Consider the following 461,373-nt stretch of genomic DNA (forward strand, 5'->3'; position numbering starts at 1 on the left):
TCCATTTTACCAATTGGTAATTTGAATTGACGGCGAATATAAGAGTAAGCCCCTGTCGCGATAGCAATACTCTTCAAACTACCAGTTGAGTTCGATGGTAATGTAATACCACGACCGACAGAAAGACACTCAACCAACATTCTCCAGCCTTGGCCTGCCATTTTTGGCCCACCGATAATGTAATCGATTGGAACAAAAATATCTTTTCCGCGTGTAGGACCATTCATAAATGGAATATTTAGTGGGAAGTGGCGATGACCAATTTCAACGCCAGGGGTATTGGTTGGAATTAGTGCACAGGTGATACCAAGGTTTTTCTCGCCACCTAATAGTTTATCAGGGTCTGAAAGTTTGAATGCGAGGCCTAATACAGTGGCAATTGGTGCCAAAGTAATATAGCGTTTGTTCCATGTTAAGCGCATTCCTAATACTTGCTCGCCTTGCCATTCACCCATACAAACGACACCTGAATCTGGGATAGCACCAGCATCGGAACCTGCCTCAGGGCTGGTTAATGCAAAGCACGGAATTTCTTCACCCGTAGCTAAGCCTGGTAAATAGCGTTGTTTTTGTTCATCAGTGCCGTAATGCTGCAGTAATTCACCCGGACCTAATGAATTGGGTACCCCTACAGTGATAGCAAGAATACCGGAGACACCAGCGAGCTTTTGTAGAACCTGAGATTGCGCATAAGCAGAAAACTCTAAGCCACCGTATTCTTTTTTGATGATCATCGCGAAGAAGCGGTGATCACGCAGGTATTGCCACACTTCAGGTGTTAGATCTGCCAGTTCATGGCTCACTTCGAAGTCGTTGACCATGCCACAAACGGTTTCAACAGGCCCATCAATAAAAGCTTGTTCTTCTGCGGTTAGCTGTGGTTTTGGATAGTTATGCAATTTATTCCAATCTGGCGCTCCGCGGAAAAGGTCGCCTTCCCACCACGTTGTTCCTGCGTCAATGGCTTCCTTTTCTGTGCTCGACATAGGAGGCATGACTTTTTGGAACATTTTCATCGCGCGGATAGAGAAAAGCGATTGGCGTACAGGAGTGAAGACAAAAGGAAATAATACCAAGGCAACTGGCAGTAACATCCAGTAGCTCCAAATATCGATGACTCCCATAACCGCGGTATAAGCCAATAATAATACTGAGCTAAAAACCAAAGATGTTTTGTGATAACAAAGTACGCCTATTAAGGCGAGAAATAACACGATGCTGAGAAGGATCATAGCGAAGCTCCTGTCTACTTGTAAGAGGTCTGACCTGTTTGTTGCTTTAATCTATACCCATTAATAAAGAATTAGCAATATATTTACATCCTAATTACAACTTAGCTCACAAAAACGTCATATAAAGGAAAATATCGTAGTAATTTGTATTATTGGCTCTATGAAAAGTCAGGTTATTAGCTATGAGTCACGATGAATTTTGTCGGTAGGATCAAGACAGCGCAATCAAAAGTAGAAACAAAATTATCCCTGTGCAACAATCTGACTATTAAAGATTAATTACTGATATCTATCTGAGTTTTGCCATGGAGCGCCATTTTTCTTTTAGGATAATTTGAATCTGAATTAATCGTGTTTTTTATAACGTATTCTTAATTAAGAGGAAATCTCATGTATCAAGACCTAATCCGCGGTGAGCTGACAGAAGCGGCCGAGACGTTATCGAATTTCCTTAGCGATGACGCCAATATTGCTGCTATCCAACAGGCTGCCGTTTTACTGGCTGACTCTTTTAAAGCGGGTGGCAAAGTATTATCTTGTGGTAATGGGGGCTCTCACTGTGATGCAATGCATTTCGCTGAAGAATTAACAGGGCGTTACCGCGAAAACCGTCCGGGCTATCCTGCGATTGCAATCTCAGATGTGAGTCATTTATCTTGTGTGAGTAATGACTTCGGTTATGAGTATGTTTTTTCACGTTTTATTGAAGCTGTTGGTATGAAAGGCGATGTTTTACTTGGAATTTCTACCTCCGGTAATTCTGGGAATATTATTAAAGCGATTGCAGCTGCGCGTGAAAAAGGTATGAAAGTCATCACATTAACAGGTAAAGATGGCGGGAAAATGGCGGGAACTGCGGATATTGAAATTCGTGTCCCACACTTTGGTTATGCCGACCGTATTCAAGAAATTCATATTAAAGTTATTCATATCTTAATTCAGTTAATTGAAAAAGAGATGGTGAAATAACGTTATTACTGTTTCAGGAGTTTTTTAAATGTGCGAGTTACTTGGCATGAGTGCCAATGTTCCAACTGATATTTCGTTTAGCCTCAGTGGGTTGATTTCCCGAGGAGGTCAAACGGGCCCACATAAAGATGGCTGGGGAATCACCTTTTATGAGGGGCTCGGGTGTCGCACATTTAAAGATCCTCAACCTAGTTTTTTATCACCTGTCGCTCGCTTTGTGCAGGAATATCCGATTAAATCAGAAAGTATTGTTGCTCATATTCGCCAAGCAAACCGAGGGGATGTGTCGTTAGTGAACACTCACCCCTTTACACGGGAGTTATGGGGACGTAATTGGACTTATGCGCACAATGGGCAGTTAAAAGGCTATCGTACACTAAAAACTGGGCGCTATTGCCCGATAGGTGAAACCGATAGCGAATGGGCATTTTGCTGGATACTTCATCAACTCAGTGAAAAGTATCCACGTAGGCCATCGAATTGGAAAAGTGTGTTCCGTTTTATTGCGACACTAGCTGACCAATTGCGTCATAAAGGCGTATTTAATATGTTGCTGTCCGATGGGCAATATATGATGGCCTTTAGCTCGACGAATTTACATTGGCTAACGCGTAAGGCACCGTTTGGTAAAGCAAAATTACTTGACCAAGATATTGAAATCGATTTCGAACACTGTACGACACCTACTGATGTGGTCTCTGTGATCGCAACGCAACCACTCACGGGCAACGAAAACTGGCAGCGAATTGACCCAGGCAATTTTGTCTTATTCTATCTTGGTGAGCGCATATTGTGATTTAGACCCTAACAATTTTGTTGGGGTCTCAGCTTGGTCAATAACCGCATATTTACCTAAAGAGACTGACACCTCAGCAGGCCTTCCTGTGCGGTTGAAATACTCATAGGCCGGTTGTAATTGTTTCCAAAAAGCATAGTGGCTGGAATTGCGATAGCGCAGCATATTTTCATTTGTCATTTTAAATGGATAAATGCTGACATTAATGACGGACTGTCCACTGAGTAAGGCTGTTTCTACTGTTTGGTAAATCTCACCCATATATTTGTCCGTCATGGCATAACATCCCACAGAAACGCAACTGCCATGGATCATAAGATAGCTGCCACTATAACCTTGTGCTTTATCAAACTCATTAGGAAAACCAATATTGATAGATCGGTAATACCGACTATTAGGATTGAGCTGTTCGGCAGTAATTTGATAAAATCCTTCTGGACTTTTCAGGTCACCTTCAATTTTTTTGGGGCCTAGCCCGCCAGAAAACTTACAAATTGGGTAAGTTTTCGACAGTTTATATTTTCCTGATGGCGTTTTTTGGTAGAGTTCTAATAAACCTTCTTGCTTAAATATTTGAATAAAAATAGATGAGTTTGGGCTATCCGATACGTTATTATTAAGTAGAAATGAATAGTTACTTGCCTGAATAACAGGAGAATATATGAGTACAAATAAGAAAATTGCACTAAAAAATTTACTTAATTTCATATCTAAGCCATATCAAGAAAATGTTATTGAATAAAAAGAGTACATATTTTATGCATTCTAGACGAGTAAATCGAAAATTAATATAGTTTGTTAATAGTTTTTAAATGAACCTTTATTGTTTAAATAATGAACAATGATCGATAAATGTGAGCTTAAATATCGATAATATCGAATTGTTAACAAAAAAATTTAAATATTAATGCAATTTGCTTGAACTATGTCACTTCTATAGCCGGACATAGAGAGTGGGAACTGATAAAATTATGGTTGGCAGAAGATAAAATTTAGTAACAATTATGTGAGAATACCTGCTTAAGTGATGCCTATTGCTTGAGCTATTTTTTATTTAATGAGTCGCTATCATTCATTGCTGAATCGTTAGCTTAGGGTTTAACTGATAAACTTGTGCAGATCTTATGATTAAAATTAAAAAAGGCCTCAACCTTCCTATTGCAGGTGAGCCAGCCCAAGTGATAGAAGACGGCCCGAAAATTCAACACGTAGCTGTGCTAGGTGAGGAATATGTCGGAATGCGTCCTTCGATGCTGGTTAAAGAAGGTGAGCGTGTAGTTAAAGGACAGGTTCTTTTTGAAGATAAAAAGAACCCAGGGGTTTTATTTACAAGCCCAGCCTGCGGTAAAATTGTTGCTATTCATCGTGGTGAGCGTCGTGTGCTTCAATCTGTTGTCATCGAAATAGATGGTGATGAACAAGAAACTTTTGCAGCTTATACTCGTGATGAGCTATCTACATTAACGCAACAGCAAGTCGAAGAAAACTTGATAAAATCGGGTTTGTGGACTTCTTTAAGAACGCGTCCATTTAGCCGTTCTCCACAACCAGGTTCTTCACCTATCGCTATTTTTGTCACTGCAATGGATACCAATCCACTTGCAGCGGATCCTATTTTAGTTATTCAAGAGCAAGAACAAGCATTTAACGATGGGCTTTTGGTTCTAAGCCGTTTAACAGAAGGTAAAATCCATGTTTGTCATGGAGAGGGAGACTTACCGAAGAATACGGCTCATAACCAAATTTCTTATACCCAATTTATAGGGCCGCATCCTGCAGGTTTAGTGGGAACTCATATTCATTTCTTGGAACCCGTTAGCATCAAGAAAAAAGTTTGGAGCCTTAATTACCAAGACGTTATTGCTATTGGTAAGCTATTTGTTACGGGTCACCTATATACAGACCGCGTGATTTCATTAGCAGGGCCACAAGTTGAAAAGCCTCGTCTTCTGCGTACTCGTCTAGGTGCTGATTTATATGAATTAACACAAGGTCAGCTTAAAGCGGGTGAAAATCGTATTATTTCTGGTTCAGTCCTTTGGGGCGTGACATGTGATGATACTCATCACTATCTTGGTCGTTTTCACAATCAAGTTTCAGTGTTAGCCGAAGGTCGCAATAAAGAGTTATTTGGCTGGATTATGCCTGGTGTTAATAAGTTTACGATTACGCGTACCACAATCGGGCACTTCCTGAAAAATAAACGTTTTAATTTCACAACGACAATGAACGGCGGTGAGCGTTCGATGGTACCAATTGGTAATTACGAGCGAGTCATGCCTCTCGATATCATGGTCACTCATTTGTTGCGCGATCTCCTCGCTGGAGACACTGATACATCACAAGAATTGGGCTGTTTAGAGTTGGACGAAGAAGATCTAGGTTTATGTACCTATGTTTGCCCAGCGAAATATGAATATGGTCCAGTGCTACGTGATGTTCTGACCAAGATTGAGCTAGAAGGGTGATTCCATGGGTCTGAAAAATTTATTTGAAAAGTATGAGCACCATTTTGAGCCCGGTGGAAAGTTAGAAAAATACTATGCGTTATTTGAAGCAGTTTCGACTGTTTTTTATACGCCGGGTACGGTAACAAAAGGGCGTTCTCATGTCAGGGATACCATCGACCTGAAACGTATGATGATATTGGTGTGGCTAGCGGTTTTCCCAGCGATGTTCTGGGGAATGTATAACGTTGGTAACCAAGCCATCCCAGCTTTGCACCAATTATATAGCGGGGCGGAGTTACAGCAAGTTCTCGCGAGTGATTGGCATTATAGCTTAGCACAGTTTCTAGGTGCATCACTTTCGATGGATGCAGGGTGGGGAAGTAAAATGCTGCTAGGTGCAGTGTATTTCCTTCCTATTTATGCTGTCGTTTTCTTAGTCGGTGGTTTCTGGGAAGTTTTATTCGCCATGATCCGCGGCCATGAAATTAACGAAGGCTTCTTTATTACCTCGATTTTATTTGCCTTGATTGTGCCACCAACCATTCCTTTATGGCAGGCTGCATTAGGTATCACTTTCGGGGTTGTTGTTGCGAAAGAAATTTTTGGCGGTACTGGGCGTAACTTCTTAAACCCAGCATTAGCTGGCCGTGCTTTCTTATTCTTTGCTTATCCTGCTCAAATATCAGGTGACTTAGTTTGGACTGCAGCAGATGGCTTCTCTGGTGCGACACCATTATCACAATGGGCAACCGGTGGTGAGCATGCCCTAATGAACACGGTGACTCATGAACCTATTACTTGGATGCAAGCCTTTTTAGGTAATATGCCAGGTTCAATTGGTGAAGTGTCAACACTGATGTTGTTTATTGGTGGTGCTCTTATCATGTTCTTCCGTATCGCATCATGGCGTATTGTTGCTGGCGTGATGGTTGGCATGATTGCAATGTCCTACCTATTCAATGCTATTGGCTCTGATACTAACCCGTTATTTGCCATGCCATGGTGGTGGCACATGGTACTTGGTGGCTTCGCATTCGGTATGATTTTTATGGCGACAGACCCGGTATCAGCGTCTTTCACAGACAAAGGTAAATGGGCGTACGGCATTCTGATCGGTGTAATGTGTGTTCTTATCAGGGTTGTTAACCCAGCTTATCCAGAAGGGATGATGCTGGCGATCCTATTCGCCAACCTGTTTGCTCCTCTGTTTGACTATCTGGTCGTTCAAGCAAATATTAAGCGGAGAAAAGCTCGTGGCTAATGAAAAACCAATGAATAACGATAGCGTCGGCAGAACATTTCTAGTTGTTTTTATTCTTTGTCTAGTTTGCTCTATTGTCGTCGCAGGGGCTGCAGTTGGTCTAAAACCACAGCAGCAAGAACAGATTCAGTTAGATACTCAACGTAATATTTTAAGTGTTGCTGGCTTGCTGCAACCTAAAATGACCGCTGAGGAAGTTCAAGATGTATATAAGGATCGTATCGAACCTAAACTTTTGAATTTTAAAACTAATGAATTATCTGATAGCACTAGCCGTTATGACTTAAATAGCGAGCTACGCAGCGAAGAAACGAGTATTGCACTCTCTCCTGCAGAAGATATTGCAAAAATTCGCCGTCGTGCCAATAGCGCTGAAATCTATTTAGTTAAAGATGAAGCTGGAAAAGTATCACAAATTATTTTACCTGTTTACGGCTCTGGTTTGTGGTCTGTCATGTATGCCTTTATTGCGGTAGATGTAGATGGTGTCACCTCTCGTGGTATTACTTACTATGCACATGGCGAAACACCAGGGCTGGGCGGTGAGGTTGATAACCCTCAGTGGAAAGCCCAATGGCCAGGTAAAAAACTGTTCAATGAGCAGGGGGTTCCGGCAATTAAAATAGTGCGCGGTGGTGCGACAGATAACCCATTCGGTATCGACGGCCTTTCAGGTGCGACTCTAACATCAAACGGAATCCAGCATATGTTTGATTTCTGGTTAGGGGATAACGGTTTTGGTCCGTTCCTGAAAAAAGTACGTGAAGGAGCGCTGAATAATGGCTGATTCAAAAGAAGTAAAACGCGTCCTACTTGGACCGTTATTGGATAACAACCCAATTGCTTTACAGGTATTAGGGGTTTGTTCTGCACTGGCAGTGACAACGAAGTTAGAAACAGCACTCGTTATGACGATTGCTGTAACCTTAGTGACGGCATTTTCTAACTTCTTTATTTCACTCATCAGGAATTATATTCCGAGCAGCGTACGTATTATCGTTCAAATGGCAATCATTGCTTCTTTAGTTATTGTGGTTGACCAAATTTTACGTGCATATGCCTATGAAATATCAAAACAACTTTCTGTATTTGTTGGCTTGATTATTACTAACTGTATCGTAATGGGGCGTGCTGAAGCTTATGCAATGAAAGCACCACCAATTGAAAGCTTCATGGACGGTATTGGTAATGGTCTAGGTTACGGTGTGATCCTTGTTTTAGTCGGCTTTTTACGTGAGTTATTTGGTTCCGGCAAATTGTTTGGTATCACAGTTTTTGAATCACTACAAACCGGTGGTTGGTACATGCCAAATGGCCTGTTCCTCCTCGCGCCAAGTGCATTCTTTATCATCGGTATGCTGATTTGGGGGTTACGTACCCTGAAACCAGCTCAGGTAGAGAAGGACTAATCACATGGAACACTATATTAGCCTGTTTGTTAAAGCCATTTTTATTGAAAATATGGCATTAGCATTTTTCTTGGGAATGTGTACCTTCCTTGCGGTATCGAAGAATGTAAAAACTGCTTTTGGACTGGGTATCGCTGTAACGGTAGTTCTTGGGATTTCTGTCCCAGCTAATAACTTGGTATACAACTTAGTATTGCGTGATGGTGCGATTGCTGAAGGTATCGACTTATCCTTCTTGAACTTCATCACGTTTATCGGTGTTATTGCCGCGTTAGTTCAGATCCTTGAAATGATTTTAGATCGCTACTTCCCATCACTGTATAACGCGTTAGGTATCTTTTTGCCATTGATTACCGTTAACTGTGCCATTTTTGGTGGTGTTTCTTTCATGGCGCAACGTGACTATAACTTTAGCGAATCGGTCGTATATGGGTTCGGTTCGGGGATCGGTTGGATGCTCGCAATCGTATTGATGGCAGCTATTCGAGAGAAGATGAAGTACTCAGATATTCCATCGGGTCTAAAAGGGTTAGGTATCACCTTTGTGACAACCGGTTTAATGGCATTGGGCTTTATGTCCTTCTCCGGTGTGCAGCTATAAAGGCGAGAAGAATTCATGGAAATTATTATTTTAGGTGTCGTGATGTTTACCCTGATTGTCTTGGTGCTGACAGGCTTAATCCTGTTTGCAAAATCCAAGCTAGTCAACACAGGGAACATCAAAGTTGAAGTTAATGGCGATCCAGACAAAAGTTTTGAAGCTCCTGCGGGTGACAAGCTATTAGGCATGTTATCAAACCAAGGTATTTTTGTTTCATCAGCGTGCGGTGGTGGTGGCTCTTGTGGTCAGTGCCGTGTGAAAATCAAAGAAGGCGGTGGTGATATTCTGCCTACTGAGCTTTCTCACATTAACAAACGTGAAGCAAAAGAAGGCTGCCGGTTAGCGTGTCAGGTCAACGTTAAGCAAGATTTAAAAATTGAGCTTCCAGAAGAAATATTTGGCGTGAAAAAATGGGAGTGTGAAGTTATTTCTAATGATAACAAAGCCACTTTCATTAAAGAGCTGAAATTGAAAATTCCAGAAGGAGAGGTCGTTCCTTTCCGTGCGGGTGGCTTTATTCAGATTGAATGCCCTGCACATGTTGTCAAATATGAAGATTTTGATGTACCAGAAGAGTACCGTGAAGATTGGGATAAATTTAACCTATTCCGTTATGTGTCTGAGGTTAAAGAGCCAACTGTTCGCGCCTATTCCATGGCAAACTACCCGGAAGAGCATGGTATTATCATGCTAAACGTGCGTATTGCTACACCACCACCTCGTAATCCGGATGTTCCACCAGGAATTATGTCCTCTTATATTTGGTCATTAAAGCCAGGGGATAAAGTGACTATTTCTGGGCCGTTTGGTGAGTTTTTCGCTAAAGAAACGGAAGCTGAAATGGTGTTTATCGGTGGTGGTGCGGGTATGGCACCAATGCGTTCTCATATATTCGACCAACTGCGCCGCTTAGATTCTAAACGTAAGATTAGTTTCTGGTATGGTGCACGTTCTGTCCGTGAGATGTTCTACACCGAAGATTTTGACCAACTCGCTGCAGAACATGAAAACTTTACATGGAATGTAGCACTTTCTGACCCTATGCCTGAAGATAATTGGAATGGTTATACTGGCTTCATCCATAATGTCTTATATGAAAACTACTTGAAAGACCATCCAGCACCGGAAGATTGTGAGTTCTACATGTGTGGTCCTCCAATGATGAATGCTGCCGTGATCAAAATGTTGAAAGACCTCGGAGTTGAAGATGAAAATATCTTATTGGATGACTTCGGTGGTTAAGCAACTTAGCTGATTTTATTAGACTAATCAAAGTCAGTAGACAGTAACACTTTAAAGAGGGAAAATATTTTCCCTCTTTGTGATTTTAGTAAATCTATTAAGCGCTAATTAGTTAACGGTTAATAGGTAGGTTTATGATTATTTTGACTGGAACATTCTCTGCATGGGTGACGATGTAAAGTGTGTTAATAGTCTGGGCGGCCTTAACAAAATGCGCTCATGATTGACGCGGAGAAAATTATGCTAAGTAAAAGAATTTATACCTCGGTACTGCTATTTGTTGCAGCACTGTTTCTTACTGCCTGTGGTGGACCTGAACAACAGAATCTTCAGGGGCAAACAATGGGTACGTATTATTCGGTTAAATATGTCACAGATTCTTTGGAGCCAAAGCCTGAAGCAATTCAAGCCGAAATAGATAAACGTTTGGAAGAAGTTAACGACCAAATGTCAACATATCGCCCAGACTCAGAATTAAGTCGTTTTAATCAGTTTAAAGAAGTCAATACACCGTTCCCTGTTTCTGCAGCAACGGCAACTGTAGTTAAAAAAGCCATTGAAATTAATAAGCTGACAGATGGTTCATTAGATGTAACGGTTGGGCCTTTAGTTAATTTATGGGGGTTTGGCCCTGAAGGAAGAGTCACTAAAGCACCTTCGGATGAAGAATTGGCTAAGCGCAGAGCATGGGTTGGTATCGAAAAACTCGCTGTTCAAGATAATAACTTAATTAAAACAATCCCTGAGCTATATGTCGATCTTTCCTCCATTGCGAAAGGTTATGGTGTCGACGTTGTTGCTGAATATTTAGAATCATTAGGTATCAATAATTATATGGTTGATATTGGTGGTGAAGTGCGTACGAAAGGAACAAATGGTAAAGAAGTGCCATGGCGTATCGCAATAGAAAAACCCGCATCGGATGGTGTCAGCCAAACAGCACAAGAGATTATTGAACCAGGTGACCGCTCTATCGCTACATCAGGGGACTACCGTAATTACTTCGAGCAAGATGGCGTTCGTTTTTCTCATACGATAGACCCAAAAACAGGAAAACCAATCACACATAATTTAGTCTCTATTACAGTAATTGCAGAAAATTGCATGAGTGCTGATGGCTTATCTACAGGACTAAATGTTTTAGGGCCTGAAGTTGGCTTTGCTTTAGCTGAAAAAATGAATATTCCTGTTTTTATGATTGTTAAGACAGATAAAGGTTTTGAAGAGCGCTATACTAAGGCATTCGAACCATTTTTAACCAAAAAACAGTAGTTGTAGGAGGATAAAAAATGCTGAATATTTTTATTGCAGCCTTTGCACTGTTTTTGCTGGCCTTTTTAGGTATGTCACTTGGGTATATTATTAAACGTAAGAGTATCCAAGGTAGCTGCGGCGGGTTAAGCAGTATTGGTGTTGAAAAGGTGTGTGATTGCCCTGAGCCTTGTGATGCACGTAAAAAACGTATGGCGCGTGAAGAAGCCCGTCAAAAATTACTGGATAAAAACCGTATTATTTGAATAGTAATATTTAACGGTTCTATAACTAGTAATGAGCCGGAGATGTCTAAATATAGTTATTAGACATCTCCAAATATTACTTTCCCGTTATACAGTCTAAATTAATTGCATTTTCTTAGCACATGAAACAGAGACAGGGTAATTAACATGCATGCTTTTTGTCTCACCATCAAATCTAATCGTGACCTTTCCATTATCATTGTTGTTAATTTGGCAAGGTAAAAAATCACCACTACTCCACAGTTCATTACTTTTCGTAGTAATTTTAGCTTTCCAAGCACTTTTACCTGTTGTTGAGTAAGGGAATGAATTTACGTTAGAGCTAGATGTGGCATGTGCTAGATTATAAAATATAAACACATTATCATAGGGGTTATCACTATTATGATAATGTATTTCAACTTTCCTTAATGTTTCATTCCAATAATTCTCGACAATCATTGTTCCAATATTTGACATATAAAACCTTTTTTAAATTATTTTAAATAGAATTTTTGTGATGGATTAAATATATCAAGTTTTCTATAGCAGTAAATTAAGAACAATTATTATTAATTGATGAAAAGAATGTTTTTAAGATGTGATTTAATTCCTAAGCTATTATTAAAGTAATAATAGCTTAGGTGATGTTATTAGATTATTTTTTAAATGCTTTTGGGGAATCAACCATTACAGCATCAACACCAATTTCTTTTGCGAGTTGGTAGTCACTGTCATTATTAACACCAAAGACAATGATATAGGCATTGCCATTTTTTCTAAAACAGTCAATGGCTTCTTTATCCCATGAAAGGGTTGCTGGCGAGCGTGCTTCGCCTAAAGTATATTTTTCGACCACTTCAACTTTACGATGTAGTTCAAAGCCATACCAGCGAGTTGTTGTTTTGTCATTTTCTATTGAACATTGATGGTTCATCACAACATTTGCCAACAGGGTGCGAGTCTCATCACGACTTTCAAATAATGGGATCTTTGGAGAAAGGGATTTGAGTGCTTTTAAAAATTCATCATTAGTGGAATAAAAACGTACTTGGTTAAATGCATTAGTTTTATCTAAGAGAGCTAAAATCGCCTTTGCTTGAATATCAGGGTTGGCGTCAGGGGATTTTAAATCTACGTAGAAAGTTGTGTCTGGGTATTTTTGCAGAATATTTTCTAGTGTAGTGATAGTTGTTTTTTGTAAGGGGAATTGCTGATTATGTTTTTGACTAAACTTATAAGCAGCATTGACATGATTGAGTTGTTCTACTGTATAAGCAGATACGTTACCTTTTTTGTCCGTCAATGAATCTAGATCACTCGGACGATATAGGACTAATTGATTATCTTTACTAAGTTGAACGGTAAGCCAAATAGCATCGGCATTATTTTGCTTGGCTAAATCAATGGCATAAATTGTGTTTTCTGGTGCATCTGCTGTTCCTGCACGGTGAGCTACAATTTTAGGGGATAGTGCTAAATTAGGGGAAAGTGCGAAAACTGTTTGGCTAGCAAGCAGCATAATGAGAGGAGCCATAAATTTAACATATTTTGATGTTGATATAATTGCCATAGAGATGATCCATAAATAGTTTTTCAAGATATTGTTGTTGGTAAAACAACTCTTTTTATTACTTTTTTGTTTAAAAGTAAGTAGTAATACTTATTTTTAAGACAAACTTTAAGCCGAATCTAGAGTTGGATAGCTTGGCAGATGATTATTGCAATAATATGAATTACCTAATTATCATGGAGTTAGCTTTTTCATTCGTCAATTTTATGGTGATGTGACAATAATTGCATGGCTAATAAAAATACTGTATATTTAATCAGGTGTTTAATTGGCAGAGTTAACCCGTGCGTAAAATTATTCATATTGATATGGACTGCTTTTATGCAGCGATCGAAATGCGTGACGACCCAAGCCTTCGTAATGTCCCCATTGCAGTGGGGGGAAGCGCAGATCGCCGAGGCGTTATTAGTACTGCAAATTATAAAGCCCGTCGCTACGGTGTTCACAGTGCGATGTCTACTGCGATTGCACTTAGGCTTTGCCCTCACTTGAAAGTGGTTCCTGGGCATATGGCACTTTACAAAGAAACCTCCCTGTATATTCGAAAAATATTTGCTCGCTATACTGACCTCATAGAACCACTTTCTCTTGATGAAGCTTATTTGGATGTCACTGATTGTACGCAATTACATGGCTCTGCAACGCTAATTGCTGAGGCCATTCGCCAGCAAATCTTTGATGAACTGCAATTAACCGCTTCAGCGGGGATAGCGCCAATAAAATTTTTGGCGAAAATAGCTTCAGATATGAATAAACCCAATGGCCAATTCGTGATCACGCCGCAAAATATGGATCAATTTATTCTTAGCTTGCCCCTTAAAAAAATTCCTGGCGTGGGTAAGGTAACCGCTCAGAAATTAGCGGATATGGGGTTACTCACTTGTGCTGACGTCCAAAAATATGATGTTGTTACATTGGTTAAAAGCATGGGTAAATTCGGGCAGGTACTTTGGGATCGATGCCATGGTATCGATGAGCGTGCTATTAACCCTGATAGACTCAGAAAGTCGGTAGGGGTTGAACGCACCCTTGCAGAAGATATATATCAATGGAGCGATTGTCTGCCTCTGCTTGATAAACTCTATGACGAACTACAATTACGTCTAGCGAAGGTAAAACCCGATCTGCGTATTGCTCGTCAAGGTGTAAAATTTAAATTTGCAGACTTTCAGCAAACAACACAAGAACACGTATACCCAATTCTCAATAAACAAGATTTAGTCCAGATAGCGAAACAAGTTTGGGATAATCGCCGCTTAGGGCGTGGTGTTCGGTTAGTTGGTTTGCATGTGATGCTGCAAAGCCCACAGCTTGAAAGGCAATTATTACTTGAATTATAAAAAACACCCATCGCATGATGGGTGTTTCATAACAATTAATTGCTTATTCTTTGACTGGAATTGCTTTTAAAACCGCAGTTAGTAATTTCCAATACTCTCCAACGCTTGCAATGTGTACACGTTCATCAGGGGAGTGTGCACCGCGAATAGTTGGCCCAATTGAAACCATATCCATGTCTGGGTAAGGTTTTTTGAATAGACCACACTCAAGGCCTGCGTGGATCACCATGACATTAGGGATTTTACCGAACAGCTTGTTGTAGGTATCGCTGACTAAATGCATTACTGGTGAGTCTGCATCTGGTTGCCAACCTGGGTAGCTACCTTCTGCACGGTATTGGGCTTGTGCTAATTTACTGATAGATGTCAACATGTTAACAACGTAGTTTTTGCCGCTATCGATAAGTGAACGAACAAGGAAGATAATTTCTGCTTTATCTTCAGTTAGTCGTACAACACCTTCGTTAAGTGAGGTTTCAACCACGCCAATGGCAACATCACTCATGCGGATCACACCGTTTGGCGCCGCATTTAAGAAGAAAACAAAACGTTTTTGGCAGTCATCAGAAAGTGCTTTTAATTCGCTTTGCGTTTCATCTAGTAGCAGAACAAGGTTAGGCTCAACGACGGCTAATTCATTTTTCAGAATATCTTCATAACGAGCTCTTAGGGCAGTTAACTCAGCGACTTTGTTCGCAGGAACGGCAATAATGGCGTAAGCTTCCCGAGGAATGGCGTTACGAACAGTACCACCTCTGAAATCTAATAGTTTTAGGTTTAAATCTTCTGCGTGGCCAGCTAGAAAACGTGCTAACAGCTTATTGGCATTACCTAAGCCTAAATGTACATCACCACCAGAGTGCCCACCTTTTAGGCCTTTTAGGGTCATTGTGAAGGTTTTATAGCCTTGTGGTAATGCTTCACGCGTCAGGTCAAACGTAGAGGTAAAGTCAACCCCACCAGCACAACCCATGTAAATTTCACCTTCTTCTTCTGAGTCGGTGTTAATCAGAATATCGGCTTGTAACCAGCCTGCTTTCAAGCCAAACGCACCTTCCATGCCGGCTTCTTCAGTCATGGTCAGAAGAACTTCCATTGGCCCATGCTCAACACTATCATCAGCAAGAACAGCCAACGCAGAAGCTAAGCCAATGCCGTTATCAGCACCTAAAGTGGTTCCTTCAGCGGTGACCCATTCACCATTAACATATGGACGAATTGGATCTGTTTTAAAGTCATGTACCGTGTCGTTATTTTTCTGTGGCACCATGTCTAAGTGAGCTTGTAAAACAACGCCTTTGCGGTTTTCATAACCAGGGGTTGCAGGTTTACGGATCAGAATATTACCCACTTCATCACGTTCAACGTGAAAGCCTTTTTGTTTTGACCAATCAACAATATGTGCGGCTAAGGCTTCTTCGTGGTATGAAGGGTGCGGGATAGAACAGATTTTCGCGAAGATGTCCCATAGTGGTTGGGGGGATAATGTAGCTAGCTCAGACACGTCTCTCTCCTTTTATTTTCCCTTTATATTTCAATCTGTAGCGTTGTTGGCTTCATTCATAAATCCCAGTCACATACTTATGTATGCTCCTAGGATTTACTCATTTGCCGCCTAGCTACAAATTGAACTATTTAGGGATAATATCCTGAATAACCCAGTAGGAGCTGATCGGCAACCAACGTTAATTTCAGCTTCAATTTTAAAAGGAATATTGCTGTAATTATGACCTAACAGCCTGAAGTTTCGAATTAAAGGCTGCCTCTTTTATAAACTCAGGATAACACTTTCTTTTGAGCAATGGACAGTGTAAATGATAATAATTAATGTCGAATGGTGCTTTTTACTGGTTTTTAACCGGCCAAATCACTATAATCTCGCGCAACCTTTTTTCCGCAAGACACATTTCAGATTTACTCAGCAGTCGGGACCCGAATTTTATGAGCGAAAAATATGTCGTAACGTGGGATATGTTGCAAATACATGCCCGTAAACTCGCACAACGTTTATTACCAGTAGAGCAATGGACCGGTATTATCGCGGTTAGCCGTGGTGGCCTTGTTCCTGGAGCACTTCTAGCACGCGAACTTGGTATTCGTAACGTTGACACCGTTTGTATTTCTAGCTATGACCATGACAACCAGCGCGAATTAACCGTGATTAAACGTGCTGAAGGTGATGGTGAAGGCTATATTGTCATTGATGATTTGGTGGATACAGGCGGCACAGCTCAAGCTATCCGTAACATGTACCCTAAAGCCCACTTTGTTACTATTTTTGCAAAACCTGCAGGGCGTCCATTAGTGGATGACTACATAGTTGATATTCCACAAGACACATGGATCGAACAGCCATGGGATATGGGCGTCGTTTTTGTTAAACCATTGTGTGAACAAGATAAATAAATCTGTGTTTTACGCGAGCTTTAGGTAAAAACATTGTAATTATAAAGTGTTATAGAATTTATTGATTGCAAAAACACATTAATACCTAAAATTTTTAAGCTAAACACGATATAATTTGGGGAGTGCATTTTTGCATTCCCTTTATTTTTGGCCAAATTCAACTCTGATAGACAAGGAAATAGGGATGACTCAGCAAAACCTTTCAGAAAAACTTTTCAAACCTAAAGTCAGACAAGTTGAAACGTCAACATTAGTCTCTTATTCATCTCAAACAATTTCTCAAATTAAAGAACATAGTGTGTTAAGTGGGTCTCACCATGCGGGGTGGTACCGTATGATTAACCGCTTAATGTGGATTTGGCGGGGAATAGACGCCTTAGAAATTGAAGAGGTGCTAAGCCGTATTGCTATCTCAGATGCTGAGCGTAGTGATGATAATTTATTGGATACAGTCATTGGTAATCGTCGTGGAAACTGGTGTTTTGAATGGTCCCAGCAAGCCATGCATTGGCAGCAAAAAGCGTTAGAGTTTGAAAAAGGTGCAGAAGCAGGGGATGCTTGGTTGCGTTCTGCTAATTTGTACAGCATTGCAGCTTATCCTTTTATTAAAGGTGACGAGCTGGCTGACCAAGCTATTTTGTTGGCTTGTAAAGCGTATGATAGCGCAGCAAAATTTTCTCAATATCGCTTAAAGAAAATTCCATTTAAAGTTGATGGTGGAAAAGAAGTCTGTGGCTTTTTACATATTCCTTCACACGGTCAAGGGCCTTACCCGACCGTGATGATTTGCGGCATGTTAGATAGTTTACAAATTGATTTTTGCCGCTATTTCCGTGACTACCTCGAACCTCTCGGTATTGCGATGCTAACACTGGATATGCCATCTATTGGTTATTCGGTAAAACAAAAGCTTACACAGGAAACAAGCACCCTACATGAGCAAATTGTTCGCCAGATTGGGGATATCGCTTGGATTGACCACACGCGTTTTGGTATCGTGGGTATGCGTTTTGGCGCAAATATAGCATTAAGATTAGCTTATATGTGTCCAGATAAGATTAAAGCAGTCGCTGTCATAGGGCCAATTGTGCACAGTTTATTGCATGAAGAGAAATATCAGCAGGATATTCCTCGAATGGTTCTGGATGTGTTCGCCAGTCGTTTGGGTATTTATCAAGTTGATGGTTCTGCTTTACGCCATGAGTTAAGTTGTTATTCACTTAAAAATCAAGGGCTTTTAGGGCGACGCAGTAAAGTCCCAATGTTATCGGTTAGCCTCAAAGATGATATTTATAGCCCTAAAGCCGAATCTGATTTAATTCGACGCTCTTCGATGGATGCTGATACGATAATGCTACCAAGCCAGCCTGTTTTTGCTAATTTTGAAAAGGCGTTAAGTGAAACTACTAATTGGTTAAAAGCAAAAATACTTTAATTTTATTTAATAACTTGCTTATTTTTACCCATTTGTTAAAAAGGGATCTTCCCAAGAAGGAGATCCTTAACATGGCTTTACCGACTGATTACTCAAATGGAAAGTATTTAAAGAAGTTTGCTTCGATAGGACCTTATTTACGTGAAAAACAATGTTTAAATGGCTGTTATATATTTGATAGCCTCGTTGTTTGCGTGAATGCAAATATTGCCCCAGAAAAACGCGAGTTTTGGGGGTGGTGGCTAAAATTGGTAGCAACTGATAAGGGCTTTGAATTTATTTATCATTTTGGCCTATACAACAGTCATGGTAGTTGGCAAGTCAAAGCACTAAAAGATGCGGCAACCATTGAAGCGACCGAGCAAAATTTAGTGTCATTTCACCAAGCCCTTGCAAAACAATTATCTGAACTTGAGTTAAGCCTCTTTCCCTCCCCGCTAATGGCAGAATTAAAACTGGAATTAAGCGCATAAATTTGTTTTAAACCAACTTTTGTTGAATTTTGCGTTATGCTTGTTGGCATAACGCGCTTCTCCTGATAAAAATGATACCTACTTTTTGGTTTATTAATCCTAATGGCAGAAAAATGATGAAAAATAGCCAGACGCTGGTAGTTAAATTAGGGACCAGTGTATTAACAGGGGGCTCGCGCCGTTTAAATCAAGCTCATATTGTTGAGCTTGTCAGGCAATGCGCGCAGCAATATGAAAAAGGGCATCGCATTATTATTGTGACTTCTGGGGCAATTGCCGCGGGTCGCGAACATTTAAATTACCCCGAACTGCCGGCTACCATAGCATCTAAACAGTTGCTTGCGGCGGTCGGTCAAAGTCGTTTAATTCAGTTATGGGAACGGTTATTCTCCATTTATGGTATTCATATCGGGCAAATGTTACTGACACGAGCCGATTTAGAAGACAGAGAACGTTTCTTAAATGCACGAGATACCTTGCAAGCTCTGTTAGATAACGGAATCATTCCAGTTATTAATGAAAATGATGCCGTTGCTACCGCAGAAATTAAAGTCGGTGATAATGACAATCTATCCGCTTTGGCCGCGATTCTTGGCGATGCCGACAAACTGCTATTACTCACGGATATCGAAGGCTTATATGATGCTGACCCACGCAGTAATCCAAATGCAAAATTGATACCCGAAGTGTATGGTATCAATGATGAACTTCGTGAAATGGCGGGGGGAAGCGTTAGCGGGTTAGGAACCGGTGGAATGGCAACTAAATTACAAGCAGCAGATGTCGCGGGCCGCGCAGGAATTGATGTTATCATTGCAGCAGGCAATAAACCCGATGTTATTAATGCGGTTATTGAAAATCTTCCAGTTGGTACCCGTTTTTATGGGCAAAAAAATCCAATGGAAAATCGTAAACGTTGGATTTTCGGTGCTCCAGCCGCTGGGGATGTCTACATTGATGATGGTGCACAACTGGCAATTATGGAAAAAGGGAGTTCATTGTTGCCAAAAGGAATTAAAAAGATTGAAGGCGATTTCTCTCGAGGCGCAGTGATCCGTATTCGTAATATGGCAGGAAAAGACCTAGCTCATGGGGTCAGCCATTATAACAGTGATGCACTGAGAATGATTGCTGGGCACCATTCACAAGAAATCAGTAAAATACTTGGTTATGAACACGGTTCTGTGGCTGTTCATCGTGATGATATGATAGTGAGTTAATTATGTTAGAGACAATGGGTAAGGCAGCAAGAGTTGCTTCATGGCAATTAGCTCAGTTAAGTACCAAACAAAAAAATGCAGCACTATTACAAATTGCAGATCTACTAGAACAAGATAATGCAGTTATACTGGCAGCGAATCAAAAAGACATGGCGCAGGCAAAAGCAAGCGGTATGAGTGAGGCGTTACAAGACCGATTATTATTGACGCCAGAGCGTTTAAAAAGTATTGCTGATGATGTCAGAAAAGTATGTCAATTAGCTGATCCTGTTGGGCAAATCATTGATGGAAGCCAATTGGATAGCGGTTTAAATTTACAACGTCGCCGTGTTCCATTGGGAGTTGTTGGCGTTATTTATGAAGCTCGCCCTAATGTTACCGTTGATGTGGCTTCGTTATGTTTAAAAACAGGTAATGCGGTCATTTTGCGTGGCGGGAAAGAGACGCATCATACTAACCTTGCGGTAGTGGAAGTTATTCAAAAAGCATTGGAAAATAGCGGCTTGCCAGCAGATGCAGTACAAGCTATTAATAATCCGGACCGTGAATTAGTTGCACAATTACTCAAATTAGATCGTTACATTGATATGCTAATCCCTCGTGGCGGTGCGGGGTTACATAAATTATGTCGTGAGCAATCCACGATCCCGGTAATTACCGGGGGCATTGGCGTTTGCCATACATTTGTTGATAAATCGGTGGATTTTAATAAAGCCATTGATGTGATTATTAATGCGAAAGTTCAGCGCCCAAGTGCCTGTAATTCACTTGAAACATTATTAGTTCATAAAGAGATTGCGACTGAGTTCCTACCGTTTTTAAGTGAAAAAATGGCGCAGCAACAAGTCACTCTGCATGCGAGTGAAAAAGCACTTCCATTACTAAAACAAGGCCCAGCGAAAGTTGTTGATGTAAAACCTGAAAACCTTGTCGATGAGTGGTTATCACTGGATCTTAACGTAGAAATTGTGGATGACATTGACGCAGCTATTGACCATATTCGCCAGTATGGTACTGCGCATTCTGATGCTATCTTGACAGAATCTATTCATCAAGCTGACTATTTTGTTCAATGTGTAGATTCAGCAGCGGTATATGTTAATGCAAGCACTCGCTTTACTGATGGTGGTCAGTTTGGTTTAGGTGCAGAGGTCGCAGTAAGTACGCAGAAATTACACTCACGTGGCCCTATGGGGTTAGATGCACTAACAACGTATAAATGGATCGGATATGGCGACTTTTTGAGTCGTCCATAATGAGTAAAAATGATGAGATAGCCACACTTGTGTGGCTTGAGGTTGTTGACAAAGCGAGATAAAAGCGTGGTTTTTCCCGCTTTGTGTTATCAGCCAAAAATCAATAAATTGATTTTCCTAGTTTATTTTCAAAACCTATTAGATTGCTGCCAAACATAATATGTTTGGCAGCAGTCTATCGCCACACTTGTGTGGCTTTCTTTTTTTATTTGTCAAATTAAGCAATTTATCATAAGTAAATTTGTAATCAGTATTGCTTAGTATTCATGATGATGGGATGAAATTTAATGTTTTACATTATCGGTCCAAGAGGTTCGGGTAAAACCACAATTGGTAAAAAATTTGCAGAATCTAAAGGCTATCAATTTGTTGATACAGATAAATTGGTTTTAGAAAAAGCGGGAAAAAGTATCGCTGAAATTGTTGAACAGCACGGTTGGGATTACTTTCGTCAGCTAGAAACTGACGTCCTTAAGTCGATTAAGCAAAATAATATGATTGTTTCTACTGGCGGAGGCCTGGTTCTCGCAGAAGAAAATCAGCAAATTATGCGTAATAACGGCACTGTTATTTATTTAAATACCCATCCTGAAGTTTTAGCAAAACGCCTTGCAGCAGAGCCACAAGCGGATCAACGACCAAGTTTGACCGGGAAATCTTTAATTGAAGAAATTGAAGAAGTGATGCAACAAAGGGAACCTATCTACCGTGCGACTGCTCACCATATTATTGATGCTGCGCAGCCTGTCGACGATATCATCGCACAACTTAATGATTTAACTTAAACTAATGACTAATAAGCCTGCGGTGTTTTCGGAATATACTAATTAGAGCAAAGGGAGTAGCTCAGTAAGATAGATGTCACTAAAGGTATAGTTGTATCACACTAATATATAAAAATATAATCATAGTATAGGGACTCATTATGTTGGCAAAGATAGTCAAAACAGTACTTAAATTTTTGTTTCGCGTGCAAGTTATTGGCGATGCGAAAGAGTTTAATCAAGATAAATGTTTGATTACACCTAATCATGTTTCTTTCCTTGATGGTGTATTAATCGCACTTTTCTTACCTGTTAAACCTGTATTTGCTGTTTATTCAACATTTGCCACACCAAAAATGGTGAAGCGCCTTAAGCCCTATGCAGATATTGTCCCTCTTGATCCTGCCAACCCTCTAGGTATTCGTCATCTAGTTAAAGAGGTAGAAAAAGGGCGCCCGATAGTTATTTTTCCAGAAGGCCGAATTTCAGTTCATGGCTCTTTAATGAAAATATACGAAGGAGCGGCTTTTGTGGCCGCAAAGTCTGGAGCAAAAGTTGTTCCTATTCGTATAGAAGGGGCTCAATATAGCCATTTTGGGCGTCTGAAAGGCATTTTTCCATTAAAATGGTTTCCGAAGATCACATTGCATATCTTGCCGGCACAAGCTATCCCAATGCCTGAAGCACCTAAGGCTGTAGAGCGTCGAGCTCTGGCTGGTGAACACCTGTACCAAATCATGAAATCTGCTCGTATGTCTTGTTTACCACAAGTCACATTAGTTGAAGAATTTATTCAAAGTGTTCAGTTTTTTGGGCGCCGTACGCCTTGTATCGAGGACATCGCATTTAAAGAAGACTCATATCAATCCCTATTGAAAAAAACCTTAGGGGTTGGTCGTATTATTGAACGCTATACACATGAAAATGAAAGAGTTGGCCTATTATTGCCAAATGCGACAGTCACCGCGGCTGCAATTTTCGGTGCTTTAATGAGAGGCCGAGTACCTGCTATGCTCAATTACACAGCGGGCAGTCACGGTATTAGTAACGCGTTAAAAGCCTCTGCGGCGAAAGTAGTCTTTACTTCGCGCCAATTTTTGGAAAAAGGCAACTTAACGCATATTCCAGAACAAGTGCCAGAAGCAAGTTGGATTTATCTTGAAGATTTAAAAGATACGGTAACATGGCAAGATAAATTATGGATTATTAAACACTTATTCAACCCTAAAAAAGCCATTCTTCCTCGTAAACCGTCTGATGAAGCCGTTGTTTTATTCACATCTGGTTCTGAAGGTACACCAAAAGGTGTTGTCCACAGCCATGCTAGCTTGATGGCAAACGTAGAACAAATAAAAACGATCGCTGATTTCACCCCACGTGACCGTTTTATGTCGTCACTGCCGTTATTTCACGCATTTGGTTTGACGGTTGGTTTATTTATCCCTCTATTTTCAGGAAGCCGAGTTTTCCTTTATCCAAGCCCATTGCATTACCGAGTCATTCCTGAATTAGTCTATGACAAAAACTGCACCGTATTATTCGGAACATCAACCTTTTTAGGTAACTACGCACGGTTTGCTCATCAGTATGATTTCGCACGTTTACGTTATGTGGTTGCCGGTGCAGAAAAATTATCGGATAAAACGAAAAAAATCTGGTTTGATAAATTTGGCATCCGAATTCTTGAAGGTTATGGGGTCACTGAATGTGCACCAATTGTATCAATCAATGTCCCTATGGCCGCGAAAGAAGGCTCTGTTGGGCAAATTTTACCTGAAATGGAAGCGCGAATTATTCCAATTTCTGGAATTGAACAGGGTGGTAAATTACAGCTTAAAGGCCCAAATATTATGAAAGGGTATTTGCGCGTTGAAGCCCCTGGCGTCCTTGAAACACCGCAAGCTGAAAATGCACAAGGTGAAATAGAGGAAGGTTGGTACGACACTGGTGATATCGTTGAATTAGACCATAAAAATTTCTGTACTATAAAAGGCCGTGTTAAACGTTTTGCTAAACTTGCAGGAGAAATGGTTTCCCTCGAAAGTATCGAGCAAATGGTGGCATCTATTTCTCCCAATGCAAATCACGGTGTGGTTACAAAGCCAGATAGCAGTAAAGGTGAAGCACTTGTTTTGTTCACAACAGATAAAGAATTAGACCGTAGCGCATTATCCAGTGCAGCCAAAAGTAAAGGATTAACCGAGTTAGCGGTTCCACGCGATATTCGTTTTGTTAAAGAGTTGCCAGTGCTAGGTAGTGGTAAAACGGATTTTGTTACATTAAAGCAAATGGCATTAAAGGATGAATAATATGCAAGAAAGCACTTCCAATTCACCGCTAATGAGCCGAGGTATGAAAGCAGTACTGGCTTCACAGTTCCTCTCTGCATTTGCGGATAATGCATTATTATTTGCCATATTAGCCCAGCTCAAAGCCGAATTTTACCCCGAGTGGAGTCACCCTATCTTGCAAATGGTGTTTGTTTTTACTTACATCATTTTAGCGCCATTTGTTGGGCAAATCGCGGATAGGTTTTCAAAAGGCCGAGTGATGTTGTTTTCTAACATCTTTAAATTTATTGGAGCACTAGGGATTTGTTTTGGCCTAAACCCATTCCTTTGCTATGGGTTAGTGGGGATCGGTGCAGCATCCTATTCACCGGCTAAATACGGTATTCTCGGTGAACTCACTGGCGGCGATAACCTTGTTAAGGCCAATGGTGTGATGGAGGCTTCAACAATTGCAGCCATTTTAGTGGGGTCAGTTGTCGGAGGAATGCTGTCCGATATTAACTTAATCTTAGCGTTAGGTACATGTGCTGCACTGTATGCGTTAGCCGTTATTGCGAATTTTTTCATCCCACACTTAGCTGCGGCGAGGCCTGGAAAAGGTTGGGATCTTAAGCTGTTGATGGCGTCTTTTTTCAGTGCTTGCCGTGTGCTATGGGCGAATCAAGAGAGTCGTTTTTCACTAGTCGGAACTAGCTTGTTCTGGGGGGCCGGGGTAACGTTGCGTTTTCTGCTCGTTGCATGGGTGCCTGTAGCGTTGGGGTTACAAGACAACACCACACCAACCATTCTAAATGCGATGGTTGCGGTGGGGATAGTCGCAGGTGCGGGGCTTGCTGCCAAATTTATTACCTTAAAAACGGTTTATCGATGCATCCCTGCGGGAGTTATTATAGGTGTGATGGTAGTGTTACTTTCCTTGCAAACTAACATTATTCCATCCTATTTTATTTTAATTATTCTTGGGATTTTTGGCGGTTTATTTGTCGTTCCATTGAATGCATTATTACAAGAAAAAGGGAAAGAAACCGTTGGCGCAGGGAATGCGATCGCCGTACAAAATTTAGGTGAAAATAGTGCAATGCTGATTATGTTAGGCTTGTACTCACTGGCAATTAAAGCAGGTTTATCCGTTGTGAATGCGGGTATTGGTTTTGGTGCTGTATTTGCAATTGCGATTGCGGGTTTATGGGTTTGGGATCGTGCTCGTAAAAAAATGGCATAAAGGTAGATAGCATCATGATAGATGAGAAACGGCTTGAAACACTGAGTATTCAGATTGGACTGAAACTGAAAGAACAGGGTAAAACAGTCACAACCGCTGAGTCTTGTACCGGGGGCTGGGTTGCGAAGGTTTTAACCGATATCTCGGGTAGCTCAGATTACTTTCAGCGCGGTTTTGTGACATACAGTAATGAAGCAAAGCATCAAATGATTGGTGTTAAGAGCGAGTCTTTACAACGGTATGGTGCTGTAAGCCAACAAGTTGTTACAGAAATGGCGGAAGGCGCTTTGCAAGAAGCCAGTGCAGATTTCGCTGTTTCAGTTAGTGGAATAGCAGGCCCTGGGGGCGGTAGTATAGAAAAACCTGTTGGTACGGTATGGTTTGGTTTTGCGCAAAAACAGGCAGACCAAACGGTATTTGTCACAACACAACATAGAGTGTTTCAAGGAAACCGAAACGAAGTTCGTTTTCAATCAACAGTTTATATACTTGAAACACTTTTAAAGCAGTTAAATTAAAAATTTCCTTGATACTGTATGATTATACAGTATAATCAGTTTCAACAAACCGAATTCAATCGTTTTATTTGCAGTGGTCAAATCATTGCACTTAGGGAGTAAACATGGCTATTGATGAAAACAAACAAAAAGCACTTGCAGCAGCATTAGGCCAAATTGAAAAACAATTTGGTAAAGGTTCCATTATGCGTCTTGGTGAAGACCGCTCTATGGATGTTGAAACTATCTCAACAGGCTCCTTATCCCTTGATGTTGCATTGGGTGCTGGTGGCTTGCCACTAGGTCGTATTGTTGAAATCTACGGCCCTGAATCCTCAGGTAAAACAACACTAACCCTGCAAGTTATTGCAGCAGCACAACGTAGCGGTAAAACGTGTGCTTTCATCGATGCTGAACACGCTTTAGACCCTATCTATGCTAAAAAATTAGGCGTCGATATTGATAACTTACTGTGCTCTCAACCTGATACCGGTGAACAAGCGCTAGAAATTTGTGATGCATTAACTCGCTCAGGTGCGGTTGATGTAATCATCGTTGACTCCGTTGCTGCGTTAACACCAAAAGCAGAAATTGAAGGTGAAATTGGTGATTCACATATGGGCTTAGCTGCTCGTATGATGAGCCAAGCAATGCGTAAGTTAGCGGGTAACTTAAAAACATCTAATACCCTACTGATCTTTATCAACCAAATTCGTATGAAGATTGGTGTTATGTTTGGTAACCCAGAAACAACAACGGGTGGTAATGCATTAAAATTTTATGCATCTGTTCGTTTAGATATCCGTCGTATTGGTGCAGTGAAAAATGGCGAGGAAATCGTCGGTAGTGAAACTCGCGTTAAAGTGGTAAAAAACAAAGTTGCAGCGCCATTTAAACAAGCTGAATTCCAAATTTTGTATGGTGAAGGTATTAATACCTTCGGCGAGTTAATTGATTTGGGTGTAAAACACAAATTAATTGAAAAAGCAGGGGCTTGGTATAGCTATAACGGCGATAAAATTGGCCAAGGTAAAGCTAATTCAACAAATTATTTAAAAGAGCACCCTGAAGTCGCTCAAGAAATTGATACCAAACTGCGTGAAATGTTATTAAACCACACTGGTGAATTTAGCAGTGCGGCAACAGACTTTATCAATGATTCTGATGAAGAAGAAACACCAGAAGAATTTTAATATCAATCTAGTTTATTGATTAGCAAGTAAACTATAGGCGCTCCGCTGATGTGGTTGCGCCTGTTTTGTTTTAAATCTATTACATTAATTGTTTATTGAACAGTTTTTCTGTGGAAAAATACACCAGTGCAAGGTATAAACATACTTTCAGAAAATATCTAGACGCTTTACAATGAAAGCTGCGAATGGATGTATCTATATTTTACTTCTGCACAAAGAGACTTTATCTTATCAGTCACTTTTTAATCGGAGAGTTGATTAGAGGTGATGTTACATTCCATCTCAACAATTCGTAATTCTGTTTCCAGCTTGATATCGGGATAAATATGAGTAAAAGCACCGCTGAGATCCGTCAAGCGTTTCTCGACTTTTTTCATACAAAAGGTCATCAAGTGGTCTCTAGTAGTTCACTAGTGCCAAATAATGACCCTACACTATTGTTCACAAACGCAGGGATGAACCAGTTCAAAGATGTATTTCTTGGTCTGGATAAAAGAGCATATTCCCGAGCGACAACCGCGCAGCGCTGTGTGCGCGCGGGTGGTAAACATAACGACTTAGAAAATGTGGGCTATACCGCTCGCCACCATACATTTTTTGAAATGTTAGGCAATTTTAGCTTTGGCGATTACTTTAAGCATGACGCAATCCGTTTTGCTTGGGAATTATTGACTAGCGAAGAATGGTTTAACTTACCAAAAGAAAGGCTGTGGGTGACCGTTTACGCAACTGATGATGAAGCCTATGACATTTGGAACAAAGAAATTGGTGTTCCAGTTGAGCGTATTATTCGTATCGGTGATAACAAGGGCGCGCCATATGCGTCAGATAACTTCTGGCAGATGGGTGATACAGGTCCTTGTGGCCCATGTACCGAGATTTTCTATGATCACGGTGACCACATATGGGGGGGGCCTCCAGGAAGCCCAGAAGAAGACGGTGATCGCTATATTGAAATTTGGAACTTGGTCTTCATGCAATTTAACCGTCAGTCTGACGGGACAATGGAGCCTCTGCCAAAACCTTCAGTCGATACAGGAATGGGCTTAGAGCGTATTTCTGCAGTATTGCAGCACGTTAATTCAAACTATGAAATTGATATTTTCCGCGATCTCATCGCTGCTGCTGCTAAAGCAACAGGTGCGACAGATTTAGAAAATAAATCATTACGTGTTATTGCTGACCATATTCGTTCTTGTGCATTCCTTGTAAGTGATGGTGTTATTCCATCAAATGAAGGCCGTGGTTATGTTCTGCGTCGCATTATCCGTCGTGCTGTTCGTCACGGTTATATGCTTGGTGCCAAAGATACCTTCTTCTATAAATTAGTGGCGCCACTGATTAACGTCATGGGGTCCGCGGCTGATGAACTTGGACGCCAGCAAGCAATGGTCGAAAAAGTTCTCAAGACCGAAGAAGAACAATTTGCTCGTACTTTAGAACGTGGTCTTCAATTATTAGATGAAGAGCTTGCCTCACTGAAAGGGGATACTCTGGACGGTGAAGCCGCATTCCGCTTATATGACACCTATGGCTTCCCAATCGATTTAACGGCAGATGTTTGCCGTGAACGCAATATTAAAGTCGACGAAGAAGGTTTTGAGCGAGCGATGGAGGACCAACGTCGTCGTGCGCGCGAATCCAGTGGTTTTGGGGCAGATTATAACTCTTTAATTAAAGTTGATAAGCGCAGTGAATTCTCCGGTTATCAATATGATGAGCAACAAGCTACTATTACTGCATTATATAAAGATGGCCAGCCTGTAGATAGCTTGAATGCTGGTGAAGAAGGCTTAGTTATACTAGACAAAACAGCATTTTACGCAGAGTCTGGTGGGCAAGTCGGTGATACTGGTTATTTAAATAATGATAGTGCGAGCTTTAAAGTTACTGACACGCAAAAATATGGTCAAGCGATTGGGCATATTGGTAAGGTTGAAGCGGGATCACTCGTTGTTAATCATAGAATTACCGCTTTCGTGGATAGTGCTAGACGTGATGCGATCCGTTTAAATCACTCAGCAACGCACTTACTGCATGCGGCACTACGCCAAGTATTAGGTGACCATGTTTCTCAAAAGGGGTCATTGGTTAATGATAAATACTTGCGTTTTGACTTCTCTCATTTTGAGGCGATGACACAAGACCAACTACGCCAAGTAGAAGATATTGTGAATGCGCAAATCCGTAAAAACTCAGAAATTGAAACCGAACTAATGGATTTAGAAGGTGCAAAAGCAAAAGGCGCTATGGCATTATTTGGTGAAAAATATGAAGAGCGTGTACGTGTTCTGAGTATGGGTGATTTTTCTATCGAATTATGTGGTGGTACCCATGCGCGTCGTACCGGAGATATTGGTTTATTCCGTATTCTGAGTGAATCGGGTACGGCTGCAGGTGTTCGTCGTATTGAAGCGACGACAGGCACTACAGCAATTGAAAGTATTCACAATCAATCAGAGCAACTTTCGGCAATTGCGCACTTGGTTAAAGGTGATATGAATAGCCTTGTCGAGAAAGTGAAAGCGGCATTAGAAAAATCTCGCCAGCTCGAAAAAGAAATTGTGCAACTAAAAGATCAACAAGCATCTCAAGAAAGTGCTTCACTAAGCAGCAAAGCGAAAGACGTGAAAGGCGTCAAATTATTAGTGACTCAATTAGGAGATACTGATCCTAAGTTGTTGAGAACTATGGTTGATGACCTTAAAAATCAGTTGAAATCAGCGATTATCGTGCTTTCAACAACAAGTGGTGATAAAGTCAGTATGATTGTTGGGGTGACTAATGATTTAACTGCTAAAATTAAAGCAGGTGACTTGATTTCCCACATTGCAGGTCAAGTTGGTGGTAAAGGTGGTGGCCGCCCAGACATGGCTCAAGCAGGAGGTACTGACGTTAACGCATTACCTACTGCTATGGCGAGTGTCGAAGAATGGGTTGAAGCACGCCTGTAAGCACTTACAAAGTTGCCTCATTAAAAGATGAGGCAACTTTAATCTGTTGCGGCATTGTTAATGTATCGTTTGTAGTGCTATATTTTGCTTGTAAATAATTAGAATGCTTGTATTGATGGCATCAATGCTTTAGGTGAATGTCATTGCTTTACGTTTTCACGGTGTGTGATGGACAATAGCGGGGGATACCTAGAGACCCGACTCTTTTAATATTTCAAGGAGCAAAGAATGCTTATTCTGACTCGTCGAGTTGGTGAAACACTCATGATAGGCGATGAGGTAACAGTTACTGTATTGGGTGTCAAAGGCAACCAAGTTCGTATTGGTGTTAATGCGCCAAAAGAAGTTTCTGTTCACCGTGAAGAAATTTATCAACGGATCCAGGCTGAAAAGACTCAACCAGATAATCAATAATAATGAATAAGCGTCCAATGATTGACCACACAGCAAGAATGGGCGCTTGTCTTACTCGTATTATATTCTAAAAATATCCTTTCATTTTTATACTTCTCTAGCATCAAACTCACATTATTGTTTAGTTTTCGGTTCTCATGTACTGAAATTTTGTTTCCTTTTGTTTGAAATATAGGCTAATCAATCCTGTGAACATATTTTTATTCATTTGTAGAATAATTTTTTTCCAGTATTTTTGTTTATAAAGTTAGTGTCATAGGGGCTGAAATATATCTTTTCCGGTGTTAAACTAATCATCTTGCTTGTGAAATGTGCAAACAGACACCGGAATGCAAAAAGTTTGGAAAAATTGTTTGACTTCTAAGTCTAGGAAAGTAATATGTGCGCCACACAGCAACGAGATGTTTGAAAAAACAAATCGTGTGTAACTAAAATATGGTGAGGTGGCCGAGAGGCTGAAGGCGCTCCCCTGCTAAGGGAGTATGCGGTCAAAAGCTGCATCGAGGGTTCGAATCCCTCCCTCACCGCCATTTTAGATTATGCATCCGTAGCTCAGCTGGATAGAGTACTCGGCTACGAACCGAGCGGTCGGAGGTTCGAATCCTCCCGGATGCACCATCTTTAACCCTATGAGAAGATCTGATGGGGTTTTGTTTTGGTTTTAGCAGCCAAACAAAGCAGTAACTAAGAAGTTGATTTATAGAAGTAGAAGTTGATAAAGAAGTTTGAGAGAGCAGCACTCCTTTGCATTAAGTATGCATCCGTAGCTCAGCTGGATAGAGTACTCGGCTACGAACCGAGCGGTCGGAGGTTCGAATCCTCCCGGATGCACCATCTCTTAGCTAATAACTTAGCATATCAATAATACCTTTTAATTTAACTCAGATAAGTTATTGAGAATATATCGATTCAAAATCGAATGAATTTGCATCCGTAGCTCAGCTGGATAGAGTACTCGGCTACGAACCGAGCGGTCGGAGGTTCGAATCCTCCCGGATGCACCATCATTAAGAAACTCCTCATTTGAGGAGTTTTTTTTGCCTAAAATTACCATTCATAAAATTAACTAAATCGCATTTTCCATGCATCTTTGATTTATTCCCTCATAAACCACACATCTAGACAGCGACAATTTATGTGATTTAAGCTAAAGTAATTGCCTTAATAAAATAAATTAACATCACAGGCGGGAGGTCGACTTGATCCCGGACGTATCGAAAGCGCTCTCATGGTTAGAGGCGCACCCAGAAACACTAAATGGTATTCAACGTGGTATAGAGCGTGAAACATTGCGTGTAACCCCAACAGGCGCAATTGCAGAGACCTTGCATCCAGAAGGGCTGGGAAAAGCTTTAACACATAAATGGATCACGACAGATTTTGCGGAGTCCCTACTCGAATTTATTACTCCTGTAGATAAAAGCATTAGCCATAATTTGGCTTTCTTGCGAGATTTACACCGCTATACAGCTCGTCACCTTCAAGATGAAAGAATGTGGCCGTTGAGTATGCCGTGCTTTATTGAAAGTGAAGATAAAATCACTCTTGCGCAATATGGCTCTTCTAATGTGGGGCAGTTTAAAACGCTGTACCGTGAAGGCCTTAAAAATCGTTATGGTGCTTTGATGCAAACGATAGCAGGCGTGCATTATAACTTCTCTTTGCCGATTGAATTTTGGCGAGCATGGGCAGGTATTGAAGATGAAGAAAGCGGTAAAGAAAAAATTTCTGAAGGCTATTTACGTCTGATTAGAAATTACTACCGCTTTGGTTGGGTTATTCCTTATCTATTTGGCGCCTCTCCGGCGATTTGCGGCTCTTTTTTGAAAGATAGGGAGACGTCGCTGTCATTTGATAAAACGGACAGTGGTACGTATTACTTGCCTTATGCGACATCTCTACGTATGAGTGACTTAGGTTATACAAATAAATCACAAAGTGATTTAAATATCACATTCAATAAATTGGATGAATATGTAGAAAACCTGAAAAAAGCTATCCATAAGCCTTCAGCTGAATTTGAAAAACTGGGTGTCAAAAAAGACGGCAAATATATTCAACTAAATACCAATGTGCTACAAATTGAAAATGAGCTCTACGCCCCAATACGCCCGAAACGCGTTCCTAAAGGCAATGAATCACCTTCCGATGCATTATTGCGCGGTGGTATTGAGTACATTGAAGTCCGTTCACTTGATATCAATCCATTTAGTGCAATAGGCGTTAATGAAACTCAAGCTCGTTTTGTTGATCTATTCTTAATATGGTGTGTACTCGCTGATGCGCCTGAAATGAATGCACAAGAATTAGACTGTTGCCGTCAAAACTGGAATCGTGTCATCCTTGAAGGTCGTAAGCCAGGTCAAGTTATTGGTTTCGGTTGTGGTAGTGAAGTTAAGCCGTTAGTTGAAGTTGGACAGCAATTATTTAATGACTTGATCCGCGTGGCTGAAGTGTTAGACACTTGTTGCGATGCAAAATATCAAGAAGTTTGTCACCAATTTGTCGCTATGTTTAAAGACCCAACTCTCACATATTCAGCGCTCGTTATGGATGAAATGTTAGAGAAAGGCATTGGTGGCTACGGGTTAGAATTAGCTGAAAAATATTTTGAACAGTTAGTGAATGAACCGTATGAAGTGATAACTGAAGAGCAATTTGAGCAAGCACGATTGGCTTCAATAGAGAAGCAAGCGAAGATGGAACAAAGTGAGAGCGAAAGCTTTGAGGACTATCTACGCATTCATGCAGGACGCTAAAAGAAATGGCCACTCTAGGTGGCCAAATAAAAAATCTCTTAGAGAATTAGGGATGATAACAAATTGCGCGTCTTTCAATAATTCAGACTCTGCATTTTCAAAATAGTTTCATTTATTTTAGAAAATATTTTTTATTTTTGAGGAGGTCACAAAATGCCATTATTAGATAGCTTTACTGTCGATCATACTCGCATGTCAGCGCCTGCTGTACGTGTGGCAAAGACCATGAAAACACCAAGTGGTGATACCATCACGGTTTTTGATTTGCGTTTTACTGTACCAAATGAAGAAGCCATGACAGAAAAAGGGACGCATACTTTAGAGCACCTCTTTGCAGGCTTTATGCGTGATCACCTCAATGGTAATGGTGTTGAAATTATTGATATTTCACCAATGGGGTGCCGTACTGGTTTTTATATGAGCCTTATTGGTCAGCCCGATGAACTGCGTGTTGCTAATGCATGGAAGGCAGCAATGGAAGATGTTTTGCAGGTGAAAGACCAAAACAAAATTCCTGAATTGAATGTCTATCAGTGCGGCACATATAAAATGCACTCACTGGAAGAAGCTCAGCAAATTGCACGTAATGTTCTTGCATCTGAAATTGGTATCAATAAGAACGATGAGTTAGCATTACCTGCTGAGAAACTTGAACAGCTACACGTTTAGTTTTTATCAAATATTCTTTATGCAAAGAGCCAATTAAGGCTCTTTTTATTTTTATAGCAGAATTTAATGGCAAGTTTATGAAGAAATCAAAGGTCGGGGACTTGAGAACTAAAAGTAAGAGGTGTGATCCTGACCTGCTTAACGATATTTTCATTCATCGCTAATACTTCGATAAGGTAATGTCCTACCACGATTTGCTCTTCAAGTTGTGGAATATCACCGATGACTTCCAAAACCATGCCATTAACCGTCCTAGGACCATCTACAGGGAGATTCCAATCAAAAGCCTTATTCAGCTCACGAATATTAGCAGAACCGTCCACAAGAACGCTCCCATCGCTCTGTGGCAAAACTTCTTCAGCTAAGGATGGTGACATAGAGGTGGTGAAATCACCAACTATCTCTTCTAAGATATCTTCTACAGTGATAAGACCTTGAATCTCGCCATATTCATCAACGATAATCCCGAGTTTTTCTTTATTGTGCTGGAAGTTAACTAACTGAACATTTAACGGTGTACTGTTAGGAATAAAATAAATGTTATCTGCAGCTTTAATGAGATTTTGCTTATTAAATTCACGTTTTTCCATCATGAGACGGTACGCTTCGCGGACGCGTAAAATGCCAATAGAGTCATCAAGTGAATCGCGATAAAGCACAATACGGCCATGAGGGGAGTGCGTAAGCTGCCGAATAATTGATTTCCAGTCATCATTGACATCAATACCAACAATCTCATTCCTGGGTAGCATAATATCGCCAACTGTGACTTTGTCTAAGTCTAAAATGGAAATCAGCATGTCTTGATTTCGGCGGCTAATTTTATGCTTTGATTCGTTAACAATGGTGCGTAGCTCTTCCTTATTAACCGCATCAGTTCGTGCGGTTAGTGATTTCACCCCAATGCAACGTAACAGTAGTGCTGAAATAGTATTAAATGCCCAAACAATAGGCATCATAACTACTTGTAATGGTTTTAAGAGATAGCTACTTGGAAATGCAATTTTTTCAGGGTACAGCGCTGCCAGTGTTTTTGGCATAACTTCGGCAAAAATGAGTATCACAAAAGTTAGGATCCCGGTTGCCATCGCTACACCCGCGTTACCATATAGTCGCATACCGATAATAGTGGCTAATGCGGAAGCAACTATGTTGATTAAGTTGTTACCGATAAGGACTAGGCTTAACAGCTTGTCAGGATGTTTAAGCAGTTTCTCAACACGTATCGCTGAGCGATTACCTTGTTTTGCTAAATGTTTTAACCGATAACGGTTTAGCGTCATCATCCCAGTTTCTGATGCAGAAAAATAGGCTGACATAAAAATTAAAACAATCAATATGATGATTAGCGTACTCGTGGACACATCATCCAAAACAAGTTTCCTTATGTGGTGAAAGTAGTGACTTTATTTGCGTCAAAATACCATGAACTCCTGTATTAGACGATTACCAAAAAAAGCCATAGTTAAGATGATTGAACCGCCAACATGGAAAAATAGAACGCGCTTACCTCGCCATCCTCCATGGAAATGCCCCCAAAGTAGAGTGATATAAACAAACCAGGCGATAACGGATAACACTGATTTATGAATATTTTCTTTATCAAAAATATTATCCATATAAATAAAGCCAGTGCATAAGGTCAGAGTTAGCAAAATGACACCAACTTGAGTGATATGGAACATTTTACGTTCAATCACCATCATCGGTGGCATATCGGGACTAAATTTTAAGGTTTTGTTTTTTAGTTGATGGTCGATTAAAGCCACTTGTAATGCATATAAAGCCGCAATAAGAAGTGTTGCATAGCTCAACAAAGCGAGGCCAATGTGAACAAACAGGGGGACGCGAGCTTCGAGATGCGTAATAAACTCACCAGGCATTAGCGTTGACAGCATCAAGTTAATGATGGCAAAACTATAGACTATGGGCGTTAAGTACCAAGCCTTTCCCCAGTAAGCGACAACAGTCATAATCACACACATGAGTAAGCTCACTGTTGAGCCTAAATTCAACAGAGTGAGGTTTTGTCCTTCGGCTTCACTGAAAATCAAGAATTTCAATGTAATAGCGTGAGTTACTAACGCAACAACGGCAAGAAAAAGCGCGAGATGGCGGTAAAACGGCTGTTTACGCACTTGGCCGGGGACGATCAGTAACAGACTGACCATGTATGTACAAACTGCTATGACTGCATATACGGGCATAGTATAGTGTCGTTAATCATTTTTAGTGGAAAGTTATTTCATAGTATAACTTGTACGAGTGCAGGCTCCAACTATTGGACGGGCCAATCGCAATATATTCATTGCGGATAGCACTTCATGTGCCTACGGGGTTGGTTCGTATTATTAAATTCAAACCATAATAACCTGTATCATCCGTTTCAAACAGGGGGCAGCGAAAAAACTGCGGGCATGTTACAATGGGGCATTATTTTGCCGCGATTATTTTTAGTGTTGGTTTTCCTTCCTCATTGTGAAGGCATTGATGCTTATAATTCAAGTTGTTAGATAACACGCACTTGAAATTATCTGTATTAGCAACCAGATCAGGCTGACATCGGCCCATCAACAGAATTGAGCTAAGACATATGTTTGATAATTTAACTGACAGACTATCGCGCACGTTGCGCAATATCAGTGGGCGTGGGCGTCTAACTGATGAAAATATTAAAGAAACACTACGCGAAGTTCGCATGGCCTTGCTGGAAGCTGACGTTGCTTTGCCAGTAGTCCGTGAATTCATTCAAAAAGTTAAAGAAAATGCGGTTGGGCAAGATGTCAATAAAAGTCTAACACCAGGCCAAGAGTTCATCAAAATAGTTCAAAATGAACTGACTCGCGCGATGGGGGACGAAAACCACCAACTTAATTTATCCGCACAACCTCCTGCGGTCGTTTTAATGGCGGGTTTGCAAGGTGCGGGTAAAACAACCAGCGTTGCAAAATTAGGTAAGCTTTTAAAAGAAAAACAAAAGAAAAAAGTATTAGTTGTCTCTGCTGACGTTTATCGCCCCGCGGCGATTAAACAATTAGAGACGTTAGCTGAAAGTGTTGGAATTGATTTTTTCCCTTCGGAAGTACAAGAAAAACCCGCTGCTATTGTTCAAAAAGCATTAAAACACGCACAATTGCAATTCTACGATGTGCTGTTAGTAGATACCGCGGGTCGCTTGCACGTCGACGAAGCGATGATGGAAGAAATCCAAGAAGTTCACCGCATTATTAAGCCAGTTGAAACCTTATTCGTCGTCGATGCGATGACAGGACAGGATGCGGCAAACACAGCGAAAGCGTTTAATGAAGCCTTGCCACTGACTGGGGTTGTGTTGACCAAGGTCGATGGTGATGCGCGAGGCGGTGCGGCGCTTTCTATTCGCGCAATTACAGGCAAACCCATTAAATTTCTAGGGGTTGGTGAAAAAACTGACGCCTTAGAACCATTCCATCCAGAGCGCGTCGCGTCGCGTATTCTCGGTATGGGTGATGTAATTTCTCTGATTGAAGAGATTGAGCATAAAGTTGACCGCGATGAAGCTGAAAAGCTGGCTAAAAAACTTAAAACAGGGGATGGCTTTGATTTAAATGACTTTTTAAGTCAATTAAAGCAAATGCGTAATATGGGCGGTATGGCGAGCATGATGAGCAAAATGCCCGGGATGTCTCAGTTACCGGATGCCGTTAAGTCCCAAATGGATGATAAAATCACCGTTCGTATGGAAGCGATGATTAATTCCATGACACGTAAAGAACGTGAAAAACCTGAAATTATTAAAGGTTCGCGAAAACGTCGTATTGCGGCAGGTTCGGGAACTACCGTGCAAGAAGTTAACCGCCTCTTAAAACAATTTGATGACATGCAACGCATGATGAAGAAAATGAAAAAAGGTGGTCTAGCCAAGATGATGCGCGGTATGAAGGGTATGATGCCTCCGGGTTTTCCGGGGCGTTAAGCAATAAAGCCTCAAAGAAAACGCACTTTTGATTGATTTTTGCGTCAAAGTGAGTAAACTTTTCGGGCTTTTTATATGACAGCCGGACTCTATCCCTCGATGGAGTCTGGTTGTTTTGTTAACTAATGAGGATGTTATGGTAACAATTCGTTTATCTCGTGGCGGCGCTAAAAAACGTCCGTTCTACCAAATCGTTGTAACCGATAGCCGCAATGCGCGTGACGGTCGTTTCATTGAGCGTATCGGTTTCTTCAACCCGATCGCTGCTGGTCAAGCAGAAGAACTGCGTTTAGACCTGGACCGTATTGAGCATTGGGTTGGCTTAGGCGCAACTATTTCTGACCGTGTTGCACAACTGGTCAAACAAGCTAAGAAAGCAGCTTAATCTGTCGCGGTGGTAACAATGAGCAAGCAAACTAAACTACAGCCACCTGAAAACCCAATCGTATTGGGGAAATTAGGTGCAGCGTACGGTATTCGTGGTTGGCTCAAAGTTTTTTCGTCCACCGAACATGCTGAAAGTATTTTTGAGTATCAGCCTTGGTTTATCCAACGCTCAGGTCAATGGCAACACATTGAAATTGAAGATTGGAAACATCATAACAAGGATATCATCGTCAAGCTGAACGGGGTCGATGACCGCGATGCAGCTGCGCTTTTGACTAACTTTGAGATTGCGGTTGATTCAACCCAACTTCCTGAGTTAGAAAACGAATACTACTGGAAAGACCTGATGGGTTGCCATGTAGTGACGTTACAAGGCTATGACCTTGGTACCATCACTGACATGATGGAGACCGGTTCAAATGATGTACTGGTCATTAAGGCGAATTTAAAAGATGCATTTGGCATCAAGGAGCGGTTAGTTCCGTTTCTTGATGGGCAGGTTATCAAGAAAGTCGATCTCGATGCCAAACTTATTGAAGTGGATTGGGATCCTGGTTTTTAAATCTCCGGTTGAACGGTTTTGATAAGTGGGACGAAATGATGTGGATTGGTGTAATTAGCCTGTTTCCCGAAATGTTCCGCGCAATAACCGAGTACGGGGTAACTGGTCGGGCAGTGAAAAATGGCCTGCTAACATTTGAGTGCTGGAATCCGCGTGACTTTACTCACGATAGGCACAAAACTGTTGATGATCGCCCCTATGGTGGTGGTCCAGGCATGCTGATGATGGTGCAACCGCTTAAGGATGCAATCAACGCAGCAAGAACTGAGGCTGGTGTTGGTGCAAAGGTTATTTATCTTTCACCGCAAGGGCGCAAACTCAGTCAAGACGGTGTTTGCGAGCTGGCAACCAATGAGAAATTGATTCTTGTTTGTGGCCGCTATGAAGGCATTGATGAGCGTATCATTCAAACCGAAGTTGACGAAGAATGGTCAATCGGTGATTACGTTCTCAGTGGTGGGGAGCTCCCCGCGATGGTGTTGATTGACTCAGTTTCACGGTTTATACCGGGGGTACTTGGTCATCAAGCCTCTGCCCAAGAAGACTCTTTTGCAGATGGTTTGTTAGATTGTCCACACTATACCCGCCCTGAAGTGTTAGACGGCATGCAAGTTCCTGATGTTTTACTTTCAGGAAACCACGCTAAAATAGATAGCTGGCGCATGAAACAATCACTCGGCCGTACCTGGCTTAGAAGACCTGAGCTTCTGGAAAGCCTAGCTCTGACTGACGAGCAGAGGATGTTGTTGGCTGAATTCCAACGGGAATATCAGTCTGAGCAACAAATGAATCCAGACAATTAATTGTCTAAACATATCAGTTTACCTAGGGTAAGAGAGTTATTATGAGCAACATTATTAAACAACTTGAACAAGAGCAAATGAAGCAGGACGTACCTTCATTCCGTCAGGGTGACACCGTGGAAGTTAAGGTATGGGTCGTAGAAGGCTCTAAAAAACGTCTGCAGGCATTCGAGGGCGTGGTTATCGCTATTCGTAACCGCGGTCTGCACTCTGCATTCACTGTTCGTAAAATTTCTAACGGCGAAGGTGTTGAGCGTGTATTCCAAACTCACTCACCAGTCGTAGATAGCATTGCAGTTAAACGTCGTGGTGCTGTTCGCAGATCTAAACTGTACTACCTGCGTGAGCGTTCTGGTAAGGCAGCTCGTATCAAAGAGCGTCTGAACGCCAAGTAATACGCTTTCGCTACATCCGAAAGTTATGTTATGAGAGAGGCCCGCATTTGCGGGCCTTTTTACATTCACCACTATATTCGTCATACTTCAAGCTGTGGCGTTGTTGTCTTCTCTCGGTTACTCGGGTCACATACTTATGTATGCTCCCCGAGATAACCTCGTTTGACGCCTAGCCACAACTCGAATTATTTTGAATATAGCTGAGAGAGTTTATTTCAAGTTGTAGCTATGTTGGCAGCACTCATTCGCACTAGTCACATGCTCCTAGCGTCTCATTCCTTTGCCGCCTTGCTACACCCCGAACTATTTAGAATATAGCTGAGAGAGTTTATTTCAAGTCCTAGCTGTGTTGGCTGCGCTCAGCCACACAGGTCACATACCTATATTCGTCATATTTCAAGTTGTAGCTGTGTTGGCAGCACTCATTCGCACTAGTCACATACTTGTGTATGCTCCTAGCGTCTCATTCCTTTGCCGCCTTGCTACAACTCGAACTATTTAGAATATAGCTGAGAGATTAACATCTTAATCTGTAAATAAATATTTACTAAAAATTGGTGTTGAACTCTAATTTAAATATTATAAATGTTAATTTTATGTAAATTTATATATTTATCAATTCACTATTGTTGTGTAAATAATATTTTACATGTGTGGAAATATTTTACATAAATGGATTGAATTGTTTACGATGCATGGTATGTTATTAGTCATACACCCAAACACAATACGTAAATAATAAACTAAGCAAATATAAGCTAATAAGTAGGTAAAAAATGATCATGCAAAAAGATGTACTCAACAATGTGAATATTCAAGACGAGCAGGTATTAATCACTCCTGAGAGTCTGAAAGAGAAATATCCGCTGAGTCGCAGCAACCTGCATGCCATTGCGACATCGCGCCAAGTGATTGCTGACATTATTCATCAACGCGACCCTCGCTTACTCGTGGTATGTGGCCCTTGCTCAATCCATGATGTGGATGCTGCTATTGAATATGGTGAGCGTCTGAAAGTATTAGCCGAAGAATTAAGTGATAGCTTATATATTGTGATGCGTGTGTATTTTGAAAAACCTCGTACAACCGTGGGTTGGAAAGGGTTGATTAGTGATCCATTTATGGATGGCTCTTTTGAAATGGAAAAAGGCCTGCATATTGCTCGTGACTTGCTGACTAATTTAGTGAACATGGGGTTACCATTAGCGACAGAAGCACTGGACCCTAACAATCCTCAATACTTAGGGGATCTATTTAGTTGGTCTGCCATTGGTGCAAGAACCACTGAGTCACAAACACACCGCGAAATGGCATCGGGTTTATCTATGCCAGTTGGTTTTAAAAATGGAACGGATGGAAGTTTATCTACCGCAATTAATGCATTAAAAGCAGCTGCCATGCCACACCGTTTTATGGGGATTAACCAATCTGGCCAAGTTTGTTTATTACATACTAAAGGCAATAGTAACGGCCATGTTATTTTACGTGGCGGTAAAATGCCAAACTACAGCGCAGAGGACATTGCGGCTTGTGAAGCTGAAATGAAAAAAGCTGGTTTAGAGCCATCACTTATGGTGGATTGTAGCCATGGAAACTCAAATAAAGATTACCGTCGTCAGCCATTAGTTGTTGATTCTATTATTGAACAAATTATTAATGGTAATGAATCAATTACAGGTATTATGCTAGAAAGCCATATTAATGAAGGGAATCAAACATCAGAACAAGCCCGTGACTCAATGAAATACGGTGTTTCAGTAACTGATGCCTGCATTAACTGGCAAACGACGGAAACGGTATTGCGTAAATTGCATCAGGCATTACTACCTGTGCTTGAACAACGTGCGCAAAAATTGAGTAAAGTGAGCTGATCAAGGTATTGGTATGTCTGTTGAGTTATCCCATTTACGGGAACAAATTGATGAAGTTGATAAATCGTTACTCGATTTATTAGCAAAAAGGTTGCAATTGGTTGCTGAAGTCGGTGAAGTGAAAAGCTTACATGGCTTACCGATTTATGTGCCTGAGCGCGAAACCAGTATGTTGGCCGCACGTCGCGCTGAAGCTGAGCGTATGGGGATCCCACCTGATCTGATTGAGGATATTCTAAGGCGGATCATGCGTGAATCTTACGCACGTGAAAATGATAAAGGGTTCAAAACATTGAACCCATCAGCTGGACCCATTGTGATTGTGGGCGGTGATGGGAAAATGGGGCGGTTGTTCCACCGCCTTCTGACTTTATCAGGTTACCAAGTCAAAATATTGAATGAAGGTGATTGGCCGCAAGCAGAGTCTATAGTTGCTGGTGCGAGCGTTGTGATCATCAGTGTACCTATTCACTTAACAGTACAAGTGATCAACCAACTGCCTAAATTGGATAAAAGCACGATCTTGATGGATATCGCGTCAATTAAGCAACAGCCCATAGAAGCGATGTTAGCTGCGCATGATGGGCCCGTACTTGGACTTCACCCGATGTTTGGCCCTGATATTGGTAGCGTTGCAAAGCAAGTATTTGCTTATTGTAATGGCCGTAGCTCGGAGTCTTATCAGTGGTTCCTTGAACAGCTATTAGTTTGGGGAGCTCGCTTGAAAGAAATATCAGCTGAAGAGCATGATAAAAATATGAGCTTTATTCAGGCATTACGGCACTTTACAACATTTACTTATGGACGAAATCTTGCTGAGGAAAATATCGATTTACAGCAACTGCTTGATTTATCATCGCCTATTTATCGTTTAGAGCTCGCGATGGTTGGGCGGCTGTTTGCACAAGACCCTCAACTGTATGCAGATATTATTATGTCTTCTGATGAAAACGTTGAATTGATACGGAGGTATCACCAATTGTTAGGGGACTCAATAATGCTACTTGAGAAAAAAGATAAAGAGGAATTTATCCACCAATTTAATCAAGTTAGCCAGTGGTTCGGCGAAGATGCCCATCATTTTATGAAAGAAAGCCAATCATTACTGCAACGAGCAAACGATAATCGAAAATAATCATCCCCGCCCTCTATCGTGTTTTATTGCGGTAGGGGGCTTTATCTGTGCTGTTAATGTATCGCTGTCTTCCATATTCTTCCATTTTAGTTAATCTCACTTGAAATCTTTATTTAAAATAAGTAATTGTACTTATATGTATAATTTCTATCGAATAATGTGCTAATTAGCCTAAAATTGAATTTATTCACTATTTAATTCCAAATTAATCAATTTTTAAAATTAATATTTATAAATAGATCGATTTATATGATAAAGATCTTATCTGTTTTACCGATAACACTACTCATTAAATGATGACTAGCGTGGTAAATATATGTTTTTTAAAAATCTCAAAATCAGTATGAAGTTAACGATAGCATTTGGTGGTTTTGTTGCGCTTATTATCTTAAGTTCAATATTTTCTTTAGCGAATATGAACCGGGCTAATGAAGGAATGAAGCAGGTACTTTATGAAAGCTATCCTATTGCTTCGACAGCCGGGCAGATGATGGATAACTTTTATTCTTTTATTGGGATCCAAGAGCTGATTTTACTTGATGACAGAGGTAGTGATAAGCGCCGTGAAGAGCTTGCTAAAATTACACTGAAAATAACAGAGTTGTTAGAAAAACTAGAAAGCAGTGTCACTGATGATCGTTCTAAAGAAATTTTGGCAGATTTACGCGTGATCCGCCAACAGTTCCATGCATCGCTGGCACGTATGAATGTATTCTTACAACAAAATAATCGGCAAGCGGCGATTGATGAGATGATGACGAAAACTTCGAGTATTCAGCGGGATTATCGAGATCACATTCAAACATTGATGGCAATTCAAGACTTGCAGATGCAAGAGATCGGCCGGAAAGTCAATGCAGACTATGAAAGTAATAAATTATTACTGGCTGTGCTCTCAATCTTGAGTATCGCTGCGGGCTGCGTAATGGGTTGGTATATTACGACTATTATTACTAGACCATTGGAAAATGCGGTTAATTTCGCTCAGTCAATTGCAAATGGGGATTTGACTAAAGATATTCAGGTCACCTCAAAAGATGAAACGGGTGTGTTGCTAAATGCACTTAATGATATGAAAGAACACTTGCTGGAAATCGTCCAAGAGGTTCAGCAAGGTTCTGAAAGTATTTCGGCGGCAGCAGGGCAAATTGTTGCAGGGAACCAAAACCTTGCCGCACGTACAGAAGAACAAGCCGCATCAGTTGAAGAAACGGCTAGTTCAATGGAGCAAATAACTTCAACTGTTCAAAATACGACTGAGCACACCCATGAAGCAAGTATGCTTGCAGATCAAGCAGCGATTGTTGTGCAAAATAATGGCGATATGATGAGCCAAGTTACGAACAAAATGCGAGCAATCAACGGTTCGTCATCACAGATGACAGAAATTATTAACCTAATAGACTCGATTGCATTCCAAACTAATATCTTAGCATTGAATGCATCCGTTGAAGCGGCAAGAGCCGGTGAACATGGGCGAGGCTTTGCCGTTGTTGCTGGGGAAGTGAGATTATTAGCACAAAAAAGTGCAGCTTCAGCGAGTGATATTCGCGGGTTGATTGAAAACTCATCGTCACAAACGCAAGAAGGCATGGAACTTGTTGAAAAAGCAACTCAGCAAATACATGGCATGGTGGATAGTGTAAAAGAGATGAATGCGCTACTACGTGAAATTGGGCAAGCTAGCCGTGAGCAAAGCGATGGGATCTCTCAAATTAATAGTGCAGTAGGGCAACTTGATTTAACCACACAACAAAATGCGAGTTTAGTTGAAGAATCTGTTGTTGCTGCGGACTCCTTAAATGAACAAGCATATCATTTGAAGGAGTTAGTGAATTATTTCAGAGTTAAATCGTCGAGTCATCAGCCTAAAGCAGCAATATAGTTTCCGCTAAATAGGCTGCACTGATAAAAGTGCAGCCAGATTATATTTTATTAAGGCGTGATCTTTTCAGGTTCAACAGGAACCACATTTTCGGATGGGTAGCAGCCTAATATTTTAATTGATCTAGTAATTGTTGAAAGTTCTCTCAAAGCTTGCTGCATATTATCTGAACGTAAGTTTGAATGAACATCTACATAAAACATCTCTTCCCAGGGCTTACCATTAATTGGCCTAGATTCTAATTTACTCATAATTATCTTATTATTTTTCAAAATAACTAATGCATCAACTAAGGCTCCAGCTTGTTGGCCAGTGGTAAGAAGTAGTGTTGTTTTAGCGGGGACTTGTTCAGTGACTTCAATTGGTTGCGGTGCAACAACAATAAACCGAGTCATATTAATTTGCTGATTAGCGAGGTTGTGTTCTATTACGCTTAAATTGTATAACGCGCCGCCGGCTTCACTTCCAAGCGCCGCTACACTCGGTGAGTTTTGGTCTGCGACCATTTGCATTGCAGTTGATGTACTATCACAATATTTTATTTCCCAGTGAGGGAATTGCGCTAAGTATTGGCTACATTGCTGGAAAGGCTGAGGGTGGCTATACACGGTTTTGATCTGGCTGAGATCAGTATTTCCTGTTGTTAAGAGACAATGGTTTATTGGGAGTCGAATTTCTCCAACGATTGATAATGATGTATTTTGCAGTAAATCGTAAACATCATTAATTGCACCCGAGCTGGTGTTTTCTATTGGCAAAATGCCATACTCCGCTTGCCCACTCTCAACTAATGAAAAAATATCTTGGAATTTATGGCAACTGCATTCAACCAGTTGGTCAAAGTGGCGAGCAGAATATTGGCGTGCAGCAATGTGTGAGTAAGAACCTTTCGGCCCTAAGAATGCGAAACGGGCAGTATCACTCGGGGTTAAATTTAAATGTTTTTGTAAAATCGCCTGTTGTGTAAGAACGGAGTCCTCAATAATCATTTGGAATAGGCGGGTGATATAAAAACCATCAAGCCCTAGCGGTTTGCCTTTGTTGATTAAAACATCAAGAAGCTGACGCTCACGGTCTTTATCACGAATAGGGCGGCTATCATCAATTTTTGTTTCAGCGACTTCAACAGCATAACCACGGCGCTTTGCTAAAAGATTTAGTAATTCACTATCCAGTTGACTTATTTTTTCTCTTACTTTCAATAAATTAGTGCTGTTTTCCATGCTGCCTACCCTGTTAATATTATGATATAAAAAAAGCCCCCTAGAGGGGGCTTTCTAATTTTGTCTTCTTTTCTTTCTCGAACGACAAAAGCCCCTAATTAGGAGTTGCTAAAAAAGAAGAAAAAGAAAACAAAATTAAGATTCATATGAATACCTTTAGTCGATTCAATTTAAATAAACCCGATACTCACTAAGAAGTCAATAGGTAAGGATCAGAAACATAAAAAACGCGCCCATAGCGAGCGCGTTTACAAGGTTCAAGATTAGTTGATAGATAATATAAAATTATAACGTAACAGTATTATTCGCTTCTTTTACACTATTATATGCTCTTCTTGATTCTCCTTTATGTTGCACTTTATTAAGTTGTCTTTCGAGTTTGTTAATTAGTTCATTAATTGCAACGTACATATCTTCATGCTTGGCACTTGCGACCAATTTTCCTGTCGCTGTTTTTATGTTGGCATCAACCATAAAACCTTGTGGCTCTTTTGATAAAACAACATGCGTATTTATCAAGGATGCTTGCCACTTATCGAGTTTTGTTAGACGGCTCTCAATGTGCTCACGAATCGCTGGGGTAATGTCCATTTGTTTGCTAGTAATGTTCACTATCATATAGTTACCTCTCATTGTTTCCGTCTTTGTTGAGTTCAGAATACCCGTTCTTGCTAAGAAAAAATTGATATAGATCACATCTCATTCAGAGGAAGAGTAGCGCTCATCCGAAGTGTGATTTCACGTAAAAAAGGGGCGAAAAAGCATTGCCAAAATGAATTGATTAAGGGAAACTGGCTGGGTTGGTTAACGGAACGGTAATTAGCCGGAGTTTTTTTTGGGTTAAAATTAGCACACTAAATGGGCAAGCAACTAAATCGCCGTTAGCAAAGAAAACAGCAGCCTTGGCTGCTGTTCAGACTGCGGACAAACATATTATGTTTGGCAGCAAGTTTAATCGGTTATTGAAAATAAATTAGGAAAATCAATGAATTGATTTTCGGCTGATAACACAAAGCGGGAAAAACCACGCTTTTATCCCGCTTTGTCAACAACCTAAACAGCAGCCTTGGCCGCTGTTTTCGATCTCACGATGATATTATTGTGGGTTTGCAGCAATAATACTCGCAACTTTATTCGCTTCTTGGTTTAGCCCCATCTCATTATAAGCAATTTCCATGTATGCTAAGGCATTACGTGTTGCTTCTGTGTCTGGGTAGTCTTTTAGCATTTGTTGAACACGATTAACAACCGCGACATAAGCACCGCGTTTGTTGTAGTATTCGACAACAGAAAGATCGAATTTTGCTAAACGGTCTTTTAAGTAAACTAATCGCTTACTCGCATCATTGGAATATAAGCTGTTAGGATAGTAGCGAACTAGCTGACTGAAATCTTTGAATGCAACTCGTGCATGCTGTGGATCTCTGTCTGAGCGGTCAATACCAAAGAGGCCTTGCAATAAGCTATCATCCAGGGCCATCGCGGTTAAGCCTCGCATATAGAGGACATAATCAATATTTGGATGAGTTGGGTTCAAACGCATGAAACGGTCAATCGCGGCTATCGCCATTGGCAGCTCTGCTGATTTATAATATGCATAAATCAGGTCTAATTGAACCTGCTGAGCATATGGACCAAATGGATAACGGTTATCAAGAGCTTCAAATTGTTTAATCGCTGCTTTAAAATTGCCGTCCTGTAGTTTTTGCTGACCCGTTGCATATATTTCAGCAGGGGAGCTATCAGGGCTGACTTCAGGAGTGCTGGAACAGCCGACTAAAATCAGGCTCAACGTGGCTGCAGCCACCAGATTTTTCATACGTATCATCACGTGTAGGTTATCCTCTGAGTGTTTCGAGGGAGTCTATCCATAAGGCTCCCGGCAAAATTCGAGTTACAATAGCATATATTTTAAATGAAACGGCACTGCCGTCAAAACACAAACACCAAAAAGTAGATTAATTTATGGCTCAACAAGTACAACTTAGTGCAACTATCGCTGAATCACAGCTTGGTCAACGTTTAGATCAGGCTTTGGCCGAATTGTTCCCTGATTATTCACGTTCTCGCATAAAAGAATGGATTTTAGCTGATAGAGTGCAGGTTAATGGCAAAGTTATCAATAAGCCAAAAGAAAAAGTTTTCGGCAGTGAACAAATTTTAATCGATGCCCTCATTGAAGAAGATAATCGCTGGGAACCACAAGATATCCCACTTAATGTGATTTATGAAGATGAAGATATCCTAATTATTAATAAACCGCGTGATTTAGTTGTCCACCCCGGGGCAGGAAACCCAGATGGCACAATTCTGAATGCGTTATTATATCGTTATCCTGAAATTGCAGATGTGCCAAGGGCGGGTATTGTTCATCGTTTAGATAAAGACACAACAGGCTTAATGGTTGTCGCAAAAACCGTTCCAGCTCAAACACACCTTGTCGAAGCATTGCAACGTAGAGAAATTACGCGTGAATATGAAGCAGTTGCGGTCGGTCGTATGACCGCGGGCGGTATGGTAGAAGAACCTATCTCTCGCCATCCAACTAAACGAACTCATATGGCTGTACACCCAATGGGCAAACCAGCCATAACGCATTATCGTGTAATGGAACACTTTAGAGCTCATACTCGTTTACGTTTACGTCTGGAAACGGGTAGAACACACCAAATTCGAGTTCATATGGCGCATATCAATCATCCCTTAATTGGTGATCCTTTATACGGTGGGCGGCCGCGTCCATTAAAAGGGGCGACAGAGGAGTTTTTAGAGGTCATGCGTAATTTTGATAGGCAAGCACTGCACGCCACCATGTTGCGTTTATATCACCCAATCTCAGGTATTCAAATGGAGTGGCATGCACCGTTACCTGATGATATGGTTAAGCTTATTGAAGCTCTAAAAGCAGATACTGAACTGCATAAAGACGATATGGACTGGTAATGAATACATTGATTTTCCCTGATTGGCCACAACCTAAAAATATAGCTAGCTGTAGTACAACTCGTACAGGTGGTGTGAGCCAACCACCTTTTGATAGCTTGAATTTAGGTGATCATGTTGGGGATGTTCCCAATGCTGTCAGTGAAAATCGTCAACGCCTTGAAAAACTTGCTCAGCTACCACAACAGCCTGTATGGCTTGAGCAAGTGCATGGTACTGATGTGCTACATCTTGTTGGGAATAAAATTCACAATAGGCAAGCGGATGCAGTGTATAGCAACCAGGTTGGCCAAGTTTGTGCCATTATGACGGCGGATTGCTTGCCTGTGTTATTTACTAATCAAGCCGGAACGGAAGTAGCCGCCGCCCATGCAGGGTGGCGTGGGTTATGTCATGGAGTCCTTGAAAATACAGTTGCTCAATTTATTTGTCCTGCAAATGAAATTATCGCTTGGCTTGGCCCAGCTATTGGTGCTAAGAAATTTGAAGTCGGCAAGGAAGTCAAAGAGGCTTTTGTTAATCAATCGTCTGATTTAGCCTCTGCTTTTATTCCTTATAACAATAAATATCTAGCTGATATTTATTTGTTAGCGCGTAAAAGACTACAAGCTGCTGGCGTAACGAAAGTGTATGGCGGTGATTTTTGTACCGTAACAGATGAAAACAGATTTTTTTCCTATCGAAGGGAAGGAAAGACTGGCAGAATGGCTTCATTAATATGGATAAACACCTAGTCTTGGTGTTTTATTCTAAATTAATGGATATTATGAAAATAATTCCTTGCAAAACTTGAATATTTAAAAACTGACCTCATCTAGTATCCAGTAGCAAATTTAATCTCATTTATTGGAGGTGTTATGCGTCTGGACCGTTTAACTAATAAATTCCAGCAAGCTCTCGCTGACGCCCAATCACTAGCCCTTGGGCGCGAAAACCAGTTTATAGAACCTATTCATCTATTAAGTGCCCTGTTTAATCAAGAAGGGGGTACCGTTCGTCCATTGCTGACGACGTTAGGCGTGAATGCCGTACAATTCCAGCAAAAAGTCGAAGATGCGCTAGGTCGTTTACCTCAAGTGCAAGGTGTAGCGGGAGATGTTCAACCATCAAGTGACTTAATGCGTCATTTGAATTTATGTGATCAGCTGGCACAAAAGCACGGAGATGAATTTATCTCCTCAGAATTATTTCTTGTCGCCGCTTTAGAAGCCAATACGACATTAGCAGACATGCTCAAAGCAGCAGGTGTTAATAAAGATAATTTAAAAAAGGCAATAGAACAGATGCGTGGTGGAGAAAAAGTGAATGACCAAAGCGCTGAAGACCAGCGCCAAGCCTTGAAAAAATATACGGTTGATTTAACTGAACGTGCAGAGCAAGGCAAATTAGACCCTGTGATTGGCCGAGATGAAGAAATTCGTCGTACCATTCAAGTATTGCAACGTCGTACTAAAAATAATCCCGTGCTGATTGGTGAGCCAGGTGTTGGTAAAACAGCGATTGTTGAAGGGTTAGCACAACGTATCGTAAATGGTGAAATTCCAGAAGGGTTAAAAAATAAACGGGTATTATCCCTAGATATGGGGGCACTGATTGCGGGTGCGAAATATCGCGGTGAGTTTGAGGAGCGTCTGAAAGCCGTTCTAAATGACCTCGCCAAACAGGAAGGTAACGTCATTCTATTTATTGACGAGCTACATACTATGGTTGGTGCAGGTAAAGCCGATGGTGCGATGGATGCGGGCAACATGTTAAAACCTGCGTTGGCTCGTGGTGAATTACACTGCGTTGGTGCAACCACATTGGATGAGTATCGACAATACATTGAGAAAGACCCTGCTTTAGAACGTCGTTTCCAAAAAGTGTATGTCGCAGAGCCATCCGTTGAAGACACAATTGCTATTTTACGTGGCTTAAAAGAACGTTATGAATTGCATCACCATGTGCAAATAACTGACCCAGCGATTGTGGCAGCGGCAACGTTATCGCATCGGTATATTACTGACCGCATGTTACCCGATAAAGCGATTGATTTAATTGATGAAGCGGGTGCAAGTTTACGTATGCAAATGGATTCAAAACCTGAATCCTTAGATAGGCTGGAACGTCGTATTATTCAGCTCAAACTCGAACAGCAAGCGCTGAAAAAAGAATCAGATGACGCAAGTAAAAAACGCCTTGAGATGTTAGAAGAAGAGCTCGCAGAGAAAGAGCGTGAATATTCTGCGTTAGAAGAAGAATGGAAAGCTGAAAAAGCATCATTAACGGGTACTCAGCATATTAAAGCTGAACTTGAAAATACACGTATCGAGATGGAAAAAGCACGCCGTATGGGTGATTTGGCAAAAATGTCCGAATTGCAATACGGTAAAATTCCAGAGTTGGAAAAACAGCTTGAAGCGGCAACGAAAGCTGAAGGTAAAAGCATGAAACTGTTACGTAATAAAGTAACAGATGTTGAAATTGCAGAAATCTTAGCGCGTTGGACTGGCATTCCTGTATCTCGAATGCTAGAAAGCGAAAGAGAGAAACTGTTACGTATGGAACAGCAACTCCATCAGCGTGTTATTGGACAAGATGAAGCTGTAGTTGCAGTATCGAATGCAATTCGTCGTAGTCGTGCAGGGTTATCAGATCCGAACCGCCCAATTGGCTCGTTTATGTTCTTAGGGCCAACAGGGGTAGGTAAAACTGAGTTATGTAAAGCGTTAGCAAACTTTATGTTTGATAGCGATGATGCAATGGTTCGTATCGACATGTCTGAATTTATGGAAAAACATGCGGTATCACGTTTAGTGGGCGCACCTCCTGGATATGTTGGTTACGAAGAAGGTGGGTATTTAACTGAAGCAGTTCGACGTCGTCCTTACTCAGTCATTTTATTGGATGAAGTTGAGAAAGCACACCCTGATGTTTTCAACATTTTATTACAAGTGCTTGATGATGGACGTTTAACGGATGGGCAAGGTAGAACGGTAGACTTCCGTAATACAGTAATCATCATGACATCCAACTTGGGTTCTGACTTAATCCAAGAAAGGTTTGGCATGATTGGTTACTCAGAAATGAAAGATATGGTGATGGAAGTGGTATCCCATAGTTTCAGACCTGAATTTATTAACCGTATAGATGAAGTCGTTGTATTCCATCCATTAGGTAAAGAGCAAATTACGAATATTGCCAATATTCAATTGGCTCGTTTATATAAACGTCTTGAAGAGCACGGTTATGAAGTCAGTGCAACACCAGCGGCACTTGAGAAAATTGGGGAGGCTGGTTTTGACCCAATCTTCGGAGCAAGGCCGTTGAAACGTGCAATTCAGCAGGAAATTGAAAACCCTCTGGCACAAGAAATCTTGTCAGGTAAGTTATTGCCAGGTAAACCTGTCATTTTAGATGTAGAAAATGACGAAATCGTTGCTAAACAGTAATTGATGTTATTGTGAAATCAAAAGGTGGCTAATAATAGCCACCTTTTTTATATCAAATTACGTATAAAACCGCTTTTTTTGTTTGAGAAATGTACGTAAAGTATAAAATACCATCACTTAAAAATTATTTTCAAAAAAACACTTGCCAGATTTTTCTGACTCCCTATAATGCGCCACCACTGACCGGGAACAAGACAACGCAAAGCGCGATGAACACTGAAACGGCAGCGAGAGATTCTGAAAAGAAAAAGCAAAAAATTGCTTGACTCTCACAGAGGAAAACGTATTATACGCCTCCTCGCGACAACGACCTCGAAGTCGAAAATCAACAGATTTAGTCGCAACGCTCTTTAACAATTTATCAGACAATCTGTGTGGGCACTCACAGGACACTATCAAAAAATATTTGATTTTAAGTCTTGAAGAGTGACTAATACGTTAATTCATATATATGAACTAATAGGTAATTTGATTTCTTCGGAAATCAAACGACAGTAAACATTCTTTGAGCATCAAGCTTTTTAATTGAAGAGTTTGATCATGGCTCAGATTGAACGCTGGCGGCAGGCCTAACACATGCAAGTCGAGCGGTAACAGGGGAAGCTTGCTTCTCGCTGACGAGCGGCGGACGGGTGAGTAATGTATGGGGATCTGCCCGATAGAGGGGGATAACTACTGGAAACGGTAGCTAATACCGCATAATCTCTCAGGAGCAAAGCAGGGGAACTTCGGTCCTTGCGCTATCGGATGAACCCATATGGGATTAGCTAGTAGGTGAGGTAATGGCTCACCTAGGCGACGATCCCTAGCTGGTCTGAGAGGATGATCAGCCACACTGGGACTGAGACACGGCCCAGACTCCTACGGGAGGCAGCAGTGGGGAATATTGCACAATGGGCGCAAGCCTGATGCAGCCATGCCGCGTGTATGAAGAAGGCCCTAGGGTTGTAAAGTACTTTCAGTCGGGAGGAAGGCGTTGATGCTAATATCATCAACGATTGACGTTACCGACAGAAGAAGCACCGGCTAACTCCGTGCCAGCAGCCGCGGTAATACGGAGGGTGCAAGCGTTAATCGGAATTACTGGGCGTAAAGCGCACGCAGGCGGTTGATTAAGTTAGATGTGAAATCCCCGGGCTTAACCTGGGAATGGCATCTAAGACTGGTCAGCTAGAGTCTTGTAGAGGGGGGTAGAATTCCATGTGTAGCGGTGAAATGCGTAGAGATGTGGAGGAATACCGGTGGCGAAGGCGGCCCCCTGGACAAAGACTGACGCTCAGGTGCGAAAGCGTGGGGAGCAAACAGGATTAGATACCCTGGTAGTCCACGCTGTAAACGATGTCGATTTGAAGGTTGTTCCCTTGAGGAGTGGCTTTCGGAGCTAACGCGTTAAATCGACCGCCTGGGGAGTACGGCCGCAAGGTTAAAACTCAAATGAATTGACGGGGGCCCGCACAAGCGGTGGAGCATGTGGTTTAATTCGATGCAACGCGAAGAACCTTACCTACTCTTGACATCCAGAGAATTTAGCAGAGATGCTTTAGTGCCTTCGGGAACTCTGAGACAGGTGCTGCATGGCTGTCGTCAGCTCGTGTTGTGAAATGTTGGGTTAAGTCCCGCAACGAGCGCAACCCTTATCCTTTGTTGCCAGCGATTCGGTCGGGAACTCAAAGGAGACTGCCGGTGATAAACCGGAGGAAGGTGGGGATGACGTCAAGTCATCATGGCCCTTACGAGTAGGGCTACACACGTGCTACAATGGCGTATACAAAGAGAAGCGACCTCGCGAGAGCAAGCGGAACTCATAAAGTACGTCGTAGTCCGGATTGGAGTCTGCAACTCGACTCCATGAAGTCGGAATCGCTAGTAATCGTAGATCAGAATGCTACGGTGAATACGTTCCCGGGCCTTGTACACACCGCCCGTCACACCATGGGAGTGGGTTGCAAAAGAAGTAGGTAGCTTAACCTTCGGGAGGGCGCTTACCACTTTGTGATTCATGACTGGGGTGAAGTCGTAACAAGGTAACCGTAGGGGAACCTGCGGTTGGATCACCTCCTTACCATTGAAGTGTTTTTGTGAAGTGCTCACACAGATTGTCTGATGAAATAGAGTAGCGGTATCGATAGGCTTGTAGCTCAGGTGGTTAGAGCGCACCCCTGATAAGGGTGAGGTCGGTGGTTCAAGTCCACTCAGGCCTACCAAAATCGAATTGATGCTTCGTTATAACCTAGCTCGTTTACCTAGCGTAAACGTCGCCATGTTATGCCTTGTCTAAATTCGATTTATAACTAATTTCTTTCATAAAAAGAAACGATACCGAAAAATACCTTTATGGGGCTATAGCTCAGCTGGGAGAGCGCCTGCCTTGCACGCAGGAGGTCAGCGGTTCGATCCCGCTTAGCTCCACCATAAATTTTTCTGATTATTCAGAATAGATTAGTGAAATAGTCTATTGCGAATAATTATGCTCTTTAACAATCTGGAACAAGCTGAAAATTGAAAACAACGCACATTGTTTATCGCTTAAACAATGTGAGAGTCTCTCAAAAATCTCAACTTGAATAGTGTACTTTGAACTATCGAGTCGACGAGCGACATGAGTTCAAGGCAGCCCGCGCACAGCAAGCGCAGCGTACTTAACGTACGTGAGCATTGCGCGCACGGACTAACGCCGAAATCATGAAGCACAGTCACTCGTTGTAAGAAGACACCTTCGGGTTGTGAGGTTAAGCGACTAAGCGTACACGGTGGATGCCTAGGCAATCAGAGGCGATGAAGGACGTGCTAATCTGCGATAAGCGTCGGTAAGGTGATATGAACCGTGATAACCGACGATTTCCGAATGGGGAAACCCAGTGCAATTCGTTGCACTATCGTTTGATGAATACATAGTCAAACGAAGCGAACCGGGGGAACTGAAACATCTCAGTACCCCGAGGAAAAGAAATCAACCGAGATTCCCCTAGTAGCGGCGAGCGAACGGGGAGCAGCCCAGAGTCTTAATCAGCATTAGCATCAGGAGAACGGCCTGGAAAGGCCGGCAGTAAAGGGTGATAGCCCCGTATCCGAAGGTGTTAGTGTTGTGAACTCGACGAGTAGGGCGGGACACGTGTTATCCTGTCTGAATATGGGGGGACCATCCTCCAAGGCTAAATACTCCTGATTGACCGATAGTGAACCAGTACCGTGAGGGAAAGGCGAAAAGAACCCCGGCGAGGGGAGTGAAATAGAACCTGAAACCGTGTACGTACAAGCAGTGGGAGCCCCACCACCAAAGCATTTTCTGGTGTTGAGGACAACTTTGAAGTGACATTCAACACGCGTTGGCGGAGCGTTTTTTGCGACGCCCAACACACAAAACAAGCAGTGAATGTGCTTTGGGGTGGGGTGACTGCGTACCTTTTGTATAATGGGTCAGCGACTTATATTCTGTAGCAAGGTTAACCGTATAGGGGAGCCGTAGGGAAACCGAGTCTTAACTGGGCGAATAAGTTGCAGGGTATAGACCCGAAACCCGGTGATCTAGCCATGGGCAGGTTGAAGGTTGGGTAACACTAACTGGAGGACCGAACCGACTAATGTTGAAAAATTAGCGGATGACTTGTGGCTGGGGGTGAAAGGCCAATCAAACCGGGAGATAGCTGGTTCTCCCCGAAAGCTATTTAGGTAGCGCCTCGTGAACTCATCTTCGGGGGTAGAGCACTGTTTCGACTAGGGGGTCATCCCGACTTACCAACTCGATGCAAACTACGAATACCGAAGAATGTTATCACGGGAGACACACGGCGGGTGCTAACGTTCGTCGTGAAGAGGGAAACAACCCAGACCGCCAGCTAAGGTCCCAAAGTCATAGTTAAGTGGGAAACGAAGTGGGAAGGCTCAGACAGCCAGGATGTTGGCTTAGAAGCAGCCATCATTTAAAGAAAGCGTAATAGCTCACTGGTCGAGTCGGCCTGCGCGGAAGATGTAACGGGGCTAAACTATGCACCGAAGCTGCGGCAGCGAACGTATCACTTAAACTGATTAAGTGATATTCAATAGTATCAAAACGATTGACGGAGCAACGCGACGTCAATGCGTTCAACAAAGTCGAGGCGGAAACGTCAGACAGTCAGTTTAAGGATACGTTCGTTGGGTAGGGGAGCGTTCTGTAAGCCTGTGAAGGTGTACTGCGAGGTATGCTGGAGGTATCAGAAGTGCGAATGCTGACATAAGTAACGATAATGCGGGTGAAAAACCCGCACGCCGGAAGACCAAGGGTTCCTGTCCAACGTTAATCGGGGCAGGGTGAGTCGACCCCTAAGGCGAGGCAGAAATGCGTAGTCGATGGGAAACGGGTTAATATTCCCGTACTGGTGATAATTGCGATGGGGGGACGGAGAAGGCTAGGCTATCCGGGCGACGGTTGTCCCGGTTTAAGGATGTAGGCAGGTGAATTAGGCAAATCCGGTTCACTATATGCTGAGGTCCGACGACGAGTCACTACGGTGATGAAGTAGCTCATGCCCCGCTTCCAGGAAAAGCCTCTAAGCTCTAGATTATCATTAATCGTACCCCAAACCGACACAGGTGGTCAGGTAGAGAATACTCAGGCGCTTGAGAGAACTCGGGTGAAGGAACTAGGCAAAATGGTGCCGTAACTTCGGGAGAAGGCACGCTGGCGCTAGGTGAAGTCCCTCGCGGATGGAGCTGAAGCCAGTCGCAGATACCAGCTGGCTGCAACTGTTTATTAAAAACACAGCACTGTGCAAACACGAAAGTGGACGTATACGGTGTGACGCCTGCCCGGTGCTGGAAGGTTAATTGATGGGGTTATCCGTAAGGAGAAGCTCTTGATCGAAGCCCCAGTAAACGGCGGCCGTAACTATAACGGTCCTAAGGTAGCGAAATTCCTTGTCGGGTAAGTTCCGACCTGCACGAATGGCGTAATGATGGCCAGGCTGTCTCCACCCGAGACTCAGTGAAATTGAACTCGCTGTGAAGATGCAGTGTACCCGCGGCAAGACGGAAAGACCCCGTGAACCTTTACTATAGCTTGACACTGAACATTGAGCCTTGATGTGTAGGATAGGTGGGAGGCTTTGAAGTGTGGACGCCAGTCTGCATGGAGCCAACCTTGAAATACCACCCTTTAATGTTTGATGTTCTAACGTAGCCCCGTTATCCGGGGTGCGGACAGTGTCTGGTGGGTAGTTTGACTGGGGCGGTCTCCTCCCAAAGAGTAACGGAGGAGCACGAAGGTTGGCTAAGCATGGTCGGACATCATGCGGTTAGTGCAAAGGCATAAGCCAGCTTGACTGCGAGAGTGACGGCTCGAGCAGGTACGAAAGTAGGTCTTAGTGATCCGGTGGTTCTGAATGGAAGGGCCATCGCTCAACGGATAAAAGGTACTCCGGGGATAACAGGCTGATACCGCCCAAGAGTTCATATCGACGGCGGTGTTTGGCACCTCGATGTCGGCTCATCACATCCTGGGGCTGAAGTAGGTCCCAAGGGTACGGCTGTTCGCCGTTTAAAGTGGTACGCGAGCTGGGTTTAGAACGTCGTGAGACAGTTCGGTCCCTATCTGCCGTGGGCGTTGGAAGATTGAAAGGGGCTGCTCCTAGTACGAGAGGACCGGAGTGGACGCACCACTGGTGTTCGGGTTGTCATGCCAATGGCATTGCCCGGTAGCTAAGTGCGGAAGAGATAACCGCTGAAAGCATCTAAGCGGGAAACTTGCCTTGAGATGAGTCTTCCCTGACTCTTTAAGGGTCCTAAAGGAACGTTTAAGACTAAGACGTTGATAGGTTGGGTGTGTAAGCGTAGCGATACGTTGAGCTAACCAATACTAATGAACCGTGAGGCTTAACCTGACAACACCGAAGGTGTTTTAGAGAGATTATGTTGATTCAATAAGCGTGAGAAGCCGAGAGGTGAAGGACACAGCAGCTTGTTCGAGATTAATGTTCTGGTTTAGTGCACGAAAGTGAGATTAAACGGGAATACACAGAATTTGTCTGGCGGCAATAGCGCGGTGGTCCCACCTGACCCCATGCCGAACTCAGCAGTGAAACGCCGTAGCGCCGATGGTAGTGTGGGGTCTCCCCATGTGAGAGTAGGGAACTGCCAGACATTCAATTAGTGAGAAAGCCACCCATTGGGTGGCTTTTTTGCGTTTGGGGGAAACTAATTTATTGTTGATGTTATTCCTCTTCGTAGGGTCATTAGTCATGAATATAACTACCGTCAATGGCAGCTCACGATATAAAGTAGTGAGTAACAACTCACGTATTATTTAGAGGGTGAGGATAAAAGAAGGTAAGTGGTATGAATAGCCACTAATTCAATATTATCCATTTTATAGTTTTAGTGTAAAACTTAAAGGCCTTATGGGTAAGTTAGTGGTTGTGTTAAATTTGATAAGCTATAACATCTCAAATTTGATATACTACCTATAGTAACTAATCAAAAAGTATAAAATTTTCATTATTTTTCTGTGATATAGGGACTTCAAATTTGGCGAAAAGAACCTATTCTGTTCGGTATATTGCAGGTGAGCCCGCTAAACGTATTCAGCCGATGCCTGTTCATATGTTAGGTGAATCACTTCCAATCGGTTTACCACTGTTTGCAGCGGGTGAAACTCTTGATGTGGTTACATGGAATATTTACAAACAGCAACGTCCAAATTGGAAACACACCCTTAACGAATTAGTGAAAGATAGAAAACTAATCTTGCTGCAAGAGGCTCAAATGTCACCTGAGCTAATATCTTTTGCGGCATCACATAAATTAATCGCTGATCAAGTACCTGCATTACCTTTCTCGCCTCACCCTGCTGGAGTGATGACTCTTGCAGCTTCACATCCGATATACTGCTGTCCTTTACGAGAAAAAGAGCCACTTTTACGGCTAGCTAAATCTGCACTGATTACGGTTTATCCGTTACCAAATGGAAAACACTTGATGGTAGCAAATGTGCATGCAATTAACTTCAGCTTTGGTGTGGATGTTTATACTCGGCAATTAAGTAAGCTGGGAATTCATATTGCTAAACATGTTGGCCCAGTGATCCTTGCGGGTGATTTTAATGCATGGAGCAGGCAACGAGTAAATGCATTAAAACGGTTTATTCGTAGTGTTGGTTTAAAAGAAATTGCATTTAATGATGATTACCGTACTAAGGCCTTTGGGCGCCCTTTAGATTACGTATTTTATCGTGGATTGAAGGTTAAAAACAGCATTGTACTACCAACAGATGCTTCTGATCATAACCCTATTATGACCAAATTTACGCTTTCTAAGTAATTAAGATTATCTCCCTTATTTTCCCTCGTATTTAATTGTAGATTCGATGAACTACTTTTATAGGGAATATCAGATTGAAATCATCGTTTTTATACATTCTTTTCTTTTTTGCACAAATAGCTAATGGGTCTAGCTTATTGTTGGCAAAACATGCTGAACAGTTGCCTCGTTTAGTTATTTATGACTCATCTTATCGACAAATTTCTTATCCAAATGGTGATGTGCCCGAACAATATGGTGTTTGTTCTGATGTAGTTATACGAAGCTACCGAAAAATTGGTATTGATTTACAAAAATTAGTACATGAAGACATGAAAGCAAACTTTAGCCAATATCCCAGCCAACGTATATGGGGATTACGTAAGCCAGATACAAATATTGATCATCGTCGCGTGCCTAATTTAGAGGCTTTTTTTTCACGTAAAGGGAAAAATAAGCCTATTTCAAAGAGTGCCAGTGATTATGTGCCTGGCGATATTGTCTCATGGCGTTTAGATAATGGTCGGCCACATATCGGTGTTGTAACTTCGATAAAGTCACCAAGTACACAAAGTTATTTAGTTATGCACAATATAGGATATGGCCAAGTTGCTGAAGATGTTTTATTTCGTTGGGATATTGTTGGACATTATTCTTATTAAATGAAATTGTTTTTATGTAATATAATTCTCATAATTATAATTTCCATAATTAACTTATTCGTCAGGTTATATATATATAAGTGATTAGTTTTATTTGTTGTTTTTTAAACTATACCCTAATTATTGTATTGGAATTAATTTTCCATGGGCTATATTTATAACTGGTAGGCATAGCGTATAAAACTTAATTAATTATATATACGGTGGTTAATGTAATGAAAAATATAATTATTGTAGGCGGTGGGACTGGTGGAACGATGCTAGCGAATACACTTGCCAGAAAATTGAGTAAAGAAATTTTTTCGAAGAAAATAAAAATAACATTAATTACTGATAATCCAATCCATTATTATAAACCTGCATTTATGTATGTTGCTTTTAATTTATTTTTTAAGGATGAACTGAGTCGCCCTGAAAGAGAATTGCTAAGACCTGAAATAGAGTTAGCCATTGATAAAATTGAGTCCTTTGATTTTAAAAATAAAGCGCTAAACTCAAAGGATGGAAAAAAATATAATTATGATTTTCTTGTTATTGCGACAGGTTGCGTGCCGAAACCTGAGCGCATTGAAGGTTTAAAGGATATTGGTAACCATTTTTATGCTTATGATGCATCGAGAAAGCTAGCTGACCAATTGGCTAAGATTGAAAAAGGTCGAATTTTTATTACGGTATCATTCCCTGAAACGCCAAATGTACCCCATCAGTGTGGTATCGCACCGATGGAAACAACTTTAATGATTGATGAATTTTTACGTAAACGTCGAGTTAGGGATAGTATTGAAATCGTTTATACCTATCCAACAGTTTCACAATTATTGCGTAACTGTTTATTCATGCAACAACCTGTTTGTGAAGTTATTCCTGAAGTATTTACTGCTAAAAATATTAAAGCTCAGAGAGGGTTTACTTTAGATAAAGTTGATCCAGATAAAAAAATAGCTTATTCGAAAGAAGGTGATGAGCAAAATTTCGACTTATTGATCAGTACTCCGCCAATTACCGCGGTTGAGGCAGTTATTAATACCGGATTAAGTGAGCATAATAATGGTGAAGGATGGCTGCCAACTGATCACGAAACTATGCAAGTTTATGGTGTAGATGGTGTTTATGTTATAGGTGATACTGTTGATTTACCGATCAGTAAAGCAGGTGGAAGTTGCCATAATCAGGCTGCAATTATAGCTGATAATATCTGCGGAGAATTAATTTATGGTTATCCCGCAGCTATCTATGATGGGCGAGTTCAAGCTGTTGCTCAAATGGGATTAACGGCAGGGATGCCTTTACAATACGATTATAAACACGATGTTATTCCTACGCCTCCGACTAAATTAGGGGGATTACTAAGAAATGGCTTTAATAGAGGTATTTATTGGGCTGCTATTCGTGGCTTAGTTTAAGGAGGAAATCAAAATGTCTAATAATGAAAATCAAAGTAAACTAGTTGAACTTCTTAATTCTGAGTCGGGTGATCATTTCGCAGACAAATTAGCACCGCTATTACAATTGAATCGTTTAGATAATATTGTTGATTTACTTTCTCTAATTTCTGACCTTATTGACATTACTGATAATAGCACGGTAGAAAAACTGGCAAACTCATTTGAGGATACTCTAGCGCCAGTCTGGGAATTCGGCACTGCATATAATATGGCTAAAATGGAGGAAATATATAATAGTAAAAATCCAAATTTTCGTTCGGTGTATGCTTTATTAAAAGATCCAAATACATTACGTGGAATTAGTACCGTTTTACGAACCTTGCAAATAATGGGTTCTCGATTGTCTTCCCCCCAAGAGGGATAATATTTCGGAGGTGGTATGATATTAGATAAATTGTATTCTTTTGATACGCGTGTGATACATAATTACTATGATGCAGCCGAAAATTTAGGATCACTCGCTTCTCCTATTTATCAAACGTCAACTTACGTATTTGATAGTGTTGAAGAAGGTGCCGCTTGTTTTAGCGGTGAATCGGATGGGTATATTTATACACGAATAAATAACCCAACATTAAGTTTGTTGGAAAAGCGGCTTGCTGATTTAGAAGAGGGAAATGCAGCAATTGTATTTTCTTCAGGGATGGGGGCAATAACATCGACTCTTTGGACCTTACTAAGCCCAGGAGATGAGCTGTTAGTTGATATGACGGTTTATGGCTGTACATATGCATTCTTTCATCATGGGTTAGCTAAATTTGGTGTCAAAGTTCGTCACATTGATATGAGTGACCCAAATAATGTGGCACAGGAACTCACTGAAAAAACAAAGATGATATTTTTCGAGTCACCTGCAAACCCAAATATGCGCTTAGTTGATATTAATGCTGTGAGTAATATCGTTCATCAATATAACCTTGCAAATAACCAAGAAATATTGGTGACAGTAGATAATACCTATAGTACTCCTTACATTCAAAAACCACTTGAGCTTGGGGCGGATATCGTTGTTCATTCATTAACGAAATATATGAATGGACATGGTGATGTGATGGCTGGCGCTGTTATAACAACTGAGGAATTAGCGAAGCAAATCAGATTGGTTGGCCTGAAAGATATGACTGGAGCATGTTTATCCCCTCATGATGCAAACCTGATATTGCGAGGAATGAAAACACTGCCAATCAGAATGGAAAGGGTGGTTGAGAATGCACAGAAAGTTGCAGAATATTTGGCTTCGTTATCTGAAGTTTCTCAGGTTATGTATCCAGGTTTACCGAGTTTTCCGCAATACTCATTAGCTAAAAAGCAGATGAAGCTACCCGGGGGAATGATTGCTTTTGAACTTAAAGGGGGCCTTGAGGCGGGTAAGCAGTTTCTGAACCGTCTACAGCTATTTTCTTGTGCGGTTAGCTTAGGTGATTGTGAGTCATTGGCTCAGCACCCTGCAAGTATGACCCATTCTACTTACACTGCTGAGGAACGAAAACAGTATGGGATTAGTGATGGGCTTATTCGTTTATCAGTTGGGTTAGAAAGCGCTAATGATTTGATTGCCGATATTAAGCAAGCGCTCATTTGATACCACTATAGGTAACAAAAGGCCCTATATCATATAAATATAGGGCCTAAATTCACTTTACGAATACTTTAGTCGATTAAGATTTTTGAAATTTACGCATGACAAAGAAGGTGACGCTCAATATAGCGACCCATGCAAACCCGACGAGAAGGGCAACTTGTGTATCTTTAAAGAAGCCAAGTAGCGCAATAACAAAGACCATAAATGCAATAGTAATTGCAGGACCAATCGGCCAAAATGGAACTGGGAATTTGAGTTTTTTAACTTCTTCAGCGCTCATTTGGCGACGCATTGCGACATGAGAAAGTAGGATCATTAACCAGACCCAAACAGTTGCAAAGGTTGCGATTGATGCAATAATCACAAAGATTTTTTCTGGAAGTAGGTAGTTCAAATACACGCCGAGTAACATTACCACGGACATCACCATCACAGTGACCCAAGGCACCCCACTTTTCGTTAACTTGGTAAAGACTTTTGGTGCCTGCTTGTCTTGAGCCATACCATACATCATACGACCAGCACCAAAAATATCACTATTGATAGCTGAGACGGCTGCTGTGATCACCACGATATTTAAGATATTTGCCGCTGATTGAATACCTAAGCTATCAAAAATTTGGACGAATGGGCTGCCATTCTGACCAATTTGATTCCACGGATAGATGCACATCAGAATAAAAAGTGTTAACCCATAGAATAATAAAATACGAATGGGTACTGCATTGATTGCTTTAGGAATAGTTTTTTCTGGATTTTGTGCTTCACTGGCGGTAATACCGATCACTTCGATACCCCCAAAGGCGAACATTACGATAGCTAAGGATGCAATAACACCTTCAATACCGTTAGGCATAAAGCCACCGTGTTCCCAGAGATTTTGGATACCTACCGCATGGTCAGTTTCTTGGCCGAAACCGTAGAACATTAAGAAGGTACCACCAACAATCATTGCGATGATTGCGGAGACTTTCACGATAGACAGCCAAAATTCCATTTCACCGAAAATTTTAACATGGCATAAATTGAGCGCACCAATAAATAGCACGATACTTAATACCCATACCCATTGGTCAACATGTGGAAACCAGAACCCCATGTACATCCCGAAAGCGGTAATATCAGCCAAGCACACGACTAACATTTCAAATACGTAGTTCCAGCCAGTCAAAAAACCAGCGAGGGGGCCCATGTAATGGCTAGCGTAGTGAGAGAATGAACCGGGTACTGGGTGATGCACTGCCATCTCGCCTAAGGCTCGCATGACCATAAATACAGCGGCACCACCGACCATATAAGCGAGTAAAACTGCTGGACCTGCCGCTTGAATGGCAGAAGCAGAACCATAAAATAAGCCGGTACCAATCGCTGACCCTAGAGCCATAAAGCGAATGTGCCGAACACTCAGCCCCTTTCTGAGTTGATTTTGTTCACTACTTTGCATGTCTTTTCCTGTCTTTTTCTTCGTTCGATATGTTGTTCCGAATATGCTTTCGGTATTGTTTATTCAGTCGGACGTACTTTATTGAACCCTAAGGTGGCTACATTATCACAAACTTCCTTGTTCGTGAGATAGATATCTGCAATATAATGCGTGCTTAGCTAACTATTTTAGGAGTGATATGAAATACCCAATTAATGAAATTTTCCAAACCATTCAGGGAGAGGGGGTTTTTACTGGTGTTCCTGCTGTGTTTATTCGTTTACAGGGCTGCCCAGTTGGATGTAGCTGGTGTGATACCAAACAAACATGGGAAAAAGAACAAGATAAAGAATCGACCCTAGGGGATATCGCACTTAAAACGATTGATTCAGATTTATGGGCCATGGCAAGCGGTGAGGCATTGATTCAATTAATGAAAGAAAAACACTTCAGCGCACAGCATATTGTTATTACCGGCGGTGAGCCTTGTATTTATGATTTACAGCCACTGACTGGGATATTAGAACAACACGGATATCAATGCCAAATTGAAACTAGCGGCACATACCCTATTCAATGCACAGATAACACATGGGTTACCGTATCACCAAAAGTCGGTATGAAAGGAGGGTTACAGGTGATCAGCCAAGCAGTAAATCGTGCTAATGAAATTAAGCATCCTGTTGCTCGCGAAAAAGATATTGAGGCTCTTGAGAAAATTTTAGCATTACGTACTGTCGAGCCCTCTCCATCAGTGGCATTGCAGCCAATTAGCCAAAAGGCGGCAGCAACAAAATTGTGTATTGCAACCTGCATTCAACGTAACTGGCGGTTATCGATTCAGACACATAAGTATTTGGATATTCAATAATAAAAATAGCGATAACCTAGCAGTAACCCCCAATAGTTTGAAAACGCTTATTGGGGGTCTTTAAATTATCTAAATGGTTGGTTTAATGGTACTTCAGGATCTGGCTCGTGAGTAATACGGTTACGTAAGTCACGGCGGATAATTTCAATAGACCAAAACCAAATTAAATGACCAAATATTTCTGACACATTCTCATACCATGGCAGGTCGAAAAGTGGAGGGGTGAGCCCCATTAGAGGGAATGAAATCATGTGGACAAATAATTGCGCCAGTGCACCTGCTAACAACCCTTGCCATAGCTTAATTTTAGGGAATATTTCAGCAACAATGCAATACCCGACCGCAAACACGATAGAAAATATGATGTGAGTAACACCCACAGAGTTAAAAACGTGCCCAGCAAAGGTATAAACTGCAGAGTTAGGATCTGCAATTCCTAACCAATCTCTTAAGAAAATATAAGGTGGATTGAGGAAATTGCGTGAGCAGTCAATTTGTTCTGCTGCACGAATCAGTGTTTCAGGTGAACAAGCGGCATTAAACATATCCGTTGGACTTCTTGGGGGTAATGGAACTTCAGCGCCCCACTTGACAAACGAAGAGACAATACCTGCAATTAAACCGATAAATGCTGCCAGCCCATAGCGCCTTCTGGACTTAGGTGTTTGTTGAAATAGATTCATTTTCCCTGCCTTATTAAAAGTAAATAATGATAAATAATAGATCAGGTTATAATTTGATGCACTATGTCAAATAAATGTTTTTATATCCTTAATGTTAAGGGGGGAATATCAGCCACTGATTTATTGCCTTAATCTCGACCTTAATAACGTATGGATCTTTAGGATTTAGCCTGTAAAAGGCAGTCAGGAAGCTTTCTATACAGCGTTGGGCATTGATATTGGTGATGAGTGATGGGTGATGAGTCGAAAGTGAGGATATAGGGATTTAGCCCCTCATTTATGTTCAAAACCTATTAGGCTTGCCGCTAAGTCAGCGGTCTGAGGAGCGTGTATCCCTATGTTATGTGACTTTTTTAACGCATTAACTTTTAAGCTTCCCCGCGATAGACGCAGCCTGCATTGCAGGTTTCTTTTACAGTAACCGCACTTAATAATGGTAGTAAAGGCTTAGTTTGTTGCCAAATCCACTGGGCTAACACCTCACTAGTTGGGTTTTCTAACCCTTCTATATCATTTAAATAGTGATGGTCTAAGCGTTCCCAAATAGGCTTAAAAGCGGCTTTTACATCGGAGAAATCAATAATCCAACCACTATGTGAGTCGACTTCACCGGTGATTTCTAAACGCACCATGAAAGAATGGCCATGGAGTCGGCCACACTTATGACCCTCTGGTACATGAGGAAGTTTGTGGGCGGCTTCGAAAGTGAAATCTTTATAGATTGTTGTGCTCATATGTGGCTCCTTGTTGTGAATAAACAGCGTATTGTACTGCATTTTTAGGTGAAAATATCTTTAATTACTAAAATAGCGTTAACCGCTTTTATCAATATGATCCATCAGTTAATTGCTTTAGGCTTTTTAGTTATTAATTATGGCTATCGTTTCTTATCCCATTATCTAGGGTTGTTATAACCTAACGGCATACCCTATATGTTTCAGGTACTGCGGTATTTTTTGCTTTATTACCCTAATTATTTGGGGGAATGGGCAGGTATTAGGTTGTCGGTCTTTTCTGGGGTAATGACATGGCATCGTTTTTTTAAATCAAAGATGAATAACGCTGGGGTTACAAGATAATGACAAAAAAACAGCCGCCATTAGCGGCGCTGCCAATATCTGTTGAGCAATTAACACGTTTACAGACGGCCGTTGATGATTTTTCATCTCATCAACTCGCATGGCTTTCTGGGTATTTGTGGGGAGTGGTAAATCAAAATACGCAAGTTGATGCATCGGTCAGTACGCCTGCAGTTACGCAAGACACTATCACAATTATCTCAGCTTCACAGACAGGAAATGCACGTCGCCTATCAGAGCAGCTCAGAGAGCGCTTGGTTGCTGAAAAAATTAGTGTGAACTTAGTGAATGCAGGGGATTATAAATTCAAGCAAATCAACCAAGAGAAAGTGTTGGTTATTGTAGCGTCAACACAAGGTGAAGGGGAACCAGCCGAAGAAGCGGTTGCACTGTATAAATACCTTCATTCTAAAAAAGCCCCTAATTTATCACAAACCAGCTATGCGGTTTTCGCGCTGGGAGATTCTTCTTACGAAAAATTTTGCCAAGCGGGTAAAGATTTCGATTCGCAACTTGCATCATTAGGGGCAGTATCATTAACCGAGCGAATTGATGCAGATGTTGAGTATCAAGCGATTGCGAGTGAGTGGGTTGAAAACCTCACACAAATTTTAAAAGCTCGCGTTCCTGCTCAAAGTGATAGCCAATTATTGGCGACTCAAACAGGAAGTGTGAATGAAATTCATTCATCACCTTATAGTAAAACTGCGCCATTAACAGCGTCTCTTCTGAGTAATCAAAAGATCACCAGTCGAGACTCGCATAAAGATGTTCGCCATATTGAAATTGATCTCGGTGACTCTGGTTTACGTTATCAACCTGGTGACGCGCTAGGTGTTTGGTTCGATAATGACCCTGCTTTAGTTGATGAGCTGGTGGCTTTGTTGTGGTTGCAAGGTGACGAAGAAGTCTTTATTGGTTCACAGCGCCATTCACTACGCGATGCGCTAATTTATCAATTAGAACTGACACAAAATACCCCAGTAATTGTTGAAAAATATGCTCAGTTGTCAAAAGATGATGCGTTGTTGTCATTGATTAGCGATAAAGCCGCTATTTTGCACTACGCACAAAATACGCCAATCGTCGATATGGTACGCCAAGCGGCATCTCAGCCTACTGCCCAAGAATTTGTTGACCTACTGCGTCCGCTAACCCCTCGTTTGTACTCGATTTCTTCTTCCCAATCTGAGGTAGAAAATGAAGTTCATGCAACGGTTGGGGTTGTCCGCTATGAGATTGATGGTAAGGCACGTACTGGTGGTGCATCAGGTTTCTTAGCTGACCGCTTAAATGAGGATGATGAACTTCGCATATTCATTGAACACAATGATAACTTCCGTCTTCCACAAGACCCAAATACGCCTGTGATCATGATTGGCCCTGGCACCGGGATTGCGCCATTTCGCGCTTTCTTACAGCAGCGTGACAATGACGGTGCGACAGGGAAAAACTGGTTATTTTTTGGTAACCCACATTTTGTTGACGACTTTCTCTACCAGGTGGAATGGCAGCGCTATGTCAAAGACGGTTTATTAACCCATATTTCATTAGCATGGTCCCGCGACCAGCAAGAAAAAATCTATGTACAAGATAAACTTCGCGAACAAGGTGAAGAAGTATGGCAATGGTTACAAGAAGGTGCGCACATCTATGTATGTGGTGATGCAAACCGGATGGCCAAAGATGTCGAACAGGTATTATTAGATATCGTCAGTCAATACGGGAACATGGATAGTGAAGAAGCTGATGAATTTTTAAGTGAGCTGCGCGTAATGCGCCGTTATCAGAGGGATGTTTATTAATGAGCAATGAACAACAACAAAAGCCCTTAATTGTCGAAGGTAAACTTGCTGACAGTGAACGCATGAAGCAAGACAGTAATTACTTACGTGGAACCATTAAGGATGACTTAAAAAATGGGTTAACGGGAGGTTTTGAGGGTGATAATTTCCTGTTGATTCGTTTTCACGGGATGTATCAACAAGATGACCGTGATATTCGTGCCGAGCGGGCGGAACAAAAACTCGAACCTCGCCATGCAATGATGCTGCGTTGTCGTTTGCCGGGCGGCATAATTACGCCCAAGCAATGGCTTGATATTGATAAGTTTGCCACGGAGCACACGCTGTATGGCAGTGTGCGTATTACGAATCGGCAAACATTTCAGTTTCATGGCATCCTCAAAGGGGATGTAAAGCCTGCCCATCAAATGCTAAGTCATGTTGGTTTAGATGCCCTTGCAACGGCGAATGATGTTAACCGTAACGTGTTATGCACTTCTAACCCTGTGCAATCCGAATTGCACCAACAAGCCTATGAATGGGCAAAGAAAATATCTGAACATTTATTACCGCGCACTAGTGCTTACGCGGAAATTTGGTTAGATAAAGAAAAGATAGTGACAACGGATGAAGAGCCAATTTTAGGGCAAACTTATTTGCCACGAAAATTTAAAACCTCAGTCGTGATCCCACCACTAAATGATGTGGACTTGCATGCAAATGATATGAACTTTGTTGCAATTGCCCAAAACGGTGAGTTGATCGGTTTTAACGTGTTGGTGGGCGGTGGCCTTGCTATGACTCATGGGGATACCGCAACATTTCCTCGCTTAGCCAGTGAGTTTGGGTTTATTCCATTAGACAAAACATTAGCCATTGCAGAAGCGATAGTCACCACTCAACGGGATTGGGGCAATCGAACTGAACGTAAAAATGCAAAAACCAAATATACCCTTGAACGTGTAGGAGTCGATACTTTCAAAGCAGAGGTCGAAAGGCGCTCTGGTGTAACTTTTGAGCCCATTCGGCCTTATCAATTCACTGAACGTGGTGACAAAATTGGCTGGCTCAAAGGGATTGATAATCGCTGGCACTTAACATTGTTTATTGAAAATGGTCGATTAATTGATTTAGAAAATAAGCCATTAAAAACCGGTGTGGCCGAAATTGCGCGTATTCATCAAGGTGATTTTCGTTTAACGGCAAACCAAAACTTAATTGTCGCGGGGGTGCCTGAAAGTGAAAAAGCGGCAATTGAAGCGATTGCCAGATCTCATGGGTTAATGAGTGATGACATAACGGCGCAACGTGAAAACTCCATGGCTTGTGTATCATTTCCAACTTGCCCGCTCGCGATGGCGGAAGCCGAACGCTTTTTACCTGAATTTATTAGTCAGGTGGAAAGTATTATGGCCTCTCATCAAGTGGCCAATGAACATATCGTTTTGCGGATAACGGGTTGCCCTAATGGCTGTGGGCGAGCGATGTTGGCAGAGGTTGGGCTGGTCGGTAAAGCTATTGATAGATATAACTTACATTTAGGTGGAAATCGCATTGGTACTCGTATTCCACGCATGTATCGTGAAAATATTAGCAGTGCGGAAATTCTAACCATTTTAGATGAATTAATCGGTGACTGGGCAAAGGCACGCTTGCCTGACGAAGGGTTTGGCGATTTTCTTATTCGCACCAATGTCGTAAAACCGGTATTGAATTCAGCCATCGATTTTTATGAGGTAAAGGAGGCGGTATGAGTCGACTTGAGCTAGCAACACTCACCGCACTCGATAAGCCCCAACAAGTCGCTTATCTCGCGGAGTTTAATTCCCAGTTAGAAGCTATGAATGCATTGCAACGGGTTGAGTGGGCGATTGAATATTTACCCGCAGAGTTTGTGTTGTCTTCCAGCTTTGGTATCCAAGCGGCACTAACATTGCATATGGTGACGCAAATTGTGCCAAATATCCCAGTTATTTTAACGGATACCGGTTATTTGTTCCCAGAGACCTATCAATTTATTGAGGCGTTAACAGATAAGTTGAATTTAAATTTACAGGTGTATCGAGCAAAGCAGTCACCTGCTTGGCAAGAAGCGCTATATGGTCAACTTTGGACGCAAGGGCTTGATGGTATTGAGCGTTATAACCAATTGAATAAAGTTGAGCCAATGGAGCGCGCGTTACATGAATTACAGGCACAAACTTGGTTTTCAGGTTTACGGCGAGAGCAATCAGCAAGCCGCGCAAATTTGTCTGTGCTAGGTATCGGAAAAGGCATTTTTAAAGTTTTACCAGTGATTGATTGGAATAATAAGCAAGTTTATGAATATCTAACAAAATATGATTTACCCTATCATCCTCTGTGGGAGCAAGGGTATTTATCGGTTGGTGATACCCATACAACTCGCAAATGGGAAGAGGGAATGAATGAAGAAGATACTCGTTTTTTTGGATTAAAGCGTGAATGCGGGCTGCATGAAAACTAAATACTCGTCATAATTCAAGCCGCAGCGTTGTTGGCTACGTGCATTCGCACTAGTCACATACTGGTGTATGCTCCTAGTGACTCATTTACTTGCCGCCTAGCTGCAACGTGAATTATTTAGAGTATTAATTTAGTCATAATTCAAGCCGCAGCGTTGTTGTCTACATGCAACTCGAATTATTTAGGGTATTGAATATAAGCAAATAATAACTAAATAAATAAAATATTTGTTTAATTACAAAGGAATACTTTTGTATTTAAAAAAGTATTTCAAGCTAATTATTAAATTAAATCAGTAATTAGTTAACTTGTTAAATTTAATCTAAGTTTTATTTTTTATTTGTATTTATCGATTTTCTATCAGGGTTGTGATGATTATTTGGCTTATTCCTTTCAGTTACAAGAAAGAGCTTTTTGTCATTTCAAACCTATTGTTTGAAGCCATATAGTCAATTTTATATTTCTTATAATCAGTTTATATAACGATGGGTGAGCAAGATGGATTATTTACCATTATTTGTCGATGTCCGCACGCGAAAGGTCGTGTTAATTGGCGGCGGTGTTGTCGCAGCTCGAAAAGCAGAATTGCTAATAAAAGCACAAGCTGACTTAGTGATCATCTCACCGACGTTATGTATGCAATTACAAGCTGAACACCAACAAAATAAATTTGTTTGGTTAGCTGAAGATTACCAATCCATTCATTTAGATGATGCTTTTTTAGTTATCGCAGCAACAGATGATGCATTACTGAATGAAACCGTTTTCTATGACGCTAATGAACGGAAAATATTCGTTAACGTGGTTGATGACCAGCCGTTATGTTCATTTATTGTACCTTCTATTATTGATCGTTCCCCGGTGATTGTGGCGATCTCTTCAGGAGGGACGGCACCTGTTTTGGCTCGTTTACTTAGAGAAAAACTGGAAACGATGCTACCAACTTCCTTGGGAAAGATGGCAGAAATAGCCGGCCGCTGGCGTCATAAAGTCAAAGAAACACTAACGAGTATGCGTGAAAGGAAGCGCTTCTGGGAAAAAAGTTTCAGTGGACGTTTTGCTTCGCTAGTTGAAAAAGGGCAATTCAGTGAAGCGGAACAACAATTGGAACGTCAATTGTATGAACCTGATAACCATGGCGAATTAACCTTAGTCGGTGCCGGTCCGGGAGATGCGGGGCTACTGACGTTAAAAGGGTTGCGAGTTTTACAAAGTGCAGAGGTGGTTTTGTATGACCATCTGGTGAGTGAAGAAATACTCGAACTAGTTCGTCGCGATGCTGACAAAATTTGTGTTGGGAAACGCGCAGGAAATCACAGTGTTTCCCAAGAAGAAACCAATGCTTTGATCGTGAAATTTGCTCAACAAGGTAAAAAAGTGGTGCGCCTGAAAGGTGGTGATCCTTTTGTGTTTGGGCGAGGGGGAGAAGAGCTACAAGTTGCGGCACAAGCGGGGATCCCATTTCAAGTGGTTCCTGGTGTAACAGCGGCGATTGGTGCAGCCGCTTACGCGGGGGTTCCGCTGACTCACCGAGAGCATTCACAGAGTATTACGTTTATTACAGGTCATTGTCGTGAAAATGGAATGGAACTTGATTGGCAGGCGCTTGCTCGAGGGAACCAAACGCTAGCTATCTATATGGGCACCGTAAAGGCCGCGAAAATCAGCGAACAGTTGATTCAATTCGGCCGTGCTGAAAATACCCCTGTTGCTGTTATCGGCTGTGGCACTCGGCGTGAACAAAAAGTAGTGACTGGCAAATTAAACGAGCTTGAAGTATTAGCACAGCAGGCACCCGCTCCTGCTTTGATAGTGGTTGGTGAAGTAGCTGCATTGCACCAACAACTCGCGTGGTTTGGTTCTCAAACCGAAGACATCAGATGGCGCAGTGCCGTATTGGAACTGGCTTAAGTAAGGGGCTATCGTGAACGACAAAAAATTGACTCATTTACAGCAGTTAGAGGCAGAAAGTATTCATATTATTCGTGAAGTTGCCGCCGAATTTGCTAACCCAGTCATGCTGTACTCTATTGGTAAAGATTCCTCTGTGATGCTCCATTTAGCACGCAAGGCATTTTATCCGGGAAAACTGCCATTTCCTCTCTTACATGTTGATACGGGGTGGAAATTTCGTGAAATGTACGAGTTTCGTGATGCAACAGCAGAAAAATACGGTTTTGAGCTACTTGTTCATCGTAACCCTGAAGGAGAAAAGCTGGGGATCAACCCGTTTGTACATGGCAGTGCTAAGCACACCGATATTATGAAAACTGAAGGCTTAAAGCAGGCTTTGGATAAATATGGTTTTGATGCTGCATTTGGCGGTGCTCGTCGTGATGAAGAGAAATCACGCGCAAAAGAGCGGATCTACTCTTTTCGTGACCGATCTCATCGTTGGGACCCTAAAAACCAGCGGCCTGAGCTGTGGCATAACTATAATGGGCAGGTCAATAAAGGGGAAAGTATTCGTGTTTTCCCACTATCAAATTGGACAGAACTCGATATTTGGCAATATATCTATTTGGAAAACATCGATATTGTTCCCCTGTATTTTGCAAAAGAACGGCCAGTTATTCAGCGGGACGGTACTTTGTTAATGGTGGATGATAACCGTATTGACCTACAAGCGGGTGAAGTCATTAGTCAGCAAAAAGTGCGTTTTAGAACATTAGGTTGTTGGCCACTGACGGGAGCTGTGCCATCAGAAGCACAAACGCTGCCTGAGATTATAGAAGAAATGTTGATTTCTACGACGAGTGAGCGACAGGGGCGGCTGATTGATAGCGACCAATCCGCTTCGATGGAGTTGAAAAAGCGCCAAGGTTATTTTTAGTGGGCAAGGTTAATACGCAAAGTCAGGAGAAAAATCATGGCACAAGCCGTTTATAATGAATCAATCGCTCATCAAATTGAACAGCAAGGTGGTGTAGAACCTTATTTATTGGCGCAGCAACATAAAGGATTATTACGCTTTTTAACCTGCGGTAATGTGGATGATGGTAAAAGTACCTTAATTGGCCGTTTACTGCATGATACTCGCCAAATTTACCAAGACCAACTGTCAACTTTGCAAAGTGATAGTAAGCGGATAGGGACTCAAGGGGAAAAACTTGACCTTGCTCTGCTGGTGGATGGCCTTGCTGCTGAACGTGAGCAGGGGATCACCATCGATGTGGCTTATCGTTATTTTTCAACAGAAAAGCGCAAATTTATTATTGCGGACACCCCCGGCCATGAGCAATATACGCGCAATATGGCGACAGGGGCATCAACTTGCTCACTTTCTATTTTGTTGATCGATGCTCGAAAAGGGGTACAGGAACAAACGCGTCGCCATAGTTTTATTAGTACATTGCTTGGGATCCGCCATCTTATTGTTGCCGTCAATAAAATGGATCTGGTGGATTACAGTGAAGCCATTTTTGAAAAAATAAAGCAGGATTACCAAAAGTTTGCAATGGAGTTGCCTGTGGATTTAACGGTCTGGTTTGTACCGATCTCAGCCCTAGATGGCGATAATATTGTAAATGCTAGCGATAATTTTAAGTGGTATCAAGGTGATACGCTATTATCGATATTAGAAAATGTTCAAGTGGAACAAAAAGCTTCGGAGCAAGCTTTGCGTTTCCCTGTGCAATATGTGAACCGCCCAAATTTAGACTTTCGCGGATACAGCGGGACATTATCAGCAGGGATCGTGGAAGTGGGTCAAAAGGTCAAAGTGTTGCCATCAGGCGCCACTTCAGCAATTAAAGAAATTGTGACTTTTTCAGGGGAACAAGATTTTGCTATACCGGGGGAAGCGATTACATTAGTACTTGAGGATGAAATTGATATTAGTCGTGGCGACTTAATTGTTGCACAAGATGAAACCTTACAAACGACGCAGCATGCTTCTGTCGATGTCGTGTGGATGTCTGAACAGCCATTAGTTCAAGGCCAACAACTTGATATTAAAATTGCGGGAAAACGCAGTCGAGCAAAAGTAGAAAATATTCAATACCAAGTTGATATCAATAATTTAACCCAGAAAGTAGCGACAGAGCTGCCGTTGAATGGGATTGGTTTAGTCGAGTTTTCCTTTGATGAGCCATTGTTACTGGAAAACTACCAACGCAATGCAGACACTGGTGGAATGATTTTTATTGATAGGCTCACAAATGTGACGGTTGGCGCGGGTTTAGTCCGCGAAACACAAGCCCCTGTTTTTGATCAACCCAGTGATTTTAGTGAGTTTGAAATTGAGCTAAACAAATTAGTACGCCGCCATTTCCCACATTGGGGTGCGCGTGATGTATTAGGTGGGAAATAATACGGATGACAAAAGAAAACCATATTGTTTGGCACCAACATCAAGTAACTCGCCAATTACGTGAAAGTAATAATGGCCATAAAGGTGCTGTGTTGTGGTTCACCGGGTTATCAGGTTCTGGGAAATCGACATTAGCAGGGGCAATAGAGCACCAATTGACGTCCATGGGAATGAAAACCTATTTATTGGATGGCGATAATATTCGCCATGGTTTATGCCGTGATTTAGGGTTTAATGAGGCCGATAGGCAAGAGAATATTCGTCGAGTGGGGGAGGTGGCGAAGTTAATGGTTGATGCAGGGTTAATTGTTGCGACCGCATTTATTTCGCCTTTCCAAGCGGATAGACAAAAAGTTCGTGATTTATTTGAACCTGAGCAATTTTTTGAGTTGTACGTGGATACCCCCGTAAGTATTTGTGAACAGCGAGACCCCAAGGGGTTATATCAACAAGCACGGGAAGGAAAAATAAAACAATTCACGGGGATTGATTCCCCTTATGAAATACCTCAAAACCCTGAGCTGCATCTGGATGGACAACAACCCATTTCGGATTCCCTTTCCCAAATCATTGCGCTTTTATTGCGCAATCATGTCATTCAGCTAGATTATTAATACAGCTTAAATACCTCCTTTATTTTATCTGATGGTAAAATAAGGCGGTATTTTGCGTATTCAAACCCGACTTAATCTGACTTTTTAGCACAATTTTAGTATCACAGTAGCGTCAATCGTTGAGTTATGGGATGATTAGCAAATCATTTCAGGGGGCAAGATGGGTAAATTAACGCTACTATTAATTGCGATATTAGCTTGGTTACAGTATTCCTTATGGTTAGGCAAAAATGGCATACATGACTACGTACAAGTCAAAGATGATGTCGCCGCTCAGGAAATTGTAAATTCGCGCTTAAAAATGCGTAATGAACAGCTATTCGCTGAAATCAACGACTTAAATGATGGCCAAGATGCGATTGAAGAACGAGCCCGAACAGAGCTTGGGATGATCAAACCTGGAGAGTCATTTTATCGAATGGTTAAAGAAAGTAATAACCAGAAATAGACACAATAATATGATGTCAAAATAGTATACCCATTAGCCTGATAATTTCTGATGTAAGAATTCAACAATGACAAATCCAAACCATGCCCCACAAAATAATCTTCCGCGAATTGTTGCACTGATTCCTGCTGCTGGGGTAGGTAGCCGTATGAATGCAGAGTGCCCAAAACAATACTTGCAGGTTGCAGGTAAAACAATCATTGAGCACACCATCAGCGCATTGCTAGAAAATGATAAAGTGCAAGAAATTGTGGTTGCGTTGAGTGCGGAAGATGATTATTTTCAACAACTTGAAATTTCTAATGACCCTCGAGTGACGACGGTTATTGGTGGCAAAGAACGCGCCGATTCAGTATTAGCGGGACTGGATTTTTTAATTGCTAATCCCCAATTTTCAGATTGCTGGGTATTAGTGCACGATGCAGCGCGTCCCTGCCTTCATCAATCAGATTTAAATGAAATTATTCAATTAGCAGCGGAACAAAATTGTTGTGGTGGGATCCTCGCTGCCCCAGTGCGTGATACCATGAAACGTAGTTCAACAGCCAACCAATTAATTGACCATACCGTTGAACGTGAAGCGTTATGGCATGCCCTTACACCACAATTTTTTCCGTTAATATTATTACGGGATTGTCTAAGTAAAGCCTTGAAAGAAAACGCAGTGATCACCGATGAAGCTTCTGCGCTAGAATATTGCGGCCACCAACCTGTGTTAGTTGCTGGCCGCGCTGATAATTTAAAAGTGACGCGCCCAGAAGACCTCACTTTAGCGGAATTTTATCTTTCAAGAATGAACAACTAAGGAAAAAAAATGAGAATCGGACACGGTTTTGACGTACACAAATTTGGTGGCGAAGGCCCTATCATCATTGGTGGCGTGCGTATCCCTTATGAACAAGGTTTGCTCGCGCATTCTGACGGTGATGTGGTCTTACACGCGTTAACCGATGCAATTCTCGGCGCTGCTGCACTGGGGGATATTGGTAAATTATTCCCTGATACGGACCCTGCATATAAAGGGGCGGATAGCCGAGTCTTATTGAGAGACGCATTTTGCCATGTGCGTGCCAAAGGGTATCGCATTGGTAACATTGATATTACTATCATGGCTCAGGCGCCAAAAATGTTGCCTCATATCGCTCAGATGCGTGTGAATATTGCCGAAGATCTTGAGTGCCACATGGATGATGTGAATGCGAAAGCGACCACAACAGAGCAACTCGGTTTTGTGGGGCGTAAAGAAGGCATTGCCTGTGCTGCGGTTGTTCTTTTAATAAAAGATAATAGTAATGAAAGTAATGAATGTTCAGTACCTGCATGGTAAGCCATTATCTTCTGGCACGTTAAAAAGTGTCCCTAAAGATTTTATCGTCAAAGAAGATTTAGGCTTTGAGCTAGATGGCGAAGGCGAACATGTTATGGTTCGTGTGGAAAAAACAGGCTGTAATACCGTGTTTGTTGCTGAACAACTAGCAAAATTTGCTAAAATTTCAGCGAGAGCTGTCAGTTACGCAGGTTTAAAAGATAGGCATGCAGTGACAGAGCAGTGGTTTTGCCTGCAAATGCCGGGTAAAGAAACACCTGTTTTTTCGACTTGGCAACTCGAAGGCTGCCGAATACTGGCTGTTACTCGGCAAAAACGCAAATTACGTATTGGTTCCTTGAAAGGAAACCAGTTTGAAATAACGTTGCGTGATATTTCGGATGCAAAAGATGTTGAACAGCGTTTACAGAAAGTTGCATTAACAGGGGTGCCTAATTACTTTGGTGAACAACGTTTTGGGCGTGATGGACAAAATTTAACGCAAGCGTTACGTTGGGCAAACCAAGAAACCAACGTACGTGAACGCAACAAGCGTAGCTTCTATCTTTCAGCTGCTCGTAGTGCAATGTTTAACCATGTGGCAAGCGAACGTATTGCAAATAATACCGCTCAACACGTGATGTTGGGAGACGCATTGCAATTAACCGGTAGAGGAAGTTGGTTTGTCGCGACACAAGATGAGTTTGCTACATTGCAACCTCGCCTAGAGTCCAACGAATTAAGCATTACCGCGCCATTACCGGGTGATGGGGAGTTGGGAACTCAGGATGAAGCACTGGCATTTGAAACTCAGTGTTTAGCGGATTATCAACCCTTTATCTCTTTAATGCAGCGTGAACGAGTTTCTCCAGCTAGACGAGCGGTGATAACTAAACCTAAAAACTTACAGTGGGAATGGTTGGACGACTCGACGGTAAAACTGAATTTTTTCTTAAACTCAGGTTGTTTTGCAACCAGTGTTGTGAGAGAAATTATTAATCAAAATGGGCAGGATAATGTCGATGCTAAAGATTTTATTGAGTAATGACGATGGGGTAAATGCGTCCGGGATTCAAACCCTCGCGGCAGCGCTACGCCAATATTATCATGTTCAGGTGATTGCGCCTGATCGCAATCGTAGTGGGGCTTCTAATGCATTAACATTAGATAAACCACTTAAAATTCAAACGCTAAGTAATGGTGATCTTGCTGTACAAGAGGGAACGCCAACAGATTGTGTCTATATTGGAGTTAATAAAGTAGTACGTCCACGTCCTGATATTGTTGTCTCTGGTATTAACTGTGGCCCTAATTTAGGGGATGATGTTATTTATTCAGGTACTGTTGCAGCAGCAACTGAAGGCCGTCATTTAGGTTTACCTTCAATTGCGGTATCGTTAGATGGCGAAACGCATTATGAAAGTGCGGCGAAAGTGACATGCGATATTCTTGCGCTCTTACAGAAGAACCCATTGCGTGCAGGGAATATCTTAAATATAAATGTACCGGATATCCCGTACGAAGAAATTAAAGGTATCAAAGTCACTCGCTGTGGCAGTCGTCATGCCGCTTCTGAGGTGTATAGCCTAGAGGACCCAAAAGGGAATACATTGTATTGGCTAGGGCCAGTTGGGGAGATCCGTGATGCCAGTCCGGGAACGGATTTTGAGGCTGTACAAAATGGGTACGTTTCAATTACGCCATTACAAGTTGACCTAACCGCTTATAAAGCACACTCACTAGTGGAAGAGTGGCTCGAAAAATCAGGAGTGTCAGTAAAATGAAAACAGGGCTCATGAAAGAACTTTTGGCTCAATTACGCCAACAGGGAATTCACGATGAGCGCCTATTAGATGCCATTTCACTTGTTCCTCGGGAACGGTTTGTGGATGAAGCGCTCTCCCATAAAGCCTATGACAATATCCCATTACCTATTGGTCATGGGCAAACTATTTCACAGCCCTATATTGTTGCTAAAATGACAGCGCTATTGGCTTTAGCACCGGATGATCACGTTCTTGAGATAGGAACTGGTTCAGGGTATCAAACCGCAGTATTGGCTCACTTGGTTAAGCACGTTTTTTCTGTTGAGCGGGTGAAGAGCTTGCAATGGGCGGCTAAACGGCGCTTGAAGCAACTTGATTTACACAATGTTTCAACTCGTCATGGTGATGGTTGGGAAGGTTGGCAATCAAAAGGCCCCTTTGATGCCATCATTGTTACTGCAGCACCAACAGAAATACCAACTCTACTATTAGGGCAATTAAAAGATGGTGGGCGAATGGTTCTACCTGTCGGTGATAAAGAACAAGCACTAAAGCTAATTACCCGACGAGGTAATGATTACCATACTAATGTTATCGAAAAAGTTCGTTTTGTCCCATTGATCGCGGGTGATCTTCTTTAATCTACTTGCAATGATATTTAATAAAAGCCTGACTATTTTTATAATGGATTTAAATAAAATATCATTGCAAAGGTTTCATTAACTCAAATAGCAGTAAAACCATTCCAAATATGATACTTTACCCAACTGAATTTGAGAGAATAGCTTAAAGCGTTAGGTCATACTCTCAATTTATTATATTTTTAATATATTTAACTTGTTCACTATTTTGTATTTCTGCTTTAATAAGTGAAATATTTTATGATAACTCTATTGCTGACATTGTTTTGAATTGTCACGTCAGATTTTTCTTCACGGGAGAAGAAGCATGAAAATTGTTAGCCCTATAAGCAGAATTCGATGGGCCGTCATCTTTTCATTTAGCGGAGCGCTATTGGCTGGTTGTTCTACACCGTATCATACAGCAGCACCTATTTCGAGTGTGAATGATAGTCAGTCTCGCCAGCAAACGGTGCAAAGGACGACACCGGCCTCGTCACCAAATACGGGTATGAGCACGGCAATGCCGTCGTCTCGTCCTAATATATCGAATAATTCAAATACACAACCTGTAAGTCGTAGTTCAGCACCAGTAACAACCAATGGTGAAGGGCGCATTGTCTATAACCGTGACTATGGCAGTATTCCAAAAGGTAGTTATAGCGGTAATAGTTATACGGTGCAGCGTGGTGACACACTATTCTATATTGCATACTTAACAGGTAATGATTTCCGTGAGTTAGCATCGCGAAACAATATTCCAGAACCATACAGCCTCAATGTAGGACAGGTTATTAATATTGGTAACACAAATGTGAACTCGAGCACTCAATTAGCCGCAAATTCATCAAATAGTCATCAGCAAGCGGTTGATCTTCGAACAACTAATGAGTATCCTGCAAATAGTGGTGGTCAAACTTCAGGTAAGATGTTGCCTAATAATAAGAAACCTGCAACGCAAGTTTCAACGACAACAACAACCTCGACAACAACCGCTTCTACCGCAGTCAGTAGCACGAATAATTCGTCAATAAAATGGCGTTGGCCAGCTGATGGGAAAATGATTGAAGGTTTCTCTGACGCTCAAGGCGGGAACAAAGGGGTAGACATAGCCGGTTCTCGTGGTCAAGCTGTGCTGGCTGCTGCGCCAGGAAAAGTCGTTTACGCAGGTAATGCTTTGCGTGGATACGGAAATCTAATAATTATAAAACATAACGATGACTACCTAAGTGCTTATGCCCACAATGACACATTGCTTGTGCGTGATCAGCAGGACGTCACTGCAGGTCAAAAAATAGCTACTATGGGTAGTACTGGAACCAGTTCGGTTAGATTACACTTTGAAATTCGTTACAAGGGAAAATCAGTAAACCCGTTGCGCTATTTGCCGCAACGATAAACTGGGCAGAGTGCTTTGACATTCTGTCCGCATTATCTAGGGTAGGAGTCACTGATGAGCCAAAGTTCGCTGAAAGTTAACGAGTTATATAATGACCTCGATGAAAGTAATTTAAATGACACTTTTGACGAGAGTCAGTTTAAAGAAGAGGATCTGGTTACTGAGCTAGATGACGAAATGGATTTACTCCAGAACACAAATCAGCGTGTTCTGGATGCCACTCAAATTTATCTTAGTGAAATTGGGTTCTCACCACTCCTTACAGCAGAAGAAGAAGTTTTCTATGCAAGACGTGCATTGCGTGGTGATATTGCATCACGACAGCGTATGATAGAAAGCAACCTCCGTCTCGTTGTAAAAATATCACGTCGTTATAATAATCGAGGTCTTGCATTACTCGATTTGATTGAAGAAGGGAACCTTGGGTTGATTCGCGCAGTTGAAAAGTTTGATCCTGAAAAAGGGTTTCGCTTCTCAACGTATGCAACGTGGTGGATCCGTCAAACGATCGAACGCGCTATCATGAACCAAACTCGAACTATTCGCCTTCCTATTCATATCGTTAAAGAACTCAATATTTACCTTCGTACTGCACGTGAATTAGCCCAAAAGTTGGACCATGAGCCAAGCCCTGAAGAGATCGCTGAGCAGCTAGATAAACCTGTTGAAGATGTCAGTAGGATGTTACGTTTAAATGAACGTATCACATCTGTTGATACACCAATTGCAGGGGACTCAGAGAAATCTTTGCTTGAGGTATTGTCTGATGATAATGATTCAGGTCCAGAAAATACAATTCAAGATAATGACTTAAAAGATAATATTGTTAAGTGGTTATATGAATTGAACCCAAAACAGAGGGAGGTTTTAGCACGACGTTTTGGGCTTTTAGGCTATGAAGCTGAAACTCTGGAAGAAGTTGGCCGTGAAATTGGGTTAACAAGAGAACGTGTTCGCCAGATCCAAGTTGAAGGTTTAAAGCGATTAAAGGATATTTTACATGGTGAAGAGTTGACCCTAGAGTCGCTATTTAATATGTAAGGTGTTAATTAGATAGCTAAAGGCTCCTATAAGCTAAGGTTTATAGGGGCCTTTTATTTATAAGTAATAAAGAATGAACTTAGTTAATGGGGAGTCCACTATGAAATTTAAAATCATCATCAGGTGTCGAAATTAATTCTGCTTCAATAGTACCAAAATAATTAACTCGCTCAGTAATATCTTGTTTGCTAATTAATTGCGCTAAGTGTAAATAATCTTGATAGTGGCGAGCTTCTGAGCGTAATAACGAAATATAAAAATTTGCCAGCTGTTCATCAAGAAATGGGGCTAGTTTAGCAAAGCGCTCACAAGAACGCGCTTCGATATAAGCACCAATAATTAGTTTATCAACTAAGGTTTTTGGATCGTGAGGGTCGATATGGCTCAACAACCCTTTAGCATAACGGCCTGCAGTGATACCATCATATGGAATATTACGTTCATGCATAATCTCTAAAACTTGGTAAAAATGATGAAGCTCTTCTTTGATCAGCAAGACCATTTTATCAATTAAATCTTGGCTATAAGGTGATTGTTTTTTTGCCAATATTTGTTTAGAAACCTGATTTTTGTTTCTTAATGTATGGATGTCACCAACCCTGTCATAAGCAAATGATTCATAAGGTTTAAACCATTCAAGTAGCACTGCAGCACTTTCTTTATCGACAGCATACTTGCGAATTAAAAACATGGCACTTTGCGCGGCTTTTAATTCACATAACAGATGATCTTTTAAAATAATGGGCAAGTTCTCAGGCAAACTGGCTTTTTCTACCCACAAATCAGGCGTTTCACATTGCAAAAACTGCCTGATTGGTGCGAGTAATTGTGTATACTCATCCATCTTAGTTATCCATATCTTTTAACTGATAAATCCAATCTAGAGCTTGGCGGGGTGTGAGCTTATCTGGGTCAATCCCTTCCAATGCGCTGAGTACGGGTGAGGGTTCAGCATCTTCTGTGGTTAAAAAACTAAGCTGGGCGCTATCTACATGACTTGCATTGGCATTGTTTGAGATAACTTCGAGTTCTTTAAGCTTTTGTTTTGCCCGTTTAATCACATCTTTTGGTACACCCGCAAGAGAAGCGACAGCAAGGCCATAGCTTTTGCTGGCGGCGCCATCTTGAACATTATGCATAAAGGCAATGGTATCACCGTGCTCAATAGCATCTAGGTGAATATTGACCGCACCTTCGAGTTTTTCAGGTAGTGTTGTTAATTCAAAATAATGCGTTGCAAATAACGTCATTGCCTTGATTTTATTAACTAAGTTTTCGGCGCAAGCCCAAGCAAGGGAAAGACCATCATAGGTTGAAGTACCGCGACCAATTTCATCCATCAGTACTAAGCTATGTTCTGTTGCATTATGAAGAATATTCGCGGTTTCTGTCATTTCGACCATGAAGGTTGAACGGCCAGATGCAAGGTCGTCAGAGGCACCGACGCGGGTAAAAATACGGTCGATTGGGCCTATCACCGCTTTGCTTGCAGGGACAAAACTACCGATGTACGCTAACAGGGTAATCAATGCTGTTTGGCGCATATAGGTACTTTTACCGCCCATATTTGGACCTGTGATGATCAATAAACGACGTTGTGGCGATAGTGATAACGGATTGGAGATAAACGGCTCACTGAGTACTTGTTCAACCACAGGGTGGCGACCTTCAGTAATTTGGATACCTGGTTTTTCAGTGAGTTGTGGACAAGCATAACCTAGAGTTTGTGCTCTTTCAGCTAGGTTGGCTAGGACATCTAACTCAGCGAGAGCTTCGGCACTGGTTTGCAGCGCAGCAAGATGAGGTAATAGTATGTCAAATAACTCATCATACAGTGCTTTTTCAATGGCTAACGCTTTTCCTTTTGATGTCAATACCTTATCTTCATACTCTTTGAGTTCAGGAATGATATAGCGTTCCGCATTTTTTAACGTTTGGCGACGGACGTAATGGATAGGTGTTAAATGGCTTTGGCCTCGGCTAACTTGAATATAGTAGCCATGAACAGCGTTATAACCAACTTTTAGGGTATCGATCCCCAATTTTTCTCTTTCGCGTATTTCGAGCCTATCGAGGTAGTCAGTTGCTCCATCAGCAAGGGCGCGCCATTCATCAAGCTCACTATTATAACCTGGGGCGATAACACCGCCATCACGTACCAACACGGGTGGTGCATCAATAATGGCTTTTTCAAGTAAGTCTTGTAGCTCATCAAACTGGCCAATACGATTTTGAAGGGCTTGTAAATACGAACTACTCGATTGGCTCAGTATTTGATGAATATCTTGGTATTGCTGGAATGCGTAACGCATACGGGTTAAGTCACGTGGGCGAGCTGAACGCAGCGCTAAGCGCGCTAATACCCGTTCTAAATCGCCGATTTGACGTAAAAATGGTTGTAATTCAAAGCCGCATTCTTGCAGTGCACTGATAGCTTGTTGGCGGTTATTTAATATTTGAATGTTACGTAATGGGGTATGTAACCAACGTTTTAGCATACGGCTACCCATCGGAGTCACACACCTATCTAAAATGGCGGCGAGTGTGTTTTCTGTGCCACCTGCAAGGTTTTGGGTGATCTCTAAATTGCGACGAGTTGCTGCATCTAAAATGACATTATCATTTTGTTTTTCCATCACAATGCTGCGAATATGGGGCAGTGACGTGCGTTGTGTGTCTTTCACATATTGTAATAAGCAACCCGCAGCTCTGAGCGCTTTATGGGCATCTTCAACCCCAAAGCCGATTAAATCTTTCGTACCAAACTGTAAACCGAGCTGTTGTTTTGCCGTATCAAGCTCATATTCCCACAATGGGCGGCGGCGCAAGCCTTTATTGTGTTCAATTAATGCCATACTGGCGAAGTCTTCTGGATACAGAAGTTCAGCCGGGCGGGTGCGTTGCAGCTCAGCTTGCAGTGCTTCTTCATCGGCGATTTCACTAATAATAAAACGCCCTGAGGTGATATCTAACGTTGCGAAACCAAAACCTTGTTGGTCTTGCCATACTGCGGCTAACAGGTTGTCTTGCCTTTCATTTAATAGCGCTTCATCGGTGATAGTTCCCGGGGTGACAATACGTACTACTTGGCGCTCAACCGGCCCTTTGCTGGTGGCTGGGTCGCCAATTTGCTCACAAATGGCGACGGATTCCCCCATTTGTACTAATTTGGCTAAGTAACCCTCGGCAGCATGGTGGGGAACACCGGCCATAGGGATCGGTTGCCCTGCAGATTGCCCCCGCTTAGTGAGGGAAATATCCAATAATTGAGAGGCTTTTTTAGCGTCATCAAAAAACAGTTCGTAGAAGTCACCCATGCGATAAAACAGCAGTATGTCTGAATGTTGTGCTTTTAGTTTTAGATACTGCTGCATCATTGGTGTATGGGATTCGAAACTTTGCTTATCAGTCATAGTATTGTCTGTTTTAACGTATTGAGTTAACTAAATTCTGTGAGTGTATTTGACGATTATTTTCAGAGACTAAAATACCACAAATCGCAACAAATGAGAGTAGGCAAACGTGTTAGCCATGCAATTCTCTATAGTATGACGTGATTATCACAGGGACAATGCGTGTTTGGTCATTAATAGTCTGAAATATTGTTAAGTAGAGTGTATGTTTTTTCCTCATCTAGAAAATAGGTTCACGATAACCACTAAATAATAATTGGTAGATATCTGCTTAGTTTGAGAGTTATTTAGGCATTACAGAAAATAATAAGTCGTGCTTTTAGTTATTTCTTTTTTGAGATGGAATATCTCATTTTCTTGAGTAGATATAAATAGCGTAAATAACAGTCATAGATATGACCGCTATTTACGCTAAAGATGAACGGATTATTTAGCTGCTGTTTCCGCGCGTAGCTGGCTAACTTGTTGTTCCAAATCAGGCCATGGTGACTTGTCAGTAAACGTTGTTCTTAGATAATTTAAGAGTACTGCTATTTGCTGATCACTTAAATTATGACGAAAAGCAGGCATGCTGCCGAGCCCTTCTGTTGCCTCATACTCAATTCCATTTAATACAACGCGAATGGCATTATCTGGGGTATCTGCATAAAGATTCGTATTTAAGGCTAAAGCGGGTCGTACACCTGACATTTGCGCACCTTTCGTTTGGGCATGGCATGCCATACAGGCCCCTGAATACAACCTTACCCCTTCAGAAGAGAGAGGTTCAATTTTATCTTCTGTTTGCTGTACGATTGTTACGGCTTGCGATGTGACCTGCGGATGCTCAACTTCAGAAGTCAAATAAGTTGCAATAGCTTGTCTATCTTCTTCGGTTAGTTGAGAGGTTCCTTCTCTGATGACTGGTGCCATTGGGCCTGCTGCGACGCCGTGGTTAGCCGAGAATCCCGTACGCAAAAACTCCGCCATATCCTGATGGCTCCAAGCAACAGGTGAGGCTTGGTCACCTCGCAGCGCTGGTGCACTCCATCCTTCAGCATCTCCAGCCATCAAGTGGCTATCTCCGCCTTTTTCACCAAATAATATATCACGTGGGGAGTGGCAAGCGCTGCAATGGCCGAGCCCTTCGGTAAGGTATGCACCTCGGTTCCATTCATCAGTTTGTGAACTGTTTGGTTTTATTGGCCCTGCGGTTAAATACAGCTGATTCCATGCCCAAATTCCTTGGCGAATATTAAAGGGAAAGTTTAACGATGTCTTTGGTGGTTGATAACGAACGGGTTTTTGGCTCATTAACCATGCATAGAGGTCATATAAATCATCATCGGAAGTATGAGTAAAAGCCGTGTAAGGGAACGCAGGGTATAAATAATTCCCCTCACGATCAACACCATAACGCATAGCCCGTTCAAACGCTTCATATGACCAGCTGCCAATGCCTGTTTCTATATCAGGTGTTATATTTGTGGTGTAAATCGTGCCGAAGGGGATCTCCATCGCAAAGCCCCCGGTATTTGTTTCACCGCCAGGCCGCGTATGGCAAACGGCACAATCGCCTAGTGCCGCTAATTTTTCACCACGGGCAATTTGAGCGTCAGTAAAACTTTGTGTCGAATTAGTGTGTAATGGCTCAATGGCAGATTGCCAACTCAGCGCGAGTCCCCCCACCGCAACAATAACGATAGCAAGCGCACTGTAGCCAAATATTTTTTTTGCCTTACTCATGAGCCACTCCTTGGTTCTTGGCTGCCATACCTACTGCTCGCAGAATATGTTCAGGGGTAAATGGAACTTCTCGCATACGCACACCTAATGCATCAAATAGCGCATTTGCTACCGCGGCAGCGCTTGGTACTGATGCAGATTCGCCCGCTCCCATAGGGGGTTCATTGGGATATTCCATTAATTGAATATCAATTTCGGGTAACTCATCGAAACGTAGAATAGGGTATCCGCCCCATTCAAGGGAGGTTGTGCCTGATTTATCAAAGGTGGCAAACTCTTTTAATACCCGGCTACAGGATTGAATAATGTTTCCATGGACTTGGTGTTTAACGCCATCTGGGTTAACCATTTGGCCACAATCATGGGCGACATAGACTTTTTTGATAAGCACTTGTCCTGTTCGGCGATTAACAGTTAAGTCGCAGACCCAAGCTGCCCATGCAGCACCAAAACCCGGAAATTTACTGTGGAAATAACGCGCCCAGGCAAACCCTCGACCACTCACAATTTCTTCGGTGACAGGGGATGGTTTTTGATGCATCGGCCCATCAACCCAATTCGCCTGTTTTTTCACGGCACTAATTAAAGCGATAGCTCGAGGATCATCTAAATATTTTAAGCGGTATGCTATAGGATCTTGCTGTGCTAAATAAGCAACTTCATCAATCCAAGATTCATGAGCAAATACATTTGGAAGTGCTGAAACTCCGCGCATCCATGATGCCCTAACAACAGGCGCGGTATCTTTAGCGATAACGCGCATATGTGGGTATCGATATTGAGGGATAGCCGTGCGGTCTCCCATCTGTTGAATATCCGGTTTATTTTCTTTTTTCCCAGTTAAAATCAACGATAAAGTAGCGGCGTTATTTGATGGATAACGAGTACTGAGTTCGTAAGCGCTGACATCATTATTTTGATCAATTCCCCCTCGAATTTTAATCAATTGGCCGGTGCCTTTTGGCTCCCAACCCGCTTCTTGTTCTCGCATTAATTGCACTCGCACAGGTCGTCCTGTCGCTTGAGACAGTAAAACGGCATCGGCTGCCACGTCATCAGCACAGTTACGACCATAGCACCCTGATGCTTCCATGCGATGAATGTGTATTTGATATAGTTCTCTATCGAGTTGTAGTGCTAAATCTTTTCGCAGGTCATGAGGGTTTTGTGTGCCTGACCAGACATCGACTTTATCGTCGCGGACATCTGCGATAGCGCAAGATGGCCCAATTGATGCGTGTAAATGGTATGGCCAAACATAGTCTGCATTTACAGTTTTATGTAAATTGGCTAAGGCGCTGTCAACACCGTCATCATCTCGTAATACTCTATCTTGGCTGGGTAATGCATCAAGGGTGTCATGAAGCTTATCGAGGGTTAAATCGGGTAATCCTTGCCATTCTTTCCATTGAATTTTTAACTGACGCATAGCGTCTATCGCTTGTTCTTCACGTTCGGCAACGACACCAACAAAGTCATTAATGCGTACAATTTTTACAATGCCTTTTAGGTGAGCAATAGAACTTTCATCAATCGAAAGCAAACTATTTCCAAGCGGTGCGCTACTGTCTGCACCTGAATAAGGAGGACGAATAACTCTTCCATGTAACATATCAGGTACTCGCATATCATGTACCCAAGTCAACTCACCCGTTACTTTTGCACGAATATCTACGCGTTGAATCGGCTTTCCGACATAAATAGCTTCAGAAGCGGGTCTTAAAGTTACGTTTTCATCTAATTCAAAATGGAGATCTTGTCCTTTTGCCAATTGCGCATAACTCAAACGACGTTCAGGTTGGGCGGTGACAAAAACATATCCATGCTGTGCTCGAACGGCTTCCATTGGCACATTTAACGCTTTGGCAGCAAGAGATGTTAGCTGCATGCGAACTTGAGCAGCAGCATGGCGTAAGGGGATAGACGTGACCTGAATGGTCGCACTGGCGATAGTCGGCCCTTGATCCGGTGTACTTTGTGGATCCCCAAGTATCATTGTTACTGATTCAAAAGAGACACCAATTTCATCAGCGACAATTTGTGCAAGTGAGGTACGAATTCCTGTACCTAAATCCACGTGACCATTAAATGCAGTCACCGAACCATCAGCGGCAAGAGCAATAAAACTATCGACATAATTAAGAGGAATAGCCGCATTTTTGTTTGGTATCTTTTCTGCTGCAAATGAAATGGAAGGCAACATGTTACTGACAACGATGAGCCCACCAGCTTGCAGCAAACGGCGTCGAGTGATATCTAAAATGCTCATGCTTTACCACCTTGTGCGATGATCATTTTAGCTTTTTTAGCTGCTTTTAATATTTCTACATGGGTTCCACAACGGCATAAATTAAAAGCGAGTTCTTTTTTTATCTCTTCTTCACTTGCATTAGGGGTACGTTTAAACAGAGCAACCAATGTCATTATCATGCCATTCGTACAATAACCACATTGTGCTGCTTGCTCATCAATAAATCCTTGTTGCACAGGATGGAGTGTCTCGCTATCACTAATGCCTTCAAGCGTGGTAATTTTTCTATTTTCTACTGTTGATACCGGTGTTGAACACGAGCGAACGACTTTGCCATCGATAAGTACACTACAAGCGCCACATTCGCCTAAACCGCAGCCATATTTAGGGCTATTGAGTTTTAAATCATTACGTAATACGTAAAGAAGTGGTGTTGATGGAGAAATATTGCTTAGTTCAATCCATCTTCCATTGATATTTAGTTGCATATATTTTCCTTTCACATTGCTAATCACAGTAAATGATAATCTAATGTTATTATTTGTATATTAACTATAACATAGGTTATTAATTTGAATTGTGACTGTATGTGCTAAGGGAAATTTTTGTTAGGTATTTAGTAAGTACTTATTAATGAAGGTTAATATTGGAAAATACTAATGGATTGCGTGAATGTTTGAGTCAGGCGAAGTGAGAGGAAACCCAGTTTATATATTGGTTTTCTTTTAATAGAAATAAGCGGATATCTTTAATTTGAAATTCTTATTTAATGTGGGGTGCGTTGATATATTTCACTTGAATGTATCAATGAAAATAATAATGTCGCTTCCCTTCAATAAATAAGTTATTTGAAGAGAAGCGACGAATGATTACTGCGCCGCTTTTTTCAGTTTCTCAATTTGTTCGGCGGTGACGGGTTTACCTTGTCCCCCCCATTCGGCGCGCGCCCATGATATTAAATCTGCCATTTCTTGTGGCGTTAAATCATCAGCAAAACTTGGCATCGCATACATACGTTGCCCATTTGGGAAAGTGGTGGTTGGAATACCCGTTAACACTACACTGATAAAGGTTTCAGGGCTGTCCATTGCTAAGATGGCGTTACCTTTTAACGCTGGAATGCCATTAGGTACACCTTCTCCGGTGATCCCGTGGCAGCCTGCGCAGGTAGACATATACATTAAGCGGCCAGTTTCCATGATTTGACTGACATCACCCACTTCTGATGAGTTTGCCTCTGGCAATGGAGCAGGGGAAGCTTTGGCGCCAAGTATTTTTCCTTGTTTATCCGTCATTAAATAAATCGCCATGTCATCAACATCGCTTTTTTTCATCTGACTAGTCGAAAAATGAGTCACTGTGCTCATATCTGCAAATGCAGAGCCTTGCGGGGCATTACCTGTAAGTAAAAACTGGCTCAAGGAGGCGGTATCGTATCCATGTTTGGAAAGCGCTTCGGCCGTGATATCAGGGATCGCTAAGCCGGCTTCTTCCCCCCCTTGAAGTGACCGTGAAAACTCGACACCCATCATTAAGTTACGTGGTGAGTGACAAGCGCCGCAGTGCGCTAGACCTTCAACAATATAAGCACCTCGGTTCCACTCGGCAGAACGTTGTGGGTCATGAGGCGCATTTTGTTTAGGGAAATTGAGCAAAGTCCAGAAGTTCATAAATGGGCGAACGGGTAGGACAAATACACCTGTATTTTCTTTGTTTGGCACATTGATTGGCGGAAGTGACATCACATAAGCATACAGGGCATCAATATCATCCGATGTCGTCATATGGGTAAATACAAACGGCATGGCAGGGTAGAGATTACCTCTTTCTTTGCCAATTCCGTCTTTCAAAGCACGATGGAAATCAGCACGGGTATAGTTACCGATACCAAATTGCTTATCAGGCGTTATATTTGTGGAGTAAATGGTGCCGAAAGGGGTTCCGATAGCGCGCCCGCCCGCAGCCAATGGCCCTTCAGGTAATGAGTGGCAACCAAAGCAATCTCCAGCGGTGGCCAATTCTTGCCCTCTTGGCAGTAATTTGGCGACTTCTTCTGAAGTCAGTGGTTTATCTAAATTAGGGCCGATACTGGAAGTACGAAAAGCACCAAATAGGATCGCAAGCATTAATACGATAAATAATAAGATAATAATATAAATGCTTTTACGTAGAGAGCTGGATTTAGCCATGATGTTTCTCCCTAGTCGATCACGCAGCCGGGAGTGTCGAGAGCGACTTTCCTCACAGCTTCATAATAGCGTACATAACCTGTACAACGGCAAATATGCTCATTGAGGGCTTCTTCAATCGCATGTTCGAGTTGGTCTCGCTTCACTGGGTTTTTCTTCAGTTTATCAAGAAATACTGTCGCACCTGTGACGAAACCGGGAGCACAATAGCCACACTGGAATGAAAAGTTTTCGATGAAAGCTTGTTGAATTGGCGTTAACTCAACGACTTTGCCTTGTTCATCCAGTTTGGCTTGCCCTTCGATGGTAACAATATTTTTATTATTGAAATAATGGGCACCAAAGATACAAGTGCGGCTTTCAACCGTTGTGCCATCGGGCTGAATTTCCATAATGGTGCAAGCATGGCAGATCCCTTGGCCGCAACCAAAGTGAGTGCCGGTGAGGTCAAGGTATTCATGTAGAAACTCAATCATTGGCATCCCAACAGGGACATCAATAGGACCAATTTTTTGGCCGTTAATAGTCAGTGTGAGTGGCTTGCGCTCAATAATCGGAACGGCATTGTTGATTTTCATGAGAGTGCCTTTTTAATTTTATCTACCGTAATAGGGAATTCATAGAAACGCTTGCCTGTCGCATGGGTTAATGCGTTACTCGTCGCAGGTAAGATTGGGATCATACCCAGTTCAGCCATGCCTTTTGGTGGTGAAGTTTCTGATAGCGGAGGTAAGTAATCAATGGTTTGCTGCCAAACCGCAACATCTTTTGCTCGCGGCAGGACATAGCGATTAAAGTTCCATGTTCCGTTACCTGGCCCATCTTCATACAGTGGTAATTCTTCCATCAATGCGTGGCCAATACCCATCGCGGTCCCCCCTTGAATTTGGCCTGAAACCAATTCAGGGACAATCATCGTACCGGGGTCCATAATCATATGATGGCGCATGACATCGACCTCACCCGTCATGGTGTTGACATTGAGCTCGACTAGGCAAGAAGCGGGTGTGACCGTTGTTGGGTCCGCTTTTGCGCGTTGTGTTGGTGGGTAATAGGCAATTTTACGTTTAATAAAATGGTAACCGCCAGTGGTCATCTGTTTTTTCAGTTCCTGCGGCGCACCGTCACCATAACGAACGGATATTGCATCAAGAGGGAGGTTTTTCAAACCGACAGTTGGGATATCGAACTCTGCGCGAGCCCACTGCCAGCTTGAATAGCCATGAACAGCAACCCCGGTGATGAGTCCCATCTCATGGGCTCTTTTGGCTAAAATGTCAAAAGGAATGGGTTTCATTCCGCCGCCACCAATACCATCTGGCCCGACACGAATGTCTGCAAATTCAACATTTAAGCCGTTGAAAGCACCGCCACCAGGGCCTTCGCTCCAAATGCTTTTGGCTGCAGGCCATAGGGTATTTTCCAATAAGAAATGGCCCGCTTGGCGTGTACCAAACCCAATATAATAAACACCACTCGATGAACTCATGTCAGGGATCAGAGCAGGTGTCCAATAGGGATCCGTTTTTGACAGTTCGTCTTGTTTTTTCTGATCTGCCCAACTGGTTTTGAGTGGCAGTTCTGCAAATTCAGTTACCCCAAACTCAACCACATCAGGGGCTTTGCTGAGTGCTTGCCATACCATCACTTGCTGTGCGGTTGTACCACCGGTACCAATCTCTTGCATGCAATGGCGCATAGTGAGTTTACCATTGGTATCAAATTCAAGAGAAAGAATCGTAGGAACACCGCTAGAGCCATAAACTTGCTGCACTTGCGCAAAGCCAACACCATATAGCTTACCGGGGTTTTTCGCTTCATAATCAACTTTATTTTTCTCACGATCGACCCAAATCGGGTGCTTTTCCGCAAGATTTAACATTTCGACATTGCGTGGGTCACCGGCTATTACACCTCCTTGTGTATTTGGATAACCTTCTAAAATGGCATTACGGCGGCGCAGTTCAATCGGGTCAATATTGAGGTTATGAGCGATTTCATCGACCATCAATTCAGTGACTGCCATCGATTGTAAGGAACCAAAGCCACGCATTGAGCCCGCTTCGACAGCCGGAGTGGCCATGGCGAGAGCGGTAAGGTCAGATTTAGGGAAATAATAAATAGATTGGGCGCCACGTACCGCAACGTGTGATACGGCAACGGAGAGGTTTTCACGGCCGCCACCATTACAGTTATAAGTGCCTTTTAATACATCAAATTTGCCCGTTTTTTTATCACCAATGATGGTGACATCCATTTCAATGGAGTGGCGTTTCATTCCCATCTGGAATTGTTCATAACGGTCATTTGCCATGCGAACAGGCAAGCCATCAGCGTAGAAACTGGCGACCATGGAATAGAAAGGAAAAACCGAATAATCTTTTGAGCCATAACCGACGGTCGAACCAGTTAATAGCACAATGTTCTCGACGGAAAAATGTTTGTTGTGCTTCGATAACTCAGCAGCGGCGTTGACGACGCCTGCAGGAGACTGTGTCGCGGTTAAGATATGCAGTGTTTTGGTTTGAGCGTCATACCAAGTATTACAGTTATCAGGCTCCATTGCACAAGGGTCAATGGATTGTGAAAAACCATGGCGCTCAATCACAAACTTATCGGGATCCTGACGAGCGGCTGCGATTTCTTGCTCAATTTGCCGTGCGTAATCCATCGCTTTTTCTTGTTTATCAGGACTTTTTTCTGCCTGATGAAGGGCTTGAATAAAACCACCACCACGATCTTTACGGATCACTGGCGGAATAGAAATGGCGTGTTTTGGGTCATAAGGTGGCCAAATAGGCGTATTGCCATCGAATCCGCCTTTAATACCTGAATCTTGATAAGGAGAAAAGATAGAAGGTGAAAGCGGGGTGTCACCACCAATACGCACATATCGCGCTGCACCGTAGTTAGCGGGCGGTTTTGGCCCTGTCACCGTTCCATATTTTACGGTATTTGTCGCAAAGCGTAACATCCGCTGCGCTGCACTGTATTTATCGAAATCATGATAAATCAAGATAGCAACTGGGTGGCCAATAATTGGCGGGGTATCCCCTAGAGGCACTAGAATATTAGTGCCATAGAAGCCTTTTCCCATACTGGTGTCTTGAGGGATATTTAAGCCATCACGGATAAGGTCTTCTTGTAAAACAACTTTATCAGGCTGTAAATTTGGACCTAACATTGAAATATCAATGCCTTCAAAGGTTTTATCTGCCTCTGTTGCTTTTAACATAAAGGCATAGCTTTGTTTTTTAGGCCAGCCAGGAATGTCTTTAGCGCGGTAATCACGAGCAAAATTTTTACGGCCAGTGACCTTTTCAACGCCATCCCAGCGAAAACGTGCTTTACCATTTTGACCAATCCAATCAGTTGATGGAGAGTCAGAATCGAGCTCCATTGCTATCGCAAAAGGGAGTTTGCCGACCATCACTGCAATGCCCGCAATAGTGCCTAATTTGATAAAATTGCGTCTAGAAATATGTCCCGACATAGTGTGCTCCCTGATTATATTTTTAGGGTTTTTTATTATGAACAATGGAGATAAATAATACTTTTTAGCCATGCACTGTAAGATTGTTTTATTTCGATTAAATTGGCTCACAATTCGATGACTAATATCAGATAGCTCAGTAAGTTACATAAATAGTATGGGTATCTGTATTGATATATCAAGAACGAGTAAAGGGATTTAGACAAGAAAGTGAATAATACTGTTGGAGTCATCTTAATATGACAGTATTGAATAAAATAACTGAGTTTTATTCAAATGTAATTTATTTAAATGATAGTAGTTCTTATTAATGAATAATTAAATCAATATGTATTTTATTATATAAAGCATATTATTATATGGACATTAATTAGAGAATTAGCTGGCTCGTTAAATATTAACAAGCCAGATAGTTCATTTTTCGTCATTATTGACGCAAAGATTTAATCTGCTCCGGGGTGACATCCGCAGGTTGTCCTCCCCATTGAACGCGAAGGAAGTTCACTAAGTCGCTAATTTGTTGGTCATTTAGCTTATTGGCAAACCCGGGCATACTTTGCATGTTTTGGTTATTAGGGAATGGTTGTTCAGGCAAACCATCTAAAATCGCATTAATTAGGTTAGTGCTATCCGCATCACGCAATGTCGAATTTCCTTTCATTGCCACCGCCACATTCGGTTTACCGCTGCCATCATAGGAGTGGCAACCTGAGCAGGTTTCTAAATAAATTTGGCGTCCTTGAGCGTTACCTTCCCCCATTCTTAATGGCGAAGTTGCTGGTGGGTTATCGCCCATTAAATAGGTGGCTATAGCGCTATTATCCTCTGGGGTTAAATGTTGTGAACTCAGATAAATTACAGGGTGCATATCACTGTAGGCGGAACCTTGCGGAGCGAGCCCAGTCATGAAAAACTGCTGTAAATCTTCTTTTGTCCATCCTCGCTCTGCAAGCGCTTTTGGGGTAATATCCGGCGCCACAAAACGACCTAAAGCGCCGCCTTGCATAAAGTTATCTAAATCCATTTCACCCAGTTTTCCTCTTGGCGTATGGCATTCAGCACAATGCTCTAATACGTTAACTAAATACCGACCACGTAACCATTCAGGGGAGCTACCTTGTGAGCTATTCGGGAGTGGTTTATCATTAAAAAACAATAAATTCCAGCCAATCATGGCCATACGTTGGTTTAGTGGGAATGGCAATGAATTTTCAGGTGGCGCGACATCAACCGCTGGTTGGCTCATCAAATAACTGTAAATAGCGTCAGAATCTTCACGAGTGATCCCTTTGTAAGACGTATAAGGCATTGCCGGGTAAAGATTTTTACTCGGTGGAGAGATACCTTGGGTCAGTGCTTTATAAAAATCATCTTTTGTCCAGCGACCGATACCAAAATCGGCTGAAGGGGTTAAGTTACTGCTGTAGATAGTACCAAATGGGGTATCAAGTGGAAAACCACCGGCTAATGGCGCACCATCAGCACTGGTGTGGCACGCAGCGCAGTCACCGGCAAGGGTGAGATAACGGCCTCGCTCAATTTCCTGAGGTGTCGCTGTCACTTTTTGTACCGGGCCATCTAAGGTACGGCTTTCATACCAATACAGCACCGCCCAAACGATGATAGCGATGGCTATCAACCATAAAATAATTCGTTTGATCATTTTATTGCCTCCTTGATAAGACCAGGAGTCGCCAGAACAACGTCACGTACCGCTTCATAATAGCGTACATAGCCTGTGCAGCGGCAAATATGGTTATTTAGGGCTTGCTTGATAGCATCTTCTAAGTCCGCTTCTGCAATGGGGTTTCGCTGAAGTTCTTCAATAAACACGGTAGCCGCATTCACAAACCCTGGGGTACAGTAGCCACACTGAAAACTAAAATGTTCAACAAAAGCTTGCTGAACTGGGGATAATTTTACTTCCCCGTTTTCTTCTTTGGTGGCAGCCCCTTCGATAGTTCGAATGCTTTTATTATTGAAAAAATGCGCGCCAGTAATACAGGTGCGGATCTCTTCGCTGGTGCCGGATGGGTTATCTAAGATAACGACGCAAGCATGGCAGATCCCTTGGCCACAGCCTAGACGAGAACCCGTTAGGTCAACATATTCATGAAGGAAGTCGATCATCATGAGGCCTTCAGGCACGTCCATTGGTCCATACTGTTGGCCATTAATGGTTAAAGTGAGGGGAAGGAAATTTAGGCTCATGATATTACCTCTAAAATGTCTTTTGCGCGTACAGGCAAATGCAAGAAATGATGACCAGTTGCATCTGCAATGGCATTGACGATGGATGAAACCACCGGGATCATAACAACCTCAGCAACGCCTTTTGGTGGGTCTGTATCCGAAAGTCCTGGTAGGACTTCATTGGTTTGCTGCCAAACGGCAACGTCGCTGGCTAGAGGGAGATGATAACGGTTGAAGTTCCACGTCCCATTACCGGGACCATCTTCGTAGAGAGGTAAATATTCATGGAGGGCATGGCCGATCCCCATTGCTAAACCACCTTGAATTTGCCCTGAAACCAGTTGCGGCACGATAAGGTTACCGCACTCCACTACGCTATGGTGATTCAGCAATTCGACTTGTCCAGTTGCCTTATCAATGGATAGCTCACTCACGGTAGCGACTGCACTGTAGTAAGTGACTCCTGCATTATTTCTTTGTGTATCAGGGTAATAGGCTTTTTCACGGTGGCAAACTTGGTATTCTTTATCGGCAAATCGTAGTGATAGCCCATCAATCGGTAAACGGCGAGTTTCACCCTGAATAGGGAAATCGGCTTCAGCCCATTGCCAGCGGTTAAATACGTGGCACACTGCGCCAGTTACCCCGCCCATTGCAAAAGTGCGTTCAATTAAGCGCGGTAAGCTAAGCACCTCAAGCCCATCAGCCGTTAAGCCTTCAGCAACCCAACGTGCATCTTCACGGCGAACAACTAGAGGGGCAGCTTGTCCGCCACCAATGCCTTCTTGCCAAATTGACATGGCAGCGGGCCATAACCCATGCTCAAATATAATGCGTGCGGCTGCGTCTGTACTATGAGTAAAATAATAGGCTGAATTACTGGCGCTTGCCGGTGAGCAGTAATTCGGTGTCCATAATGGGTTTTGCGCGAGGTGATTTTGTTCATCTTGTGACATGGCAAACGGGTTACCTGTCGACACCATAGGTAAAATTGACCAATCTACAACCGAAAAATGAGCTTGTTCCGCAGGTTTTCCTAACCATTTAGCGCAAACCACCGATTGGGACGTGGACATGCCCGTACCAATTTCTGCACCACTATGGTAAATAGCAATTTTACCCTCAGGGGTAAGTTCTACACGAGCAAAGGAGGATTCCGCACCTGTCCCGAAGTCTTTTTGCACACAAGAAATCCCAGTACCAAATAGTTTACCGCTATTTTTTGCTTCAAAATCAGCTTTACGCTTGGTTCTGTCAGTCCACATTGGATGGGCAGCGCAGCGGGTTAACACTTCATCGGCACGAATTGCACCGCCAGGGATTGCCCCTTGGGTATTTTTCATCCCAGACTTGATGATATTTTTAAGACGGAACTCAATGGGGTCGGCTTTGAGTAGTTTTGCAGCTTCTTCCATCAACATATCGGTTGCTGCCATGGCTTGTAAGGTACCATAACCGCGGGCTGAACCCGCATCCACGGCTCGTGATGCAATACCGACCGCAGATAAATCACTACGCGGAATGTAATAGATAGCTTGGGCGCCTGTTGCGCCAACCATGACAACGGAAGGTGTAAAATTACAGCGGCCACCGCCATCACCAATAAAAGACGCTGAAAGGGCTTCGATTTTCTGTGTTTTCTTATTCACCGCTAAGGTGTAATCCATATCAAAAGCATGGCGTTTGATGGTGGATTGAAATTGTTCATAGCGGTCATTAGCCAGACGAATAGGAACTCCGTCACCATATAACGTTGCCATCGCACCATAATACGGGAATGGGGTATGGTCTTTAGAACCATAACCAACTGTAAAACAAGGGTGTAGGAAAATTTGTTTAATTGGGAAATGCGATTTTGCCAGCATCTCGGGTAATGATTCCGCCACTTCCTGAGGGGACTGCGTAGGAATAACCAGATGGAATGACTGTGTTTTGGCGTCGTACCAACCGTTAGCGTTATCAGGCTCTAAGGCAGCAGTATCAATCGATTGAGAAAAGTATTTTCGTTTGATTACGAGCCAGTCTTCTGGCGGATTTTCCAACTGTTTGGCGAGTTCATCAGCATATAGCATGCCTTGTTGATCTAATTTCCCACCTTCACGGCCTTCTGGCCAAACGGGCAAGTGTTTTTTCATGCCAATAGGGGAGATTGGCATATCTTTTAGGCTTGAGTAAATATCAGGATCATAAGGATTTTCATTGCCAATTCGCACGCCACGGTAGCTTCCCCATGGGTCCCGTTCCAGTGGGCCGGTAAATGCACCGTATTGGATAACATCGTCACGGAATTTTAGGGTTTCTTTGGCAAAGCGGAATTTAGCAAAATCATGGTAAATCAATAATGCAACGGCTTGGCCAAGGTAAGCGGGGGTTTTCCCTTCCGGAAGCAATAAATCATCGCCATAAAATTCAGGGAAAGCGACACCATCTTTTTCTAAGTCGCTCGCGGTTACGATGCGGTCAGGCATGAGGCCATCTTTCAGCAGATCAAGATTAAAGCCTTGGTAAATTTTATCGGCTTGAGTTACGCGTAGTAAAAATGTATGACCTTGCTGTTTTGGCCAGTGAGGAATATCGCGTGCGCGAATGTCTCTGGCAAAGACTTTCTCCCCTTGGACTTTGGCAAACCCATCAATACGAAATTTGATTTGTTTATCGACTGGATTCCAGTCAGGAGATTGAAGGATTTTTTCTTCGAATAGCACATCAAAAGCACGGCTATACAAAGGGGCTAAATAAACAGATATTCCCGCTATAACGGCACATTTTAGAAAGTGTCTGCGGGAGAGTTCGACATTGCTTTTGCTCATAATACACCCTTACACTTATTTTTATTACATCGGTATTTTTATTTTTATAGTCATATCGAAAAAATTATTTGTATCACGTTAATATTATACTTCTCTTAATAATTTTCAAATTAATGATAGGTAGTTCTTGTGATCTTACTGAATATACTTTATTTATGAGATACGCAATCAGTATATCGATTTAGAATAAAAACCATGAATATTTGTATTTTGATATTGGCAGCAGGAAAAAGTGAGCGTTTTCAAAACGCTGGAGGTAAAGGCAGTAAATTAAATTTTGGGCTAGGGAAAAGCACGGTATTTGAAAAAACACTTTTTAATTCAATAGATAGCGGAATTCCTATTCATGTAGTAACTCGGCCTGAGAATGAAGGCGTCATTAATAATTGTTTACAATTTAATATTCCATACTCATTGATAAATAGTACTGGGTTAGGTGATTCAATCGCATTTGGTGTTAAAAATACTTCAAATTTAGATGGGTGGATAATTCATTTAGCAGATATGCCATACATCAATAGTAGATTATTTATACGTATAGCAAATGAATTAAAACAACATACGTTAGTACGGCCAGTATATAATAGTTTACCGGGGCATCCAGTGGGAATATCTGCAAAATATTATTCAGATTTAATTAAATTGTCCGGCGATGAAGGGGCAAAATCAATATTACAGGATAATTTTGTCTATAAACTGGACATAAATGATGAAAATGTTGTGAAAGATATTGATTATCCAAGTGTTGATAACGAATAAGGGATGAATATGTTGCGTGAAGATGTTTTTGTTATCTCTCAAGCCGTTGCTTGGATAAAAGAGCAACCAATTTGGTTATGTACCGTATTAAATACCTATGGTTCTTCGCCGAGAAGCCCGGGTTCTTTGTTGGTTGCAAAACAGGACGGTCAATATATAGGTTCACTTTCTGGTGGATGTATTGAAGAGGATTTTATTCAGCGCATAAAAAATAATAATTATGTGAGTAGTAGCCAAGTTGTTCGCTATGGAAGAGGCGGGATTGAGACTAAAGTTAATTTACCGTGTGATGGTAGTTTAGATGTTTTGATTGAATATCTACCAAATAATGAAAAATCACTTAATTATCTCGTTGAGATCCAAAATGCGTTATTAGGTTATTCTGCCATTATCAAAAAAGTTCTATTGCCGCAGAGTGGTGAAATTCATATAGCTAATAAGTCAGAACAACCAACACAGATAGAACGTGATGGCGATAAAATTCAGTTATACATTGCGGCTCCTCCTCGCCTAATCATTGCAGGTATTTCCACTGTGGGGGCTTATTGCGCTAATTTTGCGTTAACATTGGGTTTTGAGGTCATTATTTGCGATCACCGAGAAGAAGAAATAGCGCGGTTTGCACCACAAATTCCATCTCAAGTTGAGGTTATTTCTTTATTTCCCGCCCGCTATTTAGAAGAACAGGGTTGCTCTCCAAATACTGCCATTGTTTCCTTAACCCATGATCCCCGTATTGATGATTTAACACTGATGGAGTCGGTTAATACAGATGCTTTTTACATTGGTGCAATGGGGTCAGTAAGAACTAGTGCTCGCCGTCGTGAACGGCTTATAGCATCCGGTGGGATGACGGAAGAGGAAATAGAACGCATTCATGCTCCGATTGGTATTCCAATTGGTAGTAAAACACCGCCAGAAATTGCTTTAGCGATAATGGCCGACATTGTTGCTTATAAAAATGGCGTGATCTCATCAGAGATCACATGTAAAACGAAAAAGTTAGTGAGTATAAATTAAATACAATGTAATTTTATTTCTAATAGCTCACGCCATTTTAGATGGCGGAGCTAGCTACAAACAATATAGTTAGTATGTAGAAGTAATAGCTTCTCCCATTTTTACTAAATACTTTGATGCGTCATACCTGTCTGTCATTATTTCAATGTAAGCTGCGCTATCGAGAGTTTCAATATGTTGTAAGGCATCATTGAGTTCATCGCAGGTTGCTACTTTTTGGCAATACCAATCATCGCACCCAAATGCCGAAGGCAGTTGTGCATAATTCCATTGAGTAACATCGTTATAATAATATTCAGGTTCTTTACAAAATAGTCGTTCGATAAGGTAGCCGTCGTTATTTAGAACAAAAATAATAGGCTTAAGCCCAAATCGTGAAAATTGACTAATTTCTTGTATTGTTAATTGGTGAGCACCTTCACCAGTTATTAAAATAAGACGGCTGGAGGGAGATGCTAAAGCTGCTCCTAATGCAGCAGGAGTGGCCCAGCCAATTGATCCCCATAAAGATTGAGAATGAAATGATGCCCCCTTAGGTAAAAGTGCAAATGATAAGCCCATGGTAAATGTTCCTGTATCACCAAATATAATATCGTTAGGCTTGAGCATTTTTTCTAAACGAGGGTATAAGAATGTTTCCGTTATTTCTTGTGTTTTTGAACTTATTGGTGTACCAAGTGATTGTGCTTTAGGGTAATTATTATGATAAAAATAATAATTAGAAGTTGATATCAATTTATCTTTTAACGATGAGATGACATCCTTCATATAAATCTCATCGTAGCGTTGGCCACTAATCACAACGTAATTATCCATAATGTGTATTATGTTTCCCTCTTCAATATTAGAGGTGTAACAAGCAGTATTAAAATCTGACATTATAGTGCCGATATTTAAAACACAATCACAGTTTTCTACAAATGAAGTCACTTGTGGATTGATGAACTCCCCCGCATACATTCCAATATATTGTGTATTAGTTTCATCTAAAACACTCTTATCCATATAAAAGGTTGTATAGGGAATATTGGTTTTTTCGATAATAGTTTGTAAGCTTTTTTGTAATCCTAAACGTAGAGATATTGACCCTGCTAATAAACAGGGTTGCTGGCTATTTATTAATTTATTTAAGATGAGATGGATAATGTTTTTTAGTGTTTCTGGATTGGTTTTTGGTATTAATGGAACCGTATTATGAGGTGACTTAACCACAGTTTTTACAGCATAATCAGCAGGTAATCCAAAATAAACTGGGCGACGCTCGTGTAAGGCACAAGTGATTAATCGCTCTGTTTCTTCAATACAATTTTCTGGGGTTATAATGGCATGGGCGCAGACAATATGCTGGCTCATTTTATAGAAAACATCATAATCACCATCACCTAAAGAATGATGGTTAATTAGACGTTTTTTCTTTGATTGGCTTGGTGGCATTCCGACAAGATGAAATATCGGTAACCTTTCTGCATAGGAACCCGCTATTGCGTTGAGTGCGCTTAATTCGCCAACGCCAAATGTGGTTGATAATGCAGCGGCACCTTTTATTCGAGCATAGCCATCAGCGGCATAGGCTGCATTTAGTTCGTTACAATTACCAATCCAACGCTGTCGAGAACTAGCACAAACAGCGTCATTAATAGGAAATGAATAATCACCAGGAACACCAAAAATATCTTCAATGCCTAAGTCATATAACTTCGATAAAATATATTCAATCACGGTTTCTTTCATTTAGTCTCTCCAGTTAATAATTATTTTTTCTTCATTTATAATTTTTTATTAGCTATTTATTTTTATTGAAATTGATTTGATAATAGTTAAGGAGGGTGAAAATGAAAGTCTTTATTTTATAATAAGTCTAACGAAATTGATTAAATTCATTATTTAATCGGATATTATAAAATCAAATAGAAGATTAAATTGGTAGAGTAATAAAAAGCAGTCAGCCTCACTGCTTTTTTATATTTAAAATATCACTAAACAGAGATCAACGCTGAGCCGCAATCACCATAATTTCAACAAGGACTTGCTCTCGAGCCATATTTGCTTCAACTGCTGCGCGGGCTGGGCTATTTTCCACAGGCATCCAATTTTCCCATACTGCATTAAAGGCCGAGAAATCTCTCGCCATATTTTTAATCCAAACTTGAGCAGATAAAATTTGTGTTTTATTACTGTTGCTGGCTGCTAATAACGTATCAATTTTAGCTAAAACATCTTCAGTTTGCTGGGTAATATCACCTGTTAGGTCATTAGGTACTTGCCCTGATAAATAAACTATCCCTGCATATTCAACACTGTCAGCTAAGCGTGGTTTCGGGTTGTTACGTTTGATGGACATGATTACCTCGTTAATCCAGTTAAAGAAATTGGCGTTTTTTGATCTGTAATTAATTGAGTCAATATTTCCGCGCTGCCTGCGGCAAGAGTAAACCCTAAACTGCCATGTCCAACATTAAGCCATAAATTTTTATAGGTTGTTTTTCCTAATATCGGTGGGCCTTTTGGTGTTGAAGGGCGTAACCCACACCAGCTTTCAGCATCGTCAATTTTAGGTAGTTCAGGAAAGGTATGTTTAATAATCTTCTTAAGAGCTTGTATTCTATTTTCACGTAAACCATGCTTGTCATAACCAATATCAACCATCGCAGCAATGCGTAATTGCTCATTAAGTTTGGCATAGACAATTTTATTGCCGTAATCAGTCACGTTAATTTTCGGAACAATATGCTCAGCTTGCGGGTATTCGACACTTAAACTATATCCCTTTAACCCTAAAATAGGGACATTAATATTCAGTGGTTTTAATAACTCGCGGCTACCATTACCTGCGCAAACAATAAAATCATCAGCTTGGATAGTTCCCTGGTGAGTGGCTATTCCTGTAATGCCGTTATCTTGTGTAATGAAAGATTCAACACTGTGCTGCAAACAAAGCTTAAATTGCGGTTGCATGAGTAAATATTGCAATAGATTTTTGCAGAATAAATAGCAATCTGCACTCTCATCATCAGGAGCATATATTGCCCCGACGAGTTGAGGCTGTATATTTTTTAATGAAGGCTCTAGCTCAATAATTTCAGCGGGTGTTAATACTTTTTGAAATTGTTTATCAACCGTTTCACTGGCTTTATGAAAACTTTTTTTGTCACGATGGATAATTAATTTCCCTGATTTTTCCCAAGCAAAATCGGCAATATCACCATTGTTACGCCATTTATTCATTATTTCTTGGCTCAGGAGTGATAAACGTAAAAGATGGGTACCATTAATTTTATTGGTATTACGGTTACAAGCTAATGTAAATTGCGCTAGCCAAGACCACTGTTGTAATGAAGGCGTTATTTTTAAATTTAAGGGAGAGTCATTTTTCCCCATCCAACGTAGGCCTTGTAAAGGAACACCTGCATCAGCAAGGGGAGAAACATAGCGATAGCTGAGTTGCCCACCGTTAGCAAAACTGGTGTGCATACCGACATCTGTATCTGATTCAACTAATGTTACGGTTTGGCCTGCTTTAATTAATGCATAGGCGGTGCTTAAACCAATCACACCAGCTCCAATAACCACTACATGTTTAGTCATAATAATCCGTAACCCATAATAACCAAGATGTTATTATTTAACGGTGAATAAGCTAACTAAACAATTGAGTTTTCATCACTAGAGTATAACTTTTGGTTAACTACTTTATTTCTTTTCTCAAGTGTGGATGCCAAGGTATTAACATAATTCTGTGCAGCTTTGGTTAATGGTTTATCTGCGCGATGAAAAACGGATACGGCAAGGTGTAAACCTTCCTGTAAAGGGTAAATCATTGATTCAGGCAATGTATGTTCGGCTGAAAAAATATCGGTAATACTGCAACCTAAACCTGCCTGAACAAATTCTGCAGCCATATGATAGGTATGCACACTAATATTCGATTCTGCAAACTCATGACGTTTTTGTAATAGCTGAGATAAAGAATCAGAACCAGGGTGGATCCAACGCTCTTGGTCGATATCAGTGAGCGAAACAGGTGAGTGCAATGGTAATTTGCTATCCACATAAACTAATGGGATATCTGCAATAGGTAAAACCGTAATACCACCTTCAATTTCAAGGTTAAAGCCAATACCAATATCGAGATCTTGTTGGGTTAATAACTGCAGAATATCGGTTGTATGATGTGTACCGATCGTAAGTTTGATATTGGGGTGCTTTTTAATAAATTGAGCGGTCACTTCAGGTACTAAGTTTAGCCCTAAGCTAGGTAAGCAACCAATGGCTAATTTGCCTTGCGGATCACGTGATAAGTTTTGCGCTAAAATTCTGAGCTTATCTAAATTATGATAAACTTCCTTCGCTTCTTCAAATAGCAGGTTTGCCTCAGCTGTAGGAATTAACTTCCCTCTTATCCGTTGGAATAATACTAAGCCAAGTTGTTGTTCTGCATGTTTTAAGGCCTTGCTGGCAGCAGGTTGTGAGATATGTAAAACCTCAGCTGCGCGAGTTAGAGAACCACAGGTCATGACCGCATAAAAAATATCGAGATGCCTTAACTTCATTTTCAGAAACCTATTATTTGCTTTTACTCACAGAAACCGACTATTGGTATTAATTCGCATATTCTACCGAATTAATACCAATTAATCTGAACAACTATTCATTTTGTGCTGAAAATGGTGAAAGGAAATTAGGCGGTTTAAATTAAATAGAGATAAAAAGTGAAGGCCAGACTATATACTTGGGTTATAGCCCAGCCTTTATGGTTGTGTACTAGGTAAAATACGTGCCGATTTCGATAAAGATTTTAATTAAGATACTATTTGAAATATCGACAATAAATGCACCCACCATAGGCACCACTAAAAAGGCTTTATGGGAAGGGCTGAATGCTTTAGTGACGGTCTGCATGTTAGCGATAGCGGTTGGTGTTGCACCCATTCCAAATCCACAGTGCCCGGCACTAATAACAACGGCGTCATAATCTTTGCCCATCATTTTAAAGGTAACAAATGTTGCAAATAAAACCATAACCACCGTTTGTACTGCAATAATAATCAGAACAGGGCCTGCCATACTAGCGAGTTGACCGAATTTTAAGGACATTAGCGCCATTGCTAAGAATAATGACAAGGCTACGCTACCTAATACATCAACGGTTGGTTCAAAAACTTCATGTTTAAATATATGTGTTAAGACATTGCGAATAATAATACCGACAAATAAGCACCAAACAAAGGTTGGCAATTGCATGACGGTATCTTTAAAATATTCGCTAATATAGCCACCAACAACAATACAGATAATTAGCATTGAGATGGTTTCAATAACATTATTGGCATTAATTTTACGTTTAACACTCGGTTGTTCGAAAGCTTCAACGATGGTTTCTTTTTCGAGTTCAGTACTTTTAGGGATCGCAACTTTTTTCAATAAATGGCGAGCAACAGGGCCACCAATTAACCCACCGAGGACTAAGCCTAAAGTTGCACACGCCATAGCTAATTCAACAGCACCTGTCACACCATATTTATCAGCTAATATTGGTCCCCAAGCCCCTGCATTACCGTGGCCACCCGTAAGTGTGATTGAACCCGCAATTAAACCAATAAATGGACTTTCATTAAGCATGACAGCCATTCCCATACCAACGGTATTTTGAATAGCAATTAATATAGTCACTGCTATCGTTAATAAGACAAGTGGCTTACCACCTTTTATTAAACGCGAAAAATCTGAGCTTAATCCAATTGATGAAAAGAACGTAATCATCAAAATGCTTTGTAGTGAAGCATCAAAAGTAAATGAATACCCTGCAGTTTTATCAACAATTAATAGAATGATAGCAACAATAAAGCCGCCAACAACGGCTTCAGGGATATGGTTTTTTTGTAGAAAAGGTGTGTATTTGACAACAAACATACCAATCAACAGCGCCAAACAAGCGACTAATAAAGTGTAGCTGGCATCTAGGATCATTATTTTACCTCAAGTTAGTTTACCAGAACTTTCACTGTTGTTATTTAACATTAGCGATAAATTAAGTTACTTTGTGCAACTTTTATTTAACAATGAGTTTTGTTTGGGTATCTATAACTTTTAGTTAACCCTAGCCTGAGTATTAAATGGGTGACAACGAGGTCTTATATGCAAATTTTCTTAGCTAAAAATAGCGAGAGACAGCATGAACAGCAGGTTTCTGTTGAAAGGGATCATTTTGAAGATGGCATGTAAGGATAAAATTGTTTTTTTTGGGAACTCATGTAACTGAAGGCTTATGCTACCAAGTAATTATAAGAAGTGTGATGTACAACATAAAAGAAAATGGACAGATTAGAGTGAAAAATGAGGTAAATAATCCATTATTGGATAATGAGTGAAAATATTGTCTAGCCTATAGATAGGACAATCTTCAGAGATCAGGGGACGGCGTTGCCGTTAGCGTTAAATATACGACCTTTTATCAATAGCAAATCGTTGATGGTTACTTTTGAATATAATAAGTACAAATATAATCATTAAACGCTATTTGATAATTTTGTTTTAGGTTTATATTTGGTTTTTTTACCATCTTATTGAGACTGTCTAATTTGGATGTTATTTAATAGCTTGTTTTCATAAGTATATTGTCATTACCTTTCTTTTTGAGAGATATAAAAGAAAAATTCACCTGAATATATCGTTAATTAATTTTTTGCTATAGTACCTAATTACAATGGGTTAGATTATATTTTGATTATTTAATAATGAGATGGCATGTAAGTTTAACAGGGTGTTTCAAATCTAAATTTTTTATTTATTAGATAATTTGAAGATTATTTATGGAGTGTTTTAAATGCAAAAAACGATCCGTCAAGTCACCTATGATTTATTACGTAAATTGGGTATTACAACCATTTTTGGCAATCCAGGTTCGACAGAAGAAACATTTTTAAAAGATTTTCCGAGTGATTTTCGTTATATCCAAACATTACAGGAAGCCTCTGCTGTTGCCGCCGCAGATGGTTACGCGCAGGGAATGCGTAAAGTTGCGATGGTGAATGTGCATACTTCCGCAGGGTTAAGTAATGCCATGAGTAATATTTTGACTGCCTATATGAACCGAACACCATTAATTATTACGGCGGGAAATCAAACACGAGAAATGTTATTGATTGAGCCTTGGCTAACCAACATTGAGCCTGAAACGTTGCCAAAACCCTGGGTAAAATGGAGCTATCAACCAGTGCGTGCGGAAGACGTCCCCGCTGCTTTTATGCGAGCGTATGCAATGGCTCTGCAACCACCTGCTGGGCCAGTATTTTTATCTATCCCACTGGATGATTGGGATAAGCCCGCACTAGCACAAGAAGCTGTTGTTCGTTCTGTACCGCAGCGCATTGGTTATGATCCAGCTCGACTACAAGAGTTTGCTTCAGCACTATCGAATGCGAAGAATCCTGTACTTATTTATGGTTCCGCCATTGCAAGAGGGGAAGGTTGGGATATCGGCATTAAACTTGCTGAAAAATTAAATGCTCCAGTGTGGGCTGCGCCTGCATCTGAACGGCCGCCATTCCCAGAAACTCATCCTCTGTATGCAGGTGGGTTACCTTTTGCGACAAAACCGTTATCTGAAAAACTAGAAGGACATGATTTAGCCATTGTTATTGGAGCTCCTGTATTTAGGTATTACCCTTATGTTGCAGGCAGTTATATCCCTGAAGGACTGAAATTACTACACATTACAGATGACCCAATCGAAGTGGCTAGAGCTCCTATTGGAGATAGCTTGTTAAGTGATGCTGTACTCGCACTAGAAGGGTTAATTAACTTGGTTGCGCCTCGTACTGGGACAAAAACGGTGGAAAAACAACCTCATGGAATGGCACCGTACCCAGCTGCAGCTGAACAAAGCAGTAATAGCCCAACACTGAGTGCAACGCAATTATTTCGCACCTTGAGGGAAGTTTCACCAAAAGAAACCGTCTTGGTGGAAGAGTCCCCTTCAAACCTCGGTGAACTTCATCGTGAATGGCCAATTGAATTTCCTGATTCATTCTATACTTTTGCAAGTGGTTCATTAGGCTGGAATTTACCAGCAAGTGTGGGAATTGCATTAGCCGAAAGGGACAGCGGGCGCCATCGCCCAGTGATGGCAATTATTGGTGATGGCTCTATGCAGTATTCAATTCAAGGCTTATGGAGTGCTGCGCAGCAGAACTTACCTATTGTGTTTATCATTCCGAAAAACAATGAATATGGCATTTTAAAATCATTTGCAGTATTGGAGGAAACACCAGGGGTTCCGGGGCTTGATATTCCAAATTTAGATATCGTGGCTTTAGGAAAAGGATATGGTTGTGCTGCGGTGAGAGCCAAAACGATAGAAGACATTAAGCAAGCCTGTGAAGAGGCATTTAGGCGTAATGGACCAACAGTGATTGAAGTGCCTATTTTACCGTCAATTCCTCCACTGATTTAACTATGTATCGTTGATTAAATGGCTCCTAATTAGGGGCTATTTACTTCAAAGTGTGAGGCCGCTATTTGGGTAGCTGAATTAATGCCAGTGGAACTGACTTCGATCCTAGTGGTAGCAAAAAACGCCTATTTAACAGGGGATTCTGTTGATTGGGAAAATCAGTTGATGAGTGTCACGCAATGCGCGAATTATTTAGCTGAGCGTATTCGTATTTATTCTTAGGTAGCTTAAATCAATGTGTCTTTTGATGCTTTCTTAATACCAATCAAATGACGTTTGCTTGATGTTTAATGAATCAAAAAGCAAATGGCTTATACTGCATTATTGTTTTATTAATAATGAAATAAAAATGACTAAAAAATCGATAAACCCGGCTTCTATCTTTAATTCTTTGCAGTATGGCTTTAGCCAAGCTATAGAAATAACGGGAACCCGACAATTATTTTTATCGGGTCAGGTTGGAGTAAATGCCGCGGAAGAAACTGTTGCTGGGGGTATTTACGAACAAACCGTACAATCATTAATCAATATTGAATATGTATTGCATGAGGCAGGTGGTGATTTATCTCAGGTGGCTATGCTACGTATTTATATCAAAGAGGGCTTTAATAGCCATGAGGAACAAGCGGATATTGCGAAAGCATTAAAAGAAAAGTTTCCAAACAATCCTCCTGCTTCATCTTGGGTTATTGTTTCTGGGCTTTCCTTGCCGGAATGGTTAATAGAAATAGAAGCTCATGCAGTTTTAAACTAAATTAATTAGAATAGAAAAGCCGACAGTGGAAAAATCGGCTTTTCTGGCACTAATGGTTTAGTGTTTCACTAGTGTTGAGAAATAATAAACAAGAGGTACCGCAAGTATCCACAAGCTAATTGGAATTTCTCTCCACTTGCCAGCAACGGCTTTAATTAAGATATAGAATAACAACCCACCGGCGATACCCGTACCAAAGCTATTAGCGATTAGCGTAATCATCACCATCATTAATACGGGTAAGCCATCGGTAAAATTGCCTAAGTCTACTTTTCGTAAACCACTGAACATATTTAGTCCAATTAAAATCAGAGCAGGAGCCGTGGCTTGTGCTGGGATCATTAATGCGATTGGTGTAAATAGCAGCATTAATAAAAACATAAAGGCTGCAGCAAGAGCTGTCATACCTGTTTTACCTCCAGCCTCTGCCGCCGCTGAGGACTCAATAAGTGCGGTTGCGGCTGGAATACCGACCCATGGGCCTAGTGCTGCAGCAATTGAGTCAACGAGAAAGGGACGGTTAATATTGGGCATATTACCTTCTTTATCTAATAAACCAGCTTCTCCGCCAACCGCTAATGTTGTCCCCATGGTTGAGAAAAATTCAGCAGCAAAAAAGACAAATAAGAAAGGAAGAAACGCGATATTTAATGCGCCAATTAAGTCTACATGCCCTAATACAGGAGCCACAGAATGTGGAATACCAATAAAGCTTTCAGGTAATTTTGTGACACCAAAAGGAATACCTAAGAGGGTTGCAAATAAAATAGCCCATAAAATTCCGCCCGGTATTTTGCGAGCTTGTAGTGCAATTGCAACGAAAAAGCCAGCAAGTGCAACTAATGCTCCGGGGGAAAGAAAATCACCAAGCATTAATGCATTTGTTTTTGGGTTAGCGAGTACTAATCCTGCATTTCGAAAGCCTAATACGGCAACGAAAAGACCAATTGATGCAGTTAATCCGAGTTTAATTGATTGTGGGACAGAGCGCGTAACAACTTCACGCAAACCAAATTTAGTTAATAGGAAAAATAAGATCCCTGACCAACAAGCAATGCCGAGCCCTATTTGCCAGTCAATACCTTCACTGCCTGCAAGTGTAATACCGACAAGGACTGAGCCTCCAATACCAGGGCCAACAATAAAAGGTAAGTTTGCATAGAATGCCATTAATAAACTGGCAATGGCGAAGACAATAATTGTTCCGGTGGTTGCGGCTCCTTTATCCATCCCTCCAACGGCAAGTAAACCGGGGATCACCACGAGCAAGTAAGCTGCGGCTAAAAAACCGGTCACCCCAGCTAAACACTCTGTTTTTACTGAACTGCCGCGCTCACGTAAAGCAAAGCGCCTTTCTAGCCAACTCCCTGATGTTGGCGTATTTATTGAATTGTCAGCCATTAATTGGCTCTCCTATCATTATTATTAATTTTCTATGCGTGCTTAGCAGTATGGATGACAGCGTCAACGATTTGACGTGTTGTTCCATCCGTTAATCCTAAATCGGTTAAATGTGGGCCTGCATTGCAAGCAAGACAGGTTCCTTCAATAGCCTTAAAGACTCTATAAGGTGGCTCCCAATCAGCGATTTCACTGCTTAATTCACGCAATTGGCGAAATTGAGCAGCCAGCTCAGTTGCGGGTAAATCAGATAGCATACCGGCAATTGGCATAGCGACATGAGCTAAAACCTGACCATTTTGTACTAACGCCATACCTCCGCCACTCTCGATTAATAAATTAGCGGCGATGGCCATATCATCAGGGTCACGACCAAGGACAACGAGGTTATGTGAATCGTGTGAATAGCTAGTCGCAATGGCTCCGCGTAATTCCCCCCAACCCTCAAGTAAGGCTATCTGAGGTAAAGCATCGTGGCGGCCGTGACGGTGTTGAACTCGAATAAGGCTGAAATTATTCGGCACTTGTACCACGCTATTTTTGATTTGTACGTCAATTTCGCCCCATTGGGTAAAACGTGCCCCACGAATATGACGTAAACGCGCACTACCATTATTGATTCCATCAATTTTTAACGTGCAATCATTTGGGGTGATTGGCGAGAGTTGCATGGTGTCTCGCGGTGGTAAAATATCATTATGTGCACTTAATGCATTGATAAGTTGGTTATTTTCTGCAATTTTTTGGCCTGATACATACACGGCTTGTGCTTTCAACGTTTCCAATGAATCGAAGATGACTAAATTTGCTTTTCTCCCTGCAGCAATTAGGCCAAGGTCATGGCGTTGCAAGCGTATTGCAGCATTAAATGTAGCAAAGCGTAGTACGTCCGTTGCTGGCATTCCATGCTCAATTAACAGGTTTAATAACGCAATAATGCCACCTTTTTCAATTAATATGTCGGGAGGCACGTCATCCGTGCATACTGTGATTTGTGATGACAAATGCGGTAAGGATTTTAATGTGGCAACAATATCAGGAAGGAGGTAAGGATGTGAGCCACGAATTTGTAATGTAAGGCCCGCACGTAGCTTTTCAAGGGCATCTTCAGCCGAGGTTAACTCGTGATCAGAGGTGACGCCGGCAGCCAGATATGCTTGGAGATCAGCTCCTTTTAAACCTCTTGCATGGCCTTCTATAAGCTTGCCTGATGTAATTCCTGCATTTAGAATTTCTTCCATTCTGTCACTGCCATGGAGCACACCAAACATATCCATGACCTCGGCCACGCCACGAACTTCCGGCCAACTCAGCATGGTTGACATTTCATTCCCAGCAAAGTCTGCTCCAGACATTTCTAAGCCAGGTGTTGATGGCACTGACGAAGGGGCTGCAACCATGACATCTAGCGGTAAATTTCGGCTAGAATCAATAGCATAACGTACACCTTCTAGGCCTAATACATTGGCAAGCTCATGGGGATCCCAAAATACAGCCGTTGTTCCTTGAGCTAGAACTATTTCGGCATAACGTACAGGGGGTAAGTGTGAGCTTTCTAAATGGACATGAGTGTCTATTAAGCCAGGTGAAATGAAATAGCCTGATAAATCATGGGTTTCATTTGCGTCCGTACGGGTTCCAGTAGGATGAACGCTAGCAATTAGGTTGCCGGTGATCCCGATATCTGCAAGGCGAACTTCACCGGTTACCATATCAACAATATTGGCATTAGCGAGTAAAAGGTCAAAAGGCTTTTCGCCTTTAGCAGATTGAATGACGTGACGCCTATTTTGTTCTGTTATGCACATAAAGATACCATTCCTACAATTTATGATTGTTACTTTATGAGCAACGCAAACGTTTGCCAAGATGATAAAATTTATCATGTGATAAGAAATGGTTATAATGAATCGAGATATTGGCTAATCCAATAAAAGTAAAAGAACATTATTATGATAGAACCTTGGCAGAGGCTGCCTGCACTCACGCTCAAACAGCTACAGTATTTTGTGACGTTAGCGAAACTTCGTCATTTTACCGAGACCGCTAATCGTTTAGCGGTAAGTCAACCTGCTTTGAGTAGTGCTTTGCGGCAAATAGAGACGGTTATCGGAGGAAAGCTAATTAATCGCACAGCTTCATCCGTAACATTAACGGAGCTAGGTGCTGCAATTTTGCCACATGCACAGCAAATACTGAGTGTTTCTCATCGCGCATTTAGTGAAATTCAAAAAATAATCGCGGAAGGAGGGGATGGAACATTACGTATTGGCTTAGTTCCTTCCGTAAGTTCTCTGTTATTTCCTGCTGTGCCTGAACTATTAAATCAATATTTTCCGAGGCTTAATATTGAGTTTTATGACCAAACGAATGACGCTTTGATTAATAAACTTATCAATCATGAAATTGATTTCGGTATTGGGGTGTTAGATAGTTCAGTACCTCAGAATTTAGCTATTTTTCCACTACAAGATGACCCTTTTGTGGCTGTTATCCATAATGATGACGCAGTAGCGGATAATAGATTTCATATGCCATGGAAGCTACTCAATAACCGTGATGTGGCTGTATTTTCGAAGGGTAATATTCAACGCTTGGTCGCTGCGACAGTGGAAAGTCACCGTTTAAAATTAAAGATTCGCTATCAAGTGGATTACATTGAAACGCTATATGGCTTAGTTCGCTCAAAACTCGCGATTGCGATTTTACCACAGCTTTATACTGTACATTTACGTGATCCAGAATTGAAAGTTTTACAATTACAACAACCCGAGTTAACTCGTACAGTAGCCTTAATTCGCAATAGCCAACAAACGACGCCGTTAATGGATGAGGTTTTTCAGGTATTGTTAAAAGTATTGCGTGATAATAACGCATAAGTTATATCCATTAAATTGGTAACTACCGCATTTATCGTAAAGTTATTTTATTCGAATAACTGAATAATGGTTTCTAATATCGAAAATAATATTTTAAAGAGCGTCATACAATAGCTCTAATTTTTAGTTAATAAGTCAGGGTTAATGATTTTTGGAATAACATTATGAATACTATACTAAAATATAGCTGTTTTATAACTGTAACTATATTACTTTCCGCTTGTGACGATATGGAACTTTTAAGTGGTAAGGGTAAGTTTTATTATAGTAATCCAAGTACAAACACGATTACGTTTAAGCTAGATGGCAAAGGTTATGATGTTTTACCGGATGATAAAGGCGTTGTTTTACTTTCTAGTGGACCACACCAATTAGTTAGTGGTGAAGGTGACGTGACGGATTTCTTTGTTTTTGAAAATAACTCTGGCGGGATTATTAACCCAAATCATTTTGTTTACTACACCTTGTCTGAAGTTTATGCTGTTGATGGTAAAGAAGATAGGTTTAAACCTGCTAGCTATCCCATTACAATTAATGGGCACGAGCTTGAGCTACCGGCCCGCAGTTCTAACGCAACGCTTATTGATGCAAATATATTTAGGTGTAGCTACCCAGTAGGAGAAAGCTTTCCTGATTCAATCACACTCTATGATGATAAGTTAGATGGAAATATTAAATCTAAATGCTTTGATAAACATGAATTAATTGCCTATTTAGATAATGAATATGGGCAAAAATTATTACCGGATCCTGCTAATCATGAAGCTGCAGATTCTATCAATATGGCATTTATATATGAAGTTCCAACTGTTACTTTTGATAATACGGATGTACAGATAAAAGCCGAAAAATTAATTCAGTTAGCTACACGATTAAAAAATACTGATGATGTTGATATTCATAAAGAATTAAACCAAGAATTTCACCATGCTATTACTGAGTTAGTACATGAGCAGGCTCGAAGCGCTTCATCAAACTCTGTTACAGAAAATATAAAGTATAATAATTTTATTCAAGAAATTAATGTAGTAAGAGAACATGGTATTTGGTTAAAACAGTAATGGTTTAAGGGGATATACTATTTATATACTTACTTAGGAAGATTATTTTCAAGTAATAATTTTTGGAATTAATTAAGAAAATGCTTATTAAGTATACAGAGTAATCTTATTTTAAATAACTAATGAAAAAGCCAGATTGGTATGGTTATATTAACCACACCAAGGAACTCGGCGATGAATTTATCCATACAATCCGTTTTCACCGTCATATCAGCTGCATTTTTGTTTTTATTTTCCTCTATTGCTAGTAGTACTACTATTATTAATACTAAAAAAGATCCCGATATTTTAGATTTAGTGTTTATTCTAGATAAAAGTGGTTCAATGTCAGGATTCGAAACCGATACAATCGGTGGATATAATAGTGTATTAACTGAAAATAAGGGAAAAAAAGCAAAAACCTACATTACAACTATTTTATTTAATGACAAAACAAGTTTACTTCATAATAGAGAACCCATTGAAAAGGTTTCTAATCTAACACTTGATGATTATCCCGTTGGTGGCTATACCGCATTATTAGATGCGATAGGAGACGGCATTGAAAAAATGCAAGAAAATAGAAAGGTTACAAAAAATAATAATGTTCTTTTTGTGATAATTACAGATGGACAAGAAAATAGTAGCCGTAAATATTCTCAAGCAAAAATTAAAGCCATGATTAAGTCCGCAGAAACAGAAGATAAATGGGATTTTATTTTCTTGGGAGCGAATATTGATGCCATTTCTGAAGCAGAAAATATTGGAATTAAAAGTTCAAATGCCACTGGTTATGTCCAAGATGGGACTGGATACGACAAGGCTTACCGTGCGGTAAATAAAGCGGTGGAAGCTAAACAAAAGTCTGCGCCAATATCAGAGGATTGGAAACAAGAAGTTGAAGCGGATGTGAAGGAACGAAAAAAATAATAATATGTTCAAATCTACGCAGTATTTTATTATTTAAAATGCCTAATAGTTGATGATAGAGTTGCCAGTAAAGCCCCTATAGCAAGGGTAATAGGGGCTTTTATTTTATTATTATCATTATTTAGTTTGTTTTAAGGCTGTAAACATTTTTTCAGCAAGTATGTTTTGTGCCGACTCGATTCCTGGTAATACAAAGTAGTACCCACCACCAAAGGGCTTGATATAGCGTTCAAGCGGTTCACCATTAAGGCGCTTTTGAGTGTCGATAAAGCCTGTTTTTAAATTTTTCTGAAAAGAGACGAAAATTAAACCCATATCGAGAGCCCCTGTTTCGGTTAACCCGAGTGAATAGCTGTAGCTTCTTCGCCTTAGTTTTGCGGTATAACGTTCAGGATTACGGGGTTCTGCACGGCGCATATGGGAATCAAATAAAATACGGTCACCATGAGGGTCTTGGCCAAACTCAGGATCATCGTGCTCCTTTTTCATGCCGATAGGGGCTCCTGAATCTTTATGCCGACCAAAATCATTTTCTTGATCTTCTAATGGCGTTCTATCCCAAAATTCTAAATTAAAGCGAATGAGACGTACTGCTTGGTATGTCCCTCCGTCACACCAAGATGGTTCTTGACTGCCTTTTGTTATCCAAATTAATTCGTTCATCAATAAATTGTCATCAGCGGGTGCATTTCCCGTTCCATCCTTAAAACCAAAAAGATTGATAGGAGTGGAATGGTTATCAATATCTCGTGCAGGTAAGAAGCCGTCGATTTTCCAGAGAGGAAAGCTGTATGGAGAAATATGACGCAAAATATCACGTAATGCATAGATAACGCTTTCTTGGCTATTCGCGCATATTTGTAGAAGAAGATCGCCACCACACCATTTCTGCTCTAACCTATCGTTGGGGAAACTGGTCATTTCACTAAGATATTTAGGCTTGATTTTATTTAATCCGAACCGGTTATCAAACAGAGAGTTACCTAAAGCAACGGTGATGGTTAGTGAGTCGGGTTGCTGTTGCGTTCCCAGAATACCGGATTCAGCGGGAGGCATTTTATCATTATTGATTGAAGGTGCTTTTTGGGATTGGGTTAAATCAGCAATGCGCTGGGTCAGTAGAGTAAAAACAGTCTGTAATTCTTCGATGGAATTTGCCGTCATATTAAATGCGATAAAGGAGGCATTTTTGGGTTCAGGCGTCAAAACACCGGCTTGGTGTGGCCCAAGATAATTGATTGCTTTGTCATAAGTGAGTTGGCAATCGGCGATTTTATCTTGTGCTTTTAATGCTGGGGCGGCTAAAACTGCACTACTAATTGCGAGCATTTTTAGGGCATTACGCCGGGACATTCCGTTGGTTTGCAATATATTTCTCAGTTTAGCTTGCATAAATGTATGCCTTAATATTTATAGTAAACATCGACATCGAGCTCAGCACGTAATTTTGCTAAAGTTTCGGCTTGCTGAGTGAGTAATGAATAAAGCGCCATTTTGTCTTTGAGTTGTAATTGGCTATAAGGTTGATATGTCGTATTTGATAGTTGATATGACTGCATTATTTGGTTAATCAGTTGGTCATTTTTTTGTATTTTTTCAAGGGTCTCTGGCTTGATAAAAGGCTTAATAATTTCAATTATCTTTTGTGACCCTTTTAAATTAGCAGCAATATCAGTTAAATCAGACAAACTGTAGATATTTTCTTTACCGCCCAATTTTGTTTCTAAGATCATTTCAATAAAATCAGCTGAGGCTTGCACGAGCTTAGGAATTTCAATGGTTTCAGTTGCTACCCGTTTATACAAATCACGCCCTTTAAGTAATAATTCTTGGTTTGCCGTTGAGGCAAGTTCAGTATTTTTTTGCATAAATAATTGGTATTCAACAAGATGAAACCCCGTAAAGCGGTAATCAGTTTCTTTATCAAGGAAGTAATCGGCTCTTGGATTAATTGTTCTATCCGTATTACCAAATAAAATAATAATCGGGCGTACTGTTTCATAATGTTGGTGAGCCTGAATATACGCGGCTTGGGCTTGTTCTAGCTTTCCTTGTTGTAAACTCTGTTGTAACAATTCCAATTGCGTCACCATTTCTGCCAATTCAGCAGTGGCAAAGGCTAAATAGGTTTGGATAGCATGTTGATATTTTTCAGGAGTAGGAATATCCCCTTTAGCGATAATGATGTTATCCCCTGTTTGTACAGGGGATCTCAGTGCTTTACCTTGAACCAAGTTAGGTAGTGCCATACTGAGTATTAAGCTAATCGAGACCCATTTGATGTTATGCCTCAGTGAGCTAGACATTTTTTTTGCTCCGAGTAAACAATGGGATCACAATAGCCCAATAAAGGATAAAGGTAATGACACTGAGCCAAATAGGCTGTGAACGATAGGCAAAGAAAGATGAGATAAAATTACCAGCAATACCCGAATCGTCAAGAAATGCAGTTGTATCCCAAGCGGGATAAATTAAAAAATCAGGGATGGAAAAATCATATTCAATCAGTAAGTTAGCGCTTTCTTCTACCCCTTTAAGTAGGAGAGATAACGCGAGGAATAATAGAATAACGCCGGTAACCTTAAAGAAGATAGACCATGAAACTAAACGATTTGTTAATAAGAATGCATAGAGTGTAAGGCCTGCAATTGCAATTCCACCACCGACTTCAATAAAGAAAGCCGATGCATTAGACGCGGTTAACGACATAATAAAGCTAGATAAAAAGACGACGATTTCGCTTCCTTCACGGGCAATGGCAATGGCAATAATCAATGCGGCGCCCCACCAGTTATGGTGAGCCGCATTACGGCTTATTCCTGATTCAATTTCTGATTTCATTGAGCTGCCATGCTTGTTCATCCAATACACCATTTGGACAATCAGGATACAAGCGAGTAGCTCCATAAAAATCATAAACAGTGATTGCCCTGTATCATCAAGGACATTAAATACGCCATAGATGAGAAGTGCGAGTAAGATGGAGGTAATAACCCCAATAGCGACTCCGGCCCAAAGGTATTTCATACCATTATGTGCGTCAGGGTGGCGTTTAATCCACGCATAAATAATACCAATGACAAGCAACGCTTCAAAACTTTCACGCCACACAACAAACAGAACTTGTCCCATGCTAAATCCTTTTATTTCGCAATGATCTCGCCTTTGGGGTGAGAAAGGTGGAAGTCATCAAAAAAAGTATATGTGCCAGGTTTCAATGGTGCGATAACAACAACAGAGCTTGCTCCGGGGGCTAAAACTTTTTCTTTTCTTAATTGAATACTTTCAAATTCTGCGGGCTCAGTGCCTGTATTGGTAATTTTTAATGCGGATAATTGTTTTTGCAGGGACTTCAAGAACTCGCGGGATAAGATCACCATTTTTCATTTCTAATTCGACAGTATATTTTTCTGCAGCAAATGAAGATAGGGGAATTATTGTACAAGTGATAACCAGTAAAAAGCTCAGTAATGTTTTCATTTTGGCTTGGTTTATCCTTTTATAACGACAAACAAAAAAGGGCTTACGCAAGAAAATTCCCTTGGTTAAGCCCTTAACTAATTTAGGTTAAAAAATTAGTAACTACCTTTACGGCCAACACCTGCGTAGTCAAAATCCCAAGAGACTTCGAAAGGCTGGAACCAAGGGGCCACACCCGTTTCTTTATCAATATGACGGCCAAAGGCAACATCTTTATTGTGTGATGGCGGATAGATTTTATAGGTGACACGGTATTTACCATTGCCATCTAATTTGATGTTTTCCCCATAATGAGGGCCATCACTTGCCACCATAGGCATAAATGTGCCTGTTTGAGTTTGTGGTTTATCACCAAGTTTAGTGACTGAATATTCAATGGTTAGGTAAGGGATCCAATCGCCTTCTGCAAAGCCATTTGGGTTATCTTCAACAGCGTGGATATCTGCTTCTAAGTGGACATCTGCTTTATCTGCAGCTAAGTGAGACATTGCATGATGGCCTTCTTCGGTATCCATTGTAATTGGTTGTAGGTAAACACCTTGGATTTCCATTCCGTTTTTGATCACAGGGTGACCGAGAGGGTACTCTTGAGCTAATGCTGAGATTGAAAACAACGCGAGACCTGAAACAGCAGCTTTATAGGCGAGTTTCATTATTTTCGTCCTTACCATAAGTGATATAGAGCTGTAATGATAATCATTACTATTACTAAAAAACAAGTGGTAATTTACGATAAGTAAATTACTCGTCGCTAAAAATGTTTGTTTTTATATAAAAATCTAAGTGTTAGAAAAAGTTATTATTCTTTGAAAAATAACTTGCTAATAGTGTGTTCTATTAGGCAGTTTATTATTGTCTACATGATATATTTTGAAGGTGTGAATTTTACTGCGAAAGAACACTTCATTCATTTTGTTGAAAATAAAGGTATAGCCATGCAACGACGTTATCTTGACTGCTCTGCTTCAGAAATTGTAAAACTCAATAAAAAGAATCTATTAGAATCAATTAAAGCAAGTGAAGGGCGAATTTTGGTTTCTGAAACCATAGGCACAATTCAACCCGTATTAATGACAGTGACGAATGCTGAATTAGCCGCAAGCCAAGGTGCAGACATTTTATTATTGAATGTTTTTGATGTTAATCAACCGATTATGCAAGGCCTACCCGAAGGGGTTGAACCTGAGGAAATCATTCGCACACTTAAGCATTTAACGGGACGAGCAATCGGTGTTAATTTAGAGCCTGTACCTGAGGGCTTTAATAATCCGACACAAGATGCGCAATGGAAAATGTCAGAAGGGCGATTAGCAACAGTAAAAAATGCTCTTAAATTAAAAGAAATGGGTGCGGATATTATTGTTCTAACGGGGAACCCTGGCAATGGAGTAACTAATCAGGAAATTAACCAGAGCCTTAAAGAGCTTAAAGCTGTTGTGGGTGAAGATATTGTGCTTATTACGGGAAAAATGCACGCTGCTGGTGTTTTAAATGCTTCCGCAGAGCAACTCATCACAGATGATGATATTCGTACCTTTATTAACAATGGTGCGGATATTATTTTGCTCCCAGCTCCGGGAACGGTACCTGGGATTTCATTAGAATTTGTGCAAAACATGGTAGGTTATTGCCATTCCCAAGGCGTGATGACAATGACGGCGATTGGCACTTCTCAAGAAGGTGCAGATTTACAAACTATTCGGCAAATTGCATTAATGTGCAAAATGGCCGGGACAGATTTACACCATATTGGTGATTCGGGTTATAACGGAATCGCATTACCTGAGAATATTTTAAATTATAGTATTGTGATCCGTGGTGTTCGTCACACCTATTCACGTATTGCTCGTTCGGTTAATCGCTAGTTGACATTTTTAGGTGATTTTTACAAAAATGGTTTGTAGAAATCACCTATTTAACATAAGTTTTTTCTATTATCCTCGCGTTAATTACAGATTATTTTCGATAAAAATTTATACAATTCCCTCAATTCTTCAGGTAAAATTTCGCCCATTTTTTAAAACAATAAAAGAAGTGAGTTATGTCGCAAAATACTAATCCGGTGCCAAAAATTGGCTTCGTTTCACTCGGCTGCCCGAAAAATCTAGTTGATTCAGAACGCATTTTAACTGAGTTGCGCACTGATGGTTACCAAGTCGTTCCAAGCTATGATAATGCTGACTTAGTCATTGTGAATACGTGTGGGTTTATCGATAGCGCGGTGCAGGAATCACTAGAAGCGATTGGGGAAGCTCTGAATGAAAATGGCAAAGTGATTGTCACAGGATGCCTTGGCGCGAAAGAGAACCAAATTCGTGAAGTACATCCAAAAGTTTTAGAAATCACTGGTCCACATAGCTATGAGCAAGTACTTAACCACGTGCACCACTACGTTCCAAAACCTGAACATGACCCTTTCTTGAGTTTAGTTCCAGAACAAGGGGTAAAACTGACTCCAAAGCATTATGCCTATTTAAAAATTTCCGAAGGGTGCAATCATCGTTGTACTTTTTGCATTATTCCTTCTATGCGAGGGGATTTAGATAGCCGTCCAATTGGAGATGTGTTAAATGAAGCTAAGCGTTTAGTCGCTTCAGGGGTAAAAGAGTTACTGGTTATTTCACAAGATACCTCTGCGTATGGTGTTGATGTTAAAAATAAAACGGGTTTTTGGGATGGGCAGCCGGTAAAAACTAGCATGGTGGGGTTATGTGAACAACTTGCTTCACTGGGTGTATGGGTACGTTTACATTATGTGTATCCTTATCCACATGTTGATGATGTCATCCCTTTGATGGCAGAAGGTAAAGTTTTACCTTACCTAGATATTCCGCTGCAGCATGCAAGTCCTAAAATTTTAAAGTTAATGAAACGCCCTGGCGCTGTAGAAAGAACACTTGAGCGAATTAAGCGTTGGCGTGAAATTTGCCCTGAACTCACCTTACGTTCAACATTTATTGTGGGGTTTCCTGGTGAGACAGAAGACGATTTTCAAATGCTACTCGATTTCTTATCGGAAGCGAAGTTAGACCGAGTAGGCTGCTTTAAGTATAGCCCTGTCGAGGGAGCGAAAGCGAATGAGCTGGCGGATCAAGTCCCTGAGGAAATTAAAGAAGATCGTTATCATCGTTTTATGCAATTACAACAACAAATTTCTACACAGCGTTTACAAGATAAAATTGGTAAAGAAATTTTAGTCATTATTGATGAAGTTGATGATGAAGGTGCTATTGGGCGTAGTATGGCAGACGCGCCAGAAATTGATGGTATGGTTTATCTTAATGGTGAATTTGGTGTTAACGCGGGGGATATAGTGAAAGTATTCGTTGAGCATGCAGATGAATATGACCTGTGGGGAAATATTGTCACTTCCTAAGTGAATCAGAGCGTTTTAAAAGTGTAAATGGCTAACTTAGGTAAATTAAGTTAGCCATTTTGTTTTTTACCACATTGATTTACTGCTTTTAATTGTGAAAAATTGATGTGGATCAAGCGGTTTAAATCTATCAATTAATAACTTGATCTAGAATATAATAATTAAATGGGAAATTGACATAATCAGATAACTCTTATCGAAGAATAAGGATAACTATGTCGGTTCATTTAATATTTCCAACTACAACACCTGTAAAAGAAAGTATTTATAATTCAGATGATTATAAATATATTGTAGAGCTTGCTTATACAACTATTGAAGGTGGATTAGCCTCATTACATGATAATAATATTCGAAGTTCTCTGATTAGCTCTGATGGAAAAACGCTTTGGCTTAGTCATGAGTTTGGGGGCAATTTTGAGATAGCAGCTTTATTATCTGATAATTTGACTTATGGTGCGCGGGCTAAGTTGTATACTGCGCCAATCGAATTACATGGGATTTTTTATTATCTAGCTCCAGTGTATTCACATGCTGGAGAGCCAGTTCTAGTTGTCGCTTTATCTTCAACTCAGAATAGCTGCAATATTTTGTTTGCACTCACGCAGGCTTTAGCAAGGGAAGCGAGTGGGAAATTGAAATTTCACTATTATGAACAAGAAATTTTTAAGGAAAATAAGGTAGAGCAACGATTCGCTAGCTTGGATATTCATTCAGTTGAGAAAGCTTTGATTATTGAAGTGGCGCAGGCTTGTGAAGGTAAAATTCAAAAAATGCATAAAGTCCTTGATATGGGGCGGACAACGTTATGGCGCAAACTAAAGCAGTATGAAATTAACATTAAAGACTACAAATAGCTTCTTACATATGCTTTGGACCGTAAAAAAAAAGCGCTTTCGCATGTTTTGTGGACAACAACAAAAAAGCATAAAAACAGCGAAGCGCGAAGAATTTACCAACATTTTGAACGACAGTCGATAGATAAATAAAGCATAATCTATCTGCTTGTGTCGTTACTTGATGTATCGAGAAAAGAAAATGAAAACGATACTTATTATGCTTGAGTTAGGTAAGTTGGTATGTCGTTTACAGCCCTATTTTTTTAGATTTGTGATGGATAAATATTGATGAGAAAGCGCATTGTCTTACTAAAAAATGGTGTGATAGGTGCACTATTATTTTAAATGATATTTCAGTAACACAAAAAAGTATTATTTTATTTTACAAGTATTAGTAGTTATTATTACTAGTGGAATTATCAATTCACTTAGGTTTCTTTAATCTGTGATAGAGTAGAACTATTGTTTATCACTTATAAAAACAAGTTATTATTTTAAAATTGACAGGATTTTTATCTATATTTATCTAAATTATAGTGCTCTTGGCATTTTTTAGGTAATTAGTTTCTGATGGCTTAGAGTCAAACCACCAGAAACTAATTACGCTATAACAAGATGAACATATCATATAAATTAAATATATTTAGGATAGGTATTAATGTATTCGTATTCTTGAATAAGTTGTGGCAGTGATTTAATACCTAGTTTCGTATAAATGTTAGAGCGATGAACTTCTACAGTTCTTGGTGATAGTGACAGTTTTTCAGCGGTTTCTTTACTGGTATTACCTTCTAATATCATATCCATGATTTCTCGTTCTCTAACCGAAAGACGGTTAAATTTATCAGAGAGGTAGGTATATTTTTTATACTTTTCATGCATATTTAAAAATAATTCTGTTGCGTTACTGATGGAGTTTAAAATTTCAATGTCCTTGAAAGGCAAAGGGAAAAAATCAAAAGCTCCGGCTTTAAAACTCTCACGGCACAAACTGATAGAAGGCTCTTCAGCAAGCACAATGAATGGAACAATACCAAATGAATTATTTATATTGTTTAATCTACTAATACGATTTTCATCATTGTTTAAGAATAATAAAATACATTCTTTTACATTACCCTCATTAGGGTAAGTATAATTACTCATAAACACTTCTTCGTTATTATAAAATCTAAAGATAAAACCAAAAGATTCCATCATTAGTTTCAGTTTATTCTTAAAGACATTATCACTTTCTACGATTACGTGAATGGTGTTATTCATCACCATACTCCTGTTGAACTGATTTGATATTCATACCAATCTGATTAAATACGTAGATAAATAAAGTGAAATTAAAATTTCACAATAATATTTTCTACTGATCGTTGTTCTTTTTATTAGTGTATTACTGACCTTAATTTATATTAAAAACATCATCTAGTTAAATTTAATATAAAAATAGAAACAATAGTTAAAGTTTGTGTCATTGGGTAATATTCGATTAATGACGTGTAACATATTATGTGAATTTACTTATTAAATGTGTTTTTTAACATAAAGTAATAGACAGAAATATTGTTAAAGCTAATCAATAATATCTTAAATCATTAGTCATAAAAAGTCTTAGATGTACACTTTATGCTGTTTTCTTAGGTGATAGTACTTAATCTGTGAATTGACGAAGATTAAGTGCTTTTTATATCTGACATGTTAAAATTTACTCTAATCTAGTTTTGATGAGTGAATATACTTAATGGCTTCTTTAAAAGACGTAGCTCGACTTGCAAATGTTTCATTGATGACAGTATCACGGGCAATTAATAACCCTGAATTACTCAAGCCTGAAACCTTAAAACAGGTCCAACAAGCTATTGAGTCACTCAATTATGTCCCTGATTTTTCTGCTCGTAAGATTAGAGGAAAAGGTTCTAGGGTTTCGACAGTTGGCGTTTTGGCCCTTGATACAGCGACAACTCCGTTTTCTGTGGAAATCATTCTTTCAATAGAGCAAACCGCGAGGCAATTCGGCTGGAGTAGCTTTGTTGTTAATATTACCTCCAGTGAAGATAGTGAAAGAGCTGTCCGGCAATTATTATCCCAGCGACCAGATGGTATTATTTATACTACGATGGGCCTTCGAGAAGTGACTATTCCTGAAGGATTACATAATAATCGTTTGGTTCTTGCCAATTGCATAGATAAAAAAGGGCAGTTTCCAGCCTATGTACCAGATGATTTTAATGGTCAATTGAATGCAGTTAATCGCTTAATAGAGAAAGGGTATCGGAATCCTCTTTGTCTTTATATCCCGCAAGAAACACTTGCTGGAAAAACGCGCCGTGAAGCGGTGGAATCTGCGTGGGCAACGGCTAATTTACCTCTAGAATCGCTTCAGCAATACCATTTAGAGTTAGGTGATGAACACTATTTAGATGTTATAGCTTTAATTAATAGTCACTTTAAGAATAAAAAACCGGATTTTGATGTCATTATTTGTGGAAATGACCGTATTGCATTTTTAGCTTACCAAGTACTACTTAGCCGTGGTTTACGTATCCCACAAGATATCGCAGTACTTGGCTACGATAATATGATAGGTGTTGGAGAACTATTTTATCCACCATTAAGTACGGTTGTGTTACCGCACTATCAGTTAGGTCAACAAGCCGCTTTGCACATCATAGAAGAACGGCAGCAAAATAGTGTTGAATATGTTGCTTGCGACTTGTTAGAACGTAATTCTTTTTAGTTTCGCCGAGAAGGCAAATCGAATAGACAGTTATTCAATCGCTTTCTTGAGTTCCCAATAAATCGCTTTTTCTAGCTTAGCCTGGTGATTTATTGCAAATAATCTTAAATCTCGTTCACTTTGGTGTGGGTAGATACGGCAACTAAAATTGAGTTCACCATCATTAATAAATACTTCCAAGCTAGAGTGGTCGATAAAAGCATTTATTTTAAGTTGATGACCTTGCGGTATCGGAGCACAACGATTATCACTAATGGTATATTCAGGGTAATGACGCATTAAGGTTAATTGCTGACTTTGGTTATCAACATAGAACTGCACGCCGTATCCAATCCAAAAGCCAAATTTTTCAGCTGGGCTTTGCTGTAAATCCCAAATAAGTTCTATTTCACAACTTGTCGCATTTTCATTTAATACTATGGTGCTGTTTTTGGCTAACATTGTTGCGGGAAAATGGCTTGCAGACTGGCGTAATGATTTCAATTCCTCTATAGGTTTAGAGATAATTTTACCTTGCTCATTCAGTGTTAGCTCTCTAGGTAAAGTAAAGCACCCTGACCACCCATGTTTTTGTGTGGGCATATGATTTTCCCACATATCCATCCAAGCGATAGCAATACGACGGCCATCTTTAGCTAAAAAGGTTTGAGGTGCGTAAAAGTCTTGGCCAAAATCAAGCTCAGTAAATGAATGTGAAATTTGATAAGGTAAATTAGGTGACCAATTACCAACCAAATAGCCATTTTGAAATAAATTTCGATATTGATAATTTTTTGCTTTTTTTCCTTGAGGAGAAAAAAGGGCAATAAATTTTTCGCCTAATGGAAAGAAATCAGGACACTCCCACATATAAACATTATTGTCGTCAGTTTTTGCTAGGATTTGATAGTTTTGATCCCAATTTAATAAGTCAGTAGAGTTAAATAAGAGGATTTGCCCTTGATCTTGAGAGTCTCTTGCACCAACCACCATCCACCATTTACCATCTTGTTGCCAAACTTTAGGATCTCTAAAGTGCATATAGCCATCAGGGGAAGGGAGTACAACACCTTTCTTTTCGAAATGAATACCATCTTCACTGATTGCAACACACTGTGATTGGATGATTTGGCTGTCATCACCTGGATTTGCTAACCAGATATGGCCTGTGTAAAACAAATACAATTTGTTATCGTAACTAATTGCGGAGCCTGAGAAACAACCATCTCGGTCATAATCTTCACTTGGTGCTAACGCAATGGGTTGGTGTTGCCAATGGACCATATCAGTGCTTGTTGCATGACCCCAATGCATGGGACCCCAAATCGCACTAAATGGATGATGTTGATAAAAAGCGTGGTATTGTCCTTGGTGATAGATCAAACCATTAGGGTCATTCATCCAGCCTACATAAGGGGCAAGGTGGTATTGTGGGTAGAACTGCAAGTTCATGTTTTCTCTTGCTGTTTTGATGGTTTCGTTGGCTAATTCAAGTTGTTTTTTCATTATGGCTTCCTGAACATTTTTCGATCGCGATAACAAAATGGGCACATGAAATTCAATAATAGGTGCGTTTATTTGCTGGCTTCTTTATACTTAATGTTAACGTTAACAGTTTGCGTTTACTAGTTTTATTTTCATGAGTTGGTAATGTGTTATTTATGAATAAGAATAAAGGTTAAAAATATAAAACTCGCAAAGGAGATATAATGAAAGTTTGGGCATTAGGGGATGCAGTTATTGATTTAATTCCTCTTCAAAACATGCAATATGAAGCTTGTGCTGGTGGTGCGCCTGTAAATGTCGCCGCTGGGGTTGCACGCTTAGGGCAAAATAGTGGTTTTATTGGACGAGTCGGTGAAGAAGCTTTCGGGCATTTCATGCAAAAAACCTTATTTGATATAGGGGTTGATACGAGTGCGATGGAATTTGATGAAAAGTATAAAACAAGTACTGTTCTCGTCTCGTTGCATGAAAACGGAGAACGTGAATTTTCTTTTTTAGTTTCTCCTTCGGCTGACCAATTTTTAACGACAAATAACTTACCGCAATTTGGTCATGATATTTTGCATTTTTGCTCATTAGCTCTAGTGCATCACCAATGTAGAGCGTCTCTATCAACAGCTATCGAACAACTAAAACTCGCTGGTGGGTTACTGAGTTTTGATATTAATATTCGTCCACAAATGTGGTCTGATCCCGATGAAATGCACCAAGTTGTTGATAATTTTGCAAAACGAGCGGATATTTTAAAACTTTCTGATGATGAGCTGCTGTGGTTAACGCAAGAAAGTCGTTTTGAAAATGCAATCGCCAAATTGCAAGGCTATCCTGCCCAATTAAAAATTGTTACTCAAGGGGCTAAAGGTTGTCAGGTGTTCACTTCTTTGGTTCAAATGGCCGTAAGTGCTTATTTAGTAGAAAGTATTGATACCACAGGGGCTGGCGATGCATTTATGGCGGGGTTGTTGGCGGCCATTTCACAATATGGGCTAGTCAATGAAAAAGAGGGGCTGATGAAGGTCATTTCGCAAGCTACTGCTTGTGGTGCATTGGCGACAACCAAAAAAGGTGCTATTGCCGCAGCGCCGACACAAGAGGAATTATATGCATTTATGCAGCAGCAACCACCATTACATCAGCGTGATGTTTTTTGATGAATATATATGCAGCGAGTAAATAAAAGGTAGCGATATAGTTACCTTTTATTTTAAGAATACTTGATATAATTCAACCTATATTATGATGTTGATAAGTTTTATTTTTTGCATTTTGGCGTATGATAAGTAGCTAATATTATTTAATCAGATTTATTGTGGATAAATTATGTTGCTTCGCTCGGGAGTAGCTCTTGCTATTTTTTCCTATATCTTATGGGGAATCACACCATTATTTTATCGTTTACTTCCCGGAGCGGAACCTTTAGAGCTACTTGCAGAACGTCTTATTTGGTCTGTGCCTATACTTTTTTTTGTTCGCTTAATTATTAAAAATAAATCTTTATGGCGCGAGGTATGGTCTGATAAACGGTCGATAATTTTGTGTTTATTTAGTTCGTCGGTTATGGCGATATCTTGGACAACATTTACCTACGCATTAACTCACGGACAGGTGTTAGCCGCGAGTCTTGGATATTTTATTAACCCATTATTCTCTATTCTACTTGGTGTTTTGTTTCTTCGCGAACGGCTTGTTTTTGCAGAAAAAATGGCTGTTATTTTTATTTGTGCGGGGGTTGGTTACCAAATTTGGCAGTATGGTGAATTACCTATTTTAGCGTTAGTTATGGGGAGTGCTTTTGCGGTATATGGATTAATCCGTAAATTTATTCGATTTGATGTGATTACGTCTTTATTTCTAGAAGCGCTTTGGTTGCTGCCCATTGCAATAGCGATCTCTTGGTGGTTAGCTTCTAATGGTTTAAGCGCTGTGGCGCAAGGGGATTGGCAAATTAAAGTTCTTTATATGTTAGCGGCTCCAGTCACGATCATTCCTTTGCTCTTTTTTACTGCGGCAATTAAACGAACGTCATTAACGGTAATAGGTTTAGCACAATATATAGAACCAACAATTCAATTCTTATTAGCCGTATTTTTATTTAATGAGCTATTTGATTGGGTCAAAGGCATTAGTTTCTCACTTATTTGGATTGGTTTAATATTTTGTGTGTTAGCAATCTTACGCAAACAGTATATTAAATTTTCTCATAAAGAACCTTTTATTACTGGGCGTGACAAAACACCATTAGATTAAATAGTTAACCATCATTATCAATAGTTTATAAGATTATTGTCTTATGGAATTTTTTCCTCGATAGCAAAAGCAAACGGTTGCGTATATAATTGGCAGTAACTTTTTTGTCGGTAAGGTTATCAATCATGAATCAATTAGGTACTGCGCTGTGTAAATCTGCAACAAAAGTCATGTTGTTAGGTGCTGGAGAGTTAGGCAAGGAAGTTGCGATTGAATGTCAACGGTTGGGCATCGAAGTCATTGCGGTTGATCGCTATGATAATGCGCCAGCGATGCATATTGCACACCGTAGCTATACAATAAACATGCTTGATGGCGAAGCGCTGAAGCAAATAGTTTCAATTGAAAAACCCGATATTATTGTGCCTGAAATTGAAGCGATTGCGACACAGGTATTAATGGAACTGGAACAACAAGGACAAAAAGTGGTTCCGTCTGCGAAAGCGATTGTTCTTACTATGGATAGAGAAGGGATCCGCCGCTTAGCCGCAGAAGAGTTGAAATTACCAACATCAGAGTATCAATTTGTAGACAGTAAACTCGATTTTATCGCAGCAGCAGAAAAAATCGGCTTTCCTTGTATTGTTAAGCCAGTGATGAGTTCGTCAGGGAAGGGGCAAAGTGTGATCCATTCTCGAGACGAATTAAATCAAGCTTGGGATTACTCACAGGAAGGTGGTCGAGCAGGTCAAGGCCGTGTAATTGTTGAAAAAATGGTTAATTTTGATTTTGAAATTACATTATTAACGGTCAGTGCCGTGGATGGGATTCACTTTTGTGCGCCAGTAGGGCATCGACAAGAAAAAGGGGATTATCGTGAGTCTTGGCAGCCACAGTACATGAGTGAGGTGGCGTTGAAAAAAGCGCAGGATGTTGCTGAGAAAATTGTTACCTCTCTGGGGGGCTACGGAATATTTGGTGTTGAATTATTTGTGTGCGGTGACGATATTATTTTTAATGAAGTTTCGCCTCGTCCCCATGATACAGGCATGGTGACGCTGATTTCACAAAATTTATCTGAGTTTGCTTTACATGTTCGTGCATTTCTTGGCTTCCCAATCGGTGTGATCCGCCAATATGGACCAAGTGCATCCGCGGTTATTTTACCTAGTTTACAAAGCCAAAATGTGATTTTTTCAAATATTGGTGCAGCATTGGGATCGGATACTCAATTACGGTTATTTGGTAAACCTGAAATTGCAGGAACTCGCCGGTTAGGTGTTGCTTTGGCAATTGCAGATTCGATTGAAAGTGCATTAGAGCTGGCGCAAAAAACCGCTAATACAGTGTGTGTTTCTGGTTGATTTTAATGAAGTTAGTGCTGAACATTTTTGTTTCGTTACTGCTTTTTATATTATCCCAAATAATTGAGGTTGCATCTGGCTTGGCTAATGGGGTTTGATTGGCACTAATAACGGGGATTCCACCTAATAATTGAATGCCAATAGCCCCGTTAAAGTGCTCGTCATTAAAGAAATTATTATTAATCGCTAATCCAGCCAGATTGATAGAGTAAGGTAGCTTATTGACTAACTTAACCCCATTAGCATTTTGAGTTACGTAAATATTTTTAAATGCATCTTCTTGGGGCTGAATTCTTACTAATTTGAATCTTAAGGTTATTCTTGTACAAGATTTTATTTACCCTTATTCCTAGTTTCATTGAAAGAGATATCCGCTATCTTTAATAAGCGAGTATTTATTGGAGTAAGATTGATGCGCTCCACTTCTTACTATAATCCGGCGTAAAAGTAGAATAAGGAAAGTGATGATGGTTCGTTATGTCGCTGGCTTAATGTCATTAGGATTAATGTCTTTTTTATCAACAGCACAAAATCTTGAACAACAATTTAGCTTATGGGTGGCGAATGAAAAAGATAAAATCGAGTGTTTTGAACCGCAATCATCATTTAAGTATTGCTTAGGTGAACGACCAAATAGCGGTTTGGCTGTTTTTGACCAGAAAGGGCAAGAAGTTTACCAGCTTTATTATTTTGACAACTGGCCAGATGAAGCACAGGACGGGGTATACCGAATTCGTAAAGAAAATAAAATTGGTTTTGCAGATGCGATATCAGGGGAAGTCGTGATTGATGCAATTTATGATTGCGCATATCCCTTTAAAGCAGGGAAAGCGAAAGTCGGTATCGGATGTGAAACACAAACTGATGGTGAGCACAGTTGGTGGGTTGGTGGTAATTGGACTACGATTACACGCTAAACGTATATAGATATCATAAGGTTTCAGGTAACTCAGCTTTAGGTTTTTACGTTATTAGTGAAATTTATTCACAATAAACATCATTTTAACCATGCATACTTCATTTTTTTAACTTATTGAAAACAAATTGAAATTGTAATGCAGATCACGTTTTTAAGCTCATTTGACCTCCCTAAAAACCATTCAAAGTAAAAAACAAACCGCTTAATTCCATATGGCACCACTTAGCATAACTTTAGTCATTTGCTGAGTGTAATTTCATACCATATACACCATGGCAGAGCTCAATTTTTTGATTCAATACAGTTCAACCACTGCCAATTAAAAACCCATCAACGATAAATGATAAGCAACGAAAACACAGTGATATCGTTTTTTATGATGGCTAATACAAAATCAATGGCATGTTCGTTTTACCTCAGAAGGGTGTTCTATGAACAAAAATGGTATTTTAAAGCACATTCCGTGGATGATCCTTGGGATAATCGGTGCGGTCTGTCTGGGGGTAGTTGCACTCAGGCGTGGTGAGCACATCAGTGCTCTTTGGATTGTCGTCGCTTCTGTGGCGGTGTATCTCATAGCATATCGTTATTACAGCTTATATATCGCTAAAAAAGTGATGAAGCTGGACGAAACACGTGCGACTCCAGCCGTCATTAATAATGACGGGTTAAACTATGTTCCGACAAATAAAAACGTTCTATTTGGTCACCACTTTGCCGCGATTGCAGGGGCGGGGCCATTAGTCGGACCCGTTCTTGCGGCGCAAGTCGGCTATTTACCCGGCACCTTATGGCTGCTTGCGGGGGTTGTGTTAGCCGGTGCAGTGCAAGATTTCATGGTGTTATTTATTTCATCACGTCGTAATGGTGCATCATTAGGGGAAATTGTTAAAGAGGAGCTTGGCCCGATTCCGGGAACGCTGGCGCTCTTTGGGTGCTTCCTAATCATGATCATTATCCTTGCTGTATTAGCATTGATTGTGGTGAAAGCCTTGGCAGAAAGCCCATGGGGTGTCTTTACTGTTGTCTCAACGGTACCAATCGCCTTATTTATGGGGATATATATGCGATATATCCGACCAGGGCGTGTTGGTGAGGTTTCAGTCATTGGTATCGTCTTGTTAGTTGCCTCTATCTGGTTTGGTGGCGTGATTGCTCACGACCCATACTGGGGCCCAGCACTGACATTCAAAGACACGACGATTACTTACGCGTTAGTGGGTTATGCATTTGTCTCTGCATTATTACCTGTATGGCTAATTTTAGCGCCTCGTGACTATTTAGCGACATTCTTGAAAATTGGGGTTATTGTTGGTTTAGCGATTGGTATCGTTATTCTAAACCCTGAATTAAAAATGCCAGCAGTGACGCAATTTGTTGATGGTTCAGGTCCTGTTTGGAAAGGTACTCTATTCCCATTCTTGTTTATTACCATCGCTTGTGGTGCGGTATCCGGTTTCCATGCGCTTATTTCCTCAGGGACAACACCTAAGTTATTAGCAAACGAAAAAGATGCGCGTTACATCGGTTATGGTGCAATGTTAATGGAGTCATTTGTTGCGATTATGGCACTGGTAGCGGCTTCTATTATCGAACCAGGCTTGTATTTTGCAATGAATACACCACCAGCAGCGTTAGGTATTACTATGCCTAACTTACATGAACTGGGTGGTCCAGATGGCGCAGCTATCATGGCTCAGCTCAAAGATGTGTCTGTTCATGCAGCCGCTACAGTGAGTTCATGGGGCTTTGTGATTTCACCTGAGCAAATCATGCAAACAGCGAAAGATATTGGTGAGCCGTCAGTGTTAAACCGTGCTGGTGGTGCGCCGACATTAGCGGTAGGTATTGCGTATGTTTTCCATGAAATCATGCCTGCGGCAAATATGGGCTTCTGGTATCACTTTGGTATTCTGTTTGAAGCTCTGTTTATCTTAACCGCATTGGATGCAGGGACTCGTTCAGGCCGCTTTATGCTGCAAGATTTATTGGGTAACTTTGTTCCATTCTTGAAGAAAACAGATTCACTGGTTGCTGGTATCATAGGTACAGCTGGTTGTGTTGGGCTGTGGGGTTATTTATTGTATCAAGGTGTTGTTGACCCACTGGGCGGTGTTAAGAGCTTATGGCCTCTGTTCGGTATCTCGAACCAAATGTTAGCAGCAGTTGCTTTAGTCTTGAGTACAGTAGTGCTGATTAAGATGAAACGCAGTAAATACATTATGGTGACTGTATTACCTGCAGTATGGCTATTAATCTGTACAACTTGGGCATTGGGACTGAAATTATTCAGTGATAACCCACAACTGGAAGGATTCCTATACTTAGCGAAATCTTATAAAGATAAGATTGTGGCAGGTGGTGCAGAGTTAACTGCACAAGAAATTACTAATATGAATCACATTATTATTAATAACTACACCAACGCAGGGCTGAGTATTCTATTCTTGGTGGTTGTCTACGGTATCATTTTCTATGGTATTCGCGTTGGGATGAAAGCGCACAAAAACCCAGAGCGTACAGACAAAGAAACACCTTATGTTCCTGTACCTAAAGAGGGCGTGAAAGTTTCATCTTCACATTAAGTCACCCTTCAACGAAATTGAACATCGGAAGATGTTCGGTAAATGAAAGGTCGCCCTACATTGTGTGTTCATGATGTAGGGCATTTGTATTGGAGAGGCTGATGTTTGGAAATCTCGGCAAAACAGGAAAATACCTCGGGCAAGCAGCACGCATGCTAATTGGTATTCCTGATTATGATACCTATGTGCAGCATATGAGTGATAATCACCCAGATAAACCTGTGATGACCTACAAAGAATTTTTTCGCGAAAGACAAGATGCACGGTATGGTGGTAGCGGTAAAGGCGGATTTCGCTGCTGTTAATCAATGAAGTGTGAGGGCAATAATGAAACCTATTAGCGTAACAATTTTAACCGGTTTTCTCGGGGCTGGTAAGACGACTCTCCTTAGCCATATTCTTCATGCTGAGCACGGTCATAAAATTGCAGTGATTGAAAATGAGTTTGGTGAAGTCCCCATTGATAACGCAATAATTGGTGATCGTGCGACACAAATTACCACATTAAGTAATGGCTGTATTTGTTGTAGTCGTTCGAATGAATTAGAAAATGCCTTATTAGACCTATTAGATGGCCTTGATAATGGAAAATTAGACTTTGAGCGTCTCGTCATTGAGTGCACTGGCATGGCAGACCCAGGCCCGATCACTCAAACTTTTTTTTCCCATGAAGTCCTATGCGAACGTTATGTGTTAGATGGCATTATTACACTAGTGGATGCTGTTCACGCTGATAAACAATTGAATGATTTTGCCATTGCTCAAGCGCAAATTGGCTATGCAGATCGCATTTTATTGACCAAAACAGATATTGAGCCGAATAACGAAGCTTTAATTGAACGTTTACAACGTATTAATGCGAGAGCACCGATTTACCCAGTTATTCAAGGTGATATCGACCTGAGTTTATTATTGGATATCGAAGGGTTTTTATTGGATTCACAGTTGAATGTCAAACAACCGACATTCCGTTTCGCGCCTAAACAACAAAATGAAGTCGGCTCGATTGTCCTTGAATTTAATTATCCTGTTGAACTGATGGCCGTTTCTCAAGTAATGGAAGACCTATTACTCGGTTTTGCAGATAACTTACTGCGTTATAAAGGAATTCTTTCCATTATGGGTGAACCAAAACGCTTATTATTCCAAGGTGTTCAACGCCTCTATAGTGCGGATTGGGATAGAGACTGGGAAGTTGATGAACAACGCCGCAGTGTATTAGTGTTTATTGGTATTGACCTACCAGAAGATATAATTCGTGAAAAATTCGCAGCCCTAGAAGTTAATTCAAAATAGAACAATTCAAAAAAATAATTTCAAAAAAGAAATTCAAAAAGAAATTCAAAACGAAATTCAAAGTCATTAGCGGCGTAGCAAGGCGGCAAAAGAGCCAATCCCTAGGAGCATACATAAGTATGTGACTAGGGTTGGCGAATGTAGCCAACAATGCTACGGCGTTAAGGGCGAAGAATTAGCGACGTAGCAAGACGGCAAAAGAAATAATCCCTAGGAGCATACACAAGTATGTGACTAGGGTTGGCGAATGTAGCCAACAACGCGACGGCGTTAAGGGCGTGCTTTAGCGGCCATAATTTCAATAATCTGCACGTCAGTATGTTTCATTGAACCCGCGGCTAAAGAACATAAATTGGCAATAGATTGGTCGACATCATCAGACACAATACCATCCGACCCTCTAACACAGCTATTATCTAATGCCATTAGCACGGCTTTATAAGCGGCACTCGCACTGGTTGACACCTTCATTGCACAACTGTTTGATGCGCCATCACAAATCATACCACTAACATCACCAATCATACTGGAAATTGCCATTGCAACGACTTCATAGCGGGATTCTAGTAACCAAGCAATGCCCGCGGCAGCTCCCATCGCCGCTGTTGTCGCAGCGCACAATGCCGATAATGCAGGAAGCTGGTTATGAATGTAGATTGCCATCAGATGGGAGAGCATCAATGCACGAGCCAGTTGTTCTTCTGAAGATTGTAGGTAATCAGCAGTCACAACAACAGGCATGGTGGCTGCAATACCTTGGTTGCCTGAGCCGGAGTTGCTCATTGCGGGTAATACGGCACCGCCCATGCGCGCATCTGAGGCGGCAGAGGTGCGGATCATAATTTCTGACATTAAGTCTTTTGAAAGCAGGCCACGGTCTCGCTGGGTTTGTAATGTTTTACCGATATGTAAGCCATAAACGTTGCGTAAGCCTTCTTGAGATAAAGCTTCGTTTAAATGTGCGGCTTCAAGAATAAAACGAATATCCTCTAAAGGTGCTTCGGTAGCAAATTGATAAACAGACTTGGCGGTGACGGGGGGCAGAGGGACATCAGCCGCACAGTCAACGGGCGATTCATGGTGAGGTTGAGCTGTTGTGGCATCAAATACGGTATGATTGTTATGAACGATTTTAACAATATTGGTATGCGACCCTGCAATGATGACGGTTGCGGATTCAGTTTGTGTGTATACCGTGGCTTCAGAGTAGATAACATCATCACAAGGGTGTTTGATATCTACAGTAATAGCTCCTTGCGCTAACATGGTTTTACTCAAAGCAATGGCATCCGCGGACGCTGATTTTAAAACTTCTAAACCTGCATCGGCATCGCCCCCAACAGCACCAAGCGCAGCTGCGATAGGTAGACCTACCATACCTGTCCCGGGGACGGTTACACCCATGCCATTTTTCATGAGGTTAGGAGAGACAAAAGCACAGACACGGATCACTTGCCCATCAAGAAATGAAGCGGCTTTAGCAGCAGCATATGCCAATGAAATTGGCTCAGTACAACCTAAGGCAGGTTTTACTTCTTGTTTTACTGCTTTGATAAAATATTGCCAAAGTAGTGGTTGTGATTGAGCATGCATGGCAAGTCCCCTTAATAAAATCTTTTTCGATTTTATTATTTTAAACAACAGTCTGGAGAAAAACTTCACTAAGTTAGGGGATTTAAAGAGAGTGAAGAGAAATATTATCTCTAATTTGAATTATAAAAATGAAAAAATTCTAATTTTGAGCCTGGTCACAAAAGTCCTGCCTATAAAATTCGGCAGGACTGAGTGATAACGGAACAGATTAGCTTTCTACATCAAGACGTTTACTTTGCCACTTACGTGAACGCCAGCGCCATGCATTCGTTAAGCCGCGTAACCATTCATCAGCAAAGAAACCTAGCCAAATACCTAAGAGACCCATCTCCATTTTTATGCCTAAGAAGTAGCCTAATGGGATAGCGACGCCCCACATAAAAATAATGGCGGTACACAGAGGAAAGCGGGCATCACCTGAGGCACGTAAGGCATTCACCATCACGATATTAATTGTTCTGCCGGGTTCTAAGAACACCGAAAGTAAGAACAATGGCAGCAATAATTCAATAATACCGTGGTCGTCCGTAATATTATTTAGGATAGGATCACGGAATAACCAAAAGGCAATAACGACACCAATTGTTACGTAAAAACCCATTTTGAGGCTTTTTACCCCGCGCCTAAAGGCATCTTCAAAGCGTTTTGCTCCAACAAGATGGCCAACCATAATTTCATTACCAATACTGATAGAGATACCGAACAGCATGATAAATAATGACAATTGGAAATAGAGTGTTTGTGCCGCAAGAGATGTTTCTCCCATGAGACCGATAAACGCAGATGCGGTCATAAAATGGAGGATCCAAACGAGGTTTTCACCGGCGGAGGGTAAGCCAATATGTAAAATTTTACCCAACATTTTTCGCGACCAGTGTATTAGCATCATTGGGACAAATTTAATCCTCAACCCATAAAACAGTAGGCAGAAGAGTAAAATAACGGCAACAATACGCCCAACGACAGTTGACCAAGCAACGCCCTCAAGGCCATATTGTGGTAACCCAAAGAAACCATAAAGAACAATGATGTTACCAAACACGGTAATCACATTAGCGATTAATGTGACCCACATTGCAGGCTGTGCTTTACCATAAACTCGCAAGCATGCGGCTAAAATAATTGAAATCGCTTCAGGAATTAAACATATCCCTAAAATACGTAAATAAGTATAACCATCAGCCATTAAATGTGATGGCATATTCATGATAGTTAGAATGCTATAGCCAAAAAATAATGCGACTAGCGCGCTAGAAAAACCAAGAATAAAGTTAAACGCGATTGAAATATGAATTGCTTGGCTGGCTTTTTCTCTGCGGCCTGCTCCTAAGTATTGGGCAATAACAACGCTACATCCCACACTTATAAAGTTAAAAATAGTAATAAATAGGTCAAACACTTGGTTTCCCACCCCCATAGCAGCAAGGTAGGCAGTAGAAACGTGGCTAACCATATAGGTATTAATTAATAATGTGGCCAAATGAAGAAAAATATCGATAAAAATTGGCCAGCTGAGCGAAAAGAGTGACCGCTCAGTCACATCAGATTGATGCATTGAGAACCTTTATATATTCATGAATGTTAGGGAAAGCTTGTTGAGTGGCTAATTCTACATGGATTTCAACAATGAAAATAGGGTTAAAATGCATCTGATTTAATTAGGCTAATGTTTTGTTTACTTTTAATTATTCTGTTAAATTTAATTTCGCTATATACCCTAAATAATTCGAGTTGCAGGTAGGCGACAAGGGAAGATAGGCGGGGAACATAGATAAACTATGTGACTCGGCGAGCTGAGCGTAGTCACTTATACCTCAACGAAAAGCGCTGCAACTTGAAGGATTACGGGTATAAATAATTTAATAAGCAACATCAGCACGGTATAGGAGTAAAAATGACAAAAATTAAAGCAGCAATAGTGGGCTACGGTAATATTGGCCGCTATGCACTAGAAGCTGTTCTGGCCGCTGAAGATTTTGAGTTAGTCGGGGTAGTTCGTCGCAATACACAAGATATTCCCGCTGAACTTTCAGCCTACAAAGTGGTTGATGATATTGAAAAACTAGGAGAAGTTGATGTTGCGCTACTCTGTTCACCTACGCGTGCAATCGGTCCATTAGCAGCAAAAATTTTAAGTTTGGGAATTAATACGGTTGATAGCTTTGACGTTCATTCAGATATTGTCGCTTTAAAACACAGCTTAGATGATATTGCGAAGCAACATAATAGCGTGGCAGTTGTTTCTGCTGGATGGGATCCTGGTTCGGATTCGATTATGCGAACTCTAATGTTAGCGATGGCACCAAAAGGGGTAACTTTTACTAATTTTGGACCAGGGATGAGTATGGGGCACAGTGTGGCTGCCAAAGCAATTGATGGCGTCAAAGATGCACTTTCTGTCACAATCCCATTAGGGACTGGGGTTCATCGCCGTATGGTTTATGTTGAATTAGAAAGTGGCGTGAATTTTGATGCAGTGACTCAAGCAATTAAAGCAGATAGCTATTTTTCTTCTGATGAAACACATATTCGTCAAGTCGATAGCATTGATGCATTAAAAGATGTTGGGCATGGTGTGCACATGACCCATAAAGGGGTTTCAGGGGCAACACATAACCAGTTATTCGAATATTCAATGCGTATTAATAATCCCGCACTCACTTCTCAGTTTATGGTTTCTGCCGCACGTGCGACCATGAAACAAGCTGCAGGTGCATATACCGTGATTGAAATTCCACCCGTGAATTTCTTACAAGGTGATTTAGATACGCTGATCGCCAAATTGGTTTAATTTCAATTTAATCTATCTGTGGCATGGCGAGTGTACGTTCATGCCATCTTGTCGATATTCCTTACACTTTATCTTATCCTGAATCCGCCATTCGGACTTTAGCCACTGTTTATTTTTTGTGTTATCAAGTAGCTTATTAGTAAAGTGATATTGATGACATGGAGTGAGGTAATGGTAAAGCCACCAAGGAATGGGAAAGATAACAACCAAGGTTTTTTCCCAAAACAATCTTCAGTAAAAAGTGTGAAGGAAACTCCGCATTCTTTCAGCATTATTCGTGCTTTTTCTAAAATAATAAATTATGGCTTTTCATTATTTTATGTCGGTTTTATTTTATCGGTATGGTTTTTTCCTGAATACTATACAGTAGAAATTATTTATAACCTGACACTGATCCTGATTTTTGAATTTATTTTAGTTCACTCAGGCGTCTTTATGGCGGTATTTCGTGATTGGCGAATATTAACGTTATTTGCCCTTTTCTATGGCCTTTTTGCTCTGGCTATTAATATGTCAGTCTTAGGGGATTCCCCATTAATTTTATATTTGTATAGTGCCACTGTCGCAAATCGAATGCTTTTTGGTTTAACCAGTCGAACAGAGCAAGAACGCTCTGAAAATATGGGCTATTCAGCGTTAATGGCACTCAATTTTATGTTCTGTATTTTCTCGGTGTTAATTTTATCTTTTCTCGTACCTTATGGCGGATTAACGCCTGAATATTTAAGGTCGATTGACTATTATTCGAGTATTTCTACGGGGGGCGAGTTTCCAGATAAACCCCATGTGGCTTTTGCCTTTGGCGTGCTCTATTTTGGTATGCCTATATTTATGGCTTGCCTAACACATTTTTTATGCAAAGGGCATTCTATTTACCAGGAAAAAGGGAAATAACTTTGTAGCTAGAAAGATAAAAAAACGCCTACCGAAGTAGGCGCCTGGTGTTGGCAAAATATAAAGTAAAAAACTAACGTGTAATTGATTTAAATTTTTGTGTGGTGGCGGTTAATGCCACTTCTGTTGGCAAACGTTCCATTGAGCTGGCACCATAGAAGCCATGGCAATCAGGGCAGTTGGCTAAAATGTATTCAGCATCTTCTGGGGTAGCTATTGGGCCACCGTGGCACAGAACAATCACATCTTCGCGTACTGCTTTTGCCGCTTTTGCCCATTCATTGATTAATGGCACACAATCTTTGAGCGTCAGTGCCGTTTCTGCGCCAATATTCCCGCCAGTCGTTAGCCCCATGTGTGGTACAATAATGTCAGCACCAGCTTGAGTCATCGCAATGGCATCTTCAGCACTAAAAACGTAAGGCGTTGTAAGTAAATCTTTTTCGTGGGCTAAACGGATCATTTCAACTTCTAACCCATAACCCATACCTGTTTCTTCTAAGTTGGCGCGGAAATTACCATCAATTAGACCGACAGTAGGGAAATTTTGCACCCCTGCAAAACCTGTTGCTTTGATATCATCAAGGAACTTATCGAATTGGCAGAATGGATCTGTTCCATTCACACCCGCAAGAACTGGCGTCTGTTTTACTACAGGTAAAACTTCTTTTGCCATATCCATAACGATTTCATTCGCATTACCATAAGCTAATAAACCTGCAAGGGAACCTCTACCCGCCATGCGGTAACGGCCTGAGTTATAGATAACAATTAAATCAATACCGCCCGCTTCTTCGCATTTCGCCGATAGTCCTGTTCCTGCGCCACCACCGATGATTGGTTCTCCCCGAGCAATCATGTCTCTAAATTTTTTTAATAAATCTGTGCGGTTATGTTTCATAATTAACCTCTATTATTTGTTCAAAATTTCCTGATGAAGCTGAATAACCTGATCACAAAACTCTGAGGAGTTAATATGATAAGGACTCAAAATAAGCTGTCTTTTCTCTGTTATTATTAAATTTGCGGTTAAAGTATCAATGAAGGCTTGGTCTGCGATAGGATCCCAAAATGGAGCACCTTCAACATCTAAAGCTGAGAAACCTGCTGTTGGAATAATAAAGCGCACTTCACCATGACAACGATTTAACTTTTCGGCAATCCAACGACCCATTTGCTGATTTTCTTCTTTGGTCGTTCTCATTAAAGTGACTTGAGCATTGTGATGATAAAATAAGCGATCTTGATAGTGTTTAGGCACAGTGGAAGGGCGACCAAAATTCACCATATCCAAGGCTCCACAAGACATCACGCAAGGGGTTTGAGTACGCTCAATAGCACCAAAGCGGTCTTCATCACATGCTAGTACGCCACCAAATAAGTAATCACACACTTCAGTGGTTGTAATGTCTAAAACAGAATGCAATAACTGGCTATCAATCAGTTTTTCCATGGCTTTACCACCACTGCCTGTTGCATGGAAGACTAGACAGTCATATTGGGCTTCTAACTGAGTTGTAAGTTGCTGGACGCATGGGGTCGTTACCCCGAACATGGTTAGGGCAATCGCAGGCTTTAAGTCGTGCGGTTGTTCTTCGCTATCAAACCAAACCGCTCCTGCAATTTGGTTGGCTGCATTTTTTAATACTTTACGGGAAATGATATTCAAACCAGACACATCAGTGACGGAGTACATCATCGAAATATCACTGGCGCCGATATAACCGGAAATATCCCCTGATGCCATCGTAGAAACCATTAATTTTGGAATACCTACAGGCAACACTTGCATGGCGGGTGTAATGAGTGCGGTTCCGCCAGACCCTCCTAAACCAAGAATAGCGGCAACATCTGTTTGTGCGGCAAGGTAAAGGCTAAAAGCGTGTGCCATGGCTTCAATGGCTTTACCGCGATCACCACAGAAAACGGCTTCAGCGCCAAGTGGATGAAAACTTGCAACGGCATGCGCGCTGATATCTGCGTTTTTATCTAATTGCGTTGGTTGTGTTGTCAGGTCAACGGTACGTACCGCCAATCCGGCGTTTTTGATTAATTCACTGACATAAAATAGTTCAGCACTTTTCGTGTCAAGCGTTGTTACAATATAAATAAAACCCGGATATTTTTTCATAGAAAAACCCTTTCAGAGTAAAACTAACGTTGAATTTTTCATCATAATGAGACTATAGTATCATTTTGTTTGGTTGTAAAATGAGATTGCAGTCTCATTTTACATTTTATGGTGAAGGGCATTGGTGTCTGGATGATATATCCTATTGATAAATAGAAATAAATTCTCAATAAGAGTCTTGAATTATTTTGAATGGATGTGGAAACTTATAATATTTAAATGTAATTATTCTGTCTTTTGTTATTACTTTTAAAATCATCTTTATGGATAAATTTTTACAAATTATCAATCAAGTATGTTTACCTATTCACACTTATATGTTTTCATGAGTATTAACTCGATTTATAGTAAGTGACAGTATTTTAAGGATAAATTAATGTCTAAAACTAATTCATACTCAGAATACAAAGGGACACGAAAACGGACCTATGTATTATTGGTTACGACGGCTTTAGATTTATTTGAAAAAGGGGCAATGCCTTCTGTTTCTGAATTAGCGCTTGAAGCGGGAGTTTCTCGTGCGACAGCTTATCGTTATTTTCCGACGCAGGCCGATTTAATTACTGCAACGGTTAATGAGAGCTTAGGGCCAATTTTAACTTGGCGCCCACAAAGTGAGCAAACTGAAGATCGTATTGACGAGTTATTAACCTATGCATTTCCGCGTATGTTTGAACATGAAGGTGTTTTACGGGCTGCATTGCAAGCGTCATTGCAGCAGTGGGCTCAGGGTCGAGCTGATCCACAAAATGTTAATGATAAGCGTCTAGAACGTGGAAATCGCAAAGAAATTCTTGCGATGGTGACATCGCCAATGAAATCAGAATATCCGCAAGAAATTATAGATAAAGTGATTAGAGCCTTTTCTGTTATTTATGGTTCCGAAATATTTTTAGTATTAAAAGATATTTGGAAAATGGATGATGCCCAAGTCACTGCGTTAGCTCAATGGATGTCCAAAGCAATAATGAATCAAGCTCGTGCTGATAATATAAAACGGAAAAAATAGTTTTATGGCTACGTTATGTTAATTTTAGTTAAGAGAAATTTTTCAAACCAAGTCAAAATAATAAGATCAAAACCTAATAAATAGATAAATTCTGGTGGATACCACTAGGGTAATAAATAAATAAAAACTAAAGTCATATGACTTAAAATAATATGATATAAATTAGGACTATAAAAAGACTTAATGGTTAATACCATATGATGAAATTATTAAAAATGTTAGGTGGGATTTCCATCTGTGCCTTGATTGGTGGCGGGCTGACTTACCTCGGAGTTCCCCTTGCATTGATGTTTGGCCCAATCATTGCCATTATCATTTTTCATCGTTTTGGTGTTTCGTTTGCCATCCCTAAACATACTATTACCTTTGTTCAAGTCACGCTCGGGACCTCTGTGGGCTTGATGTTTAATCAAGTATCACTTAATGAAGCAGACAATTTATTTCTTTTACTATTGATGCTAGTTGTCTGTTTGGCTGTACAATTTTCATTTAGTTTTTTTTGGTTTTACCGCAAAGTCGGTTGGACAAAACAAGAAGCGATGCTTGGCTCTGTCCCCGGTGCTATGGCAGCTATTCTGGCATTAACTGACCATACTCATACCCCACCTCAGAAAATTGTTATTTCCCATACAATTCGCTTAATTATTCTTATTTTATTAGCAGGAATTGTTGTGGGGAGCGATGGAGATCCTCAACCGATAATAGAATTTCCAGAATTGACATTAGTTGCAACGGGATGGCTAGTGCTCATTATTGCAGTTGGGGTAATTTCAGGGGCAATATTACAGCGTTTAAAAGTCCCCGCACCTTTTATGTTAACGTCATTAGCGGCAGCAACTCTTATTCAAGGTTGGGCGGATATCCCATTAAATTTCCCGTTGATGTTGACTGAACTCAGTATGGTATTAATTGGGATGAACATTGGTAACCATTTCATTGTGTTTCCACTTTCATCGTTAATTAAAAATATATACTCTTCGGCCCAAGTTGTGGTGGTTAATATCGTGCTGACTTTTCTTATCACGGTATTTGCCTCTTGGATTACAGGCTATGATATTTCGGTACTATTGTTAGCGTGGGCTCCGGGGAGTATGGAAGCGATGACATTCGCCGCAATCACCATGAATTTAGACGCGGGCTTTGTTATGTCAAACCATATTATCAGGATGGTAATTATTCAAAGTATTCCATCGATAGCGTTGTTTTGGCAAGAAAGAAGGCAAAAAAGAAATAGTCATTTAAAGTAAAGAAAGAAAACATGCAGGCGATATTTGGCATGTTTTCTTGATAGGCTTTTTTCATCTGCTTATTTGACGTAAGCAAAGAGGCCTAGTGAATCGCGAGCAAGAGACTGGCATTTAAACTCGGTGGTGAGTGGTATCCCTTTTAGATCACTATAACTTTCTTTGTTAAGAACGGTCATTTTTTCCGCATTATAGTTACTAAGATCCCATTTGTTACTTTTCGCAAAGTAAACAATAGCACGTTCAATTTCTCTATCTGGGATTTGTGAATACCCGCAATCATATTTTAGATAAATAAAAACGGCCGTGAGATCAGCAAGATCTTCAGCTTCGTTGGTGGAAAGAGCTCTGGCAGAATTGGTTATCCCTAACAGAGTCATTAAGCATGACATCAATATAAATTTGCGCATTCGTTATTCTATCTGTTTTCTATGTCAAGTTACGTTAGCATAAGAATAGAATTGTTAGTCAACTATATTTTTCTTAAATCCATGTAATAAACCCACATTTATGGAGTGGTTTTATTGACCTTCCTGTAAGGGGAAGCTTTATCATACCGTCATTAAACCATGTTTTGCTTCGAAAGTGTAATTTGTCATAAATCACACCACAGATGATTATCAATTTGATAAATAAAAGGAAGGTTATCAATGCTACGTCGCGATTTTCTTAAATTAAGTGCTATCACATATGCTGCAAGTGCGCTGCCTATTTGGAGCCGCATCGCGGTCGCAGCGGGAAATTATCCAACATTAGCGATCCCCCCCTTATTGGAGCCTGATGCGCAAGGTAACATTCAGTTGGTTATCCAGAAGGGCGTTTCACAATTTGTTCCTGGAAAGCAAACGACAACATGGGGTTATAACGGCAATTTATTAGGCCCTGCAATTAGCTTGAAAAATGGACAGAATGTTAATATCAATATTGTTAACCAACTGGCAGAAGACACGACAGTTCATTGGCATGGTTTAGAAATTTCAGGTGAACAAGATGGCGGCCCCCAAGCAATAATCGAACCAAACGCAAGCCGAAAAGTGAATTTTACGGTAAACCAAAGTGAAGCGACATGTTGGTTCCATCCTCATACTCATGGAAAAACCGGCTATCAAGTGGCTATGGGGTTAGCAGGCCTTGTATTAATTAAAGATGATGACAGCACAAAGCATGGCTTACCAAACGATTGGGGTGTTGATGATATTCCAGTCATTTTGCAAGACAAACGCCTAAAAGATGATGGCCAAATTGATTATCAACTTGATGTGATGAGTGCCGCAGTGGGTTGGTTTGGCGATATCATGCTAACGAATGGTGCTGTTTATCCTAAACATGTTGCCCCGAAAGGTTGGATACGATTAAGGTTATTAAATGGCTGTAATGCTAGAAGCTTAAATATTTCCACCAGTGATGGACGTAAAATGTATGTCGTTGCGAGTGATGGTGGTTTATTAGCTGAGCCGATTGCGCTAACCGAATTACCTATCTTGATGGGAGAGCGTTTTGAGGTATTAATTGACGCCTCCGATGGCCGCGCATTTGATTTGGTAACGCTACCTGTCGGGCAAATGGGAATGACGATTGCACCATTTGACCAGCCTTTGCCAGTGCTGCGTATCGAAACAACGTTGACGAAAGGGGAAGGTGACTTACCATCAACACTAGCAGCCATACCCGCGATTCCTTCTCTTGCTGGCTTAAATCGCCGTCGTTTCCATTTAATGATGGATATGCGCTTAGATATGCAAGGCATGATGATGTTGCGTGAGAAATATGGCGATCAGGCGATGGGGAATATGGGCGGTCATGGTGCAATGATGGGGAATATGAACCACGGTAACATGAATGCAGGTAATATGAATCATGGAAATATGAATGGCAAAATGGGAAGTGGCGGCCATTGTGGTACAGGTTCTGATGGCTTGGATATTCATAATGCGAATACTATAAATGGGCAAGTTTTCTCAATGACGCATCCTGCATTCAACGCTCCTATGAATCAACAAGAAATTTGGGGCGTTTCAGGACGCGGTGATATGATGTTGCATCCATTCCATGTTCATGGCACGCGTTTTCGTATCCTAAAAGAAAACGGCCAAGCCGTAGAGCCTCATCGTCAAGGATGGAAAGATATTGTCAAAGTAGAAGGGCAGGTGAGTGAAATTTTAGTTGAATTTAAACACCCTGCAACACAACAGCACCCTTATATGGCTCATTGCCATCTCTTAGAGCATGAAGATACAGGGATGATGTTGGGCTTCACTGTGAGTTAACAGCCACATTTACTTTCAGAGAAAATGTAGTGTGAAATTTTAGCACTGCATTTTCCTTTATTAGTATATGCGTGCTGCCTATGATAAAATTACGCGCTTTCCATTCCCATAGATGCGTAATAGAAGATGAAACATACCCTTGAAGTGATGATCTCTGAAGAAGAGATTGCTCAGCGAATCAGCGAATTAGCCGATAAAATTAGTGCTCATTATCAAAAACTTGATGGTGAATTAGTCCTTGTTGGCTTACTAAAAGGTTCATTTATTTTTATGGCCGACTTATGCCGTAAGATTGATGTTCCCCATGAAGTCGATTTTATGACTGTTTCAAGTTACGGTAATGCGATGACATCAAGCCGTGATGTTAAAATTGTCAAAGACTTGGATGAAGATATTCGCGATAAACACGTCTTAATTGTTGAAGATATTATTGATTCAGGTAATACCTTAAATAAAGTACGTGAGATTTTCGAATTACGCGGCCCTAAATCTGTCGCTATTTGTACATTGCTGGATAAACCTTCACGTCGAGAAGTACAGGTTCCTGTTGAGTGGATTGGTTATTCTATCGAAGACAAATTTGTGGTGGGTTACGGTATTGACTACGCTCAACAATATCGCCATTTACCTTATATTGGCCATGTAACGTTACTTGAAGAATAAAACTTTAGAATAGCATGAATAAAAAGGGCAGCGTAAGCTGTCCTTTTGTTTTAATATAATATTAACAACACGTTATATCTTAATTTTAATTGTTTACTCTCATTTGTTGTTAATGATAAATTTGCTTTAATTGAATTTTATTTTCTTTTTTTTAGTCAATTGAAAGGAAAGTTTTTTATATTTTAATTATGCTGATTTGGGGATTAATAAGAAAGAAGCTCTTAATTATAAGAGCTTCCAATTTATATTTTAAATTACTTTTTTTGAGTTAAAGTAGAAATGGCTTCACGGTAACACAATTCAAGTTTTTCTCGACTATCGGCAGTAATATGTAAGTCTTGTAATCGACCATTATTAATCCCATATACCCAGCCGTGGATCATCACTTTTTGGCCACGTTTCCATGCAGACTGCATGATCGTTGAATGCCCTAAGTTATAAACTTGCTCAACAACATTTAACTCACATAAACGGTTAAGACGCTCACAAGGCTTTAATTCACCCAACATAGAGCTATGTCTGTACCAAATATCTCTTATGTGTAATAGCCAGTTATTAATTAAGCCAAGTTCGGTATTATCAACCGCCGCTTCAATACCACCACAGCCATAGTGGCCGCAAATAATAATGTGCTCAACTTGTAAGACATCAACCGCATATTGAATGACTGATAAACAGTTTAGGTCAGTGTGAATGACTAAGTTGGCAACATTACGGTGCACAAAAAGGTCCCCAGGTGCCGCGTTAATGAGTTTTTCTGCAGGTACTCGGCTGTCAGAGCAGCCTATCCATAAGAATCTCGGCTTTTGTGCTTTTGATAATTCTTTGAAGAATTCGGGGTCTTGTTCATTGACTGATGCTGACCATGCTTCATTGTTAGCAAACAGCTCTTCGATTTTTCTCATCATGACTTATAGCCTAGTTGTGTTACTTTGCGATAAAATCTTATACAACATTTATTGATTAATTAATAATTAGTTATACTAATTTTAATGCCCTTATGATGAACCTGTCTTTTAGACAAGACAACCCTAAATTTATAACATATTGAATTATATTGTATAAACTAATTATCTCTTTTCTGCATAACATAGAGCAGAAAAAAGTGGCATCATGGTGATATATTGCCTTCAAACCGTTCTAAGAATAAAGGTTTTTTTTACATATGACATATGCACTTGAGTTATCGCAGTTAACCAAAACCTACCCAGGTGGTGTGAAAGCCCTGAAAGGGATTGATCTGAGCGTTGAAGACGGTGACTTTTACGCATTGTTGGGACCAAATGGCGCGGGTAAATCAACTACAATAGGGATCATTAGCTCGCTGGTAAACAAAACAAGCGGGTCTGTAAAAGTATTTGGTTATGATTTAGAAAAACAAGTTGTGCAAGCAAAGCAGCAACTTGGATTAGTGCCTCAAGAGTTTAATTTCAATCCATTTGAAACGGTATTACAAATTGTCCTTAACCAAGCCGGTTATTATGGGGTTACGCGTTCTGTTGCGGTACAACGTGCAGAGCAGTACCTAACCCAACTTGATTTATGGGAAAAGCGTGATGAGCGGGCACGTAATTTGTCCGGTGGTATGAAACGCCGTTTAATGATAGCCCGTGCATTGATGCACCAACCAAAGCTATTAATTTTGGATGAACCCACTGCGGGTGTTGATATTGAGCTTCGTCGCTCAATGTGGACATTTTTAAAGAATCTTAACGCTCAGGGGACGACAATTATTTTAACAACTCACTATTTGGAAGAGGCTGAAATGTTGTGCCGTAATATTGGCATTATTCAACATGGTGAATTAGTTGAAAATACTAGTATGAAGCAATTACTGAGCCAATTAGAATCAGAAACCTTTATTTTTGATTTAATGCCAAAAAGTCCGATCCCTCAATTATTAGGGTATGAATCTCGTTTGATAGATACTTCAACACTTGAGGTGGATGTTAAAAGAGAGCAAGGTCTAAATAGTGTCTTTAGCCAATTTAGTGAGCAAGGTGTTCAGATTTTAAGTATGCGAAATAAAGCAAACCGATTAGAAGAGTTATTTGTTAACTTAGTTAAAAGAGAAAGTAATGCAACCGAGAAGGAGATTGCAAGATGATCTCATTATATTGGGTCGCATTGAAAACCATTTGGATAAAAGAAGTCACACGGTTTGGTCGTATTTGGATACAAACACTATTACCACCGGTGATCACAATGTCGCTGTATTTTGTGATTTTTGGTAACTTAATTGGTTCTAGAATTGGTGATATGGGTGGTGTAGATTATATGCAATTCATCGTCCCTGGGTTAATCATGATGGCGGTGATCACTAATTCATATTCAAATGTTTGTTCTTCTTTCTTTGGCTCTAAATTTCAGAAAAATATCGAAGAATTACTGGTAGCCCCCGTTCCGACGCATATTATTATCGCAGGTTTTGTCGGCGGTGGTGTTGCTAGAGGGATTTTAGTGGGTTTTCTTGTTACATTGGTATCGTTATTCTTTATTCCATTGCAAGTGCATTCATGGGCAATGGTAGTCATAACGTTATTGCTAACCGCAATTGTATTTTCACTTGCTGGCTTACTAAATGCTATCTTCGCAAAGACATTTGATGATATTAGTATTGTTCCAACCTTTGTCTTAACACCATTAACGTATTTAGGTGGTGTATTTTATTCACTATCGCTGTTACCACCGTTTTGGCAAGCCGTTTCTAAACTGAACCCAATTGTGTACATGATCAGCGGCTTTCGTTATGGTTTTCTGGGAATAGCCGATGTTTCTATCGCGATTACGTTAGGCGTCTTAATGATTTTCTTAGTCGTCTTTTATGCATTAACATGGTTTTTGATTGAGCAAGGTAGAGGCTTAAGAAGTTAAATTTTGGGCTGAAATTGTGTAAAAAAAACGGCTTTTGGTACTTAGCGTAATCAAAAGCCGTTTTTTATTGAGATGTATATAAATGGCAATACTAATCAAATTGTTGGATAAATAAAATCCAACATTATGCCACTTGAACAGGGACTGCTTTTGCGATGCGACTCATTTTATTGTTTTCATCAAAATAAGCCACTTTTGGCTTATGTAGGCGCGCATCTTCATCTTCCATTTGTACATAAGAACAAATAATCAGCTTATCACCAACCGCAGCGCGGCGGGCAGCAGCACCATTAACCGAGATGATTTTTGAGCCCCGTTCGCCTGAAATTGCGTAAGTCGAAAAACGTTCGCCATTATCAACGTTGTAAATATCAATGGCCTCGTATTCAAGGATCCCAGCGGCATCCATAAAGTCCTGATCAATCGCACATGAGCCTTCGTAGTGTAAGTCTGCTTGTGTGACTGTGACGCGATGGAGTTTGCCTTGCAACATTCTTCTTAACATGTCTTCTTCGTCCTTCAAATTGCAGCGTTGTTGACTACGTGCGCTCGCCCTAGTCACATATTTATGTATGCTCCTAGGGACTCACTTACTTGTCGCCTAGCTGCAATCTGAATGACTTTGAATAAAATCATAGTGCCTTCAAAACTGCAGCGTTGTTGACTACGTGTATATAAGTCGCAACAGGCTTAGCAACGCAGCAAGATGGTTGCTGTGATAGTGTTATAAGTCTTATTGTTTTATGCAATATTACTTGGTAGGTCAACTTGTAAATTGTCAATAAGACGCGTTTGACCTAACCATGCCGCCATTAAAATAACCGCACGTTTACTGGACTCACCAAGTGGTAATAATGTATCTGCATCGCGAATAAATAGCTCATCAGGAGTAAAGCCGGCTTCTCGTAAGCTATTGTTCATCTCTTCAATAATAACTTCAGATGCATCAGGTTCAGCCACTAATTTTTCACCCGCTTGTTGCATAATTTGATACAGCTTAGGCGCTGTTTTTAGCTCTTCCGCTGACAAATTATTGTTGCGTGAGCTCAGTGCTAGACCATTCTTGGCTCTAACTGTTGGGACGCTAACAATTTGTGTATCAAATGATAAGTCAGCAACTAACTTGCGAATTAATTGTAATTGCTGGTAATCCTTCTCACCAAACAAGGCAATATCTGGCTGTACTAAGTTGAACAACTTAGTAATAACCGTTGCGACACCTTTAAAGTGCCCAGGGCGGCTTGCGCCTTCTAATATGGTCGATAACTCTGGAACTTCAACAAAAGTCTGTTTTTCCATCCCTTCTGGGTAGAATTCTTGAGGGGAAGGCGCAAAAACCAAATTGATGTCACGACGTTTTAGTTTTTCGCAATCTTCTTGCAACGTTCGTGGGTAATTGGCTAAATCAGATTGCCTATCAAATTGCATCGGGTTAACGAAGATACTGGCAATCACAACATCAGCTTGTTTTTTTGCTTGGTCAATGAGTGTTAAGTGACCATCATGTAAATTACCCATTGTTGGGACAAGTGCAATACGTTTGCCTTCTTGTTTCCAGCGGCGGATTTCACGGCGTAAGATAAGCGCCGTTTCAACGATAAGCATACGTGTGTTCCTTATAATTTCTGACATCAATTAAGAAAAAGAATGGGCTTCACTTGGGTAAATGCCATCTTCCACTTCTTGGATATACATACGAATAGCATCATGAAGGTTGCCCGCTTGAGCTAAAAAGTTTTTTGCGAATTTAGGGGCTCGTGCGGTAATACCCAGCGCATCATGCATAACAAGAATTTGTCCATCAGTCCCATTTCCCGCACCAATACCAATCACGGGCAATAGTAGCTCTTCCGTAACATGATTGGCTAAGGTGGTTGGGACACATTCAAGAACCAACAATTGGATGCCTGCATTTTCTAGTGCAATCGCATCTTTGAGTAATTGATTGGCGGTGACTTCATCACGTCCTTGGACTTTATAACCGCCAAGGACATTGACGGCTTGTGGCGTTAAACCTAGATGGCCACACACAGGAACAGAGCGTTCTCCTAGCATTCTTACCGTATCACATAACCAACTGCCACCCTCAATTTTGACCATGTTTGCGCCTGCCTGCATTAAAATAGCCGCATTGGCGCAAGCTTGTTCTGGTGTGGCGTAACTCATAAATGGCATATCTGCAATAATGAAGGCATTTGGCGCGCCTTTGCGAACGCATCGGGTGTGGTAAGCAATTTGCTCGACAGTAACGGGTAAGGTGGAGGATTCACCTTGAATCGTCATTCCCAGTGAGTCTCCAACGAGCATCACTTGGATACCTTGCTCATAAAATAATTGAGCGAAGCTTGAGTCATAGGCTGTCATAGTTGCAAATTTGTGTTTGTCTTTTTTAAACTGACATAAATCAGCCAGAGAAATTGGTTTCATTATAATAACCTCCGGAAATGATCTCCCTGCGACCATACCTCATAAGAGGTTGAACATTTCAGGCTGGAATATCCCAAAACGTTAGGCCATTTCGAGGGACTTGTGTGAGTCTTTCTGAAAGCTTTTCGCCATCAGGAAAAACAAGAGAAGGGGCGATTTCACTAAGCGGATACAACATAAATTCACGCTCTTTTAGCCCATAATGTGGAACGATCAACCGTTCAGTATTGATGATACGGTTACCAAAAAGCATGATATCGAGGTCCAGCGTTCGTGGCCCCCAACGCTCCTCTTTGCGTACACGCCCCAGCTCAAGTTCGATTTTTTGTGTATAGTTGAGGAGAACTTCGGGCTCAAGAGTTGTTTCAAGTAACACAGCCAGATTAAGAAAATCTGGCTGATTTTGCGGGCCTAGAGGCTTAGTTCGATAAACAGAAGAGGTAGAAACAACGCGGCTATTGGGTATCGCATCTAAAGCTGCAATAGCTTGCTGTGCCTGTAATAGTGGCTCACCAAGGTTACTTCCTACAGCAATATAGACTTGTTCCATTATATTCTCTCTATCTATTATGACTTATTTGACCGACGTGCCCCAGAACCGCCTTGTGATGAACGTGGACGATGGCGGCGGCGAGTGGGTGCATTGCCTAATTCCGAAATCATTTCACGCTGTTTGATATTATTTGCTTGCTGAAAATCAGTCCACCATAACGCTAGCTCTTGTAACTCGTTGCGGTGCTCGACATTAGCTCTTAATTCTAATAAATCAAACGCTGCACGGAATTTTGGGTGTTCCATTAATTTATTGGCACGACGGCCTTGGCGGCGAGGTAAGCGTAACTGCAATAACCAAATATCACGCATTGTGGTTGTAATGCGTTTTGGGATAGCAATTGAACGGCACTGCTCGTCTAGAATATCATTCATTGCCAGCGCAAAGGCGTCGTAATAGGCCAACCCACCTTCTTGAGATAACTTCTCAGCATGCTCTGTAACTGGGTACCATAACATAACAGCAAATAAAAAAGCAGGGTTAACACGCTTATCATTTTTTAGTCTGAAGTCAGTATTTTTAAGAACTTGCTCAATGATTTTTTCCATTGGCGAATCACTGTTATCTGTAAAACGGCTTGCGACAACAGGGAAAAGTTGCTCAAACAAACCATACTTTTTGAGCATTTTATAGGTAGCGTAACCTTGGCCTGCTTGGAGTAATTTGAGAGACTCTTCAAATAACCGAGCAGATGGAATTTCTCTCAATAAATGAGCAAGTTGGTAAATTGGCTCAGCGGTTTTTGGTTCGATGCTCATATTTAATTTGCAGGCAAAACGTACCGCTCTTAGCATTCTAACAGGGTCTTCACGATAGCGCGTTTCAGGATCACCAATTAGACGAATAACGCCAGCTTTGAGGTCATTCAAGCCATTGACGTAGTCACGTAATGTGAAGTCTTCAATGTTGTAATATAGACTGTTAACGGTGAAGTCCCGACGAATCGCATCTTCTTCAATGGAGCCAAAGATGTTATCGCGCAATAGCATGCCGTTTTGTGCTTGTGCAGATAAGTTTTTGTCATCTGATGCATTTTGGTCATGGTGGCCACGGAAAGTTGCAACTTCTATGATTTCGGGGCCAAACATAATATGTGCCAGCCGAAAACGGCGACCCACTAAACGGCAGTTACGGAATAATTTGCGGATCTGTTCAGGCGTTGCGTTTGTCGTAATATCGAAGTCTTTAGGTTTTTGACCTAAAAGCAAATCACGCACACCACCACCCACTAAGTAGGCTTCAAAGCCACTTTTGTTTAAGCGATACAGCACTTTTAATGCATTGTCACTAATATCACTGCGTGAAATAGGGTGCTCGGAACGCGGGATAACAGTAATGTTTTCGTCGTTTACGGTTGTCATTGTAGGGCGCTTCTCAGGTGTTGAATCGGCACGTTGAGATTGACGAACCGTTTTTTTAATAGGGGTTGTTTTATGGGGTTGAGCTGTGTTCTGCTCTTTAGATGCGGTTTGCGCATGAGCAGAATGAGTGACTGGCCTTTTACCGGCTGCCTGTATATCTCGCGAAGGATCACGATGTTGTACTGCATCTTCAGGGGATGCGTCTGTATTGCGAGATAAAATATTACGGCAGAAATTTGCTACTCGGTTAAAAATAGTACACCTCGATGTCATTACCAATATTCATTAAACAAAATAAGCGGCTAATCATAGCTCACAGAAGTTTCTTTGAGAATGGTTAAACGAATAAAAGTCACCTCTAATTATAAACGTTACCAATAAAATTTACGTAAAATAATAGCCAGAAAAGCGTTCTCGCTATAGGCGGATACGATTAGAAGCCTTATTTTAAGCGATTTTTTGTTGTCAGTTAATTATTTAAGCTCAAACTGTAGAGCAAAAAAATAACATAATCTATTTGCGTAAAAAATTATGTGAAAGTAAATATTTATCTTATTTAAAGGTGAGTGAGAGGCGATCGTGGCCATCAACAGGCAGAAAATAGGGAGTAGGATGGGGTTGACTTGATGGTTAATGTAAATCAAAAGTCAGGAGCGGAACATGTCAGGAGTGGAACATAATAGCATGAAGCGTTTCCCTTGTAACGGCGCAGTAATATGCGCCGTTCAGGACTCCATATAGACACTAGCCTGCCATTTGCTTTTCGCGAATTTCTGCTAATGTTTTACAGTCGATACATAAATCAGCGGTAGGACGGGCTTCCAAACGACGGATACCAATTTCTACACCACATGATTCACAATAGCCAAAGTCGTCATCTTCAACTTTTTTCAGCGTTTTTTCGATTTTCTTAATCAGTTTACGTTCACGGTCCCGGTTACGTAATTCAAGGCTGAATTCTTCTTCCTGAGCGGCTCTATCAACGGGGTCTGGAAAGTTAGCTGCCTCATCTTGCATATGAGTAACAGTCCGGTCCACTTCATCTCTGAGTTGATTGCGCCATGCTTCGAGAATGAGCTTAAAATGCGCCAACTGGGCCTCGTTCATGTACTCTTCGCCAGCTTTTTCATGATAGGGTTCAACCCCAGCAATGGCGAGAATGCTTAAGGACGATGTCTTACGTTTTTGCCCTTCTTGCATAATGCTTCTCCTACACACGCAAATTTTACAAAAACCCCAAGGGGGAAAAATTAAGGTCGCTATAAATAGCAGAAGACTGCTCTCTTGGCAATCGTTCCTGCAATGAGTTTTGTAATGCTGTGAGGGCGAGCGTGTTTATTCCCTTTTTAGCGCCCAGAACTCTGCGGCCTCGTATAAAAATCGGTTAAAAAAACTTTATTTAATAGAGTTAAAGTGAATCTGCTTACTTAACACCATTTGTTGAACAGTTATATCAGCTTGATAACAAAGCACTTCAACACCACTTTGTCTCGCTGCCTCTAATAATTGCGCATATTGCTTATCAATATGAGCCGCTGCTGATGCTACGTGAATACCTGTGTGCAAAGCAACAAACAATAGTATGGCTCTTTTTCCTTCTTTCGCAATATGCATGAGCTCTCTTAAATGCTTTTGGCCTCTAAGTGTCACTGCATCAGGAAAGAATCCTTGATTATTTTCGAGTAAAGTTACTGATTTTACTTCGATAAAGCAATCTGGCAATCCATTTTGCGTTAGAAAAAAATCGATTCGACTATTTTCTGTGCCATATTTAACTTCAGGTTTTATTACACTATATTCAGATAATTCTGGAATGTGTTTTTCGGTTAATGCTTGTGCAACTAATTGGTTCGCACGAAGGGTATTAATGCAAATAAAATGGCCGTCTGCGGTTTGGGTTAACTCCCAACTATACGGGTATTTGCGTTTTGTATTATTGGAAGTCGAATACCAAATGGTATCACCAGGGGTAGCACAACCTGTCATAGCGCCTGTATTTGCACAGTGAATGGTAATTTCTTCACCGCTCGGTAAAGTGACATCAGCCAAAAAGCGCTTGTAACGCTTAATTAAAGTAGCTGGTTGTAAGGCGGGTTCAAATTCCATGGGGTCTCCGCTATCGTTGTCGGTAATATGCTTACTGGCAAAAGAGGCTAATGCTACAATGTCTAACAGTAAAAGTTAAATACATGGAGTGATAACCCCAGTGTTACCGATATTTGAAGTTTGTGAGGACATACTTACCGCATTAACCTCTTCTCCTCAAGTTTTGCTTCATGCACCGACAGGTGCTGGTAAATCAACAGGTTTACCGTTAGAAATATTAAAGAGTGGGGTTATTAACGGGCGGGTTATCATGTTAGAGCCTCGTCGCTTAGCAGCGCGCTCAGTGGCTGCTCGCCTTGCACAGCAACTCGGTGAAGAAGTTGGTCATACTATTGGTTTACGCATGCGCTCTGAAACTAAAGTTAGTCGCCACACGCGTCTTGAAGTGGTTACCGAAGGCGTACTCACTCGCTTACTGCAAAATGATCCCATGCTTGAAGGGGTTGGTTTAGTCATTTTAGATGAGTTCCATGAGCGAAATTTACAGGCAGACCTTGGTCTCGCTTTGCTAATTGATTCACAGCAAGCCTTACGTGAAGATTTACGTATTCTATTGATGTCTGCGACATTGGATAATCAAGGGCTGTCTCAGTTGTTTCCTGATGCTCCGGTTATCACGTCACAAGGGCGTACATTCCCCGTAATACGTGAATATCATCCTATTAACCCAAATAAACTCTTTCATAAAGAAGTCGCATTGGCGGCTTGGCAGTTATTGCAGCAAGAACATGGGGCTTTATTATTATTTCTTCCAGGTATGGGGGAAATCGAGAAAGTAAGAGCAGAGCTCGCTTTGATGGTTAGTGAGGACATACTTTTATGTCCTTTATACGGTGCATTATCCCTACAAGCCCAGCAACAGGCGATTCAGCTAGCACCAGAAGGAGTGCGAAAGGTCGTATTAGCCACCAATATTGCAGAAACCAGCTTGACGATTGAAGGGATCCGCCTTGTGATAGACAGTGGTTTTGAACGCGTAGGGCAATTCAATCCACGAACAGGACTAACAAAACTAGTTAAACAGCGAATTAGCCAAGCGTCGATGGCACAACGTGCAGGCCGAGCAGGCCGTTTGGAAGAAGGTGTTTGCTGGCACTTATTCAGTGAAGAGCAGGCTGAGCGTGCGGCACAATTTAGCGAGGCCGAAATTGCACAAAGTGACTTGAGCAGCTTATGGTTATCTTTATTACAATGGGGTTGTCACGATGCCGCACAGCTGAACTGGCTGACTTTACCCCCTAAACCGGCAATATCAGCGGCAAAAAATTTACTTGGCAAATTAGGTGCTATTGATGCAGCAAACAAGTTAACGCCTTTTGGGCAGCAGATGGCGGAGTTAGGCAGTTCAGTACGAACAGCGGCAATGTTATGTAAAGCACAACAAAGCCAAAATCAGTCTGTTATCCAATTAGCTGCACTGTTGGTGGCGATTATCGAGGAACCACCTCGTCAACAAGATGCGGATCTTCGCTATTGCATAGAAAGGCCAACAGAGGGGGGGTGTAAGAGAGCATCAGTGCTTTGTGAACAAAGAGTATCGAGTATCATTGGTAAGCAAGATGCACTCATTAGTGAGTGGTTACCAACGTTGCTGGCCACAGCGTTTCCCGACTACATAGCGAAATCTCGAGATAACCAACAACGCTATCAACTGGCGAATGGTTTAGGGGCGATATTGAATGAATCGGATAGATTATCCGGTTCTCCATGGTTAATCGTCGTGGCTTTATGGCAACCCGAAAATATGGCAGATGCCCGTATTTCCTTGGCTTACCCTGTAGATATTGACAGACTACAAGCAGATTGCCCATCGCTGTTTAACAAACAAGAAACGGTCGAATGGGATGAACAAAAAGGGACATTATTAGCTTGGAAACGCTTGCAATGCGGTCAATTAGTGGTGAAATCAGAACGTTTAAGCAACCCTGATAACACTGAAATTCGTTATGCGTTAGTTTATTGGTTGAAGCAAAATGGCTTGCAGCAATTAAACTGGCAGGAAAATGCTCTACAACTGTGTATCCGCTGCACGTTAGCTAAGCAGTATTTTCCTGATATTAATTTGCCTGATTTTGATGAAGCGGCATTATTGGATTCACTGGATGAATGGCTAGAGCCTTATCTTGATGGCATAACAAATAAACAAAAATTACAGCAGATTGATTTAGCCTCCTTATTGGTTAATCGATTAGATTGGCAGCAGCAACAGTGGTTAGAACGCATGTTTCCGGTAACCTATCGAGCGCCATCTTCACATGATGTAAGTATTCACTACGCATTAGATAAACCACCAGTCATAGCGATTCGTATGCAAGAAATGTACGGGGAAAAAGCGAACCCGACTGTTGCACAAGGAAAAATAACCGTAACAGTTTCTCTGTTGTCTCCTGCCATGCGGCCGTTACAGATCACGCAAGACCTTGGTGCATTTTGGCAAGGCAGCTATAAAGAGATACAAAAAGAGATGAAAGGGCGCTATCCAAAACATTTATGGCCAGATGACCCTGTAAATACTGCGCCAACGAGACAAACAAAAAAAGCGATGATGGGTGCGAAATAATCTATTTTTATGCTCTAATAGCGGGTTTCCTCATTGGCTCTATCAATGAGCCGACTGAGTAAGGAAATGTAATTAAGAGCTTTCTTTGGTGAAATCTCTGGGGTTCTAGGCCAAAATTAACCACTAAACTGACATTACTAGTGCGTTATTAAGTTATTTTGTAATGTGATATGGAGTGACCATGTCAGGTAAAGATTTTGAACCAATCGGCAGACGTAACAAAAAAACTGCTGGGAAAAAACAGTCTTCATCCCGCCGCCGCCGTAGAGACCGCGATGACTATGACGATGAAGATTTATTCGAAGATGATGATATTGACGAACAATATCTCGATGATGAAGATGAAGAAGAGCAAATGGCTAAAAAAGGCTCAAAAAATAACAAACCTCGAAAGGTAAAAAGTAAATGGCGTTGGTTTTGGCTACTAGTCAAACTGATGATCGTGTTTGCTGTTTTACTTGCGGCATATGGTTTTTATTTAAATCAACAAATTAAAGAACGCCTCGATGGTAAGGTTTGGGATTTACCCGCCGCAGTATACGGCCGAATGGTCAACCTTGAGCCGGGGATGGACTACAGCCAGGCAGAAATGGTTCGCCTACTTGAAGGTATGCAATACCGTAAGGTGAGTAAGATAACGACATCGGGCGAATTTGTGGTGCGTGGTAATAGCATCGAAATCTTACGTAGGCCGTTTAATTTCCCTGATCAAAAAGAAGGGCAAATCCTTGCGCGCATGGTGTTTGAAAATAACGCGTTGAGCAAGATTGAAAACATGGAAAACGGTCGCTCATTTGGCTTTTTCCGTTTAGACCCGAAACTGATCACGATGATGCAGTCGGCGAATAATGAGCAACGGTTAGTTTTACCGATATCTGATTTTCCTGAGTCTCTAGTTAAAATCTTACTAGAAACCGAAGATCGCAACTTTTATGAGCACGATGGCGTCAGTTTATACTCTATTGGCCGTGCTGTTGTTGCTAACTTAAGTGCAGGGCGCTCCGTTCAAGGGGGAAGTACTTTAACCCAACAGTTAGTCAAAAATCTGTTTTTGACCAATGAACGGACATTAAAGCGTAAAGCCAATGAAGCCTATATGGCGGTTTTACTGGACTACAATTACAGCAAAGAGCGTATTTTAGAGCTGTATTTAAACGAAGTCTTTTTAGGCCAAAATGGTAATGACGAAATTCGTGGTTTCCCGTTAGCGAGCCTGTATTATTTCGGTAGACCAATCAATGAGTTAAGCTTTGACCAACAGGCGTTATTAGTCGGTATGGTACAAGGGGCATCAACGTATAATCCTTGGACTAAGCCACAAAATGCGATTAAACGTCGAAACATTGTGCTGAAAATCTTGGAAACGCGTGGCGTGATTGACCAAGAAATGTATCAAGTGCTAAGCGCAAGGCCTCTCGGTGTGAAAAACAAAGAAGGGCTGGTGGCTTCTCAACCTGCCTTTATGCAAATGGTTCGTTTAGAACTCAATGAAAAATTGGGTGATAAAGTTAAAGAACTCTCTGGTGCGAAAATTTTTACCACTCTAGACCCAGTGGCTCAAACTGCGGCTGAAAATGCAGTTGAAAATGGTGTCGCTGATTTGCGTAAATCTCGTAAATTAGATGACATAGAAGGGGCAATGGTGGTAGTTGACCGCATTAATGGCGAAGTACGCGCGATGGTTGGTGGCTCTCAACCCCAATATTCAGGGTTTAACCGTGCGTTAAATGCACGGCGTAACATTGGTTCTCTGGCAAAACCTCCGGTATACCTCGCTGCACTAAGTGAACCGGACCGTTTTCGTTTAAATACATGGTTAAAAGATGAGCCACTAACAGTAAAAGTCGGAAACCAAAACTGGAGCCCAAGAAACTACAGCCGTAATTTCAACGGCCGTATGATGTTAGTTGACGCTTTGGCAAAATCACAAAATATCCCAACGGTAAACTTAGGGCTAGAGGTTGGTTTAGACCAAGTGTTTAATACGTTTGTACGCTTAGGAGCTCCCGCGGCTGCTATGGAAAAAGTTCCTGCGATGCTATTAGGTGCAATTAACCTAACACCAGCGGAAGTTGCTCAAGTTTATCAAACCATTGGTGGTAACGGTAATCGTGCGAAATTATCGGCATTGCGTTCTGTTATTGATGGAGATGGCAATGAAATTTACCAAAGCTACCCATCAGCTGAGCGAGCAGTACCTTCCCAAGCTGCATACCTCACATTGTATGGTATGCAGCAAGTGGTTAAACAAGGTACGGGCAGAGTTTTATTGACCAAATATGCTAAGTATAATTTAGCCGGTAAAACAGGGACAACTAACGATCTACGCGATAGCTGGTATGCAGGTATTGATGGCAAAGAAGTAGCGATCGTGTGGGTTGGCCGTGATAATAACGGCCCAACACAATTAACAGGGGCGACAGGCGCACTGAAAGTGTACCAACGCTACTTAGAGAACCAAGCGCCATTAGCTCTTATCAACCGTGCACCAGAGGGCATTGTTGATATGCAAGTCACAGCTGACGGCCAATTAAGTTGCTCAAACTTCGGCGGCGGTAGAATGTTGCCGATTTGGACGGATAACCCAGAAGGGTTATGCCAAGCGTCTGAAAACGAAGCGCCAATTTGGGATCTCAATGGTAATAATGGCGAGCAGCAAGATGATGCACCGGATTGGGTTAAGGATATGTTTGGCAATAATCCCTAAATTCTCGTCATACTTCAACCTGTAGCGTTGTTGGTTGCACTCACTAGACCTAGTCACATACTATTGTATGCTCCTAGGCTCTAGCTCGCTGACCGCCTAGCTACAGGCTGAATTATTTAGAGAATTAATGAGCTAGAGAATTAGAGAATTAATCCCTAAATTCTCGTCATACTTCAACCTGTAGCGTTGTTGGTTGCACTCACTAGACCTAGTCACATACTATTGTATGCTCCTAGGCTCTAGCTCGCTGACCGCCTAGCTACAGGCTGAATTATTTAGAGAATTAATGAGCTAGAGAATTAGAGAATTAATCCCTAAATTCTCGTCATACTTCAACCTGTAGCGTTGTTGGTTGCACTCACTAGACCTAGTCACATACTATTGTATGCTCCTAGGCTCTAGCTCGCTGACCGCCTAGCTATAGGCTGAATTATTTAGAGAATTAATGAGTTAGAAAATTGTGGTGTAAGGCTGCAACTGGTGGCTATCCAATCTTTCTCTACCGATGTAAAAGAATAGAGGTGAAAGTAGGTAACATTTCACCTCCGTAATTTCAATGTGAATTAATTCGTTTTGATCTTCATTAGCGCTGTTTCAGCCGCTTTGATAGTTTTCTCAATATCTTCATCACTGTGGGCGATAGACATAAAACCCGCTTCAAATGCAGAAGGTGCGAGGTAAATGCCTTGCTCTAACATGTAGTGGAAAAATTTCTTAAAGCGTTCAACGTCGCACTTCATCACATCTTGGTAGCAAGTCACTGTTGGTGCGTCGGTGAAGAAAATACCAAACATACCACCGACGTGATTGATAACCATCGGGATACCTTGCTCTTGGGAAACACGTTTTAAACCACGAGCTAACTTTTCTGTTAATTCATTTAAACGTGAGTGCACACCCGGTTGAGAGACTTCTTTTAAACAAGCAAGACCAGCAGCCATCGCGACAGGATTACCAGATAAGGTTCCCGCTTGGTAAACAGGCCCAATTGGGGCTAGTTTTTCCATAATTTCAAGGCGGCCACCAAAGGCACCTACAGGCATACCACCACCGATGATTTTACCTAAACAGGTTAAATCAGGTTGAACATCATAGTAATCTTGTGCTCCACCTAGTGCGACGCGAAAGCCTGTCATGACTTCATCAATGATGAGTACGGCATTGAATTCATCACATAATGCACGTAAACCCGGTAAGAACTCAGCCGTTGGTGGTACGCAATTCATATTTCCAGCAACAGGTTCAACAATCACACAGGCAATGTCTTCTGGATAATTTTCAAATGCTTGGCGAACTGAAGCTAGGTCATTATAGGTACAAGTTAATGTGTGTTTTACAAAATCTTCGGGGACGCCTGGAGAGTTTGGTTCACCCATCGTAAGCGCCCCAGAACCAGCTTTGACTAATAAACAGTCTGCATGGCCATGATAACAGCCTTCAAATTTGATGATTTTGTCGCGGCCTGTGTAACCACGAGCCAGACGAATTGCACTCATGGTCGCCTCAGTACCTGAATTCACCATGCGTACCATATCCATAGAGGGGACTAACTCACAAACTAATTCAGCCATTTCAACTTCGGCGGCAGTCGGTGCACCAAAACTTAACCCTTTATGGACAGCTTTGATCACGGCATCACGGATCTCAGGATGGTTATGGCCTAATACCATCGGTCCCCATGAGCCAACGTAATCCACATAGGCTTTACCGTCAACGTCATAAATATAAGCGCCATCCGCTTTTTCAATAAATAATGGGGTTCCACCAACACCATTAAAAGCACGAACAGGGGAGTTTACACCACCAGGGATTTGTTCTTTTGCTTGTGCGTAAAGTTTTTCAGATTGTGACATCGCAGGGCTCCAGAAAGAGGCTAAGAAAAAATTGCCCTCATTCTAAAGCACCACACCAATTAAACCAAATATTGATACGAAGATATGCACAATGTGTCTAATTGCTTAACAACACTTGAACCATTTAGTCAAGTGGCGGATAATTAGGTTAATTGATCTGAGTAGGTTTTAGCCTACGCATGAATTTACCGGTCACCGGTTTGGAGTAAAAAATGAGTGATGATGCAGCTCTGCCTTTGCAATTTACTGATGCGGCAGCAATTAAAGTTAAAGATCTAGTCTCTGATGAGGACAACCCAAATCTGCGTCTGCGTGTTTATATCACTGGTGGCGGATGCAGCGGTTTCCAATATGGTTTCACATTTGATGACCAAATCAACGAAGGCGATATGACAATTGAAAAGCAAGGTGTTGCTCTTGTCGTAGACCCAATGAGTTTACAATATTTAGTCGGTGGAAGTGTTGATTATACCGAAGGTTTGGAAGGTTCGCGTTTTATTGTGACTAATCCGAATGCTAAGTCTACTTGTGGGTGTGGTTCGTCCTTCAGCGTCTAATTCTCGTCATCCTTCAACCTGTAGCTGTATTGGCTGCATTCACTAGACCTAGTCACATACTTTTGTATGCTCCTAGGTTCTAGCTCATTTGCCGCCTTGTTACAGGCCGAATGATTTAGAGAATTATTGAGTTCTTCTTCAACCTGTAGCTGTGTTGGCTTCATTCAGCTACTCGGGTCACATACTTATGTATGCTCCCCGAGATACCTTCATTTGCCGCCTTGCCACAACTCGAACTATTTAGAAAATTTTCTTAATTCTTAATTCTTAATTCTTAATTCTTAATTAGATAATGAATTTAACTGCTCACACAGTTGTTCGGTTGCGTTCACAATCCTTGGGCCTGCTCGGTGAAACCAATCTTCATTTAATCGGATTATTGGGATATTGAGCTGGGAGTGCCAAAATTCTTTCACTGCTTTTTCCTGTTCTGCTGAGCCCGTCATGATTATTACATCTGGTTTGCGAGTGAGTACCTGCTCACGACTGACTTGTGGCCATTGAACTGAGCTATTAGCAAAAATATTTTCACTCCCACAAAACTCGACGACATCATTTTGCAGCGTATGGTTACCAGCGCTAAATAGAGGTTGAGAGCCGAGCTGAATGAACACTCTCTTAGGTTTGTTATTAGAAATTTTTGTATTTTGATAAGGCGCTAGCTTAGCGCGCATTATTCCCACATTTTGTTGTGCAAGCTCTGGGTTTGGACTGTATTGTGCCAACTCAGTGACTGAATTAATGACATCATCAATGGTTTGAGGGTCAAAATAAATAATTGGAATGCCGAGATTCGCAAGCTGATCAAGAGGGCGTTGGGGGTTGCCTCCTCGCCATGCGAGGATTAAATCAGGTTTTAGTGCGATAATACGTTCTACATTTAAGCCTTGCCAATCAGAGACTTGCTCTAGTTTTTTAGCTTGTTCTGGGTAATCGGAGTAAGCACTGACCGCAATTAAGCTATCCCCAAGCCCTGCTGAATAAGCAAGCTCAGTATTGGCTGGTGATAAGCTGATAACGCGTTGCTTTGCCGCTCCTAGTGCCGAAAAAGCCACCAATAAACCACATAATAAGGTAATAGTAAGAGAGAAATAATGCGTTATTCTTTTCATAACAAAATTCATCGTGACATTAAAAAAGTATAACTAACAATTAGTTATACTTTTTATGAGAATTATTAAGCGAGTTTGGATAAAATTGCAGTGATCATTAATGACGATTGACGGGCAGCAACGGGTAAGAATTCATCGAAGCTTGTGTGGGATTCCTTATCAGCCACATCTGAAATGGCACGGACAACGACAAACGGGGTACCAAATTGGTGACACACTTGGCCAATCGCGGTGGCTTCCATTTCTACTGCCGCAACTTGCGGGAACATCGCTTTGATGCGAGCCAGTGGTTCAGCACCATTAATAAAAGCATCGCCGCTACAAACTAAACCACGAACAGCGTTCATATCCAATAGCTGAATGCACTGCTCAGCAACTTCAATCAGTTTAGTATCCGCGACGAAAGCGGGTGGGCACTGTGCCATTTGGCCAGGTTCATAACCGAATGCTGTCACATCAGCATCATGGTAACGAACTTCAGTAGAAACCACGATATCACCAACATTTAAACGAGGGTCTAGCCCACCGGCGGAGCCTGTGTTAATCACGACATCTGGTTGGCAATGCTCCAGTAACAATGTTGTGCCGATTGCGGCAGCGACTTTACCAATACCTGATTTCAATAACGCAACGTCAACGCCATTAATTTGACCTGTATAAATCTCACAGCCAGCGCGGTTAATAGTTTGGCAGTTTTCAATTTGCGAGCGCAAAATCGCCACTTCTTGTTCCATGGCGCCAATTATTCCAACTTTCATTTTGTCTCCTTTTCCCTGCTCAATTTGCACTATTAGTGTCAATATTTTGACTAGGGACGATAATGTTTTATTGTGTTATTGCTGTATTCTTCGAGTGGGTTCGCAATTTTAATTGCAACAACTCGGATTTAGACAACGAAATTACAAAGATGCACGAAGTGTAACATTGAAAGGTGAGTCGTGAAGTTTTTTTCCTATATTTAGGCTATATAATGAAGCATTAATCGAGATAGGGAGGGTGGCAGAGTGGGTGAGATTAATTTTGTTAAGAAGTTAAATTTTCAGCGCAACTACATAAGCAGTGCGAAAAACCAAAAAATTTCACCTAAAGATGAAGATGCGGTTAATCGCTTATTCGAAAGTGACCGCGGGAGGATCATTAATTCAGCTGCCATTCGCCGTTTGCAACAAAAAACGCAAGTTTTTCCCTTAGAGCAAAATGCAGCAGTTCGCAGTCGCTTAACTCACTCACTAGAAGTACAGCAGGTTGGCCGTTACATCAGTAAAACGGTTTTAGGCGAACTAAAAAAGAAAAAATTGCTTGAACCTTATGGGCTAGATGAACGGTGTGATGCTTTTGAGAGCTTAGTCGAAATGGCCTGCTTAATGCATGATATTGGCAATCCACCATTTGGGCATTTTGGTGAGGCAGCAATTCAACGGTGGTTTACTAAATTACTATCGCCTAGTTACTTATTTACTCCGAATTCCCCTGATCCATGCAAAATACCTGCATTACAGTTAACTGGAAATGAAAAGCAAGATTTATTCCGCCGTCAATTAAAACAGGATTTATGCTCATTTGAAGGTAATGCGCAAGGGTTACGTATGGCGCATCGCTTACTCAAACTAAACTTAACTTATGCGCAAGTTGGCTCTATCTTAAAATATACGCGTGGAGCTTATGATTTGGAGCCAATTCCCCCTGAGTTTGATTATTTGATGAAAAAACCAGGCTATTATTGGTCAGAGGTGGACTTTGTCAGTGAGCTAACCAAAAAGCTCGATATGGAAAAATATTGCCGTTTCCCGCTGTCCTATATTATGGAAGCGGCTGATGATATTTCATATTGCATTGCTGATTTGGATGACGCTGCGGAAAAAGGCATTTTTACTGTTGAGCAGTTGATTGAGTATTTAAAAGCAGAGTGGGGAGATATTGAACAAAATGATTTATTCGATCAAACCATTATGCGAGCTTTCAATAATATCAGTGACAACCACACAAGGCGTATTCAGCAAGATCAATTCTTTATGTATTTGCGCGTAAATATCACAGGAAAATTGTCTCATTATAGCGCACAACAATTCATTAAGAATCTACCCGAAATTTATAACGGCACTTTTAACAGTGCTTTGTTAGAAGATAAAAGTCCAGAGCATAGGCTATTAAAAGTACTGAAAACAGTGGCTTTTAAACATGTATTTAACCACCATGAAGTTGAAGAGTTAGAACTACAAGGCTATCGAATTATCAGTGGATTATTAGATTTTTATAGTCCACTACTGATGATGGATAGAAGCGATTTTGCTGACCTCGTGGACAAAAATTACCACAAGCATTTTTTCATTGAAACGAGGTTATTCCATAAATTATCTAATAAGCATCGCTTATCTTACACGGAAGCACTTGAGAAAATTTCTGCAACGAATGAAGCAGATAAATCTATCCTTGAGTTTTATTATCGAGCTCGTTTGATTCAAGACTATATTAGCGGTATGACAGACCACTATGCCTATGAAGAATATCGTAAATTTATGGTTAGCAATTGATATAATAACTGAATAGCTTAATAAAAATAGAAAAGTAGTCAATCAAATGATAGGAAAGCAGGTATAATAGCCTGCTCGTTTTCCTTGATTAATTAGCGAAAAAAAACAACGCATTAAAATTGAAAACTCGGCAATCATGATTTTTATAACTTAATATTCTGTAGTGACTATTTTATGGCTCAATTTTACTCTCCTAATCGCCGTACCACTCCACGCCGCCAGATCACGGTTGTAGCTGATAGCCTTGATGCCGCAGGGCAAGGTGTTGCTCGTATCGAAGGAAAAACCATTTTTGTAACAGGTTTATTGCCTGAAGAAGAAGCCCAAATTGAATTGACGGAAGAGAAACGGCAGTTTGCTAAAGGGAAGGTAATTAAACGTTTGAGCACGAGCCCTCAAAGAGTAAAGCCACGGTGCCGTTATTTTAACCAATGTGGGGGATGTCAACAGCAACATGTTGACATTGCACTACAAAGAGAAAGTAAAGCTCATGCTTTAGCTTATCTGATGCGACGCGAAACATTGCAAGATATATCCTGTGCCGAGGTGATTTATGGTGAGTCATATGGCTACCGTCGCCGAGCTCGGTTGGGGCTACAATATCAGCCTAAAAGTAAAAATGTCGTTATGGGGTTTCGTCAATCTCAATCTAACACATTAGTTGATATAAAAAATTGCCCTATATTATCTCCTGATTTGGATATCTTATTAAAACCACTTTCTGAATGCATTAACCAGCTCAGTAATAAAGCGAAATTGGGCCACGTAGAGCTTATTCACGCAGACAATAGCAAAATTGTATTGATTCGTTACTTAACACCTTTTTCGTTATCAGATACTCAAAAGTTAAGCAATTTTGAAAATCAGCACGGAGTGTCTATCTGGTTAGCGGGTAATGATGAAAACTTACAAGCTCTGTCACCAAATTCGCCACAACCTGAGTATCAAGTTGCTGGGGAAATACTAAAATTTAACCCATTAAATTTTATTCAAGTGAACGGGCAAGTTAACCAGTTGATGGTAGAACAAGCTTTAGCATGGTTAGATCTAAACAGTGAAGATAGGGTATTAGACCTTTTTTGTGGAATGGGTAACTTTACATTACCTATCGCACGGTTAGTGAAATCCGTTGTGGGTGTTGAAGGTGTGGAAAATTTAGTCAAACAGGCACGAAATAACGCACAGCTCAATACTATTTGTAATGCGACATTCTATAATGAAAACTTAGAAGCCCAGATACACACACAACCTTGGGCGGCTCATGGCTTTAATAAAGTATTATTAGACCCCGCTAGAGCTGGAGCCGCTGGTGTTATGGAACATTTAATTAAACTGATGCCAGAAAAAATTGTCTATGTTTCATGTAACCCCACAACATTGGCAAGAGATAGCAAAGTTTTACTTGATGGGGGCTATCAGTTATTACAGTTGCGGATGCTAGACATGTTTCCGCATACTAGCCATTTAGAGTCAATGGCGTTATTTATCCGTCGCCCAGAGGTTTAATAGGTAGGGAGAATATATGGTTGCAGTAAGAAGTGCGCATCTTACCCCAGCAGGTGAGTTTGCCCCAGAAAAGTGGGTTAACGGTCTGGGATTGAGCAATAAACAATCAGAAGAAAAGCTCATCCATACCTGGCAATATTGTCACGATAAACTAGCCGGACAAGAAATCGCCCCTCTGTTACTGTGGCGCGGTATTGAAATGACCGAAATCCTATCGACATTAAGTATGGATATCGGCAGCTTACAAGCAGCTTTACTTTTTCCTTTAGTGGAAGAGGGGAAGTTGGAAGAGCAAGAAGTTATTGATGAGTTTGGTCAATCCATTCACGAACTCGTTAAAGGCGTGCTGGAAATGGATGCGATTCGTCAACTCAAAGCCACGCAATCGAGTGAAACGAGCTCGACACAAGTCGATAATATTCGCCGTATGCTATTGTCGATGGTGGAAGATTTCCGCTGCGTTGTCATTAAACTAGCGGAACGAATTGCACATTTACGTGAAGTCAAAGATGCCACTGAAGATGAGCGCGTTTTAGCGGCAAAAGAGTGCTCAAATATTTATGCACCTTTAGCAAATCGCCTAGGAATTGGGCAGTTAAAATGGGAGTTAGAAGACTTCTGTTTTCGTTATTTGCATCCCGATGAATATAAGAAAATTGCAAAGCTCCTCCATGAACGTCGTATTGACCGTGAAGAGTATATAGATACTTTCGTAACAACCTTACGTAAGTACATGTTAAAAGAGAATATTCAAGCAGATATCTATGGCCGGCCTAAGCATATTTATAGCATTTGGCGTAAAATGCAGAAAAAATCATTGGCATTTGATGAACTGTTTGATGTGCGAGCGGTGCGTATTGTCGTTGAACGTTTGCAAGATTGTTATGCCGCGTTAGGGATTGTACATACCCATTTTCGCCATCTTCCCGATGAGTTTGATGACTATGTGGCGAACCCGAAACCTAATGGTTATCAATCTATTCATACAGTGGTGTTAGGACCAAACGGCAAAACGCTTGAAATTCAAATTCGTACCCGCCAAATGCATGAAGATGCAGAGCTGGGAGTTGCGGCCCATTGGAAATACAAAGAAGGCGCGACTGGCATTGGTAAAGGCAGTAGTTACGAAAACCGCATTGCATGGTTACGTAAGCTGATTGCATGGCAAGAAGAAATGGCAGATTCTGGCGAAATGCTAGATGAAGTTCGTAGCCAAGTGTTTGATGACCGAGTGTATGTCTTTACCCCAAAAGGGGATGTGGTGGATTTACCAGCAGGCTCGACACCGCTTGATTTTGCTTATCATATTCACAGTGATGTCGGCCACCGTTGTATTGGTGCAAAAATAGGTGGGCGTATTGTCCCATTTAGCTATCAATTACAAATGGGCGATCAAATTGAAATTATTACTCAAAAGCATCCAAATCCAAGCCGCGACTGGTTAAACCCTAACTTAGGGTATGTCACAACCAGCCGTGGGCGAGCTAAAATCCAAAATTGGTTCCGTAAACAAGATAGAGACAAAAATATCCTTGCAGGGCGTCAAATTTTAGATAGCGAACTATCACAGCTTGATATTAGCCTTCGTGAAGCAGAAAAACTGCTAATCGCACGCTACAATGTTCATTCATTGGATGAGGTTTTGGCAGGAATTGGCGGCGGTGATATCCGTATCAACCAATTAGTGAATTTCCTGCAGAGCAAATTTAACAAAGCCACTGCCGAAGAAGAAGACCGTGCGGCAATGAAGACATTAGAAAGTAAGTCTTCACTCCCAAGAGCACCATCTCATAGTAGCGGCCGAGTGGTGGTTGAAGGGGTTGGTAACCTAATGCACCATATTGCACGCTGCTGCCAGCCAATTCCAGGGGATGAAATTGTCGGTTTTATCACGAAAGGAAGAGGTATTTCCATTCACAGTGCAGACTGTGAACAATTAGCTGAACTACAAAGCCATGCACCAGAACGCGTAATAGATGCAGTTTGGGGAGAAAACTACTCGAGTGGTTATTCTCTTGTGGTTAGAGTTATTGCTAATGACCGCAGCGGCCTGCTGCGTGATATCACGACAATATTAGCAAATGAGAAAGTCAATGTGCTTGGTGTCAGTAGCCGCAGCGATGTAAAACAGCAACTGGCAACGATAGATATGACTATTGAGCTGTATAACATTGAGGTGCTGAGTCGGGTGTTAGCTAAGCTGAATCAGTTGGCGGATGTTATAGAAGCAAAGCGTCATTCTCAGTGATTTTCTTCATATTTTGAGTTGTAGGGGTGTTGGCTGCGCTTAGCTACTCGGGTCACATACTTGTGTATGCTCCCCGAGATATCTTCGCTTGCCGCCTACCTACAATTCAAACTATTTTGAAAATCGGTATATTTATATTCTAAAAATCCCTCTCTTCATGTTTTTAATTATTCTTTTCTATACAACTTCTGTTTCTTCATGAGTTAGTTAGCAAAAATTTATTTTTTTGGGAAAAATTTGTCGATTGCTCATCAACTCTGATAAGTTTGGGATAAAGGACAACTAGAAACAAAAAAATTAAAGGTTAATACAATGAGTCAGACAAATCTTCAAATCGAACGTTTATTATCAATTATGAAGCAGCTTCGAGATCCGCAAACAGGGTGCCCATGGGATAAGGTACAAACATTTAAAACTATTGCGCCTTATACGCTTGAAGAAACTTATGAAGTGCTTGATGCGATAGAACGTGAAGATTTTAGCGACTTAAAAGGTGAGTTGGGAGACTTATTATTCCAAGTGGTTTTCTATGCGCAAATGGCGAATGAAAAATCACTCTTTGATTTTAGCGATATCTGCCAATCTGTTAGTGATAAGCTCGAACATCGCCACCCTCATATTTTCGATGCAAATAATACACTGAGTAGCACAGAAGTGATTGAGGGATGGGAAAAACGAAAAGCCAAAGAGCGAGCTGAAAAATCGCAATTTTCTGTGCTAGATGATATTCCAAATTCACTCCCAGCACTAATGAAAGCCTATAAAATTCAAAAACGTTGTGCGTCAGTTGGTTTTGACTGGGATACGCTAGGCCCTGTTGTTGGTAAAGTTCATGAAGAACTTGAAGAAGTGATGGAAGAAGCCACTCAGGCGGTTGTTGACCAGTCGCGCTTAGAAGAGGAAATTGGCGACTTATTGTTTGCAACCGTGAATTTATCACGCCATTTAGGTTATAAACCTGAAATAGCGTTGCAAAAAGCGTGTAACAAATTCGAAGGTCGTTTTCGCCAAATCGAAAAAAGCCTCGCGGAAAGTGGTAAAACGACAGAAAGTGCTACACTTAATGAGATGGAGGCGCTTTGGCAGCAGGTTAAGAGCCAAGAATAAAATGGCTCGTCATATTTCGCACTACAGCGTTGTTGGCTGCGTTCGGCTACTCGGGTCACATACTTAGTGTATGCTCCCCGAAGATATCCTCTCTTGCCGCCTAGCTGTAGCACGAACTATATAGAGCCAATTCTCGTCGGGCCTCGCACTACAGCGTTGTTGGCTGCGTTCGGCTACACGGGTCACATACTTAGTGTATGTTCCTCGAGATATCCTCTCTTGCCGCCTAGCTGTAGCACGAACTATATAGAGCCAATTCTCGTCGGGCCTCGCACTACAGCGTTGTTGGCTGCGTTCGGCTACTCGGGTCACATACTTAGTGTATGCTCCCCGAAGATATCCTCTCTTGCCGCCTAGCTGTAATGCGAACCTTGTCTGCAATTGTTTAAACCATTAGTTGTTTTAAAATCTGGCGGTTGTTGGTTTGTTCTAAAAGCACTTCATTCAATAGCACCAAACAAAGCTTCAAAAATAATGGGTGACGTGAAATATTGAGGTGTTAAATAGCGACAAGTAGAGTAAATAGTTATTCAAAATCAAAGTTAGTGCAGAATCGCATTTTTTATACCATACAATGAGCTGAAAGGATTTAGCTTTTGCATTTGAACTGTGTTAATCTATGAAAATAGACAAAGATGACTAATTTTGAAGCGATAAATAATTTTCGCTTTTAACTTGCTGATAATATTAGAGTATTGATGAAATTTAGCCTTATTATGCTTAGAACATTTGTAGCGAAATTAAGGTTCGGGTATACTGTTTTCCCGTCCTGTTATATCCATCATCTTTTAAACCTAAACTTTCAGGTTCAGCATGAAAACTAATTATATTTTTGTGACCGGCGGGGTCGTATCCTCTCTGGGTAAAGGCATTGCCGCAGCCTCTTTGGCGGCTATACTCGAAGCCCGTGGACTCAATGTGACTATTATGAAACTGGATCCCTACATCAACGTAGATCCAGGCACAATGAGCCCAACCCAACACGGGGAAGTTTTCGTTACAGAAGACGGCGCTGAAACTGACTTAGATTTGGGTCATTATGAGCGCTTCATCCGTACTAAAATGACTCGTCGTAATAACTTTACGACTGGGCGTGTTTACTCTGAAGTTCTGCGCAAAGAGCGCCGTGGCGACTACTTAGGCGCTACAATTCAAGTTATCCCTCATATCACTAATGAAATTAAAGACCGCATCATCCGTGGTGGCGAAGGCCATGACGTTGTTTTGGTTGAAGTTGGTGGTACAGTGGGTGATATTGAATCATTGCCATTCCTTGAAGCGATTCGTCAAATGGCTGCAGAAGTCGGCCGTGAGCGTACTTTATATTTGCACTTAACATTAGTGCCTTACCTTGCAGCAGCTGGTGAAGTGAAAACTAAGCCAACTCAACATTCTGTGAAAGAATTGCTGTCAATTGGTATCCAGCCAGACGTGTTAATCTGTCGCTCAGACAGAGTGATCCCAGCAAATGAACGTGCAAAAATCGCATTGTTCTGTAATGTGCCAGAGAAAGCGGTTATTTCTCTCAAAGACGTTGATTCAATTTATAAAATTCCAGCCTTGTTAAAATCACAAGGTTTGGATGAGTACATTTGTAACCGTTTCCGCATTGATGCGCCAGAAGCTAATTTATCTGAGTGGGAACAAGTTATTTACGAAGAAGCTAATCCTGCAGGTGAAGTCACCATTGGAATGGTTGGTAAATATGTTGAGTTACCAGATGCGTATAAATCTGTAATTGAAGCATTAAAACACGGTGGATTGAAAAACCGTTTAACTGTGAATATCAAATTGATTGATTCACAAGACATCGAAACGCGTGGTGTTGAGTTACTAAAAGATTTAGATGCTATTTTAGTGCCAGGCGGTTTTGGTGAGCGTGGTATTGAAGGTAAAATTCTGACTGCTCAATATGCACGTGAAAACAAGATCCCTTACTTAGGGATTTGTTTGGGTATGCAAGTTGCATTGATTGAATTTGCACGTAATGTGGCCAATATGGCAGATGCAAATTCAACAGAATTTAAAGCGGATTGTAAATTCCCAGTTGTTGCGCTGATTACAGAATGGCGTGACGAAGAGGGTAACCTTGAAGTGCGTTCAGAAGAGAGCGACCTTGGTGGAACAATGCGTGTTGGTAGTCAACCATGCCACCTAGTGAATGGTAGCCTTGTACGTGAGATGTATGGTTCAGAAACCATTATTGAACGTCACCGCCACCGTTATGAAGTGAACAACTTACTGCTGAAACGCATTGAAGATGCGGGCCTGAAAATTGCAGGTCGTTCAGTAGATAACAAGCTGGTGGAAATTATTGAAAACCCAAATCATCCATGGTTTGTGGCTTGTCAGTTCCACCCAGAGTTCACCTCTACACCAAGAGATGGTCATCCGTTGTTTGCAGGTTTTGTTAAAGCCGCTGGTAAGTACCAGAAAGGTGAGTTGAAATAAGATATGGGGAAGTCGGCGCAGGTGCACCAACTTCCCAAAATTTAACTTGTACTGAGGAAAACCTAATGTCCAAAATTGTTAAAGTGATCGGTCGTGAAATCATTGACTCTCGTGGTAACCCAACTGTAGAAGCTGAAGTTCATTTAGAAGGTGGCTTTGTTGGTTTAGCTGCAGCACCATCAGGTGCGTCAACAGGTTCTCGTGAAGCTCTGGAACTGCGTGACGGTGATAAAGCACGTTTTCTGGGTAAAGGTGTTCTGAAAGCAGTTGCTGCTGTTAATGGTCCAATCGCAGAAGCGCTGATCGGTAAAGATGCTAAAGACCAAGCTAACATCGATAAAATCATGATTGATCTCGATGGCACTGAGAACAAATCTAAATTTGGTGCAAACGCAATTCTGGCTGTATCTTTAGCAAATGCTAAAGCAGCTGCGGCAGCGAAAGGTATGCCTCTGTATGAGCACATTTCTGACCTGAATGGTACTCACGGTCAATACTCTATGCCTCTACCTATGATGAACATCATCAATGGTGGTGAGCACGCAGATAACAACGTTGATATCCAAGAATTCATGATCCAGCCTGTTGGCGCACCAACGCTGAAAGAAGCTGTTCGTATGGGTTCTGAAATTTTCCATCACTTAGCAAAAGTACTGAAATCTAAAGGTATGAACACTGCTGTAGGTGATGAAGGTGGTTATGCGCCTAACTTAGAGTCAAACGCAGCGGCATTAGCAGCAATTAAAGAGGCGGTTGAGCAAGCAGGTTATGTATTAGGTAAAGACGTAACACTGGCAATGGACTGTGCAGCATCTGAGTTCTATAACGCAGAAACAGGCAATTATGAGCTGAAAGGCGAAGGTAAAACCTTCACTTCACAAGAGTTCACTCACTATTTAGAAGAACTGACTAAACAGTACCCAATCGTATCTATTGAAGATGGTCTGAATGAGTCTGACTGGGATGGTTTCGCATACCAAACTAAAGTTCTTGGTGACAAAATCCAACTGGTTGGTGACGACCTGTTTGTAACGAACACTAAGATCTTGAAAGAAGGTATTGATAAAGGCATTGCTAACTCTATCCTGATCAAATTCAACCAAATTGGTTCTTTAACTGAAACTTTGGCTGCAATTAAAATGGCGAAAGATGCAGGCTATACAGCTGTTATCTCTCACCGTTCAGGCGAAACTGAAGATGCAACTATCGCAGATTTAGCAGTCGGTACAGCTGCAGGCCAAATCAAAACGGGTTCAATGAGCCGTTCTGACCGTGTTGCTAAATATAACCAACTGATTCGTATTGAAGAAGCATTAGGTAAAAATGCACCATTCAATGGCTTAAAAGAAGTTAAAGGCCAAGCGTAATTTTAGTTCGTTAACCAATTTATACGAAAGGAAGCCGATGGCTTCCTTTTTTTTCGACTGAAACCTTTGCTGAGGAAGCCATTTTTACTATATATTCCCAGTAATTTATGATTATCTCTAATGTATCATAATAAATTTGATTGGATTTTTAGTAAGCTTAATGATTGTTCAGCCTTTTATTGACTCACTTTATATTTAATAATCAATTTAAAATCAATCAATTAGATAGTTGATTGATATACGTCTCTTTAGAAATAATATGCTAATTTATAGTAGCTATTTTAGTATTTAATTCTTCGATTTTTACGAGTGAATGGGTAGGTTTTTTGGAGTTTACATGAAAAACGATGAAATTATACGGTGTAGATCGCACTTTTAGTTCCTCCACATTTTAATTTCATACAATTAACTTTATATTCCAGCTCTTGCAAAAAAATATTAACAATAATACTCGAAAATAATTTGCTTCCGAGCTAATGGAGTTTACATGGACGCTTCCGAATCCCTACAACCAGCGGTCAGCCCGACCCCATCCAATAAACGGGGTTGGATCATTTTAGCGGTTGATATTGTTCTACTGATCTTACTTTTAAAATATTTGCCTTTTGATGACAAGGCAAATGCAGGCCTTGCAATGATGGTTTTCATTGGTGTGCTTTGGCTAACTGAAGCTATCCATGTCACTATTACTGCACTTTGTATTCCTATCTTAGCGGTTGGGCTTGGATTAATGAATACAGGGGAAGCGCTTAAATCATTCGCAAACCCAATTATTTTCCTATTCTTCGGTGGCTTTGCTTTAGCGACGGCTTTGCATATTCAAGGCTTAGACCGTCTAATTGCTAACCGCTTACTAATGGCTGCACGTGGTCGTTTATCAGTCGCAGTATTACTGTTGTTTGGTGTTACCGCGCTGCTATCAATGTGGATTAGTAACACAGCAACTGCTGCAATGATGTTACCCCTTGTATTAGGTATTTTATCTAATCTCGATGTACGTCATGAACGTAATACGTTTGTGTTTGTTTTATTAGGTGTTGCTTATAGTGCCAGTATTGGTGGTCTAGGAACTATTGTGGGTAGCCCACCAAACGCAATTGCCGCTGCTGCATTAGGTTTAGATTTCTTATCGTGGATGAAATACGGCATTCCAATCATGGTAGTTTTACTACCGATGATGTTTGTATTGATGTACATGATGTTACGCCCAAATCTGAAACACCGCTTTGAAATTGAATTAGAGCATGTTAAATGGAATGGCAAACGTATTACAGCAATGGGGATCTTCCTATTTGCGGTAGTTTGTTGGATCACCAGTACATTTATTAGTGAAGCACTTGGTGGTGTGAAGGATCTCGACACCATTATTGCTATGATTGCTGCAATTTTGATTGGTATAACAGGGGTTGCTAGTTGGTCACAAATCCAAAAAAATACCGAGTGGGGCGTATTGATGCTGTTCGGTGGGGGGTTGACTCTCAGTGCAATTTTAAGTTCTTCAGGCGCTAGTAAAATTATGGCTGACTGGATGCAGATGACATTTGGGACAAGTCATTGGTTTGTGATTATCTTAGCGGTGACAACCTTTATTATCATCCTGACTGAATTTACGAGTAATACTGCAAGTGCCGCCCTGTTAGTTCCTATTTTTGCTACTGTTGCGGAAGCATTAGGTATGCCAGTTATTGTATTAACTATGATTATTGGTATTGGTGCCTCTTGTGCGTTTATGTTGCCTGTTGCGACTCCGCCAAATGCGATTGTATTTGGTTCTGGTTATATCAGGCAAATTGAAATGGTACGGGTCGGTGCAGTTCTGAACGTAGCATGTATTATTGTTATCTCTCTATTTGCTTGGTTCTTTTGGCTATAAAGCAAACAAGAAAAATCACTAAATTGATTTTAGCTAAAAGTATAAAGTGAGAGAAACACATTTTTATTTCACTTTCCCAACGACCTACGGGCTCATTAAAAATGAGCCCGTTTTTCATTACTGTGCGACAAGCACTTGCTGATTTTTCCCTATTTGTATTTTACCTGTGCCGTGCATTACAAAATCACTGTCGCCACGTAATGAAAAATTCATTGTTTGTATCAAACCTTTGATATCAATTGTATTTTGAGGACAAAGGAAGCTGTCTTTACACTGATATTGATGGCTTTCAAATGAAATAAGCCGGCCTAATAGCTTGGTATTTTCTCCCAGTTCTAGGTGGCTGCCTTGGCTATAAGGTGTATCCGTTTTAAATTTAGAGCCTGAGTGAATGACTGCTTCTCGTGGGGAAATTGAAGCACTTCCGGATGTACTCAGATAATTTTGAACCGCAGCCGTAATATTTAGTGCATTTTGTAGTTTTATTCGATCGGCGAACACATTCAGTTTAGAAAGCTGTAACGGGCTGGCATGCTGTTGGCTGATGTTGATTTGGCTTGCGGGGCTAACTGAGAATTTCAATTGACTGTATTCATCTAGTGCTTTTGCTTCAAGCTGCTTCGTTTCTTTATTTTTAACATATTGTTTTTCTAACTTACCTGCAATTAAAGATAAGCTATTAATATTACTTATGGAGCCATCAGCCCATGAGATCCTATTGGGATTAGCAATAATTAGGTTCGCGGCTTGTCCTTTAATACCGAGGACACCTTTAATTTTACTTTCTTCTGTTCCTGTCACTTCAGCCAATATTAGTTTTGCAGCTTTGTTTGCAAGTTGATTATTATCATTAATATCATTATTAAAAATGAGACCATGATCATTAGAAGATAAACTCTCAAAAGAGTTAAATGAAATATGATTTTTTAGAGGAGCTTCGATATTAATTAATTTTGCTTTAGATACATCGGCTTGAGAAAAGGAAGAAAAACTCAAACATGATAAAAAAGAGTTTGTTAGAAAGATAAATTGCATTTTTTTATTCATTACGTTTCCTTGTAATAATAACCCTAATAGGTGTAATTAAATATAATCTATTTTATTTTTCATTAGTATATTAAAATTTAACATGGATGCTATAAAAATAATTATTTTAAATTTTAATGATGCAAAATTAAAATCAACAACGATTAGTTGGGTAAGTGTAACAAATAGAGTTGCAAGTGTAGATATTAAATCATTTAAGTCACATTCCTACAATTTATAATAAAGTTGATGTTCAATTCGTTTTACTAGGATATAACGGCAATCATCAGGTAAAAAATCGCTCGTTTATATCGATATACCCAAGTACTCATCTAAAGCAAAATTTTTATTTACACGTACACTTTCTGATAGTTTTGTGATCGTTACTGAACTAAATGAAACAACTTATCGGGTCTATCATGATGGGAGAATTAATAGTTCGATTCCTTTTGATAATGTAGTGATGGCGTAGATTACAAAGATTACCAAATAAAAAATGCTAGTCTAATGACCGGTATCAGACTGATACCGAACATATTATGTTTGGTAGTAAATCTAATAGGCTATTGAGAATAAACTAGAAATATCACTAAATTGATTTTCCCCTATCTGTATTTTATCTGTGCTACATATTACAAAATAACCGTCGCCACGTAATGAAAAATTCATTGTTTGTACCAGCACCTTGATATCAATGGTATTTTGAAGCTAAAGAAAACTGTCTTGACACTGATATTGATAGCTCTCAAATGAAATGAACCGGCCTAATAGCTTGGTATTTTCCCCCAGTTCTATCGGCTAAGATATTAAGTTTAGAAAGTTGTATTCTTATTGCTTATATAATCCCTGTAAAAGATAATGATAGCTATTATATTTATTTTATTATTTGTTTAATGATTGTTAATGGAATTATTTTTTATAAAATGTAATTCTTGATATGTGGAGATGCTCTTATATAACATAGGTAAATAAAAGGATTTAATTATATGTTTAATAATAGTTGTTTATTAAAAAATTCCATTTATAAAATGGATGAAATTAAAAAAAATAATAATTTTCTAATTATTAATAAAGAATCATTATTAATAATTCGCCAAATAAAACAAATTTTACTGAGAACAGTGCAAGAGATGGGCTATGATACAGTTAACTCTAATTTAGTTGCACAAGTACTGCGTGATAGTCGTTTAAAATCTGGATTATTTGGCAGTATGCCACTTAAAAATAGTCCAGCAAGTCCTGATGTTAAGAACTTTCTTGCAGACACATTATCGTTTACCCGCTTGCATGCGATTAGTGGGGATAGCATGACAACAATGGGTAAAATACCACCTTATGGACGTGCACACTTAGTTAAAATTGGTCCGAATAGTTATGCGGTTGAATATAGATATGAGCCTTCAAGCATCTCGCCTTCATTAGCATTCCATGCTTATTTTTTAGGTTATAACGGGGCTAATCAGTCCAGTGCAACGCCTGCTTATGTTGATATACCTATTCAGGCTGCTGAGGATAGTTTTTTATTCACGGGCTCTTTAACAGGGTGCTCCGTTATTGTTACTAAGCTGAATGAAACAACCTATCGTGTTTATCATGATGGCCGTGTGAATAGTTCTATATTGTATGATAACGTTGTAATGGCATTTGATTATATGGACTACCAAGTTCCAGGCTCAGATGAAGGCCTTGCGATGGCGTATATGTATTTTAAGGATGGCCATTGGCGGTTATTATTACAAAAGCAAGAATATGAATTGATCAATGGAACACCTATTCCTAAGCTACGTAACAACGAAAGTTCTATGATAGGTTATTATGTTGATAATCAATTTTCCGAGAAACAATTAGAAAAATTCAATCGATATCGCCATGCATCACAAAATAAATTAAAAGAAATAGCAAAAGAATTTGGTATAAATACGGACCAGGTTTCAGAAGGTGAATATATTGATGGGGGGTTTTCGCTGGAGAACTCAGCAATAAAATCATGGGTTGATTTAAATGGCAAGGTTAAAAAGAAAATTTATGATAAAATCAATCAATTAATTAAACAAATTGATGAATTTAAAGTTGAATTAAGCAATCTAAAGAGTAAGTCAATACGAAGTAATGACGAAAATATAAGGATCGATAAATTAATATCAATTCTGGAAATAAAAAAATTATTAAAGATTACTATTCTCAAAAACATTTATCGATATTAACTGAGTCATTATCTGTAGAAAGAAGCTGGTTATGGCTACAAATAAAAAATAAGACTGGAATTGACTCTGTTGTTCAAGTCGTAAATGAAGAACTTGGTAACGGTGTTACGAATATAGCGCTAAATAAAGAATATAAATTGGCGGTGATGCGAGATCGTAATATTGCTAATGATAAATTTAATGAAGGTTATGATAACTATAATAAAACTGATATTCGAGGCTTTAATCAAGAAATGACTTCATCAGAGATGATGGCTCTATATTTAAATCCTGAATTGAGCGTGACAGAACGTGGCGCATTGTATAGGCATATTCAAAATACGATAGATAACGAAGGTCGTCATCAAATTTTAGAAAATACGAGGGAAATAAATGAATTATTTAAGAGAGAGGGCAGTATAAATTCTAGGCTATCCCCCCAAGATTTTTATTTACCTTTAATGGGAGATATGTCAGATGGTCGCTGTTATCCGCTTGTTAGAGCTATGGCTGTTGCATTAGAGGAGAATGGGCCAAATGGTAGTAATGTACTACTCGACAAACTCTTTTTAGCTGCCGCATCACCAACAGATAACAGCTCAATTCTATTAAAAAAATCATTAATAAGGCTTCATTCAAATATTGAAGCGGTACAGTCTTCGAGTTCTCAAGGTAACCTAGATTTAAATGCTATTGAGGCTAGATTAACTGAGGGGAATGCAACGAAAATGTATGCCTTAAATAGCCAGAAGCATGCGATGATGTTGGGGAAAATTGTATATGAAGATAGTGTAACCTATTATTTTTACGATCCTAATTTCGGTATATTTACATTTGAAAGTAGTCATAAACTTTTTTCAGCTCTAAATAAGTTTATGATAAATAAAAAAATGGCTAAATTATATGTTGCTTTAGGCTCTGATTCGAAACCTATTTTTGAATTAATTTCTATTGATGTTGACGGGATGAGAAATGTGGCAGTGGGCGGGGGATTAGTCGTATCAGATTTATCCAATACAGATGATTTGAATCTTGTTGCTGAAAGGCGTAAAAATACGATTAAATTTATTGAAAATCAAATACAAATTACTAAAGAGTTAAATATAAAAGCATCGTTAACAATTTTGACCGCTGAACGATGGGGGGACAAAATTGAGAGAGTATTTAATGAGATATCTGAACAGTATCAATTAGATGAAACATGGTTACCTAATTTTTCTAGTATAGAAATGACTGAGGAGGGAAAATACCGCATTCAATTTATTAATAAAGACATCGCATTTCGAGAGCGCTGGATTGAAACAACAGATAGTACTTTGATGGAATTTAAAGAGTACTTTAATGAAAATATAAATACATTTGAACAAAGCTACGAATTTCACCATTCTGAATTACGGCGCCGAGGTGGCATAGGTAATGCGGAACATGTTGATGGAATGAACATGGGAATGGCCGTTCACGCATTAATTCAGTGGGCTGCGAATAAAAATAGACAAAACATAAGCAGTGGCATGTCATCAAATTTAGCGGAAGCATTAAAAATTCATGCTTATGTCACTTATAGTATGATGGCGCATGGTGCAGTAAATGATGTGACAAAGGTTGTAAAGTTAGTTAAAACGCTTTGGTGTGAGGAGGCGGGAATTACCCACTCTGCGATGAAGACTTTTTCATCATCATTTGCCCGGGTAGCTAATGAAGGGATCGGTACTGCTTTTCAAGGCGCAATGGTTGGGTTTGATATTTATGAATTAACACATGCAGAAAATGATCCACAAAAGGCTGTATTTGGAACTCAGCTGGCATTCGATTCAGCAAGTTTACTATTAAGTGGTGCAACAATTGGTGCAGGTATTGTCGGAGCTACAGAGGCAGCTGCTGTATTTGGTGGTGTGGGTGTGATTGTTGGTGGCCTCGGAATTGGAATTGTGGGACTAGCACGTGCATATGCTGAAATTGGCGAGCATGCGAAAGAAGTTGGGGTCTACTTCCAACATTTAGATGATGCGTATAGTGGGAATGGATTTGATTATCAAATAGATAATCAAAGTGGTAAACGGATCTTAGTTCCACGTCCTTTGGCTGTATTTGATCGTATTGACTTACGCTCAAAAAAAATTAACTTTGATAGCCAGTATCTCTACCGTACACAGCCCCATCGCAGTGGAAATGGTAGTGGGCGCAAAGATTATATTGCTTGGGCAGCGTATCTTCCCTATTCGGTGGTTGATAAAAAACAAGCCATTAATATTCGAGAAGGACTTGGTTATCAGAGCAAGCATGACATTCCATTTCAAGAGACAGATACCGTTATTTTACCAGGGGTGCCAAAGTCATATATTAATTATTCTTTTAATCTATTTCCAGGTGCATTGACTCGTTATGATTATGGTTTTAATGTTTTGCGGAGATTAGAAGAAACAGATAAATTTGATTATGATTTTTATTCTTTTCCTGGTGAGTATATTATAACTAGAATTTATCATGAATATGTCAGTACCAAAACAAATATTATTTTACCCATAAATAAAGCACATATTGCCGTGCCTAAAATATCCAGTGAATGGTATGGGAAACTATCTTATAACCTTAGCGGAGCGGGTGGTGAATATATTATTAGTATTAACCATGGTGTTAATATTACATTAATAAATGATTCAAATTTTAAGCATAATTCAAAATGGGTTATTGATACAAGTTTGATTGATGGCGGTGATCCTACAGTAGAAGTTAATGATGGTTATCTAAGAATTGGCAGTTTAAATATAAATATTGATCCAAGTGCCTTATCTGATCAAGTTATTTTAGTTAATTCAGAGCATGAAGTTCGTGAGGTAGATTTTAAAAATAAACTCATTCAAGTTATCAGAGAGGATGGTCGACAGTGGAGTAATAAAGGCCAGTCAATTGAACAGCACCTAGATGAATTGGCTGATAAACACCAATTGCACGGTAACTTTATTGTAGTTGATGATTATATATATGGTAAGAAAAATGTTGGGAGAGCTTTTTATGAGGTCGCAACAAAAAGAATGCTTTTTACTAATTCAATAAATAAAATCTATCATTCGCCTACACTCGGAACTATTGATGCAGAGTATGCCTATTTCTTTTCTCAGGAAGAAAATATTATTTGGCGGAGCAATATTAATAATGGTGGTCAACTCGATAATAATTATTATTTAGCTGATGAGAAATCATCACCGTTTAAAGTACATAAGCTATGGAGGGAGCATGAAAATATTTATTTTAGTTTAACTCATCATGATAATAATGACGAAATTTTCACTAAATATAAAATAGATGGAAAAAAATCTGAACTCGTTAATATTTTTAATAGTAGTAAGCTGTTAGAATATTTAGCGAATTCACCAACAAAAATAAATAGTTCGGGATACCATATTTTAAAAATGTATTATAATGTACCTAATGATCGTTACAGTCAAAATCTTAGCGAAGTAGAATCTGATAAGTTAGATTTTTCTACGTTAAATCTTGCAAAGATAGTAACTATTGATGGTAAAGATGAAAATGGTATCAATCGTCGTTATTGGCTACGTCGTGACACAAATACTTTAATTAAGGTTAACCTTGGTGTAAATAAATATACAAAGGTTGTTGAAAACCCTGCTGATTTAACACTTGTTGGTAGTTTAATTGACGACAGTGAAACGGAAGTGTTTTTTTTCTATAGTAAAGAAAAAGATAGATTATATCGTCAAGAAGGCTTGGGGCAAGATGTATTTGATATCAACAATCCAACAACAAAGGTTATCACACAAGAAATATACGGACACTCAATCCCGATTACACAAATAAACACTGTTTTTAATTGGAATGGAAATATTATTGTTATAAGAAAGTCAGGAAAGATACAGCAAGTTAATGCGGATGGTAGTATAGATATAGTCGCATTTAATGAGCATTGGTTAAAAACATTAGATTCATCTAATTGGTTATCAAAGCTTGACGACAACTATAATGGAACAAAACAGGCAATTGCTTTATTGGGATTAAGGCGCTCAGATGAGAGTATCATTCCTGCATGGTACTTTGATCGCAAATTTATTATTGCTCACTCTTTGTTATCAGAACATGAGCTACAATTTTTAGGATTTGATTCAGATAATCAAAACGGGTTTATATTTGATAGAAATACCGGTAAATTATATAGTCAGCAAGTTGTTAATATTGATACTATGCGACATTCATTCTGTGTTATTAATACCTATATGAGTTCAAATAATAATATACCTGATAGCATTAAAATATACCCAGAGTTAGTATTTAAAAATATTAAGAAAATTGATAATGGCTTCATGATGCTAACGGATAAGAACGAAATACTTTATCAGCCTGACAATGGAACAAAAGAATCGAACAAGATAGGCGCTTCATTTGTAATTAAAGGAACGCATGAGGCAGATATCATTAATCCATCTAAAATAGCTCATGTTGATACATTAATATTAAGTGGTGGAGAAGGGGGGGATACATATGAATTTAGTGTAGATGCTTGGAAAGCTTATCGTGCCATTATTATTGATAATAACGCAAAAGATAATGCTGTAGATGATATTATTATACCGTCAGTTGACAATTGGAGAAAGATGTTCATTAACCGGCAAGGTAATGATCTCATTATTACAGATATCCATAATGACACATCGTTAATATTACGTGAAGTCTATGGTTCAAAATCTGAGTCTTATCGCCACTTGATGATTAAAATAGCGCAGGAGCATGATTATATAGTACTCGATAATCTAGTTAACAAGCTAAAGGAAAATTACGGATTAATGTATTTATCGACATATTTTAATGAAAGAGCAAAACGACAGTCAGACTCTACCGATATTATAGATTTATTAACGGATAGAATAAATTTTATGCGTCACATAGAACAATTAAATGTAGATATTATGCTAGACGGAAAAAATGAACGAACTGAACTTATACCAATTGGCTTATCAAGCCAAATTAATTTGGCTTGATTTTTTATTTTTGTCCACTGGGATGATGTATTAGAGCGCATTATAGGAATCAGCATTTAGATAAAAAAAGAGCCACATTTAGTGGCTCTTTTTGTCATTCATCAGCGTTTATTGAGCTGTTGGTGGGTGACTGTGTTCAATGTCCTCTGATTTCTTCGAGAAACGGCGACGGATCACCACGAAGAATACAGGAACGAAGAAGATAGCCAGCGAGGTTGCTGCGAACATACCCCCAAGAACACCAGTACCTACTGAGTTCTGGGATGCAGAACCTGCACCATTACTAAATACCAGTGGGATAACACCTAACATAAATGCTAGAGATGTCATCAGAATTGGTCGTAAACGCATTTTAACTGCATTCAGTGTTGCTTCGACTAACCCTTTGCCTTCTTTTTCCATCAAGTCTTTGGCGAATTCAACAATCAATATTGCGTTTTTCGCCGATAGCCCAATGGTGGTTAAGAGGCCCACTTTAAAGTAAACGTCGTTGTCTAAACCACGAACACTGGTGAACAATAACGCACCAATAATACCTAATGGAACCACTAACATAACTGAGAATGGAACAGACCAGCTTTCATATAGAGCAGCCAGACACAGGAATACCACTATCAAAGAAATCGCATACAGTGCAGGGGCTTGGTTACCTGCTAAACGTTCTTGATAAGACATACCCGTCCACTCGTAACCAATTCCTTCAGGCAGGTTTTCAGTGGTGAGTTTTTCCATTAACAGCATCGCATCACCCGTACTTTGTCCCGGAGCTGCTTGGCCTTGAATATTCATCGCAGGGACACCGTTATAACGTTCTAAACGTGGTGAACCATACTTCCAAGGATCTTTGGATTCGTCCATAAATGCAGAGAACGGAACCATTTTACCTTGGTTATTACGAACATACAGGTTACTGATGTCAGAAGGTAACATACGGCTTTCTGCGTCACCTTGTACGTAAACTTTCTTCACACGACCACGGTCGATAAAGTCATTCACGTAGCTTCCACCAAACATAGAACTCAATGTTGCGTTGATATCACTGATAGCGACACCTTGAGCCTGTGCTTTTTGTTGGTCAATATAAATACGGTATTGCGAGGTATCATCCTGACCATTTGGGCGAACACCTTGAAGCATTTCTGGGTGCTGAGCCGCCAATCCAAGCAACTGGTTACGGGCTTGCATTAGTTTATCATGCCCCAAGTTACCTTTATCAACTAACTCAAAGTCAAACCCGTCTGCGGTACCTAACTCAACAATTGCGGGTAGGTTAAAGGCGTAAATCAATGCTTCTTGTTTTTTTGACAGTGCGATATTCGCACGCTGTACAATCGCATCAACGTGGTTTTCATCGCCTTTACGTTCGCTCCAATTTTTCAGAACGACGAAGGCAAGACCCATATTTTGTCCTTGACCTGCGAAGCTAAAGCCCCCAACGGTAAAGACCGATTCAACGTTTTTAGCTTCTTCGGTATGGTAGTAGTTATTCACTTCATCTAGTACCGCTTGGGTTTGTTCTTGCGTTGATCCCGGTGGTAATTGGATCATTGACAAGAATACCCCCTGGTCTTCCGCCGGTAAGAAGGAAGACGGTAAGCGAACGAACATGAACGCCATACCAACCACTAACAGCAGGTAAATGACGAGATAACGACCAGTACCGTTAAGCATACGGCTTACACTGTCGGTGTAGTGGTGTGCTTGTTTTTCAAATGTACGGTTAAACCACCCAAAGAACCCTTTCTGGCTACCATGGCTGCCTTTTTCAATTGGCTTCAACATGGTGGCGCACAGTGCTGGCGTTAAGATCATCGCAACCAGTACTGATAAGATCATGGAGGATACAATGGTAATTGAGAACTGACGGTAAATTGCCCCTGTAGAACCCCCAAAGAAGGCCATAGGGATAAATACCGCAGACAGCACCATTGCAATACCGACTAACGCACCTTGGATTTGACCCATTGATTTTTTGGTCGCTTCTTTTGGTGATAAGCCTTCTTCTTGCATAACACGCTCAACGTTCTCAACAACAACGATGGCGTCATCGACGAGAAGCCCGATGGCGAGTACCATCGCGAACATGGTCAACGTGTTTATGGAATAACCAAATGCCGACAAGATAGCAAAGGTACCTAACAATACGACAGGTACTGCAATCGTTGGTATCAGTGTTGCACGGATGTTTTGTAGGAACAAATACATTACAACAACAACCAGCATGATTGCTTCTACTAACGTTTTAACCACTTCGTTAATTGAAATTTTAACGAATGGGGTTGTATCGTATGGATAAACAATCTCTAACCCTTGAGGGAAGAAAGGTTTCATTTCCTCAAGCGCGGCACGAACGTTATTAGACGTATCTAATGCGTTCGCTCCCGTTGCCAGTTTAATACCGATACCTGCTGCTGGCTTACCATTAAAGCGGGCAATCGTACTATAGTTTTCAGCACCTAATTGGACCTCAGCAACATCCTTAATACGTACTTGTGAACCATCTTGGTTTACACGTAATAAAATATTGCTAAATTCTTCAGGGCTATTTAACCGTGTCTGCGCAATGATAGAAACGTTTAAACGCTGATTTGCTACAGATGGTGAACCACCGAGTTGTCCTGCTGCGACTTGGTTATTTTGAACCTTGATCGCATTAATGACATCTGTAGTGGTCATGTTGTACTTAACAAGTTGCTCTGGTTTTAGCCAAATACGCATTGCATATTGGGTACCGAACAGTTGAGTTTCACCGACACCGTTAACTCGGCTAAGTGGGTCTTTAATATTTGACCCTACATAGTCGGCAATATCATATTGCCCCATTGAGCCATCGTTAGAAACGAAACCCGCAACCATTAAGAATGAACTAGTTGATTTATCGACACTAATACCTTGTTGCTGAACTTCTTGTGGCAACAATGGCATCGCCAGTTGCAATTTGTTTTGCACTTGTACTTGCGCGATATCACCATCAGTTCCTGCTTCAAATGTCAGCGTAATGCTAGCAGAACCTGATGAATCACTGCTCGATGACATATATACCAGGTTATCGATACCGTTCATGTTCTGTTCGATAACCTGCGTTACTGTATTTTGTACCGTCTCAGCATCCGCTCCCGGATAGTTAGCTGAAATAGAAACAGCCGGTGGCGCGATGGTCGGGTACTGCGAAACAGGTAACTGGATAATTGCCAACAGACCAGCAAGCATGGTGATAATAGCAATTACCCACGCAAAAATTGGTCTTTCTATAAAAAACTTAGGCATTAATCAGCCGCTCCCTTATTTAGACTTTTCTTCAGGTTTTGCCTGATTGTCTATGGATTGCGTTTCTAAGTTTGCTTCCTTAGGATTCACTACAATTCCTGGTTTGATTTTTTGTAAGCCGATGACAATGACACGATCACCTGCTTTTAGACCTTCAGTTACCAGCCATTTGTTGCCAACTGCTTGTCCTGCTTTAACTTTTCTGACTTCAACTTTATTCTCAGCGTCAACAACCATGACTTGAGAAGTTCCTTGAGCCGTACGAGATAAACCTTGTTGCGGAACTAGAATCGCATTATCAATAACACCATCTTCTAATACAGCACGAACAAACATACCTGGAAGTAATTCTTTGTTCGGGTTAGGGAACATGGCTCTCATCGTGATAGACCCTGTTGTTTCATCAACAGTGACATCAGAGAATTCCAGAACACCTTTTTGTGCGTATTCTTGACCGTTGTTGTTGATCAAGCTGACAGGTGCTTTTCCTGATTCCCGCTGTACAGCGCCTTTCGCTATCTCATTTTTGAGGCGTAAGAAATCGTCACTTGATTGTGTTACGTCAACATAGATAGGATCAAGTTGCTGAACACGCATTAATTCAGTGGTTTGCCCTGTTGATACTAAAGCCCCTTCAGTCACATTCGATTTGCCAGTACGGCCGCTAATCGGTGCAGTCACTTTGGTATAATTCAGGTTGATACGTGCAGTTTCAACCGCCGCTTCAGCCGCTTTGACGGCAGCGAGTGCTTGCGCATAGGTTGACGTTGCTTGGTCGTATTCCTGACGACTAATGTAATTAGTCCCTAACAATGGTTTGTAACGCTTCACCGTTAATGCAGCCAGATTCGCATTAGCTTGTGCTTTTGCTAGCTCCGCTTTTGCGCTGTCATAGGTTGCTTGGAATGGTGCCGGGTCAATTTGGTATAAAGATGTCCCTGCTTCTACGTCGCTACCTTCTTTATAGTTGCGCTTCAATATGATGCCACTAACCTGAGGGCGAACCTCGGCAACACGAAATGCGGATGTTCGGCCTGGTAACTCGGTTTTGAGCGTCAGAGGTTCGGCTTTAAGCGTAACAATTCCTACTTCAGGCGCCGGGCGTTCTCCGCCACCTTGTTGTTCATCGTTACAACCGGATAGAGCCAAGCCACCTGAAAGAACTAACAGAGCCAGAGGTAACACCCCTCTGTTTTTTCGCATAAGTTAACCTCAATTAATCAATATGAGTTCAAAACAAAAATAAGAAAAATGGTAAACAATATGATTTATCACTGTGCTATAGTACAAACATACACGAATGTATGTAAATCAGCTTTCGATAGAAACGGGTCACAATGGCACGAAAAACTAAACAACAGGCTGAAGAAACCCGTCAGGAAATATTAGATGCTGCCATCAAAACATTCTCTGAACGAGGAGTTTCTGCCACATCATTAGCCGATATTGCAAAAGCAGCGGGGGTTACCCGAGGTGTAATATATTGGCATTTCAAAAACAAAGTTGATCTCTTTTATCAAGCTTGTGAATTTGGTGATAACCAAATAGTACAAGCCGAAGAATATTATCGTTCTAAATATACCAACGATCCACTTTCAATACTAAGAGAATTATTAGTTTATATTTTGACTGATTTTATTGAAAGCCCTAAAAACCGCGCTTTGATGGAAATTTTCTTTTTGAAGTGCGAATTAGTTGGCGAAATGGCAGAGTTAGTTGATTTTAAACGCGCTAATTACGTCGCAAGCCAATGCCGAATTGTGGATAACTTGACTGCCTGTATTGATGCGGGGCAGCTTCCAGCAGACCTTGATGTGGAGTGTGCCGCGATTATGATCCGTTCATTAATGTCTGGTTTGTTAGAAAACTGGCTACTCCAATCAGAAAATTTTAATATTAATCAACATACAATTACATTGGTTGATACACTATTAGAAACACTAAAATGTAATACCGCGATCCGGTTAAAACCCATTCAAACTGAATAAGTGGAGTCCGACATGACCTCTATCTTGATTATTGCCAATGGAGCACCTTACGGCAGTGAAACATTGTTCAACTCATTGCGATTAGCGATAACGTTAAAAGAGCAAGAGCCACAGTTAGATTTAAAAATTTTTCTGATGTCAGATGCAGTGACAGCAGGTTTAGCGGCTCAAAAGCCTAAAGAAGGCTACAACCTTCAACAAATGTTAGAGATTTTAACGGCACAAAATGTTCCCGTTAAATTATGCAAAACTTGTACAGATGCCCGTGGTGTGAGTGAATTAACCCTTGCTGATGGTGTTGAAGTTGGTACATTGGTCGAGCTTGCAAGCTGGACATTAACGGCTGATAAAGTATTAACTTTCTAATATTCTACGTAAAATGTGTTTGGTTAGGTAAAATTAGGTGCTGATAGGCTGTTATCGGCACTTTGTTTAATTAAGCAACGTATTATTCGTATAAAGGAATGCCATTATGATGAAACAACAATGGAAGTGGCAGCAGTTAGTATCAATCATACTGTTCTTTTTCATCGCATCTTTTTCCAGCTCAATTACGGCACTAACGTCAAATAACTTACCTGATAAGAATGAAATTAAAAGTGCACTCAATGCATTGAATAAAAAAAACTCACTCAGTGAGGAAGATAAACTTGTTCTCGCCGATCTGGAAAAAACCTCAGATTTTTATGACGAACTGGATAAACTCGAACAACGAACGGCTGATCTGCAAAAAAAACTCAGTAGCGCGAGTGAAGAATCAAAACAAGCTGCACAAGGTTTGTTGCAAATAAAAAATGAAAATGAACAACTCACCGAAAATTTCCTACGAAAAATACAAGATAGCTCTCTTTCACAATTAAAAGCATTACAAACCTCTTACTTAGAAAATCTGCAAACAGAACAAAATGACCTCGCAACCTATAGTAGCCAATTAATTGGCTTACAAACGCAGCCTGAAAGGGCACAAGCGATGATGTTGGAAAATGTGAGACGATTGCAGGAAATTCGTAATGAGCTAAATAGTTCATTAAATGAATCTGTGAATTTAAGGCCGACTCAAATCACAATGCTGCAAGTTGAACAGTACTTATTACAGCAGCAAAATGAATATCAAAAACGTATTCTAGAGGCTAACACTCAATTACAAGATGTACTGCAAAAACAGCGTGATTATACCGCAGCATATATTGAACAATTGGAACATCATATTCAGCAAGTACAAAATGCTATTAGTCATCGCCGCCTAAATGACTCCCAATCAACGGTGCGTGAAGCATTAAGTACTTCTGAAACCGATATCAAAGCTCAACAAAATCCCCTTATTCAAAAAGAAATTGCGATTAATAATGCGCTGAGCGACCGGTTAATTACAGTGACAGAAAATAGCAATAAATTGGTTCAAAATGGTATCCGTGTAAAAACCTGGCTTGAAAGAGCGACACAGTCAGAACGAAATTTAAAAGAACAAATTAATGTATTACGCGGTAGCTTATTGCTTTCACGAATTTTGTTTCAACAACAAATTGACTTACCACCTGATATTCTAACGAAAAATTTACCCACAACGATCGCCGATTTGCGGCTTGAACAATTTGATGTTAACCAACAACGTGATGAACTTTACCAACCTAATGATTATATTACGAAGTTGGAACAGCAATTTGAGATAAAAACTGGGGATGAGCTTACCAATAGCACATTATTATCAACGGAAGATAAATCCACGTTATTGAAACTATTGGAAGTTCGTCGTGGGTTATTAGATGAACTTAACCAGCAGCTTGGCGGGCAAATTTCGCAAGCAATCAACCTACAACTGGATCAAAACCAATTATTGAGTGTAGTGGGGTCGCTTGAAAATACCTTGGCACAGCAAATATTTTGGGTGAATAGTAATAAACCGATTGATTTGGAATGGGTGAAAGCTTTTCCTGAAGCCGCAGCGACACAAATTAATAGCTTTGATTTTAGTTTATCAAACCGCAGCATTAAACGGGGCGTGAGTAATTCACTGTTAGTGGTTATTCCACTTGTTTTGGTCGCGCTACTGTTTATTTGGTTTAATCGTAAAATTAATAACCGATTGCAAGATATTGACCAACGGCTTTCAAGTTTGCGCAATGATAGCGTACTAAGTACGCCATTTGCGATTCTGCTGACATTAATGCAAACATTGCCTATTTCACTGTTTTTACTCGCATTTGGTTACTGGTTTTTGAAAACAGGGAATGTACAAGGCCCATTTTTCTGGCAGTTCAGCCAACAGTTAGCGATATTTTGGGCGTTATTTGAGCTGACGTTTCGTGTGTTGAAACCCCAAGGTATTGCACAAAAACATTTTGGTATTGAAAAAGAGAAAATATCTCAAACACGACGTAGAATGATTAGGCTATCGATTCCTCTGGTGCCACTTATTTTCTTTTCCACTTATGGCGTTAGCAACCCACTGAAAGTGTCTGAGGACGTGATTGGCCAATTAATTGTGCTAGTTTCTCTTATACTGTTGTGTATTTTTACAATCCCATTTTGTAAACAGGTTTGGCAAGAGAAAGGTAGTCACTTAACGCGCAGTATTGTCATGACATTACTGACATTTTCGCCATTAATTTTAGTGGGCTTAATGATGGCGGGGTATTACTACACCACATTGCGTTTGGCCAATCGTTGGTTAGATAGCCTCTATCTTCTACTCCTGTGGTATATCACTTACAATGCTTGCTTAAGGGGACTAACACTGGTGGCTCGTAAGTTGGCATATCAACGTGCTATAGAACGTCGTGCGATGTTGAAGCAAGAAGATGTTGAAAACGAACCCATTAAAGAGCCACTCATGACCATCGAGTTGATTAGCCAGCAATCGCTACGCCTGACAACGATGGTGTTGTTTATTATCTTTGCGTTAGCGTTTTATGCAATTTGGTCTGACTTTATCACCATTTTCTCTTTCTTAGATAGCGTGAACTTGTGGAGCTACACCGCCACATCGGCAGAAGGGGGAAATATTTTACAATTCGTAACCTTAGCGAATTTAATATTGGCTCTTGTGATCATCATTGTGTCTTGGGTGATGACGCGAAATCTCCCTGGGTTACTGGAAGTATTGGTGTTATCACGGTTAAAACTCCGTCAGGGTTCTACTTATGCTATTACGACAATATTAACTTATATTATCGTGGGGATTGGCGCGATTGCCTCGTTAGGGATGATTGGCGTGACATGGAACAAATTGCAATGGTTAGCCGCTGCTTTAACCGTCGGGTTAGGGTTTGGCTTACAGGAAATTTTTGCCAACTTTGTCTCAGGGATCATTTTACTATTCGAACGGCCGATCCGTATTGGAGACACTGTTACGATTGGCACCTACTCAGGAACGGTAAGTAAAATTCGTATCCGGGCAACCACTATTGTCGATTTTGATCGTAAAGAAGTGATCATTCCGAATAAAGCTTTTGTGACTGAGCGGTTGATCAACTGGTCGCTATCAGACACCGTCACGCGCATCACGATTGCGATCGGCGTGGCTTATGGTTCAGATCTGGATAAAGTGAAGCGGGTTTTATTATCGGCAGCAACCAGCAATAACAAGGTGATGACCGAACCCGCTCCCAATGTTTATTTCACCAGTTTTGGCGCCAGTACGTTAGACCATGAATTACGTTTTTATGTGCGGCAAATTGGTGACCGTGGCGTGACAAGTGATGAAGTGAACCGCGCGATAGACAAATTATGTCGAGAAAATGACATTGATATTGCATTCAACCAGTTAGAGGTTCATTTGCATAATAATAAAGGTGATGAAGTGCAAGAAGTGAAGCGAAGACCTAAAGATAGTGATGGTGAAACGCACTAGACCCGTTAAGTTTCTTTGGTGCAGGTAGCTTGTGCTGCTTGCACTTGTTTTGACATATAATCATTTTTCACAATTTCAAGTGCTTTGAGAACCACATCGGTGTCTATCTCAGAGGTTTCTAATAAGTAGATTAAATCAACAGCAAGTTGGATTTCTTGTGGAGCATCTTTGAGTGAACTCATACTGATTCCTTCCAATATTTAATCAAAATATTGATTTTCTTGATGTTCAATGGCTTTCTCAATACGCAAAAGTGCTTGGCGGCAACGGTACAAACGCCCTGCAAGTACAGCGAGTTCTTTTTGGCACTGGTGTTGAAGACGGTGGTCAGTTAGCTCACTTAAATGAAGCTCTTTTTCACTCACCATCGCTTGTAAGCGTCGTTCATAGTCTTGGTGTTGTGATAAACGTTCATATAAATCAATCTGTTCCTTTTTCTTAGTAAAACTGGATTCTTTCTCACGTAAAGCTTGTGTAGAAATCTCCCGAGAAATGGCTTGTATTTGGTGGACTATTTTCTCCGTTAGGAAATTGACCTGCTCGCTGTGGTTTAACGTTACGCTGTGGCACAATTGCTGATACAAGGTCTGTAATTCATTTTGGCAATCCCCTAGACGGGTGGATTTGCGGCTAAACAATTGCATGTCGAAGCGTGAATGTGAAAACTCAAGGTCTTTTATGGGGTCCACTCGAGTTTTCAATTCATCAATCTGCTTTTTTAACGCATCTAAAAGAGCGGGGATTTTCATTTTTTGTTCTCATTAAGTGTCAAAAATAGCGGAATATTGATATTCAGCAACAAAACTGATGCCAAATTGACGGCTTCTTATTGCATTTTTATGGTACTTTACATAGATTCTACACTTTCGTGTTTACTACATGGCTTTTATTATGACCGCTAAAGAGCAACAACTGCAATTGATTAAAGAAAGTATCGCATCTATCCAAGATTATCCAATCGAAGGTGTGATTTTTCGTGACATTACCACTTTATTAAATAACCCTGCTGCATACCAAGCAACAATTGATATGTTAGTCGAACATTATCAAAATAAAGGCGTCACTAAAATTGTAGGAACTGAAGCACGTGGTTTTCTATTCGGTGCTCCAGTCGCATTACGTTTAGGCGTAGGTTTTGTCCCTGTACGTAAAAAAGGGAAATTACCACGTGAAGTATTAAGTATGACTTACGACCTTGAATATGGTACGGATACACTTGAAATCCATAAAGACAGCATCAACCCTGACGATAACGTCTTAGTTGTTGATGATCTACTCGCGACAGGTGGTACAGTGGAAGCAACGGTGAAAATGATCAAACAGCTTGGTGCTAATGTTGTTGAAGCTGCGTTTATCATCAGCTTACCTGATCTTGGCGGTGTTGAGCGTCTACAAAAAGAAGGTGTTTCTTCATATAGCCTTGTTGAGTTCCCAGGCCACTAATCTTTATTTTCCCTCTATTTTTATCACAGCCTCGCTGTATAGGTTGAGGCTGTGGTAGCATGGTACTATGATTATATATATTCACGTACCATGTTAAATGACAGTGGAATCCATGAGCTATCAGGTACTTGCCCGTAAGTGGCGCCCCCAAAAATTTTCAGACGTTGTTGGTCAACAGCACGTTTTGACTGCACTCGCTAATGGGCTAACGCATCAGCGGCTTCATCATGCCTATCTTTTCTCCGGTACACGTGGCGTAGGAAAAACGACGATTGCTCGCCTGTTTGCCAAAGGCCTTAATTGCGAAACAGGGATAACTGCATCGCCTTGTGGGCAATGTGCCAACTGCCTTGAAATAGAGCAAGGGCGATTTGTCGATTTAATTGAAATTGACGCAGCCTCTCGTACTAAAGTCGAAGACACTCGTGAATTATTAGACAATGTCCAATACGCGCCAGCACGTGGGCGCTTCAAAGTTTATTTAATTGACGAAGTACACATGTTGTCTCGTCATAGTTTTAATGCGTTATTAAAAACGCTTGAAGAACCACCTGAACATGTGAAGTTTTTGTTGGCGACGACTGATCCGCAAAAACTCCCTGTGACCATTTTGTCCCGCTGCTTGCAGTTCCATCTAAAAGCGTTAGATGTCACGCAAATCAGTGAGCAACTTGAACTCATCCTGAATGCAGAAAATATTGAACATGATCAACGTGCTCGTCAGTTGATAGCAAGAGCAGCGGATGGCAGTTTGCGTGATGCATTAAGCTTAACTGACCAAGCCATTGCGATGGGGCAAGGGAAAGTCACGGCTGATATCGTTAGCCAAATGCTAGGAACTCTTGATGACGAACAGCCATTAGCTATTATTGAAGCACTAGTACGTGCCGATAGCATGGCGGTAATGGAACAGGTAGAGCAAGCTGCTAGTCGCGGTGCAGATTGGGAAAACTTGCTGGTGGAAATTCTGTCGCAATTACACCGTATCGCAATGATCCAACTGCTTCCAGCTGAGCAAGAAACAGACCCATCTTCGACAGAGGGGCGGTTACGGCAGGTTGCAAGGGTAATTTCCCCTGCAGATCTCCAATTGTTTTACCAAACGTTATTAGTCGGAAGAAAAGAACTTCCCTATGCCCCTGAGCGGCGTATGGGGGTTGAAATGGCACTATTACGTGCATTAGCTTTTCATCCTAAAAATGTGATTGCTGAAATTGAAGCTCCGCCACAGGTTATCCCGCAAGCCGCTGTTCAATCAGCACCGTCTGCGGCATTAAATATGTCGCAAAGGGTGCCTCCGACACAAGTGCGAGCGGAAAATCTGCCAGACAATAGCCCAACATTACAGTTATTGAAGGCGAGGCAGGCGTTACAATCTCCCCAAAGTGAGGATCCTAGCCCAAAAAAGGCTAAACCGGTGATGCCTGAAAGGGCTAAGCCGGCGGCATCAGCACTGGAAAGGCTGGCCGCCGTGACCAGCAAACATCAACAAAATGTGGAAAATAGAGCGGCTCAGGCAGCAAAACCACAAAAACCAAAGCAGTACCAGTGGAAACCGCAAAATGAAGAGTCGATGGCTCCAAAAGAAGCGGTAACAACGCCAAGCGGAATCAAAGAGGCGTTGGAATATGAAAAAACGCCTGAATTAGCCGTTAAAATTATTGAAGAAGGGCGAATTCGGGATAGCTGGTCAGGGAAAATCGCAAAATTAAATATTCCCAAACTGGTTGAACAATTAGCTTTGAATTCATATATAGAAGAATTAAGTGATTCGCAAATTATTTTACATTTGCGCTCAGCTCAGAAGCACCTCGATAAACCATCGGCCCACAAAGTGTTGGAAGAAGCTCTGAGTGAACAATATGGTCGTACTGTTGAACTGAAAATCGTTCATGATGATAATAGCGAGGTGAAAACCCCGTTAGAATGGCGACAGGCGATTTATGAAGAAAAACTGGCACAAGCGCGCCAGTCTATTATTGCGGATAAAACGATTCAAAAACTGCGCTCAATGTTTGATGCGCAATTAGATGAAGAGAGTATTCGCCCCGTTTAACGCTACAGTCTCATTATTAAGCTGTAGCCTCAGTTGTGAGAGATAACTATGTTTGGTAAAGGTGGATTGGGTAACCTGATGAAACAGGCCCAACAAATGCAAGATAAAATGCAAAAAGTTCAGGAAGAAATCGCTCAACTAGAAGCTACAGGCGAATCTGGTGCAGGGTTAGTTAAAGTGACGATTAATGGCTCACATAACTGCCGCCGTGTTGAGATTGACCCTAGCTTGCTCGAAGACGACAAAGAAATGTTAGAAGATTTGATTGCAGCGGCATTTAATGATGCTGCACGTCGTATCGAAGAAACTCAAAAAGAAAAAATGGCGAGTGTTTCTAGTGGTATGCAATTACCACCAGGCTTTAAGATGCCATTCTAATGCAAACAAGTCCGCTTCTTGAATCGTTGATGGAAGCTCTGCGCTGTCTCCCGGGGGTTGGCCCCAAGTCAGCGCAGCGAATGGCTTTTCATCTTTTACAGCGTGACCGAAGTGGGGGAATGCGTTTAGCGCAATCGCTCACTCGAGCCATGTCTGAAATAGGTCATTGCCGTGATTGCAGAACATTTACAGAACAAGATATCTGTAATATTTGCGATAACCCACGTCGTCAACAAAATGGTTTGATTTGTATTGTTGAAAGTCCAGCAGATATCTATGCAATAGAACAAACCGGGCAATTTTCCGGGCGTTATTTTGTCCTTATGGGGCATTTGTCCCCACTTGATGGAATCGGCCCAATGGATATCGGCCTTGATAGACTCGAAGAGCGTTTGGCGTCCGAGACTATCACTGAAGTGATTTTAGCAACCAATCCAACGGTTGAAGGAGAAGCGACGGCAAACTATATTGGGCAAATGTGTGCTCAATATGGGGTGGCGGCGAGCCGAATTGCGCACGGTGTGCCAGTGGGTGGGGAGTTAGAGTTAGTCGATAGTACGACGTTGTCTCATTCGCTCTCCGGCCGCCTTAAACTTTGATATCCTCGTCATACTTTGCACTGTAGCGTTGTTGTCTTCATGCGTTAACCCTAGTCACATACTGGTGTATGCTCCTAGGGATTAACGTATTTGACGCCTAGCTACAGCACAAATTATTTAGAGGATGATATTGATTTCGTTTTTCTAAAATCCCCCTACAGAATTCAGTTACTAATTTGAGCCGTAGGGGGCTGGGCTCGGTGACTTGGTTCTCATACTAGTATGCTCCTAGGAATTAACGTATTTGACGCCTAGCTACAGCACAAATTATTTAGAGGATATGATTGGAGATGAGTAAAATTATTCCTTTCATTAACTACCTTTAAAATGATTGCGGTTGTTATTATTTTCTTTCTAATCATTGGCTTTTGAGTTTGGTCTGCTAAATTTTTTATCCCTTTCGCTTGAATTTCTGTTTTTCGCCCCCAACTAATCTGCATCGATAAGTCAAACCTATCCAATTAGATTGATGAAATAGAGGCGATTAATGAGTATGAAAGGACAGGAAACGCGTGGTTTCCAATCAGAAGTTAAACAACTCCTCCAATTAATGATCCACTCTCTTTATTCGAATAAAGAGATTTTCTTACGTGAATTGATCTCCAACGCATCAGATGCAGCAGATAAACTGCGTTTTCGAGCATTATCTAAACCAGAATTGTATGAAAACGATGGTGAGTTGCGTGTGCGTATTAGTGCCGATAAAGACCAAGGTACATTGACCATCAGTGATAACGGTATCGGTATGAGCCGTGAAGAGGTGATTGAAAACCTTGGAACTATCGCAAAATCAGGCACGAAAGCATTTTTAGAGTCATTAGGTAGCGACCAAGTCAAAGACAGCCAAATGATTGGTCAATTTGGTGTCGGCTTCTATTCCGCATTTATAGTGGCCGATAAAGTGACGGTACGTAGTCGTGCGGCGGGTGCTCCTGCCGATGAAGGTGTGTTCTGGGAATCTGCTGGTGAAGGTGAATATACCATCGCTGATATTGAAAAAGCGGAGCGCGGCACTGAAATTACCTTGCATTTACGTGATGATGAAAAAGAATATCTCGATAACTGGCGCCTACGCTCAGTGATTAGCAAATATTCTGATCATATTGCTTTACCCGTTGAAATCGAAGAAAAAAATGAAGAAGACGGTACGGTAACTTGGGAGAAAATTAACCAAGCGAAAGCATTATGGACTCGCAGTAAATCTGAAATTTCAGACGAAGAATACGCAGAATTCTATAAACATATCTCCCATGACTATGCAGACCCGCTGACATGGACACATAACCGCGTAGAAGGTAAGCAAGAATATACTAGCTTGCTGTATGTGCCGTCTAAAGCCCCGTTTGATCTATGGAATCGTGACCAACAGCATGGTTTGAAACTCTATGTTCAACGCGTATTTATTATGGATGACGCGGAACAGTTCATGCCGAATTACCTGCGCTTTATTCGTGGGGTGCTGGATTCCAATGATTTACCGTTGAACGTTTCGCGGGAAATACTGCAAGATAGCGCATTAACTCGTAGTTTACGCAGCGCATTAACCAAACGTGTTCTGCAAATGTTGGAAAAACTGGCCAAATCTGATGCAGAAAAATACCAAACTTTCTGGCAACAATTTGGTTTAGTGATGAAAGAAGGTCCTGCAGAGGATATGGCAAATAGCGAAACTATTGCTAAACTTCTGCGTTTTGCGACGACTCATACTGATAGCAGTGTACAGAACGTCTCTCTAGAAGAGTATGTTAGCCGCATGGTTGAAGGCCAAGATAAAATTTACTATATCACTGCAGACAGCTATGCAGCGGCAAAAGGTAGCCCACACCTTGAGTTATTCCGTAAAAAAGGTATTGAAGTCTTGCTGTTATCTGACCGTATTGACGAATGGATGATGAACTATCTGTCTGAATTCGACGGTAAACAGTTCCAATCCGTAAGTAAAGCAGACGAGTCATTAGATAAGCTAGCGGATGAAAACAAAGCAGAACAAGAGGAAGCGGATAAGCAATTAGAGCCATTTGTTGAACGCGTTAAGTCATTCCTTGGTGAGCGCGTTAAAGACGTTAAACTCACGCATCGCTTAACGGATACGCCTGCCATTGTCACAACAGACGTGGATGAAATGAGTACACAAATGGCGAAACTGTTTGCAGCAGCTGGGCAAGCCGCACCAGAAGTAAAATATAACTTCGAATTGAACCCAACGCATCCATTGGTGAAAAAAGCTGCAGAAGTGTCAGATGAATCCGTGTTTGCTGATTGGGTGGATGTCTTGTTGGATCAAGCACTGTTAGCCGAACGTGGCACATTGGAAGATCCAAACCTATTTATACGTAAAATCAATGAATTACTTTTAAAGTAATTTAATTTGATATTTTCGATATTGAGCATAAACCACGCTTTTGCTTGTGCTTTAGCGTGGTTTTTTTCTTTTGCGAAAAAAGATAAATGCGAAATCGTTTACGTGTGTTCTTGAGTAAAGCAGCATGCTAATGGTATGGTAGCTTGTTTTCTTTTCAAATTATAAAAATCTAAATAGCAAGGGGTTTACGCAATGCGTATCATTCTGCTTGGCGCTCCAGGCGCTGGTAAGGGCACTCAAGCTCAATTTATTATGGAAAAGTTTGGGATCCCTCAAATTTCAACAGGTGACATGTTACGTGCCGCTGTTAAATCAGGGAGCGAACTCGGCTTACAAGCTAAGGAGCTGATGGATAACGGTAAATTAGTTACTGATGAATTAGTTATCGCATTAGTTAAAGAGCGTATCAAACAAGATGACTGCCGCAATGGCTTCTTGTTGGATGGGTTCCCTCGTACAATCCCACAAGCGGATGCGATGAAAGAAGCGGGCATCACTGTTGATAACGTACTGGAGTTTGATGTACCAGACGAAATCATTGTTGAGCGTATTATTGGCCGTCGTGTACATGCACCATCAGGCCGTGTTTATCACATCAACTTTAACCCACCAAAGGTTGAAGGCAAAGACGATGTAACAGGTGAAGAACTAACCATCCGTAAAGATGACCAAGAAGACACCGTGCGTAAGCGTCTGGTTGAATATCATGCATTAACTGCACCTTTAATTGCGTATTACCAAAATGAAGCTAAACAAGGGAACACCAAGTACTTCAAATTAGATGGTACACGTAAAGTGTCTGAAGTTAGTGAAGAACTGGCGAAAATTTTAGGTTAATATTTGTACTAACTATGCTTTGTGTTGCAGTAATTGTAACTGCAATTCGAATTATTTTAAGTATAAGGTATTATATGGAGGCAGCGATGATCGCTGCCTTTCTTTTTTATACCACTTGGTGACAAAAATCGTTAATTAACTGTGCTAAAGTTGGGAATAATTATCAATTAGGAGTTGTTTCATGTCAGAAAAAAAATACGGCATTTTGTTAGCAAACTTAGGAACCCCTGATGCCCCAACAACCTCAGCAGTGAAACGCTATTTAGCCGAATTTCTTAGTGATAAACGCGTTATTGATGTACCGCGCTTGATTTGGAAGCCGATTTTACATGGGGCGATTTTGCCTCTTCGCTCTTCTAAAGTGGCGAAGTTATATAAGTCTATTTGGTTAGAAGGTGGCTCACCATTACTGGTTTATTCTTTGCGTCAAAAACAAAAGTTAGCAGAGTTATTGCCTAATATTGCTGTAGAGATAGGCATGAGCTATGGTTCGCCTTCAATTAAAAGTGCGGTAGATAGTTTGCTAGACCAAGGTGTTACCGACGTAGTGGTTCTTCCACTGTATCCACAGTATTCCTGCACGACAACTGCAGCGGTTTATGATGCATTAACCCGAGCGTTTGAAAGTAGACGTACCATTCCAAGCGTGCAATTCATTCGTAGCTATGCGACACATCCTGCTTATATTCAAGCTTTAGTGGCCTCGATAGAAGCAAGCTTTGCCCTGCATGGTGAACCCGATAGGCTAATATTGTCGTTCCATGGCATTCCACAGCGTTATTGCGATACAGGTGATATTTACCAGCAAGAGTGCGAAAAAACGGCAGAGGCACTCCGTGAGGCGTTGAATTACCCAAGCGATAAAGTCATGCTCACCTATCAGTCACGTTTTGGACGTGAGCCTTGGTTGATGCCTTACATGGATAAAACTATGCATGAATTACCCTCCCAAGGCGTAAAATCCGTTCAGGTCATTTGTCCAGGGTTTTCAGTTGATTGCCTAGAAACATTAGAAGAAATTAGCGAACAAAATAAAGAATTTTTTATGAGTAGTGGCGGTGATAAATATAATTACATACCGGCTTTAAATGATAATCCAAATAGCATTCATATGATTAATTCAATAATTCAAGATGTACTAAAATAACTAATTCAGCAAATTAATGAAGAAAAGTTTGCTTATCGATATATCAATAGGCTCATTATGGACTATAATCACTTATCTGAAATTATAAATGATTGAATAAATGTTATGTCTTTTGGAATTAATATGAGCAATAAGCAGCCCCCACAAGGTAATATAGAGCAGAAGCCGTCTTCTGCTCATCAATTTCATATACAACAAAACGATGAGATTGATTTAATGGCCTTGTTTTCCATTTTGTTAAAACATAAATTTTTGATTCTTATATTTACGATTGTTTGTATTGCGGTGAGTGTTGGTGTTGTTAAACTATTACCTCAAAAATGGAGCAGTACTGCTATTGTTATTCCCCCCGCATCTGAAGAGCTCAAAGAAGTTAATGCATTTAAAGCGCAATTGGATGTATTAGATGTTCCTGTTGATCTAAGTGCTCAACGTGTTTTTACTGCGTTTATTGACCAATATCGTTCGAAAGTTAATCAAGAAAGTTATGTGAGAAGTACTAAGTATTATCATAACCTTGCAGAGAAAATTGACCCAAAAGATGATGTTATCGCTCAGCAAAGGCTAGTGAATTCAATCATTTCAAATGATATTAAAATTCAAGATCTGTCAAAAGAAAAAAACAGTACTTCAAATGATATTGTTTTAAGCTTCACTGCTCCGTTGCCAACTGAAGCCCAAGATTTACTAGAAGGCTATATTCGTTATAGTGCATCGAAAGTAAGGCAACAGCTAAAAGTTGAAATCGATAATATGATTTCAGAGAAACTTATTTATGCCAGTGAGTCACTAAAACGCGAAGTCAGCAAAATTCAAACTGAATACGATGTTAAGGTTGAAAGGCTTAAACGAGCTGTTGATATTGCAAAAGCCGCTGGAATTGAAAAACCGATCGCCAGCGAATCTGTTGCTATCAATGATGACCCTGATTACCCTATTGCGTTAGGGACTGAAGCTTTAGAGAAAAAATTACTGATTGAAACTCAAAATCGTGATTTAGCATTGATGAGCGAAAACCTACAAAACCGTAAGATTTATATTGATGATTTACAAGAGTTAACCAGTAAAGAGTTAGATTTTACGCCAGTTAAATTTATTTTAACGCCAGACTTACCATTGCATAAAGATTCGCCTAAATCAGCGTTAATTGTTGCGTTGAGCGCCATATTAGGTTTAATTTTGAGCTGTGCATTTGTGTTAAGTCGGGAGCTTTATCGCGATTATAAATATCAAAATCAGTAAAATTACCGCCAAATGACAAACAATGAAGCCAGTGCCTTCTTTGCAGGTGCTGGCTTTATTTTATCGTGTTAGAATAGGGCGATGTTCCATTGTTAATCTTCTAATTATGAAATTCCCCGGTCAGCGCAAATCGAAACACTATTTTCCTGTTAGTCTCAGAGATCCTTTATTACAGCCTTTAAAAGAAACCTTGGCAGATGATGAGAATTGTAAGTCCTATATCGTTGGTATCGACCAAACATTAGTCGATATTGAAGCGAAAGTGGATGACGACTTTATTCAGCGCTACCAGTTGAGTAAGGGGCATTCACTGGTTATTGAAGATGATGCCGCCGAAGCTTTGTATAAAGAGCTCACAGATAATGCATTGATTACTCATGAATTTGCAGGTGGAACGATTGGCAATACCTTGCACAATTATTCGGTATTAGCGGATGACAGGTCTGTTTTATTGGGCACAATGTGTAATAACATCCAAATTGGTAGCTATGCATATCGCTACCTGTGCCATACCTCAAGCCGCATGGATTTAAATTTTCTACAAGGTGTGGATGGGCCTATTGGGCGCTGTTTTACCTTGATCACTGAAAATGGCGAGCGAACTTTTGCTATCAGCCCTGGCCATATGAATCGCTTGCACCCAAATAGTATTCCAGAGGATATTATTGCGGGGGCTTCTGCATTGGTTTTAACCGCTTATTTAGTCCGTTGTAAACCCGGAGAAACCATGCCTGATGCGACTATGCAGGCTATTGCGTATGCGAAAAAGCACAATGTTCCCGTTGTGTTGACGCTTGGAACAAAATTTGTCATCGCTCAAGACCCTCAATTCTGGCGTGATTTCTTAGCGGAACATATTTCAGTCGTTGCAATGAATGAGGACGAAGCGCAGGAACTGACAGGGCTGAGCGACCCATTACTCGCCTCTAATATGGCATTAGACTGGGTCGATTTAGTTTTATGTACAGCGGGCCCATCAGGCCTATATATGGCCGGCTACACCGAAGACGCTTATAAACGTACGACGCAGCACCCACTATTACCGGGTGCGATTGCAGAATTTAACTTATATGAATTTAGCCGAGCAATGCGCCAACAAGATTGCCAAGTTCCATTACGTATTTTCTCTCATATTGAGCCTTATATGGGCGGGCCTGAAAAAATAATGAACACGAATGGGGCGGGAGATGGGGCGTTATCGGCATTACTTCACGATATTACTGCCAATTCTTACCATCGTTCAAATGTACCGAATTCCAGTAAACATGAACGCCAATACTTAACATATTCCTCTTTAGCTCAAGTATGCAAATATGCTAACCGTGTGAGTTATCAAGTATTAACTCAGCATTCACCTCGTTTGAGTCGTGGCTTACCTGAAAAAGAAGATAGTTTAGAAGAGTCTTATTGGGAACGTTAAAGCGAAATAATTCTCATTTGAATTAATGATGTCAATTTTAAGGCACTTCAATATAATTGTTATTGAGGTGCTTTTTTTCGAACAATTATTCTGATGAATTGTTGTCACTAAATTTTATTAATTGAGGTGATTTTTTTACCTTCAAATTATATATCTATAAATAATGTAATGCTTAATGATGACTAATATAGATATCCATATGGTGAGTGTAATATTAATAATGGATGAGAGTTTGAGTTAATTTCAGACTAATAAATAAAAGCTGTATGCTACTTTAGGAGTATTCATATTTGGCATACAGCTAATTATTTTTAAATATATAAGTATGGTTAATGCTAATTAATGTTGTTTAGCAACAGTGAGCTCACTTTCTTCTTTAACTATTTCAGCTGCTTTTGCATCTTCAGTTTCATAACGCATCGCCTGTGGTACTGAGATTTTAATTGCAATAAATACCGCTAAGAAGCCGCCTACTAGCTTGCCCAGTAAAATAGGTAAAACGAGAGTAGGTTGGAAGTTGGCCGTGAAGGCAAGATGATCACCGATGGTCGCTTGTGCGCAAACACCAAATGCCACACATAATACCTTATCCCTCGCTCGCATTTCTTTGAATAAGTGATAAGTAGCGATAATGTTTGCCATAACCATAATAAAACCTAAAGAACCTGTATCACTCAGTTTTAAACGGTTACTTAATGCACGGACTAAAGGCTTGCAGTAGCGTTGGAACAGATAACAAATGGGGAATGTGCCCGCTAACATGATACCGATATAACCCGCAATTTCGATGGCACGGAATAGTTCATTTTGGTCAGCAAACAGTGGGTCAAAGCCCCATGCGCCGAAAACTTTGGTGAATACACCAGTAAAGTGTTCAACAATGGAAAATGCTAAGACTAATTTGACGAATGCATCCATAATTTTACCAAAAATCAGGAAGCCCGTTACCATTAACATCGGGCGATATTTTAGCCCTGCGGCTAATAAAAAACAGAATACAAACAACGGCATCAGGTATTGCAACATGGTAAAGAAATCTAAGGTTAATTGATGTGCCGCTGGTGAGTTCGTAGAAATAATGTCCCTTACAGGAATATTATTGAAGGTAATTAACAGCAGCGAAGCCAATACACCAAATGGTATGGAGATCAACCCTGCCATCGCACCAAGTGCAAGGTATTTATGATCTTTACGATTTAACATTGTTAACCCTACAGGGATCAGGTAAACAATAGTGGCTCCAGAGGTATAACCGATCAACATTGCGGTGATCCACATATCTCGATTAGTCGTTAGTGCATCGGCAAGTTGGTAGCCGCCCATATCAACGGCAATAATCGATAAGGCTGCAATAGAAACGTCTGAGCCGACAGAGGAAAAGACGGGGCCAAGAATGTAAGAGATTAATTGCGAGAGTAGCGGAACAGCAGCCATGATCCCGGCTTGAGCGAGAAATACGGGACCAATAGAAAAGATCCCATTAACAAACTCTTTTCCAAGCTCGCTGGCGGGTCTAACAATGGATGCGACAGCACCAATAATGGCACCACACATAATTAAATAAATAATGTAATTTCCGAATTCAGCCATGGTAGGGTTTCCTTTTATTATTTTAGTGTCTTAATTGGCGAGAACGGGCAATGATGTCGCGATATTGTTCCATCACACCTTGCATATTCGTTCCATCAGGATGTGTCACGGTTGCATTGCGTCTTACCGCCATTTCATGAGTGATCCCGAGACCTTTGCGAGCTAACAAGGCGGCGCCTAGTGCAGTTACTTCACGGTTTGCTGGTGCTTCAATGTTTTTTTGTAATAAATTGGCTAAAAATTGCTTAAAATATTGATTTGAAGAGAGCCCTCCATCGACTGAGATTGACTGGCCTAGTGGTGAAATTTTTTCCATTGCAAAAATAACTTCAGCGGAACGTGCGGCTATGCCTTCCAAAACCGATTGCATCATGTCTTTTTTGTCGGTATCTAATGAAAGACCCGCCCAAAGGCCTGCAGCACTGCGATCCCAATATGGACATCCTAAACCGGATAATGCAGGGACAAAGGCTAGGCCGCGTTTAATAGCGGATTCAGCTCTGAAATCCCCGAGTTCATCGAATGAGTCAAATAAACCGATTTTGCGAGCCCAATTGATGGCAGATGCTGCGTTGTAGACGCCGCCATCTAAACCAAATACAGGAGGTTGATTGGGAAACTTCCAACAGAGTGTGGGCAATAAACCGCTGTCATGAGTTTGTGGAATATCAGTGCCAGTTAGTGCTTGCAAGAACGCGCCGGTACCGAAGGTGATTTTGGCATCACCTTTTTCACGGCAGCCATGGCCGAATGTGCCAGCAAATTGGTCAACGATAATGGCGGTGACTGGGGTGAGGTGCCCATCGAGGTTGATAGCGCCAAAGTCACCAATGTTATCTTTAATAGGCGGCAAGCAATGGATGGGAACACCAAAAATGTCACATAGTTCTTGATCCCACTCTAGCGTATGAATATTGAGTAATGAAGTTCGAGATGCCGAGTTATAGTCGGTGACGAATACGCCACATAACCGGTCGAGAAAAAAAGCATCCATCGTACCGATGCGTAATTTATTTTTATCCGCTAATGTTTTCGCACCGACAACATTGTTAATAATCCAGCCCATTTTGCTGGCGGAAAAATAAGGGTCGAGAGGTAAGCCTGATTTAGACTGTACCAGCGGCTCTAACCCTGCTTCCTTGAGCATTGAGATGGTTTTTTCTGTCCGTAAGTCTTGCCAAACAATTGCGTTGTATAAAGGGCGCTTGCTATCCGCATCCCATGCGACAATGCTTTCACCTTGGTGACAAAGCCCAATAGCATCAACGACTTCGCAGCTATGTAAGCATTTAATGATGTTTGCCAGTATTTCCTCTGGGTCATGTTCAACCCAACCACTATTCAGCGTGATTTGTTTATGAGGAATACTCATAGGGGAGTGGTAATGGCCGCCTTCTTCAAAGACAACGACCCGGGTTCCCGTTGTTCCCTGATCGATAGCCGCATAACGTTGATTGAGCATCACAGTATTCCCAGTGTTATAAATGTTGTAAATAGGTCTGTTTTTTTGCTTACTATCGTTTAATCGGAAATAAAATCCACAAAAAACTCACAGTAAGTTTCACTAATGTGACAAAAATCACAATAAAGTAACAATGTGAGTAAGTTTTTGGTTGTTGCTGTGCTTTGTGTTGTTTTAATTATTGTGATTGTGGGAATTATGTGGTTTTATGTGTGCAAGTTTTAAGTTAAGGATCTCAGCCATGGATATTAATAATAAAAAAATTTGGGATGTCATTGTCATCGGCGGTGGTGTCATTGGCTGTGCTGTGACACGTAAATTCACACTGATGGGTGCCAACACGTTGTTACTTGAACGTGGAGGTGACATCCTTTCGGGAGCAAGTAAGGCAAATAGTGCGCTATTACACACAGGTTTTGACGCCACACCAGGGAGTCTAGAACTTGAGTGCATGCAAGAAGGGTATCGTGAATTCATTGCAATCAGAGAAAAAATGAATTTACCTCTTCTTGAAACGGGGGCATTAGTGGTTGCATGGAATGATGAGCAACTCAGTAAATTACCGGCGATAGTAGAACAAGCACATACTAACAACGTATTAGATGTGGCAATTATTGATAAAGAAGAGCTATATCGCAGAGAACCCCATTTAGCACCCGGGGCACTTGCAGCTGTTTCTGTGCCAGGTGAAGCGGTTATTGACCCATGGAGTACGCCACTTTCGTATTTAACCCAAGCAGTGAAGCATGGGGCTGAGTACCGCTTTCATTGTGAGGTTAATGGTGGAACACTCCATGATGGACTATGGCATTTAACCACATCAAAAGGTGAGTTTTCTGCCCGTTTAGTCATTAACTGTGCAGGAATTAATGGGGATATTGTCGAATCAATTTGCCACCCATCACCGTTCCAAATAAAGCCACGTAAAGGGCAATTTCTTGTTTATGACAAAGCGGCAGCAGCGGATATCAATGCGATTATCCTACCAGTGCCGACTGCTATCACAAAAGGTGTATTGCTATCGAAAACCATCTTCGGCAACCTCTTGCTTGGCCCTACAGCGGAAGAACAGGATGACCGCTGGAAAGCAGAGGTAAAACAAGAAGTGCTTGAGGACTTAATTGCCCAAGGTTCTCGCATGTTACCTTCATTGCACAATTACAGTGTGACCGCAACCTATGCGGGGTTACGCCCTGCTACAGAAGAAAAATATTACCGCATTAATGACTATCCAGAAAAACAGTGGATATGTGCAGGGGGAATTCGTTCCACAGGTTTAACTTCGGCCTTAGGGGTGGCAAGCTATCTTGGTAAATTGTACCAAGAGAATTTCACACCGCTTTTTGAGCTATCACCACCAGAAGTACTGATTTGGCCAACTATGCCAATGATTTCTGAATATCATCAACGGGATTACCAATGTAAAAGTAATGGCGGTATTGTTTGCCATTGTGAATTAGTGACCCAGCGGGAGATTGAAGCCGCATTTGATTCGGATATTCCTCCTGAGTGTTTAGGGGCTTTACGCCGCAGAACGCGAGTGATGATGGGGCGTTGTAATGGGTTTTATTGTAGTAGTCAGGTGGCTGAAATTATTAATGGTCGCTTCGACCACACATTGGCAGTGGAGGCCGTAAAATGAGTGTAAATTATGATGTTATTATCATTGGCTCGGGCCCTACAGGTGTCGCTGCGGCACAGGCACTACGTCGTCGTGGTATACAAAATATCGCCATCATTGAGCGTGAAGCCCATGCTGGTGGCGTTCCACGTCACTGCCAGCACCCAACTTTTGGCATTTTAGCTTTTAAACGGCCGATGAAAGGCAACCAATTTGCTGAAAAAATTGTTAATCAATTGGGAGATACCCCGATTTTTACCCGTAGCACGGTGACTGCGTTACAACCTAATGGGAAATTAACCGTTTCAACACCAGAAGGTCTTGTTGAAATGCAAGCTAAACGGGTTTTGATAGCGACAGGGGTAAGAGAAACACCTCGCCATCCGCGCTTAGTTTCAGGCTTGCGGCCACAAGGAATTTTAACCGCAGGGGCATTACAGCAATTTGTTTATTTAAATGGCAAGAAGCCTTGCCGTAATCCCGTGATTGTAGGCAGTGAATTAGTGAGTTTTTCTGCGCTATGGACACTAAAAAACGCAGGCGTTAAAGCCCAAGCGATGATTGAAAGTGGTGAGCGGATTTTAGCTTTTAAACCCGCGACTTTATTTGCTAAAGCGATGGGAACCCCCGTTTATTTAAATAGTAAAATTACTGAAATTGGTGGCTTAGATCGTGTGGAATATGTGGTTGTTGAAACGAAAGGTAAAAGCCACAAAATCATGTGTGATTCGGTCATTTTTACGGGGCAATTTGTGGGTGAAAATACGCTAATCCGTAAAAGCCATTTGAGCTTTGATGCGGCGACAGGAAAACCGGTAACAGACCAATATGGGCGTTGCTCTGATACTCGCTACTATGCCGCTGGCAATATGTTGCATCCAGCCGATATGGGTGACCAATGTTACCAAGAAGGTCTTATAACTGGCGGATATATTGCAGACGATTTATTAGCAAATCATCACCAACAACATGTCAAAGTTACCCAGCGTATTCCTGTACAAGTTAATGAGAAAATTTGTTTTAGTGTTCCAGCGTGTATTGATATGGATAATTTATCAGTGCGACAAATTGATTTTAATATCAAAGTTGAACAGCCAGTGAACGGAACTATTCGTGTTATGGCAGGGGATACCCTGTTATATGAAAAACGCCATCGCTGTTTACCAACACGACGTATTTTACTGAAAAATATTGATTTAACAAAAATACAGCAGGAAGCTACTGAAATTAGTATCACTGTTGTATAGTGCTGGAAAGTTAAATGGTTAAGAAGGATTAAACTATGTGTGAGGGACGTTCCTCAAAAGTACGTCATCAAACCATCATTGAGCTGCTTTCTACTCAAGGGCAGGTTTACGTACAGGAGCTTGCTAAACATTTTAATGTCGCGCAAGAAACCATCCGTCGTGACCTTAGTAAGCTTGAAACACAGAAGTTACTGAAAAAAGTCCATGGTGGGGCTGTCAATATTCAATCAAAATTTGAGCGTAATTTTACGGAAAGAGCACAAGCCGCAGTTGATGAGAAAAAAGCGATTGCGGCGAAAGCGGCTGAGCTGATTAAACCTGGAGACACATTGTTTATTGATTTTGGCACAACCACCTTTGAATTTAGCCAAAGAATCAAATTGATTGATAACTTAACCGTTATTACAAATTCGCCGTTATTGGCAAATACGTTACAAGAAAACTCAACTATCGAAACGATTTTGATTGGAGGGCAATTTAACGCAGCGCAAAATGCGTGCTTAGGGGCTATTGCACTAAAAAATATTGCTGAGTTTTTTGCTGATTATGCAGTCATTGGGGCAGGGGCGATACACGCATTGCATGGCGTGATGGATCAGCACGTCGACGAAGCGGCAATCGCACAAAAGATGATGGAAAACAGCGATAAATTAATGGTGTTAGCGGATGGCACGAAAGCGAATAAACATGCGATTAATTTTGTGACAAGTTGGGACAATATTGATTATTTAGTGACAACCAGCAAAGAATTTAAATTACCTGAAAGTAAAAAACATCCTAAAACGAAAATTATTGTTGCGGACGTTGAATAAGTTTTAATTCTATAAATTAAACACTCCCTGTGGAAAATAATTAATTATTTTTCATGGGGTTGCTTTAACTAAAAAATGTTCATCGAAAATTAACAACACCTAGGAAAGATTATGAGCCTTTATTTTATTGCTTGCCCTTATTCAGACCCCGATAGCAATGTTGTAGAAATGCGCTTTGCTAAATGCACTAAATTTGCAGCAGAACTGGCGCTTAAAGGTATCGCTACCTATAGCCAAATCACAATGACCCATCCAATTAACCAATACTTAGCCTCACAAGGACAAAAAGTCGCATGGTCTTCTATTGATATGGAATTTCTAAAGCGGTGTGATGGTTTAATTGTGCTGACATTACCTGGCTGGGAAAAAAGCGGTGGTGTTGCAGCTGAAATTCAGTTTTTTGAAGACCAAGGGCTGCCAGTTTGGACTGGGGATGAGTTTATCGCTCACTATTTAGAGTGAACGATGAGGGAAAGTAAAAACCGAAGATAAACTATCTAGAGTGGATAGAAATAATAAGCGTATAAATTTCAATGTAATAAAAAAGGAAGCAATGGCTTCCTTTTTTTATTAATGGAAATAGAGGTTAATGAGCGGGTTTTAGATAATCATCTAAACTTTTGCCTTCACCTTTTTTATCATTGTCACCATCAATCATATCATCGATAGAACAACCGAACTCTTCCACATCATTGCACATGAGTGTCGCCATGGATTTTGCAATTTCATGTTCACCTATAATGATATGGTCTGCTCCTCGTTCTTTAATAAAGCTGACTTCATCATCATAATGTGCACGAACAATCACAGTGACATCTGGGTTCATTTCTTTCGCGGTTGCGACAATTTCACCGGCTTCATAACCATTAGGGATAGTTAAGAGCAATGTTTTGGCGCATTCAATACGGGCAAGGCTAATAATTTCTCTATTGGCACCATTACCTAAGATTGCGCTAAAGCCATTTTCAGCAAGTTCTTCAAACCGAGAGCGGGTATCTTCAACAACGACAACCGGAATTTCCCTTCTACGCAGTTTGTCTGCAAGCATGCCACCTACTCGGCCGTAACCAACGATGATGGCGTGGCCGCAGATATCGACAGGAACTTGGGTTTCCTCTTCCAGAGTCTCTTCCAGCAGTTGCTCTTCGATAGTTTCGGTTTTCTCAAGGTACTTATCTAATAAGCTAAATAACACAGGGTTCAGCATAATAGAGACAATTGCACCCGCTAACACCAAGTTTTGCGCGTCTTTATCCATGACACCTAGGGTTAACCCCATTCCGGCTAAGATAAAGGCAAATTCACCAATTTGCGCAAGACTAACTGAAATAGTTAATGCGGTTCGTCGTGAATGGCCAAACATCCTAACAAGTACCAAGGCAGCTGCGGATTTACCAATAATGATAATGGCGAGAACGGCTAAAATTCCCAGAGGCTGCTCAATTAATACGACTGGGTCGAACAGCATCCCAACTGATACAAAGAACAGTACGGCAAAGGCATCACGTAGTGGCAGAGTGTCTTGTGCGGCGCGATGGCTGAGTTCAGACTCATTTAATACCATTCCTGCGAAGAACGCACCAAGGGCAAATGAAGCATCAAAAATAGCCACAGCAGCATAGGCAATGCCTAATGCGAGTGCGAGAACAGCAAGAGTGAATAGCTCACGAGAACCTGTTGATGCGGTACGCGATAAAATCCATGGGATTACTTTACGGCCCACGACAATCATAATAAATATGAATAGAACAACTTTACCAATTGTCCATGCAAGGCCTAATGCGAGCTCACTGAAGCTGGCATCATCCGTGTTCATGATAGCTGCCGCCGCAGGCAGTAGAACGAGTGTTAAGACCATCGCTAAGTCTTCAACAATCAGCCAGCCTATAGCAATTTGCCCACGCTGACTTTCAATCAATTGACGTTCTTCTAATGCACGAAGTAATACGACGGTACTGGCAGTTGATAAACATAGGCCAAATACAACGCCTGTAAATATTCCCCAGCCAAATAACATCGATAGGCCAAGGCCCAGTAAGGTTGCTACTGCGATTTGAGCAATAGCTCCGGGAATGGCGATGGCTTTAACAGCAAGTAAATCTTTTAATGAGAAATGTAGGCCTACCCCAAACATCAGTAAGATAACACCGATTTCAGCAAGTTCAGGTGCCAGTGCTGCATCAGCAACAAACCCAGGGGTAAATGGGCCTGCTAGGACACCGGCTGCAAGATAGCCAACTAAAGGGGAAATTTTTAATCGCTGTGCGATCATACCTAACAAATATGCAAGGGCGAGACCACCAACAATGGTTGTGATTAAGGGCGTTGAATGCTCCATTTAGTCTCCTCTGGTTAGTATAAAAATAGAAAGGTGGGTACATGCCGTTGACTTTTAAAATGAGGCCTTCATTTTAAAATGCAAATTGCATGTTTTTATATTCTAACTTTTTTTGAGATAAATTTCCTTAAAAAAATGAAATGTTTTTAAAAAAAATGCAGGTTAAAGGAGCTAAATCGTTACAAGCTTTGTGTTTGTGAGATTTTTATCTGAAATTTATCGAGATTATGGAAGGAAAGACCCATACTTATTTTTAGGTAAGTATAGGTAAAATAAGAAAATAAATCTATTTGTTACCAATATTTGGTAGCAATACTGTAAAAATCCCAAGTAATGGTAAGAAAGCACAATAATGATAAACTTGTTCAATACTGGTCTGGTCTGCGATATGGCCTAAAACTGCCGCACCAACACCTCCCATACCGAATGCTAATCCAAAGAACAACCCTGATACCATGCCGGTTTTACCGGGGATCAGCTCTTGTGCGTAGACTAAAATAGCCGAAAATGCGGAGGCTAAAATCATACCAATGATGACGGTAAGTACCCCAGTCCAATAGAGGGATGCATAGGGTAAAATTAAGGTAAATGGTGCAACTCCAAGGATTGAGAACCAAATAACGTATTTACGCCCTATTTTGTCGCCTATTGGCCCGCCAATCATAGTACCAGCGGCTACGGCAAATAAGAAAACAAACAAATGAATTTGCGCATTTTGCACAGAAACACCGAACTTATCGATCAAATAAAAGGTGTAATAGCTGCTGATGCTCGCCAAATAAAAGTATTTTGAAAAAATCAGAATTAACAGTACCGCCAAAGAGCCAATAATTGTCTTTCGTGGTAAGACTTTAACATTCCCTGAATTGAGTGGTTTCTTACTTGCAGCGCGGTGTTGTTGTTTGTACCAGCTGCTAACTTGCAATAAAATAACAATCGCAAGCAGGGCTGCAAGCGAGAACCAACCAATGTTGCCTTTTCCGTATGGTTCAATAATCAGTGCTGCAAGTAGTGGCCCAAGGGAGGCACCTAAGTTACCACCGACTTGGAAAAAGGATTGCGCCAGACCATGACGACCGCCTGAAGCCATACGCGCCACACGAGAAGATTCAGGATGGAAGACAGAAGAACCGGTTCCAACCAATGCGGCTGCAAGTAATATGGTCGGGAAAGTTTCTGCCATCGCTAACAAGATTAGCCCCGTTAGCGTGAAGCTCATTCCTATTGGCAAGGAATAAGGTTGTGGATGTTTGTCCGTATAGTAGCCAATAATCGGTTGTAACAGTGATGCAGTAATCTGATAAGTAAGGGTTATCATCCCGATTTGGGCAAAACTCAGTGAAAAATCAGATTGTAATAAAGGATAAATCGCTAAGATTAGTGACTGGATCATATCATTAAGTAAATGAGAGACACTGATCGCGGTTAGGATACTAAAGACCGTTTTCCCTGTTTTATTTAATGGCTTTGACGGGCTTGGGTTGTTGGGTGTTGTGGTTTGCTCACTCATGTCATTATCAACTTTATGTGTTACATAATTGTTATCAATATAACTGAAATACAATTTATTTAAATAAATAAATAAATCACGTGAATAACTAGTGTTCGTAAATTATTTGATGGCGATCTCATTTTTATGAAACGAATTTCTTATTCTGCAATAGGTATCAAATCCTGCTCATATTTTTATGCTATAAGACAGCAGGTAGTGACAAACTATAATCTAATATGACTGTATAAAAATTCCTATACCAGCAGGGAGAAATGTATGAAGTTTGCATTTAAGGCATGCGCATTAACGGTATCGTTAGCGTTAATACCCGCAACTATGGCAAATGCGTGGGAAAAAGACAAAACATACAATATTACCATTTTGCATACCAATGACCATCACGGCCACTTCTGGCATAACGACCATGGTGAATATGGTTTAGCGGCGCAAAAAACGGTAGTTGATGAAATTCGTGACGAAGTCGCTAAACAAGGCGGCAGTGTTTTACTGCTCTCTGGTGGTGATATTAATACCGGTGTACCAGAGTCTGATTTACAAGATGCAGAACCCGATTTTAAAGGAATGAACTTAGTCGGTTACGATGCAATGGCATTAGGGAACCACGAGTTTGATAACCCACTTGAGACGTTGCGTCAGCAAGAAAAATGGGCAACTTTTCCGTTTTTATCTGCCAATATTTATCAAAGCAGCACAGGTAAACGCCTTTTCAAACCTTACCAAATCTTTGATAAACAAGGTGTGAAAATTGCTGTTATGGGGCTGACAACCGACGACACAGTGCGTATCGGTAACCCTGCCAATTTCCCTGATGTCGAATTCCGTGTGCCTGCGGACGAAGCCAAAAAAGTGGTTGAAGAGCTTCGCGCAACAGAAAAACCAGACATTATCATCGCAGCAACTCATATGGGGCACTATGATGATGGTAATCATGGTTCAAATGCTCCGGGCGATGTAGAAATGGCGCGCAGCTTACCTGCTGGCTATTTAGATATGATAGTGGGTGGTCACTCACAAGACCCTGTTTGTATGTCTCAAGAAAAGAAAAACTACAAACAAGAGGATTATGTACCAGGTACACCGTGTGCGCCAGATAACCAAAATGGAACTTGGATTGTGCAAGCCCATGAATGGGGTAAATATGTTGGTCGTGCAGATTTTGAATTTAAAAATGGCAAGTTTACGCTGAAACACTACCAGTTAATCCCAATTAACTTGAAGAAAAAAGTGACAAAAGAAGATGGGACTAGCGAGCGTGTTTATTATACGCAAGAAATTGCTCATAACCCTGACATGATGAAATTATTGACACCTTATCAAGAAAAAGGTGACAAGCAATTGAGTGTTAAAGTGGGCTCAGTTGAAGGTAAACTTGAAGGTGATCGCAGTAAAGTGCGTTTTGTGCAAACAAATATGGGGCACCTTCTGTTAGCCGCACAAAAAGAACGCGCAGGGGCTGATTTTGCGATTATGAGCGGCGGCGGTGTTCGTGACTCTATCGAAAGTGGCGATATCACTTATAAAGATGTGCTCAAGGTTCAGCCGTTTGCTAATGAGTTAGTTTATGTCGATTTCAAAGGGGATGAAGTTATCCCATACCTGACCGCAGTTGCGAATATGAAACCGGATGCAGGTGCGTATGGCCAGTTCTACAACGTGAACTTAACGCTGAATAAAGATGGCACGATTAGTGATGTCAAAATTGATGGTAAGCCTGTTGACCCAGCCAAAACTTATCGTATGGCAACGTTGAATTTCAATGCGATTGGTGGTGACGGTTACCCGAAAATTGACAACCATCCTAACTACGTTAATACCGGCTTTGTCGATGCGGAAGTGCTCAAAGGGTATATTGAAAAACATTCCCCGCTGAAAGCGGCAGATTATGAACCAAAAGGTGAGATTATTTATAATAATAAATAATTAAATCATTATTACCTTGAAAGCCTCACCGCTCGCGGTGGGGCTTTTTATCGTCATTATTTAGAGCAAAAAAGCATGAGCGACTAAATGAGGGCCTTCATAAATATCAAATGAATGATAATGTAATAAATATTCATGAGGCGCATGATCAACAAGAAAACGCACAGTTCCTCGGCTTATTTGTCGATTATGGCTATTGCGTAAATGAAACGCTAGCTGGAATATCACACTCCAAGATTCATCGGGTTTGAGGCTGAAACGAGCAACAGCATAATAAGTCCCAATTGCTGGCGGCTGTTGCCTACCACCTTCTTGAGACGATAACCATTCAATCGTCGCTGCGACTGTCACGGGTTTAATATCATTTACGTATTTCAGCGAAGGTTGCATTCAGTACTTTGGCGAGATCGTTAGGAGCAAGTTCAATATCTAAACCACGTTTTCCACCTGAAACGAACATACTGGCATATTGCTGAGCTTGGTCGTCAATGACTGTTGGTAAGCGCTTTTTTTGACCTAATGGGCTAATGCCCCCAAGCAAATACCCCGTTGTTTTTTGAGCGATTTGTGGGTCTGCCATTTCAACTTTTTTGACTTTAAACACTTTAGCAACCAGTTTTAAATCTAGTTGCCCTGAAACAGGTGTTACGGCCACGGCTAATGTTTTTTGATCGCCATTGAGTGCGACTAATAAGGTTTTAAACACTTGCTTGGCATCTAACCCAAGTTTTCGTACTGCTTCATCACCAAAGTTACTTTCATTTGGGTCGTGATCGTAGGGGTGTAATGTGAAGGAAATTTTTTGTTTTTCGAGTAATTTTACGGCTGGGGTCATTTTGAGCCTTCTATTTATAACTTAGTTTCGCAAATATTCTACCAGACTATTTTCACCAAACAGGTGTAACGCACCAACGGCGACCACATAGTTACCATCAGGGAGTGATCTAAGCTGCTCGTTCCAATTCGCATTTCGTTGCTTCATCAATACCTGATAAATGTCTTCGCTAAAGGTATTGGGTAAAGCGGTACGATTATTGGGTTGGTAGTCTAACCACCAGCCTATCATCGTTTGTAGCGAGCGCGCGTTTGCACGCCAGTGGTTCAGCGAGTCTTGTAATAACGCTAACCCATTATTAGGCAAAGAAAGCAGCAATTCAACTTGAGAGGCAGTGCCCTCTAGTTCAATAATTGGTTTGAGTTGTGATTGCGCATTACGGATAAGTTGGTAGTCAATGCCATAGTGGCCTCTTAGCCCGAGTTCTTGGGCTTGGGTCGCTTGCAAAATCAGGGCAATTTGCCATGAGGGTAAGGTATCAAAACGCTCGGGGGATTGGCGGAGCTCTAAACAATATTGTTGAAAAAGGTGATATTCATCGCGAGTTAGCCGTTGTTCAACAGGAAGAAGCTCAGCGATATCATCGCTAGGAAATGGAGAGTGGGTTTCAGTGATATCCGCCTCAACAATCAAGGCATCTGCGAGATTAAGTTTGTCTAATAATGTGGCAGACAAAGGAAACATCGTTTCTGTTCCCATGTGAATGCTACCCACAATGTGCAATTTCAGTTTTTTTGATAGCCGAATATCAACAGCAGGGTAAGGGTAAACCGGAGCAGTTTCTGTATGAAGCCAATTCTTTAAATTTTCAAACAAGTTACCCACGATTTCGTTCCTGCGTTATTTCTCATTTTCTTAGGGTAAACAATCTTACCGCAATTTGCGAATGCTCATCGTCGATTACGCATTTTTTAGCCGATTGGTGTCATCGTGGAGGTGAAATAATGTAAAAAAATGCCCCTATTAAGGGGCATGATAGGATTAATTATTTTTACTAATACCTTTAAATACACTGAGCAACGTGAATAAACTAAAAGAACTAAACACCATTTCGATGCCAATTAGGGTTGTCAGTAAAGTAATTGATGTAATTGGGCCATTACCGATGAGTAAATAAGCAATGAAGAAATCTAACAGCCCGATGATGATTTGTAACCAGCCGCCGGCTGAGCTAATTTGTTGGAAGCCGACATATAACCGAATAACCCCACCGATGATAAATAAAGCCGCCACTAAAATAGCCAACGCGACTAGGCTCTGCAACGGGTCTTTAATGAAAGAGTAGCCGACAATAATATAAATAAGACCAATGATAAAACCAAACAGTCGAGACCAACCGGTATAGATCACGGTACTTAGAATGCTCACAATCGCGCCAACGCCACCAATAATCAGGAGCACACCCAGTACGGTACTGACAGCGATACCCGATATCATTGGGTTGATGATACAAAAAATTCCGCCCGCTAATAATAAAATGGATAATATCACCAAAAATGTACGTTGTTTTTTAAACTCTTCACCCGCAAGTTTGGCAAGTTTTTCACGATCAATATTAAGCATTTTGCTCTCCAAATATGAAATAACTAACTATTTACTAGTATAGACTTAGCTTGATATTAATGACATATAAGATAATACAATTTTTACTTAGTATTAGTATGAAAATGAAGTGTTGTAGAGAGAAGGTTTAGAGATGAACAATATCAATCATTAAAAAGTGGGAAGAACATCAGTTCCTCCCACTTTAAGCTATTATTTTTCAGGTTTAAAGCGTAGTAAACGGTTTGCGTTACTGACTACTGTAATCGATGATAATGCCATTGCTGCACCTGCAACGACAGGGTTTAGTAATGTTCCCGTTATTGGGTACAAAATACCAGCGGCAATCGGGATACCTAACGTATTATAAATAAAGGCACCAAATAGGTTTTGCTTCATATTACGCAGTGTTCCTTTTGAAATAGACACCGCATCGGCAACACCATGTAAGCTTTGGCGCATTAGGGTAATGGATGCAGTTTCAATCGCGATATCACTGCCGCCACCCATCGCAATACCAACGTCAGCTCGGGCTAGAGCAGGGGCATCATTGATGCCATCACCCACCATTGCAACTTTGTGCCCTTTGGCTTGCAAGGCTTCAATTGCGGCGGATTTACCGTCTGGCATAACGCCTGCAATCACTTCATCAATACCCGCTTCTTTGGCTATCGCGTTAGCTGTTACTGGGTTATCCCCGGTTAACATGACTAAACGGAAACCTTGTTTGTGCAACCGCGCCAGCGCACTTATGCTGTCTTCTCGTAATGGGTCACGGATAGATAACAGCGCGGCAACTTTACCATCAACAGCCAGTAAGACGGGAGTGACACCTTGAGTGGCTTGTTGGTGTAGTGTTTCTTCAATATCACGGGTATCAACATTATTTTGTGCTAACAGTTTTTGGTTACCTAATAAAATAGTTTTTCCATCAATTATTGCACTAATACCTAACCCTGCTAAGGTTCTAAACTGCTGATTAGCGGGCAGTGTTAAGCCTTTTGCGCGATTTAAAACAGCGCGAGCCAGTGGGTGATTAGAACCATTTTCTAATGAAGCGGCAAACTGTAAGGCGGTGTCTTGTTCGAACCCATTAAATACATGGATATCCGTAACTTGTGGCATACCTTCAGTCAATGTACCTGTTTTATCAAAGACAATGGTGTCTAACTCACTTGCTTGCTGTAATGCATCCGCATCGCGCACTAATACGCCAAACTCAGCCGCTCGGCCCACGCCAGAAATAATCGACATTGGCGTTGCAAGGCCTAGCGCACAAGGACACGCAATGATTAATACCGTTGTGGTAATAACGAGTGCGTAAGTAATTTGTGGTGCAGGCCCAATAAAGTACCAAATTGCACCTGAAATTAAGGCAATAGCCACAACGACCGGTACAAACACAGCAGAAATACGGTCAGCAAGCTGGCCAATTTGTGGTTTACTACTTTGTGCTTGGCGAACAAGGTGAATAATGCGCGCTAAAGTCGTTTGGCTGCCGACAGCAGCGGCACGAAATAGTACGGTACCATCTTGTACAACAGTTCCCGCATGGACTTGATCCCCTTTGCTTTTTTGCTGAGGGATCGGTTCACCCGTTAGCATGGCTTCGTCTAACCAAACCTCGCCTTCGATAATTTCACCATCAACAGGGACACGGTCACCCGTTGCTAAGCGTAAAACCATTCCTTTTTTGACTTGCTCCAGCGGCATATCCACTTCGCCTTGTTCTGTGACAACACGGGCCGTTGGCGGCGTCAGGTCTAGCAAGCGTTCAAGGGCTTTGGATGAGCGTTGGCGAGCTCGTTGTTCTAAGGCATGACCTAGGTTAATAAGACCGATGATCATGGCACTGGCTTCATAATAAAGGTGTCTGGCTTGGTCTGGGAACCATTCAGGCCAAATATTGACTACAATAGAATAGAGCCAAGCCGCCCCTGTTCCTAGCGCGACTAAGGTGTCCATGGTCGCACTGCCATTTTTTAGGCTTTGCCATGCATTTCGATAAAAGTGCCCACCTGCAAATATCATGACCGCAAGGGTTAATACACCAATGGTGAGCCAAATGGTATGGTTTTGCTCAGTCAGCACCATGTTATCGCCCATCATCCCCCACACCATCACAGGGATACCAAGGGCAAGTGCTAATGCTGATTGCCAGCGGAAGCGGCGCATATTGGCTTGCGCGACCTCCTGTTGGCGCTCTCGGCGTTTAGCTTCATCTTGAATGATTTCCGCGCCATAACCTGCTTTAACAACCGCGGCGATTAAATCATTCGGCTCAGCAGTTCCGGTGACTAAAGCACTGCGCTCAGCTAAGTTGACACGTGCATTTTCAACGCCTGGTACGCTATTTAAGGCTTTTTGGACTTTGTTGACACAACTGGCACAGGTCATGCCATCAAGCAGTAACTGCACACTGTCATCCATTGGGCTAATTTCAGGTTGTTCACCTAAATCAGACTCTTGTGCCGGGATCTCACAGATTGCCGCTGAATCAGCTTCCGGCTGTTCAGTTGTGGTACTCAGCGGCTCAGTTTTTGGGTGAGATTCACCCACAGTTGCTTGGTAGCCAGCGGCTTGAACCGCAGCAATTAGGGATTCTGCGGATGCCGTACCTTGGACAACAGCGGTTTGGGTATCGACAGTTGCACTTTGAACACCATCGACTGCTTCTAGTGCTTGCTGTGTTTTAGCGGCACATTTCATGCAACTTAGACCCGAAAGGGCTAAAGTGATCGCTTTTGTTTGAGCTAGTTCTGCGTTGTAACCCGCTTGTTGAACAGCGGCGATTAACGCTTGTGCATCAGCAGAACCGTATACTTTGGCGCTGGTGGTATCGACAACGGCAGCAGCAACGCCATCAACCTCTTCGAGTGCTTTTTGTGTTTTACCTGCACATTTCATACAATTGAGGCCAGAAAGCTGTAACTCGATATCAGGGGTTGTAGCCACTTCAGCTTCATAACCTGCGTCAACGATGGTTTTAATTAAGTCAGCCACATTGGCATCACTTTCCATTACGGCATAATCGATAGTGACTTTTAAGTTAGTGACATCACCGCGCCCTTCGAGCGCTTTAGTGACTGAGCCGACACAGTGCATGCAGCTTAGCCCCTGTAATTTTAAAATAATCATGTTACTCATTTTGCAGCCTCCAAAACCCGTTTGATGTATTGGGTCTATAACTTTATCTACAATTAGGTCTATAATTCGACAATGAACAAAGGTTACACCTTCCAGCAAGGTTAAGGTCAAGAGGAATTATGAATATTAGTGAAATTGCCAAAAAAACGGGGCTAACTGCAAAAGCTATTCGTTTTTATGAAGACAAAGGGCTAATTACACCACCTGAAAGAGGGGAAAATAGCTACCGTTATTATCAGGAGTGCCATCTAAACGAACTCGTATTGCTAAAACAGGCAAAAGATGTGGGTTTTACCTTGGATGAATGTGGCGAACTATTAGGTTTATTTCGCAACCCAATCCGACATAGTGCTGATGTAAAGGCGACAACGATAGCTAAGATAAATGAAATAGAGCAGACAATCGTTAAATTGTCTGCCATTCGAGATACATTACAAGAGCTCGTGGACGTATGCCCTGGGGATGATGGCGCAGATTGCCCGATTATTGACCACTTGGCACGTGGGTGTTGTCATCATGAGAAGGTTTAACCTGCAAGGTGATACCGTCTACTGCGATGACCACCACTTCTGTGTTGGCGCTTAATGGCGTGTCGCTATACACGCGCCAACTACCATCTGCAAGGCGTACTCGGCTAAAGCCTTCTTCGGTATCTGACAACAAACGGCCTTTCACACCAATCAGTTGATGACTGATTTGATTGACGTTATCTGCCTTATTTTTTTGCTTGTTCCTCAACCAGTTGCGCCATAACACAGCAGAGACAACGGTAAAAATGGCAAACAAGATCCCTTGCCACTCCCAACCGATGAATGGCAGAGCCCAAACGATAACCCCAACAAGCACCGCAGCAATACCCGACCATAAAAGATAGCCTGCGGTACCAAGAAGTTCACCAATCAGCAATAGCCCACCAAGACACAGCCAAAACCATGCGGGTTGAGCACTGATAAGCTCTATCATTCTTTTACCTGTTTTTTTATGGCACCGGTTTTCTTGCTTTCACCGATTAGCTCAGTAATTCCACCAATTGCGCCCATTAAGTTACTGGCTTCTAATGGCATCATGATGACTTTGCTGTTTTCGGCAGAACCAATACTGGTCAGTGCATCGGTGTATTTTTGCGCCACAAAGTAGTTAATCGCCTGCATATCACCAGCGGCAATCGCTTCAGATACCATTTGTGTTGCTTTTGCTTCCGCTTCCGCAGCTCTTTCGCGTGCTTCGGCTTGTAAAAATGCGGATTGGCGTTCACCTTCAGCTTTGAGAATTTGTGACTGTTTTTCACCTTCAGCTTTTAAAATTGCTGCTTGGCGGATACCTTCAGCCTCAAGAATATCAGCCCGTTTGGTACGTTCAGCTTTCATCTGCGCATTCATCGCACTAATTAATTCTTTTGGTGGCTTCACATCACGAATTTCGATACGGGTAATTTTGACACCCCAAGGGTTAGTTGCCTCATCCACCACGTGTAATAAACGGCTATTAATGGAATCACGTTGCGACAACATTTCGTCTAGTTCCATGGAACCTAATACGGTACGAATATTCGTCATGGTTAAATTTAGTACGGAAAGCTCAAGGTTGCTGACTTCATAGGCCGCACGTACTGGGTCAACGACTTGAATAAAGCAGACCGCATCAATAGTGACGTTGGCATTATCGCGAGAAATAACTTCTTGGGATGGGATATCAAGGACTTGTTCCATCATATTGATACGACGGCCAATTTTGTCCATAAATGGCACAATAATATGCAAGCCTGGTTGTAACGTACGGGTATAGCGACCGAAGCGCTCAACTGTCCATTGAAAGCCTTGCGGTACTGTTTTAACACAGGTAAAAACAATAACGACAGCGACAAAAATGATAATCGGTATTGCACCAAAGGCGAACAAGTCCATATTTAACCCTTAATTAGTAAAGTAATGAATATACTTGGCGACGGTATTTACTGGCAATGGCATCACCGGTTCCCATGGCAGACATAATGTCCATCATAGTTTTTCTCACTGCGCCGTCACCTGCACCCAAGTCGGTACGTAAAAAGCCGAATAACATTTCCAGCGCTTCTTCGTTGCGGTTCACTTCATGCAGTTTTAGGGCTAATTGAACAGCTAACGTTGTATTTTGCGGATCTTGATTGAATTCATCTTGCAATTGCTGAATTTCAGGGGTGTCCGCAGCTTGTTTTAATAATTCAATTTGTGCGATTAAACCTTGGTAGCGGCTGTCTTTATCCTGTAATGGGACTGCTTCTAAGGTAGCTTGTGCGTCATCAACAAGATTTAAACCGATTTGGGTTTCTGCCAACAATAATGTGATTTCGCTATTTTTTGGGTTCAGCTGATGCGCTTCTTTTAACAATGGTAGCGCTTCTTGTGTTTTACCTTCTGCTATTAATTCAGCGGCTTGTGCTGCTTTCATTTCTTCTGGGCTTGGCAGCACGCGAGATAAAATTTCCAGTACGACCTCTTCGGGTTGTGGCCCTTCAAAGCCATCAACAGGACGACCATTTTGCAACACATACAGGGTAGGGATCGCTTTTAAGCCAAACTGACTGGCGATCATTTGTTCTTCATCACAATTAACTTTAGCTAAAATAAATGACCCTGCGTAGTCGTTGGCAATTTTTTCCAACATAGTACCGAAATCTTGGCAATGAGGGCTACGCGGTGACCAAAAGTAAAACATGACAGGTAAGTTCATTGATTGTTCAATGATTTGGTGTAGGTTGGTTTCGTTAATATCAATTATCTGAGCGTTAGCAAACATAAGAAGTCTCTTTTGAATTTGTTATCAATAGAATTTTTGGGCGATGGTAATAAAATGGGGCTGATTTTGCTTTTTTCAAGCTTTTTCCCCCTGATTTGCCAGTATTTTATCCATTATTTTGTCAGGTAAAATACGCTTTAAGATACGCACAGCGACAGTTAATAACGTGACAGAATAGCGTACTTTTGGGCGCGGGCTTTCTAACGCATGGATCAATTTTTCTACCACATGTTCCGGTGTTAAGGTAAAACGTGAGGCAATACCTGGGTTTTTAACAGGCTTATCTTTTTGAGTTTGTTCAACATTTTGAGTAAATGCTGTATGAATAGGGCCGGGCTCAATTAAGCTTACTTTTACCCCCGTTCCTGCCAACTCTAGGCGTAAGGCATCAGACCATGCTTCCAGTGCGTATTTACTGGCTGCATAAGCGCCACGGCCGGGGGTTGAAATCACCCCCATTACCGAACTGGTTTGGATAATTCGGCCTTCATGGTGCGCGCTCATGGCGGGTAATAGCAAAAAAGTTAACTGGTGAACACCAAAAAAATTAGTGGAAAATTGTGCTTCGAGTTGCTCGCGGCTGACGCTATTTAATGGCCCATACACCCCAAAACCGGCGTTGTTGAATAACCCGTAAAGGCGATGATTACAGAGTGTTAGCACCGTTTGAGCCGCTGTTTCTATGCTATCTTTATCATCGAGGTCAAGGGAGACGGTGTCATAACCCTGTTCTTTCAGGCGCAAAATATCACTTTCTTTACGGCAGGCAACAATAACATGGTAGCCACGCTGGCGAAGTGTTTGTGCAGCACAAAAGCCAATACCGCTTGAAGCACCTGTGACTAGGACTGATTTTTTGTTTCGTGCTGATGTTTGCATAACTTTACCTTGGTTTCATGCAACTGAATCTATTTCGGGTATAAAAGAGCGTTTTAATCCCCTTGTTTAACGTCTGTTTTATTGACTAGACGGTAAAATATGTTCAGAAAGTTGTTTTTCCATAAAATCAGCAATGGATGGCTGGGCTTCAACCGTCGGGTGAATACCGTCTTGTTGTATCCATTCAGGCTTAGTTATCACGGTTTCCATATAAAATGGCAGTAATGGAATTTGATTACTTTGCGCCAATTTCGGATAGACTTTTTCGAAACTTGTCGTATAACGTTTTCCATAGTTAGGTGGAATACGAATTTGCATTAAGAGCGGTTTCGCACCGGATTGCACGATTTGCTTAATAATCTGTTGTAAATTAGCTTCAAGTTGTTCTACTGGGAGACCTTGTAAGCCGTCATTTGCACCTAACTCAATCAATACCCAGTTAGGTTTGTTTTGTTCGAGTAACATGGAAAGGCGTTCTAACCCCTGCGCAGAGGTATTCCCACTAATACTACCGTTAATAATAGCAACGGGTGGGGAAAGTTTCTGCCAACGTTCGGCAAGCAAAGAGGCCCAAGCCTGCTCAGCCGGTAGACGGTAGCCTGCACTTAGGCTATCACCTAAGATTAATAGCTTAGTTGACGCAAGTGCGTGCCCACTTGCAGTCAGTAACAGGAGAAATACCAATATATGTCGGCGAATAATATTCTTGAAGTTCATCATCTCATTAAACGTGTTGGCCAAGGTGAACATGAACTGACTATATTGCAAGGTGTTGAGCTAATTGTCGAGTCCGGGCAAACAATTGCTTTAATTGGGGAGTCTGGTTCGGGGAAATCAACCTTGTTAGGGATTATCGCGGGGTTGGATGACGGCTCCAGTGGAACGGTTAATTTATTAGGCCAAGACCTCACTAAAATGGACGAAGAGCAACGGGCACGTTTACGGGCACAAAGTGTCGGTTTTGTGTTCCAATCTTTTATGTTAATCCCAACCTTAAATGCCATTGAAAATGTGCAACTTCCTTCTTTGCTACGTGGCGAATCTGAGTCTGAAAGTTATCAACACGCGGCGAGTTTACTGACTGATTTAGGCTTAAAAGATCGCTTAAAACACATGCCACCACAGTTGTCAGGGGGGGAACAACAACGCGTTGCACTTGCTCGAGCTTTTAATGGCCGCCCTCAGATTTTATTTGCTGATGAACCAACGGGTAACCTCGATCGCCATACAGGGGATAAAATTGCAGATTTATTATTTGCGATGAACAAAGAGCATGGAACAACCTTGATTTTGGTTACTCACGATAACGAGCTAGCTGCGCGTTGCCAACGTCGTTTGCGTTTGGTTGATGGGCAGTTGAGGGAAGAAGCATGATTTGGCGTTGGTTTTGGCGTGAATGGAAAACACCCTCGTTATTGATTGTTTGGCTTGCGCTTACTCTTGCAGTTGCCTGTGTATTGGCTTTAGGGCGAATTAGCGATCGCATTGAAAATAGCATGAGCTACCAAAGCCGTGAGTTGTTAGCGGGGGATTTAGTTTTACGCTCTTCTCATCCAAGCGACCCTATATGGTTACAAGAAGCCCAAAAAGAGGGCTTAGCGCTCAGCCAACAAATATCATTTTCTACCATGGCTTATGCGACAGAAGATGAAGACGCTCGGCCACAATTGGTGTTAGTGAAAGCTGCAGATAAGGCATATCCATTATATGGCGAGCTTATCACTGAACCCGCTGGGTTAACCCCGACAAAAGGGAAAATATTAGTCGCTCCGCGGCTATTAGAATTATTGAACCTCAATGTAGGGGATAACATTGATATCGGAGATGCAACGCTAAAAGTCTCGGGTAAATTAATCCAAGAGCCCGACAGCGGATTTAACCCGTTCCAGATTGCTCCAAGAGTATTAATAGCGATTGAAGATGCGCCACTAACGGGGGCTATTCAAGTAGGCAGCCGATTAACGTATCGCGACATGTTTGCCGGTGATCGTCAGCTGATTGATGCATTTCAACAAAAATATGAGCAAGATCTGCGAAATGATCAACGTTGGTATACATTAAGCGAAGATAACGGCGCAGTAGGGAAAACGTTTCAACGTGCTCAACAATTTTTATTGCTATCAGTGTTATTAACACTGTTGCTAGCCATTGCTGCGGTCGTGGTTTCAATGACGCATTATTGCCGCAGCCGTCATCAACTAATCGCAGTATTAAAAACTCTAGGAGCAGGGCGTAGCGCATTACGTCAGTGGATTATTGGGCAGTGGTTAGTGATTTTAATCGCTGCGGCTTTACTCGGCTCATTATTAGGTTTGGCTTTTGAAGGCATTTTAATGCAAATCTTAGGGGCTATGTTGCCGAAGGAATTGCCACCTGCGAGTTTAATGCCTTGGGTTTGGGCAATCGGTACATTATTCATTATTGCTATTATTGTTGGCAGTCGCCCTTATTACCAACTGATGGCAACCCAGCCTTCAAGGGTATTACGTGAAGATGCCAAATCACCCGTTTGGCCGCTGTATTATTATCTGCCAATTGTTATTTTAATTGTGGTTGGTGGGTTATTTATTTTTGCTGGCGTAAACCCTCTGTTATGGTCAATTTTAGCGGGTATTGTCGTGGTGGCCATTCTACTTGCGCTGATTGGTTGGGTAGGCTTATGGGGGCTACGTCATATTAAGTTTCGCCAATTAAGTTTGCGTTTATCCGTTAGTCGCCTATTGCGCCAGCCGTTACAAACCATCACACAAATGAGTGCATTTTCGCTATCATTTATGTTATTGGCGCTGCTAATTTTAGTACGTGGTGATTTGCTTGATCGCTGGCAGCAACAGTTACCCGCAGATAGCCCGAACTATTTCTTAATTAATATGAACCAGTCACAGCTTGAACCTGTTACCAAGTTATTGGCTGAGTTTGATGTCAAGCCAACAGAGTTCAACCCTGTGGTGTTAGCGCGCTTAACCGATATTAATGACCAGTCAGCGATTGAATGGGCAGATCAACGTGATCCAAATAATAATACGGTGCGACGTGAATTGAGCTTAACTTGGCAATCTGATTTAGCGCCAGCTAATGTGATTGACGAAGGGACATGGCCACCGAAAGCGGGAGAAGTTTCGATCGAACAAACGGTTGTCAAAGAGCTCGGATTGAAATTAGGCGATAAACTAACATTTAACGCAGGGGCTCAGGTCTTTAGTGCAACAGTCAGTAGTATTCGTACGGTTGATTGGGAGAGCCTGCGACCGAACTTCTATTTTATTTTCTCTGAAGAAAGTCTTTCTCAAATGCCGGCCACCTGGCTGAGCAGCTTCCACTATGACGGTGATGGGCAGCTATTGACGCAACTTAGCCGTCATTACCCGACAATTAATGTGCTCGATACTGGCGCAATTATTACCCAAATTCAGCAAATTCTTCAGCAAGTTAGCCAAGCTCTTGAAGTTATGGTGGTACTGGTTATTTTTTGTGGGTTATTGCTACTATTGGCTCAAATTCAAGTGGGGATGAGCCAGCGAGAGCGGGAGCTTGTGGTATATCGAACATTAGGCGCTAGCAAAAAATTAATGCGTAGAACGCTATGGAGCGAATTTGCATTACTTGGCTTAATGGCCGGGCTTGCCGCAGCTTTTGGAGCAGAAATTGCATTGTGGCTGTTGCAAAGTAAAGTGTTTGATTTCCCATGGCAACCTGAATGGCGTATGTGGGTATTATTGCCTTTGTGCGCGGCAATTTTATTGTCTATTTGCGGTGGGTGGTTAGGACTGCGTTTATTAGGGACGGGTAATCAGCACCGTCGTTTACCTAATAGTTAAATACTCGTCATACTTCGAGTTGCAGCGTTGTTGACTGCGTTCAGATAGCCGGATCATAGACTTATGTATGCTCATCGGTCTATCTTCGCTTGTCGCCTAGCTGTAACTCGAATTATTTAGAGTATGTGGTATTAGGGGAATACCTTGATACCCCTATTTATTGAATATTCTAAAAACAACCTGTTTTTCAGTAAAATAACTGTCTCCAATCCTTCATAAAAGCTTCATTCATCAACGTTATGATTCCGCCATCAATTATTGATAGCCTTAAAATGGAAACATAATAATGCAGAATAACTATTCTATTAAACGTAAACTGGGCTCGTTATCTTTATTGGCTAGTTTAATTTCATTTAGCATCACTGGGTTTGCTCAACAAGAAGTGCCAGCTACATTAGCGGGTCACTCCATTCTTCCGGTTAATTCCACTGTCGCTACACCTGAAAATGCACCTTCAGACATGCAAGTGAGTGGTAAATTTACCACAGGCGCTCGTGTAGATAGTTTAGGGAAAGTGGAAGGTAAATCTGCAGATCGCCCAACGGGAATGCACATTCCAATTAAAGGCCAACCACGTCAAGGGCACTCGGGTATCAAACGCATGGCGGATGGTACTTACTGGGTTTTAACTGATAATGGATTTGGCAACAAAGTAAACTCTCCTGACTCTATGTTGTATGTCACTCAATATGACATTGATTTTCAAACGGGTAATACGACACCATTAAAAACGGTTTTCTTCCATGATCCCGATAAAATTATCCCTTTTCATATTACGAATGAAAGTACAAAAGAACGCTATTTAACAGGCAGTGATTTTGATCCTGAAAGCTTTCAATTTGCGGATGGTGCTTTATGGGTTGGTGATGAGTTTGGTCCTTACTTAATCAAAATGGATTTGGATGGCAAGGTATTAGCCTTGTTTGAAACGCAAGTAGATGGAAAGAAAGTCGTTTCTCCTGACCACTACCAAATCACCACACCGGGCAAACCCACAGATAAAGTGACTTTCCAAGTCAACCGTTCGAAAGGTTTTGAAGGTATGGCATCATCGCCAGACGGTTCTAAGCTCTATCCAATGCTAGAAGGGGCGATTTGGCTTGATGACAAACAAGATTATGAAAATGTTGATGGCAAACGTGCAGCACGTATTCTTGAATTTGATGTAAAAAAACAAGATTGGACTGGCAGAAGTTGGTTATATGTCTTTGAAGATAACCAAAACGCCATTGGTGATTTTAATCTTATTGATGATACTCACGGCCTAATCATTGAGCGTGATAATGGTGAAGGTACAGCAGATAAAGCCTGCACGGCGGGAAGCAGTAATACTGAAAATTGTTTTAGTAATTTAGCTAAATTCAAGCGTGTTTATCGTATTGAATTTTCAGATAACAATATAGGCAAACCAGTAAATAAGCAGGCTTATATTGATTTAATGAATATCAAAGACCCGAACAATATGGCAAGAAAACCTTTAAATGACGGGGTGTTTACTTTCCCATTCTTTACCATAGAGAACGTTGATGTGGTTGATAGCGAACACATTATTGTTGGCAATGATAATAACTACCCGTTCTCATCCAGTCGTGAACCAAATAAAGCGGATGATAACGAATTTATCTTATTAAAAGTTCCTGAGCTGTTAAAACCATAATTGATTTTGCGCCACATTTTGATTTTTCCGGTGGCACAAATAAGCGGTATGTTTTGATCCAATATCTGGTCTTAAACTTGTTTTCCCTTTGGTTTTAATTTTTCCCGAGCTAAGCACTCGGGATTTTTATTTGTGATTGAGTGCAGGGGGCTTCATCATCAAGGTAAGACCTAAAATCACGACAACAGGCGCAGCAATAATCAAAAATGCAGGGGTGAAACTCCCTGTGAAATCTTTTATTGCACCAGCAATAAAAGGCGCTAAACAAGCAACGGTTGAAATTAAATTCACCACAGAGAATAGTTCTAGGTATGGGCCTCGGCCAAAATAATTTGAAAGCAAAACACTTGATGCCAAAAAAGTCATGCCGTAGCCAATGCCAACGCATAACACAAACAAGATTAGCCATAGCCATGAGGTGGCAATACTGAGGAAGATAACACCTAATACCATGGTAATTAGGCTACCAATTAATAGTTTCTTTGGTTCTAGCCATTCCCCAGCGGCTCCACCAATAAGTCTTGAGAATGCATTAACAAATGCCATTGTGCTTAACAATGAAACCGCCACGGTCAAGCCAAAACCACGCTCTTCAATATGGGCAACAGCAAAGCTATTAACGGTAATACCACACCATAAAAATGAGGTATAAGTTGCAGCAATTAAGTAAAACTGCCATGTACGTAGTGCTCTGCCGACTGTCCATACTTCTGGAGTGCGATAAATGGGTTTACTCGCATCACTCACTTGTTTTTGCATCACTTTTTTTGCGTGTTCTTGTTCTTGTTTACCTTCACGCAGCATAAAAATAGTGATTAACGTGACAATGCTCAGATAAACGGCGCATAGAACCCAATGCATACGCCAAGAGCCTAACTGGTTTGAGGCGTAAAAGTAAATCCAAGGGCCTGCAACGCCTCCCAAACCCCCGATGGTGAAATATAACCCAAAGGCAAGGGATTGCTTTTCAAATAGCCGTGAAAGTACGTAAGTCCCAGGAACTGTGGCGAGTAAGGTGAAACCAATACCAATTAATGCGGTGCCTAAAAAATAGGTGCTGATGGCTTGCGTGGAATAAAGGCTATAAAAACCCGCAACAAAGACACTAGTACCTAGCAATAAAGTGGCCCGTACACCGACTTTACGGATCAGTAGAGAAGGGAGAAAACTCGCAAGCCCGCAAGTTAAGCCCAGTAGCGTAAAACCAAATCCAGCCTCACTCCAACTCCATTTGAGCTCACTTATCATCTCAGGCAAAACCACACCAAGAGATGTAAAGGTGGTTGCAGTGGCTAAAAAATAAACCAGCCCTAATAGAACAAGAATGCACCACTGATAAAACGGACTAAAAGGCTGCGAGGACATATTGACTCCAGTAATGCCGCACACCTTAAATCAGGATATTTGTTTTCTGGATGACGGCGTAAATAGCATAATGCCCGAAAATAGGTTCGGGCATCGAATAGGGCTATTTTCCCTATTTATTGGTGAGAGTACCAGTCTAATTTTGCATTTGCCCACTCAATGCCACTTTTGTACTCATTTGGTAAAAGTGGAACTAAAGCAGCAAGTGTTGCAGACAATTGATTGCAGTCGCGATGAGAAAGGTTTAAATGGCCCACTTTCCGAGCAGGGCGCACCTCTTTTTCATACCAGTGAAGGTGAACTAGGGGGAAATTTAACCAGTTTATATTTACATCCGTACCAATTAAATTGACCATAACAGCAGGACTATACACTTCAGGTGATGGCATTGGCAGGTTTAAAATGGCACGTAGATGTAACTCAAATTGGCTAATGGATGCGCCATTTTGTGTCCAATGGCCGCTATTATGTACTCGAGGCGCAATTTCGTTAATCAGTAGGTTATTGCCCACGACAAAGCATTCCATTGCCATCACACCAATATAACCTAACTCATCCATGACCGCGCTGAGCATGGCTTGAGCTTGTTCCTGTTGCGGGTTAGTTGACTTAGGGAAGGCTACACTCGTTCGCAAAATACCTTCTTGGTGCAAATTATGAGTAATTGGGTAAAAAACGGATTTCCCCTCTGCATTTCGGGCCCCAATGACAGACACTTCCGCGTCAAAAGGGATGCCTTGTTCAACGATACATTCACCGTAAATTTCAGCGGGTAAGTCTTTTTCATCACCAGGGCGAACACGCCATTGACCACGCCCGTCGTAGCCGCCAGTTCTGCGTTTTACAATGAGGAAATCGCCTAAAGTTGCAAATAATTCAGGCCATTGTTCAGGGGATTCTAATAATGCCCAAGGTGCAGTGGAAAGTTGCAAACTATCAAATAAACTTTTTTGTGGGAACCTATCCGCTAAACGTGGAAAAATATCACGGTTAATAAAGGCATTATGGCGAGCTAATTCTTTTGTCAAAGGTGTTTCTGGCCAGCGTTCAATTTCAGCGGTGATGACGCTTTGCTGATAAGGAACGGCTTCCGGCTCTGCATCAAGCCCAACAGGAAAAACGGCGATACCTAATGGCTCACCCGCTTGACGCAGCATGCGACCTAGTTGGCCATTACCAAGCACACAAACGGGTTTCATTATGCTTCCCTCGGGTCTGGGTTGTTTAGCACATCATTGGTTTGTGCTTCACGCCACGCGGCAAGGCGGTTGAAAATAGCAGTATCACTTATTGCTAATACCTGAGCGGCTAACAGTGCTGCGTTTGCTGCACCTGCTTTACCGATTGCTAGTGTGCCGACAGGGATACCTTTAGGCATTTGAACGATGGAGTATAGGCTGTCGACACCACTGAGAGCAGCGCTTTGTACTGGTACACCAAAGACAGGTACTAAGGTTTTTGCAGCTAACATACCCGGTAGATGAGCGGCACCACCAGCGCCTGCAATAATCACATCAACCCCATTTTTTTTCGCATTTTCAGCAAAGGAAAATAATTTATCCGGGGTACGGTGCGCAGAGACGATTTCGACATGAAAAGGAATTTGGAGTTCATTTAATACATCAGCAGCGTGCTGCATTGTCGTCCAATCACTTTTCGAACCCATAACAATGGCGATTTTTGCCGCAGATTGAGCAGAAACTTGGGCAGTCATTTGGTGCTTTCCTGTAGTGAAAAAAACATGACCCTAAGATGGGGAAATTGAATTAAGGTGATCATATCACGGTAATGCAGTCAGGAAAACGTTTGCGTGATTAATAATTAAGCAAACGAGTCGTGTATGCGATGAGAAATTCTGGGGCTAATTAAAATTACTCGAATGGAAAGAAAATCAGTTCAATGCCTTGCTCGCTAATGACAAAAGCAGAACCTTCATAGTGCCATGCACCTAATACACCTCGATAATGCAATTCACCACCGATATTCACCTCATGAATAGCAGGGCGGTGAGTATGACCATGGATCATCCATTGCGCTTGGTGCCTTTGTAATGCATCAATAACGGCTTGCGAATTGACGTCCATAATCGACTCGGCTTTCATGCTGCTTGCATATTGGCTATTTTGTCGCATTTTTTGCGCGATACGGCGACGCACAAAGAGGGGGAGTAGCAGAAACAGCCGTTGGACCCAAGGTGTGTGAACTTTTTTACGGTAGTTTTGATAGGCGGCATCGTCTATACATAATGTATCACCATGCAAAATTAAAATACGTTTACCATAAAGTTCGAGCAATGTTTCTTGCGGTAATAGGGTCATGCCACACTGTTTCGCATAGCGTTTACCGATTAAAAAATCCCGATTTCCATGAATGAAATAACAGGGTATTCCGCGATCTGTAAGCTGTTTTAGTTCGTTGGCAACTTGTTGATGTAGCGGGTTGTTGTCATCATCGCCCACCCAATAATTGAAAAAATCGCCGAGAATATACAGGCTTTCGGCATGGATGGCTTGCTGTTGAATAAAGTTGATAAAACCGGCGGTGATCGCCGGTTCATCTTCACTTAAATGCAAATCTGCAATGATGTAAGTGGACATGCGTCAGGTTTACTCGCTGACAGTCACTTTTTCAATGATAACGTCTTCACGTGGAACGTCTTGGTGGAAACCGCTACGGCCAGTTGAGACACCTTTGATTTTGTCAACAACGTCCATACCTTCAACCACTTCAGCAAATACACAGTAACCCCAGCCATCTGGACGTTCTGAACGGAAGTTTAAGAAGTCGTTGTCAGCAACGTTGATAAAGAACTGTGCTGTTGCTGAATGAGGGTCGTTAGTACGAGCCATTGCTAAGGTACCACGGCTGTTTTTTAAACCGTTGTTAGCTTCGTTTTTGATAGGTGCTTTAGTGTTTTTTTGTTCCATGCCTGGCTCAAAACCACCGCCTTGGATCATGAAACCATTAATAACACGATGGAAAATGGTATTATTGTAAAAACCTTCACGGCAGTAAGTTAAAAAGTTTTCGACTGTAACGGGGGCTTTATCGTCAAACGTTTTGATAACAATATCACCGTGATTGGTATGAAATGTAACCATAATAGCTATCCTGAATAATTGTTTTTTGTGCGCTAACTTGCGAAAGCGTTGAGATCAGCACGTTTATATCACAGATAAAACCTGACTTGAAGCGGAAGGAAGCTTAGCGGGTAGTTTATAGCATAATAGGTGTGTATTAAACCTAATGAATAAACTGAAAAGGAAGCGGGGTAAACCCTTGCATTCTTAAGGTGATCGGGGTTCAATAACATGATATTTTATCGGTAGAAATCGATAATCATTTTTCAAATAAATGGAAAAGTTCAGATGCTACAAATTTTTAATACACTAAGTCGTCAAAAAGAAGAGTTTAAGCCCATCCACGCAGGGAAGATTGGGATGTATGTGTGTGGCATCACTATCTACGACTTGTGTCATATCGGCCACGGCCGTACATTTGTGGCATTTGATGCAATTAGCCGCTATTTACGTTATTTGGGTTACGACTTAAATTATGTGCGCAACGTCACCGATATTGACGATAAAATCATTAAACGTGCAGCAGAAAATAATGAAAGTGTCGAAGAGCTAACAACACGTATGTTGGCTGAAATGCATAAAGATTTCGATGCATTGAATATTTTACGCCCTGATAGCGAACCACGTGCAACGCGTCATATTGGTGAAATCATTGAATTAACCCAAAGCTTGATTGAGCGTGGACATGCTTATGTTGCTGCGAATGGCGATGTCATGTTTGAGGTGAAAACTGACCCAAATTATGGCCTGTTATCCCGTCAAGATTTAGAGCAGTTGCAAGCAGGTGCTCGCGTCGAAGTGGCTGATGTAAAACGTAATCCAATGGACTTCGTCTTGTGGAAAATGTCTAAAGAAGGCGAACCAAGCTGGGAATCCCCATGGGGCTTAGGCCGTCCAGGTTGGCACATTGAATGTTCGGCAATGAACAGTAAAACATTAGGCAACCATTTTGATATTCACGGTGGCGGCTCAGATTTAATGTTTCCACACCATGAAAATGAAATCGCACAATCTACCTGTGCTCATGATGGCCCTTATGTGAATTACTGGATGCACTCCGGTATGGTCATGGTTGATAGAGAGAAAATGTCTAAGTCTCTCAATAATTTCTTCACTATTCGTGACGTACTTGAGTATTACGATGCAGAAACAGTGCGTTATTTTCTGTTATCAGGCCATTATCGTAGCCAACTTAACTACACAGAAGAAAACTTGAAACAGGCGCGCACTGCGCTTGAGCGTATGTATACGGCATTGCGCGGTACCGATAAATCGGCAGTTCCTGCTGGTGGTGATGAATTTAAAGCACGTTTCATTGAGGCGATGAATGACGACTTTAACACACCAGAAGCTTATTCCGTGTTGTTTGACATGGTACGTGAAGTTAACCGTCTGAAATCAGAAGATATGTCAGCGGCTAATGCGATGGCGGCACAACTTCGTGAACTGGCTAGCGTTCTTGGTTTGTTAGAACAAGACCCAGAAAGTTTCTTAAAAGGCGGCGCACAGACTGAAGATGATGCGGAAGTGGCAAAAATCGAGGCATTAATTCAACAACGCCTAGATGCGCGTCAAAATAAAGATTGGGCGCAAGCAGATGCGGCTCGTGATGAGCTGACAGCTATGGGGGTTGTGCTTGAGGATGGGGCTACTGGTACTACGTGGCGTCGCAAATAATACGCGTCATATTTCGTGCTGTGGCGGTGTTGCCATCACTTGGCTACTTGGGTCACATACTTTTGTATGCTCCCCAAGTTATCCTTTCGAGTACTGATGGACTTAAAAAATCCTGCATATTTAAATGGTTAGGTATTGATATTTAACCGTTTTTTATTTTTAGTGTGAAATAAAAGCCCCCCAGTTAAGGGGGGAATAAGACTACCAACAGGGACTAGGAATGGAACTTAAATCTGAGCGATTAAGCGATACTTGCCATTTCTTGTTGAGCTTCTTTGGGCGTTGCTTTTTTGACAATGGCATAAAGCACACCAGAAACCACCGTACCAGCTACTATCGCGAATAAATACATCAATACATGATTAATAGCTCCGGGTATTAACAGCACAAATAAACCACCGTGAGGTGCCATCAACTGAATACCAAAGTACATGGATAGCGCCCCAGTTATTGCACCACCAATGATACAAACAGGAAGAACACGGATAGGGTCTTTGGCGGCAAACGGAATAGCACCTTCTGAAATAAAACATAAACCGAGAACAAAAGAGGCTTTACCTGCTTCGCGTTCAGCGGGAACAAATTTATGTCTCGCTATTAATGTGGCAATCCCCATTGCCAGTGGCGGCACCATACCTGCAGCCATAATCGCTGCCATTGGTGCGTAGGTTTGTGAACTTAATAGGCCGACACCAAAGGCGTAAGCAGCTTTGTTGACCGGGCCTCCCATATCCGTACACATCATGGCACCCAATATTGCACCTAAGATCACTGCATTGGTGGTTCCCATGGTATTTAGCCAGTTGGTTAACCAGTCCATCAACCACGCTACAGGGTGACCAATCACATAGATCATGGCTAAACCGGTAAATAAAGTCGAAATCAATGGCACGATTAAAATCGGTTTTAACGCTTCCATTGTTTGCGGTAATTTTAATCGAGTGCTAATAAAGTGAGCACTGTAGCCCGCAAGGAAACCGGAAATGATCCCGCCTAAAAAACCTGCACCTAAGGTGGTCGCAAGTACCCCACCGACTAAACCCGGGGTTAGCCCTGTTCTGTCAGCAATGGAATAGGCGATATAACCCGATAGTACAGGCACCATTAATGCAAGGGCTGTTTGCCCACCAATTAGGCTAAGCGCCCAGGCCAGAGAGCCTTCTACATTGGATGCATCTAAACCAAAAGCAAATGAAAGTGCAGTACACAATCCTCCTGCCACAACCATCGGGAGCATATAAGACACACCTGTGAGTAAGTGCTTATAGACTCCGCGTTTTTCGTTGGATTGGCTTGATTGTGATGAGTTTTTGCCATTTTGTGGCGAAAATGTACTCGCCTCCTTTATCGCTCTATCTAATTCCTGTGCTGTTTTCTTCAATGCTGCACTGGTAGAGGTGCGGTACATTGGCTTTCCCGCAAATTTATCCACATTGACTTCGATATCAGCAGCGACAATGACTAAATCAGCTTGTGCAATTTCTTCTGGTGTAATTTCATTTCCAACCCCTACAGAACCACGGGTTTCTACTTTGATATTCCAGCCTCGTTTTTTTGCTTCAGCTTCAAGTGCTTCTGCGGACATATAAGTGTGAGCAACCCCTGTAGGGCAAGCTGTAACGGCTAATATAGAGAAAGTTTTTGTGTGCTGCGGTTCGGCAATTTGTTGTTCACAAAGTGTGGCTTCATTAATTGCTGATGTCAGGAATTCAGCAGGTTGCCTAACAGCGACATCGGGGGGGCCGAAATAGATTTTTTTGTCTGCACAATTGAAATCTTCAGGCAACTGAGTGTCAAAACAAATCACAATATCAGCATCAGTAAGCTGTTCAGTGAAGGTGATATTTTGTAAGGCAGATACATTCTTTAAGGCATCGATGGCTAGCCAGCAAATAGCAGGGCCTTGCTGGTGGCTTGGAGCGATTAATATTTTCATGTTTTTCATCCTCATTGAGCCGTAAACGGTTGTAAGTCAACCTTTGTCATCATATGTGCAAGTTGCGCTCGGTCTGTGATACCGACATTGGGTTGGGAGACTGCAAGTGCAGAAATGGCAGTAGCTAAGCGTAGTGTGTGCTCACTTGTCTGCCTCATCATTAGCCCGTAAATTAACCCACCTACCATTGAGTCCCCTGCGCCAACGGTGCTGATAACGTCACATTCAGGTGGTTTAGCAAACCAAGCGCCTGATGAATTGACCCACATGGCACCTTTTTCGCCTAAAGAAACCACCACATGGGCAATACCTTGTTGGCGAAGTTGATTTGCGGCATCAACAATATCTTGATGAGTGGGAAGAGGTTTTCCTGCCCAAATTTCAAGTTCACGATGATTCGGTTTTACTAACCAAGGAGAAGCTTTGAGTCCAGCAACAAAAGCTTCACGGCTACTATCAAAAATGACACACATGCATTGTTCTCTAAGGCGTAACATCCATTGAGTAAAATCTTTTAAATCAACGCCTTGAGGTAAACTTCCACTGACGCAAATCATATCAAACTGACCCGCCCAGCTGAGTGAGTCGGTGACGAAACGTTGCCAATCCGCTTTAGTGACACTGAAGCCTGAAAAATTAAAATCGGTAACTGCACCGGTGTGCTCTGTCAGTTTTACATTGATACGGGTGCGGCCTTCGACAACCTGAAAGCGGTTAGCAATTCCTGTTTCGCTGAACGCTTTTTGGAAACCATCTTGGTTTTCTTTACCTAAAAAACCACCAACAGTGACATCAATTCCTAAGTTTTTAAGTACTTTGGCCACATTTATGCCTTTTCCAGCGGCATGAAGCCCAGCAGTTTTGACTAAATTCACATCACCTCTATGAATATCAGGTAAAAGCCCAACTAAATCATAGGCGGGGTTTAACGTGATAGTTGCGACTCTTCTGCTCATGCGATTTCTTCTCCAAGTCCTGAGTTAATTGCCTCGCCAATGGTAACGATAGCTTCTTGTGCATCTGTACCTTCTGCGTGAATTCGTAAACGGTGCCCACATTTAGCGCCTAAACTGACGATTTTCATTAAGCTGCGACCATTTACGGGAGTCGCAGTACCATCAAGATTACTCACAGTAATAGTGCTTTCGAACTGCTTAATGGTGGTGACTAGCTGGGTGCTCGGGCGCGTATGTAGCCCATGTGGATTAAGAACGGTGAAGTCCTGAGTGATTACGGATGTACTTGATGATTCACTTTCCGTGTGTGAATCTTCACTACGCAATAAATTAATTAAATTGTTAACGTTACCATTGTTGTTAATTAGATTTAATTCTTTATTTTTCAATAAATTATTTATTTTAAGTAAAAAAGTTTCTATCTGATAATTAGCGTAAGAGAGAGTGATTAGGGCATTGACTGGGTTACCTTGAAAGCTAAATGTTTTTTTTACGGTCGTTATCGCAATCGCATTCTGAATATTTCCAATAGGGCTATCACTTAACCAAATACCTTGACCTAAATACGAAGGTGTTTGGGTGAGAACTTGGGTAATAAAGTCAGTACTAACAGCTTGGGCGTTTTGTAAGTTAATAATATTCTGTATTTTTAATGTGTTTATATTATCAACTTGAGCACTAACAGTGACCATTGAGTCATCAAGTTTCACTGGTTGAGTTTGGCGTTCACCCATTAGAAGTTGCTTTAAGGCTTCAGGGGTGTCAGCTTTGGCCATCGCGTCAGCTGTGTGCTCATCACTGATAATGTGGGTTAACTGGCGAAGTAATTCGAGATGTTCATTGGATTGAGCCGCAATGCCAATAACAATATAAGCAGTTTGGTTATCACCCCAGTCAATACCATTAGGGAATTGGAAAACAGCAAAACCTGTTTTCAACACTTGGTCTCGTGTCTGCGTTGTCCCGTGTGGGATTGCGATACCATTACCCAAAAAGGTGGGAGCTTGGGTTTCTCGGTTAAGCATTCCTTGTGCGTAACCGCTTTTTGCATAACCTGCATTTTCGAGAGCCTTAGCGACTTGTTCTATTGCATTTTTTTTATCAGATGCAGCAGCTGCAAGGTGGATATCGCTTATTGGTAAGTTAAACATAATTTCTCCTGATTATTATTTATTGCCGGATCAGCCAGAAGACTTGCAAGCGGATCTGATTGTTTGTTAATCATGTTATCGTTAACAAGGTTAGCTGAATCGTTTAGTCTTGTCTATGTCGCTAAGGTACGAAATACAAAAAATGAGAGCTAAGTTAAATTTTTTAAGGGGAGGAACTGAGTGTTTTTTATCTGCCTTATGACAAAGCTGAAGTAATTGCTGAAGCTTTTTGTTTTTGTAAACCAATAAGTTAAATTATCAATATGCTTGGTTATTTGAATGTTTAATACACTAAATATGGCTAAAGAAAAAATCTTCTAAAACCTCAAAAGAGCTTTGGTCGTTTTACAATAAATCGGATTATTTTGAACAAAGGGGGAAAGGGAGGTGGTTATTTATTATGCAAAGAGAGGTAAGCTGAAATTTTTCAGCTTACCTAAATGTATTATTCTACAACTTTAATTTTTTGGCTGCCCATTGAAACGATTTTACCCGCGACAATTTTACAGCGTTTACGTGTTTCGACCACACCATCAACTTCAACTAAGCCATCTGCAATCATGGCTTTTGCCATTGCACCGCTTTCCGCCCAGCCTTCAATTTTTAGCAAATCACACAGTTCGACGTGTGGGTGCCCATTTAAATTGAATATATCCATGATTACTCCAAAATTACATTAAATATCGTGGTACTCTTCACATGCTTGAAGGGTGTTTTGAATTAAAGTCGCAACGGTCATTGGGCCAACACCACCAGGCACTGGGGTGATCCAAGCTGCGTTTTTCGCGGCTTCGTCAAAATCGACATCTCCTGTGACTTTGCCGCTATCTAAGCGGTTGATACCGACATCGACCACAATCGCGCCAGGTTTAATCCATTCACCAGGAATAAAATTGGGTTTCCCCACTGCGACAACAACTAAATCAGCATGGCGAACGTGGTGTTCTAAATCTTTGGTAAAGCGATGCGTTACTGTTGTAGTGCAACCCGCTAGCAGAAGCTCTAAGCTCATTGGACGACCAACAATATTGGATGCGCCAATAATTACAGCGTTTAAACCATAAGTGTTGATACCGCAGCGCTCAAGTAGAGTAACAATTCCTTTAGGGGTGCATGGGCGAAGGCGCGGCGCACGTTGGCACAAGCGACCGACATTATACGGATGAAAACCATCAACATCTTTGTCTGGATGAATACGCTCAATGACTTTGACGTTATCAATCCCCGCAGGTAATGGTAGTTGAACTAAAATTCCATCAATTTCAGTATCTTGATTTAAGTCATCAATCAGTTTGAGTAATTCAGCTTCTGTTGTTGTATCTGGCAAATCATAAGAACGTGAAATAAAACCGACTTCTTCACAAGCACGGCGTTTGCTGCCGACATAGATTTGTGACGCGGGGTTAGCGCCAACTAAAATCACAGCAAGCCCAGGGGCGCGTTTTCCTTGTTCTAAACGTAATTGTACTTTTTGAGCAACTTCTTGCCTAATTGTCTGCGCAATCGTTTTCCCATCAATAATTTTTGCTAACATCTGTAACTTAATCCATATATGAGACACGGTAATGACTCTATTTTGTCAGAAGTTAAGGTCATTGTCAGTTCAAACTATTACATAAAATGAGCATATAGTTATTTTAGTAGCGAAAAGCCATTGACTCAGCGCGCAGCAACCGTATAATTCAACGCCATCAGCCAGATAGGCTGCCCGCATTATCAATGCGCCCTTAGCTCAGTTGGATAGAGCAACGGCCTTCTAAGCCGTAGGTCACAGGTTCGAATCCTGTAGGGCGTACCATTTCGAAGTCAATGGACATCAATCGATGTCTTTTTTTATGCCTAAAATTCAGTGGATTAGCTGGTTTTTACCTTATAGTCTTCCCAAGTAGCCCTCATGAATACCTACAAACTATTTTTCTATCAGATTAACTTTCTTATAAATGTACTAAGCTCGACCAGTTTGATAGAAATCGATTCTGATAATACGATATGGGCGTTTCATTTAAATAGGAATTGATAGATGAAATTAAGTACTCAGACCGCGGATCAAAAATACGTACCTCTCATGTAGTTTCTTTAAAATCGAAAAATCATTGTGATAGTAAAGCAGACTTATCCATTTGGCGGTAATAATGAACCGATCTTTATCGGGAGCCATAGATCCAGAAACTAATAAGTGAAAACATAAGGTTATGTTTACATTCGATAACAGTTTATTGATAACCAATCCTATTTTTATAAGCCAGAGAGTTAAAATACCTGAAAATTGCCTTCTCTTACAAAACAGTAATCTTAGATGAAGTAGCTTTGGTGTATTCAATGTCACATTTCGCACATTTATTCGATGAACTCTTGAAAATATTGCCAATAACAAGTGATTGCTTGGCAGTAATTTCAAGGTGATTTTGGATAAGATCACTAGAATGAAAGGGTAGGGGTATTTACGGTAAATGGAATATCGCGACATAAACCCAACAGTGAATATACAGGTGAGGAGTACTTATTGGGAGATCTTTCATGAAACTCTATAGCGAAGATTTTTTTATCACACCACAGCAGCACATTGCGGTTGAACCAAGGGTACCTCAGCCTATTTTTCCTGAGCATACACATGATTTTAGTGAGATTTTTTTGGTGACTCAAGGCGTTGGCCTGCATGTACTTAATGGGCGGCCTTATACATTATGCCCAGGTATGGTGTGTTACATTAAATCCAGCGATTATCACTTATTTGATAATGTCTCTAACCTCAATTTAACTAATGTGTTATATCGTTCAGACTCTGCCTTTACTTATATAAACAATATCAGTCATTTTTTTCCTGCCGACACTGAAAAAAACATTTCCCATTGGCTATTAAATAAAGAGCATTGCAATAAAGCGCAACAGCTTATTGATAAACTTAACGAAAGTGATGGTTCTGACCCTGCTTATACTGAAAGTTTGTTCTTACAGTTAATTATGAACTTGCAAGAGGGACGTTATAACCACGTAGGTGAGGGGAATAATGAACAGCGTATTATTCAGATGTTACGATGGTTGAATGCAAACTTTATGGAAGAAATTGATTGGGAAAGTTTAACCACTCAGTTTTCGGTTTCGCTGCGTACTTTTCATCGATATATGAAAAATAATTTAGGCATATCGCCACAAAATTATTTAATAAAATTAAGGCTATCTGAAGCATATTATCAAATCCGTTTTTCAGAGAAAACTATTACAGATATTGCGCTGGAAAGTGGTTTTAATGATAGTGCGTATTTTTCAACGCGTTTTAAGAGCGAGTATAATTTCACACCTCGTGACCTGCGTCATTGCAGTAATTAACAAAGATCGCCATGATCATCTTTACACTTTTTTGAGGTGACCATGATACAAAAAATTATCACTCTCAACAGCAGCGATTATTTTATTCGAACTGAAAATACCGTGACGGTAGAAAAACGGAATTCTCAGGAAGATTTTATTATTCATAGCCATGATTTTAATGAGTTTGTGATTGTTTTTTCCGGGAATGGCTTACACCATTGGAATGGTGATGATTACCCGATTACGTGTGGTGATCTGTTTTATATTAACGCAGAGGATCGTCATGGCTATCACTCTGTAAATAATTTAAAACTGGTAAATATATTATATAAGCCTAATGAGTTTTTGATTCAACAATCTATTGAAAAGTATGTGCCATTAGGCCATCAGCCAGCAATATCTAGGCATTGGAAGCTACCGCCTTCGAGTTTACCAACATTAACGCCAATTATTGAAAAAATAGCATCAGAATGCCAAAAGCCTGATATTCCATCGATTCATCTTTGTGAAGGGTTATTCTTACAACTGGCAATTTATATTTACCGTTTAAGGTATCAGCCTGACCAAGCGCCAATAAGCTTATTACATCAAATGGATCAGCTAATAAACTGTTTAAATTTAAGTATAAATACACCATTTTCATTAGATAATTTTGCTCAGGAACACCAGTTGTCCGCGCGTTCATTACAGCGTTTGTTCAAGTCGAAAACAGGAATGACGGTAATGGAATATCTGCAACAATTACGTCTGTGCCAAGCGACATTATTATTACGTAGTACTTCATTGTCTATCAGTGAAATCGCGGGGCAATGTGGCTATGAGGATAGTAATTATTTTTCGAGTGTTTTCCATAGAAAAATGAATATGACCGCAAGCGCATATCGACGCTGTTTTTTACAGAAAAATAAATTGAGGTAAGTGCTAGCCAAAGACTAGCACTGTCTGGGGGATATTAGTCTAAATAAAATACCGATCTTAACTCATCACTGATAGGGCTGTTGTCAGGGTTTGATGGCATAATATCCGACATATACCTCCACCATTTTTGGCATACTTCTGTTTGTGCAACGCTATCCCAGCGTTCTTGTGATTCAATTTCCACATAGGCGAACAATAAATTTCGATTGTTATCTAAGAAAATAGAATAGTGATGTGCACCGTGTTCTTTGAGTGTAAGCACTAATTCAGGCCAAATTTCATCGTGTCGGCGCTGGTATTCTTGGTGAGCGTTAGGAGCAACTTGCATCACAAATGCTTTTTTTATCATGATACTGTCCTCTAATAAATCGCTTGATATAATTCAGCGATATCCTCTAATGTTGCATCACGTGGATTACCCCCAGTACACACATCATCAAAGGCGGCTTGAGCAAGGGATGGAATATCCTCTGGTTTCATGCCGATTTCACGCAGTTTTTCAGGAATACCAACGTTTTTGTTTAGCGCAAAGACAGCTGCAATGGCGGTATCTCTGGCTTCTTGAAGTGGTAGGGAGTCTATATTTTTTACGCCCATTGCACGGGCGATATCGCGGTATTTTTCCCCTGTATAATTTGCGTTATACGCCATGATATGAGGCAATAAAATGGCATTGGCGACGCCATGAGGTGTATTGTAAAACGCCCCAAGTGGGTGAGCCATACCATGCACCAACCCTAAACCAACGTTAGAGAAGCCCATTCCAGCCATATATTGTGCAAGAGCCATTGTTTCAACGCCTTGCGGGTCGCCCTTAACGGATTGCTGTAACGAATTGCTGATCAACTCTATGGATTTAAGGTGCAGAGCATCGGTAAGTGCCCAAGCTCCTTTCGTGATATAGCCTTCAATGGCATGAGTGAGGGCATCAACGCCAGTAGCAGCCTTTAAGCTTGCAGGCATGGATGCCATCATTAATGGGTCAATAATGGCTACTAAAGGGATACTATGGGGGTCAACACACACAAATTTACGGCACAGTTTGTTGTCCGTGATGACATAGTTAATCGTGACTTCAGCCGCGGTTCCTGCGGTCGTTGGGATGGCGATAATTGGAACCGCTGGGTTTTGGGTTGGAGCGACACCTTCTAAGCTCACCACATCTTCGTACTGTGGGTTATTGATAATAATCCCAATCGCTTTAGCGGTGTCTTGTGGGGAACCACCACCGATAGCGATAAGATAATCTGCATTAAATTGTTTGAAGTGTTTTAGTCCTTGTTGGACGGTATCAATGGTTGGGTTAGGAATAACGGCATCATAAATGGCGTAGTCCAATTTAGCGTTATCTAATAATTGGGTGACTTTACTGACAACATTAAATTTAACCAGATCCGCATCCGTAACAATCAGTGCTTTGTTAAATTGGCGTTTTTGAATTTCCTCTACAAGGTGGTTAATAGCCCCTTCGCCAAAGTATGAGGTTTCATTGAGTATCATTCTATGGGTCATCGCTGACCTCCCGATCGATTAAAATAAAAAGTCGTTACGTTATGCTGCCATTCCCAAGCCAACAATGTTTGCAGCTAAGATAATCACTAAGCAGCCTAAACATAAAATTCGTACAGGTTTTCTGCCAGTGCCTTTCCATTCTTTTAGGGCTAACCCCACAATACCGCCACACAGAACATAAAAACTCATATGTAGCATCCAGCTCATAAAGCCGTATTGTGATGGGATATTGGCGTGTCCCCATGCGTAGAAGAAGAATTGGAAGTACCACATACCGCCACCCAAAATGGCAAATAAAATATTGCTGATCAGTAGGGCTTTGGGGACAGAGATATCTGATTTGAAAGAGATATCTTGGCGATAAATAAGCCTAATAAAACAATAACCTAAGTTGATTAATGCGCCGCCACCCATGATGATGACGTAACTTGGTAATGCGACATAAAGAGAAGAAACGCCGAGGGCAGCGGAAGCTTCGTGCATAGGGACGGCTGCACTCATGGCGAATGACATACCGGCTGAGAAAATACCGCACATGACTGCCAGTAATAAGCCTTTTTTCAGGTTAAACTCTTCAGCTTGCACTCCGGTCGCCTTTTCTTTCAGTAACCCGGCATAGGAAACGATAGCAACCCCTAGAACAGCCACTAAGACACCAAGAATCGTTAGTTTTCCGCCAGTCGAGGCAATCAACTCGCCAAATGTGCCTTGAATAATAGGGGTCATCAAGGTACCAACAATGAGTGTAATACCAATGGCAATCCCAATCCCCATTGACATACCTAAATAGCGCATGGTCAAGCCATAACCAATATTACCAACCCCCCACATGGCGCCAAATAAAAATACAGGGATCAGAATACTTGCACTGAAAGAGTTGTAATAGGCCCAAAAGTCAGGAAGTAAAATATAACTGATGGTCCAAGGTAAAATAATCCACGAAAAAATACCGGCAATGGACCACATCGTTTCCCATGACCAGTTTTTAACTTTCTTTAATGGTGCGTAAAAGCAGGCAGCTGAAGCTGCGCCGACAAAATGCCAAAAAATACCGAGTAAAATTCCACTGCCCATGAACTATTCCTCACTGTTTATTATCGTTTTAATTTCTCTGTGGAAGGAAAGGGGTATCCACAGAGAAACAGGTTTTATTTCAATGCATCAGACATTGGTGTGACATTAAATCGCTTGGCAAGCGCAATCAGATTTTCTGTTGAAATAGTTTGTTTTTTACCACCCATGGAGAGAACTTTTACCAATATCTCCGCAGATTTTTCTGCGGTATCAATTAAACCAAAAGCATCATCTAAAGTTGGGCCAGAGCCAAAAATACCGTGGAATGGCCAAAGTACTAAGCCATGTTGTTTCATTTGTTCCGCTGTTTCTAAACCGATACCATCTGTGCCGGGGACCATCCATGGCAGCACACCAATACCATCAGGGAAAACCACCAAACATTCAGTACTCATTTCCCATAAATGACGAGTGATGGATGCACTATCGAGCGGTAAAACATAACTTAATGCAATGATGTTAGTTGCATGACAGTGCATGATGACTCGGTTAGTGCCATTAGTGGCTTGCATACGTGTGATATGCGATTGAAAGTGTGCAGCAAATTCAGAGGTTGGTATTGCACCATTCACAAAGCCCCAAACAATGTGGTAACCCTGACCTTCGTTATCGATACGAACCAGACCCAAGTTATCTGCGGGGTCTAAGGCAACGTTACGGAAAAACTTACCGGAGCCTGTAACAATAAAATATTGGTTTGCGAGCTCTTTAACTGGCTCTGTCGCTTCGATATAACGTGGGTCAGCGTGAAAAGTGTGTTTAAATGGCGAAACATCATCTTCAGTGAGTCGTAAGCTCACATTACCGCCATTACGTTCATCCCAGCCTTTGAGCCACATATCGCTGGTGGCTTTTATCATTCCTTGAACAAACCAAGATGTCAGAATATCTTGCATACAATTCACCTTAACGTGTTAATAATGTTGATTTTTCGTATTTTTTAACTTCATCTAACCATTTTTCGCCGACAGGAACATTGTTGCGTTCACAGTATTCATCCCAAACAGCTTGCCATGGCAGGCATTTTTGTTCTTCTAACAGCGCGAGGCGAGCTGTGAAGTCTCCTTTAATTTCGAGTTGGCGTAGTCTTGTGGTTGGTTCAAGTAAGGCGCGAAGTAACGCTTTTTTCATATTACGAGTCCCAATGACCCAAGCGGCAATACGGTTAATTGATGCGTCAAAGAAATCGAGGCCAATATGCACACGGTTCTTTAAGTTATGGCGAATGATTTCATTGGCAATGGCTTGAGTTTCATCATCGAGTAAAATGACGTGGTCACTGTCCCAACGCACAGGACGGCTGACGTGCAGTAATAGACGTTCAACATAAGGAATGACCGCTGAAATTTTATCCGAAATGACTTCAGTTGGATGGAAATGCCCCGCATCTAAACATAAAGCGGTTTTACGTGTGATGGCATAGCCCAAATAAAACTCACTGGAGCCTGCGGTGTAAGATTCTGCGCCAATACCGAATAATTTACTTTCGACGGCATCGATATGATATTTAATATCAATTTTTTCACTGATAATTTCATCCAATGACTCGACTAAGCGTTGACGAGGGGCATAGCGGTCAATAGGGAGATCTTTCATGCCGTCAGGGATCCAAATATTCATCACGGAAGCGCTGTTTAATGACTCACCAAAATACGCAGAAATACGGCGGCAAGCTTGTCCATGACCAATCCAATAGTCTCTAATTTCCTTATTACTGTGAGTTAGCGTCGCTTCGCTACTTAGCGGATGGGAAAAGTAAGATGGGTTAAAATCGAGCGCGATATGGTTTTTTTTCGCCCAATCAACCCAATTGGCAAAATGGCGAGGTTCAATTTCATTACGTTCGACGGTGGTATCAGCTTCGAGGTAAAGAGCGTGCAGATTAACGCGTTTAGGGCCCGGAATTAAGCTCATTGCTTTATCCATATCTGCACGTAATTCAATCGCATTAGTCGCTTTGCCGGGGTAATTACCTGTAGCTTGAATACCGCCGCTTAAAGCGGTTGCTGATTTTTCAAAGCCGGCTACGTCATCTCCCTGCCAGCAATGCATTGATACAGGCAAGTCAGCCATAGCTTGCATCGCTAGTTCAGTATCGATACCAAGGTCAGCAAAACGTTGTTTGGCAATAAGATAACTTTCTTTGTAATTAGACATGAAATTTTCCTTATAACTTATCGATATACGGTTAATAACTTGAGTTAGCCCGTAATGGTTTTAAATCGTTTCCAAGGTTCATCCAGTGCGATGCTTTGAGGTTGAAACCAACAAAGTTCGGTATTTTCTGCAATAATGGTGCGCAGGGTTGGTACATCTGGAATGGTGTTGAGGGCAATCAACTGATACCCAATGTTTCCTAAGGTGGAGGCTTCAATCGGACCTGTGCTCACAGGAACCCCGCAAGTGTTGGCGCAGAGTTGGTTAAGTAGGGCATTTTGGCTGCCGCCACCGACGATATGCAGTTGTTGTAATGGGGCATGATTTATCTGCTGTAATTCAAGGAACACTTGACGATAAAGCAGTGCTAAGCTGTCGAAAACACAACGAGCTAGCTCAGCGGCAGTATTTGGAACGGATTGTTGATTTTCCTGACAAGCTTCTTTAATGGCTTGGCTCATCGACTCCGGGTTCAAGAACCGGTTATCGTTCGGGTTGATCAGATACGTGAATGCTGGGATAGCTTCTGCTGAGGTAATGAGGCTGCAAATATCTTGCACATCGTGTTCAAGACAAATGCGTTGGAATAACCATAACCCCATAATATTCTTTAGGACTCGGTAGTGGCCATTAATTCCTCCTTCATTGGTAATGTTGGCAACAAATGCATTTTCACATGTACAAGGGGATGTGCGCTCGAGGCCCATTAATGACCAAGTTCCTGAGCTTAAGTAAGCACTATGGCTATCGGCTATTGGAGCCGCAATGACAGCGCTGGCCGTATCATGGCTTGCTACGGCGATCACGGGGGTTTTTTGGCCTTTCGGTGTGATCCAATAGCCAATGACATTACCCGGTTGCTTGATTTCACCTAATAAACGGCGTGGCAATTGTAAATATTCGACTAACTCCTCATCCCAATCACCTGTTTGCAGGTTAACCATTTGGCTGGTGGTAATATTGGTATATTCATGGTTGACTTGCCCGGTCAAACGGTATGCTAAATAATCAGGAATCAATAATAAATGGTGTGCTTGTTTCAACCATTGAGGGTGTGATTGTTGCAATGCCTTCAATTGATATAAGGTATTGAAAGGGAGAAATTGGATCCCTGTTTTTTGGTAGATATTTTGAACACCGAGATCGGTTTGAACTTGTTCCATGACACCTTGCGTGCGGTTATCTCGGTAGGAGAAATTGCGACCAATGGTATGACCCTCACGGTCAAGTAGGACATAATCAACACCCCAAGTGTCGATCCCGATGCTGTCAATGTTGATGCCAGATTGTTCTACACGGTGTAAGCCAATCAGGATTTGGTTCTCAATGTCGTCAAGATCCCAATAGCAATGGTTGCCTTCAGTGATCAAATGGTTTGTAAAACGATGAATTTCATCTAATGATAATTTTTTATTATGCACATCATAGCAAGCCAACATGACTCGACCGCTAGATGCGCCTAAATCAATAGCAACAACATGGCGAATATTCATGACTTTTTTATCTCTATTACTTAACTTATAGTCATATACTAGAGAGAGTGAATAGTGAGCGCGTTCAATGGAGCGCCACTAAAAGGGAAAAATGGCAATATATTTAAAGTCGTAGTGATCTTATTCACAGACTTGAAATCTCTCAGTATTTTTACCAGAACCATTTAATCAGGAGCGAATAATGAAAGAGCCTCACGATATAGCTGAATGGGCTAAAGTTAGAGAAACCTCAATTGAAATTGCTCAAGCTATTTTTGAGTTAGCGAATAATGATGAAGTGTTAGCAGAACAAATTTGGGAGGAAGGTTCTGATGAAGTTTTACCTCTGGCCTTTTCGAAGACCACTGCGGATAGGCTATATTGGGGGGAAGAAACTATCGAAAGGAAAAATGTATAATTCGTTTTGAGCTTTTCTGAAGAGATAAAAACCTCGCAATGGCGAGGTTTTTTATTGGCGATTATAAGGTGTTAATTTCTCTTATTTACCATTAAAAGACTGGATGTTTTTGACACTGAATTTTTCATTTTTATATTGCAGGGTAATCAGTTGTAAGTCTTTTTTAGGGATGAATTGGTACTCTGGCTGAACTTTATTTAAAAACGCACTGAAAATAATCGGGTGAGTAACCACCATGATTTTTCCAGTATGGAATTCATTTTTGATACCAATATCTCTAAGTAAGCTTTCTAATCGGTAGGCTGCAATAGCTCCTGTTTCACCATCGACTGGGGATTCAAAGCTCAACACATTTTTTCCTGAATGTAATTTGGTAAACTGGCCTTTAGGGTCTTTTTCTAATGTGCTGATTTTCTCCGCTTCCCAAAGGCCAAGGAAAATTTCATCTAAATTACGATTAATTTGGATTGGTAGGGTGCTATTTTCAAATAAGTGGTTTGCAGTATATTTGGCTCTATTTAATGTGCTGCTATAAACCGCCAAATAGTCAGTAGGGTTAATGTGTTGTTTCAATTGATTAACCGCCGCAACACCTGATTTACTGAGATCGGAGTCTGAAGTGCCTTCCATTACATTGGCATCATTTAAAATAGTCATTGGGTTGATGACAATCGAGATTTCAAGAGGCGGAAGTTTCTCTTGTTTTGCATAACCTGATTTTAAATAATCCGTATTATTAAAGTCGATAAGCGTAAATTGACCATCTTTATATTTTAATACCGAAACGGCAGTATTGCTTAACCCTGATAATGGCTTATCTTGACGATATTTCTGCAAGTAAAATGCCATTGATGAGTGGCCAACGGCTAAAATATTACCAGTTTCATTTTTATGACGGTTAGCAATATCTAATAATGCAGACTCGAAGCGTTGGGAAAAGTCATACATGCTTTCAGTGTTGACGACAGATTTGAAGTTTTTATCTTTATAGTTCCCAAAGTAGTATTCAAATTCATTACCAGAATGGCCGTATTGGCTCGTTAAGTCATCAATTCTACCGCCTTCAGCGTTACCCCAAGAAATATCTTTTAAGTTCTCAATCTCAATAATATCCATGTTACGGCCAGTTAAAATATTACTGGCGGTTTCATGAGCTCGACCTAATGTACTGCTGTATCCGGCGATAAAATCGACATCTTCTAAACCTAAACCAAGGCTGCGTGCATCATAGCGCCCTTTGGTTGTAAGCTGAGCATTACCGCCTCCACCAATGGTCATTTCTTTAATATTAGAATAAGTTTGTCCATGTCTAACAAGGTAAAAATAAAGGGCATCGCTATCTGATGTAGCTAAAGCACTGGTGGAGGTTATTGAAATAATTATATAAAATAACAAAAGAAACTTGGTTTTAATTCTTTTCATGTTTGCACCTATAATTTATTTATAATGCCATTCTTAGTGGCATAATTAACCTGTCTACCAATTGATTAATAAGAAATTGGCGCCCCCAATCTAAGTAAAATGAATTAGGATTAATTGTATTGTTTAGCCAGATATTTTTGAAAATGGCGTAAAAACCAAAGTAAGTAAGATGGCTATCACAAAATGACTATTTATTTTGTGATTAATTTAATTTTAGTGATCTTGAGTGAATAATTTGCTTTTCATTTACTAATGTTAGGTTGCTTTATTATAAAAGAGGGGTGATTTGCTTGGGAATAAGTAACAGTGTAGTTCTTGCTAATCCATTCGTTATGGTATAATTACTGTACATAACAACCAAGGTGTCGCATCTTACTCTGGATTTATATCTCTATTTTTTAATCCATTTTGCATTGGATAAATCAGCAATGAACATTAGTCAGCTTAAAAGTTTTGTTGAAGTGGTTAGAAGTGATTTCAATATCACCAACGCGGCTGAAAAATTATATACCTCTCAGCCGACTGTCAGTAAGCAACTTAAAATATTGGAAGATGAACTGAACGTTTCATTATTCAATAGAAAAAATAATAACTTATTGTCTCTTAGCCCGATTGGGGAGAAAGTTCATCATGTCGCGTGTGATATTCTGGCGCAGTTCGATAAAATTAAAAGTATCGTTTCACATGAAGATACCACGATAAAACAAAATCTTCATATCGCAACCACACACACACAAATCCGCTATAAATTACCCCAAGTGATTGAACGTTTTAACGCACGTTACCCCAATATCTCACTGCATTTTCACCAAGGGGCTCCCGCCCAAATAGCAGAAATGGTGAATAATGGGGATGTGGATTTTGCTATTGCGACCGAATCTATGCACCTTTATGATGACTTATTGGTGATGCCTTGCTACCAATGGTCGCGCAGTATTATTGTGCCCCATGACCACCCGCTAGCTCAATGTGAACAGCTCTCTATTGAAGACCTTGCTGGTTACCCATTAATTACCTATGTATTTGGTTTTACCGGGCATTCAAAACTTGACCAAGTTTTTTACCAACATAAATTAACGCCAAATGTTGTTTTAACTGCGGTAGATACCGAAATTATTAAATACTATGTAAAACGTGGTGCTGGGGTAGGTATTATTTCAACGGTGGCTTTTGACCCAGAGGAAGATAGCGAGACATTACGCTGTATTGATATTAGCCATTTAGTGAAGCCAAGTTATACACATGTATGCATTAACCGGCATATGCATTTAAAAGATTATATGTATGATTTTATCTCTAATTATGCACCTCACCTTGATTTGAACTATATTCATCAACCGAATCAATGGGTGCCTACAGAACAAAATGAGCGAGATAGGTTATATAGAGAATTACCTGAGCTATAAGAAAAAAGCCGAGTAATATGATTTACTCGGCTTTGAAATTACTGTGTGTGTTATTTTTATTCTAACGAGTGGCAATATTAATAAAAATTTGAGCGCCAATCAGCAAACAATCGTCATCAACAAAGTAAGGGTTAGCGTGTAAATAATTATTAATCCCTTTTGCTTGATTACCACTTCCTAAAAAGTACATGGCACCGAGTTTATCTTTAGTGGCATTGATCATATAACTGAAGTCTTCACTACCCGTCATTGGCTTACCATTCGCATCTATCTGTTCAGCAGGTAAGAATGCCGCAGCAGCATCATAAATCACTTTAGCAGCCTGCGGGTGATTGACGACAGCGGGATAACCGCTTGCTTCTAGTGTGGTTTTAAACCCGCCGGCTTCACTACGAGCGACAATTTCATGAAAGCTGGCTTTTAAAATTTTGTCGGTTTCTTCATCCATTGAACGGATGGTACCGCGTGCCTGAACATGATCAGCCAACGCATTTGGAATAGTTCCGCCATTAATCATGCCACAACCAAATACGGCAGGGCTGAAAGGATCGGTTTTTTTGGCAACAATGTAGTCCATATAATCAATGATACGTGTTGCTTCGCGGATAGCATCTAACCCTTTATGAGGGGTTGAGCCGTGGGCTGAAACGCCATGAACATCTAGCGTCCACGCTGAGCCATAAGAGGACATAACCCCGGAATTGAATTTAATATAACCCGTTTCAAAAGCGGCATCATTATGTAAGCCGTATACTTCATCAACACCTTCCATACAGCCCATTTCTACCATTTTGTTAGCGCCCGGTACTCGCATGTCTTCTTCGGCCATTTGGAAGATAAAACGGACGTTATGAGTGAGTTCAGAACGGTTTTCGCTAAGGTATTTTGCTGCCGTTAAGGCGATGGTCATGTGGGTATCATGGCCACAGTTATGAGCGCAACCTTCATGGACAGAGCTGTGCTCATTGCATGTTAAATCAGGCATTTCAAGGCCGTCAATATCGGTACGATAGGCAATCAAGCGCTTTGCTGGGTCGATAATCAATTCAGCGGTAAAACCGGTGTAACCTTCAAATAAACGGATGTTATAGCCAAAGCTTTCCATCAATTCACGGCAATATTGTGAGGTTTTGAATTCTTGCCCAGATAATTCAGGGATCTTATGTAAATCCTGACGTGTTTTTTTGCTAAACGTTTCTAAAGCAAAGAGCTTTTCACTGATATTGTATTTATTGGTCATTACGTTTTATCCCGTATACAAAAAGCGTTTTTAATGCTGTTAAGGAGCCCCTGGTGTGAGCATGAATAAGAAACAGCGTACTCATTTAATTTATGTATATTTTAAGCGCTAGATTCAGAAATAAGTCACTTCTGCTAGATGTTATTTTATCTAACAATTCATAGAGTGAATTTTAACGTGGATATTAAAAAAGTGAGCGTGATGGAGATCGTATTTATATCATATCAGTATTGCATGGCTCATGAATAATAAGGATGGTAATTTAATAAAATAATCATCAGGAAATGTAAAGATAATTAAATCCCTTTAATATCAGCATGTTAAATTTGTATTTTCTGGTTTTTATATTAAAAATTTTTATATTTAAGAGAGGCGGTTATTGAGTTTACGCTAAATTTTATTATTTGAAATAGGACGTAGATAGCATGGCTTTACAAATTATTTTACATGAGATGATGAATATAAAATATATTGAATTAATGAGAGGGGAAACTATAAAGATAGGATTAAAGCTGGAAAGATTATATGCCCCTTATTGCGATTAACGCATTAATAAGGGACATGTTTCTATAATTAGTTCTTAAAAGAGCCAATAAATGAGAGATATTCCTCTTTGCTCATCAATGGGGTGTAATCAGCTAACATTTCGTCAGCTTGGGATGCATCATCAAATAATAGGTCAATAATTGCCATTGCCATCATTTGCGCAGGGCGGATGTAGGCCATATCATCATCAAAAACAACGTAATCTTTACCGTGCAAGCCACCGCGAATTGCGCCAATCCACGGGTGACTCACTGGCATGATATGTGATAAGTCACCTGTATCTGTGCTTCCAGTCATATGGCCAGCAACCCAAACATTTTCTTCGCCAATCAAGTCGTGGGCATTGTGCTGCAATAAGTCGTTTAACGTATCGTTGTTATATAGCGGCAGGTAACCCGGTAAATCTTTGACTTCTACTTCTGCACCGACTGACATTGCGCCAGCAACCAATGCGCGAGTAATACGCTCATTCGCATCAATCATTGCGGGAACATTTGACGCTCGGACATAACTTTCCATACGGACATCACTTGGGGTGACATTCACTAAATCACCGCCTTGTGTGATGATAGGATGGAAACGAATATAATCTTTTTCTTGGAAGGTTTCGCGAATTGCATTCACCCCCATGATCCCCATCATTGCCGCATTGAGTGCATTAACGCCCAGATGAGGGGCCGCCGCCGCATGGGATGCTTTGCCTTTGTAGTTAATCAGCTTGCCAATAAACCCATTGGTGGTGGTCGACATTTCAATAAAACCAGTCTCACGTTCAGGTTTGACACTGGTTAAATGAATTTGCATTGCCATATCGATATCATCAAACTCACCAAGAGATATCAGCTCAGGTTTACCGCCGATATAACTGATTTTTCCTTGCTCAATCAGTTTATTACGATAAGCTAGTTCAACATATTCCTCTGCGGGAACGGCGAAAGGAACGACGTCTCCCGCGAGGTATTGCATAGCACCTGACTTAACCAGACCAATAGTGACAGCCATCATGTTAGCTATTTGTGCATTGTGCCCGCAGCAATGGGCAGCGCCCGTTAAATCATCAGCCTCTGGGTGCTCCGCACAAATAATCGCATCGAGCTCACCAATCACAGCAATACTATGTTTACTCCCTTTTCCACCCTTAAGGCGAGCCTTAACCCCCGTCAATGCGAGTTGGTTACGGTAATTAACGCCTAAGGCAGAAAATGCAGCTTCCACTTTTTTTGCTGTTTTAACTTCCTTATAGCCGAGCTCAGGTTCTGCCCAAATATCTTCAGCCAATTTTTTGATATCCCCTTTATGGGTTGCAATTGTCTCGCAGACGATGGCTTTCAATTGGTCTTTGGTCATTGTCATGGTAAATATTTCCTATTGTTAGATAACGCCGCTCCATGAAAGTGTCACTTGACCAATAAGTGCAGCGAATAAGAATGTTCCCGTAAAGACCGCCAGTGAAACTGGGATGATCCGCCATGAAATGGCTTTAAATTTGTCGATATCTTTACCGAGTGAAAGACCAGCAAAGGCAAGTACTGTCGTACTGATGACGGCAAGTGAGATTTTACCTGTCATTGCGATCATTTCTTTATCGTAAGGGAATAACGGTGAACACAGACCCGCCGCAATTAAAGATACCCAGAAAATCACGGGTAACTTACCTAATGGTGGGATTTGTGCAATTAAGTATGCCACAAATGACATACCCCCTAATAATGCCATGGCGATAAGTGAGTCACTAAAGACTGCGCCAAAGCTACCACGGCCATAAATTGAACCGCCGAGTGCATCACCCAGTGAAGTGAAGATGATGACTAACACGATGATTATTGCAATTTCTGCCATCTTTTTCATGATCTTATATCCTTATTCTGTATCTGCTGATGCGGTTGCACGTTTTCTTTTCAATTTGTTGTACAAGAAAGAGGCAAACGGTAAGGAGAAGAAGATGTAGATGTACAGACCTAATACCGAAGACATCAAGTTTGCAGAGGATGAGAATGCTTGAATATCTGCGGCGTGTTCAGGATAAAGTTCCAATAATGGGGCAACAGATGCTGCTAGCATCGAACCACTACCCACACCAGCACCCATGGCTAAAGCAAGTGGGCTCATAATATCGAGTCCTGCGATAACACTGGCGATAACACCCATCCAAACTGCACCGTATAACGTCCCGCAAATATACATTGCCATAACGCCGCGGCCTTCTGGTGAACTTAAACCATATTTGGCTTCGATAATGGCAATATTAGGTTCACGACCGATAGAGTAGGTGGCACCAACGGCTTCACGGCCCATGCCTAACATGATAGCAAGCGGTAAACCGAGCAAAATAGTACCGATAAAGTGGCCGACTTCTTGCAAGATTAATGCGCCACCGGCTTGAATTATTTTTTCCCAAGATGCACCAACGGAGGTGCTTAATTTTGCAATTAAGATAACTAACGCAACACTCATTATCGAGCTCGCGTGTGCCATATTTTTTTCGCTGAGGATTTTGAATTTTGGAAAACTGATAATACCACCCATCAACATGGAATAAAGCATTGGAAAAACCATGACTAAACTGATTTTAATTTGCCCTATAGCTTCCGAAAGAAGAATGATAAGTAAGCTAACCAAAAGCAACTTACTATCTTTTAATATACCCATAGTGTTACCTTTCATTGGAAATGTTTTTAAGAGTTTTTCGTATATATTTATAATAAAAATGCATCATTTTCGTATTCATACTATCCATGAAACTATTTTCCTGACAATATTCCGAAAGTCTCTTAGCCATGCCGAAAAGGCATGGTTAAAATCAATAAATTAATATTTATTAATAAAGATGTAGTTATTGAAATGTTTTTGCATTTTTATATTAAAAATATTTTTATTTTTCAGATTGATACAAATTATTATTAATTATTTAACATGCTGTTTCATAAGTAATTTTGATTTTTTGGTGTGTTAATGCGAGGAATTATCAAATACCCAGTAAATGTGAGGTTGTTCAGGTTTTATTTATTTTTTTATGGCAAGGTTTTATTTTTACTGAATTTATATAATGATAAAAATTGAATTTTAATTGGATGTTATTGTGGTTTTTTTGAGTTTTCGTTTTTATTTTATCCTATCTTGAGTTTGATTATCAGTTTAATGTACCGATGTGTTTTTGCGAATTTTCTTCAAAAAAATTTGATATTTTACAATAATATTGTATTCGGCAGTGATATTTGACATGGATCTCAATTCTGAATATTTCTTAATTTGAAAGCAATAAATGAGTCGAAATTTTATTTTAGTCTATTTGCTGAAATTCATGTTATCCGTAACATGTTTACCTGTTATTTGTTTATTGAATATCGAAAAATATAAAGGCACGAATTGCGCGAACAAAAAAGTGTTTGTTGTTAATTTACACTAAGTCGTCTTTTTATCGCAGCGGCATTGTGAACGGCAAACCAAAAGAAAGGTGTTTATGACTATTACGTTAAAAGATATCACCAAAGATAATTGGGTGGATATCATCTGTCTTGAAATAACTAAAGAACAGGAAGACTTTGTGGCTCTTAACTCAGAGTCAATCGCAGCCTCAAAATTTTTTGATTACTATATTAATCGTGGTATCTATGTTGATAATGAGCCCGTTGGCTTTGTTCAATATTATTCAAACCATGAAAATGGTCGGCCCGAAGAGGTTTTTATTGGCCAATTGATGATTGATATTAAACACCAAAGAAAAGGCTTTGGTTCTCTGGCTATTCCACTTGTTCTCGATGAAATAAAAAGCTTAGGTAAATATCAATCAGTATCAATTTGTTATATCGAAGGCAATGACATGATGAAACCATTTTTTGAACAGTTTGGTTTTTCCGTTGTTGACCAAGATGAATTTGATGAAACCATTATGCGGCTAGTTTTTTAGTGCTGAAATGACGAATATCCGCTCCAACTTATAGTTAGCAGCGGATATTTGTAGAGCGATAAACCTACAATATTTATCTAAAATTGCGCATTTAATCCTAAGCGTAGTGTGCGCCCGGGGGCTGGCATCATACTGCGCGTCAGTGGGTCGATATAATAACGGTCAGTTAAGTTGGTCACTAAGAATTCGACATTAATATTTTTGTCAATTTGGTAACTTGCGTAGGCATCTGCAGTAAAGGTAGGCGTCCAGTGCATTGGGCTATTATTCGCCATCGAATAACTCCCCGGGAACTGCTGCATCAGTTTGCGTTCATCTTTATTTTGTACGCTACTGGTATAACGTAAGCGTGTTCCCACTTCGAGGGCCTCATCCATAAAGCGCATGCCTAGGTTGGAATTTATGGCATATTTAGGCTGTAATTGTGTACGTAAAAAACCGCCAGGGAAACCTGCAGTTGTACATTGGGAGATATTATAGCGATTAGCCGGGTCAAGATTGGCTGGAGCCGAATCATCACAGACTTCATTTTTGAGGCGGTAATCGACACCAATATCCATAAATACACCACCATTATCATAGCGTGCCAAAGCTTCAATTCCTGCTGTTTTATGTTCTTTTACTTGAACAAAATTAAGACGTCCATCACGGTCAAAAGCATTTTCAATGACAGTATGGTAATAGCCTATTTTCACGTCAGCGTGGCGTTCAGCGCCGAGTAAACCTTGTAAATTACGTGAATAACCAAATTCAAAGGTTTTTGCACGTTCGGGTTTAAATAACATTTTCTCTTTACGGGCTTCACTTTCCCCTGCAAACCCAATGCTGTTTTCAAAAATACTCGGTAAGCGAACCGTCTCTATATAGCGTGCATAAACCCGGTCGTTATTAGATAACCAAATATTGGCACCAAAAGCGGGAGCCCAGCCATGGCTTTTTTGTTTGCCTGAGAATTTCCATTTTTCTTCTTCAGTGAGTTCGCGCTTGATGTCATCGGCTGGGTGTGAATAACTTGAACCATAGACATAAACTTCCTTGCCAGTAACAGGGTCAACAGCACGAGCTTGAGAGTCAAAAGTACCGTTATGGAAAGGGTTTGTTTTGGTGGTATAGCGTCCATCGCTATCTGATTTCCATTCGGCGCGGAAATTAACGTCTAAAACACCATTTTCTTCTGGGCGCTGAGCGTTGTTTCTTTTAGTAATAAAAACGGTATAGTCGGTATCTTCCAATCCTAATGTTTTAAGTAATATTTGGCTGTTTTTATAACCACCATTAAACGCTTGGTAGCCATTGGCAACAGCCTCGTTATACTCTTCTTTGGTTAAAATTCGGTTGTAATTTATTTGTTTAGCAAGGCGCTCGTCAGGGTTTTGGAAGCCCTTGGTGCGATTGCGCATTTGTTCTTTTAAATAATCATCTTCTGTCCAGCCATCAATATATTTTGCTCCCGCATCCAGTTCTAACCAGCTCGTTGGGCGATAGTTAAAGTTAAAGGCAATACTGGTTTCTTGGCGATGACCTTTACGAGGAAGGGCAATAAAAGGGCTGGCGGTTTGAGATGGCGGTACGTCGTTAGAGTCCAATTTTTCTTTGAGCATTGAACCGCGGATCGTTAAATCAAGATCGGGCGTGAGTGCCATGGTATTGCGCAAATTAAAGCCAATACGGTCATTCTCAGAGTTAGTTGCTGCGGTATTAATTAATGAACCATCAATGTTAGGGTCTTTTCCACCACCATAACCATACTCGAAGCCCCAATCGCGTTCTTTGGGTTCTCGTGGGTAGCCACCTGAGGTATTGGTATCCCCTACGGAATGGGTCATCCACACATTTGCGTTTAGGTCAATCCATTGATTATCTTCAGGTTTCCATTTATATTCGGCATTATAAGCATTGACCGTAAAGTGAGCTAATGGCCATTGGGGTAATACTTGTTTTCCTTCAAGCTCAGCAAATCCTAAACGTGATGGCATGATTTCACCATAGGTGCTTTCACTTCGGCGAAAACCAAGATGTAATGTTTGGTTTTCAGTGAGATATAAATTAGTTTTAACTAAATAGGATTCCAACTCATTGGAGGTATTCGTAACTTCTTTTCCGGGGCGAAATACATTGGCAGCAAAAGGTAAGTAAGGGTCTGGACCAAGCTGTTGCTGTACTGTTTGTTGTTCATTTAATTGAACCGATTCTTTATAACGGTGAGCGCCATTTTTCCCCGCAAAATAATTACCTTGCCGGCGATAAGCATAGGCGGCCATTAAATCAAACTTTTCCTGTCGAGTCCCAACCGCTATTCTTCCGCCATTATCTTTAAAATTAAAGAATTGAGCGCTTCCTCGGGATTTCGGTGTGATGTTGACGACTGGATCAGAGAAAACATAGTTATTATTTTTATAAATCTCAGGGTGATCTCGGTAATCTTCGCCATAGCCAAAGTGGGGAACACGCTCACGAGTAGAATTGCTGCTGGTTTCTAGTTTTAAGCTGACACCAAATTTTTCACCCGGTGCAACAACGTCATCTATTCCTATGGTTCTGATGGCTATCCCACCACCTACAGAGGTTTTTATATCACCAGCAAGAGAACCACTTTTTTCAATCTCAATGCTACTAATGAGGTTTGGGTCCACATAGTTACGGTTGTTTGCCCCATTGTAACCCCGATAAACGGTTAACGACTGTTCTGTGCCGTCAACCGTGACAGGAACACGTTCTTGCCCTTGAATGCCTCGAATATTCGGGTCTAACGCGCCACTGTTTCTTGCATCACCACTATAGACACCAACTGCACTATTAAGCACATCCGCGGTACTGGTACCTTTATAGCGCTCAACAAGGTCTTTTCCTAAATAAATTTTAGAACCTTTAGCATCATATTGATCATCGTAACCTTGTTGATCCCGTTCTTTGATAGTTTTTGCTGAATCTTGAACAGTAATGGTGCCGATGTGTTCTTCTTTTTCCCCTAAAGCGGTTGTTGGAATAAAAAGAGCAGTAATAATTGCAGTAGTAATAGGTGTTAATTTGTATTTATACATTGTGTTTTTCTCTATGCCATAACGCTTAAAAACGGGTTTCTAACCCAATAGAAATTTCGTGCTGGTAGTAGGAGTAAATTCCATCTGCAGAACTGCGGTTATCACGAAAGCGGTAACTGGTATAAGGCGTAAATGTGAGCAATGAATAATTTGGAAAACTAAGACGCGCAAAATACATCGCTTCTCTATCATGGCGTTTAACATTCAACATTTGGTTGAAGGCCTTGAATTGGCTTTCTCGGTAAGTTGCAAGTGCCAGTAAATGAATATCGGGTGTTAGCACGTGATAAAAGCCGCCTCGGATACCCAATTGGTCATAATCATCGCTACGAACTTCTGTGGTGAGACGAGTCGCATCAGCCCCCAAAAAGAGGGAGGTATCTGGGGTAATACCATAGACACCGGTTAGATGTAGGCTACTTCGATTACCATTGGCACTGTCATACGGTTTTTGATAATGAAGTTGTTGGTAGTCAGCGGAGGTACTTAGGAGCACACGAGGTGAAAATTGGTAGTCAGCTTCAATTTTTCCCCCTATGCCTAAATAACGGCGCTTTTCATTGACCGTTTTTAACTCAACTAATGGGCCGAATGCGATAGTGGTGTTCGCATCATTAAAACGATATAAAGTTGCTAAAGAAGACGTGTTTTCACTGAATTCAGCATAGTGCGGATAGCGGTCACCATAAGATGTCCCCTTGATTTGCAGGGAATGATTGCCCGAGATAGGAATAATTTTACTCAGACTTGCATCATAGGTGAGTCCCGGTGATGATTTGGGGTTAGCCATTTTCCAGGTTCCCCCTGGCGTTTCCCAAACTTTATTTTTATCTGGAACTTGGTTGATATTACTGTTGTATTTATAGCCAAAGGAGAGACTGCCAGTCCAAGCGGTGCGGTTTTCGATAGCACTAATAAATTGCTGGATGGTTTGCTTCACATTCGTAGGTAATGCGAGTGTTTTATCGTTGATTAAATTTTGGAATAAAGCCAAAGACTCTTTATTTTGGTTATCTTCAAAATAAGCCCGGGCCAGTTCTAATTTTATGCGAAGAAACTTTGGCGACCGTGCCAATATTTGTTGGTAGTGGGCAATCGCTTCAGGGTAATGATTTTGCGATTTAGCAATTTCTGCTTTTGCAAATAAAATGAGTAGTGGATCCGCATCAGCGAGTTGTTGGTAGCGGGGTAATAAGCGCTGTACGTCTTCAAATTGCCTGTGGTTAATTGCCAGATAAATGGCTTGCCCGAGGTCTTGGGCATTATTCTCAAGGGCATAATTTTCCCCATTTAAGTTAATTGATAGGTCATCTGGGAGAAGCAATTGGTCTTTATTGGGGACTACTGCACTTTTATCACGATAGTTTTGTTTGTCTTTTTGCCATAACAATTGTTCTCGGTCAGTGTCCAAGCTGGCTGGAAATGCAGAGAATGCGGCTATAAGCATCATTATAGCAGGAGTTAATAACAGATATCGCATAGGATTAGCTTCGGTAATAAAAGGCAGTGGCCAACTGCCTGTCACGCTTTATGGTTGGCCACCAAGGTTGATTTACGGGTTACTGGGAAATATTCCCACGGCTTCCACCAAAGGCCATATCTTTGCTGTGATCTTCAAATTGAGTGACACCAGCAATATGCTTAGCTTGATCGCCAAAGAAGTGTCCATTTGTTGAGCCTGATTCACCATTAAGAGTGGCCGCCCCGGCGAAAGTGGCATTGTTTTTAATGGTGGCATCAATATTGGTTGCACCAATATTCCCTGCTAAGGATTTAGTACCAAAGTTGGCTGTCAGAGTCCCTGCGGTTAGTGCGCCTCCATTGTATTGGCTTATTCCTTTAACGGAGTATTCCGCTGTGCCAGTTGTAGGCATATTGGTGGTGACATCTTTGCCAGAATAGTAAGCGGTATGTGTGGTGTCACTAACTTGTCCTGTCGATGACCATTCACCAAAATAGACTTCTGCATCTGCAATTTTGGCAAAGTTAAAAACGCCCATTTTGTCATGCGAACCAGGTCCATTAGGCATGGAAATAACATGTGCTTCATTTCCTGCCTGTATTGGTGCCATTCGAGTTAAGCCTGAGAAAGAAATGGTTTTTCCACCATAAACAGATTGCACACCAATACCTGGGTCACCCGCAGCACCGCCATGACCACCACCGGTTCCTTCTGTTGCACCAACACGGACGGAAGGCTGATTAGCATCGAAAGGTTGGCTTTGGCCAGAACCGATTGCTGCAGAAGCACCAAAAGTTACTGTGCAGGTTGCGAGTGCTAGAGCGATAATATTTAACTTTTTCATCGAAATACTCCATTTTTATTAAAGATATTAACGATACTATTGATTAAGAAATTATTATTTCGCATATATATGACGAGTTGTATTAAATCAAATAATAATATAAATGCAAATGATAATTCTTCGCATTAACATTAAAATAATTATGGGTATCAATGAGATAGTGATATTGATCTTGCTGTTAGTGGTTGATATTACGATTTATTTTTGTAGTTAATTTGTTGGATTATCAATTTTAATGGTAATTATTTTTTGATAAAAAAGTTAAATTAGTCACATTTTAATGCGTTTGATTGAATGGATTACATTAAAAACATTAAAGTTGATGTTGTTTATTATTTCATCATCGTTCGTAGACAATGGTGGGGTAAATAAATCAAAAAAAAACAAATGCAAACAATGCGCATTATCATTACTGTTGTGGTAATTTTGTCTTTACGGTACACAGCTAGGTTTATAATCACTCAAAATATAAAGGAATAAAGATATGGCTCCATGTTTAATTTTTGGCGCGGGTGGAAAAGGTGTTGGTCGTCAAATTGCTCAGTTGGCAATTGCAAAGAAACGCCCTGTCATCGTTGTTGTGCGTAATAAGCAGTCTGCAGAGGCATTGGAGGCGGTAGGTGCGCAAGTCTTCATTGGTGATGCTTGTGATAGTGAAGTGGTTAAGGCTGCTTGTCATGCAGCAGGAACAACTGCCACGGTTATTTCAACCATGGGAGGGAGTCAAGATTATTTAGCTCACCGTACGGTGATTGATTGTGCAGAACAAGCTGGGATATCTCGTATGGTGTTAGTCACATCATTAGGTTGTGGGGATTCATGGCCTTATTTGTCTGCCCGGTCACGCGCTGCATTTGGTCAGGCTGTGAGAGAAAAATCCCTTGCGGAGTCATGGTTACAAACTAGCTCATTAGATTATGTGATTGTTCGCCCTGGTGGGTTATTACATGGTGAGCCAACGGGAAAAGCAGTTCTTCAACAAGAGGTTGAAGTTCATGGCTTAGTGATGCGTGCGGATGTTGCTGCGCATGTTTATCAGTTGGCTAAGCAAGGTGAATTGAAAAAACAAATTTATAGCGTAGTACAGCCGGGGTTGGTACCCGCTTAATAAAAACGAGGTTATTTGTGTAGCTTATCTGTTTTTTATTACAAATAGGGCTACCATTGGTCTCCACTGCGAAAGTCACAATATAGGGGTTGTGAAAAATCAATTAAATTGTTTTTTGACCACCCCATGACGCCACCTTCTTCATCGACAGAGTGGATATAATGGCTTTGATTGAGCTCATATAATGGCCCGTTCCATACCTGCCAGCCGACAGATTGATATACAGGGAAGCCCTGATCTGATGCAGAAAGCAGACCCAGTTGATAACAATCGGCAATAATTTGGTTGGTAGCCAGCATAAGCTGTTTGCCGATCCCTTGGCGACGGTAGTTTTCCCGTACCGCCATCGCTTCAACATAGCCAACCGTTATTGGAGTATTACCGATTGCCATATGACGTTGAATAATAGCAACGTGGCCAATAATTTGTTGTTGGTCATAAGCCAAGACGTGCATTCCCCCCAAAGCATGTTCAAAATCATCATGGGTAAAATCTTGCCCAAAGCTTTGAAATAGCATGAAATATAATGCCTCTCTATTCTCTGCTGAAAGTTGAGAGGTGTGTTTGTTTTTATATTCTATTGTCATTTAGCACCATGGAATAATTGTAAAGAGGGCTGAAATAAAAAATCGTTAAGCTTGTAGGAGCAAAGCATATAGCATATCAAAATTGACTATGATGGTTTGAATGCGTTAGTGCTAAAAGCTATTTTGGTGTTTTTTAATAAAGCCATCGATATATTTTATGGTATTACTCAAACGTTATTTTCATTAATGTAATATTAAGGTTATGAATATCGATTCTTTCAAAAATTTCGATTTTTATCACATGGTTATACTGAACAGACAAACTGAATTTTTTGCTTTATTGTGTGGTCGTTGCTCTTTTCAATAAGGATTGTTGAATGAAGAAAAAAACGACATCAACGATACATGATGCGGCTTTTAAAGGATTTATGACAAACATTGCAAATGCGCGAGACTTCTTTGAAATTCATTTACCGGAACATATAAAATCATTATGTGATTTCAATACGTTATCGCTGACAAATTCCTCGTTTATTGATAAACAACTTCGCTCACGGTTATCGGATGTATTGTATTCAGTACGAACCTCTCAAGGGGAAGGTTATATTTATCTTTTAGTTGAACACCAATCAACCCCCGATAAACTTATGGCGTGGCGTTTAATGCATTATGCGTTTTTAGCGATGAATCAGCATATGCAGCAAGGAAATACAACATTACCCATTGTTGTGCCTATATTATTTTACCATGGGGGGCGTTCGCCTTATCCATATACACAACTTTGGACGGAGTGTTTTCCATTACCAGAGATTGCACATGAGTTATACACACAACCGTTTCCACTCGTAGATATTACCGTTATTGATGATAATGAACTCGTTAACCATCGAAAAATAGCAGTAATGGAATTAGCGATGAAACATAAATATCTTCGGGATGAATTCCAACAAGTACTCCCTCTCTTGGCGAAGGCACTCAATAAACATTATAATAGTGATAACGACATCATAACTATCCTAAATTATTTGTTTATTGCCTTGGACTCCCATAATTTTGAACAAGTTATTCAAGTTTTAGGTGAACAAACAGAAAAGCATAAGGAGACAATCATGAATATTGCGCAACGATTGCAAGATAAAGGACGGCAAGAAGGGTTGCAAGAGGGATTTAAAAAAGGCAAAGAAGAGGCAAATATAGCAACTGCACGGAATCTTTTGGAGCAAGGAGTTAGTATCGAGATAATAATGAAAAGCACTGGGCTGAGCCGTGAAAAACTTATTTCTTTACAGTAACTCAGGTGTTATGACTCAGATTTAAAAGGGATATTATTTATCAATATCCCTTTATTTAATAATAGTTGAATAATATATAAATTATTTAAATGGCATCTACTAGGTTTGCTTATCCCATTGAACTAGTGCTAACGACAGTTGACTCAAAGCGGCATAAAAACCAAACTCATCATACCGTTGGCAATTTTGGCTAAATATTGGTAGCCATTGCAGTAAAAGTGACAAGGTTTTTAGGCGCAATTGCCTTACTTTTTCTTGGTCCAAATGGGCTTCATTTAATGAAAAATGTAAGTGACTTAATAGCTCTAAAAAAATTGAAATATGATCAGAAGGCTCTCTAAATGCCTCATTAGTTTCCATTCCAGCCTCGGCTAATAAGTACTTAATTTGTTCATTACCTTGCTCACAGTTTGGATAAACTGAGGCGTAAGGTAAAGCTGATTGCTTATCAGACATTAAAAATAAGCTACAGAAGTCGGCGGCTAATTCGAGTTGTGCATCATTTCGCATTATTAGCGCTTGGACTTTTGTTTTAACTGCTTGAATTGGCAAAGTTAGAACGGGTTCCTGCTCGACAGTCGTAAACCAATCCATCATCTCGCTAGATTGAAGTTGCACTAATGTTGCACTATCTAGTTCACGTGAGAACAATTGTGCTAGCCATGCATAAATACACGCTATTTGTTCTGGTGCAAAAGTGCTTTGTTTTGTCATTTATTCACCTGTGATGCAGGAACATATTCACACTGAGCAACCATTTCAATTGGCCCATCGAATGCATTCACGTTATCCACTTGTCCTGTATATTTTTCTATCTCTACTAAGGTTGTATGTGCACTGGTGGCTTGCGCTAATTGAGAGGTTCCAATATCAAGCGTCAATACGTTTGGGTTTCCGTATTTGCACAGCGCATTGATTTCTCCGCCCTTAGTCGGGTCATACCAAGCTCCCTCATGGATACGGGCAACGCCTTTTGTGTATAGGTCTGAAACCACGGCTCCCGCTAACACTTGCCCTCGGTCGTTGAAAACGCGAACGATATCACCATTTTGTATACCCCTAGCTTTCGCATCTTGAGGACTAATAAAGACCGGTTCTTTGCCACTAACGGAATAATATTGACGTAATACAGGGGACTCGCACAGTTGTGAGTGTAAGCGAAAATCGGGATGTGCAGATTGCAAATGTAATGGCCATTTTTTTGAACCTGGACCACCATGAGAGCGTTCTGCTTTTTCGAACCACATTGGGTGGCCTTGGCAATCATCATATTGCATGTCGGCAATAGTTTTTGAGTAAATTTCAATTAAACCACTCGGTGTTCCTAATGGTTCTAAGTCGGGATCTTCTCTAAATGCTTGATGACGAACAAACATTTGTGGATGCTCAAATTCTACATAACCGTCTTTTTCCCAGAAGACATCGAAGGAGGGTAGATGAATACCACGGCCTTTCCCCTGCTGGCTGCCTTCTTGCCAAATACGTTTTAGCCAGCCCATTTCGTCCAAACCTTCAGTAAAGGCTTCTTCACGACCAAAACGGCGGCATAGGTCGCGTAAAATATCGAAGTCATTGCGTGACTCAAATTGCGGTTCAACGAGTTGTTTCATTGCAATAATGCCACGATTTGAATGGTTACCGTATTGGTCAAGGTCATTACGTTCAAATTGCGTGGTTGCCGGTAATACGATATCGGCAAAGCGGCAAGTGGATGTCCATTGATTATCGATAGAAACAACCGTTTCAAGCTTGCGCCAACCTTCAATAATACGGTTAATTTGTTGGTGGCGGTGGAATGGATTGGTTCCGGCAAATACGCACATTTTTAGTGGCGGTAATTTAACCGCTTTACCGTTCCAGTTGATTGTTTTTCCGGGCTCTAAAATCGCATCAATAAAACGAGCAATAGGAATGGTGCTGCTGTAGCCTTTGTAGTCATTGTTATCATGAATGGGGGGCACTTTAGTTGAGCCAGAAAAACCACTTAAAATAATTCCCTGACGGCTAGGGGTTCCTGCTCCATTGTAGTGCCAACCGAAGCCAAATCCTCCACCCGGTAAGCCAATTTGACCTAACATCGCAGCTAAAACAACAATCATCCATGACCATTGTTCACCATGTTGCATGCGTTGAACGCACCAACCTGCAATGATTTGGGTGCGATCTGCTGCCATTTGGCGAGCTAAAGCTTGGATTGTATCGGCATCAATACCACAAATTTCAGCTGCCCATTGTGCATCTTTGGGTTGCCCATCCGTTTTTCCCATTAAGTAGGGAACAAATTGCTCGAAACCGACACAATATTCTTTTAAGAAGGTTTTATCATGTAAGTCTTCAATGTAAAGCGTGTGGGCGATGGCTAATTGTAGTGGTACATCCGCTTGCGGGTTAATCGCAATATGTTGAACATTGGCACGCCCAAGGTAATCATGCGTTGAGGTGATTATAGGGTCAATACTGATGACTTTTATCTCACCGTTAGCGGCTTTTTCTTTCAATTGTTCATAATATTCATAAACGTCATGATCAGGGCACCACCAGTTAGCTTGTTGATTTTTAATCAGGTCAGAGCCCCACAACACAATGGTTTTACTATTTTTGAGGACTAACGGCCAAGAGGTTTGTTGTTCATAAACCTCCATCGACCCAACAACTCGAGGTAAAATTACTTGTGCAGCCCCTGTTGAGTAATCTCCGCCAGTACTGACACTATTGCCATGCAGCGCAATGGCGCGAGCTAACATACCTGAAGCGTTGTGAAGCATCCCTGTCGATTGCCAACCATTTGCAGTGAGTAATCCACTTGGTCCATAGGTTGTTTGAACACGTTCTAATTCTTGATAGAACAAATCAAGGGCTTCATCCCAAGAAACACGTACGAAGCGGTTATCACCTCGTTGTGAGGTATCACTTAAATGGCGTTTACGTAGCCAATCAACACGTACCATTGGATAACGAATACGGGCAGTACCATGAACATGGTCAGGTAACCCTGCAATCATTTTGGATGGAAATTTATCGTGTTCAAAGGGCTTGGCTTCGATAAAGCGACCATCAACCACAGTAGCGCGGATTGCACCCCAGTGCGACCCTGTCAGAATGCCTTCTTGTACCACCGCAGTTTGTTCACCAGCCGTTGCAGCGCTAGCCTTACGTGGTGTTAAGAGGGAAGGGCCTAACATACCCGCAACAGTGAGCCCGCCAAGCTGGAACAAAAAGCGTCGACGAGAAGCTTGAAAAGTTGGATTATTTTTCATTCTGTACTCCGTTATCACCGTGTGAAGATCCTGCGGTATCAGATGCATTCATTTGTAAGTATTTCAGTAAGGTGCGCTCTTCTCGCTTATCTAAACTGGTAAAGCCAATCATACCGTTTAATGTGCCTATCCAACCGTTAGCATCAAAGTGAGCAATATCTGGCGCGCCATGGCATTGATTACAGGAGCCGTTATATAAAGAGTCTGCATAAGCCCATATCGGTTTGATATCATTGACCATATCGCCTTGCTGCATCCAGGCGGTCGCTTGCAATTTGCTCCATGAGGTATCTGTTGCAGCGACGACGGTACTCTCTAAATTTTTCACATTTTCTTGAACATCACCGCGTATAGAAGCAACGAAAATTCGTTTACCAGGGAATTCGGATAGGACTCGTTGGCGGCCATCAGTTTCTGTCCACCCAGTGATTTCAACTTGTAGCCAATCGCCATCACGTTTTAGGACTTTCACCTCTGAGGCAGGAAGTAACGAACCAGCAGGGTCTTTATCCCCTTTATTTGCATAAATAGGTTTAATATCAAGTGAATACAGAATATCTGAATCACTATTTGCTTTCGCGCGCAGCTCATCGAATTGTTTACGAAAACCGCTGCTCATATCAGGTAATTGGTGGGCAATTCCTTTGTGGCAGTCAATGCAGGATTGATTCTCTTTCGCAGCGATTTGCATCTGGCGAGCCGCTTCTGGATTTTGCTTGGCGTGATCCATCGAGTCGTAATCATGACAAGAGCGGCAAGTGGCCGAATTGTTCTCTTTCATGCGAGCCCATTCACGTTCTGCAAGTTCGGCGCGTTTGGCTTCAAATTTTTCAGGGGTATCTATCGAATGAGCAATAAATGTTTGATAAATATCATTGCTTGCTTCGAGTTTCCGTTTAATCATGCCTGGAAGGTCGGAGGGAATATGGCAGTCATGGCATTCTGCACGTACCCCAGAGGCATTTTGGAAATGCACGGATTGCTTATATTCTTCGTAAACGGGTTCCATGCTATGGCAACTGACACAAAACTCGGTGGTGCTAGTCACTTTCATCCCAACATGGGGTACAACGATTAACGCAACACCCACTGCAATCCCGACAACGATTAACGTAAGCATTGACCAACGAGCACTTGGTTTTCGCAACGCTCTCCAGAGTTTCCGCATAATAGCCCCTGTAATTATATGGTTTAATACAGGCGATCTTATTGAGTTAATATGAATAGCGGTACTAGTCAGGATGAACAGCTTACGGCAAGATATGGGTAAATATGAACAGATATGAACAGAAGAGAGTATATCAATGACATCACATCATATTGTGGTTGTTGAAGACGAACCCGTTACTCAGGCGCGTTTACAGGCTTACTTTGAGCAAGAAGGATATCGTGTTTCTGTTACGGGGAATGGTGCAGGTTTACGCGAAATTATGGATCAGCAAGTAGTTGACTTGATTCTGTTGGATATTAATTTACCGGATGAAAATGGGTTAATGTTAACAAGGGCGCTACGTGAGCGTTTTACAGTAGGAATTATTTTAGTCACAGGCCGTTGTGACCAAATTGACCGTATTGTGGGTTTAGAAATGGGAGCAGATGATTACGTTACTAAACCTTTGGAACTCAGGGAGCTCGTTGTTCGTGTCAAAAATTTACTTTGGCGAATTGATCTTGCTAAACCATCACAAACCCAGGTTGTTTCTCAAGATAATTGCTATCAGTTCGCTGGCTATTGCCTAAATGTTTCGATGCATACGCTCGAATTTAAGCATCAAGCAATCAAACTCACTCGTGCTGAATATGAAATGCTAGTGGCTTTTGTTACAAACCCACGGGAGATTCTAACCCGAGAACGTCTTTTACGTATGTTATCAGCCCGTCGAGTTGATCACCCTGATTTACGCACGGTAGATGTACTTATTCGCCGTTTACGCCACAAGATTAATGCTGATTTATTAGTGACTCAGCATGGTGAAGGTTATTTTTTAGCCGCCGATGTATACTGATATACGGGCCTAAATCCTCCTGGAGATAATGAATTACGTAAGTGTTCACTATCTGCATTTTGTTGAGTAAGCACTAAAATTGGCGGGCTTATATTGTTTGGAACTGGCTGCTTTTGTAATACTTTGATGGCTTGTTCAATGACTAGCTCACCTTGCCAAACCATTTGGTCGCTAGCTGCCATAATTATTCGGCCTCTTTTTAAGCCGCGATAGACTTGATGTGATAAGTAAAAAGAAACAATATTCAATGGTTTTGTTAAGTTACGGCCTTCACCCATTGCGGCTTCAGCGGCGATAGCTGTGCCAACGACGACATCAATATCTGGGCTACGCTCTAGCATTTCATGTAATAAATTGCGTTGAACTTCAATGTCGTTATCCCCTTGTGCAACATCCACAATTTGTACATGGCTACCCGCAATAGCCTCTCTGAATCCTTGTTCCATTTCAAGGCTACCGCCAGCATTTAATGGCCCAGGCATAAGTAACACTTTCAATGGCTTACCTTGGCTCCATTGCACTAAATAGCGTCCCGGCTGATAGCCCATTTGAAACCAAGGTACACCCACGCGGGTTTTAACTGTTTTATCGTGTGTCGCGTTGATGACTTCAATGACAGGCGTATTTCCTACCAGTTGGCTCAGGTTTGGAAAGGCTGTAGTGCTACTGCCCAGTAAAATGGCATCTGCTCCCCACTGTTGGCATTGCGTAATTTGCTTTTGCTGAGTGGCTAGCTGGTTATATCCGCCAGCTTCTAATACATTTAGGTCAATACTATAGCTTTTGGCTGCTTTTTGCATACCATAATTAATTGATAACCAATAAGAATCTTTTAAGCTAGGATAAAGCGCACACAATTTCCATGTTTTTGTAGCGGTAATGGGATTATGTGGTTGGGAGGTAAAGTGTAGTGTATCACTCCACTGAATGAGTGAACTATTCTGCGCCATTGCTAGGCTCAGTAATGAGTAAAATGTGAACAGTAGTAAAATCAATACACGCATGATAGCCTCACAAACCAGAAACCTTTATCCTAAATGCTTTCTTGCAGTTAACTCAACCATTTTAATTTTTAGGCTAACTAAACCGTGAATTTATCACTAACTAGACGATTGTGGATGGGCTTTGCGCTGATGGCAGTATTGACCTTTATCAGCACCCTTGTGGGGTGGTACAACTTACGTTTTGTTAGCCAAGTTGAACAGGCCAATACCGAGGCTTTGATTCCAACCATGAATATGGCAAGGCAATTGAGTGAAGCAAGTGCTTGGGAGCTATTTTCTGCGCAGAATCTCACCAATGCAGATAGCGAAAGTATTTGGTTAGCGCAAGGACGGATGTTAACGGCACAAAGCCTTAAAATCACTAATTTGCTGAAAACATTACGGGAACAAGGCTTCAACACACAAGATATAGAACAACAAGAAAAAGAAATCGCTCAATCATTAAGCCAACAAGGTGAATTAGTTGGCCAGCGGTTAAAACTGCGCACTGAGCAACAACAGTTAAGGCAACATATCATCGCTGCGGCGGGTGATATCGCCCAAAAAGCGCATGGCCAAGCCAATAATGCAGCGACCTCCGCTGGTGCAACGCAGGTGAGTATTTATGACCTAATCGAGCGAAAACAAGGGGAACAAGCACAGCAAGCCCTTGATCAACTTATTGATATTGATCTTGAATATGCTAGCCAAATGAATGAGCTGCGATTAAGCGCTATGCGCGTACAGCAAATGGTACTTAATTTAGGTTCAAACCAACCCAATCGTAATATGGCAGAATTAGAAAATCAGCTGAATTCTGCAGTCAAAATCTTACAACGTCGGCAAAAATATATTGAAGACCCTGCCGTGAGAAGCCAGGTAGAAAATGCCTTAAATAGCGTTAAGCGTTATACCGAGTTAATTACGTTGTATCGCCAAGATAACGACATCACAACTCGTTTACAGATTTTATCGCAAAATAATATTGACCAATTTGCACGTTTTAGTAGTGAAGTAGCTCAATTAGTTGACATCATTGAACTTCGTAACCAAACCGCATTGGGGCAACTTAAACAAGCCAGTGAACGGGGGCAAAATTGGTTGTTAGCATTAAGTATTGTTTCATTACTCTCATTGATTTTGATCCTTTGGCGAGTGGTTTACCGCTTAGTGACAAAGCCGTTGGCACAGCAAACCCAAGCGCTTCAGCGCTTGCTTGAGGGCGATATTGACTCTGCATTTCCTGAAACCGCAGGCGTGAAAGAGCTTGATACGATTGGCCGTTTAATGGATGCATTTCGTGCGAGTGTCCATGCTTTAAATAATCAGCGTGAACAACTAGCGGACCAAGTCAAAGTGAGAACGGCAGAACTGCGGGTGATGGTTGTTGAGCACCGCAAAGCTCGCGCTGAAGCAGAAAAAGCCAATCAGGCAAAATCGGCATTTTTGGCGGCAATGAGCCATGAAATTCGCACGCCACTTTATGGAATTTTGGGGACAGCGCAATTGCTATTAGAAAATAAAGCGCTTAATCAATATCATGATGATTTATATGCAATTACGGATTCAGGTGAATCCTTATTAGCTATTTTAAATGACATTTTGGATTACTCTGCTATTGAAGCAGGGGGACAAAATGTTTCTATCAATGAGGAACCTTTCGAGCCCAAGCCATTATTGGAAAGTACCTTGTATTTAATGAATGCCAGTAATAAAAATCATGCCATTCAGTTAGTTGCTGATATTGCAGATGATTTACCTACTGCCTTACAAGGGGACCCGCTCCGGATCCGGCAAATTATCACGAATTTACTCAGTAATGCACTACGTTTCACTCAGCAGGGGCGGATTACTTTGCGTAGTTGCCGTTATGGCAAATATTGGTTTATTGAAGTGGAAGACACCGGGTGTGGCATTGATAACTCGCGATTTACTGATATTTTTAAGCCATTTGTGCAAGTCGATAGCCAGCGGGGTGGAACAGGGCTTGGGCTGACAATTAGTGCAAGTTTAGCACAAGCGATGGGCGGTGAACTGACGGTTAGTAGCCAGTTAGGGAGTGGAAGCTGTTTTCGTTTAACATTACCGTTATCTATCGCCTCGCATCCAGTTAGTAAATCGGCGGATCTACCATCAGACATGCGAGGCGTACATTTATTACTCATAGAAGACAACCCATTGACTCAGAAAATAAGTGGAGAAATGTTAACCCGCAGTGGGGCACAGGTAACCATCGTTGGTTCTGCGGCCGAAGCATTAGCTGCTTTACAAACTGGGCAAAAATTTACGGCAGCATTGGTGGATTTTGGTTTACCTGATATCGATGGGATCACCTTGGCTAAACAAATAGCGAAAGCCTACCCCGCATTGGTTTTGATTGGTTTTAGTGCTCATGTGATTGATGAAACATTGCACCAACGGACGAGTCAAGTTTTTCGCGGTATCATTCAAAAACCAGTACCAAGAGATAGGTTAAACCAGTTGATCGTTAAATATATTTCAGGCGGTGAGTATACGTTGTCCGATTCTAGTGTTCAGGAAAAATTTGTAGATTTGCAACAGCTTATTAGTGATGCTGAATTAATGGGGCTCTCAAAAATTCGTGAATGGGTGAGTACTTTTAAACAGCATTCCCTGCCGCTAATCGACCAAATTGATATTGCACGAGCAGAAAATAACACAGAACAAATAAAACGCCTTGCTCACCAGTTAAAAAGCAGTTGTGCTAGTTTAGGAATGCAAAGTGCAGTACAAAGCTGTGCATTATTAGAGCAGCAGCCAATGGCGGATACTCAACTGAAAAATGATATACAGCAAGGCTTACAGGCTATTGAGCAATGGTTGAATAGAGCGCATTGATTCTTCAAATAGCCAGTAAGGTTCATTTAGCTGCTTTTTATCTGTTGAAGACCATGTTCAGGGCTAAGATTTAGCGCGCAACACGCAGGCCACCGCTCACACCTTGTGGGCTCCACAGTATTTGCCATAATTGGATATCTCGTGCTCTAAATGCACCAGCGCAAGCATTTAAATAATAAGAAAACATGCGTTTGAAACGAGGCGTATAATTATGTTCGAGCTCAGGCCAAGCGGCTTGAAAACGGGAATACCATGCCATGAGAGTATGGTCATAATCAGCACCAAAATTATGCCAATCCTCCATGACCAGTTTACCTTCGCTGGCTTCGCCAATATTTTGCACAGAAGGTAGGCAGCCGTTTGGAAAAATATATTTATTAGTCCATGGGTCAACATTCACTTTATTTTGATTAGAACCAATGGTGTGAAGTAAAAACAAACCGTTAGCTTTTAGGTTGCGTTGAATAACATCAAAGTAAGTCGCATAATTTTTAGGGCCGACATGCTCAAACATACCTACAGAGACAATACGGTCAAATTGGTCGTTAAGATTCCGATAATCTTCTAATTTAATATCAACATCTAAGCCTGCACAGCGAGCTTGAGCATATTTTTGTTGCTCAGCGGAAATAGTGACACCCGTAACAGAAACCCCAAAGTTTTTTGCTGCATAGGCAGCGAGTCCCCCCCAGCCACAGCCGATATCAAGTAATCGCATACCGGGTTTTAATTGCAGTTTTTCGCAGATTAAATTTAATTTTTGTTCTTGCGCGAGAGGAAGGTTTTCAGGAACCGTTTCTAAACCTTTCCAGTAGCCACAAGAATATTGCATATAAGGGTCGAGCATCAGGGAAAACAAGTCATTTCCGAGGTCGTAATGTTCTTTTCCAACAATACGAGCACGTTTTAGGGTTTGTAAATTGCGAACACGTGCGACAGCAATTTTCAGTGTATCACTGAAATTGTGAGGTATTTTTTTATCGAGTTTATGGCGTAAGACATATTGGAAAAATATATCTAAACGCTCGCAATCCCACCAACCATCCATATAGCTTTCACCTAATCCTATTGAGCCGTGTTGTAGCACTCGTTTAAAGAAATGGGGGTTGTGTACCTGGATATCGAAAGGGCGGGAGCCATTAATTTTAATGCCAGCTTCACTCAATAATTCAGTAGCAATGCGTTGCCAAGAGTCGATAGTGGTTTTTTGGTTAACGACTTGTTCAGTACTCATCTGATCTCCAATTTTTATCAAAGTGGGATTCAGAGAACTTTATTTGTGACGTATTCGTGGTACAGCAAAACAGGAATATTGACCACCGCTGCACGACAGTCAGTGTATTAGCGTTATTGTTGCTATAAATAAAGCTCAAATCCAGTTTCAGATAACTCTATAAAAAATATAAAACGTTCATATTGAATTTCAATAGAAATTGCACTTAATACTTAGAAATGGCACTTATAACCAAAAAAAGAGTTCTTATAAGACAATTATTTGCTCATCAAAGCTTTTCAAGCTCTTCAATGAGTATTGGAATAAGTCTAGTATATAGAAATGACATTTGTGTGAAAAAAAACGTTATTTGTTGCTTTTTATCTGATTAAGATTGGTTTTTTGGGCTGATTTTATTGAAATTAATGATGAGGCGTAGAGCAAATGGCTCACCTATGATTATAGAGAGCCATTTAGGAATAAAAATTCAATGATTAGATTTTTGGAGAATATCCATAATGGATTGCTTCTGTTTGTTCTAAATGAATTTGGGTTACTGCGGGTTGGGTATTAGCGATAACTTGGCCATCGCGAACAGAATAACGAACAGGGACTTGACGACGCACGGCATCAAAGCCATTTTCTGCAGGTAAAATTAATAAACTAGCTCGGTTTCCTTCACTCACACCATAATCTTGCAAGTTCAATGTACGTGCGCTGTATTCACTAATCAGTTTCAGCCCATCATTGATTTGCTGGTAACCCATTAATTGGCAGACATGTAACCCCATATGCAGTACTTGCAACATATTGGCTGTACCTAATGGGTACCATGGGTCAAATACATCGTCGTGACCAAAGCACACATTAATATCCGCGGCTAGCATCTCTTTCACTCGCGTAATTCCACGGCGTTTTGGATAAGTATCAAAGCGGCCTTGTAAGTGAATATTTACTAGTGGGTTAGCGACAAAGTTAATTCCAGACATTTTTAGTAGGCGAAATAAACGGGAAGTATAAGCGCCATTGTATGAATGCATTGCGGTGGTATGGCTTGCCGTGACGCGAGAACCCATCCCTTGTGCATGTGCTAACGCTGCGACTGTTTCAACAAAACGGGATTGCTCATCATCGATTTCATCACAGTGGACATCAATCAAGCGGTCATATTTTTGTGCTAAAGCAAATGTTTTATGGAGTGATTCCACGCCATACTCACGAGTAAATTCAAAATGTGGAATGGCACCAACGACGTCGGCTCCTAGGCGTAACGCTTCTTCTAACAGGGCTTCGCCATTTGGATAAGACAAAATACCTTCTTGTGGAAAAGCCACAATTTGCACATCAACCCAAGGTGCGATTTCTTGTTTTACCTCTAACATCGCTTTCAGTGCGGTTAATGTCGGATCTGACACATCCACATGAGTACGAACATGTTGAATACCATTGGCAATTTGCCATTTAAGGGTTTGCCACGCTCGATTTTTAACATCATCGTGGGTGAGCATCGCTTTACGCTCTGCCCAACGTTCGATGCCTTCAAAGAGTGTTCCTGACTGGTTCCAGCTTGGTTGCCCCGCGGTTTGAGTGGTATCCAAGTGAATGTGTGGCTCAACGAAGGGAGCCGTAACTAATCCACCTTCACCGTCTAAGCTGTCTGGTAATACTTCACCTTGAGGTTGTGGAAGAATGGCTTGAATTTTTTGATTGTCAATATCAATACGCCACAGGCCATCACGCTCAGGTAAACGGACATTATGGATATGTTTGATAGTTTGGTTAAGCACGGGTCATCTCCGAATCAGTAGTATGGCGGCGATTTAATAATGGGTTAAGGATAGCGTAACATAATGCACCGCCCAACACGGCATTGACAGGAACAATACCTGGTAACCAGTTACCTGCGATAACCCCAGCGGCAACGGCGATTAATGCACTGATGTTGACATCACGCATTTTACTGCGATCAAAGGTTTCGTAGCGGTGGCGGTACATGAGGTAGTCGGCGATGATAATTCCGCCAATAGGGGGAATAGCCGCAGATAAGAAAGTTAGCCAGCCAACAAAATTATTATATAACCACAGCGCACATAGCGTTCCAACCAGTCCATTGACAATGGATAAGGTTTTGCTGGATAAGCCGGTGATATTGGCAAACCCTAAACCTGACGCATATAGGGCGTTATCGTTAGTTGTCCAAATATTTAAACCCAAAACGATAATTGCGGGTAATAGTAAACCTTGGGCAATCATCACATCTGAGATATCTGCCATACCTAATGATGCCGCACCAGCAGCTCCAAAGATAAACATCAATGAATTACCAAGGAAAAAAGCAATAATGGCGACAAGCACCGCAATCTTAGGTTTTCGTCCGAAACGCACAAAATCAGCTGTTAATGTTCCAGCACTCACAAAAGACCCCACTACCATGGCTAAGGCAAGGTTAAAATCGATAGGTTTTGCGGGGACGACTGCCTGCAATGCACTCATTCCACCCATGTCAGTGATAGCAAGGTAGACGGAATAACTGCCGAGTATCGCAATGGCAGGAACTGCAACGATTGACAGTATAGTTAGAGCAGAAATACCGAAAAAAACCGTAACGGTCATTAAGACCCCTGAAATACCAATCAACCAGTTGATATCCCAACCCGTGGCTTTACCAACAGGAATGGCAAACATCGCAACACCGACACCAAACCAGCCGACTTGTGTGCCACCTAATAGGAAAGAGGGGAGCCATGAGCCTTTAATACCAAAGGAATAACGAGCAAGAAGGTGGGTAGTTAAGCCTGTTTTAGAACCAATAAAACCAAGAAATGCGGTGTAGATACCAAGAAGAAGATTACCGATAAGAACTGCGAGGAAGAAATCATGAAAATCAAGACCGGTACCGAGAGCGCCTCCGGTCCACATACTGGCGGAAAAGAACGTTAAACCTAGCATCACAAAGGTTAATGCTAGTCCGCCTTTCCGCGCGGATATGGGCACGGGGCCATGGCTATAATTTTTATCGTCAGGCACGATTGTCTCCAGTTATTTTTCTCAGGCCAAAAAAATCCGACGCATTTTATAGCCATTAAAATAAAAAGCAAACGTTTTCGTTGATGGTTTAAAAGAATTAATGTGTCCAGAAATAATTTAATTTATGGAATTAAAAATAGGAAAAATAAATAATTGAGGGTTTAAATTACCTTATTTTTCAGTAATTCAATGCATTCTTGTGCACCACGTTTAAGCGCATGACCTTGCAAACATACCACATGAATAGGCAGTTTGAAGCCATTTGGGGTATTTTTAAACTCAAGGGGTTTTAGTGAACCATCGTGCAATTTATCTTTAATAAGTGATAAAGGAAAATTTCCCCATCCCATACCACTTTCGACTAAACCGAGAGCTAAAGAAAAACTGTCTGTTTTCCAATAATTACTAGAAACTAGAATGCGTATATCACTCAATTCACGTTGACGACTTGCAATAATTATTTGGCGGCTTTCAACAAGGTCTTCGATATAGAGTGACGTTTTATTTTGCAAAGAGGGATGTTTAGCCGAAATGGTGGCAATAATTGATTCTTCGCCAATGTAATGAAATTGCTCTTGGGAATTAACATTTAAACCGCCAAAGACAATCGCGAGATGAATTTGTTGTTCATGTAGTAACGGTAAAAGATCATCTTGAGGTGCGGTAATCAGCTCAATATGCAGTAAAGGGTAACGCTGGCTTAAAATATGTAGAGCGTCAAAGAGTAAATTGGCATTAATACCTGCCGCAATACCAATAGTCAGCGTGCTTTCAACGCCTTGAGTCAATTCTAAAGAAAACGTATTGAGCTGCGATAAGTTAGCGACAATATGTCGTGCATAGGGGGCTAATGAAAGCGCTTTTTCAGTGGGTTTAGGCTCCCGAGAGTGTCTATCAAATAGTTCAAATCCAAGTTCAGCTTCTAGATTAGCGACTGCCATACTGACCGCAGATGGCACGCGTTTTAATGCCCTAGCCGCTGCAGAAAATGAGCCTTTATCTAACACGGTGAGAAAAATCGTTAGGTTATCGCTATTAAATGGCATGATTGACCTTTCAATAAAATTGATAGAAGCTGACTTTTATTATCATTGAATAATATTTATTTTACCACCTTGTTGATAATGATATTTTTGGAGGTGGGAAAATGCAGGGGATTAAACGTAAAATTGTTTTTGTAACGGCTTATGAGGTTATTGGCTGGTTAATTTCAGCGTTGGCATTGGCTTTTCTTTCCGGTAATTCAGCGGAAACAACAGGCCCATTAGCTTTAGTCATAACGACTATTGCAGTGAGCTGGAACTTTATTTTCAATACTGCATTTGAATATTGGGAATCAAAACAAAAATCACGCATTAGAACCTTTAGGCGCCGGTTTGTACACGCTATATTATTTCAATTAACGTTAGTGATTTTTTTAATTCCTTTAATTGCATGGTGGTTATCAATTAGTCTGTTACAGGCGTTAATCCTCGACTTCGCCTTAATTATTTTTATCCCAATTTATACTTTCTTTTTTAATTGGGCCTTTGATAAGATTTTTGGATTGCCTAAATCTGCCTTACCGCAAGAGAATAACGCCACATCATAAAAAAGTAAGAAAATTATCGTGTTTCCTTGCGTACTAACATTGTGCAGAAGGAAACACGAATCACACCGATTATTTTAATAACCTAGCCTTAACGGATTTCCCTTTAATTTTCCCCTGCTGTAAATGCTTGCGAGCATGTTCGGCAACCTCACGTTTGAGTGCCACATAGGCATGGGTAGGGTGGATCACAATCTTGCCAATATCGTCGCCATTGAGGCCAACTTCTCCGGTCAAGGCACCTAAAATGTCGCCGGGGCGTATTTTGGCTTTTTTACCGCCATCAAGGCATAAGGTCACCATCGTCGCTTCTAATGGAGTGACTCGTAAACCTGTTGGTTCGGCTTGCCAATTAAGCTTCATGTTTAACATTTCTTCTAGAGCATTGGCCCGCTGGGCTTCTTCTGGTGCACATAAACTAATTGCTAAACCGCTTTCACCGGCGCGTGCAGTTCGGCCGATGCGGTGAACATGCACTTCAGGATCCCATGATAATTCATAGTTAATCACCATTTCGAGGGCTTTAATATCTAACCCGCGGGATGCGACATCCGTAGCCACTAATACACGGCTACTTCCATTAGCAAAACGCACAAGAGTTTGGTCACGCTCACGCTGTTCCATATCACCATGAAGCACTAGGACACTTTGTTTGCTTGCAGTTAAGGCATCATAAACAGCTTGGCAATCTTTTTTAGTATTACAGAAAACGACGCAAGAAGCGGGCTGTTCACGGCTCAAGAGCTTTTGTAATAATGTAATTTTTTCGTGACGCGCAACTTCATAAAATTGCTGCTCAACCGCGGGAAGTTCATCAACACTATTGATTTCAATGGTTTGTGGATTATTTTGAATTTGCTGGCTAATTCGTGCAATTTCATCTGGCCAAGTAGCTGAAAATAATAATGTTTGCCTATTAATTGGTGCGTAGTCAATGATGGTTTCAATATCTGGCATAAAGCCCATATCGAGCATTCGGTCTGCTTCGTCTAAAACCAATGTTTGCAAGGCATCAAGTTGTACTGTTTCACGATTTAGATGATCAAGTAAGCGCCCCGGTGTAGCAACAATGATATGTGCTGCATGAGCAAGGGAGTCGCGTTGTACGCTAAAAGGTACACCACCGCAGAGTGTTAAAATTTTGATATTAGGGATAGCGCGAGCTAAACGGCGCAATTCATTGGCGACTTGATCTGCCAGTTCGCGAGTTGGGCATAAAACTAATGACTGAGTTTTAAATAACTTGGCATCAATATGTTGTAATAAGCCCAGACCAAAAGCAGCAGTTTTGCCGCTGCCAGTTTTAGCTTGTGCTCGAACGTCTTTACCAGCAAGGATCGGAGGAAGAGCGGCAGCTTGGATCTGCGTCATGTTTAGGTAGCCTAACTCTTGCAAGTTAGCGAGTTGTTCCGCAGAAAGCGCATTTAGGTCAGCAAATGAAGTCACAATACAATCTCAAATAGAATAAAAGGCATAATGGGGCTAATAATACTATTCCTACCTTACTCTGTCTGTTTTTAATTCGTTATTAATGTAGAACCTGGTTATCACTGATATAGTTCAAAATTAAATCAACAGGAAGTGATGAAATGGAAAATTTACAACAGCGGTTGATAACACAAGACGAGAAAAACACCTTTTTACTCTGTTTTGTATCAACAACCCTTAGCACCACTAAAAAGCGGTGCTAAGAAGAGTGGATTATTCAATATTGATATTTTAGATAGGACCTAAATTTGTCATTACTGCATATATGAGAGCGACAATAGAAATGGCTATCCATGTGAAGACTAATGGCCAAATAAATCTCACCCATTGTGTATAAGGAATTTTTGCCGTTGCAAGTACAGCCATTAAAATTCCTGATGTTGGGTTAATACAGTTAACAACACCTTCTCCAAGTAATACAGTTTGCACCGTCGTTTGGCGAGTGATTTCTAATAAATCTCCCATTGGCGTGAAAATTGGTACAAGCACAGCCGCTTCACCAGAACCAGATGAAATAAAGAAGTGCATTATTGCTGCGGTTGCGAACATGGAAAGGGCAGATAAAGTCTTCGGTAAACCGTCCATCATTGAAATAATGGCATTAACGATGGTATCCAGAATCATGCCATCAGATAATACGATAGCAATCGCACGAGCCATACCAACGATAAACGCGCCGCCTACCATTCCTGCACAACCTTTTAAGAAACCAGTAGCAATGGTATTAGGCGACATACGGTTTAAAATACCCACGCCAACGCCTAAAATGATAAACATTGCCATCATCTCTTTTTCTCCCCAGCCCCACTCAACGGCACCGAAAATAAATCCGATTAAGCAGAATGCGCTATAGGAAAGGGTGATGACATGCAAAGCTGAAATTTTAGAGGTTTGGTGTTCGTCAGTATTAATTTCAATATCAGGTCGAACCATACCTTTGTTACGGCATTTTTTGGTATAAATCGTTAAAAATAAAATACCCGCGATAACAAATGCAATATAAATTGCCATTCTAAAACCGAGACCGGATAACAACGGGACGTCGGCTAAACCTTGAGATAGGCCAACTGTCATTGGTGCCATGATTGAGGCGTTAAAGCCCGAATAAGCCGCGACATAGACTAAAGCGGCACCAAATTTATCGTCCATTCCCACGGATTTAGCAACTAAAAGACCGATAGGAACAAATGCAATAATTGAGTTAACGACAATTCCTGTTGTTCCTAAAATAGAAAAAACGACAAAGAATATACTGATTAGTAAAAAGTCATTAAGCCTTTTACTGCGCGAGATATTATTGAGTACTTTTTTGATAGCCCCAGTTTCTTCAAGAAGATGTAAAGCACCTCCAGTGAAAATAATCAAAAAGATAATAGGAGCTGCTTTGATTAGACCATCGGCAATTGAGGTGAAAATTTGTCCTGGCAAAATGCCGTGTTGTTCAGGTAAGCGCTCATAACTACCGGGAATGGTGTAAGAACTAGATACTTTTGTTTCTATACCATCTTTTACCATGGTGATGACTTTTGTTTCTGATGCATATTGCCCCGCGGGAACGATCCACGTCGCAATGCCTGCCAATACTAAGATAAAAAACAAAAGCACATAAGGATTTAAGCCTTCAGAACGTTTTTTAGGTGGTGTTGTTGTGTTTGTTGACATCGTTGTCATAGAGTTTCCTATTGGATTATTTTTTATTGTGTAATGCGTTGTAATACATTGAAAAATAGTTGAGCACGCTCTGTGAGCGACGGTATTTCTAAATATTCTTTATCACTGTGCTGGTAACCACCAATCGGGCCTAACCCATCTACAGTGGCAGTTCCGACACCCGCAGTAAAAGAGGCATCAGAGCCACCGCCAGTAGAAACATCGAGTAAATCAATATTTAGTTGTGCAGCTTCTTCTTTAATGATGTTGATAAGAACGGTGCTTTCATCCGTTTTAGCCATAGGTGGGCGATTAATTCCGCCGGTTAAGGTGAGTTTGATACCGTCTAATATTGGTGTACTACACACTTCCCTGACTTTTTTATCGATTTCAATACCTTGTTCTTCAGACGAGATACGAACATCGATTTCTGCTCTGGCATTCGGTGCGACAGTATTAACGGAGGTTCCGCCAGAAATTAAACCAACGTTAACGGATAGGCCTTTATCATGAGCTGAGAGTGCGTGTAGGCTTTGAATTTTATATGATAGTTCCTGAATTGCACTAATACCTGCTTCAGGTGCGATACCTGAATGTGAGGCTTTCCCTTCAATATTTAACACATAAGTCCCAACACCACGGCGAGCACTCACTATCGCGCCATTGGCACGCGCAGGTTCCATCACAAGTGCGTAGCGTTTTCCTAAAGCACATTGTTCAATGACACCGCGAGATGAAATAGAACCAATTTCTTCGTCACAATTGAGGAGAATCTCAATATTTTTATAGCGAATGTCTTGATTATCATAAAGTTGCTTCATGACTTGATATACCATGACATGACTGCCTTTCATATCAATCACGCCAGGGCCATAAGCGCGGTCACCTTCAATGCTAAAAGGACGTTCAGTAACGGTACCTTTAGGAAAAACGGTATCTAAATGCAATAAAATTAATATATCAGCCTTTGTTGATGGGTGATAAATTCGATAATTATTACCGAGTGATTCATTTTCAATGATTTCGACTTCGAACCCCATTTCGCGATATTTTTCACACCAGACAGCAGCGTGGTTATCTACACCTTCTTTGTCATAAGAACCTGATTCAATATTGACTACTTGTTTAAGTAGCGCAAGCATACTGGCTTCATGCACTGAAAAGTTATTATTCATAATTGTTTCCTTATATTGTCTCTACTACAAAATTAAGTTGTTTTTATTGTGGTAAATTTAATTTTAGGTAATATAAAAACAGAGTTTATATTAAGTTAAATTTATATAATTCAGATTTTCGCTAAATAAAACGTGGCTTTTATTAAAGATAAGAACAAAAGATAAAATTCAAATTTACTAATAATAATTGTGTTTTTTTTTGATTCTCATTGTTTGTATTGTGGAAAACTAATGCCCCAAATTTTTATGCTCAAGCGAGTCATATCACAGTAAAGGATATAACCAATATCGATACTTGATGCTTGAATCATAGGCATTTTTTGACTGTATCATAATAAATAATTTGTATACAAGATGATTCTTCACTAAAAAATTAAACCCATATAGAGAGTAATTTTACGAAGATATGTAATATGGAATACATTACTGAATTTGTTCGAGCAAATTTGAATTTATAATGAATAGTTCTGCACTAGGCTAAATTGAGATTCTTTAAGAAAAAGTGATTAGAATAATTTATAAAATATATAGTGGTCATGCATTTTTCTAATAATTTAAATAGCGGTAGCATTTCATTTATCATAGTTTGTAATAGTTATTGTACTTTTTTTAAACAAAAAATTGGGGTGATTAAATTAAAAATAACTCAATCAAATTTAGTCTCTGTGCCTATCTTATAAATAGTCCTTGAGTATATTGTTGCTTGATAGCCATTCTTTTGCGTGTTGATTTGCATTAATCGAATTGTTATAGCTTTTAAGTGATATAGCTCATTATAAGAAATAAAGTAAAAGAGAATAACTTTCTCTTATATGCCTATTGTGCAGTATAAGAAGAGGAAAAATAGGTATGAGTACTAGGGTTCATGTTAAATCAACGACAGAATATCTACTAAATAATTACATTGCGTGATGATATATTTAACTTTAATAAAACATTTATTGTTTTGTTTTAGTGGGTTATGTATTTTTTATGGATTGGTCGGTTGTGGAAGATAAACAAAATAATAATATTGTGACGGCTCGCTCATTTATGGGAAACGCATCAACATTATGAATTAAAAGGAAATTAATTCTTTAATAGAAAATTTTTCTCTTAATTTGAATAAAGACACCAATTTTTAGAAAAAATTTTCTATTTCCCTATGGCATATTCTTTTTAGCAACAAATATAAAGATATCACTTTTATTTTACTATATTGGGTTTTAGATTATGACTAAGAATATTGCTACAATTTTAATTCATGGTGGAAAGCAGCAAGATACCGTTAATCATGCTATTTTCCCTGCTATTACAACAGCCAGTACTTTTGTTCAGCAAAGTTTAACAGAGCATGGTGAATATTGTTATTCACGTTGCAGCAACCCAACGCGTTATGCATATGAAACCTTATTAGCAGAAATTGAAGGTGGAAGTTATGCAACAGCAACCTCATCCGGTGTGGCGGCTTCAAGTTTAGTCTTAAATTTATTACCAAAAGACTCGCATATTATTGCGATGAAAGGTGTTTATGGTGGAACATTTCGGTTATTTGAACGAGTTTCAACCATTAATAGCGGTCATCAAATAGATTATGTAGATTTGAATAACCTTGATGAAGTTAAAACAAAAATAAAAGAGAATACGCGTTTAATTTGGATTGAAAGCCCAACTAATCCATTATTGGAGTTAGTTGATATCAATGCGATTTGTTCACTTGCAAAAAAACATAATATTTTGACTTGTGTTGATAATACATTTGCAACAGCTTGGAACCAAAAGCCGTTAGAATTAGGTGCTGATTTAGTGATGCTATCGGCAAGTAAATATATTGGCGGTCATTCCGATTTAATTGGTGGTGCTGTGATCACCCAAAGGGAAGACTTAGCCAGCCGCCTTGATTTTCTAAAAACGACTTTAGGAGCAATTGCTTCTCCTTTTGACGCCTACCTTGCTTTACGTGGATTAAAAACATTAGCGTTACGTATGGCGGCACAATGCAGCAATGCAGCGCAAGTTGCTAGCTATTTGTCTACGCACCCGAAAGTGGAACAGGTTTATTACCCAGGATTAGCTTCACATCCTCAATATGAATTATGTAAAAAGCAAATGCGTACAGGTGGAGCAGTTGTGACAATTAAATTGAAAGGGGATATTGAAGATACTAAAACGTTTTTATCTAAAGTTAATTACTTTGTATTAGCCGAATCATTGGGTGGTGTTGAAAGCATGGTAAACCATTCGGCAACGATGTCACATGGGTCGATGACAAAAGAAGAAAGGGAAAGTATCCATGTATATGACACCACATTACGTTTATCTGTAGGTATTGAAGATATCACTGACTTATTAAATGATTTAGAAAACGCACTATCTTAATTTATTAAAATCAAAATAAAATTAAAATATAATAAGAGAGCATCTAATGAATGATTATGGAATTTGGACCATCGTCACGCCAATGGTGACGATACTTTTAGCCATTTTTACACGACAAGTTATATTATCGTTATTGCTGGGGATTCTAGTTGGTTTTACCGTTATATATGACCATAATATATTATTGGGTATAAACGGAACGCTCGATGGTATTATTAATACGTTTGCATCACCGGGAAATACAAAAACTATTCTATTTATGGTAATGATTGGCGGTATTATGCGGCTAGTCGTTGTTACTGGTGGTGTTCGATCATTAGTTAAATTATTAACAAATAAAACAAGGCTAATTAAAAATAAAAAAGCTGTTCAATTAATGGCGATGATTATTACATCATTAATTTTTATTGAAAGTTCAATTAACCAATTAATTGCTGGAGCATCAACAAAAACATTAGCGAAGAAATACGGTGTTTCGCCAGAAAAAATGTCCTATATTGTACAAACTTCCTGCGTATCAGTTTGTTCATCAGCCATGATTAACGGCTGGGGAGCGGCAATGATGGGTGTTATTGGTGTACAAATATCTAAAGGTTTAATTACTGGAGAGCCATTTGAAATTTTAGCAGGCTCAATGGTATTTAATATCATGGCGTGGTTTTCTTTAGCTTCAGTATTATTTTATATTTTCTCCAATGTTTCTTGGGGACCAATGAAAAAAGCGGATTTACGCGCAGAGCAGCAAGCTTTAACTTTATTGTCTGCTGAAGAAACTGAGCAGGATGATGAAGATATTATTGAGCATCCTAATTGCCATACCTCTCTTAACTTTTTTATTCCAATTTTATCAACAGTATTAATGGTACCTATTGCGCTTTATATCACTGGTAATGGTGATTTTAGTAAAGGTAGTGGCTCAACATCGGTATATTGGGGAGTCATGTTTGGAACTTTAGTCTCTTTTGTGTGGTTCTTAGCGCGTCGTGTGCTTAATATTGAGACTTTCTTTAAAGAGTTATACATCGGCTATGCCAGCATGGTAAAAATTAGTTCAGTGATGATCCTCGCTTTTTTAATGGGAACCGTTTCTTCAGATTTAAACACTGGTGCTTATATAGCTGAAATTACCTCTGGTGTCATTTCACCGGCTTTCTCAATCGGTTTTATATTTTTAATTAGTGCGGTGATGTCATTAGCAACTGGAACATCGTGGGGAACATTTGCGATTATGATCCCAATCGGTGTGCAATTAGGGCTTTCAGTTGGAATGCCTGTTGAATATATGATTGGTGCCGCAATAGCAGGTTCAATTTATGGGGATATGACATCACCCATTTCCAGTGATGCGATTGTGGCCTCTATGGCAACAGATTGTGACCATATTGAGCATATTCGTACCCAAATGCCTTATGCCACGGTGACTGCCGCTTTTGCGCTGATGGTTTATCTCTATTTAGGTTTCACATATTAATAAGGTGAATAATATAATGAGCATTAGACAACGATTAGCTGCAATAAATAAAATAGATCTACTTCGAGGACCAACACCGTTAGCAAAATTAAATAATCTTTCAGAATATTTAGGCCGTGATATTTATATTAAGCGTGACGATATGACCCCCCTAGCAATGGGGGGCAATAAACTGCGAAAATTGGAATATATTATTGCAGATGCGATACAAAAAAAGTCTAAGGTGATTGTTACGGCAGGGGCTATTCAATCAAACCATGTTCGCCAAACAGCTGCAATAGCATCAATGTATGGTCTGGAATGTGTCGCATTATTAGAAAACCCATTACAGAGTTTGAATTCATTATTTTTAACAAATGGTAATAAACAACTGACAGATTTATTTAATGCCCGCTGTTATTTTTGTGATGAGTTAACCGACCCAAGCTTACAAATGCAAGCGTTAGTTGAATCCCTTAGATTGCAAGATGCTTATATTGTACCTATTGGTGGTTCTAATGCTTTAGGGTCATTAGGTTATGTTAATTGTGCATTAGAAGTTGCCGAGCAGACTCCTAAAGATATTGAATATGCCGCAGTTATTGTTGCTTCTGGTAGCGCAGGAACGCATGCAGGGCTAGCTATGGGATTACAATCGGTATTTCCTCAAACTCCAGTGATAGGTGTTACCGTTTCAAGAACAGTTGCGCAGCAACAACCTAAGGTAGAAACCTTACAGCAGGAAATTGGTAAATTATTAAACCTGACAGATTTTCCTAAAGTGAATCTGTGGGATCAGTATTTTTCACCTTGCTATGGTCAGCCGAATAACAAGGGCCAACAAGCCATTGAGCTATTAGCTCAAAAAGAAGGAATACTACTTGACCCTGTGTATACCGGTAAAGCCATGGCGGGTTTAGTTGATCATATTTTAAAAGAAAGTATTGATGGCAATCAGCCATTACTTTTTATTCATACTGGCGGAGCACCCGCTATTTTTGCTTATTCTGAAATCAATGTAGCAACGATTAAATAGACTTTTGATAATGCGATTTACTTATGAAAATTAATACCAAGGTTATTCATGGTTACCCCATGACAGATAAATATACCGGAAGTTCTTCTATTCCGTTATATCAATCATCCACATTTTCACAAGCCAATATTGAGGAAAGTTACGACCATATTTATTCGCGTTTTTCCAATCCAACAAGAGATGCATTAAGTGAGGCAATTTGCGCGATTGAAAACGCGAAATTTGCTGAGATTTTTTCATCAGGAATGGCAGCAATAAGCGCAGTATTACTTAATTTTAGCCAGGGTGACCATATTGTTGCTTGCAAAAATATTTACGGTGGTTCTTTCCAGTTAATGACTGAATTTCTGCCTCGTTATGGCATTTCAGTGACATTTGTTGATGCGACTAACCCAATGAACTATCAGCAAGCAATAACGGAGAATACCAAAGCGTTTTATATTGAAACGCCATCTAACCCCACATTACAAGTGACTGATTTAAAATCTGTTATTGAAATTGCGCAACAGCATAATATTATTACCATCTGTGACAATACCTTTATGACGCCATTGTTATCAGATGTTATCTCTCTTGGAATTGATTTTTCTATTAATAGTGCGACTAAATTTATAAATGGCCATAGTGATGTGATCTTGGGGACAGTAGCAACGAATAACCCTGAATATGCGAGGTGGTTACATAAGTCTGCGGTGGCTATTGGCAGTATTGCAGCTCCATTTGATAGCTGGCTGACGATGCGTGGTTTAAAATCAATGGCAATGCGAGTTGAACGAGCTAGTGAAAATGCGCAAAAGCTTGCAGAATATCTGAATGAGCACCCAAAAGTACAACGCGTTTTTTATCCGGGGTTAGCTTCACACCCAAACCATATGATTCATATGCAACAGTCCAAAAATGGCGGAATGGTGGTTTCCTTTGATTTGGGTAGCTATGACAATGTAAAACAATTTTTAGAAGCAATTCGTATTCCACTCGTTGCGGTCAGCTTAGGGGGAATTGAATCAATTATTTCCTACCCTAAAATGATGTCTCATGCGTGTATCCCTGAAGAGGAAAGATTACTGCAAGGCGTAACGGATGGATTATTGCGGTTCTCATTGGGCTGTGAAGATATAGATGATTTACTCGCTGATGCCGATTTTGCTTTATCGCAGGTACAGTAATTAGGCCATTAGTAACGCATTTTTACTTCTGAGTGATACCTACCACACACCTAAAAAACGCCCATAATATTTTAAGCCCTCTAAATAGTCTGATTTATTTAGAGGGTTTTTACTTCACAAAATGCATATTTGAACGATATAAAACTAAAGACAAAGCTCTTTATTCGCTGGGGTTAATTGAGCGCTTTGTTGGATATGTCTTAAAGTTTCTGTCGCCAGCAGCGCAGTGGCTTCATAAAAAGCATTCCCGCTTTGCAATTGCATTTTTTCTAAATAGCGATATACCCAAGGTAAAAAATGTATTTCTAGTAATTCACGTAACAGTTCTGGTTTATTTTCAATCACCCAGGCAGTGAGAAGAAATATTAGCCCCACATGATCTTCGGGTTCTTTTTGATTTAATTCAATATTGATTTGGTTATTACGAAGCCATGCTCTTAATTCAAGTGTCGAAATACCAAAAATAACATTTTCTTTATCAAGATAAACAGAACCCCAAGGTGGTGCAGGTAATGCATAAGGGCCAATAAATAAGCGCTGGTAGGCTTCTTGTAAAGTTTCTGATTCAGAAAGACTATCTTGAAAAAGTTTATCAATACGTTGGCAATCATAATCCTGAGTAAATGGCCACTCAGCTAACCATTCGCTCGTCGTAAATAAATCAATTAGTTTATTTACGCGTGCATCAGAAGGGTCATAATAAAATAATGCCCCCAAAGTTTGCGCGCAAAGCGAAAAATCTGCCAATAATTTTTGTTCCATATTTGTCCACTTGCTATGTTGATGATGACGCTTTGGTGCGATCGTAGCGAAACATGCGATTGTTGTCGATGATAAGAAGGTAATTAGCCCCCTTATCATCGTAAAAACAATGGAATAGTCGTTATCCGGCGATAGCCATACCTACCGTCATATGTAGCCCGTAGAAAATGCCTCTACCAATCAATTCACCAAAAATCACCAATAATACGGCGACTAATAGCCCGATAATTGAAGGGTTTTTCATTTTAACATGTGGGTAAATCCAGAAAGCTAGCCCTAATGTTAAGCAAACAGTACGCCAACCCATCAGTGAAGCATAATCTGGAACAAGCTCTGATGCTTTCTGTACAGAGCTTTGGATAGAGCCTAATTCAAACCCCTGTGCCGTCACCAAAATACTACTCGCAACCACTGCAACAATACTGATTAATGTAAAGAAACGGACGTTATTGATATCATAGCTTGCTATGCGTAATAAAAATGCGGCAAGAACAGGCCCTGCAATAAAGCTGGTTAGGATAAATTGCAAACTACCATAGTGATTAAACCAAGTTGGGACGGTATCAATTTGGTAAACGCGGGATATGGCATAAATAAATATTGCCGCAAAAATGATAGTGATAATTAACCAAATAGTACCAATAGACTTGGGCATTTTTTTCAATAATGACAGTAACCAATATATTCCACCTAAGGCAAAGAATATTGAGCCACTGACTATTTCGTTACTCAGAGCGGAATGACCAACACGTATCATTGAATTGAAGGCACGCATCGGCGAACCCATATGCAACATGGATAGTAAAAAGCCAATTCCCATTAACGCCCACAAACCAAACATGCTCATCACTATTTTATGATGCTGCTCTTGTAAGGGTTTTATTAACAATACCAGAGCCATGAGAATAAATGCACCAGCAACACTTTGGCCTATAACAGTGAAGAAGATTAACGGATATTCATGTAAGCCTGCGCCCATTTTAAACTTCCTCCGGATTCGCTAAATAACCTGTGGTGTCACCAACAGGGCGACAATTTGCATTGAGATTTAACACAATATTGGGTTTGGTATAATGTGCAGCGGGTAGAGGTGCTATCTCATTGATTGTGCCGTATTTTGCACGTAGCTCTTCAATGGGCCCAAAATCTAATGCACGTAGCGGGCAAGACTCAACACAAATGGTTTTTTTGCCTTCAGCCACACGTTCATAGCAGCCATCACATTTAGTCATATGCCCTTTAACTGCATCAAACTGAGGCGCACTATAAGGACATGCCATATGGCAATAACGGCAACCAATACAAACACTTTCATCGACAATGACAAAGCCGTCCTCACGTTTGTGCATCGCGCCACTTGGGCAAACTTTAACGCAAGCAGGGTCCTCACAATGGTTGCATGAAATGGAAAGATAATAAGAGAATACATTTTGATGCCATGCACCATCTTGCTCTGTCCAGTCGCCGCCTGCATATTCATAAATACGACGGAAATGAACATCAGCGGATAAGTTTTTAAAATCTTTACAGGCGAGTTCGCACGTTTTGCAGCCCGTACAGCGTTGTGTATCAATATAAAAACCATATTGTTGTGACATACCGGGCTCCTTATAGTTTTGCAATTTCAACTAAGTTAGTATGCTGAGGGTTCCCCTTAGCAAGCGGTGAAGGGCGTTGAGTCGTGAGGACATTAATACACCCGCCTTGGTCTACTTTTTTGCCAAACATATCGGCATCTAACCAAGCCCCTTGGCCCATAGCAGTCACGCCTGGCATGATCCGTGGTGTCACTTTCGCTGGAATATGAACTTCACCTCGGTCATTGAAAACCTTGACCATATCACCCTGTTTAATACCACGTGCTTTGGCATCTATAGGGTTAATCCATATTTCTTGGCGACAAGCTTGTTTTAAGATATCAATGTTGCCATAACTTGAGTGTGTTCTGGCTTTATAGTGAAACCCTGTCATTTGTAATGGGTATTTTTTATTAAGACTATCGGTATGGCTTTCAAAGCCTTCGGTATAAATTGGCAGCGGGTCAATCACATCATCTGGTGCTAATTGCCATGTTTTTGCTATTTCAGCTAGGCTTTCTGAGTAAATTTCTATTTTTCCTGAAGGCGTCTTCAGTGGATTAGCTTGAGGGTTATCTCGGAAGGCTTTAAATCCAATGACATGCTCATCTGGGCATTTGTGCTTGAAAATACCCACGGTTTTCATTTCTTCATAAGTTGGCATATCAGGGAAGCGTTCGCGGCTTTTTTCACATAAATATTTAACCCATTCGTGTTGGGTGCGGCCTTCGGTAAATTTCTGTTCGACATCAGGGCCTAAGCGTTTAGCTATTTCTGACAAAATTTCATAGATGGGCTTACGCTCAAATTTAGCGCTAGTGGCTGGTTGGCCTAAGATCATGTACGACATGTTTCCTGCGGACTCGCTAGGAATAAGATCTTCTTGTTCGGTAGGCATTAAATCAGGTAGTAAAATATCGCAATATTTTGCAGAGGCCGTCATGAAGTGGTCGATGCCGACAATCATTTCGCATTTGCTGTCATCTTGTAAAATTTCATGGGTGCGAGCGATATCACTATGCTGATTTATCAATGTATTACTGGCATAGCACCATAAAAATTTAATGGGAACATCTAATTTATCTTTCCCTTTGATACCATCATGAATAGCTGTCATTTCGGTACCGCGTTCGATGGCATCAGTCCATGTGAAAACAGAAATCTGAGTTTTTACTGGGTTATCGAGCATCGGGAACCATTCAACACCGGAATCATAAGTACCTTCACGACAGCCTGAATTTCCACCACTAATGCCAATATTACCAGTAATAATGGCTAACATGGCAATTGCTCGAACGGTTTGTTCACCATTTGAATGACGTTGAGGACCCCAACCTTGAACAATATAAGCGGGTTTTGCTTGGCCTATTTCACGGGCTAACTTAATGATTTTATCTGCTGGGATACCTGTAATTTTAGCGGCCCACTGTGGTGTTTTAGCAATACCATCAGCACCTTGGCCTAAAATATACGCTTTATAGTGACCATTTTTAGGTGCCGAAGCTGGCAAGGTTTTTTCGTCATAGCCGATACAGTATTTATCGACAAATTCTTGGTCGACCATATCCTCAGTAATAATCACGTAAGCCAATGCGGCAGCAAGTGCACCATCAGTACCAGGACGAATAGGTAACCATTCATCTTCTCTACCAGAAGCAGTGTCATTATAACGAGGGTCAATGACTATCATGCGCGCATTTGAACGTTCGCGCGCTTGTTCGACATAATAAGTGACACCTCCGCCACTCATACGAGTTTCGGCAGGGTTATTACCAAACATCACAACTAGTTTTGTATTTGCAATATCATCGGGGCTATTTGCTTCTTGGGAGCCGTATAGGTAATTCATACCTGCACGAATTTGTGCAGTACTATAACTGCCGTAGCGGCTCAGGAAACCACCACATGAATTCATTAAGCGATAAGGAACATTTGAGTTGGTGATATTACCGCCATCAACGCCAGTACCATATAAAACGTGAACGGCTTCATTACCATAATTTTTTAGAATATCGCGTAAGCTATTACCAACAGTATCAAGGGCTTCTTCCCATGAAATTCGGACAAATTTGCCTTCACCACGTTTACCCACACGTTTCATTGGGTATTTCAATCTATCTGGGTGATTCATTCTTCTGCGGATTGAGCGACCACGCAGGCAAGCTCTGACTTGATGATTACCATATTCATCTTTTCCCGTGGTATCAGATTCAACCCAATATACCTCATCGTCACGCACATGGAGGCGTAATAGGCAACGGCTACCACAATTAACGGTACATGAACTCCAAACGGCTTTTTCTTCAGGGGATGTTGAGTTTTGAGAGGTATCGATTGCTTTTGCATTAAAAGGAAGTGATAAACCGCCAACTGCAGCAAATAAACCGCCAGCAGCGCCAGATTTCACGACATTGCGCCTTGAGATAGGGCTATTTAATAATTTATTTTTTGTATTCATTGATATTAGCCTTTATGACCATATTAAATATAGTGTTATTCAGGGGCTATCTTACTCTGACATATTTAGTTTTTTTTGCGCCATATCAACGAAGTTATATTTGCAAAACTGGTAACTTTTTTATAATAAATAAATATTAATGATAATTGATATCATTATAACGTTATGAATAAAAACAGGTTTTATTTTTATTGCTCGTGTCTAAAAATTTAGAAATGTTAATATTGAGTTTTGTAGAGAAAATATTTCTCTCGGTAAGGCCATTTTCGGAAAATAGGGAGAAGACTTTTAGTCATATAGTTGGAAAATAATAATAAATTTCTCTAGGATCATTGATTGCTCTGAAAAAACAATAAAATTTATTATTATTTTTTGGAATGAAAAATAAATACAGAATAACTAACTATAAAGTGAACATCTAATATCCAATTAAGGTATACTTTTTTATTGAAAATAATTGTTATTATCAGTGTTGGTTAATTAAATTCAATATTGAGAGTGATAGATTGAGCAAAACCTGCTGGTGGCTTACCGACAGAGCGGCTTTTTTGTACTGCAAGTAAAGCGGCTTGATCTAATAAATCATTTCCTGAACTGCTTGCTAAGCGAATTAAACTAATTTCTCCGGTTTGGCTTAATTGAAATTGAATAGTTGCGATACCACGGTTTTTCATTTTTTTTGCGCGGCGAGGGTATTGCTTGTTTCGCTCAACTTCTTGGCGCAGTTTTTCTCGATAGGCATTAATTAGTTGGCTATTAGTGTCACTAGTCGCATGTTGGTTTTTGGGGCCTTTAATTCCTGCTGATTGAGAAGAAACAAGGTCACCGGCTTTTTGTTGTTGTGCGATTGGCAAATCATTTTTAATTTCGGAATCAGCTTGTTTGCTGGGGTTTTCAGTTCTTTTAGTGAGTTCTTTGGGTTTTACGGGTTCTTTTTGTGTTTTGATCACCTTTTTTTGCTTTTTAGGCACAACAACGGCGGCATTTTCAATAATTGGGCTGGGTTCTATTTTTACCTCACTAGGGAGTTCTATCGGTTGAAGGAGCTCTTCAGGTTCTGCAACGTTAACCGCTTGAGTTAATGCGATCGATATAATCGGCGCATCCTGTTGTGCTTGGTTTTTTAAGGATAATGATTGAGCCGTAACATAGGTTAAGTACCCAATAACAAGAATATGCAGGGTTATGGATAGCGTAAAAGTGATTAATTTTCGACTCATCATAAGACCTCAATATTCTTTCTTGTTGAACCTAAAGAGGGTAGACCAAAACAGGTCTTAAGTAGTTATGCTTGAGTTATAACTCATAAGATAAAATAACGATTCGAATTATATGTTAATAATTATCAATTGCAAATGATAGTTATTATCAACTTTGATGGGTATATGTTATTTACTATTAATGCATTGATTTTTAATAATATAATTTTAAAATGAAAAAGGCTTGGTGAGTCACCAAGCCTTAATAAGATTAATTGTGTGATAAATCAGTTAAATATCATTCTCTATTTTATTATTTTGTCTGGCTCCTGCTTAAGTGTTGCTGTACAGCGTATTTGATAGAAGGGGATTGGTTGTTTTCGGTAAAACTCAACGCGACTGCGGCTTTTTCATGTCCATCCATTGCTAAAAAACTTTTGCTGATACCATTAATTTTATCTGTTGCTAAATTACCAGCTTTTAGATGTGAATTAATGGCTGCTTGGTTCGCTGCGGACATATTATTTTCATTAAAACTTAATGCAGTAGCGGCTTTTTCATGCGAATTCATCTGTGCAAAAGATTTCGTAATACCTTGGATACCATTAGGTGATAAATTAGCGGCTTTTGCATGGTTAGCAATAGCGATTTGGTTTGCATAAGCGGTATTATTTTCAATAAAACTGAGTGAAATAATGGCATTTTTATGGGTGGTTACGTCTGCTTGAGCACTTAAATTAAATACCAGAAAAAGTGCAGAAGAAATAAATAGTTTGTTCATCTGAATACCTTTAAATAACATTGCCTAAACTTTGGACAAAATAATGGATAACTTTATATAAATGAGTTCTAAAAAATGAAGGAATTTAATGTTTAACTTCTATTTACTGCACTCGAACTTAGGTCTGTTATTGATAGATAAACGCATCTAAGTAGTATTTTTATAAAGTTATCGTAGAACTCATCATGACGATGGCGTCAATATAGGTGATCATGTTCAATGATGAAATTGACATCTATGCATATGATGAGTGCATAAAACGCATTCATCATTTTGCAAAAAAAAAAGAGAGAATTATTTCGGCGTGTTTATCGTATTTATGATACATAAATAACACCGTATAGATAAGCTACACGGTGTTTGAATATTTAATTAAAATTAAGAACGTTTAACCGCTGTTTCTGAGACGCGTATTGCATTTTCTTTATTCGCAAACCAACGCTCACGTAAGATGTCATATCCAAGATTAAACGCATAAGTATAAAATAAGAAAAAGGCAAAAAAGCCGATTTCAAGTAAGAATGCGTCTAAGAATGACATTTTAAGTAAAAACGCCAGCATTGGTACACCCATGATCACAAAGCTCAATTCAAATCCAACGGCGTGAAAAATGCGTACTTTGGCTGGGCGAGGCCCTTTGGATAAGGGCCAATAACGATCAAAGACCATGTTATAAAATAAGTTTAATAGCATTGCCAGTGTCGACAAGACAATAGCGACTGTTCCCATTTGGAAAATTGAGCGTCCTAAAAGCCACGCACTGACCGGTGCAGTTATCGCGATCGCGATGACTTCAAATGAAACTGCATGAAAAATTCGTTCAGTTAATGTTTTTGTATACTTGCTCATAACTACCTCAAAGATATGGAAAATTATTTTTTGGGTAAAAATCGGGTGCAATTATTTGCTATTTTTTATATATATACAAAATGGCAGCCATCGAAAAAAGCGATACCTTATGAATTATTCTATAGAAACATTACGTACCTTTGTGGAGGCGGCATCCCTAAAGTCATTTTCTGCTGCGGCTCGTAAATTAAATAAAAGCCAATCAACTGTGAGTACGACAATCAGTGGTTTTGAAGACGACTTGGGCTTTTTGTTATTCGATAGGCAGGGACGTGAATCAACATTAACTTTTGCAGGTAGAAAAGTTTTGAGTTTAGTTGAGGATATTTTATCGGCAGATGAACGTCTTCAAGCGCTTCGAGTTGAACTGCTACCAGATATAGAACCAAGGTTAAGCTGTGCTTTTTCAGATATTTATCAGCCCCCTCATGCTGAACATATTGTAACAACATTAGATAGACAATTTCCGCATCTTGAGTTCGAGTTTTTAATTGCAGAAAATAATGCCGTTATTGAAATGATCCAAAACCAACAGGCTCATGTTGGTATGATGGAATCTCGAACAGAATATCCTGCAGATATTTCTTTTTCTCGTTTACCTATTCAAGGTGAATTAGGTTTATATGTATTAAATAGCCATCCATTAGCTAAAGAGAAAAAAATTACTTATCAGCATTTAACAATGACACGCCAACTACGGCTAAGCAGTAGTAGCCAAATTATTATTAATAGTGAAAAGAACTGGTTTGCGCCAAATTATTTACTATTATTAGAAATGGCAGAACAAGGAGCTGGATGGGCAATATTACCGACATGGTTAGTTAAGCAATTTGGCCATAACCGTTTAGTGAGTATTAATTATGATTTATGGCCACGTAAAATTGATGTGGATTTAGTTTGGTCTAAGAATAATCCACCGGGAAAAGCGGGTTACTGGCTGATTAATAAATTACTTAATAGCTAAATTTAAGGAGATTAATTTTAAAATCAATGTGTTTGTGCTATATTTTATTTTGTAAAACAGTCTATATTAAATGTAATAAGATGTTATCTTGTAAATAAACGTAATATAATTTTTAAAGTTGGCTTTATATCGCTAATCTAAACTTAATCAAATTGTTGTTTGAGTTAATTTATTAGAGGATAAAAATGAAAAAATTATTAGTACCTACACTTTTTGCTGTTGTATCTACTATGTCATTTGCTGTTAATGCAGCTACAACTCCAGCAGCAAGCCAATCACAGAAGGCAGAACATAAATTAAATGCTTACGAAGAAATTATGGTAGGCAAAGTCTGGGTAACGACAGAAGCTTTAGATCAAGATAAAAAAGAAGTAAATGCAGAAGATAAACAAGTTGCAAACTTCTTTGGGGTTGCCGAATATTATCCAGACGGGACTTTTAATATGACCACGTTCGATGGCAAACCCAAAATGAAAGGTGACTGGTCATTTGATGAAAATGGCAAAAGCCGTTCATTAACAGCGAAAGATGATGACGGTAAAGTTTTATTTACTCGTGTTGTTGAAAATGTGACAGTAACACCTGAAGAATATACGTATCGTATTTATCCAGAGCAAGATAGCAAAGATAAGTACTTTGATATTGTCCATAAAGTTAAAAAATAACATTTAAACCAATGCCGCAGTCTAGATATAAAGCTCATTGATTGAGTAATTTATTCTGCGGCATTATTGCTCTATTGTAGCTTTATTTAAAACAGGTTTCTGCCCAGCGCGTTAGTCCAGCAGTAACGGAACCAAAATCGTCTCCACGTACTATAGGAATATTAGGTAATTCTTGGCTAATTGCTTGGTGTAATATTGGTGAGCGAGCACTCCCACCTGTAACGTAAATCGCATCAGGTTTGACCCCACCTTGATTGACAGCTTCTTTAACTAATTCAATCATTTTACTTTTTGGTGATTCAATTGATTCCACCATTTGTTCATGTGGAATATTCACTTCTAGTTTTTCAGAAATTAATTTAATTTGAGCTAAATAACTGGAAGTGTCCGATAAAGCAATTTTAGCTTCTTCAGCTTTACGTACTAAGCTATAACCTAATGTTTCATTATAAACTTCTAACAATCGAGATATTATTTGAGGTTCTTTTGCATCTTGCTTTAAGCGTGTTAACGCCGTCAAATTTTGTCGTGAGTAAAATTCTTTTTGCGCTTCAACATTATTGATAGCAATCGGGTTCCAAAATTGTAGAAATGGCATTTTAATGCCCGATAAAGATTGGCTTTCCATCCCAAAAAGTGGCATCAATTGTTTTAATGCTAGGTAAATATCAAGGTCGTTTCCACCCACTCGTTGGCCACTATGTGCAAGTAAGGATTGTGTTCTGTCTTGTGCACCTCGATAAGTCGGTCCCATTTGAATTAATGAACAGTCTGTTGTTCCACCGCCAATATCAACGACTAAGATGATCTGGTCTTTACTTAATGTGGATTCATATTCAAGCCCGGCAGCAACAGGTTCGAACTGGAAAGCAATATGATTAAAACCTGCGCGTTTTGCCGCACGATAGAGTATGGATTCTGCTTGTTGATTTGAAAGTTCCCCGCCACGCCCATGAAAGTTAATTGGCCGGCCAATGACTGTGTCATCAATAACCTGCTGTAAAGAATGTTCTGCAGTATCCTTTATATTTTTCATCATCGCGCAGACAAGGTCTTCAAAAAAACTAATTTGAGTATCATGTAAGCCTGAAGCCCCTAAAAAAGATTTTGGGGATTTTACATAATAAACATCTCTAGGGTCGCTCAGATATAAATCTAAAGCAGCTTGCCCAAATACAATGTCCTCGGGTAGTAAATCGACCCCTTCATCACGGTTAAACGCGATAGATCTTTTTAAAATTTGTTGTCCGATTTCATTCGAGGGGGATATTTTACAATGGCGAAATAAATGCTCAGAAACTGATTCTCTTGTTGGCGCACATAAGGTTGATGGAATATAAACGCTATCGCCTTCTAATGGTAATAGCGTGGGTACCCCGCTTTTCATGACTGCGACAGCACAGTTAGATGTGCCGTAATCAAAACCAATAAACATTTCGCCTCCAAGAGTAACGACTTTGAAAAAAGGCAGAGACTTTATATCAAGCAGGAATGAATTACTATCGAAAAAATAGTTCGATATGAAGGGGAAAACTCAAAAGGAGATAGCTTGAATTGATTGCATGTTGTCTAGATGCTCTGAAAGCACAGAGGCTCTATAACAAAATGCAAGCATTATTGAAAGATTGATTTATTGATGTTCATAAAAAGGGCGTAATTAATTTAGCTTAAGGTGGATAAATAAAAATACCTATCGATAATATTAAGGTTATTTAAAGCTATTTTTATATAGAATGGGGTTTGTGATGTAATATTTTATTTTTCCTCCTCTTTAACATTTTAATGTAATGTTAAAGAGGTTCTCGGAAATATCTTATTTAAACAGTTAGGTTTTATATATTTTTAACTATTACAATACTTATTCCAAATTACATTAAAATCATTATTAGGAAATTCTTTATCATCTCTATCAATTAATGGAATAGAAACAACATTACGGCCGTCATCATGAAGATAGGTTTTGACCACAAAACGTTTAAATGAATATGAGTTTTGGCTAGTGAAAATAAGCACTTCACCGCATACATAACCTAGCATACCATGGTCTAAGGTTTCTCTTATCTCATGATATTTAACATTTTTATACTCGGCCGTTTTGGGGAATGCTAAAAAATCCTCAACCGCTTTTTGAGATTTTTCTACAATATCTAAATCAGGTGTATAGTTACTTACAACGCCTCCTATAAAGGAAGCGCCTGCAATTAGGCCAACGACTAAAAATGAAAATATTTTATTTTTCATAGTGTTTATTTCTTATGTTATTATTTTTGAACCTCCCAATGAATGCCAAAATATAAAAATTGAATAAAAATTCATTGCCATAGGCTAACTTTTAATTGGTGATTTCACTTACGGAGATATACTTGGATTACATTTGGGATAATTAACGGTTACCAATCTAACATAAGATTATTTGAAGTAATATAGAAGGGAAACAATGGTAACCAATAAGAAACGAAAAATTACACATTTAAATAAATAGACATTTCATAAAAGGATACTTTATCACTATTGTGATAATTCAGTATGTATTAATCCCTAGAGTAACGAAAATATATAGAATAAGATTATTATTTTTTGTTCTTCATTATTTTTGCCATATGAATAGCTTCAATGAGTTGAGAACGATTAATACGAGAACTATTATTATCTAATAATTTTTGCCAAATATCAATTGCTTGTTCATAATTTGCATTCATAAAAGCATCTGAAGCGACTAGCATTAAAGCAGTAATTTCTTGTTTATCAAGGTTTAATGCTTTGTTGATTACCGCTCTGACATCTTCTGTTAGTTGTTGACCTGCTTGGTAATATAAAACGGTTGCAATCGCTGAGTATATCTGAGCATTTTCTCCTCCATATTTTAACGCTCTATGATAAGCAATTAATGCGTTATCATAACTATTTTGATAGAGATAGTATTCACCTAGTGTAGCCCAAAGCTCACTATTTTTAGGAGATTGGCGAATATCATCTTGCAAGCGGAATAAATCATTTTGTTCTTGCTGTAATGGTGTAAATGAGAGTAGAGGATCTGAAATACGTTGGTATTCCTGGTAGGCTAATTCAAACCGAGGCGAAAAAAAGTAACCAATAACAACTGACACCATTAATATGGCGAGTAATTTATTAATATGCCATTGCTTTGCAACTGATGGCGCTGTTACATCATCTGACAATAATTGCTCGAATACCTGCTGATGGTGAAGATTGTTCTCTAAAATCGGCTGTTTTTGTGAGCGATAAAATTTGAAAATGAAATAAAAAATGCCAACTAGAGCAATGCCCGGTAATCCCCAAAGCAGTGCGGTGCCAATAGTCAAGGGAGGGTTATACAGCACGAAATCGCCATATCGCTCGGTCATATAATGCATGATTTGCGCTTTATCTTTCCCCTCTGCAACCATTTTAAAAACTTGGTGGCGCATACTTACTGCAGTGGGTGCATTGGATTCGAGTAAGTTTTGGTTTTGGCACTGCGGACAACGTAATTGTGAGGCTATTTGCAAAGAATATTCTTGTTCTTCAATAGAATTAAATTGCCACACATCAACAATCTGAGCATTGGATATAAAAGAGCAACATAGGAAAAATAGTGCTAATAGGGTTTTAAGCATTTTTTATCCTCCCTTTTATCCAGCTTATTAATAGGCCAAAACACATTACAAACGCACCGCTCCAAATCCATTGAATGCCATCTTGTACGTAAAGGCGTATTGCATAGCTATTTGTTCCCGTTTTCTCACCTAATACCGCATACCAATTACGTAGCCACCCCCAATATATACCGGGTTCAATCATTAATTGCTGGCGAGCAGTATAAAAGCGGCGCTCGGTGATTAGCTGGTGTAATGGTTGGTTAGCTTTGCTAATTTGTATAATGGCTTTTTCGGTAGTGTAATTAGATTTAGCTTCAAGTTGCAACTCGTTGAATTGAAATTGATAATCTGCGAGTGAGATAGATTGCCCAACAGAAAGACTAACACTGGTTTCATGGTGACTACCAATGGATAAGGCAATGCCAGCCGCAAAAATCACAACCCCTGTATGAGCGATAAGGGAAAGGAATTGTTGACGAATAGCATCGATGGGTCGTAGCCAAAAGATAAGTAAAATAGCAAATAAAAAACCACAAGAAAGAGCGATAATAATCCCTTTAGACCAAAGAGATAAGCTTACTAATACACTGAGAGGTATAATGAAAAGAATACGCCATTGGGCTTTAATCCGAGTTTTGTTAAGCGGATAAATGGCACTTACCGCCATTATGATTAGCATCAAAATACCAAATGGTAGTAATGCTTGGTTAAAATAAGGTGCCCCAACCGATATTTTTCCCCAACCAAATAACGTGTAAATCATCGGGTAAAGTGTGCCCGTCAGGACAATGAATAATACAGTAGAAAATAGGATTAAAGTGAGTAATAAATAAAGCTGACGGCGATTAGTTTTGGTTGGTAAATTATCAATGTTTTTAGCTTTCCAACCATATATACATAAAGCACCGAAACTCAGGAAACTGAATAGTAAAAAGAGGGGGACAGCCCTAACGTTATCTAAAGCAAACGCATGGACAGACATTAAAATACCTGAGCGTACAATCAACGTGCCCAATAGAGATAAAATAAACGTGAGGATCGCCAGTAATATTGACCAATGACGATAATGACCCGTTTTGTATGAAATGGTAAGGCTATGGAATAACGCAGTTGCACTTAGCCATGGTAACAGTGATGCATTTTCAACTGGGTCCCAAAACCACCATCCCCCCCAACCAAGTTCACTGTATGCCCACCATGAACCCAGTGTGATACCCAAAGTGAGTATGCACCAACTAGGAACGACAAAGCGCCAACAGAGCCTTGCAACAGTTTGGTTAAATTGCGTGCACAGCGTGGATGCAAGTGCCAAGGCGGTTACGACCATTAACCCGCTATAACCTAAATAAAGCAGTGGAGGGTGTAATATCAACCCCCAATGTTGCAGCATTGGGTTGAGATCTCGCCCTTCAATAGCAGGAGGGAAAATGCGAACAAAGGGGTCCGAATAAAAGACGATAAACAGTAATAATGCGGTACTAATAATAGCGAGTAGGGTTAATGTGAGAGGAAATACGGGGTGAGTTTGCCGACGATAACACCATGCAAATAGGCAACTCCAAGCAGAGATAAACAGTAGCCAAAGAAATATTGAGCCTTCATGGCCTCCCCATACTGCGGCAATTTTAATATATAGCGGCGATAGCCGGTGGCTATGTTGCGCCACATACACGACTGAAAAATCACTTTGAATAAAGCTGAGAGTTAAACAAACATAGGCAACGAGCAAGAAAAGAAACTGTAAGTAGGTCCAAAGAATATTCCGAGGCATTTGCCTCGGAATATGGCGGAAGAAACCAATAACTCCAAACAATGCTTGGAAACAGGCAATACAGAGTGCCAATGCGAGGCAGAGAAAGCCAATTTCTGGGAGTATTAGTTCCAATGATTACCCTTATTTTTGAGTGAGTTATGCGACGGTCAACTGCCCAGCGTATAACACAAAGAAGCGTAAGCAGAAGACACCCAGTAAGCTTGCACCACTGATAATCAATACTCTTGCTGCACCTTGTCCTTTATCCATCCATTTTTTGAATAGCAGAGGAATAATAAAACCACACCCGACAACGCCAATCCAAAACCACCAAGTCCAGAAACCACCGCCTAATGCGGCAATTAATGAACGAATTTTCCCGTCATCCCCTAACGCTAGCCCGACAAAAAAGGCTGCTAATAGGAATATCTCGAGCCAAATAACAAAGCCTTCGATACGGTGTAAAAATGCGGTTTCGTCGTTATGGATATTTTTACGGTAGCGTAATGCTATTGCCATTAATGATACCGCGATACCTGACGATATTCCTGAAAATAGGAATAAAGCTGGTAATAATGGATTGTTTAAGAATGGATAAGATTTTAATGCTGAAAGTAAAAATCCGGTATAAGCCCCAAGCAAAACAGCCAAGACTAGCATTACAATATCCAGAGAACGCATCGCACGATTTAGCAGGGTTAATATTCTTGGGATAAGCGTAAACTTAGGCAGCCATTTTTGCTGTAAAACCATGAGCTCTTTTTCATAAATTTTAGCAAGCCAAATAACAAGTACAGCCATATACACTTGGAATAACATTACCCCCATCGACATCACCGAAGTTGGGCTGTAATGAAACATTAATTTCCAGAATGTCCATGGACGCGTCAAATGGAGAATTAAGATCAATAACCCAAAGATGATTGTTGTCGGAGCTAAAATCAGTGTTGTGCGCATGAGAGTGCTATCACTGCCAGCCGCAGTGGGATAATACTGGCGCATAAGTACCGCAAGTACCACGAGCCCAGCTGAAATACCAATTAAGAATAAGTAAACGGCAATGGGCCAGTCCCACACTAAGGATTCAAAATGGAAAGCAGAAGCTGTTGTCATTGGCTAACCTCCCCATATTTGAACGGGACTCGATACATTTTGGGGTGAGTACCGAGTGCAATCTTGAATCGATAAGTCGGTTTTTCTTTTAGCATCAACGAAATATCGCTCTTAGGATCATCTAAATTACCAAAGGTTAATGCTTTGGTCGGGCAAGACTCGACACAAGCTGGTTGCTTACCCTTTTTTAGATTCGTTTTACGACAAAAATCACATTTATCCGCAGTTTTATTGATAGGGTGAATGAATCTGACACGATAAGGGCAGGCAGCAATACAGTATTGGCAGCCGACACATAAGTCAGGGTTTACATCAACAATCCCCGTTGTTTTGTCGATAAAAGAGGCACCAGTAGGGCAAACATCAACACAAGGCGCACTTTCACAATGTTGACAGGAATGGCGAAAAAAACGGTATTTAACATCAGGAAATTGGCCTATGGGCTCACTACGGATGATGGTTAACCGTGAAACACCTTCCGGTACTTGGTTAACCTCTCGGCACGCATCCATACACGCCGTACAGCCGATGCACAGATTTTCATCGTGCACCATGCCGTAGCGAACGCCATCTATTTTCATGGTGTTAGCTAGCGTATGGCTAGCAACCCCTCCTACCGCCGCCAGTGCTCCTGTGTAGATAATGAATTGACGACGAGAACAACTCATGGCTGCTCCTTACGCAATTTCACCGCTGCTGGATTGAAATCAGGGTTATTGCGTTGATCTGAGTGACAGTCGACACATATTTTTACTTTGCCCTTATCAGTCAGTACCTTCATCGTATCTTGTTTCGGATGAAGGTCATGGCAACTGGCACAGGCCACTTTGGTGACGTGGACATCATGAGGCCAGAACGCTTTTTGTAGTTGCTCTGGTAAGTGACATGACAGACAGACACTGTTTTGTTGTTCAACGTTATACATTGGGTTGTTAAAGCGCATGACATCTTTGACGCCTTCACGGTGATCAGGCCCTGGGTTACCGTGGCAGTTGGTACAAGTCACGGGTAAATTATTGTTAGGGTTAATCACTTCTGCGTGAGTGCCATGCATGCCTTCTTGGTCTGGTTTATGACAGTCTAAGCAGGCGCTGTCAGCACTGCGTTGCTGCGTGACAACCCAACGGCCTTCTGCATTTTCTTGTGCCATTTGTGGGGTTGCGGATGCGGCTGTTGCCCATAATAAGCCTGTTGCCAGCACCCCAGCAGTTAATAACGAACGTAGTACGCTCATATTCACTCCATTGGTTGTATTGCCCCATTATTTGGGGCAAATCATGGTTATTTGGCTAATAGGTCATTTTTACGAGCTTGGTCATCCCATTGCGGAACGACAGTTTTTAAGAACTCTTGTTTCTCCGCATTGATTTTTTGCATATCTAAACCAATGGCTTGTTGTGCTTTTTCCTTGGTTGAAATATCTGGAATGGCAATTTCATGGGTGATGCCTTTAGAGCCTAACAGGCGAGCGAGTTTGGTACGTGCATCTGCCGCTTTATCCATCGAACCACCTAACATACGTAGGCCTTCATCTGGTGCGTGCATATGAATACCGTGGGAGGCGATAGCTAAATCCCAGCGCCATTGTGCATGGCGAATATCGGTTAAAATTGGTTTCATTTCATCTTCTGTTGCGCCTGCATCCCATGCGGCTTTCGCTTCAAAGTGAGCGCGAACCAATTGGTCTTCCGCTTTGATTTTCATCTCTTGGATAGCGACTTTACGTTCAGCAACCACATCTTGCAGTTGTTGTTTGCTTTGGGTATGGCAAGTGCTACAGGTTTGTTCGAAATTGTCGAATGGATTACCAATTTTATGGCTGGTATACAGTTCGCCTTTTTCGTTTTGCAGTTTTGGCATATGGCAATCAATACAGGTCACGTTATTTTTGCCATGAATACCCGCACTCCAAGTTTCATATTCTGGGTGTTGGGCTTTTAGCATTGGAGCTTTCGACAGTGAGTTGGTCCAGTCAGAGAAACCAATGTTGTCGTAGTAGACTTCCATATCTTCCACTTTGGTGCCGTTATCCCATGGGAATTTCACGGCTTTTTTATCACCAGAGAAATAATATTCTACGTGGCATTGGCCACACACCATGGACTGTTGGTCGAACCGGCTGGCTTTATCAAACGGTTTGCCAATCGCTTCCATTGCACGCTCTGCATAAGGGCGAGAAAGTGTTAGCTCTGGTTTACCTTTTGCAAAATCCTCTGAGTCGGTTTTATGGCAATCTGCGCAACCTAAGACATTCACCACTTCTGGGCCACCTTTTGCCCACTTACCTTCGAAATAGCCATCTTCGCCATGTTCTTGGATAAGCCTAGCCACATCGGGACTTTTACAGCTCCAACATGCCATCGGAAGCGGGCCATCTTGGGCATCTTTCGGAGCACCAGTTCGTAAGGTTTCACGGACGTCGATGATGGCATAGGCGTGACCACGAGGTTTGTTGTAGTCGCGTGAGAATGGGTATCCAGCCCAGAGAACGACTAAGCGAGGGTCTTCCGCTAATGCGTCTTCTCGGTTTGATTGCTCGGATGTTGCTCGCCAAGAGTGGTATTGATCAGGGTGAGCAGCTTCGAAAGTTTCATTTCGAGCGTTGATGGTAGATGTACTATCTTTAGTCGGAGTTTGAGCATGAACAGAGGTAAAGAGAAATATTCCTGCAACCAGACTCAATAAGCATAGTGCATTATTTCTTATGTTTGCCATAAAAAGGGCCTCGAGTAATTTTAGCCAGTCATCCCTTCATTTTTCGAGTTGTTGTTGTAATGTGACCTGTGACTCGAACTATTTTGGGTATCTTTTTGTTATTTAGGTTTGATAGCAAGCTTTCATCTGCTACCAAGACATTGCCAATTTATATGTGTAACAAAAAACCACACTAAAAATATTGTTTTTGATCAAAAGATAATTTGTAATAAGGAAATAGAATGTGAGGAAATAATAAAAAATAGGTATTATTGAAATTGATATAGTTATTTTTCTGTAGTTTTAAACTGTTACTTTTAATAATTAATTAGTAATGATTCTTATTTTGATATTTGGCGTTATCTGATTTTATTTTATTGATTTTAAAATAATTTTTTTATTTTAAATATTTGAGTGCTGTTTTTAAAATAAAGTTAGAAATGAAAGTTGTTTAATATCAAAAAAAATACAGATATTTTTTTGCTAAATGACATTGCACATACCACTTTAGTGGTAGCTTTGAGCTGGAATTATAATTTAAAAAATTAAAACTTGAGTTTAAATTAATAATACATATTAAAAAAATGTTAATAAATAATTAAAAAGGCCTACTTGGTTATCATTTTGGTGCTACTTTTAGCTAATGGTGAGTAAATAACGTAAATGTTGTCATTTCTAGTCGTATACGGGTAATTACCTCTTTTACCCACTTGGTAGTATGTATTTTTATAACCTCTATCGTTAATATTTCTCATAAATACACATATAAAAAATGCGGTTTATCAATACGTTTTAGTTTTTTTGTTGGCAATGTAAAGGAAAAAAACATGGTTGATCTCACCCGTCGGGGAGTATTAACTGGTGCGTGGCGTAGTGCAGCCCCAGTGGTTCGGCCGCCATGGAGTGGTAGTGAAACGCAATTTATCGAATTGTGTACCCGTTGCAATGCCTGTGTTGAAAGTTGCGAAACGGCAATTATCCAACCAGGAGCAGGGGGCTACCCTGTTGTTGATTTTAAGCGTGGTGAATGTACATTTTGCTATGCATGTGCAACAGCATGTCCAGAACCTATTTTCCTACCAAAACATTCCCAACCTTGGGATATCTCAATTTCGATTGGCCAAAATTGTCTTGCTTATCTTTCGATTGAATGTCGTCGTTGCCAAGACAGTTGTGAGCCTGAAGTCATCTCTTTTCGTCCGTCAATGGCCGGTATATACCAGCCAAAAGTAGAAACACCAGGTTGTACAGGCTGTGGTGCTTGCGTCGCAGGTTGCCCAGTTTCAGCCATTACCGTGGAGCATGAACATGCACAGTAACTATCAAGTGTGCAGTTTAATAGTACAAGTAAAAAGTGAGCGACTGTCTACTGTGGCCGAAGAAATTAATCAACTTTCCCATTGTGAAGTGGCGCTAAGCGCCCCGGAAAACGGAAAACTGATTGTGGTTGTTGAAGGGCAAGGTAGTAGAACGTTGTTAGATACTATTGATTTAGTACGCGATATTGACGGCGTACTAGATGTTTCGCTGGTTTACCATCAGCAGGAAGAGCAAGGTGAGGAAGATTATGAAACTCAGTCGTCGTAGCTTTATGAAAGCCAATGCGATAGCGGCCGCTGCTGCGGCGGCAGGTATTGGCGCACCGAGCATTGCGAAAGCAGTGGTTGGTCAACAAGAAAGTATTAAATGGGACAAAGCCCCTTGTCGTTTTTGTGGTACAGGCTGTGGGGTACTGGTGGGCACTCAAAATGGTCGTATTGTGGCCAGCCAAGGTGACCCAGAAGCCCCTGTAAACCGTGGTCTAAACTGTATCAAAGGGTATTTCTTACCAAAAATTATGTACGGAAAAGACCGTTTAACGCAGCCAATGTTGCGTATGAAAGACGGCGAATATGACAAAAATGGGGAGTTCACACCGATTACGTGGGAGCAAGCCTTTGATGTTATGGAAGAAAAAGTCAAAACCACATTAAAAGAAAAAGGTCCTGAAGGGATTGGTATGTTCGGTTCGGGCCAGTGGACAGTTTGGGAGGGCTATGCGGCATCAAAACTGTTCAAAGGTGGTTTCCGTTCTAATAACTTAGACCCTAATGCACGCCACTGTATGGCTTCTGCGGTAGTGGGCTTCATGCGTACTTTCGGTATGGATGAACCAATGGGTTGTTATGATGACATTGAGCATGCTGACGCGTTTGTCCTTTGGGGTTCAAACATGGCAGAAATGCACCCAATCTTGTGGTCTCGTATCACCAACCGTCGTCTGTCTAACCCTGACGTGCGTGTTGCGGTGTTATCGACTTTCAAACACCGTAGCTTTGAATTAGCGGATAACGGCATCGTCTTTACACCACAATCTGACTTGGTGATCCTGAACTATATTGCAAACTATATCATTCAAAATAACGCAGTTAATCAGGAATTCCTCGATAAACACGTGAATTTACGTCGTGGTGCAACAGATATCGGTTATGGATTACGCCCAACTCACCCACTCGAACAAAATGCGAAAAATGCAGGTTCTGATGCGTCTGAGCCAATGACATGGGACGAGTATAAAGCCTTTGTTGCAGAATATACGTTAGACAAAACCGCAGAAATGACCGGGGTTCCAAAAGATCAGTTAGAAGAACTCGCTAAACTTTACGCAGACCCTAAAACGAAAGTGGTTTCTTATTGGACCATGGGCTTTAACCAGCACACTCGCGGTGTTTGGGCGAATAACTTAGCGTATAACTTGCACTTACTGACAGGAAAAATTTCTCAACCGGGTTGTGGGCCGTTCTCATTAACAGGCCAGCCATCAGCGTGTGGTACTGCTCGTGAAGTCGGTACGTTCTCACACCGTTTACCTGCGGACATGGTGGTTACCAATGAAAAACACCGTGAAAAAGTAGAAGGTGTGTGGGGGTTACCTGCTGGGACGATCCCTGAAAAAGTGGGTTTACACGCCGTTGCCCAAGACCGTGCTTTAAAAGACGGTAAATTGAATTTCTACTGGGTAATGTGTAACAACAACATGCAAGCGGGCCCGAATATCAACCAAGAGCGTATGCCTGGTTGGCGCGACCCACGTAACTTTATCGTGGTATCTGACCCATACCCAACGGTCAGCGCATTGGCTGCCGACTTAATTTTACCGACAGCCATGTGGGTAGAAAAAGAAGGGGCTTACGGTAATGCGGAACGTCGTACCCAATTTTGGCGCCAGCAAGTTAAGGCACCAGGCGAAGCAAAATCTGACTTAATGCAGATGGTACTGTTTTCTAAACGCTTTACAACGGATGAAGTGTGGCCTGAAGAGTTACTCGCGAAAAAACCTGAATTACGCGGTAAAACCCTATATGACGTGTTATTCGCTAACCAAGCTGTAACGAAGTTCCCTGTGAGCGAGTTAGCAGAAGACCAACTTAATGATGAGTCTCGTGAATTAGGTTTTTACTTACAAAAAGGGCTGTTCGAGGAATACGCTGGCTTTGGTCGCGGTCATGGTCATGATTTGGCTGATTTTGATGACTACCACAAAGCGCGCGGTATCCGTTGGCCAGTGGTTGATGGCAAAGAAACTCAGTGGCGTTATAGCGAAGGAAATGACCCTTACGTTAAGGCTGGCGCGGGTTATCAATTCTACGGTAAACCAGATGGTAAAGCGGTGATTTTTGCTCTGCCATTTGAGCCTGCTGCGGAATCGCCAGATAAAGAATATGACTTATGGTTATCAACAGGCCGTGTATTAGAACATTGGCATACCGGTAGTATGACACGCCGTGTTCCTGAACTGCACCGTGCTTTCCCTGAATCTCTTGTGTTTATACATCCAATCGATGCGAAAGAGAGAGGTTTACGCCGTGGTGATAAAGTCAAAGTGGTTTCACGCCGTGGTGATGTGACCACGATTGTCGAAACACGTGGCCGTAATAGACCACCAAAAGGCTTAGTTTACATGGCGTTCTTCGATGCTGCGCAGCTAGTGAATAACTTAACACTGGATGCAACCGATCCGCTTTCAAAAGAAACGGATTACAAAAAATGTGCCGTTAAACTGGAAAAGGTGTAATTGCTCATGCCCCAGAAAGCTAAGTCTCAACAGGCTAAGTCCCAGAATAGTCGTCGTCGCTTTTTACGCGATGTCGCCCGTACTGCGGGTGGGTTGGCGGCTGTTGGTGTGGTGCTGGGGCTTCAGCAACAAACTTCCCGTGCGAGTGGCGTCAAGCTTCGTCCGCCGGGAGCCCTTGATGAAAAAGCATTTGCCAGTGCATGTGTCCGCTGTGGACAATGCGTTCAAGCCTGCCCGTATGACATGTTGAAATTAGCGACATTGGCATCCGGTTTGGCTTCTGGAACGCCATACTTCATCGCCCGAGAAAATCCGTGTGAAATGTGTGAGGACATTCCTTGCGCCAAGGTTTGCCCAAGTGGTGCATTGGATAAAGACATTGAGTCGATTAACGATGCACGCATGGGGTTAGCCGTTTTACTCGATCAGGAAAACTGCCTGAACTTTCAAGGGCTAAGGTGTGATGTATGTTACCGCGTATGTCCATTGATTGATGAAGCCATCACATTGGAACTTGAACAAAACCACCGAACAGGTAAGCACGCGCGCTTCTTACCCACCGTCAATAGCAACTACTGCACGGGATGCGGTAAATGTGAACAGGCATGTGTATTGGAAGAGGCAGCTATCAAGGTATTACCAAGGTCGCTGGCGAAAGGTGAGTTAGGACACCATTACCGCTTTGGTTGGCTGGAGGGTAACAATGGCGAATCGTAAACGTGATGCCGGACGTGAAGCTCAGGCAAAAAAAGGCTGGTGGCAGAGCCACAAATGGTTGGTGTTTAGACGTATAAGCCAATTGCTGGTGTTAGCGATGTTCTTGAGTGGGCCATGGTTTGGGGTATGGATTTTACATGGTAACTACAGCAGTAGCTTATTGTTAGACACCGTACCTTTGACTGACCCATTAATCACCTTAGAGAGCTTAGCAAGTGGTTACTTACCGGGGATCTCAGCATTAGTTGGGGCTGTTATCGTATTCGGGGTTTATGCACTGCTGGGTAAGCGCATTTTCTGTAGTTGGGTCTGTCCTGTAAACCCAGTGACGGATGCGGCGGCGTGGTTAAGACGTAAATTTGATTTTAACCAATCCGCAACAATACCGCGCAATATTCGCTATGTATTGCTGGTCGTGATCCTGATCGGTTCTGCTATTACAGGTACCTTACTTTGGGAATGGCTTAATCCAGTTTCATTAATGGGGCGCAGTTTAATTTTTGGTTTTGGCAGCGGTGCATTGGTTTTAGTTGCACTGTTTTTATTCGATTTATTAGTTGTGGAACATGGTTGGTGCGGTCACCTTTGCCCATTAGGTGCGCTATATGGCGTGGCAGGGTGCAAGGGCGCATTGGTTGTTACAGCGGAAAATAAAGAAAACTGTAGCCGTTGTATGGACTGTTTCCACATTTGTCCGGAGCCGCAAGTTCTGCGCGCACCGGTCCTAGATAAACAAGCTCCAGCGCAGATATCCGATAAAGATTGCATCACTTGCGGTCGTTGCATCGATGTTTGTTCTGAGGATGTTTTTAAAATAACACTAAGATGGAGTTCGGGAGCAAAATCATGAAAAATCCTGTCCTGAAAAAGACGATCAGCCGTTGGGTGGCTGGAATGGCCTTTGTTGTAAGCAGTCTTGTTTGGGCTGCTAATGGTGTAGACCTGACCCAATCACCAGAAGTATCCGGTACGTCAGAAGGAAGCATTCATATTCCGAAAGAGCAAGAAAGAATGGCATTAAACTATGTGAATCAACCACCAATGATCCCTCATAGTGTTGAAGGTTATCAAATTACCACCAATACTAATCGTTGCTTGCAATGCCATGGTGTGGAAAATTACCGCACGACAGGGGCACCAAGAGTCAGCCCAACGCACTTTATGGATGCAACAGGCAAAGTCCTTGGCGAAGTTGCACCAAATCGCTACTTCTGTTTACAGTGCCACGTGCCTCAGTCAGACACAGCACCGATTGTTGATAACACATTTACCCCATCCAAAGGTTTTGGGAAATAAGGGGGAATTATGTCAAATAACAATGATAAGCAAACAAATGATGACAAGCCGAAGAAAAAGGGCTTGTTTGGGTTAATCGGCCGAGTATGGCGCTGGTGGCGTAGGCCAAGCCGATTAGCATTAGGAACCTTATTGCTGATTGGTTTCGTGAGTGGTGTTATTTTCTGGGGCGGCTTCAATACCGGTATGGAAATGGCCAATACGGAAGAGTTCTGTATTAGCTGCCATGAAATGCGTGAGAATGTCTATGAAGAATATATGGATACTATTCACTATACTAACCGTAGTGGTGTCCGCGCAACTTGCCCTGATTGTCACGTACCGCATGAGTTTGGTCCCAAAATGGTGCGTAAAATTCAAGCGAGTAAAGAGTTATACGGAAAAATTTTTGGCATCATTGATACGCCACAAAAATTTGAAGACCATCGGTTAGCGATGGCGCAAAGTGAGTGGCGACGAATGAAAAATAACGACTCACAAGAGTGTCGTAACTGCCATAACTTTGAGTATATGGACTTTACAGCACAAAAAGGAGTTGCAGCCAAAATGCATGACCAAGCCATCACGGATGGTAAAACCTGCATTGACTGCCATAAAGGGATCGCCCATAAGTTGCCGGACATGCGTGAAGTTGAACCTGGCTTTTAATTCAAGGTAATCATTTTATGATGAGTTACATCGATGAATTATAAGTAATGATCAATAAATAGGCTGGTTATGCGTTTGAGTATGATCAGCCTAAGTTATATTTGTGTTAAATCAATATATTTGCTTTTTTAATGTGTATTGTATGATGCTGTCACGCAGCATTTACTAACAATATAATAAATCAGGGTAATTAAACTATGTGGAAAAAGCTTCATCAACTAGCCATCCCAGTCAACCTTTATCGGTTATGTGGGCGTCTAATACCGTGGTTTATTATATTGAGTGTAATTTGTTTAGCGGTGGGATGGATTTGGGGATTTGGTTTTGCGCCAACCGATAAAGTTCAAAGCCAAAGCTATCGTATTATGTATATTCATGTTCCTGCCGCAATGTGGTCGATGGGAATTTATGCCACGATGGCCATTACTGCTTTTGTTGGGCTAGTCTGGCAAATGAAAGTCTCGGAATTGGCGATAGCGGCGATGGCACCAATAGGGGCGGTATTTACCTTTATTGCATTAGTTACAGGTGCGACATGGGGTAAACCAATGTGGGGTGCATGGTGGGTATGGGATGCACGTTTAACTTCTGAATTAATTCTGTTTTTTCTGTATGTGGGGATTATTGCTTTATGGCATGCGTTTGATGACCGTCGCACCGCAGGAAAGGCCGCTGCAATTTTAGTATTAATTGGTGTGATTAACTTACCTATCATTCATTATTCAGTTGAATGGTGGCAAACCTTGCACCAACCTTCGACTCGCATGCAAGAAAGCATCAACCCTGCTATGCGTACACCACTTCGTTTAGCTATCCTTGGTTACCTATTTCTTTTTATCTCATTAACGTTAATCCGTTTACGTAGCCAATTATTGATGTTAGAACGTAACCGTCCATGGGTATTAGATATTGTGAATAAAAAAGGACGTCAATCATGACTAGCGCATTTGCATCTTGGAGTGAATTTTGGGCGATGGGCGGCTATGGTTTTTATGTATGGCTGGCGGTTGCGCTGACATTAATACCTATTTTGTTACTCTGTTTGCATACGTATATACAAAGAAAAATGATAATAAATGCAATTATTCAACAGCAAGCTCGTGAAGTCAGGCAAAAAGCAGCAAGAGCGCGTAGGGAGGGAGTGTGAATATTCGTCGTCGTAACCGACTTTGGCTGATCTGTTCCATATTGGTTGGTGTGGGGCTAACCCTCGCATTAATTCTCTATGCATTACGCTCAAGCATTGACTTGTTTTATACCCCCGGTGAAATCATTTATGGTAAGCGAGAAACTCAGCAAATCCCTGAAGTTGGGCAACGCTTACGTGTCGGTGGCATGGTCATGCCAGGTAGTGTAGTACGTGATTCTGACCCTGTCTCTAACGCTGTCAATATCACTTTCACTGTTTATGATGCCGAAGGTGAGGTTAACGTAAGTTATCATGGAATTTTGCCCGACTTATTCAAAGAAGGGCAAGGTGTCGTTGTTCAAGGGGAATTACAAGAGAATAATCATATTTTAGCGAAAGAAGTGCTTGCGAAACATGATGAAAACTATACGCCACCAGAGGTTGAAAAAGCGATGCAAGAAAACCATCGCAGGCCAGCTGCTGCCTATAAGGACAATGCATCATGATCCCTGAAATTGGTAGCGTTTTACTGTGCTTGGCATTAGGTCTCGCCGTTTTGCTGTCTTTCTACCCGCTATGGGGAGTGGCGCGCAATGATGCACGCTTAATGGCATCATCACGTCCATTAGCATGGTTACTTTTTCTTTGTGTAACAGGGGCATTCCTAGTATTAGTGAATGCCTTTGTTGTTAATGATTTCTCAGTCACTTATGTTGCCAATAACTCTAATACGCAATTACCTATTTGGTATCGTGTTGCGGCAACATGGGGAGCTCACGAAGGCTCATTATTACTTTGGGTATTATTAATGAGTGGCTGGACATTTGCGGTGGCAATTTGTAGTTATCGCATGCCTCTCGATATTGTTGCTCGTGTTTTAGCTGTTATGGGGATGGTTAGCGTTGGTTTTTTGCTGTTTATCATCTTCACTTCAAATCCGTTTTCGCGCACGCTACCCGCCTTTCCGATTGAAGGGCGTGACCTCAATCCATTACTGCAAGATCCAGGGCTGATTTTCCACCCACCATTGTTATACATGGGATATGTCGGTTTTTCAGTGGCATTCGCCTTTGCGATTGCTGCATTGTTAAGTGGCCGGTTAGATAGCTCTTTCACGCGTTTTGCTCGCCCTTGGACGATGGCAGCATGGTTCTTTTTAACGCTAGGGATCATGTTAGGTTCCGCATGGGCTTATTATGAATTAGGTTGGGGGGGCTGGTGGTTCTGGGACCCGGTGGAAAATGCTTCCTTTATGCCATGGTTAGTGGGAACAGCATTGATCCACTCACTCTCCGTGACTGAGCAGCGAGCCACTTTTAAAGCATGGTCACTATTATTGTCGATTTTTGCTTTCTCATTGTGTTTGCTCGGGACTTTCTTAGTCCGCTCGGGGGTACTGGTTTCCGTACACGCCTTCGCCTCAGACCCATCTCGAGGGTTATTCATCTTAGCCTTCATGGTGTTAGTGATTGGCGGCTCTTTATTAGTGTTTGCACTGCGTGGGCACAAAGTACGCTCAAGAGTTAACAATGCGCTATGGTCCCGTGAATCCATGTTATTGGGCAATAACGTTATCCTAACAGCCGCGATGTTAGTCGTGTTACTCGGTACTTTGCTACCGTTGGTTCATAAACAAATTGGTCTAGGTACGATTTCCATTGGTGAACCGTTCTTTAATACCATGTTTATCGCGTTGATGGTGCCATTTGCCTTGTTACTGGGAATTGGGCCACTCGTACGTTGGGGGCGTGACCGCCCTGCGGCGATTAAAAAGTTATTAATCATTGCAACTGTTTTAACCGTTATTCTCTCATTTGCTCTGCCATTATTGATGGAAGATAGGGTAGAAGCCCTAACGGTTGTCGGCTTAATGATGGCGTGCTGGATTGCTATTCTTGCCTTCGCAGAAATGCGAGTCCGCATCAGTAAGAAAATCAAGCTCACACCAAGTTACTGGGGAATGGTACTGGCGCACTTAGGTTTGGCGGTAACTATCGTCGGTATTGCCTTTAGCCAAAATTACAGTATTGAGCGTGACGTGAAAATGAAGCCGGGTGATAGCATTTCAATTCGTGCTTATACCTTTGTATTTAATGGAGTACGAGAAGCTGATGGCCCTAACTACCAAGGTGTCATTGGCAGTATTTCAGTGAAGGAAAAAGACAAAGTCATCGGTGTTTTAATGCCAGAAAAACGTTTTTATAGTGTTAGTCGAGCTGTTATGACTGAAGCGGCGATAGATGGTGGTTTTACTCGCGATTTATATGCTGCATTGGGTGAGGAAATTGCTAAAGATACATGGACTATGCGCTTGTATTATAAACCGTTTGTTCGTTGGATCTGGTCTGGTGGCGTATTAATGGCTATTGGTGCGTTATTCTGCTTGTTTGACCCACGTTATCGTCGCCGTAAATTACAAGGGGAAACAGCATGAACCGCAAAGTCTTCTTAATTCCTTTTATTATTTTTGCAGGAATTGCCGCGGTTCTGTTATGGCAATTGATGCGTAATGCAGAAGGGGATGACCCTCGTTTATTAGAATCTGCTTTAATTGGTAAGCCAGTGCCTGTTTTTCGTCTTGAGTCATTAGAAAACCCGGGGCAGCACTACGAATCTGATGTATTAACACAAGGGCAACCTATCTTATTGAATGTTTGGGCAACATGGTGCCCAACATGCCGAGCAGAACATCAATATTTGAATAAGTTGTCTGCACAGGGTGTTCGTGTGGTTGGGTTGAACTATAAAGATAAACGGGATAAAGCCATTGTGTGGTTGCGTGAGTTGGGCAACCCTTATGCCTTAAGCTTATTTGATGGTGAAGGGATGTTAGGCCTTGACCTAGGGGTATATGGGGCACCTGAAACGTTCTTAATTGATGGTAATGGTGTGATCCGTTATCGTCACGCAGGGGCAATGGACGAGCGCGTTTGGGAAAAAGAGTTTAAACCCCTTTGGGAGCGCTGTAATCAGGAGGCGAACCAATGAGGTATTTACTGGGTTTATTGATGTTAACGTTAAGTGCAACGGTGACATATGCATCGACAGAAGTCTTTACTTTCGATAATGAACAACAAGAGCAGCAATTCCGTAAATTAACCGAGGAACTGCGCTGTCCTAAATGCCAAAACAACAGCATTGCAGATTCTAACTCAATGATTGCACTGGACTTGCGCCAAAAAGTGTATGAGTTAATGAAAGAAGGCAAGAACCGTGATGAAATTGTTGATTACATGGTTGCCCGTTATGGTTACTTCGTCACTTATAACCCACCGCTGACACCGCTAACGGTTATGCTGTGGGGATTACCGTTTGTTGCGATAGCGGTAGGCGGTTGGATCATTTTTGCCCGTTCTAAAAAACGCGTTAGATTAAAACAGGTTGAGCAGGGTGATGAAGAATCATTACCTGAGGCCTCTCGCACTAGCAATTGGGTTTATTTACCCGGTTTTATCATTGCATTAGGTGTTGCGGGTGGTGCTTATTATCAGGTAGGTAGCTACGAGAAAGTGGCGGATTGGAATAATGCCTACCAACAAGCTCCGGCCTTGCTAGATAGAGCGCTAGACCCGTCAGAGCCGCCACTTAATAATGCGGAAATGGAACACCTCGCCTTAGGTCTACGTACTCGCCTTCAAGAAGACCCGCAAAATGTAGAAGCGTGGGAAATGCTAGGCCGTATTGGTATGGTGTTGGGGAATGCGACCATGGCAACCGATGCCTATGGCCGTGCTTATCGCCTAGCACCTAAAAATGAAAATGTAGTGATGGGCTATGCGGAAGTTTTGACGCGCTCTTCTGACCCAGAAGATAACCGTCAAGGTGCGGAACTACTTAAAAAGCTGATTGCAGAAGACCGTACCAATGTGAAAGCGTTGAGCATTTTTGCATTCAATGCGTTTGAGCAAGAACGCTACGCTGAAGCCATTTCTGCTTGGCAAATGATGTTAAAACTACTGCCAGAGAATGACCAACGTCGCCCTATCATCGAGCGCAGTGTTGAACAAGCACTGATGATGGTACACGAAAAGAAAGGGTTGCCAGCGAAAGCGGAATAGTTAACGGCAGTCAATTACTATGACCAAAAGGGAGCAACCGCTCCCTTTTGTTTATCTGGTGAATAATTCATTTACTCAAATTGTGATCCTTCTCTCAACCTATCATTATTTTACCCATAATAGATTATAACGATTAATCAGGGTTATTTTATCTTATTTAATTAATGAAGCTATAAATATAACTTATTAATTTAACTTTGTTTTATTTTAAAGTTTTTATATTTATGAAATATATAATAAATAATCCGAATTATTATATTTACTTATGTACTTCCCTCTTGGTCTAAATTCCATAAAGTAAACTAATCAATTCTTATATTATTTTGATAATAATAGAAGATTTACCTTTAGTTATTCTTTTTTGGTTTTTTTTGTTTTTACTTTTATGCTTTTTGCTTTTTTTTGCTTTGCAGGGAGAACCTATGAGTACAATCACATTAATGTAACAAGGTATAAATTAGAGTAAATGCCATGAGGTAAAATGGCATGAAAGCAGAACGACATAAGAAAATAATTAATATTTTAAAAAATACTGGATCAGCCAAAGTTTCTGTTTTATCGAAAGAACTTAATGTCACTAAAGAAACCATTAGAGCAGATTTAAACTCTTTAGCAAAAAAAGGAATTATTAGCCGTTGCCATGGTGGCGCATACATCGAATTTGAAACACTAGATAAAGTTGCTAAAAAAGAAATAATTCAATTTCTTGAGTGCAATGAAAGTTTTAATGAAAGAACAGATAAGGATGATGCCGTGTTAGGTAAAGTATGTGTATTAGGTTCATTTAACGTAGATATGATTAGTTACTTACCTCGGTTACCAGAGGCAGGCGAATCATTATTATCAAATAAATTTATTTTTTCTCCTGGTGGTAAAGGGTGTAACCAAGCATTAGCAGCGAGTTATTCAGATTCACCTGTCCACTTTATTACGAAGATAGGAACAGAACAATTTAGTGAATATGCAATAAACTTCATATCGTCATCTAAAATTAAAACTTCGACCATATACCAAACTGAAAAATATCAAACGGGTACAGCATCTATATTTGTATCTGAAAATAGTGGTGAAAATATTATTTCAATATACCCAGGTTCTAATATGGATATTACTGCTGACGAAGTGAAGATTCAAAAAGATAAAATTGTAAACTCAAATATTATTCTTCTTCAGTTAGAAACTAATATTGAAGCGTTAAAGGAAATTATTGAGATTGGTAATGAATATAAAATTCCAATTATTCTAAATCCTGCGCCGTATAACGACATCGTTAATGAATTAATTGAAAAGATTGATATTTTAACCCCTAACGAAACTGAAGCAAGTCTGCTTTCTAATATTAATGTTATTGATTTAGAAAGTGCTAAAAAAGCGGCTGAAGTTATCTATCACAAAGGTGTAAAAAAAGTAGTTATTACACTCGGAAGCAAAGGCTCTATTGCATTTGATGGTAATAAGTTCATTTATTCCCCGGCTTACACTGCTGTTGTTAAGAATACGGCGGGTGCCGGCGATGCATTCAATGGGGCTCTTGCTGCATCTTTGGCGAAAGGTAAACAGTTTTCTTACGCCTTGCGCTATGCATCGGCATTTTCATCCCTTGCTGTTGAAACAAGTAATGCTTCAGAAATGCCTGAAGATATAAATGTTATGCATCGTATTAATCAAACAACCTATTCTCAGGTTGTGACTCAATCCCCTGAATAAATTAATATTCTGAAAAGAGGAAAAAAATGAAAATTCTATTTATTGGTGAATCATGGCATATCCATATGATCCACACTAAAGGTTATGACAGCTTTACTTCAAGTAAATATGAAGAAGGTGCAACTTTCTTATTAGAATGTTTAAGAAATAAAGGCGTTGAAATTGATTATATGCCTGCACATACCGTGCAAATGGCATTCCCTAAAACCGTAGAGGAATTAGAAAAGTACGATGTTGTCGTTATTAGCGATATCGGTGCCAATACTTTCTTATTACAAAATGACACTTTCTATAATATGAAAGTATTACCTAACGCACTTGGATTAATTAAACAATATGTTAGCCAAGGTGGTGGTTTATTAATGATCGGTGGTTACTTGTCATTTATGGGAATTGAAGCCAAAGCTAATTATAAAAATACATTATTAGCCGATGTATTACCGATTGAAATGTTAGATGGTGACGACCGCGTTGAAACCCCTGAGGGAGTTTTTGCAACACCCGCTAATACAGGCCATGAATCAATTAAAAACTTTGGTAATTGGCCAATGTTTTTAGGTTATAACAAAGTTGCTGCTAAAGAAAATACACAAGTTGTTTTAAATATTGGTGAAGACCCATTATTGGTATTCGGTGAATATGACAAAGGAAAAACAGGCTGTTTTATGAGTGACTGCTCGCCACACTGGGGAAGTCGTGAGTTTATGGCTTGGGAGCATTATTCAGATATGTGGGTAAATATTCTTAAGCAAATCGCTCGTTAATTAATTCTTTAAAAGTAAAAAATCAAAATAAAGAAAATGGGTGCTGAGTTAATTCAGCACCTTGTAAGCCGATTACAAAAAATAATGACTCATAGTCAAAAATCCAAAAGGAATATTTTATGAGTGTTAAAAGTTATTCTACCCCTTTTTTAATGATAGCGACGGTATTAGCCGGTATGTTATCGCCAATGCAATCCGCAGTGAATGGGCAGCTGGGTGATGTATTAAAAGATGGAAATGCGAGCGCCGTTATTTCATTTGCCAGTGGTTTGGTGGTGATGTTTTTTATCATTATTGCGAATAAACAAACCAGACAACAATTTGCAGCAATTCCTAGCTTAATTAAAAATAAAAAAATTCCATTGTGGAATTGGTTTGCAGGCCTGTGCGGTGCGATGGTGGTGTTTTCTGAAGGCGCATCCGCGAGTGCATTAGGTATCGCAACTTTCCAAACTGCATTGATTTCTGCACTATTATTATCAGGCTTGCTGTGTGACCGTTTTGGTATTGGTATCGATGAGAAAAAACCATTCACTACCTTTCGTGTATTAGGTGCCATTTTTGCGGTTGTCGCGACGTTGTTTGTGGTTTCACCACAGTGGCATTCAAGTTCTGCCATTTATTTAGCTATTTTGCCTTTTTTAGCTGGTTTGTTAGCAGGGTGGCAACCCGCAGGTAACTCAAAAGTTGCAGAAGCAACAGGTTCAATGATGGTTTCTATTACGTGGAACTTTATTGTTGGTTTTACCGTACTGACGATAGCTCTCGTGATCCGTATGGCATTAGGTCATCTCACTTTAGATTTACCGGGTGTTTGGTGGATGTACCTAGGTGGCCCGTTAGGTTTAATGTCCATTGCATTAATGGCAATCTTAGTCCGCGGCTTAGGTTTGTTGATGCTCGGTGTTGCTTCAACGGCAGGGCAGTTATTGGGTTCGGTACTGATTGACTTATTGCTACCGTCTTTGGGCAATACCGTGTACTTAGTGACTATTATTGGAACAGTATTTGCTTTAGTCGGCGCAATTATTACGACCATTCCTGAGTTTAGAGAAGCCAAAGCGACAAAAGCCGCAGGAGTATAAAATGAAAGGTTATATCCAAACGGTGACAGGGCCCGTTAAAAAAGAAGATATGGGACTGACATTACCACATGAACATCTGTTTAATGATTTATCAACGGTTGTCGATGAGCCATTTTATGACTTCTCACATGTGTTGGTTGATAAAAAAGTCAGTGCCGATATTCAATGGGGACTGAAGCACGACCCATATTGCTGCTGTGACAATATGGATAAAAAGCCAATCGAAGATGTGATTTATGAAGTCAATAATTTTAAGGAACTTGGTGGTAAAACATTGGTAGATGCTACAGGTTCCAAAGCGATTGGCCGTGATGTACATCAATTGCGCGAAGTTGCCATTAAAACGGGTATTAATGTGGTTGCTTCTTCTGGCCTGTATATTGAAAAGTTTGAAGGTGACCGGTTAGTCAATGATATCGATGCTATGGCTAAAATGATTGATGATGAGCTCAATGTAGGCATTGATGGAACGGATATTTGTGCAGGAATGATTGGTGAAATCGGGGTATCTCCTTTTTTTACTGATGGTGAAAAGAATAGCCTAAGAGCGGCATCAGTAGCGCAACTGGCTAATGACCATGTTTCAATGAATATTCATATGCCTGGTTGGCAACGTCGAGGAGATGAGGTTCTCGATATTTTAATCAAAGAAATGGGTGTTAATCCCGCTAAAATTTCATTGGCACACTCAGACCCGTCAGGTAAAGATTTTGACTATCAACGCCGTATGCTTGATAGAGGTGTTTGGCTTGAGTTTGACATGATTGGTCTAGATATTTCATTTCCAAAAGAAGGTGTTGCACCAACAGTAACAGAAACTGCGGATGCGGTTTGTAAACTGATTGAGATGGGGTATGGGGCACAAATCGTGTTGAGTCATGATGTTTTTCTCAAACAAATGTGGGCAAAAAATGGGGGTAATGGCTGGGGATTTGTACCCAATGTTTTTCTCTCGTTATTGGCCAAAAAAGGGGTGGATAAATCGATGATTAACCGCCTTTGTATTGATAACCCTGCAAACTTATTAGCATAGAATACCCTTTGTTATTTTTAGAATTCTTTGGATGGAAAATTAGTAGCAATCACTTGTGGTTGCTACTTTTTTATGGCGCCTTTAAAACAGTTTGCTGACTTAGAGAAATGTACCTAATACTATAAATCAGTCAATTGATTGATTTTTCAATGGGTTTGTATTGATGATAGATAATCAATTTTATCAATAAAGTTCATCTTAAATTAACATTTTCGGTAAATATCAATAACAATGGGTATCTAAATAAGATACAATTCTGCGCTATAAATTCGTACTCAGATGACGGAAAAACGTTGCACCTGCGCACTTCAATCAGACAATTTGCTGCCTATCTTGCACTATTGGCTGTGGTTATGCTGTTTATCGCTCCATTGTTCTCTAAATCGATGAGGCTGATGGAACACTGCGTGAGCACTAACCCTAATAGTACAATTGAGCATTCATCAATGGCAGGCCATTCGATGCACTCGCATCAAGGTATGCTGATGCCTGAAAATTGTGACGTTTCTGCACCAATGAATCACATGTTAATGACGGGGATTGGGCAATCTCCGATGGAAGACATTGCATGTGGTTACTGCCAATTATTGATCCACTTCCCATTTCTTATCTTATTTATTGCCGTAGTTATTCGGCAATTAGCGACACTGGCACTATTTATTCCTTTTGAACGTAGTGTTCACATTTGGTTATTTAGACCATGGTCATTACACCTTGCTCGAGCCCCGCCTATTTCCTGATGTCTTAGCATTGTAAATATTACAAATCAATTTATTGCTATTTTGCCTTCACTGGGCAAAACGCGTTCGCTCGCCTTGAATTTCTTTGCTTATTAAGCAATTTATCTGTGGGAGCTGAAATGTGTTTGCAGCCTAAAAGATGAAGGTAGCATCTTCCTTTTCTAAGAAACAGGTGAAAAATGAATACACACGTTTTTAAAGTGGCTCCTATTGCGACACTGGTAATTAGTGCGATTTTTACGGCATCAACATTAGCGAAAAATGAAGTTAATCAAAGCCCTATTTCTGAAAACTCAGTAATGATTGTGACGGCGCCTGTTGATTCGCCATTAACAATCACCACGTCGCCAAAGACACCAAGGCAGCCAGTCCCTGCAAGTGATGGTTCTGATTACCTCAAAACCATTCCTGGTTTTTCACAAATACGTAATGGTGGAACTAACGGTGATCCGGTTTTTCGTGGCATGTTCGGCTCTCGTTTGCGTATTTTAACCAATGATAGTGAAATGTTAGGTGCGTGTCCTTCTCGTATGGATGCGCCGACTTCTTATATTTCACCTGAAAACTTTGATGTACTGAATATGATTAAAGGCCCGCAAACTGTTTTATGGGGGCCAGGAAATTCTGCTGGAACAATCCGTTTTGAGCGCGAAAAGCCGCTATTTACTGAAGCGGGTATTAAAGGCAACGCAAGTGCCTTAACAGCATCTAATGAGCGTTGGGATGGCAATGCAGATATCAGTTTAGGTAATGAAACGGGGTATATTCGTGTCATTGGTAATAAATCACGTTCAAATGATTATAAAGATGGCAATGGTGATAAGGTTCCTTCGAAGTGGGATAAGTGGAATGCAGATATTGCTGTTGGCTGGACGCCTGATGAATACACATTATTAGAACTGACCGCCGGTAAAGGTGATGGGGAAGCTCGCTATGCGGGGAGAGGAATGGATGGGTCTCAATTTAAACGCGAAAGCTTAGGCTTGCGCTTTGAAAAGAGTAATATCGGCGAGGTGTTTGATAAAATTGAGGCTAATATTTACTACAATTATGCCGACCATATTATGGATAACTACTCGCTTCGCTCTCCATCAGGCGGTGGAATGAGCGGTGGCCATATGGGGCATGGAGGCCACGGTATGATGAATATGCCAATGAAAATGCGTGTTGATCGCGAAACCATGGGTGGCCGTACCATGGGAACATGGTTGTGGAAAGATTATGAACTGCGTGCAGGGGCTGACATGCAGACCAATAAACACCGTAAAAACAATAATAATAGCTGGAAAAAAGATGCACAATTCCAAGACTATGGTGTTTTTAGTGAATTAACTTGGCATGCGACTGAACAAGGCAAAGTGGTCAGTGGAGCTCGTTTAGATCGCGTGATAGTTGAAAATAATACAGAAGTAGGTTCTTCAGGGCGTAATACGGTGATGCCAGCGGGCTTTGCGCGTTATGAGCATTCATTATCTGGCACGCCTATTATGCTATATGCAGGTGTCGGCTATACCGAACGCTTTCCGGATTATTGGGAGCTGTTCTCGCCTAAACTTGGCCCAGATGGTAGCAATAATGTGTTTGATAAGCTAAAAACAGAAAAAACGACTCAGTTAGATATTGGTGCTAAATATAGTCATGAAGATACCAATGCCTGGGTTTCTGCTTATGTGGGGCATGTTGATGACTTTATTCTTTTCCGCTATAGCGCAACAAACCCAAGAATGAGTCAGGTTGAAAATGTGAATGCGTTAATCATGGGGGGCGAGCTCGGTGTAGCACAAAAACTCAGTGATGAATGGAAAGCAGATGCAAGCTTGGCTTATTCGTGGGGAGAAAATCGCACAGATGGAAAGGCATTACCGCAGATGCCACCGTTGGAAAGCCGTTTTGGCTTATCATGGGAAAAAGGCGATTGGACCACGACAGGTTTAGTACGCGTTGTTAGCCGCCAAAATCGCGTTGCTATAAACGATGGCAATGTGGTGGGTAAAGACTTTAGTAAAAGTGCAGGTTTTACGATTTTTTCATTAAATACAGCATATACAATTAATGAAAACATGAAGTTAAGCGCAGGCGTTGATAACCTGTTCGACAAAACCTACAGTGAGCACCTTAACTTAGCTGGAAATAGCGGTTTTGGTTATTCATCCAATGTGCCAGTAAATGAACCAGGAAGAAATTTCTGGGCAAAAATTAATGTGACATTTTAATTATTAGGTAAACAACCCGTACAGTTTCCGTATGGGTTGTTTGCTATTTATTAAATAATAACAGGAATATAGTAATTTAGCTCTTGAATAAAATTTCGTGAGTCATTCACGAACGCTTCATAAGAGGGCTTCGATTTCAGGACATATTGTTCTACATCTGGTCCTTCGCCACGGACGATGTCCATTTCAGCAAGTACCTTCCCATAAGCAGTATAAATAATATCATTGTAATCAATACCATGAAGGCTACTGGTTATCTTGATTTCTAAATAATTACCTGCAGGTAATTGTAAATGGGTTGTCTGGGGAAGTGCAATCTCTACATCTTGTTCATCTAGAGCCGTGGTATATAGGAAATGGCCTTCTGCATTCGCACTTTGGTCTACACCATGAATTGCATATAAATGCTGAGTGACATAAGGGTTTTTATCGAAAAAAGCTTTCCAATAGTATCGGCGTAGCTCATCCGTTTTTAGGTTCCACTCATTAATATCTTTAGTGTAACGATGTTTAGTGCCGAGTAAATTAATGGCTGGTAATTGAGTCAATTTAACTCGAACATTTAACTCTTTACTTTCTCGTAGAGGTAAACAGAACCCTTCAATCTTCCAACCTTCGCGTTTTCGATATTCAGAAGGCGTGAGATTAAATTGCTTTTTAAACGCGCGGCAAAAAGTTTGTTGTGAGTCAAAACGGTACCTCAGAGAAATATCCATTATGCTGTCATTTGTTAGTCGTAATGCGACAGCAGAACAAGAAAGGCGTCTTGCTCGGATATAGGAACCAAGCGCGAGCCCTGTTTGGTTCTTAAACAGGCGCTGAAAGTGCCATTTGGTGTATCCTGATTTATCGGCAACAGTATCTAGGGATAGGCGAGATTCTAAATTTTGTTCTATCCAGAGAATGATTTCCCTGATAACACTTTCTTGTAGCATGATTTTCCTTTCAGGTCTCTTTTACTTACCAAAAAAAAATAAGCCATAAAATACATCAAGGTTATGACAGGTAAGTATTCATAGGTGCTCGTAATATGATACCACGCCAACTGACAATTTTATTAAAAAGATGTGAAGTTAAGTAAGTTTTGGGGAGTAAAAAAGTAGGAATATTACCTAAATACACCTATTTAGAGTTTGTGTAATTTATCTAATTTTTACATATTGCAGTATGGACTGAAAGTAATGAACATGGCATAAATAGGGTGAAGTAATTTTATTTTTATCGAAAACAGCCTGTTGAAGTAATCTATTTTGGAGGCTCAATATAAGAGGTGTGTAATGTAAACCATTAATCTGAAAAGGTCATTTAGTATTATAAGCATAATATGAAATATTTTGCTTTATCGTCTAAATTTAATGTTGTAATTCCGACTAATAAATAAAAAAAACGTCTTTTTTTATGATGTGAAAAAATTCAATTTATTATAATTATCTTCTGGAAACTTATTGATACGCATGAATGCAAATTGTCACTAATTTCTTAAGGTTATAACATTAAATCAAGCAAGATAGTTTTATCTAACTGAAGAGCTAAGCTAGAATTTTAGTTAACTTGAAAATACAACTTTTAGTCGTCGACTGATAATAATGTAAATTTAACTATTGATAGTGAGATTAAATAATGTGACCAGCTTCACGAGTTAAATGTAATGATGAAAATCATCTAGCCTTTTTATATCAGTAAGTTAGCTAATTTTTTGGTTTTTTAAATCATAAATGAATGGTCTTTAAATGACTTATTTAATTAGGGTTTTATTATTTTAAGTCAATTTATAAATTTATGGTTGGTGATAATTTACGCGCCGGTTAATTATATTAATTTTAATATTTAGTAGAGGTTATTATGGGGAAAGAAAGTATTGCTAAAATGCTAGGGATAAAAATCCGAAAACAACGAGAAAACCATAAAATATCGATAGAAAGAATGGCGAGTTTAATCGGTGTAACAGAAGAAGAAATGAATCGATTTGAGACAGGAGAGAGTTGTATTGATGTTGATTCATTATTCCAATTTGCATACCTCTTCAATGTTGACCCGGCTTCTTTTTTATATGGGATTGTCAATGTAAATAGTGGAACGTGTAGGTTAATACACTGATTATAAGTAATTTGATTATGTTACATTAAATTTTAGAGTATTATTATATAACCCACTAATATAATAATGTGTTCTGTTTCTATCAGAATAATCTTTATATTTTATGGTAATCAAATATATCCATAGATATTTAACTGTTTTATTACTTTATCTGTTAGCTCATTAGCGCGGCTCCATTGATTAATCTTAGCTAATTTTGTATTACTACTGAGCCTTAAAACAAATTGGTCAAGTTGCTTTACAATGAAATTATCTTGATTAACCTCTTGATATTTTTCATTAAAAGAAAGTTTTTTCTCTACCTCATAGCGGTTATTGCACTGCTTCAATGATAGTTTGTCTGAGATCTTTCCTGTATTAAAAAAGATTTCAAATGAAACCAATAAACCGTTTTCTTGGCGTAAATTAATTATTAAGACGTCGCCATCGGCTCTTTGATTGAAGGGATGCGAGAACTGAATAGAAGGAAGTGAAAGGACAAAATCAGGCATTAGTGATAACAATAATTCTATGTTCTTTGTGATGGTGTTTCGTAATATATTGAATGGTAGTTGGTTTTCTGGCTCTACTATTCGGTGTGTTGTGATACGTAATAACCCTGTTTCGCTACCATGTTTAGGCATTAAAGATGCTTTTATTTGATTGAACTGGTTATCAGAGCTCAAAGGTTGGTTGTAGTCAATAAATACGTCATGACGCATGGCTTGCTTTAATACTTCATTCAGTTCGCTTTCACTAAAGTTAGGGATATCATTCAATAGAACATCTTTTCCAGCAGTTACCGCTGTCTGAATAGCAAACTTTAGTAATTCATCACTACAAGTGGATGTCACTATGATGCAATCAACGTCATCATTGTTGATTAGCGCTTCTATTTTTTTCTTTTGGCACATGAAGTCAGTCATAAAAGGAAGAGATGGGGACAAATGGCAAATTGACTTTAGCTCACTATGATGGGTGCAGCATTTTATCGCATTTATATAAAGTTGGTTATAAGGTGCAGTGCCGATTAAACCAATACCAGAACGATTAATTGACGTGACAGAATGCTGTTCTTCAAGTAAACGCAGGTGGCCGAGTAAATAAAGAAAGTGTGTATTTAACATGCTTAGCCCTTATTCTTGGTTTATCTAACACGCGATATAATTCCAACATAACAGGGTGAAATAATAATTTCATTTTATTGTTATTTTAGAATTTGTATTTTCTGATGGGATTCACAAATTAAAGAAAAAGATGAAACTTAATTAGTATTCAATAATGACGTTTATGTTAATCAGGGAAAAGGTAGGAAGGGGCTCTGAATTAATGGAGGTGTTTAATTACAGAGCCGTATAACTAGACTAAGCTGCTGCCTTGACGATAGGCTAATGCAACGGTTAGTGATTGTGCTAAACATAAGGTGGCTGACTGCGAACGAAATGCATCTACTTGGGCTTCTTTGATAACAAAACAAACATCACTGAAACTTGCCAATGGGCTGATTTGACTATCAGTAATCACGATTTGCTGTGCACCCGCTTGAGCCGCTTTCTCACTTACCATGACAGTTTCCGAGGCGTAAGGTGTGAAACTGATTGAAATTACAACGTCGTTTTCACTGATCCGACTGATCTGCTCTTTGAACATTCCACCAAGCCCATCAATAAGGACAGGGCGGCATTCCAAATGGCTAAGTGCGTAACTTAAATATGTTGCAACGCTGAATGAACGACGCAAACCGATAATGTAGATATTCTGTGCATTCGCTAAAAGTGATACGGCTTTTTCAATATCTTCAGCAGGGGTTCTGGCTGCCATTTGTTGTAACGCTTGGGCGTTAGAATGAGCGAACTCCTTCAAAATTTGTGAGGGGTCATCACTCAGTTCTTGGGAACCATCCATTTCACGAAACATACGGGCTCTATCTGTGTAGCTGGCCGTTTCTTCCACAAGGTTCATACGAAACAATTGTTTCATTTCATTAAACCCACTGAAATTAAAAGCATTTGCAAAGCGGATCAGCGTCGAAGGCGGAACCTTAGCTTCCTTTGCAATGACGGCAACGGTATCAAATGCCACACTATTCGTATTATCTAATACATAGCGTGCCACTTGCTGTAACCGTTTACTTAGTTCGTCATATCGTGAGCGAACTTGCTCTTGAAACTCATTTAAATTTGATGCACTTGACATATAACCTCCAGAATTTGGCTCTAATTGTAGTTGTTTTACAGCGTTAGTCGAATCTTTTTGAAACACTTAGTTCATATTTAAAAATTTTCTTTTTTTAGGATCGTGAAATAATTTGAATTTGGGATAATAAATTGAACAGCTTACATCAATTTGCTCTCTTATTTTCTTGATTGAAAGAAGGCCATGTTTAGCTCAATACAACGGCAAAATAGCCAATAAATAGGTGATGGACATAAGTTTAGGATTGGTATTTTTTTAGTCGCGATTAAAATTTCACAAAAACTTTGTCTAGATCACATAAATTGAATGTTATTTCAAATTTAGTTGTAAATGAAACAAATATTTCATATACATTGAGTAACAAGGTAACTCTGTCAGCTAAAGAGAGGCAACATGGAACAGATTCATAATTTCATTGGTGGTGAAATAGTATCCAGCAAAAGTGGGCGTTTTGCGCCTGTATTCAACCCGGCAACGGGGGAGCAAATTGCTCAAGTTGTACTCAGCAGTGCCGATGAAACAAAAAAAGCCATTGAGATTGCGAATAAAGCATTCCCTAAATGGTCAAAACTATCTCCCCTAAAACGTTCTCGGGTTTTATTCAAATTTAAAGCTTTACTTGAAGAGAATATGGATGAGCTGGCGCGTTTAATTTCAAGAGAACACGGTAAAGTTTTTTCTGATGCGGTAGGTGAATTAACCCGAGGTTTGGAAGTCGTTGAATTTGCATGCGGTATTCCTCACTTACAAAAAGGTGAGCACTCAGCCAATGTTGCTACAGGTGTTGATAGCCACTCATTAATGCAGCCTTTGGGTGTTTGTGCGGGGATCACGCCATTTAATTTTCCAGCAATGGTACCGATGTGGATGTTCCCAGTAGCTATTGCAACAGGTAATACCTTTGTTTTAAAACCATCAGAAAAAGATCCTTCATTAGCATTAGCATTAGCTAGATTATTAAAAGAAGCTGGCTTACCTGATGGCGTATTTAATGTTGTTCAAGGGGACAAAGAATCCGTTGATGTGCTCTTAACTGCACCAGAAGTTCAAGCCGTTAGTTTTGTTGGCTCAACGCCTATTGCTGAATATATTTACACGACGGCATCCGCTCATGGTAAGCGTTGCCAAGCACTCGGTGGAGCGAAAAACCATTGTATCTTAATGCCTGATGCAGACATGGGGCAGGCAGCTAATGCTATTATGGGCGCTGCGTTTGGTGCTGCAGGTGAACGTTGCATGGCATTATCCGTCGTCTTAGCTGTCGGTGATGAAACGGCAGATGCGCTCATTGCTAACCTGAAAGGCCAAATTGCCAAAATGTCCGTGGGTCCTGGTATTACTGACGGTAAAGAAAATGACATGGGACCTGTGATTTCCACGCAACATAAAGCCAAAATCTGTGACTATATTACCAGTGGCGAAAAACAAGGTGCGACGTTATTGGTCGATGGCCGTGACTTTAAAGTGAAAGGCTTCGAAAATGGTTATTTTGTAGGGCCAACATTATTTGATAATGTCACGCCTGAAATGGACATTTATCAAGAAGAAATTTTTGGGCCTGTATTAGCCGTAGTGCGAGTTCCAGACTTTGAAACGGGTTTGAAACTGATTAACCAACATGAATATGGTAATGGAACGGCTATTTTCACCCGTGATGGTGAAACAGCGCGCGAATTCCAAGAAAATGTTCAAGCGGGAATGGTCGGAATTAACATACCTATTCCAGTACCGATGGCATTCCACAGTTTTGGTGGTTGGAAACGGTCTATTTTTGGTCCATTAAATGTACATGGAAATGACGGTGTTCGTTTCTATACTCGCATGAAAACAGTCACTAGCCGTTGGCCTGCCAGTGTTCGCTTAGAGCACCATGAAAGTAGTTTCACAATGCCAACCATGGAATAAACGGAGACCCGTATGAATAAGCAGAAAATGACGACCGCTCAGGCGTTGGTTAAATTTTTAAACCAACAATACGTTGATGTTGATGGTGAGCAATATCCGTTTATTCAGGGAGTATTTACGATTTTTGGCCATGGTAATGTTGTGGGTTTAGGTCAGGCGCTTGAAGAAGCGCCTGGTCATCTACGCGTTTATCAAGGATGTAATGAGCAAGGTATGGCGCACATTGCGACGGGTTTTGCTAAACAAAAAAAACGTAAACAAATTTTTGCTGTGACATCTTCAGTCGGCCCCGGTGCCGCAAATATGATTACCGCAGCAGCAACGGCAACTGCCAATCGTATTCCATTATTATTGTTGCCAGGGGATACCTTTGCGACTCGTCAGCCCGACCCAGTATTGCAGCAAGTCGAACAATACGGTGATGGGACTATCAGTACTAATGATTGTTTTCGCCCGGTTTCACGTTATTGGGATAGGGTTTCACGGCCTGAACAACTGATGGCGGCGATGGTTAATGCCATGCGAGTGTTAACTGACCCTGCGGATACTGGCGCGGTAACCATTTGCCTACCTCAAGATGTTCAAGGTGAGGCGTGGGATTACCCCGATTATTTTTTCCAAAAACGCATCCATCGTATTGAACGTAGACCACCGACAACGGTGAGTATCGAAGAAGCCGTAAATTTAATTCGTGGCAAGAAAAAACCATTGCTCATCTGTGGTGGTGGGGTACGTTATTCCGAAGCTCACTACGCATTTTTGCAATTTGCGGAAGATTACCGTATTCCATTTGGCGAAACTCAAGCAGGTAAAAGTGCCATCGTTGCTAGTCATCCCTTGAATATGGGCGGAATTGGTACAACAGGTGGGTTAGCGGCAAATTTGTTGGCTAAAGAAACCGACTTAGTGATTGGTGTGGGGACTCGCTTTACGGATTTTACCACCGCCTCTAAGTCGTTATTTAGTCATCCGAATGTGATGTTCTTAAATATCAATGTTGCGGAGTTTGATGCAAGTAAGTTAGATGCATTGAAAGTGGTCGCAGATGCCAAAGAAGCGTTACAAGCACTGAGTGTAAAATTGAAAGATTCTCACTATGAAGCTCAGTGGGGGGATGAAATTCAGCAGGCTAAACAACAGTGGAAAAATGAGCTGGAGCGCTTGTTTAGTATACAGTATCGGCCATTAGATTTTGTCCCTGAAATTGCAGGCCATCTTGATGACAAGCTTGAAGAGTACCGTAAAACGCTTGGTACAGAATTGGCGCAAACACGGGTGCTAGGCTTGATGCAGCAATACATGGAAGACGATGCCATTATTGTCGGGGCTGCAGGTTCATTACCGGGTGATTTACAACGTATTTGGCTACCAAAACAACGGGATACATACCACCTTGAATATGGCTATTCATGCATGGGGTACGAAATTGCCGCTGCTGTTGGGGCTAAAATTGCTGCGCCAAAACAACCTGTTTATGCGATGGTCGGAGATGGCTCTTATTTAATGCTACACAGTGAGCTGCAAACTGCGATTCAGGAGAATATTAAGATCACCATCTTATTGTTTGATAACGCGGGATTCGGCTGTATTAATAATCTGCAGATGAGCCAAGGCATGGGAAGTTTTGGTACAGAGAACCGGCATCGAAACCCACAGACGGGGTTGATGGATGGGCCGTTAGTGAAGGTCGATTTTGCTAAAAACGCAGAAAGCTATGGCTGTAAAAGTTATCGGGTACATGATGAGGAACAATTGATTGCTGCACTGAAAGACGCGAAGTCCCATTCGGGCTGTGTATTGATTGATATTAAAGTACTTCCGAAAACAATGACCGATGGTTATGAAGCTTGGTGGCGCACAGGAACAGCTCAAGTTTCTAAAAAGCCTCAAATAGTTGCTTCCGCTGAAAAAATTAAAGAGATGGTTGAACATAAAGTTCGTCTTTATTAATCAACATATTGCGCTAGTGCCTTATAGTGTCAAAATAACTCGACGGTGTTTTACCGTCGAGGAATGTTTTTCGTTTTCTTAATGAGTCAGATGTGTAACTAAGTAGGGTAGTTACTGGAAACTTAGCAGGGATTGCTTTGGTTTTTATTTGCATAGTGGTTATCACTTGCCGTTCTATATTCGTCATACTTCAAGTTAAATGGGGATAGCGTTACGCTCATCGCCAACACAACTCGAATCATTTTGGATTATATACCCAGCTTTGGCTGGGTTTTTTTATGGTTTTTATAGTTTAAAAATTTATTTATTGAAATATATGTTTTATTGCGAGGCAGGGAAAGAACAAAAAAAGAAGTTATGGAAATTTAATATGCCAACAAACACAGACTTTATTGTTAAATGCTATTCGCTTGCATTGTCAATTTGTGATCTGAATAACACTAAAAATACACTTTAATATAACATTTGTTATCTAGAGCCCAAAAATATAATTTTCAAAAAATTATAAATTGAAATGAACGTTTTATTTGGTATATTCCGTAATATCCAAATAGTGGATTTAAGGTATCAAGGAGCATTTGAATGTTCAATATAGCACTATTCGGCGCAGGACGTATCGGACAGGTTCATGCTGTTAATATTGCCGGCCATAAAGAAACCAAACTTTATTCTGTCATCGACCCTTATCAACCGAATGCGGTTGCCTTGGCTGAAAAATACCAAGCAAAAGTACAGACGACAGAAGAAGCAATGCAAGACCCTAATATACAAGGGGTTTTAATCGCTTCAGCCACAGATACTCACGCTGATTTAATCGAACTCGCAGCCAAACATAAAAAAGTGATCTTCTGTGAAAAGCCTGTTCATCTCGACCTTGAGCGTGTGAAGCAGTGTTTAAAAAGCGTGAAAGAACATGATGTTCCACTGTTTATTGGTTTTAATCGTCGTTATGACCCTCAATTTCGCCACTTGAAAAATTTATTCCAACAAGGCGCTATTGGTAAAGCAGAATCTTTAATTATCACGTCTCGTGATCCGTCACCACCACCTGCGGAATACGTCAAAGTCTCCGGTGGTATGTTCAGAGATATGACGATTCATGACTTTGATATGGCGCGCTTTATGATTGGCGAAGAGCCTTGCTCTGTCTACGCACAAGGCAGCAATGTTGTTGACCCTGCTATCGGCCAAGCAGGTGATATTGATACTGCATTTATTATCTTAAAATTTCCATCAGGCGCAATGGCGACCATCTCTAACAGCCGTCGTTCAGGTTACGGTTATGACCAACGCATTGAATTACATGGTGAAAAAGGCTTATTAACGGCAGGTAATATTAAAGAGAACAGTGTTGCGCTGTTAAGCGAAGTTGGATGTTTATCTGCCAAGCCAGAGTATTTCTTCTTACAACGTTACCATGAAGCATACCAAGCAGAGTGGCAGCATTTTGTTGATATCTTAGCAGGCCGTGCGGAATCTGAAACGACAGGTACCGATGGTGAATTGGCTTTATATCTTGCAGACAAAGCGCTGGAATCATTAAAAACGGGTAAAGAAGTTAAATTGTAATTAATGCGGTAATACTATTTAACTTAATTATAGACTTGCGGTTAAAAATCTATTTTTGGCCGCAATTGTAAATATATTCATTTATCAATGAGTATATAAAATACTGACCTTACTTTTATTTAATACTCTTTAGGCTTTCAATATTCTGAGATTAATTGAGGCTTTTTATAATCTTACTTTCTTTAATTTAACTGATGTATTTATCGTTTTAAATTCGCGAAAACTATTTTCAAAGAGTTTATCGATCAGGCCTAAAGCTAGCAAAGTAGCGATTCAAACCAGAGTGCCAGAAACTTATTTCATTATTTAACATTTAACATTAAACATTTATTTAAATATTGAAAAATTGTTTTTTTGGTAAGACATAATGATTCAAATAATAAGGTAATAATATGTCATTAATCATGAATCTCAATCAACAACAGAGAAAAAGGTTGCACCAAATAACCTTGGTTGCAACCTTTGGTGGATTACTATTTGGTTATGATACTGGTGTCATTAACGGTGCATTTTCATCACTGAAAGAAAACATGGGATTAACGCCAACCACGGAAGGGCTGGTAATGAGTGTCCTATTAGTGGGCGCGGCATTAGGCAGTGTTTGTGGTGGACGTGTAGCAGACTTTGTCGGGCGCCGTACTTATTTGCTTTACCTCTCATTTCTGTTTTTATTTGGGGCATTTTTATCTGCGGCGGCTCCAAACATTGAAGTTCTTCTTATTGCTCGGTTTATATTGGGGTTTGCGGTGGGCGGGGCTTCAGTGACAGCACCGACATTTATTTCGGAAGTGGCCCCGACTGAAATGCGGGGAAAACTTACCGGACTCAATGAAGTTGCTATTGTTATCGGGCAGTTAGCGGCATTTGCTATCAATGCGATTATCGGTTCTATTTGGGGTCATCTACCGGATGTCTGGCGTTATATGTTGTTAGTGCAGGCGGTACCTGCATTGTGCCTATTATTTGGTATGTGGAAAGCGCCTGAAAGCCCACGCTGGCTAATGAGTAAAAACCGTCGTGAAGAAGCGCTGAAAATTTTAAAGCAAATTCGCCCTGAAAAACGTGCTATTCAAGAATATGAAGATATCGTGACCTTATTAGATGTTGAAGCTGCGGAAGCTAAACGTCATCCGAATGCCAATAAACAAAATTTAGCGTTAATTTTTAATACGCCTTGGATTTTTAAATTGGTATTAATTGGGATGGTGTGGGCGGCATTACAGCAAACGACTGGGGTTAACGTTATTATGTATTATGGTACAGAAATTCTCAAAACAGCGGGTTTTTCTGAGCAAACTTCTTTAGTTTTCAACGTATTAAATGGTGTGTTTTCTGTTGGTGGTATGGTGATAGGGGTACTATTCCTTGTTGACCGATTTAAACGTAAGACACTGATTGTTGGTGGTTTTGCTCTAATGGCATCGTTACACTTATTAATTGCAGCAACAGACTACTTCTTAACCGGGGATGTTAAAGCAACATTAATTTGGTTACTTGGCGCGGTGTTTGTTGGGGTTATGCAAGGAACAATGGGCTTTTTAACTTGGGTAGTACTTGCAGAGCTATTTCCACTTAAAATCCGCGGGTTATCTATGGGGATCTCAGTCTTCTTTATGTGGATTATGAATGCGATTGTGAGTTATTTATTCCCTGTATTACAAGCAGAACTTGGTTTAGGTCCAGTATTCTTAATTTTTGCGGTAATAAACTACTTAGCTATCGTTTTTGTGGTGAAGTTATTACCAGAAACATCAAACAAATCATTAGAGCAATTAGAAGAAGAGCTCTCATCAATGTAATTATTACTTATTGGTGGTGTGAATATACCTAATTAACTTAATCGAGGGTTGGATATGATAGAACAACTAACCACAAGTAATTTGCATTTAGGTTGTCAGGCAAGAAATAAAGCTGAAGTACTCAAAATGGTGGGTACGGAATTTAAAAATAAAGGTTATGTTGATAGGGATTGTGTGCATTTCTTAACGGAAAGGGAACAACAAATATCAACATTCTTGGGGAATGGCATTACGTTGCCTCATCTACCTAAGTCCGCCAATGATATTATCTTGCATACCGGTGTTGAAATTTTTCAATTTCCTGACGGGGTGATATGGGACCGAACCAATGTGATGTTTATCGCAATAGGTGTGATTGCAAAATCAAGGGAACACATTGATGTACTTAGGGAAATTGCACTGATTTTCAGTGATGAGTTTATTGCCAATGCATTGTCTTTGACGTCAAGTAAAGAAGAATTTTTAAGCATTCTTCATCGCTAGCTTTGGGTTTTGAAGCGAGTATGGGATCTTTACCTGATCCCATACTCAATAAATTTCATCTTTAGTTATTCTATTTCATTTCATTCCAGGTTATTACCTCTTTATTGTTTTCATCCTCTCTGAAATTAATAATTATTTTCTTATATATTAGCTAATTACATTAAAAGTTAACGTTGGATCACATAATGAAATTAATATTCTCAATAATATTGATAATGAAACGAATGTTCCGTATAACATGATTATTGAAATAAAAATCTGGAACAAGTATTAGGCCAGCCATTGTGTTACAAAAAATGAGCGAGAGGTAGAACAGATGAAAGAGATCCGTATCGGGATGATAGGTACTGGCTATATAGGACGAGCTCATGCCATTGCTTATGCACAAGCAGCAACCGTTTTTCCATTACAGGGAAAATTGGTTCGTGAAATGATAGCAGAAATTACCCCTGAGTTAGCACAGACCCGAGCTCAGGAAATGGGATTTAATCGTGCAACCGATGACTGGCGAAAATTAGTTGCAGATCCAAATATTGACGTGGTGGATATCTGTTCGCCTAATTTCCTGCACAAAGAAATGGCAATGGAGGCAATTAAGCACGGTAAACACGTTTATTGCGAAAAACCATTAGCGCTCAATTCTGAAGATGCCAAAGAAATGGTCGAAGCGGCTAAAAAGGCGGGAGTCTTAACGTTAGTGGGGTTCAATTATATGAAAAACCCTACCTCTCAGCTAGCCAAAGAAATCATTGCAAATGGCGAAATTGGAGAAGTTATCCATTTTTATGGCACCCATAATGAAGATTATATGGCTGACCCTAGCGCGCCGATTCACTGGCATTGTTTTAAAGAAAAAGCTGGCCTAGGTGCCCTGGGTGATTTATCTGCACATATTATTAATATGGCGCAATTCCTCGTAGGGGATATTGAAACCGTTTGTGGTGATATGGAAATTGTCATTAAACAGCGTCCAGAAAAAGCGGGGTCAGCCGTTATGGTTACGGTTGAAAATGAAGATCAGGCGCATGCCATGGTGCGTTTTGCTGGTGGCGCAATGGGTGTCATAGAAACTTCACGAATCGCAGCTGGCCGTAAAATGGGGCTAACTTATGTGGTGACTGGCACCAAAGGAACACTGTCTTTCACCCAAGAAAGAATGGCAGAGCTAAAGCTCTATCGTCATGATGAACCTAGCAATCGTCAAGGTTTTAAAACCATTTTTGTGGGGCCAGAGCACCCGGATTATGCGCCATTTTGTAATGGTGCAGGCCATGGTATTGGCTTTAATGACCAAAAAACAGTTGAAGTGCGTGATTTAATTGATGGCGTTGCAACAGGGCAGCCAATGTGGCCTGATTTTGAAGAGGGCTGGAAAGTATCACGAATATTAGACGCGATAGCACGTTCATATGATGAACAACGTTGGGTTAACGTTAAAGAAATCAATTAATTCTGTTGTAGTTAAGGGGTAATTAATGGATAAGCAGAAGAAGTTAGATGTTATCTGTATGGGCCGTATTGCCGTTGACCTGTACGGACAACAGATAGGTTCTCGTTTAGAAGATGTGAGTTCGTTTGCCAAATATTTAGGCGGCTCTTCTGGAAACGTGGCATTCGGCACTGCAATACAAGGATTAAAATCGTCAATGCTTGCCCGTGTGGGGGATGAGCACATGGGACGCTTTTTACGTGAGGAATTACAGCGGGTAGGCTGTGATACCAGCCATCTTATTACAGACAAAGACAGATTAACGGCATTAGTTATCTTAGGGATCAAAGATCAGGATACTTTCCCATTAATTTTCTATCGTGATAACTGTGCAGATATGGCGATTACGCCAAATGATTTTACGGAAGAATATATTGCATCCGCGCGTTGCTTGGCAATTACAGGAACGCATTTATCTAATCCGAAAACCCGCGCGGCGGTATTGAAAGCGTTGGAATATGCTAAACATAATAACGTCAAAACAGCCATTGATATCGATTATCGCCCAGTCTTATGGGGGTTAACGTCTCTCGGTGATGGTGAAACGCGTTTTATTGCGTCTGATAGCGTGACTGCGCAGCTACAAGAAGTATTATCGCAGTTTGACCTGATTGTAGGTACCGAAGAAGAGTTCCACATTGCTGGTGGCACAACGGATACCGTTCAAGCCCTTAAAAATATCCGTCAATTAACGGATGCAGAACTAGTATGCAAGCGTGGCTCTCTTGGCTGCTCCGTATTTAGCGGTGCAATCCCCGAAACCTTGGACGAAGGGATCACTGTTCATGGTGTCAGAGTTGAAGTACTTAACGTATTAGGTGCTGGCGATGCATTTATGTCTGGTCTACTACGCGGTTATTTAAACGGTGATGGTTGGGAAAAAGCCTGTGCTTATGCGAACGCTTGTGGGGCTTTAGTGGTTTCTCGCCATGGCTGTGCGCCTGCAATGCCAACAAAAATCGAGTTAGATAATTACCTTGAACGTGCTGCGGCAGTACCACGTCCAGATCTCGATCCTATACTCAACCATTTACATCGAGTGACTTCACGTCGCACACAGTGGAATGAGCTCTGTGTTATGGCATTCGACCATCGCATCCAATTTGTTGATATGGCTCGTAATGCTGGTGCTGATATTTCTTGTATTCCTTATCTGAAGAAATTGATTTTCCGTGCCAGTAGTGAAGTGGCGCAAGAAGCAAATTTACAAGGTAAAGCAGGGCTACTTTGCGACAGTACCTTTGGCCAAGACGTATTGAATGACGTGACTGGTCGTGGTTGGTGGATAGGCCGTCCAATTGAGCTACCGGCATCAAGACCATTGTGCTTAGAACATGGCAATATCGGTTCTCAGCTGATCAGTTGGCCAAAAGAGCATATTGTGAAATGTTTGGTATTTTTCCATCCAGAAGACAACCATCCCCTGCGTTTAGAGCAAGAAAAAACAGTTCAAGAAGTTTACAGTGCTTGCTGCCAATCAGGGCATGAATTATTGCTTGAAGTGATATTACCCGCAGATATGGAACGCAATGATGAGCTGTATTTACGCGCAATCAAACGCTTCTATAACTTAGGTATCAAGCCTGATTGGTGGAAATTACCACCACTACAAGCAGAAAATTGGGATGCGGTTGACCGATTGATTCAAGAGCGTGACCCATATTGCCGCGGTGTCGTACTCTTAGGGCTTGATGCGCCACAAGCTGAGTTACAAGCGGGTTTTAATGCCGCAGCTGGAAAATCCATCGTCAAAGGATTTGCTGTTGGTCGTACCTTATTTGGTAAGCCTTCGTTGGAGTGGATGAAAGGTGAAATCAATGACGATGAGCTGGTTCAGAAAATCAAAACTAATTACTTAAACCTGATAGCCCTATGGCGTCAGCGTAAATAATATTACTTTTACCTACACAGGAGCTTCATCATGGCAATCCAACTTGGTATTAACCCGTTGACATGGACGAATGATGATTTACCCACTTTAGGGGCAGAAACATCTCTAGAAACATGTTTAACTGAAGGCCGTCAAGCAGGTTTCGCTGGTTTTGAATTAGGTAATAAATTTCCACGCAAAGCGGAGATTCTAGGGCCGATTTTAAAACAGCATGACTTACAACTGGTTTCAGGCTGGTATTCGGGAGAACTATTATCTCGCAGCGTGGAAGAAGAAATTGAAGCGGTACAAGGGCACTTAGCGTTACTGCGTGATTTAGGCGCTAAAGTGATGGTGTTTGCAGAAGTGACTAACTGTATTCATGGCGACCAAAACAAACCTGTTCATATGCGTCCATTGTTCCCAGCCGATAAATGGGAAGAATACGGTAAGAAACTGACCGAATTCGCGAAATATACCTTATCTCAAGGCGTGAAAATCGCCTATCACCACCATATGGGAACCGTGATTGAGTCAGCAGAAGATGTTGATAACCTAATGAAGCACACGGGCGATGAGGTCGGTTTATTGCTAGATACTGGCCACTTAACCTTTGCTGGCGCAGACCCGGTTGAAGTGGCTAAACGTTGGGCAAAACGGATCAATCACGTACATTGCAAAGATGTCCGTGCAGATGTCCTAAAAGATGTTAAAAACCGTAAAACCAGCTTCTTAGATGCCGTATTAGCCGGTGTGTTCACGGTACCGGGTGATGGTTGCGTTAACTATCCTGACGTGTTTAAGGTATTGAAAAATAGCCAATATGAAAATGGCTGGCTGGTGGTTGAAGCAGAGCAAGACCCTGCGATTGCGCATCCATTAACTTATGCCACATTGGGTTACAACAATTTGTCTAAGTTTGCTAAGGATGCGGGTTTAATCTAAATCGTCGTCATATTTCAGTCTGTGGCGTTGTTGGCTTCGCTTACCCCCCCTAGTCACATACTTGTGTATGCTCCTAGGGATTGGTGCGCTAGCCGCCTAGCCACAAACTGAACTATTTGATTGATGAAACGGTTAGTGACTAAAAAGAATTGCCTATCTAGAATCTAAAAAGTGTCAGAGGAAAGTTATGTCAAAATTATTGTCGAAATACCATGCTCCAGATGCACATAAGCGTACTCAGCATATCACTCCACAAATCGCTAACTGGGGTTATGTTCACTTTGATGTTTACGAATTAAAACAAGGTGAGTCTATTTCCTTACCTGCTTCTGAAAATGAAATGTGCTTAGTCTTAGTAGCAGGTAAAGCGACGATTAAAACAACTAATCAAACGTTTGAAAACATTGGCGACCGAATGGATCCTTTCGAACGTAAAAAACCCTATGCTGTGTATGTGACAGCCCAAGAGTTTGCTGAGGTCATCGCAGATACCGATCTTGAATTGGCCGTTTGCAGTGCTAAAGGAAAGGGCACCTATCCAACACGTTTAATTGGTCCAGATGATATTGGTGCAGAGCAACGTGGCCATGGTTATAACAAGCGCTACGTGCATAATATTTTACCGGATGATAAAGCCGCTGACAGCTTATTAGTCGTGGAGGTCTTTACAGATGAAGGATGCACCAGCTCTTATCCAAGCCATAAACATGACACCGATAATGAACCCAATGAAACTTATCTAGAAGAAACCTATTATCATCGTTTAAATCCATCTCAAGGTTTTTGTATGCAGCGTGTTTACACTGACGACCGCGAGTTAGATGAGTGCATGGCGGTATATAACAAAGATGTTGTTATGGTACCAAAAGGGTATCACCCAATGGCGACAGTGGCTGGCTATGATAACTATTACCTTAATGTGATGGCGGGACCAACACGTAAATGGTTATTTACATGGGAAAAAGACCATAACTGGGTGAACAGCGAAATCTATGCAGCGAAACATCGTGAAAAGTAAGTTAAAAACAGCAATATGTGAATGAATTAAGTTCTGTTATCTATCTTTGCCGGTAACTATTTACCGGCTTTTTTATGCTTAAACTTAATAGGCTGCGGTAAATTGTTGGCGAATAAATTGTGAATTATTCACTTCATCAAGAATAGCAACTGCAAAGTCTTCAACAGAAATTTTAGCGGGAGTATTACCATTCATTAATAATTGATTCCCGCCAAGCCGGAAGGTTTCTGTTCTTTCTCCTTCTTCAAGCATGGCGGCAGGAGAAACGTAGGTCCAATCTAATGAATCAATGGATTGTAATTGGTTTTTAAATTCTCTCATTGCTTGGGCGCCAGGCTTTATTTCAGCAGGAAAATCAGGGGAGTCAATTAAATCAATACCTGCAGTGGTTTTTAGACTTCCTGCACCACCCACCACAATGAACCGTTTGACCATGGATTTTTGTACAGCATGTAAAATTGCGAGGTTACCCGCAACAGTATCTTGATACAAATTAGGGTTCTGCCAACCGCCATTAAACGCACTGATGACAACATCCTGCCCCTTTAGCCGAGAGGTTAACCATAGAATATCGGTGATATCTCCAGCCGCGGTGATTAAGTGAGCGTGTTGAGATAGTTGATTACTATGACGAGAAATCGCTGTTACTTGGTGATGCCGAAGTAGCGCTTCAGCAACTAATGCTCTGCCAACAAAACCTGTTGCGCCAATAATCGATATTTTCATCTTCAGTTCCTCTTTGCTTGAATGTCACACTCAAGAATAATGATACTGATAGGGCTAGGCTTTAGGACTAAGACTTCTTTTCCCAATGTGTTCTTTTTTGAGTATAGAACAGACGTTCTTATTGGGGAATATGCTTAATTTTATTTTGTTTCTCTAAATAACTTTAAAATAATACTCGTCATGATGGCGATGGTTCCTCCTAAGGCGGTTTCAAGAACGCGGTCAAACAATAATTCATAGGTTGGGTGACGCCAATATATAACGAGCTCAAGAATGGATAAAATTAAGCTTGTCACGACAAATGTCATAAACGTATATCCATGATGAAAACTCATTGGCATTAAAAAGGCGAATACCACAACTGCAATTAAACCGATGTATGGCATAAGTGGTAGGTTGAATAAAAAATACAGCAATAAAACAGAAATAAGGCTGCCTAAGACTCTCTGCAAAGTAATTTTAACGATGCTTTGTGATTTTGGATGCAATACAAAAACAAAGGTCAATAATGTCCAATAAAAGTGCCCTAGATCTATACTGCGTGGAATGGCAAGTGCGAGTAATAGCCCTAAAGCATAAATCATCGAACGGGGAATAATATTTTTTCTCAACGTAAACAAATTTTGTTCAACTAAAGCACTCGTAATAACGCTATGGCGTGTCATTTTATGACTAAGGAGATAATACGTGATTAGCGTTACTCCACTGCCAATAATAAAACCTAACGCCAAACTTCTTGATATATCAGGTAAAATGGTGCCAATTGTCGACATGATAATCATAAACTTCATCGTTAAATCCATTGCGGGATCTGTGCCATACAATTGGTAATAAATGAACGAAAAAATGGCGAGATAAATATAATACGCCGTACCAAGCCGCAGGGTATCACCGATAAAAATAGCCACTAAAATCATCAATAAACAACAAGCGGTGTAAGCATAGTTTTTATATTCTTTTGCTGCATTGAATAAATTAAATGAATACAGTGTTGAGAATGTCGCCCACATCGCTGCTTGCGCATCTAAAATCACAAAAGCAGTTGCGGCACTAAAAAACATACAGCTGGTAAAAATAATCCCATCATGAATAGCAGGAAACGTTCTCATAATTCGATGCTCGTAAATAGAAGCTTAACTCATTAATTAATAACGTAATTAAATATTATACGGTGTGAAATTTCAAGGCAATCACTCAGTATTTATGACAAGTTACCATTAAATGGTATCAGTGGCGTTGTTAGTATTGATATTCTGTTTTTATGTGACAAAAAAGGCATAATAGGGAAGAGCAGTCGTAGCAATCATAAAGGTAATAAAATGCAAATAATCAATCCTCATGATTTTGTTTGGGTCAGCAGTAATAATGATGTCGCGATAGAATCGCTTCCTGAATGGGTTGGCTCACAATGGAACAGTAAATTACCGTTGACGGTATATCGAAATAAAGCGGATGAGAATAAACTGACTGTCGCAATTCGAGGAATTAAGCCACACCAACGCATCACGACACAAATTGAAAAATCGGCAATCACGCATATTATGAATGTGGAATCCTTGGTGGCAAATTCGGTGGAACTACAACGTTCAATGTTTATTGCTTTACCACCTGTGCAGGTTTTATGGATCATTTCGCAAACTAAATGGCCTTGGCAATGGGGAGTCACAGGCAGCTGTGCTTACACTTTAGCGACAGATATCCAAAGTATGTTGTCAGACTGCGACCTTGATGTGGTCATTCGCTGTCCGAACCCTCAAGAAAAAGAAGATTTTGCTGAGTTTGCTATTAAGGCGAATACACCCTATTGCCCAATCGATATCCATGTTGAAACGCCGAAGGGTGGGTTTTCATTAGCAGAGTGGTTTAAAAATGAACAGGTTACATTACACACACCACTTGGCGATATTATGACAGCAGACCCATGGGATGAAAAATTATAGCTGCTGTTTGTCTGTTAAATAACCGACTGTAGCTTGAATAGCCGACAAATTGATTAAATATTAATTTTGATGTTCGAGCAGGTGATTTTTTACTAATCAAATAAAATCGGAGGCACATAATGCCTCCCTATTCGCCTATTATTAATGCTCAATATTCGGTTCTTGTAAACCTGCGTCATGCCATTCTTTCATTGCAGGCAAAACTAAAACTCGGTCAACCCATTGTTTAGCCGCTGGGCTTACAGGTAAATGATAACTGCGGATTCGGAAGGCAACGGGTGCAAAGAAGGCATCTACAGCCGTAAATTCATTGCCCGCAAGCCAAGGGCCGCCAAATTGGTTCAACCCATCCTGCCATAGTTTCTGCAAGCGGTTTAAGTCAGTTTGTAATTCAATTGAAATATTATTAAGTGGTGCATTATGAGCACCATCCATCGGACACTGCTGGCGTAACGCACTAAAACCTGAGTGCATTTCTGCGCTAGCACTTCGAGCCCATGCTCTGGCTTTGCGATCTTTTGGCCAGACTTGCGGGAAGTCTTCTGCAATATATTCACAAATGGCTAATGAATCCCATATTGTTTGGTTTTCATCGATTAAACAAGGGACTAAACCGGTAGGGGAAAAACGACTGAATTTCTCATGACTGCTTTTACCGTTTTCAAATAAACACAAATTTTCTTCAAACGGGATCTGTAATACCTTTAGTAAAACCCATGGGCGCAATGACCATGAAGAGTAGTTTTTATTTGCTATCCAAAGTTTATACATAGTATTTAACCTATCAGTCAGTTCGCGCAATGTTAAAAGGACGAATACCAATGTATGGGGAAAAAGGCAGACCTACAAATGTTATTTTATCGAAAATAGCTTATATCTATTAGGAATAAGCTAGATTTAATTGAAATTAATAAATAAATGAACTAAGTATTTAGTTACGACCATTTACAAAAGTGGAAGAATCTTTATTCAACTTTTATAATTAAAACTAGACAAAATCAAATAGTAATCTATTTTTCATTATGTTGATCGTATTTGAATGTCTTCAACAAAATATTTGTTTAACTTTGGGATAGGAATAAAATTAATTTCACCTTATGATTATTACGGCTTAGTTAATAAAATATTACCTTCTTCTCTAAATGGTTTTTATCATGCAATGGAAAAATAATGCAAGCCGCTATGGGCATATCTCTTTGCTCGTACATTGGCTAGTCGCAATTGTCGTATATGGAATGTTCGCTTTAGGTTTATGGATGGTGACACTAGGCTATTATGATAGTTGGTATCATCAAGCTCCTGAGATACATAAAAGTATAGGAATATTATTATTTATTGTTATGGCATTTCGTGTGATTTGGCGATTTATTTCACCGCCGCCGAAGCCATTAGCAAGCTACAGTAAATTAACGAAAGCTAGCTCTATTATTGTTCAAATTCTGATTTATATTATTTTATTCAGTATTTTGATCAGTGGTTATTTAATCTCAACCGCTGATGGACAACCTATTAGTGTGTTTGGTTGGTTTGATGTTCCTGCACTATTTACCGGTGCTGCGACACAAGCAGATACCGCAGGTGAAGTTCATTTATATTTAGCTTGGGCAGTGGTTCTATTATCAGTGTTGCATGCTTTTGCAGCTTTTAAACATCACTTTTTTGATCGTGATATTACATTAAAAAGAATGTTGGGTTTTAACCCCGATAAGTAACGTGGAGATAATTATGTTGAAGAAAACGGTTCTTGGTCTGGCTACTGGTGCACTTTTTTTAACGGCAGGTTCAGCATTAGCAGAAACTTACCAATTTGATAAGCAAGGCCAACACGCGTTTATTGAATTTCGTATTCAGCATTTAGGTTATAGCTGGGTATATGGTAGTTTTAAAGACTTTGATGGGTCTTTTACTTATGATGCAAAAGATCCATCAAAAGATAAAGTCGAAGTTACTATTAAGACAGGTAGCATTGATACTAACCATGCAGAGCGTGACAAACATTTACGCAGTGGTGATTTCTTAAATGCAGCCAAATTCCCTGAAGCGAAATTCGTTTCAACAGAAGTGAAGAAAGACGGTGAAGCCTACAAAATCACTGGTGATTTCACTTTAAATGGTGTCACTAAGCCAATTACATTAGACGCTAAATTAATGGGCGAAGGTAAAGATCCTTGGGGTGGATACCGTGCAGGTTTTGAAGCAGAAGGTAATATTAAGTTAAAAGAATTTAACATCAAATCTGATTTGGGTCCTAAATCTCAAGAAGCACAACTGTTGATTTCAGTTGAAGGTGTTCAAGTTAAATAAGATTTTTATCATAAAAAACCTTCAGGCTTTCGAGTGCTGGAGGTTTTTTTATATCCAGCGTATTATAAATTGTTTCTTTGTGGCAAATTCCCCCGTCTGAACCTCGCAATTTCCCTTATTCCTATAGCTAGACGACTTTAATACAAGCTAAAATAAGCATTATTACTTTTTATCGTTCAATTCGTGGCATTAACACTTTAGATACGTGAATATTATCGGTTTTAGATGCCATGGCATTATATGCAATTGGTTCTACAGTATATAAGTAGCTTGAAAGTGTTTGTGGGGAACCGTTTTACAAGAAAAGGCAGGGTAACTTTGAATACAAATAACTCACGTAAAACCGCATTAATTGTTAGCATTATTTTTATTGCATTTGCATTCGGTTTTTATTGGTTAAGTAAAGATAACAATGTGTTATCTACAGAAAATAATAGTGCAATTCATTCAGAGGCACTTGCTCAAGTTGAAAAAGAATTACCGATTATCGCGACGGTTAAGAAAATAAGCCCTGAAACCTATCAAAGTTTTGAGCATCTAATTACACAATACGACCCAACTAATGAAGATTTACGCCGTCAACTGTTTGACCAAGTAGTCGGGAATGTCATGAAGTTAGTACTAGAGCGAATGGAATATGCCTCTGATGACTCCGTGATTAACTTTACTAGCAGAGTTAATGATTACCTAAAAATCTTATTGGAAGAAGACCCAACGGGAAAAACGTGTTTTTATTCACTATTTCCGCATTTGAGAGAAACAGCAGAAATTATTCCACCACAAAAAAGCCAAGCTGTTTTGTTGAAACAAATTCAGGCAACCAATGAACTTTTAATTTCAAGTGAAGCGGGTGTAAAACAGGCGTTAATGTCCCCGACAGAATATTCTGAGGAATTAACCCAACTTGCTAGTGGGCTTTCTGCAAAGTATGGTGAAGATACTGCAATTCTTGGGAATTTAGAAGCAGGGAAGAAATCACCTGCACTAGCGTGCCGTATTTCTATTAGTTTTTATGATGAAATATTATCTATTCCAGATAATCCGAAAAAAGCGGCATTGTTACGTTCTTTATTTTCATCAGTAAATAATTAATTCTTTTTAGCAAAATGGTGCTGATTAATATTGGTACCATTTTGTGTCATTAAGTATTACATTTCATAGCGTTAATCGCACTTTTTTTAATGCATTATTATTTGAGCATAAATAGTTCGTATTTATGTAGTATGCTTATTATATAAATTTATTTTTAACTATTTTGGAGATGGCATGCAATTTATTAAGAAAAGTATCATCGCACTTGCCGCTGCGGCTGCGATATCAATGCCAATTGCAGTAAGTCAAGCTTGTACTCGGGTTGTTTATTTAGGTGAAAATGAACAGATAATGACCGGAAGAACAATGGATTGGAAATACGATATAGGCACTAATCTATGGATCTTTCCTCGAGGCATGGAGCGTGATGGCATTGCAGGACCTAACTCTTTAAAATGGAAATCAAAATACGGTAGTGTGATCGCCTCAGGTTATGATATTTCAACAACTGATGGAGTGAACGAAGAAGGTCTAGTTGCCAATTTATTATGGCTTGCTGAATCAAAATACCCTCAAGTAGATAATAAGCAACCTGCGTTGTCGATATCGCTATGGGCACAATATGTGCTAGATAATTATGCGACAGTGGAAGAGGCTGTTGCAGCGTTAGAAAAAAATCCACTGGTCGTGGCAACGGATAATGTTCCTGGGCAAGATAGGTTAGCGACTTTACATTTGTCATTATCAGATGCGAGTGGCGATAGCGCAATTATTGAATATATTGATGGTAAGCAGGTCATTCATCATAGTCGCAAGTATCAAGTTATGACTAATTCGCCTACTTATGAGAAGCAATTAGCAATGCAGGAATATTGGCAAGGGATTGGTGGTACTGTCATGCTACCGGGGACAAACCGTTCCGCTGATAGATTTGCTCGTGCGCAATTTTATATTAATGCAATTCCTCAGAAAACAACGCCTAATAAAGCGGTCGCCAGTGTTTTCAGTGTCGTACGTAATGTGTCTGTTCCTTACGGATTGACGTCCGAAAATTCACCTGAAATATCGTCAACGCGTTGGCGGACATTAGTTGACCATAAACGTCAGCTCTATTTTTTTGAATCTGCATTGACGCCAAATATTTTTTGGACTGATTTGGCAAAAATTGATTTTTCAGCAGAAACTGGACAAGTGAAAAAGTTGGATCTGGGTGAAGAGCAGAGCCATATTTATTCGGGGGATGCGACCAATAAATATGTGGTTACAAAACCTTTTGAATTCTTAGGGTTAAGTGCGAAACAGTTAGGTTACTAACTTATCCTATAGCGCGTATCAGCCCTCTTTATCTATAGGGGGTTGATATGAATCAAGTCCTCGATAATTTATCCATGAATGTTTTGCAGATAGCAAACGAACGGTATAAGATGTATTTAAAATGCAACTTATTGGTGATGATATGAATAATCTCGTGTGTTACAAAACCATGCCGGTTTGGAATAAAGCGTCTTTACCGTTAATGTTCCAAGAGCGTCATAATACAAAAGAAGATACATATGCACAGTTGAAAGTGCTAAAAGGCTCTTTAGATTTTATCATTTTTAATGAGGATGGCAGCGAACAACATTTTACTTTTGATATTCATAACCAGCCGCCTATTATCGAACCTCAAGTTTGGCATCGTATTTCTGCTTGTAGTGATGACATGGAATGCCAATTGGCTTTTTTATGCAAACCAGAACTGAAATTTTATAAAGAACACGGGTTAACGACTCCACATTCAGAAGTGCGTTACCTGTGTGAGAACCACCTTAGTAAGCCATGTAAAACATTAGATTTAGGTTCGGGAAGAGGCCGAAATAGCTTTTATCTTGCCTTACAGGGTTATGACGTAACCTCGGTAGATATCAACCCTCAGCATATCCAAGCAATTGACTTCGTTAAAAAACAAGCTGGGGTAGAGAATATTCATACGGCTGTTTATGATATTAATAGTCACCAAATACAAGAGAACTACGAACTTATCATTTCCACTGTCGTGCTAATGTTCTTGCAGCGAGAAAAAATCGCCAATGTTATTACTAATATGCAAGAACATACCCTGCCAGGGGGAGTTAACGTTATTGTGTGTGCCGTTGAAACGCCAGATGCACCGCTGGATTTAGTGCCATTTAAATGCTTCTTAAAACCAGGGGAGCTAGAAGGGTATTATAAGGATTGGGATATTTTAAAATATAACGAAAACCCTGGTCATTTACACCGCACTGATTCACAAGGTAATCGTATTAAATTAAATTTTGCAACACTCATTGCACGGAAAAAGTAAGTAAGAGACTTGCATAGGTTATCTTAGTAAAAGAGTTGCCGTGGGTGGCAACTCTTTTTTATTTCTAATCGTTAAGGTTTGCTAGCGGCGGAATTAGCGGTTTCTTTTTCGCTTCGGGCTAAAGTCTTTTCGAGCAAGACAGAATATAGCGGTTTACCACCTAAAAATTGGGCTATCATTGTGGCACCAATACAGGTAATAATCATCGGTAAGATTAACTGGTAGTTATTTGTCATTTCTAAAACTAAAACTATCCCAGTTAATGGTGCTCTGACGGTTGCGGCAAATAATGCTCCCATGCCTGCTATAGCGAAAGTCCCCACTTCAATTTGGTAATTAGGGAATATTTCGAGGGCAGCGTAGCCGAAAACACCACCAAATAAGGTACCAAGGGCGAGTAAAGGGGAGAAAATACCCCCTGGAGCGCCAGAGCTAAAGCTAATCGTCGAAGTTAAAAACCGTAAAGCAAAAAATATGAATAATAAAGTGATGGTAAATTGGCCTGCAACCATCTGGTGGATCACTGAATAGCCGCCACCAACAATTTCAGGTAGATAAACGCCAATTGCACCACAAGCCCCACCAATTAGCCCGCCCATCAATACAAAGCGAGAAATTTTATTTTGGTAAAATGCTAAAAATTTACTTTGTAGGTACAATAAAAAACCATTAAAACAGATACCGATGACACCAAACATTAATCCTAAAATTAAATAAAGCCATAAAGTATTCATCGGTGCAGAAGAGAATTGACCGATATTTAATATAATAGCTTCCCCATTAATTAACCGATAGACAATGGTGGAGGTAACAACACCGATAAATACCGCTTTAATTGAAATTAAACTGTATTTAAATTGCGGGCGCATTTCTTCAATAATAAATAAAATGCCAGCTAAAGGGGCATTAAATGCTGTAGATAAACCAGCAGCAGCACCAGAGGCAAGCAAGGTATGGCGCGACTCATTATCTTTTAAACGAAATAAATCATAAAACATTTGGCTAAGGTTCGCACCAAGCTGTACAGTTGGCCCTTCGCGCCCTAACACCATGCCTGAACCCAATGTCCCTAATCCACCAATAAACTTAACTGGGATGACTCTCCACCATCTTACGGGGCGCAAATCTTGTAATGCACCTTCAATTTCGGGGATCCCAGACCCACCCGATTCAGGGGAGAACCGTTTAACTAGGTAATAGCCTAACATGGCAAGAAGTGCCGAGATAAAAAACATCCCAACAACCATCAGCCATTTTGGAGCAACCCATTCACTCACTGATTGAACGCGATAGTTGCTAATCCAAGTTGTTCCTATTTCAAATAGAGAACCGATAAGACCGACCGCAGCACCAATGAGTGCCGCGAGTAGTAAGATTTTTACAGGTGTTTTATCTGATTCTTTTAACCGTTTAAAAATCCGTAACCGGCTTTTTATCATAGATTTACTTGCTGAATTTACCTGGCTCATCTTTATTGGATTCTCTTTATACGATGGAATAACAAACACTTATAGGTAAGTATAACAAGAGTTACCGTAAGAACGGTATCAGGAAAAAAATAAAATGCAAAATAGTGTATTTAAGCAAGGCAGCTGAAATACAAAAAACAGCAGCACGAATAGCATACTTTCATTACTGTGAATAGTTCTCATTTGCAATGAATATTAATATAGATCAATAAACCATTAGATAATGAATAATTCCACTTTTTTATTCTAATAAAGAGCGTAGTCTTAATGTTGTATTTGAAATGCAACTTTAAGAGGCTAACAACATGTACTGTGTGCAATGTGAACAAACAATTAGAACTCCAGCTGGAAATGGCTGTGCATACGCGCAGGGTATGTGCGGTAAAACAGCAGAAACATCTGACCTTCAAGATTTATTAGTTGCTGTATTGCAAAGCTTATCTGCAAGCGCAGTCACTGCTCGCTCGCTGGGTATTATTGACCATGATATTGATAGTTTTGCTCCGCGCGCATTTTTCTCTACTTTAACTAACGTCAACTTTGATTCAGAACGTATTATCGGTTATGCCCGTGAAGCTATTTATTTGCGTGATAAATTAATCAAACATTGTCAATCTGTGAATAGTGTTGTGGCTTTCAATCATCCATTAATTAATTTGCAATTAAATGGGACTGACATTCCAACCCTACAGGCACAAGCGGCTCAATTTTCATTAGATATTGATAAAGCTGATGTCGGCGAAGACATTCACGGTTTACGTATGTTATGCCTATATGGCCTAAAAGGGGCGGCAGCCTATATGGAACACGCCCATGTTTTAGGTCAGTATGATAATGAGGTTTATGGCCAATACCATGAAATTATGGCTTGGCTTGGAACATTGCCATCAGATATGAATGAGCTGCTTGATAATGCGATGGCTATTGGTCTGATGAATTTCAAGATCATGGAAATTTTGGATGCAGGTGAAACGAGCGAATTTGGTCATCCAACACCAACGGAAGTTAACGTTCGTCCAGTCGCAGGGAAGTGTATTTTAATTTCAGGTCATGACCTGAAAGACTTAAAAATGTTGTTAGAACAAACTGAAGGTACGGGTATCAATGTTTATACCCACGGTGAAATGCTGCCAGCACATGGTTATCCAGAGCTGAAAAAATATGCGCATTTAGTCGGTAACTATGGTAGCGGTTGGCAAAACCAGCAGGTGGAATTTGCTAAGTTCCCAGGGTCTATCTTGATGACCTCTAACTGTATTATTGACCCTGATGTCGGTGATTATAAAGACCGTATCTGGACGCGTAGTATTGTGGGTTGGCCGGGTGCAAAACATTTAGTGGGCGATGATTTTTCTGCAATGATTGCTCAAGCTCAGTCGCTAGCTGGTTTCCCGTATACCGAAATCGAACACAAAATTACAGTTGGCTTCGGTCGTCAAACACTACTCGGTGCGGCAGATGCGGTGATTGATTTAGTTTCACAGAAAAAATTACGTCACGTATTCCTCGTTGGTGGATGCGATGGTAGCCGCGGTGAGCGTAGCTACTACACGGACTTTGCGCGTAGTGTACCCGAAGATTGCTTAATCCTTACACTCGCTTGTGGTAAATATCGTTTTAATAAATTAGATTTTGGTACGTTAGAAGGGCTTCCGCGTTTATTGGATGTGGGCCAATGTAACGATGCGTACTCTGCCATTATGCTTGCGGTGAATCTATCAGAGAAACTTGGTTGTGGTATTAATGACTTACCATTGAGTTTGATTCTGTCTTGGTTTGAGCAAAAAGCAATTGTTATCCTCTTAACATTATTAGCGTTGGGTGTGAAAAATATTTATACCGGCCCAACAGCGCCTGGTTTCTTAACTGAAAACTTATTGAATGTGTTAAATGAGAAATTTGGCATGCGAAGTATTACAACAGTTGAGCAAGATCTGGCAGAAATTTTACCTGCATGATCAATAAACCGATAGAAAAAGCTTAAAAACGATGTGAAAGATGGGGGCAGCGACCCCCTTTAAAGGAGTAGCGCGATGACCATGCCAAGTAGTTTATGTCCAAATAGAATGCAAGTTCATTCTATTATTCAAGAAACATCAGATGTCTGGACAATCAACCTTATCAATCATGATTTTTATACATATTCACCCGGTCAATATGCTTTGGTCAGTATTAAAAATAGTGATGATGTCATGCGTGCTTACACTCTTTCATCATCACCGGGACAAAGTCGTTTTATTTCCATTACTGTCAGGCGGTTAGACGATGGAGAAGGGTCAAATTGGCTAACACGCTCAGTTAAAGAAGGTGACTACCTTTGGCTTTCAGAAGCACAAGGGGAATTCACCTGTGCCAATCTACAAAACTCGCAGTATTTGATGTTAGCTGCTGGGTGTGGGGTGACACCGATTATGTCAATGACACGTTGGCTGATGGTGAATCGCCCAAATTCCCATGTAAAAGTGCTATTCAATGTTCGCGATGATAAGCAAGTTATTTTTGCTGAGGAATGGCAAAAGCTCGTCCGGTTATATCCAGAACGGTTGCAATTGTGTGTCATGGCGGAAACACCAGATAATGGCGATATTGCTCAAGGGCGTTTAACCGAAGAGAAATTGAAAGCGTTAGTACCCGATATTAATTCACGAATTGTGATGACGTGTGGGCCTGTACCTTATATGAAAAATGCACAGCAATTTGCTGCAAATTTAGGTGTTCCTGCTGAACATTTCTTTATGGAGCGTTTTTCTACTGAACCAGAAGTTGTTGATAGTGAAGATATTCTTACGTTAAAAATTCGTCAACGATTGGTCGATTTTAAAGTCCCAGTGGGGACGTCTTTATTATCTGCACTGGAGCAAAATAAACAACCTGTTATTGCGGCTTGCCGAGCGGGTGTTTGCGGAAGTTGTAAAACAAAAGTGCTGTCAGGAAATTATACAACCACAAGTACAATGACATTAACCGAAGCAGAAATAGCGGAAGGTTATGTTTTAGCGTGTAGTTGCCAATTGCAGGGCGACACTGAAATAGCGTAAAATTATTTAATATATGCAAACTGTCTCATTAGATTATTAATGGGACAGTATTATAAAATAAATCATAGTAATTATTTACAATACTCGAATTGAGAGTGTAATTAATGTTCCGGTAGTGAACTACGTAAAAAATAAATAGATAATTTGCTGAGTGTATTAATCGCTGACACAGCAACCTCTTTATTTGGGTCTTGACATAAGTCTATGATTCTTATGATGGCATCATTATACTCAATCGTTGCTTTGAAATCTCCTAAAGCAGAAATGGCAGCAATTTTGATTTCATCATTTACGCGAAATGTTAAGTTTGTTAACATTCCAACAATTACTTTATCCATAATAAAACTTTCACTGTTAAATAAAATAAAAAATATTCTAAGATAATTCTTGTGATATTTAATACTGTATTGATGTCTGAAATTAAATATTAACAATTTAAAAGAATAGTTTTTAATGATAATGTCGAATTAAATAGTGATATAAGTGTATTTTCTTATATCATAATTTACTTGTTTGATTATTTTTAATATAAAAAACCAATAGGTGATTAATATTAGTGATTGTATATACTCTAATAAAGCGTTTCAGTTATATTTAATTAGGCTAACTCCTTTATATTGTTTTTTTGTATTATAAGGTAAATCGACAGGTAAGTTTTGATTAATTATCGATAAGATTTACTAAATAATATTACAAATATTATTTAGATTTATCTAAGGGTTGGTTATTGATAAGTAACTAAATATATTTATTTTAATTTGAATATTTAATTTTATTATTAGTTACATTCTGTTACTTTGTGAAGATTTATTTAATATAAACTTAAACGAAACCTAAACAATAAGTTTCTCATGCGTAAAAAACCGTAGATATAGGGTGGCAATTAATTCACCAATGGGTATAATTCGCGCCGCATCCAAAGTGCAGTATCTCGTTAGGCGAGGCTCCTATACAAACATAGGTTACTGATCTGACGACGTCGAGAGACGCCCAAGATTAGGACAGGATATATCGACCGAAGGTATATCCCCATGTAACTTCCTGCTAAATCAGGATACGTTGTATAGTGCTAAAACCGAGACGAAGAGATAGCTTTCGCATTCTCTCATCTGGTTTCGCCCCTATGTGAGTACTGTTTGAGTAACCAACAGTAATAGGGACTAAAAAAATGACATTCACTACCCAGAACAAAGCGGGAGCAGTTGCTATTGCTCAATCCGCAATGAAAGGCGCGCGCCTCAAAGACAATAATACACCGTCACCAAAAGTTGATGATGCAACAGTCAGCGCTTATATGAGTCAATCATATTTGCCAGTTTCTGTCGCAGACTCAATAGCTTGTGTGAAACAAAATCTTATTGAGCACCTTGATGGCGAGCAAATCCCAACCTATTTATTTGTTGTCGATAACGACAATTATTTAAATGGTATTCTTTCAGTTAAATCATTATTAGCTTCACCTGAAAATTTATTAGTGTCTGATATCATGAGACACAATTATTTTTCTGTTGCCCCAGAACAATCACGTCATGATGTTTATGACCTGATTAATCATAGCGGTTTAGATATGATACCTGTGGTGCAATTTGGCAAATTAATGGGTGTTTTGCGTCCGCAAGATATCGCCGAACTGATTGAAGATGAGAATACACTTGATGCGCAGCTACAAGGCGCTACCACCCCATTAGATGAGCCCTACTTAACGACAAGCCCTATAACTTTATGGCGTAAACGTGTCGTTTGGTTGTTGATGCTATTTGTGGCCGAAGCGTATACAGGAACTGTATTAAAAGCATTTGAAGAACAACTCGAAGCCGCAATTTCGTTAGCGTTTTTCATTCCGCTGTTGATTGGTACAGGCGGTAATAGTGGAACACAAATTACATCAACATTAGTCCGTGCAATGGCATTGGGCGAGGTGAGTTTACGTAATCTCGGCACAGTACTAAAGAAAGAGGTCTCTACCTCATTTCTAGTTGCGGTGACTATCGGTGGTGCGGCATTAATCCGTGCATGGATTTTAGGTGTTGGCCACGAAGTGACTATTGTGGTTAGCTTAACCATCGTTGCGATTACAATGTGGAGCGCGGTTGTTTCTTCGATTATTCCAATGGTATTGAAAAAACTGAAAGTGGACCCAGCAGTCGTTTCTGCACCGTTCATTGCAACTTTTATTGATGGAACTGGCTTAATTATTTACTTTGAAATCGCAAAATTAGTGATGACAGAGTTTGCCTAAGCGCACACCTCAAACTTGATGCGGCAGAAAGGTTAATTTTCTGCCGCAGCGACAAAAACCTCTTCTTGTTTTAACACTTCCCCACATTTTCGACATAAATATTGGTTTTCACCTCGTAGCACTTTGTTATGACGGCGTATGGTTAATTCATGAGTCATTTCACAGGCACAATGGTAGCGAAAAGTTTTACTTTTTACTGTCGTAACCGCAAAGTTGTGTGTACGTTTCGCTGTGACTTCCAGTACGTGTTGCATCATCCATTTCCATTCTTTGCCATGTGGTGCGATATTTTTACGGCCAAATATATGAAAAACCAACAAATGCGCTAATTCATGAGGCACAACCTCATCAATAAATTGTTCTGTATTTTCGATGAGTAAACTGGGGTTGAGGCGAATTTCCCATTCTTTTAAGTAAGCACTACCCGCAGTTGTTCCCCGTTGTTTGTAATTAACCGTTGGTTCTGGAAATGACTGTTCGAGTTTATGCTCTGCAAGTGCGAGCTTTTCTCGCAATATGCGCATAACTTGTTGTTGTAGAAAAAGTGGAACACGGATTGTTTTCATGGAGTAAAGGATACGTGAAGGCAATGGGCATAAACAAGCAATAATTGACATATATTATACCAAAATATATATTGTATTTTTATATAATGTAAAACAGCAAGAACATATGCACAATAATCCATCTGAACAGCAACTATTAGCGATGAAGCAGGCCGCGTCAGAAACAGCTTCATTATTGAAAACACTAGGGAATCCTGATCGTTTAATTTTATTATGCCAATTAACACAGGGTGAAGCCTGCGTGAGTGAGTTAGAAGAGCAGTTAGGAATATTACAACCGACACTCTCTCAACAATTAACGGTATTGCGTAATGAAGGCTTAGTGATGACGCGTCGTGAAGGAAAGCGCATTTACTATGCGATTGCAGATGCGAAATTATTTACGTTACTCAATACATTATACCAGCTTTATTGCCCTGTGAAGGAGATATGAAATGACAATCGATTGGGCTAATTTTACACCACTGTCTGCTGCAATTGGCGGTGTATTGATTGGGCTAGCCGCTGCAATTTTATTAGTTTTTAACGGCCGTATTGCGGGTATTAGCGGTATTTTAGGTGGGTTGCTAAAACTAACGAAGGGAGATACTGCGTGGAAAGTCGCTTTTATTATTGGTCTGATGAGCGCCCCAGCACTATTTACTTGGTTGGCGTTTACACCAGAAGTTAGCATTGCAACCAGTACACCTATTTTAGTTTTAGCTGGGCTGTTTGTTGGTTTTGGCTCACGGCTTGGAAGTGGTTGTACTAGCGGCCATGGGATTTGTGGCATGGCAAGGTTATCTCGTCGTTCAATTGTTGCTGTATTGGTCTTTATGATTGTTGCTTTTGTAACAGTCGCATTAGCTAACCATTATGGGATAGGGAGATAAACCAATGCCTATTCTTATCGCATTAATTTCAGGGATATTGTTTGGTTTAGGATTGGTCATTGCCGGAATGGGAAATCCAGCAAAGATTTTAGCGTTTTTAGATATTACTGGAACGTGGGATCCCTCTTTATTAATTACGATGGCAGTTGGAATGGTAATCAGTGGTATTGCTTTCTTAGGGGTTAAAAAACGTTCTGTTAGTGTACTAAATTGCCCATTGCAAATTCCGACCAATCAAACGATAGATAAAAAACTAGTCACCGGAAGTGTGTTATTTGGTGTGGGATGGGGGCTAGCAGGGATTTGCCCAGGACCTGCATTATTGTTAACGGGAATGGGATTAACACAAGGGATAATATTTACATTAGCGATGGTTGCTGGTATGGCTATTTTCCAGTTTACGCAAAAAAATTAACCGTTAATTCAGCGCAAGTCTAATCGGTTTTGAAAATAAACGAGGAAAATCAATTTATTGATTTCGGCTGATAACACAAAGCGGGAAAAACCACGCTTTTATCCCGCTTTGTCAACAACCTCAAACCCATCATTAGATGGGTTTTTTTGTATGTGGTTTATTTACCGACGTAATTACAAGCCTGCGGCGGCACGCAATGCTTCAGCTTTGTCAGTTTTTTCCCATGGGAACTGTGAACGACCAAAGTGGCCGTATGAAGCAGTTTGTTGGTAAATTGGGTGTAATAAGTCAAGCATCTTGATTAAGCCGTAAGGACGTAAGTCAAAGAATTCACGAACTAATTGAATTAATAATGACTCATCAACTTTACCTGTTCCAAAGGTTTCTACCATAATCGATGTCGGTTCTGCCACGCCGATAGCGTAAGAAACTTGAATTTCACAACGGTCTGCGAGGCCCGCGGCGACAATATTTTTTGCCACGTAACGTGCTGCATAGGCTGCTGAACGGTCAACTTTTGATGGGTCTTTACCAGAGAATGCCCCACCGCCATGGCGAGCCATACCGCCGTAGGTATCTACAATGATTTTACGGCCTGTTAAGCCACAGTCACCCATCGGCCCACCGATAACAAAACGACCCGTTGGGTTAATAAAGTACTTGGTATCTTTTGATAACCACTCTGCTGGTAGAACTGGCTTGATGATCTCTTCCATCACCGCTTCATGCAGGTCTTTTTGTTGAATATCTTCAGAATGCTGAGTAGATAAAACAACGGCATCAATACCTACAATTTTGTTATTGTCGTATTGGAATGTTACCTGACTTTTCGCATCTGGGCGTAACCATGGCAACGTGCCATTTTTACGAACATCCGCTTGGCGCTGAACTAAGCGGTGTGCATAAGTAATAGGAGCAGGCATTAATACATCAGTTTCGTTGGTTGCATAACCAAACATTAGGCCTTGGTCACCCGCGCCTTGTTCTGATGGGTCAACACGGTCAACACCTTGGTTGATATCAGGCGACTGTTTACCAATTGCACTTAAAACAGCACATGAATTGGCATCGAAGCCCATTTCGGAACTGGTGTAGCCAATTTCGCGAACAGTTTTGCGCGTGATTTCTTCAATATCAACCCAAGCACTGGTGGTGATTTCTCCCCCGACCATTACCATACCTGTTTTGACGTAGGTTTCGCAGGCAACGCGAGCTTTCGGGTCTTGTTCCAGAATAGCATCAAGTACTGCGTCAGAGATTTGATCAGCAATTTTATCTGGATGCCCTTCTGATACAGACTCAGAAGTAAAGAGATGTGTAGCCATGAGATTAATACCTTAAGAATTCGCAAATTTATAATTGGATGTTTTAACATCTAGACGGCTATTTTAGTCCCATACGGTAAAAATTTCTACCTGTATTTATACAAAAAAGGAATAGAGCCATAAAACAGCAATGGGTAAAGTTTTATCGCAATTTAGTCATTTTGGTTTTGCTTTTTGAGCGCAATAGATGTATAAACTGCGACCGTAACGGATGGTTGTTGTTTCCCGTTATATACCAGCAGAATGATATAAAACTTCTGCTATCTATCAGGAATGTTTATAAACTTTTGAATTTCAATAAAAAATAAGGTGATATAGCTTAAATCAACAGGTCAAACTGCCAAAATAGTGCTACCACATTGAAATTTTAAAGGGGTAAACAGTTATATTGGGGGTTAATGGGTAATGATCCATAATCTACTGAATAACAGTATCCAACCGTCATATGCGGATCGCCGCGTGACTTTGGCATTTACTTTCCTGTCATTCTTTACTTCATCACGAAGTTACCGTCACATCTTTAATACACCTTCGAGGCTGAGTCATTAATCTGTCAGCTTAAGGTCGTATATTGTCACTGTTTAGAAGTTCTAAGCACTTTTTATTAAAATCTGAGTATTGCCGTTTCCCCGACATAACTGCCTTGCAGTGTTATGTCCTCACTGACATGCATCAGGAAGGAGAACGCGTCACTCACCCCTCCATAAAAGGAGTTTATTATGAATGATAATATCGCTCGCAAAATGCGTCAGACGTACAACATCGCGTATTGGGGTGGTGGTTACTATCAGGTGAATGAGCGCGGAAATGTCTGTGTTTGCCCGAATCCTGAGAACCCTGACACCTTTGTTGATTTAGCTGACCTCGTTAATCAGGTTAAAGAAGAGCAGGAGCATTTACGCTTACCTGCATTGTTTTGTTTCCCGCAAATCTTACAGCATCGTTTACGTTCAATAAACGCGGCATTTAGACGCGCACGTGAGTCTTATGGCTATAAAGGCGATTACTTTCTGGTTTATCCCATAAAAGTTAACCAGCAACGCCGAGTCATTGAATCGCTGGTTAATTCTGGCGAGCCGCTCGGCCTTGAAGCGGGTTCAAAAGCTGAATTAATGGCTGTTTTAGCCAACGCAGGTAAAACACAGACTGTTATCGTCTGTAATGGGTATAAAGACCGTGAATATATCCGATTAGCGTTAATTGGGGAAAAATTAGGTCACAAGGTTTATCTTGTTATCGAAAAAATGTCTGAAATTGAGATGGTATTGGCAGAAGCGGAAAGCTTAAATGTCACACCACGCTTAGGGGTTCGTGCCCGTTTGGCTTCCCAAGGCTCAGGTAAATGGCAGGCAAGTGGCGGTGAAAAATCTAAATTTGGTTTGGCTGCAACTCAAGTACTGCAATTAGTGGAAATTTTACGCAATGCGAATCGCCTAGACAGCTTACAGTTGCTTCATTTCCATTTAGGCTCTCAGATGGCCAATATTCGCGACATCGCTACGGGTGTCCGTGAATCAGCGCGTTTCTATGTGGAATTACATCGCCTAGGCGTTAACATTCAGTGCTTTGATGTGGGCGGTGGCCTTGGTGTTGACTATGAAGGTACTCGTTCTCAATCCGATTGCTCGGTCAACTATGGTTTAAATGAATACGCTAACAACGTGATTTGGGCAATTGGGGATGCGTGTGAAGAATTCGATTTACCGCACCCAACCGTAATCACAGAGTCTGGCCGAGCTCTTACTGCTCATCATACCGTTTTAGTCTCCAATGTAATTGGTGTTGAGCGTAATGAATTTACCAAAACAACACCACCTCATGAAGATGCACCACGTTCATTGATTTCCTTATGGGAAACGTGGGAGTCAATGCAGCATCAAGGTAATAGCCGTTCATTACGTGAATGGCTGCATGATAGCCAGTTCGACTTACAAGAAGCGCACACTCAGTATGCACACGGCGTACTAGATTTAACGCAACGAGCATGGGCAGAAGAGTTATATCTAAATATTTGCCGCCGTATTCAACAGGATTTAGATCCAAGTAATCGTGCTCATCGTCCGATAATCGACGAACTCCAAGAGCGCATGGCTGATAAGTTTTATGTGAATTTTTCCTTATTCCAATCGCTACCAGACTCTTGGGGAATCGACCAAGTGTTCCCAGTATTACCGATTGAAGGGTTAGATAAACCATTAGACCGTCGCGCGGTACTGTTAGATATCACCTGTGACTCAGACGGTATTATTGACCATTATGTGGATGGTGATGGCGTTGAAACCACAATGCCAATGCCTGCATATGACCCAGAAAACCCACCAATGATAGGTTTCTTTATGATTGGGGCATACCAAGAAATTTTAGGTAACATGCATAACCTATTTGGTGATACTGCCGCGATAGATGTCTGGGTTGATAGCCAAGGCAACTTGCGTTACTTGCAAAGTGAAGAGGGCGATTCTGTGGCAGATATGCTGCAATACGTCAAATTAGTACCGGAAGTCCTACTAGAAAGCTTTACAGAGCAAGTAAAAGGCACCGGTTTAAGTGAGCAACTTCAAAAAGACTTTGTGGAAGAGTTCGAGAATGGCCTATATGGGTATACTTATTTAGAAGACGAGTAATCCAGTACTGAAAGGTTAGGTGTTAATATAGTACCTAACCTTTATTTTCAATGTGTTATGTGAATATTCGCGTGCTGATGGTAATTCAAGGGGCACCAATGGCACATGTACATTTCATGTATATTTCATGTAATTCTCGTGGTTATTATATTTGGCAAAAGTCATATGTAGGAAAGCTAATTCGATTTGACTTGAGAACTAGAGATCTACAAATAGCTCATAAACGTTCAAAAATTCTACTAAGTACTTTTTATCGATTAAAGAAAGAATGCACTGATTTTGATGAAATTAGAGCTCATTTAGTGAATGAGCGAGATATGTTCATCGAGCAAGAGATCCATTTAGAAGCAAACTACATTTATTGGATTAATAGCGGGAATTTGCCTAATAGACAGCAGCATGATAGCCGCTTTCAACCTAAAGGGCATAAAATTAGTCAAGTTGCTGATGAGTGGTACAACGAAATGAAATCTGAATGGAGACCATTAACATTTAAAGGTAACAGGGCTGCGATTGATTACTTGATTAGTCAATATGGTGATACTGATATTCAGTCATTTGATAAATCAAAGGTAGCCAGCTTTAAAAAAGGCTTAAAGAACAAATATAAGTCTGAATTCTCTAGCCAATCCTTGTTTAAAAAAGTATCAGCTCTTTTTAGCTTTGCGGCAGAGAAAAGAGATTATCTTACTAAAAATCCTTTTAGTGGTATGGGATATAAAAAAATTAAAAAAGTGAATCCTAGGATTCCAGTATCTTGTGAATCACACAGGAAAGTACTTGAACTTATAGAGCACAAATCTCATCTGTGGTGGCTTATACAGGTACTATATTACACTGGTATGAGAGTGACCGAATGTATACAGCTAACAGAGCAGGATTATGTATACATTGCGGATAAAGGACAAAAGATAGCTTGTATAAGTGTTAATGATAGGGATGGTAAGAGGATTAAAAATTCAAGTAGTATAAGAACTATACCAATTCATAAAAATTTACTTCAAAGCGGAATTATGGATGAGAAGCCAGTATTTCCATGGACTGTTCATAATCCAGTATCTAATGCTGTAGCAAACCTATTTAAAAAAATAGATGAAAAGCATAGCCCACATGACTATCGATACGCTATGAGTGATAGGCTAAGAGATATATCAGACCTTCCCGACCATATAAGGTTTAGCATACTTGGTCACAGTAGTAGTACTATGACTGATAGCGTATACAGAGGGAAAGAGCCTATTTTTCTGATGAAAGAAGCTATTGACCGAACTTAGCTATGTTGTTCCAACATAGCTAAGTTTTTACCATCAGCACGCGAATATTCACATAACACATTGAAAATAAAGGTTAGGTACTATATTAGCACCTAACCTTTCAGTACTGGATTACTCGTCTTCTAATACTATCAGTACTGGAACCTAATCCAAAAAAATTAGTTATTACAATGAATTATAATTCATACTCACATGCTAATGAGTTTAGTTTTACATGAATATTACATGATTATATCAGGCTCCAGTACTGATATGGTAGCGTTATGATAAGTACAAAACTGAAGGTCAATGTGTTCTCGCGACAAAGTTACTTGCCTTTAGTACTCGAATTGTTTTGGATCGGGGGGAATATACTGATTTTATGAATATTTAAAGTAATCCCTTACTAAAGTAAAAAATGATGAGGTTTTTATATCATTGAAGTAAAAGTTCAGTACTTTATATAGATAATTAGTAATGAAGATAAAAATAACTGAATTATAAATTTATACTACTTTTAAAAGTAAAGTAATTGTATTCTTATTCTATTTAAATGAAATGCATAATAATTTAAATAGAACTTGAATTATATCCCCTCGGTATTGCTTTTATTTTATTGAGTTTAGAATTCAGTACCTTATGCTAAAAAAATATGCTTAAGACACTTGGTAATAAGTATTTCATGATGTTATCGTGATAAGGAAAATTGATATGCAAGAAAATTTATTTAAAGAAATTATGAATAAAACCGAAAATATGCGTTATAATAAAAGGGATAAGATAGATTGGTAGAAAAATGATTTCTATGTAATGAAATTATTTTCAGGAATGATGTGAGAAATTTAAAAGCATACGTTATAATTCACCCAGTACAGTTAGTTGAAAATTAATTATTATGTGATGGAATTATTTTAAGAAATAACGCAAAAATTTAAAGTCATGCGTTATAATATACTTAAGATGGTAGATTATTTAGACGCTCATATTAAATAATGTCTATCCATTCTTACAACACCATCTGTATATAAAATCTAATTATAGGCTTACATAGACAATTTAATTGTATCATGTAAATTGGGTTTTCATATCAAAAATATAGGAGATTACTATGGAATATGAACTTTATAATAATCATGAAGTACATGAAAATATATATTTAATAAGCATTAATGAAATTGAAGAAGTTTTAAAAACGTATAATGATAATCGTGAAATTTCTATTATAATGAATAAATGCAAAAATGAGCCAAAAAATACTTGGATAACTAAGGGAGATAACCTTCCTCGGTTTAACGTACCACTCTTACGTGTAGATGATAATAATCAACTTAGAATAACTGATGGTCGACATAGAATTTTTTGGATGAAGAAGCTTCAAATGACGGACATACCTATTGCTATAACTATGGGTGCTAAAAACGTACTAAACAGCAAACATATTAATATAATCCCAATTACAACTATGGATATGCCATGTTCAACACAACCTGAAGCTGACTTAGTGTATAATCCATCAAATACGAGAGATATAATGATGAAATTAGCAAATCTACAAAAGAAAATCTAGTTAAGCCTATTAAGAGTAGGAGGCGTATTTAACGAAAAATGTTCATGCTACCTAGTTATTATTTTTCAACCTAAGCCTTTCACTTTAACATAATAATTTTCATTGCAATTTAGTATATAAAAAAAACTGAAAATTCAATGAAAATTATTATTGCCTTTTAATTAGTTTTATCTTTATTTTATATCATAATTAGAATTATGATATAATTTTAGTAATAAAAGAAGTTATTATATCTTTAAATTGGTACAGTACAAACAATGACCATATGGCAGCACTTGAAAATATCATAAATTCAAGTTTATTTAATGTTTTCTCAGCATCATCTTTTTTGTTTTCTAGTTTAAGGATAGCATCTTTTGTTATTTTTTTTATTTTTGTGGTTAATTTTAAATCATCAATATCATAATTTTCTTTAGAAAAATAAGTCATTGTTTTATTAGATGATTCCATTATATCTAATAGTGATTTTTTTGCATTTGATATACCCATAATAACTACAAAGCAGGTCAGTAACATTGCAATAAAAATAAGCAATAAACCTGATAGTGACCATCCTTTAATGATCGCAGTGCTTACTAAAACAGCAGGAATAGATAATGATTTTGTTTGATGCTCTTGAACTAATGAATTTAACTTTGATAAAAAGTCTAACTTTTGTATTTCAATCTCATGAATAACTTTATTAATTGAGTATTTATTTATATAAACCTCATAATTTATATAGAATAAATCCCAAAGGATATTTGGAGCTTTTAATATGTTAACAAGTAAAGGATATTTATTATCATCCTCGAATTCATTATATAATTCAATTAAAGATGTTCTTAATACTAGTTTACGTTCATAAGAATGTAAATCTACATTTGTCAATGTAGAAATATCACATGGGCTAATTTTTACTGTTTTGAGAAAATCATTTTCTATGCATTTTAAAGGAAGTTTGTATGTGGTTATCTTTTGGGATTTGCCTCCCTCCATAACAAAAATATAGCTAGGCCACATATTTGCATTATCATACTCAACATGATCTGAAATTTTAGAAAAAATATCACACCAGTGTATATAAGCTTTACTTGAACATGCTATTTCTTCAATTTCACTTGGGCTCAACCCTTCAATAAAAAATGAGTAATTTATATTTTTATTATATCTAATATTATCTCTTAATATTTTAAAATACTCATCAATAGATTGATACCATCCTATATCAGGTGTCAATAATATAGATACTTTGATAATATTTTCTAATTTATAATCTACTTCTATACTTAAAGTATTAACACCTTTTAGACACTCGATATCCTTCGTTACAAATTCAAAATCTGAACGTTTAAAACACCATATATGGTAGGTGCCATCATTTTCAAAGTCAGTAGCTTTCTCTTTTATTTTTAATAAAAGAGAAAGGATTTCCTCGTTACTCATTAGTAAGCTCTTTCAATCGTTCTATAACAATTGGATCAGTAATAGTTTGCACCAAGGTTACTTGATTTGTCTCTGAGTCAAAAATAATCTCTCTTTGAGAGCCAGGGAGCCCAACATGATGTTTTTTAATACTTAATTTTGCAATGCTAGTCTCAAAATCAATCCATTCTAATTGTTTTTTATCTGAAGGTAATACTTCAAACTCTTCATTAACTTCAAAACCATTATCATTAACAAAATCAACGAAAGTATTTTTATAATGAGCTAAATTAGCAGGAATTATTGAATCAATTTGTATTTGAATTTTTTCTAATGTAATCGACTCTCCTTTTTTACAGTTATTGAATAATTCTTGAACTTTAGATTCAATTTTTTCTCTTAAAGGTCTACTAAAATCTGCTTGGTGAGTAAATAACTCTAAAGCTTTAATACATTGTTCACTACTTGTTTTATTGGATATTACTTCATCCGCACCGATTGATGAAGTAAAGTATTTACGGACATCTCCTGTCCCCCTGATAAAGCACAAATTATTTTTATCTAATTCATCTTCATCCTCTGACATAAATCGCATTAGATCAACTCTAGCACCTTGCAAAAATTTATCTAAATCAATCACATCTACAGGATTCAGCTGTAAGTTTTCTTTAAATCTTAATGCATCTGTATTTTTTAACATTAAAATTAAAATTCTTTCAAATACTTTAGTATTATCATCTTCTTTTTCATTCAATAGTTGATAGTGAGTGAAGACTAAAATTGCACCATTACTCGCCCTTGACTGTTTTGCAGAAGTGATCAGTTTATTTTGGATAAAATCAGTAACAAAAACTTCAAATGTATAATCTCCATTTAAGTGTCCTTCAAGCTTAAACGGAAATGAATTTACTGGGTATGGTTTTTGAAATTTAGCATGCGATTTACTACTTTTATGGAATTTAGCATCAACTTTAGATGTGAAAGCAATAACTTCTGGTTGTTCACAAGGCCAGAGAGCACCGATATTGTATGACCAGTCATTTTGATTTTCTTCTTCTGGAGGAGAAATTTGGACTGCTATAGCATTTAAAACTTGTATCGAAGACAAAATGAACCCCAATTATCAATATTAGTTAGTCATGCATGACTAAAATCAAAATACATTTCTTATGATAACATGGTCATAATAATAAATGTATGTTGAACCTAAAATCTATAAATTTACTTTATAAATTGGGATATCAATCAAATTTTCATTGATATGGTCTAAAAGGCTATAAAAGCTAATATTTGCGATTCACTAGCGTTAATATGATACTCGTTCCAATCATTAGGCTACTCCCTAATGATACCCGCCTAATTCAACTAAAATAGTATCATTTAGTGCTTGAACCTATCTATATGATTCAGTATCATTTGGATGTTATAAATGATACTAAAGGGCTTATATGATATTCGGCTATGCAAGAGTTTCTTCAAAAGATCAAAATTTAGAAAGACAGCTTTCAGTACTGGAGCCTATTTGCGACAAAGTGATCCAAGAGAAAGTGTCAGGGAAATATATTAACGACAGACCAGAACTACTATTACTATTATCACATTTAAGGGAAGGTGATACTCTCATTACAAAGTCTATTGATAGATTAGCCCGTAATACTAAGGAACTTTTATCGCTAGTGGATGAGTTAGTAGAAAAAGGAATCACTGTTAGGTTCTTAGACAATAACATGAGTTTTGATAATTCTCCCGCTTCAAGGTTAATTTTAACCATGATGGGAGCAGTGGCAGAGTTTGAACGAGGTATTATTGCATCTAGAAGAGACGAAGGTATTGCTATTGCTAAAAAGGCTGGAAAATACAAAGGAAAACAAAAAAATGCAGTACTGCATAGTAAAATAAGTGAAATGCTAGAAACTGGAAAATATACTGCTGATGAAATAGCTAAGCTTTGTGATTGTGGTCGAGCTACAGTTTTTAGAGTGAAAAAAGATTACAAATTATTTGAATCAACATAGTAGAATATTTAATAAATGTTATCTTAGTAAGAGGTAGCCTATCGATATCAAAATTTCAATAGGCCACCTCTAAAATAATAGCTCTGTGATTTAAATTGTAGGAAGTTATATATTAGTTAATTTTTGTACACTCTCTTGTAAGGAATATCTGTACTTGAATTAAACCTAAACCATTATCTACAGCCTGTGTTATCTGTACTTCAGGTTTATTTTTATCTTGATACAATCTAAAATAATTTATACCAGTAACATTATTTTTATTAATTTCTGTAAAGCCAGTTTTGTTTTCTCTTCCGTCAACATCCACTAATTTATCTTTCAATTCAGGTGAATCAAAACTATGATTGATTAAATCTAAATAAAGAGAGAATCTATTGTTTTTTATTTTTAATATTCCAGTTCCTCCGTCTATATATTGTTTTTTATTTGTCTTATTTAAATCGAAATCTTCAAATTTGTTGCTATTTAATTTATATAAACCAAAACTACAATTGTACTTTTCTTCTCCAATATTATTAGATTTTTGAAATAGTAACGCTAATATAAAAATTGAAAGAATAAACACTATAAAACTAGTTCCAATTAAAAAAACATATTTAACAAACCCTTTTATATTATTTTTGATACACCATTTTTTCATTTTTATATAATAAAATATTCCTAATAACATACTAACTAAAAATACTACTAAAGGATTCATGGTAAACTCCACATTAAATTTTTTTCTGTAACGCTCAGGCCAAATGTCAGAAACTTTCAAGCCTAAGAATAAGTATTCTGAAAATTAATATACTATCTCTTCAGCTAATTATAGTACTGTTTTAAAACATATGATGGTGGACTGCTAAAATATAAAAGAATTTATCAATATTATCTCTAATTAATTATTAATTTCTTCTATGGCTTTTCTAATTTCGCTATTATAAAAACCTTTACATTGGTTTTCAAATGATTTATCCCCAAATTGGGCAGCATAGATACCATCTTGCAAACCAATACGTAATTCAGGTTGTCCCCATGGTAGAACTCGTCGTAATGCATCTACTTGAACATTATAGAAATTACTATACCTACCATAAGTATTAAAATCATGTATACGTTTAATATTATAATAACCCTTACAACGTGAAATACTGTACATCATTTTTTGTGATTTCTTCTTATTACGTTTGTACTCGACAACGTAACGGTTAACGTCCAGTACTTTATTTCGAACCAATTCATATTGGTTTGTTTTTGGTAATTCAATCGTTTCAGAAATATGTTCAATAGTCTTTATTGCTGTATTTTTTTTATTTGGCTCTTGTGTTACATTTTGTATACTATCACCCAATACTGTAATACTGGTAGTACCTAATATATGACGTAATGTTTCAGGATTAGCATTAACAGAACATGAAAATAATAATACCGAAGCAATAATAAGATGTTTGAATTCCATTTTAATTTCCTGTTACAGTTTTGAGTTTAAAGCGTTCATATATACCTGTGTGCATTTTGTGTTAAGATCTGTATCACCATCTATTTCTGATATCATACCGTGTTCAATGCCATTATAAACTACTTGTTTGGATGAGAGAGGAAGTACTGCAATCATAGAATTAATTTGAGCATCATAAAATTGCTTAACAAATTTCTTTTGCTCTTTCAGTACTGGGTTAGTGATTGCTTGTTGATTGTAATAACCAACACACATACCGACATCATATGCATAACTTTCGGTTTTCTCTATATCAGAACTGTATATCTTACGTAAACGTTCTTTATTAATTAAAAAATTATGAGCATCTTGAACTTGTTGTTCAATATCGTTTTCTGTTAATGATGGTTGTTTTGGTGTTTGTTTACCTGTGTAAATAGCATACATAAACAAGGCAACTACTGCCAATAATACATATCCTATTTTTTTCATGGTTAATTTCCTAATTCAATTAATGGGATATTTATTTCATTTACACAAATGTTAGGTACTTGGTTTGCTTTTGTCAGGATTAGCTCAATACGTGGAACATCTACTACGTAGTTAAATCCTTTCCTCTTAAAATATCTAGACATTTTTTTATAGACTAATACAGCTAAAAATGTAGTGATAACAATAACAATTAATTGTGACACCTAATTCTCCTTGATTAGATTTTTACATTTTATTGAATCAATGATACCACACCCTGCAAAATTGATCGATAAAAACGATCGATATGGATTTAACGATCGTTAAAATCTATCAAGCCTATTGATAGCTATTCAATCAATAGGAGATAACGATCAATGTATTAGGTCATATAATCTTTGAAATACCATGTACTCACTAATGCTCGTCATAGGCATATTCTAAGATCAATGATAGTTCTCTTCAGTTCAGTACTAACCCAGTACTAAATTAGCTCACTTAGTCATGTACTCGCTAAAGCTCGAGATGGGCATATTCTAAGGTCAGTAATAGTTCTCTTCAGTTCAATTCTGATCCAGTACTGAAATTTTTTCGTTATGAGTTTTTTTCGCCGAAAAAACGAAATAAAAGAAGAAATACCAGTGACTACTCTCGCCAAGAGAGTAATCTTCTGCGAAGAAAAGTTAAATTAACTCACTTAGCCATGTACTCGCTAAAGCTCGACATGGGCATGTTCTAAATGCCAGTAATAGTATTCTTTAGTTCAGTACTGATTTAGTACAGGTATTTTTTCGTTATGAGTTTTTTTCGCCGAAAAAACGAAATAAAAGAAGAAATACCAGTGACTACTCTCGCCAAGAGAGTAATCTTCTGCGAAGAAAAGTTAAATTAACTCACTTAGCCATGTACTCGCTAAAGCTCGACATGGGCATGTTCTAAATGCCAGTAATAGTATTCTTTAGTTCAGTACTGATTTAGTACAGGTATTTTTTCGTTATGAGTTTTTTTCGCCGAAAAAACGAAATAAAAGAAGAAATACCAGTGATTGCTCTCGCCAAGAGAGTAATCTTCCGCGAAGAAAAACAAAATTAATTCACTTAACCATGTACTCGCTAATGCTCGTCATGGGCATATTCTAAAACCAGTAATAGTATTCTTTAGTTCAGTACTGATATAGTGCAGGTATTTTTTCGTTATGAGTTTTTTTCGTGAAAAAAACGAAATAAAAGAAGAAATACCAGCGATTGCTCTCGCCAAGAGAGTAATCTTCTGCGAAGAAAAATAATATACATTCTTATTCGTTTGGTAACTGAGTCTAGTCTCTTGCGAGACCTAGACACGCAATAAATTCCTTTTATTGCTCACATAGCTCACCGCAGCGAGCTTGCGGTTTACTAAATGAGCAATAAAAAGAATTTAAATTGCACTAGCTAATTGATATGTCTGAAATTTATTTCCTTATATAATTATAGATATTATTTTTCTGACAAGTTTGGAATGTCTGATGGTGTTTCTGACAAAGAGCAGGATTCTTTTTTTTTCTTTTGAATTGCTTTCTTGTACTTATTGTACTTATTGTGCATTTCTTCTATTTCCTCAGTGCTGAGATCGTTATTGATTTTTTTTGAAAGGAATTTACAAAATTCCGAATAATTAGGCTCTGGATTATTTGCTTTCCAGCGATTGAAGCGGGTAGCTTTTGTATTACAAAGAGTAAAACGTTTTTCTTTATTTGTAGAGCCCTTTGGTCTTCCTCTCGGTAGGCATTCATCATCATCAAGACCAAGATCTATATACTCAATATTATCAGTGAGATAGTTTGCCTGAAATTTGTCGAAAACATAAACAGTCTGTATCTCAGAACTATTATAATCTCTTGATATCCCTCTAAGTACAAATTGATGCAGACTTTCATATTCTCTAGCATGATGAATTTCTGCCATAGATAGTTTAAAAAATAATTTGCATTGAGCTGCTTCTACATCTGATGGTCTCATGCAAGCAAGCCATACACAGGTTTTAATCTTACTATACTGATTTAAGCCTCTAGGATCAGGACTTATCTTTGTACCGTTAAAAAGTTTTTGATTATCTAACCTGTTTTTTGTCCAATAAAATTCTTCATCTTTAAGCTTATCATTTAAGTAATTATATATTTTTTTAAGCTTTTCAGGATGATTTTGCTTCCAAGTTTTCGAGAGTTGTATCTTTTCGGAAAAATAATAAACCTTAATTCTATCTTTAAGGGGAGTGTTTCTAGCCATTAAATCGTTAATTTTGGTCTCATCAAAATTATCTTTATATGCTTTATATATTAATGTTTTCTCAAAGTTAGCACTAAAGAATGTTATATCTAGTTCAAAATACCTTTTAAGGTCTTTAAGACCCGTTATGCTTAATTGTATTTTCTCAGAGTCTAAGAAATAACTATTATTCATTATAAAAATATGATTATTTTTCATCATTGAAAATTCCTGAGAAATAAGACTAACGATATCTCCTTGCGACTTTAATTTACTATCTGCTGTTATATACTCTCCGTTATCATCGAGCTCTTTGATATTACATATCAATTTATCTTTTATTAATCTCTTTATGCTGTCGTCACCTTCATTTATTAATTTAAATTCATGAAAGTTAGTTACGTCATCTAAATATATGGTCCATCCAGATAAGAGTTCAATAGGTATTTTAAAAAAAGTTTTATCTGTAATGATTAGTGTTCTACTAATTGGATTATTCATGAAATCTATAACATTATCAATGACACTATTACCATTAGATATTGATTCAGTAATGATATATTTACAATCGTTAATCTTTTTGGCTGTATCTCGTATTAGTTCTTGAGTACATTGAACAATTAAAAATTTATCATTACTATTGTTAATTTGATTACATATGTAATGCGTTTTACCTGCTCCACAAGGTGCAGATACGTATTTAAGTTTATTCAACTATTTTATCCTTACTATCGTTAAATAACTTTTACAATCCATTTCTAACAAAAAAGATTGTAAAAGTTATATGTTGAAATTTATTACATCAAAAGTATTATATGTACTTCCTTATATAATACATAGATTTAGCTTTGGCATACCAACCCGAGAATTCGGGGATTTTATTGCTAATCAGATCACGAAAGAAAGCTTTACTTATATTCATCTTAAGAACATTACAGATCCTATAGTAAGATATGTCACTAATTATAATATTCAGGTACTGTTCATATGTAAGAGAAATAGAATCTAATCTTTGCTTCTTTCTTACGCTTTTGTTTAGTGATTTTCTATTTGTAAATATTTTATTCCTTCTTCTATTATAACGATTATGTTTTATCATATTTTCTCCTTAAATAATTTCTCGATTAAAACATTAGTTTCTATGACAATGTATTCCTCCAGTAAAAGCTTTATAAAAATAGTGTTGTTAAAATGTCATCATATTCTTTATGATAAGATCAATTTCACACATATATGTTCCCACATGAAAGATTAATTACACATATCATTTGACAAATTAATTAAAATTTAATTTCTTTGCCTATCATTTGTGTACGTAAACTGTAACACATTTTTTTACTGTTTTTACATCATTCCTGAAAATAATTTCATTACATAGAAATCATTTTTCGACCAATTTATCTCGTCCCCCTTATTATAACGCATAGTTTTCATTTTTCGCATAATTTCTTTAAATAAATTTTCTTGCATATCAATTTTCTTATCACGATAATATCGTGAAATAATTATTAACAAGCATAAGGTACTGAATTCTAAACTCAATAAAATAAAAGCAATACCGAGGGGATATAATTCAAGTTCTATTTAAATTATTATGCATTTCATTTAAATAGAATAAGAATACAATTACTTTACTTTTAAAAGTAGTATAAATTTATAATTCAGTTATTTTTATCTTCATTACTAATTATCTATATAAAGTACTGAACTTTTACTTCAATGATATAAAAACCTCATCATTTTTTACTTTAGTAAGGGATTACTTTAAATATTCATAAAATCAGTATATTCCCCCCGATCCAAAACAATTCGAGTACTAAAGGCAAGTAACTTTGTCGCGAGAACACATTGACCTTCAGTTTTGTACTTATCATAACGCTACCATATCAGTACTGGAGCCTGATATAATCATGTAATATTCATGTAAAACTAAACTCATTAGCATGTGAGTATGAATTATAATTCATTGTAATAACTAATTTTTTTGGATTAGGTTCCAGTACTGATAGTATTAGAAGATGAATAAATGCTCAATGCGCGTTATATTTCGCACCGCCGCGTTGTTGGCTGCATTTGCCAACCCTAGTCACATACTTGTGTATGCTCCTAGGGATTAGCTCATTTTGCCGCCTAGCGACAGCACGAACTATTTAGCGCATTAATATATGAGATTAATATATTCAATGTTCGTTATGCTTCAAGTGGTGGTGGTGTGGCAACGCTCAGTTATTCGGGTCACATACTTGTGTATGCTCCTAGGGATTGGCTCATTTTGCCGCCTAGCCACAACATAAACTATTTAGCGCATTAAATGACTCATAGGGCATTAAGATAGTGAACAGATAATAACTTTGTGCAAATAACATGATTTGTTTATTATTTATACTGTGCGAAGTTAATTAGGTAAAACTATTCGAACCAAATATAAAAAGGGCTTGCTAACGGGCTGGCCTATTTGAGGAAGAAAAATGATTAATAGTACTTTAGGCAATCAAGTTGATAATTCACTGGTTTCTAACGCATTTGGTTTCTTACGTTTTCCGCTGAATTTTCAGCCTTACAGCTCAGACGCTGAGTGGGTGATCACGGGTGTGCCCTTCGATATGGCAACCTCAGGCCGTGCAGGTAGCCGTCATGGGCCAGCCGCTATTCGCCAAGTGTCTACTAACCTTGCATGGGAAAGTCACCGTTGGCCGTGGAACTTTAAACTAACCGAACGTTTAAATGTCGTCGATTGTGGTGATGTGGTGTTTGCTTTCGGTGATGCGCAAGACATGAGTGATAAACTGCAAGCACATACTGAAAAACTACTTGAATCAGGTAAACGCTGCTTGACCTTTGGTGGTGACCATTTCGTTACACTGCCATTGCTGCGCGCTCATGCAAAACACTTCGGTAAAATGGCCTTGGTTCATTTCGATGCGCACACTGACACCTATGGCAATGGCAGCAAATTTGACCACGGAACCATGTTCTATCATGCACCAAAAGAAGGTCTGATCGACCCAAATCATTCAGTACAAATTGGTATTCGTACCGAACATGACAGCGATAATGGCTTTACTGTATTGGATGCAGGTCAGGTGAATGATCGCAGTGTGGATGATATGGTCGCGCAGATCAAAGAGATTGTCGGTGACCTACCTGTTTACCTGACTTTCGATATAGACTGCCTTGACCCTGCATTTGCACCGGGCACAGGAACCCCTGTTATTGGTGGTTTAACGTCAGATCGTGCATTGAAATTATTGCGTGGAATACAGTCATTAAATATCGTGGGTATGGATTTAGTGGAAGTCGCTCCGGCTTATGACCAATCTGAAATCACGGCATTAGCCGCAGCATCTATCGCATTAGAGATGCTGTATATCCAAGCCGCTAAAAAATAAGTCATTTATTTTCAATTGCATCATTAAGCCACCGATTGGTGGCTTTTTTATGTCCATATTTTATATAAGTGGTTATCAATTATACTAAAAATCAATAAATCGCATTTTTTGTTTATTAAATTGAGAATGATTTTTATTAACAATAATCTTATAATTTACGTCTATATGTATTTTTCTACGGTAAAAAAAACATATTAACCTTGTAAATAGTGAAATATTTTTTATAAATAACAAATATTAGGCTAAAATTAATACTTTGTAACTTATTGTTATTGTTGCTAACTTAATATTAAAGGTGAACTAGTCAATTTGGCTATTATTCAGTAGGAGAAAAGTATGGCGTTAAATAATAAAGTTATCTTAGTTACTGGTGCAGCTCAAGGTATTGGTCGTGGTATCGCATTGCGTTTAGCGAAAGAAGGCGCTGATATCGCACTGGTGGATTTGAAAAAAGACAAGCTCCAAGATGTTGCCAAAGAAATTGAAGCGTTAGGCCGTAAAGTAACAACATTTGCCGCAGATATCAGTCAACGTGACCAAGTTTTTGCTGCGGTGGCTCATGCAGAAGCTGAATTGGGTGGTTTTGATGTAATGATTAATAACGCGGGGATTGCACAAGTTAAGCCAATCGCTGATGTTCGCCAAGAAGATATGGATTTAATCTTCAAAATCAACGTAGATGGAACCATGTGGGGCATTCAAGCTGCTAGTGAAAAATTCCAAGAACGTAAACACAAAGGAAAAATCATCAATGCATCCTCTATTGCAGGACATGATGGTTTTGCAATGTTAGGCGTTTACTCTGCCACAAAATTTGCCGTACGCGCATTAACGCAAGCCGCGGCAAAAGAATACGCCAGTTCAGGTATCACTGTGAATGCTTATTGCCCAGGTATTGTTGGGACAGATATGTGGGTAGAGATTGATGAGCGCTTCTCTGAAATCACAGGTACGCCAAAAGGTGAAACCTATAAAAAATATGTCGAAGGCATCGCATTAGGTCGTGCACAAACGCCAGATGATGTGGCAGGTTTGGTTGCATTTTTAGCGAGCGATGACTCTGACTATATTACTGGCCAATCTATTTTGACTGATGGCGGGATTGTGTATCGTTAATTCATTCATATGAATCTAGGATGCAATAATAGCCGCGATGAATAACTCATCGCGGTTTTTGTTTATGCGGCGTATTTCTGAATATCAACTAATATATTGTCTGCTTGAGTCCAAAGCAAAGAGCCGCCTTCTTGCGAATGTAAATGGTGGTTGCAGTTTAGTAAGCGACCGGACAAAATTTTACCAAAATCGGGGGAGTGCACGGTGCTCATATCTAATTCGCCATACCATAAGGATGTCGGGCATTGAATATCTTCAGGGGTGAATCCCCAAGGCTGTAAAGAGAGGATTAAATCCTGTACATAACCTTGATTACCTTGTGCAAAAGCGCGTCGAATACACGCAGTATAGGCATCAAGGAATTGTTCTTCATTATAAAGTTGTTGGTCAATATCTGCGCTGCAATTAAGAATAAATGCCAACAGCCACTCACCAGTGACATTCTTTAATAGCCAATCTGACAGGGCTTCAGGGGTGTTAAGAGCTTGTTCTTGCATGTTCACGACATCCGTGCGGAGTATCGCGCGAGTTGCAGGGTATTCAAATTGGTCTTGCCCAGACACAATAGACAGTGAAATAGGCTGGCAATAGTGGGCGATAGCCATCGCAAAAACAGCACCTTGAGAAAAACCAACGACAGAAAATCGGGTAATGGATTGCTCATTTAGCAGTGCTTGCACATCCATAGCAAAGCTTTTCAATGATTTTTCAGGGTGAAAAGTGGATTCACCAAGGCCCGCACGTTCAGGAACAATCAAACGAATGTTCAGTTGTTCGAGTAAATCCAAACCAAACCCTAATGAACCACTCATCCCTGCTCCTGTACAAAAAATAACAGGAAAACCTGTTTTAGGGCCTGATTCAAACCAGCAAAATTGGCGGTTATCAGGTAATTTCATCGTGTGTTGATGTGTGTTGGTCAGTGGTGCGTTATACATGGTGAATTCCTAACACAGAGCAGGTACAGATTGGGTGATAAGATAGGTCAGCTAATAATTATTAAAACTGGCATTGTTATAGTTGCAATTTTAAAGTATTAAATAGGTAAAATGCAAAATATTAGCTTAATAAATATCAATTCATTAACAATGAGAAGAGTAAAATGGCATTTTCTGAATCAGAAAAACAGATTTTGTTGGCAGTTAAAGGGGTCGGGCCCACAGTGATTAGCCGTTTAGAACAAATGGGGTTTAGTTCACTCGCACAATTAAGTGAAGCTTCCTACGATGAAATTTTAATTTATGGGGCCGCATTAACAGGCTCAAGTTGCTGGAAAAATAGCCCACAAGCGAAAAAAGCGGTAGAAGGGGCTATTTTAGCAGCTAAACAAGCGGTTAGATTGCCATCTTAATCAGTTTGGTTTCTCGTTTTCCATTTCTTACTACGCAAGATATTGAGAACTTGTACTGCCATGGAAAAGAACATCGCAAAGTAGATATAGCCTTTTGATACATGAACTTGAACACTTTCAAGTAGTAAGGTGAAACCAACAAGAATCAAAAATGATAAGGCTAAGATTTTTACAGAAGGGTAGCGCTCAACAAAGTCGCCAATGGGTTTGGCTGCAAGCATCATAATGAGCACAGCGATGACGACCGCAGCCATCATGATAAATAAGTGGTCTGATAGCCCCACAGCCGTGATCACGGAATCTAAACTGAAGATAATGTCTAACAAAGCAATTTGAACGATAGCCCCCCAAAATGAGCTCACTTTTTTATTTGCTAGGCTATTTTCACCTTCTCCTTCAATCGTATCAAAAATTTCTTGGCTTGCTTTCCAAATAAGGAAGATCCCACCTGCACATAATATGAGATCGCGAGCGGATACCACATGGTCAGCGACAGTAAAAAGTGGGGTGGTAAGGCGTGATAACCACGCAATAGAAGCCAATAATGCAAGACGCATCACCATTGCTGCAATAAGCCCAGTCCGTCTGGCACTATTTTGTTGGTGACTAGGAAGTTTGCTCACCACAATACTGAGGAAAATAATATTATCGATGCCTAGGACAATTTCTAATATGGTTAATGTAGCGAGTGCCATCCAGGCATTGGGATCCAGTATCCACTCAAACATCTTGGTACCTTCTAATTAACGAATTAAACAGTGATAATAATTTATCGTCTGCTTTGGTACAGGCGATGGTTAGCGACTAACTTAAACTAAAATGCCGTGCTAGTAAGGGCGCGGTAAAATCTTTTTTAAGATAAAAACCACGTGGTAGCGTCATAATAGGCTGACCAAACTCACCAATAGCTTCCGTTAGTGCTTTATTGTTTGCGGCCTTAGGGCGAATTTGTAATACCTGCCCATGACGTGCAGTAATACTTTCCACTTTGCCTAACACAATGAGGTCCATTAACTCTTCCCAATCTTGCCGTAGCAACTGTTCTTCAAACGGGGACGGGCTCCAAATTAATGGGTTTGCAACTCTACGTTGTGAGAGTGGGATTTGCCTTTCCCCTTCAATAGGAAACCATAAAATACGGGACAGCTTGCGGCGAACATGGCTATTTTCCCATGTTAAACCACTGTTTCCTGTTAACGGTGCAACAGAAACAAAAGTGGTTTCAAGTGGAACACCATACCGGTCAATCGGAATGGTTTTTAATTCAATTCCAATATGGGCGAAATCTTGCTCTGCCTTACTTCCCGCATTCGCGCCTAAATAATATTCCAATAGCATACCAACCCAGCCTTTATCGCGCTTGAGATCCTGAGGAATAGGGATAGCTGCGTGTTGGGCGAGCTCACCAAGCGTGTAGCCAGCAAGAGCTTGCGCTCGGCTCATTAAGGTCGCTTCGTTATCAGGTGGTGGTGGTGCAATAAATGGGGTCATGGTTTGAATAGTAATGTATAAAAAGTAGCCAGTGAAAATACATATAACTCAAGAAGTATAACACTTTTTCTTTGGTATTTTTAACTATCTGATATATAGGGGTATAATATCATTTATTCATCCAAGTTATAAATTATTACAGAGGTTATTCAAGTTCATCCCAAGATAATCACAGGATCATGCACTAGGTTATCCACAGGATTTCTGGATAACTGTGAAAAATAGAGATTACTGTGTGTATTTACAGCCTTGACGAAACGGTTTTTATGACGCAAATCACAAAATATGAGTAAGTTAAGCACATATCTTGTGGATAAATACAACGTTGTTTGATCTTTGCTCAGTTAAAGTCCTAAGCATGTTAGTTAAAAAAGTAGTCAGTGGATGAAAGGCTATTTTGCTATTTATTTGTTTGATTTATCAGTGATTATTCAACTGTGCTTTTTTTTGATAAAAAAGCGACTTGGGGATATACCCTGATTACCATGAGGTTGTTCACATGGATATCCACAGAAAAAGTGAATAACATCCTTATTATTCATTTCATCTGTTTATAACTATCAATATTTTTCTAGGTTATCCTCAGACGGTTTAAACCACGCAGATTTAAAATCAAACCAGCCAAAGGTATTCATTCGTACACCGCGCATGGTTTTTTGGCCTTGCAATTCAAGCCAATGATGAAAAACGGGGTGAAAGATTTGTGAGTCAACTAAGCTTTCACACCAAGCTTCGACATCTAATTGGTTATTACGCCACAGATTAAGTTCATTGCTGAGAGGGTTATTAAGGCATTGTCGTAGCAATGGCATTTCGTACAAGGTTGCAAAGATGGAAAATTCGAGAGGTTTAAAAAAGTTAGCTGTTGCTAACCAAATATCACTTTCTCCATTGCCATTAAACCAATCATCGTAATCAATGATATTGATCTTAAGTTCCACACCTTGCATCTGTAAAACCCGTTTCATAATTTGGCTAATTGCGTAGAACTCATGGTGGTGGCGATAAAAAGTGACAGTAAGCTCAGTTAAATCTTCAGGCTTGGGAAACAAGGTTAGCATTTTACTGTGATGCCAATGGAGTAACAGGCCATAAGCAGGTGCCCAATGGCGCTGATAAAAAGGTTCGCAATGTGCAAGTAGGTTGACAGGGGTTAAAAAGCTACATAACCACTTACGAACATCTTCACGCTGAGCTATCGGTGAACGCTGATCCATTAACAGGAAATAACAGCCTTCTTCCATACGACTTTCGAGCGAGCCATTATGGTGCTTATCACCATCCATTTTTAATGTTGTACAGACCATTTGCTCAGAGAGTTCAGGAACCACCCAAATGGTCACTTCATCGAGTAGCGCACGATAGCCAAAATAGCGGTCGAAAGCCGTAATGGTCAGCTTTTGTGGCAAGTTTTTTTCTACTTGATAAGGGCCAGTGCCGATTGGGCAACGGCTAAAGTTTTCGAGGCTCTCCCACTCTTTCGGTAAAATGGCGGCATGGTGGCTACCTAATAACCAAGGTAGTTGTTTATCAGGCTCACTTAACGTGATATCAATGACATAAGGCTGCGGTGAGCTAACGGATTGAATATGTGAGAATAGCGGCCAACAGGTTTTTAAGCGTAAAAGGGAATAAATAATATCGTCGGTAACCATTTCTCGCCCATGATGGAAATAAATAGCGGGGCGTAAATAAAAACGCCATTGGGTATCGCTGGTGGATTGCCAATGGTGGGCAAGGCCATCTTCTACTTCCCCTTTTTCCTCATTTATATGGGTAAGGCCATTAAATATTTGGCTCATCAAGTGAATTTCTGAGCGGCGCATTGGCGCACCAGGAAGCAATGTCGGGAAATCTCGATAATAAATAATTCGTAATAAATTCTTACCTTGTCGATAACTGCGTTCCAGTTCAGACAATACCATTTGACGAATGGTTTCCTTATCACCCACTAGGGCGACAAGTTTTTCAATACTTTCTTCTTTGAGTAGTTGTTCAGCCTGTGCCTGCTGTAGCTCCAAGCCATTAACATGAAAAATAAGGGTAGAGCGTTTTCCTCGACCAGACTCTGCTTGCCAACTAAGCCAACCTTGTGACTGCATATTATTAAGCAGAGTACGGACATGACGGCGAGAGCAAAACAGCGTATCAGCGATGTCTTGTAGTGTTGTTTCACTGTCTTGACCCTGAAAATGTTGCCAGAGACGAATGAATTGGGTTTGTAATCGCGAATTAGACATAAAAGAGGAACTCCGGCAAAAAATACATCAATTTTAATTTCCTAAATTCTCACGATAATAGAAGGTAGTAAGTAGCTCGTTTGGTCTGCAGTTGCAGGCCGACTCCCCCATTTAGAGTAATGGTGTTTCTCACCGAGCCGGTTTTTACCGGCTTTTTTTTATTTTTTTCGTCATATTTTGCGCCGTGGCTGTGTTGGCTTCACTCCGCTACCCTAGTCACATACCGGTGTATGCTCCTAGGGATATCTTCATTTTTCCGCCTTGCCACAACACAAACTATTTAGAAAAAATCGTTAAGTAAAAGTAAAAGTAAAAGTAAAAGTAAAAGTAAAAGTAAAAGTAAAAGTAAAAGTAAAAGTAAAAGTAAAAGTAAAAGTAAAAGTAAAAGTAAAAGTAAAAGTAAATTTTGTGATGGGCAAAATATTTAGGTTAATTATACAGGAAGATATTAACGGGGAAGTGATTTTGGATTGTAAATTTTTAATGATGGATGAATTCCGCATTTTTGGTGCGAAGTAGGCGGTTTAGTTGGATAATTAGAGCTAAAAGAGGAACTACGCCCACCAAAGTAGGCGTAGAAAAGGATTTACTGCATAAAGGATGGAATCTTGCTTTCAAAATCGGTGATCTGGTCGACATGTTGCAACGTCAAACCAATACTATCCAAACCATTCATCATGCAGTGGCGACGGAAGCTATCAATTTCAAAATGATAGGTTTTATCACCCGCAGTAACTGTTTGAGCTTCTAAGTCTACCGTAAACTGGCAACCTTCATGGCCATTAACATAGTTAAATAGCTCATCTACTTCGGTTTCACTTAATTTAATTGGTAATAATTGGTTGTTGAACGAGTTGCCATAAAAAATATCAGCAAAACTTGGGGCGATAACCACTTGAATACCAAAGTCAGTCAATGCCCAAGGTGCGTGCTCACGGGATGAACCGCAACCAAAGTTTTCACGAGCTAATAAAATACTTGCCCCTTTGAAAACTGGCTTATTTAAGACGAAATCAGGGTTAGGTTGTTGCCCGTTCTCATCTAAAAAACGCCAGTCATTAAACAAGTGTTGGCCAAAACCAGTGCGAGTCACTTTTTGCAAAAATTGTTTAGGGATAATGGCATCAGTATCCACATTGGCTGCATCTAAAGGAGCAACAATCCCGACGTGTGTAATAAACTTTTCCATCATTTTCTCCTTAGATTTGAATATCACGTACATCAGCAAAATGGCCATTAATCGCTGCTGCAGCCGCCATTGCTGGGCTAACTAAGTGAGTACGGCCTGCTCGACCTTGGCGACCTTCAAAGTTACGGTTACTGGTTGATGCACAGCGTTCGCCAGGGTTTAAACGGTCGTTATTCATCGCTAAGCACATAGAGCATCCAGGTAAACGCCATTCAAAGCCCGCTTCAATGAAAATTTTATCTAAACCTTCTTGTTCCGCTTGGGCTTTAACAGGGCCAGATCCCGGAACAACGATGGCTTGCACGCCATTGGCAACTTTTTTTCCTTTAGCAATTGCAGCTGCTGCACGTAAATCTTCAATACGCGAATTAGTACATGAACCAATAAATACTTTATCAATTTTTACATCAGATAATTTAATACCGGACTCTAACCCCATGTAAGCTAATGCTTTCTCCGCAGAAGCACGCTCAACAGGGTCTGCAAATGATTCTGGGGCAGGTATCGGTTGGTTAATGGCAATTACTTGCCCCGGGTTAGTTCCCCATGTGACTTGTGGTGCGATGCTACTTGCTTGAATAGTAATGACTTTATCAAATTGTGCATCATCATCAGTTTTTAACGTTTTCCAATACGCAACCGCGTCGTCCCACTGTTGGCCTTTAGGTGCAAATTGGCGACCTTTCATATAGGCAAAGGTGGTTTCATCTGGTGCGATAATCCCCGCTTTCGCACCTAATTCAATAGCCATGTTGCATACCGTCATACGGCCTTCCATGCTCAAGTTTTCGATGGCTTCACCGCAAAACTCAACAATATAGCCAGTACCGCCTGCGCTACCAGTTGTACCGATAATCGCTAAAACGATATCTTTTGCGGTAATGCCAGCAGGAGCTTTGCCGACGACTTCAATTTTCATTGTTTTAGCGCGTGCTTGTTTCAGTGTTTGGGTCGCCATCACGTGCTCAACTTCTGACGTCCCGATACCAAAGGCTAATGAGCCAAATGCACCGTGTGTTGCGGTGTGGGAGTCTCCACATACAATGGTCATACCGGGTAAAGTGATACCTTGCTCAGGCCCCATCACATGGACAATACCTTGGTATGGGTGATTCAAATCATATAAAGTTACGCCAAACTCTTTACAGTTTTTCATTAACTCTTGCATTTGAATACGAGCCATATCGCCACAAGCATTAATATCTTTGGTTTGCGTCGATACGTTGTGATCCATGGTGGCAAATGTTTTACTTGGTTGATGCAATGGGCGTTTTTTAGTTCTCAAACCATCAAATGCTTGAGGTGATGTAACTTCATGTACCAAGTGACGATCGATATAAATCAAAGGGATTTCATTTTCGACCTCACGGACAACGTGGGCATCATACAATTTTTGATATAAAGTCTTGGCCATGTTAAACCCCTTCTGCAATATAACGAGCAATAATATCGCCCATTTCACTGGTACTTATTGACTGACCTGCACCTGCTAAGTCTGATGTTCTATAACCTTCTTCTAAGGCTTTATTGACTGCACGCTCGATGGCATCTGCCGCATCCGTTTGGCCTAAGCTAAATCTTAACAGCATGGAAGCAGATAAAATTTGTGCAATTGGGTTGGCAATATTTTTTCCTGCAATATCTGGTGCAGAGCCGCCTGCAGGTTCATACAAACCAAATCCAGCTTCATTCAAGCTTGCAGAAGGTAACATGCCCATAGAACCGGTGATCATCGCACATTCATCAGAAATGATATCGCCGAACAAGTTAGAACATAACACCACATCAAATTGAGATGGAGCTTTGATCATTTGCATTGCTGCGTTATCGATATACATATGGCTGACTTCAACATCTGGATATTCTTGAGCAATTTGATTGACCACTTCACGCCATAATACTGAACTTTGCAACACGTTTGCTTTATCGATTGATGTGACTTTGTTATTACGTTTGCGAGCCGATTCAAAAGCAATACGCGCGATACGCTCGATTTCATAGCGGTGATAAACTTCAGTATCAAATGCATATTCTTCTTGGCCTTCACCTTTGCGGCCTTTCGGTTGACCGAAGTAAATTCCACCGGTTAATTCACGGACACAAAGAATATCGAAACCTTGAGCTGCGATGTCTGCACGTAATGGGCAAAATGCTTCTAATGCTTGATATAAGCGAGCAGGGCGTAAATTACTGAATAATTTAAAATGCTTACGTAAAGGTAATAATGCACCGCGTTCAGGCTGGCTATCAGGTGGTAAGTGTTCCCATTTAGGCCCACCGACAGAGCCAAATAATACCGCATCAGCTTCCTCACAACCTGTTACTGTAGCCTGCGGTAACGGTTCACCGTGTTTGTCGATTGCCGCGCCGCCAACATCGTATTCAGTGGTGTTAATTGTTATTGCAAAACGTTTACTGATAGCGGCTAAAACCTTGTGAGCTTGCGCCATCACTTCTGGACCGATGCCATCTCCCGGTAATACGGCAATTTTATAGTTAGACATTGTTAAACTGCTTCCTTTGTGTTTGATTGTGATTCTTGATTTATTTTTTGTTTTTCTTTTTCAACTTGTTCAGAGCGCCAAATGCTATTTAATACATGCACCATGGCTTTCGCTGAAGATTCGACGATATCTGTTGCTAATCCCATCCCGTGGAACTTACGGTTATGGCATTCAACCACGATATCCACTTGGCCTAACGCATTTTCACCATGGCCCTTAGCAGATAACTGGTACGAGACTAATTTCATAGGGAATTGTGTGATGTTGCTGATGGCTTGGTAGATGGCATCAACGGGGCCATTACCGGTCGCCGCTTCAGACTTCACTTCATCGCCACACTGCATTTTGACTGTTGCTGTTGCAACAATACTAGAGCCTGATTGTGTACTGAAATAGTCCATCACGAAGTGGTCAGTTTCATCTTGTTGTTTCGTAAAGAAAGCTAAGGCTTCTAAGTCATAGTCAAAGACTTGACCTTTTTTATCAGCTAAATTCAAAAATGCAGTATACAATTCATCCAATTTGAAGTCTTTACCTTCGTGATACCCCATTTCCTCCATACGGTGTTTAACAGCGGCACGGCCTGAACGTGAGGTTAAATTTAATTGTTGTTCTTTTAAGCCGATAGACTCTGGTGTCATGATTTCGTAGGTTTCACGATTTTTCAACACACCGTCTTGGTGAATACCTGATGAGTGAGCAAATGCGTTACTACCTACAACGGCTTTATTAGCTGGAATTGGTGTATTACATAATTGGCTAACTAATTGGCTGGTACGGTAAATTTCTTTGTGATTAATATTGGTATGCACATTCAACATTTGTTCGCGCAGTTTAATGGCCATAATCACTTCTTCCAATGCCGTGTTGCCAGCGCGTTCGCCTAAGCCATTGATGGTACCTTCAACTTGGCGGGCACCGGCTTGCACAGCACTGATTGAGTTAGCAACTGACATCCCTAAATCATCATGGCAATGCACAGAAATAACAGCTTTATCGATATTTGGCACACGGTTATACAAATCAGTGATAATTCCGCCAAACTGGTAAGGTGTTGTATAACCTACAGTATCTGGAATATTGATTGTTGTTGCACCTGCATTAATAGCCGTTTCTACGATACGACATAAATTATCAGGGTCAGTACGGCCCGCATCTTCACAGGAGAATTCAACGTCATCGGTATAGCGTCTTGCGCGCTTAATGGAATTAATTGCCATATCCATTACGCCATCAAAGGATTTATTTAATTTCTTCTCCATATGTAAATTGGAGGTAGCTAAGAAAATATGGATACGAAAGGCTTCGGCAACCTTTAATGACTCAGCTGCAACATCAATGTCATTTTCAATACAACGCGCTAATGCACAAATTCGGCTGTTTTTGATTTCTCTCGCGATGGTTTGTACGGATTCGAAGTCACCCGGTGAAGAGACTGGGAAACCCGCTTCAATGATATCAACCCCTAAACGCTCTAATGCGAAGGCAATTTGTAATTTTTCTTTGACTGACAAACTTGCCTGTAATGCCTGCTCACCGTCGCGTAAGGTGGTATCGAAGATAATGACTTGGTTGCTCATATTGTGTTCCTCATATCGAATTTTGTTTTTTGCTGAGAGTTATGTTCTTCCAAAGCCGCAGGCATAAAAAAACCCGCGGGTTGCGCGGGTTTTTAATGTTTGTGGACAGTTTGTTTCTATTTTTCGTCCATAAGCATACCGCGCAAATTTAATGCGAGTAGTAGTAGGCTTAGTAGGCGAATAGAAAATGTCATTTTTAACTGTCTCTCTTGAGTATCTTAATCAAACTGTATTTATTGATACGTTATCTTAAAGTTAATGTCAATCATAGATTTTTAGCATATTTTTACCAATCATGAATTATGGCTTCTGGCTGGTGGTTGTTGCTGTTTTTTTTGTGTATCCCTTCTGTTTTGTCTGGATTTTTGCGTTGTTATAAGGGTAAAATTCTTTTGCTATGCTCATTCAAATGCTTTCATGATTAAAGTTATTGATTTTTATGTAATTTTTATTTTTTGATGTAAGGTGAGACTCAAGGTAGGGAATGAATCATCTTCGCCAATACTTTTTAATTAAGTTAATTATCTAATAAATGAGTATTTAAAAAATAATCTGATAATGAGAATATTTATTGATTCTACATACGATTTATTATGATTTCTTGCAAAAATTGCTTTATTATTTTTACGGTGAGTGATTGCAATGCTAATAAGTGGTTATCATTCATTATTTTGATGAATATTTACGTTTTATAATGATATTTATACTGCAAGTTTAATTAATAGGTAAAGTAATATAAACGTCGTTTTAATAAATGCAGGGAAAGCGAAATGACTTATTATCTATAAGTTGTTTTAAGAATAATATTTAATGAATTTATATATTCGTCGGTTTTTTAAGATGAATGACTCTTTTCGTTAATGAAAAATGATAAATATATTAGTGGAGTAAAAAATGACTGATTTTGATACAATTTCAACAGCTAAAAAAGACAGTAGCGATATTCATTTACGTAATGTTGATCTCAACCTATTAACGGTTTTTGACGTGGTTATGCAGATGCAAAACGTAACAAAAGCAGCGCAAGTTCTAGGGATGTCTCAACCTGCGGTGAGTAACGCAGTTTCACGTTTAAAATCAATGTTTAATGATGAGTTGTTTGTCCGGTATGGGCGTGGTATTCAGCCGACATCTCGTGCTAAGCAACTGTTCGGGCCTATTAGGCAAGCATTACAATTAGTTCATAATGAATTACCTAGTGCAGGTTTCAATCCACAAACTAGTGATCGAGTATTTAATTTATCTATTTGTTCACCGTTAGATATTCGTCTAGCTGCTATTATTGTCGAAAAATTTAAGGTAGTTTCGCCTAATATTAATATAGTCATTCATTCTTTTATGGATAATAAAATTGCTCATCAATTAAAATACCAAGAAATGGATTTTTTCCTTGGCTATAATCAATTAGAAAAGACAGAATTTCAACATCAGGTTTTATTTGATGATGAATTGGTATTAGTGGTGGCTAGTCATCACCCACATATTGGTAATTCAATTTCTGAAATTGAATTAAATAATGAACGTCATGCTATTATGTCAATGGATAACATGGGATCATTTAGTAAACCTTATTATAATAATACTGAGTTATCGCATACGATTAGCTATCAAGGTACTGACTTAAATAGTGTCCTGAGTCTTGTTGCTCAAACTGATCTCGTCGCTATTGTGCCAAAATGGCTAGTGAGTCATTACTTTGGACAACTAAAATTACGGACATTAACGTTGCCTTGGCTTCGAGATACACTGCCTTGCTATTTAACTTGGCATGAATCAACGGTTAGGGATAAAGGCCATCAATGGATGAAATCTCAATTTAATCAGTTGATTGAGGAACTCTCTGAACAGGCTGTTGCTGCATAGTACTCCTATTTAAAAATTGTTAGAGGTTGTTGGCGAGCTCAGACATTGTGAGCAATAAATAACGCATATTGTTAAGGGGCAATAACAAATGAAATTGCCCCTTAAAGCCAATAACCTCTATATTTCTATAGACGTGCTTATAACAAAGATAGATACGCCAACAAGGTAATTAACTCATTATCGTGAGCGTTATGATGAGTTTTGTAGCAGACATAACATTTGCACAAAATTTACATATAAATGCTTTTCACGCATCTCTTTAGTCGATACACTGCGAATATTCAGCTAACACTTGTAAGCTGAAATAATAAGAATAGTTAAGTGCTTGTGAATGTACCGAGTAACTTATATCGATAATGAGCTATAGGGAATACACTTTGATTACTGAAAATCTATATCCATACCACTTGGTTAATCGCTTACGTAGCAGGGTTACTGCACACGAATCGGCGAACCGGATAGCTTTCAGTCAATGGGATAACGGGCAACAGAGCTCATTAACTTGGGGCGAGGTAGGCGATCACACATCAGCGATTTCTCGTCGTCTCTTAGCATTAAACGTTATCACACAAGAAAATATTGGGTTATTTGCCCATAACAGCATGAATTGGTCATTGGTTGACTTTGCCGCGTTACAAATTAGGGCTGTCACAGTGCCACTTTATGCAACTAGCAGTGTTGAGCAAGCGGCGTATATTATTAATGATGCCAATATTAAAGTGTTGTTTGTTGGGGACGATATGCAATATCAAGTTGCATGCCAATTGCCAGCTCTTTGTCCTCAATTAACGACGATTATCGTGATGAACGACAATGTTGAGTTGGCTGATATTTCAATCGACACCCTGCATTTATCCACATTTATGGCGCAAGCACAAACCGCATACCAAACGGAACTTGATGAGCGCATCGCTGCACATAATCTCGGTGATTTATTTACCATCATTTATACATCAGGCACTACAGGGGAGCCCAAAGGCGTTATGTTGGATTACTACAACATGGCTGCCCAACTGTATCTCCATGACGAACGATTACAACTAACTGCTGATGATGTTTCTTTAAGTTTTTTACCACTTTCACATGTTTTTGAACGTGCGTGGAGCTTTTACGTTATGCACGTTGGGGCGTTAAACGTTTATTTAACAGACACCAATCAAGTTCGGGAAGCATTAACGGAAGTAAAACCGACTGTGATGTGTGCGGTTCCCCGTTTTTATGAAAAAGTTTATTCAGCAATACACAGTAAAGTGGCCAAAGCACCTCTCATCCGTAGGGCGCTATTTCGCTGTGCAATATCTCTTGGCAAGCGCCGTGTGAAAGCCTTAGCAAAAGGCCACAAACCCTCTTTAGTTAACCGCGCTATTTTTCCGATGGTTGATAAACTGGTTCTCAGTAGAATTCGCGAAGGGTTAGGCGGTCGAATTCGTTTCATGCCAGCAGCTGGCGCCCGTCTTGATGACGATGTGATTGCATTTTTCCTTTCAGCAGGGGTAAATATTAAATATGGCTATGGTATGTCAGAAACCTGTGCCACGGTATCTTGCTGGGAAGAAGGTAAATACCCATTAGGTTCGATAGGTACACCACTATCTTCTGTTTCAGTGCGTATTGGTAAAGACGATGAAATACAAGTAAAAGGGCCAGTGGTCATGAAAGGCTATTTCAATCGACCAATTGAAACCTTGGATACGTTTACAGCAGATGGCTGGCTAAAAACGGGTGATGCAGGAAAGATTGACGAACAAGGCAATTTATATATTACGGATAGGCTAAAAGATTTAATGAAAACGTCTAACGGAAAATATATTGCACCACAGATGATTGAAGGGGTATTAGGGCAAGACAAGTTTATTGAACACATTGCAGTTATTGCGGATGCACGCAAGTTTGTTTCAGCGCTGATCGTGCCTTGTTATGACAGCTTAGAAGAATATGCCCATTCAATAAACCTGAAATATCGAGATCGTTTAGAACTCTTAAAAGACTCAAATATTGTGGCCTTATTTGAGAGCCGTTTAAAAGATTTGCAAAAAAATATCGATAATTTCCACCAAGTTAAGCGTTTTATATTACTACCTACCACATTTTCAATGGAAAAAGGTGAATTAACGCCGACGTTGAAACTGCGCCGTAAAATTATTTCTGAGCGCTATCAATTAGAAATTGAATCGATGTACAAAGAATAATTTACCATCTAATTATCTGACTTACCTGTATTATGGGTAGGTCAGGTCTTGTTTTTGTTCTATTCATATTTATTTATTCAGATTATCACTTAATATTAAAATCAGAATGGTTCCAACTAATTAAAGTTGCACTGTTTTTCCATTCATAGCAGTCATTCTTTCTCCCATTATTTTTATACGCAGTCAATTTATCTATCAAATACCCATGTTCAAGATGATGTGAAAGTTTCGTGATCCTTGCACTGAAATGGTGTTTGCTTCGTTTCAGCCAGAGCGATATGTTAATAGCACGAATTTCACAATTTTAATGATAAAAATAAAGAGGTAGTTCATACCTCTTCACTTGCAAATAATGTCTGGGGGCAAACTCATGGAGATGTTGTCGGGAGCGGAAATGGTCGTCAAGTCGTTGATTGACCAAGGAGTAAAGCACGTGTTTGGTTATCCAGGCGGTGCGGTATTAGATATTTATGATGCACTTCATACAGTTGGTGGGGTAGAACATATTTTAGTGCGCCATGAACAAGCCGCCGTTCATATGGCAGATGGTTATGCACGCTCAACAGGGGATGTTGGGGTTGTTTTAGTGACATCTGGTCCTGGGGCAACAAATGCGATTACCGGTATTGCGACGGCTTATATGGACTCCGTACCAATGGTGGTGTTATCAGGGCAGGTTGCAAGCTCGCTAATTGGTAACGATGCGTTTCAAGAATGCGATATGGTTGGAATTTCAAGGCCAATAGTCAAGCACAGTTTTTTAATTAAAAGCGCAGAAGAAATTCCTGAAACCATCAAGAAAGCGTTTTATATTGCAGCAAGTGGCCGTCCAGGGCCTGTGGTGATTGATTTTCCTAAGGACACCGTTAACCCAGCTTTGAAGTTTGCTTACCGTTATCCAGAGAACGTTTCTTTGCGGTCTTATAACCCTACATTACAAGGACACAAAGGCCAAATCAAAAAAGCATTAACTAAATTGGTTTCAGCCAAAAAACCAGTTTTCTATATTGGCGGAGGGGCGATTAACGCGAATTGCTCTGCTGAACTTATAGAGTTGGCAGAAAAACTGCAATTACCGGTGGTATCAACCTTAATGGGATTAGGGGCTTTCCCAGAAACGCACAAGCAATCCGTGGGAATGCTTGGGATGCATGGAACCTATGAAGCCAACAAGGTGATGCATAACTCGGATGTGATTTTTGCTGTTGGTGTTCGTTTTGATGATAGAACAACGAACAATTTAGAAAAATATTGCCCAAATGCGACCGTCATTCAAATTGATGTTGACCCAACGTCTATCTCAAAAACGGTCAATGCCGATATCCCAATTGTTGGCGATGCAAAACTCACATTAAAACAAATGTTAGGTCAGTTAGACCAAGCTTCAGCCAAACAAGACAACCAAGCACTCACTGCGTGGTGGAAAGAAATTGAGCAATGGCGCAGCAAACAGTGTTTACGTTACGAAACAAGCCAAACAAAAGTTAAACCACAGCAAGCCATTGAAATGATTTATCGTTTAACGAAAGGTGAAGCGTATGTAACGTCTGACGTTGGGCAGCACCAAATGTTCGCCGCATTGTATTATCCCTTTGATAAACCTCGCCATTGGATAAACTCAGGAGGACTCGGCACGATGGGCTTTGGTTTACCTGCTGCTCTAGGGGTGAAATTAGCGCATCCAAAATCGACCGTTGTCTGTGTGACAGGGGATGGTAGCATCCAGATGAACATTCAAGAGCTTTCAACCGCTCTGCAATATGGCTTACCGGTTTTAGTGCTCAACTTAAATAATGGTTTCTTAGGCATGGTAAAACAGTGGCAGGATATGATTTATCAAGGCCGTCACTCACAATCTTACATGCAATCATTGCCTGATTTCATAAAGTTAGCACAAGCGTATGGCCACGTTGGTATTTCGATAGCAACACCTGATGAGCTAGAAGAAAAACTAAAACAAGCCCTTGTTGAAGTGAATGAAAATCAGCGATTAGTTTTCGTTGACGTCAATATTGATGAAACTGAGCACGTTTATCCAATGCAGATCCGTGGTGGTGCAATGGATGAAATGTGGTTGAGCAAAACAGAGAGGACCTGATCATGCGTCGTATTTTATCCGTTTTATTAGAAAATGAATCAGGTGCTTTGTCCCGTGTCATAGGTCTGTTCTCTCAACGTGGTTATAATATTGAAAGTTTGACCGTTGCACCAACAGATGACCCAACCCTGTCACGTATGACTATCCAAACTAAAGGGGATGCAAAGGTTCTGGAGCAAATTGAGAAACAATTGCATAAACTAGTTGATGTGTTGCGCGTCAGTGAGCTGACAGCGTCAGCACATATCGAACGTGAAATCATGTTAGTGAAGCTACAAGCCTCTGGATATGGGCGTGATGAAGTGAAGCGCTGTGCAGATATTTTCCGTGGACAAATTGTTGATGTCACCCCAACGCTTTATACCGTTCAGCTAGCGGGGACAAGCGAAAAACTGGACGCTTTCATCGAATCAGTGCGTGGTGTTGCTGAAATTGTTGAAGTTGTACGCTCAGGGATCGTCGGTGTTTCGCGCGGTGATAAAATTATGCGATGAAAAATTTATCTTCCGAAGGTAGAATAATCGCGTTTAAGGCCCCGAATGACTCGGGGCTATTCCCAAAATTGTAAAGAGGTTAACGTGAAACTGGATGAGATAGCCCGTCTAGCGGGTGTTTCCCGCACAACGGCTAGTTATGTGATCAACGGCAAGGCCAAGCAGTATCGAGTCAGCGATAAAACTGTAGAAAAAGTGATGGCAGTCGTCAGAGAGCACAATTACCATCCAAATGCAGTTGCTGCGGGGCTACGAGCAGGGCGTACCCGTTCTATAGGGTTAGTGATCCCTGACTTGGAAAATACGAGCTATACCCGTATAGCAAATTACCTTGAAAGGCAGGCGCGTCAGCGTGGTTATCAATTGTTGATAGCATGCTCAGAAGACCAACCCGACAATGAAATTCGTTGTGTTGAACACCTTTTACAACGACAAGTTGATGCCATAATTGTTTCGACAGCATTACCGCCAGAACACCCGTTCTATCAGCGTTGGGCGAATCGTTCTTTACCGATTATCGCACTGGATAGAGCCCTTGAAAAAGAACACTTTATTAGTGTTGTTGGTGATGACCAAGAAGATGCTTTCATGATTTCAGCAGAATTACGCAAATTTAAAGCTGAATCGGTATTGTATCTGGGGGCGTTACCTGAATTATCAGTCAGTTACCTGCGCGAGCAAGGTTTCCGTAAAGCATGGCATGAAGACCCGCGCAAGATTGATTACCTGTATGCAAATAGCTATGAACGCGATTCAGCCGCAGAGGTTTTTGCTCATTGGCTTGATAGTGGCAACAAGATGCCAGACGCACTATTTACAACATCATTCTCCTTACTACAAGGCGTGCTAGATGTCGCATTGAAGCGCAGTGGTCGTTTACCTGAGCATATGGTTATTGCCACATTTGGTGATAATGAATTATTAGACTTCCTTGAATGCCCAGTGCTTTCTTTGGCACAGCGCCATAGAGACATCGCTGAACGCATCTTAGAATTGGTGCTTGCCAGCCTTGATGAAAAGCAAAAACCAGAACCTGGTATTACACGTATTCGTCGTGATTTATGTCGCCGTGGAAGTTTAGGTCGTAAGCAGTAATAAAATAGACTTAACTTTAATCGAACAGTGAATATTTACACGATAATGAGTGATGTTGGTCACAATAATGAGTAATATAACGGCCCCTATCTTGTAGGGGCTTTTTTTTTATAGGCAAAAATTAGGTAAATATTTAACTTTAGGATTTATCTTAATTGGTTTGTTGCGGATTTTAAAATGAAAGCTAAATCGGATAAATAAATTAATATAAATTTATTATGGTTGTATTACTGATTTGTGCGATAAATATTTTGAATTAAATTACTGTTTATTAAAACAGTTATTTATTCTATTGATATGTAATGATTTTATTTTATTGGCAGCACGTTTTGGGCCTATTTAAAAATTAATGACTATTTGAGGACTCAACAGAAGTAAATAACCGGTACAAGATACACTGATTAAAAATGAGACATAAGTTGAATTTCCATTAATTTGTATGATTTTACAGCAAACTATTATGTTAGCGCTTATTTAGGTGATACTTAATAAAATATGTTAATCATATCAACTTGTTATTTCCCATTTTATTTCCAAGTTAGATTTTACCTCCCCTTATTTTTTCTGAATTGTTCTGTAAATAAAGCTAAAGCCGGATGTTACTGGCTTGACAACGTTTTCATACCATTCGTAAACTTTATATGTGGTGAATTGTGGGGTAAAGTGGGTGGGTGGAAAATAAAAGGGGGTTAATCGGGTATGTTTCGTGGGGCAACACTGGTTAATCTCGACAGCAAAGGGCGTCTAACCGTGCCAACTCGTTATCGAGGAATGCTGAACGAGGAATCGAAAGGGCAAATGGTTTGTACCATTGACCTTCACCAGCCATGCCTGTTGCTTTATACCTTACCTGAATGGGAGATTATCGAGGAAAAACTTTCTCGGCTATCGACGATGAACCCAGCAGAACGACGCGTGCAACGGCTGTTATTAGGTCATGCAAGTGAATGCCAAATGGACAACGCGGGGCGTCTTTTGTTAGCCAGTACATTGCGTCAACACGCAGGGCTAACCAAAGAGGTCATGTTGGTTGGCCAGATTAATAAATTTGAACTTTGGGATGAACAGACTTGGTATCAGCAAGTGGAAGATGATATTGCCGCTGAGCGCCTTACCAATGAACCACTTTCAGCCCGCTTACAGGATTTGTCACTTTAATAATGACGCAACAGCAATTTAAACACGTAACAGTATTACTGGATGAAGCCGTGAACGGTTTAAACATTAAACCTAACGGTATCTATATCGATGGCACTTTTGGTCGTGGTGGCCATTCAAGGTTGATATTAAGCCAGCTTGGCGCACAAGGAAGGTTAATCGCCATTGACCGTGATCCAGAAGCCATAAAAGCGGCACAGGCTATCGATGACCCGCGTTTTATGATTAAGCATGGCCCATTTTCTGCGATTGCAGAGTATGTGGAAGAAGAAGGGTTAACAGGGAAAATTGATGGCGTATTACTTGACTTAGGGGTTTCTTCACCGCAGTTAGATGACCCAGAGCGTGGTTTTTCCTTTATGCGTGACGGGCCGTTAGATATGCGAATGGACCCAACCAAAGGGCAATCCGCACAGCAATGGTTGATGGACGCAGAAGCGGATGACATTGCTTGGGTATTGAAAACCTTTGGAGAAGAGCGTTTTGCGAAACGAATTGCGAGAGCGATTGTTGAACGTAACCATAACCCAGAGGAAGAGCCATTAACACGTACACGGCATCTTGCAGAGTTAATTGCCAAAGTCAGTCCGATGAAAGACCGACATAAACACCCTGCAACACGTAGCTTCCAAGCGATTCGTATTTATATTAATAGCGAATTGGAAGAGATTGAAAAAGCGTTAGAAGGCGCTATGAACGTTTTAGCACCACAAGGGCGCTTATCGGTTATCAGCTTCCATTCTTTGGAAGATAGATTAGTAAAACGGTTTATTCGCAAAAATAGTAAAGGACCATCAGTGCCAGCCGGTATTCCACTGACTGAAGCGCAGATTAAAGAGTTAGGCGCAGCGCAGTTACGTGACCTAGGTAAGATGAAACCTTCGGAAAACGAAATTGACGAAAATCCTCGCGCACGGAGTTCTGTGTTGCGGTTTGCTGAAAAGGCGGCGGAATAATGGTTCCAGAAAGGCACAGCCTAGCTCGCGTCATTGGGCGTGATTTATTTCGTTATGGCATCGTTCCTTTGATTTTATTGGCTGCAATTATAATCAGTGCCGTTTTTGTTGTGACTACCGCACATGAAACGCGTTTGTTAACGGCAGCTAAAGATAAATTGTATGAAGAAAAAGACTTATTAGATATCGAATGGCGCAATTTGATCCTTGAAGAAAACGCCCTTGCGAGCCATAGCCGAATAGAACGTTTGTCGGTTGAAAAATTACAGATGGTACAAGTTGAACCATCACAAGAAAAAATTATTGTTTCTAAGCAATAAAAAGGTTCCTAATGAAAGCACCAAAAACAGCGAAAAATAAGAAACAAGAAGAAAGTACCAGCTTTGTCCGCTGGCGCTTTATTTTGCTGTGCGGATGCATTGTCTTGGCGTTAGCAGGGTTGCTGACGCGGGTGGCTTATCTGCAAATTATCGCACCAGAGAAACTGGTGAAAGAAGGCGATATGCGCTCTTTACGAGTGCAAGAAGTCGCAACTTCCCGAGGCATGATCAGCGACCGAGAAGGGCGGCAACTGGCGGTGAGTGTGCCAGTTAATGCAATTTGGGCTGACCCCAAAGAAGTGTTCGAAAAAGGGGGGATCAGCAATGACGAGCACTGGAAAGCATTAGCGGATGCCCTTGAGATCCCATTAGAACAAATTACCAGCAAAATATCGGCCAATCCAAGAGGCCGTTTTGTGTATTTAGCGCGTCAAGTTAACCCATCTATTGGCGATTACGTTAAAAAACTAAAAATACCTGGTATTTACTTACGCAAAGAGTCTCGTCGTTATTATCCATCAGGCCCAGTTACCGCTCACTTATTGGGGGTAACAAATATTGATGGCGAAGGTATTGAAGGTGTCGAGAAAAGCTTTGACCGTTGGTTAAAAGGTGCACCAGGTGAACGTACAGTTCGCAAAGACCGTAATGGGCGAGTGATTGAAACGATTTCCTCTGTTGACAGTCAAGCTGCGCATAATCTGACATTAAGTATTGATGAACGCATTCAATCCATTGTTTACCGTGAATTAACACGTGGTGTACAGGAAAATAAAGCTGAATCAGGCGTAGCAATTTTAGTGGATGTTCATACCGGTGAAATTTTAGCAATGGCAAATAGTCCATCCTATAACCCAAATAATTTAACGGGTACATCAATGGATGCGATGCGTAACCGTGCTATCACCGATATTTTCGAGCCGGGCTCAACAGTGAAACCCATGGTGGTAATGAGTGCGCTACACAACAAAATTATTAAAGAAAACTCAGTAATTAATACTTATCCATATCGTATTAGTGGTCATGAGATCAAAGACGTAGCACGGTATGCTGAACTAACAATTACTGGGATTTTACAGAAGTCGAGTAACGTAGGTGTTTCAAAACTTGCGTTAGCGATGCCTGCCACTGAGCTGGTGGATGTGTATAGCCGCTTTGGGTTTGGCAAGCCGACTAATCTGGGGTTAGTCGGGGAAAGTAGTGGCATCTTTCCAAGTAAAAAAACACGGTGGTCTGATTTAGAAAGGGCCACCTTTTCTTTTGGCTACGGGCAAATGGTAACACCGTTACAGTTAGCGCGAGCCTACGCAACTATCGGTAGTTTTGGTATTTATCGGCCATTATCTATCACGAAGGTTGACCCTCCTGTATCAGGAACACGTGTTTTTCCTGAGCCGATCATGCGAACAGTGGTTCATATGATGGAAAGTGTGGCTTTACCCGGAGGCGGGGGAGCACGAGCAGCAATTAAAGGCTATCGCATTGCTATTAAAACAGGGACTGCGAAGAAAGTGGGTCCTGAAGGGCGTTACGTTGAAAAATATTTAGCTTACGCCGCGGGTGTGGCTCCTGCGAGTAACCCACGCTATGCGTTAGTAGTGCTCATCAATGAGCCTAGTGCAGGTAAATACTACGGTGGTGCGGTATCTGCACCGATATTTGGTTCAATCATGGGAGGGGTTCTACGGTTGATGAACGTTGAACCCGATGCATTGCAACCAAATGAACAAAATGAAATTGTAAATAGTCAAAAAGAGGTTAAAAGTGGCAGATCGTAATCTTTGTGATCTACTCTCACCCTTTGGTGTGAGCACAACTCCAATCTCACTGCGTGAGATGACGCTAGACAGTCGAAAGGCTGCCGCGGGCGATCTGTTTATTGCAATAAAAGGCCATCAATCAGATGGGCGACACTATATTCCTCAAGCAATTGCTCAAGGGGTTTCTGCTGTGATAGCGGAAGCGGAAGGTGAAGCTGTTGAAGGTGAAATTCGTTTCGTTCATGGCGTCCCTGTCATTTATTTAAATGACCTGAATAATCGTTTATCAGCCCTTGCGGGGGAGTTTTATCAGCAGCCATCAGCTAATATGAAACTCGTTGGTGTGACGGGTACAAACGGTAAAACAACGACGACACAATTAATTGCTCAGTGGGCTCAAGGGCTAGGGGAAACTAGCGCTGTAATGGGAACCGTGGGTAATGGCCTATTAGGCCATGTGTCGCCAAGCGAAAATACTACCGGCTCTGCGGTAGATATCCAACTTGAATTGACCCAATTATTGAACCAAAAAGCGACATTAACAGCGATGGAAGTGTCTTCCCATGGCTTAGTGCAAGGCCGAGTTGCTGCCTTACAGTTTGATGCCGCGGTGTTTACCAATTTAAGTCGTGATCACCTTGATTATCATGGCGATATGGAAAGCTATGAAGCCGCAAAATGGCTGTTGTTTTCCACGCATAATACAAAATCGCAAATCATTAATGCGGATGATGCTATTGGCTTGAAATGGCTACAACGTTTACCACAGGCGTGCGCAGTGACCATGGAAAACCGTATCCCAAATGACTGGCAAGGCCCATGGCTAAAAGCCACTGAGGTTGAATATCACGATAAAGGTGCCAGCATCCATTTTGATTCCTCATGGGGAAATGGGCGCTTTGAAAGCCCATTAATGGGTGCATTTAATGTCAGCAATTTATTAGTGGCAATGGCAACTTTACTAATGATGGATTATCCGTTAGATAAACTGCTGGCTACTACCTCTTCATTATCACCAGTATGTGGGCGTATGGAAGTATTCAGTGCACCGAATAAACCGACAGTCGTCGTTGATTATGCGCATACTCCTGATGCCTTAGAAAAAGCTTTAGCGGCAGCACGCTTACATTGCAAAGGTCAATTATGGTGTGTATTTGGTTGCGGTGGTGACCGTGACAAAGGCAAGCGTCCACTAATGGGGGCTGCTGCAGAAGAGTATGCAGATAAAATCGTGATCACAGACGACAACCCGCGCAGTGAAGACCCTATCGATATTATTAATGATATTATGGCGGGCTTATTAGATTCCAGCCGTGCTTTGGCCATACCGGGTCGTCCAGAAGCCGTGACAAACACTATTTTGCAGGCATCTCCTGATGATGTGATTGTGATTGCTGGTAAGGGGCACGAAGATTATCAAATTATTGGTCAGCGCAAGTTAGATTACTCAGACCGTCTAACGGTAGCTCGTTTGTTGGGGGTAATCGCATGATCCCTTTAACACTCGCTCAATTGGCACAAATTACCCAAGGGCTGATTGAATCAGCTCCAGACACCAATGCAATGGTTAGCGCGGTTAGTACTGATAGCCGTAAAATTGCTGAAAATTGCCTATTCATTGCGTTAAAAGGTGAACGCTTCGACGCCCATGATTTTGCGCAGCAAGTCGTTATGGCGGGCGCTAAGGCGTTACTCGTTGAGCGCAAACTAGAAGTGAATTGCCCACAAATTATCGTGAAAGACACGCGTATCGCGATGGGCCAACTGGCTGCATGGGTTCGTCAGCAGAGTAGAGCCCGGGTCGTTGGCTTAACGGGGTCTTCAGGCAAAACATCGGTCAAAGAAATGACTGCGTCCATTTTATCTGAGCGCGGTAAAACCTTATATACTGCTGGTAATTTAAACAACGATATAGGTGTGCCTTTGACCCTATTTCGTTTAACCCATGATGATGATTTTGCAGTGATAGAAATGGGCGCTAATCATCCAAATGAAATTGCCTACACAACCAATGTTGTCAAACCAGAAGCCGCATTAGTTAACAATTTATTTGCTGCACACTTAGCGGGTTTTGGTTCACCGGAAGGGGTTGCTAAAGCGAAAGGTGAAATTTATCAAGGTATTCCAGAAGAAGGAACTGCAATTGTTAACCTTGATAGCTACAGTGAAAAGTGGCAGTTTCAGCCACGTCAAACCGTTTGGTATTACTCACTAACGCCACAAGCAAAAGTGGATTTCTATCCTTCTGATATCCAAGTGAACCAGCTGACAACGGATTTTGTGTTACACACTCCCGTTGGTAGTGTTGATATCACCTTGCCATTACCAGGGCTGCATAACATCGCTAATGTGTTAGCGGCGAGTGCATTAGCCATTTCAGTCGGTGCTAGCCTCGACAATATTAAAAATGGCTTAGCGAAAACGAAGTCGGTACCGGGGCGGTTATACCCTGTGCGCTTAGCGGAGCACAAGGTGGTTTTAGACGACACTTATAACGCAAATGATGGTTCGATGATCGCAGCAATCCATGTTCTCGAAAAAATGCCAGGTTACCGCATCTTAGTGGTGGGGGACATGGGTGAACTGGGCGATTATGCAGAAGATTGCCATCAGCGTGTTGGTGTCGCCGCTAAACAAGCAGGCTTAGACAAAGTATTCAGTGTTGGTCAATTAAGTGAGTTGATCAGCCAATTTAGTGAATGTGGTGAGCATTTCACAGTGAAATCCGATTTATTAACCCGACTAATTCCGCTAGCACAGCAGAAGGACGTTGTTTCTATTTTAGTTAAAGGTTCACGCAGTTCCGCGATGGAAGATGTTGTGAATGCATTGAAGGAGTGCTTCGAATGTTAGTCTGGCTTGCCGAAATGTTGGTCCACAAGTTTTCTGTTCTGAACGTCTTTTCTTATTTGACGTTCAGGGCCATTGTCGGTTTGCTGACGGCACTTGCCATTGCTTTGTGGATGGGGCCGCATTTAATTGCTTATTTACAAAAAATGCAAATAGGCCAAGTCGTTCGTAATGAAGGCCCTGAGTCTCACTTTAGTAAGCGCGGAACCCCAACTATGGGCGGGTTATTGATTTTATTTTCAATCACCGTTTCAACTTTGTTATGGGCTCGCTTAGACAACCCTTATGTTTGGTGTGTATTACTTGTGTTAGTTGGTTATGGCATTGTCGGTTTTGTTGATGACTACCGTAAAGTGGTACGTAAAGACACTCGTGGTCTAATAGCACGTTGGAAATATTTTTGGCAATCCGTGATTGCGTTAATTGTTGCCTTTTCCATGTACGCGATTGGTAAAGACACCCCAGCAACGCAGCTAGTGGTGCCATTTTTTAAAGATGTGATGCCACAACTGGGCATGCTGTATATTTTGCTGACTTACTTTGTGATTGTAGGAACCAGTAACGCAGTAAACCTAACAGATGGTTTGGATGGCTTGGCTATCATGCCAACGGTATTTGTCGCTGCAGGTTTTGCATTAGTGGCATGGGCAACAGGTAATGTTAATTTTGCCAGTTACTTACATATTCCATTTTTACCACATGCAGGTGAATTAGTGATTGTCTGTACTGCCATTGTGGGGGCAGGGTTAGGCTTCTTATGGTTTAACACATATCCAGCCCAAGTATTTATGGGTGATGTTGGCTCATTGGCTCTTGGTGGTGCACTAGGAACTATCGCTGTATTACTGCGCCAAGAGTTTTTATTAGTGATTATGGGTGGTGTGTTTGTGGTTGAGACATTATCCGTTATTTTACAAGTCGGTTCATTTAAATTGCGCGGGCAACGTATTTTCCGCATGGCACCAATTCATCACCATTATGAATTGAAGGGTTGGCCAGAACCTCGCGTTATCGTGCGCTTCTGGATTATCTCATTAATGTTAGTCCTCATTGGGCTAGCAACCTTGAAGGTGCGTTAAGATGGTCGATTATCAGGGTAAGAACGTCGTTATTATTGGGCTGGGGATCACTGGCCTATCTTGCGTTCATTTTTTCCTTGCGCGCGGCGTTGTGCCTCGTGTTATGGATACCCGTGCAGTGCCTCCGGGGGTAGATAAACTCCCTGCGAACGTGGAATGCCATAGTGGCAGCTTGAATAATAGCTGGTTACAGGCAGCCGATTTAATTGTCGCGAGTCCAGGGATTGCGTTGGCAACACCTCAGTTGCAGGAAGCGGCAGAAAACGGCATCGAAATTGTGGGTGATATCGAATTGTTTTGTCGTGAAGCCGATGCACCGATTGTCGCCATTACAGGTTCAAATGGTAAAAGTACCGTCACGTCATTGGTTGGTGAAATGGCTAAAGCTGCGGGTATTTCAGTTGGTGTTGGTGGCAATATTGGTACGCCAGCGCTTTCATTACTCAATGCAGGGCATCGTCTATACGTTTTAGAACTTTCCAGCTTCCAATTAGAAACCACTTCAAGTTTAGAAGCGACCGCCGCGACAGTCTTAAATATTAGTGAAGATCATATGGATAGATACCCATTAGGTCTAGCGCAGTATCGTGAAGCTAAATTAAAAATTTATAACGATGCTAAAAACTGCATTGTTAACGTACAAGATGCACTGACCTTACCTGTCAATCATACCTTGGAAGAATGTATTAGCTTTGGCTTAAATAGTGGTGATTATTTCTTTGATACCCAAAAACGGGTGTTAGTGGCTCAAGGAAAAGAGCTGCTCGCTGTCAATGAGATGCACTTAACTGGCCAACACAATTACCTCAATGCGTTGGCCGCGCTAGCACTGGCAGATGCGGTGAGTATTCCTCGCCCAGCTTGCCTTCAAGTATTGAAAGACTATGCGGGGTTAGCGCATCGTTTCGAATTAGTGTTATTCAATAACGGTGTTCGCTGGATTAATGACTCGAAAGCCACCAATGTTGGAAGTACTGAAGCGGCGTTAAATGGGTTACATGTGGACGGCAATATCTACTTATTATTAGGTGGTGATGGCAAGTCAGCTGATTTTTCACCATTAAAACAATATATTGCTGCGGATAACTACCGTTTATATTGCTTTGGCCGTGATGGCAAAGAGTTAGCGGATATGGCACCTGAAAAATCAGTTTTGACTGAGACGATGGAACAAAGCTTACGCCAAATTGCGCCTCAACTAAAAGCGGGGGACATGGTGCTGTTATCCCCAGCGTGCGCCAGTTTGGATCAGTTTAAAAGTTTTGAGCAGCGTGGAACTGTCTTTGCTCAATTAGCCCAGGAGCTAGGTTAATGACGATACCGGGTGCGATGCGTTTAAAAAATTGGGTCATTGGTGAAAAAAATGGCGTGATTTCAGGCTCAACGCTTTACGACCGTACATTGGTGTGGTTGGCATTCGGTTTAGCCGCGGTTGGCTTTATTATGGTCACCTCTGCGTCCATGCCAGTTGGCCAGCGCTTAACCGAAGACCCGTTTTATTTTGCTAAGCGTGATGTGGTGTATATCGTTATCGCATTTATTTTAGCTCTAGGTGTTATGCGTATTCCGATGGCGGTTTGGGAGAAGTACAACTTCATATTGTTGATGGCTTCTCTTGGCATGCTAGTCGTGGTGTTGGTTGCAGGAAGTTCCGTTAACGGGGCATCACGCTGGATAGACATCGGTTTGGTAAAAATTCAGCCGGCAGAAATTTCGAAATTTACGTTGTTTTGCTACGTATCCAGTTATTTAGTGCGTAAATCTGATGAAGTCAGAACCCGTTTTCTTGGCTTTATCAAACCGATGTGTATTTTGATTGTTATGGCGTCTTTGCTTTTATTACAGCCTGACTTAGGGACAGTTATCGTCTTAGTGGTTACCACTCTCGGGTTGTTGTTTTTAGCAGGAGCAAGGTTAGCCCCCTTTATTATTGGTATTGCCGCTTGTGCGGTGGGGGTATTGGCTTTGATTTGGTTCGAGCCGTACCGCTTACGTCGAGTCACGTCATTTTTGAATCCATGGGATGACCCGTTTGGAAGTGGTTATCAGCTAACTCAATCTTTAATGGCCTTTGGTCGTGGTGAAGTATTTGGGCAAGGGCTTGGAAATTCAGTACAAAAATTAGAATATTTGCCAGAAGCACACACAGACTTTATTTTCTCGGTTTTAGCTGAGGAGCTCGGGTACTTTGGCGTTGTATTGGTTCTGCTGATGGTCTTTATGTTGGCATTTAGAGCAATGATGATCGGCCGTCGTGCATTGATGTCAAACCAATTATTCGGTGGTTATTTGGCTTGTTCTATTGGTATTTGGTTTACCTTCCAAGCGTTAGTTAACGTTGGCGCCGCATCAGGTATGTTACCGACAAAAGGTTTAACACTACCGCTAATTAGTTATGGTGGTTCGAGTTTACTGGTGATGGCTGCTGCCATTGCGATATTACTGAGAATTGATTTTGAAACACGCCTTGAAAAAGCGCAGGCGTTTGTAAGGAGCACTAAATGAGTCAGGCAAAGAAATTACTCGTCATGGCAGGTGGAACCGGAGGGCATGTTTTTCCGGGGTTAGCCGTGGCTCATTATTTGCAGGCTCAAGGCTGGGAGATCCGTTGGTTAGGTACGGCTGACCGAATGGAAGCTACATTAGTGCCGAAACATGGTATCGATATTGAATTCATTCAAATTTCGGGTCTCAGGGGCAAAGGTATCGCAGCGCAACTGGGGTCGCCATGGCGTATTTATAAAGCGATTCGCCAAGCCAAAACAATTATTAAGCGTTATCAACCCGATGCTGTATTAGGTATGGGGGGCTATGTTTCGGGGCCCGGCGGTATTGCAGCATGGCAATGCGGTGTTCCTGTTGTACTTCATGAGCAAAATGGTATCGCGGGTTTAACGAACAAATGGTTATCTCGAATCGCAAAAAGAGTATTACAAGCCTTTCCGGGGGCATTTCCTAACGCACCAGTTGTCGGTAATCCAGTACGTGAAGATGTTTTAGCACTACCTGCGCCACAGGTTCGTTTAGCTGGTCGTGAAGGTGCTATACGTGTATTAGTTGTTGGTGGCAGCCAAGGGGCTCGAATTCTAAATCAAGTGATGCCGCGAGTTGCTGAAAAAGTAGGCAAACAGTTAAATATCTGGCATCAAGCGGGAAAAGGCAGTAAGGAATCGACAGAAGCATTGTATAATGAACATATGCAAGTTTCAGTCAATTCCGAGTATAAAGTTACTGAATTTATTGATGATATGGCGCAAGCTTACGCATGGGCAGATATTGTTGTCTGTCGGTCAGGTGCATTAACAGTGAGTGAAATTGCAGCCGCAGGTTTACCGGCTATTTTTGTGCCTTTTCAACATAAAGATCGTCAACAATATTGGAATGCATTACCGCTAGAAAAAGCGGGAGCGGCTAAAATTTTAGAACAATCACAATTTACCGCAGATGCTGTGGCGAGCTTATTAGAACAATGGGATAGAAACGAATTACTCTCAATGGCCGAAAAAGCGCATAGCTGTGCAATTACAGACGCAACTGAGCGAGTTGCTACCGTGATTTGCGAAGTGGCTAAATAATATTAGCCATAATTGATATCGAATTAATTAGAAGCGAAGAAATATAGTGAATACACAACAATTAGCGAAATTAAGAACATCAGTGCCAGAAATGAGAAGAGTTAGGCACATCCATTTTGTCGGCATCGGCGGTGCTGGCATGGGTGGTATCGCTGAAGTGTTGGCAAATGAAGGCTATGAAATTAGTGGTTCAGATTTAGCACCGAATGCAGTGACTCAACAATTAACCGCATTAGGGGCAACGATTTACTTTAATCACCGCCCAGAGAACGTTGAAGACGCGAGTGTTGTTGTCGTATCAACGGCTATCTCGAGTGAGAACCCTGAAATTCAAGCCGCCAAAGAATTGCGTATTCCTGTTATTCGTCGTGCGGAAATGTTGGCTGAATTAATGCGTTACCGTCATGGTATTGCCGTTGCAGGTACCCACGGGAAAACGACCACTACAGCAATGATTTCTGGGATTTATGCACAAGCAGGTCTTGACCCCACATTTGTGAATGGGGGGTTAGTTAAATCAGCAGGAACACACGCACGTTTAGGTAGTAGCCGTTACTTGATTGCAGAAGCCGATGAAAGCGATGCATCGTTTTTACATTTGCAACCGTTAGTTGCGGTCGTGACAAATATCGAAGCTGACCATATGGATACTTACCAAGGCGACTTCGATAATTTAACGAATACATTTATTAATTTCTTGCATAATCTGCCGTTCTACGGGCGTGCAGTAATGTGTATTGATGATCCTGTCATTCGTTCGTTGCTACCTAAAATTGGTCGCTACATTACTACTTATGGCTTTAGTGAAGATGCTGATGTGCGTATTACGCAATATGAGCAAAAAGGAAATCAAGGCTTTTTCACCATTGCTCGTGAAAATATGCCAGAGCTGACTGTGGTTCTAAATGCACCGGGACGTCACAATGCGCTCAATGCGACAGCCGCAGTAGCTGTTGCCACAGAAGAAGGTATTGACGATTTACATATTTTATCTGCACTAGTTGAGTTTCAAGGTACGGGGCGCCGCTTTGATTTCTTAGGGAATTTCCCTCTGCGTAATGTAAATGGCAAAGAGGGTGAAGTGATGCTAGTCGATGACTATGGCCACCACCCAACAGAAGTGGATGCAACGATTAAAGCCGCGAGAGCGGGTTGGCCAGATAAACGCATTGTTATGGTATTCCAACCACATCGTTATACCCGTACTCGTGACTTATACGATGATTTTGTGAATGTTTTAGGGCAGGTAGATGTACTGCTAATGCTAGATGTCTATTCAGCGGGTGAAAAGCATGTACCGGGTGCAGATAGCCGCTCATTGTGCAGAACAATTCGTGGTCGTGGTCAGATTGATCCTATTTATGTTGCCGATACTGAACAAATTCCGCATATATTAGCTCAAACTCTTGATGAAAATGATTTAATTTTAGTTCAAGGCGCAGGAAATATTGGTAAAATAGCTAAAAACCTAGCTGAAGCAAAATTACAGCCACCGATGGTTGAGGAATAAAAATGACAGAGAAAGTTGCGGTTCTATTAGGAGGCTCATCTGCTGAACGTGAAGTTTCACTTCAGTCAGGAAATGCTGTGCTGGCGGGGTTACGCCAAGCAGGTGTTGATGCTCATCCTATTGACCCCCAAGATTTCCCTGTAGAAACCTTGAAAGATGCAGGTTTTAATAAAGTTTTTATTGCGTTACATGGCCGAGGTGGTGAAGACGGTACATTACAAGGGTTGTTAGAAACACTAAACCTCCCTTATACCGGTAGTGGTGTTATGGCTTCAGCGCTGAGTATGGATAAGCTGAGAACAAAACAATTATGGCAAGGTGCAGGGTTAAGTGTATCGCCATATGTTTACTTAACACAGCAGCAGTATAAGCAGGCATCTCATGAGCAAATTGTCGCTAAAGTGCAATTGTTAGGGCTACCTCTGATTGTGAAACCTAGTCTAGAAGGTTCTAGTGTTGGCATGAGTAAAGTTGATAGCCTAGAGTCATTGCCGGCTGCTTTGGACCTCGCGTTTCAATTTGATGAAACGTTGTTAATTGAAAAATGGCTGAGTGGCCCAGAGTTCACGGTTGCTGTGTTGGGAGATAACACGTTACCGTCAATTCGTATTCAACCACCGGGTATTTTTTATGACTACGAAGCAAAATATTTATCTGATGAAACTCAATATTTTTGCCCAAGTGGTTTAGGTGAACAGCTCGAATCTGAGCTCGCAGAATTAGCACTGAAAGCTTACCAAGCCGTTGGCTGCGAAGGCTGGGGACGAGTTGATGTAATGCAAGATAATGATGGTCAATTTTATCTGCTGGAAGTTAATACATCACCGGGTATGACAAGCCATAGTCTAGTACCGATGGCAGCTCGACAGGCTGGTATGAGTTTTTCACAGTTAGTTGTACAAATTTTAAAATTGGCTCGTTGATATGTCACAAGCAGCACTAAACGTTAGGCATCATAATCAGAATAATGACGAGGATCCACGTTCAGGACCGAGTAATGGTGCATTTTTAGGTGGGTTATTTTTCTTCCTATTTGTGCTTGGCACTATCCTCTGGAGTGGTTGGATGGTGATGACTTGGATGAAAGATGCTGACAGGTTGCCGATGTCTAAATTGGTGTTAACGGGGGAGCGCCATTACACCACAAATGATGATGTCAGAAAGGCCATTTTAGCTTTAGGGCAGCCGGGGACATTTATGACCGTTGATGTCAACGCTATCCAGAACCAAATAAGCATGATGCCATGGGTACGCCAAGTGACGGTGCGTAAACAATGGCCAGATGAATTGAAAATTCACATTGTTGAATACCGCCCATTCGCTAGGTGGAATGATCAAAACATGGTAGATGAACAAGGCAGGGTATTTAACTTGCCAGTTAGCGAAAATGGTAAAGGGGATTATGTGTTGCTGTATGGGCCACAAGGTAGCCAAAAAGATGTCCTTAAAGAATTTGCTGTTTTTAAGAACACGTTAGCAGCACATAACCTAAAGCTAAAATCATTATCGATGACAGCCAGAAATGCCTGGCAAATTATTTTAGACAACGATGTTAGAATCGAATTAGGTAAGAAAGATGTGTCAGAGCGGTTAAATCGGTTCCTTGAACTGTATCCGCTTTTGCAGCAAACAACGGATAAACGCGTTGACTATGTTGACTTACGTTATTCCAGTGGTGCTGCGGTGGGCTGGGCGCCACTATTGGTCGATGCTCCACCGGAGTTACAATAAAGACGATGACTAATAACAAAAATTAGGCAGAAAAAATGATTAAAGCAACGGACAGAAAATTAGTGGTAGGCCTTGAAATTGGAACTTCCAAGGTATCAGCCCTTGTTGGCGAAATTCTGCCCGATGGTATGGTTAATATTATTGGGGTGGGAAGTTGTCCATCTCGTGGAATGGACAAAGGTGGCGTAAACGACCTTGAATCAGTGGTAAAATGTGTACAAAGAGCCATTGATCAGGCCGAATTAATGGCTGACTGCCAAATTTCATCGGTTTACCTTGCGCTATCAGGTAAGCACGTCAGTTGTCAAAATGAGATTGGTATGGTGCCAGTTTCAGAAGAAGAAGTGACGCAAGAAGATGTTGACAGTGTTGTGCATACAGCAAAATCGGTACGTGTACGTGATGAACACAGAATTTTGCACGTAATACCACAGGAATTTGCAATAGATTACCAAGAAGGGATTAAAAACCCAGTTGGTCTATCGGGTGTACGTATGCAAGCAAAAGTTCATTTGATCACCTGCCATAACGATATGGCGAAGAATATCGTCAAAGCCGTTGAACGTTGTGGGTTAAAAGTTGATCAGCTTATTTTTGCCGGTCTCGCTGCAAGTTATAGCGTTTTAACGGAAGATGAGCGTGAATTAGGTGTATGTGTCGTCGATATCGGTGGCGGCACAATGGACATGGCGGTTTATACTGGTGGGGCTTTACGCCATACGAAAGTGATTCCATATGCAGGCAATGTGGTGACAAGTGACATCGCATATGCGTTTGGAACACCACCCAGTGATGCAGAAGCCATTAAAGTGCGCCATGGTTGTGCAGTCGGTTCTATCGTCAGTAAAGATGAAACCGTTGAAGTACCAAGTGTTGGTGGGCGACCACCAAGAAGTTTACAGCGTCAAACCTTAGCAGAAGTGATCGAGCCAAGGTATACTGAGCTGTTAAATTTAGTAAATGAAGAAATTTTAAATTTACAGGAACAGTTACGTCAACAAGGTGTCAAACACCATTTGGCAGCTGGTATCGTGTTGACTGGTGGAGCTGCGCAAATCGACGGTTTGGTCGAGTGCGCTCAAAAAGTGTTCCATACGCAAGTGCGTATTGGTACACCGCTCAACATCACAGGATTAACGGATTACGCGCAGGAGCCATATTATTCAACAGCGGTAGGGCTTCTGCATTACGGTAAAGAAAGCCATTTAGGTGATGATACCGAAGTAGAAAAACGTGCATCAGTTAGCGGGTGGTTTAGTAAAATAACCAGTTGGCTGAGAAAAGAATTTTAATTTTGATAAAGAAGCATATTATTAGCTTCAAAAGTAGTAAGCACAAAACGGAGAGACATTATGTTTGAACCAATGGAGCTAACCAACGATGCGGTGATTAAAGTCATCGGCGTTGGCGGCGGCGGCGGCAACGCCGTTGAACACATGGTGCGTGAACGTATTGAAGGCGTTGAGTTCTTCGCTGTCAATACAGACGCACAGGCGCTGCGTAAAACCGCAGTTGGACAAACTATCCAGATCGGTACAGGTATTACCAAAGGTCTGGGTGCGGGTGCAAACCCTGAAGTCGGCCGTAATGCCGCTGAAGAAGACCGTGAGGCGCTGCGTAATGCTTTAGATGGCGCAGATATGGTCTTTATCGCAGCGGGTATGGGCGGCGGTACAGGGACTGGTGCAGCTCCGGTTGTTGCCGAAGTTGCCAAAGAATTGGGTATTCTGACAGTTGCTGTTGTGACTAAGCCTTTCAATTTCGAAGGTAAAAAGCGCATGGCATTCGCAGAAGCGGGTATCACTGAGTTGTCAAAACATGTTGACTCATTGATCACTATCCCAAATGATAAATTATTAAAAGTACTTGGTCGTGGTATCTCATTACTGGATGCTTTCGGTGCGGCAAATGACGTACTAAAAGGTGCAGTACAAGGTATCGCTGAACTGATTACTCGCCCAGGTTTAATGAACGTAGACTTTGCTGACGTGCGTACTGTGATGTCAGAAATGGGCTACGCGATGATGGGGTCAGGTGTAGCTCGCGGTGAAGACCGTGCAGAAGAAGCCGCTGAAATGGCCATTTCTAGCCCATTATTGGAAGACATTGACCTGTCTGGCGCTCGTGGTGTGTTGGTTAACATTACAGCTGGTTTCGACCTGCGCTTGGATGAGTTTGAAACGGTGGGTAACACTATCCGTGCCTTCGCATCTGATAATGCAACTGTGGTAATCGGTACATCTCTTGACCCAGAAATGCACGAAGAACTGCGTGTCACTGTTGTTGCTACAGGTATTGGTATGGACAAACGTCCAGAAATTACTCTAGTTAGCAACAAGATGTCTCAGCAGGCGTCAATGGAACAGCGCTATCAGCAAATGCAAAATAGCATGTCTTCATTAACAGAAGAGAAGCCAGCGGCTAAAGCGGTCAATGACCAAAATACGCAAACAAATAAAGAACCAGATTATCTTGATATTCCTGCGTTCTTGCGTAAGCAGGCCGATTAATTTTATTTATATTGGTTTCTCCGCTTTTTGTGCTAAAATTTCCTACTGATTATCTTGTATGATGATCAGTAGGACTTATAACATTGCGAGAAAAATACGATGATCAAACAACGGACACTAAAACGTATTATTACAGCGACTGGTGTTGGTTTACATACCGGCAAGAAAGTTACGCTTACATTACGTCCAGCGCCGGCCAATACCGGGGTCATCTACCGTCGTACTGACCTTAATCCACCGGTTGATTTTCCGGCAGATGCGAAATCAGTTCGTGACACCATGTTATGTACTTGCTTAGTTAACGAAGATAACGTGCGTATTTCGACTGTTGAGCATTTGAATGCTGCCTTAGCAGGGTTAGGTATCGATAACATTGTTATTGAAGTCAATGCGCCTGAAATCCCTATTATGGATGGCAGTGCCGCACCATTTGTATTCTTACTGCTTGATGGCGGTATTGAAGAATTAAATTGTGCTAAGAAATTTTTACGTATAAAAGAAACAGTACGTGTTGAAGATGGTGATAAATGGGCTGAAATGCGACCTTATAATGGGTTTAGCCTTGATTTCACAATTGATTTTCAGCACCCAGCGATTGATAGTAGCACACAACGCTACTCACTTGATTTCTCAGCGGAATCATTTGTAAATCAAATTAGCCGTGCGCGTACTTTTGGCTTTATGCGTGATATTGAATATCTGCAATCAAAAGGCTTGTGCTTAGGCGGTAGTTTTGACTGCGCCATCGTTGTTGATGACTATAAAGTTCTTAACGAAGATGGTTTACGTTTTGAAGATGAATTCGTTCGTCACAAAATGTTGGATGCAATTGGTGATTTATTCATGTGTGGACATAACATTATTGGCGCTTTCACCGCGTTTAAATCAGGCCACGCACTGAATAACAAGCTGTTACAAGCAGTTTTAGCGAAAGAATCAGCTTGGGATCTCGTCACATTTGAAGACGAAGCTCAATTGCCTGTCGCATTCAAAGCACCTTCAGCGGTGTTTGCATAAGACGTGATTATGCAGCTATCTTCGAAAGCTAATCGAAGTTAGCCCTTTCTGTTGGTTGCACTAGTACTCTCTCCGGCTAGTGCAGCCAGCCGCTCAAATCTTTCTTTTAATCCCTTCGGGCTATTCTCTGCTAATTTCAAAAGTGCTTGTGCGGTTTGTGTGCTTATCTGGCGTTCGTTCATTTTTTGACTCATTGAGGCCGTTTGCTTAGTTACTGAGCTATTTTGCCTCGATTTTCGCATAAGATCGGGATTGATTCTGATGTCGATAGAAGATAAAGATGGTAGAATGGACGTTCTTAATGCAGAAAGAAGATTGAGTTTTTCGTAATTAAGTCGGGTCATCCAACTGGCATTTGCCACTTCAATGACCATAATACTATTACGGTAGTTTGCAACACGGCACATAGGTTTGATTTCAGCCGGCAGTAACCCTTTTACAGCACGATTCAGTTTGATAATCGCTTTTGCATTACGTTGAATAGTTTGTAAAGTGTTCGATGATGTTGCCAATGATCCTTCAAGAACATCAAAAAGTGCTTGTGGATGACTATCTCTCATTTTTAGCTCCGGCTGAGAATGAAACAACGAATTACAAATAATAATTTTGTCACTTATTCATTATATAAGAGTTTGATGGGCATTTTAAATTTTTGGCGACAACTCGGAAGAAAATACTTTTGGTCCCACCTACTATTAGGTGTGGTTGCCACGGGTGTCGGCTTGCCTACAATTTTAAATGCGTTATCAGAATCTCAACACACACAGGTTAACTCTTCCCCCGTTAATCGCCAGAGCCAAGCTGTTAATGCCTTTGACAATTTATTTTCTCAACAGAATTCTCAGCGCTCTTCATCATCATCGTCATCCTATTCAGTTAATTACTGGCAGCAACATGCGGTAAGGAATGTCATTCGGCAGCTTACTTTTGCTTTTTCGGCAACGGAAGACGATGATGTAAACACGGCAGCAGAAGAGACTGAAAAGCTTATTGTCCCACAGTTGATGCTAGATACGCTGTATGCCATGTTAGCACAGCGTTCACTTCAGTGGGATGAAAGTGTTATCCAATTTAGTCATTATAACTATCCCCATATTATTGCCTACCAACCTGCAATTTGGATTGCTCAAGTCCACGGCATTCGTGCCGGCCCGTTAACAGCTTAATCTTTACCCATAGCAAGCCAGCTTAGTGCTGTGCTGTCTTGCGCCATAAAATTTAAAACAATTAATTGATTATTAGAGATTAAAATATGTTAACAAAGATTTTGACCAAAGTTTTTGGTAGTCGTAATGACCGTACCTTGCGCCGTTTACGTAAAGAAGTTGAAAAAATTAATCGTCTTGAACCCGATTTCGAAAAGTTATCTGATGATGAATTAAAAGCAAAAACGGTAGAGTTTCGTGAGCGTTTAACGAAGGGCGAAAGTTTAGAAAGCATCATCCCTGAGGCATTTGCAACTGTTCGCGAAGCAAGTAAACGTGTATTTGGTATGCGTCACTTTGATGTACAGCTTATCGGTGGAATGGTACTGAATGAACGCTGTATCGCAGAAATGCGTACGGGGGAAGGTAAAACATTAACGGCAACACTACCAGCTTATATCAACGCATTAAGTGGCAAAGGGGTTCACGTAGTTACGGTGAATGACTACTTAGCCAAGCGTGATGCTGAAAATAACCGTCCATTATTTGAATTCTTAGGTTTAACTGTGGGTATCAACCTGCCAGGTATGGCTCCACCTGCAAAACGTGAAGCGTATGCGGCAGATATTACTTATGGTACTAACAATGAATTTGGTTTTGACTACTTACGTGACAACATGGCATTTAGCCCTGAAGAGCGTGTTCAGCGTAAATTGCATTATGCTTTGGTGGATGAGGTCGACTCAATTCTTATCGATGAAGCACGTACACCGCTGATTATCTCAGGTCCTGCGGAAGATAGCTCTGAACTGTACCAAAAAGTAGATAAACTTATTCCATATTTGCAACGTCAAGAGAAAGAAGATTCAGATACTTTCCAAGGGGAAGGCCATTTTTCGGTTGATGAAAAATCGCGTCAAGTAACCATAACAGAACGTGGGCTAGTATTAATCGAAGAACTTCTAGCAAAAGAAGGCTTAATGGATGAAGGAGAATCTTTATATTCACCTTCTAACATCATGTTAATGCACCATGTAATGGCAGGCTTACGTGCTCACGCATTGTTTACCTTAGACGTTGATTATATTGTAAAAGACGGCCAAATTGTCATTGTTGACGAACATACGGGCCGTACAATGGAAGGGCGCCGTTGGTCTGATGGCTTACACCAAGCGGTTGAAGCAAAAGAAGGGGTTGAAATTCAAAATGAAAACCAAACCTTGGCTTCAATTACTTTCCAGAACTATTTCCGTTTATATGAAAAACTTGCAGGTATGACGGGGACTGCGGATACCGAAGCATTTGAGTTTAGCTCAATTTATAAACTTGATACAATTGTTATCCCAACTAACCGTCCAATGGTTCGTAAAGATTTACCTGACCTCGTTTATATGAACGAAGCGGATAAGTTTGCGGCAATTATTGAAGATATTCGTGAGAGAACCGCCAATGGGCAACCTGTTCTTGTTGGTACGATTTCTATCGAAAAATCTGAATTAATTTCTAATGCATTGAAAAAAGCTAAAATTGCTCACAACGTACTGAATGCAAAATTCCATGCAATGGAAGCGGATATCATCGCAAATGCAGGTCAAGCAGGTGCAGTAACGATCGCAACTAACATGGCCGGTCGTGGTACTGACATTATGTTAGGCGGCAGCTGGCAAACTGAAGTTGCTGCATTAGAAGAACCAACTCAAGAGCAAATTGACGAAATCAAAGCAAACTGGAAAGTTCGCCATGATGCTGTTTTAGCCGCAGGTGGTTTACATATTATTGGTACTGAGCGTCATGAGTCACGTCGTATCGATAACCAGTTACGTGGTCGTGCAGGGCGTCAAGGGGATGCGGGTTCATCGCGTTTTTACCTATCAATGGAAGATGCGCTGATGCGTATTTTTGCCTCAGACCGCGTTACAGGAATGATGAAAAAGTTAGGTATGAAGCCAGGTGAAGCTATTGAGCACCCATGGGTGACCAAAGCTATTGCTAATGCACAACGTAAAGTTGAAAGCCGTAACTTTGATATCCGTAAACAACTACTTGAATATGATGATGTTGCAAGTGACCAACGTCGTGCAATTTATACTCAACGTAATGAATTACTGGATGGCGGCGACATTAAAGAAACGGTTGATAGCATCCGCCAAGACGTATTAACCACTACGATGGATGCCTATATTCCACCTCAATCACTTGAAGAAATGTGGGATATCGAAGGGTTACACCAACGTTTAGTCAATGATTTTGACCTCGACTTACCAATCAAAGAGTGGTTAGATAAAGAGCCAGAGTTACACGAAGAAACATTACGTGAACGTATTATGGCAAAAGCGATTGAAGTTTATGATCGTAAAGAAGAAATTGTTGGCGCAGAAGCGATGCGTAATTTCGAAAAAGGTGTCATGTTGCAAACATTAGACACATTATGGAAAGAGCACTTAGCGTCAATGGATTACTTACGCCAAGGCATTCATTTGCGTGGCTATGCGCAAAAAGATCCTAAACAAGAGTACAAGCGCGAATCTTTCAGTATGTTTGCTAACATGCTTGAAGCATTGAAATATGAAGTGATTAGCACCTTATCTAAGGTACAAGTTCGTTTACCTGAAGAGGTTGAAGCATTAGAGCAACAGCGTCGTGAAGAAGCTGAGCGTTTAGCGAAAAGGCAACAATTAAGCCATGAAGCGGGTGCTGAATCTTTAATGACTGAAACCGAGGCTAAAATAGCAACTCAAGGTCACAAAATTGGTCGTAATGATCCTTGTCCTTGCGGCTCAGGTAAAAAATATAAGCAATGTCACGGTCGCTTAAATTAATTTATTATTAACTCATTAATATAAAAAAGGCGGGGTAACCCGCCTTTTTGACGAAAAAATTATGGAAAAAAAACATTTGCATATCGCGGCTGGAATTATTCGTAATTCCCAGCAACAAATTTTTATTACTAAACGGCCTGAAGGCACGCATATGGCTGGCTTTTGGGAATTTCCAGGTGGAAAACTTGAGATTAATGAATCACCTGAAGCGGCATTAATTCGTGAGCTTGAAGAAGAAGTCGGAATTGTAGTGACTAAGAGCGAGTTATTTCATCGCGTTGATCATGAGTTTGATGACCGTTTCATTACGCTTTATTTTTTTATCGTTACTGCGTGGGAAAATGAACCGTACGGTAAAGAAGGGCAAGATTCGCGTTGGGTTTGTCAACATGACCTTATTGCTGATGAGTTCCCACCGGCAAACCGTATTATTGTCGATTTATTAACGCAGAGAAGTGAATCAGCTTAATAACTGATATTGATATTAAGTGGAAAATACACAATGATATATTTTCCACTTAATTTACTGTGTCGCGACTTAACGTCTTATTTATCTGGCTGTTCACTCCAGTCATCGCTGTCAGAGATATCCCCTTGACTCGCAATTCTTTTTTCCTCACTAGCCCACTCACCAAGGTCAATAAGTTGACAACGCTTACTGCAAAATGGCCGGAAAGGGCTATTTTCATTCCAAACAACTATCTTTTTGCATGTTGGGCAGTTTACTTCAATGATTTCGCTCATAAATATATATCTCTAGCTAGCAACAGGATAACTCAAAACTAATTACATCTGGAAGTATACCATTCTCACTGTCGATATGTAGAAAGCGCAATGCAAATCTTGTTTTATGGCCTGAAATTTGTGGGTAAATAAGGTGCTCAATTGATAATTTGATACGTAGTAACTCTTTACCCTCGACATTATCTTGATAAAAACCATTATGAGATTCTTTTGTTTCGAAATTACCACTTTGACGAATTAATGTAAGGACTAGTTTTAATGCATTATTAAGTGGGTCAAGGCTTTGCAGCCATCCATTGATGGTTTTATTTCTTTCAATTTGCGGGATATTTAACCAAAGCTGTAAAGTGGGGAGATCAAAGCTACAGCAGCCTCCTGGGATGCTTAGTCGTTGGCGTACCATACTGATAATTTTATCTGTTCGTAAATGGTGGCCAAAACGTGAGGCTGACATCAATTTGGCGGTTGTATCAGATAATTGTTCAAGTAATGTAGAAATTAATTGGTTATCGGCATTAGGGGCTTCAGCCCAACTAGCTAGCTGAATTCGTTGTTTTTCGAGCTCTTTCATGAGCTCAGAACGTACTTCGCCTCTATCAAGAATTTCAATTAATTCTGAAACAGAACGAAAAAAGGCAATACCAGTAGAGTAGGAAGTAATATTACTTAGCTCATAAATTTGAGATAAAAGTGTTTCAAGGCGCAACCACGAACGAATTTTTTCATTCATTGGGTATTCATAAGTAATAAAATTTGTTGCAATTAACTCGCCCATTTTAATTCCTATTTTTTTATTTTTGCTAGTGTTAAGTACTGGTTATGTAACGCGGCTACCTTGGTTGAGAGATCCCTATCATGAGAATGGTTTGTTATTATATCATTGGCATAATCAAGTCGTTTTTCACGGCTAACTTGTGCATTAAGTATATTAGTAACTTGTTCTAAACTGGTCTTATCTCTTTTTAGAGTACGTTGAATTTGCTCTTCAACAGTAACATCAACAACTAATACCCTATCTGCCAAATGATGAATATTATTTTCAATCAATAAAGGGACTACCCATAATAGATAAGGGTAATTTATTTGTTGAAATTGTTTTTGTGTTTCTTGTTGGATCAATGGATGAAGTAGAGCATTCAGCCATTTTTTTTCATCAGGTTTGGAAAAAATAATTTCTCTTAAGCGCTGCCTATTTAGAGCTCCGTTAGGAAGAATGACATCCTTACCGAAGTGGCGAGTAATGCTTTTTAGAGCTGGGCTGTTAGGCTCAACAACTTGTCGTGCAATCACATCCGCATCAACTAGAGGAACTCCAAGTTTTGCAAACTCGTTTGCAACAGTTGTTTTACCACTTCCAATACCACCTGTTAAAGCAACTATATAAGGCATATGATTATTCATTTACTCGTTGAAAAAAAACAGATTACACTGAAATAAATCATTTGTCTTCATCCAAAGTAATATTACTGTGAATAGATTAAAAAATAAATCGATATATTATATATTAAAGGGGAAACATAATATCTATATCTATCTGAAATTATTTATAACTCAGTTATAACATTACCTAAATTAAATATAGGTAGATACATTGCTAGCATGACGATACCCACGAGTATAGCAATTAAAACGAGTAAAATAGGTTCAAGGTTTTTTAGGTTTTTTTCGGTAATGAAAATATATTGCTCTGAATAATATTTGAATAAATAATTGGAAAAATAGTGTATTTTCCCAGATTCTTCAGCAATAGACATTAGCTGTACAGCTAAATCAGGAAAAAACTTAGTTTGCCTCATAGCATAGGAGAGTAATTCTCCTTTATGTACCGACATATGTACGTGTTTGCAGTCTTTTTTATATTGATTATTATTAATGGTTTGAATAGTACACTTTAAACATTCAGATAATGATAACCCTACATTAATAGTTGAATGCATCGTTAAAAAATATAAACTTAAATTATGAAGTTGTAATGATTTTTTTAATATGGATAAATGCATTATTGTTTTTTTTATTAAGTTCAGTGCCTTTTCCTTAAATTTAAATATGAAAGGTAATAAAAATAGAATAAGGCTAAGTAAGTAGGGTAAATATTCCCTTAGGAAACTTGATATGAAAGTTATAGTTTTTGTAATGAGTGGTAGTTCGTGTCTAACATTTTGATAGATACTTTCAAATTGAGGAACAACATAGATCATCATAATGGCTAATAAAACTATAGAAAAAGATGATAGAATTATTGGGTATCGTGTCGATTTACTGATGAGTAAAGATACTTTATTGTTATGCTCTAAAATTGAATTGATTGTACTAAAGCTTTCCTCGTACTGCCCTGTTTTCTCGGCAACGGTAATAATACTGATTACTGTGTCATTAAAAATGGTGGGATGTTTTTTTAAATATTGTGAAAATTTCTCTCCTTTTTCAATATGGATTATTGAATTTTCGATAATATCAGTCCAAAATGGAAAGGGACAGTTAGTATGCAATATTTTTAAACATTGTATGAGGTTAATACCTGATGATGATAATAAAGATAATTGATGAAAAAAATGAATTCGATAATTAATGTTTTTTTTATCTAATGTAAATAGTGTTTTTAATTTTATTTGTATAGGAATTAAATTTCTTTCAGTTATGTTAATAAAAGCATGTTTTTTACTTTTTGCTATTAGTGTACTGTGTTTTAATTGGTTTTTAAAATCAATGGCAATATATGAATAAATAAACATGTTAATTTACTCCATTTCCGATAATAGAATAGATTTCTTGAAGTGTGGTTTCACCCATTTCAACGCATTCTATACCTGCATCAAAAAGGCTAACAAAATTATTTGGATTTTCTAATGTATTATTTTTAAAGATTTCACAGATATTGCTTTGATCTATATATTCATAAATTGCAATTCTTCCCATAAAACCAGAAAAACAAAGCTCACAGCCTTTTGAAGACCATTCATTGATTATATGGTTATTATGCAATTCAGTTTTTTTAGGTATTGTTTCTTTGCAGTGAGGACAAAGTTTTCGTACTAGCCTCTGTGCAATAACCATTTTTAAGCAAGATTTAAGTTGACTATTTTCTATCCCCAATTGATTCATTCGCTCTATAGCACTAATTGTACAATTTGTGTGCAGTGTTGACAAAACTAGATGACCAGTTTGAGCCGCTCGGGTCGCAATCTTAGCGGTTTCTTCATCACGGATTTCACCAATCATAATGACATCAGGGTCTTGCCGTAGAAGCGCCCTCAAAATAAAAGAAAAATTAAGTTTGTATTTTTCATTGACTTGGGTTTGGTTGATCCCTTGTAGGGGGATTTCAATAGGGTCCTCAATGGTTGTTATATTTCTTGAGGATTGATTTAAATATTCTAGATAACTATAAAGTGTTACTGTTTTACCACTTCCTGTTGGCCCTGTGACTAAAATTAATCCTTGTGGCCGATTTAAATATTCTTTTAACCGTTCAAGAAGGGAAGAGCACATCCCTATGTGCTCTAAAGAATATTTTAATTGCGTATTCAAAATACGTAAGACTAACTTTTCACCATGAATGGTCGGAATGCTAGAAAGACGAATACTATAATTTTGCCCGTCAAAATACCAACTCATTTGACCATCTTGTGGAAGCCTTTTTTCCGCTATATTCATTTTTGCTAGTATTTTTATACGAGCAATAATTTCGCTATTAATTTCATAAGGAGGAGAGGGAATAAAATATAGCTTCCCATCTACACGTAATCTAATTTTTAACCCTTGTTTGGTTGGTTCAAGGTGTATATCAGATGAGCGTTTATGAACTGCTGTTTTTAATAATTCCTCAACAAAATTAATTGCAGGGGATGATGTGTTTAATAGTTCGGTTTCTTGAGGATGATAATTTGTTTCCTCCTCTTTTATTTCATGTACTGTGTTATTAAAATAATGGTCTATTTTTTCTTTTGGCCAAATATCATAACAGACAGGGACGCTAGCAATAAATTTTAATGTGGCTATTAAGTTATCATCCGGTTTTTTAGCAGCGGCGATAGATAACCTTTTTTGATTATAATCTATGATTATAATGTAATTTTTATCACATAAGCTCTTAAGTTCTTTATAAATAAATTGGTCATTATTAGATATATTCATAAATATTCCCAATTAAAAGATAAATGTTTTTTCACATAGTGATTTTAAGTTAGCATTAGTTTTATTTTCGCAAACAACTGCCCAGTTGAAGGGTTTATCTAAGGTTGGAAGGGTTGGTGTTAATGTGACTTTTAAGTCTGATAATGATTTACCAGTAGAGAACGTAATAACTCCAGATTTAACGTCTATCTTATTAATGTATTTCCCTGTTATATTTGTAGGAATATCATCACTACCTCCATTGCATTGCGATAAACTCCCTCGATTAAAACTGCATATTTCTATGCTGTTCTTATAAGGAATAACGGTCTGGAGTACATCGGTAATTGCTGCTTTTTGCATATAGCTTTGATAGCCAGGGATCGCAATAGCACTTAGAATTGATATAATTGCAATTACTACCATAATTTCAATAAGTGAAAATCCTTGTTGATTCATAAATAAAAACCTCCGTTGTTAAGTGAGGTTTTATCATAATTAGATTTTTTAGTTAAAGTTAGAGGTTAAAAAAAGCAGTGCGAAGCATTTTGTAAATATTTATTGGAAAATAGGTAAGATTGCATTTTTCTTCGAGCAGCTTCGCAATAAATAATAAAGATAAAATAGAAGGTGGAGTTTTTTAATAAATTGAGTGAAGATAAATGTACCTGTTTTGTATTACGGGTAAGATCAAGATAGATATTACCCGGAGCAATAACTCAATTATTATTTAATTTATTCTTATAATATACCCAATCAAAAAATGGGCCAGGATCTGTTTTGCGACCAGGGGCAATATTACTGTGGCCGGTAATATTATTTTTAATTAGTGGATACTCAATTATAAGTAAATTAGTTAAATAAGTAAGGGATTGATATTGTACTTCGGTAAATGGTTCGAAATCAGTGCCTTCTAGTTCAATACCAATAGAAAAATCGTTACATTTTTCTTGGCCTTGGTAGGAAGACTGCCCTGCATGCCAAGCTCGTAAATGAAAGGGGACATATTGAATGATGGTGCCGTCACGGCGTATTAAGCAATGAGCTGAAACGCGAAGATGTTTGATTTCATTAAAAAATGGGTGTTCATCAGGGTTTAAAGTTCCTGTAAATAATTGATTTATATAAGGGCCACCAAATTGGCCAGGTGGAAGGCTGATATTATGAATGACTAACAGAGAAGGTATGGTATTCGTGGGGCGCTCATCATGATGTGGAGAAGGGATATGAGTCACATTATTTAGCCAACCATTGTGTATTTTCATATCGTTATCCATAGTATTCTCTTTTCTTTTTTGTTAACACTCGTTATCTGCAAACGAAAAGATTAGCATAGATGAAACAAAGCGAGTGCACATTTTGGAGTTAAAAATGACGATACGGCGATATGATGAACAGCAAAGACGTGAAATGCTTTTTGAGCGGTTACAAATTGATATTCCTTTTATGGTCAGTGTGGCTTTGAAAGAAGATTTAGGTCAGTCTATTGATTATAAAAAAGATATCACTGGCCAGCTGTTAAATATAGATGCGCAAGTGAGTGCTCGAATTATTACCCGCGAACATGGCGTTTTTTGTGGGAAGCAATGGTTAGATGAGGTTTTTCTTCAACTTGGCGGGCAAGTCAAAATTGATTGGAAAGTTCAAGACGGTGAAACTGTTACTCCTAACCAAGTTCTCTGTGAGATGCAGGGCCCATCCCAAATTCTATTAACAGGTGAGCGCACCTCTTTGAATTTCATTCAAACGCTTTCTTCTGTTTCAAGTATAACTGCTGAATATGTAAAACAAATCACTGGTACAAGGGCGAAGTTACTTGATACACGTAAAACTATCCCGGGCTTAAGGACGGCTTTAAAATATGCAGTGTTGATGGGGGGAGGGTTTAACCATCGCTTAGGTTTATCCGATGCTTATTTAATAAAAGAAAACCATATTATATCAGCTGGTTCAGTCGAACGAGCTGTTGAATTAGCGCGTAGCGCGCATCCAGATGTCCCTATAGAAATTGAAGTTGAAAGTTTAGATGAGTTATTACGAGCCTTAAAAGCGCAAGCGGATATCATCATGTTAGATAACTTTACTCCAGTCATGATGAAAGAAGCTGTGGTGTTAACGGCAGGTAAAGCTGCACTTGAAGTTTCTGGCGATGTCACATTAGATACGATAAAAGAGTTCGCAGAAACAGGGGTTGACTTTATTTCTGTTGGTGCGCTAACCAAACATATTAAAGCCATGGATTTGTCTATGCGTTTTATTGATAAAAATCAGTAAGTAATTTGGTTAATACACGAAGCTGCCTCAGCTGAGATCCTAAGTTATAGTATTGTTGATGTAGTTTCATCTTGAGTGGCTATTTACGTTAAGTAGGCTTTAGGAATCTAGATCATTCGTTGATTAACAGTATCTAAGTGTTGATTTAAATCTTTATGGGGTTACAACAAAATATTTTGTAGCCCCTAGTCAATTGACCCATTGTGCATTTCTTTTATCCACCTATCAATTGAAACATTACAACGCTATTTTATTTTCTACATCAACTTTATTCTAAGATGATAAGGAATCGGTTTGAGTGTAATTTAACCAAGCGAATTTAAGTTAAGTTTAAAATCGGTTGTGAATTTAACGATTTATTAACATCATTATGGTTTTGATGAGTAAAAAGTACGGCCAATAGAATAATATGGTTAATTAATTATTATTAATGAATTTAAATTCAGTCTATTGGTTGGTTTAACGATTCAGTTTTCATTTATTAGCATAATAAATCGGTTTTAATGTTAAAATATGTCATGTCAAATTGCATATTTAGTTATCAATTCATGCTAAATTTTAAAAAAAATTGTTAAGATTTGCAGGATTTTATGATTTAGCGCAAGGTCTTTATGGACAGATAGTGAATACTTTGTTACTTTATTAACCCATAAATAAATTGGTATTACCAATTAACACTGGGTAATACGTAATCAATAATTACTCACTCATAAATATGGCAGATTATGACTTACGGTAAAATTCGCCAACCAAAGTTATCAGATGTAATAGAGCAGCGTCTCGAACATCTTATTTTCGAAGGGACACTACGCCCTGGCGAAAAGCTGCCTCCTGAGCGCGAACTTGCAAAACAGTTTGACGTATCTCGACCATCAGTGCGTGAAGCAATTCAAACATTAGAGGCGAAAGGCCTTTTATCTCGCCGCCAAGGTGGCGGAACATTCGTGCAAAAGAAAATGTGGCAAAGCTTTAGTGACCCTTTAGCTCAGCTACTTGAAGGCAATCCTGAATCTCAATTCGATCTTCTTGAAACTCGTCATGCTCTTGAAGGTATCGCTGCATATTATGCGGCACTTCGTGGTACCGATGAGGATCTTGAGCGGATTCGCCAAAGCTATGAATTAATTAAGACAGCGCAAGAAAATGGTGGATTAGAAGCAGAGTCAGATGCGGTATTACAATATCAATTAATTGTAACTGAAGCCGCTCATAATGTCGTTTTGCTGCACCTATTGCGCTGTATGATCCCGATGTTAGAACAAAACATTCGTCAGAATTTTGAGTTCTTATATACCCGTAAAGAAATGTATAAAGCAGTTAGTGAACATCGAGCACAGATTTTTGACGCTATAATGGCAAGAGAGCCCGAAAAGGCACGTGAAGCTTCTCATCGTCACTTAGCCTTTATCGAAGATTTACTGTTGGATATTAGCCGAGAGCAAACTCGCAGAGAACGTTCTTTACGTCGGTTACAGCAACATCCTGATTTGAATTAATAATATAGATCCTGACTGCTGCGTCTATATTATTGTGAATACTCTAATTGAGTGTTAAAGCGGCAACTACATCAGGGCCTATCTTCCCGCTGTTTTACGGCAACTGAAAAATAGCAGGAAGATAGGCTCCACATAAACATATAAAATAGATAACAGATAAGGAATACACCATGTCAGATATGTTAAAAAATGACGTGGATCCGATTGAAACTCGCGACTGGCTACAGGCGATTGAATCGGTCATCCGTGAAGAAGGTGTTGATCGTGCTCAGTTTATTATCGAACAGGTATTAAGCGAAGCACGTAAAGGCGGTGTTAATATTGCCGCTGGTGCATCTGGTCATTCTGATTACATCAACACAATAGCTGTTGAAGATGAGCCGGCATACCCTGGTAACATGGATTTAGAGCGCCGTATTCGCTCTGCAATTCGTTGGAACGCTGTAATGACTGTTTTACGCGCTTCCAAAAAAGACTTAGAGCTGGGTGGCCACATGGCTTCTTTCCAGTCATCAGCAACGTTGTATGAAGTGTGCTTTAACCACTTCTTCCGCGCGCACAATAACAATGACGGCGGGGACTTAGTCTTCTTCCAAGGCCACATTTCTCCAGGAATTTACGCACGTGCGTTCTTGGAAGGCCGTTTAACTGAAGAGCAAATGAATAACTTCCGTCAAGAAATTGGTGGAAATGGTCTGTCTTCTTATCCACACCCTAAATTAATGCCTGACTTCTGGCAGTTCCCGACCGTATCAATGGGTCTGGGTCCAATTAATGCTATCTATCAAGCTAAATTCCTGAAATACCTTGATAATCGCGGACTGAAAGATACATCAGCTCAGCGCGTATATGCATTCCTTGGTGATGGTGAGATGGATGAGCCAGAGTCTAAAGGTGCAATTACTATCGCCACTCGCGATAAATTAGATAACTTAGTATTTGTTATCAACTGTAACCTGCAACGTTTAGATGGCCCAGTTACAGGTAACGGTAAAATTGTTAATGAACTAGAAGGTATCTTTAATGGTGCTGGCTGGCAAGTTATCAAAGTTATGTGGGGCGACCGTTGGGATGAATTACTGCGTAAAGACACGAGCGGTAAACTTGTTCAATTAATGAACGAAACCTTAGATGGCGACTACCAAACCTTTAAATCACGTGACGGTGCATACGTACGTGAGCATTTCTTTAATCGTTACCCAGAAACTGCAGCATTAGTTAAAGATATGACTGATGATGAAATTTGGGCTCTGAACCGTGGTGGTCACGATCCGAAGAAAGTATATGCTGCATTCAAAAAAGCACAAGAAACTAAAGGTAAACCAACTGTTATTTTAGCGCAAACCATTAAAGGTTATGGTATGGGTGAAACAGCAGAAGGTAAAAATATTGCTCACCAAGTGAAGAAAATGAACATGGATGGCGTTCGTCATTTCCGTGATCAATTCAATGTACCAGTCGCTGATGAGCAAATTGAAAAACTGCCATACATTACGTTTGAAAAAGATTCCGAAGAGTACAAATATCTGCATGAGCGCCGTCAAGCGCTAGGTGGTTATTTACCCGCTCGTCGCTCAACCTTTGACGAAAAACTAGATATCCCTGCACTGGCAGATTTCAGCCAATTATTGGAAGAACAATCTAAAGAAATTTCAACAACTATCGCGTTCGTTCGTGCGCTGAACGTCATGTTGAAAAACCAATCGATCAAAGAGCGTTTAGTACCAATCATCGCGGATGAAGCGCGTACATTTGGTATGGAAGGTCTGTTCCGTCAAATCGGTATCTATAGTCCTAAAGGTCAGCAATATACTCCGCAAGACCGTGAGCAAGTTGCTTACTATAAAGAAGACTCGAAAGGTCAAATCCTGCAAGAAGGTATCAATGAGCTGGGTGCGGGTTCTTCTTGGTTAGCGGCTGCGACATCATACAGCACTAACAACCTGCCAATGATCCCATTCTATATCTACTACTCAATGTTTGGTTTCCAACGCATTGGTGACTTGATGTGGGCAGCGGGTGACCAACAAGCACGCGGTTTCTTAATCGGTGGTACTTCAGGCCGTACAACACTGAATGGTGAAGGCCTACAGCATGAAGATGGCCATAGCCATATTCAATCACTGACTATTCCTAACTGTATTTCTTATGACCCAGCTTTCGCTTACGAAGTTGCGGTGATCATGCAAAACGGTTTAGAGCGTATGTACGGTGAGAAACAAGAAAACGTTTACTACTACATCACAACGCTGAATGAAAACTATCACATGCCAGCAATGCCAGAAGGTGCAGAAGAAGGTATCCGTAAAGGTATCTATAAACTGGCTTCTGTTGAAGGTAGCAAAGGTAAAGTTCAGCTGTTAGGTTCAGGTTCTATGATGCGCCACGTGCGTGAAGCCGCTGACATTCTGTCTGCAGAATATGGAATTGGTTCTGATGTCTATAGCGTGACTTCTTTCACTGAACTGGCTCGTGATGGCCAAGACTGTGAGCGTTGGAACATGCTGCATCCATCTGAAGCACCACGTGTTCCATACATTGCACAAGTGATGAATGATGCACCAGCAGTTGCATCAACTGACTACATGAAACTGTTCGCAGAACAAGTTCGTACATATGTTCCTGCAAGTGATTATCGTGTTCTGGGTACAGATGGTTTCGGTCGTTCAGACAGTCGTGAAAACCTGCGTCACCACTTTGAAGTGGATACATCCTATGTGATCGTTGCAGCGTTAGGTGAATTAGCTAAACGTGGTGAGATTGATGTAAAAGTCGTTGAAGAAGCGATTAAAAAATACAACATCAACCCAGATAAAGTTAACCCACGTTTGGCATAAGAGGTAAAAATCAATGTCTATTGAAATCCAAGTGCCTGATATCGGTGCTGATGAAGTTGAAGTCACCGAAGTGATGGTTAAAGTTGGCGACAAAGTAGAAGCTGAGCAATCGCTTATTACCGTTGAAGGTGATAAGGCTTCTATGGAAGTCCCATCGCCACAAGCGGGTGTGGTAAAAGAAATTAAAATTGCTGTTGGCGATAAAGTGACAACAGGCAAATTAATCATGGTATTCGAAGCGGAGGCGGGTGCAGCAGCGCCTGCTCCTGCAGAAGCCCCAGCGGCTCCAGCGGCAGCACCAAGCGCAGCAGCATCTAAAGATGTCGCTGTACCAGATATCGGTGGCGATGAAGTTGAAGTTACTGAAATCATGGTTAAAGTCGGTGACAAAGTCGAAGCTGAGCAATCTTTAATTACTGTTGAAGGTGATAAAGCCTCAATGGAAGTTCCTGCGCCATTTGCTGGAACGGTTAAAGAAATCAAAATTGCGACTGGCGATAAAGTGAAAACTGGCTCGCTGATCATGGTATTTGAAGTTGCAGGCGCGGCACCTGCTGCGGCTCCAGTTGCACAAGCAGCGGCACCAGCGGCTCCAACAGCTTCAGCAATTAAAGATGTTAACGTTCCAGATATCGGTGGCGATGAAGTTGAAGTTACCGAAGTGATGGTCAAAGTGGGTGATACTGTTTCCGCTGAGCAATCAATCATTACGGTTGAAGGCGACAAAGCTTCAATGGAAGTCCCAGCACCATTTGCGGGAACAGTTAAAGAAATCAAGATTGCGACTGGCGATAAAGTGAAAACTGGCTCGCTGATCATGACCTTTGAAGTGGCAGGTGCAGCACCAGCACCAGCAGCGGCTCCAGCTGCCCAACCGTCTGCTCCGGCTCCTGCGGCAGCTCCTGCACAAGCTGCACCAGCGAAAGCAACTGACAACAAAACTGAATTTGTTGAAAACGATGCATACATACATGCAACTCCAGTCATTCGCCGCTTAGCGCGTGAATTTGGTGTTAACTTAGCGAAAGTGAAAGGTACAGGCCGTAAGGGCCGTATCCTGCGTGAAGACGTTCAAGCTTACGTGAAAGATGCAGTAAAACGTGCGGAAGCGCCAGCAGCTGCAGGTGGCGGTTTACCAGGTATGCTGCCATGGCCGAAAGTGGATTACAGCAAATTCGGTGAAGTCGAAGAGGTTGAACTGGGTCGTATCCAAAAGATTTCTGGCGCTAACTTAAGCCGTAACTGGGTAATGATCCCACATGTTACGCTGATGGAAGAAGTGGATACCACTGAAGTTGAAGAGTTCCGTAAGCAACAAAACAAAGAAGCTGAGAAGAAAAAACTGGATGTGAAAATCACTCCATTAGTTTTTGTCATGAAAGCGGTTGCTCGTGCTCTGGAAGAAATGCCACGCTTCAATAGCTCCATTTCTGAAGATGCGCAACGTCTGTTCCTGAAAAAATATATCAACATCGGTATTGCAGTTGATACTCCAAATGGCCTCGTTGTTCCTGTCTTCAAAGACGTTAACAAAAAAGGTATTTTAGAGTTATCTCGCGAACTGATGGAAGTTTCTAAGAAAGCGCGTGCAGGTAAACTGACTGCGTCTGATATGCAAGGTGGCTGCTTCACGATTTCAAGCCTTGGTGGTATCGGAACTACCGGTTTTGCACCAATCGTGAACGCACCTGAAGTTGCTATTATGGGTCTGTCACGTTCTTCAATGAAACCTGTTTGGAATGGTAGCGAGTTCGTTCCTCGCCTGATCCTGCCAATGTCACTGTCCTTTGACCACCGTGTCATCGATGGGGCTGATGGAGCGCGCTTCATCACCCTGGTAGGGCAATTAATGAGCGATATTCGCCGTTTAGTGATGTAAATAATAAGACCGGCGAATGAGCCGGTCTGTTTTATTTAGGCTGAGGCAGAGTTTTTTGCTGCTGCTACGAAAGGTTGGGAGTTACATCACGAAATGAGCCTTTTCAGGGTGTTAACAATTCTGTAAACTGCTCTCGGTGTGTACTTTTCCAGTGGAAGATCGTTTATTCAGCAGTACCGCTGGACAAAACAAAAAGAGGTCATGATGAGTACTGAAATTAAAGCCCAAGTCGTTGTGCTTGGTGCAGGCCCTGCAGGCTATTCTGCGGCTTTCCGTTGCGCTGACTTAGGTTTAGAAACTGTTTTAGTAGAACGTTATTCAACCCTTGGTGGTGTTTGCTTAAACGTTGGTTGTATCCCTTCTAAAGCTTTACTTCATGTTGCAAAAGTGATCGAAGAAGCAAAAGCTTTAGCAGAACACGGTATCGTTTTTGGTGAGCCAAAAACTGACATTTCCAAAGTTCGCTTATGGAAAGAAAAAGTAATTAATCAGCTGACGGGTGGTCTGGCTGGTATGGCTAAAGGCCGTAAAGTTAACGTGGTTAACGGCTTAGGTAAATTTACTGGTGCCAATACACTGGTTGTTGAAGGCGAAAACGGTAGCACGACTATCAATTTCGATAACGCAATCATTGCTGCGGGTTCCCGTCCAATTCAATTACCATTCATTCCACATGAAGACCCACGTATTTGGGATTCAACCGATGCATTAGAACTGAAAGAAGTTCCTGAGCGTCTACTGGTTATGGGTGGAGGTATCATCGGTTTAGAAATGGGAACTGTGTATCATGCACTGGGTTCTCAAATTGATGTGGTTGAAATGTTTGACCAAGTCATCCCAGCGGCTGACAAAGATGTGGTTAAAGTATTCACCAAACAAATCAGTAAAAAATTCAACCTACTGTTAGAAACTAAAGTCACAGCTGTTGAAGCGAAAGAAGACGGTATCTACGTTTCTATGGAAGGTAAAAAAGCTTCCGCAGAACCACAACGTTATGATGCTGTATTAGTGGCTATCGGCCGTGTTCCTAACGGTAAAAACTTAGATGCAGGCAAAGCAGGCGTTGAAGTTGACGATCGTGGCTTTATCCATGTCGATAAACAAATGCGTACTAACGTTCCGCACATTTTCGCTATCGGTGATATCGTTGGTCAACCAATGTTGGCTCACAAAGGTGTTCACGAAGGTCACGTTGCTGCAGAGGTTATCTCTGGTCTGAAACATTACTTTGACCCGAAAGTTATCCCATCTATCGCTTATACTGAACCAGAAGTTGCTTGGGTTGGTTTAACTGAGAAAGAAGCGAAAGAACAAAACATCAGCTATGAAGTTGCGACTTTCCCATGGGCAGCATCAGGCCGTGCAATCGCATCTGACTGCTCTGAAGGTATGACTAAACTGATTTTCGACAAGCAATCTAACCGTGTTATCGGTGGTGCGGTTGTCGGTGTGAACGGTGGTGAATTACTGGGTGAAATCGGCCTAGCAATTGAAATGGGCTGTGATGCTGAAGATTTAGCATTGACTATCCATGCTCACCCAACACTGTACGAATCAATCGGTATGGCTGCTGAAATTTACGAAGGTAGCATTACTGATTTACCAAACGCAAAAGCGAAAAAGAAAAAATAATTTTCTTTAATCGCACAGATAAACAGTATCTCTAGTATGCTGCTTATCGCCAAAGCGAATTGAAGCCAATGTGGAAACACATTGGCTTTTTTTGTTTTTTTGAATATAAACAATCAGTCACATGGCTCTTTTCTGTTATTTATTAAAATCAATATTAATTGTTCTATAAGTAATACGTGTTTAATTTTAAATGACCGAATCTTTATTAATAATAACGTATAGATGCAGTTAATAAAGGTAGTTTTAATTCACCTGAAGAATCGTTACAGAAACATTATGAAAAGCATGGAAAAGAAGTTGGTGCAAGTGATATTGAACAATATCAACGAAAAGCTGAAGAGTTTTCAAGAAGTTTAAAAGGCGCTAAAGCCTCTAAGATAAGAGGGGCTACAGACAACGTAACTCGTTATTATAAGACGGGAAATATTTATCGAAGGAAAGATAATATCGTTTGGAAAACAATAATAGAGAGGAATACGTTATGTGGCATGATTTAAACATTAAAAATGTGGGCCGTATAGAGAAAACAGTTGCTGAATTCACAATTACAATGATCCCTATTTTGCCTTATTCAAAAATGAAAGTGAAAATTTATGAAAGTCAATCCGGAAATTTTACTGGAATGACTGACTTGGCAATAAAAAGAAAATTTGATGGTTCTCCCGAATGTGCTATTGGGTATGGAGATACTATTGAGAAGGCACTAGAAGACACGATCCTTTATTTTAATAAAATGCTAAGTCAAGACGGATTCACTGAATTAACCGAAGATGATATTAGCTACGCAGAGTGGTCTGATTTTTAAAAGTTAAAAGATCCCAGCAAGTGCTGGGATCTCTGTTAACGGTTTTACTCATCCTCAGCTAGCTGGATGAACAGTTGCTCAGCTTGGCATGTAAGGATATAGCGACTACCTATTTTAAATCCGGGCTCGCTCAGTTACTTACAGCTTGAGGTGAGCAGTGGGCTGGGGGGATCGCGGTTGGGCACCTATAAATAATTTTTGTGTATTTACAAGGGCTGTTCATCTGCCATTCTTCGTTATTTATCAGAAAAACACGCAATATGATCTGACTTGATGATGCTAATGGTGTAGGCAAATGCTGGTTTGGCTATTGTTTACACCTTATCTACATCTACTAACTTTCAATCATTCGTGTAGCTAAAACAAAATAATACATATCAATAAGAGAGCATGATGGAGCTAAAACCCACTGCAATTTTAATTCATGTACCTGATGTTCAAGCGGGTTTGGCTTGGTATCAGCAAGCTTTTCCACAAGCAAAGGCACAATATCTGCCTGATTTTGATTTCACCTTACTGCATGTCGGAGACTTCACGATAGAAGTGGTGCAAGCGGATAAAAAAGTCAGTGAAGGTAAAAAAGGGACAGTATTGTACTGGCAAGTCGATAATTTTGATTTGGCTTTTGAGCATTTTACTCAACTAGGGGCAAAACTGTACCGCGGGCCAATGTTAATAGATAGTAACAATCGAATGTGCCAACTGGAAGATCCATTTGGTAATTTAATTGGCCTAAAAGGACAATAAAACCAATTAAAATATTTAAAAAAATTAAAACCAATCGCAATGATTTACCTTATCAATTAGTAATATAAATAAAATTGCGATAAAAAATATAATTTGTGATAGCTGATGAAAAAAGGCACTAATTAGGGTGCTTTAAATTTTAAAATGCATTATAAAAAGTATGGTTTTTTCGGCGTTTTACGATGATTAATAGTATCTTAAGCTGAAAAATAACCAGTAATGAAGTGTTAAGGCGTAAAGTTAGTAGTTAAATGTTGCTTTCTTGTGAATGAATTAACATTACGTTTAAATTCTGCTATGCTGATCGCCCGAAGCTGGGCATAATTTTACCGCCATTGAGATTATGCGAGCAAATTCCTCTGACCTGGCACCGGATGATAATTTTGTCAGTATGGTGCAGACAGCCGGGTATATAAATAACAAAGAAGCGAGGAGAACGTCGTGCTAGAAGAATACCGTAAGCACGTAGCCGAGCGTGCCGCTCAAGGGATTGTCCCTAAGCCATTAGATGCGTCACAAGTAGCTGCACTGGTAGAGTTACTCAAAAACCCACCCAAAGGTGAAGAAGATTTCCTGTTAGATCTGCTGACCAACCGCGTCCCCCCTGGTGTTGACGAAGCAGCGTACGTAAAAGCTGGATTTTTAGCCGCGATAGCTAAAGGCGAAACTTCCTCCCCTCTTATCTCCCCTGAAAAAGCCATTGAACTGTTAGGTACCATGCAGGGCGGATATAACATCCACGCACTGATTGAAGCGCTGGATGACGAAAAACTAGCACCAATCGCCGCTAAAGCACTTTCCCACACCTTACTGATGTTTGATAACTTCTACGACGTAGAAGAAAAAGCGAAAGCGGGAAATGTTCACGCGAAACAAGTTATTGAATCATGGGCAAATGCCGAGTGGTTCAAAGAGCGCCCTGCGCTAGCAGAAAAAATGACAGTTACTGTGTTCAAAGTGACTGGTGAAACTAACACAGATGACTTATCGCCAGCTCCTGATGCATGGTCACGTCCAGATATCCCATTACACGCATTAGCGATGCTGAAAAACGCACGCGATGGTATTGAACCAGACGATGCGGGCAATGTTGGCCCAATCAAGCAAATCGATGCGCTGAATAAAAAAGGCTTCCCATTAGCTTACGTGGGTGATGTCGTCGGTACCGGTTCTTCTCGTAAATCAGCGACTAACTCCGTGCTGTGGTTTATGGGTGACGATATCCCATTTGTACCAAATAAACGTGGCGGTGGGGTGGTATTAGGCGGCAAAATTGCACCAATCTTCTTTAATACAATGGAAGATGCGGGGGCATTACCGATTGAAGTGGACGTTTCTAAACTGAATATGGGTGATGTGATAGACATCTATCCATTTAAAGGTGAAGTTCGTAACCACGAAACGGGTGAACTGCTAGAAACATTTGAATTAAAAACAGATGTACTGATTGACGAAGTTCGTGCAGGTGGTCGTATTCCACTGATTATCGGCCGTGGTTTAACCAGCAAAGCACGTGAATCTCTGGGCTTAGAAGCGACAGATGTATTCCGTCACGCGAAATCCGTTGCACAAAGCAATCGTGGTTTCTCATTAGCTCAAAAAATGGTTGGTCGTGCTTGCGGTCGTCCAGGTATTCGCCCTGGCGAATATTGTGAGCCAAAAATGACCTCTGTAGGTTCACAAGATACAACTGGCCCAATGACCCGCGATGAACTCAAAGACTTGGCTTGCTTAGGGTTCTCTGCAGATTTAGTCATGCAGTCATTCTGCCATACCGCGGCATATCCTAAACCTGTTGATGTGACAACACACCACACCTTACCTGATTTCATCATGAACCGTGGCGGTGTTTCTCTGCGTCCAGGCGATGGTATTATCCACTCATGGTTAAACCGTATGTTACTGCCAGATACTGTAGGTACAGGTGGTGACTCACATACGCGTTTCCCAATTGGTATTTCATTCCCTGCGGGTTCAGGTTTAGTCGCATTTGCTGCGGCAACAGGGGTGATGCCACTGGATATGCCTGAGTCAGTATTGGTTCGCTTTAAAGGTGAAATGCAGCCGGGTATCACTTTACGTGACCTCGTTCATGCAATTCCATTGTATGCAATTAAAGACGGCCTTCTGACCGTAGAGAAAAAAGGTAAGAAAAACATTTTCTCTGGCCGTATCTTAGAAATTGAAGGCTTACCTGAGCTGAAAGTTGAACAAGCGTTTGAATTAGCAGATGCGTCAGCTGAGCGTTCAGCGGCGGGTTGTACTATCAAATTGGATAAAGCGCCAATTATCGAATACCTGCAATCGAATATCGTTCTATTAAAATGGATGATAGCGGAAGGTTATGGCGATCGTCGTACTATCGAACGCCGTATCAAAGGAATGGAAAGCTGGTTAGCGGACCCACAACTGCTAGAAGGTGATGCAGATGCGGAATACGCAGCAGTGATTGAAATTGACCTCAATGATATCAAAGAGCCAATTCTGTGTGCACCAAATGACCCAGATGACGCACGTTTATTATCTGATGTTCAAAACGAGAAAATTGATGAAGTTTTCATCGGTTCTTGTATGACAAACATCGGTCACTTCCGTGCAGCAGGTAAGTTATTGGATTCCCACAAAGGCCAATTACCAACACGTTTATGGGTTGCGCCTCCAACTAAGATGGACGCAGCACAGTTAACCGAAGAAGGTTATTACAGCGTCTTTGGCAAGAGTGGTGCGCGCATTGAAGTCCCAGGTTGTTCTCTGTGTATGGGTAACCAAGCACGTGTGGCAGATGGTGCAACGGTTGTTTCCACTTCGACACGTAACTTCCCGAACCGTTTAGGGACAGGTGCGAATGTTTACCTCGCATCAGCAGAACTGGCTGCGGTCGCTTCCTTATTAGGTCGTTTACCAACGCCGGCAGAATATCTGCAATTTATGGATAAGGTCGATGAAACAGCAGCGGATACCTACCGTTATCTGAACTTTGATCAATTATCACAATATACCGAAAAAGCGGATGGCGTGATTTTCCAAACAGCTGTGTAATCAGGTAATATTAGTCATGAAGGCTCCTGATTTAGGAGCCTTTTTTGTTTCAATTTAATAAGTTAGTTAAATATATTCAGAAATTTCGATTAAATTTAAATCGATATCACGTATGTAAATTGATCTGATCGCCCCAGTTGCCCCAGTACGATTTACTGGTCCTTCGATAATTTTTACACCTTGTTGTTCAATCTGTTTTTGTACGTCACACAGCGGTATATCACTAATAAAGCATAAATCGAGTGAGCCTGGCACAGGCAAGTGCGCTTTGGGTTCGAATTCTTTTCCATATTGGTGAATATTGATTTTTTGTTGCCCGAAACTTAGCGCGTGGCGCTGTTCACCAAAGGTAACAACTTCCATTTTTAATACGCGTTGGTAGAAGTCAATGCAGGCATCAAGGTTGGTTGTGGTTAGCACTATATGGTCTAAGCGATTGATCATTATGGCTCCTATGCTTGAACTATGACTATTTTAGTTATTTGCCTATTTAATAGTAAATGAATCATATGATTTATGTGCTGAAACCGATGCTTTACTCCGTTTTATTTTTTCTGGTGGTAATACCTCTCAACAAAGCGGTTTGACTCGCGTTATACTAGGTTCAATAACGCAAGAGTGAGGGACTGCATATGGACTACCAATTTTTCCAAGATATCACCGGAGCTATCTCCGCTAAATTCTCGATGGATCATGAGGCTATTGGATATTGGCTTAATGAAGAGGTTAAAAATAACCTTAGTCTGTTAGATGCTATTGAAGAAAATTATGAAAAAATTAAAGGTAGTGAAAAACAATGGGAGCTTATTGGTCACGAATATACATTATTGCTTGATGATGAAGAAGTGATGATCCGTGCCAACCAACTATCATTTGAAACAGAAGGGTTGGAAGAAGGAATGAGTTATTATGATAATGAAAGTGTTGCATTTTGCGGTATTGATGACTTCTTATTAATGTTAAAAGATTATCGTATTTTTGTTATAGAAAATAGATAAAATAATTTTATTTAGTGATTTGTTTTGTGTTTCAATAAATCACCGCTATTATTTGCAGTGTGCGGCCAGCCATTAAACGCTTTGTTAAAGATTAATTGGCTGGGATTAATATTGATAATTGGATCCTAAAGGGCATATATATGAATACTGATGATGTTACAGGCGCGTTGAATGATGCAACGAATTGGTTTGTGGCAAACCAAGATCTGTTAGTTCAGTATGTTGTGAATATCGTGTCTGCTATCGTTATCTTGATTGTCGGGATGATGATTGCAAAATGGGTCGGACGTGGTTTACATCGCGTGATGACCATGAAGGGCATTGATTCAACAGTCAGTGACTTTTTATCGGCGATTGCACGCTATACCATTGTTGCGTTCACCTTAATTGCTGTATTAGGGAAAATTGGCGTACAAACTGCCTCTGTGATTGCGGTAATGGGTGCGGCCGGTTTAGCGGTTGGCTTAGCGTTACAGAACTCACTGGGTAACTTTGCAGCAGGTGTTTTGCTGGTGGTATTTAGACCACTAAAAGCGGGAGAATATGTCTCGATTGGTGCAGTTGAAGGCACAGTGCAAAATGTACAAATATTTTCAACGACGCTAAGAACGGCAGATGACCGTATTATTGTTATTCCTAATGGAAAGATAATTGCCGATAACATTATTAATACCAGTCGTGAGCCTAATCGCCGCCAAGATATTATTGTTGGTGTTGCTTACGATTCTGATATTGATGTGGTGAAAAAAGTTTTAGGGGATATCGTCGCTGCGGATAGCCGTATTCAGCATGCTAAAGGCGTGACTATCCGTTTACATGATATGGCGCCATCCTCATTAAATTATTTAGTACGTTTTTGGACCACCAATGGTGATGCATGGCCGGTGTATTGGGATTTGCTTGAGGAGTTTAAGCGAGCATTGGATAAACATAATATTGGCATTCCATTCCCACAAATGGATGTTCATGTTCATAAACAAAATACGTCTATCAAACAAGATCCTGCAGAGTAATATTTAGCAGTATCATTAAAAATAAGAGCCTGTCTTTGATGGGCTCTTTTCATTTCTCACACCTCTATTCTTCTTACTGAATTGTTTTTAGTTATAAGTGATGCTTATGACCTATTAGACTTAATCATTTCCACTAATGATTTTTTCTCATTAATATTCATGCATATTAATTGAATAAAAAACCGGAATTAATGCATGTTTTCAATCTATTTACAGGGTGCACTGTTAGGTGCCGCAATGATATTACCTTTAGGTCCACAGAATGCTTTTGTCTTGCAGCAAGGCAGCCGAAAGCAGTTTCATTTAATGAGCGCATTATTATGTGCATTAAGTGATACCGCTTTAATTGTCGCGGGTGTTTTTGGTGGGAGTGCTTTATTAAGCCAGTCTGAAATATTAATGCAGTTGATTACATGGGCTGGTGTAGCATTTCTTATGTGGTATGGCTATGGTGCGTTTCGTACTGCCCTTAGCCCTGATGAGGTAATACTTCAAACGGAAAACCGAGCTATCACGAGATGGAAAGTGATTGTCACATTGTTTGCTGTCACTTGGTTGAACCCTCATGTTTATTTAGACACCTTCGTTGTCTTGGGCAGTGTGGGAGGCCAATTAGAAAGCCAGCTGAGACCTTGGTTTACGGCGGGTGCTTTAACAGCTTCCTTTGTGTGGTTTTTTGCGTTAGCAATACTTGCTGCTTGGTTTTCACCCGTGTTAAATAAACCGCGTTCACAGCGCATTATTAATATTTTTGTCGGTAGCGTGATGTGGTTTATTGCATTTCAACTCGCTATACAGGGGCTTAAAGGGCTCGGTTTTCTTTCTCAATAACAATATATCTTCAACAGACAAGCAATAACGTTCAATTTCTCATTATTCTGACTGTACTTTTTGTTCCATGTGTTACTGTTAAATTGAGCTCAGGGATAGTTTATTACTAATTATCCCTTTTTTAGCGATAAATAATTGTCTTGGGAGGTTCTGTGAAATTAAAATCTTTAGTTTTAGCTGCGATGGTAGCAGGTGCTACGGTTCCGACCATATCATTGGCCGACCCGTTACCGAATGGTCCACACATTACTACTTCGGGTAACGCAATCGTGAAGGCGGCTCCAGACATGGCGACGCTGAATATTTTGGTGGAAGTTACTGCAAAAGATGCGGCAGCGGCAAAAGCTGGGGTCGATAAGCGAGTTGCAGAGTATTTTGAGTTTCTTAAGAAAAATGGTATTGAAAAACAAGATATTAACGCAGCAAATGTTCGAACTCAGCCTAAATATGATTATAGCAGTGTGAAACAAAAATCAACTATCGAAGGCTACACGGCAACACGTTCTGTTGAAGTGAAAGTGAAGAAATTAGACCAACTTAATGTCTTGTTAGACGGCGCTTTAGCTGCGGGTCTCAATGAAATAAATTCAGTACAGTTCGGTGTGGCTAACCCGCAACAGTATCGTGATGAAGCACGGTCTCAAGCGATTAAAAATGCGACGGAACAAGCCAATATCTTAGCGAAAGGCTTTAATGTTCAGTTAGGCCCATTGTATAGCATTAACTATAATGCGCCAGCGGCGGTGCCATATCCAATCGCTGCAAGAAATTACGGCGGGGCAATGAAAGCCTCTGTTGCTCAAGACCTCAAGATTGATGAAACCTATGAACAACAGAGTATTGATTTTAATGACCAAGTCGATGTGGTATTTGAATTAAAACGCTAGCTTTTTGCTGTTGGTTCATCTTCTTGTTTTAACATCTGGCGCCCAGTTTTTAATAGGGCGTCAGTCACATTTTTCATTGTGCGGCTTTCAGGTGCGAAGCGGTGCCAGTAAAGCATGCGTCGTTGGCATAACCCTGGAGTTAAATCAACCAATTCACCATTCGCCAATTCACTGGCTATCTGCAAATGTGGGATCATACAGCAGGTCGAACCTTGTTTCGCCAACTGTACAAAGGCCTCCGAGGAGTTCACGATATGGCATGGGACACTACCCGGCGACAAGCCAAAGTTTTGTTGAACAAAGGCTTGGTGCATATCATCTAAATGGTCGAAAGCAACCGCAGGTGCTTTTAATAACGAAGAGCGAGTAACGCCATCGGGAAAATATTTTGCCGCAAAGCCGGGTGATGCGACAAAAATATAGTCCAGTGCGCCAAGTTTATCGACTAAGCAACCAGGTAAGGCTTGAGGTTGAATACTGATAGCGCCTACCACTTCACCGCGTCTTAAACGTTCTTGGGTTCGTGTTTCATCTTCAACCTGAATATTTAACCGAATAGGGCTATTGCCTAATACAGGGTTTAGGGCTGGAAGAAACCAAGTTGCCAAGCTGTCGGCGTTGACGGCAAGTGAAAGTAACAACGGGGTGGAGCCACTATTTTCATCACCTAACCATTGCTCTTCTAATAATTCGACTTGATGAAGCAGTGCTAGTAATTTTTGCCCTTGTTCAGTTGGGTGTGGCGGAACGGTACGCACAAGTAATGGCTGCCCAAACAGATTTTCTAACTGCTTTATGCGTTGTGAAACAGCAGATTGCGTGATGCAGAGCTTTTGAGCTGCGCGCTCAAAGCCGCGTTCACGGATAACGGCATCCAGTGCTTGTAATGCGCGATAGTCAGGGCGCTTCATCAAAAAGATCTCCTTGTTGTTATTCTACCAAGCACTATGCCATATTTTTACACGCAACACTTAAAAATATTATTGTTGTGGCGTAAATCCCAATAACCATGACACAAATACAACGAACAAGGCTGCAACTTATTGGGTGTCCGGTATATACTAGTTATTAATAACCTTAATCACGACTCAATTAAATCTTAAAAGGCATGAGCATGACTCAGGACGAATTAAAAAAAGCGGTAGGTTGGGCAGCACTTGATTACGTAAAACCGGGCACTATCGTTGGTGTTGGAACGGGTTCAACGGCTTCACACTTCATTGATGCATTAGCAACAATGAAAGGTCAAATAGAAGGCGCAGTATCAAGTTCAGAAGCATCAACTCAAAAATTAAAATCATTGGGTATTACGGTATTTGATTGTAATGAAGTAGATTCATTAGATGTTTATGTTGATGGTGCTGATGAGGTTGACCACCACATGAATATGATCAAAGGCGGTGGTGCCGCTTTAACACGTGAAAAAATTGTTTCTGCAATTGCAAAAACCTTTGTCTGTATCGTTGACCAATCTAAGCTAGTTGATGTGTTGGGTAAATTCCCACTGCCTGTTGAAGTGATCCCAATGGCACGTAGCTATGTGGCACGTGAATTGGTTAAACTGGGTGGTACACCAGAGTACCGTCAAAATGTAATTACAGATAACGGCAATGTCATTTTAGATGTCCATAATTTAAATATCGTTGACCCTGTGGCACTCGAAAATACCATTAACGGAATTGCGGGTGTCGTGACTGTTGGGTTGTTCGCGAATCGTGGCGCAGACGTCGTTTTGATGGGAACTGCAAACGAAGGCGTTAAAACCATCAAGTTATAATCTCTATCGTATTCAATTATTCTAATAAGCCAGTGGCATTATACTCACTGGCTTTTTTGTTTTACTAATATTTTGCAATTAGTTTATGAGCTGATAAACGCTAAATTAATTAACCAGTTTTATAAATATCATCAATTTGAAATTTATTTTATTTTTTTTTATATCGAGCTATTTTGGTGATATATCTCACACAAATAGGCATTGTGCAGGAAAAATCCTTATTTTGTGTTACCGCCCCTGATTTTCTACCATTTAACTTCTTTTTCTTCGCGCTTTTTAGTACCCATTAAGCAAACGGTTGTATTGCTACTGCGCTATTTTTTGCTATGTTGGTATACGCTCATAGCTCAAGGTAGATAGATGTCATCTCTCTTGAGCTATGTTAGGCAAACACATATGTTCATCTGTTATAAATCTTAAGTACGTTCACGATAGGGTAGGGAAATGGTTAAGGTATCTTTGCAAAAAGACAAAATTAAATTTTTACTGCTAGAAGGTGTGCACCAAAGTGCGGTTGATAACTTAAAAGCCGCGGGCTACACCAATATTGAATATCACAAAAGTGCGTTATCCGACGAAGAATTAAAAGAAGCGATTAAAGATGCACGTTTTGTAGGTATCCGTTCCCGTACTCATCTTACTGAAGAAATTTTCGCTGCAGCAGAAAAACTCGTTGCAGTAGGTTGCTTTTGTATCGGCACCAATCAAGTTGATTTAGATGCCGCTGCAAAGCGCGGTATTCCTGTTTTTAACGCACCATTTTCGAATACACGTTCTGTTGCAGAAATGGTATTAGGCCAGTTATTACTTTTACTGCGTCGCATTCCTGAAGCCAATATGCAAGCACACCGCGGTATTTGGGAAAAACAAGCTAAAGGCTGTTTTGAAGCGCGTGGTAAGCGCCTTGGTATTGTTGGATATGGTCACATTGGTACTCAGTTAGGGATCTTAGCTGAAGGTATCGGTATGAATGTTTTCTTTTATGATATTGAAAACAAACTACCTTTAGGTAACGCAACACAAGTTCGTTCTTTAACTGAACTGCTGAATATGAGCGATGTTGTGAGCTTACATGTACCTGAAACACCAAGTACGAAAAATATGTTTGCTAAAGAACAATTTGACCGTATGAAACCCGGCTCTATTTTCATTAACGCATCACGCGGAACGGTGGTTGATATTCCTTCACTGGCTGAAGCGTTAGAAAGCAAGCATTTATCCGGTGCAGCGGTGGATGTCTTCCCAAGCGAGCCTGCTGCAAATAATGACCCTAATGACCCATTTATCTCTGAATTGATTAAGTTCGACAATGTGATTTTAACGCCGCACATTGGGGGGTCTACAGAAGAAGCTCAAGAAAATATTGGACTAGAAGTGGCAAGTAAGTTGGCGAAATACTCAGATAATGGTTCAACCTTATCTGCGGTTAATTTCCCTGAAGTTTCTCTGCCAGTGCATACTGAAGATACAAACCGTTTCTTGCATATTCATGAAAACCGTCCAGGTATTCTGAATAGTATTAACCAAGTATTCACGGAAAATAATATTAACGTTGTCGGCCAGTATTTACGTACATCAGGTAATGTAGGTTATGTGGTTATTGACGTATTAATGCAAACGCCAAACCAAACAGATGAAGCGCTTCAGAAATTAAAAGACTTGCCAGGCACCATTCGTGCGCGTTTATTATTCTAAACTACGCTAAAAATTGAGTGAAATAATGGCGCGGGTATTTATGACCAGCGCCATATTTTTTGCGGCGTAATAATTTCGGGTAAGGGAATATCCCAGTGTGCGATAGGGAGCTTTTCGACTTGCTGGCAATTATGGGCAAGGCCAATTGGATAAAAACCGGTTTGTTGCCAATTTGCTAGAGTTCTATCATAGAACCCACCTCCCATACCTAACCGTTGCCCTTGAGTATCAAATGCCACTAATGGGATAAGCATGATATCCAGTTTTTCGAGTGGTAGCACATCTCTGACATCAAGTGGTGGCTCATCAATATGAAATCGGTTTTTAACAAGTTGGCTATCTGGACGATAGTGAAGAAACAGCAAATGGTGACGACTAAAAGGATGTAAAACAGGAAGGTACACTTGCTTACCTTGAGCCCAAAGTGCATGAATAAGCGGCTTTGTGTTAATTTCCCCATCAAAAGAAAGAAACAGAGCAATATTATTGGCTTGTACAATTTTCGGGTGGTGTAATGCGTTATGCATGACTTGCTCAGCGGCACTTTGTTGTTGTTCAAGGCTTAGTTGGCGGCGTGCCTGACGGATAGTTTGACGTACCAGCTGGCGTTGTGTCGAGAGAGAATCTTGCATGTGATAACCTGTTATAAATACGATAAAAACAGTTAATCCAGTAATTATATTACTTAGAGTATATCGTAAGATGAACGGTTATGTAGAAAACAAATGAAAAATAAGCAGAAACTTAATTGAGGGTCTCCAAGATGCCGTTGTAGGCTGTAACCCTTGAACCCTTGGTTCAAGGTGAACGCAGTTTAGCAACCTTTAGGCTTCCTGAGCGAATCAGGCATGCTCACCAGCGCCATAACCACATTCTATTTAGTTGAAATATCGGCTCAGGGGACTCGCCCACTCACGCGCATCTCAGAGAAATTTGGTTTGAGAACTTATCGTTACTCAGTGATTTCATTGTACGAAACTAGATTTAAAATGCAACCCTAATTTTGTATATTTTTTTCTACTAGTGTCTGATTAATAAGCAGATTTACTCTAGGGGCAATACCTGCCTCTCAGTAATTTTCACCTGATCGTGCAACGCTTGTTCGATTGTGTGCTGCAACATTTTTATTTTCTCTTCCATATTATAAGCATAATCACGCGTTTTTGTCTTTTCTTGTGCTAATTCGTGACAGACGTTCAATGCTACGATAAAAATAAGCTGTTCCATATTGGTGACACCGCTTCTATCTTTCAGATTTTGCAAGCGCTGTTCTAATTCTTTAGCCGACTCAAGAAGGGCTTCTTTTTGTTCTGATGGGCAGTTGACTCGCATTGAGCGCCCGAAAATCTGGATGTCGACAGGTTGTGCGGACATGATACCTCCATACTGAATAATACTCGCCGTAAATACATCATATTTGGCGCAATTAATAGATAAGACAAAAGCATACTGGTCTAGCGGCTATCCTTGATGGTAGCATATCACGAATC

The 461,373-nt window shown here is 40.4% G+C and carries 380 protein-coding genes, 7 tRNA genes, 3 rRNA genes, 1 other RNA gene, 1 pseudogene, 1 riboswitch and 1 other annotated feature (1 of these 394 cut by a window edge); of the genes and pseudogenes, 230 read left to right on the forward strand and 162 right to left on the reverse strand.

Translation table 11 applies throughout. The annotated features are described in order from the left end of the window. Positions 1–1,232: the beginning of an acyl-CoA dehydrogenase FadE gene (fadE, locus tag FVA69_RS04565; protein WP_164528473.1), read on the reverse strand. Its footprint begins 1,234 nt before the window's first position; the window shows 1,232 of its 2,466 coding nt (coding positions 1–1,232); it begins with the start codon at positions 1,230–1,232; the stop codon falls past the left edge of the window. Positions 1,233–1,622: 390 nt separating this feature from the next. On the opposite strand from fadE, the gene lpcA reads away from it, so the two are divergent. Continuing rightward, the gene (gene lpcA / locus FVA69_RS04570; protein WP_004914109.1) at positions 1,623–2,201 is read left to right on the forward strand and encodes a D-sedoheptulose 7-phosphate isomerase; all 579 of its coding nucleotides are present in this window, start codon (positions 1,623–1,625) and stop codon (positions 2,199–2,201) included. 28 nt (positions 2,202–2,229) lie between these two features. Then, on the forward strand, positions 2,230–2,997 hold the full coding sequence (locus FVA69_RS04575) for a class II glutamine amidotransferase (RefSeq protein ID WP_164528474.1): 768 nt from the start codon (positions 2,230–2,232) through the stop codon (positions 2,995–2,997). Here FVA69_RS04575 and FVA69_RS04580 read toward each other — a convergent pair. Further along, entirely contained in the window at positions 2,968–3,705 is a 738-nt protein-coding gene (locus FVA69_RS04580) for a L,D-transpeptidase family protein (RefSeq protein WP_109911969.1), read from the reverse strand. The genes FVA69_RS04575 and FVA69_RS04580 overlap by 30 nt on opposite strands. Positions 3,706–4,121: 416 nt before the next feature. Between FVA69_RS04580 and FVA69_RS04585 the strand changes: the two genes are divergently transcribed. From FVA69_RS04585 to nqrM, 8 genes are all read left to right on the forward strand, one after another. Then, positions 4,122–5,465: a Na(+)-translocating NADH-quinone reductase subunit A gene (locus tag FVA69_RS04585; RefSeq protein ID WP_109911970.1), complete on the forward strand. Its 1,344-nt coding sequence runs from the start codon at positions 4,122–4,124 to the stop codon at positions 5,463–5,465. A 4-nt stretch (positions 5,466–5,469) separates the two neighbouring features. Continuing rightward, positions 5,470–6,708: an NADH:ubiquinone reductase (Na(+)-transporting) subunit B gene (locus tag FVA69_RS04590; protein ID WP_004914105.1), complete on the forward strand. Its 1,239-nt coding sequence runs from the start codon at positions 5,470–5,472 to the stop codon at positions 6,706–6,708. Continuing rightward, entirely contained in the window at positions 6,701–7,495 is a 795-nt protein-coding gene (locus FVA69_RS04595; RefSeq protein WP_004914104.1) for a Na(+)-translocating NADH-quinone reductase subunit C, read from the forward strand. Before FVA69_RS04590 ends, FVA69_RS04595 begins: the two co-directional genes overlap by 8 nt. After that, positions 7,488–8,117, forward strand: a complete 630-nt coding sequence (locus FVA69_RS04600) for an NADH:ubiquinone reductase (Na(+)-transporting) subunit D (protein WP_004914102.1) — start codon at positions 7,488–7,490, stop codon at positions 8,115–8,117. Before FVA69_RS04595 ends, FVA69_RS04600 begins: the two co-directional genes overlap by 8 nt. A gap of 4 nt (positions 8,118–8,121) precedes the next feature. Next, positions 8,122–8,718, forward strand: a complete 597-nt coding sequence (gene nqrE / locus FVA69_RS04605; protein WP_004914100.1) for an NADH:ubiquinone reductase (Na(+)-transporting) subunit E — start codon at positions 8,122–8,124, stop codon at positions 8,716–8,718. Between the two features lie 15 nt (positions 8,719–8,733). After that, positions 8,734–9,960 (forward strand): NADH:ubiquinone reductase (Na(+)-transporting) subunit F, encoded by a 1,227-nt coding sequence (nqrF, locus tag FVA69_RS04610; protein ID WP_004914098.1) that lies wholly within the window; start codon positions 8,734–8,736, stop codon positions 9,958–9,960. Between the two features lie 240 nt (positions 9,961–10,200). Then, a complete protein-coding gene (locus FVA69_RS04615) occupies positions 10,201–11,232 on the forward strand; it encodes an FAD:protein FMN transferase (protein ID WP_164528475.1) in 1,032 nt (343 codons plus the stop codon). Between the two features lie 17 nt (positions 11,233–11,249). After that, on the forward strand, positions 11,250–11,477 hold the full coding sequence (gene nqrM, locus FVA69_RS04620) for a (Na+)-NQR maturation NqrM (protein WP_004914094.1): 228 nt from the start codon (positions 11,250–11,252) through the stop codon (positions 11,475–11,477). Positions 11,478–11,573: 96 nt separating this feature from the next. Here nqrM and FVA69_RS04625 read toward each other — a convergent pair whose 3' ends face one another. Next, entirely contained in the window at positions 11,574–11,936 is a 363-nt protein-coding gene (locus tag FVA69_RS04625; protein WP_110732236.1) for a hypothetical protein, read from the reverse strand. A 178-nt stretch (positions 11,937–12,114) separates the two neighbouring features. Beyond that, the gene (locus FVA69_RS04630) at positions 12,115–13,029 is read right to left on the reverse strand and encodes a glycerophosphodiester phosphodiesterase family protein (protein WP_110732235.1); all 915 of its coding nucleotides are present in this window, start codon (positions 13,027–13,029) and stop codon (positions 12,115–12,117) included. A gap of 284 nt (positions 13,030–13,313) precedes the next feature. Between FVA69_RS04630 and dinB the strand changes: the two genes are divergently transcribed. Beyond that, positions 13,314–14,369 (forward strand): DNA polymerase IV, encoded by a 1,056-nt coding sequence (gene dinB, locus FVA69_RS04635; protein WP_164528476.1) that lies wholly within the window; start codon positions 13,314–13,316, stop codon positions 14,367–14,369. 43 nt (positions 14,370–14,412) lie between these two features. Here dinB and pepD read toward each other — a convergent pair whose 3' ends face one another. Continuing rightward, on the reverse strand, positions 14,413–15,873 hold the full coding sequence (gene pepD, locus FVA69_RS04640; protein ID WP_109911973.1) for a beta-Ala-His dipeptidase: 1,461 nt from the start codon (positions 15,871–15,873) through the stop codon (positions 14,413–14,415). A gap of 437 nt (positions 15,874–16,310) precedes the next feature. Here pepD and gpt point away from each other — a divergent pair, with 437 nt between their 5' ends. The 18 genes from gpt (at position 16,311) to luxS (ending at position 33,922) form a co-directional block, all read left to right on the forward strand. After that, positions 16,311–16,775 carry a xanthine phosphoribosyltransferase gene (gpt, locus tag FVA69_RS04645; RefSeq protein WP_164528477.1) on the forward strand — a complete coding sequence of 155 codons (465 nt, stop codon included), beginning with the start codon at positions 16,311–16,313 and terminating at the stop codon, positions 16,773–16,775. A 184-nt stretch (positions 16,776–16,959) separates the two neighbouring features. Then, positions 16,960–18,210, forward strand: a complete 1,251-nt coding sequence (gene frsA / locus FVA69_RS04650; RefSeq protein WP_004914084.1) for an esterase FrsA — start codon at positions 16,960–16,962, stop codon at positions 18,208–18,210. Between the two features lie 71 nt (positions 18,211–18,281). After that, positions 18,282–18,683 (forward strand): sigma factor-binding protein Crl, encoded by a 402-nt coding sequence (gene crl / locus FVA69_RS04655; protein ID WP_109911974.1) that lies wholly within the window; start codon positions 18,282–18,284, stop codon positions 18,681–18,683. A 116-nt stretch (positions 18,684–18,799) separates the two neighbouring features. Further along, on the forward strand, positions 18,800–19,903 hold the full coding sequence (gene proB, locus FVA69_RS04660; RefSeq protein ID WP_036958967.1) for a glutamate 5-kinase: 1,104 nt from the start codon (positions 18,800–18,802) through the stop codon (positions 19,901–19,903). Between the two features lie 2 nt (positions 19,904–19,905). After that, positions 19,906–21,159: a glutamate-5-semialdehyde dehydrogenase gene (proA, locus tag FVA69_RS04665; RefSeq protein WP_109911975.1), complete on the forward strand. Its 1,254-nt coding sequence runs from the start codon at positions 19,906–19,908 to the stop codon at positions 21,157–21,159. Positions 21,160–21,446: 287 nt separating this feature from the next. Beyond that, on the forward strand, positions 21,447–21,944 hold the full coding sequence (gene aroL / locus FVA69_RS04670; RefSeq protein WP_004914075.1) for a shikimate kinase AroL: 498 nt from the start codon (positions 21,447–21,449) through the stop codon (positions 21,942–21,944). 140 nt (positions 21,945–22,084) lie between these two features. Then, positions 22,085–24,232 carry a bifunctional acyl-ACP--phospholipid O-acyltransferase/long-chain-fatty-acid--ACP ligase gene (gene aas, locus FVA69_RS04675; protein ID WP_109911976.1) on the forward strand — a complete coding sequence of 716 codons (2,148 nt, stop codon included), beginning with the start codon at positions 22,085–22,087 and terminating at the stop codon, positions 24,230–24,232. 1 nt (position 24,233) lies between these two features. Further along, positions 24,234–25,436 carry a lysophospholipid transporter LplT gene (gene lplT / locus FVA69_RS04680; RefSeq protein WP_004914071.1) on the forward strand — a complete coding sequence of 401 codons (1,203 nt, stop codon included), beginning with the start codon at positions 24,234–24,236 and terminating at the stop codon, positions 25,434–25,436. Positions 25,437–25,450: 14 nt separating this feature from the next. Next, on the forward strand, positions 25,451–25,954 hold the full coding sequence (pncC, locus tag FVA69_RS04685; RefSeq protein ID WP_109911978.1) for a nicotinamide-nucleotide amidase: 504 nt from the start codon (positions 25,451–25,453) through the stop codon (positions 25,952–25,954). Between the two features lie 104 nt (positions 25,955–26,058). Then, positions 26,059–27,126: a recombinase RecA gene (recA, locus tag FVA69_RS04690; protein WP_004914068.1), complete on the forward strand. Its 1,068-nt coding sequence runs from the start codon at positions 26,059–26,061 to the stop codon at positions 27,124–27,126. Positions 27,127–27,452: 326 nt separating this feature from the next. Then, positions 27,453–30,080, forward strand: coding sequence for an alanine--tRNA ligase (alaS, locus tag FVA69_RS04695; RefSeq protein WP_164528478.1), 2,628 nt, complete (start codon positions 27,453–27,455; stop codon positions 30,078–30,080). A gap of 228 nt (positions 30,081–30,308) precedes the next feature. Further along, the gene (csrA, locus tag FVA69_RS04700) at positions 30,309–30,494 is read left to right on the forward strand and encodes a carbon storage regulator CsrA (protein ID WP_004264815.1); all 186 of its coding nucleotides are present in this window, start codon (positions 30,309–30,311) and stop codon (positions 30,492–30,494) included. Positions 30,495–30,931: 437 nt separating this feature from the next. Further along, positions 30,932–31,024 (forward strand) — tRNA-Ser (locus tag FVA69_RS04705). An 11-nt stretch (positions 31,025–31,035) separates the two neighbouring features. After that, positions 31,036–31,112, forward strand: a tRNA-Arg gene (locus FVA69_RS04710). A gap of 139 nt (positions 31,113–31,251) precedes the next feature. Further along, positions 31,252–31,328 (forward strand) — tRNA-Arg (locus tag FVA69_RS04715). Between the two features lie 93 nt (positions 31,329–31,421). Continuing rightward, positions 31,422–31,498, forward strand: a tRNA-Arg gene (locus tag FVA69_RS04720). A gap of 195 nt (positions 31,499–31,693) precedes the next feature. Further along, complete coding sequence (gene gshA, locus FVA69_RS04725) at positions 31,694–33,253, forward strand: glutamate--cysteine ligase (protein ID WP_164528479.1); 1,560 nt, start codon at positions 31,694–31,696, stop codon at positions 33,251–33,253. 153 nt (positions 33,254–33,406) lie between these two features. Continuing rightward, positions 33,407–33,922 carry an S-ribosylhomocysteine lyase gene (gene luxS, locus FVA69_RS04730; RefSeq protein ID WP_004914042.1) on the forward strand — a complete coding sequence of 172 codons (516 nt, stop codon included), beginning with the start codon at positions 33,407–33,409 and terminating at the stop codon, positions 33,920–33,922. 86 nt (positions 33,923–34,008) lie between these two features. Here the strand turns inward: luxS and FVA69_RS04735 are convergent, their stop codons facing one another. Continuing rightward, positions 34,009–35,295, reverse strand: a complete 1,287-nt coding sequence (locus tag FVA69_RS04735) for a CNNM domain-containing protein (protein ID WP_109911980.1) — start codon at positions 35,293–35,295, stop codon at positions 34,009–34,011. Positions 35,296–35,337: 42 nt separating this feature from the next. After that, on the reverse strand, positions 35,338–36,129 hold the full coding sequence (locus FVA69_RS04740; RefSeq protein WP_164528480.1) for a cytochrome C assembly family protein: 792 nt from the start codon (positions 36,127–36,129) through the stop codon (positions 35,338–35,340). A gap of 386 nt (positions 36,130–36,515) precedes the next feature. Here FVA69_RS04740 and ffh point away from each other — a divergent pair, with 386 nt between their 5' ends. The 8 genes from ffh to FVA69_RS04780 all read left to right on the forward strand — a co-directional run bounded on the left by ffh (position 36,516) and on the right by FVA69_RS04780 (position 44,915). Then, positions 36,516–37,877: a signal recognition particle protein gene (gene ffh, locus FVA69_RS04745; RefSeq protein ID WP_004914034.1), complete on the forward strand. Its 1,362-nt coding sequence runs from the start codon at positions 36,516–36,518 to the stop codon at positions 37,875–37,877. 136 nt (positions 37,878–38,013) lie between these two features. Next, positions 38,014–38,262, forward strand: a complete 249-nt coding sequence (gene rpsP / locus FVA69_RS04750) for a 30S ribosomal protein S16 (protein ID WP_004914031.1) — start codon at positions 38,014–38,016, stop codon at positions 38,260–38,262. 18 nt (positions 38,263–38,280) lie between these two features. Next, the gene (rimM, locus tag FVA69_RS04755; RefSeq protein WP_047757188.1) at positions 38,281–38,826 is read left to right on the forward strand and encodes a ribosome maturation factor RimM; all 546 of its coding nucleotides are present in this window, start codon (positions 38,281–38,283) and stop codon (positions 38,824–38,826) included. 38 nt (positions 38,827–38,864) lie between these two features. After that, positions 38,865–39,629 carry a tRNA (guanosine(37)-N1)-methyltransferase TrmD gene (trmD, locus tag FVA69_RS04760; protein ID WP_109911981.1) on the forward strand — a complete coding sequence of 255 codons (765 nt, stop codon included), beginning with the start codon at positions 38,865–38,867 and terminating at the stop codon, positions 39,627–39,629. 41 nt (positions 39,630–39,670) lie between these two features. Next, a complete protein-coding gene (rplS, locus tag FVA69_RS04765; RefSeq protein WP_004264827.1) occupies positions 39,671–40,024 on the forward strand; it encodes a 50S ribosomal protein L19 in 354 nt (117 codons plus the stop codon). A gap of 776 nt (positions 40,025–40,800) precedes the next feature. After that, positions 40,801–41,895: a 3-deoxy-7-phosphoheptulonate synthase gene (locus FVA69_RS04770; RefSeq protein WP_042851650.1), complete on the forward strand. Its 1,095-nt coding sequence runs from the start codon at positions 40,801–40,803 to the stop codon at positions 41,893–41,895. Positions 41,896–41,908: 13 nt separating this feature from the next. Next, positions 41,909–43,030, forward strand: a complete 1,122-nt coding sequence (gene tyrA / locus FVA69_RS04775) for a bifunctional chorismate mutase/prephenate dehydrogenase (RefSeq protein WP_109911982.1) — start codon at positions 41,909–41,911, stop codon at positions 43,028–43,030. Between the two features lie 316 nt (positions 43,031–43,346). Then, on the forward strand, positions 43,347–44,915 hold the full coding sequence (locus FVA69_RS04780) for a methyl-accepting chemotaxis protein (RefSeq protein WP_109911983.1): 1,569 nt from the start codon (positions 43,347–43,349) through the stop codon (positions 44,913–44,915). 50 nt (positions 44,916–44,965) lie between these two features. Here the strand turns inward: FVA69_RS04780 and pheA are convergent, their stop codons facing one another. The 3 genes from pheA to bamD form a co-directional block, all read right to left on the reverse strand. Continuing rightward, positions 44,966–46,138 carry a bifunctional chorismate mutase/prephenate dehydratase gene (gene pheA / locus FVA69_RS04785; RefSeq protein WP_004913989.1) on the reverse strand — a complete coding sequence of 391 codons (1,173 nt, stop codon included), beginning with the start codon at positions 46,136–46,138 and terminating at the stop codon, positions 44,966–44,968. A 26-nt stretch (positions 46,139–46,164) separates the two neighbouring features. Then, positions 46,165–46,285: a sequence feature (Phe leader region), on the reverse strand. A gap of 138 nt (positions 46,286–46,423) precedes the next feature. Beyond that, entirely contained in the window at positions 46,424–46,756 is a 333-nt protein-coding gene (gene raiA, locus FVA69_RS04790) for a ribosome-associated translation inhibitor RaiA (protein WP_004913987.1), read from the reverse strand. A gap of 478 nt (positions 46,757–47,234) precedes the next feature. Beyond that, positions 47,235–47,966, reverse strand: a complete 732-nt coding sequence (gene bamD, locus FVA69_RS04795; protein ID WP_004913985.1) for an outer membrane protein assembly factor BamD — start codon at positions 47,964–47,966, stop codon at positions 47,235–47,237. A gap of 137 nt (positions 47,967–48,103) precedes the next feature. On the opposite strand from bamD, the gene rluD reads away from it, so the two are divergent. The 13 genes from rluD (at position 48,104) to megL (ending at position 63,473) form a co-directional block, all read left to right on the forward strand. Then, positions 48,104–49,081: a 23S rRNA pseudouridine(1911/1915/1917) synthase RluD gene (rluD, locus tag FVA69_RS04800; protein ID WP_004913983.1), complete on the forward strand. Its 978-nt coding sequence runs from the start codon at positions 48,104–48,106 to the stop codon at positions 49,079–49,081. Beyond that, positions 49,081–49,815, forward strand: a complete 735-nt coding sequence (gene yfiH / locus FVA69_RS04805) for a purine nucleoside phosphorylase YfiH (protein ID WP_109911984.1) — start codon at positions 49,081–49,083, stop codon at positions 49,813–49,815. Before rluD ends, yfiH begins: the two co-directional genes overlap by 1 nt. 123 nt (positions 49,816–49,938) lie before the next feature. Next, entirely contained in the window at positions 49,939–52,512 is a 2,574-nt protein-coding gene (gene clpB, locus FVA69_RS04810) for an ATP-dependent chaperone ClpB (RefSeq protein WP_004913979.1), read from the forward strand. A gap of 522 nt (positions 52,513–53,034) precedes the next feature. Next, positions 53,035–54,574: ribosomal RNA gene (locus tag FVA69_RS04815) — 16S ribosomal RNA — on the forward strand. A gap of 65 nt (positions 54,575–54,639) precedes the next feature. Next, positions 54,640–54,716, forward strand: a tRNA-Ile gene (locus FVA69_RS04820). 132 nt (positions 54,717–54,848) lie between these two features. Beyond that, a tRNA-Ala gene (locus tag FVA69_RS04825) sits at positions 54,849–54,924 on the forward strand. 315 nt (positions 54,925–55,239) lie between these two features. After that, a 23S ribosomal RNA gene (locus FVA69_RS04830) occupies positions 55,240–58,370 on the forward strand. 143 nt (positions 58,371–58,513) lie between these two features. After that, positions 58,514–58,629, forward strand: a 5S ribosomal RNA gene (rrf, locus tag FVA69_RS04835). The 16S, 23S and 5S rRNA genes sit together here with 2 tRNA genes alongside, the layout of an rRNA operon. Positions 58,630–59,013: 384 nt before the next feature. Next, positions 59,014–59,805, forward strand: coding sequence for an endonuclease/exonuclease/phosphatase family protein (locus tag FVA69_RS04840; protein ID WP_004913919.1), 792 nt, complete (start codon positions 59,014–59,016; stop codon positions 59,803–59,805). A 95-nt stretch (positions 59,806–59,900) separates the two neighbouring features. Beyond that, the gene (locus FVA69_RS04845; RefSeq protein WP_375372867.1) at positions 59,901–60,446 is read left to right on the forward strand and encodes a DUF1287 domain-containing protein; all 546 of its coding nucleotides are present in this window, start codon (positions 59,901–59,903) and stop codon (positions 60,444–60,446) included. A gap of 215 nt (positions 60,447–60,661) precedes the next feature. Then, entirely contained in the window at positions 60,662–61,849 is a 1,188-nt protein-coding gene (locus FVA69_RS04850) for an NAD(P)/FAD-dependent oxidoreductase (protein WP_123382448.1), read from the forward strand. A 13-nt stretch (positions 61,850–61,862) separates the two neighbouring features. Continuing rightward, positions 61,863–62,255, forward strand: coding sequence for a hypothetical protein (locus FVA69_RS04855; RefSeq protein ID WP_004913913.1), 393 nt, complete (start codon positions 61,863–61,865; stop codon positions 62,253–62,255). Positions 62,256–62,270: 15 nt separating this feature from the next. Beyond that, positions 62,271–63,473, forward strand: a complete 1,203-nt coding sequence (gene megL / locus FVA69_RS04860) for a methionine gamma-lyase (protein WP_164528481.1) — start codon at positions 62,271–62,273, stop codon at positions 63,471–63,473. A gap of 76 nt (positions 63,474–63,549) precedes the next feature. Here megL and FVA69_RS04865 read toward each other — a convergent pair whose 3' ends face one another. Then, complete coding sequence (locus FVA69_RS04865) at positions 63,550–64,917, reverse strand: amino acid permease (RefSeq protein WP_109911998.1); 1,368 nt, start codon at positions 64,915–64,917, stop codon at positions 63,550–63,552. A gap of 178 nt (positions 64,918–65,095) precedes the next feature. Between FVA69_RS04865 and queE the strand changes: the two genes are divergently transcribed. After that, complete coding sequence (gene queE / locus FVA69_RS04870; RefSeq protein ID WP_109911999.1) at positions 65,096–65,767, forward strand: 7-carboxy-7-deazaguanine synthase QueE; 672 nt, start codon at positions 65,096–65,098, stop codon at positions 65,765–65,767. Between the two features lie 65 nt (positions 65,768–65,832). On the opposite strand, the gene FVA69_RS04875 is transcribed toward queE, so the two are convergent. Together FVA69_RS04875 and queD are read right to left on the reverse strand one after the other, a co-directional pair. Then, entirely contained in the window at positions 65,833–66,450 is a 618-nt protein-coding gene (locus FVA69_RS04875) for a YagU family protein (RefSeq protein ID WP_004913904.1), read from the reverse strand. 368 nt (positions 66,451–66,818) lie between these two features. After that, entirely contained in the window at positions 66,819–67,184 is a 366-nt protein-coding gene (gene queD / locus FVA69_RS04880; protein ID WP_004913900.1) for a 6-carboxytetrahydropterin synthase QueD, read from the reverse strand. Between the two features lie 344 nt (positions 67,185–67,528). Here queD and cysJ point away from each other — a divergent pair, with 344 nt between their 5' ends. The 15 genes from cysJ to rpoS all read left to right on the forward strand — a co-directional run bounded on the left by cysJ (position 67,529) and on the right by rpoS (position 83,303). Then, positions 67,529–69,334 (forward strand): NADPH-dependent assimilatory sulfite reductase flavoprotein subunit, encoded by a 1,806-nt coding sequence (gene cysJ, locus FVA69_RS04885; RefSeq protein WP_164528482.1) that lies wholly within the window; start codon positions 67,529–67,531, stop codon positions 69,332–69,334. Next, positions 69,334–71,067 (forward strand): assimilatory sulfite reductase (NADPH) hemoprotein subunit, encoded by a 1,734-nt coding sequence (cysI, locus tag FVA69_RS04890; RefSeq protein ID WP_110732231.1) that lies wholly within the window; start codon positions 69,334–69,336, stop codon positions 71,065–71,067. The genes cysJ and cysI overlap by 1 nt, the downstream gene beginning before the upstream one ends. Further along, complete coding sequence (gene cysH / locus FVA69_RS04895; protein ID WP_110732230.1) at positions 71,064–71,798, forward strand: phosphoadenosine phosphosulfate reductase; 735 nt, start codon at positions 71,064–71,066, stop codon at positions 71,796–71,798. Before cysI ends, cysH begins: the two co-directional genes overlap by 4 nt. 497 nt (positions 71,799–72,295) lie before the next feature. Next, entirely contained in the window at positions 72,296–73,708 is a 1,413-nt protein-coding gene (gene cysG, locus FVA69_RS04900) for a siroheme synthase CysG (protein ID WP_164528483.1), read from the forward strand. 13 nt (positions 73,709–73,721) lie between these two features. After that, entirely contained in the window at positions 73,722–74,630 is a 909-nt protein-coding gene (gene cysD / locus FVA69_RS04905) for a sulfate adenylyltransferase subunit CysD (RefSeq protein WP_004913887.1), read from the forward strand. 36 nt (positions 74,631–74,666) lie between these two features. Further along, positions 74,667–76,109, forward strand: coding sequence for a sulfate adenylyltransferase subunit CysN (gene cysN, locus FVA69_RS04910; protein WP_109912004.1), 1,443 nt, complete (start codon positions 74,667–74,669; stop codon positions 76,107–76,109). A 5-nt stretch (positions 76,110–76,114) separates the two neighbouring features. Beyond that, positions 76,115–76,723 carry an adenylyl-sulfate kinase gene (gene cysC, locus FVA69_RS04915; protein WP_109912005.1) on the forward strand — a complete coding sequence of 203 codons (609 nt, stop codon included), beginning with the start codon at positions 76,115–76,117 and terminating at the stop codon, positions 76,721–76,723. A 160-nt stretch (positions 76,724–76,883) separates the two neighbouring features. Next, a complete protein-coding gene (ftsB, locus tag FVA69_RS04920; protein ID WP_004260736.1) occupies positions 76,884–77,171 on the forward strand; it encodes a cell division protein FtsB in 288 nt (95 codons plus the stop codon). Between the two features lie 67 nt (positions 77,172–77,238). After that, positions 77,239–77,976 (forward strand): 2-C-methyl-D-erythritol 4-phosphate cytidylyltransferase, encoded by a 738-nt coding sequence (gene ispD / locus FVA69_RS04925; RefSeq protein WP_004913881.1) that lies wholly within the window; start codon positions 77,239–77,241, stop codon positions 77,974–77,976. A gap of 9 nt (positions 77,977–77,985) precedes the next feature. Beyond that, entirely contained in the window at positions 77,986–78,498 is a 513-nt protein-coding gene (gene ispF / locus FVA69_RS04930) for a 2-C-methyl-D-erythritol 2,4-cyclodiphosphate synthase (RefSeq protein WP_004260732.1), read from the forward strand. Continuing rightward, on the forward strand, positions 78,464–79,522 hold the full coding sequence (gene truD / locus FVA69_RS04935; protein ID WP_164528484.1) for a tRNA pseudouridine(13) synthase TruD: 1,059 nt from the start codon (positions 78,464–78,466) through the stop codon (positions 79,520–79,522). The genes ispF and truD overlap by 35 nt, the downstream gene beginning before the upstream one ends. Further along, positions 79,500–80,261 carry a 5'/3'-nucleotidase SurE gene (gene surE / locus FVA69_RS04940; protein WP_164528485.1) on the forward strand — a complete coding sequence of 254 codons (762 nt, stop codon included), beginning with the start codon at positions 79,500–79,502 and terminating at the stop codon, positions 80,259–80,261. The genes truD and surE overlap by 23 nt, the downstream gene beginning before the upstream one ends. Next, positions 80,258–80,884, forward strand: coding sequence for a protein-L-isoaspartate(D-aspartate) O-methyltransferase (locus FVA69_RS04945; RefSeq protein WP_004913875.1), 627 nt, complete (start codon positions 80,258–80,260; stop codon positions 80,882–80,884). Before surE ends, FVA69_RS04945 begins: the two co-directional genes overlap by 4 nt. Before the next feature lie 307 nt (positions 80,885–81,191). Next, on the forward strand, positions 81,192–82,262 hold the full coding sequence (nlpD, locus tag FVA69_RS04950; protein WP_109912008.1) for a murein hydrolase activator NlpD: 1,071 nt from the start codon (positions 81,192–81,194) through the stop codon (positions 82,260–82,262). 54 nt (positions 82,263–82,316) lie between these two features. Beyond that, positions 82,317–83,303, forward strand: coding sequence for an RNA polymerase sigma factor RpoS (gene rpoS / locus FVA69_RS04955; protein WP_102140104.1), 987 nt, complete (start codon positions 82,317–82,319; stop codon positions 83,301–83,303). 79 nt (positions 83,304–83,382) lie between these two features. Here the strand turns inward: rpoS and miaE are convergent, their stop codons facing one another. From miaE to FVA69_RS05010, 11 genes are all read right to left on the reverse strand, one after another. Further along, on the reverse strand, positions 83,383–84,147 hold the full coding sequence (gene miaE / locus FVA69_RS04960; protein WP_117162675.1) for a tRNA isopentenyl-2-thiomethyl-A-37 hydroxylase MiaE: 765 nt from the start codon (positions 84,145–84,147) through the stop codon (positions 83,383–83,385). A gap of 1 nt (position 84,148) precedes the next feature. Further along, positions 84,149–86,716, reverse strand: a complete 2,568-nt coding sequence (gene mutS, locus FVA69_RS04965) for a DNA mismatch repair protein MutS (RefSeq protein WP_164528486.1) — start codon at positions 86,714–86,716, stop codon at positions 84,149–84,151. A gap of 426 nt (positions 86,717–87,142) precedes the next feature. After that, complete coding sequence (locus FVA69_RS04970; protein WP_164528487.1) at positions 87,143–88,441, reverse strand: c-type cytochrome; 1,299 nt, start codon at positions 88,439–88,441, stop codon at positions 87,143–87,145. Beyond that, complete coding sequence (locus FVA69_RS04975) at positions 88,434–90,710, reverse strand: xanthine dehydrogenase family protein molybdopterin-binding subunit (RefSeq protein WP_164528488.1); 2,277 nt, start codon at positions 90,708–90,710, stop codon at positions 88,434–88,436. The genes FVA69_RS04970 and FVA69_RS04975 overlap by 8 nt, the downstream gene beginning before the upstream one ends. Then, positions 90,707–91,180: a (2Fe-2S)-binding protein gene (locus FVA69_RS04980; protein ID WP_109912014.1), complete on the reverse strand. Its 474-nt coding sequence runs from the start codon at positions 91,178–91,180 to the stop codon at positions 90,707–90,709. The genes FVA69_RS04975 and FVA69_RS04980 overlap by 4 nt, the downstream gene beginning before the upstream one ends. A 381-nt stretch (positions 91,181–91,561) precedes the next feature. Beyond that, complete coding sequence (locus FVA69_RS04985) at positions 91,562–92,881, reverse strand: cytochrome c (RefSeq protein ID WP_004913855.1); 1,320 nt, start codon at positions 92,879–92,881, stop codon at positions 91,562–91,564. Between the two features lie 11 nt (positions 92,882–92,892). After that, positions 92,893–93,459, reverse strand: coding sequence for a (2Fe-2S)-binding protein (locus FVA69_RS04990; RefSeq protein ID WP_004260707.1), 567 nt, complete (start codon positions 93,457–93,459; stop codon positions 92,893–92,895). Beyond that, positions 93,456–96,374, reverse strand: coding sequence for a xanthine dehydrogenase family protein molybdopterin-binding subunit (locus tag FVA69_RS04995; RefSeq protein WP_115166762.1), 2,919 nt, complete (start codon positions 96,372–96,374; stop codon positions 93,456–93,458). The genes FVA69_RS04990 and FVA69_RS04995 overlap by 4 nt, the downstream gene beginning before the upstream one ends. A 427-nt stretch (positions 96,375–96,801) precedes the next feature. Further along, complete coding sequence (locus FVA69_RS05000) at positions 96,802–98,037, reverse strand: c-type cytochrome (protein WP_004913853.1); 1,236 nt, start codon at positions 98,035–98,037, stop codon at positions 96,802–96,804. Then, entirely contained in the window at positions 98,034–98,585 is a 552-nt protein-coding gene (locus FVA69_RS05005) for a (2Fe-2S)-binding protein (RefSeq protein ID WP_109912018.1), read from the reverse strand. The genes FVA69_RS05000 and FVA69_RS05005 overlap by 4 nt, the downstream gene beginning before the upstream one ends. Further along, the gene (locus FVA69_RS05010) at positions 98,582–101,377 is read right to left on the reverse strand and encodes a xanthine dehydrogenase family protein molybdopterin-binding subunit (RefSeq protein ID WP_164528489.1); all 2,796 of its coding nucleotides are present in this window, start codon (positions 101,375–101,377) and stop codon (positions 98,582–98,584) included. The genes FVA69_RS05005 and FVA69_RS05010 overlap by 4 nt, the downstream gene beginning before the upstream one ends. A gap of 195 nt (positions 101,378–101,572) precedes the next feature. Here FVA69_RS05010 and FVA69_RS05015 point away from each other — a divergent pair, with 195 nt between their 5' ends. Together FVA69_RS05015 and FVA69_RS05020 are read left to right on the forward strand one after the other, a co-directional pair. Next, complete coding sequence (locus tag FVA69_RS05015; protein ID WP_004913840.1) at positions 101,573–102,136, forward strand: nucleotidyltransferase family protein; 564 nt, start codon at positions 101,573–101,575, stop codon at positions 102,134–102,136. Between the two features lie 9 nt (positions 102,137–102,145). Next, positions 102,146–103,156 carry an XdhC family protein gene (locus FVA69_RS05020; protein WP_109912020.1) on the forward strand — a complete coding sequence of 337 codons (1,011 nt, stop codon included), beginning with the start codon at positions 102,146–102,148 and terminating at the stop codon, positions 103,154–103,156. Positions 103,157–103,225: 69 nt separating this feature from the next. Here FVA69_RS05020 and FVA69_RS05025 read toward each other — a convergent pair whose 3' ends face one another. The 5 genes from FVA69_RS05025 to gltS all read right to left on the reverse strand — a co-directional run bounded on the left by FVA69_RS05025 (position 103,226) and on the right by gltS (position 109,123). Further along, positions 103,226–104,887 (reverse strand): alpha-keto acid decarboxylase family protein, encoded by a 1,662-nt coding sequence (locus FVA69_RS05025; RefSeq protein WP_164528490.1) that lies wholly within the window; start codon positions 104,885–104,887, stop codon positions 103,226–103,228. Between the two features lie 256 nt (positions 104,888–105,143). Continuing rightward, positions 105,144–105,497, reverse strand: a complete 354-nt coding sequence (locus FVA69_RS05030) for a RidA family protein (RefSeq protein WP_004913831.1) — start codon at positions 105,495–105,497, stop codon at positions 105,144–105,146. Positions 105,498–105,499: 2 nt separating this feature from the next. Further along, complete coding sequence (locus FVA69_RS05035) at positions 105,500–106,741, reverse strand: D-amino acid dehydrogenase (protein WP_164528491.1); 1,242 nt, start codon at positions 106,739–106,741, stop codon at positions 105,500–105,502. A gap of 56 nt (positions 106,742–106,797) precedes the next feature. Then, on the reverse strand, positions 106,798–107,706 hold the full coding sequence (locus FVA69_RS05040; RefSeq protein ID WP_004913826.1) for a LysR family transcriptional regulator: 909 nt from the start codon (positions 107,704–107,706) through the stop codon (positions 106,798–106,800). 211 nt (positions 107,707–107,917) lie between these two features. Further along, entirely contained in the window at positions 107,918–109,123 is a 1,206-nt protein-coding gene (gene gltS / locus FVA69_RS05045; RefSeq protein WP_004913824.1) for a sodium/glutamate symporter, read from the reverse strand. Between the two features lie 856 nt (positions 109,124–109,979). Here gltS and mdlC point away from each other — a divergent pair. From mdlC to FVA69_RS05060, 3 genes are all read left to right on the forward strand, one after another. After that, positions 109,980–111,608 carry a benzoylformate decarboxylase gene (mdlC, locus tag FVA69_RS05050; protein WP_164528492.1) on the forward strand — a complete coding sequence of 543 codons (1,629 nt, stop codon included), beginning with the start codon at positions 109,980–109,982 and terminating at the stop codon, positions 111,606–111,608. Positions 111,609–111,689: 81 nt separating this feature from the next. Further along, complete coding sequence (locus tag FVA69_RS05055) at positions 111,690–111,830, forward strand: hypothetical protein (protein WP_080641521.1); 141 nt, start codon at positions 111,690–111,692, stop codon at positions 111,828–111,830. A gap of 61 nt (positions 111,831–111,891) precedes the next feature. Then, on the forward strand, positions 111,892–112,362 hold the full coding sequence (locus FVA69_RS05060; RefSeq protein WP_226537885.1) for a RidA family protein: 471 nt from the start codon (positions 111,892–111,894) through the stop codon (positions 112,360–112,362). Positions 112,363–112,419: 57 nt separating this feature from the next. Here the strand turns inward: FVA69_RS05060 and FVA69_RS05065 are convergent, their stop codons facing one another. Together FVA69_RS05065 and FVA69_RS05070 are read right to left on the reverse strand one after the other, a co-directional pair. Further along, positions 112,420–113,763: an NCS2 family permease gene (locus FVA69_RS05065; protein WP_164528493.1), complete on the reverse strand. Its 1,344-nt coding sequence runs from the start codon at positions 113,761–113,763 to the stop codon at positions 112,420–112,422. Between the two features lie 32 nt (positions 113,764–113,795). Further along, positions 113,796–115,571, reverse strand: a complete 1,776-nt coding sequence (locus FVA69_RS05070; protein ID WP_110732220.1) for an adenine deaminase — start codon at positions 115,569–115,571, stop codon at positions 113,796–113,798. Positions 115,572–115,715: 144 nt separating this feature from the next. Here FVA69_RS05070 and FVA69_RS05075 point away from each other — a divergent pair, with 144 nt between their 5' ends. From FVA69_RS05075 to FVA69_RS05085, 3 genes are all read left to right on the forward strand, one after another. Beyond that, positions 115,716–116,642: a LysR family transcriptional regulator gene (locus FVA69_RS05075; protein ID WP_109912026.1), complete on the forward strand. Its 927-nt coding sequence runs from the start codon at positions 115,716–115,718 to the stop codon at positions 116,640–116,642. Positions 116,643–116,806: 164 nt separating this feature from the next. Beyond that, the gene (locus FVA69_RS05080; protein ID WP_109912027.1) at positions 116,807–117,703 is read left to right on the forward strand and encodes a hypothetical protein; all 897 of its coding nucleotides are present in this window, start codon (positions 116,807–116,809) and stop codon (positions 117,701–117,703) included. Between the two features lie 174 nt (positions 117,704–117,877). Then, complete coding sequence (locus FVA69_RS05085) at positions 117,878–118,612, forward strand: vWA domain-containing protein (RefSeq protein WP_117162682.1); 735 nt, start codon at positions 117,878–117,880, stop codon at positions 118,610–118,612. Positions 118,613–118,729: 117 nt separating this feature from the next. On the opposite strand, the gene efeB is transcribed toward FVA69_RS05085, so the two are convergent. The 5 genes and pseudogenes from efeB to FVA69_RS05110 form a co-directional block, all read right to left on the reverse strand. Further along, the gene (efeB, locus tag FVA69_RS05090; RefSeq protein ID WP_164528494.1) at positions 118,730–120,004 is read right to left on the reverse strand and encodes an iron uptake transporter deferrochelatase/peroxidase subunit; all 1,275 of its coding nucleotides are present in this window, start codon (positions 120,002–120,004) and stop codon (positions 118,730–118,732) included. Between the two features lie 11 nt (positions 120,005–120,015). After that, on the reverse strand, positions 120,016–120,918 hold the full coding sequence (locus tag FVA69_RS05095; protein ID WP_109912030.1) for an EfeM/EfeO family lipoprotein: 903 nt from the start codon (positions 120,916–120,918) through the stop codon (positions 120,016–120,018). Beyond that, on the reverse strand, positions 120,911–121,744 hold the full coding sequence (locus FVA69_RS05100) for an FTR1 family iron permease (protein ID WP_004913791.1): 834 nt from the start codon (positions 121,742–121,744) through the stop codon (positions 120,911–120,913). The genes FVA69_RS05095 and FVA69_RS05100 overlap by 8 nt, the downstream gene beginning before the upstream one ends. 11 nt (positions 121,745–121,755) lie before the next feature. Then, positions 121,756–122,092 (reverse strand): annotated as a pseudogene (locus FVA69_RS05105) (cupredoxin domain-containing protein). Between the two features lie 95 nt (positions 122,093–122,187). Continuing rightward, positions 122,188–122,745 (reverse strand): iron transporter, encoded by a 558-nt coding sequence (locus FVA69_RS05110; protein WP_004913787.1) that lies wholly within the window; start codon positions 122,743–122,745, stop codon positions 122,188–122,190. A gap of 282 nt (positions 122,746–123,027) precedes the next feature. Here FVA69_RS05110 and FVA69_RS05115 point away from each other — a divergent pair, with 282 nt between their 5' ends. From FVA69_RS05115 to FVA69_RS05125, 3 genes are all read left to right on the forward strand, one after another. Next, the gene (locus tag FVA69_RS05115) at positions 123,028–123,957 is read left to right on the forward strand and encodes a haloacid dehalogenase-like hydrolase (protein WP_164528495.1); all 930 of its coding nucleotides are present in this window, start codon (positions 123,028–123,030) and stop codon (positions 123,955–123,957) included. 176 nt (positions 123,958–124,133) lie between these two features. After that, a complete protein-coding gene (rimO, locus tag FVA69_RS05120) occupies positions 124,134–125,468 on the forward strand; it encodes a 30S ribosomal protein S12 methylthiotransferase RimO (protein ID WP_004913782.1) in 1,335 nt (444 codons plus the stop codon). A 215-nt stretch (positions 125,469–125,683) separates the two neighbouring features. Further along, positions 125,684–126,325, forward strand: a complete 642-nt coding sequence (locus FVA69_RS05125) for a helix-turn-helix domain-containing protein (protein ID WP_004913781.1) — start codon at positions 125,684–125,686, stop codon at positions 126,323–126,325. Positions 126,326–126,940: 615 nt separating this feature from the next. On the opposite strand, the gene FVA69_RS05130 is transcribed toward FVA69_RS05125, so the two are convergent. Further along, a complete protein-coding gene (locus FVA69_RS05130) occupies positions 126,941–127,570 on the reverse strand; it encodes a response regulator transcription factor (RefSeq protein WP_123382372.1) in 630 nt (209 codons plus the stop codon). A gap of 472 nt (positions 127,571–128,042) precedes the next feature. Between FVA69_RS05130 and FVA69_RS05135 the strand changes: the two genes are divergently transcribed. Continuing rightward, positions 128,043–129,038 (forward strand): LacI family DNA-binding transcriptional regulator, encoded by a 996-nt coding sequence (locus tag FVA69_RS05135; RefSeq protein WP_004913775.1) that lies wholly within the window; start codon positions 128,043–128,045, stop codon positions 129,036–129,038. Positions 129,039–129,068: 30 nt separating this feature from the next. On the opposite strand, the gene FVA69_RS05140 is transcribed toward FVA69_RS05135, so the two are convergent. Continuing rightward, positions 129,069–130,523 carry a glycoside hydrolase family 32 protein gene (locus FVA69_RS05140; RefSeq protein ID WP_109912034.1) on the reverse strand — a complete coding sequence of 485 codons (1,455 nt, stop codon included), beginning with the start codon at positions 130,521–130,523 and terminating at the stop codon, positions 129,069–129,071. Between the two features lie 203 nt (positions 130,524–130,726). Between FVA69_RS05140 and FVA69_RS05145 the strand changes: the two genes are divergently transcribed. The 7 genes from FVA69_RS05145 to yjiA all read left to right on the forward strand — a co-directional run bounded on the left by FVA69_RS05145 (position 130,727) and on the right by yjiA (position 138,874). Beyond that, positions 130,727–131,674 carry an aminoimidazole riboside kinase gene (locus FVA69_RS05145; protein ID WP_164528496.1) on the forward strand — a complete coding sequence of 316 codons (948 nt, stop codon included), beginning with the start codon at positions 130,727–130,729 and terminating at the stop codon, positions 131,672–131,674. A gap of 169 nt (positions 131,675–131,843) precedes the next feature. Beyond that, positions 131,844–132,770, forward strand: coding sequence for an EamA family transporter RarD (gene rarD, locus FVA69_RS05150; protein ID WP_109912035.1), 927 nt, complete (start codon positions 131,844–131,846; stop codon positions 132,768–132,770). A gap of 125 nt (positions 132,771–132,895) precedes the next feature. Continuing rightward, entirely contained in the window at positions 132,896–134,074 is a 1,179-nt protein-coding gene (gene purT, locus FVA69_RS05155) for a formate-dependent phosphoribosylglycinamide formyltransferase (RefSeq protein WP_004913766.1), read from the forward strand. A 464-nt stretch (positions 134,075–134,538) separates the two neighbouring features. Then, the gene (locus tag FVA69_RS05160; protein ID WP_164528497.1) at positions 134,539–134,991 is read left to right on the forward strand and encodes a WG repeat-containing protein; all 453 of its coding nucleotides are present in this window, start codon (positions 134,539–134,541) and stop codon (positions 134,989–134,991) included. A 433-nt stretch (positions 134,992–135,424) separates the two neighbouring features. Further along, positions 135,425–137,578: a carbon starvation CstA family protein gene (locus tag FVA69_RS05165; RefSeq protein WP_164528498.1), complete on the forward strand. Its 2,154-nt coding sequence runs from the start codon at positions 135,425–135,427 to the stop codon at positions 137,576–137,578. A gap of 101 nt (positions 137,579–137,679) precedes the next feature. Continuing rightward, positions 137,680–137,883 (forward strand): YbdD/YjiX family protein, encoded by a 204-nt coding sequence (locus tag FVA69_RS05170; RefSeq protein ID WP_004260586.1) that lies wholly within the window; start codon positions 137,680–137,682, stop codon positions 137,881–137,883. Positions 137,884–137,905: 22 nt separating this feature from the next. Next, positions 137,906–138,874, forward strand: a complete 969-nt coding sequence (yjiA, locus tag FVA69_RS05175; RefSeq protein WP_109912036.1) for a GTPase — start codon at positions 137,906–137,908, stop codon at positions 138,872–138,874. Positions 138,875–139,144: 270 nt separating this feature from the next. Here the strand turns inward: yjiA and FVA69_RS05180 are convergent, their stop codons facing one another. Then, positions 139,145–140,467 (reverse strand): serine dehydratase subunit alpha family protein, encoded by a 1,323-nt coding sequence (locus FVA69_RS05180; RefSeq protein ID WP_109912037.1) that lies wholly within the window; start codon positions 140,465–140,467, stop codon positions 139,145–139,147. Positions 140,468–140,675: 208 nt separating this feature from the next. Next, complete coding sequence (locus FVA69_RS05185; RefSeq protein ID WP_004913749.1) at positions 140,676–142,022, reverse strand: MATE family efflux transporter; 1,347 nt, start codon at positions 142,020–142,022, stop codon at positions 140,676–140,678. A 339-nt stretch (positions 142,023–142,361) separates the two neighbouring features. Here FVA69_RS05185 and FVA69_RS05190 point away from each other — a divergent pair, with 339 nt between their 5' ends. Next, positions 142,362–143,258, forward strand: a complete 897-nt coding sequence (locus FVA69_RS05190) for a diaminopimelate dehydrogenase (RefSeq protein WP_109912038.1) — start codon at positions 142,362–142,364, stop codon at positions 143,256–143,258. A gap of 171 nt (positions 143,259–143,429) precedes the next feature. Further along, the gene (locus tag FVA69_RS05195; RefSeq protein ID WP_004913743.1) at positions 143,430–144,152 is read left to right on the forward strand and encodes a hypothetical protein; all 723 of its coding nucleotides are present in this window, start codon (positions 143,430–143,432) and stop codon (positions 144,150–144,152) included. Between the two features lie 73 nt (positions 144,153–144,225). Here FVA69_RS05195 and FVA69_RS05200 read toward each other — a convergent pair whose 3' ends face one another. Both FVA69_RS05200 and FVA69_RS05205 read right to left on the reverse strand, forming a co-directional pair. Continuing rightward, entirely contained in the window at positions 144,226–145,053 is an 828-nt protein-coding gene (locus FVA69_RS05200) for a phosphoenolpyruvate hydrolase family protein (RefSeq protein ID WP_004913739.1), read from the reverse strand. Between the two features lie 12 nt (positions 145,054–145,065). Continuing rightward, positions 145,066–146,283, reverse strand: coding sequence for a Tm-1-like ATP-binding domain-containing protein (locus tag FVA69_RS05205; RefSeq protein WP_109912040.1), 1,218 nt, complete (start codon positions 146,281–146,283; stop codon positions 145,066–145,068). Positions 146,284–146,659: 376 nt separating this feature from the next. On the opposite strand from FVA69_RS05205, the gene FVA69_RS05210 reads away from it, so the two are divergent. Together FVA69_RS05210 and FVA69_RS05215 are read left to right on the forward strand one after the other, a co-directional pair. Further along, entirely contained in the window at positions 146,660–147,292 is a 633-nt protein-coding gene (locus tag FVA69_RS05210; RefSeq protein ID WP_109912041.1) for a TetR/AcrR family transcriptional regulator, read from the forward strand. Positions 147,293–147,489: 197 nt separating this feature from the next. Beyond that, positions 147,490–148,539 carry an AbrB family transcriptional regulator gene (locus FVA69_RS05215; protein ID WP_110732211.1) on the forward strand — a complete coding sequence of 350 codons (1,050 nt, stop codon included), beginning with the start codon at positions 147,490–147,492 and terminating at the stop codon, positions 148,537–148,539. Between the two features lie 59 nt (positions 148,540–148,598). On the opposite strand, the gene FVA69_RS05220 is transcribed toward FVA69_RS05215, so the two are convergent. Beyond that, the gene (locus FVA69_RS05220) at positions 148,599–148,946 is read right to left on the reverse strand and encodes a YacC family pilotin-like protein (RefSeq protein WP_004913725.1); all 348 of its coding nucleotides are present in this window, start codon (positions 148,944–148,946) and stop codon (positions 148,599–148,601) included. Between the two features lie 240 nt (positions 148,947–149,186). Between FVA69_RS05220 and cueO the strand changes: the two genes are divergently transcribed. Both cueO and hpt read left to right on the forward strand, forming a co-directional pair. Beyond that, a complete protein-coding gene (gene cueO / locus FVA69_RS05225; protein WP_164528499.1) occupies positions 149,187–150,803 on the forward strand; it encodes a multicopper oxidase CueO in 1,617 nt (538 codons plus the stop codon). A 126-nt stretch (positions 150,804–150,929) separates the two neighbouring features. Further along, entirely contained in the window at positions 150,930–151,466 is a 537-nt protein-coding gene (hpt, locus tag FVA69_RS05230; protein ID WP_004260548.1) for a hypoxanthine phosphoribosyltransferase, read from the forward strand. Positions 151,467–151,720: 254 nt separating this feature from the next. On the opposite strand, the gene can is transcribed toward hpt, so the two are convergent. Beyond that, a complete protein-coding gene (can, locus tag FVA69_RS05235; protein WP_042851647.1) occupies positions 151,721–152,374 on the reverse strand; it encodes a carbonate dehydratase in 654 nt (217 codons plus the stop codon). A 257-nt stretch (positions 152,375–152,631) separates the two neighbouring features. On the opposite strand from can, the gene FVA69_RS05240 reads away from it, so the two are divergent. Both FVA69_RS05240 and FVA69_RS05245 read left to right on the forward strand, forming a co-directional pair. Further along, positions 152,632–153,573, forward strand: a complete 942-nt coding sequence (locus tag FVA69_RS05240; protein ID WP_004913716.1) for an ABC transporter ATP-binding protein — start codon at positions 152,632–152,634, stop codon at positions 153,571–153,573. Next, positions 153,570–154,340 carry an ABC transporter permease gene (locus tag FVA69_RS05245; RefSeq protein ID WP_004913713.1) on the forward strand — a complete coding sequence of 257 codons (771 nt, stop codon included), beginning with the start codon at positions 153,570–153,572 and terminating at the stop codon, positions 154,338–154,340. Before FVA69_RS05240 ends, FVA69_RS05245 begins: the two co-directional genes overlap by 4 nt. A gap of 124 nt (positions 154,341–154,464) precedes the next feature. On the opposite strand, the gene panD is transcribed toward FVA69_RS05245, so the two are convergent. The 7 genes from panD to sfsA all read right to left on the reverse strand — a co-directional run bounded on the left by panD (position 154,465) and on the right by sfsA (position 160,787). After that, the gene (gene panD, locus FVA69_RS05250) at positions 154,465–154,845 is read right to left on the reverse strand and encodes an aspartate 1-decarboxylase (protein ID WP_109912045.1); all 381 of its coding nucleotides are present in this window, start codon (positions 154,843–154,845) and stop codon (positions 154,465–154,467) included. Positions 154,846–155,081: 236 nt separating this feature from the next. After that, complete coding sequence (gene panC / locus FVA69_RS05255) at positions 155,082–155,945, reverse strand: pantoate--beta-alanine ligase (protein WP_004913709.1); 864 nt, start codon at positions 155,943–155,945, stop codon at positions 155,082–155,084. A 30-nt stretch (positions 155,946–155,975) separates the two neighbouring features. Continuing rightward, on the reverse strand, positions 155,976–156,767 hold the full coding sequence (gene panB, locus FVA69_RS05260; RefSeq protein WP_004913707.1) for a 3-methyl-2-oxobutanoate hydroxymethyltransferase: 792 nt from the start codon (positions 156,765–156,767) through the stop codon (positions 155,976–155,978). A gap of 58 nt (positions 156,768–156,825) precedes the next feature. Continuing rightward, positions 156,826–157,317: a 2-amino-4-hydroxy-6-hydroxymethyldihydropteridine diphosphokinase gene (gene folK, locus FVA69_RS05265; protein WP_004913705.1), complete on the reverse strand. Its 492-nt coding sequence runs from the start codon at positions 157,315–157,317 to the stop codon at positions 156,826–156,828. Between the two features lie 17 nt (positions 157,318–157,334). Next, entirely contained in the window at positions 157,335–158,681 is a 1,347-nt protein-coding gene (pcnB, locus tag FVA69_RS05270) for a polynucleotide adenylyltransferase PcnB (protein ID WP_206608472.1), read from the reverse strand. 744 nt (positions 158,682–159,425) lie between these two features. Continuing rightward, positions 159,426–159,881: an RNA polymerase-binding protein DksA gene (gene dksA / locus FVA69_RS05275; protein ID WP_004260494.1), complete on the reverse strand. Its 456-nt coding sequence runs from the start codon at positions 159,879–159,881 to the stop codon at positions 159,426–159,428. A 195-nt stretch (positions 159,882–160,076) separates the two neighbouring features. Further along, positions 160,077–160,787, reverse strand: coding sequence for a DNA/RNA nuclease SfsA (gene sfsA / locus FVA69_RS05280; RefSeq protein ID WP_004913698.1), 711 nt, complete (start codon positions 160,785–160,787; stop codon positions 160,077–160,079). A gap of 100 nt (positions 160,788–160,887) precedes the next feature. Here sfsA and hrpB point away from each other — a divergent pair, with 100 nt between their 5' ends. Next, complete coding sequence (gene hrpB / locus FVA69_RS05285; RefSeq protein ID WP_164528500.1) at positions 160,888–163,347, forward strand: ATP-dependent helicase HrpB; 2,460 nt, start codon at positions 160,888–160,890, stop codon at positions 163,345–163,347. Positions 163,348–163,528: 181 nt separating this feature from the next. Beyond that, a complete protein-coding gene (mrcB, locus tag FVA69_RS05290; RefSeq protein WP_164528501.1) occupies positions 163,529–166,054 on the forward strand; it encodes a bifunctional glycosyl transferase/transpeptidase in 2,526 nt (841 codons plus the stop codon). A 563-nt stretch (positions 166,055–166,617) separates the two neighbouring features. Here mrcB and hemL read toward each other — a convergent pair. Beyond that, a complete protein-coding gene (gene hemL, locus FVA69_RS05295; protein ID WP_164528502.1) occupies positions 166,618–167,907 on the reverse strand; it encodes a glutamate-1-semialdehyde 2,1-aminomutase in 1,290 nt (429 codons plus the stop codon). 212 nt (positions 167,908–168,119) lie between these two features. On the opposite strand from hemL, the gene erpA reads away from it, so the two are divergent. After that, the gene (gene erpA / locus FVA69_RS05300; protein WP_004260480.1) at positions 168,120–168,464 is read left to right on the forward strand and encodes an iron-sulfur cluster insertion protein ErpA; all 345 of its coding nucleotides are present in this window, start codon (positions 168,120–168,122) and stop codon (positions 168,462–168,464) included. A 281-nt stretch (positions 168,465–168,745) separates the two neighbouring features. On the opposite strand, the gene btuF is transcribed toward erpA, so the two are convergent. Further along, the gene (gene btuF, locus FVA69_RS05305) at positions 168,746–169,576 is read right to left on the reverse strand and encodes a vitamin B12 ABC transporter substrate-binding protein BtuF (RefSeq protein WP_164528503.1); all 831 of its coding nucleotides are present in this window, start codon (positions 169,574–169,576) and stop codon (positions 168,746–168,748) included. 65 nt (positions 169,577–169,641) lie between these two features. After that, positions 169,642–170,334, reverse strand: coding sequence for a 5'-methylthioadenosine/S-adenosylhomocysteine nucleosidase (gene mtnN, locus FVA69_RS05310; protein ID WP_115166792.1), 693 nt, complete (start codon positions 170,332–170,334; stop codon positions 169,642–169,644). 246 nt (positions 170,335–170,580) lie between these two features. On the opposite strand from mtnN, the gene dgt reads away from it, so the two are divergent. From dgt to FVA69_RS05345, 7 genes are all read left to right on the forward strand, one after another. Then, positions 170,581–172,107, forward strand: coding sequence for a dGTPase (dgt, locus tag FVA69_RS05315; protein WP_164528504.1), 1,527 nt, complete (start codon positions 170,581–170,583; stop codon positions 172,105–172,107). 174 nt (positions 172,108–172,281) lie between these two features. After that, positions 172,282–173,613 carry a 23S rRNA (uracil(1939)-C(5))-methyltransferase RlmD gene (rlmD, locus tag FVA69_RS05320; protein ID WP_110732209.1) on the forward strand — a complete coding sequence of 444 codons (1,332 nt, stop codon included), beginning with the start codon at positions 172,282–172,284 and terminating at the stop codon, positions 173,611–173,613. A 16-nt stretch (positions 173,614–173,629) separates the two neighbouring features. After that, positions 173,630–175,861, forward strand: coding sequence for a GTP diphosphokinase (gene relA / locus FVA69_RS05325; protein ID WP_004913677.1), 2,232 nt, complete (start codon positions 173,630–173,632; stop codon positions 175,859–175,861). Between the two features lie 312 nt (positions 175,862–176,173). Further along, positions 176,174–176,968 (forward strand): nucleoside triphosphate pyrophosphohydrolase, encoded by a 795-nt coding sequence (gene mazG, locus FVA69_RS05330; protein ID WP_109912054.1) that lies wholly within the window; start codon positions 176,174–176,176, stop codon positions 176,966–176,968. An 813-nt stretch (positions 176,969–177,781) separates the two neighbouring features. Further along, on the forward strand, positions 177,782–179,419 hold the full coding sequence (gene pyrG, locus FVA69_RS05335; RefSeq protein ID WP_004913671.1) for a glutamine hydrolyzing CTP synthase: 1,638 nt from the start codon (positions 177,782–177,784) through the stop codon (positions 179,417–179,419). Positions 179,420–179,484: 65 nt separating this feature from the next. Next, positions 179,485–180,786 (forward strand): phosphopyruvate hydratase, encoded by a 1,302-nt coding sequence (gene eno, locus FVA69_RS05340; RefSeq protein ID WP_004260453.1) that lies wholly within the window; start codon positions 179,485–179,487, stop codon positions 180,784–180,786. A gap of 487 nt (positions 180,787–181,273) precedes the next feature. Beyond that, entirely contained in the window at positions 181,274–182,659 is a 1,386-nt protein-coding gene (locus tag FVA69_RS05345) for a DASS family sodium-coupled anion symporter (RefSeq protein WP_004913667.1), read from the forward strand. Between the two features lie 117 nt (positions 182,660–182,776). Here FVA69_RS05345 and FVA69_RS05350 read toward each other — a convergent pair whose 3' ends face one another. After that, a complete protein-coding gene (locus FVA69_RS05350; protein ID WP_238789286.1) occupies positions 182,777–183,706 on the reverse strand; it encodes a filamentous hemagglutinin N-terminal domain-containing protein in 930 nt (309 codons plus the stop codon). A 965-nt stretch (positions 183,707–184,671) separates the two neighbouring features. Here FVA69_RS05350 and FVA69_RS05355 point away from each other — a divergent pair. Further along, positions 184,672–185,889, forward strand: coding sequence for a hypothetical protein (locus FVA69_RS05355; protein WP_164528505.1), 1,218 nt, complete (start codon positions 184,672–184,674; stop codon positions 185,887–185,889). Positions 185,890–186,035: 146 nt separating this feature from the next. After that, on the forward strand, positions 186,036–190,862 hold the full coding sequence (locus FVA69_RS05360) for a TcdA/TcdB pore-forming domain-containing protein (protein ID WP_164528506.1): 4,827 nt from the start codon (positions 186,036–186,038) through the stop codon (positions 190,860–190,862). Between the two features lie 108 nt (positions 190,863–190,970). Here the strand turns inward: FVA69_RS05360 and FVA69_RS05365 are convergent, their stop codons facing one another. Together FVA69_RS05365 and FVA69_RS05370 are read right to left on the reverse strand one after the other, a co-directional pair. Continuing rightward, on the reverse strand, positions 190,971–194,129 hold the full coding sequence (locus FVA69_RS05365; protein WP_109912056.1) for an efflux RND transporter permease subunit: 3,159 nt from the start codon (positions 194,127–194,129) through the stop codon (positions 190,971–190,973). Between the two features lie 15 nt (positions 194,130–194,144). Beyond that, a complete protein-coding gene (locus tag FVA69_RS05370; RefSeq protein WP_004913654.1) occupies positions 194,145–195,332 on the reverse strand; it encodes an efflux RND transporter periplasmic adaptor subunit in 1,188 nt (395 codons plus the stop codon). A gap of 134 nt (positions 195,333–195,466) precedes the next feature. On the opposite strand from FVA69_RS05370, the gene acrR reads away from it, so the two are divergent. The 3 genes from acrR to mscK all read left to right on the forward strand — a co-directional run bounded on the left by acrR (position 195,467) and on the right by mscK (position 199,967). Further along, complete coding sequence (gene acrR / locus FVA69_RS05375; protein WP_164528507.1) at positions 195,467–196,117, forward strand: multidrug efflux transporter transcriptional repressor AcrR; 651 nt, start codon at positions 195,467–195,469, stop codon at positions 196,115–196,117. A gap of 12 nt (positions 196,118–196,129) precedes the next feature. Next, positions 196,130–196,483: a DsrE/DsrF/TusD sulfur relay family protein gene (locus FVA69_RS05380; RefSeq protein WP_004913652.1), complete on the forward strand. Its 354-nt coding sequence runs from the start codon at positions 196,130–196,132 to the stop codon at positions 196,481–196,483. A 106-nt stretch (positions 196,484–196,589) separates the two neighbouring features. Continuing rightward, on the forward strand, positions 196,590–199,967 hold the full coding sequence (gene mscK / locus FVA69_RS05385; RefSeq protein WP_117162689.1) for a mechanosensitive channel MscK: 3,378 nt from the start codon (positions 196,590–196,592) through the stop codon (positions 199,965–199,967). 5 nt (positions 199,968–199,972) lie between these two features. Here the strand turns inward: mscK and rsmS are convergent, their stop codons facing one another. Further along, a complete protein-coding gene (rsmS, locus tag FVA69_RS05390) occupies positions 199,973–200,149 on the reverse strand; it encodes a pleiotropic regulatory protein RsmS (protein WP_004913648.1) in 177 nt (58 codons plus the stop codon). An 18-nt stretch (positions 200,150–200,167) separates the two neighbouring features. Continuing rightward, positions 200,168–200,716 (reverse strand): primosomal replication protein PriC, encoded by a 549-nt coding sequence (gene priC / locus FVA69_RS05395; RefSeq protein ID WP_109912058.1) that lies wholly within the window; start codon positions 200,714–200,716, stop codon positions 200,168–200,170. Positions 200,717–200,858: 142 nt separating this feature from the next. On the opposite strand from priC, the gene apt reads away from it, so the two are divergent. From apt to FVA69_RS05440, 9 genes are all read left to right on the forward strand, one after another. Then, entirely contained in the window at positions 200,859–201,410 is a 552-nt protein-coding gene (gene apt / locus FVA69_RS05400) for an adenine phosphoribosyltransferase (protein ID WP_004913642.1), read from the forward strand. A gap of 112 nt (positions 201,411–201,522) precedes the next feature. Next, on the forward strand, positions 201,523–203,466 hold the full coding sequence (gene dnaX / locus FVA69_RS05405) for a DNA polymerase III subunit gamma/tau (protein WP_123382364.1): 1,944 nt from the start codon (positions 201,523–201,525) through the stop codon (positions 203,464–203,466). A gap of 48 nt (positions 203,467–203,514) precedes the next feature. Then, positions 203,515–203,844 (forward strand): YbaB/EbfC family nucleoid-associated protein, encoded by a 330-nt coding sequence (locus FVA69_RS05410; RefSeq protein WP_004260403.1) that lies wholly within the window; start codon positions 203,515–203,517, stop codon positions 203,842–203,844. Further along, positions 203,844–204,443, forward strand: coding sequence for a recombination mediator RecR (gene recR / locus FVA69_RS05415; protein WP_004913633.1), 600 nt, complete (start codon positions 203,844–203,846; stop codon positions 204,441–204,443). Before FVA69_RS05410 ends, recR begins: the two co-directional genes overlap by 1 nt. Before the next feature lie 493 nt (positions 204,444–204,936). After that, positions 204,937–206,805 (forward strand): molecular chaperone HtpG, encoded by a 1,869-nt coding sequence (gene htpG / locus FVA69_RS05420; protein ID WP_004913627.1) that lies wholly within the window; start codon positions 204,937–204,939, stop codon positions 206,803–206,805. A gap of 192 nt (positions 206,806–206,997) precedes the next feature. Next, positions 206,998–207,642, forward strand: a complete 645-nt coding sequence (gene adk / locus FVA69_RS05425) for an adenylate kinase (protein WP_004913624.1) — start codon at positions 206,998–207,000, stop codon at positions 207,640–207,642. A 181-nt stretch (positions 207,643–207,823) separates the two neighbouring features. Further along, the gene (gene hemH / locus FVA69_RS05430) at positions 207,824–208,789 is read left to right on the forward strand and encodes a ferrochelatase (RefSeq protein ID WP_123382363.1); all 966 of its coding nucleotides are present in this window, start codon (positions 207,824–207,826) and stop codon (positions 208,787–208,789) included. Positions 208,790–208,912: 123 nt separating this feature from the next. Then, positions 208,913–210,031 (forward strand): LPS O-antigen length regulator Wzz(fepE), encoded by a 1,119-nt coding sequence (gene wzz(fepE), locus FVA69_RS05435; protein ID WP_164528508.1) that lies wholly within the window; start codon positions 208,913–208,915, stop codon positions 210,029–210,031. Positions 210,032–210,137: 106 nt separating this feature from the next. Next, positions 210,138–211,451: an inosine/guanosine kinase gene (locus FVA69_RS05440; protein ID WP_004913614.1), complete on the forward strand. Its 1,314-nt coding sequence runs from the start codon at positions 210,138–210,140 to the stop codon at positions 211,449–211,451. A gap of 339 nt (positions 211,452–211,790) precedes the next feature. Here the strand turns inward: FVA69_RS05440 and eutH are convergent, their stop codons facing one another. Together eutH and FVA69_RS05450 are read right to left on the reverse strand one after the other, a co-directional pair. Next, complete coding sequence (gene eutH / locus FVA69_RS05445; protein ID WP_164528509.1) at positions 211,791–213,041, reverse strand: ethanolamine utilization protein EutH; 1,251 nt, start codon at positions 213,039–213,041, stop codon at positions 211,791–211,793. Positions 213,042–213,063: 22 nt separating this feature from the next. Continuing rightward, entirely contained in the window at positions 213,064–214,503 is a 1,440-nt protein-coding gene (locus tag FVA69_RS05450) for an FGGY family carbohydrate kinase (RefSeq protein ID WP_110732206.1), read from the reverse strand. 241 nt (positions 214,504–214,744) lie between these two features. On the opposite strand from FVA69_RS05450, the gene FVA69_RS05455 reads away from it, so the two are divergent. The 4 genes from FVA69_RS05455 to FVA69_RS05470 all read left to right on the forward strand — a co-directional run bounded on the left by FVA69_RS05455 (position 214,745) and on the right by FVA69_RS05470 (position 218,645). Beyond that, positions 214,745–216,145 (forward strand): NAD(P)/FAD-dependent oxidoreductase, encoded by a 1,401-nt coding sequence (locus tag FVA69_RS05455; RefSeq protein ID WP_164528510.1) that lies wholly within the window; start codon positions 214,745–214,747, stop codon positions 216,143–216,145. Next, on the forward strand, positions 216,142–217,371 hold the full coding sequence (locus FVA69_RS05460; protein ID WP_109912067.1) for an NAD(P)/FAD-dependent oxidoreductase: 1,230 nt from the start codon (positions 216,142–216,144) through the stop codon (positions 217,369–217,371). Before FVA69_RS05455 ends, FVA69_RS05460 begins: the two co-directional genes overlap by 4 nt. Before the next feature lie 35 nt (positions 217,372–217,406). Further along, positions 217,407–218,183: a DeoR/GlpR family DNA-binding transcription regulator gene (locus FVA69_RS05465; RefSeq protein WP_004913603.1), complete on the forward strand. Its 777-nt coding sequence runs from the start codon at positions 217,407–217,409 to the stop codon at positions 218,181–218,183. Positions 218,184–218,294: 111 nt separating this feature from the next. Further along, on the forward strand, positions 218,295–218,645 hold the full coding sequence (locus FVA69_RS05470; RefSeq protein ID WP_164528511.1) for a DUF1937 family protein: 351 nt from the start codon (positions 218,295–218,297) through the stop codon (positions 218,643–218,645). A gap of 124 nt (positions 218,646–218,769) precedes the next feature. Here the strand turns inward: FVA69_RS05470 and ybaL are convergent, their stop codons facing one another. Together ybaL and FVA69_RS05480 are read right to left on the reverse strand one after the other, a co-directional pair. Further along, entirely contained in the window at positions 218,770–220,521 is a 1,752-nt protein-coding gene (gene ybaL, locus FVA69_RS05475) for a YbaL family putative K(+) efflux transporter (protein WP_004913598.1), read from the reverse strand. 286 nt (positions 220,522–220,807) lie between these two features. Beyond that, positions 220,808–222,031: an MFS transporter gene (locus tag FVA69_RS05480; RefSeq protein WP_004913594.1), complete on the reverse strand. Its 1,224-nt coding sequence runs from the start codon at positions 222,029–222,031 to the stop codon at positions 220,808–220,810. A 258-nt stretch (positions 222,032–222,289) separates the two neighbouring features. Here FVA69_RS05480 and ushA point away from each other — a divergent pair, with 258 nt between their 5' ends. After that, positions 222,290–223,954, forward strand: coding sequence for a bifunctional UDP-sugar hydrolase/5'-nucleotidase UshA (gene ushA, locus FVA69_RS05485; RefSeq protein ID WP_004913593.1), 1,665 nt, complete (start codon positions 222,290–222,292; stop codon positions 223,952–223,954). A gap of 60 nt (positions 223,955–224,014) precedes the next feature. On the opposite strand, the gene FVA69_RS05490 is transcribed toward ushA, so the two are convergent. The 5 genes from FVA69_RS05490 to copA all read right to left on the reverse strand — a co-directional run bounded on the left by FVA69_RS05490 (position 224,015) and on the right by copA (position 229,478). Next, positions 224,015–224,344, reverse strand: a complete 330-nt coding sequence (locus FVA69_RS05490) for a hypothetical protein (RefSeq protein WP_071524548.1) — start codon at positions 224,342–224,344, stop codon at positions 224,015–224,017. Continuing rightward, on the reverse strand, positions 224,316–224,789 hold the full coding sequence (gene ybaK / locus FVA69_RS05495; protein WP_004913586.1) for a Cys-tRNA(Pro)/Cys-tRNA(Cys) deacylase YbaK: 474 nt from the start codon (positions 224,787–224,789) through the stop codon (positions 224,316–224,318). Before ybaK ends, FVA69_RS05490 begins: the two co-directional genes overlap by 29 nt. 21 nt (positions 224,790–224,810) lie before the next feature. Continuing rightward, on the reverse strand, positions 224,811–225,614 hold the full coding sequence (locus FVA69_RS05500; protein WP_004913582.1) for a TraB/GumN family protein: 804 nt from the start codon (positions 225,612–225,614) through the stop codon (positions 224,811–224,813). A 156-nt stretch (positions 225,615–225,770) separates the two neighbouring features. After that, a complete protein-coding gene (locus tag FVA69_RS05505) occupies positions 225,771–226,352 on the reverse strand; it encodes an HdeD family acid-resistance protein (protein WP_004913580.1) in 582 nt (193 codons plus the stop codon). 192 nt (positions 226,353–226,544) lie between these two features. After that, entirely contained in the window at positions 226,545–229,478 is a 2,934-nt protein-coding gene (gene copA, locus FVA69_RS05510) for a copper-exporting P-type ATPase CopA (RefSeq protein ID WP_202983395.1), read from the reverse strand. 119 nt (positions 229,479–229,597) lie between these two features. Between copA and cueR the strand changes: the two genes are divergently transcribed. Beyond that, positions 229,598–230,008 carry a Cu(I)-responsive transcriptional regulator gene (gene cueR / locus FVA69_RS05515; protein WP_123382358.1) on the forward strand — a complete coding sequence of 137 codons (411 nt, stop codon included), beginning with the start codon at positions 229,598–229,600 and terminating at the stop codon, positions 230,006–230,008. Here cueR and FVA69_RS05520 read toward each other — a convergent pair. The 5 genes from FVA69_RS05520 to tesA form a co-directional block, all read right to left on the reverse strand. Further along, on the reverse strand, positions 229,962–230,441 hold the full coding sequence (locus tag FVA69_RS05520; RefSeq protein WP_004913573.1) for an NfeD family protein: 480 nt from the start codon (positions 230,439–230,441) through the stop codon (positions 229,962–229,964). The genes cueR and FVA69_RS05520 overlap by 47 nt on opposite strands. Continuing rightward, positions 230,438–231,382 carry an SPFH domain-containing protein gene (locus tag FVA69_RS05525; RefSeq protein WP_109912071.1) on the reverse strand — a complete coding sequence of 315 codons (945 nt, stop codon included), beginning with the start codon at positions 231,380–231,382 and terminating at the stop codon, positions 230,438–230,440. Before FVA69_RS05525 ends, FVA69_RS05520 begins: the two co-directional genes overlap by 4 nt. A 13-nt stretch (positions 231,383–231,395) precedes the next feature. Further along, a complete protein-coding gene (locus FVA69_RS05530; RefSeq protein WP_164528512.1) occupies positions 231,396–232,253 on the reverse strand; it encodes a co-chaperone YbbN in 858 nt (285 codons plus the stop codon). A 75-nt stretch (positions 232,254–232,328) separates the two neighbouring features. Next, on the reverse strand, positions 232,329–233,132 hold the full coding sequence (locus FVA69_RS05535) for an SDR family oxidoreductase (protein WP_109912072.1): 804 nt from the start codon (positions 233,130–233,132) through the stop codon (positions 232,329–232,331). A 78-nt stretch (positions 233,133–233,210) separates the two neighbouring features. Beyond that, positions 233,211–233,852, reverse strand: coding sequence for a multifunctional acyl-CoA thioesterase I/protease I/lysophospholipase L1 (tesA, locus tag FVA69_RS05540; protein ID WP_042851644.1), 642 nt, complete (start codon positions 233,850–233,852; stop codon positions 233,211–233,213). Between tesA and ybbA the strand changes: the two genes are divergently transcribed. The 3 genes from ybbA (at position 233,820) to FVA69_RS05555 (ending at position 238,607) form a co-directional block, all read left to right on the forward strand. Further along, a complete protein-coding gene (gene ybbA / locus FVA69_RS05545; RefSeq protein ID WP_004913560.1) occupies positions 233,820–234,506 on the forward strand; it encodes a putative ABC transporter ATP-binding protein YbbA in 687 nt (228 codons plus the stop codon). The two genes, tesA and ybbA, sit on opposite strands and share 33 nt — an antisense overlap. Continuing rightward, positions 234,503–236,950, forward strand: a complete 2,448-nt coding sequence (gene ybbP / locus FVA69_RS05550; protein WP_164528513.1) for a putative ABC transporter permease subunit YbbP — start codon at positions 234,503–234,505, stop codon at positions 236,948–236,950. Before ybbA ends, ybbP begins: the two co-directional genes overlap by 4 nt. A 286-nt stretch (positions 236,951–237,236) precedes the next feature. Then, the gene (locus FVA69_RS05555; RefSeq protein ID WP_109912075.1) at positions 237,237–238,607 is read left to right on the forward strand and encodes an esterase-like activity of phytase family protein; all 1,371 of its coding nucleotides are present in this window, start codon (positions 237,237–237,239) and stop codon (positions 238,605–238,607) included. 126 nt (positions 238,608–238,733) lie between these two features. On the opposite strand, the gene FVA69_RS05560 is transcribed toward FVA69_RS05555, so the two are convergent. From FVA69_RS05560 to ppiB, 5 genes are all read right to left on the reverse strand, one after another. Next, entirely contained in the window at positions 238,734–239,972 is a 1,239-nt protein-coding gene (locus FVA69_RS05560) for an MFS transporter (protein WP_004913552.1), read from the reverse strand. A gap of 116 nt (positions 239,973–240,088) precedes the next feature. Continuing rightward, on the reverse strand, positions 240,089–241,171 hold the full coding sequence (purK, locus tag FVA69_RS05565; protein ID WP_109912076.1) for a 5-(carboxyamino)imidazole ribonucleotide synthase: 1,083 nt from the start codon (positions 241,169–241,171) through the stop codon (positions 240,089–240,091). After that, the gene (gene purE / locus FVA69_RS05570) at positions 241,171–241,686 is read right to left on the reverse strand and encodes a 5-(carboxyamino)imidazole ribonucleotide mutase (protein ID WP_004913545.1); all 516 of its coding nucleotides are present in this window, start codon (positions 241,684–241,686) and stop codon (positions 241,171–241,173) included. Before purE ends, purK begins: the two co-directional genes overlap by 1 nt. Positions 241,687–241,843: 157 nt before the next feature. Then, the gene (gene lpxH, locus FVA69_RS05575; protein WP_110732201.1) at positions 241,844–242,569 is read right to left on the reverse strand and encodes a UDP-2,3-diacylglucosamine diphosphatase; all 726 of its coding nucleotides are present in this window, start codon (positions 242,567–242,569) and stop codon (positions 241,844–241,846) included. 9 nt (positions 242,570–242,578) lie between these two features. Continuing rightward, positions 242,579–243,073 (reverse strand): peptidylprolyl isomerase B, encoded by a 495-nt coding sequence (gene ppiB / locus FVA69_RS05580; protein WP_004913539.1) that lies wholly within the window; start codon positions 243,071–243,073, stop codon positions 242,579–242,581. A gap of 267 nt (positions 243,074–243,340) precedes the next feature. Here ppiB and cysS point away from each other — a divergent pair, with 267 nt between their 5' ends. Further along, positions 243,341–244,729 (forward strand): cysteine--tRNA ligase, encoded by a 1,389-nt coding sequence (gene cysS, locus FVA69_RS05585; protein WP_123382355.1) that lies wholly within the window; start codon positions 243,341–243,343, stop codon positions 244,727–244,729. 241 nt (positions 244,730–244,970) lie between these two features. Here the strand turns inward: cysS and fruA are convergent, their stop codons facing one another. The 5 genes from fruA to folD all read right to left on the reverse strand — a co-directional run bounded on the left by fruA (position 244,971) and on the right by folD (position 250,306). Beyond that, the gene (fruA, locus tag FVA69_RS05590) at positions 244,971–246,665 is read right to left on the reverse strand and encodes a PTS fructose transporter subunit IIBC (protein WP_164528514.1); all 1,695 of its coding nucleotides are present in this window, start codon (positions 246,663–246,665) and stop codon (positions 244,971–244,973) included. An 11-nt stretch (positions 246,666–246,676) separates the two neighbouring features. Beyond that, positions 246,677–247,621 carry a 1-phosphofructokinase gene (gene fruK, locus FVA69_RS05595; RefSeq protein ID WP_109912080.1) on the reverse strand — a complete coding sequence of 315 codons (945 nt, stop codon included), beginning with the start codon at positions 247,619–247,621 and terminating at the stop codon, positions 246,677–246,679. After that, positions 247,618–248,772 carry a fused PTS fructose transporter subunit IIA/HPr protein gene (gene fruB, locus FVA69_RS05600; protein ID WP_109912081.1) on the reverse strand — a complete coding sequence of 385 codons (1,155 nt, stop codon included), beginning with the start codon at positions 248,770–248,772 and terminating at the stop codon, positions 247,618–247,620. Before fruB ends, fruK begins: the two co-directional genes overlap by 4 nt. A 445-nt stretch (positions 248,773–249,217) precedes the next feature. Further along, positions 249,218–249,430: a ribosome-associated protein YbcJ gene (gene ybcJ, locus FVA69_RS05605; RefSeq protein WP_004913522.1), complete on the reverse strand. Its 213-nt coding sequence runs from the start codon at positions 249,428–249,430 to the stop codon at positions 249,218–249,220. An 18-nt stretch (positions 249,431–249,448) separates the two neighbouring features. Then, the gene (gene folD / locus FVA69_RS05610; RefSeq protein WP_004913518.1) at positions 249,449–250,306 is read right to left on the reverse strand and encodes a bifunctional methylenetetrahydrofolate dehydrogenase/methenyltetrahydrofolate cyclohydrolase FolD; all 858 of its coding nucleotides are present in this window, start codon (positions 250,304–250,306) and stop codon (positions 249,449–249,451) included. Between the two features lie 187 nt (positions 250,307–250,493). On the opposite strand from folD, the gene FVA69_RS05615 reads away from it, so the two are divergent. From FVA69_RS05615 to FVA69_RS05625, 3 genes are all read left to right on the forward strand, one after another. Beyond that, positions 250,494–250,570 (forward strand) — tRNA-Arg (locus FVA69_RS05615). Positions 250,571–251,289: 719 nt separating this feature from the next. Next, positions 251,290–252,099, forward strand: a complete 810-nt coding sequence (gene rhaS / locus FVA69_RS05620) for an HTH-type transcriptional activator RhaS (RefSeq protein ID WP_164528515.1) — start codon at positions 251,290–251,292, stop codon at positions 252,097–252,099. Between the two features lie 42 nt (positions 252,100–252,141). Next, positions 252,142–252,999, forward strand: coding sequence for a helix-turn-helix domain-containing protein (locus tag FVA69_RS05625; protein WP_004913509.1), 858 nt, complete (start codon positions 252,142–252,144; stop codon positions 252,997–252,999). 34 nt (positions 253,000–253,033) lie between these two features. Here FVA69_RS05625 and rhaM read toward each other — a convergent pair whose 3' ends face one another. The 6 genes from rhaM to rhaB all read right to left on the reverse strand — a co-directional run bounded on the left by rhaM (position 253,034) and on the right by rhaB (position 259,235). Beyond that, positions 253,034–253,348, reverse strand: a complete 315-nt coding sequence (gene rhaM, locus FVA69_RS05630) for an L-rhamnose mutarotase (protein WP_117162772.1) — start codon at positions 253,346–253,348, stop codon at positions 253,034–253,036. Positions 253,349–253,359: 11 nt separating this feature from the next. Continuing rightward, a complete protein-coding gene (gene fucO, locus FVA69_RS05635; protein WP_164528516.1) occupies positions 253,360–254,511 on the reverse strand; it encodes a lactaldehyde reductase in 1,152 nt (383 codons plus the stop codon). Between the two features lie 39 nt (positions 254,512–254,550). Next, positions 254,551–255,585 carry an L-rhamnose/proton symporter RhaT gene (gene rhaT, locus FVA69_RS05640; RefSeq protein WP_004913498.1) on the reverse strand — a complete coding sequence of 345 codons (1,035 nt, stop codon included), beginning with the start codon at positions 255,583–255,585 and terminating at the stop codon, positions 254,551–254,553. Between the two features lie 74 nt (positions 255,586–255,659). Beyond that, positions 255,660–256,481: a rhamnulose-1-phosphate aldolase gene (gene rhaD, locus FVA69_RS05645; protein WP_004913496.1), complete on the reverse strand. Its 822-nt coding sequence runs from the start codon at positions 256,479–256,481 to the stop codon at positions 255,660–255,662. Between the two features lie 10 nt (positions 256,482–256,491). Beyond that, positions 256,492–257,742, reverse strand: a complete 1,251-nt coding sequence (locus tag FVA69_RS05650) for an L-rhamnose isomerase (RefSeq protein ID WP_164528517.1) — start codon at positions 257,740–257,742, stop codon at positions 256,492–256,494. A 44-nt stretch (positions 257,743–257,786) separates the two neighbouring features. Beyond that, a complete protein-coding gene (gene rhaB, locus FVA69_RS05655; protein WP_004913490.1) occupies positions 257,787–259,235 on the reverse strand; it encodes a rhamnulokinase in 1,449 nt (482 codons plus the stop codon). A 181-nt stretch (positions 259,236–259,416) separates the two neighbouring features. Between rhaB and FVA69_RS05660 the strand changes: the two genes are divergently transcribed. Further along, complete coding sequence (locus FVA69_RS05660) at positions 259,417–259,632, forward strand: YccJ family protein (protein WP_004913488.1); 216 nt, start codon at positions 259,417–259,419, stop codon at positions 259,630–259,632. Positions 259,633–259,713: 81 nt separating this feature from the next. Here the strand turns inward: FVA69_RS05660 and FVA69_RS05665 are convergent, their stop codons facing one another. Next, positions 259,714–261,054 carry a 2-carboxy-D-arabinitol-1-phosphatase gene (locus tag FVA69_RS05665; RefSeq protein WP_109912086.1) on the reverse strand — a complete coding sequence of 447 codons (1,341 nt, stop codon included), beginning with the start codon at positions 261,052–261,054 and terminating at the stop codon, positions 259,714–259,716. Between the two features lie 428 nt (positions 261,055–261,482). Between FVA69_RS05665 and FVA69_RS05670 the strand changes: the two genes are divergently transcribed. After that, entirely contained in the window at positions 261,483–262,460 is a 978-nt protein-coding gene (locus FVA69_RS05670) for a LysR substrate-binding domain-containing protein (protein WP_109912087.1), read from the forward strand. A 61-nt stretch (positions 262,461–262,521) separates the two neighbouring features. Here FVA69_RS05670 and FVA69_RS05675 read toward each other — a convergent pair whose 3' ends face one another. The 4 genes from FVA69_RS05675 to FVA69_RS05690 form a co-directional block, all read right to left on the reverse strand. Next, positions 262,522–263,700: a M20 metallopeptidase family protein gene (locus FVA69_RS05675; protein ID WP_117162778.1), complete on the reverse strand. Its 1,179-nt coding sequence runs from the start codon at positions 263,698–263,700 to the stop codon at positions 262,522–262,524. Positions 263,701–264,273: 573 nt separating this feature from the next. Then, the gene (locus tag FVA69_RS05680) at positions 264,274–265,599 is read right to left on the reverse strand and encodes an amidohydrolase (RefSeq protein ID WP_164528518.1); all 1,326 of its coding nucleotides are present in this window, start codon (positions 265,597–265,599) and stop codon (positions 264,274–264,276) included. Positions 265,600–265,617: 18 nt separating this feature from the next. Further along, positions 265,618–266,094: a hypothetical protein gene (locus FVA69_RS05685; protein WP_004262394.1), complete on the reverse strand. Its 477-nt coding sequence runs from the start codon at positions 266,092–266,094 to the stop codon at positions 265,618–265,620. A 12-nt stretch (positions 266,095–266,106) separates the two neighbouring features. Further along, positions 266,107–266,895, reverse strand: coding sequence for a DUF3100 domain-containing protein (locus FVA69_RS05690; RefSeq protein ID WP_004913472.1), 789 nt, complete (start codon positions 266,893–266,895; stop codon positions 266,107–266,109). Between the two features lie 811 nt (positions 266,896–267,706). Here FVA69_RS05690 and FVA69_RS05695 point away from each other — a divergent pair. Beyond that, entirely contained in the window at positions 267,707–268,153 is a 447-nt protein-coding gene (locus FVA69_RS05695) for a GNAT family N-acetyltransferase (protein WP_004913470.1), read from the forward strand. 77 nt (positions 268,154–268,230) lie between these two features. On the opposite strand, the gene FVA69_RS05700 is transcribed toward FVA69_RS05695, so the two are convergent. The 3 genes from FVA69_RS05700 to FVA69_RS05710 all read right to left on the reverse strand — a co-directional run bounded on the left by FVA69_RS05700 (position 268,231) and on the right by FVA69_RS05710 (position 273,500). Then, on the reverse strand, positions 268,231–271,194 hold the full coding sequence (locus FVA69_RS05700) for a TonB-dependent receptor plug domain-containing protein (protein WP_164528519.1): 2,964 nt from the start codon (positions 271,192–271,194) through the stop codon (positions 268,231–268,233). Between the two features lie 25 nt (positions 271,195–271,219). Further along, entirely contained in the window at positions 271,220–272,674 is a 1,455-nt protein-coding gene (locus FVA69_RS05705; RefSeq protein ID WP_164528520.1) for a porin family protein, read from the reverse strand. A 79-nt stretch (positions 272,675–272,753) separates the two neighbouring features. Next, positions 272,754–273,500: a Slam-dependent surface lipoprotein gene (locus FVA69_RS05710; protein ID WP_164528521.1), complete on the reverse strand. Its 747-nt coding sequence runs from the start codon at positions 273,498–273,500 to the stop codon at positions 272,754–272,756. Positions 273,501–273,984: 484 nt separating this feature from the next. Between FVA69_RS05710 and FVA69_RS05715 the strand changes: the two genes are divergently transcribed. Then, a complete protein-coding gene (locus FVA69_RS05715) occupies positions 273,985–274,608 on the forward strand; it encodes an SDR family oxidoreductase (protein WP_164528522.1) in 624 nt (207 codons plus the stop codon). 50 nt (positions 274,609–274,658) lie between these two features. Here the strand turns inward: FVA69_RS05715 and FVA69_RS05720 are convergent, their stop codons facing one another. Next, on the reverse strand, positions 274,659–275,195 hold the full coding sequence (locus FVA69_RS05720; RefSeq protein WP_123382347.1) for a GNAT family N-acetyltransferase: 537 nt from the start codon (positions 275,193–275,195) through the stop codon (positions 274,659–274,661). A gap of 317 nt (positions 275,196–275,512) precedes the next feature. Here FVA69_RS05720 and FVA69_RS05725 point away from each other — a divergent pair, with 317 nt between their 5' ends. Then, positions 275,513–276,427 (forward strand): Rpn family recombination-promoting nuclease/putative transposase, encoded by a 915-nt coding sequence (locus FVA69_RS05725; RefSeq protein WP_164528523.1) that lies wholly within the window; start codon positions 275,513–275,515, stop codon positions 276,425–276,427. A gap of 99 nt (positions 276,428–276,526) precedes the next feature. Here the strand turns inward: FVA69_RS05725 and torD are convergent, their stop codons facing one another. The 3 genes from torD to torC are packed head-to-tail and all read right to left on the reverse strand — an operon-like array spanning position 276,527 to position 280,852. Beyond that, complete coding sequence (gene torD / locus FVA69_RS05730; protein WP_109912736.1) at positions 276,527–277,141, reverse strand: molecular chaperone TorD; 615 nt, start codon at positions 277,139–277,141, stop codon at positions 276,527–276,529. Then, a complete protein-coding gene (gene torA, locus FVA69_RS05735; protein WP_109912735.1) occupies positions 277,138–279,684 on the reverse strand; it encodes a trimethylamine-N-oxide reductase TorA in 2,547 nt (848 codons plus the stop codon). Before torA ends, torD begins: the two co-directional genes overlap by 4 nt. After that, on the reverse strand, positions 279,674–280,852 hold the full coding sequence (gene torC / locus FVA69_RS05740) for a pentaheme c-type cytochrome TorC (RefSeq protein WP_036958495.1): 1,179 nt from the start codon (positions 280,850–280,852) through the stop codon (positions 279,674–279,676). The genes torA and torC overlap by 11 nt, the downstream gene beginning before the upstream one ends. A 136-nt stretch (positions 280,853–280,988) precedes the next feature. Between torC and torR the strand changes: the two genes are divergently transcribed. Beyond that, on the forward strand, positions 280,989–281,690 hold the full coding sequence (torR, locus tag FVA69_RS05745; protein WP_004913440.1) for a two-component system response regulator TorR: 702 nt from the start codon (positions 280,989–280,991) through the stop codon (positions 281,688–281,690). Here the strand turns inward: torR and torT are convergent. After that, entirely contained in the window at positions 281,663–282,685 is a 1,023-nt protein-coding gene (torT, locus tag FVA69_RS05750) for a TMAO reductase system periplasmic protein TorT (protein WP_414602275.1), read from the reverse strand. The genes torR and torT overlap by 28 nt on opposite strands. 93 nt (positions 282,686–282,778) lie before the next feature. Here torT and torS point away from each other — a divergent pair, with 93 nt between their 5' ends. Continuing rightward, the gene (gene torS / locus FVA69_RS05755) at positions 282,779–285,532 is read left to right on the forward strand and encodes a TMAO reductase system sensor histidine kinase/response regulator TorS (protein WP_164528525.1); all 2,754 of its coding nucleotides are present in this window, start codon (positions 282,779–282,781) and stop codon (positions 285,530–285,532) included. A 70-nt stretch (positions 285,533–285,602) separates the two neighbouring features. Here the strand turns inward: torS and cfa are convergent, their stop codons facing one another. From cfa to FVA69_RS05775, 4 genes are all read right to left on the reverse strand, one after another. After that, positions 285,603–286,766, reverse strand: a complete 1,164-nt coding sequence (gene cfa, locus FVA69_RS05760; protein WP_109912732.1) for a cyclopropane fatty acyl phospholipid synthase — start codon at positions 286,764–286,766, stop codon at positions 285,603–285,605. Positions 286,767–287,239: 473 nt separating this feature from the next. Continuing rightward, positions 287,240–288,532, reverse strand: a complete 1,293-nt coding sequence (locus FVA69_RS05765; RefSeq protein WP_004913433.1) for a cytosine deaminase — start codon at positions 288,530–288,532, stop codon at positions 287,240–287,242. Continuing rightward, a complete protein-coding gene (gene codB / locus FVA69_RS05770) occupies positions 288,525–289,772 on the reverse strand; it encodes a cytosine permease (protein ID WP_109912731.1) in 1,248 nt (415 codons plus the stop codon). Before codB ends, FVA69_RS05765 begins: the two co-directional genes overlap by 8 nt. A gap of 161 nt (positions 289,773–289,933) precedes the next feature. Further along, on the reverse strand, positions 289,934–290,818 hold the full coding sequence (locus FVA69_RS05775) for a LysR family transcriptional regulator (protein WP_164528526.1): 885 nt from the start codon (positions 290,816–290,818) through the stop codon (positions 289,934–289,936). Positions 290,819–290,919: 101 nt separating this feature from the next. Between FVA69_RS05775 and FVA69_RS05780 the strand changes: the two genes are divergently transcribed. Continuing rightward, on the forward strand, positions 290,920–291,363 hold the full coding sequence (locus tag FVA69_RS05780; RefSeq protein ID WP_004262335.1) for a PACE efflux transporter: 444 nt from the start codon (positions 290,920–290,922) through the stop codon (positions 291,361–291,363). Between the two features lie 69 nt (positions 291,364–291,432). Here the strand turns inward: FVA69_RS05780 and dbpA are convergent, their stop codons facing one another. The 3 genes from dbpA to FVA69_RS05795 all read right to left on the reverse strand — a co-directional run bounded on the left by dbpA (position 291,433) and on the right by FVA69_RS05795 (position 295,673). Beyond that, positions 291,433–292,806, reverse strand: a complete 1,374-nt coding sequence (gene dbpA / locus FVA69_RS05785; RefSeq protein ID WP_110732119.1) for an ATP-dependent RNA helicase DbpA — start codon at positions 292,804–292,806, stop codon at positions 291,433–291,435. Between the two features lie 273 nt (positions 292,807–293,079). Next, positions 293,080–294,519, reverse strand: coding sequence for a YfcC family protein (locus tag FVA69_RS05790; protein WP_004913421.1), 1,440 nt, complete (start codon positions 294,517–294,519; stop codon positions 293,080–293,082). Positions 294,520–294,542: 23 nt separating this feature from the next. Then, complete coding sequence (locus FVA69_RS05795; RefSeq protein WP_004913419.1) at positions 294,543–295,673, reverse strand: M20 family metallopeptidase; 1,131 nt, start codon at positions 295,671–295,673, stop codon at positions 294,543–294,545. Between the two features lie 1,212 nt (positions 295,674–296,885). Here FVA69_RS05795 and FVA69_RS05800 point away from each other — a divergent pair. The 4 genes from FVA69_RS05800 to FVA69_RS05815 are packed head-to-tail and all read left to right on the forward strand — an operon-like array spanning position 296,886 to position 301,683. Beyond that, positions 296,886–298,031 (forward strand): trans-sulfuration enzyme family protein, encoded by a 1,146-nt coding sequence (locus tag FVA69_RS05800; RefSeq protein ID WP_109912728.1) that lies wholly within the window; start codon positions 296,886–296,888, stop codon positions 298,029–298,031. Positions 298,032–298,077: 46 nt separating this feature from the next. After that, the gene (locus FVA69_RS05805) at positions 298,078–299,502 is read left to right on the forward strand and encodes a Na+/H+ antiporter NhaC family protein (protein ID WP_004913415.1); all 1,425 of its coding nucleotides are present in this window, start codon (positions 298,078–298,080) and stop codon (positions 299,500–299,502) included. Positions 299,503–299,518: 16 nt separating this feature from the next. Next, positions 299,519–300,517: a D-cysteine desulfhydrase gene (locus FVA69_RS05810; RefSeq protein WP_164528527.1), complete on the forward strand. Its 999-nt coding sequence runs from the start codon at positions 299,519–299,521 to the stop codon at positions 300,515–300,517. 23 nt (positions 300,518–300,540) lie between these two features. Beyond that, complete coding sequence (locus FVA69_RS05815; RefSeq protein WP_004913408.1) at positions 300,541–301,683, forward strand: trans-sulfuration enzyme family protein; 1,143 nt, start codon at positions 300,541–300,543, stop codon at positions 301,681–301,683. A gap of 144 nt (positions 301,684–301,827) precedes the next feature. Here the strand turns inward: FVA69_RS05815 and dmsD are convergent, their stop codons facing one another. The 7 genes from dmsD to FVA69_RS05850 all read right to left on the reverse strand — a co-directional run bounded on the left by dmsD (position 301,828) and on the right by FVA69_RS05850 (position 309,309). Next, positions 301,828–302,445, reverse strand: a complete 618-nt coding sequence (gene dmsD / locus FVA69_RS05820; protein ID WP_004913405.1) for a Tat proofreading chaperone DmsD — start codon at positions 302,443–302,445, stop codon at positions 301,828–301,830. A 121-nt stretch (positions 302,446–302,566) separates the two neighbouring features. Next, the gene (locus tag FVA69_RS05825; protein ID WP_123382338.1) at positions 302,567–303,424 is read right to left on the reverse strand and encodes a DmsC/YnfH family molybdoenzyme membrane anchor subunit; all 858 of its coding nucleotides are present in this window, start codon (positions 303,422–303,424) and stop codon (positions 302,567–302,569) included. A gap of 1 nt (position 303,425) precedes the next feature. After that, on the reverse strand, positions 303,426–304,043 hold the full coding sequence (locus FVA69_RS05830) for a DMSO/selenate family reductase complex B subunit (RefSeq protein WP_164528528.1): 618 nt from the start codon (positions 304,041–304,043) through the stop codon (positions 303,426–303,428). Positions 304,044–304,053: 10 nt separating this feature from the next. Further along, positions 304,054–306,480 carry a selenate/tellurate reductase subunit YnfF gene (gene ynfF, locus FVA69_RS05835; RefSeq protein ID WP_232799062.1) on the reverse strand — a complete coding sequence of 809 codons (2,427 nt, stop codon included), beginning with the start codon at positions 306,478–306,480 and terminating at the stop codon, positions 304,054–304,056. 476 nt (positions 306,481–306,956) lie between these two features. After that, positions 306,957–307,703 (reverse strand): energy transducer TonB, encoded by a 747-nt coding sequence (locus FVA69_RS05840; RefSeq protein WP_109912723.1) that lies wholly within the window; start codon positions 307,701–307,703, stop codon positions 306,957–306,959. Between the two features lie 289 nt (positions 307,704–307,992). Continuing rightward, positions 307,993–308,460 carry a hypothetical protein gene (locus FVA69_RS05845; protein WP_164528529.1) on the reverse strand — a complete coding sequence of 156 codons (468 nt, stop codon included), beginning with the start codon at positions 308,458–308,460 and terminating at the stop codon, positions 307,993–307,995. A gap of 378 nt (positions 308,461–308,838) precedes the next feature. Next, entirely contained in the window at positions 308,839–309,309 is a 471-nt protein-coding gene (locus FVA69_RS05850) for a multidrug/biocide efflux PACE transporter (protein WP_164528530.1), read from the reverse strand. Between the two features lie 109 nt (positions 309,310–309,418). Between FVA69_RS05850 and FVA69_RS05855 the strand changes: the two genes are divergently transcribed. After that, complete coding sequence (locus tag FVA69_RS05855; RefSeq protein WP_117162784.1) at positions 309,419–310,273, forward strand: LysR family transcriptional regulator; 855 nt, start codon at positions 309,419–309,421, stop codon at positions 310,271–310,273. 185 nt (positions 310,274–310,458) lie between these two features. Beyond that, positions 310,459–310,938, forward strand: coding sequence for a DUF4822 domain-containing protein (locus FVA69_RS05860; protein ID WP_004913390.1), 480 nt, complete (start codon positions 310,459–310,461; stop codon positions 310,936–310,938). Positions 310,939–311,020: 82 nt separating this feature from the next. Here the strand turns inward: FVA69_RS05860 and yegD are convergent, their stop codons facing one another. From yegD to nrfA, 8 genes are all read right to left on the reverse strand, one after another. Further along, a complete protein-coding gene (yegD, locus tag FVA69_RS05865; protein ID WP_164528531.1) occupies positions 311,021–312,373 on the reverse strand; it encodes a molecular chaperone in 1,353 nt (450 codons plus the stop codon). A 407-nt stretch (positions 312,374–312,780) separates the two neighbouring features. Next, positions 312,781–313,179: a hypothetical protein gene (locus tag FVA69_RS05870; protein ID WP_110732116.1), complete on the reverse strand. Its 399-nt coding sequence runs from the start codon at positions 313,177–313,179 to the stop codon at positions 312,781–312,783. A gap of 329 nt (positions 313,180–313,508) precedes the next feature. After that, positions 313,509–314,555 (reverse strand): heme lyase NrfEFG subunit NrfF, encoded by a 1,047-nt coding sequence (gene nrfF, locus FVA69_RS05875; protein WP_164528532.1) that lies wholly within the window; start codon positions 314,553–314,555, stop codon positions 313,509–313,511. Next, positions 314,548–316,422, reverse strand: coding sequence for a heme lyase CcmF/NrfE family subunit (locus FVA69_RS05880; protein WP_164528533.1), 1,875 nt, complete (start codon positions 316,420–316,422; stop codon positions 314,548–314,550). The genes nrfF and FVA69_RS05880 overlap by 8 nt, the downstream gene beginning before the upstream one ends. Positions 316,423–316,446: 24 nt before the next feature. Continuing rightward, positions 316,447–317,403, reverse strand: a complete 957-nt coding sequence (nrfD, locus tag FVA69_RS05885; protein ID WP_004913373.1) for a cytochrome c nitrite reductase subunit NrfD — start codon at positions 317,401–317,403, stop codon at positions 316,447–316,449. Continuing rightward, entirely contained in the window at positions 317,400–318,071 is a 672-nt protein-coding gene (nrfC, locus tag FVA69_RS05890) for a cytochrome c nitrite reductase Fe-S protein (protein WP_004913371.1), read from the reverse strand. Before nrfC ends, nrfD begins: the two co-directional genes overlap by 4 nt. Beyond that, entirely contained in the window at positions 318,068–318,637 is a 570-nt protein-coding gene (nrfB, locus tag FVA69_RS05895; RefSeq protein WP_004913368.1) for a cytochrome c nitrite reductase pentaheme subunit, read from the reverse strand. The genes nrfC and nrfB overlap by 4 nt, the downstream gene beginning before the upstream one ends. A gap of 47 nt (positions 318,638–318,684) precedes the next feature. Next, positions 318,685–320,118 carry an ammonia-forming nitrite reductase cytochrome c552 subunit gene (gene nrfA / locus FVA69_RS05900; protein WP_109912716.1) on the reverse strand — a complete coding sequence of 478 codons (1,434 nt, stop codon included), beginning with the start codon at positions 320,116–320,118 and terminating at the stop codon, positions 318,685–318,687. Positions 320,119–320,924: 806 nt separating this feature from the next. On the opposite strand from nrfA, the gene napF reads away from it, so the two are divergent. The 19 genes from napF (at position 320,925) to FVA69_RS05995 (ending at position 339,541) form a co-directional block, all read left to right on the forward strand. Next, positions 320,925–321,416 carry a ferredoxin-type protein NapF gene (napF, locus tag FVA69_RS05905; protein WP_004262238.1) on the forward strand — a complete coding sequence of 164 codons (492 nt, stop codon included), beginning with the start codon at positions 320,925–320,927 and terminating at the stop codon, positions 321,414–321,416. Next, positions 321,406–321,684, forward strand: a complete 279-nt coding sequence (gene napD / locus FVA69_RS05910) for a chaperone NapD (RefSeq protein ID WP_004913364.1) — start codon at positions 321,406–321,408, stop codon at positions 321,682–321,684. The genes napF and napD overlap by 11 nt, the downstream gene beginning before the upstream one ends. Further along, positions 321,665–324,151, forward strand: coding sequence for a nitrate reductase catalytic subunit NapA (gene napA, locus FVA69_RS05915; RefSeq protein ID WP_004913361.1), 2,487 nt, complete (start codon positions 321,665–321,667; stop codon positions 324,149–324,151). The genes napD and napA overlap by 20 nt, the downstream gene beginning before the upstream one ends. 6 nt (positions 324,152–324,157) lie before the next feature. Further along, positions 324,158–324,868 carry a ferredoxin-type protein NapG gene (napG, locus tag FVA69_RS05920; RefSeq protein WP_004262231.1) on the forward strand — a complete coding sequence of 237 codons (711 nt, stop codon included), beginning with the start codon at positions 324,158–324,160 and terminating at the stop codon, positions 324,866–324,868. Continuing rightward, complete coding sequence (napH, locus tag FVA69_RS05925; protein WP_110732115.1) at positions 324,855–325,718, forward strand: quinol dehydrogenase ferredoxin subunit NapH; 864 nt, start codon at positions 324,855–324,857, stop codon at positions 325,716–325,718. The genes napG and napH overlap by 14 nt, the downstream gene beginning before the upstream one ends. Further along, positions 325,715–326,164, forward strand: a complete 450-nt coding sequence (gene napB, locus FVA69_RS05930; RefSeq protein WP_004913351.1) for a nitrate reductase cytochrome c-type subunit — start codon at positions 325,715–325,717, stop codon at positions 326,162–326,164. Before napH ends, napB begins: the two co-directional genes overlap by 4 nt. Before the next feature lie 9 nt (positions 326,165–326,173). Further along, positions 326,174–326,812, forward strand: a complete 639-nt coding sequence (napC, locus tag FVA69_RS05935) for a cytochrome c-type protein NapC (protein WP_109912715.1) — start codon at positions 326,174–326,176, stop codon at positions 326,810–326,812. 197 nt (positions 326,813–327,009) lie between these two features. Then, positions 327,010–327,750 (forward strand): heme ABC transporter permease, encoded by a 741-nt coding sequence (locus FVA69_RS05940; protein ID WP_004913347.1) that lies wholly within the window; start codon positions 327,010–327,012, stop codon positions 327,748–327,750. Then, positions 327,747–327,959: a heme exporter protein CcmD gene (gene ccmD, locus FVA69_RS05945; protein ID WP_004262214.1), complete on the forward strand. Its 213-nt coding sequence runs from the start codon at positions 327,747–327,749 to the stop codon at positions 327,957–327,959. Before FVA69_RS05940 ends, ccmD begins: the two co-directional genes overlap by 4 nt. Then, on the forward strand, positions 327,956–328,447 hold the full coding sequence (gene ccmE, locus FVA69_RS05950; RefSeq protein WP_004913345.1) for a cytochrome c maturation protein CcmE: 492 nt from the start codon (positions 327,956–327,958) through the stop codon (positions 328,445–328,447). The genes ccmD and ccmE overlap by 4 nt, the downstream gene beginning before the upstream one ends. Next, a complete protein-coding gene (locus FVA69_RS05955) occupies positions 328,444–330,375 on the forward strand; it encodes a heme lyase CcmF/NrfE family subunit (RefSeq protein WP_004913344.1) in 1,932 nt (643 codons plus the stop codon). Before ccmE ends, FVA69_RS05955 begins: the two co-directional genes overlap by 4 nt. Continuing rightward, positions 330,372–330,929: a DsbE family thiol:disulfide interchange protein gene (locus FVA69_RS05960; protein WP_164528534.1), complete on the forward strand. Its 558-nt coding sequence runs from the start codon at positions 330,372–330,374 to the stop codon at positions 330,927–330,929. Before FVA69_RS05955 ends, FVA69_RS05960 begins: the two co-directional genes overlap by 4 nt. Beyond that, the gene (locus FVA69_RS05965; protein WP_109912714.1) at positions 330,926–331,999 is read left to right on the forward strand and encodes a cytochrome c-type biogenesis protein CcmH; all 1,074 of its coding nucleotides are present in this window, start codon (positions 330,926–330,928) and stop codon (positions 331,997–331,999) included. The genes FVA69_RS05960 and FVA69_RS05965 overlap by 4 nt, the downstream gene beginning before the upstream one ends. Positions 332,000–332,485: 486 nt before the next feature. Then, positions 332,486–333,706 (forward strand): PfkB family carbohydrate kinase, encoded by a 1,221-nt coding sequence (locus FVA69_RS05970; protein WP_164528535.1) that lies wholly within the window; start codon positions 332,486–332,488, stop codon positions 333,704–333,706. A gap of 26 nt (positions 333,707–333,732) precedes the next feature. Continuing rightward, positions 333,733–334,470: a glutamine amidotransferase gene (locus FVA69_RS05975; RefSeq protein WP_164528536.1), complete on the forward strand. Its 738-nt coding sequence runs from the start codon at positions 333,733–333,735 to the stop codon at positions 334,468–334,470. A 119-nt stretch (positions 334,471–334,589) separates the two neighbouring features. Next, complete coding sequence (locus FVA69_RS05980; protein ID WP_164528537.1) at positions 334,590–335,555, forward strand: DMT family transporter; 966 nt, start codon at positions 334,590–334,592, stop codon at positions 335,553–335,555. 1 nt (position 335,556) lies between these two features. Further along, positions 335,557–336,588, forward strand: coding sequence for a phosphotriesterase family protein (locus tag FVA69_RS05985; RefSeq protein WP_004913332.1), 1,032 nt, complete (start codon positions 335,557–335,559; stop codon positions 336,586–336,588). A gap of 407 nt (positions 336,589–336,995) precedes the next feature. Beyond that, positions 336,996–337,328 (forward strand): DUF2946 domain-containing protein, encoded by a 333-nt coding sequence (locus FVA69_RS05990; protein WP_371021336.1) that lies wholly within the window; start codon positions 336,996–336,998, stop codon positions 337,326–337,328. A 179-nt stretch (positions 337,329–337,507) separates the two neighbouring features. Then, entirely contained in the window at positions 337,508–339,541 is a 2,034-nt protein-coding gene (locus FVA69_RS05995; protein WP_004913326.1) for a TonB-dependent copper receptor, read from the forward strand. A 50-nt stretch (positions 339,542–339,591) separates the two neighbouring features. On the opposite strand, the gene FVA69_RS06000 is transcribed toward FVA69_RS05995, so the two are convergent. Beyond that, the gene (locus tag FVA69_RS06000) at positions 339,592–340,476 is read right to left on the reverse strand and encodes a helix-turn-helix domain-containing protein (RefSeq protein ID WP_004913323.1); all 885 of its coding nucleotides are present in this window, start codon (positions 340,474–340,476) and stop codon (positions 339,592–339,594) included. A gap of 907 nt (positions 340,477–341,383) precedes the next feature. Here FVA69_RS06000 and FVA69_RS06005 point away from each other — a divergent pair. After that, entirely contained in the window at positions 341,384–341,638 is a 255-nt protein-coding gene (locus FVA69_RS06005; protein WP_004913320.1) for a helix-turn-helix domain-containing protein, read from the forward strand. Between the two features lie 110 nt (positions 341,639–341,748). On the opposite strand, the gene FVA69_RS06010 is transcribed toward FVA69_RS06005, so the two are convergent. Together FVA69_RS06010 and FVA69_RS06015 are read right to left on the reverse strand one after the other, a co-directional pair. Next, positions 341,749–342,744, reverse strand: coding sequence for a hypothetical protein (locus FVA69_RS06010; RefSeq protein WP_238789287.1), 996 nt, complete (start codon positions 342,742–342,744; stop codon positions 341,749–341,751). Positions 342,745–342,976: 232 nt separating this feature from the next. Next, entirely contained in the window at positions 342,977–343,813 is an 837-nt protein-coding gene (locus tag FVA69_RS06015; RefSeq protein WP_004913314.1) for a MurR/RpiR family transcriptional regulator, read from the reverse strand. A gap of 393 nt (positions 343,814–344,206) precedes the next feature. On the opposite strand from FVA69_RS06015, the gene FVA69_RS06020 reads away from it, so the two are divergent. The 9 genes from FVA69_RS06020 (at position 344,207) to iolB (ending at position 356,841) form a co-directional block, all read left to right on the forward strand. Beyond that, a complete protein-coding gene (locus FVA69_RS06020) occupies positions 344,207–345,718 on the forward strand; it encodes a CoA-acylating methylmalonate-semialdehyde dehydrogenase (protein ID WP_004913311.1) in 1,512 nt (503 codons plus the stop codon). A gap of 12 nt (positions 345,719–345,730) precedes the next feature. Further along, on the forward strand, positions 345,731–347,668 hold the full coding sequence (iolD, locus tag FVA69_RS06025) for a 3D-(3,5/4)-trihydroxycyclohexane-1,2-dione acylhydrolase (decyclizing) (protein ID WP_164528538.1): 1,938 nt from the start codon (positions 345,731–345,733) through the stop codon (positions 347,666–347,668). Between the two features lie 582 nt (positions 347,669–348,250). Continuing rightward, entirely contained in the window at positions 348,251–349,237 is a 987-nt protein-coding gene (gene iolG / locus FVA69_RS06030; protein ID WP_004913306.1) for an inositol 2-dehydrogenase, read from the forward strand. A 392-nt stretch (positions 349,238–349,629) separates the two neighbouring features. Beyond that, positions 349,630–351,036, forward strand: coding sequence for a sugar porter family MFS transporter (locus FVA69_RS06035; protein ID WP_004913304.1), 1,407 nt, complete (start codon positions 349,630–349,632; stop codon positions 351,034–351,036). A 54-nt stretch (positions 351,037–351,090) separates the two neighbouring features. Beyond that, positions 351,091–351,519, forward strand: coding sequence for a PTS sugar transporter subunit IIA (locus tag FVA69_RS06040; RefSeq protein WP_004262128.1), 429 nt, complete (start codon positions 351,091–351,093; stop codon positions 351,517–351,519). Positions 351,520–351,835: 316 nt separating this feature from the next. Further along, positions 351,836–352,969 (forward strand): Gfo/Idh/MocA family protein, encoded by a 1,134-nt coding sequence (locus tag FVA69_RS06045; RefSeq protein WP_004913299.1) that lies wholly within the window; start codon positions 351,836–351,838, stop codon positions 352,967–352,969. 25 nt (positions 352,970–352,994) lie between these two features. Then, positions 352,995–354,899 (forward strand): bifunctional 5-dehydro-2-deoxygluconokinase/5-dehydro-2-deoxyphosphogluconate aldolase, encoded by a 1,905-nt coding sequence (locus tag FVA69_RS06050; RefSeq protein ID WP_109912707.1) that lies wholly within the window; start codon positions 352,995–352,997, stop codon positions 354,897–354,899. Positions 354,900–354,929: 30 nt separating this feature from the next. Then, the gene (iolE, locus tag FVA69_RS06055) at positions 354,930–355,823 is read left to right on the forward strand and encodes a myo-inosose-2 dehydratase (RefSeq protein ID WP_004913294.1); all 894 of its coding nucleotides are present in this window, start codon (positions 354,930–354,932) and stop codon (positions 355,821–355,823) included. A gap of 187 nt (positions 355,824–356,010) precedes the next feature. Then, positions 356,011–356,841, forward strand: a complete 831-nt coding sequence (iolB, locus tag FVA69_RS06060) for a 5-deoxy-glucuronate isomerase (RefSeq protein ID WP_004913292.1) — start codon at positions 356,011–356,013, stop codon at positions 356,839–356,841. An 84-nt stretch (positions 356,842–356,925) separates the two neighbouring features. Here iolB and FVA69_RS06065 read toward each other — a convergent pair whose 3' ends face one another. Then, entirely contained in the window at positions 356,926–357,567 is a 642-nt protein-coding gene (locus tag FVA69_RS06065) for an NAD(P)-dependent oxidoreductase (RefSeq protein ID WP_164528539.1), read from the reverse strand. A gap of 140 nt (positions 357,568–357,707) precedes the next feature. Beyond that, positions 357,708–358,676: an FUSC family protein gene (locus FVA69_RS06070; protein ID WP_004913289.1), complete on the reverse strand. Its 969-nt coding sequence runs from the start codon at positions 358,674–358,676 to the stop codon at positions 357,708–357,710. 210 nt (positions 358,677–358,886) lie between these two features. On the opposite strand from FVA69_RS06070, the gene FVA69_RS06075 reads away from it, so the two are divergent. Beyond that, positions 358,887–359,507, forward strand: coding sequence for a malonate decarboxylase holo-ACP synthase (locus tag FVA69_RS06075; RefSeq protein WP_004913285.1), 621 nt, complete (start codon positions 358,887–358,889; stop codon positions 359,505–359,507). A gap of 141 nt (positions 359,508–359,648) precedes the next feature. Here the strand turns inward: FVA69_RS06075 and FVA69_RS06080 are convergent, their stop codons facing one another. Next, complete coding sequence (locus tag FVA69_RS06080; RefSeq protein ID WP_109912706.1) at positions 359,649–360,278, reverse strand: glutathione S-transferase family protein; 630 nt, start codon at positions 360,276–360,278, stop codon at positions 359,649–359,651. Between the two features lie 383 nt (positions 360,279–360,661). On the opposite strand from FVA69_RS06080, the gene FVA69_RS06085 reads away from it, so the two are divergent. The 5 genes from FVA69_RS06085 (at position 360,662) to tehB (ending at position 365,166) form a co-directional block, all read left to right on the forward strand. Next, positions 360,662–361,219, forward strand: coding sequence for a cytochrome b (locus tag FVA69_RS06085; RefSeq protein WP_004913280.1), 558 nt, complete (start codon positions 360,662–360,664; stop codon positions 361,217–361,219). 13 nt (positions 361,220–361,232) lie between these two features. Further along, on the forward strand, positions 361,233–361,811 hold the full coding sequence (locus FVA69_RS06090) for a YceI family protein (protein ID WP_042851639.1): 579 nt from the start codon (positions 361,233–361,235) through the stop codon (positions 361,809–361,811). Positions 361,812–362,129: 318 nt separating this feature from the next. Next, the gene (locus FVA69_RS06095) at positions 362,130–362,903 is read left to right on the forward strand and encodes a hypothetical protein (RefSeq protein WP_004913275.1); all 774 of its coding nucleotides are present in this window, start codon (positions 362,130–362,132) and stop codon (positions 362,901–362,903) included. A gap of 174 nt (positions 362,904–363,077) precedes the next feature. Beyond that, positions 363,078–364,157 (forward strand): linear amide C-N hydrolase, encoded by a 1,080-nt coding sequence (locus FVA69_RS06100; protein ID WP_109912705.1) that lies wholly within the window; start codon positions 363,078–363,080, stop codon positions 364,155–364,157. Between the two features lie 121 nt (positions 364,158–364,278). Then, the gene (gene tehB, locus FVA69_RS06105) at positions 364,279–365,166 is read left to right on the forward strand and encodes an SAM-dependent methyltransferase TehB (RefSeq protein ID WP_004913269.1); all 888 of its coding nucleotides are present in this window, start codon (positions 364,279–364,281) and stop codon (positions 365,164–365,166) included. A 71-nt stretch (positions 365,167–365,237) separates the two neighbouring features. Here the strand turns inward: tehB and clcA are convergent, their stop codons facing one another. After that, the gene (gene clcA / locus FVA69_RS06110) at positions 365,238–366,635 is read right to left on the reverse strand and encodes a H(+)/Cl(-) exchange transporter ClcA (protein WP_004913264.1); all 1,398 of its coding nucleotides are present in this window, start codon (positions 366,633–366,635) and stop codon (positions 365,238–365,240) included. A gap of 305 nt (positions 366,636–366,940) precedes the next feature. On the opposite strand from clcA, the gene hcp reads away from it, so the two are divergent. Further along, positions 366,941–368,593 carry a hydroxylamine reductase gene (gene hcp, locus FVA69_RS06115; RefSeq protein WP_004913261.1) on the forward strand — a complete coding sequence of 551 codons (1,653 nt, stop codon included), beginning with the start codon at positions 366,941–366,943 and terminating at the stop codon, positions 368,591–368,593. A 75-nt stretch (positions 368,594–368,668) separates the two neighbouring features. Further along, positions 368,669–369,673 carry an NADH oxidoreductase gene (hcr, locus tag FVA69_RS06120; RefSeq protein ID WP_004913257.1) on the forward strand — a complete coding sequence of 335 codons (1,005 nt, stop codon included), beginning with the start codon at positions 368,669–368,671 and terminating at the stop codon, positions 369,671–369,673. Between the two features lie 101 nt (positions 369,674–369,774). On the opposite strand, the gene FVA69_RS06125 is transcribed toward hcr, so the two are convergent. Beyond that, positions 369,775–370,011 (reverse strand): HEAT repeat domain-containing protein, encoded by a 237-nt coding sequence (locus FVA69_RS06125; RefSeq protein ID WP_004913253.1) that lies wholly within the window; start codon positions 370,009–370,011, stop codon positions 369,775–369,777. Between the two features lie 585 nt (positions 370,012–370,596). Next, positions 370,597–370,768: riboswitch (M-box (ykoK) riboswitch) on the forward strand. Positions 370,769–370,841: 73 nt separating this feature from the next. Between FVA69_RS06125 and FVA69_RS06130 the strand changes: the two genes are divergently transcribed. Continuing rightward, positions 370,842–371,912: a magnesium transporter gene (locus FVA69_RS06130; protein WP_004913251.1), complete on the forward strand. Its 1,071-nt coding sequence runs from the start codon at positions 370,842–370,844 to the stop codon at positions 371,910–371,912. 32 nt (positions 371,913–371,944) lie between these two features. Here FVA69_RS06130 and FVA69_RS06135 read toward each other — a convergent pair whose 3' ends face one another. Further along, positions 371,945–372,478 carry a SprT family zinc-dependent metalloprotease gene (locus FVA69_RS06135; protein WP_147318185.1) on the reverse strand — a complete coding sequence of 178 codons (534 nt, stop codon included), beginning with the start codon at positions 372,476–372,478 and terminating at the stop codon, positions 371,945–371,947. A gap of 106 nt (positions 372,479–372,584) precedes the next feature. On the opposite strand from FVA69_RS06135, the gene FVA69_RS06140 reads away from it, so the two are divergent. The 3 genes from FVA69_RS06140 to FVA69_RS06150 are packed head-to-tail and all read left to right on the forward strand — an operon-like array spanning position 372,585 to position 373,765. Next, positions 372,585–372,911, forward strand: a complete 327-nt coding sequence (locus FVA69_RS06140; protein WP_110732107.1) for an ArsR/SmtB family transcription factor — start codon at positions 372,585–372,587, stop codon at positions 372,909–372,911. Between the two features lies 1 nt (position 372,912). Next, positions 372,913–373,350 carry a YeeE/YedE family protein gene (locus tag FVA69_RS06145; protein ID WP_164528540.1) on the forward strand — a complete coding sequence of 146 codons (438 nt, stop codon included), beginning with the start codon at positions 372,913–372,915 and terminating at the stop codon, positions 373,348–373,350. 4 nt (positions 373,351–373,354) lie between these two features. Beyond that, complete coding sequence (locus tag FVA69_RS06150; protein ID WP_004262080.1) at positions 373,355–373,765, forward strand: DUF6691 family protein; 411 nt, start codon at positions 373,355–373,357, stop codon at positions 373,763–373,765. Between the two features lie 173 nt (positions 373,766–373,938). Here FVA69_RS06150 and metK read toward each other — a convergent pair whose 3' ends face one another. After that, positions 373,939–375,090, reverse strand: coding sequence for a methionine adenosyltransferase (gene metK / locus FVA69_RS06155; protein WP_004262078.1), 1,152 nt, complete (start codon positions 375,088–375,090; stop codon positions 373,939–373,941). Positions 375,091–375,809: 719 nt separating this feature from the next. On the opposite strand from metK, the gene speA reads away from it, so the two are divergent. From speA to FVA69_RS06170, 3 genes are all read left to right on the forward strand, one after another. After that, a complete protein-coding gene (gene speA, locus FVA69_RS06160) occupies positions 375,810–377,714 on the forward strand; it encodes a biosynthetic arginine decarboxylase (RefSeq protein ID WP_004262076.1) in 1,905 nt (634 codons plus the stop codon). A gap of 98 nt (positions 377,715–377,812) precedes the next feature. Beyond that, on the forward strand, positions 377,813–378,988 hold the full coding sequence (locus tag FVA69_RS06165) for a tyrosine-type recombinase/integrase (protein ID WP_164528541.1): 1,176 nt from the start codon (positions 377,813–377,815) through the stop codon (positions 378,986–378,988). Between the two features lie 1,087 nt (positions 378,989–380,075). Continuing rightward, a complete protein-coding gene (locus tag FVA69_RS06170) occupies positions 380,076–380,534 on the forward strand; it encodes a hypothetical protein (RefSeq protein ID WP_164528542.1) in 459 nt (152 codons plus the stop codon). Between the two features lie 195 nt (positions 380,535–380,729). Here FVA69_RS06170 and FVA69_RS06175 read toward each other — a convergent pair whose 3' ends face one another. Both FVA69_RS06175 and FVA69_RS06180 read right to left on the reverse strand, forming a co-directional pair. Beyond that, positions 380,730–381,959, reverse strand: coding sequence for a hypothetical protein (locus FVA69_RS06175; RefSeq protein WP_164528543.1), 1,230 nt, complete (start codon positions 381,957–381,959; stop codon positions 380,730–380,732). Then, entirely contained in the window at positions 381,952–383,046 is a 1,095-nt protein-coding gene (locus FVA69_RS06180; RefSeq protein ID WP_164528544.1) for a nucleoid-associated protein, read from the reverse strand. The genes FVA69_RS06175 and FVA69_RS06180 overlap by 8 nt, the downstream gene beginning before the upstream one ends. Positions 383,047–383,386: 340 nt before the next feature. On the opposite strand from FVA69_RS06180, the gene FVA69_RS06185 reads away from it, so the two are divergent. Beyond that, positions 383,387–383,953 carry a recombinase family protein gene (locus tag FVA69_RS06185; protein ID WP_164528545.1) on the forward strand — a complete coding sequence of 189 codons (567 nt, stop codon included), beginning with the start codon at positions 383,387–383,389 and terminating at the stop codon, positions 383,951–383,953. A 112-nt stretch (positions 383,954–384,065) separates the two neighbouring features. On the opposite strand, the gene FVA69_RS06190 is transcribed toward FVA69_RS06185, so the two are convergent. From FVA69_RS06190 to FVA69_RS06210, 5 genes are all read right to left on the reverse strand, one after another. Further along, positions 384,066–384,653 carry a hypothetical protein gene (locus FVA69_RS06190; RefSeq protein WP_164528546.1) on the reverse strand — a complete coding sequence of 196 codons (588 nt, stop codon included), beginning with the start codon at positions 384,651–384,653 and terminating at the stop codon, positions 384,066–384,068. A gap of 180 nt (positions 384,654–384,833) precedes the next feature. After that, positions 384,834–385,394, reverse strand: a complete 561-nt coding sequence (locus FVA69_RS06195; RefSeq protein ID WP_164528547.1) for a hypothetical protein — start codon at positions 385,392–385,394, stop codon at positions 384,834–384,836. Between the two features lie 12 nt (positions 385,395–385,406). After that, a complete protein-coding gene (locus FVA69_RS06200) occupies positions 385,407–385,865 on the reverse strand; it encodes a hypothetical protein (RefSeq protein ID WP_164528548.1) in 459 nt (152 codons plus the stop codon). Between the two features lie 2 nt (positions 385,866–385,867). Continuing rightward, on the reverse strand, positions 385,868–386,068 hold the full coding sequence (locus FVA69_RS06205; protein ID WP_164528549.1) for a hypothetical protein: 201 nt from the start codon (positions 386,066–386,068) through the stop codon (positions 385,868–385,870). A 1,251-nt stretch (positions 386,069–387,319) separates the two neighbouring features. Further along, positions 387,320–388,801 carry a type III restriction endonuclease subunit R gene (locus FVA69_RS06210; protein ID WP_164528550.1) on the reverse strand — a complete coding sequence of 494 codons (1,482 nt, stop codon included), beginning with the start codon at positions 388,799–388,801 and terminating at the stop codon, positions 387,320–387,322. A 1,754-nt stretch (positions 388,802–390,555) separates the two neighbouring features. Between FVA69_RS06210 and speB the strand changes: the two genes are divergently transcribed. After that, positions 390,556–391,476: an agmatinase gene (speB, locus tag FVA69_RS06215; protein WP_109912701.1), complete on the forward strand. Its 921-nt coding sequence runs from the start codon at positions 390,556–390,558 to the stop codon at positions 391,474–391,476. Between the two features lie 336 nt (positions 391,477–391,812). Further along, positions 391,813–392,592, forward strand: a complete 780-nt coding sequence (locus FVA69_RS06220; protein WP_004913238.1) for an acetoin reductase — start codon at positions 391,813–391,815, stop codon at positions 392,590–392,592. Positions 392,593–392,654: 62 nt separating this feature from the next. Here FVA69_RS06220 and FVA69_RS06225 read toward each other — a convergent pair whose 3' ends face one another. Beyond that, positions 392,655–393,530 (reverse strand): alpha/beta fold hydrolase, encoded by an 876-nt coding sequence (locus tag FVA69_RS06225; protein ID WP_109912700.1) that lies wholly within the window; start codon positions 393,528–393,530, stop codon positions 392,655–392,657. A gap of 164 nt (positions 393,531–393,694) precedes the next feature. Here FVA69_RS06225 and FVA69_RS06230 point away from each other — a divergent pair, with 164 nt between their 5' ends. Then, positions 393,695–393,943 carry a helix-hairpin-helix domain-containing protein gene (locus FVA69_RS06230; protein ID WP_110732106.1) on the forward strand — a complete coding sequence of 83 codons (249 nt, stop codon included), beginning with the start codon at positions 393,695–393,697 and terminating at the stop codon, positions 393,941–393,943. On the opposite strand, the gene FVA69_RS06235 is transcribed toward FVA69_RS06230, so the two are convergent. The 7 genes from FVA69_RS06235 to leuA all read right to left on the reverse strand — a co-directional run bounded on the left by FVA69_RS06235 (position 393,940) and on the right by leuA (position 402,947). Further along, entirely contained in the window at positions 393,940–394,671 is a 732-nt protein-coding gene (locus FVA69_RS06235; RefSeq protein WP_004913230.1) for a TerC family protein, read from the reverse strand. The genes FVA69_RS06230 and FVA69_RS06235 overlap by 4 nt on opposite strands. A gap of 76 nt (positions 394,672–394,747) precedes the next feature. Next, positions 394,748–395,434: a DNA mismatch repair endonuclease MutH gene (mutH, locus tag FVA69_RS06240; RefSeq protein WP_004913228.1), complete on the reverse strand. Its 687-nt coding sequence runs from the start codon at positions 395,432–395,434 to the stop codon at positions 394,748–394,750. A 560-nt stretch (positions 395,435–395,994) separates the two neighbouring features. Next, on the reverse strand, positions 395,995–397,674 hold the full coding sequence (sgrR, locus tag FVA69_RS06245; protein WP_004913225.1) for an HTH-type transcriptional regulator SgrR: 1,680 nt from the start codon (positions 397,672–397,674) through the stop codon (positions 395,995–395,997). Positions 397,675–398,260: 586 nt separating this feature from the next. Beyond that, entirely contained in the window at positions 398,261–398,866 is a 606-nt protein-coding gene (gene leuD, locus FVA69_RS06250) for a 3-isopropylmalate dehydratase small subunit (protein ID WP_117162798.1), read from the reverse strand. Between the two features lie 7 nt (positions 398,867–398,873). After that, complete coding sequence (gene leuC, locus FVA69_RS06255; RefSeq protein ID WP_004913219.1) at positions 398,874–400,277, reverse strand: 3-isopropylmalate dehydratase large subunit; 1,404 nt, start codon at positions 400,275–400,277, stop codon at positions 398,874–398,876. 1 nt (position 400,278) lies between these two features. Further along, complete coding sequence (gene leuB / locus FVA69_RS06260; RefSeq protein WP_164528551.1) at positions 400,279–401,367, reverse strand: 3-isopropylmalate dehydrogenase; 1,089 nt, start codon at positions 401,365–401,367, stop codon at positions 400,279–400,281. 2 nt (positions 401,368–401,369) lie between these two features. After that, the gene (gene leuA / locus FVA69_RS06265) at positions 401,370–402,947 is read right to left on the reverse strand and encodes a 2-isopropylmalate synthase (RefSeq protein WP_004262054.1); all 1,578 of its coding nucleotides are present in this window, start codon (positions 402,945–402,947) and stop codon (positions 401,370–401,372) included. An 894-nt stretch (positions 402,948–403,841) separates the two neighbouring features. On the opposite strand from leuA, the gene leuO reads away from it, so the two are divergent. The 21 genes from leuO (at position 403,842) to lpxC (ending at position 429,152) form a co-directional block, all read left to right on the forward strand. Continuing rightward, positions 403,842–404,810, forward strand: a complete 969-nt coding sequence (gene leuO, locus FVA69_RS06275) for a transcriptional regulator LeuO (RefSeq protein ID WP_164528552.1) — start codon at positions 403,842–403,844, stop codon at positions 404,808–404,810. 356 nt (positions 404,811–405,166) lie between these two features. Beyond that, positions 405,167–406,999 carry an AMP-dependent synthetase/ligase gene (locus FVA69_RS06280; protein WP_198635042.1) on the forward strand — a complete coding sequence of 611 codons (1,833 nt, stop codon included), beginning with the start codon at positions 405,167–405,169 and terminating at the stop codon, positions 406,997–406,999. 370 nt (positions 407,000–407,369) lie between these two features. Continuing rightward, positions 407,370–409,097 carry an acetolactate synthase 3 large subunit gene (gene ilvI, locus FVA69_RS06285; RefSeq protein ID WP_004913206.1) on the forward strand — a complete coding sequence of 576 codons (1,728 nt, stop codon included), beginning with the start codon at positions 407,370–407,372 and terminating at the stop codon, positions 409,095–409,097. A 2-nt stretch (positions 409,098–409,099) separates the two neighbouring features. After that, a complete protein-coding gene (gene ilvN / locus FVA69_RS06290; RefSeq protein ID WP_004262045.1) occupies positions 409,100–409,591 on the forward strand; it encodes an acetolactate synthase small subunit in 492 nt (163 codons plus the stop codon). Positions 409,592–409,675: 84 nt separating this feature from the next. Continuing rightward, positions 409,676–410,686 (forward strand): catabolite repressor/activator, encoded by a 1,011-nt coding sequence (cra, locus tag FVA69_RS06295; RefSeq protein WP_004913203.1) that lies wholly within the window; start codon positions 409,676–409,678, stop codon positions 410,684–410,686. Between the two features lie 699 nt (positions 410,687–411,385). Continuing rightward, positions 411,386–411,844 (forward strand): division/cell wall cluster transcriptional repressor MraZ, encoded by a 459-nt coding sequence (mraZ, locus tag FVA69_RS06300; RefSeq protein ID WP_004262043.1) that lies wholly within the window; start codon positions 411,386–411,388, stop codon positions 411,842–411,844. Between the two features lie 2 nt (positions 411,845–411,846). After that, entirely contained in the window at positions 411,847–412,800 is a 954-nt protein-coding gene (gene rsmH / locus FVA69_RS06305) for a 16S rRNA (cytosine(1402)-N(4))-methyltransferase RsmH (protein ID WP_004913197.1), read from the forward strand. Continuing rightward, the gene (gene ftsL, locus FVA69_RS06310) at positions 412,800–413,120 is read left to right on the forward strand and encodes a cell division protein FtsL (RefSeq protein ID WP_004913196.1); all 321 of its coding nucleotides are present in this window, start codon (positions 412,800–412,802) and stop codon (positions 413,118–413,120) included. Before rsmH ends, ftsL begins: the two co-directional genes overlap by 1 nt. Positions 413,121–413,131: 11 nt before the next feature. Then, a complete protein-coding gene (ftsI, locus tag FVA69_RS06315) occupies positions 413,132–414,898 on the forward strand; it encodes a peptidoglycan glycosyltransferase FtsI (RefSeq protein ID WP_004913194.1) in 1,767 nt (588 codons plus the stop codon). Further along, complete coding sequence (gene murE, locus FVA69_RS06320) at positions 414,885–416,372, forward strand: UDP-N-acetylmuramoyl-L-alanyl-D-glutamate--2,6-diaminopimelate ligase (RefSeq protein ID WP_004913192.1); 1,488 nt, start codon at positions 414,885–414,887, stop codon at positions 416,370–416,372. The genes ftsI and murE overlap by 14 nt, the downstream gene beginning before the upstream one ends. Further along, entirely contained in the window at positions 416,369–417,733 is a 1,365-nt protein-coding gene (murF, locus tag FVA69_RS06325; RefSeq protein WP_164528553.1) for a UDP-N-acetylmuramoyl-tripeptide--D-alanyl-D-alanine ligase, read from the forward strand. The genes murE and murF overlap by 4 nt, the downstream gene beginning before the upstream one ends. Then, complete coding sequence (gene mraY, locus FVA69_RS06330) at positions 417,727–418,809, forward strand: phospho-N-acetylmuramoyl-pentapeptide-transferase (protein ID WP_004262035.1); 1,083 nt, start codon at positions 417,727–417,729, stop codon at positions 418,807–418,809. Before murF ends, mraY begins: the two co-directional genes overlap by 7 nt. Position 418,810: 1 nt before the next feature. Beyond that, entirely contained in the window at positions 418,811–420,121 is a 1,311-nt protein-coding gene (gene murD / locus FVA69_RS06335; RefSeq protein WP_004913186.1) for a UDP-N-acetylmuramoyl-L-alanine--D-glutamate ligase, read from the forward strand. Continuing rightward, positions 420,121–421,314: a cell division protein FtsW gene (ftsW, locus tag FVA69_RS06340; protein WP_109912942.1), complete on the forward strand. Its 1,194-nt coding sequence runs from the start codon at positions 420,121–420,123 to the stop codon at positions 421,312–421,314. The genes murD and ftsW overlap by 1 nt, the downstream gene beginning before the upstream one ends. Next, on the forward strand, positions 421,311–422,384 hold the full coding sequence (murG, locus tag FVA69_RS06345; RefSeq protein WP_109912941.1) for an undecaprenyldiphospho-muramoylpentapeptide beta-N-acetylglucosaminyltransferase: 1,074 nt from the start codon (positions 421,311–421,313) through the stop codon (positions 422,382–422,384). The genes ftsW and murG overlap by 4 nt, the downstream gene beginning before the upstream one ends. A gap of 46 nt (positions 422,385–422,430) precedes the next feature. After that, positions 422,431–423,894, forward strand: a complete 1,464-nt coding sequence (murC, locus tag FVA69_RS06350; protein WP_004913175.1) for a UDP-N-acetylmuramate--L-alanine ligase — start codon at positions 422,431–422,433, stop codon at positions 423,892–423,894. Between the two features lie 2 nt (positions 423,895–423,896). Then, a complete protein-coding gene (locus FVA69_RS06355; protein WP_004913172.1) occupies positions 423,897–424,817 on the forward strand; it encodes a D-alanine--D-alanine ligase in 921 nt (306 codons plus the stop codon). A 1-nt stretch (position 424,818) separates the two neighbouring features. After that, on the forward strand, positions 424,819–425,625 hold the full coding sequence (gene ftsQ, locus FVA69_RS06360; protein WP_004913170.1) for a cell division protein FtsQ: 807 nt from the start codon (positions 424,819–424,821) through the stop codon (positions 425,623–425,625). 35 nt (positions 425,626–425,660) lie between these two features. Beyond that, positions 425,661–426,917 (forward strand): cell division protein FtsA, encoded by a 1,257-nt coding sequence (gene ftsA, locus FVA69_RS06365; RefSeq protein ID WP_004262024.1) that lies wholly within the window; start codon positions 425,661–425,663, stop codon positions 426,915–426,917. A gap of 60 nt (positions 426,918–426,977) precedes the next feature. Then, positions 426,978–428,135, forward strand: a complete 1,158-nt coding sequence (gene ftsZ / locus FVA69_RS06370) for a cell division protein FtsZ (RefSeq protein WP_004262022.1) — start codon at positions 426,978–426,980, stop codon at positions 428,133–428,135. Between the two features lie 99 nt (positions 428,136–428,234). Continuing rightward, complete coding sequence (gene lpxC, locus FVA69_RS06375; RefSeq protein ID WP_004913165.1) at positions 428,235–429,152, forward strand: UDP-3-O-acyl-N-acetylglucosamine deacetylase; 918 nt, start codon at positions 428,235–428,237, stop codon at positions 429,150–429,152. Positions 429,153–429,190: 38 nt separating this feature from the next. Here the strand turns inward: lpxC and FVA69_RS06380 are convergent, their stop codons facing one another. Beyond that, complete coding sequence (locus FVA69_RS06380; protein ID WP_109912939.1) at positions 429,191–429,712, reverse strand: DUF721 domain-containing protein; 522 nt, start codon at positions 429,710–429,712, stop codon at positions 429,191–429,193. 75 nt (positions 429,713–429,787) lie between these two features. Here FVA69_RS06380 and secM point away from each other — a divergent pair, with 75 nt between their 5' ends. The 3 genes from secM (at position 429,788) to mutT (ending at position 433,585) form a co-directional block, all read left to right on the forward strand. Further along, entirely contained in the window at positions 429,788–430,318 is a 531-nt protein-coding gene (gene secM, locus FVA69_RS06385) for a secA translation cis-regulator SecM (RefSeq protein ID WP_004913160.1), read from the forward strand. A gap of 86 nt (positions 430,319–430,404) precedes the next feature. Then, positions 430,405–433,116, forward strand: coding sequence for a preprotein translocase subunit SecA (gene secA / locus FVA69_RS06390; protein ID WP_164528554.1), 2,712 nt, complete (start codon positions 430,405–430,407; stop codon positions 433,114–433,116). A 61-nt stretch (positions 433,117–433,177) separates the two neighbouring features. Beyond that, positions 433,178–433,585, forward strand: coding sequence for an 8-oxo-dGTP diphosphatase MutT (gene mutT, locus FVA69_RS06395; protein WP_109912937.1), 408 nt, complete (start codon positions 433,178–433,180; stop codon positions 433,583–433,585). A gap of 77 nt (positions 433,586–433,662) precedes the next feature. Here mutT and yacG read toward each other — a convergent pair whose 3' ends face one another. The 7 genes from yacG to ampD all read right to left on the reverse strand — a co-directional run bounded on the left by yacG (position 433,663) and on the right by ampD (position 439,238). Next, positions 433,663–433,860 (reverse strand): DNA gyrase inhibitor YacG, encoded by a 198-nt coding sequence (gene yacG / locus FVA69_RS06400; protein ID WP_004262008.1) that lies wholly within the window; start codon positions 433,858–433,860, stop codon positions 433,663–433,665. Between the two features lie 16 nt (positions 433,861–433,876). Next, positions 433,877–434,635, reverse strand: a complete 759-nt coding sequence (gene zapD, locus FVA69_RS06405) for a cell division protein ZapD (protein WP_109912936.1) — start codon at positions 434,633–434,635, stop codon at positions 433,877–433,879. Between the two features lie 8 nt (positions 434,636–434,643). Further along, the gene (coaE, locus tag FVA69_RS06410) at positions 434,644–435,249 is read right to left on the reverse strand and encodes a dephospho-CoA kinase (RefSeq protein ID WP_004913145.1); all 606 of its coding nucleotides are present in this window, start codon (positions 435,247–435,249) and stop codon (positions 434,644–434,646) included. Between the two features lie 155 nt (positions 435,250–435,404). After that, positions 435,405–436,592: a type II secretion system F family protein gene (locus FVA69_RS06415; RefSeq protein ID WP_164528555.1), complete on the reverse strand. Its 1,188-nt coding sequence runs from the start codon at positions 436,590–436,592 to the stop codon at positions 435,405–435,407. Position 436,593: 1 nt separating this feature from the next. Then, positions 436,594–437,994, reverse strand: coding sequence for an ATPase, T2SS/T4P/T4SS family (locus tag FVA69_RS06420; RefSeq protein ID WP_164528556.1), 1,401 nt, complete (start codon positions 437,992–437,994; stop codon positions 436,594–436,596). Positions 437,995–438,006: 12 nt separating this feature from the next. Next, positions 438,007–438,432 carry a prepilin peptidase-dependent pilin gene (gene ppdD, locus FVA69_RS06425; protein WP_004913128.1) on the reverse strand — a complete coding sequence of 142 codons (426 nt, stop codon included), beginning with the start codon at positions 438,430–438,432 and terminating at the stop codon, positions 438,007–438,009. A gap of 260 nt (positions 438,433–438,692) precedes the next feature. Then, positions 438,693–439,238, reverse strand: coding sequence for a 1,6-anhydro-N-acetylmuramyl-L-alanine amidase AmpD (gene ampD / locus FVA69_RS06430; protein WP_109912947.1), 546 nt, complete (start codon positions 439,236–439,238; stop codon positions 438,693–438,695). Positions 439,239–439,344: 106 nt separating this feature from the next. Here ampD and nadC point away from each other — a divergent pair, with 106 nt between their 5' ends. From nadC to acnB, 8 genes are all read left to right on the forward strand, one after another. After that, a complete protein-coding gene (nadC, locus tag FVA69_RS06435; RefSeq protein WP_117162803.1) occupies positions 439,345–440,247 on the forward strand; it encodes a carboxylating nicotinate-nucleotide diphosphorylase in 903 nt (300 codons plus the stop codon). Positions 440,248–440,972: 725 nt separating this feature from the next. Beyond that, positions 440,973–441,743, forward strand: a complete 771-nt coding sequence (gene pdhR, locus FVA69_RS06440) for a pyruvate dehydrogenase complex transcriptional repressor PdhR (RefSeq protein WP_117162804.1) — start codon at positions 440,973–440,975, stop codon at positions 441,741–441,743. A 170-nt stretch (positions 441,744–441,913) separates the two neighbouring features. Next, complete coding sequence (gene aceE, locus FVA69_RS06445; protein WP_004913119.1) at positions 441,914–444,580, forward strand: pyruvate dehydrogenase (acetyl-transferring), homodimeric type; 2,667 nt, start codon at positions 441,914–441,916, stop codon at positions 444,578–444,580. 13 nt (positions 444,581–444,593) lie between these two features. Continuing rightward, the gene (gene aceF, locus FVA69_RS06450) at positions 444,594–446,459 is read left to right on the forward strand and encodes a pyruvate dehydrogenase complex dihydrolipoyllysine-residue acetyltransferase (RefSeq protein WP_123382315.1); all 1,866 of its coding nucleotides are present in this window, start codon (positions 444,594–444,596) and stop codon (positions 446,457–446,459) included. A gap of 204 nt (positions 446,460–446,663) precedes the next feature. Further along, positions 446,664–448,091 carry a dihydrolipoyl dehydrogenase gene (gene lpdA / locus FVA69_RS06455; RefSeq protein WP_004913111.1) on the forward strand — a complete coding sequence of 476 codons (1,428 nt, stop codon included), beginning with the start codon at positions 446,664–446,666 and terminating at the stop codon, positions 448,089–448,091. A gap of 481 nt (positions 448,092–448,572) precedes the next feature. Then, positions 448,573–448,896, forward strand: coding sequence for a hypothetical protein (locus FVA69_RS06460; RefSeq protein ID WP_042851637.1), 324 nt, complete (start codon positions 448,573–448,575; stop codon positions 448,894–448,896). 390 nt (positions 448,897–449,286) lie between these two features. Beyond that, positions 449,287–449,643 carry a VOC family protein gene (locus tag FVA69_RS06465; RefSeq protein WP_226537878.1) on the forward strand — a complete coding sequence of 119 codons (357 nt, stop codon included), beginning with the start codon at positions 449,287–449,289 and terminating at the stop codon, positions 449,641–449,643. Positions 449,644–450,084: 441 nt separating this feature from the next. Next, positions 450,085–452,682: a bifunctional aconitate hydratase 2/2-methylisocitrate dehydratase gene (gene acnB / locus FVA69_RS06470; RefSeq protein WP_123382314.1), complete on the forward strand. Its 2,598-nt coding sequence runs from the start codon at positions 450,085–450,087 to the stop codon at positions 452,680–452,682. A 66-nt stretch (positions 452,683–452,748) separates the two neighbouring features. On the opposite strand, the gene FVA69_RS06475 is transcribed toward acnB, so the two are convergent. After that, a complete protein-coding gene (locus FVA69_RS06475) occupies positions 452,749–453,126 on the reverse strand; it encodes a VOC family protein (RefSeq protein ID WP_109912927.1) in 378 nt (125 codons plus the stop codon). A gap of 188 nt (positions 453,127–453,314) precedes the next feature. On the opposite strand from FVA69_RS06475, the gene FVA69_RS06480 reads away from it, so the two are divergent. From FVA69_RS06480 to FVA69_RS06495, 4 genes are all read left to right on the forward strand, one after another. After that, on the forward strand, positions 453,315–453,680 hold the full coding sequence (locus FVA69_RS06480; protein WP_004913091.1) for a YacL family protein: 366 nt from the start codon (positions 453,315–453,317) through the stop codon (positions 453,678–453,680). A gap of 140 nt (positions 453,681–453,820) precedes the next feature. After that, on the forward strand, positions 453,821–454,693 hold the full coding sequence (mscS, locus tag FVA69_RS06485) for a small-conductance mechanosensitive channel MscS (RefSeq protein WP_004913087.1): 873 nt from the start codon (positions 453,821–453,823) through the stop codon (positions 454,691–454,693). 195 nt (positions 454,694–454,888) lie between these two features. Next, complete coding sequence (gene argO / locus FVA69_RS06490; RefSeq protein ID WP_164528557.1) at positions 454,889–455,524, forward strand: arginine exporter ArgO; 636 nt, start codon at positions 454,889–454,891, stop codon at positions 455,522–455,524. A 152-nt stretch (positions 455,525–455,676) separates the two neighbouring features. Continuing rightward, entirely contained in the window at positions 455,677–456,411 is a 735-nt protein-coding gene (locus FVA69_RS06495) for an oxidative stress defense protein (RefSeq protein ID WP_164528558.1), read from the forward strand. On the opposite strand, the gene FVA69_RS06500 is transcribed toward FVA69_RS06495, so the two are convergent. After that, positions 456,408–457,322 (reverse strand): LysR family transcriptional regulator ArgP, encoded by a 915-nt coding sequence (locus FVA69_RS06500; RefSeq protein ID WP_164528559.1) that lies wholly within the window; start codon positions 457,320–457,322, stop codon positions 456,408–456,410. The two genes, FVA69_RS06495 and FVA69_RS06500, sit on opposite strands and share 4 nt — an antisense overlap. A gap of 203 nt (positions 457,323–457,525) precedes the next feature. On the opposite strand from FVA69_RS06500, the gene rpiA reads away from it, so the two are divergent. Both rpiA and serA read left to right on the forward strand, forming a co-directional pair. Next, on the forward strand, positions 457,526–458,188 hold the full coding sequence (rpiA, locus tag FVA69_RS06505; RefSeq protein WP_102137421.1) for a ribose-5-phosphate isomerase RpiA: 663 nt from the start codon (positions 457,526–457,528) through the stop codon (positions 458,186–458,188). 444 nt (positions 458,189–458,632) lie between these two features. Further along, positions 458,633–459,883 (forward strand): phosphoglycerate dehydrogenase, encoded by a 1,251-nt coding sequence (serA, locus tag FVA69_RS06510; protein ID WP_004913072.1) that lies wholly within the window; start codon positions 458,633–458,635, stop codon positions 459,881–459,883. A 38-nt stretch (positions 459,884–459,921) separates the two neighbouring features. Here serA and FVA69_RS06515 read toward each other — a convergent pair whose 3' ends face one another. The 3 genes from FVA69_RS06515 to zapA all read right to left on the reverse strand — a co-directional run bounded on the left by FVA69_RS06515 (position 459,922) and on the right by zapA (position 461,257). Then, positions 459,922–460,515, reverse strand: coding sequence for a 5-formyltetrahydrofolate cyclo-ligase (locus FVA69_RS06515; protein ID WP_004913070.1), 594 nt, complete (start codon positions 460,513–460,515; stop codon positions 459,922–459,924). A gap of 119 nt (positions 460,516–460,634) precedes the next feature. Continuing rightward, positions 460,635–460,816, reverse strand: a non-coding RNA gene (gene ssrS, locus FVA69_RS06520) — 6S RNA. Positions 460,817–460,927: 111 nt separating this feature from the next. Then, entirely contained in the window at positions 460,928–461,257 is a 330-nt protein-coding gene (gene zapA / locus FVA69_RS06525; RefSeq protein ID WP_004913067.1) for a cell division protein ZapA, read from the reverse strand. Positions 461,258–461,373: the final 116 nt, after the last annotated feature.

It is taken from the genome of Providencia sp. PROV004, assembly GCF_011045615.1.
Taxonomy (GTDB): Bacteria; Pseudomonadota; Gammaproteobacteria; order Enterobacterales; family Enterobacteriaceae; genus Providencia; species Providencia rettgeri.

Bases quoted from the DNA above. Each gene is read 5' to 3' on its own strand.
- lpcA (WP_004914109.1), top strand. From the start codon at position 1,623: ATGTATCAAGACCTAATCCGCGGTGAGCTGACAGAAGCGGCCGAGACG.
- FVA69_RS04575 (WP_164528474.1), top strand. From the start codon at position 2,230: ATGTGCGAGTTACTTGGCATGAGTGCCAATGTTCCAACTGATATTTCG.
- FVA69_RS04580 (WP_109911969.1), bottom strand. From the start codon at position 3,705: ATGAAATTAAGTAAATTTTTTAGTGCAATTTTCTTATTTGTACTCATA.
- FVA69_RS04585 (WP_109911970.1), top strand. From the start codon at position 4,122: ATGATTAAAATTAAAAAAGGCCTCAACCTTCCTATTGCAGGTGAGCCA.
- FVA69_RS04590 (WP_004914105.1), top strand. From the start codon at position 5,470: ATGGGTCTGAAAAATTTATTTGAAAAGTATGAGCACCATTTTGAGCCC.
- FVA69_RS04600 (WP_004914102.1), top strand. From the start codon at position 7,488: ATGGCTGATTCAAAAGAAGTAAAACGCGTCCTACTTGGACCGTTATTG.
- nqrE (WP_004914100.1), top strand. From the start codon at position 8,122: ATGGAACACTATATTAGCCTGTTTGTTAAAGCCATTTTTATTGAAAAT.
- nqrF (WP_004914098.1), top strand. From the start codon at position 8,734: ATGGAAATTATTATTTTAGGTGTCGTGATGTTTACCCTGATTGTCTTG.
- FVA69_RS04615 (WP_164528475.1), top strand. From the start codon at position 10,201: ATGCTAAGTAAAAGAATTTATACCTCGGTACTGCTATTTGTTGCAGCA.
- nqrM (WP_004914094.1), top strand. From the start codon at position 11,250: ATGCTGAATATTTTTATTGCAGCCTTTGCACTGTTTTTGCTGGCCTTT.
- FVA69_RS04625 (WP_110732236.1), bottom strand. From the start codon at position 11,936: ATGTCAAATATTGGAACAATGATTGTCGAGAATTATTGGAATGAAACA.
- FVA69_RS04630 (WP_110732235.1), bottom strand. From the start codon at position 13,029: ATGGCAATTATATCAACATCAAAATATGTTAAATTTATGGCTCCTCTC.
- gpt (WP_164528477.1), top strand. From the start codon at position 16,311: ATGAGCGAAAAATATGTCGTAACGTGGGATATGTTGCAAATACATGCC.
- frsA (WP_004914084.1), top strand. From the start codon at position 16,960: ATGACTCAGCAAAACCTTTCAGAAAAACTTTTCAAACCTAAAGTCAGA.
- crl (WP_109911974.1), top strand. From the start codon at position 18,282: ATGGCTTTACCGACTGATTACTCAAATGGAAAGTATTTAAAGAAGTTT.
- proB (WP_036958967.1), top strand. From the start codon at position 18,800: ATGAAAAATAGCCAGACGCTGGTAGTTAAATTAGGGACCAGTGTATTA.
- proA (WP_109911975.1), top strand. From the start codon at position 19,906: ATGTTAGAGACAATGGGTAAGGCAGCAAGAGTTGCTTCATGGCAATTA.
- aroL (WP_004914075.1), top strand. From the start codon at position 21,447: ATGTTTTACATTATCGGTCCAAGAGGTTCGGGTAAAACCACAATTGGT.
- aas (WP_109911976.1), top strand. From the start codon at position 22,085: ATGTTGGCAAAGATAGTCAAAACAGTACTTAAATTTTTGTTTCGCGTG.
- lplT (WP_004914071.1), top strand. From the start codon at position 24,234: ATGCAAGAAAGCACTTCCAATTCACCGCTAATGAGCCGAGGTATGAAA.
- pncC (WP_109911978.1), top strand. From the start codon at position 25,451: ATGATAGATGAGAAACGGCTTGAAACACTGAGTATTCAGATTGGACTG.
- recA (WP_004914068.1), top strand. From the start codon at position 26,059: ATGGCTATTGATGAAAACAAACAAAAAGCACTTGCAGCAGCATTAGGC.
- alaS (WP_164528478.1), top strand. From the start codon at position 27,453: ATGAGTAAAAGCACCGCTGAGATCCGTCAAGCGTTTCTCGACTTTTTT.
- csrA (WP_004264815.1), top strand. From the start codon at position 30,309: ATGCTTATTCTGACTCGTCGAGTTGGTGAAACACTCATGATAGGCGAT.
- luxS (WP_004914042.1), top strand. From the start codon at position 33,407: ATGCCATTATTAGATAGCTTTACTGTCGATCATACTCGCATGTCAGCG.
- FVA69_RS04740 (WP_164528480.1), bottom strand. From the start codon at position 36,129: ATGCCCGTATATGCAGTCATAGCAGTTTGTACATACATGGTCAGTCTG.
- ffh (WP_004914034.1), top strand. From the start codon at position 36,516: ATGTTTGATAATTTAACTGACAGACTATCGCGCACGTTGCGCAATATC.
- rpsP (WP_004914031.1), top strand. From the start codon at position 38,014: ATGGTAACAATTCGTTTATCTCGTGGCGGCGCTAAAAAACGTCCGTTC.
- rimM (WP_047757188.1), top strand. From the start codon at position 38,281: ATGAGCAAGCAAACTAAACTACAGCCACCTGAAAACCCAATCGTATTG.
- trmD (WP_109911981.1), top strand. From the start codon at position 38,865: ATGTGGATTGGTGTAATTAGCCTGTTTCCCGAAATGTTCCGCGCAATA.
- rplS (WP_004264827.1), top strand. From the start codon at position 39,671: ATGAGCAACATTATTAAACAACTTGAACAAGAGCAAATGAAGCAGGAC.
- FVA69_RS04770 (WP_042851650.1), top strand. From the start codon at position 40,801: ATGATCATGCAAAAAGATGTACTCAACAATGTGAATATTCAAGACGAG.
- tyrA (WP_109911982.1), top strand. From the start codon at position 41,909: ATGTCTGTTGAGTTATCCCATTTACGGGAACAAATTGATGAAGTTGAT.
- FVA69_RS04780 (WP_109911983.1), top strand. From the start codon at position 43,347: ATGTTTTTTAAAAATCTCAAAATCAGTATGAAGTTAACGATAGCATTT.
- pheA (WP_004913989.1), bottom strand. From the start codon at position 46,138: ATGGAAAACAGCACTAATTTATTGAAAGTAAGAGAAAAAATAAGTCAA.
- raiA (WP_004913987.1), bottom strand. From the start codon at position 46,756: ATGATAGTGAACATTACTAGCAAACAAATGGACATTACCCCAGCGATT.
- bamD (WP_004913985.1), bottom strand. From the start codon at position 47,966: ATGATACGTATGAAAAATCTGGTGGCTGCAGCCACGTTGAGCCTGATT.
- rluD (WP_004913983.1), top strand. From the start codon at position 48,104: ATGGCTCAACAAGTACAACTTAGTGCAACTATCGCTGAATCACAGCTT.
- yfiH (WP_109911984.1), top strand. From the start codon at position 49,081: ATGAATACATTGATTTTCCCTGATTGGCCACAACCTAAAAATATAGCT.
- clpB (WP_004913979.1), top strand. From the start codon at position 49,939: ATGCGTCTGGACCGTTTAACTAATAAATTCCAGCAAGCTCTCGCTGAC.
- FVA69_RS04850 (WP_123382448.1), top strand. From the start codon at position 60,662: ATGAAAAATATAATTATTGTAGGCGGTGGGACTGGTGGAACGATGCTA.
- FVA69_RS04855 (WP_004913913.1), top strand. From the start codon at position 61,863: ATGTCTAATAATGAAAATCAAAGTAAACTAGTTGAACTTCTTAATTCT.
- megL (WP_164528481.1), top strand. From the start codon at position 62,271: ATGATATTAGATAAATTGTATTCTTTTGATACGCGTGTGATACATAAT.
- FVA69_RS04865 (WP_109911998.1), bottom strand. From the start codon at position 64,917: ATGCAAAGTAGTGAACAAAATCAACTCAGAAAGGGGCTGAGTGTTCGG.
- queE (WP_109911999.1), top strand. From the start codon at position 65,096: ATGAAATACCCAATTAATGAAATTTTCCAAACCATTCAGGGAGAGGGG.
- FVA69_RS04875 (WP_004913904.1), bottom strand. From the start codon at position 66,450: ATGAATCTATTTCAACAAACACCTAAGTCCAGAAGGCGCTATGGGCTG.
- queD (WP_004913900.1), bottom strand. From the start codon at position 67,184: ATGAGCACAACAATCTATAAAGATTTCACTTTCGAAGCCGCCCACAAA.
- cysJ (WP_164528482.1), top strand. From the start codon at position 67,529: ATGACAAAAAAACAGCCGCCATTAGCGGCGCTGCCAATATCTGTTGAG.
- cysI (WP_110732231.1), top strand. From the start codon at position 69,334: ATGAGCAATGAACAACAACAAAAGCCCTTAATTGTCGAAGGTAAACTT.
- cysH (WP_110732230.1), top strand. From the start codon at position 71,064: ATGAGTCGACTTGAGCTAGCAACACTCACCGCACTCGATAAGCCCCAA.
- cysG (WP_164528483.1), top strand. From the start codon at position 72,296: ATGGATTATTTACCATTATTTGTCGATGTCCGCACGCGAAAGGTCGTG.
- cysN (WP_109912004.1), top strand. From the start codon at position 74,667: ATGGCACAAGCCGTTTATAATGAATCAATCGCTCATCAAATTGAACAG.
- cysC (WP_109912005.1), top strand. From the start codon at position 76,115: ATGACAAAAGAAAACCATATTGTTTGGCACCAACATCAAGTAACTCGC.
- ftsB (WP_004260736.1), top strand. From the start codon at position 76,884: ATGGGTAAATTAACGCTACTATTAATTGCGATATTAGCTTGGTTACAG.
- ispD (WP_004913881.1), top strand. From the start codon at position 77,239: ATGACAAATCCAAACCATGCCCCACAAAATAATCTTCCGCGAATTGTT.
- ispF (WP_004260732.1), top strand. From the start codon at position 77,986: ATGAGAATCGGACACGGTTTTGACGTACACAAATTTGGTGGCGAAGGC.
- truD (WP_164528484.1), top strand. From the start codon at position 78,464: ATGAAAGTAATGAATGTTCAGTACCTGCATGGTAAGCCATTATCTTCT.
- surE (WP_164528485.1), top strand. From the start codon at position 79,500: ATGCTAAAGATTTTATTGAGTAATGACGATGGGGTAAATGCGTCCGGG.
- FVA69_RS04945 (WP_004913875.1), top strand. From the start codon at position 80,258: ATGAAAACAGGGCTCATGAAAGAACTTTTGGCTCAATTACGCCAACAG.
- nlpD (WP_109912008.1), top strand. From the start codon at position 81,192: ATGAAAATTGTTAGCCCTATAAGCAGAATTCGATGGGCCGTCATCTTT.
- rpoS (WP_102140104.1), top strand. From the start codon at position 82,317: ATGAGCCAAAGTTCGCTGAAAGTTAACGAGTTATATAATGACCTCGAT.
- miaE (WP_117162675.1), bottom strand. From the start codon at position 84,147: ATGGATGAGTATACACAATTACTCGCACCAATCAGGCAGTTTTTGCAA.
- mutS (WP_164528486.1), bottom strand. From the start codon at position 86,716: ATGACTGATAAGCAAAGTTTCGAATCCCATACACCAATGATGCAGCAG.
- FVA69_RS04970 (WP_164528487.1), bottom strand. From the start codon at position 88,441: ATGAGTAAGGCAAAAAAAATATTTGGCTACAGTGCGCTTGCTATCGTT.
- FVA69_RS04975 (WP_164528488.1), bottom strand. From the start codon at position 90,710: ATGAGCATTTTAGATATCACTCGACGCCGTTTGCTGCAAGCTGGTGGG.
- FVA69_RS04980 (WP_109912014.1), bottom strand. From the start codon at position 91,180: ATGCAACTAAATATCAATGGAAGATGGATTGAACTAAGCAATATTTCT.
- FVA69_RS04985 (WP_004913855.1), bottom strand. From the start codon at position 92,881: ATGGCTAAATCCAGCTCTCTACGTAAAAGCATTTATATTATTATCTTA.
- FVA69_RS04990 (WP_004260707.1), bottom strand. From the start codon at position 93,459: ATGAAAATCAACAATGCCGTTCCGATTATTGAGCGCAAGCCACTCACA.
- FVA69_RS04995 (WP_115166762.1), bottom strand. From the start codon at position 96,374: ATGTCGGGACATATTTCTAGACGCAATTTTATCAAATTAGGCACTATT.
- FVA69_RS05000 (WP_004913853.1), bottom strand. From the start codon at position 98,037: ATGATCAAACGAATTATTTTATGGTTGATAGCCATCGCTATCATCGTT.
- FVA69_RS05005 (WP_109912018.1), bottom strand. From the start codon at position 98,585: ATGAGCCTAAATTTCCTTCCCCTCACTTTAACCATTAATGGCCAACAG.
- FVA69_RS05010 (WP_164528489.1), bottom strand. From the start codon at position 101,377: ATGAGCAAAAGCAATGTCGAACTCTCCCGCAGACACTTTCTAAAATGT.
- FVA69_RS05015 (WP_004913840.1), top strand. From the start codon at position 101,573: ATGAATATTTGTATTTTGATATTGGCAGCAGGAAAAAGTGAGCGTTTT.
- FVA69_RS05020 (WP_109912020.1), top strand. From the start codon at position 102,146: ATGTTGCGTGAAGATGTTTTTGTTATCTCTCAAGCCGTTGCTTGGATA.
- FVA69_RS05025 (WP_164528490.1), bottom strand. From the start codon at position 104,887: ATGAAAGAAACCGTGATTGAATATATTTTATCGAAGTTATATGACTTA.
- FVA69_RS05030 (WP_004913831.1), bottom strand. From the start codon at position 105,497: ATGTCCATCAAACGTAACAACCCGAAACCACGCTTAGCTGACAGTGTT.
- FVA69_RS05035 (WP_164528491.1), bottom strand. From the start codon at position 106,741: ATGACTAAACATGTAGTGGTTATTGGAGCTGGTGTGATTGGTTTAAGC.
- FVA69_RS05040 (WP_004913826.1), bottom strand. From the start codon at position 107,706: ATGAAGTTAAGGCATCTCGATATTTTTTATGCGGTCATGACCTGTGGT.
- gltS (WP_004913824.1), bottom strand. From the start codon at position 109,123: ATGATCCTAGATGCCAGCTACACTTTATTAGTCGCTTGTTTGGCGCTG.
- mdlC (WP_164528492.1), top strand. From the start codon at position 109,980: ATGCAAAAAACGATCCGTCAAGTCACCTATGATTTATTACGTAAATTG.
- FVA69_RS05055 (WP_080641521.1), top strand. From the start codon at position 111,690: ATGCCAGTGGAACTGACTTCGATCCTAGTGGTAGCAAAAAACGCCTAT.
- FVA69_RS05060 (WP_226537885.1), top strand. From the start codon at position 111,892: ATGTTTAATGAATCAAAAAGCAAATGGCTTATACTGCATTATTGTTTT.
- FVA69_RS05065 (WP_164528493.1), bottom strand. From the start codon at position 113,763: ATGGCTGACAATTCAATAAATACGCCAACATCAGGGAGTTGGCTAGAA.
- FVA69_RS05070 (WP_110732220.1), bottom strand. From the start codon at position 115,571: ATGTGCATAACAGAACAAAATAGGCGTCACGTCATTCAATCTGCTAAA.
- FVA69_RS05075 (WP_109912026.1), top strand. From the start codon at position 115,716: ATGATAGAACCTTGGCAGAGGCTGCCTGCACTCACGCTCAAACAGCTA.
- FVA69_RS05080 (WP_109912027.1), top strand. From the start codon at position 116,807: ATGAATACTATACTAAAATATAGCTGTTTTATAACTGTAACTATATTA.
- FVA69_RS05085 (WP_117162682.1), top strand. From the start codon at position 117,878: ATGAATTTATCCATACAATCCGTTTTCACCGTCATATCAGCTGCATTT.
- efeB (WP_164528494.1), bottom strand. From the start codon at position 120,004: ATGCAAGCTAAACTGAGAAATATATTGCAAACCAACGGAATGTCCCGG.
- FVA69_RS05095 (WP_109912030.1), bottom strand. From the start codon at position 120,918: ATGTCTAGCTCACTGAGGCATAACATCAAATGGGTCTCGATTAGCTTA.
- FVA69_RS05100 (WP_004913791.1), bottom strand. From the start codon at position 121,744: ATGGGACAAGTTCTGTTTGTTGTGTGGCGTGAAAGTTTTGAAGCGTTG.
- FVA69_RS05110 (WP_004913787.1), bottom strand. From the start codon at position 122,745: ATGAAACTCGCCTATAAAGCTGCTGTTTCAGGTCTCGCGTTGTTTTCA.
- FVA69_RS05115 (WP_164528495.1), top strand. From the start codon at position 123,028: ATGCAACGACGTTATCTTGACTGCTCTGCTTCAGAAATTGTAAAACTC.
- rimO (WP_004913782.1), top strand. From the start codon at position 124,134: ATGTCGCAAAATACTAATCCGGTGCCAAAAATTGGCTTCGTTTCACTC.
- FVA69_RS05125 (WP_004913781.1), top strand. From the start codon at position 125,684: ATGTCGGTTCATTTAATATTTCCAACTACAACACCTGTAAAAGAAAGT.
- FVA69_RS05130 (WP_123382372.1), bottom strand. From the start codon at position 127,570: ATGAATAACACCATTCACGTAATCGTAGAAAGTGATAATGTCTTTAAG.
- FVA69_RS05135 (WP_004913775.1), top strand. From the start codon at position 128,043: ATGGCTTCTTTAAAAGACGTAGCTCGACTTGCAAATGTTTCATTGATG.
- FVA69_RS05140 (WP_109912034.1), bottom strand. From the start codon at position 130,523: ATGAAAAAACAACTTGAATTAGCCAACGAAACCATCAAAACAGCAAGA.
- FVA69_RS05145 (WP_164528496.1), top strand. From the start codon at position 130,727: ATGAAAGTTTGGGCATTAGGGGATGCAGTTATTGATTTAATTCCTCTT.
- rarD (WP_109912035.1), top strand. From the start codon at position 131,844: ATGTTGCTTCGCTCGGGAGTAGCTCTTGCTATTTTTTCCTATATCTTA.
- purT (WP_004913766.1), top strand. From the start codon at position 132,896: ATGAATCAATTAGGTACTGCGCTGTGTAAATCTGCAACAAAAGTCATG.
- FVA69_RS05160 (WP_164528497.1), top strand. From the start codon at position 134,539: ATGATGGTTCGTTATGTCGCTGGCTTAATGTCATTAGGATTAATGTCT.
- FVA69_RS05165 (WP_164528498.1), top strand. From the start codon at position 135,425: ATGAACAAAAATGGTATTTTAAAGCACATTCCGTGGATGATCCTTGGG.
- FVA69_RS05170 (WP_004260586.1), top strand. From the start codon at position 137,680: ATGTTTGGAAATCTCGGCAAAACAGGAAAATACCTCGGGCAAGCAGCA.
- yjiA (WP_109912036.1), top strand. From the start codon at position 137,906: ATGAAACCTATTAGCGTAACAATTTTAACCGGTTTTCTCGGGGCTGGT.
- FVA69_RS05180 (WP_109912037.1), bottom strand. From the start codon at position 140,467: ATGCATGCTCAATCACAACCACTACTTTGGCAATATTTTATCAAAGCA.
- FVA69_RS05185 (WP_004913749.1), bottom strand. From the start codon at position 142,022: ATGCATCAATCTGATGTGACTGAGCGGTCACTCTTTTCGCTCAGCTGG.
- FVA69_RS05190 (WP_109912038.1), top strand. From the start codon at position 142,362: ATGACAAAAATTAAAGCAGCAATAGTGGGCTACGGTAATATTGGCCGC.
- FVA69_RS05195 (WP_004913743.1), top strand. From the start codon at position 143,430: ATGGTAAAGCCACCAAGGAATGGGAAAGATAACAACCAAGGTTTTTTC.
- FVA69_RS05200 (WP_004913739.1), bottom strand. From the start codon at position 145,053: ATGAAACATAACCGCACAGATTTATTAAAAAAATTTAGAGACATGATT.
- FVA69_RS05205 (WP_109912040.1), bottom strand. From the start codon at position 146,283: ATGAAAAAATATCCGGGTTTTATTTATATTGTAACAACGCTTGACACG.
- FVA69_RS05210 (WP_109912041.1), top strand. From the start codon at position 146,660: ATGTCTAAAACTAATTCATACTCAGAATACAAAGGGACACGAAAACGG.
- FVA69_RS05215 (WP_110732211.1), top strand. From the start codon at position 147,490: ATGATGAAATTATTAAAAATGTTAGGTGGGATTTCCATCTGTGCCTTG.
- FVA69_RS05220 (WP_004913725.1), bottom strand. From the start codon at position 148,946: ATGCGCAAATTTATATTGATGTCATGCTTAATGACTCTGTTAGGGATA.
- cueO (WP_164528499.1), top strand. From the start codon at position 149,187: ATGCTACGTCGCGATTTTCTTAAATTAAGTGCTATCACATATGCTGCA.
- hpt (WP_004260548.1), top strand. From the start codon at position 150,930: ATGAAACATACCCTTGAAGTGATGATCTCTGAAGAAGAGATTGCTCAG.
- can (WP_042851647.1), bottom strand. From the start codon at position 152,374: ATGATGAGAAAAATCGAAGAGCTGTTTGCTAACAATGAAGCATGGTCA.
- FVA69_RS05240 (WP_004913716.1), top strand. From the start codon at position 152,632: ATGACATATGCACTTGAGTTATCGCAGTTAACCAAAACCTACCCAGGT.
- FVA69_RS05245 (WP_004913713.1), top strand. From the start codon at position 153,570: ATGATCTCATTATATTGGGTCGCATTGAAAACCATTTGGATAAAAGAA.
- panD (WP_109912045.1), bottom strand. From the start codon at position 154,845: ATGTTAAGAAGAATGTTGCAAGGCAAACTCCATCGCGTCACAGTCACA.
- panC (WP_004913709.1), bottom strand. From the start codon at position 155,945: ATGCTTATCGTTGAAACGGCGCTTATCTTACGCCGTGAAATCCGCCGC.
- panB (WP_004913707.1), bottom strand. From the start codon at position 156,767: ATGAAACCAATTTCTCTGGCTGATTTATGTCAGTTTAAAAAAGACAAA.
- folK (WP_004913705.1), bottom strand. From the start codon at position 157,317: ATGGAACAAGTCTATATTGCTGTAGGAAGTAACCTTGGTGAGCCACTA.
- pcnB (WP_206608472.1), bottom strand. From the start codon at position 158,681: ATGACAACCGTAAACGACGAAAACATTACTGTTATCCCGCGTTCCGAG.
- dksA (WP_004260494.1), bottom strand. From the start codon at position 159,881: ATGCAAGAAGGGCAAAAACGTAAGACATCGTCCTTAAGCATTCTCGCC.
- sfsA (WP_004913698.1), bottom strand. From the start codon at position 160,787: ATGGAATTTGAACCCGCCTTACAACCAGCTACTTTAATTAAGCGTTAC.
- mrcB (WP_164528501.1), top strand. From the start codon at position 163,529: ATGTCAGGTAAAGATTTTGAACCAATCGGCAGACGTAACAAAAAAACT.
- hemL (WP_164528502.1), bottom strand. From the start codon at position 167,907: ATGTCACAATCTGAAAAACTTTACGCACAAGCAAAAGAACAAATCCCT.
- erpA (WP_004260480.1), top strand. From the start codon at position 168,120: ATGAGTGATGATGCAGCTCTGCCTTTGCAATTTACTGATGCGGCAGCA.
- btuF (WP_164528503.1), bottom strand. From the start codon at position 169,576: ATGAAAAGAATAACGCATTATTTCTCTCTTACTATTACCTTATTATGT.
- mtnN (WP_115166792.1), bottom strand. From the start codon at position 170,334: ATGAAAGTTGGAATAATTGGCGCCATGGAACAAGAAGTGGCGATTTTG.
- rlmD (WP_110732209.1), top strand. From the start codon at position 172,282: ATGGCTCAATTTTACTCTCCTAATCGCCGTACCACTCCACGCCGCCAG.
- relA (WP_004913677.1), top strand. From the start codon at position 173,630: ATGGTTGCAGTAAGAAGTGCGCATCTTACCCCAGCAGGTGAGTTTGCC.
- mazG (WP_109912054.1), top strand. From the start codon at position 176,174: ATGAGTCAGACAAATCTTCAAATCGAACGTTTATTATCAATTATGAAG.
- pyrG (WP_004913671.1), top strand. From the start codon at position 177,782: ATGAAAACTAATTATATTTTTGTGACCGGCGGGGTCGTATCCTCTCTG.
- eno (WP_004260453.1), top strand. From the start codon at position 179,485: ATGTCCAAAATTGTTAAAGTGATCGGTCGTGAAATCATTGACTCTCGT.
- FVA69_RS05345 (WP_004913667.1), top strand. From the start codon at position 181,274: ATGGACGCTTCCGAATCCCTACAACCAGCGGTCAGCCCGACCCCATCC.
- FVA69_RS05350 (WP_238789286.1), bottom strand. From the start codon at position 183,706: ATGAATAAAAAAATGCAATTTATCTTTCTAACAAACTCTTTTTTATCA.
- FVA69_RS05355 (WP_164528505.1), top strand. From the start codon at position 184,672: ATGTTTAATAATAGTTGTTTATTAAAAAATTCCATTTATAAAATGGAT.
- FVA69_RS05360 (WP_164528506.1), top strand. From the start codon at position 186,036: ATGCGAGATCGTAATATTGCTAATGATAAATTTAATGAAGGTTATGAT.
- FVA69_RS05365 (WP_109912056.1), bottom strand. From the start codon at position 194,129: ATGCCTAAGTTTTTTATAGAAAGACCAATTTTTGCGTGGGTAATTGCT.
- FVA69_RS05370 (WP_004913654.1), bottom strand. From the start codon at position 195,332: ATGCGAAAAAACAGAGGGGTGTTACCTCTGGCTCTGTTAGTTCTTTCA.
- acrR (WP_164528507.1), top strand. From the start codon at position 195,467: ATGGCACGAAAAACTAAACAACAGGCTGAAGAAACCCGTCAGGAAATA.
- FVA69_RS05380 (WP_004913652.1), top strand. From the start codon at position 196,130: ATGACCTCTATCTTGATTATTGCCAATGGAGCACCTTACGGCAGTGAA.
- mscK (WP_117162689.1), top strand. From the start codon at position 196,590: ATGATGAAACAACAATGGAAGTGGCAGCAGTTAGTATCAATCATACTG.
- rsmS (WP_004913648.1), bottom strand. From the start codon at position 200,149: ATGAGTTCACTCAAAGATGCTCCACAAGAAATCCAACTTGCTGTTGAT.
- priC (WP_109912058.1), bottom strand. From the start codon at position 200,716: ATGAAAATCCCCGCTCTTTTAGATGCGTTAAAAAAGCAGATTGATGAA.
- apt (WP_004913642.1), top strand. From the start codon at position 200,859: ATGACCGCTAAAGAGCAACAACTGCAATTGATTAAAGAAAGTATCGCA.
- dnaX (WP_123382364.1), top strand. From the start codon at position 201,523: ATGAGCTATCAGGTACTTGCCCGTAAGTGGCGCCCCCAAAAATTTTCA.
- FVA69_RS05410 (WP_004260403.1), top strand. From the start codon at position 203,515: ATGTTTGGTAAAGGTGGATTGGGTAACCTGATGAAACAGGCCCAACAA.
- recR (WP_004913633.1), top strand. From the start codon at position 203,844: ATGCAAACAAGTCCGCTTCTTGAATCGTTGATGGAAGCTCTGCGCTGT.
- htpG (WP_004913627.1), top strand. From the start codon at position 204,937: ATGAAAGGACAGGAAACGCGTGGTTTCCAATCAGAAGTTAAACAACTC.
- adk (WP_004913624.1), top strand. From the start codon at position 206,998: ATGCGTATCATTCTGCTTGGCGCTCCAGGCGCTGGTAAGGGCACTCAA.
- hemH (WP_123382363.1), top strand. From the start codon at position 207,824: ATGTCAGAAAAAAAATACGGCATTTTGTTAGCAAACTTAGGAACCCCT.
- FVA69_RS05440 (WP_004913614.1), top strand. From the start codon at position 210,138: ATGAAATTCCCCGGTCAGCGCAAATCGAAACACTATTTTCCTGTTAGT.
- eutH (WP_164528509.1), bottom strand. From the start codon at position 213,041: ATGGCTGAATTCGGAAATTACATTATTTATTTAATTATGTGTGGTGCC.
- FVA69_RS05450 (WP_110732206.1), bottom strand. From the start codon at position 214,503: ATGCTCAATCAACGTTATGCGGCTATCGATCAGGGAACAACGGGAACC.
- FVA69_RS05455 (WP_164528510.1), top strand. From the start codon at position 214,745: ATGGATATTAATAATAAAAAAATTTGGGATGTCATTGTCATCGGCGGT.
- FVA69_RS05460 (WP_109912067.1), top strand. From the start codon at position 216,142: ATGAGTGTAAATTATGATGTTATTATCATTGGCTCGGGCCCTACAGGT.
- FVA69_RS05465 (WP_004913603.1), top strand. From the start codon at position 217,407: ATGTGTGAGGGACGTTCCTCAAAAGTACGTCATCAAACCATCATTGAG.
- FVA69_RS05470 (WP_164528511.1), top strand. From the start codon at position 218,295: ATGAGCCTTTATTTTATTGCTTGCCCTTATTCAGACCCCGATAGCAAT.
- ybaL (WP_004913598.1), bottom strand. From the start codon at position 220,521: ATGGAGCATTCAACGCCCTTAATCACAACCATTGTTGGTGGTCTCGCC.
- FVA69_RS05480 (WP_004913594.1), bottom strand. From the start codon at position 222,031: ATGAGTGAGCAAACCACAACACCCAACAACCCAAGCCCGTCAAAGCCA.
- ushA (WP_004913593.1), top strand. From the start codon at position 222,290: ATGAAGTTTGCATTTAAGGCATGCGCATTAACGGTATCGTTAGCGTTA.
- FVA69_RS05490 (WP_071524548.1), bottom strand. From the start codon at position 224,344: ATGCAACCTTCGCTGAAATACGTAAATGATATTAAACCCGTGACAGTC.
- ybaK (WP_004913586.1), bottom strand. From the start codon at position 224,789: ATGACCCCAGCCGTAAAATTACTCGAAAAACAAAAAATTTCCTTCACA.
- FVA69_RS05505 (WP_004913580.1), bottom strand. From the start codon at position 226,352: ATGCTTAATATTGATCGTGAAAAACTTGCCAAACTTGCGGGTGAAGAG.
- copA (WP_202983395.1), bottom strand. From the start codon at position 229,478: ATGAGTAACATGATTATTTTAAAATTACAGGGGCTAAGCTGCATGCAC.
- cueR (WP_123382358.1), top strand. From the start codon at position 229,598: ATGAATATTAGTGAAATTGCCAAAAAAACGGGGCTAACTGCAAAAGCT.
- FVA69_RS05520 (WP_004913573.1), bottom strand. From the start codon at position 230,441: ATGATAGAGCTTATCAGTGCTCAACCCGCATGGTTTTGGCTGTGTCTT.
- FVA69_RS05525 (WP_109912071.1), bottom strand. From the start codon at position 231,382: ATGGACTTGTTCGCCTTTGGTGCAATACCGATTATCATTTTTGTCGCT.
- FVA69_RS05530 (WP_164528512.1), bottom strand. From the start codon at position 232,253: ATGTTTGCTAACGCTCAGATAATTGATATTAACGAAACCAACCTACAC.
- FVA69_RS05535 (WP_109912072.1), bottom strand. From the start codon at position 233,132: ATGCAAACATCAGCACGAAACAAAAAATCAGTCCTAGTCACAGGTGCT.
- ybbA (WP_004913560.1), top strand. From the start codon at position 233,820: ATGTCGGCGAATAATATTCTTGAAGTTCATCATCTCATTAAACGTGTT.
- tesA (WP_042851644.1), bottom strand. From the start codon at position 233,852: ATGATGAACTTCAAGAATATTATTCGCCGACATATATTGGTATTTCTC.
- ybbP (WP_164528513.1), top strand. From the start codon at position 234,503: ATGATTTGGCGTTGGTTTTGGCGTGAATGGAAAACACCCTCGTTATTG.
- FVA69_RS05555 (WP_109912075.1), top strand. From the start codon at position 237,237: ATGCAGAATAACTATTCTATTAAACGTAAACTGGGCTCGTTATCTTTA.
- FVA69_RS05560 (WP_004913552.1), bottom strand. From the start codon at position 239,972: ATGTCCTCGCAGCCTTTTAGTCCGTTTTATCAGTGGTGCATTCTTGTT.
- purK (WP_109912076.1), bottom strand. From the start codon at position 241,171: ATGAAACCCGTTTGTGTGCTTGGTAATGGCCAACTAGGTCGCATGCTG.
- purE (WP_004913545.1), bottom strand. From the start codon at position 241,686: ATGACTGCCCAAGTTTCTGCTCAATCTGCGGCAAAAATCGCCATTGTT.
- lpxH (WP_110732201.1), bottom strand. From the start codon at position 242,569: ATGTCCACTTACATCATTGCAGATTTGCATTTAAGTGAAGATGAACCG.
- ppiB (WP_004913539.1), bottom strand. From the start codon at position 243,073: ATGGTTACATTTCATACCAATCACGGTGATATTGTTATCAAAACGTTT.
- cysS (WP_123382355.1), top strand. From the start codon at position 243,341: ATGCTACAAATTTTTAATACACTAAGTCGTCAAAAAGAAGAGTTTAAG.
- fruA (WP_164528514.1), bottom strand. From the start codon at position 246,665: ATGAAAATATTAATCGCTCCAAGCCACCAGCAAGGCCCTGCTATTTGC.
- fruK (WP_109912080.1), bottom strand. From the start codon at position 247,621: ATGAGCAGAAGAGTCGCAACTATCACGTTAAACCCCGCCTATGATTTA.
- fruB (WP_109912081.1), bottom strand. From the start codon at position 248,772: ATGTTTAACTTACCAATAAGCGATATCCACCTTGCAGCTGCTGCATCT.
- ybcJ (WP_004913522.1), bottom strand. From the start codon at position 249,430: ATGGATATATTCAATTTAAATGGGCACCCACACGTCGAACTGTGTGAT.
- folD (WP_004913518.1), bottom strand. From the start codon at position 250,306: ATGTTAGCAAAAATTATTGATGGGAAAACGATTGCGCAGACAATTAGG.
- rhaS (WP_164528515.1), top strand. From the start codon at position 251,290: ATGAAACTCTATAGCGAAGATTTTTTTATCACACCACAGCAGCACATT.
- FVA69_RS05625 (WP_004913509.1), top strand. From the start codon at position 252,142: ATGATACAAAAAATTATCACTCTCAACAGCAGCGATTATTTTATTCGA.
- rhaM (WP_117162772.1), bottom strand. From the start codon at position 253,348: ATGATAAAAAAAGCATTTGTGATGCAAGTTGCTCCTAACGCTCACCAA.
- fucO (WP_164528516.1), bottom strand. From the start codon at position 254,511: ATGACCCATAGAATGATACTCAATGAAACCTCATACTTTGGCGAAGGG.
- rhaT (WP_004913498.1), bottom strand. From the start codon at position 255,585: ATGGGCAGTGGAATTTTACTCGGTATTTTTTGGCATTTTGTCGGCGCA.
- rhaD (WP_004913496.1), bottom strand. From the start codon at position 256,481: ATGCAAGATATTCTGACATCTTGGTTTGTTCAAGGAATGATAAAAGCC.
- FVA69_RS05650 (WP_164528517.1), bottom strand. From the start codon at position 257,742: ATGTCTAATTACAAAGAAAGTTATCTTATTGCCAAACAACGTTTTGCT.
- rhaB (WP_004913490.1), bottom strand. From the start codon at position 259,235: ATGAATATTCGCCATGTTGTTGCTATTGATTTAGGCGCATCTAGCGGT.
- FVA69_RS05660 (WP_004913488.1), top strand. From the start codon at position 259,417: ATGAAAGAGCCTCACGATATAGCTGAATGGGCTAAAGTTAGAGAAACC.
- FVA69_RS05665 (WP_109912086.1), bottom strand. From the start codon at position 261,054: ATGAAAAGAATTAAAACCAAGTTTCTTTTGTTATTTTATATAATTATT.
- FVA69_RS05670 (WP_109912087.1), top strand. From the start codon at position 261,483: ATGAACATTAGTCAGCTTAAAAGTTTTGTTGAAGTGGTTAGAAGTGAT.
- FVA69_RS05675 (WP_117162778.1), bottom strand. From the start codon at position 263,700: ATGACCAATAAATACAATATCAGTGAAAAGCTCTTTGCTTTAGAAACG.
- FVA69_RS05680 (WP_164528518.1), bottom strand. From the start codon at position 265,599: ATGACAATGACCAAAGACCAATTGAAAGCCATCGTCTGCGAGACAATT.
- FVA69_RS05685 (WP_004262394.1), bottom strand. From the start codon at position 266,094: ATGAAAAAGATGGCAGAAATTGCAATAATCATCGTGTTAGTCATCATC.
- FVA69_RS05690 (WP_004913472.1), bottom strand. From the start codon at position 266,895: ATGGGTATATTAAAAGATAGTAAGTTGCTTTTGGTTAGCTTACTTATC.
- FVA69_RS05695 (WP_004913470.1), top strand. From the start codon at position 267,707: ATGACTATTACGTTAAAAGATATCACCAAAGATAATTGGGTGGATATC.
- FVA69_RS05700 (WP_164528519.1), bottom strand. From the start codon at position 271,194: ATGTATAAATACAAATTAACACCTATTACTACTGCAATTATTACTGCT.
- FVA69_RS05705 (WP_164528520.1), bottom strand. From the start codon at position 272,674: ATGCGATATCTGTTATTAACTCCTGCTATAATGATGCTTATAGCCGCA.
- FVA69_RS05710 (WP_164528521.1), bottom strand. From the start codon at position 273,500: ATGAAAAAGTTAAATATTATCGCTCTAGCACTCGCAACCTGCACAGTA.
- FVA69_RS05715 (WP_164528522.1), top strand. From the start codon at position 273,985: ATGGCTCCATGTTTAATTTTTGGCGCGGGTGGAAAAGGTGTTGGTCGT.
- FVA69_RS05720 (WP_123382347.1), bottom strand. From the start codon at position 275,195: ATGACAATAGAATATAAAAACAAACACACCTCTCAACTTTCAGCAGAG.
- FVA69_RS05725 (WP_164528523.1), top strand. From the start codon at position 275,513: ATGAAGAAAAAAACGACATCAACGATACATGATGCGGCTTTTAAAGGA.
- torD (WP_109912736.1), bottom strand. From the start codon at position 277,141: ATGACAAAACAAAGCACTTTTGCACCAGAACAAATAGCGTGTATTTAT.
- torA (WP_109912735.1), bottom strand. From the start codon at position 279,684: ATGAAAAATAATCCAACTTTTCAAGCTTCTCGTCGACGCTTTTTGTTC.
- torC (WP_036958495.1), bottom strand. From the start codon at position 280,852: ATGCGGAAACTCTGGAGAGCGTTGCGAAAACCAAGTGCTCGTTGGTCA.
- torR (WP_004913440.1), top strand. From the start codon at position 280,989: ATGACATCACATCATATTGTGGTTGTTGAAGACGAACCCGTTACTCAG.
- cfa (WP_109912732.1), bottom strand. From the start codon at position 286,766: ATGAGTACTGAACAAGTCGTTAACCAAAAAACCACTATCGACTCTTGG.
- FVA69_RS05775 (WP_164528526.1), bottom strand. From the start codon at position 290,818: ATGCCATTTAATAGCGATAACCTAACGATTTTTCTCACCGTGTTAGAT.
- FVA69_RS05780 (WP_004262335.1), top strand. From the start codon at position 290,920: ATGCAGGGGATTAAACGTAAAATTGTTTTTGTAACGGCTTATGAGGTT.
- FVA69_RS05790 (WP_004913421.1), bottom strand. From the start codon at position 294,519: ATGACAACGATGTCAACAAACACAACAACACCACCTAAAAAACGTTCT.
- FVA69_RS05795 (WP_004913419.1), bottom strand. From the start codon at position 295,673: ATGAATAATAACTTTTCAGTGCATGAAGCCAGTATGCTTGCGCTACTT.
- FVA69_RS05800 (WP_109912728.1), top strand. From the start codon at position 296,886: ATGACTAAGAATATTGCTACAATTTTAATTCATGGTGGAAAGCAGCAA.
- FVA69_RS05805 (WP_004913415.1), top strand. From the start codon at position 298,078: ATGAATGATTATGGAATTTGGACCATCGTCACGCCAATGGTGACGATA.
- FVA69_RS05810 (WP_164528527.1), top strand. From the start codon at position 299,519: ATGAGCATTAGACAACGATTAGCTGCAATAAATAAAATAGATCTACTT.
- FVA69_RS05815 (WP_004913408.1), top strand. From the start codon at position 300,541: ATGAAAATTAATACCAAGGTTATTCATGGTTACCCCATGACAGATAAA.
- dmsD (WP_004913405.1), bottom strand. From the start codon at position 302,445: ATGGAACAAAAATTATTGGCAGATTTTTCGCTTTGCGCGCAAACTTTG.
- FVA69_RS05825 (WP_123382338.1), bottom strand. From the start codon at position 303,424: ATGGGCGCAGGCTTACATGAATATCCGTTAATCTTCTTCACTGTTATA.
- FVA69_RS05830 (WP_164528528.1), bottom strand. From the start codon at position 304,043: ATGTCACAACAATATGGTTTTTATATTGATACACAACGCTGTACGGGC.
- ynfF (WP_232799062.1), bottom strand. From the start codon at position 306,480: ATGAATACAAAAAATAAATTATTAAATAGCCCTATCTCAAGGCGCAAT.
- FVA69_RS05840 (WP_109912723.1), bottom strand. From the start codon at position 307,703: ATGATGAGTCGAAAATTAATCACTTTTACGCTATCCATAACCCTGCAT.
- FVA69_RS05845 (WP_164528529.1), bottom strand. From the start codon at position 308,460: ATGAACAAACTATTTATTTCTTCTGCACTTTTTCTGGTATTTAATTTA.
- FVA69_RS05850 (WP_164528530.1), bottom strand. From the start codon at position 309,309: ATGAGCAAGTATACAAAAACATTAACTGAACGAATTTTTCATGCAGTT.
- FVA69_RS05855 (WP_117162784.1), top strand. From the start codon at position 309,419: ATGAATTATTCTATAGAAACATTACGTACCTTTGTGGAGGCGGCATCC.
- FVA69_RS05860 (WP_004913390.1), top strand. From the start codon at position 310,459: ATGAAAAAATTATTAGTACCTACACTTTTTGCTGTTGTATCTACTATG.
- yegD (WP_164528531.1), bottom strand. From the start codon at position 312,373: ATGTTTATTGGTTTTGATTACGGCACATCTAACTGTGCTGTCGCAGTC.
- FVA69_RS05870 (WP_110732116.1), bottom strand. From the start codon at position 313,179: ATGAAAAATAAAATATTTTCATTTTTAGTCGTTGGCCTAATTGCAGGC.
- nrfF (WP_164528532.1), bottom strand. From the start codon at position 314,555: ATGCTTAAAACCCTATTAGCACTATTTTTCCTATGTTGCTCTTTTATA.
- nrfD (WP_004913373.1), bottom strand. From the start codon at position 317,403: ATGACAACAGCTTCTGCTTTCCATTTTGAATCCTTAGTGTGGGACTGG.
- nrfC (WP_004913371.1), bottom strand. From the start codon at position 318,071: ATGAGTTGTTCTCGTCGTCAATTCATTATCTACACAGGAGCACTGGCG.
- nrfB (WP_004913368.1), bottom strand. From the start codon at position 318,637: ATGAGCGTACTACGTTCGTTATTAACTGCTGGGGTGCTGGCAACAGGC.
- nrfA (WP_109912716.1), bottom strand. From the start codon at position 320,118: ATGGCAAACATAAGAAATAATGCACTATGCTTATTGAGTCTGGTTGCA.
- napF (WP_004262238.1), top strand. From the start codon at position 320,925: ATGGTTGATCTCACCCGTCGGGGAGTATTAACTGGTGCGTGGCGTAGT.
- napD (WP_004913364.1), top strand. From the start codon at position 321,406: ATGCACAGTAACTATCAAGTGTGCAGTTTAATAGTACAAGTAAAAAGT.
- napA (WP_004913361.1), top strand. From the start codon at position 321,665: ATGAAACTCAGTCGTCGTAGCTTTATGAAAGCCAATGCGATAGCGGCC.
- napG (WP_004262231.1), top strand. From the start codon at position 324,158: ATGCCCCAGAAAGCTAAGTCTCAACAGGCTAAGTCCCAGAATAGTCGT.
- napH (WP_110732115.1), top strand. From the start codon at position 324,855: ATGGCGAATCGTAAACGTGATGCCGGACGTGAAGCTCAGGCAAAAAAA.
- napB (WP_004913351.1), top strand. From the start codon at position 325,715: ATGAAAAATCCTGTCCTGAAAAAGACGATCAGCCGTTGGGTGGCTGGA.
- napC (WP_109912715.1), top strand. From the start codon at position 326,174: ATGTCAAATAACAATGATAAGCAAACAAATGATGACAAGCCGAAGAAA.
- FVA69_RS05940 (WP_004913347.1), top strand. From the start codon at position 327,010: ATGTGGAAAAAGCTTCATCAACTAGCCATCCCAGTCAACCTTTATCGG.
- ccmD (WP_004262214.1), top strand. From the start codon at position 327,747: ATGACTAGCGCATTTGCATCTTGGAGTGAATTTTGGGCGATGGGCGGC.
- FVA69_RS05955 (WP_004913344.1), top strand. From the start codon at position 328,444: ATGATCCCTGAAATTGGTAGCGTTTTACTGTGCTTGGCATTAGGTCTC.
- FVA69_RS05960 (WP_164528534.1), top strand. From the start codon at position 330,372: ATGAACCGCAAAGTCTTCTTAATTCCTTTTATTATTTTTGCAGGAATT.
- FVA69_RS05965 (WP_109912714.1), top strand. From the start codon at position 330,926: ATGAGGTATTTACTGGGTTTATTGATGTTAACGTTAAGTGCAACGGTG.
- FVA69_RS05970 (WP_164528535.1), top strand. From the start codon at position 332,486: ATGAAAGCAGAACGACATAAGAAAATAATTAATATTTTAAAAAATACT.
- FVA69_RS05975 (WP_164528536.1), top strand. From the start codon at position 333,733: ATGAAAATTCTATTTATTGGTGAATCATGGCATATCCATATGATCCAC.
- FVA69_RS05980 (WP_164528537.1), top strand. From the start codon at position 334,590: ATGAGTGTTAAAAGTTATTCTACCCCTTTTTTAATGATAGCGACGGTA.
- FVA69_RS05985 (WP_004913332.1), top strand. From the start codon at position 335,557: ATGAAAGGTTATATCCAAACGGTGACAGGGCCCGTTAAAAAAGAAGAT.
- FVA69_RS05995 (WP_004913326.1), top strand. From the start codon at position 337,508: ATGAATACACACGTTTTTAAAGTGGCTCCTATTGCGACACTGGTAATT.
- FVA69_RS06000 (WP_004913323.1), bottom strand. From the start codon at position 340,476: ATGCTACAAGAAAGTGTTATCAGGGAAATCATTCTCTGGATAGAACAA.
- FVA69_RS06005 (WP_004913320.1), top strand. From the start codon at position 341,384: ATGGGGAAAGAAAGTATTGCTAAAATGCTAGGGATAAAAATCCGAAAA.
- FVA69_RS06010 (WP_238789287.1), bottom strand. From the start codon at position 342,744: ATGTTAAATACACACTTTCTTTATTTACTCGGCCACCTGCGTTTACTT.
- FVA69_RS06015 (WP_004913314.1), bottom strand. From the start codon at position 343,813: ATGTCAAGTGCATCAAATTTAAATGAGTTTCAAGAGCAAGTTCGCTCA.
- FVA69_RS06020 (WP_004913311.1), top strand. From the start codon at position 344,207: ATGGAACAGATTCATAATTTCATTGGTGGTGAAATAGTATCCAGCAAA.
- iolD (WP_164528538.1), top strand. From the start codon at position 345,731: ATGAATAAGCAGAAAATGACGACCGCTCAGGCGTTGGTTAAATTTTTA.
- iolG (WP_004913306.1), top strand. From the start codon at position 348,251: ATGTTCAATATAGCACTATTCGGCGCAGGACGTATCGGACAGGTTCAT.
- FVA69_RS06035 (WP_004913304.1), top strand. From the start codon at position 349,630: ATGTCATTAATCATGAATCTCAATCAACAACAGAGAAAAAGGTTGCAC.
- FVA69_RS06040 (WP_004262128.1), top strand. From the start codon at position 351,091: ATGATAGAACAACTAACCACAAGTAATTTGCATTTAGGTTGTCAGGCA.
- FVA69_RS06045 (WP_004913299.1), top strand. From the start codon at position 351,836: ATGAAAGAGATCCGTATCGGGATGATAGGTACTGGCTATATAGGACGA.
- FVA69_RS06050 (WP_109912707.1), top strand. From the start codon at position 352,995: ATGGATAAGCAGAAGAAGTTAGATGTTATCTGTATGGGCCGTATTGCC.
- iolE (WP_004913294.1), top strand. From the start codon at position 354,930: ATGGCAATCCAACTTGGTATTAACCCGTTGACATGGACGAATGATGAT.
- iolB (WP_004913292.1), top strand. From the start codon at position 356,011: ATGTCAAAATTATTGTCGAAATACCATGCTCCAGATGCACATAAGCGT.
- FVA69_RS06065 (WP_164528539.1), bottom strand. From the start codon at position 357,567: ATGAAAATATCGATTATTGGCGCAACAGGTTTTGTTGGCAGAGCATTA.
- FVA69_RS06070 (WP_004913289.1), bottom strand. From the start codon at position 358,676: ATGAGAACGTTTCCTGCTATTCATGATGGGATTATTTTTACCAGCTGT.
- FVA69_RS06075 (WP_004913285.1), top strand. From the start codon at position 358,887: ATGCAAATAATCAATCCTCATGATTTTGTTTGGGTCAGCAGTAATAAT.
- FVA69_RS06080 (WP_109912706.1), bottom strand. From the start codon at position 360,278: ATGTATAAACTTTGGATAGCAAATAAAAACTACTCTTCATGGTCATTG.
- FVA69_RS06085 (WP_004913280.1), top strand. From the start codon at position 360,662: ATGCAATGGAAAAATAATGCAAGCCGCTATGGGCATATCTCTTTGCTC.
- FVA69_RS06090 (WP_042851639.1), top strand. From the start codon at position 361,233: ATGTTGAAGAAAACGGTTCTTGGTCTGGCTACTGGTGCACTTTTTTTA.
- FVA69_RS06100 (WP_109912705.1), top strand. From the start codon at position 363,078: ATGCAATTTATTAAGAAAAGTATCATCGCACTTGCCGCTGCGGCTGCG.
- tehB (WP_004913269.1), top strand. From the start codon at position 364,279: ATGCAACTTATTGGTGATGATATGAATAATCTCGTGTGTTACAAAACC.
- clcA (WP_004913264.1), bottom strand. From the start codon at position 366,635: ATGAGCCAGGTAAATTCAGCAAGTAAATCTATGATAAAAAGCCGGTTA.
- hcp (WP_004913261.1), top strand. From the start codon at position 366,941: ATGTACTGTGTGCAATGTGAACAAACAATTAGAACTCCAGCTGGAAAT.
- hcr (WP_004913257.1), top strand. From the start codon at position 368,669: ATGACCATGCCAAGTAGTTTATGTCCAAATAGAATGCAAGTTCATTCT.
- FVA69_RS06125 (WP_004913253.1), bottom strand. From the start codon at position 370,011: ATGGATAAAGTAATTGTTGGAATGTTAACAAACTTAACATTTCGCGTA.
- FVA69_RS06130 (WP_004913251.1), top strand. From the start codon at position 370,842: ATGACATTCACTACCCAGAACAAAGCGGGAGCAGTTGCTATTGCTCAA.
- FVA69_RS06135 (WP_147318185.1), bottom strand. From the start codon at position 372,478: ATGAAAACAATCCGTGTTCCACTTTTTCTACAACAACAAGTTATGCGC.
- FVA69_RS06140 (WP_110732107.1), top strand. From the start codon at position 372,585: ATGCACAATAATCCATCTGAACAGCAACTATTAGCGATGAAGCAGGCC.
- FVA69_RS06145 (WP_164528540.1), top strand. From the start codon at position 372,913: ATGACAATCGATTGGGCTAATTTTACACCACTGTCTGCTGCAATTGGC.
- FVA69_RS06150 (WP_004262080.1), top strand. From the start codon at position 373,355: ATGCCTATTCTTATCGCATTAATTTCAGGGATATTGTTTGGTTTAGGA.
- metK (WP_004262078.1), bottom strand. From the start codon at position 375,090: ATGGCTACACATCTCTTTACTTCTGAGTCTGTATCAGAAGGGCATCCA.
- speA (WP_004262076.1), top strand. From the start codon at position 375,810: ATGAATGATAATATCGCTCGCAAAATGCGTCAGACGTACAACATCGCG.
- FVA69_RS06165 (WP_164528541.1), top strand. From the start codon at position 377,813: ATGGCACATGTACATTTCATGTATATTTCATGTAATTCTCGTGGTTAT.
- FVA69_RS06170 (WP_164528542.1), top strand. From the start codon at position 380,076: ATGGAATATGAACTTTATAATAATCATGAAGTACATGAAAATATATAT.
- FVA69_RS06175 (WP_164528543.1), bottom strand. From the start codon at position 381,959: ATGAGTAACGAGGAAATCCTTTCTCTTTTATTAAAAATAAAAGAGAAA.
- FVA69_RS06185 (WP_164528545.1), top strand. From the start codon at position 383,387: ATGATATTCGGCTATGCAAGAGTTTCTTCAAAAGATCAAAATTTAGAA.
- FVA69_RS06190 (WP_164528546.1), bottom strand. From the start codon at position 384,653: ATGAATCCTTTAGTAGTATTTTTAGTTAGTATGTTATTAGGAATATTT.
- FVA69_RS06195 (WP_164528547.1), bottom strand. From the start codon at position 385,394: ATGGAATTCAAACATCTTATTATTGCTTCGGTATTATTATTTTCATGT.
- FVA69_RS06200 (WP_164528548.1), bottom strand. From the start codon at position 385,865: ATGAAAAAAATAGGATATGTATTATTGGCAGTAGTTGCCTTGTTTATG.
- speB (WP_109912701.1), top strand. From the start codon at position 390,556: ATGATTAATAGTACTTTAGGCAATCAAGTTGATAATTCACTGGTTTCT.
- FVA69_RS06220 (WP_004913238.1), top strand. From the start codon at position 391,813: ATGGCGTTAAATAATAAAGTTATCTTAGTTACTGGTGCAGCTCAAGGT.
- FVA69_RS06225 (WP_109912700.1), bottom strand. From the start codon at position 393,530: ATGTATAACGCACCACTGACCAACACACATCAACACACGATGAAATTA.
- FVA69_RS06230 (WP_110732106.1), top strand. From the start codon at position 393,695: ATGGCATTTTCTGAATCAGAAAAACAGATTTTGTTGGCAGTTAAAGGG.
- FVA69_RS06235 (WP_004913230.1), bottom strand. From the start codon at position 394,671: ATGTTTGAGTGGATACTGGATCCCAATGCCTGGATGGCACTCGCTACA.
- mutH (WP_004913228.1), bottom strand. From the start codon at position 395,434: ATGACCCCATTTATTGCACCACCACCACCTGATAACGAAGCGACCTTA.
- sgrR (WP_004913225.1), bottom strand. From the start codon at position 397,674: ATGTCTAATTCGCGATTACAAACCCAATTCATTCGTCTCTGGCAACAT.
- leuD (WP_117162798.1), bottom strand. From the start codon at position 398,866: ATGATGGAAAAGTTTATTACACACGTCGGGATTGTTGCTCCTTTAGAT.
- leuC (WP_004913219.1), bottom strand. From the start codon at position 400,277: ATGGCCAAGACTTTATATCAAAAATTGTATGATGCCCACGTTGTCCGT.
- leuB (WP_164528551.1), bottom strand. From the start codon at position 401,367: ATGTCTAACTATAAAATTGCCGTATTACCGGGAGATGGCATCGGTCCA.
- leuA (WP_004262054.1), bottom strand. From the start codon at position 402,947: ATGAGCAACCAAGTCATTATCTTCGATACCACCTTACGCGACGGTGAG.
- leuO (WP_164528552.1), top strand. From the start codon at position 403,842: ATGACTGATTTTGATACAATTTCAACAGCTAAAAAAGACAGTAGCGAT.
- FVA69_RS06280 (WP_198635042.1), top strand. From the start codon at position 405,167: ATGAGCTATAGGGAATACACTTTGATTACTGAAAATCTATATCCATAC.
- ilvI (WP_004913206.1), top strand. From the start codon at position 407,370: ATGGAGATGTTGTCGGGAGCGGAAATGGTCGTCAAGTCGTTGATTGAC.
- ilvN (WP_004262045.1), top strand. From the start codon at position 409,100: ATGCGTCGTATTTTATCCGTTTTATTAGAAAATGAATCAGGTGCTTTG.
- mraZ (WP_004262043.1), top strand. From the start codon at position 411,386: ATGTTTCGTGGGGCAACACTGGTTAATCTCGACAGCAAAGGGCGTCTA.
- rsmH (WP_004913197.1), top strand. From the start codon at position 411,847: ATGACGCAACAGCAATTTAAACACGTAACAGTATTACTGGATGAAGCC.
- ftsL (WP_004913196.1), top strand. From the start codon at position 412,800: ATGGTTCCAGAAAGGCACAGCCTAGCTCGCGTCATTGGGCGTGATTTA.
- ftsI (WP_004913194.1), top strand. From the start codon at position 413,132: ATGAAAGCACCAAAAACAGCGAAAAATAAGAAACAAGAAGAAAGTACC.
- murF (WP_164528553.1), top strand. From the start codon at position 416,369: ATGATCCCTTTAACACTCGCTCAATTGGCACAAATTACCCAAGGGCTG.
- mraY (WP_004262035.1), top strand. From the start codon at position 417,727: ATGTTAGTCTGGCTTGCCGAAATGTTGGTCCACAAGTTTTCTGTTCTG.
- murD (WP_004913186.1), top strand. From the start codon at position 418,811: ATGGTCGATTATCAGGGTAAGAACGTCGTTATTATTGGGCTGGGGATC.
- ftsW (WP_109912942.1), top strand. From the start codon at position 420,121: ATGACGATACCGGGTGCGATGCGTTTAAAAAATTGGGTCATTGGTGAA.
- murG (WP_109912941.1), top strand. From the start codon at position 421,311: ATGAGTCAGGCAAAGAAATTACTCGTCATGGCAGGTGGAACCGGAGGG.
- FVA69_RS06355 (WP_004913172.1), top strand. From the start codon at position 423,897: ATGACAGAGAAAGTTGCGGTTCTATTAGGAGGCTCATCTGCTGAACGT.
- ftsQ (WP_004913170.1), top strand. From the start codon at position 424,819: ATGTCACAAGCAGCACTAAACGTTAGGCATCATAATCAGAATAATGAC.
- ftsA (WP_004262024.1), top strand. From the start codon at position 425,661: ATGATTAAAGCAACGGACAGAAAATTAGTGGTAGGCCTTGAAATTGGA.
- ftsZ (WP_004262022.1), top strand. From the start codon at position 426,978: ATGTTTGAACCAATGGAGCTAACCAACGATGCGGTGATTAAAGTCATC.
- lpxC (WP_004913165.1), top strand. From the start codon at position 428,235: ATGATCAAACAACGGACACTAAAACGTATTATTACAGCGACTGGTGTT.
- FVA69_RS06380 (WP_109912939.1), bottom strand. From the start codon at position 429,712: ATGAGAGATAGTCATCCACAAGCACTTTTTGATGTTCTTGAAGGATCA.
- secM (WP_004913160.1), top strand. From the start codon at position 429,788: ATGGGCATTTTAAATTTTTGGCGACAACTCGGAAGAAAATACTTTTGG.
- secA (WP_164528554.1), top strand. From the start codon at position 430,405: ATGTTAACAAAGATTTTGACCAAAGTTTTTGGTAGTCGTAATGACCGT.
- mutT (WP_109912937.1), top strand. From the start codon at position 433,178: ATGGAAAAAAAACATTTGCATATCGCGGCTGGAATTATTCGTAATTCC.
- yacG (WP_004262008.1), bottom strand. From the start codon at position 433,860: ATGAGCGAAATCATTGAAGTAAACTGCCCAACATGCAAAAAGATAGTT.
- zapD (WP_109912936.1), bottom strand. From the start codon at position 434,635: ATGGGCGAGTTAATTGCAACAAATTTTATTACTTATGAATACCCAATG.
- coaE (WP_004913145.1), bottom strand. From the start codon at position 435,249: ATGCCTTATATAGTTGCTTTAACAGGTGGTATTGGAAGTGGTAAAACA.
- FVA69_RS06415 (WP_164528555.1), bottom strand. From the start codon at position 436,592: ATGTTTATTTATTCATATATTGCCATTGATTTTAAAAACCAATTAAAA.
- FVA69_RS06420 (WP_164528556.1), bottom strand. From the start codon at position 437,994: ATGAATATATCTAATAATGACCAATTTATTTATAAAGAACTTAAGAGC.
- ppdD (WP_004913128.1), bottom strand. From the start codon at position 438,432: ATGAATCAACAAGGATTTTCACTTATTGAAATTATGGTAGTAATTGCA.
- ampD (WP_109912947.1), bottom strand. From the start codon at position 439,238: ATGAAAATACACAATGGTTGGCTAAATAATGTGACTCATATCCCTTCT.
- nadC (WP_117162803.1), top strand. From the start codon at position 439,345: ATGACGATACGGCGATATGATGAACAGCAAAGACGTGAAATGCTTTTT.
- pdhR (WP_117162804.1), top strand. From the start codon at position 440,973: ATGACTTACGGTAAAATTCGCCAACCAAAGTTATCAGATGTAATAGAG.
- aceE (WP_004913119.1), top strand. From the start codon at position 441,914: ATGTCAGATATGTTAAAAAATGACGTGGATCCGATTGAAACTCGCGAC.
- aceF (WP_123382315.1), top strand. From the start codon at position 444,594: ATGTCTATTGAAATCCAAGTGCCTGATATCGGTGCTGATGAAGTTGAA.
- lpdA (WP_004913111.1), top strand. From the start codon at position 446,664: ATGAGTACTGAAATTAAAGCCCAAGTCGTTGTGCTTGGTGCAGGCCCT.
- FVA69_RS06460 (WP_042851637.1), top strand. From the start codon at position 448,573: ATGTGGCATGATTTAAACATTAAAAATGTGGGCCGTATAGAGAAAACA.
- FVA69_RS06465 (WP_226537878.1), top strand. From the start codon at position 449,287: ATGATGGAGCTAAAACCCACTGCAATTTTAATTCATGTACCTGATGTT.
- FVA69_RS06475 (WP_109912927.1), bottom strand. From the start codon at position 453,126: ATGATCAATCGCTTAGACCATATAGTGCTAACCACAACCAACCTTGAT.
- FVA69_RS06480 (WP_004913091.1), top strand. From the start codon at position 453,315: ATGGACTACCAATTTTTCCAAGATATCACCGGAGCTATCTCCGCTAAA.
- mscS (WP_004913087.1), top strand. From the start codon at position 453,821: ATGAATACTGATGATGTTACAGGCGCGTTGAATGATGCAACGAATTGG.
- argO (WP_164528557.1), top strand. From the start codon at position 454,889: ATGTTTTCAATCTATTTACAGGGTGCACTGTTAGGTGCCGCAATGATA.
- FVA69_RS06500 (WP_164528559.1), bottom strand. From the start codon at position 457,322: ATGAAGCGCCCTGACTATCGCGCATTACAAGCACTGGATGCCGTTATC.
- rpiA (WP_102137421.1), top strand. From the start codon at position 457,526: ATGACTCAGGACGAATTAAAAAAAGCGGTAGGTTGGGCAGCACTTGAT.
- serA (WP_004913072.1), top strand. From the start codon at position 458,633: ATGGTTAAGGTATCTTTGCAAAAAGACAAAATTAAATTTTTACTGCTA.
- FVA69_RS06515 (WP_004913070.1), bottom strand. From the start codon at position 460,515: ATGCAAGATTCTCTCTCGACACAACGCCAGCTGGTACGTCAAACTATC.
- zapA (WP_004913067.1), bottom strand. From the start codon at position 461,257: ATGTCCGCACAACCTGTCGACATCCAGATTTTCGGGCGCTCAATGCGA.